The following is a 461,373-nucleotide window of genomic DNA, read 5'->3' as shown; positions in this document are numbered from 1 at the left end:
TGATGAAATTACAGTTGGCGAGAAAATTCATATTACTGAAAAAATAGAAGATAAGGATTTATTGCTTTATTTAGGACTTACAAATGATAGTAATCCATTATATATTCAACATGAATATGCAGCGATGACGCCTTTTAAAAAGCCAATTGTACCAACTATTATGTTAAATGGCATAATTACGTCAGCTGTCTCAAAGTATATACCTGGACCAGGAGCGCGTATTATCGAACAACATTTAACGTATTTAGGACCACTCTATCATTATGAATTATTTGATACGTTTTTAGAGGTAACAGCAGTCAATAAAGTACAGAATACTATTACTGTATCTGTGCTCTCCTATAATGAACAAAAGCAGCTTGTAATTGAAGGTACATTGCTGGTGACACCACCACTGGCATTATAGCGAGCGTCTTAAGATTTGAAATGGGGGTTTCAAATCACTAACGGAGGCAATATACATGACAAAGACAATTTTAGTTGTAGAAGATGAGTTTTCTATTGCGACCTTATTAAAATATAATTTAGAACAGGCTGGCTATTTAGTTGAGACGGCAGCCGATGGTTTAGAAGGGCTAAATAGAGCCATGGAAATTCAGCCCGATTTAATCCTTTTGGACTTAATGCTTCCAAAGTTAGATGGTATGGAAGTTTGTAAGCAAATTCGTCAACAACGAATGAATACACCGATTATTATGTTAACAGCAAAAGATGATGAATTCGATAAAGTACTTGGTTTGGAATTAGGGGCTGACGATTATATGACAAAGCCTTTTAGTCCACGTGAAGTATTAGCACGTGTTAAAGCGGTTTTAAGACGCTTTACACAAAATGTTGTGATTGAGGATAAGGATGCATCTCAAGAAAAAATGTACGAATTTGGACAATTACGCGTATTTCCTGAGCGTTTTGAAGTATTTTTACAAGAGGAAGCACTGGAATTTACACCGAAAGAATTTGAGTTGCTTATTTATTTACTCGAAAACAAAAACCGTGTTTTAACGCGTGATCAGCTTTTAAGTGCTGTCTGGAAGTATGATTTTGCAGGCGATACTCGTATTGTAGATGTGCACATTAGTCACCTCCGCGATAAAATTGAAGAAAATAGTCGTAAACCGATGTTTATTAAAACAATTCGTGGTCTTGGCTATAAATTTGAGGAGCCGAAAACTTCATGAAATCAATGAGTAACCGCTTATTCTTGACATTCATGCTCTCACTCGGAACGATTCTAGCTGTCCTAATGATTGTTATAGGTCAGCTTTTTCCTGTTTATGTAGAACAATACAAAGAGCAGGCGAGCTCATCAAGTCAAGAAGCAATCGAAAAAGTACTAGAGGAACGTCAAATTACTTTATCTGAGGAAGATAAAAAAGCATTAGTTGCATCTCAAACAATCGAAATAAAGGACTCGCTCTTGTCATACGTGCGTGCCCGTCTGTATGGTGTTTTAGCAATATTATTTACGATTACGCTGCTATTAATAGCCGTTGTAAGTCGTTACATGATTGTGAATTTCACCGCACCGATTGATAATGTAACCGAAACGGCACTTGAATTAGCAAAAGGAAATTACCGTGCTCGTGCACACGAGAATGAGCAGGAACGCATGATGCCTCTTAGTCATTCCATCAATATTTTAGCGCGTAATTTACAGGATATTACGACGATTCGTGAAGTAGAAGAAGAAAGGCTAAAAACGTTAATTGAAAACATGGGCAGCTCACTTATGATGATTGGACGTGAGGGGAATATTTCAATCGTCAATCGCGTGTTTTTAGAGCGCTTTGGTATGCAACTTGAGGATGTACAAGGAAAAGTTTTTCGTACGATTGGCTTACCGAAAACGCTTGAGCAATTTATAGACCATGTATTTTTAACAGAAATGCCCTATCGCCAACAAATAAAAATGGAAGTACAGCAGGAGTTATATAATAAAGAAGTGTACGGTGCTCCTGTTATTGGCGACCACGGACGTTGGCTAGGCGTTGTCATTGTTATGCATGATATAACAGAGCTTGTACGCTTAGAGCAAATACGGAAAGACTTTGTAGCCAATGTATCACACGAACTGCGTACGCCGATTACATCCATTAAAGGCTTTTCTGAAACACTGCTTGATGGTGCATACAAGGATGAAAAGATGCTGCTGTCTTTTTTAGAAATTATGCATAAAGAGAGCAATCGTCTTCAAATGCTCATCCAAGATTTATTAGAGTTATCTAAAATCGAGCAACATGGTTTCACGGTAAATATTATGCCTATGGGCTTGCAGGATGTACTGATACGTGGAGCAGAATTAACAGGGCCACGACTCGATGAAAAAAATATGAGCTTTCATGTGGATATTGCTCGTGATGTGGAAGTAATGGGGGATGCAAATCGCGTTATTCAAATTGTAACGAATTTAATCACAAACGCCATCACCTATTCACCTGAAGATACAACCGTCACGATTCGCTTGAAGGAAAATGATATGTATGGAATTATTGAAATTGAAGATGAAGGTATAGGGATTGAAAAGCATGAAATTGCACGTGTCTTTGAACGTTTTTATCGTGTCGATCGTGCACGTAGTAGAAATTCGGGTGGAACCGGTTTAGGGCTAGCCATTGTTAAGCATTTAGTGGAGGCACATCATGGGCGAATTCAGGTAGAAAGTAAAGTAGGGGTTGGCACAAAAATGATTGTAATGATTCCTAAAAAATTAACAAATTCTTTACAATAATTATATGTAGGATTCAAAATAGAGGGCTATACTGTTTTATAGAAACCCCCTATTTTGTGAAGACGAATATAATGAAGAAAAAATCTTGATAACTTGTATGAAGATTTTTATGGTTGCTACTTTAGCTTTCGCCACAGAAGAATCTATTTCCAAATTTATTTTGGGGATAGATTTTTTCTGTTTTACACGTAGTAGATTTAGGTGTAAAGTATAGTAGCATAAAAAATTGAGAGAAGGTTGACCATGAAAATCGTCAAAAGTTTCGTGCAAATTGGCTATCTTTATATAATATTATTTATTGGGAATAGCATTGCTCGTTTACTTCACTTGCCGATTCCCGGTAGTATAATTGGACTTATTTTATTATTTTTAATGTTACAGTTTCATCTTATTAAATTAGAATGGATTGAGTTAGGCGCAGGGTTATTACTTAGTGAATTGTTATTATTTTTCATACCTTCCGCGATAGGTATCATTGATTATGATGCATTATTCGGTATACAAGGCGTGAAAGTAATACTTGTTATTTCAGTTAGTGCATTTGTAGTAATGTTAGTGACGGGTTATACTGCGCAGTGGTTAGAGAGAAAGAAGGGGGATGCTGCATGAACATAGTGATTGCTGTCATCAGTTTATTAGGGACCATTGCGATTTTTTATGCTTGCAAAGCGCTCTATCAAAAGTTTCGTAAAGAATGGCTTACGCCAATTTTGATTAGCCCGTTAGTTATTATTTTATTGTTGCTAGTAACTGGTACATCCTATGAATCTTATAATGCAGGGGCTGATATTTTATCGAATTTATTAGGGCCTACAACCGTTGCATTTGCTGTACCGATTTATAAAAATTTTGATCTATTAAAAAAACATGCATTTGAAATTGTCCTTAGCATTGCAATCGGATCAGCCGTTGCAATCGCTTCTTCCTTTATTATAGCGTTAGTAGTTGGGCTAAATGATGAGCTAGTTCATAGCTTAGTGCCACGGTCTGTCACAACGCCTATTGCGATGGATATTTCCAATATGATAGGTGGTTCACCTACACTTACTGCGGTTTTTGTTATGACAACGGGTATTTTAGCTAGCCTACTTGCACCAATCGTGATGCGGATATGTCGTTTCCAAAAGCCATCTGCAAGAGGGTTAATGCTTGGCATGGGTGCGCATGGAACGGGTACGTCAAAAGCATTTGAATTAGGGGAACTAGAAGGTACTTTTGCTAGTTTAGCGATGATTGTAGCTGCCCTAATAAGCATCGTGTTGTCAGCTACATTTTTCCCAGTGTTAGAACATTTCGTTATGAATATCCTGTTACCTTCACGGTGACGGGATATTTTTTTGTAATTGTATGTGTGCCAGTCACTCAAACAATTTATCTAATTTTACTTTATGAAATTATTTTGAATCTTTTTATGAAATATCCCGTATACAATAGTACTAAGCATAAGGGAGGAACAGACATGAGTGTGAAAAGGACACTAATGATGGTAGGGCTTGGGATTTTCGGCATTGTAGCACTAATCGCTGTATTTACTTCATGGTACACAGTCGATGAATCGGAGCAAGCAGTTGTCATCACGTTTGGCCGTGCTGATGAAACGGTAACAAATCCAGGTTTACATTTTAAATTGCCTTGGCCTATACAATCCGTTGAGATTTTGTCAAGAGAAACATTTAGTTTACAGTTTGGCTATAAGCAAAATAAAGAAGGTGAATTGGAAGCTTATGATGCTGAAACGAAAATGATTACAGGTGATGAATATATTGTTTTAACAGATCTTGTAGTGCAATGGAAAATTACAGATCCTAGCAAATACTTATTTAATGCACAAAATCCAGAAGAAATATTACATAGCGCTACATCGAGCGCCATTCGCTCAATCATTGGTAGTTCAACAATTGATGCTGCGTTAACAGATGGAAAAGCAGATATTGAAGCCGAAACAAGAGAATTGCTTGTTTCACTTATAGATAAATATGATATTGGGATTGGCGTATTAGGTGTCAAATTACAGGATGTAGAATTACCGAATGCGGAAGTACGTGCGGCATTTACTGCAGTAACAGATGCACGCGAGATGAAAAATACAAAAACGAATGAAGCGCAAAAATATAAAAACCAACGAATTAGCGAAGCTGAAGGGGAAAAGGACGCCATCATTTCAAAAGCAAATGGTGCGAAAACAGCTCGTATTGAGCAAGCTTATGGGGATGTCGCAGTCTTTAATAAAATGTATGAACAATATAAAGGTAACCAACAAATTACGCGAGAACGTTTAATTTTAGAAACGCTCGAAAATGTTCTTCCGAAGGCACAAATTTATATTATGAATGATGATGGTAGTACGATGAAGTATTTGCCATTACAAGCATTACAACCAACAGTACAACAGGAGCCAAAAGAACAGCAGGCACCAACAGATAAAAAAGAAGGGAGCGGTAATTAATGGACCAGAAAAATAAAGATCTTGAAAAATTTCTAAATTTTTTATCAGGGAAGTCAAAAAATACTGCTCCAAGTGATGGAGACAATGTTATCAAGATGTCAAAAAAGGGCCCGTTGAATCCTAAAAAATACATTTCTCTTGTTGTCACATTAACTGTTGTTTTTGCTATTGCCATTATTCTTTTTGCTAATGTATACATCGTAAAAGAATCTGAATATGCTGTTGTTCGACAATTTGGGGAAGTAGTAAAATTTGAACGTGATCCAGGGCTTAAAATGAAAGTACCATTTATTCAAAGTGTAACAACGCTACCCAAAAATCAAATGACCTATAATATTTCAGAGGAAGAGATTAATACAAAGGACAAAAAACGTATCATTATTGATAATTATGCAGTATGGCGCATTACAGACCCGAAAGCACTAATCTCCAATGCGGGTACGCTGACGAAGGCAGAATCTAGAATGGAGGAGTTTATTTATTCTGTCATTCGAACAGAGCTTGGTCAACTTAAATACGATGAAATCATTAATGATGAAAATTCCTCTCGAGGTAGTTTAAATGATCGTGTAACAGCACGTGTGAATGAATTATTGCTAAACGATAAATACGGAATTGAAGTAGTAGATGTACGTATCCGTCGAACGGATTTGCCAGCAGAAAATGAGCAGTCTGTATTTACGCGTATGGTTTCAGAACGACAATCAACTGCACAACTATATTTATCAGAAGGTGATGCGGATAAACGCCGTATCGAAGCACAAACAGATAGAGAAGTGCAAGAAATGCTAGCAACAGCCAATAAAGAAGCAGCATTGATACAAGCGGAAGGAGAAGCGGAGGCAGCGAAAATTTACAATAGCTCCTTCTCTAAAGACCCGGAATTTTATTCGCTCTACCGTACGTTAGAATCGTACAAGAAAACAGTTGGTGAGGATACGGTGATTATCTTGCCGTCTACTTCACCGTATGCAAAAGTGTTATCAGGCTATATAAAGTAATACTGGAATCCTTGCAGGGGTTAATAAAGAATATACTAAATATAATAGATAGTACTAGTTGTTAGGAGCTAAGCGGTGACTTCTGCTCAGAACGCACACAGTGTAAGACGCGGGCATTCCGCGCGTTAGCGAGGGTTGCGGCTTACTGTGCTGAGCGGAAAGTACCGCTGAAGTGGACAATAACGGCGCAGCAAAAAAGTGTTAGATTGACGACAATCAATCTAACACTTTTTCTCTTTTGACCTTGTAGTAATGCTAGTATCCAAACTATGAAATTAATTCTAACAAATAATTGGTTGTGTTATAGACTGCTATTTTCTGATAAAATGATGTTGTTTAGAAATGATAGATGGGGGTAATAGCTGTGAAACTAACCATTAGCACGTGGCTCCAAAACTTAGGGATTGCTTGTAGCATCGCATCGTTTTTTACACTTTTCTTTCGTATATCTGATTTTGCTTGGATGACGAACAGTGTTTATCATATACCGGTATTTTTTGTTATTTTATTTTTATTAGGATTAGTCATTGCAGAGGATGTACGCAAAGCTTCTAAAAAAATATTTTGGTACGAGAAACGGCAAGAGAAACGCCCAATTTGGCAGGTGGGCATTGGTTTTATTTTCTTCCTCGCGCAAATCGGCGTAGTCATGGTGTTTAGTGCAGGACTAACACAGTTAAAACTAGGCGGTATGCCGCTATTTTTTGTTATTGCTTTTATGAATGCTTTCATGATGACAGTTATTTATGAGGAAATTTTCTTTCGTAAAGAAAGAGCTAAAAATGTTAGTCAATAAGAGTAGAGTCGATTGCATGTGCAATTGACTTTTTTTATGGATTTAACGGAAAATACCATGGAATGTTGCGTGATTTTAATTTTTCAACTGATCTGCGTCCCTATGATTGGTAAAAAGTCTGTTTTCCCGATAAAGTAGAGGAAAGAGGCATTTTCAAACATACGTTTTCGTTTTACAATGAAAAGAACGACGACTTCAGGAGGAAATAAGATGACTAAGGAAAAATTACTATTACTAGACGGTAATAGTTTAGCTTACCGCGCTTTTTTTGCATTGCCACTGCTGACAAATGATAGCGGTATTCATACCAATGCAGTGTACGGCTTTACAACGATGTTGCAACGAATTTTGGAGGAAGAACAACCGACGAAGATGCTCGTTGCTTTCGATGCAGGTAAAACGACATTTCGTCACGATACATTTACGGAATATAAAGGTGGCCGTCAAAAAACGCCACCAGAACTTTCAGAGCAGTTTCCTTATATTCGCAAACTGATTGATGCTTATGGAATTAAACGCTATGAACTAGACATGTACGAAGCGGACGATATTATTGGCACATTGGCAAAAGAAGCAGCAGGACAAGATATGGAAGTAATTATCGTGTCAGGAGACCGTGACCTTACCCAGCTCGCAACGGATAAGGTAACAGTGTATATTACGAAAAAGGGCATTACAGAAATCGAAAAAAACACACCTGCATTTATCGAAGAAAAGTATGGCTTAACACCTCTTCAAATTATAGATATGAAAGGTTTAATGGGGGATGCCTCTGATAATATTCCTGGAGTACCTGGTGTTGGCGAAAAAACGGCTGTTAAATTGTTAAAAGAGCATGGCTCAGTTGAGGCACTGTATGAAGCAATGGATACGTTAAAGGCTTCCAAGATGAAAGAAAAGCTTGTTGCCAATGAAGAGCAGGCATTAATGAGTAAAAAGCTTGCTACAATTTTTACTGAAGCACCGATTGATTTAACGTTAAATGACCTTGCTTATGGTGGACCTAACGAAGAAGAACTAATTAGTGTGTGGCAGGAGCTCGGCTTCAAATCACTACTAGATAAAAGTAATTTTACTGTGGAAGAACACCAACAGGCACCATTTGCTTTTGACATTGTACAAGAAGTGAAGCCAGAGCACTTAAAGGACGTTATGGCGATACATGTAGAGTTAGAAGATGAGCATTATCATACTTGTCAGCCACTAGGTATTGCTTTAACGGATGGCACAGCTACGATTTATGTGCCATTTGAAGTGGCTTCTACATCTGATTTGCTACGTCGATGGTTAGAAGACGCTACGAAGATTAAATATATAACAGATACGAAGGCAGCACAGGCGGCTTTAAAGCGTGTAGGTATTCGTTTAGCAGGGGTGGAGTTTGACCTATTGCTTGCATCCTATATTAATAACCCTGCACTTAGCGGTGATGATGTGGCAACACTTGCAAAGGATTTAGGCTATCGAGAAGTGCAAGCAAATGAGGCGGTTTATGGTAAAGGAGCAAAACGTGCTATACCAGCAAGTGATGTACTAGCTGAACATGTTAGTCGTAAAGCGTTTGCTGTGTGGACATTACAACCTAAACTAGAGGCATTGTTAAAGGAAAATGAACAGTTTGAACTGTATAAAAACTTAGAACTACCACTTGCGTCGATTTTAAGTGAAATGGAAAGTGAAGGGATTACAGTAAATCGTGCCACACTTGAAACGATGGGGCAGGAGCTAAATAATAAATTAGTAGTGATTGAGCAGGAAATTTATGCGGAAGCGGGCGAAGCATTCAATATAAATTCACCAAAGCAATTAGGCGTTATCCTTTTTGACAAGCTAGGTTTACCAGTGATTAAAAAAACGAAAACAGGTTATTCCACAGCAGCAGATGTGTTGGAAAAATTAAAGCCAGAGCATGCCATTATCGAGCATATTTTACTGTACCGTCAGCTCGGTAAGTTACAATCAACGTATATTGAAGGCTTGCTAAAAGAAATCCATAAAGAAGACGGAAAAGTACACACACGCTTCCAACAGGCATTGACGTCAACAGGTCGCCTAAGCTCAACGGACCCTAACCTACAAAACATTCCAATTCGTTTAGAGGAAGGGCGAAAAATTCGTCAGGCATTTGTGCCATCGCAAGAAGATTGGATTCTTTTCTCTGCGGATTACTCTCAAATTGAGTTGCGTGTACTTGCTCATATGTCAGAGGATAAAAACTTAGTGGAAGCTTTCCGTGAAGGCATGGATGTTCATACACGTACCGCGATGGATGTTTTCCATGTAACCGCAGAAGAAGTTGATAGCAACATGCGTAGAGCTGCCAAGGCAGTTAACTTCGGTATCGTGTATGGCATTAGTGATTATGGATTATCACAAAATTTAGATATCACACGTAAGGAAGCAGCCGTTTTTATTGAGAAATATTTTGCCAGCTTCCCTGGTGTAAAAAACTATATGGATGAGATTGTCCAAGATGCAAAATTTAATGGTTTTGTCACAACGTTATTGAATCGTCGTCGTTATTTACCAGATATCACGAGTTCGAATTTCAATCTACGAAGCTTTGCAGAGCGCACAGCGATGAATACGCCGATTCAAGGAAGCGCGGCAGATATTATTAAAAAAGCAATGATTGATATGGATGCTCGCTTGAAAAAGGAAAACATGCAAGCAAAACTTCTTTTACAGGTGCACGATGAATTAATTTTTGAAGCGCCTAGAGAAGAAATTGCCTTGCTCGAAAAAATTGTACCAGAGGTTATGGAAAATGCCATTGAGTTGATTGTTCCATTGAAAGTGGACTTCAACTATGGGGCAACTTGGTACGAAGCAAAGTAAGGAGGGGTAAAATGCCTGAATTACCAGAGGTAGAAGGTGTCGTGCAGGCATTAAAGCCGGAAGTTGAAGGTCGCACAATTAAGCAGGTTCAACTGTCAGAAATTGTCCGCTTTTCTTATGATGAAGGAAAGCAATGTATCGTTAAGCAAGCTGAGCCCGATGCATTTGAAATGGCATTATCTCAAATGACGATTACGAAGATTGAGCGCCGTGCTAAATATATATTTTTTCATTTGGTGAAAGAAGATGTGTCCTATGTATTAGTCAGTCATTTAGGCATGACAGGTGCATGGTTTATCGTCAACACGCCTGAAGAAATCAATGAAGAAAAATTTAAAAAGCATATTCATGCAACTTTTCAAATGGCAGATGGTGGCTATTTAATTTATTCAGATATTCGCCGTTTTGGTGAGTTGCGATTTTTAACGAAAATTGAAGATCATGCGCCACTGACAAAAATGGCGCCTGAACCGTTTGATGAGATAGCATGTGATTATTTTATAGCCAAATCCATGCTACCGAAATACGAGAAAAAGGCTGTTAAAGAAGTCATTATGGACGGCCAAGTGATTTCGGGCTGTGGCAATATATATGCGACAGAAGCATTATTTGCTCAAAAAATTCACCCAGCCCGCAAAATGAACCGCATAAGTGAAAAACGAAAACGTGCACTTTTTGGGGCAATTGTTGACGTCCTGCGTCAAAGTATTGAAGCGGGAGGTTCAACGATTTCGGATTATCGTAATATTAATGGCGAGGCAGGAAGCATGCAAAATCGATTACAAATGTACGGTAAAAAGATATGCCCAGTGTGTGGAACAGGGACGAGTCAAATGACAATTGGTGGACGTACATCTGTATATTGTCCAAATTGTCAACATTAAAGGGGAATTTACTATGATTATCGGACTAACAGGAAGTATTGCAAGTGGTAAAAGCACAGTCGCCAAAATGATGACAGCGCTTGGATTACCGATTGTCGATGCAGATGTTGTAGCACGTGATGTTGTGGAACCAGGAACGGAGACGTTGGCACTTATTGTCCAAAATTTCGGTGCAGACATTTTACTTGAAGATGGCAACTTAAATCGTCCAAAGCTTGGTGATATTATTTTTCATGAGCCGGCGAAACGCAAAATTTTAAATGATATTATGCATCCTGCTATTCGTCAGGAAATGTTACGCCAACGCGATGCATATATAGAGGCTGGACAAAAGCATGTCGTGATGGATATTCCATTACTGTTTGAAAGTAAATTGGAGCATTTTGTAGAGCGAATACTTGTTGTTTCAGTTAGTGAAGAGGTGCAACTTCGACGATTAATGGAGCGCAATCAATTATCAAAGGAAGATGCGCTAGCTCGTATGCATTCACAGTTACCCATGTCTGTGAAAGAAAAAAGTGCACATGCGGTGATTTACAACAATGAAAATTTACAACAAACAGAAGAGCAGTTAAAGAAAATTCTGACGCATTGGGGCGTACTTTAGTCAAAAAGCGCAACGTTAATTACTACACAGAGAAGCTCCAAAAAGGCATCGAGAGATTATTCTTGATGCCTTTGTTATTTTTCACCTTTTTGTACCACATCTTAGGTTAGTTGGCGTGCTCGCCCATAGAACAAATCAACCAGTATGTAGCCAAAGGCATTCTAGGCACAGCAATTATTGCTGTGCATTTTTTTGTTTATAAGCGTAATAATAAACATGAAGTACTGAATTTTTTTATTTCAAAAAAGGTGCTATTTTTCAGAAAATAAGAACTTTTTTATTATGGATATATAATGTTCATCTTTTTTAAAATTGTGTTATACTAATTAGCATAAAGTATATAATGAATATGAGTATGCACTCACAGGAGGATTTTATAATGACAGTATCAGTTGCTATTAACGGTTTCGGACGTATCGGACGTATGGTTTTCCGCCAAGCGATCGTACAGGAAGGTTTAAATATTGTTGCAATTAACGCAAGCTACCCAGCGGAAACGTTAGCACATTTGATTAAGTATGACACAAATCACGGAACATTCGAAGGTACGGTTGAACCAGCAGACGATGCTTTAATTGTAAATGGTAAACGTGTCCAAATTATTAGCGAACGTGATCCATTAAAATTACCATGGGCTACAATGGGCGTGGATATTGTAATTGAAGCAACTGGTAAATTCAATGATCGTGAGAAAGCAGCAATGCACCTTGAAGCAGGCGCAAAGAAAGTAATTTTAACAGCTCCAGGTAAAAACGAAGATGTTACAATTGTTTTAGGTGTAAATGATGAAAAGCTTGATGTTGAAAAACATGATGTTATTTCAAATGCTTCTTGTACAACAAACTGCTTAGCACCGGTTGCAAAAGTGTTAAATGATACTTTTGGTATCGAAAGCGGTTTAATGACAACAGTTCACGCATATACAAATGACCAAAAAAACTTAGATAACCCACATAAAGATTTACGTCGTGCGCGCGGTTGTGCACAATCGATTATTCCAACATCTACAGGTGCTGCAAAAGCATTAAAATTAGTGTTACCAGAATTAGAAGGCAAAATTCACGGTATGGCACTTCGCGTTCCAACACCAAACGTATCACTAGTTGACCTTGTTGTAGATTTAAATACAGATGTGACAGTTGATTCAGTTAATGCTGCATTTGTCAAAGCAGCAACAGAAGGGCCGATGAAAGGTATTTTAAACTTCTCAATTGAGCCGCTTGTATCTGCTGATTACAATACAACAACATACTCATCTACAGTTGATGGACTTTCAACAATGGTGATGGGTAACCGTAAAGTAAAAGTACTTGCTTGGTATGATAATGAGTGGGGCTATTCTGCACGTGTTGTAGACCTAGTGCAAAAAGTTGCAAAAGCGCTAGAAACAGTTAACGCATAATGAACGCTATTGGCACATTGAAATCTTATGGTTTCAATGTGCTTTTTTTTGCAAGTTAGGATGTAAAGCAAATTGTTTGAGTGCCTGGCACCAAATGAACTTTTCTTATTTGTAGGAAATTTGTTATAATACAAATATCAAATTGTTGTGGAATCAGGAGAGTAAAAATATGAGATGTCCTTCTTGCCAATTTAACGGAACACGCGTAGTGGATTCGAGGCCAGTAGATGATAATAAAGAAATTCGTAGACGTCGTGAATGTGAGTCATGTGGCTTTCGTTTTACAACGTTTGAAAAAATTGAAGAAACACCGTTAGTCGTTGTGAAAAAAGAAGGCTCACGGGAAGAGTTTAGCCGCGAGAAGGTGCTGCGTGGTCTTATTCGTGCTTGTGAAAAACGTCCGGTTGCTTTAGATGTTTTAGAGGGACTTGTTCTATCTATTGAAAAAGACCTTCGCCGTATTGGGAACGCTGAGGTACGATCAGAGGATGTAGGAGAAATGGTGATGGATCGTTTGGCAAAAATTGATGAGGTGGCCTATGTTCGATTTGCCTCGGTTTATCGTCAGTTTAAGGATATCAATGTATTTATTGAGGAAATAAAAGAAATTATTCAACGTCAAACAGAGCAAAAATCTTAGGAAAAACAGAGAGGGTGAATGACGTTGATTCATTTGTATAAAGAATTGCAGCCCGCAGATACTTTTGACATTCGTCTACCTCATGCGCTTTCCACGATGGAACGTCAATTAGTAACATTATTTTATCAACCTCTAACGGGTGCTGAACCAATCAGTCTTTATTTAACACTATGGGCTGAAGCAGAGCAAATGCCAAAACAGCAAATGAATCATTATTATTTAATGAATGTGCTAGGACTACCAATCGGTAAAGTGTTCGAAGCACGTATTGCACTTGAAGCAATCGGTTTGTTACGTACTTGGAAAAAAGAAGAGGCAGAACAGCGAAGCTTTTTATATGAGCTTATGCGCCCGCTTGATGCAGATAGTTTTATGAAAGATCCTTTATTATCAATGTTTTTGTTTAGTAAAATCGGAGAGCAGGCGTATCGGAAATTGCGCCAACGTTTTATTCAGCCTATAAGGGGTACAGAATATAAAGATGTATCACGCGCCTTTATGGATGTTTTTAAACCGGTTAATACCAATATTCCTACCGATTTGCAGGGTGGCATTGATAGCAAAGAAAATGCACAAAAGGTCTACCCGTTTTATTTTGAGCAATTTGATTTTGAGTTGCTACAGGCAGGTTTATCTGACCAGTTAGTACCCGCAAATTTGCTGACGCTTGAAGTGCGCGAAACAATTGCCAAATTAGCATTCCTCTATCATTTAACGGCATTGGATATGCAAAAGGTTGTTATTTTAGCGCTTGATGATGAGTTAGGTATTTCACAAGAACGATTACGAAAAGCGGCAGCCGATTTTTATAAGCTTACTGTTTCAAAAGAGCCACCAAAGCTTGCCAAAGTATATGCTCCACCGGTTGAGGAAGATGCTGTTCAAAAAACAAAAGATCAGGAGTTGCAACATTATTTAGAGTCAACACCTCCTGTCCAAGTGTTGCGAGATATTAATAATGGTAAAGAGCCATTGCAAACATCTGTACAATTAGCTGAGAGCTTAATCGTGCAACATGGGATGCCGGTAGGCGTGGTTAATGCACTACTTGAATATGTCATGCTATCTACGGATATGAAACTACCTAAAAAGTATGTGGAAACCATTGCCGATCACTGGGTGCGAAAAAACATTAAGACGGCGAAGGAAGCAATGGAACTTGCACGTCAAGAACATGATAAATATACAACGTGGAAAAATAAACCACAGGCACCAGCTAAAAATAATAATCAGTATGTCAAAGGGCGAGCAAATAATCAGCGTAAGGAAAAAGTACCTGAATGGTTTTATAAGCGCAATGAGCAACCAGACGAGAGCGCTTCTTCAAGTACGATGGATTTTGAAAAAGAGCGCCAAAAAATATTAGCAATGCTTGGAAAAAGCGATAAGTAAAGTAGGTGAACGGTAATCGAACCAATTAATAAAGCATTAAAAAGAGCTATTAATGTACCATCATTTCAAGAGCGATATGAGGCGATGAGGCGAGAGATTTTAGAACACCCTCGTGTGCAGGCCTTTTTAGCAGAACACGCAGAAGAATTAAGCTACGATGCTGTTGAGCGCAATTTACCAAAGCTACATGAATTTATTAGTCAATCGACAGTGTGCTGTGGTTGTGATCATACAGCGCATTGCACCAATTATTTAAAAGGTTTTATTCCGACATTACGGGTTGTACGCAATACGGTTGAAATTGATTACGTGCGCTGTGAACAAAAGGTACGTGAGGATGAACGTCGGGATGTTGCCAATATGATTGCTAGTATGCATATGCCAAAAGATGTGTTACAAGCGACAATCCAAGATTTAATGATTGATGATGAATCACGTGTGCTTATCGCGCAACGGGCGGCACAATTTGTTAAGAAAACAGAGGAAACAGGGCAGTTGCCAACGAAAGGCTTTTATTTATATGGGAAGTTTGGTGTAGGGAAATCCTTTGTGCTTGGTGCACTTGCGAATGAATTGGCTTCCAAAAAAATCCGTTCAGTGGTCGTTTTCGTACCCGAATTTTTACGTGAAATGAAAAATGCAATCGGTGATAATACGCTAAATGAAAAAATAGATTATGTGAAAAAAGCGCCGGTATTGATGCTTGATGATTTAGGGGCAGAAACAATGTCAGCTTGGACACGCGATGAAATTTTAGGGACAATCTTCCATTATCGAATGGCAGAACAATTGCCAACATTCATTACCTCTAATTTTAACTATGATGAATTAGAGCATCACTTAGCGCAGTCTCAAAAAGGGGATATTGAGGTCGTAAAGGCTGGCCGTATTATGGAACGTGTGAGAGCTTTGACGGAGCCTATAGAAATGCGTGGCAAAAATCGACGTTTATAACATTGACAGTTGCATTTTATGACAATCGAGCGTATACTGTCTCATATACTATATAGCACAATGCAATGATGAGGACATGAATTTTGTGTAACGGCTTTTAGAGAGGGAAGTCATCGGCTGTAAGCTTCCTAGTTTGGACACATTATTTACTACCTACTGAGCAGCGAAAGGGCATATCTTTCGCCGGTCCCTAGCCCGTTAGCTAGCCTTGAGCTTCGTCTGATGATTTTATCGGAAGGAAGAAGGGTGGAACCACGAGCATACGCTTCGTCCCTTTTGTTAGGGACGGGGCTTTTTTGTTTTTCAGGGTTTTTTGTGCAAGCTTACGTTAACCATAAGATTCGCTGCTTCATCATGCATCACTAAATTTAACCAAACAAGGAGTGCAACAAAATGTCAGACATGATTAAATTAACGTTCCCAGATGGCGCTGTAAAGGAATTTGCAAAAGGTACATCTACTGATGATGTGGCATTATCTATTAGCCCAGGACTTCGTAAAAAAGCTTATGCAGGGAAAGTAAATGGAGAATTAGTAGACTTAAAAACACCAATTGAAGAAGATGCAACAATTGCCATTATTACACAAGATGATGAGGCAGCATTAGAAATTCTTCGTCACTCAACAGCCCATTTAACAGCACAAGCGATTAAACGCCTATTCCCTGAAGTAAAACTTGGTATTGGTCCGGTTATTGAAGGCGGCTTCTACTACGATATTGATGCACCAACACCAATTACTGCTGAAGATTTACCAGCAATCGAAAAAGAAATGAAAAAAATTATTGCTGAAAATCTAGAAGTAGAGCGTAAAAACGTTAGCCGTGCAGAAGCACAAGCAATTTATGAAGAAATTGGCGACGAATATAAATTAGAATTACTTGAAGCGATTCCTGCTGATGAGCAAGTGTCTATTTACTACCAAGGGGAATTTTTCGATCTATGTCGCGGTATTCACGTACCATCAACAGGTAAACTACGTGAGTTCAAATTATTATCATTAGCAGGTGCTTATTGGAGAGGGAACTCTGATAACAAAATGCTACAACGTATTTACGGTACAGCTTTCTTCAAAAAAGAAGAATTAAAACACCATCTTCAAATGTTGGAAGAAGCAAAAGAACGTGACCACCGTAAAATCGGAAAAGAATTAGAATTATTCACTACTTCTCAAAAAGTAGGTCAAGGTTTACCACTTTGGTTACCAAATGGTGCAACAATCCGTCGTGTGATTGAACGTTATATCGTAGACAAAGAATTATCGCTTGGTTATAAACATGTCTATACACCAGTACTTGGTTCTAAAGAGCTTTACCAAACTTCTGGTCACTGGGATCATTACCAAGATTCCATTTTCCCACCAATGGAAATGGATAATGAGACATTAATTATGCGTCCGATGAACTGTCCGCACCATATGATGGTTTACAAAAACAGCATGCACTCTTATCGAAATTTACCATTACGTATTGCTGAACTTGGAACAATGCACCGTTATGAAATGTCGGGCGCTGTTTCAGGGTTACAACGTGTACGTGGGATGACGTTAAATGATGCACATATCTTTGTTCGTCCAGACCAAATTAAAGCAGAGTTCCAAAAAGTTGTGCAGTTAATTTTAGAAGTGTACAAAGACTTTGATTTAAAAGATTACTCCTTCCGTCTGTCTTACCGTGATCCAGCAGATACAGAGAAGTACTTTGATGACGATGCAATGTGGGAAAAAGCACAAAGCATGTTAAAAGAAGCAATGGATGAGCTTGGCTTAGATTACTTTGAAGCAGAGGGTGAAGCGGCGTTCTATAGCCCTAAACTTGACGTACAAGTAAAAACTACCATTGGTAAAGAAGAAACGTTATCAACTGTACAATTAGACTTCTTATTACCAGAACGCTTTGACTTAACATATGTAGGTGAAGATGGTAAACCACATCGTCCAGTCGTTATTCACCGTGGTGTTGTGTCAACAATGGAACGTTTCGTTGCCTTCTTAATTGAGGAATATAAAGGGGCATTCCCAACTTGGTTAGCACCAGTACAAGTAGAAGTAATCCCAGTATCAAACGAAGCCCACTTCGACTATGCGAAACAAATCGAAGAGCAGTTGACAGCAGTTGGATTACGTGTTGAAATGGATGACCGTGAAGAAAAACTAGGGTACAAAATCCGTGAAGCTCAAATGAAAAAGATTCCTTACATGCTTGTTATTGGCGATAAAGAAGTTGAAGCTAACGGTGTAAACGTGCGTCGTTACGGCTCAAAAGATTCAGAAACAATTGCATTCGAAGACTTCTTAGCGAATATTAAAGCGGAAGTTGCACGTTTTTAATTGAATAAAGTACTTGATTATCTTTAATTATTTGTACTATAATGACGTATAAACTGTAAGTGTATTACACATACTAACTATGAGATTGTAAAAATATTTGACAATCTAAATTGTACATGCTAATATAATTAAGGTTAATGAATACAAAGTTTGTGGTTGAAGTAGAGGCTGCCCGCTTCTCACCTGATACAACGCTTAGGCTGTGAACAGGTATGACACGTTGAATTGTTTTGCGTACATTTACGCATGCACATATAGCGGGCGGACATCTTCAAAAATGTCCGTCCTTTTTTTATGGACATGACAAGAGGATGTACCGTTCAACCGGGCAAGGCTTTGCCCAAACCATGTATTCGCGACAACTACTTGGAGGTGGATTACTATTAGCAAAGACATGTATGTAAACGAAGGCATTCGCGCACGTGAACTTCGATTAATCGATCACAATGGTGACCAGCTTGGTGTAAAGACACGTAACGAAGCGCTAGAAATCGCCACTCGTGTAAACTTGGATCTTGTCCTTGTGGTACCTCAAGCCAAGCCGCCAGTCGCTCGTATCATGGACTATGGTAAATTTAAGTTTGAACAGCAAAAGAAAGACCGTGAAATTCGTAAAAATCAAAAAGTCATCGTGATGAAAGAGGTTCGCTTGAGCCCAACAATCGATGAACATGATTTCCAAACGAAGCTACGTAATGCGATTAAATTCCTTGAAAAAGGCGATAAAGTAAAATGCAGCCTACGTTTCAAAGGTCGTGCGATTACACACAAAGATATTGGTCAACGTGTGTTAGATCGTTTTGCTGAAGCTTGTGCTGAAGTATCTACGGTTGAACAAAAACCGAAGATGGAAGGCCGAAGCATGTTCTTAGTTCTTCAACCAAAGAACGAGAAATAATATTAGACGAACAGTTTAGGAGGAATTCGACATGCCAAAAATGAAAACTCACCGTGGAGCTGCGAAACGTTTCAAAAAAACGGGTTCAGGTAAATTAAAATATGACCGTGCTTACGGAAGCCACTTATTCGCAAACAAATCTACGAAACAAAAACGTCACCTACGTAAAGGTAAAGTTGTATCATCTGGTGACTTCAAACGCATCAAATCATTACTTGTTTACATGAAATGATTGACTACACAAAATAAACTAATATTCATTTTTTAATGAAAAGCAGGAGGTAATTCATATGCCACGCGTAAAAGGCGGAACAGTGACGCGCAAACGTCGTAAAAAAGTATTGAAATTAGCTAAAGGTTACTATGGTTCTAAACATACATTATATAAAGTTGCTAACCAAGCAGTAATGAAATCAGGTCAATATGCATACCGTGACCGTCGTCAGAAAAAACGTGATTTCCGTAAATTATGGATCACTCGTATCAACGCAGCTGCTCGCATGAACGGTCTTTCTTACAGCCGTTTAATGCACGGTTTAAAAGTTGCTGGTATCGAAGTTAACCGTAAAATGTTAGCTGACTTAGCTGTAACAGATGCTGCAGCATTCACACAATTAGCAGAAGCTGCTAAAAAAGCAGTAGCGAAATAAAAAAGAGCGACTAAGTCGCTCTTTTTTATTTCTGCCCCGAAAGCGTAAGCGACAGGGGCAAAATATAAATAAATTTCTGCCCCGAAAGCGTAAGCGGCAGAGGCAAAATAAGGTTTTAGCCTCGAAAGCAAAGCGACAGAGGCAAAAGATATTTGGCATTGAAGCGAAGCGACAAGTGCGAATAAATTAGTGTATAGTGAAGACTGGTGGGGTTATTTCATCAGTCTTTTTTACATAGGAGGTTGTTTTAATGGCTCAAGCTTTACTTGCCTATATGGCAATTGTTTCAGTTGTATTGCTTGTTATGATGGGCATGGATAAATCGCGCGCAAAAAAGCATGAGTGGCGCATTGCGGAACGTACGTTGTTTACCTTGGCAATTGCAGGAGGGGCTGTTGGTGGCGTATTAGGTATGTATTTATTCCGTCATAAAACACGCCATAACAGTTTTGCGTTTGGCTTTCCATTGATTGCAGCAATTCAAATTTTTATAATCGTGCAATTATGGAGTAGCTCATTATAAAAAACTTAAATTGTGTAGAATTGTGTGAGTGCCTGGCACATCCTCATGAAGAGGATGTGTCACGCATAAGTTGTTCAATGGGTTGCTTCCAGTTGATTTTAGCGTTAGGATAGTTAAATAAAATTTCTTGTTGGAGATATTCGAAGTCACTCCTTGTAAATCCTTGTAAAGTTGCAGTGTCGCGGGCACCAACGAAAATTGTAACGACCTCAAACGCATCTTCGGTCGTACCCAAGTATTTTTCACCTTCAAATAGCGCACCCTTAAAAGAAATAAAGAAATTCTTTCGAACATTTTTTACGTCATCATAAAAGTAATATTGGCCTTTTTCATAGGCTTCATCGAGTTTTCGTTTAGGATCGGTTATATATCGAATCGCTTTATAGAATACATAGATAATAAGCGCAATCACTGCAAGTCGAATAAGTAATGGTAACATTTAAAAAATTCCCCCTTGAAGAAAGGTTATTCCTACCTATACGATTGGGGGAGACATTTAGTTTCACTTTATACAAAAAAATTTTAGAAATTTAGGAGAAAAAAATGAACTTACAACAATTATTTACGATGCAAAAAGAACTTGATGATTTTATTGCAAAAACACAAAATATTGAACACGATGTCTTTAAAGAGAAAGGCTTGGCGTTAATGGTTGAGCTTGCGGAGCTTGCCAATGAAACACGTTGCTTTAAGTTTTGGAGTACGAAAGGACCATCAGCGCGCGAAGTAATTTTAGAGGAGTATGTGGATTCAATTCACTTTATTTTATCGCTAGGGCTACTTAAAGGCTATACGGCTATAGAAAAATGGCCAGTTGTGGAAGAGAAGCGTGATTTAACTGAGACATTTTTAATGACACAAAACTATATATTAACATTTATAAGCCACCCAACAGAGCATAGTTATGCAGCAATTTGGCAATGCTATGGGTTACTTGCATATAACCTCGGTTTTACATTTGAGGATGTTGTGTCAGCGTATATTGAAAAAAACGAAGAAAATTATAATCGCCAACGAAGTGGCTATTAATTTACTAGACTAAAAAGTAAAAAAAACATCAATTTTCAGACGACTCACTAGGAATATTTCGGTAAACGAAGTATAATAGAGGGGATACAAGATGTAGGAGGCAAAAGGATGACACAACTAGATTCAACTTTGCAAATGTTTAAAGATTTAACAGATGCGAACGGCATTGCAGGTAACGAGCGTGCACCACGCGAAGTTATGAAAAAATACATCGCACCATACGCAGATGCTGTAGAAACAGATCATTTAGGGAGCGTCATCGCTAAAAAAGTAGGCGATGAAAACAGTACTAAAATTATGGTAGCAGTACATTTAGATGAAGTAGGCTTTATGGTCACTCAAATCGATGATAAAGGATTCATCAAATTCCAAACAGTGGGTGGTTGGTGGAGCCAAGTAATGCTTGCGCAACGCGTGACAATTACAACACGCAAAGGTGAAGAAATTATTGGGGTAATCGGTTCTAAACCACCTCATATTTTACCAGCCGATGTACGTAACAAAGTAGTAGACATTAAAGATATGTTTATCGACGTGGGTGCTGCTTCTAAAGAAGAAGTACTTGAATGGGGAGTATGTCCTGGTGACATGGTAACACCTTATTTCGAATTCAATGTAATGAAAAATGAGAAGTATTTATTAGCAAAAGCATGGGATAACCGTATTGGCTGTGCGATTGCCATTGATGTCATGAAGGCATTAAAAGATGAAAAACATCCAAATATCCTATATTCTGTAGGGAACGTACAAGAAGAAGTAGGTCTTCGTGGTGCGAAAACAGCAACTCATAAAATTCAACCAGATATCGGTTTTGCTGTTGATGTTGGTGTTGCAGGTGATACACCAGGGGTAACACCGAAAGAATCGACTAGTAAAATGGGTGCAGGTCCACAAATCGTTGTCTACGATGCATCTATGGTTTCACACCGTGGTTTACGTGAATTTGTTTTAGATGTGGCGGATGAAAACAATATTCCATATCAATTTGAAGCAATGGCTGGTGGCGGCACAGACGCTGGTTCTATCCATGTTACAGCTAATGGTGTACCTGCTTTATCAATCGGTATTGCGACACGTTATATCCACTCACACGCAGGGATTTTACACCGTGATGACTACGATAACGCTGTGAAGTTAATGGTTGAAGTGATCAAAAAATTAGACCGCGATGCAGTAAACAAAATAACATTTGATTAATCATGCTATAATGCAGTTTAGCCTTCTAACAATTTGTTAGAAGGTTTTTTTATATTTTAGCATGCCCTAGCGATACGGGTGGATCTTCTTGCAGTGGATAGAAAGGGATTGTGAAATGGTAATCAATGTTTATTTATTGTAAAACGATAAATAATATATTAAAATCAAATTGAATATAAACCAATGAGGTGTTTTTATGAAAATAGCAACAACTTTGTTTTTAAAAATAGCGGTCATACTAATGGCTATCCCAGTTTTAGCACTGTGTATTTTGCTTGTACCGGAACTAGGGACGCTTTCAGAAAAGTTATTACCTGCGTTTTCTTCAATACAATATATCGTATCGATTATTTTGTATGCATCTTCCATTCCGTTTTACTTTGCTTTGTATCAGGCTTTTCAACTATTACGTTACATTGATCAAAACAAAGCCTTCTCGGAACTTTCTGTAAAATCTTTAAAGAAGATTAAATATTGTGCCATTATCATTAGTAGTTTACATGTCCTGATTTTGCCACTTTTTTACCTTTTTGCTGAGAAAGACGATGCACCAGGTGTGATTTTTGTTGGATTGCTTGTACCATTTGCCTCTATGGTGATAGCAGTATTTGCTGCTGTTCTTCAACGACTTTTACAAGAAGCGGTCGAAATTAAATCCGAAAACGACTTAGTTGTTTGAGGAAAGTAACTTAGCATTACCAACGCTTTTTCAGGAGCAACTTATGTATTTGCTTTATAGTAATGCATATAAGCTGTTGCTTGGCATTGCTAGGAACAAGACATGTTCAGAAGTATCAGTTAAGGCTTTAAAAGTAAGCAAGTTCTGTGCTATTGTTATCAGTGCTTTTGTTGTAGCGGGAATTCTCGTTGTTGCGATTTTTATTAAAGGTGATAGAGTGGAACTGCTGGCATTCGAGTGTCATCGCAATCTGAGGTTTTCCCAAACACTTGTATAAAGAAATCGTAGACATAAAATCGGAAAATGATTGAATAGTGTGAGGTTGAGGATATGGCGATTATTATTAACATCGATGTGATGTTAGCTAAACGAAAAATGAGCGTAACAGAGCTTTCGGAAAAGGTTGGCATAACAATGGCGAATCTTTCTATTTTAAAAAATGGAAAGGCAAAAGCAATTCGATTAACTACTTTAGAGTCGATTTGCAAGGCGTTAGACTGTCAGCCTGGCGATATTTTAGAATATCGAAGTGATGCCGAAGAGTAGTAGAATATTTAGAATAGCTTTAAATAACTGCATAAGTGTGACCAGAGCATACTTCGGGTAGGCTCTTTTTTATGGCAACAAAACAGGTTATATGAAATGGTTATCAATGTAACTATGGCAGTAGTATGCTGACAATACGTTGTGTATGCATAAATATTCAAATAGACGTATTTTTGTCACAAATAACTGATGAATTCTAATTTTTGAAAATAAACATAAAAATTCAGTTGATTTTATATTTATGCATGTGTATACTAAGTTCAACAGTAACAAAAGCAAGGAGCGAAGGCTATGAAATTATTAGAAGAGGTACAGTTAAAGTTAGTGTCAAGCTTAAAAGGGAAAGACTTACTAACTTTGCTAGACTATACAAGTGAAGAAGTTCAACAGTTAGTTGCACTATCGTCTCAACTAAAAATAATTACAAAAGAAGGTAAATGTCCGAAATTACTTGAAGGTAAAACACTCGGAATGATTTTTGAAAAACATTCAACGCGTACTCGTATCTCATTTGAAGTAGGCATGGAACAATTGGGCGGTAAAGGTATGTTTATGCATGCGCGTGATTTGCAGATTGGACGCGGTGAATCAATTTATGATACTGCACATGTGTTATCAGGTTATTTAGATGGCATTATGATTCGTGCAAACTCTCATGCAATGGTTAAAGAACTAGCCGAGCATGCTACGATCCCTGTTATTAATGGTTTAACGGATATTTATCATCCTTGTCAGGCATTAGCAGATTTAGAAACAATCTTTGAAAATAAAGGTGAATTACAAGGTCTTAAAATTGCCTATGTTGGAGATGGCAACAATGTAGCACACTCATTAGTAGTTGCTTCTGCACATGTAGGGATGCATGTAGCTGTTGCAACGCCTGTTGGCTATGAATGCGATGCGGAAGTTATCGCAAAAGCACAAAAGATTGCAGAGAAAAACGGTAGTACCATTACGATTACAAATGATCCTGTAACAGCAGTCCAAGATGCAGATGTGGTATACGCAGATGTTTGGACATCAATGGGGCAAGAAGAGGAAGCTGCAAAACGTTTACAAGATTTTGCTGGTTATCAAATCAACGATGAACTTGTTGCACATGCAAAGCCAGACTATATGTTCTTACATTGCTTACCAGCTCATCGCGAAGAAGAAGTGGCAACATCAGTTATAGATGGCCCTAATTCTTACATCTTTGAGCAAGCAGAAAATAGACTTCATGCTCAAAAAGCTGTTCTAGCTTCTATTATGGCTTAACGTTAGGCTAGATGACTTTCTTATGGAGAGTTGCTATATAGAGAGTTCACATTGACAACAGTGGGTGTCATCTGTGAATAACATAAAGCGGCATACAGACAGAGGGATGTAGCTGCGCGCGATGTACGTTGTCAAGATGGATGACCTCATCGCTACATAGTGAAAGTAACCTGGGAGACGCTGGGTTGCTTTTTTTTTTATTCAAATGGTTATTGATAATAACATAGTTTTCCAATCAGTTATAGAGAAAATTGATGAATATCTATATAATAGGAACAATACGAAATTTTAGGAGGGCTTTATTTGAACATTGATCATATCGAGGCATTTTTATATGTTGTCCATTATAAAAGCATTCATAAGGCTGCCAATGCATTGTTTTTATCACAGCCAACAGTTACAGCTCGTATCAAATCATTGGAACGTGAGTTAAACGTTGAATTATTTTATCGCGATGCAAGAAGTGTCATTTTATCAGAGAAAGGAAAAGATTTTTTACCATTTGCTACACAGATTGTGCAAACATTTCAGCAAGGGAAAAAGCAATTGCAGGAAACGCAAACAATAAATGAAGTATGTATTGGCACGAACGGTGTGACAGCCCAATATTTTTTGGCATATGCCTTACCTAAATGGAAGGAAAGCTTTCCTCACATGCGCTTTCAAATCATCACAGGTCCTACAACAATCCTGTTAGAAAAATTACAGAGTCACCAAATTGATATAGGGTTTATGCAATATGTGCATCGACAAGGAGTATGCAATGAGTTGTTATTAAGCAATGCAGTAAAGCTCGTTATGCATCGAGACCATACTTTGACACAAGGAGTCGTTTTAAAGGCAAAAGAATTAGCGCAGCAAAAAATGGTGTTTTTTGAATGTGGCGCATTTGATTGGAACTATGTCCATAAAATGTTCGAGGTAGAAGGCGTATCGGCAAATATTGAAGTGCGAACAGACCATTTAGAAGTAGCGAAGGCATTTATTCGAACGAAAGGTTATATGAGCTTTTTGCCACATCTATGTGTGAAAAACGAGCTTGAAAGCGGCGAGTTTGTTGAAATTGATGTGAAGCATTTACTCGATATGAACCAGCATATTTTTTTAACTTATTTGAAGAACGATACACTGGAACCTGCTTTTTGGGACAATATTCTAAATACAGCTATTCAGTTTGAAAATACCCAAACATTTTCATGATAAAAAAATTTATAGCTCAAAAAATTTTTTCTATTATAAGACCTATTGCATAATCGGTTAATGAACGGTAATATCTTCCTCAATCCTATTTTATTTATGCATGTCTGTTTGACAGCATAAGTGAAATATTATTTTTTAACTCAAAACATACTTAACCACTAAGTTTAGTAAAATAAAAATTTTTAAGGAGGAGAACAGGTATGGTGAGACAGGATAAAATTCGATTTGGGGCGATTATTCATGGTGTAGGTGGCAATATTTCGAGCTGGCGACACCCAAAAGTAGCAAGCAATCAAAGTGTTAGCTTGCCGTTTTATATACAACAAGCACAGAAGGCGGAACAAGGGAAGTTTGATGTAGCTTTTATTGCAGATGGTTTATTTATTAATGAAAAGTCAATCCCTCATTTTTTAAATCGTTTTGAGCCGTTAACGTTATTATCGGCACTAGCAGTTTCAACAAATCACATCGGACTTGTAGGAACGGTATCCACTTCATATAGTGAACCATTTACGGTAGCACGACAATTGGCATCACTCGATCATATTAGCAATGGGCGAGCAGGTTGGAATGTGGTGACGACGCCATTAGAGAGCACGGCGTTAAATTATAATAAAACGATTGACCAGCATCCTAGTCATGCAGAACGTTACCAAATTGCTGAGGAATACTTAGAGGTGACAAAGGGACTTTGGGACTCATGGGATGATGATGCTTTTATAGCAGATGTGGAAAATGACGTATTTTTCGATCCAGCAAAGCTACACACCTTACAACATAAGGGGAAATACTTTTCGGTACAAGGCCCGCTCAATATTGCGCGCTCAAAACAAGGGCAACCTGTTATTTTCCAAGCAGGGTCCTCGGATGCAGGTATCCGCTTAGCCGCAAAGGATGCGGATGCCATATTTACGCATGGTGCATCACTCGAAGAAGCACAGAAGTTTTATAAAAGAGTAAAAACGGCGGTTGCAGAAGTTGGACGAAATCCTGATGAAGTGAAGATTTTCCCAGGAATATCACCTATTATCGGAGACACAATCGAAGAAGCCGAGGCAAAGTATCAGGAAATAGTAGAGCTTGTTTCCATTGAACGTGCACTTGCCTATCTTGGTCGTTATTTTGATCATCATGATTTTACTCAGTATGATGTGGATGCATTATTCCCAGAGCTAGGTGACATTGGAGCAAATAGCTTCCGTAGCACGACAGATTATATTAAAACCTATGCTAAAGAAGAAGGGCTCACACTTCGTCAAGTAGCATTACGTGAAGCTACACCGAAAACGACATTTTTTGGTACTGCTGAACGCATTGCGGATTTAGTACAGGAATGGTTTGAAAAAGAAGCAGCGGATGGCTTTATTGTAGCTGTAACAGTGCCTGATGCACTTGATGATTTTGTCGATAAAGTTGTACCCATCTTGCAGTCACGAGGTCTATACAGAGAGCAATATGAGGCAGATACATTGCGAGGTAATTTAGGATTACCATTTAAAGAAAGCCGTTATGTCACACAGTCTGTTTAAAAACCAAGTAAACTTATTTGAATAAATATATTTCGAGGAGGTATTGTATGAGTTATTCTTTAGGCATTTTAGACCAAAGCCCAATTATCGACAATGCGACAAACGAGCAAGCATTGCAAAATACAGTCGCTTTAGCACAAAGAGCTGAGCAGTTAGGATATACGCGTTTTTGGGTGTCAGAACATCATAATACCGATACATTAGCAGGCACTTCACCAGAAGTTTTAGTATCGTATTTACTTGCAAAAACGACCTCAATTCGTATTGGCTCAGGCGGGGTTATGTTACAACATTATAGCCCATACAAAGTGGCAGAAAATTTCCATGTGCTCGCAACGTTAGAACCAGGGAGAGTAGATTTGGGCATTGGAAAAGCACCAGGAGGTCTACCATTGTCTACAAAGGCATTGCAATTTGGCACGCTGAACAATGGGGAGGACTTTGAGGAAAGACTAACGTTTTTACAGCAATTAATGGACAACGCGCTACCATCAGAGCATGAACTAAAAGATGTTCAGGCAACACCTATTCCTAAAGTAAAACCATCGTTATTTTTACTTGGTGCAAGCCCTCAAAGTGCAGCTCTTGCAGGTAAGCTTGACATTGCCTTTGTCTTTGCTCGCTTTATCAATAGTGATTCGGCAATTTTACAGGAAGCGGCTAAGACCTATCGCACGCATTTCCCAAATGGTCATTTTGCAGTATCAATTGCCGCCTGTGCCGCCCCAACAAAAGAGGAGGCACAGGCATTAGTAGGAGAACAAAAAATTACGAAAGTACATTTGGCAAGTGGTCGTAGTTTGACACTACAATCGGTGGAATTAGCAGAAAAATTTGGGCAGGAATCAGGAGAAGCGTTCACTGTACAGCAGTATGATGCTGATATTTTATACGGTACGCCTGAAGAGATAAAAGCCACATTGGATGCCTTTCACAAGCAATATCAAATTGATGAGTTTATTTTGCATACACCGATTTTAAAGGCATTTGAACGACAGCGATCATTTGAACTATTAAGTCCAGTAAATTTACATTTACAACAACATGAAACAGTAAGTTAAGGAGGATTATTAAACATGGCAAAAAAAATCGATGTAGTTGTATGGTCAAAGCAAGGTTGTAGCTATTGTGAGGAAGTTAAAGCCTATTTACAAGGGCAAGGAATTGCCTATAGAACAGTTGATATTACACATAACGATGCTTTTCGTGACATTCTTGATACAAAGTATGGCGTACGCTATGTGCCAGTAGTAGAAATTGGATCAAGTGAGGATGGGGTATACAAAGCCGTTACAGAACTTGGACTTGAACATATTAAGACAGCACTTGCTATTCATCTACCATCGCAAGTTTAGGAAAGGGAGTGATACGATGAGGAAATTAACGTTTTATTTAACATGTGTACTTATGTTATTGTTAACGGCTTGCTCAAGTACAGAAAAATCACAAATAGATAGTAGTAAAGATGCGAAAGCACAAGGTAAAAATAACGTTCAAACAATACTGGTTGGAACAGGTACGCAATTTCCTAATATTTGCTTCCTTGATGATAAGGGGAATTTAACAGGCTACGATGTTGAGCTTGTAAGAGCGATTGATAAAAAGCTACCGGAGTATAATTTTGAATTTAAAACAATGGAATTTTCAAACTTATTACTAAGTTTAGAAACAGGGAAAATTGATTTAATCGCACATCAGATGGAGGTCAATAGTGAACGGGAGGAAAAATTTCTATTTAACAAGGAGCCATATAATGTATTTCCATTACAAGTAACGGTCAATGAGAAAAATAATGACATCCAATCGATTGCGGATTTAACAGGCAAAAATGTAAGTGTGTCGCCAACGAGCAACTCTGCTGTTTTTATTGAAAAATATAATAAAGAGCATAATTTAGGGGCAAATATTGTGTACTCCTCTGGATCAGTGGATGTTAATAATCAACTTGCGACAGGCTGTCTTGATGCAATTATTACAACACCATTTGCAGTGAAGTACTATAACGAAAGCAATGAAGCTCAACAAAAAGTAGTGGGTGACGCACTATTAAACTCGAAAGTTTACTTTTTACTAAACAAAGATGAAGTACCTTTACAGGAGCGTATTGATGAGGCGATTAGAGAGCTTAAAACAGAAGGCGTAATTAGCGAGCTTAGTAAAAAGTGGTTAGGTGATGACTATACTGTAGATTTCTAACACATAGGAGAGGATGAGGGAAGTATGGGCAATGATTTTGACTGGATGCTAATAGCGAATGTACTTCCGATATTGCTTCAATATTTACCCGTAACACTGGAGATCTTATTTTTTTCGATTGTTTTTGGCCTATTGTTTGGCTTCGTAGCTGCCATACCAAAGCTATTACAAATTCCAATTTTAAAACAAATGGTTACGATTTATATTTCGTTTATTCGTGGCACACCTATTTTAATTCAGTTGTTTTTAGTGTTTTACGGTGTACCTGCTCTATTAAAGATGATTCATATTGATGTAACAAGAATGGATGCTATCTATTTTGTCATCATAACGTATACATTCAGTAATGCTGCCTCGTTTGCAGAAATTTTTAGAGCTGCTATTTTAACGATTGACCGTGGGCAATTAGAAGCGGCTTACGCTGTCGGCTTAAATCGAGCGCAAGCATTTTTACGTATTATTTTGCCACAGGCGCTACGTATCGCCTTTCCAAATATGGCGAATACAATGGTTAGCTCGTTAAAGGATACGTCATTGGCATTTTCAATTGGTGTTATGGATATGGTCGGTCGAGGAGAAACGCTGATTGCTTCAACTACAAGAGCACTAGAAATCTATTTGGCACTATCAGTCGTTTATTATGTGATTGTGCTGTTCGCGGAAAAGATATTGAAACGTAATGAACGCTATCTCAACCGTTATATGAAAGAAGTAGCGATGAGCTAGGGGGAAAGAAAATGACTATCGATGTAGCTTTTATAGGGCACGCATTACAGGAAATTTTTAAGGTGTTGCCTTTAACTTTGTTTATGACATTCACACCTGTTTGTTTAGGTATTTTAATTGGCATCATCGTCGCCTTTGTTCGCCTAAATCAACTAAAAATACTAGCACCGTTATTAAATTTTTACGTTTCTTTTTTCAGAGGCACACCGATTATTATGCATATTATGCTTATTTACTTTGGAATACCAATTGTTGTAGATGCAATGGCACAAGCATTGAATTTGGATTTTCAGTCAAATACGATTCCAATTTTATTTTTGGTCTTACTAGCGTTGACGTTAAGTGCAGGGGCTTATGCATCAGAAATTATACGATCCGGTATTTTAGGTGTGCCACAAGGGCAATTAGAAGCGGCGTATGCTGTTGGGCTAACCTTTTCGCAGGCAATGCGACGTTTGATATTACCTCAAGCATTTAGTCAATCCATACCGAATTTTACAAATGTCTTTATTGGATTTTTGCATGCGACCTCTTTGGCATTTTTTGTCTCAATTAAAGAGTTAACAGGCGCAGCGAATATCGTGGCTTCAGTTAATTTAAAGTTTTTAGAGGCATTTATAGCAGTCGGTTTAATCTATTGGGGTGTTTCAATTGTTGTGGAATGGTTTGCTCACCAAATCGAAAAGAGGGTGACGGCTTATAGTAAGGGAGGCATCTAGTTGTGTGCAATAAGAACGCTGTTCAACGTTTGAGTGCTTATCCCGTTTTCAATCGAAAAAGAAGTGAAAGGAGTGTTGTTTATGACAGTAGCACAAATTGTTATTGAACATTTACGACAAGAAGATTATCCAGCTTATTTGAAAGTGCTAGTGGACAGTTATGCGCAGTATGAGAAAGATTACAAAGACCCAGCGCATTGGGCTCAATATTTACAAGATATTCGGTCGTCTGTTGGCAATCCAAATGCAGAGACAATATTAGTTGCAAAGCGTGAGCAGGAAATTGTAGGAGGCTTGCAACTATTTACAAATGCTGAAAAAGCATACGGTCTTCCTGAACTTGGTATTGAGTCAACGATTGTACGCTTATTAGCAGTTCATCCGAAAGGGAGGGGGCAAGGTGTGGCTAAAAAATTATTACAAGAAAGTTTTGCCTTTGCTCGCAAGCGTCAGGATCAATCTCTCTATTTACATTCTGGTGATATTATGCAAGTTGCGATCAACCTCTATTTATCACTCGGTTTTGTCCGAGACGAGTCAAAAGAGTTTTATAAAGGCGATATCTTGGTGAAAAGCTTCCGCTATGATTTGTAACGAATAACCCGCTGAAAAGTAATCAGCGGGTATTGTTAGATGTTTCAAGAAAATCATTTATGAAGAAGAAGATTATCTCGTCGAAACAATGGTTCCACGTGCACTTGAACAGAGCGTGACATAAGTGCCTGTCACCTTTAATCATGTTCAAAACACGACCTTCTCCTTAGTTGGAGGGGTCGTGTTTTTTCTCAATTAATGAAAGTGAAAATATATCGCTACTACAAGTTGAAAATTTTTCCTGGATTCATAATATTATGTGGGTCAAGTGCTGCCTTAATGCTTTTCATAACAAGTAATGAGGCACCGTGCTCCATTGATTGATATTTCATCTTCCCAATCCCTACACCATGTTCTCCTGTACAAGTTCCACCGCGAAGCAATGCATACTGTACAATATGTTCGTTAAAACGGTCAGCTTGAGCCTGTTCCTGCGCATTCGTTGGGTCTAACATTAATAGAGCATGGAAATTGCCGTCTCCGACATGTCCGACAATGCCTCCTACTAGACCGACAGTATTTAATTGTTCGCGTGCATAGAGTATCGTTTCTGCCAATTTTGAAATCGGTACACAGACGTCAGTTGACATTAGTTTTTTACCAGGGTACGCATGAATATATGCATAGGCTAAAGAATGACGTGCCTCCCACAGCTTATTGCGTGCTGCATTGTCTTGTTCAAATTGGACACTCTTACAGCCGAAATCCTCAAAGATTTCTGTAGCAAATTCAATATCTGCACGCATACCTGCATCGTTGCCGTGGAATTCTAAAAATAGCGTAGGTTTTTCATCATACGTTGTTTCATTATAAATATTCACTTGTGTAATAGAAGCTTCATCGACTAGTTCAACGCGACCAACGGAGATGCCAGCCTGCAATAATGCGGCTACTGCACTGACAGCATCGCCCACTGTTTCAAAGACAGCACGGCCAGCAGTCACGAATTCTGGAATACCGTAAACTTGCAATGTCAGCTCTGTAAAGCATCCTAACGTACCTTCTGAACCAACAAATAAACCGTTCAAATGATAGCCAGAAGAAGATTTCGCTGCTAAGTTGCCCGTATGAATGACAGTTCCGTCAGCAAGTACTACTTCTAAATCCCGTACTTGGTCGCGCATTACACCGTAACGAACTGCTGTCGTACCGCTGGCGTTTGTTGCAGCCATACCACCAAGTGTCGCATCTGCTCCAGGATCTACCGTAAATTGTAGCCCATGTTTTTTAAGTTCTTTATTTAATTGTGCACGTGTCACACCTGGTTGCACTTTCACTAATAAATCTTCTGGACGAATCTCTAAAATTGCATTCATTTCAGAAAAATCGATAGATATCCCTTTTTCAATCGGAATAGCATTGCCTTCTAAACTTGAGCCAACACCAAATGGGACAACGGGTATAAGATTAGCATGTGCGATTTTCATGATGGCACTTACGTCTCCTGTAGAACGTGGGAAGACGACGATATCAGGTAAATTCATCGCATGATGAGATTCGTCTTTGCCATGTAGTTCTCGTACTGTGTCGTTTGTCGACACTTGCTCATCCGATAATACCTCTCTAAGTTGATTTACTAGTAGCTCTATTGCAACAGTCATTCCAATCCCTCCAAACTTTCTGATAAATCTAATTTATCATGCGATTAGTGGAATTGGAATGAAGTGTTCATAAAAAATCAGTGTGCAAATACTTTTTCAAGCTTTTGAACGAATGCATCTTGTTCTTCAGCAGTTGATTGTTGCCACCATTTTTCGAAAAATACACCAAGCCCAGGTAGTAGATGCTCCTCACCACGTGAAATAGCATCTTGCACTATATCCTTAAATTCTGCTGCGGATTGCCCATGTACGTTTGCTGAAATGGCATCTCTTATTTGAAAATTCATCTATTTCGCCTCCTTAGTCATAATGTGTCCAGCGAAAAAAGAAATATGTATTAAATGAAGGTAAAACATATGATTTGTTTAAATACTTCTTATTATTTGTGCTAAATTAAGGCGATTTTTTAAAAGTTTCGTTGATGATTTTTTATAAAAGCGTTTGTCGACGATTTGGTAGCCGCACGTTAAGCTAGTATCACCTAGGAATAATGGACTGTGCACAAGTCGTTAGGAAAGTAATAGTGTCACAAGACAAGCACAAACAACTTCTTTCGCCACAACAGCCATTTGAGGAAATATTAGAATTAGTCCAACCGATGATTACTTCTATTTTATTAAAGTGCCATATTTACAAAGACTTTGCGTATTATCGCCATATTGCAGCAATTGCTGTGTGGAAAGCTTATCAAAAGGCCTATCCATCGAACGGGCAGTTTTCTGCATATATTTATTCAACTGTTAAAGGGGAAATTTTGAAAGAACTGACAAAGAATAAACAATTCCAAGACAACGTGACATTTGTAGCTGACGACAAATTAAACAGTATAAGATGTCAGCAGGAACAGATTAACCGACTAGAGGCTTGTTTATTAGTAGATACAATCATGGGTAATTTAAAAGAGGTAGACCAAAAGATACTGCAACTTTATTACCTAGAAGGCTATACGTATGATGAAATAGCTAAAGAACTATCTCTGTCTGTTGCTGCAGTCAAAAAGAGACGTACAAGACTGATATATAAGCTCCGTAGTCTCTACCGTCGATAAAGAAATTACTACAAAAAGATAGTAAAAGTATGCTAATATCAAAATAAATTGAATATTAGCATACTTTTGCTTGATGCATACAAAGTCTAATAAAAGTGCTATGATTTGTAAGAAGTCTAAGATATATACAATTTCAATGTCTTTGCTATGAATTAATGGGTATATATACCCGTCTATTTAAAATGAGTATAACTTGGTATGGAGGGTTAGTATTGGAAAACGCGCGTAATAATATAGTTATAGACAAAAAGGAGCTTGGATTTAGTGCGATACCGTTGCTACTATTACTACCACTAATCGTTTTTAACCATCAGCTTTTTGCTATTTTTGAAGGTAGCTTTGTTTATTTAAGTTTAATCATGAAAATTTTTATCGTTGTATTTACTATGACCATTGCTATTCATTCATGGTTAATCTTTTCACAGCTATTATCAAATCAAACATTATACATAGGTAGTATATTTTTCGTTGTTGCTTTGTTAGAAATTGCGAACATTGTCTTAGCAGTTTCTCAAAGCCTAGACATAATGTTACTAAGCGTTTGGATACAGATTTTCATGCGCTTTGCTTTAGTAATTGGTGTATTACTAATGCTTGTAAAGCCTAGAAAAAAGTTAACGTTGGCACATCGTAGGATTGCTTATGGCATTGCGGTTTTATCTGTTGCACTGGTACTCATCATGTTGTATAAGGCACAGCCTTTTATTGATGATAGTCCATTAGTGACAACAATACAAAATAGCGCGCAATTATTGACTGCGGTTTTACAAGGTGTTTCAATCTATTTTTTAAGCAAGCATTATAAGGAGGCACCAAAACAAACTGGATGGCTAATGAGTGGGTCTGCTTATTTGATTTTGAGTGATTTGTTATTTGTTTGTAGCTATAACTTCAGTGGTATTTGGATGTTCGCTGCACTCTTTTATCAATTTTTTGCGTATTATATTTTTCTGAAGGCAATTTACTATACGTCAGTTGAAAAGCCCTATCAACAGCTATTAAAAATTAAGCTAGACTTGGAACAATCGCAACAGGAGCTAACTTTTCAAGCTTATCATGATGATATTACCCAACTTCCGAATGAGCGTCTTCTTTTAAAAACATTAAAGGAGAAGCTGCATAAGGATGGTAGGCAACAACAGGCCATTATCTCCATTGAAATTGATCGTCTAGCAACTATTAGTGACTCCTTAGGCATTAGTTATTCCAATAAGATGATGAAACTTGTAGCTGAAAGAATTCAAGCGATGCTACCACCCCATTATTTTGCCACAAAGTTACGGGAGAGCCAGTTTGTCATTTTTATTCATCATGTACAAACAAAAGAAGAATTGATCCAGTTTTGTTTGAATTTAAAAAACGTTATGAATCAGCCGCTGCAAGTACAACTTTTTTCATTAAAAGGCAATGTCAATATTGGCATTGCATTCAATGACGCCAATTGTACGGCTGAACAATTATTGACGCATGCACAGCTAGCGATGCGTGAAGCGAGTCAATTACCGCAACGACTTCTTTTTTACCAACAGCATATGTCAACCGGTGTGGCAGATCGTATTTTATTAGAGCAGGAGTTACATAGGGCGCTCGAGCGACAGGAGTTTTATTTGGTTTATCAGCCACAAATTAACTTGAAAACAGGAAAAATAGAATCAGTCGAGGCGCTAGTGCGCTGGCGTCACCCAGAGCGTGGACTTGTCCCACCTGATACGTTTATCGAGATAGCAGAAGAGTCAGGGCTTATTATTCCTCTGGGAAAATGGATTCTTGAAACAGCATGCTTGCAAGTAAAAGCATGGGAAGCGCAAGGTTTGCCGCCAATGAAAGTTGCGGTTAATTTATCTCTTGGCCAATTATTTCAGCAAGATTTAGTACAAATGGTGAGAGAGATTTTACAACGAAGTAAGTTGGAACCAAGCTATCTTCAATTGGAAATTACAGAAAGTATGACAATGAATATTGATCAAATGACGCAGCTTTTACATGAATTAAAAGCACTAGGGATTCAAATAGCTGTCGATGATTTTGGGACAGGTTACTCGTCTTTGTCGTATTTAAAAGATTTTCCAATCGACTGTTTAAAAATTGATCGTGCTTTCGTACATAATATTCAACATGACCCAAATGATGAAGCGCTTGTATCCATGATCCTTTCAATGGCAAAGCATTTACGTTTAAAAGTTGTCGCTGAGGGGATAGAGGAAATTGCACAACTTGCTTTCCTTGTTGCAGGGGATTGCGATTATATACAAGGTTATTTATTTAGTAAGCCTATTTCAGCTGAACAGCTTGCAACAACGTTTAATGACTTACATATGCATGCAAATGATATTTTAGAGCGTTTTAAATACGGGGAAGAATACAGCATTTAAAAAGATAGTAAATGAAAATGGTAAATCCGCTTTGACTTAATTAGGCTGCAACAAGGTTGCATCTAATTAAGTACAATGCGGATTTTTGGGGAGTCCTTATTTTTTTAATGAACGAGGTATTCTTCTTTCAGTTCTGAAATATTGACTTCAGAGCGTTCTTCTAGCGAGCGACGTAAATGAACAGTGGCTGTTTTGCGATCATCATGTAGCTTGTCAATCCATATCGAAACGCCATTGTAGCTCACTTCATATTCCGATGGAGAGGCAACAATTTCTTGTGCGCGTTGATACTCCAATTGAATACCCCCTTATTTTTTTTGCTTGTTTTTCGTCACAGCATTAATAAGTTCTGTGAATTCTTGGGAAAACTCTTCTTTTACTTTATCAGGTGCGATTTTTTGGTTTTTTGGTGTCTGTGGTAATGAGCCTTTATTTTGGCTTTTCCCTTGTTTATTATCTCTTCCCATGTGTGCTGTCTCCTTTCAGTTTTGATATTTCTTAATATGGCTTTCAAGTGCTATTTTTATCATGGGAAATACTAGGGAAACGTAAGAAATTCATGAAGGAATGTCAAAAGGTTTGGCCAAGATTCATAAAAGCTTATGAAAGATAGCGTTTCGGGAAATTCTAGTAGTAGTCCTTATTTTTTTATAGAGAAATCATTTTCTAATAGTGCCCAATTTTGAGGGAATGGAAAACCTAAAGCCCAATAGCTCACACCACGAAGATGATACTGCTTGAGTAGATCGAATTTAGCTTGTGCGCTTCTGGCGTCTTCAAACCAAACCTCATGATTTCTTCCTTGCTGATCAACGTAGCGGAAAAATGGTGATTGTGTAGTGCGATCATATTGAATAGTAGCGCCAAATTGTTTGGCTCTTCTAATGGCTTCTTGCGGGCTAAAGGTTTCCGCTTCTTGCCCTTTGACATGAGGAACTAGCCAATCCCGAGCATAAATTTGAAAGCCTAAAAAAATTTTATTAGCGGGTATTACTGTTAGAGCGTATTCTACAACTTTCTTCATTTCATTGATGGGCGAGATGGCCTGTGGAGGTCCAAGGCGATAGCCCCATTCATAGGTCATTAACACAACAAAATCCACAATTTTGCCATGAGCCTCATAATCAAATGCTTCATATGTTGACCCTGCTGGAGAAGACCTTGTTTTTGGAGCAAGTGCAGTTGATACTAAATAACCTTGCGGGTGCAGACGATCAACGGCTAATTGAAGGAATTGGTTGTATAGTTCTCGGTCTGTCGGTAGAACGTTTTCAAAGTCTATGTTTAACACTTTATAGCCTTTATCCTGCATCACATGTAAGATATTATCCATCACTTTTACACGTAACTGTTCGTTAGATAAAATAATATGGGCTAAGTTGGAGCCGCTTTCTGTAGACGTAAAATTTGTAATAGTTAGCATTGGTAGGATGTTTTGCGATTGTGCTGCGTCAATCATTGCTTGATCATTAATCGGTTGTAATGTACCGTCTTCCTCTATCATATAAGCAAACGGGCTAAAAAAAGTGAGAAGATGACCGATTGCATGCAATGACTGAACAGCTTCTTCAGGCGGTTGATACGTATAAGCATTAACTTCAATAGTAGGCTTGACTCTAGGAATAACTAACTGTGAACCGACATAAATCATATTTGGGTTTGTTATGCTATTTTCTTCTACAATCGCTTGAACAGTTGTACCATAGTTGCTAGCGATTTGTGATAATGTTTCGCCAGCTTGTACAGTATGTGTAATGGGCGGAATAATCAGTTTTGTTCCAGGTGTTAAAACATCTGGATTCGTAAGGTGATTCATATGAATAATTGATTGCATTGATATGTTATATTGTTTGGCAATCGTCGATAATGTGTCACCTTTTTTGACGATATGCGTTGTGTAAGCAGAAGGAATAACGAGTGATTGTCCGATTATTAATTGATTTGGGTTAGGTAACGCATTTAAATGAGTAATTGCTTGCAGTGGCGCAGCATAACGGTTTGCAATGTGCCATAATGTTTCACCCGCACTAACTACATGTATTAACATTGTTCTCCCCCTAATAGGTTTTGTTAATGCATCATATGAAACAAAATGGATAGCTGATGATGAAATGCCATGTTATTTTTCATTCTTTCCCATTTTAAAATGCATATTTTTTCCTCATTAAATATACATAGTATAGTACATGCACATTGCATTATTGGAGAAAGGGGCTGTATGTTGAAGAAAGTAAAGCTCACAGGAAGAATTGTTAGTCCAGGTGATCCAGATTACGATGAAGCGAGGACAAATAATAACTTAAGTTTGCCAAAATTCCCGAGTAAAATTGTCTTTTGCCAAAGGACAAAAGATGTCGTGAACGCTTTAAGATGGGTTAGGGAAAATAATGAGGACTTCCGAATAAGGAGTGGGCGTCATAGTTATGAAAATTATTCCTTAATCAATCACGGTCTAGTCATTGATGTGAGTGAAATGAACGACATAACCATTAATTTAGATTATGGAACTGCTCGCATTGAGGCGGGTGCGAACTTAGGGCAAGTATATCGTACATTATGGGAACATGGTATGACAATTCCAGGAGGAACTGAAAGTAGTGTAGGAATTGTGGGTTTAACGCTTGGTGGAGGTATCGGTATGCTTTCTCGTCCTTTTGGGCTTACTTGCGATCAATTAATGGAAATTGAAATGGTTGGAGCGAGTGGCCATCAAGGAGCGGAGCTGATTCGAGCAAATCGGCAGATGAATAGTGATTTATTTTGGGCTAGCTGTGGTGGCGGTGGGGGGAATTTCGGAGTTGTTACAGCACTTACATTTAAGTTACATCCTATAGCGGAAGTGTCTCTTTTCCATATTTCATGGGACTGGGATGATTTTGAGATTGCTTTTGATGCATGGCAAAAATGGGCGCCTTTTACAGATGAACGTTTAACCTCACAAATAGAGTTAAAAGCAAAGGAAGTGGGGGAAGTTGTTGTGCAAGGTATATTTGTTGGCGCACCATCAGAATTAAAAAAGCTGTTACGACCATTAAGAAAAAGCGGGTCACCAACGGATCTATGGATAAAAGAAGTGCCTTATATGAAAGCAGTTCGATTTTTTGATGTTCCGAGTGGTAACCAGCCGGCACTCCGTAAAAGATCAGGTTCCTTTATTGAAAAACCATTTCCGCATGCTGCCATCTTGACTATGAAGCAATTTTTAGCAAATGCACCTAACAGAAATGCGAGCATCTGGCACCAATCGCTTAGAGGTGCTGTTAGTCACATTGCACCAAACCGTACTGCCTATTACTATCGCGATGCTCTTATTGCCCAAGAGTACATCACTTCATGGGAACAAACTCAAGATGAAAAGGAAAATATTCAGTGGGTGGAAGATGTAAGAAGGACATTATCCCCGTTTACAATGGGGGATTATGTGAACTTTCCAGATCAATCGATTGAAAACTGGTCAACTGCATACTATGGACGTAATTTCAGACGGTTAAGAGAAGTGAAAACCAAATACGATCCATTCAATGTATTTCGATTCCAGCAAAGTATTCCTCCGATTCGAAAGTGGCTGTAGTTCCCTTATAAAGTAAAGTTGGAACCTAAGAGAAAAAGTGTTAGATTGAGCGCTTATAATCTAACACTTTTTTGCTATGTTTTAAAGATAAACTGGCGATTTCTCGGTAGCATGCATGCCCCTCATTTGTGCTGTTACACAGGGGTTGCCGTTGTAACTAGCTACTAATTTATACGCTTGTAAAAGCGCTATTTTTACAGAGAAAATGGAAAAACACAGAGCCTTTGTTTCGAAATTATTAAAAAATTATGTCACGATGCCTTTTATTATTCATTTCATACTCGTTATTTCCCTTGATAATTATTGAATACATCGTCAAAATGGAGATATTACATATATTTCTAGAGGGAGTAAATGCGATGAAGGATGTAGTTGTACGCAATAATGTGAAAATAATCGGCAAAGGGAAGCAACCAATTTTATTTGCACATGGATTTGGTTGCGATCAAAATATGTGGCGTTATATTACACCTGCATTCGAGGAACACTATCAAATTATTTTATTTGATTATGTTGGTTCAGGTAATTCTGATTTTAATGCCTATCAATCTCAAAAATACCAGTCACTTCAGGGCTACAAGCAGGATGTTTTGGATATCATTGAGACACTTGAACTGCAACAGGTCATTTTTATTGGTCATTCTATTAGTTCAATGATTGGCTTACTTGCCTCCATTGAACGCCCAGATTATTTTGAAAAACTAATTATGATTGGCACTTCACCTCGTTATTTAAATGATAGAGATGGCTATGTTGGTGGATTTGAGCTAAGTGACATTATGGAAATATTAGATATGATGGAAATGAACTTTTCGGGTTGGGCTAGTTTTCTAGCGCCTATTGCTATGAATAATCCCGAGTCTCCAAAATTTACAAATGAGCTTGAACAAACATTTAAATCAGCAGACCCAGTCATTGCAAGGGAGTTTGCGGAAGTTACTTTTTTATCGGATCATCGAAGTGACTTATCTAAGGCAAGTATTCCTATTTTAATCATGCAATGTTCGGATGATAGTATCGTTCCGATTGAAGTTGCAGAATATCTACATCAGCATTTAAAAGCTAGCACGTTGCGTTTAATGACAGCAAAAGGACATTATCCACATATTAGCCATCCGCAAGAAACGATTGACTTAATTACACAATTTCTTTAATGGAAAATGAAAGGATTATTATCAGAAATGGATAAACGATTGAACTATGCACCTTGTGGATTTATTGCCATTACACTTGATGGCATCATGATTGAGGTGAATCAGACCTTTCTGCAGTGGATGGGTTATGAACGGGTGGATATATTACACCAGCATATTGAAATTCTAATGTCCAAGCCTAACAAAATGATTTTTCATTCATTTTTTTACCCGACCATTAATTTGTACGATTATGTGGAAGAATTATTCATCAGTTTAAAGCATGACAATGGTACAGCCATTCCTTTTCTGTTGAACGGTCGGAAGTATGCGGTGGGAGAGGTTGAATGTATTGATTGCGTTTTAGTGCCGATGAAAAAGCGCATTGATTATGAATTAGAATTACGTGCGGCTAAAAAGCAACTAGAGGCGGCTTATTTAGAAAAGGATCAAGCATTAGCAAAATTAAAGCAAATCCATTTGGCAATTGAGCACAAACAAGAAGAGTTATTATCTATGAATGCCACGCTTGTAGAACTTTCCATTACGGATAAGCTAACAGGTTTGAAAAACAGAAGATTTTTTCAAGAAAAGCTTGAAGAACAGCTTGCTATGTTCAGGAAATCGGCGATCCCTTTCTCACTATTAATTTTGGATATCGATCATTTTAAAAGGGTCAATGATACATTTGGACATCAAGTAGGAGATGAGGTGCTTGCCCAATTGGCACAAATTTTAGATGCACAAGCTCGTCCAAGCGATGTAGTAGCGCGCTATGGTGGGGAAGAATTTGTCATCATTTTACCTGATACCAGTGTCGATGATTGTTGGACTATTGCTGAACAACTTCGTCAAACGGTTGAGCAGGCTCAATGGCAGACAGGAAGAATTACGATAAGTATCGGCATTGCCACAGCAACCGAGAACGATTCCGATGCGACGATTTTGAAAAAGGCGGATCAGGCTTTATATACTTCGAAAGAGAACGGAAGAAACAAAGTGAGTTTGTTTGAGTGACTGGCACGCAAACAATTCTGACAATTTACTGTGTTTTACTGGACTATGTAATTTGCGGTTTTCTACTGTATAATAATGAACAGTAAATAGGATAAAGGCGGTACAAACTACGATGAAAAGAATAGAATCTACGCAAAATGCGTTAGTGAAATATTGGAAAAAGCTAGCAACTACGCGAAAAGAGCGTGAACGTTCGGGTGAGTTTTTAGTGGAAGGCTTCCATTTAGTAGAAGAAGCGTTGAAAAACAATAATCAAGTGTTACAGCTAATCGTGCGCGAGGGTGTTGATTTACCGTTGCTATGGCCAATCGACAATGTAGCAATGGTGGAAGTAACAGCAGCTGTAGCAAAAGAATTTGCGGAAACAGAGACCTCTCAAGGAGTTTTTGCAGTATGCAAACAGCTAGCGGTAGAAGAAGATGCAATGGCTTCTTGGCGCAAGGTACTTCTCATCGATGCTGTGCAAGACCCAGGTAATATTGGCACAATGATCCGAACAGCGGATGCGGCTGGTCTGGATGCAGTGATTTTAGGCAAAGGTTGTGCAGATTTATATAACCCAAAAACATTGCGTTCTGCCCAAGGGTCACATTTCCATATTCCCGTAATCCGCGGTGATTTGGAAGATTGGATTGATATGCTTCAGGACAATGGTGTACCTGTATTTGGGACAGCTCTTGATGAGGATGCAGTCGTGTATCATGAAATTCAGCATACTGGTGCATTTGCGATTATGATGGGCAATGAAGGCAGTGGCATTAATCCACAACTATTAGCGATGACAGATCAAAACATTATTATTCCCATTTTCGGACAAGCAGAATCGTTAAATGTCGCTGTTGCAACAGGTATTGTGTTATATGGCTTTGTTAAATAGAAATTGGTGTGTAAATGGAAAGAAATACCGATAAACAAGTGTAAATCGCCGGTAAAGTAAACCTTCCAACAACGCTGATAGAACAATGCTAAAGTCAAGCTTGCACAGATGCCCCTTGATTTGAAGTGGTATCATATTGTATAATCACATTTAAAATGTAATTCTGTATAATGAAATGCTTTGACCAGGAAGTAGTAAAGATTGTGAATGGACGACAGGGAGCGTAGGCCTGAGATTGAGAGCCAGCGCCGAACCAATGCAATTTTGAATTCATCCTGCGAGCAGCTACCGGGACCAGCAAGAAAAGATGCTGTAAAGGTAAGCCGGCTTCAATCGAGTCGTTATGGCAATGAAGTGATTGTGCGCACCAAAAGCGCGCAATAACTAGGGTGGTACCGCGAATATGTCCTCGTCCCTTTTTTGGGGGCGAGGTTTTTTTATGCCATTTGAGCAAGCGGGCATTTATATGATCAAGGAGGTTTTTTACATGGAAGAACAATTAAAGCAGTTAGAACAAGAAGCGCTAGCAAAAATTGAAGCAGCAGCAAATTTAAAAGAATTAAATGATGTGCGTGTCGCTTATTTAGGGAAAAAGGGACCTATCACAGACTTGCTAAAAGGAATGGGGAAATTATCGGCTGAAGAACGTCCAAAAATGGGTGCTTTAGTTAATACAGTTCGTGAAAATGTTACAGCAGTGTTAGAAACAAAAGCAACTGTATTAGAAGAAGCGGCAATTGCCGAAAAATTAGCAAGTGAGTCGATTGATGTCACATTACCAGGGCGTGCTATTAAAGTAGGTAACCGTCATCCTTTAACACGCGTTATTGAAGAAATTGAAGATTTATTTGTCGGCATGGGTTATGAAATTGCTGAAGGCCCAGAAGTGGAAAAGGATTACTATAACTTTGAAGCGTTAAACTTACCAAAAGGTCACCCTGCACGTGATATGCAGGATTCATTCTATATTTCCGAGGAAATATTATTACGTACACATACGTCTCCAGTTCAGGCACGTACAATGGAAGCGAAAAAAGGCGAGTCAATTCGTATTATTTGTCCAGGGAAAGTATTCCGTCGTGATAATGATGATGCAACACACTCTCACCAATTTATGCAAATTGAAGGTTTAGTTATTGGGGAAAATATTCGTATGAGTGATCTGAAAGGGACATTAGATACACTAGCAAAAAAAATGTTCGGTGCTGACCGTGAAATTCGTTTGCGTCCAAGTTTCTTCCCATTCACAGAGCCTTCTGTTGAGATGGATATTTCTTGCTTCAAATGCGGTGGTGCAGGTTGTAACGTATGTAAAGGCACAGGCTGGATTGAGATTTTAGGTGCAGGTATGGTACATCCAAATGTACTTGAAATGGCTGGTTATGATCCGAAGAAAGTTTCTGGTTTCGCATTTGGTATTGGAGCAGAACGTATCGCTATGTTGAAATATGGCGTCGACGATATTCGTCATTTCTATACAAGTGACACACGTTTCTTATCACAATTCGAGCGAACAGAGGCGTAAGGGGGACTATAAATGTTAGTATCATTAGAATGGTTAAAAGATTATGTAAGTACAAAAGGCTTAGCGCCTGAAGAATTAGCAGAAAAAATTACTCGCTCAGGCATTGAAGTAGACGCAGTAATTGACCGTGCAAGCGGTATGGATAAAATTGTAGTCGGCTATGTTGTATCAAAAGAAAAGCACCCTGAAGCCGATAAATTAAATATTTGCCAAGTAGATGTTGGAGAAGAAGTGCCACAACAAATTATTTGTGGAGCGCCAAACGTGGATGCAGGTCAAAAAGTCATTGTTGCTCGCCCAGGTGCACATTTACCAGGTGGCATTAAAATTAAAAAAGCAAAACTACGTGGGCACGAATCGAACGGTATGATTTGTTCATTACAAGAGCTTGGTATTGAAGGGAAAGTAGTACCGAAAGCTTATGCAGAGGGCATTTATGTGTTACCAGCAGATGCAGAGGTGGGCGCTGATGCGCTAGCGCTTTTAGGTCTTCGTGATACAGTGCTTGAGCTTGGTTTAACACCAAACCGCTCAGATGCGCTTTCGATGTTAGGGGTAGCTTATGAGGTTGGTGCTATTCTATCAGAGGAAGTAAAGTACCCAGAAATCGCTTATAGCACATCTTCTGACAAAGCGGAGGATTTACTAAAGCTTCGTGTAGAAGACTTACAAGCCAACCCAATGTACGTAGCGAAAGTTGTAAAAAACGTTAAAATTGCAGAATCACCAATGTGGTTACAGCACCGTTTGATGGCAGCTGGCGTACGTCCTCACAATAATGTTGTCGATGTGACAAACTATATTTTAATGGAATATGGTCAACCACTTCATGCATTTGACTATGATAGCTTAGCAACAGGTGAAATTGTTGTGCGTAAAGCAACAGAAGGTGAAAAAATCACGACTTTAGATGACCAAGAGCGTACATTAAAGGCATCTGATTTAGTGATTACCAATGGCAAAGAGCCAGTGGCAATTGCAGGCGTAATGGGTGGAGCCAATTCGGAAGTAACAGCATCTACAACGACTGTTGTGATTGAATCTGCTTATTTCGATGGCTTAACAGTACGTCAAACTTCACGCAATTTAGGTCTTCGTTCAGATGCATCAGCTCGCTTTGAAAAAGGTGTTGACCCTAACCGTGTTGTGCCTGCAGCTGAACGTGCAGCTGCATTGCTTGCTGAATTAGCTGGCGGTGAAGTGTTAGAAGGCACTTGTATCGTAGATGAATTAGATAAAACACCAGCACGTGTTGTGGTCTCTCCGGATTTTATTAACGAACGTCTTGGCATGAAAATTTCATTAGAAGATATGCTTTCGATTTTAGAGCGTTTGAAATTCGGTGTAGAAGCAGCAAATGGCTTATTAATCATTGATGCACCAACACGTCGTCAAGATATTAAAATCGAGGAAGATATCGTTGAAGAGATTGCACGTTTATATGGCTACGATGAAATCCCTATGACTTTACCAGAAGGTGCCAACCAAGTTGGACAACTGACAGCGTATCAAGCAAATCGTCGCGTTGTACGTAACTTTATGGAAGGTGCGGGGCTTTATCAAGCGGTTACTTACTCATTAACGTCTGAGGCGTTATCACAACGCTTTGCACTAAAAGCGGAGCCCGTAACACGTTTATTAATGCCAATGAGTGAAGAACGTTCAACACTTCGTCAAAGCTTAATTCCACATTTAATCGAAGCGGCGGCATATAATGTAGCACGTAAAGCGGATAGCGTAGCATTATACGAAGTTGGTTCTGTCTTCCTTGGTCAAACAGCAGAGGGCTTACCGTTTGAGGAAGAGCATGTAGCAGCTGTGTTAACAGGTAAATGGTTAGATCATGCTTGGCAAGGTGAGAAAAAAGAAGTTGATTTCTTCGTCTTGAAAGGTATTATCGAGGGTGTTATTGGCAAGCTTGGTTTAACAGAGCGCATGACGTTTGTGAAAGCAGAAGTAGCTGGCTTACATCCTGGTCGTACCGCTAGCATTTTATTAGATGGCGAACAAGTAGGTATTATCGGTGGTTTACATCCTGCGGAGCAAAAAGCATGGGGTGTAAAAGATACGTATGTGATGGAAATGAATCTAGTAGCATTACTACAAGCCAATGCAAGTGAAGCGCCACTTGGCTATAAACCGGTGCCTCGTTTCCCAGCGATGTCTCGTGATATCGCACTTGTTATGAATCGTGCAACAGCAGCGGGTGAAGTAGTAACGGTTATTCGTTCGGCAGGAGTGAAACTGTTGAAGGATATTAAAGTGTTCGATGTTTATGAAGGTGAAAAAATGGAGGCAGGTAAAAAATCTGTTGCTTTCTCCCTCACATACTTCGATCCAGAACGCACGTTAACAGATGAAGAAGTTGTTGCTGCGCATAATAAAGTATTGAAAGCCATTGCTACAATTGAAGGAACAGAAGTACGTTAATTTATGCTATTAAAAGCTGTCTCGAATACGGAGACAGCGCAGAATGTCGACAAAAGGCATCCAGAGGTTCGCTCTAGATGCCTTTTGTCTTTTTTATATTATTGATGAGCATTACATGAAATAGCTTTGCAAATAGATTCACCTGATTGGAGCAAAGGGTTTACGATGTGCCTGCGGAAAGCGGTCAGCTAGTAGCGAATATCAACAGCAGAAACCCCTATAAATCTATTTTAACTTACGAGCTTTTTCGGTGTTCGCAAAATGCCATTTTGTAATGGAGCGTAAAAATTCCTCACCTTGTCCACGCCAAATACGTGCTGCTAAGGCATCAACCTTGCTAGATGCACCTTTTTGTAACGCCACGCCAGCAAGCTCACTGAGTCGATCCATTTCTTTTAAGAATGCTGCACGCGCCAAAATGGAAGCGGTGGCAACGGAAACATGTAATTGTTCTGCTTTCGTTGAAAATAGGACGCCATCTCGGACAATTTCACGCTCATTTTTTAAATAATTATAATACACCCCGCGTTCTGCAAACTGGTCAATTAAAATATGTGCAGGTTTTTCGGGCGCCATTTTTGCTAATGTATGTCCAAGTGCCTTATTATGCATCATCGCTTTCATTTTGCCTTGTGAATAGCCCTTTGCTTGTAAAGCATTATATTTTTCATTGCGCAATACGAGTACGCTATGAATACATGCCGCACGTAAATCAGGGGCAATTTTTCGCATATAGTCATCCGTCAGCATTTTAGAATCTTTCACGCCAAGTTCATTAATCAATTCTATTTTTGAAGAAGGAACGTAAACGGCTGCCACTGTTATCGGTCCGAAATAATCCCCAGTTCCTGTTTCGTCAGAGCCTAACACAGACATGGCGGCAAAACCTTCAGGAAGTGTATCACCTTTTGCACCAACAGTTGAAGCCTTTTGCGTAGCTGATGCCCCAGAGGTTCCCCATCGTGCGGCTTCTCGCTCAGCACCGCCTCCTTGAAACATACATTTTCCTGATTTATACATCGTAATGGCTGTATCAGGCAGTTTTGCAGCGAACACAACACCAGGTGCTTTTCGCTCCACATAATAATTTGCGTAGTAGGACATTACCTCTTTTTGTGCAGTTGTTGAAATTAAAAGTACAATATTTGACATTAAACCGTTCCTTTCTATCCTCATTGTTCACAATTTTATACCTTTCATGGTATGATAATATATAGCTTTTTTGTATGGACGTTGCTCATAACGAATAACACCGTGAGCAAAAAGATTTTACTGGAGGGTGCGACTATGGAAAATCAAGAAAAGAATAAAATTTCTGTGGAAATATATGGTCATACATATAAAATGGTCGGCTCCGAATCCATTGGACATATGCGACTTGTCGCTTCTATTGTTGATGACCGTATGCGCGAAATGAATTTACATAATCCCTCACTTGATAGCACAAAGCTTGCCGTCCTTACAGCCGTAAATACGGTGCACGATTATTTACTCTTAAAAGAGCAAATAGAATTACTAGAAGAAGAATTGAAAAAATTAAAGGGTTGAAGTAAATGCTAGATTTAATTATATTAGTAGTTCTATTAGGTGGACTGCTAGTGGGGGCAAAACGTGGCTTCATTGTACAAATGATGCATATAGTTAGCTTTGTTGTTGCCCTAATTGTTGCGTATATTTATTATAAGCCATTAGCACAGAAATTTGTGTTTTGGGTGCCATATCCAGGTGTTACAGATTCGGGAAGCCTTGGAGTTGTCATTGACAGCTTAGATTTAGACCGAACATTTTATCGTGTCATTGCGTTTGCGGTTATTTTCTTTGCAGTAAAGATTGCCTTGCAAATTGTGGCATCCATCTTTGATTTCATTGCTTATTTACCAGTGTTAAGTACGGTCAACCGCTGGCTTGGTGCACTGCTTGGCATGATTGAGAATTATTTAATTTTATTTATTGTATTGTATGTTTTGGCATTAGTACCGATTGATTTTATTCAGAATTTAATGTCGAAGTCGTTCATATCAGGCCTTATTTTGGAACATACGCCGATCATTACAAAGATGTTCCAAAATTGGTGGTATATTTATCTCCATGCTTCCTAATAAAATTTGGCATCTACGCATGGAAAATTGGATTGAATGTAGTATTCACTCATTTGTCCGTAGAAATCTGCTAAATGGCGAAATTTCTGTTAAGGGCGTAGCTGTTTTGTGCACAAGCAGATTGTAAATTTTGTTGAATGTTGATTGCCTATCGCAATGTAAGCTAAAACAAAGTTGCGCAAAAGCCGTAATGAATAGGCAATAGTAAATGATGCACTTCTCTCGGACTAGAGGGAAGTGTTTTTACGATAGGGGGAATTCTAAATGAACAAAAAAACAATTATTCGTACGTTAGAAAAAATTGCATTATATATGGAGTTGCAAGGTGAAAATCCGTTTAAAGTATCCGCATTCCGCAAAGCTGCAGTAGCATTAGAAGGTGACGAGCGCTCGCTTAGTGAGATGGAGGATGTAACAAAGCTTAAAGGAATCGGTAAAGGTACAGCCGCTGTTATTGAAGACTTAATCGAGACAGGTGAATCGAGTCTGCTTAAAGAATTACAAGAGATTGTACCGAAAGGATTACTGCCATTACTGAAGTTACCAGGCTTAGGTGGCAAAAAGATTGCGAAGCTTCACCAAGAGCTAGGCATAGACTCAGCTGAGAGCTTACAAGCAGCATGTGAAGCGGGTAAAGTGCGCGAGCTAGCAGGCTTTGCCGCCAAAACAGAAGAAAAGATTTTAAAGGAACTAGCTAATTTTGCTAATCGTTCAGAACGTTTGCCAATTTGGCAGCTTGAGCCTGTCGTTTTACAAATTGAAGCACTTCTCGGTAGTATGGAGGAAGTGACGCGTTTTTCCGTAGCAGGCAGTTTCCGTCGTGCATCTGAAACAAGTAAAGATATTGATTTCATTGTTGTAACTGAAGCAATAGAGACAGTACGAGAAAAAATATTGAGTGCACTCGCTATTCAAGAGGTAGTGGCAGCAGGAGATACAAAAATTTCCGTTATTTTAGATTTAGATGATGCTGTAAGTGTTGATTTTCGATTAGTAAAGGATGTTGAGTATGCCACAGCCTTGCACCATTTTACAGGTTCAAAAGAGCATAACGTTCGCATGCGCCAACTTGCCAAAACACGTGGGGAAAAAATTAGTGAGTATGGTGTAGAGCAAGCAGATGGTTCTGTGCTGACATTTGCAGACGAAGCGGCATTTTTTGCCCATTTTGATTTGCCATTTATCCCCCCTAGCTTACGAACAGGGTCAACAGAGTTTGACCGGCAAAGTGAAGTCAAGGATTTAGTTAAGCTAGAGGACATTGTCGCTGATTTGCATATGCATACAACATGGTCAGATGGCGCGTACTCTGTGGCTGAAATGGGTGAAGCGCTAATTTCCCGTGGTTATCAATATAGTGTTATTACCGATCACTCACAATATTTAAAAGTGGCGAATGGTTTGACACCTGCACGATTAGTGAAGCAACGAGCTGAAATTGACGCTTTTAACGAAGCGCATCCTGATTTTTATTTATATGCAGGCACAGAAATGGATATTTTACCAGATGGTTCTTTAGATTTTGACGATGAAGTACTGCGGAAATTGGATTTCGTGATTGCCTCCATTCATTCGAGTTTTACACAGTCACAGGATAAAATAATGGCGCGATTACATACCGCAATGCAAAATCCGTATGTACATATGATTGCTCATCCAACGGGGCGCATTATTGAAGACCGGGCTGGTTATAATCCAAATATCGCGCAGTTGATTGAATGGGCAAAGGAATATGGTAAAATTTTAGAGTTGAACGCCAATCCCTATCGTTTAGATTTATGCGTTGAGCATTTAGAAATGGCTGTTGCAGCAGGTGTACCAGTAGCGATTAATACCGATGCGCATGATATCGCGCATTTACGTTTTATGGATATTGGTGTGCGCTATGCAAATAGGGCATGGCTGAAAAAAGATATGATTGTCAATACATGGACGCGCGAACAGTTCGAGTCGTTCATTCGACGAAATAAATAGGTTGAGGAGGTGTTCTCAGTGATCGCAGACCGCGCATTGAAAACACTAGAATATGATAAGGTACGTCAACAAGTGGCTACATACTGTACTTCTTCAATCGGCAAATCAGCCATTGATGAACTTGTGCCACAAACAGACTTTGAAAAAGTCGTTCAGTTGTTAGAAGAAATGGATGAAGGGCTTTCCATTTTACGTGTAAAAGGCAATGTGCCAATGGGTGGTATTTTCGATGTACGACCAGCAGCAAGACGTGCCCAAATCGGAGGCATGCTTTCAGCGATGGAATTAATGGAAGTGTCTAGTACGATTCGAGCTAGCCGTATACTGCGTAATTTCTTAGAAGATTTAGAGTCAGATGAAATTATTGAAATCCCTCATTTTATCGCTAAAAAGGAAATGATGCCTGTATTAACAGGTTTACAGCATGAAATTAATAACTGTATTGATGATAATGGGGCTGTTTTAGATTCTGCAAGTCAAACGTTGCGCTCCATTCGCCAGTCTCTACGAGCAGAAGAGGCTAAAGTGCGTTCAAAGCTAGAGAGCTTAACACGAGGAAGTAATGCAGCTAAAATGCTTTCAGATGCAATTGTAACGATTCGTAACGACCGTTATGTGATTCCAGTTAAACAAGAATATCGCTATCACTATGGCGGCATTGTGCATGACCAATCATCGTCTGGTCAAACGTTATTTATCGAACCAGATTCAGTTGTACAAGCGAATAATGAAATACACCGTCTCAAAATGAAAGAGCAAGTTGAAATTGAGCGCATTTTGCTTGCTTTAAGTGCGATGGTTGAAGAAGTGGCACCTGATTTATTTAATTTAGTAAAACTATTAGGCGAGATTGACGTTATTTTGGCAAAGGGTAAATATGGCCAAGCCAATAAATGTACGATGCCTAAAATGAACAAGGATGGTTATATTCGACTTGTGCGCGCACGCCATCCGCTATTACCTATCGAAACGGCGGTTGCCAATGACATCGAATTTGGCAAAGATATTACGGCTATTGTAATTACAGGACCCAACACGGGTGGTAAAACCGTGACGTTAAAAACAGTGGGTCTTTGTACATTAATGGCACAAGCAGGCTTACCGGTGCCGGCATTAGACGGTTCAGAGCTAGCGGTATTTGAGCAACTTTTTGCTGATATTGGTGATGAGCAATCGATTGAACAGTCGCTTTCAACATTTTCATCACATATGGTGAACATTGTCGACATTTTACAGCAATTTGATCACGAATCACTTGTGCTATTCGATGAATTAGGCGCCGGAACGGATCCACAAGAAGGGGCTGCCTTAGCGATTTCTATTTTAGATGAAGTACATGGTCGCGGCGCTCGTGTCATGGCTACGACGCACTATCCTGAATTAAAAGCATATGGCTATAATCGCCCTGGTGTTGCCAATGCAAGTGTGGAATTCGATATTGAAACGTTGAGTCCAACTTATCGCTTACTTATTGGTGTACCAGGTCGCTCCAATGCTTTTGAAATTTCTAGTCGTCTCGGTTTACCAGAGTCCATTATTGATCGTGCCAAAAACTTCACAGGAACGGATCGACATGAGGTGGAATCCATGATTGCATCCTTAGAAGCAACACGACGCCAATCAGAGGACGATGCAGAGCGTTCCCATGATTTACTACTAGAGTCCGAAGCACTACGTAAAGAGCTTCAGGACAAGCTTCAAGCTTACGAAGAACGCAAAGAAGCTCTTGACAAAAAAGCGAAGGAAAAAGCGCGCAAAATTGTCGAAGAAGCAAAACGAGAAGCAGAAACGATTATTTCAGAGCTTCGAGAAATGCGTAAAAACGCTGATCAAGTAGTGAAAGAGCATGAGCTGATTGAGGCGCGGAAACGATTGGAAGAAGCCACTCCGCTTGAGCATAACAAAGTATTGAAAAAAGCGGCTCAAGTCAAGGCGCGTGCACAAAACTTGGTTGTCGGTGATGAGGTAAAGGTGTTAAGCTATGGTCAACGAGGTACGTTGCTTGAAAAAGTATCTGATGTTGAATGGGTTGTACAAATGGGCATTTTAAAGATGAAAATTGCCGATACCGATCTTGAATACATTAAACCAGAGAAAGCGCCTATACAACGAGTGGCTGGTGTGAAAAATCGAGATAGCCATGTGAAATTAGAGTTAGATTTACGTGGGGAGCGCTATGAGGATGCATTAATACGCACTGAAAAATATATAGATGATGCGCTACTTGCAAACTATGGTCGAGTGTCGATTATCCACGGTGTTGGGACCGGAGCATTACGTCAGGGCATTCAAAGTTACCTGAAAAAACATAAACGGGTGAAATCCTTCCGTTTTGGAGAAGCAGGCGAAGGTGGATTTGGCGTCACTGTTGTGGAATTGAAATAAGCTGTAAAGGGGACGGAGAAAATGCTAAATTCTAGCTTTTGGCGATATCCAATTATCGAAACGGCAGGATATTTTAGTGTTGTTGTGTTATGTTTAGTCGTCTCGATGGCATTGTTCGAAGTCGTTACGAAATATAAAAACTGGGAAGAAATAAAAAATGGTAATGTAGCTGTGGCGCTTGCAACGGGCGGTAAAATATTAGGTATTTGTAATATTTTTCGTTATTCGATTGCTCGCCATAGCACGCTGAGTGAAATGATTGGTTGGGGACTATTTGGCTTCACGTTACTAATTGTGGCATATTTCTTATTTGAATTTATGACCCCTCGTTTTAACGTAGATCAAGAAATTGCTAACGACAATCGCTCAGTTGGCTTTATTTCCTTTACGATTTCAGTCGGTTTATCGTTTGTTATTGGGGCAAGTATTGCATAGGAGTGTTATAGGATGGAAAAATTAGCGAAAGTTCTAATCGTAGTCTGTATCGCATTTTTGGCAGTCGGTGTCTACTATATGTTGACCGTATAATGATACGAGGGATTTAACTGTAGGTAAACTTGGATTTCTAAGTTTATCTACAGTTTTTTTGTCTAGAAATCTGTAGGGTCGCCATGAAAAGTAGGTCAAATGCCACGAAAAGGGCGGGAATCGTCACGAAATCGGTAGCCATTGCACGCTGATGAAAATTGCCTTTTTAAAAATTTTTCTAATATAGAAATATAATGGACATCAGTTGTATAAAAAACAAAACAATGAATGGGTATTCATAATGATATCAACGGAAAGGACATTAAGGAGTAGTAATATAAATGTTGTTAAATGCATAATAATTAATCGAAAATGCATTTATTTTCTATTTTGCGTTTGAAAGTACAATCCTTTTTCATTATAATTAAAATAAGAATTTACAAAGTTTGGGACAAAGGGGAGAGGACGTATGACAGCAAAACCATGGCTAGCAAATTATCCTGAAGAAGTACCACCGTCTTTAACGTTTGAGGAAATTCCTGTGCAAGAGTTTTTAACGCGTGCCTATAAAAAGAAGCCATCGAAAGTGGCAATTCATTTCATGGGTAAGGATTTGACGTACACCGAGTTATATGAATCTGCACTTAAGTTTGCAAACTACTTACAAGCACTTGGCGTGGAAAAAGGAGATCGTGTAGCGATTATGCTACCAAACACGCCACAAAGTGTAATCGCTTACTACGGGGCAATGTATGCCGGCGCAGTCGTAGTACAGACAAATCCACTTTACACTGAACGAGAATTGCAGTACCAAATGGCCGACTCTGGTGCGAAGGTAATTTTAGTAATGGATATTTTGTATCCACGTGTCATGAAAATCATGAAAGAAACAGACCTTGAAAATGTCATTGTAACAGCTATTAAAGATTACTTACCATTTCCGAAAAATTTAGTATATCCTTTTATTCAAAAAAAGCAGTACGGTTTTAGTGTGAAAGTGGAGCATAGCGGACAAAATCATTTATTTACAGAAATAATGAAGTCCTCACCTGTAAAAATGATCAATCTGCCGTTTGATTTTGAAGAAGATTTAGCATTGCTTCAATATACAGGAGGGACGACAGGGTACCCGAAAGGCGTTATGTTAACGCATAAAAACTTAATTGCCAATACGACAATGTGCGATGCCTGGATGTATAAATGCGTACATGGCGAAGAAACAATTATGGGTATTCTTCCATTTTTCCATGTCTATGGTATGACAACGGTAATGCTACTATCTGTGTTTACCCAAAATAGAATGGTATTGTTGCCGAAGTTTGATGCTGAAACAGCTTTAAAAACAATTGATAAGCAAAAGCCAACATTGTTCCCTGGTGCACCGACATTATATATTGGTTTACTAAATCATCCAGATATTGCGAAGTATGATTTATCGTCTATTAAAGCATGTTTAAGTGGATCCGCTTCACTGCCTGTAGAAGTACAGGAACAATTTGAGGCCGTCACAGGTGGGAAGCTTGTGGAAGGTTATGGCTTAACTGAAACCTCTCCCGTAACGCACGCAACACCCATTTGGGGTAACCGGGTTATCGGTTCAGTAGGTTTACCGTGGCCGAATACCGACTCTGTCATTTTACGTACGGGGGATACAGAACAACTTGCTGTCGGTGAAGTAGGTGAAATTGCTGTCAAAGGTCCACAGGTTATGAAGGGCTATTGGAATCGTCCAGAAGATACGGCTGCAACTTTTGCAGATGGCTGGTTTTTAACAGGAGACCTTGGCTATATGGATGAGAAAGGTTACTTCTATGTGGTGGACAGGAAAAAGGATTTAATTATTGCGGGTGGCTTTAATATTTATCCTCGTGAAGTCGAAGAAGTTTTGTATGAACGGGAAGAAATTCAAGAATGCGTTGTAGCAGGTATTCCTGATCCGTATCGAGGAGAAACAGTAAAAGCATATATTGTATTAAAAGAAGGATATTCGATTACTGAAGACGAATTAAATAAATACTGTCGTCAGCACTTGGCTGCTTTTAAAGTGCCACGCATTTATGAATTCCGAGATGAACTACCAAAAACAGCTGTTGGAAAAATTTTACGTCGTTCCTTAGTGGATGAAGAAAAAACAAAATTAGCGAATAAAGAAGCAAAATAACTACGTGTGAAAGTATTGACAAGCGCGAGTGTAAAATATAATATGAAAATATGAATGAATAACCATTCATATTTTCATATTTTTTTGTTTCTATTGACCACGCCCTATTTAGCTAGGATGGACCGCTCAAATTTTTGTATCGGGAACTTCAGCACTTATTAGTACTGATTGGCAAATAAGCAAAGTGCCACAGATGGAGATGGGCGTGCGTATGTTTTTTAGGTGGTGATATAAAGATGAAACGAGATAAGCCAAAATATAAGCAAATTATTGATGCAGCTGTCTTCGTTATTGCAGAAAATGGGTATCACCAAGCGCAAGTATCGAAGATCGCAAAACAAGCTGGGGTGGCTGACGGAACGATCTATTTATATTTTAAAAATAAAGAAGATATATTAATTTCTGTCTTTAATGAAAAAATGGCTGTTTTTGTAGAGTCATTACAAGATATAATAGAAAATGGAAGCACGTCGAAAGACAAACTTTCACGCATGATTGAAAATCATTTTAATGTTCTAGCTACAGATCGATCATTAGCGACTGTGACTCAATTAGAACTTCGTCAATCAAATAAAGATTTACGTCAAAAGATCAATGCAGTATTAAGAGATTACTTGCAATTGCTTGATCAGATTCTAATTGAAGGTATGGTTACTGGTGAGTTCAATCAAACGATGGATGTACGTTTGGCACGTCAAATGGTATTTGGCACAATTGACGAAACGATTACATCGTGGGTGATGAATGACTATCGATATGATTTGATAGAACAGGTTCCGAAAGTTCAGGCATTAATCCTGAACGGCATTAAAGCTTAAAAGGATGTGGAGAAATGGAATTTCTAAGTTGGAAAGTAGAAGATGGAGTAGCAATTATTACGATTGCACGTCCTCCAGCAAACGCATTATCTCGTGGAATCATTGCAGAAGTAGATGCTGTGCTAGATGCCGTAGAAAACGATGACGCTGTACGTGTCCTTGTACTTCATGGCGAAGGCCGTTTCTTCTCAGCGGGTGCAGACATTAAGGAATTTACTGAAGTAGAGTCTGGAGATGAATTTACGAAGCTTGCAGGCAATGGGCAACAAGTATTTGAACGTGTTGAAACGTTCTCTAAACCTGTTATTGCAGCAATCCACGGTGCGGCACTTGGCGGTGGTCTAGAACTAGCAATGAGTTGCCATATGCGCTTTGTAACAGAATCTGCGAAATTAGGGTTGCCTGAATTACAACTAGGTCTTATTCCAGGCTTTGGTGGCACACAACGTTTACCGCGTTATGTGGGGGTAGCAAAAGCAGCGGAAATGATGTTTACAAGCGAACCTATTACAGGGGCAGAAGCTGTGCAGTGGGGCTTAGCGAACCGTGCATTTACCGATGAATCATTACTTGAGGAAACACTACAGGTTGCTAAAAAAATTGCTAAAAAGAGCCCAATCGCTTTGAAAGAAGCCATTCAAGCATTGCAATATGCGAAGCCGGCTTCATTCTATGAAGGTATGGAGGCAGAAGCTAAATCCTTTGGTACGGTTTTTGTATCAGCAGATGCTAAAGAAGGTATTCAAGCATTTATCGAAAAACGCGAGCCTGTGTTTACTGGCAAATAGTTTTCCATCAGTGTAGGTAACGACTGAAAGGGGAGTTTATCTACGTTGAAAATATATAATATTTACAAGTTTACTTAGAAATCAAAAAACGTTGCAGGGGGTATGAATATATGAATATTTTTGCATTAATTAAACGTACGTTTGATACAGAAGAAAAAATCGTTGTGTCAGGTGGTAAAATCCAAGAGGATGGCGCTGAATTCATTATTAATCCTTATGATGAATATGCAATTGAGGAAGCAATCCAAGTTCGTGACGCAGCTGGTGGTAAAGTAACAGTTGTGACAATTGGTGGCGAAGATGCGGAGAAACAATTACGTACAGCGTTAGCAATGGGTGCTGACGAAGCGGTTCTTATTAATACAGAAGATGATCTAGATGAATTAGATCAAAATGCAGCTGCTTACATTTTAGCTGAGTACTTAAAAGATAAAGAGGCGGACTTAATTTTAACAGGCAATGTGGCAATTGACGGCGGTTCTGGTCAAGTAGGTCCACGCGTTGCTGATTTATTGGGCATTAACTATGTAACAACAATTACAAATCTTGAAATCGATGGCACATCTGCAAAAATCGTGCGCGATATCGAAGGGGATTCAGAAGTAATTGAAACATCTTTACCACTTTTAGTAACTGCTCAACAAGGTTTAAATGAGCCGCGTTACCCATCATTACCAGGCATCATGAAAGCGAAGAAGAAACCGCTTGCAGAGCTTGAATTAGATGATTTAGATATCGATGAAGATGATGTTGAAGTAAAAGTAGAAACGGTGGATATTTACTTGCCAGCTCAAAAAGCAGCAGGTCGTATTTTAGAAGGCGAACTTTCTGCTCAAGCAAAAGAGCTAGTCAACTTACTTCATTCAGAAGCGAAAGTAGTTTAAGTCATTTGTTAACGCAAATCGAATCTTAAAGGGTAACGGAGGGAATATACTATGTCAAAAAAAGTATTAGTATTAGGTGAAGTTCGTGAAGGAAGCTTACGTAATGTATCTTTCGAGGCAATTGCAGCAGCAAAACAAATCGCTGATGGCGGCGAAGTTGTAGGGGTACTTTTAGGAGATGCGGTTGCAGGGTTAGCAAGTGCATTATTCGAGTATGGGGCAGATCGTGTTGTGACAGTGGAGCATCCGCATTTAAAACAATATACATCAGATGGCTATGGACAAGCTTTATTAGCTGTTATCGAGCAAGAAAATCCAACAGGCATCGTATTTGGTCATACAGCTAATGGTAAAGATTTATCGCCTAAAATTGCGAGTAAATTACAAGCAGGACTTGTTTCTGACGTCACTTCTATTGAAGGTGCCGGTGACGATGCAGTATTCATCCGTCCAATTTATTCGGGTAAGGCTTTTGAAAAGGTAAAAGTAAAAGATGGCGTAGTGTTAGTTTCAATCCGTCCAAATAATATTGCACCTTTAGAAAAAGCACCAGGTAAAACAGGTGATGTATCATCTATTACAGTTGATATTACAAATTTACGTTCAATCATTAAAGAGGTCGTACGTAAATCTTCAGAAGGCGTAGATCTTTCAGAAGCTAAAGTGGTAGTAGCAGGTGGTCGTGGTGTTAAATCAGAGGAAGGCTTCGAACCGCTAAAAGAATTAGCAGATTTACTTGGTGGTGCAGTTGGTGCATCTCGTGGAGCATGCGATGCTGAGTATTGTGATTATTCATTACAAATCGGTCAAACAGGTAAGGTTGTGACACCAGACCTTTACATCGCAGCAGGTATTTCTGGGGCTATCCAACATTTAGCGGGTATGTCAAACTCAAAAGTCATTGTAGCGATTAATAAAGATCCTGAGGCAAATATCTTTAAAGTAGCAGACTACGGTATCGTAGGCGATTTATTCGAAGTGATTCCATTGCTAATTGAAGAATTTAAAGCGTTAAAAGTGAACGCATAAGCTAGGGGTCTTCCCTAGCTTTTTTAATGCTTGAGAGAAGAAAAAATGGGGAATAGTAAAATAGGGGAACAGGATGCCGATTGTACGTAAAGCCTAAATTAGACATTGCAGGCAGATTGTTCGCTCAACATAAATTAACCATGCTATACTACAAACATAGTAAGTTTAAGGAGGATTTCAAATGGCAATTGTACATGCAACAGATGCGACGTTCCAAGATGATATTAAAGAAGGCTTAGTATTAGTCGACTTTTGGGCTGCTTGGTGTGGACCATGTAAAATGATTGGACCAGTTCTTGAAGAAATGGATGCTGCGGGTAGTGCTGCTAAAATCGTCAAAGTTGACGTAGATAACAACCAAGGTACTGCTGCACAATACCAAATCATGTCTATTCCTTCACTGCTTTTATTCAAAAATGGTGAATTAGTAGACAAAACTGTTGGTTTCCAACCAAAAGAAGCATTAGAAGCTTTCATCGCAAAACATGCTTAATTTGTAAAAAAAGAGCTGAGCCATCTTTAGATGTGCTCGGCTTTTTTTCGTTATATAATAAAAGAGAAGCAACCGTTAAATGGTGATATTTGATATCCGTTTAGGCATCGCAAATGGCACTTTTATTTAGCATCAAAAAAAGGGGGGCAGGTAGGCGATGAATGATTTAATTAAACGAAAGCTTGATATTTTACCAGATCAGCCTGGCTGCTATTTGATGAAAGATCGACAAGGGACAATTATTTATGTAGGTAAGGCAAAGGTGCTAAAAAATCGAGTGCGCTCCTATTTTACAGGAACACACGAAGGCAAAACACAACGCCTTGTTGGCGAAATTGAAGATTTTGAGTATATTGTGACTTCATCTAATTTGGAGGCACTTATTTTAGAGTTGAACCTTATAAAGCTACACGATCCTAAATACAATATCATGCTTACGGATGATAAAACATATCCGTATTTAAAAATTACGAACGAGAAACATCCACGACTTATTACAACACGTAAAGTAAAAAAAGATAAGGCAAAATATTTTGGTCCTTATCCAAATGCGTATGCAGCAAGTGAGACGAAAAAGCTACTGGATAGACTATATCCGCTGCGAAAATGTGTGCAATTACCAACCAAGGTTTGCTTGTACTATCATATGGGACAGTGCTTAGCTCCATGTGTAAAGGATATTGATGCTCACATCTATCACGATATGATTGAAGATATGACGAAGTTCTTAAATGGCGGCGTTGAGGCAGTAAAAAAAGAACTTGAGGACAAGATGCTAGTCGCGGCAGAGCAACTAGAATTCGAGCGAGCAAAGGAGTTCCGCGATCAAATTGCACATATTGAGACGGTTATGCAAAAACAAAAAATCGTGTCTAGTGATACGACCAACCGCGATGTCTTTGGTTATGCGGTTGAAAAAGGTTGGATGTGTGTGCAAGTGTTTTTCGTTCGTCAAGGCAAGTTAATTGAACGGGATGTCTCCATTTTCCCAATTTATCAGGACGTGGAGGAAGAATTTTTAACGTTTGTCGGACGCTTTTATGAAAAGCTAGAGCATATTAAACCGAAAGAAATTTTCATTCCACAGGCTATTGATGCGGCAATTTTAACCGAATTATTAGAGGTTAAAGTACTGACACCGAAGCGAGGGCAAAAGAAAGAGCTAGTTGATTTGGCTATGAAAAATGCGGAAATTGCTGTGGCTGCTAAATTCCAATTGATTGAGCGACAAGAAGAACGTACAATTGGCGCATGCGAGGCACTAGGCGAAGCAATGGGCATTTCAGCACCATTGCGCATTGAAGCATTCGATAATAGCCATATGCATGGTACGGATGCGGTATCAGCAATGGTTGTTTTTATTGATGGTAAACCGGCAAAGAAAGAATATCGTAAATACAAAACACGAACAGCCGCAAAACATGACGATTACGGGGCAATGCAGGAAGTGATACGCCGCCGTTACACGAGGGTATTAAAAGAAGGCTTGCCATTGCCCGATTTAGTGCTAATAGATGGCGGTAAAGGACAGATGGAAGTGGCACGAGAAGTGTTGGAAGATGAACTTGGTCTTGTTATTCCAATCGCTGGTTTAGCAAAAGATGATAAGCATAATACATCTCAGCTCTTGTTCGGTGATCCGCCTGATGTTATCGCATTAAAACGAACGAGTGATGGCTTTTATTTACTTCAACGTATTCAGGATGAAGTGCACCGTTTTGCTATTACATTCCTACGGCAACAACATGAAAAAAATGCGATTCAATCTGTACTCGATGGCATTGAAGGTGTTGGACCGAAACGAAAGCAACAGCTATTGAAGCATTTTGGCTCAGTTAAAAAGATTCGTGAGGCGAGTGAGCTTGCCCTTCAAGAAGCAGGAATGCCTGCAAACTTAGCGAACATTATTTACACTTATTTTCAGCAGCAGACGTTGTCAAAGGATTAGACATATGCTAATGTTGGAATAGAACATAGCAATGGTAATACCATTATGTTCTAACAATCCTTGTATGAACGATTGTGCAATAAAGCATAATAACGAAGTATTTTCATAAAAGGTAAAATTACATTTCACTATTTTAAGTGATGATAGAGGTGCAAGGTTCAATAGTAGTACATCGAAGGATGGACAAATCCAGTGATGATGTGTGAAAGGGGAGCTTGCCGAAGTGAAGTATCGTTGTTCCGATACTTTGCTGGTTTTGCATTTAACAGATGTAGGACTGTCGAATCTTGACGTTTCGGAGAGCTATCACACATGCGCAAGCTATTTTATTGTACATGTTGCAGGCAGCTTTCACGTTATGTGATGGCTGCCTTTTTGCTGTTCTAGAAACGAATCTAAAAAAGGAGAATGATGAAAATGGCAAGTATTGTATTGAAATTTGGTGGACCTGCAATCGCCTCAACAGAGCGGATTCAGGAGGTCGCTAAAATTGCAATGGCAAAAAAAGAGCGTGGCTATGATGTAGTAGTAGTGACAGCAGCGATGGGCCGTACAGCTAAAGACTTAACGAAAATGGTACGTGCATTATCAGATGATGCCTCTAAGCGTGAGATGGATGTACTGTTATCGACGAGCTCGCAACTATCAAGTGCACTATTTGCGATTGCTTTGCAAGAGGCCTGTTATGATGCAGTGTCATTAACTGGCTGGCAAGCTGGTGTGCAGACAGATGCAAAACATTTTAATGCACGTATTGATCAAATCGATGTTCGTCGCATGCAAGAGCATATGACACAAGGACAAATTGTTGTTATTGCTGGGGAACAAGGGATGAATACTGCCAACAATATTACAACACTTGGAAAGGGTGGAGCAGAAACGACAGCAGTAGCCATTGCAGCAGCATTAGATGCAGAGCGTGTTGAGATTTATACAAATGTCGATGGTGTCTATACAGCTGATCCAAGTCATATTGAAAAAGCGAGAAAGTTACAGGCGATTTCCTATGATGAAATGTTGGAACTTTCGCATTTAGGATCACATATTCTACATCCACGTGCAGTGGAGTTAGCAAAAAAATTTCAAATCCCGGTGATTATTCGTTCAAGTGTAGTGGATACAGTAGGTACTTTATTAAAGGAGGAAGTTGAAATGGAGAAAAATTTAATTGTACGTGGTGTTGCTTTCGAAGCAGATATTATTCGTTTAACAATTGGCTATGATACATATTCAACTGCATCGTTAGCAGATATGTTTGCGATACTGGCAGAAAACCGCATTAATGTTGATATTATTGTTCAAGCTATTATTGAAGGTGTGAAACCATCTGTATCCTTTACCATTTTAAAAGAGGAATTTGCTGAAGCTTTACGAGTGTTAGAAAATAGTAAATTGTCACTTGGTTTTAGCTTTGCCGATTTTGAAATCGGCTTAGCGAAAGTGTCGATTATTGGATCTGGAATGGCATCGAATCCTGGAGTAGCTGCCAGAATGTTTGATCGCTTACGTCGAGAGGATATTCCAGTAAAAATGGTGAGTACGTCGGAAATTAAAGTCTCTGTTGTTGTGCCGCAAGACGAAATGATTCGAGCTGCTAATGCATTACATGAGGAGTTTAATTTAGAAGAAGAAATTCACAAACAGTAACTACTATATAAAATGATAAAAGGCATCAAGAGTAACATCTTGTTGCCTTTTGTCCCCACGTATAAGGTTTGTTCTAACAAAAGAATCCTTTAAACGTTTATTCATTTGTTATTGTATTCATAATACGTTCTTTAACATCCCATTTGACTGTAAACGTGACAAGCTGTTGTTTTTCACGCTTCTCATCATAACATTCAGTCAAGTAACCTTTTACTTGCTGAATTTGTTCAGCAATAAAGCCTGCTTCAAGTCTAAAGCTACGATTTTGAATTTGTAAAAGGGTTGGTTCATTCATTAAATGGAAAATGCGCCCATCTTTAGACTCCTTTGTCAATACTAGAGTACCCCAGCACGCATCTGCGAAAAATGCGATAAGTTCATCTTGACTTTTACAAGGAAACTTCCGCGCAAGCTCCTTGCCAGCCCAATATAGTACGTCATCCTCATGTTTACCAAGTATTGAAGATAGGACATGATCACGAATTAACTCATATCCAAATGATGAGATAGTATTAGATGGATTATTTAACATAGAAATCCTTCTTTCTTAGAATTTTCTTATAATTTAGCACCAATAAAGTAATGATAGATTTTTCGAGAAGAAACGACACGTTATGTACTAGATTACTTCTTTAATAAGGTCTAGCAAAAACTCTATGTTACCTTGACGCTCGTAGCTCTTGAGAGTACAATAAACATGTCATAATATTGTACCATGATGAAATACACAGTCAATGGAGTATCATTTACAAAATGATGACTTCTTTTGTTGTGCTATTTTAAGTACTAAGGGGGGTAACAGTCTTGTCGAAAGATCGAGAGTTTTTATGGCGTCGCTTACATTCTCTACTTGGGATCATTCCAGTAGGTCTGTTTTTAACGATGCACCTATTCATTAACTTTACAGCAACAGGCGGAGCAGAAAGTTACAATGATGCTACCGCAGTAATGGAAAAAATTCCATTTCTTATCCTAGTTGAGTGGATTGTCATCTACATTCCATTAATGTTCCACGCATTTTATGGTGTGTTCATTGCATTCACAGCTACACCAAATACAGGGCGTTTCAGCACATACCGTAACTGGATGTTCTCATTACAACGCTTCACAGGTGTATTTTTAGTAATTTTCATTGCATGGCATATTTTCCAAACTCGTATTCAAAAAGCGCTTGGTACACACGTTGATTACGACATGATGGCAAATATCGTTGCAAATCCATTTATGCTTGGATTCTACATTGTTGGTATTTTATCAGCAACTTTCCACTTAACAAATGGTTTGTGGTCATTCTTAGTAAGCTGGGGTATTACACAATCACCACAGTCTCAAAAGATTGCTACTTATGTAACAAACGTTCTTTTCGTAATTCTAAGTGTAGTTGGTGTGGCTGCTATTTTAGCTTTCGTATAATTCAATAGAAGCTACTATAAGAGTACATGCAATCATTGCAATTTTTTAAGAGGAGTGAGAAATAATCATGGCGAAAAGCAAAATAATTGTTGTCGGCGGCGGTTTAGCTGGTCTGATGGCAACGATTAAAGCAGCTGAAGTTGGTACTGAAGTTGATTTATTCTCATTAGTTCCTGTAAAACGCTCACACTCTGTATGTGCGCAAGGCGGAATTAATGGTGCCGTAAATACAAAAGGTGAAGGGGATTCTCCTTGGATTCACTTTGATGATACAGTATATGGTGGGGATTTCTTAGCGAACCAACCACCAGTTAAAGGTATGTGTGATGCTGCCCCTGGTATTATTCACTTAATGGACCGTATGGGTGTAATGTTCAACCGTACACCAGAAGGTTTACTTGATTTCCGCCGTTTCGGTGGTACGTTAATGCACCGTACAGCATTCTCAGGTGCTACAACTGGTCAGCAATTACTATACGCGTTGGACGAGCAAGTTCGTTCTCACGAAGTAGCTGGTTTAGTTAACAAATATGAACACTGGGAATTCCTTGGTGTTGTTATCGATGATGACGGCGTTTGCCGCGGTATCGTCGCACAAAATATGCGTACAGAAGAAATTCAATCATTCCGTGCAGACGCTGTTATTATGGCGACTGGTGGCCCTGGTATTATCTTCGGTAAAACAACAAACTCTGTTATTAACACAGGTTCTGCTGCTTCTATCGTATACCAACAAGGTGCTTCATACGCGAATGGTGAGTTCATTCAAATTCACCCAACAGCGATTCCTGGGGACGACAAAAACCGTCTAATGTCAGAATCTGCTCGTGGTGAAGGTGGCCGTATTTGGACATATAAAGACGGTAAACCTTGGTACTTCTTAGAAGAAAAATACCCTGCATATGGTAACTTAGTACCACGTGATATCGCAACACGTGAAATTTTCGACGTTTGTGTAAACCAAAAACTTGGTATCAACGGCGAAAACATGGTGTACCTAGATCTTTCTCATAAAGATCCACATGAATTAGATGTAAAACTTGGTGGTATCATTGAAATCTACGAAAAATTCGTAGGTGATGACCCACGTAAATTACCAATGAAAATTTTCCCTGCAGTTCACTACTCAATGGGTGGATTATGGGTTGACTACAACCAAATGACTGAAATTCCTGGTCTATTCGCAGCGGGTGAATGTGATTACTCTCAACATGGTGCAAACCGTCTTGGTGCTAACTCATTATTATCTGCAATTTATGGCGGTATGGTTGCTGGTCCAAATGCAGTAGATTACGTTAAACATCTTAAAAAGCATGCTGAAGATTTATCGCAAGATATTTATGATGCACGTGTTAAAGAAGAGCAAGCGAAATGGGATGCTATCATGAAAATGGACGGCACAGAAAACGCTTACCTTCTTCATAAAGAGCTTGGTGAGTTAATGACTGCTACAATGACAGTTGTACGCTATAACGACCAACTTGAAGAAACATATAAAAAACTTGGTGAATTCCAAAAACGTTGGGAAAACATTAACATCAACGATACACAAAAATGGAGTAACCAAGGTGCTCACTTTACACGTCAGTTGAAAAACATGCTTTACCTAGCGAAAGTAATGACAAAAGGTGCTTTACTTCGTAATGAATCTCGTGGTGCGCACTATAAACCAGACTTCCCGCAACGTGATGATGAAAACTTCTTAAAAACAACAATGGCGAAATTCGACCCTGCTACAGGCGAGCCAGTGATCACATATCAAGAAGTAGACGTATCATTAATCCCACCACGTAAACGTGACTACTCTGCGAAAGGAGACTAAGAATTATGGAAATCGCAGCTAATACTGGAAGAATGGTAAAAGTTGAAATTTTACGTCAAGATACACAAGGTGGCCAAAGCTACTGGCAGAAATTCGAAGTTCCTTACCGTCATGGTATGAACGTTATTTCTGTGTTAATGGAGATTCAAAAAAATCCAGTGATGGCAAACGGTGAAAAAACTACACCAGTTTCATGGGATATGAACTGTCTTGAAGAAGTTTGTGGCGCATGTTCAATGGTAATCAATGGTCGTCCACGTCAATCATGTTCAACACTGATTGATCAATTGACTGAACCAGTACGCCTTGAGCCAATGAAAACTTTCCCGGTTGTACGTGACTTACAAGTTGACCGTGATCGTATGTTCAACGCACTGAAAAAAGTGAAAGCATGGGTACCAATCGATGGTACTTATGATTTAGGTGAAGGTCCACGTATGCCAGAAGGTAAACGTCAATGGGCTTATGAATTATCTAAATGTATGACTTGTGGTGTATGTATGGAAGCATGTCCAAACGTGTCTGAAAAAGCTTCATTCATTGGACCCGCACCATTATCACAAGTACGTCTATTTAACACACACCCAACAGGTGCAATGATTAAAGACGAACGTTTAAATGCAATTATGGGTGACGGCGGTCTTGCTAACTGCGGTAACTCTCAAAACTGTGTAGCTGCTTGTCCTAAAGGTATTCCTTTAACAACATCTATCGCATCTTTAAACCGTGCAACAACAGTGCAAATGTTCCGTAACTTCTTCGGTTCTGACCATTACGTTGACTAATTGTACAATGCTACTCCCTTACACAATAGTGTAAGGGAGTTTTTTTATAGACTGTTAGATAGAAGATGAGTGAAATCGTGAATAAAACACTAAAATTTCTGATTTTTCTATCATAATTGCCTTTCTTCCTTTATAATGAATTTGTATTCATTTTTTAACGATGGTAATACGAATAGATTAACAGTAGGCAATCACACAAAGGGGTTGGGGATATGAAAGCAAATTATATTGAAGACTTTGAGAAATGGGCAGAGGATTTTTCATTTTATATTGAGGTACGTGTGCGTTTTTCGGAAACGGATATGTATGGGCATATGAATAATACCGTTAGCTTTACATATTTTGAACAGGCTAGAATCGATTATTTTAATCATTTAGGCATCTTAATGCCTTCTGCATTGGACGACAAGGTAAAGGGGATTCCGATTGTAGCAGATTTACAATGTGATTATCGAAAGCAAGTTTTCTTTAATGATGTACTTCGTATATATACAAAAGTAGCGAAATTAGGTAACTCATCAATGGATATCCATTACTTAGCGAAAAATCAAAAGGATGAAGTATGCTTTACAGGTCGTGGTACAGTAGTACAAATGGATCCACGAACAGGTAAAAGCGTGCCGATATCACAAGAAGAAAAGGCGCAATTAGCACAGTTAGCGATTATGTAATTTGCTATTCATTGAGTGCTTCATCCTTTTAAGTGAGGCAGAATGGAATATAGGCATGGATGGAGGTCGGCGTGGAATTTCTTGTGGCAGGTAACGCAGATTTTCCCGAGCATGCTCGAAAAAAGAAGCTAGGGCGTCAAGAATTCCATTTTTTATCTCATTTGTCGCGCGAAAAAGAAGAACTTCCGAAATTTTTGTGGAAACTCGGTGTATTCATGAAAATAGCCGTCACCGCTCAACACTCCTTAACATAAGTTACAATACGTGCGGGGGAGGAGGGTGTGACTGAAAATGAATGGCTCTCATCATCGTTCTCTTTTAACAAACCGAGAACGTGAAATATTTGCGCTTTTATTAGCTGAAAAAACAACGAGGGATATTGCAGAGCAGCTTGGTATTAGTGAAAAAACAGTGCGAAATCACATTTCCAATACAATTCAAAAGCTAGGTGTAACAAATCGATCTCAAGCGTTAATTGAGCTGTTACGCTTAGAAGAATTCAAATTAGACTAATGGACACTTGCTATTTCGTGAAAAAAACGACAAAATAGAACTATTCAACGCATGTTTAGGAGTGGAATAGTTATATGTCGGATGAAGTAACAAAGCACTCACCTGAAACCGTTGCAACGGTTGAAAAGGAACTACGCTATATTGCGGCCATTGTGAAGCAAAAAGGAAGAGAAATTGTTTCACAATATACAATTACGCCGCCACAATTTGTTGCATTACAGTGGTTAGAAGAGCTCGGTGATATTACAATTGGCGATTTATCAAACCGTTTATACTTAGCTTTTAGTACGACAACAGATTTAGTGGATCGTATGGAGAAAAATGAATTAGTCAAGCGAGTGCGTGATGAAAATGATCGCCGGGTCGTTGTCGTTCATCTTCTCGAAAAAGGCGAACGAATTATTCAAGAGGTTATTGAAAAAAGACAGCAATATTTGCAAGAAATGCTTGTAGGATTTAACGAACAAGAAGTCGCGCAATTATCGAGCTATTTACAAAAACTACATGTACACATGAAACAGGATTGAGGCGGAAAGTATGAATGCCCCGATAGGCGTTATTGATTCAGGAGTAGGCGGTCTAACCGTAGCAAAGGAAATAATAAAACGATTGCCAAACGAAACGATTTATTATATCGGTGATACAGCAAGATGTCCGTATGGTCCACGAACTCGACAGGAAGTACGGAATTTTACTTGGCAAATGGCCAAAGCACTCGAAAAAATGAATATTAAGATGCTCGTCATAGCTTGTAATACAGCGACTGCAGTAGCACTCGAAAGTTTACAACGTAATATGCCTTTTCCGGTACTAGGCGTTATTAATGCTGGCGCACGTGCAGCTGTAAAGAAAACGAAGCGACATGAAGTCGTTGTGCTTGCAACAGAAGGTACAATTAAAAGTGGGGCGTATGAAGAAGCCTTATTGTCTTTGAATACGTCTACCCACATTATTCCATTGGCTTGTCCAACGTTCGTACCACTAGTGGAAAGTGGCGAATATAAAGGACAATTTGCAAATAATTTAATTGCAGAAGGCTTAAAACCGTTAAAAAACGAACAATTTGATACGGTCATTTTAGGATGTACGCATTACCCGATTTTGCAAAAACAAATTGAAGCTGTCGTCGGAGAAGATGTTTTCGTGCTATCTTCTGCGGAAGAAACAGCAAAGGATGTCGAGGAAATGCTTGCGTATAATGGTACTTTAGCAGATACAAATGCTAAGCCCGCACATAAATTTTATGCAACGGGTTCTGTGCCGATTTTCCGTTCCATTGCAGAAAATTGGTTAGAACAAGGTACGCTTGACATACACCGTATTACATTAAAATAAAATCAGCTTAGCTTACGAGCTAGGCTGATTTTTTTAGTCGTCATTATATTGAAATAGACAATTTTACAAAAACAAATAAATCGCAACGAACATCGCTGCACTTCCTGCCATCACAAAGACATGCCATATTGCGTGGTTGTACTTTATTTTTTTGTTTTTGTAAAAAAATGTGCCAGCAGTATAAAAAATACCGCCGAGTAAAAGTGTCATAAACCCGTTGAATGAGATATAAGCGACCAATGGTTTATAGGCAAAGACAATCAGCCAACCCATGCCAATGTACACAATCAACGAGATTTTTTTGAAACGATGGACGAAAAATTGTTTTAAGACGATGCCGATAAAGGCAAGAACCCATTCGATGATAAATATGCTCATTCCTAATTTTCCATCTACGGCAATAAGCGCTACAGGTGTATATGTTCCTGCGATTAATAAGAAGATGGAGCTATGATCTAATTTTTTCAAAAGCACTTTATGTGTGGGCAGTGCATGATATAAGGTCGATGCTATGTATAAACAAAACATCGAAATACCAAAAATAATGTAACTAATAAGCTCGGTGCTTGTACCGGTTGTTAGAGCTTTATGCACTAATAGAAGGGTAGCAGGAACTGTTAAAAATGCACCGATTCCATGTGTTAGCGCATTCCAAAATTCTTCCTTTATGGTATAACTACTATGCTCAATTGTTGATTGAGACATGACCATCACCTCTTTCTTTATTATATTACTATAACAGCTTAAGATTTTTTATTGTAGATGAAAATGTAATGCAATTGATATGATAAATATCATATATTGCATGTAGTAAATCGTCGCATCAGTGGAAAATATGATAAAATAAGGGCGCGAAAGATTTTAGGAGGCACGATGAATGATGACAAGATTTGATGGTAGAGATGCAGATGCATTGCGTCCTGTGAAAATGGATAGCGAGTATTTATTGCATCCAGAAGGCTCAGTATTAATCCAAGTTGGAAATACGAAAGTAATTTGTACAGCAACAGTTGAAGATAAAGTACCAGGTTTTTTACGCGGACAGGGCAAAGGTTGGATTACAGCTGAGTATTCAATGTTACCTCGTGCCACAGCACAACGAACACCACGTGAATCGTCACGCGGGAAAGTGAACGGACGTACAATGGAAATTCAACGCCTGATTGGTCGCGCATTACGTGCTATCGTCGATTTAGAAGCGTTGGGAGAACGTACAGTATGGATTGACTGTGATGTGATTCAAGCAGACGGCGGAACACGAACTGCTTCAATTACAGGGGCATTTGTCGCAATGACACAGGCAATTGCCAAGCTTGCTGAAGAAAAACAACTAGAAAAATTCCCTGTTACTGATTTTTTAGCGGCTACAAGTGTTGGCATTGTTGAAGAGCAAGGTGCCGTTTTAGACTTAAATTATGTAGAAGATGTAGATGCAGCGGTAGATATGAATATCGTCATGACAGGAGCAGGCCTTTTTGTAGAATTACAAGGGACTGGTGAAGAAGCGACCTTTTCACGTGAGGAATTAAATAACTTGCTTGCATTAGGCGAAAAGGGCATTCGCGAGCTTATTGAACTACAAAAACAAGCGCTTGGAGAAATAGCTCATAAAGTAGGAGGAAACTGCTAATATGAAACAAGTTGTAATTGCTACAAAAAACAAAGGCAAAGCAAAAGATTTCGAAGCATTGTTTGGGCCTCTCGGTTATGAAGTGGTGACGATGTTTGATGTCGCACCAGACATGGAAATTGAAGAAACAGGCACAACATTTGAAGAAAATGCCGTGTTAAAAGCTGAGGCTTTAGCAAAAGAGCTTGCAACGATTGTTATTGCGGATGATAGTGGTTTAGCTGTAGATGCGCTTAATGGGGAGCCAGGTGTTTATTCGGCACGCTATGCTGGTGATCATGATGATGAGGCAAATATGGTAAAACTATTGCAAAATTTACAAGGTATAGAAGATAACAAGCGCACAGCTCGCTTTTGCTGCTGTATTGCTATTGCGGGACCTGATTTTGAAACAACAACAGTGTTCGGCACGTGCGAAGGTGTCATTGCACATGAAAAACGTGGAACTAATGGTTTTGGCTATGACCCTGTCTTTTTTGTTCCAAGTTTAAATCGTATGATGGCTGAATTAACACCAGAAGAAAAAGGGGCTATTTCTCACCGAGGAAATGCCATTCGCAAGTTAAAGGAACAATTGCCAAACCTTATTAAGTAAGAGGTGATATCCATGCAAATAGTGGTCATGAGTGATACACATGGAGATAGCCATGTAATTGACCAAGTACGTGGCTTTTATCCGCATGTCGAAACGATGATTCATTGTGGTGATAGCGAACTGCCTTTTTCCCATGCTGCATTAGATGGCATGAAAAAAGTGCGGGGAAATTGTGATCTTGATAAAGCTTTTCCAGAGGAAATAATTGTGCAAGTGGGAGATGCTGCCCTTTTTGTCACACATGGTCATTTATTTAATGTTAAATCATCCATGTTGGCATTATTGTATCGTGCAAAGGAAGTCGATGCACATATTGTGTGCTTTGGTCATTCTCATCTATTAGGTGCCGAAATGATTGATGATATCTTATTTATCAATCCAGGAAGTTTATTAAAGCCAAGAGGTGGCAATGAAAAAAGCTTTGCAGTTATAGATATTCAAGCTAGCTATTATCAGGTGGATTTCTTCACAGAGAACAATGATCGTTTGTCAACGCATACGTTTGTTCGCGCATAACTAAACTTATTAAAAACGCTTAAGATTCTATTAAAAGAGAGTTTAAGCGTTTTTCTATTTGTGGATTACAGCTTTGGAAAATACGTCCACGAATGAATTGCATGTTAGTAGAAAGACTAAATGAAAAGAACAAGGGTGATCAAATGACTAAGGCAAATAATATTGGTTGGAATTTTGATAATAGCTATGCTCATCTACCAAATTCATTCTATAGCCATCTTCAATTAAATCGCGTGCATGCACCTAAGTTGGCGATTTTAAATGAAGCAGTGGCAAAGTCCCTTGGATTAGATTATAGTGCGCTTCAACAAGAAGATGGGATTGAGGTGCTTGCGGGTAACGAGATACCAAAGGGGGCATTGCCGCTTGCACAGGCATATGCAGGACATCAATTTGGACATTTTAATATGTTAGGGGACGGTAGAGCACTTCTTCTAGGCGAACAAATAACACCTTCTGGGGAGCGCTATGACATCGGACTCAAAGGTTCAGGACGAACGCCTTACTCTAGAGGAGGTGACTACCAGCAGCACTTCTACCGATGCTACGTGAATATATTATTAGCGAAGCAATGTTTGCGTTAGGTATCCCAACTTCCCGTAGTTTGGCAGTAGTGACAACAGGAGAACCAGTACATCGTGAAACAGAACTACCTGGTGCGATTTTGACGCGTGTTGCAAGTAGTCATTTACGTGTAGGGACATTTCAATATGCGGCACAATGGGGTAGCGATGAAGAGCTTCAGAAGTTAGCTGATTATGCAATCCAACGCCATTTCCCAATGATTGAACAGACGGAAAATCGCTATTTGAGCTTGCTTCAAGAAGTTATGGGAAGACAGGCAGCCCTTATTGCCAAATGGCAACTAGTCGGCTTTATTCATGGTGTAATGAACACAGATAATATGACGATTAGTGGTGAAACGATTGATTATGGTCCTTGTGCTTTTATGGATCGTTATAATCCAGTAACAGTTTTTAGCTCCATCGACCGACAAGGACGCTATGCTTATGCCAATCAGCCGCCTATTGGAGGATGGAATATTACGCGTTTTGCTGAAACGCTCCTTCCACTTATCCATGACGACCCAGAAGATGCTGTAGCACTAGCTCAGCAAGTGATTGAGCAATATCCGCAGTTGTACTATACAAACTGGTTAGCAGGAATGCGCGCAAAGCTTGGTCTCTTTAATGAAGAACCGCAAGATGCCGCACTAATAGATGAACTTCTAACGTTAATGGAAAAGCATGAAGCAGATTATACAAATACATTCCGTTCACTAACGTTTCAAAGATGTGAAGGAACGACGCTTTTTGATAGTATGGAGTTTAAAAAGTGGTACGAACAGTGGCAAGCAAGAAGACAAAGGCAAGAGCCATCCAAAGCACAATCACAGCAGTTAATGCGAGACACCAACCCTGCTGTTATTCCGCGAAACCATCGGGTAGAGGAAGCGTTAGAAGCGGCTGTTACACGCGGTGATTATCGTGTTATGGATAAGCTATTACAGGTGCTATCTCAGCCGTACGCTCATTTAGCGGAACAAGAAGCGTATGCCACGCTACCAGCACCATCCAACTGTCCATACCAAACGTTTTGTGGCACATAATGGACTGTAAACAAAGGATTATTTCTTGTCCTTTGTTTTTATTTTGGTGTAACAAGGGGTAGCGGTAACAGCATAAAACCTTTGCGCATACGCTATGGATGACTAACAGAAAAGGAGACGGTGCAACGTGCATCAATATTCAAAAGGTTGGTTTGTCAAAGAGCTACGCGCAAGAGGGATTTTAGTGCATCCTCAATTAAAAACACATCTAGGCAAGTTTAAAGAATCTGAATTAAGGAATTTATATTACCGCTATGTGGAGCTACAACAAACCGATACGGAGCAATCATAGCTTTTTTCTCCAAGACGAAAAACCAGATTGATGGACAAATGCTGATTGTCGATGAATCTGGTTTTTTATTTATTATGAATAAAATTGGTAGCAAAACTGCATGACAATGGCATTTGCTATCATGTCTGACATGGCAAGTGCCTCTGCCTCTATATCATCAAACACTTGCACGTCTGATTGATAGTCTTTTTGAATCATCGTCACGGCTTCTTTTTTCGTTAAAGCTAAATGGCGATAAAACATTTGCTGCACAGCTTCTTTAGTTAAATATGGATTAATGGAACTTAAAAATATGGCAATGTCATCGGCATTACGATACCATTCTTGTTCTTTAGCCGCTGCTGTTGCCGCATCTCCTTTATTCGCCGCTGTAACAAGCTGCGCTGCAATAAGTAAATGCTCTTTTATTAGCTCTGCATAGCGATCTGCTATTTGATCGCCGTAAAAGGGGCGCAGACAATTACCTAAATCCGTCGCATTGCGTAAAAGACGTGCTTGCACAAATGGTAAATCCGGCAAATTAAAGACAATACTTATAATGGTCATCCTCGTCCAATTAACATGCTCCATCCACAACAGTCGATTCATCGCCATAAAATCAGCCTCTGCTTTACTAATGCATCTGCGATGATCCTGTTGCGGCTGTAAAAAGTGCCGAATAGGCGCTGTATACTGGTTGGATGGAGCCGTATAGATGACGCTTAAAGAATTCCGGGAATAGCTGTTTGAATATGGAAACAATGCACATTCACTCCCTTAAAAAATTCATTCTAGTGTAGAATACTCTACACGATCCTTGAATGTGCAAGAATCCAGATGCGTCCATTATTCCTCATAGATCATTTTCTTTGTCATGCCTCCATCGACCGTAATATTAATCCCTGTGACAAATCGATTCGCAGGATTTGTTAAGTACAGACATGCTTGTGCAATATCTTCCGGCACACCAACACGCCCTACTAGATGTTGTTCATGATCGCTAGCACGTAGCTGTTCATAATCACCGGTTTCAATCCAACCAGGTGATATACAATTGACCGTAATGTTATCTGGACCGAAAGAGCGGGCTAATGCATGCGTTAACGCTACAATACCGCCCTTGGAAGCGGCATACGCTTCACTATAAGGCTCAGACATAAAAGCCCGTGTAGAAAGAAACAATCGAACCTCCAAGCTCATTTGTCCGCATGATTTTAGCCGCTTCTCTAGAACAGAATAAAACACTCGTTAAATTCGTTTGTAAAAGATTATGCCACTGTGCAACCGTAATATCATAAGGTGACACATGCTCAAACTTACCCGCATTATTAATTAAAATCGTAATCGTCCCAAAATGTTGGACCGTTTGCTGCATTAACGCAACAATATCTTGTTCTTTTGACACATCCGCCTCCACAAACAATGCCGAATACCCTTGTTCATTACACTCTTGCGCTAATTGATGCCCCAGCTCTACATTCACATCTGCAATTACAACCTTGGCACCACGCTGTGCATATGCACGCACAATCCCTTCTCCAATTCCTTGCGCACCACCAGTCACCACAACCACCGACTTTTCAAACATACACATACCTCCATTTTTGCTTATTATTTTAACAAAAAATAAGACAATGTAATGCAGTGAAATAACATAAAGAAAGCTATAGCATCATACAATAAATAGGTATATAATATTTTCAAGGCAAACCTTGCCTCCATAGTAAAATTCATGTTGACATTATGTAATAAAGGACATATAATAAATATTGTCTTTCCTAAGAGGTTTTTAGGAACACACACACCATGTCTCAGTAGCTCAGCAGGATAGAGCAACTACTTTCTAAGCCGTCGGTCGGGGGTTCGAATCCCTCCTGGGACGTATCAAGGTTCAGATAGAATAAGTTTGAACCAACTGAAAAGCGCTTCAAATCCTTTAATATCAAAGGTTTGAGGCGCTTTTCCTTTTTTTGAGAATACGTTAGAAAAGGATAGAAAATGAAAAGTTTCTACACATTTTCTACACAAGAAAAAGTATTATGAAGTCGCTTCTTAACTGTTATTACACTAAGCCGTTAAAAGGTTAAGTGTAACTATTCGGATTCAATTAGCCGAAGTCCTCATTAAACACTATTCTTGAATGCCATCCATCGTTCTTAATGAAATACTTTGTAATTCAGAATGGAATATATGTAAATTGGAAATGAAAATGTGTAAAATGAAGGGGCTGATTGTTATAGCGTTTTATGAAGATAAAGAAATTTACTGCTATAGTTGACGTAAAAAGACCTTATTTACACGTAGAGATTTGCATAAAAATATTGGAGTAGACAGTCATTGTAGTGAATGTTCAGGCATTTGGTTTGAGTGGCAAAATCGAGCCGTGGAGCGGGAAATGGAAAAGTGGATTGAATATTACCAAAGTGTCGTAAATTAACTTCAATAGAACCTCTAGGCACAGGTTATGAGTTCGATGTGGTATTTTAATTAGACTGTTTTCTTAAAGATTGTTGCTAAACAAAACCTTGAGAGGCAACAAAAAAACAGAGTTAATCTAACTTAACGGGTTTACTTCAGAGGTGCAAACAAGTAAATATCTAGTCAAAACGCACAGTGTTTGGCATATGAAATCACTGTGCGTTTTTTTTGTTAAATCAGGGTATTACACTTTATTTAATTTTTCACATATGGAAACGCACCCTAAATCACACTGATGGAAATAATTATTGTAGAGTATGTTAATTTGTACGTGATTTATATGGTGAATTGTATGGAGAAAAAGAAAAACAGAATAACATTATGTGATAAAATACAATTAAATGTCATTAAAGTAATTATAGGGAGACCTAAAATGAAAAAGAAAACAAACTATTTAGCCTTACTTTTAACGGTCATCTTTATGGTTGGTTGTACGAACGTAGAAGATGTATCCATTACAGATGGAGAAACAGATTCACAAGAAGTATCCACAGTTAATACAGATGAAAATAACAAAAAAGAAGAAATTATCACTACGGTTGTTGATGAACCTGTAGTAGAGGAAACACCAACCCAATCAAATAATGAATTGTTTTCAGAATACAAAATAATTGAAGTTGATGGTGGTAATTTGTCTGGATATCGTGAACCTAACGTCGTCGTTGACATTGGTTACGGAGACCGTGAATACTGGGCATTTACTAATGAATACGGGCAACTAGTACGTGTCCTTGCTGACGAAATCATTCTACAAGATGATAGTAAGGAACCTGTATTAACTAATGGCAGATACTATTCTGATGAAGCAAAAGTGCCTGGCGTCGAAAGTACGTTTCTAGATGAAGGACATGTAATTGCAGATTCTCTCGGAGGGGTATCGAATGCTTATAATATAACCTCGCAAAATAGTACCCTCAACCGACATGGTGATCAGGCTTATATGGAAGACGCAATCCGTAAAGCAGGTGGAGCTACTAATTTTGAAGCAATTATCACATATCCGAATACGGAAACGCAGATTCCTTCAAGCTATCAGTATACCTATACAATAAACGGAAATGTCATTACAGATTCATTTGAAAATGTGAATCCAGATGAAGTAAACGAATCTCTTGGACTAACCGGAAATAAGGAGTCCGAGTCCAAATCAGCAAGTTCTTCAACAAATGAAGGTGATCTTTCTAGTGTTGATACAAATGGTAATGGTATCGTGACAATCGCAGAAGCAAAAGTAGCTGGTTTCAGTATGCCAATAACTAGAGAACACTGGTTGTACAAATATATGCAAGATCGTGATAACGACGGTATTGTAGGTGAATAAGCCCCTAGAACTTTGAGGCAAAATAAATGAACGAAAGAACATTTTCCTCGTTGGATGATTTATAACGATTTGCAAATAGATGTCTGTACAGGAACACTTGAAGTTAAACGTCTTATCATCTATAAAATTTGTACCGTGAAAATATAATTATTTTTCACTAACGGGTAGCTTTAATAAAACAAGAATATCTTTTCGCTGGTTTATTTTGATGTACAAAACCATCAAGAGGGTTTTGGCGATACAATGTGAAATGTTACACTTAAACTAACACAGCAGTTTAGTAGAAATTTAGTATTGTTCAACTGCTACAAAATACGAGGTGATCACGTGGAAGTGTTTTTTTCAAGACCAGGTAAAAAAGAGGAAATTAAAGATAGACTTATTACAGACATAAAATATGCAAAAAAAAGATTATTAGTATCTGTTTATTCTTTGAAAGACCCTGAAATAGCGGAAGTTATAGATAAGTCTAAAGCGTTAGATAAAAGAATTGTATATAATCATCAAGTAAATCTAAATGAAACTAAAATTGGGAAAGTAAGTGTTCCACTTATCCAAAATAAAAATTTTATTAAAGAAAATTGTGCGCCTTTAGGAAATTCTTTTAGTCAAATGCATCACAAGTTTATTATTATTGATAATATTCTTTGGACAGGTACATATAATTTATCATTTAACGCTAATGCTAACAATTGGGAAAATATGATGAGGATAACAGAAATGGATGTAATAGAAAAATTTATTGGAGAATTTGATAAGATGTTTGTTTTTTCAAAGGCTATAGAAGATAAATTGAACTTAAATAGGTGCAAAGAATGTGGGGATGAAGTTGAAGACCCATACGAACATTTTCGTATTAAGTATTTAACTTTACATAATAATATGGTTGTTATTAAAAAAGGATCTTCTTGCTTCTATTATGAAGATAGAATTATAGTGACTTCTGACGATCATAATTACGATTCGTTTAATATCTCTAGTACTACTACATCCGGTTATAAAGCTGAATGCTTAAAAAATATGTTAGATTTTAAATGGGCAGAATGTTATAAATGTAAAGAAAAAGGTATAGAGGGACATATGCCTGTCGTTTATAGACGATTTGTTAACAATGTAAAAAATGAAGACGATAACTCTTGGACGAAGTTGGACAGTAGCAGTCTTATAACACATCCTGACAAGATTACATGTTTAGAGTGTCTACATTCAATTATTGTTGAGGAATCCAAATTAAATTCTCTTGATTCAACGAAGGAAATTAAATTTTCCCATAGTAATTTCACCGAGGATCCAGAGTAGTATTGCAACTCTCTTACTAAAATAATGGGAGAAGTGGTCGAAGCTGAATCACTAATTTAAAATGCTACTATGAATTAATACATTGTTCAACTCCCATGAAAGAACGTAATAATCTTTCATTTTTTGTGGTGAAGTGCTGATTTTTGCGCTTCATGGATGGCTAACGGGGGCGTTAAAGATCTTTGAGTTGCATCTGCAGCTCTTTTTTATTGTACTAACAACGCAGTTTTGTTAAATCAGACCATCTTTTCGATGATCTATTTTTACGTCCAAAACATAAATAAGGTTTCGGCTATACAATGTGAAATGTTACACTTAAATTAACGTAAGCAGGTTAATTTAAGAAGGAAACAATCTTTCCAACGTCTAATATAATCGGATGGACTCGATATATATCATCAAAAAACCTATTATTTAAAGATGTTTTTGTTAACTAACTAAAAGGGGGGACAAATATGTCTAGAAAACCAATTGGATCAATTATAGAAGGCGTAAAAAAATATGGACCAAAAGCAGGGAAATTTATTAAAGACAACCGCAAAGAGATAACTGGAATGTTAGGGGTTTTAGGTGTAGGAGATTCTATTAAAAAACGTATAGAAAAGAAAGAAGAATCAAACAAAACAAAAGAAAAAAAAATGCATCATAGGAAAAGGCGTTATAAACATTATGAAAATAAATTACTACCTGAATTGGATATTCAAAATAGGAATGAACTTTTTCAATATATGCTTGAAATCGAGCAGTTTATTCAACAGATAAAAAATGAGGAGAAAGAAGATATTGGCATAAAAAAGCCTATACATGAAAAAAGAATTAAAGATTGGAATGATATTCTTATTCAAATTAAAGATAAAATGTCTACAAAAGATTACCTTGAATTTATTAAAATTTATAACAACCCAAATTATCAAAGTGAATATTTTAAAGGTTTCGAGGGTGATGTTGAGAAATTTAAAAAACTCAATAATTGTAAAAAATACGATGATCTTTTGAAATATATTGCAGAAAAAACTAGTTGGAATATTGATCAAATCAAGAAAGATTTTTCACTAACAGACTTATATAATGACCCAAAATTTTAAGCCTACATGGTTAAAAAAGGCTGTTGCATGATCCCTTTAATTTGGGGAAAAGGGAAATAAAATTATGGATGCGTCTTCATTCCCTTTTCAGTATTCCCCCATAGATGTGTATGATTTTTTAGAGCTTTCTCTGAGCAGAAAAGATAAGATATATTACCAAAAAAGTGTAATATATATATTAAAGTAACAGGGGCAAGAGTTTAAGAATCAGTTGTGAAAGTCAATCGAGCTTTTCTTATTGAGTTTGTTGAGGAAGCACGAGAAAAAGCCGCTATAAGCCTATTAAAGGCTTATAGCGGCTTTGCTTCTTTATAAATGTTAGAAACAAATGTTTCTACACCGTAAGAAGTTGTTCAAAGATGTTACTAGTCTGTTCAGAGTCACGCTCTCGCAACTCTTTTAAGACGTGTGCATACGTAGATGTTGTAATGTCGATGTTAGAGTGTCCAAGGCGTTCTGATACATATAAAATCGAAATACCTTTGTAAAGTAGGATACTCGAGTGCGTGTGTCATAGTCCGTGGACAGTAATGAGCGGTTCAATATTTAAGCGCTTTAGAATGGAGCGAAGGGTATCGTTTAGTCTGTCATTTGTGACAACAGATATATCCGAAGTCGGTTCAAAGAAAACTAAATTATGCACATTCGCTGGATTGTTTTTCGCGGTGATTAAATGCTTTTTTAATGCTTTCATTGTTAGCTTATCAATACTAATTGTCCGCTCTGATTTTTCAGTTTTTAAGGGACCAAAACCACCGCCTTCCTTATACTGCCATTGACGATGTACCTTAATCCGATTGTTTTTAAAGTCTATGTCATTAATACATAATCCAATTAACTCTCCGTAACGTAGCCCGGTAGATAGAGCTAAAATTAGCATAATATTTTCAATCCCTTGATCAATATTCTTGTGTAAATCTTTTAGTAGCAAATGGCTACTTGTATAATCAAGAAATTTTTCAGAACTCTTTTTCCCGGATGAACCTGTGACAGTGACATTTCGAGTGAAATCATTTTTTATTAATTCTTCATCAATTGCTTCCTTCAAACAGGTACGAATGTAGCCATTCAGCTTCCGATTTGTATCCTTTGCATTTGTATCTCCTAAGTCATTTAGGAAGCTTTGATAATCTCGTTTTGTGATTTTTTGAAGAGGCGTATCTTTAAAATGACTAAGAATTTTATTGTACGTTGCTTGATACGAATTTAAAGTAATAGTCCCAACATCCTTCTTATAAGTCTGATACCATTCTAAGAAATATTGAGCAAAGGCTATATCCTTTTTGAAACCAGCAACCCCTTGAGCTATACTTGCTTCAACTTGTGCTGCTGCTAATGAAGCTTCTTTCTTAGTACGAAATCCCCCTTTACGAATAGGTTTATATTTCCCTTCAATTGTTCTACTAACACTGTACTGCCAAGTAGATCCACGTTTTGTGATGCTAGCCATAACCTGCTCCTTTCAATCTTCATTGGTTATAAGCTTTTACTTTTTTATGTTTTTCTAAAATGAATTACTAAAAATTCACTTCATTAGTATTGAAAATTAGCTTAAAATTTTCATCGAGAAAATTTGCCATCTTTGAAGCGTGAAAACTCCAAGGTTCGCCTTTTTTATTTGGATAATAAACAAAGCCACCATTGGTTACATCTAATTTAGATTTGAAATGTGGATTATATAATAAATGTTGTTTGATCCAATCCTTTTTCCGTCCCATACGATTTTCTAAATCAGACATAGACCAATAAACGCCAAGGAGTTCTGCTTTTTTTAGTTCTTCAAAATCCATTTTATCAATAATAATATAGGCCTAAGGGATTGTAATTAAAAGGTTAAGATTTAATTTTTGTTGCATTTTTGTTCTCCTTAATTTCCCTTTTTAAATGATTTTCCCACTTTTTTAAAACTGCTTTTTGATTTTTTACAGACATGAATAAACCTCCGTAGAATTGTCTCTTAGTGAAGAGGGTCCCCATTTAAAAATGTTAATTTCGCTTGACCAATTTTTTGGTCATAAAATCAATAGGTTAAATATCTCTGCATTATCAGCATATTTAGGTTTTTTCAAAAGCTTTTATGTATTTTAAAACTATTTCATTTTTATGAGTAATCATCACACCCTAATTATTAAATATTTTGATTCTTCCTATCGAAAGAAGTGTATATAGAATATTTTAATATAATTATAGATATATACTAATTTTAGGAGGATTGAAATGAAATTAGATAAAAAAGTAATTAGACAAACTACAATAGAATCTATTTTAACTACAGCTGCTTTAAGATTCTAGGTTTAGGTGGAGCTATTACAAGTATTAGACATTCGAGGCTACAGAGAAGTGTTAAAGAAATCGAACTACTATTTAACCAAAGATTGGAAGAAATACAACACATATTTTACTCGAAAACCCAACAACAAGGGGAGGATGTTGATAAGTTATTTGAATTCATGTTAGATTGTGTAATTATGGAACCCAAAATTGAATATTTCATCAATAGATTTATTAATATTTCTTCACACGAAGAAATCAAAGAAGATTTTGTATTAGTTTTTTATGATACTTTAAAAGAGCTTTGATTGATTTAACAGTATTAAAATTATACGATCGCTACTATTTGAGTGAAGACCAAGACAGTAACAATAGATATCAAGATGTATTAGATCAACATGATATTTCTTATGAACAATATGAATTAGTTCGTCGAAATTTAGTTAGAAAAGGAATTCTAACAACAAAAACGAATACTTATTTAGAGATAAATTTAGAAGCAATAGAGGATGCAATTAATGCGCTGCAGAAATATCTTTAAATGCTTAAGGAAAAAAATCTACATATCCACGCTTAAAATCTTTAAATTGAAAGGTAAAAATAATTTAGAATTAACTGAATTTGGTAAAGAGTTTGTGTTGTATGATTAACTCTAAGGATCCAGTTAGGCAAAAACATTTCAGTTAAATGAAAACAAAACAAAAGAAAAAAAGAGTAAAAGTAATAGGGACTGCCCTGATATATAAGACATTGGGGCATTATCAGCGGGCATACCTTTACGGGACATGCTCATGGTAATGCCTTTTGCTTTTACGGCCTGTTGATAATCATACGATGTGTATACCGCCCCTTGGTCACTGTGCAACGTACACCCTTCGGGCAAATAATGAAGTTGAGCTAATGTATCCAGTACAAAATCAGTATCTTGGCAGTCTCCAATCGAATAGGCAATCATTTCACCATTATATAAATCTTGAATACTTGAAAGATACAACTGTTTTTGACCAAATGGCAAGTAAGTAATATCAGTTACGAGCTTCTGTAACGGTGCGGTGGCTTCAAAATCGCGATTTAATAAATTTGCTGCGATCGAGTAAGGTTGTCCTGTTCGTTTCCGTTTTTTCACTTTCACGCGACATTGCCAACCATATTTTTGCATAATACGTTGAACCACTTTATGATTGACGCACATTTCTTGACGTAAGAGTGCTGTAATTTTTCTGTAGCCATAGCGAAATTTATTTGTACGACAGAGTTCACCGATACGTCTCTCTATTGCTTGACGAGACCTTGCATCGGTTGATGCCTGTTTCCAACGATAGTAGGTAGATCGTGCAATCCCAAAATGTTTACAAATGTCCTTTACAGACATCATGCTTCTTAGTGACGCAACTAACTGTACTGCTACTTCTCCAACCACTTCCTCTCCAACTCTGCGTACTTTTTTAGCACCTCAATTTGTTGCTTTAAATAACGGTTTTCCAATGCTAATTTCGTTTGTTCATTGTCCGGTTCAGGACCCTTATTAAAGATATATTGTTTGCCTACAGGTTGTTTTAAACGATTGACTTCACCATTTCTATACCAACGCACCCATGTTTCGACCTGTGTTTTATGGCGTATATTTAATTCCAATAGAATCTGTTTGACAGGTACACCCGCTAATCGCATCTCAATCGCTTTCATTTTTACTTCATATGGATAACTCACTCTTGTTCCCATAGAAAAAGCACCTCCTAATTGAAGTTTGGGTATCTATACCCGATTTCAATCGAAGATGCTTTTTTTATTTGTCTATACTGTTGGGGTCAGTTCCATTCCTCTTTTTTGTTTTATCTGTATTACATATCTTTTGTCCAGATAGGTAGGTGGTATCTCTAGAAAGCAATTGTTCGTTAATTAAAAATGTAGTATAAAGTTTAATTTTTTGTATTGATTTATTGTTTTTTGTGTTATATTAAAAATATCCACTCAAAGCTATCCTGTTCCCCACAGGAGATTAACTATTCCTCTTAATAGTTCATAGGATGTACCCATACATCTTAATTGCTAATACTCCTCAAACTAATGTATTAGTATAATCAATTTGGATTAATGTAAGTGTGACTGCGTACTCCAAATAATCATAATAACTATTCCATTTTATTTTTTTCCTCAATACTTAGGGCATTGACGTCTATTAGTGCGTTATATTTTTTAAATGGCGGTAGGTATCTAATTGTTGTAGAACTCGAAACGTGCCTTAGTTGCTTTTGAATTATAGAAATGTCAATGTTACCCATTTGCATAAGGTAAGCCGTTGTATGTCTAAATGTATGGGCATTAACATTTTTTGTTATTCCTGCTGATTGAGAAATGGTTTTAATTAGTTCATTTAATTTTTCAGAACTTAACATTTTTAAATTTTTGAAAAAGACAAGTTGGTTACCGTTTTTTTCCCATTCCTTAAACATAGGATGTGAGAGGTAACGTTTTAATTCATTTTTAAGTGATGTAGGCATATATACTATGTTGGCCGAGTTTTTTTGCCCTTTATCAACTAAAATGACACCTCTATCGAAAGAAATTTGTTCTAGACTTAAGTTTCTAACCTCTTTGTTTCGTAATCCTGTTGTCATCATTAGAAGTAATAAAATATAGTCTTGTCTAAAAAAAGGATCGTTAGTTAATGCAGCATTCAACAGTTTTCTGCATTCATTTATAGATAAAGATCGATCAATCAATTTTCGTTCGTAGTAATTATTTTTATAATGAGCCATAGGGTTTGAATTAATCTTATTCACACTTTTTAAAAAACCAAAGAAATTCTTCAAGTATACGATATTATCATACAGAATGTGCTTGGTAGCATTTTGCTCATAACGTAAATAATCTAGATATTCATCGATAAATTTTTTATCGATAGGAGAATATTCATTAGATTCTTCATAGAAATAAAAATTATCAAAATCTAACTGACCCTTGTGACCACAATGAACTAAGTATTTCTCAAATTTTCTAAGAGCTACTGTATATGTCTTAACAGAAACAGGTTTTAATTCAGTATAATTCTTCCAAGTTTTATAATAATCAGAGTCTAACAAGATTTGATTCATAATTCATCACTTATCCTTTTTTGAATATTTATTTTTTCTTCTTGAGCAAGGGGATGATTTTCAATTGCCTTTTCTAATTGATCATCAAATAATTTTAAATAAACAGTAGTTGAATTTATCGATTCATGGCCTAATAATCGAGATAAAGTGTATATATCAATACCTGCTTCTAGTCCATATATAGCAAAACAATGTCTAAGTGTATGAACACTGTAGCGATTTTTTTCTGATTCAGGTATTGTAGTTGCTTCATTAATTAATTTTTTCATCATATGCTGAATAGTTCTTTTATTGATAGCAGTACGACCGTTATCTGTAGAAAAAACATAAAGATTATTAAATTCTGTATCGGTTATGCTTCTTTTATGATAATCGTATTTAAATTTTATATAGTCTAAAAGAATAAGTAGAGCGACACGACTAATTTTTCTGGGCTTTTTACTCTCTTCATATTTTTTAGGTATTACTTTGATTGTCTTATTCTCTGCATCAATATCTGAAATTTTTAGATTTAGTAACTCATTTAAACGGATACCTGAACCTAAAAAGACCCAGAGGATTGTATAATTACGAAGCTCATTACTAAACATTTGAGATAAACAAATAATTTCTGCTAGTTGTACTTTTGTGAGGGCTTTTGGCAAATTATCATTTGACCATTTTAATTTTAAGACATCCTTTATAGCAGAAATATCTTTGTTTAAGAATTGTTTCAAAACGCATCTAAAAAAAGATCGAAGGAAAGCACTCTTTTTAGCTTTTGTATTGGAATATTTATATGGAAGTAAATATTTTACTAATACCATTGGTTCTGCCGCTTTTTGGAGATTCGTATTTTCACCATATTCCTTCGTTACGAATGATTTAAATTGAATTAATTCTGATTTATATGTCTTCTTAGAAGACTCACTTAATCCAAGAAAAAAGAACTGCAAAGGTAATATTCTATACTCTTCTAAAGTAGCATCTTGTTTTTTATCAATATTAACTTCTATTTTAGTAAGTCCAATCTCATTAACAACCTGTTCGAGTAATCCAGGACCATAGTTATTTAATATAACCTGAAGTTCAGTTCTTACTTTTTCAAGTGGGGAGCCCCCTGGTCTTTGTATTGGCATATTAATACTCCTTTAAAAATAATTAATTTTATTTATTGCATTATTTAAAGATTTATCGTCTCGATGAATATAAAGACTTGTTGTATCAGGCCTCGCATGCCGGCTTAAATATTGTATGACTTGGGGTAGTAGATTTGGTTGTTCTGAGAGTCTTGTTATAAAAGTATGCCGGAAAATATGGACTCCACCTGGAAAATCCCAATTAAAAACGAAACTTATTAATTTGTAATAGTTGTACAGTTCACTTTTGAAAGTTTGAGGTTTATCACAAAAAACGTACTTTTCATTTAGATTAATTAAGGAATATAAATCATCCAATAATAGCTTAGGCAAGGGAAGGATGTCATATTTATTACCTTTCCCTTTAACCGATATTGTATTGGTACCAAAGTTAATATTAGAGGATTCTAAATAAGCAACTTCGCTTTTTCTTAACCCTAAATAAAGCATCAACTTATAAGCAGTACAAAATTTTAAAGGATCGGGTGTATAACACATAACTGCACCAAAAAATTCAGATAAATGTTGATTTGTTGGTAAGTCTCGATATTTATACTTATCAAATTTAATGCTGTTTATATTTTTTGTTATATCATTTGGTATTATCCTCATATGATACAAACATTCAAATAAGGAACGGATATTATAAAATGTATCACTAATGGTATGTTTTTTATAAACTCCTCCATGAAACTGTCTCATCAAATAAACTTTATAATCTTCTATGTGATCTGCGGTAACTAGATAAAGTGGAATGGAATTTAAAGAATAACTGTGAAATTTAACATAAAATGTGGTTAACCAATTTAAAAAATTTTTATAATCATGTTTTCTTCTTTTAACTGTACTTTTAGTACATTCTTTTCTTACTTCGTCCAAGTGGCGTTCTAAAACAACATGATTAAATTCTTCAAACTTTTTATCTGTATTTAAGGGATTTAAAAATTTATCGTTTGAAAAATATAATGAGTATATCTTTTCAAATTGATTAATCTTACTATTTGTTAAATTTTTTTCAGAAACAAAACTAAGGAAAAGATTTTCATCATACAAATCAAAATCTTGGATGTTTGTAGGTGATTTATTTAGATGTAATGAACAATAAGAGAGAAATTCTTCAATAATCTTGTAATACAGAAAAAATGTATAGGGTTTAATTTGATTTTTTGATTGCAAAAATTTTAGTAACTTATTTGCCTTAATTGAATAAGATTCGAGGATTATTGAATTAATTCCTGTGGGACCTTTGTATTTTTGCTGTATTTCCTTATCTAGTTGGTAGAGATTATTCAATATCATCACCATACTTTCATTTGAATATGTCTTAATATCAATATGGCTATACGATAATGAATTTAAACAACTATGTGAAAAATTTGTCGTGGAAGAAGCATTCCATGAAATATCTTTCATATTTCTTGAATCATCATACAGTAAGAAATTAATGAATAATTGATTTGTAATCGACAAATCTTCTTTCTTTTCCATTATTGTTACACTCCTTTAGTGGTTTAGTGAGGATTCATAATCATTTTGAAAAAGTAAAATTAATTACAATTAAATCGTGTACTCAGATTCTTTATCATAATTTTGGAAGGAGGTGGGGCTTATGAAACTTACCGTTAAAATTAGTGCAAGTTTTTATAAAACTGTTCAAATTGTAATTCTATGCCCCATTCTGATATTTACTTTCAAGGATATGAGTACTAAGTATAAAGCAGATTATTTAATTGGAGCTCTTCTTAATTTCTGACGATATGTTGATTGAAAGAAATTAAATTATTAATTGGAATAGCAACATGTCTAAATTCAACTTTCACAGGTTCTATTTAAAGTATTGTTTTATTTTAAAAACAAATTTACTTGACCAAAATTTTGGTCAAGCAATATTTTACAATTTAATACTTGTATCATTTAATCAGGTGATGATTAGATGATACACAAAGGTTTAAATCCTGATCATATAAAACTAATTTGGGAATTAATTAGCGGTAAAATAACTTTTGAGGATTATCTCAGAAGAAGAGGATTAAGTAAAAATGAAAAATTAGTTGAACTAAATTACTTAGTAAATGATAATGTCTATATGCTAAACGAATTTTTATCTAATATTTCTATTGGCCTTCGATGCAATGCCATGAAAGGGCTATTTAATTTATCTGATTTAGATATAGAAAATTGTGTGGATTTTCGGAAAAGCTCAATCGGATATTTTATTAAAAACAATATTATGCCTGATAATGTGATAAGTACAAGACTTGATGTAATTTGCCGTTTAGCCATAGTTTTTGATTTACCATTTAGATATTTAGCTCACTATACTAAGTATGAAATGCTATATTCATTTGCTGAGTATGATGCGCTTCAAATTGAAACTAAAAATTTACGATTACTAATCGAAGAAATATTATTAGAAGCAAAAAGTGGAATTAAAAGCAACAGGAATATTTATGGAGTTAAAATTGTAAATGATTTTTTTAAAGCTGGTAGAAAAACTGAGCTTTATTCTCGAGTTGATATTAGAAAAGAATTTTTTACCATCGAAATACACCTCGAAAATGTAGCGAACATTAATAATCCAGAGCTTTTAAATTTAGAAAAATCATTAGGAGTAAAAAATGAAATATATATTCGAGATGCTTTTTTACGTGATAACAAAAAGCTTTATATTTTAATTCCTTTCGCTGAAGATTTACAACATAATGTAATTAATCTCCCAAAAGAATTTTTGTGGAGAAATGTATTAAATAGCTTGAATACGGAAACGATGGAAAAAATAAGGAATTTTGAAGTAGAGGCATCTAAAATAAATTTTGATTAAAAATACCCGCTTAAGTTAATTTCTTAAGCGGGTATTTTTTTGTTAGAAACTGTATTGTATAAAAAACCATCATTTAATAGATGAATTGAAGAGAGAACATGAATTAACGTTTATGTTCTCTTTTTTTATTTTTTTGTCTATAAACTCGTCCATTGTTAAAAGTATATAAAACGTATGGAAGGTCTACTTTCCTATTGTCTTTTTTAGGAAATACTCTTTCGAGGTTGCCCACTAACTCGAATCAAAATAAAACTGGAAAGGTTATGACGTTTCCGAAGCAAACAAACGTATAGCACTCTATTCAAGAGTTCCTTGTTTCGCTTTGAGTGTGAATGGTGTTAGCGACCATTAATGGCTAGGAGTGGTATATCTGAGTTCTAAGGAACTGGAACACGTAAACGACAAAGACCTTTAGGGCAGAATTTAGAGGGGTTACGTGGAGCTGAAAAGCGAAAACTAAACAAGGTGATACAAGAAACTCAAATTCTGAGCGAACGTTCAGTATATCAAGTTATTCTCTATTTTCATTGACAATTGTTTTTATCTTTGAAAGTAGGGAATAACTATGTCCAATTGCTCTCCTCATTCGCTCGCATTCAGTAATTTTTAAAAGCCGAAAGTCAATCACTAATTATCTACCTAAATTTATTAATCAGTCCAACCTTCGAATAAAATTGCCTCGAGATTTTCACTAGGGTTATTTGGGTTTGGAATAAATATTTTAGTTTTTTTCAGTTTTCCACTAGCGAAATGTGTAGAAAAATCAGGTTGTTCTTCAAGTGCTATGTAATCATCAGTTAGCATCATTACAAATATTTTTGTTGCGTCAGTTGGAATATCATCTCGTGAAATATAGTCACTAAATACTTTATGTGGGTGTTCTAATTCATACATTCCTCGAACTCGAAGGTTTGATAGTTTTAGTGGGTCAATTCCCTTGGCACGAGCCAATTCCTTAGAATCAATCAATGTAGCGTTTGTACTTGCTACTGCTTCCCTAATCTCGTCAATTAGACTTAAATATGTAGAGCGGTCAGCTACCATTGTATTTCCGTAAGCAAACCAAAGAGAAAGAAGTTTGTTGTTTTGAGTGTTTAAATTCCCAGTAACGTAAATAACCTCTTTTCTATCCCACGTTTCCTCACTAATCTCTCTAGGTAAGTTCTGACTATCGGGATAGATGTAATCTTTTGGATAAGAACTGTTTAATGCTAGAGAAGAATAGCTCTGATTATTTAGTTTTTTTGGCTCAACACCAACTCCACCTTTAACAATAAAATCGGGGAAGTTAGAAGAGTTACCTGTCCAACTAAGATATTCATTGTACTTAATCATTTTTTCGTGTTCGTACTGGTATTGACTAGCACCTGTGCAAAACATATCCTTCACGAAATATTCAAGGCTATCTCCTGCTGCATTTGCTGAACCGTTTGATCGGAAAATTGGTGTGAGAATACTTGAATTCCTATCGAGAATGTTCTTTAAAGCCACTAAAACATTTGTTGTAGGTGATTGTGTCATTTCATTTCTCCTTCTGTTTGTTTTCTCTATTTTCTCATAGATATATAGACTGGCCAAACACAAACTATTATGGTAAGATACTATATATTGAAAAGGAGTGATTTCTTATGGTAGTTGCTGAAAGAGAAAAAAGAACTTTTGTGTCTTCGCTTACTTTCACGCCCGAAGAAGTACAAAATGTTTTGTTCGAGAAAATTCTTGAAGAAAACAAACTTGTTCAAACTAATATCACTGAACAAGATAGATTAGAAGAAAAAGAAATACTAAAAAAGCTTCATTTCGCCGAAGGAGAAACGAATATTGTTTCGTTGTTCTCGGGTGCGGGCGGCTTAGATTTGGGAGTAGAACTTTCAAGTATGGTCGTTCAATTTGGAGAAGAAAAAGCATACAGAGCTTTTGAAAATAAAGAAGAATATTTGAAATTGCGTAGTGAAGTAAAATGTAATTTTGTTTATTCAAATGATATGTTTACATCAGCAAATATGACTTATGTTAATAACTTTGCTCCAACTGTTACTAAAGTTGCAAAGGATATTCGTAAAGTAGCAGAATTTCCGAGCTGTAATCTTATGCTCGGCGGATTTCCATGTCCAGGTTTTAGCAGTTCCGGTCCTCGATTACTCGATGATCCACGGAACTTTCTGTACGTCCATTACATTCGTGCTTTAGTGCAAAGTACACCCGAGTTTTTTGTTGCTGAAAATGTAAAAGGTCTTATGACAATGGCTAAAGGACAAGTTCTTAGCCAAATGATAGAAGACTTTAAAGCTGCGGGTTATTATGTTACTGCCCATTTAGTAAATTCTCGCGATTATGGAGTTCCACAACTTCGTGAACGAGTATTTATTGTCGGAATCCGCAATGATATTCGTGAAAAATATGGTTTTGAATACGAAGTTCCTGCACCAACACATGGAGAAGGGAAACTTCCATATGTCACTTTGAAAGATACGATTAGCGATTTGCCTTTGGATGCTAAAGATGTTTACGAAGGTTCGTTTTCAAGTATGTATATGAGCCGTAATCGTAAAAAGAACTGGGACGAGCAAAGCTTTACTATTCAAGCGAGTGGTAGACAAGCTCCTATGCACCCTCACGGCGAACCTATGGAAAAAAAGGGGAAAGACTCTTGGGAGTTTCAAGGTAATTTTAATCGTCGTTTATCTGTTCGCGAAGTTGCCCGTATTCAATCTTTTCCTAACTGGTTCGAGTTTTCAAATGGCAATAAGGAAAACGTTACGAATAATCATAAACTTAATGAACAATACAAACAAATTGGCAATGCAGTGCCAGTCATACTAGCTGAAAAAATGGTTCGTCCAATTATTAAGTTCTTATATGAAAAAATTATTTAAGTAAGAAATAAATTCATAAAAGATATTCATCAATGCTCATTCCAGTTTATTGGGATGAGTTCTTTTATTTTATGGTCTTAATAGCCTATACTATCTATCAATCCGTGGGGAAACATACTCAGCTATACGACCAGCCTCCTCATCGTAAGCTCCTCAATGGGGGGGGCACGATCGTGGTGGAAAACTTTATAATATAGGCAAACTGATAGCTTCTGAGAAGGCTCTAGCGGATAAATAGGGCAACCATACTTCTCACTAAATTAGTGGAGTGAGTTATAACCAAACGATTCAAAGATGGCTGGATTTCGCACTGTACACTTTCTACAAAAAACAGATCACGGTCATGTATCAAAAGGTTCCGACATTCCTACTTGTAATCTGGTTTTGATGAATTTATTGTTGGAATTTTTAAAGGGATATATCATGAAATGCTAAGAAGAGCAAGTTGCATTTTTAGGTTAAATTATCTAATTCTTATTCAATAGTAGGTAAATAAGTATATAATATTAGTAAACGTTATCCATTAAAAAGAGCCAATATTTAAAAGAATTATATAAATGAGGGGGATTAGCTTGTCGTTAAAAATATTTCAATACGTCCATCCGAATGGAGATGTTCTCCCGTTAGAAATATGGATGAAGTTTGGTATTGAACTTGCACATTTTTTGAAAATGCAACCAGAATTTGTGAAAGTTTATGTGTCTGTTCCTTCCAGCTTACTTTTCTCTTATGTATTTACATTAGGATGTATCGATTATGATTTTCAACATCCGATAAAAGAACGTTTACTAGAAAAATATTTATTATTGCAACCTGGGCAACGCGTTTTATATAAAGTAGATGACGAATGGATTGCCCATTCTGTAGAAAAAGTCGGGGAGCATCCAATTTCAAAAGCACGTGCACTAATATTGAGAGGGCGCATGAATTCTATTAATTATGTACCTGAAGAGCGCTGGTCTACACATGTGAGTATTTACGACGAGGAAATAACAGATATTCGTAACATACGTAAAGTAAAAAATGTCTTTAATATTCTTGAAGATGCTTTGTTAGATACTCTTTATGAAGAAGGAAAATTACAATTGGTGATGATGCAAAATACACCAAATACATATGTTTATACAAATAAAACAGAATGGAACATCTATAAAGAAACAATCACATTGTATTTAAAAAAACAGCTAGTAGGGCTGGATAATTTTTTCTTTGACGGCTCATTGACAACTTTTCGTAATATTGGATTCTTAGAACATAAAGCGATAGATGTAGTCTCACCTGATGCGACGATTATTTTAAACGGTAGTAGCCGTGCGCTGCGTAAGCTTGATTTATTTAAAGAAAAAAGATGTGCGATTATAGTAGATCGCCATGAATTGAAGGAAAAATTTGAAGAGTTGCAGTTCAAAATTGAGCAAGATTGTTTAACGGGTAAAAATACGATTATTAATGATCGACTTATTGAATATTTACAACAGAGAAATACGAATATACCAGAAGGAGTTGAAATTATTGTCTGGATACCGTAAAGCAAGTTTGGATTTAGTGAACCGCTTATTTAGTACCAATAGTACCGTTGAGTTTGAAAAAGTAGAACATCCACAAATTGATGTACTTACAATTAATTTAAAAAAGTTAAAGGACTATGTGAATTCTTATTACTCTGCAGATGAGTTACTACAGGTGGAAACGCAACAGTTTATGAAAGTATGTCGGCGTGTTTTTGGAACGATTCGCAATTACAGCAACTTTTTTAAAGCAAATAATGCTGAAATTGTACATTTCATTAATTTTACGAGACGTAAAGCATATGCAGAGTTGTATAAAGATGTTGTGGAACCAATTATAAATATCATTCGTGAGTTGCGTAGTATTGAAACAAATGCTTATTTGACATGTATCGATTCTCTTATTGATTCGCAAAAAATCAATCCTGATAACACTGTGATTTTGATAAAAAATAAAATATTGGATAATGAATTGCAATTCGGTGATTCAACGATTCGTATAATGCATGACAAAGAGTTTGTAGATGAAGGTCTCTTTGTTAAAACGCTGCTTTTTATTGGAACACCAAGCTATTTCGGTAAAAAGTTTAGCGAAGTATTTTACGCCCGTAAAAATATTTTTATCGCGTACGGAAGCTTTGAAAATAATTTATACCGAACGACATCGTTTAAAAATATCGTGCAAAAAGAACAGCGTATCAATACGATTTATCGACAAGTGCAAATTGGTCTAGGGACACATGGCATTTCATTAAAAGAAATTTCAAATGAGCAATCATCAAAGGCAAGTGAAGAAATGATTGTGTCACAATATGAAAGTCAGGCAAAAGATACTTCAGACCTTATTGAAGCAAAACTAGCCGTTATTTCAAACAACAACTATATTTTCTTACCGATGTTGCAAAAAATAAATGTCATCGATCGTGATACGTTAAAAATTACGCAAGCAAACGTTAAAGAAATTGAAAAAGGCGATTTATTATTATTCCGCACACAGAATGCAACGACATTTATTCGTGATATTGCGGACGAAATTTTAGGAGAAGACGCAGCAAAACATCGTAAACACGTGGAATTATGGAAACGTAAGCTACGTAAAATTGTTGAGATGAACGGTATCGAAAAAGTATCAATAGTTTACCGTAAAAAATACAATTTAGATGTAGCCCATGTCCACAATATAAAATATTGGATCAGTAGTTTTTCGATTAAGCCAACGTGCTTGTCAGGACTACTTGATGTAATGAATTTTGAAGAAGATAAAAAGAAGATCATTTTAAACTCTACGAAGCTTATTAACAGTGCACATATTTCTGCAGGTCGAAAAATTTCGAGTAGCTTAATGAATGAGCTTGATAAAAACTTGGAAAATATTATTGAAGAAAAAGGCTACTATACCTTTGAATCTTCAGAGTTTAAAGGTGCCTCGTTCAACATTGAAGAAATTAAAAAATTATCAGCAAAAAGTCACTTTATCCCAGAAAATGAAACGTTAAAAATTATTAAAACTTGAGGTGAATTAATGTGAATACAAAACTAGCATCAGCGTTAAAAAATCGTGAAGCACTCATTGCTGCTGTGGAACAAGAAATAGTCGGTCCTGGTGATATTGAAAAGGCAACTGTGGAATTTAACCCTAATGTCGACACGAAATTTACAACTTTCGATGAATTAAATGCTAATTACTATTATTTTCATGCTTCAGAAAAAGAAGAAGTATTACAAGGTGATTCACCTTCACGTCGTTACGCAGCAGGTATGCTGTATCCGTTTGAAGTGGAAACATTTGATGATGATGTGTACGAAAAGCTCGATTTTGAAACAGAAAATGAAGAGTTTTATAAAGAGCAAGATGAAGTGGCACGTGAAGAAATCGATGAAGAAGAAGGATTAGAAGATGCTCCACCACAAGTACAGCAAAACGATCAAAAAATTTCCAGCATGGGTGTGACTTTTTGTTTAGCGAATGGTGTGCAATCGTTTAACACTGTATTTACGGGAGGTGTTTACGATAAACATCGAATTGAGGCAGACATATTCGCTAAAGACAAGAAATCTGGTTTCGATAAACAATATCAATTTAAAGAAGATTGGTGGCTACGAAAATCGGTTAGCGCTAATGTTACAGTACAATTAGCTGATTTTGATACAACGAAAAAAATTAGCTATAAAGAATACGATGTAGAACTAGTAGATGGTGTTAATACACCGGTTTCACGCTACAAATTAAAATTGCATGTGCAGTGCCGTATGAAGGAACACTTTGGGTTATTGACTGTGACGGCAATTAATGTGTCATCACCACCATTAACCTTCAATAAAGATGAATATGCCATTTTTCAATCGAAAATTACAATTAGCGCAAACGAAGGGGACTTTTTAAACTATCCAAAAATATCGGAACGTAATATAGATTTAACAAAAGATGAATGGAATAACGAACTATTATTCAAAAATAAGTTAAACTATGCGTTCGGTCATAATTGTACAGTAACGTGGGATTACAAAGCGAAATCAATTCGTGAGTTCTCTACAACGTTTATCCCTACATATGAGACAGAAAGTATGACGCCAGACATAGAAATAGAAGTAGGTGGTCAAAAGGTACCGTTGAAAATTGAAATGCGCCATCTAATGAATGTTGAAAAATACGATGACGTAATAAACATTTTACAGCCACTTGTACACGGTTATCGTAAATGGATTGATGAGCGGGATGAAGAAGTTACCACTACGATTACAAAAACTGAATTACTTGATGCTGCGAAAGCTAACTTAACACTATGTCGTGAAAGTTTAATACGTATGGAAAAAGGGCTAGCGTTACTCCAACAACCGCATGTATTAAAGGCGTTTAAATACGCCAATAAAGCAATATTATTACAGCAAATTAACGGTAAAATACCTCGTAAAGCGTATTATATGCGAGAGCAGTCTAGCAGCTCATTAGATCTCATCATTGACGAATCATTTGAAAGAGTAATGGATAAAATGATGCATTTACAAGACCAGCCAAATAGTTGGCGAGCATTCCAAATCGCATTTTTTTTAATGTCGATTCAATCACTTGTGGAAAAAGAGTCGTTTGACCGTGAAATTGTCGATTTAATTTGGTTCCCAACTGGAGGAGGTAAAACGGAAGCATATTTAGGGGTTGCAGCATTCCAAATGTTTTATCGACGTTTAGTCGATAAAAATGATGCAGGTGTAGATATTATTATGCGTTATACATTGCGCCTTTTAACAGCAGACCAATTCCAGCGTGCGTCGCGCTTACTATGTGGAATGGAGTTTATTCGCCGTGACAATCCACATGAACTAGGATCTACACCGTATTCTATAGGAATTTGGGTAGGATCAAAAATAACACCAAACCGAACAGTCGATGCCATTCGTGAAGTGAGAAAAATGCAACAGCCACAAGGCTCCGATAATTTAGCTATTACACGTTGTCCATGGTGTGGTTGTGAAATTGGCAAAATAAAAATTAAAGGCAAAGGGGCAAAGCAAAATGAATCGACAGCTATCGGTTTTAAAATCGTAGACGGTGATCTAATTGTCCATTGTCCTGATACAAGTTGCCACTTTAACAACGAAATTCCTGTGTACTTCGTCGATGAAATGATTTATAAAAAACAGCCGACTTTTTTAATTGGTACAATAGACAAATTTGTACAAATTACGTGGCGTAATGAGGCGCGTCGATTATTTGGTATTAATGAAGAAGGTGAGCGGGAACTTTCGCCTCCGCAAATTATTATTCAAGATGAGCTCCACTTAATTTCGGGTCCACTTGGTACGCTAACAGGCTTATATGAAGTATTAATTGAAGAACTTTGTATTGACGATAGAGGTGCGGAACCAATTAAGCCAAAAATTATTTCAGCTACAGCGACAATTAAAGAATTCGAAGAGCAAGCTAAATGTTTATTTGGACGTGAAAACGCTCGTCTGTTTCCAAATCCAGGAATAGATATTGGAGATTCTTTCTTTTCTAAAGTCGCAGTTGATGAGCAGGGCTTACCAAAACCAGGTCGTAAATATATTGGGGTTTTCCCATCGAAAGTACGTATCCTCATGGCACAAGTTATGACGTATTCAGCGTTATTGCAAAAAGTAAATAGCTTCCCAGAAAATGAAAAAGATCCATTCTGGACATTGCTATCGTTTTATAACAGCTTACGCGATTTAGGTGCGGGTCTAAACTTATTTAGTAGTGATATTCAGACATATATTGAAGCGTTAGTTCAGCGTGAAGGGATCGATTTCAAAGAACGACGCGCTATTTTCTCATCACTTGAGCTTACGTCACGTAAACAAAGTCACGAAATTACAAAAACCATTGATGATTTAAACGTTCCTTACGAAGTGAAAAATGCTAAAGGTTATACCGAAGCACTGAACGCATGCTTGGCGTCGAATATTATTGAAGTAGGTGTTGATATCGACCGTTTATCATTAATGGGTATTGTCGGACAGCCGAAAATGACTGCGCAATATATTCAAGTAAGCGGTCGCGTAGGGCGTCGTCCAGATGAACGTCCAGGCTTGATTGTAACGATTTATTCTAATCAAAATTCGCGTGATAAATCACACTTCGAACATTTTATCGGTTACCATCAGCGCTTATATGCACAAGTGGAAACGACAAGTTTAACACCATTTTCAACGGCTTCATTAGAACGTGGTCTAACTGCGGTTATTATTGGATTTATACGACAACGTTTGCATAGCGGACTTGCAAAAGAACCTACAATGAATGAAGTCGATCGAGCTCGTAAAGATGAGCGCTTCATACAATTCCTCGAGCGTTTCTTGCAACGTGTTGAATTAATTGATGAGGAACAAGTAGAAACAATGAAAGGGCAGTTTGCAACATTTATGAATGCATTATTAAAGGGACGTTACGAAACGTGGCGCATATCGGACACTCAACGTGGTTTAATGCACGAAGCAGGCAAATTAGCTGATGCAGAAAAACATCCTAGCAGTATAGCAGTAATAAATTCGTTACGTAGTGTAGATGCGGAATGTTTAGCTTCTATTACCGCATTAGAAGAAGAAATTGAAGGTTTTAGTTTTGATTAAGGGAGGGGTACAATGAGATATTTACCGATGAGACGTTCGAAGTTGGTAGGTACGGAAGGTCCAGGTTCACTTGTCATTAGTCCAGAAGGTGAAACCGCCGTTGTTGGCGCATTAGATTTATGGTTTAGAGACTTCCATGGCAACCTATCAACAGAATTACAAGAATTTGAAGTACATGAACCACGTTTGAAATCTGTATTGAAAGTAGATAAATTTTATAAACCACCAGAGTTTCGTAAAAAATCGAAAAGTAAAGTGGAAGTAGTACCAAATAGTAATTTAGTAATTCCACTTATGCGTTTTCCTAAGTGGCATTACTGTGGCTCGTGCCGTACACTAAAAGAGCTAGAACTTGATCAAACGACAGTGTATGTTGATTGCCCTAAATGTCAGCAGAAGCGCCAATTTAAACAAGTTCCATTCGTTGTTATTTGCGAGCACGGGCATTTATCCGATTTTCCATGGCGTGAATGGGTACATAGTGACGAAGCGACGACATGCAAAGGTAATTTAATAATTCAAACAAGCGGAGGTACAACGCTTGATTCATGGCGAGTCACTTGTGAAGGGTGCAAGGCCTCACGTGATTTAAACCGTATTACTTCAGAGGATAAAGAAAAAGGGACAAGCTATTTAGGGGAACAACTAAACTCATCGAAATCCAATAAGTATACATGTCGAGGTGAACGTCCGTGGTGTAGTACGGAAGCAGAAGCTTGCAGTGCTGCACCAGTGGCAATTTTACGTAACTCCATAAATGTCTATATGGCAAAAAAAATTAGCGCATTGGCGATTCCAGGTGATTATAGTGAAAATGTCGACACAGTCGTTTCGAAAATTCAATCACCATCAAAGTTTTTAATTCGTGCAACGCTGAATTTAATGGATAGTGAAGAAAATAAAGTACAATATATTCGCAACAGCCTCCGCTTTGAGTTAGGTAAACAAATTACCGACGAAGATATTAAAGAAGCGTTGCTCTATATTGAATCTGGCGTGCAATTTGAATATACGGATGAGCAACTTGAAAAACCAGGTTTATTAATTAAAGAAAAAGAATTTGAAAAGTTAACAACAGATGTGAATTCAAAAGAGCTGAAAGTAGATCCTGAATGGATGTATGAATATGATGCTGACGAGGCGAATTATTATAGCAACTACTTTGAGCGTATCTCACGCGTACTTCGTTTAAAAGAAACGACAGCACTTTACGGTTTTGACCGTAAAGATTATAAAAATACAACAGATTACAGCAACTATTATCCGTTTTTGTATAAAGACTTAGAAAAAGCAAAAGACCTATGGTTACCAGTCAATGAAGTATATGGTGAAGGTATTTTCATTCAGTTTAATCTAGAGCAAATAGAGAAATGGGAATCTTCTCCTTCTGTAAGAAAATATTTCCATCGTTATAAGCAACGTGTCGCACATGTCAATCACCGGGATGAAACGATTTTAACACCAGGAAATATTATGCTGCATACGTTTTCGCACTTTATCATTGATGAATTAGCGAATGTTTGTGGTTATAACCGTGCCTCTATTCGCGAACGTTTGTATTTAGATAAAAATCAATACGGTGTACTAATTTATATTTCGGCTGGTGATGGGGAAGGGACATTAGGAGGCCTTGTTCGTTTAGGGCTGAAAAGCAAAATCTTTCATATTATTGATAAAGCAAAAAATAAAGCCGAATGGTGTAGCTCAGATCCAGTCTGTACAGAGTTAGGACAGTCTCAGGGACAAGGTATTAATGGTGTTAATGGTGCGGCTTGTTATAATTGTTCTCATATACCGGAAACTTCTTGTGAATTTTGGAATCTATATTTAGATAGAAACTTATTAATAGGTTCTGATGTTGGTTATTTTAAATAGAAAAAGAAACCCATTAAATTTAATGGGTTTCTTTTTGAATGTGCGCCCGGCATGCGTATGAACTATAGGGTGCAAGTCCCGAACCCCAAAGACAGAAGTAGAGGTTAGCCAAGAGCAAGGGTGTCCGTGGCGACGCGGAATCTGAAGGAAGCTGGAGGCAAAACACCGGTCCGAGGAACACGAATCTCATAGAAGGCTAGGTATGATTGGATGAGTTTGCATTACAAAACAAAGTCCTTTCTGTCGAAGGTCATATCGAGTAAATGAGGCAGATAGATGGTGTGAAAGTGCATACGCTTACCCGGGGAGGTCTGATGGAAACGTGAAGTACCCTTCATAACCTACTTGGTGACAAGTAGCTGAACCATCAGAAGTCAGCAGAGGTCATAGTACAAGTGAGTCTAGAATGACTTGGAAGGACTGAACAATTAAGAGAGAATAGCCCTTGGCATTCCATCTCGAATGAAGGAACACAGAAAACAGAGAAACCTCACGCTTAGAAAGTAATGGTGAAGTCCATGAGGGTATTGGCGGAGGGTGTAGTTCAGATGGGCATAAGAAGATAAGCTATTCACGGAAAGGAATGAAATGGTGATGTTGAATCAAATTCTAGCACGTCCGAATATGATACAAGCATTAAAGCGAGTGGAAGCGAATAAAGGAAGCCATGGAGTAGACATGATGCCCGTACAAACCTTACGTCAGCACATCCTCGAAAATTGGGCATCCATTAAAGCGCAAATTCTAGCGGGGACCTATGAACCGCAACCGGTACGACGTGTCGAAATCCCGAAACCAGACGGCGGTGTGCGTCTATTAGGAATCCCAACCGTGACAGACCGTTTGATTCAACAAGCTATATCGCAGATATTATCTAAGGAATATGACCAAACTTTCTCGGACAACAGTTATGGATTCCGACCAAATCGGAGTGCTCATGACGCAGTCCGAAAAGCGAAGGGTTATTTAAAAGAAGGTTATCGATGGGTCAGTTCTTCGATAAGGTTAATCATGACCGCTTAATGGCAACATTAGCGAAACGAATTTCAGATAAATCCTTATTAAAACTAATTCGTAAATATCTCCAAGCTGGTGTCATGATAAATGGAGTGGTTTCTAGTACAGAAGAAGGAACACCACAAGGTGGTCCTTTATGTCCTTTACTTTCAAACATCGTTCTAGATGAGCTAGATAAAGAGTTAGAGAAACGTGGACATAAGTTCGTTCGATACGCAGATGATTGCAATATTTATGTGAAGACAGAACGTGCAGGACTGCGAGTCATGGCGAGTGTACAACGATTTATCGAAGAAAGACTTCGACTGAAAGTCAATGAAAAGAAGTCAGCGGTAGACCGCCCGTGGAAACGGAAATTCTTAGGATTCAGTTTCACAGTTCATAAAGAACCTAAGGTTCGCATTGCGAAATCAAGCCTCGTTCGAATGAAAAAGAAAATACGAGAAATTACCTCAAGAAAGATGCCTTACTCCATGGAATACCGTATCGAGCAATTAAACCAATATTTAATTGGATGGTGCGGATATTTTGCGCTCGCAGACACCTCTTCAATATTCAACAGATTAGACAGTTGGATTAAGAGAAGGTTGCGAATGTGTCTTTGGAAGAATTGGAAGAAACCCCGAACAAGAGTCAGAAATCTCATTCGTTTAAAAGTTCCATACGGAAAAGCATACGAATGGGGAAATACACGAAAAGGATACTGGCGCACCTCAAAAAGCCCCATATTACACAGAACCCTCGGCAATTCCTATTGGGAAAGCCAAGGGCTGAAAAGTCTGCAAGTTCGTTATAAAACTTTGCGTTATTCATCTTAATTGAACCGCCGTATACGGAACCGTACGTACGGTGGTGTGAGAGGTCGGGAGTTAATCACTCCCTCCTACTCGATTTTCAAGTTAAGTTATTTCATTTGAAATATCCCATAATTTTTGAAAATGGTTTGTATACTGTAAGCCCGAAATATAAAAAAGCGCAGCTTTACGGTACGCACGACGAATAGCCGTTTATCTGAAAAAAATTTCAGATAAACGGCTATTTTGCACATGTTACTTGGATATTTTTCGCCCAAGGCATGTAATCGTTTAAAATCTCTGGGTGCTGATGAATCGGTAAATTCGGCAACTCTGTCATTAACTTCACTAGGTATTGATAAAAGTCGATACCATTTGCTTTTGCTGTTTCAGCCAAACTTAAACAGATCGCATTCGCTTTAGCACCGGCTTCACTAACAGAGAAAAGCCAGTTCTTACGACCAATCACATTCGGACGAATCGCATTTTCGGCTGGATTATTATCGATTTCAATCCTACCATCGTCCAGAAATGCTTTTAATCCGTGGATGCGATTTAATGTGTATTCTGCTGCTTAAGCTAAGGCATTTTTCCCGAAGAAAGGCGATTCGTCTACCCATTTTAGAAACTTCTCTACAATCGGCTTTGACTGTTTTTGCCTTGCTTTTCGGCGTTTACCTGGTGAAAGACACTTAAATTGACGTTCTAAGTGATACAGTTGATCACAATAATCGACGCCAATTTTGCCGTTTTTGCTATCAGCTTTGAGCCAATAACGTCGCACATGCGCCCAACAGTTGGCGAACGTGACATCAGGTAAATTTCCGTATGCAGAATACCCATCACAAATCACGGTTCCTTTAAAGTTAGCTGTAAAGCCTGCTAAAACAGAACGACTTCTTGATAAGGCACTTTGAAACAGGACGATGATTGGTCCTTGGCTTGGTACGCTTCGGAACACCCAATTGTAGGCATTCGATTGACCGGATTTTCCGTCTGAGACTTTTCCGTTTTGGATCTGTATAAAGCTTTTGTTAGTTGATGAATCTGTTCAGTTAACACTTCAATTCGTTTCAATAAATCTTTGTTTTGGTTAGATAAATCTCCATTTTGTTGCTTCATATACGTTAATTGTTCCTCAAGAAGTTGAACAACTTTTTCAGTTGGCATAGAGGCGTTTCCCAAATCATTCACCACATTTCGTTCAGTATAAATTATGGATGATTATACCATGTTGGTAAGTGAGTTTAAAAGACACCTTTTGTTGATTTCGCAATCGCTTTTGGTTGTTGCAGTGATAATCCTTCTAGCAGCCAGCGAAGCTCCTGTTGTGAAAGATTACGTACTTCATTTTCATCTTTTGGCCATTGTAACTTGCCATTATCTAATCGTTTGTAAAGCATGGCGAAGCCATCCCCATCAAAATATAAACATTTATAACGGTCCTTGCTCCAACCAGAAAATAAGAAGATAGAATCGCTGTAGGGATCTAGTTCACAAGAATCCTGAATGAGCGTTGCGAGACCGTCAATACCTTTACGCATATCGGTCTTGCCACAAATCATGTAGATATTTTGCACGTTCGTAAAATCATGCTTCATTGTTTGTTCAACTCCTTCATAATCATTTGGATGATGCGCTCATCTACGCCATTGAAGAAGGAAATTTCAGCACTAGCTGTTTTAATGACACAGCTCGGCTCTGAAGAATTTTGTAATGGAATTGTGGATGAAGATTCGTCAGCGATGGGTTTTAGTGTCACAGGAACAATTGTTAGTTTGTTCGTTAGCATAAAGAAGCACCTCCTTTAGTTGATACGTCTATCGTACCGGAGGTGCCTGGTCATTTATATGCGTTATTTGATTACGGGCTTACGCTTCACCCCCTTCTTTATCTGAATGATAGGAGTATAAATTAATTTCCTTATACCTATTTAAACAATCATTATAAATTAGAACAGACCTAAGGAAATTATTAATAAATTCCTCACCCATTTGATGATTCCCCTTTGGATCTAGTAGCCAACCTATGACATTTGAGTGCCTATTTTCAAATCTTCCAACCCCTAAAACTCTAAACGGATCGAAGTAATCTAACGTCTTTTTTAATTCAATAAAATCTTGATTATTAAGTAAATTATTAGGCATTGAATAGCTCCCTTTTTATTATATTTTTTTAAAAAAGCACAGTGTCAATAATACAATAGACTTCTAGATTGAGACATAGTTCATTTTATTACTTGTTAAAATATTTATAGAATTTTAACGATTTTTTGCTTCTAATAGGGACGTCTAAAGATTCAGCTAGAATAAGTTTGAACCAACTTAAAGTACTTCAAATCCTAACAGTTTTGTTGAAGAATCATACAATTAAAATCGTGATAATGTATACTTAGAATTATTATGGAAAGGAGTGACATATTTATTAATGAGTAAGGAAGAACAAAAGGATGAATATAGTTGGTTGAGCAAGATATCGAACCTTAAAATCCCCGTTTTTACTATTCTAATAGGTTTTCTGGTATTCTATAGTGCTCTAACTGGATTGCGGACAGTTGTCCCTAATTCGACTAGCTTTATCCCTACTAATCTACATATCCCCCTTTGGATTTTCTTTTTTGTTGTAACTATTTTGACTATCTTTATACTAATTGGAGGAGGTATTAAGAGTTTCTTCTTTGAAAAACAGTTAATGACAAGTAAACGGCACCTACTGTTATTTACAATTTCAATAAGTATATTTGTTAATTATAAGACAATGGGAAATCACTTCGTCTCTTTAGAAGGAGATATATTCTCAGATATGTTCGATATTCTTTTTTGTCTTTCTGAATTATCTTTAGTTATACTTGTTATTATTTTAATTAGATCATTTTATCTAGAAATTAAGAATAATAAAGAGAGAAAAGATGATAAGAAAAACTCTATATTATTAGTTACTGACGATCCGCTACAAACGAGTGAAAAGGATGTATTAAATAGAAAAAAATTTGCTAAAGAATTAATCAATCCTATCATTAAAAGTAACGGTAAATTGACAATTGGTGTATATGGGCCTTGGGGTTCTGGGAAATCTTCACTTTTCGCAATGATGAATGACGAGATGCCAAAAGAACAAGTAATAATGAACTTTACACCTTGGTATTTTGGTGAGAAAACGGATGGTATTATTTTAGAATTCCTGGAGTCCTTTGCAGATCAGATAAAAAAATCAAATTTTCACGATACAGCCCTTGAAAAAGAATTGGCTACTTATTCCAATTTCTTTAAGTCACTTCAATTAAGGTCTAATGGAGTGACACTTCGTATAGGAGATTTATTTAAAGGGTTTTTACCAGAAGAATCAGATATAAAAGCCGTAAAAAACAATTGATAATATGTTAATTAAATTTGATAAGAAAATAGTTGTCTTTATCGACGACTTAGATAGGCTTGATCGAGAAGAAATTATAACCGTGTTTAAATTAATTCGTCTCATATGTGACTTTCCGAATGTTGTTTATGTACTTGCTTTGGATGAAGAGGTTGTTTCCTTAGCACTAGGCCTAGTCTATGGACAACAAGGTACTGAAGAACAACAAAAAATTAAAGGAAGAGCGTATTTGGAAAAGTTTATTCAAATACCGATATATCTACCTAAAGTTGATGAGATGCAATTGAAAAAGTTTCTTATTGATGGGTTGGAAGAAATTTTACAAGAACATAATATTAAGACAGGATTCATTGAAAATATTAATTCTACGATATATCCAGTAGCTAATATGTCTATGTTCCGTACAATTCGTAACATAAAAAGATATTTAAACCTTGTTCAAATTTTTGTTCCAATTCTAAAAAAAGAGGTATTTGTAGACGATTTGCTTTATTTGTTAGTAATTAAAGTAACTTCGCCAGCATTGTATGACTGGATTCGTATGCATCCTTATATTTTGTATCAGGAAGATCCAAAATCTTTTAAAGAAAATGAAGAAATTGATGAATTCAAGAAAAAGTATTCTGAGTATGGTCGGATTATTGTAAAACTATTTCCTGCGATGGCCAATGTCTTTGGTAATTATATTCGTAAGGAAAGACAAACCGACTTGCCGAATAGTCAGCTTTCGATTTCTAATCAGATTTACTTTTCAAAGTATTTTATGTATTCAACTGCTGAAAACCAAATATCACAAGAAGAATTACAATTCTTTTACTCGTTATTAGTAGAAAATAAGAATGATAGTATGGAGGAATTTAATAGGATTTGTGCTTTGTATCCATTGAATGATATTTATGCTAAGATGGAAAATGATGTAATTCAACAAAGTGACGAAGCAATCTTAAACTTGATAGATTTATTAAAGGTTAAATATATAGAATCTCTTGAATATCAAATTCAATATAATATTGAGAAATATATGTATGTAAATTATCTTGAAAAACGAGATGTATTTTTACGTTCTTCTTTGTTTAAAGAGCCGTACGCATTATTATTATTAATTATTCTTAGATCTAATATCAATAATAAACGGAAAGATTCATTAGCTATTGAGCAGATTGACAAAGTAATTAGCAAAATATTTAAAGAAAGTTCACTGGAGAATATTCTAAAGACTAATTCGCAAAATAGATATCATATAATACTTGATTATTTTGTACAGATAGAAGATGATGAGGCATTAAGAAGGAAGAAGTTTACAGAATATATAACAAGTATCTCAAGATTTAAAGAGATTGTTAATTATTTTCTAGATGGAATAATAGATGATGTCATTTTTTATCAAAAATTACTTGGAAATATTGAAAATGAAACGATCGAAAAGTATATTTCTGAACTTGAACAGGATGGAGAAATAACTGAATTTGAAGCTGGAAAAAAAATTAAAAATGGTATGAAGCAAGCCATTCCCTATATCATATATGAGTTATCAGATGCACTTGAAAATAGTGAAAAGCAAAATATTAAATGTGAAATGAATGCTAATTTTAAAAAGCAAAAACAATTGTTTTTAGGATTAGGAATAGCTAGTGAAGAGCAACAAAAGAGCATCCAAAATATATTGGAAAAAGTAGAGCAGCATAATAAAAGGTTTTAGTCTGAAGAAATTTTAATGTTTGTTCTTTATTTAAGCGTATATCCTCCTAAGTCATCACGATCTTAAAACTTGATATGTACGTATTAGTTTTGCAGATTGATTATGTTTATAGGAAACATTTCCAAATGGAAGTGTGGGGAAATATCAAAAAGCCGTAAAAATTGTTAATACAATATTTATGGCTTTTTATATTGGATAATTCGGTTTATAACTATCATTTATATATTTGGTATAACAACCAAAAAAATGTTATCAATCTGTTTTGAATCACGCTCACGTAGCTCTTTTAAAACGTGTGCATATGTGGAGGTTGTAATTTCTATATTAGCTTGTCCTAAGCGTTCAGATACATACAGAACGGAAATATCTTTATAAAGTAATATACTCGGATGTGTATGTCTTAAACCTGTTATACTTCTTATATTGCCGAAATATAATTTTAGTCAGAACTATTCTTCAATAATGGAGTGACTTAAGTGACAAAGTTATTTTAAAGGATATAGACAGAGAGTTAAGATAAAGAACTAGTGGTAATATTTGTATTCTTAAATATTAATAGGTAAAATTGTAATTGTATTCGTGTGGTTTAGTTGTTAAACTATTTGCTTTTTATTAAATCGATAGAAGGTGTATTTATGGTAAAGAAAATTAATTTATTAACACTAAAGTTACTTTTTGAAGAAGGATTGGTTGAAGATTATTTAAACAATAGAAGTATTAATCGTAGAGAGTTAGCAACTTTAAGTAGTTTTGTTGAAGAAGTCGAAAAGAACTGTAGTAAAATAAATATTTTTAATGATTATTTTTATGATTATAGTATTCCACAAATATCTAAACAATTTGATATTTTAAAAGTTGCTCAGGATTATATTATTAATATTGAATTAAAAGAAACAAGTACAGAAGAAGCTATTAAAAAACAGCTTAAGCAAAATAGTTATTATTTGAGAAGTACAGGTAGAGAAGCTTGGACTTTTACATATGTGAAATCTAGTAATTCTCTTTATGAATATATAGCTGAAGATGATAGTTTAGTGTTAAGGGATAATTTTAAGCATTTTGTTGATTGGTTAGAAGGAAAAGAGATAAGTTATTATCTTAACTATGAAGGTACAGGGAAACTGAATGCGACTTGTGCGCCATATTATGATGTAGTACGAATGTTTTACCAATTGGCAACAAGGGCTAAAGAAAAACTTACACTGATTATAATTAATAACAGAGAAATAGCAAAAAGAGCCGTTAAGGTATTAAATCAATAATTAAAATAAATTCAACTATATTTTTTTCTACACATTTTCTACACAACAAGATTAAAGAATCTTTAATACCAAGGCGTTTAAGGAATATAAAATTCCCTCCTGGGACGTACAGTTTTATAACGTTATACTTAGAGAAATAAGCACTTTCGCTTATGATTCAATTTTACAGTACTCGGTCAATCGAGTTTCTGTACTAAAGAATTGTATGCGGAGGTGCTTTTTTCTTTGTCTAAAAAGAAGGGAATATTCGATATTCAAATTGAACAACCGTTAATTCAAGTTAGAAAGCATGAAGAGAAACGAAATGATTTAACAGTTGAAAAAGCTTTATCTGTAATTTTAAAGCAACTTGAAGTGGGTGGCTGTCGAGAAAGAACGTTATACGATTACCGTACAATTGTTCGTTATTTTATCAGAGACACTAAAGTTGAATATCTGATAGATATAACCAGTGATATTATTTACGTTTGGCTTGAAAAGATGAACGTAAAGAATACAACTAAATTAACACGCTTAAAGTGTTTCAAAGCATTTTTAGGACGTTGTTTTGATAATGGATGGTTCACCAATAAGTTTTGGCGGTCTGTAAATATTAAAGTGGATACTGTAATCAAAGAAGGTGCTACAGATGAAGACGTTAATTTATTATTATCTGTTCTGGACTATACAAAGTTTTTAGATTTGAGAAATGCCACGGCTGTTTTACTGATGTACCGTTGTGGATTACGGATTGGAACAATTGCAAGAATGAAAGAACAGCAAGTTGATTTTGTTAATCAAAGATTACAACTTGATGGAGAGGTTATGAAGAATCATAAAGGTTTAATTTTACCGATAGATGAACAATTGACTTTTTTGTTACAGATAATGATAAAACAGAACCGTTTAATCAGAGATGAATACAAAGAACATAATGATAATTTATTTATTACGATTAAAGGAAAACCAACCTCTAATTCTATTACATCCAATTCAATTCAAAAACAACTTCGGAAATATACAGTGAAGTATGGAATCAATAATATAAATCCCCATACTTTAAGACGTGGATTTGCCAAAAACTTATATACAAAATCAAATGATTTGTTATTAGTCTCAAAGGCATTGGGGCATAACGATTTATCTGTAACTACAAAGTATTTACATACAGAATTAACTGATATAGCAGATAAATTGAAAGATTATCTTTAAGAGTAATTATGGATAATAGCTGAAAAACAAAAAAGCCACCTACTCGCAATAGGTGACCAAACTCAACATTAAATATAGACCATCTACAATTAAATATGAGTTATATTGCCTTTATTTTACCTTAAAAAACGTAAAATGCAAAGGTCTACTTTCCTATTGTCTTTTTTAGGAAGAACTCTTTGGTGGTAGCCCATTAACACCAATCAAAAATAAACTGGTCAGTGCCGTCCGTCACACTGCAAACTACGGAATAGGCTACAAATATTAGTGTCCTTGTTCACTAATGTAGCTGAATGGTGTTAGCGACCATTAACGGCTAGGAGTGGAAGGTCTGATTGACTACGGTTATGCAGAATACATCACACATTGTAATTGTTGCAGAGTTCCTCATAATAGTAGGATAAGCATTTACGATACATACAGAAGGTGTGTAAAACGGATTATAAGAACTATCGGGGGCAGAAGTAGATAGTAGATGTATTGTTTGAAAGAACACATTTAACAAGGGCATACATATACGGATACCTCAAATGACGGATTCATGTGGCAATGGCTGTCTATGTTTCAGTTAAACTATTAAGTTAGTTTTCTGAAATGTAGGCAGTCAATTTTGCACCAAGCCGTTTTCCTCAATTCTGGCTTCATGTATGAAACAAGGATTTTATCATAGACAGTCGAATATAAATAAATATGAATGATTAAACAGAGGTGTTTTAGTGAGAAAAATTAAAACGGATAATATTAATTTTTTCTATTCCCCAGCAGAAAAAGAAAAAAATTTAAACTTGCATGAAGCAATATTGGAAAACTACAAGAAAATTTACACTGTAATTTATAGTGAATTAATTGAAAAAACAGAGGTGGTTTACAATAGATTTGTAGAAGAAAGAATGGAAGATTTAAAGAATAACAAAACAGGATTATTTATTAATCCAGAGGAATTTGAAGATGAAGCAACTGAATATGCATTAAAAAAATTGGAAAATGAAAAGTTAATGTATTACTATTTTATCTTAACTTCATTGAGTAATCTTTACCAGATTTTTGAACAAAATTTAAGAAGGTGGCTTTATGAAGGAATGACAGAATTCCATATTGATGAGGATAAGCTAAATGAAGCATTTAATTATAATAAAGTTAGTAATGAGTACAGTAAGTTTTATGTGAATTTTGGTGCTTTAGAAAAAGTATTACGAAAACTAGAGTTAACTGTTACAAACCATACTGTATGGGTGGATGTAGATAATTCTATGGGAATGTACTCACCTATTGAATTTAAAGAAAGTATAGTAAATAGCAAGTATTGGGAGATAATTAGAGAATGTAGTTTATTATCAAATGCTTTCAAACATGGGTGTGGTCGTTCTGCAAGTGAATTAATGGAAATAAGACCAGAATATTTTATAAAGTCTAATTTAGGGGTTTTAATGGAAGTAAATTTAACTACCAATTTAGAAATTGTTTTTTGTATTGAGGAAATAGATTATTATTACTATCATAGTGCATTTACAGAATTTTGGGAGAAGATTTCAATTTTACAATTTAATAGACAATCATAACTGCTAATACTAGTTCAATAAATTTTGACTGTCTATACTTCAGGTTCTATTAGATTATAAATGTAGGCAGTCATTTTAGCATGAAGCTGTTGTTCTAAATTCTAGCTGCATATTTATTTCAAGTAAATAAAGTAAAAAAATGATTAAATAAAATATGGAAGATAAATGAATTTATTATTTAGGAGGTCACTATGGCAGGTCACAAGGCAATGAAGCAGACTTTATTAGATGAATTTGAAATAAAAGGAATTTGGTGGATTCCAAATTCTGAAATAGAAGTTTCAGGGATATTATTCTACAAACACGACAGAATAACTTTAGAATTGATAGGTCGCATTAGTGAGGATGAGTTATTTGATGATTCTCGTCGTTATGGCACATTATATGGTTTTTCAGACAAAGGGGAGAAATTTAGTTTATTTAACTTAGTTTTATCTAGTTCTGAATTTAGTGCACCAGGATTCACTACTCAAAGTTTTATAGTTACTGAATTTATCGTTGGGGGACATTTTGAAAATAAGAATGATATAAATTTCCACTCTATGGTTGTGTTTCATTCTTATTTGGCCGATTGGTTACAAAGAAAGCATTATTCAAAAAAATACATAACAGAAGATAATAGCACTTATCTTAAAAGCATTGAATGGAACGATGCAGAGAACTTTAAAGTTTTTATTGAAGAACAAAATTTTCTAATAGAAGAAGTTGATGTTCCAGAAGGCAAAGCTGATTTTCAATATTTCAATTGGACAAATAAAGCAGGTTTGAAAATTACACCGAACGATACGAAAGATTTAGATTGGTATAAACAAAAGATAAATGCAATTAGAAGTTTGTTAACTACATTGATTAACCAGCCAATATATGAAACTTGTGTAATTTACTATGGAGATTTTGATACAACTTGGGACGAAGAAGAAAATAAACGTAGATATAGATATATGCATTTTCGAACTGTAAGAAAAATGAAGTTGAAAGATAAATTTAATCCTATGAGTGCACTTATAAAATTTGATGATATTGAGGGTAATATAAATGTTATTATGAATAATTGGTTTAAATTTCATCAAAACTATAAGGTTGTATTAGAATTGTACTCTGACGAATTTTATAAACCTATGTATTTAAATTCTAGCTTTTTAAGTTATATTCAGTCACTAGAGATTTACCATAGACGAAAATTTGACTCGAAGTTATTTTTAGAAAGTGATTACAATTCTTATATGGAAAAGCTTATAGGATTTGTGGAAAAAGAAATTCCTGAATTTACAGCCAAAATTGAGGCAATGAAACAACATGGTAATGAGGTTAATCTTGGTAAGCGTTTAAAAGAAATTATTAATTCTTTGTCAAAAGAATCGAAATTATATCTGATTGGAAATAGTAGAAATCGTGATAAATTTATCATGCAATTAGTGGATAGTAGGAATTATTTAACTCATTTTGACAAATCGGGTAAGAAAAATATCTTAGAGGAAACTAACTCATTACTACATGCGATTATGAGAATGCAAGCTATAATTACTTTAATAATTTTAGTTGATTTAGGCATTGATGAAGAGATTGTATTGGAAAGAATAAAGGAAAGTCCTAAACTATCAGGATATATTCGGAATGCTAAAAAAGTCTTAAATTAAAAGGTTTCCATGAATAAAGAAAATTGGGGAAATTGTTAGCATCATGAAACAATCTCCCTTCTTATATATTCTTGTAGAAAAGCTACAATATGAAGTTATAAATCATGTTCTTTTAGATTGTAGGTGATTTACAATCGCTTTTTCTGTATCTGGAAACATTGCAAGCAGTGAAGTATTCGGTGTTTTACCACTTCTATTAGCTACAAAGGGATTAACAAAAATACGTGTGTACTTTTTACGGTTCTGCATACCTTCACCAATAAAAAACACATTTGTTTCATGTAGTTTACATTTTAATAGTTTGTTTTTTAACAATGATGTTTTAGGATAATCGAACATTTCAGCTAAATCATCTAAAGTTAATGGTTTACAAGCAGTTTCATCTTGAATGTGTTGTTGTCTGCATAACACACCAGATTCCATATTGATATAAGGCAATAGCATAAATAGAATGTATAGGTTTTTAGGTGTGTTGATGTTTTTACCTTTTGCATCTTTTGCTTTGTACAGTTCTTGAATTTGATTATCATAAGTTTTAACTGTATCAGTGCTGGATGCACCACGTTTATTTGCTTTACCTTTAAAGTGGTATTTGCTATTCCATTTTAGTTTCACTTCAGTACGGCTTATTTTTTCTTCTTCAACGATTCCAGTTTCAATCAGCTTATTATAAAACTTATAAAATTCTTTCTTATTCGTGATTTCCAACAGTTCTTGCAGATTGTTTTTAAGTATTGGTTTGTTATTGTTGAATAATAGGTATCTTCCAGAAGTTTCATAGGAACAGAAAGTACCTAAAAATATGATTCTAGCTTTATCCATATCATTAAAATGTGTGTCATTGTGTAGTTCTTTCAATGTATCAGTCAACATAAATGTAAAACCTCCAGCTATATCTTGGAATAATTCATAATTCTTTTTTTCAGCTTGGTAGGCTTTCATCTTCTCGATTGATTCTTTTCTATAAAAGCCACCTTCATAATTTTCAATGAATAGACCAGTTTTGACTTCTCCATTTTCGTCTACTATTTGAATAATTTCAGTATCATTTTTCATAACCATTTCACATTTCCCCTTAATCTGTTTGTTTCAGAAAAGCACCATCCTTTCACCGTTCACCCTTTAAACAATTAATTAAAAGGTTACAGACAATAGCAGCTATTACTTTTCTGTACTTATAGGTTCATGAAACTGGTATGAAATAAGACGATATACGAAAATTTTTTATAAAAAAGGGGTGTTGTCGCATTTATCCTTCAGTGTAACTTACAAATATTGCTACAGAAATAGACACTTTTTCTCCCCTTAAACTGCAATTTGGGTCATTTTTTCTACCCTTTCTAAAATGCCCGAAAACCCATTGGCATCAAGGGTTCAAGGTGCTTTTTTGCGTTTCTGGTAACTCTTATCTTATGGGGAATACTTGTTTAACTGAAGAAGTATCTGGTTTAACCGTTATTATTGCTTACGCAGAAGCCGAACAAGTTCGTCTTCAAACTTTTATCAAAACAAAAAAATATTTAATTTTGTTACTCTGAACATGGGCAAGTATTTATTCCTTCTTCAGTGTTATCCAATTAAATTATTTATGTATTTCAATTAAGTTTGGTGGAAAGGCGAAGCCTTGACACCAATGCGAAGCATCATAATAACGGTGATATTATTATTCTTCAGCAAATAACCGTAACAAAACCGTATTAAACAAAAAAAGAACTAGCATACACCAGTTCTATAAATAACCTTATTCTGAATCAAACAGTAAATCATATAATTTAGCGAGTAATTGTGCTTGTACTTTTGAAAAACTTTCATCAATATAAGTATTAGCATGAAGTAAATGATATTCTATAAAACGTTTCAGTACTTCTTCATCCAATATTAGCAGTTCATCTAAAAGGGCATCATCCAGTGAAGCAAACAGAATTTCTTCAGTGTAAACAAACATATTTATTTGTGTTTGTACACCCATCCTTCCAGCTTGTAATTCTTCAATCATTAGTTGCAGTTCTTCTTCAGTAAATTTTTTTATGTTCATTGTGTTTGTCATAAGTAATTCCACCTTTTAAGTATTTTTGTAAGTTACTCTTCCATCCTTTCAACAACGCTTAATAAAAAATCAGACACAAGCCATGAAAATATTTTTAACGAGTGTGAAAGCCTTATATTTACGTTTTAAGGTGGTTCTACTGTTTGAGAGGAGATTTTACTAGGGAAGTATTCTAAAAGCTTATGAGGACTGAAAAAGTACATAAATCACCTTTCTGGTGAGGAAAAGAAAATGTGCCAAGTTATTTTTCTTTACGGTATTTTATTGAATATTAATCTTCAACTATTAATTGAAGATATAAAAAAGCTATCACTTGTTACAGTGTAGCTTCATATTCTTTCACCTTTTTATAGAATGTAGCTTTCTTCATTCCGATACTGTCCATAAATGTCACGGCAGTTATTTTTCCATCCTTCCAATCCTTGTACAGTTTACTCCATTCTTTAGGTAGTTCCAGAACTGGTCTACCCAAATGTTTACCTTTAGCTTTAGCAATTTTAATACCTTCTTTTTGACGTTGTAGAATCGTTTCTCGTTCTTGTTGTGCTATGGAAGTATAGACTTCGATAATAATGTTGTTAATCATGTCTATTACCCATTCTTGTCCTTCTGGTACGTCTTGCATTGTTGTCGGTAAATCAATGATTTTTACACGTATGCCTTCTTGTTTGAAATACTCTAAATAGCCTTTAATAAGTTCTTTATTACGACCTAAACGGTCAATAGACTTTATATAAAGCGTATCACCTTTTCTCATTGCTTTTAGTAGGTTCTGGAATCCTTCTCTATCCATATCTTTACCACTGGATTTATCTTTGTATATGTATTTTTCATCAGTCACATAGCCTTTTAACGCTTCATATTGTCTATCTAAATTTTGTTGTGTTGAACTTACTCGCATATATCCAAAATTGATTCCCATTAGTAAAACCACCTATGTATTAAGTTGATAGTCTTAATATACACTTAAAGTCTATAAAGTTCAATTATTTTATAGACGTTTATAAAGGTCTTTTACACATAATTAATGGACGTATATATACTTGTTTTCAGACCGTCTACAATGGTGTACCTTTATAGACTGCACCAATGAAACATATAGCAGTAACTTTTATCAATATATTAAAGCACTAGTATTATGCTTGTTTATATCTTCTTGTTCACAAAACCAGATAATATTTTAGATAGAAAATGAAGCATACGTTTGTTCATAATCTGGATTAGGTAGAGTGAGTATATTTCTAGTGGTATAGTCTTGAAAATTAATATTCAAAATTTCAAATACCCACCATCAGGGGTGGAGGGGTGGAGTTTCTTTTTTCTTATGCTGAATATAAATGTGAACTCAAATTTTACCTTCAGTTATTTTACTGTACATAAGCAGTTCCTTCACTGTATATCAAATAGTACATCAACCTGAAACACACTATACATCTTTCAGTCCATCCTGCACTTCTTCAGATAATCGGGGCATACTAAATTTTCACCTATTCAATACCTGATATAACCCATGAAAAAATTACAGAAAATTATTTTATTATTAAATTATGAATGATACGTCTTACTTCATGGGGTGTTCACGAACTATATAAGTAGAAAGGTATTATCCAGTGCCTTTTTGAATTGCTTCTTACCATCTTATTTTATTATTTGGTTTTTTGGGTGTTGGTTTAATTACCAGCATCCTTTTTTATTATGTCTATTATTCAAGAAATTTGAATTTCAATAACAGCAATCAAAAGGGGGTGTTCGTTGATGCAACCAACATTAATAAAGTATTGCAGATTGTTTTGCAACCTAACGCAAAAAGATGTGGCTGAACTCATTGGTGTACATGATTCATTAGTTTCAAAGATTGAATCTGGAACTGTTCTGATTCAAGCAGAAACAGAACAAAAATTACTAGAAGTATTTTCAGCATTTGGAATGGATGCAGATACCATTCTGAAAGTAAAACAGATGATTAATGAAATGAATCAGAAAGGATAAGTTGAACAATGAAGAAGGACTTACTGAACAATAATAATAACATAATGGAACACATTGCAGACCAATTACAATACATTCAGAAAGCAATTATGGAAGATACACACCAGCAACAAAAAGGAATTATTATGCTGATACTTTCAGAATCAATTTCTGAAGTGAAAGGAACTACTTTTACAGTTGATATTCCTTATGTAGATGAAAGACGTACAGGGCATTTAAAAACATTCGCAAATGCAGGTAAGCATGCAAAAGCAAAATTAATAGCTAGTTTGGAAGATTTATCTGGTGAAATTAACAGACATAAGATTAATAAAAACAGATGTCTAAAGATTATCCAGCGACTACTGAAATCAAACTTATATAAAAATGATGTTCAACGTCTTATTGATGATTGGCAGACTTTAGGAAGAAATGAAGTTATAAAGAAACCCATTACAGTTTAAGAAGGGGGTGCTGGTGAATGAACGTACAACAAAACAGTGAATCAATTATTGATAATATACCAATTCCAATGACTGTAAATGATAAGCAAGCACAACTTGCAAGTAAATATGTGAAGGCTAATGTTGAAGGTAATTTGAACATTCAAGATTTTTGTAAAGAAAATAATCTTTCAACGAAAACACTTTACAAATGGTTGGAGAATCCTGATTTTCAGTGGTATTTGGATGAAGTGCAAGATGTAGTGATACCGGATGATGAAAGACAAGCTTACCAGCGAATCAAAAAACATATTCTCAAAATCTCTGAAAAGCAAAATCCAAACATCAAAGATATTCAGCTATTCCTTAATACTTTCAGCTATGTTGTTGAAGCTGACAAGCGAGAGAGGATGCAGGCGTTAGGTATTTCAGATAATAACAAGCCTTTAACTGCACAAACATTAGAAGATAAAAAAGCAGGATTGCTACAACGATTAACAAATAAGAAGGAGAACTGATATTTATGGCATATAGTTCAGAATCATACGGATTAATTTCAAAAGGATATAACAATTCACGTAAGAGTGTAACTGCTAATAAAAAAGCCGGTGTTAAATTACCAACAAAAATGACTAATGAAGAAATGCAAGAACATATTGTATTACTCGCTAAAGCAGTGATGGAATTAACAGAACGAGTAAACGAAATGGAAAAAGGGGAAATGAAATAACTATGGCGAAGAAAACTAATAAAGCAACTGAAACAATGAAAGTATTACTAGCTGAACAACAACAGATTAACACTGGATATGATTCTGCATTACAAATGGCACAAGCTGAATATAACCAACTAGAAAAAGTATTTTTTGAAGCTGAAGCAACTGCTAAAGAAACACACAAAAAATATGTTTTAGGAACTGCAACAAATGAAGAATATCAGCAGGCTAAAAAGCGACTAAAGGATGCAGACGAAGCATTACGTGATTGTGGTTATAAATTGGATGAAATCAGCACATATAAACGCGAGGACTTGTTGGAACTGCTTTATAAGCTGGAAAGCAATTTATCAGCATACGGTAAAGAAAAAGCTAGTTCTGAAGAAGCATTACGTTATAAGGCTTTGCAGGCAAAGTATGAATATCTGAAAACATTACATGAAGTAGCTGAAGAACATAAAGAGGTTTGGAACGTAAGCAAAGAAATTGAAGATTTAAAGGTTGAATTAGGATTGAAAGCTTATAACTACCATTCGTATGATTCAGTATATACTAGCTTGTTCAGCAATAGCTATAATGGCAAACAAGGCATTGATATCACACATCAGGAATTGCGTGATGTATTCCATAATGGTACGTTTGATAGAAAATTCCTAGATGAATTAGAGGAAGGCAAGAAATTAGGTTTGATTTAAATAACACACACTAGCACTTGTATCAGTTATTTATTAACTGGTATGAGTGCACCTTTTTTTATGCCCACATCCTTCAGATTTCAATTGAGACGAATTAAGTAATACAACTATACATAAAACGAAAACTGAAACGCTTAGAATCTAAATCTGTATACGTTTAAACGTGTACGACACTATAAGACATGTATGTTAACATAAATAAAGTAAACAAACAGAGTACAAGTTTGACGTGGTACATTAAACATATTAGGAGTGTGTGGCACAATGGACAAAATGATTTATGAATTACTGGAACAGATGAACAAAACAATGCTTGAAATGAAGCAAGAAATGAACCAGCGTTTTGATGCAGTGGAAAGCCGAATTGAAGCAGTTGAAAACACACTTGATAATCTGGGTGAAATGTTTGAATGTAATGTTAAACTTCTACAAGATGTAGTTTCAAAACTAGAAGTTGAAGATTTAGCTAAACGAGTTGGAAAAGTTGAAAGCGTACTATTCAGATTAACGCAAAACTAAAATTTTGAGGGTGCAGAAATGTACCTTCTTTTTTTGTAACAGAAAATTTTTGAATAATAAAATTCAAAAGCAATAAAAGCAAGTAAGGGTACTGGTAGAAATGGGTTTGAACCGTTTTATTAAAATAATTATAAGTAAACGAAAGTATACGGGTGTATACATTTTTTGTAAATTATAATGGATTTGAGGTGAAAAATATATGGAACAAAAAACTGCGGAAATGATTAATAACATTTGTAAGTTGGATTCTGAAGTCTTGCCTGTTGTTCTTCTTAAACATTATGAAACAATAGCATGGCTATCTAGTAGGTTTGCAGATGATGATAGAGAGTTGGAACATTGTTTAGAAAGTTTAGGATTAAATAGAGTTGAATATAAGGAGAAGTTAATGTTATATATGGGGTTTGAACCAGATGATGATATGGCTGGTGATTTTATTTATGATTATTGTTTTTCAGAGGGTGAGAATAGAATGGGTTTATTAAAAAAGCAATTGATTGAATGGGCGATTAAACTGGAAGATGTCTAAAAATATATAGTACAGAATTATTTGAATAGAGGTACTTTATATGGACAAAAAATCTTTCATTAAAAAAAGAAATATGTATTGGCATCCTTCGGGATGTAAAGAAAATTGTAAGTTGCCTTTTGAAGTTTATATAATGACGATATGTGTAAAATTTTGTATTTTTTGTGTGTCGAATATTTTGATTTATATGAATATTATACTATAATTAAAACTAGGAAGTTAATAGGGGGGATGTTTATGAGATTTTCTGAAAAATTTAAATTGGGTTCAAATTTGCAAAAGGATTTTGATTTTCTTAATGTTAGGGTAGATTTTGATAACGAGTTATTTATTGACCCTACTAGAATTGAAGCAGAGTCGGATGTTTTTTCTGAAGAGTGTGATAGCATAATACTGAGTTTCTTTAATAAAGTATTTGATTTGTATGAAACAAAAAATATAAAACAAGCTAGAGAAAATTTGGTTAATTCTGGGGAATCTAATGAAATATTTTTAGGATACACTAAAGGCTTTCCCGAAGGTACTGGTAATAGTGAAGAAGGACTAAATAAAATTTTTAATTATATACATTCAAATGGATTGTTAACAAATGGGGTTATAGGGCGTATTGAAGATTTCCAAGTGTTCATTGATGATTTTGGTTGTGATAAAATGTCGGATTTGGTTGCTAGCTTGATTAAGAAAAAGCTAGTTGAATTTACAATTAGTCAATGCGATAAGTATGGTATAAAAAGAGATTATAAGTTAGAACGAAAATATTGGAATCACATTGATGAAAAGTGGGGTAATTTCGAAGAATTTGTTCCGAGTGTAAAAGGACCAAATGGACTGGATTATCCTGTAGTCCTAATACCTAAAAAATATACTGTAAGTGTTTATCTTTATGATGAAAAGAAATATTGGGAAAAAGTTATCAGTTTAAGACGACAAGAAGTTAATAAAAGCGAACAAACACCATTATATAAAAATAAGGCAAATAATAGAGGACAATTGAATAAAAAAGATATTCTTGAAGCAGAATTAAATGGTAGAACCTTGAAGGAATATTTAGTTGATGAAACAATTATGGATTTATCTACAATTCAAAGTTTCCGAGAAAGTATTAGAAATACACAACGTACCAAGGATTTTAATAATAAACTTTCAGATGAAGAAATAGATGGAATTATAGAAGCCTCTTTAAAAGAATATCCTTCTACGGATTACAACAAGATGAATTTTGCTGGAAATGTAATTCGTTAATTACTAGAATACAATAAAACCCGAATCTATATGATATTACTTCTTAGCCACCATTGATGATAAATATTATTTCGAGGTAAGTTATTTAGAAATATATTGCAGATTGTGAAGAAGATATTCTATAATAGAATTAACTCGGTCACAGTTCGAGAACTGTAATATTGAATTACCTTAAAATATAACGTTTTTTTAAATAAATTTAACCTAGGTCGGGGGTTCGAATCCCTCCTGGGACGTATCAAGGTTCAGATAGAATAAGTTTGAACCAACTGAAAAGCGCTTCAAATCCTTTAATATCAAAGGTTTGAGGCGCTTTTCCTTTTTTTGAGAATACGTTAGAAAAGGATAGAAAATGAAAAGTTTCTACACATTTTCTACACAAGAAAGTACTACTAAGTCGCTTCGTGATTGTTATTGCACTAAGCCGCAAAAATATTAAGTTTTACTATTCGCATACAATTAGCCGAGCAAACTTCAAGACAACCGATATTCCATTAATTTTTATTAATCAATCAATTCTTTTTTAATCATTTAAATAGTGCCCTTAGAAAGTGCAGTTTCCCGATAAATATTTATTAATGTAGGGTTTTAAAAAGTTTGATCATTAAGTTTGATTAGTCGTTTGAAAAATAATAAATGTGTTTATAAATGTAATTGAGTTATTCAACAAACGGGCCATTTAATTGAATAACACTTCTAAATTAAAAATAGGGTTTTATGTTAATCTTGATGTGAGTTTGTGAAACAATGTACTTAAGCTAACGAGGCAGTTTAGTTCAATAAGAAATCCGTTTTTTTGTTAAAATAAAACTAATAAATATGTTCTTTAGAGGAGCTTGTCTAATTGGAAATAAACGAACGAAAGGAAAAGATTAATTTACTTCAAATGAAAAGTAAAAGAAATACCATTATTAAAGAAATGAAAATCTAAGATATTCATTTAACTCTTGATTCTTTCTTAGAACCTCAACATTCCTATGATTTACTTGGTGATTTATTCAATAAAATAGATAAGCCCGTTGAATATAAAGAGGAGGAATTTAAGTTTGGACATTGTAAAGATAAAGCAGCTAAAGAACTAAGGTTGCTATACAAGAAAATTCCAAAGCAACTTCAAGAAAAGGAAGTTATTTTGTTTCATTTAAATTATCGTGAAACAGGTGCGATTATTTAAAGATTGGAAGATATTTTTAGAGATATAAATTGGATAGTTAATTTTAGTGGATATTCAAACAATGTTTTTGATTTTGTTGTTGTTGAACCGACCTTTAATTATGGAATTTGTATTGAAAGGTTTGAATATTGGGATACCTTTACTATAGGGGTTTATTCAACTAACGAGGGCTTTAGTTCAATAACAATCTTCAACAAACGGGCGCAATTCTGTAGCAAGAATTGCGCTATTTCTTTTGGGGGCTATTTTATAGTGTATGAAAACTGTCATTTTGTCAGTGTATATTTTGGGGGATTTGATAAAATTTAAATAATTATAATTAGAAGGAGGCGGTACATTATGAAAATCGCGAACATATTTAACGGGGTGAATCTATTTTAAGGGAAGAGCGTATAAATCCCCTATAAACTACGTGGTCCCTAAAATCCGGAGGGAAAAAAGTGATTATTAGAGACTATAGTGTTAATGACGAGACTGGTTGGGTAAGATGCCGAACACTTGCGTTTTTACAGACTGCCTATTTTGATAATGTACTAAATAAGAAAGAATGTTATGAAAATCCAGCAATCGAGCTAGTCGCAGAGTTTGACGGTCAAATCGTTGGGCTTATTGATGTAGAATATGAAATAGAAGAACGAACAGTTTGCTCCAGAGGAGAAGGGTTAGGAGGGATGATTTGGCATATCGCTGTTCATCCTGATTTCTCCCGACGAGGAATAGGACAACAATTACTCTATGCTGCTGAAACTAAAGCTAGAAGTGTGAATTTAAATCGTTTTGAGGCTTGGACAAGAGATGATTTATGGGTTCAGAACTGGTATGAAAAAATGAATTTTAATATCGTTGATTCCTATTATCACGTTTATTTTGAAGGAAATGAAATGAATCATCGAATTCAAAGTAATATGCCCAATCTATACTTAGTTAACGCTTTTACTCATTACGTTGGGAAAGATATTGACCAATTTACAAATAATAAACGTATTCACCAATGTGTTTGTTTTGAAAAATCTTTTAATCATTTCTAAGTTATGAATGGCATATTTATCAATAATACTATTCAACAATCGGGCGCAATTCTGTAATAAGAATCAGCGCTCGCTTTCATTAAAGGGCTAGATTGTGGGATAAGGGGTCTAGCCAGATTTATACGGATTCACAACGGTAGGCAAAGAAATATCCCCAAAAAAAGGGGGAACAATATACTTTAACCCGAATTATCCAGTCTTCTTTTTAATCCGTCGTCTCCTTCATCCGTTATATATTAATTTTATGTTTAGAGATACGTCGTAGGGGTATATGTATAGAGAGTAACATCTAAGATTTAGGAGGGATAGAATATGTCACATGAACAACACCAAGAATTAATCCAGGCTTTACACCAATGTATGGCTGCCTGCAATCACTGCTTTGACGCTTGTCTAAAGGAAGACGATGTAAAGATGATGGCTGAATGCATCAGATTGGACCGGGAATGTGCAGATATCTGTAACTTTTTACAGCAGGCGTTAGCACGAAATACACCATTTGCTTCAGAGCTAGCATCAGTATGTGCGACAGTATGCGAGGCGTGCGGCAATGAATGTAAGAAACATGATCATGAACATTGCCAGCAGTGTGCGGAAGCTTGTTTCAAATGTGCAGAGGCTTGCAGAAAGCTAGCTGCTTAATTTCTTTTCTTACTTGAAAAATACTTTATCCAGCATTAAGTACTTTTTCACGAGTCGGGACGTCCAATTATTTGGCGTCTTTTTTATTGATACAAAGCAATTATTAAGCTTCTCCATCGTATATGAACTAAATCTTTCTGAAAAGCAGTAAAAGGGATTGGTTCAATCGCTACCCCTTTATATTAAAGAAAAAAGGATATGCTTCTTTATCGATTAAAGAAACGATAAATGTACTAGACCAGGAAGAAAACTATAACGACTTTTTCCTTTATAGTGATATTGGGATAATAGGTGAGTTTTCTAATAATCCCTTTGAATGCAATTTCATTACATAACAATTACAATTATTAATAAGCTAGGTTACAAGATAAGGAAATAACCGATAAAATAAGATGGAGGGATAAAAATATGAAAAAACTAGGGACTCTATACTTTTTCTGCGGAAAAATGGGAGCTGGAAAAACGACTAAATCAAAACAAGTGGCTTTAGAGAAGCAAGCAGTATTGTTATCTGAGGATGAATGGCTTGCATCTCTTTACCCTAATCAGATTACAACATTTGAAGACTATCTTAAATTCTCAGCGCAACTCAAGCCGATGATGAAAAAGCATGTCCAAAACATATTAAGTGTTGGTACAGATGTAGTCATGGATTTTCCAGGTAATACTCAACAACAGCGAAAATGGTTTTTGGATATTGCATCAGAGGTAAATGCAAACCATCAACTAATTTTCCTTAATTTAAATAATGAGCAATGCTTACGTCAAATTGCACAAAGGTGTATCGAACAACCCGAAAGAGCAACTTTTGACACAGAAGAGACGTTTATTCATGTTACTAATTTTTTTGAAGAACCAGAAGTATCCGAGGGTTTAAATATTTTAGAGTTTAGTTGGGAAGAATAATAAGGTTTGCAACATATCCTTGAAGATTTAAAGTGTGTAAAAAAATACCAAAATAGACCAGCGATAGTTTCTATTAAAGGTAATGAGATTGTTCGGATTTAGGTGATTACATTAAAGGCGATTGGCATTCTAGTAATTCACCCTACTCTGTAAGGTATAGAGGGTGATTTACTTTTTTTTTGAAAAAGTAAATGACAACGCAAGAATCGTTACAATAAGTGTAGCGAAACTAAACATGAGCGTTATAGACTCATAAACTGTCATTGGAACCATCTCCTTTATTTTCGTTTGAAACGAATTTTTGGAATAAAAGATGACCAATCACCCTTAATATCTCAATCTACTACATGTAGAAATTATACCTTTATTGGCGTTTAATATTAAAAAAGCGAACACTAATTCTTTTGTACGATTATAAGGGAATTAGTGTTTTTTAATTTGTTACGATACATTCTGCAATCTCTGGAAAATCAATAAATGGATTCCGATTGCCTTGAAGTTCATGGATAGCTAGGTTGCGATGCTTTTCATAGATAGATACTGGAAAAGATTGATGCCATTTTAACAATAAGAAGATATTCTCTAGTTCTTTTTTTATTATGTTTGGATAGCGAATTAGGAAATAGAGTGTAGCTCTAGCAACGATTCCTTTGCCGTATTCTGGTTCGAATTTACTTTCTTCAGCTTTGCCGCAGCCATCTTTGATTCCTAAAATTAATCCTTCAGGGATATAATCATGGAAATCGTAATAAGGGTAGTTGCTGCGACTGCTATTGCAGGTAGGATTGCAGGCGAATAAATGATGCAAGTCTCCTCTCATCGGTTCTTTTTTATCGAACCATGATTGAGGCACTACATGTTCACAGTTAAATAGATTATCCGATAAGATGCTTATTAACCCTTTTGCCTGCATTTCGTGGAGCCGAACGTCCTCCTCTATGACAGAAAGGGGATCCATCCTTTTTCCAGAATAAAGACTTTTTAATGAACCGTTTTCCTGTAAATCAACCCAGGGGTACACATAACGGTGCGGGCTGTAGTTTAATTGATCTGTATGTGTTTTTATAAGCAATGTGTGAAGGCTGTCTAAAAGAGTAGTATTCGTGAATGAAATGCTATGATAGTATTGATTTCTGACTTCCTTATCTTTCTTTTCGTCATAATAGGGTCGATTTTCCTGATAGTTTAAAAAATCTGACTTGGCCGTTTCCCATTCACAGTATAGCAAATCTAGTTTTTCCATTATATTTTCAACGCCTGTCCAGATAATTTTTGGTTGAATACATCCGATAAGTATTCCTCTGTTGTTAAGTACAGCATGCCGTTGCCTTCGAGTTTTGGCGAGTTTCCTAAAGGAATCGTTCTTTTTATTAATTGTGCATACAGCTCAGCCTCTGTCAGATTTCGCTCAAAGTTTCTGTTGGCATTCTCTTTTATGAGTGCAAGTGCACCAGATATATGCGGTGTTGCCATCGAAGTTCCGCTTAGTTTTGCATAAGTTCCGTTTAAATACGTTGAAAGGATCTCTTCACCAGGGGCTACTAAGTCGACTTCATTATTCGAATTTGAAAAATAAGAAGATCTGCGTTGCAGGTTAATGGAACCGACACTGATGACTTCATTGTAGCAGGCAGGGTAGGCTAATTCATTTGAAGAACTCTGTCCATCTCCCTCATTACCAGCAGCACAAACGACTAGTATTTGATTAGTGATTGCGTTTTGAATAGCTTGGTGTAACTCAGGTACATCGACAGAACCTCCGAGGCTCATGGAGATTATATCCACCCTTTGTTCAACTGCATAGTTAATACCATTTATGATCCAGTCGTATTGCCCTGATCCATTTTTATCAAGCACTTTTAAAATCAATAAATTTGCCTCAGGTGCAACACCAACTACTCCTGTGTAGTTATTGATTGCAGCAATTGTGCCAGCCACATGGGTTCCATGGCCATTATAATCGATGTATCGATCAGGTTGTCCATCATCATCATGAGTGAAATTCCACCCACCGATAATACGCCCACTCAAATCAGGATGGGTGACGTCGCAGCCTGTGTCCAATATCGCTACAGTAATCCCCTTCCCTTTAGAATTCTCCCAAACTTTTGGAGCTGCAATAAGTTCAATACCTACTGGCACCACTTCGACCACTTCGACCACTTCATTCACTTGAAACGGAATTAAATGTAACTTTTGCTTCATTTGTATCCCTCCTGAAAGAAATTAGGTATTAAGTGTAATATTGGTAATTAATAATATTCTAACAATTTTGAATTTTGAATAACAGTTACAATAGATGTGTTTTTATCTAAAATATCAGAATTTTAATAGTGAAAATAGTATTGGTATCTATTAGTCAATATCGCATGATAACATCTTAAAGATTGTGGATGTTTGTACTTAAAATAAACTGCATTGGAGAAGTTGAAGTTCATGGAACAGAAGATGCTTATAAAGGTATCGAATTAATACGTGTACATAAACTTTCTAAAGATACAACATTAGCTGAAGTAGAAAATCTATTCTCTACGCTATTTCACAAAGGTGAAAAGGGCTATAAAAATCTAACACAATGCGTGGGTAAAATTACAATTCGAGCAAAAAAGGAAAATGGTGAAATGGTATAAGAAGGACACGATTGAGGGGGAAAATGGAATTTAAAGTTTTCAACAAGCAAAAGAAAATGTGAGGATTTTCATTTAAACAAAATGGACCAAAAATATTTAAATCAATTCATCAATATTAACTTTGACAAAATTGGGGAGAGTGAGAAATAGATAAAGAATATTTACTTTAATATTAAAGTGTTTTAAAATCCTTTCAATACTTAAATTTACAAGGAGGCATATTATGGAACAAAACATTCCTGAATCAATTGATGAATATATTTTACAATATCCTCAAGAGATTCAAGAAATATTAAAAACAATAAGAATGGTTATAAAGGAATCAGCGCCAAATGCCGAGGAAAAAATAAGTTACCGAATGCCTACTTTTGTATTAAACGGAAATCTGGTACATTTTGCTGCATACAAAAACCATATAGGCTTCTACCCAACTTCAAGCGGGATTAATAATTTTCAGCATGAATTATCGGGATATAAAACCTCTAAAGGTGCAGTTCAATTCCCGATTGGAGAACCCATCCCTTATGGATTAATTAGTCAAATAGTAAAATTTAGGGTTGCTGAAAACCAAAGTAAAGTGGAAGGGAAAATAAAAAAGAAATAATTTGTAGATGGCAAATTTCCCTTTGTTTATGAACTGTAACAAAAATCATAATAACAGGATTTATCAACAATCGGCGCGATTCTATAATATGGATCAGCGCTCGTTTTCATTAGAGGGTTAGATTATTGAATGACATGCTTTTGTAAATGTAACTAGACGATTCTTTGGGTGCTTTTTTCATCTAACATTATTGTATAGTTAAATGTAAAAGGGGAGACAGAGTATGGATAACCAATATTTCGTAGGTTGGGGTACATTGGCATTGACTGATACCACCTTTGTGTAACAATCCTGTTTACAACGCTAATGGGCATATTCACGAAATAAATGTACTAAAATGGTTATTTTCTTTTTCACTATTTATACCAAAGCCGTACACATGTGTTTCATTCTTATTCCACAATCGGGCCATATTGTTGAAATACATTCTTTTATGAAAAGTTACCAAACGGCGGTTTGATAACTTATTATTTGTTATTTAAAAGTAAATCTAAAAACAATTCAGAACTAGTATTTGGCTGCATGTTTAATCGTGTGCATACATGTACAGGGCGTATAATTTCTATGTTTTTCACATAAATCCTCTGCAGTTGATTAGTATCTAAATACCTTTCAACAGCAATAGATGGAGATAAAGTAATACCATAACCTGAAAGAACTGCTTGAACCGATTCCGTTAATCCATTAAAAACTAATCCTATTTTAGGAAATGGCACACCTTGAGTATGACAAATGGATTGAAAAAGTTTTCTTGTTGAACTCCCTTCTTCTCTCATAACAAATGAGTATTGAACAAGTTCATCTAAAGTGACCTCTTTATTTGCTAATTTATGCTTTGGGTGAGTAACGAAATAAAACTCAATATCTTTCCAATGTTTACTTACTATATTAGACTCATCTATATTTTCAGTAACAATAATTCCTATATCTGCCTTATAATTTAGCAAATTATGAATCATGTCTTTCGTGTTTCCTGATTGAAGTACAAATTGAATATGCTCATTTTCATCTTTATACTTCGAAATGAATGGTGGAAGTATAGCTGTAGCTGGTAAATAGGTCGACGCAATGACAATTGTTTCAGCTGCTTGTTTTTTTATATTCGCGATTTTTGTTTCTATCGAGGTTTCTAATGAAAAAAGGTTTTCCGCCTCTTTTGCTAGAATGCGTCCTATTTTCGTTAATTGAATTCCTCTACCTTTCGATTGGATCAATGTCACATCAAGCTCTTTTTCTAAATGGCGAATTTGTATCGTTACAGCTGGCTGACTCAAACATAGATACTCTGCGGCCTTTGTTACATTTTCAAATTCAGCTACCGTTTTAAATATTCTTAAAGCGTGTAGATTCATGAAAATCCCCCTTGCATAAATATTATTTATGAATATTACTTAATTATATATTAGATTTATTGATAATAGCGTTGTATGGTTTGTATAAAAAGTTGAGGGAAAAATAATGAGGACATTGATTAATCTTTCATTGATATTTGCAGGTGGAGTTTTTCTATTATTACAAATTAATGCTACAACAAACATCCCGTTTCTCAGTATCATTATTTGCATTGGCATGTTAGGTTCATTTATAGGGACACTTGCAGGAGGCGGAGGCTTAATTACGTTACCTGCAATGCTACTACTTGGAATTCCTATTCATTTTAGTATCGCAACAAATAAATTTTCTTCAGGAATCGCATCATTATCTAGTTTATTTGTTCTTCTAAAGACAAAAGAGTTGAATATGAAAATAATGAAATCCTACATTATTTCTTCGATTATCGGAGGGGGCTTTGGTGCGCTAGTTACGTCAATTCTTCCAGAGAAATGGCTAAATCTAATTGCAATTTGTTTGCTAATATTTACATTTTTTGTATCTATTAAAAGTAAAAAATGGTATAGCGAACTACAAGCAAATAATACAAATCTTAATAATAATCGTGCTTCTAAAGTGATGTCATTCTTTATTGGGATGTATGATGGTGGATTTGGTCCTGGGTCATCAACATTCAGTATTTTATACTTTATAAAATCTAAAAATACTTATGTAAAGGCAACACAAATGAGCAGAGTGTTAAATTTCGGTAGCTGTTTTGGGGCATTTATCATTTTTTATCAAACGGGTTATTTACAATGGGATTATGCAATTGCTTTGGGTACGGGATCTATCATTGGAACACAAGTTGCACTAAAAATTGTATCAAAAATACCTTTAAAAATTGCTAAAGGGTTAGTAACTACCATCCTAATTTTATTAATCGTTCAAGTAGCATGGCAATTTAAGTAGATATGCAGTACTAAATCACAATCTTCAGCAATCGTGCGCTTTTCTTGAAGATTATTGAGTTGCATAGGCAGCTCTTTTTTCTTATTCAACTAACAGAGCAGTTTAATTAAAAATTATCTACTTAGAGAAACGAGGGTAATAAAATGAAATATTTTACTAAAGAATGGCATGAATTGTGTCAAAAAAATAATTTACATCTGCATTTAGAGGAAGAAAAGCAAGCTGAAACATTCTCAGAAGAATATTTTCAACAGCTTTACCACATTGAATTAAATAGTTGGCTTACTGTACAAGAAGAAGCTAATTTAAGATTAAAATCTCACGAAAACTATGAACCTTTTAATAAAGAAAAGGGAATAGAACAATTTCATGATATTTTCATACATAATCTTATGTATTTAAAAAAGCAATTACCAGAAACAATAGTAAAACAGATTGCAGATATAAGGGTGTTTACTTTAGATAAGGCAACTCGTAATGTAATAAATGCTGTAACTCAATTTTGCGAGGAAAATTACAGAATTGTAACCACAGTAATTGAAGATTACAAAAGATATATAAAAGAAAACTCAACATTACTGGATATAGAAATTGATGGGGATTTTAGCTTCCATGATTGCAAAATTATAAAATCAATTAAGAATGATAAATCCTTAAAATTACTCCTTGATAATAAAGTGAGTGATACAAATATAGATGAGGTCATATTTGAAAATATTAATATTATCAAACAGGATGATTTGTTAGAAGATTCATGGTGGCTGTATGAGGAAATATATAAAGTGAATGACAAATATGAATTTCACGTCTTGCTACAAAATAAAACGGAGGACTTAATTGATTTTATTATATCAGCTGAACAAATTTCCTTTATAAGTAATAAAAATAATCTTTGATAGTAAACTGAGGCGTTTTTGTATTAAGTCGAAGCGAAGATATTAAAAAAATAAAGAGAAGCCTTATTAAGCTAACGGATGCTTATCTTCAATAAACTCAACAATCGGGCGCGATTGCGGGATAAGCTCCTCTTCTCTGATACAATTTACGTGTGTTTAAATGCTATAAGAACTTGAAAGTTTGTAAATACAGTTAATAAAGGTCTTGAGTTTGAACAAGTTGTAGCATTTGTTAGAGATTATGATTTTGAAAATGAAGAAAGACTAAATGCTCATTATGTAGCGGTTACAAGAGCTAAAGAAAAAATGATAATACAATTGTCTATACAAATAAATTAGCTAATATTTTTAGAGCCCAAGATGTTAGTATCAAGGAGAAAATTAAGTAATCAACTGTTATAATTTCAAATCCGTTAAATATTGGAGTGGTTTAATTGGGGTGTTTTACCTATTAATCTACATAAAGATAGACTAGATTATTGTAAGCTGTTTCTAAGGTCGCCATAATGCTTAGAGAATCGTATGTAGACAAACTACACGAGAAAGAAGCTGAAGTATTATAGTTTCGGGTCGCGGGTTTGAATCCCTCATTACTTATACGTACGATAATTTTGTTCAGCTAGTTGCAACAGAAGTAAATCCTGGATTCTTTTTAGTAAGAAGAATTAATTAGAATTTCATTTTGGAACATTACCATAGTTATTTATAAGAGCTAGTGATCCAATTAATCAGCAAGTATAATTGTTGAGTAAATAATCATGTTCTACACATTTCTACACAACCTAATTGAAAACCCAGTAATACCAAGGTTCAAGGCGAATGATAAACTCCCCCTGGGACGTCAATTGCAAAACGTAGGTTGATTTTTAACCAAAAAGAAAAACGCTTAAAACCTTTGATAATATAGGGGTTTGGGCGTTTTTTTCTTTGTGTACAAAATATCGAGAATAGCATTGAATAACATATAGAATTAAATTTAGGTAAACAATGTGAACAAAAAATTAAGATGCAAAAATGTTGAGTGCAATTTCTTCATCTCGTTCATCCACTTCTTTTAGGAGCGTATAGAAAAGCTCTAGATTGTTAATATGAATCTATATAAATCATCCTTTTATAAAAGAAACTCCATATAAAGAACAGTATGTGCTTTCTACAATTGGTTAAATGAAGGTGATAGCCTTCCACAATCAATGGTGTATGGTGAACCATCGTTAGAATATTAGTTGGAGTGATAAATGGAAATATTTATTAAAATTATTTTTTTATGAGGTATTATTAAACTATATTATTTGTGAAAAGCATAGAGAGGGGTTTTTAAATGAGAAAAGTTTACTTGTTATTTGCTATTATTGGCACAGTATTTCCGTATTATTTTTTAGTGCAATTCTTGAACGAAAACGGTTTTGATTTAGGGTTATTAATAGATTTATTATTTGCAAACTCGATATCGACCTTCTTCGCTGTTGACTTTTTTATTTCATGTTTTGTTTTTATCCTCTTTATGTTTAACGAGTCGAGAAAGTATAACATTAAAGAAAAGTGGATATGTCTATTAACTTTGTTTACAGTTGGTTTATCATTGGCATTACCATTATTTTTGTTTTTCAGACAGCCATATATAAAGAAATAAGGGTGTTAACCTAGATAGGCTTTAATTAAATACTCCGTGATGGGTGGTCTTTGACAAGACAGATAAGTTAATAAAGAAAATTACACATGGACATGGTGTTACACAAGACAGAATATAAATCTTAGTATCAAAAGGATTTGAAGCTATAATCCAATGTCTTCCTGAGACGACCTTCATCTAAAACAAGTTCGAACCAAAAAGCGCCTCAAACCTTTTAAAATCAAGGGTTTGAGACGCTTCTTTTTCTTTATTAAAAATACGTAAGAAAATGAACTGTGCAGGGAAGTCTTGAATGGCTGTTACAGGCTTAGTTATAAATGATTTTTTGACCATCGCTAGCATTAGTACAATCTGTTGCTTCCCAAAGCAGATCATCGTAGATACTTTGTTCTTTATGTTTGTTTAGTTTAGTGTGTCGTGGTGGTTCGTTTTTACAATTATTTTACGCCAGGAACCCAACCTACATTACGTTTCATCATGTTCATTAGGGGCTCTGGAATGTTATTATCACGGCTCATATCCATTTCCGTAATAACGGGTTCACCAGCGGCTACTTTTTCCACCCAGTGCGCTTCAATTAATAGCTCACGACCAAGTGCAAGTAAATCAGCACCTGTTTCCATTGCTTCTTTCGCATCTTCTGGTGAATAAATAGAACCAACGCCGATAAACGGTATTCGACCGTCAATGACGCGTTTTAAAATTTTAATACGGTTTTCTTTTTCGCCGCTATAACGATGTGCTTCTGAGCGGAAATCACCTAATGAAATGTGCAAGTAATCGAGCTTTTCATCTGCTAAACGATCTACAAGTCGAACCGTTTCATCTAGCGTGATGCCGTCTTCTTCAGGCTCTTCTGGGCTAAAACGATAACCAACGATAAATTGATCATCAGCATATTGCGCTTTGGCACGGTTTACACTTTCGATAATTTCTAATAAGAATGTCATACGGTTTTCAACAGAGCCACCATAACGGTCTGTGCGTTTATTTGTAAAGCCTGAGAAGAATTGTTGTAATAGATACGTATTTGCACCGTGAATCTCCACACCGTCAAATCCTGCTTCAATGGCACGACGTGTCGTTTCACCAAATGCTACGACGATTTCCTCAATTTCTTCTACCGTTAATGCACGTGCCACACCGCCATCTGCTGCAACGTTTTCACTTGCACTTACGATATCGCCATTTGGTACAAGGTCACGTACTGCTTGGCGACCGCCGTGATATATTTGTAAAATTGCTTTTGCGCCACCGTCGTGAATCGCATCAGCAATACGTTTTAAGCTCAAAATATATTCATCGCTATGTGCCGAAATTTGACCTGGGAAGCCTTTCCCATTAGGAAGTACGTAAGCACATGCTGTAATCACCGCACCGACGCCATATGAGCGCTCACGGTAATATGTAATCTCCGCATCTGATACCGTATCATCCGCATTTGCTGAGTAAGTGGTCATTGGCGCCATTAAGTAACGATTACGAATTGTGACGCCGTTATGAAAAGTAAATGGTTTTAAAAAAGTTGTCATGTTATTCACTCCTTCTAAAACAAGAGTAAATTTATAGGATTTAAAAGTCAAAGATCATGCTTACGACTATTTTCTATTTACTACATCATAATGAAAAAATCAGAAAAGGCCTATAATATTGATTCACAGCATACTGCCATAATTGGAGCCTTTGAAAACGACTATTCGTTATTTCACTCTTACACAATGCGCATGATACATCTTGCTTCACGTTATCCGCACGTTGGACACTTACGTATTTTAATAAAACACAGAAAAAAGCGGTAAAGAGTCGCCTTTTTCTATGTCTATCATTAGCTTACAGTATCGTGTAACCTTTTAAACTAGCCCTCTATTTAGGTATCGTAGAAAACAATTCAACATCATCAAAGTAGTGAATTGCATCTTTATCTTGGTCATATACATATAATCCATAACCATTTTTGTTTTGTACTAGCTCTTTTATTTCACTAGTAGTCAATGGTTTATCTACTTCTGTATTAAGAGTAACAATATATTTTAGTGCATTAAATTCCATAATAGCTCCAGGAACTAACCCTGTACTATCTTTGTTTATTATTGAAGAAATATTTTCGGGTATCTTTAATTCAAAATAATATTTACTATTAATTTTACTTAACACATCATAAAGCTGAGGACTGATTCTGTAAGAAATTTTAAATTCCACTAATTTATCATTAGCGTTTACTTTAAATTCATCAACTCCAAAATTTGGTGGAATAAATTGCTTTTCTAAAGAAACGGTACTACTGACTTCCTCCATTTGTTGTTGTTGATGATTATTTTGTTTTTCCTCTAATTGCTGATTGTTACGTTTTGTATCTTCAATTTGTTGATTATTATCGCATGCTACAAGAACAAAAATAGATGTCAACATAACTAGAATAAAAATAAAAAGTTTACTATTAATAATTTTTATCATTGTTTAACCTTATCGCTCCAACTAGTATACGTCCATTTTCCTGTCACAGTCTTAGAACTTATTACTTTGCCTGCACTCCATAGTTTTTCAGTTCCACTTGCTTGCACCCAACTACTTCCTGCTCTTAACAAATAATTAGACTTGGCGGGAATCGACCAAGTGATTGAAAGTGTTTTTGTAGTAGATGTTCCTAGTTCTACTTGAGTTGAAACCCCAACTTCAGCCACCATTGACTTAAAAGTAGCGCTAGTAGCAACATTAGCTGAAGAAGATTGCGTAACAGCTACTGAATAACTAACAGAATCTGTGGCCGAACTAGGATTTTTAGCCAAATGTTGAAATTCTAGTTGATTGTTTCTAGAGGAACTAGAATGCACATATTCATACCCTGACATATCACTGGCATATGGCGCAATACTTGGCAAAGTTACAAGCGGAGCGTTATCGTATTCTGTATAGTCCTCAGAGTTTGTAAAGTCAACTGCGTTTGTAAGGTCTACAGGTTCTTCAGCGTTAGCACCACTAACAGCATGTAAAGAAAGTAAAGATAACATTGATGTTGCTAATAAGGTTTTCTTCATAAACATCCTCCATTCATCATACAAATTTTACCAAAAATAGGTTAATGAAATTATATATCATTATTTTTTGATTTTCAAATTTTTTACATAATTAAATATTTAAATTTGTTTTTAAACAATCGTTGTATAAAATGCCTAAAACTTTATCATTTGAGAAACTGATTTGCTTGTTGTCGCACTCAGAATTTCTATTAACTAATATAGGATAAAACAGATTGTAAAAAGGAAAAGACCACTCCTTATAAGTGGTCAATATAGATAATATGCAATTTGGTCTTATTTTATAATGAAGTCGACTTACTTTTTTCTCATCCATAATTAGGTCTTCTTCATGTTTTGGGCGAGGGGTTCAGTATGCCCGACACGCTCATTCGGTTTTTTAATATTGGATGATTTTGCTGACTCGTCTGTTGCAAATTCTGTATCTTTTTTATCCCTTTTCATTTCGACACCTCCTAAAAATAGTATTTAACGTATCTCCATAAAATATCCTTGTTTTTTTCAAATTCACATTTACAACATTTTTTCAATCTCACTAATCTATGATTTTTCAAAAGAGTGAGGTAAGTACTATATATTAAGCATTGATATATCAATGTTAGTATGCGCTTCTAGGAAGTATTAAGGTTCGTTCAGATAGAAAATTCTAGTTAAAGAAAAGCGCTTCGAATCCCTTAGTATCAAGGGTTTGAAGTGCTTTCCTTTTTGGGGAATACGTTAGATTAAGGATAGAAATGAAAAGTATTTACACATTTTCAGTTGCTTGAAGAAACTGCTTTTAGGTTTGAAAGTTAAGTGGAATATGCATACAATTAGCCGAATTCCTCAATGATTTAGGAATGAGGATATTTTATTATTTATTTGTAATATATAGTATAATAATGGGTAATTTGATTTTTATTAGATGTTGGTCAATTCGGAGTGAGATGATAGAATATTGAACCAACATTTTGGCTTGATCTATAGAACGTGGGAAGTTCTCAGTTTGGCAGAATTAAAAAGAATTGTTTTCTTAATTCTAAAATTTCAAAAATCTATTGTCATAAAATTAAGGGAGAATAAAATTGAATATTAATGAAACTGAAAAATTGAAAAAAATAGTGGAGAAATATTTATCAGAAATTAGTGAGTATGTAAAAATTGGTATTAAATTTGGCGAAGAGGATAGAATTGAAGAGGAAACTATTTCATCTAAATTGAATGAGGAGCAATTGTTTGAAGATGAAGATTTTAATAAAGCGGAGAGAATTAGATATAAAGTAGATAAGCAACTATTTACTATTTTAATAGAAGGGTTTACCTCAGACAATTCATATTTATTTTGGAATAAAGAACAATTCTCCTTTATTCGATTTCTATTGGATTCAATTTTATTAGAAATAGATGAAAATGATATAGGTAGTTCCTTAGATAAAATGTTAAATGAGAATATAAATTTTAAATTATTAAATACTGCAATGGAGTTTACAAATTCAGTTCTAAATATTGAAAAAAATAAGGAATTAAAAAATAATTTTTTAAATTATATCGAAAAAATATCAATGCTTAACTATGAGGGAATTAGTGTTTCTGCAAAATTATTAATAATAAACGAAGATGACAGAAAAAATAATATAGATATGGTGGTAAATTTTAAACAACCAATCGAATATAAAGAAACAAAAAAAATAAGAAAAATTTTTGAAATGTCTTCTGAAAATATATTTGTAATAGGTGATACATACCGGATTTTTGGTCTCGGAAAATTTAAAGATGCTAGTTTTTCAAAAGGAAGTAAATTAGAAGATAGGATAGTCGCGTTTAATTTTGAGGGTAAACTGGATTATAAAATTAATTTAATTGAGTTTAATAATTCTTCAAGTAATACCAAAGATTTTAGAGAAAAATTAATAATAGGCTTTAAAGATAAGTCCATCATTTTAAATAAATTTGAATTTCCAACTGATAAACTGAAAGGTGAAATTAATGAAACCTTTAAAAGTTATTTCCATGGTAAAAATTACGATGCTCTTCAAATAAGTGAAAAAGTTTCTTCAGTATGCAAAATTATTAAACATGCCTCCCATCAAAAAAGTGGAACTATGGTGGTAATTACTACACCGAAATTAGCTGAAAGCGAAATTACTAGACTTAATAGTCAATGTTTTAGAGTAGATGAGATTGATATATTTAATTTAGGTAATCCTACTATTTCTAAAACACTTATTAATCAATTAACCAGTATAGATGGTGCACTCTATATCGATATTGAAAGTAAATTCCATGCCATTGGAGTGATATTAGATGGACTTGCCACTGATGAAGCAGATAGTTCGAGGGGGGCAAGATATAATTCAGCTATCAGATATCAAAAAATGGAAAAAATTCAAACAAAGAAAATTGTAACTAATGACTGTATAGTAGTAGTACTTTCTGAAGATGGAATGGTAGATATTGTTGGTAACAGTATTAAAAATTACGAATCTAATAAAAACGAACTAAATCTATTACTTGATAAAAGTAGTTTTGATGAAGTAATACAAAAAGCTTCTCAATATATAGGAGAAAATGAATCGATTATAGAATATTATTTAATTCGGGCAAAAGCTTATACTAAATTAGACAAAATTGCTGAAGCAGTAATCGACTATGATAATGCTATAAGAATCAATTCATTTGATAGTCAAACATATGTTAGTCGCGGGATTCTTAAAAGAAAATTAGGGGAAATTAAAGAGGCCTTATTAGATTTCAGTAAAGCAATAGAAATAAACCCAAACTATACAACAGCGTACAATAACCGAGGAATTTTATATTATGAAATTTCGAAGTATAAGGAAGCATTAGCGGATTACAGTAAAGCCATAAAAATAAATCCAAACTATGCAGTCGGGTACTATAATCGCGGGATTTTAAATAAGCAAATAGAGAAAAATGAAAGAGTATATTAGACTATAGTAAAGCCATAGAACTAAATTCAAATTATGCAGAAGCGTACAATAACCGAGGAATCTTAAATAAACAATTAGAGAAAAATGAAGAAGCCTTATTAGATTACAATAAAGCCATAGAAATAAATCCAAACCATGCACTAGCGTACAATAACCGAGGGATCTTAAATAAAAAATTAGGGAAAAATAAAGAGCCTTATTAGATTACAGTAAAGCGATAGAACTAAATCCAAACTATGCAGACGCATATAATAATCGTGGGAACTTATATAAAGATATAGGAAAGTACAAAGAAGCTTTAGCGGATTACAGTAAAGCGATAGAACTAAATCCAAACTATGCAGAAGCTTACAATAACCGAGGAATTTTAAATAAACAATTAGAGAAAAATAAAGAGGCTTTATTAGATTACAATAGAGCGATAGAACTAAATCCAAACTATGCAGACGCGTACAATAACCGAGGAATCTTAAATAAAAAATTAGAGAAAAATGAAGAGGCTTTATTAGATTATAGTAAAGCGATAGAACTAAATCCAAACCATGCACTAGCGTACAATAACCGAGGAAACTTATATAAAAATATAGCAAAGTACAAAGAAGCACTAGAAGATTACAATAAAGCGATAGAACTAAATCCAAACTATACATTAGCGTACAAAAACCGAGAAAGTTTATTAAGTCTTATAGGGTGAGATGGTAAAAATAAAAATACGATTTCTAAGTTTTATTCAATAAGAGCTTAAAATAAAGTAAATGTTAAATGTTTTGATGCGGGCGATATTAGTTTCCTTTTAAGGACGTCAGTTGATGAAAAAGAAAAACGTTTAAAACCCTATGAATACAGGGTTTTGGACGTTTTTTAGTTTGACTGGCTGGAATTAAGCTATTGCAATACTGGAAAAATTGCTGAAATAACATTGAAAGAAACGTAAAAATTCGTGTAAATCCTGTTATGTAGAAGGAAATAATAAGGAGTAAGCTATCCTTGATTTAAGTTTGGGTATCAAAGCTGCCTAATACCATGAAATCGACCACTACGCCACTTACGGGGTTTTCTGAACCTAAAACGTTAATGCCTAAAACTGTTACACCACTAATATTTGTAACGTTAGCAGAGACATATTTTGCAGCAATGTTCTTTTCTCTCATTTGTACCCGCGGTCTTGCATTAATCGATGAATTGGTGGAATAGACGCTTGATACTGCGTAGTCGATTGTTGATAACAGTGTATTGCCTGTAGCTAATGCATTGTCTGTAAAATAAAACGTCGCTACACCATTAGCATCTGATGTAGCTTGCCCATAGATAATACGCTTTTCCTTTTTAGGATTGGACTCGCCTGCTTTAAACACATGAAATAATGTTGGTGATAATGTAATAACTTCAATGCTCATAGCCATCCTCCATTGCATTTTACAATAGCCTATGAACTTGTATTTCGTTTAATACTTGAAATAGGCATTATTAACTTTTCGTTAGAAGCAGACGAATAACACGCGAATTATGGAGAATGCATACTACAAGAAATGAATAAGTAGTAAAATATAGGAATGGCGTGATTTTAAAAAAACGACTTAGGGAGAGAACATAAATGGGCAGGAAGCGAAAAACCTTACCGAAAAATTTCGAGGAACTCATTGAAATAGGCGATCTATCAGCGTTAAAAGAGGTATTTTTACAATGTGAATTAGATGCTCATGGTGGTTACAGTAAATCAACAGCTTTAAGTTTTTTTAAAGTACCGAATGATTTGGTTCGCTGGCTTGTGGAGCAGGGTGCTGATATTAATGCGCGTGATCGTTACGGAAGAACGGCTCTACATAAACAGGCAATGAGTTGGTGCGGAAATATTGAATTGTTACTTGAGTTGGGTGCAGCGATAGAAGCACTGGATTATCAAAATGAGACACCTTTATTTGCAGCGGCAGAGTCATTTAATCCAAATGCAGTTTACACATTAGTTGGCAAAGGCGCAAATCTTAGCGCAGAAAACAAGATGAAACAAACCCCTTTAGAAAAAGCTTTGGCAACCTGTAGAAACATAGATATCGTCAATATGGCAAAGGTTGCAGAAATTTTGCTAAACGCTGGAGTGACTGTAACGCAGGATATGCAAAACGCTATTAAGCGAATTGGCAACGATTTTGAATTTCACCGAGATAACTTTAATAAGGAATATTTGAATCAAACGGATGAGGCACTTTACCGTCTATATCAGCTATTTGCTGTTTCCCCAGTCGGAAAACGAAAGACGCATGATGGCAGCTCTCTAATTACAGTATCTTCAAATGGTTGGCAGGCGCAGCATAATGAACTATGGGGTTTACTCATTCCTTCACAAGGACATGCGAACACCATACAGGGTGAGGTAATTCGTATTACTGGTAAAGTCGCTTATGAAATTTTAGATAACGGTGGCATTAACTGGGATAATCAATATCGAAAGATGCTCCACAGTTTGGGTCATTATTTTCGTCTGGGCACGCCATTAAACCCAGCTACTTTGCAAGAGGCTGAAACATTAGTGAAAGAACTTCACAACGGTAATAGTAGTGATGAACCTGCGAGACTGTGTGAATTAGCTGTGCATTGGGTACTTAGCAATCCGAATCCAATGAGGTTGGAACAGCCAGATTATAAGCGATAACTACGTATGCCTTGTTCAGCCCAATAAGAATTCAATGCTTAGCAATTTTCTTACTTTACAAGCTAAAAAAAGAGAATCGGACAGATAAGGAATGACAAAACACCTTTATTGGCTTACTAAACATAATTGGAGGGAATGTTTTACTATGAGTTATGATGTTCATATCGGAAGGTTAATCAGTGGGAGAAGAGAATTAGAAGGGAAGGGTAGTTATCTGCTATGTACGGCTAATCAAACGATTCAAGAAATAACGACATTTGGTTCTAAAGATGGGATATTCATTAGTACGCGTGATTTGGAGAATGCCCTTTACGACCTCTGCAAATCTGCAATTGCTCGCTATATAGAAGAAGGACGAAACAAGGATGTGTATACTTTCTCACTCTATACGGATAGCTATAATGGCAGCTATATAGTGTACATTAATAATCGGGATTCTTTAGAGCAAACGGTTGCTCAATACTACGCACAATATCAAGAAAGTTACTTGGAAACTGGTAGCAAGTTTTACAATCAAACTCTAGAGCAAATCTATCGCTCCTGTAAATTTAGTGAAGGCGATTATCCCTTTATGTACGACGAGATGCCGAATGGTCTTGAAACCTATCTTGAAATGTTCAACTGTATTAGTCAAGAAACACCCGCGTATTTAAGCAATGACGAGAACTACATATTTGAGAAGACCATAATAGATTCAGAGCTCTTTTTAATTGCCATCCAAGTTATTCATCGATTGCAAAATGACCTAAAGCAATTGAACCGTACGGAGGACTTTATTGCCTACGTGTCAGCCGCGGATGGCGTTGGTGGTGATTATTTGACATTAAGTCAGCTCATAAGAAAAACTGTACCCGAAGACCAATTATATCAATCAATGCCTGACTTAATGAAGAAAGATATGGAATTCCATTCTGCTGTCGATGCTATACAGCAACGCCCCCTTGTTCAACAAGTAAAACATTGGGTAGATGTAATCGAAAGAGGAGAATTTGGTAAAGGTAGCATGCGAAGCTTCTGGCGAACAGATTATGAGGCTTATGAACAACTTGTGGGGCTTGGAGGTCACGCCATCCCACATATTCAAGAGCATCTGAACAGTGAACTTGAAGATGATACTAGGCGCATTCTAATGGTGGTATTAGAAGATCTGGCAGAACAAGCTGCTCGCTTATAATTTTACAAAATCGTATAAGGCGAAAGGGGGGAATCCAATATGACGCAACGACTACCATGTAAGACGAAAGGCTGTAGCGCAACAATACTGCCGACTACAGCAGCCAAAACGGGCGGTATTTGTATGCCATGTCATCAGGAGCATGCACGAAAAAAGCAACAAGCTTATATTGAGCAGCACCGCAAAACGGTTAATCTCTATGAAGGACTTACGAATTATGTGGACATTCTTAAGGTAATGCATGCGCCGAGAACGTATGCTCCTCTTATCCAATACATTCCTTATCCGTTAAGCATGGAGCAGATATACATAGTATTATCAGAACAAGAAGCGGACAATATGTTGAAATATGCCATGGAATTACTTGCCAAAAATAATGACAATGAAGCAGAGGACATTCTATTGTCGCTAGTATGCTATCGAAATAAAAATATCGCCAATGCTTTACCTCAGCTGATAGAGCGTAGCTTGTTTCATTATCCACTTGTTTTTAAAGATGCACCGCCGGATATACAACAGCTCCTTTTAGAGCGTATTAAATGGGATCAGGATAACCGAAACCATCTCCTCCTTGTGCTCGGTTGGATTGGTAATGCCATGGTCATGGAGCAGTTTCGGCAATGGCAAAAACAGCCGCCAATATGGGCAGAGCAGTTGTATGTAACGCCAGAAACCTACGCTCTTGAAGGCGGATGGGAGCTTAGCCGTGACGGAATGAGGCGTGACCTAATTAACCATGTCTGCTATGCAATTAGGCAAACAGATCAACAAAGTGAAGATTTCAATGAAGAGCAGTATGCGCATTTTCTTGGGATAAGCCATTCAACCTGTCCGTGGTGTAATAGGAAGTTAACGAAATTAATGGACGTGGCTACCGCTCATCCATCTTTGCACTATCTCAACATGCACAAGAACTTGCAGGTAATAACCTGTGATTTATGTGGAAGCTTTAGTACAATCTACATGGAATTGGACAAGGATGGTGTGCCTGTTTGGAGCCGTTATAATCAAAAACCAGCGTATCTTCCAGATATTGATGACGTAAACAGCTCTATTGAAATGACACCTAGGTTAGCCCTTGCACATGAGCCACAATCACCATATTATGCTGCGCTTTGGACGATGTCACAATTAAATTCGCAGATCGGTGGTTATCCAAGCTGGGTGCAGGATTCAGCATATCCGCTTTGCCCTTGCTGTGAGCAAAGAATGCGTTTTATAGGGCAGATTGATTATGCTGATTTTGATGAATATGCTGAAGGTATTTTTTATATGTTTGTCTGTCTAAAAGACAACATTACAGCAACCATCTATCAGCAAAGCTAAATAACGTTACTGTGTCAAAGGGGGAATAATCTTGCGTTGGAAGGAAGTTAGCAAGACAGATAATCTGTCACTTGTCCACCAGGCAGCAATGGAACTGGATGTGAATGAACGGGACGAGCGCGGGAGGACACCGCTGATGCTTTTTTTAACTAATCGAATGCCTGTACAAGCAATTGAAATATTAATAGAGCACGGAGCAGAACTTGAAGCACAAGATAAACTTGGTGAAACGCCACTTAAAAAAGCTGTAAAGTTCAAGCAAGTGGATGCTATATTGAAGCTGATCGAAGCGGGAGCCGAACTAGATTCGCCACTGGGTATTTTAGCGACGGCTTGGAATGCAGCTCGTACAGATAAAAAGCTTGCTGACCTTCTGCTTGCAACAAAAGGAGCGGTTCGCCTTTCGTTGACAATGGAAGAACAAAGCATTGTTGAGGAGCTGTTGTATGAAGAGTCACAAAACAAACTATGCGAGAAAATAGCACACATTAATTCGCCAGAAATATTACATGCCATTGTGAACGGATATAACTGGGATGATGGTCCGGAACCGATGCTATCCGTTTTTCAACATCCAGCAACGTCAGAAATTACACTTCTTGATATGTATGATTTGTTAGATGGGGATTACTGGATGAACAAGAGGGATTCACATGATTTATTAAACACAGATGAGGAGAAGCGCTTTACGGAGCTTGCTGTTGCACTGTATAAAAGATTAGAGCAGTGCCGTCACTAATGATAAGAAGAGGCTGCGCCGTTGTTGTCCGCTTCGGCGGTGCTTTCCGCGGGCACACACGTAAGCCGCAACCCTCGCTAGCGCGCGGTTCGTTGCGTCTTACGCTACGTGCATTCCCGCAGGAGTCACCGACTTCGCTACCAACAACTAGTGAACCCTTTTAATTTTTTAGTTATGTTCCAGCCTCTTTGCATTATTAGTAAGCATTTAATTTATGGATGACTTCCTCTGCTAACACATTGCTAAAGCGAATAATTCCATGTTCTTGTACAATCAGCCCTTCGTTCAGGCGTTGATTGAGCCAATCTGTAATAAAGGAAGGCGCATACCCACCTAGACCGAACTCACTGCCAAATGCGATGATGTTTTGATAAGCTTCTATATATTGGTCGTAACTAGTTTCAGGATACGACTTCGTATATAACCAAAATTGCACATCATACATGGTACAGGATAATTGATCTGCATGAAAACTAAAATGGCCTTTCTCTTCGACAATCTGTGTACATATGCTACGGATTTTCTGTTCCACTTGTTCCACCTCTGTTACACGAGAGCACAGCTCCTCCAGCAGAGGAGAAAACTTCCCATGCGCTACTTTAGCCAGGGCTTCTTCTTTGTCTTCTTCAGAAGTATCATAGTGTTCTTCATTCACTAAGCCTTTGATAAACGCTTCAAAATTATCGGCAAGGAACGTAATCTCATAATCATCTTCTTGATCGACATGAATCACTTCAGGTTCACCATCTCGACCACATGCTCGATAGTCTAACATCACGACATCATGCCCGGCTGAAGGACAATCACAAATAACTACTCCAATGTCTGGATATCCCCATTCCTCTATCATAAACGGACTACCCAAATCTCCGCATAGGGAATAGCTTTTCTCACGTCCAATACCCATAATACCTGTAATGGCAATATGATCTTCCGCCCAGGAAGTTGCGATATCTGTTGGAAAGCAAGTATTTCTCGGTACTCCGCCATTGTGTTGCTTCATTAAATAAATATACGAAGCGGGGAGTTTATAACCAAGCTCTTTCTCTATATAGGCAATTAATTCATCCGACGGTGGCTCAGATTGATAGGATGTTCTTGCATACTCGCTATCTTCCCAAAATGCACTTAGAGACATCTCTGAAAAAGGAATCCTCTTTTCTACGGAGCCACCACGCTCGGAGTAAGCTTTCTTCTGGGCAAGTCGAAGTGCTTCACTTTTTTGCTTCTTGGCTTTAAGGGTACTCTGTCTTAAAAAATACTCGGTGCTGCGATCTCCGGAATCTAATTGGTCAGACATGCTAAAAGCTTGAGCTGCTTCCTCATAGCGCTTTAAATAATAGAAAGCAAAGCCTACCCGATAATGCCATAGCGCATCTTGTTTACCTGCCTCAGAAATTTTACTAAAATGATTGAGCGCTTCTTCGTAAAGACCCAAATTGTTATAGGCTCTAGCTAAAATGCTAATCAATTCATCGTCTCGTTCTTCTTCAGGAATTGCTAAAAGGGTATCGACAATTCGCTGATGTTCGTCTACTTCATGCCACTCGTTCAATTGATTTATAAGCTTTTGTTCCATTGTTACCTCCAAATGATTATTCATAAATACTACCTATGTATTTGGTAAATCCTTACCTTTAAAATAGTAACATCTATAAATGAAGGATTCTAGAATTTTCCTGTATGAAACCATAGCAGAATTTCCATTTTGATTGTCTTTTTATTGATTACTTCATGTCCATTTGTCCCATGATATAGGTAGATGGGGGGTGCAGGCTAATGGATTATGAATATTCGGTGAAGTTTTACTTTAACGAAAGAAGTGAAGAAGAATATAAAATTAAAAATAATATTGGACAAGAAACCTTTGTAGAAGAACTGTCTAATGGATTCAATGAAAAGCCTTGGTATTCATTTACTGAAACTGAACATTTTAAAACGATATTAATTAGTACGAAAGAAGTTTATAAGGTATCGGTCGTGCAAAATGTTGTCACATTTGATTAATCCAACGAATTTAATACTTTTATCGTTATGCTTACAACGATAGTTGGATATTTAAAAAGGAAGCTCTAATCGCTTCCTTTTTGTTTATATAATATTACGCTATAGATAATGGCAATTCGTGCAAATAAAAAGGTTAACGTTACATCGTATGGTTTGTTTCATACTCGATGTTTACTTTAATTTTGTGCAAGTCCCTATCAATTTTTGAAATTAACATATGTATTTCTTCATTTTCTGAAGCGTTAAACGTTTCTCCTCTTCGTTTGCTTAACGTGACTGTTTGATTGATTAACCGCAAACAAGATTTAATTAACGCTAAATCTGTTTTGATTGCTTCTTTATTTAAAATGTCTATTTCATCCATTAATATTCACCCCCACTATAGATAATACAATATTAGTAATAATTAACCAATGTACAGCGCTGTCCTTAAAAAACTGATGAAATATATCTTAACCAGTTCATCTGTTGTTCATCTTGCCTTTGTAAAATATATCAGGCAATAAGTGTATGCATTCTTATAAAGGTACATTTAAATTTGTGCTATGAATCGGGTGATTGAAATGTTAATAATGGCTACAATATTTATTACAGCAGCACTAATTTTTTATACAGTAGGAGTATGGTCAGAAAAATTTCAAAAAACATTAAAATTGTGGCATGTGATTATTTTTTGGATAGGCTTCATATGCGATACGCTTGGAACGACCATGATGGAAAAAATGGCTACAGAAGGATCTTTAGTTAGCTTTCATGGCGTAACAGGTTTATTAGCTATTGTGTTAATGTTATTTCATGCCATTTGGGCTTCTATTGTGTTGGTGAAAAATGACTCTAAAATGAAGCAAAAGTTCCATAAGTTAAGCATGGTGGTATGGTTCATCTGGTTGTTTCCTTATATATCTGGAATGATATTTGGGATGATTAACAAATTTTAAAGTTTTGTTCTTTGAAAAAAATGTTCTAAAAATTACCCTATTTATTATTATGTCACAATACTTTCATTTGATATTCAAATCTTATATGGTATGGTTTTGAATGGGGCATTTACTGAATTCCAATTTTCAATAGGCGCTATCTAAATCAACATTATATTTTAGCTCTAAAATAAATGTATGGGCAAAATAACATCCAATTAGATGGTTACAATAAATGTAAATCCCTTTTGAATGAGTGGTGGTTGAAAACACCCCTCTAATGAAACACGGAGCAATGAAGGTGATACAATTTAATTACTTGCTACTACATTAATAAATTATGAAAGAGCTGATAAGATATGACATGGGGTTTAGTTATGACAATAGTGATTGGATCTATTGTTAAATTGGTAATGAGTCCTCCAAGCATCGTTGTAGGGTGGACTGTCAGTAAATTTGAACTGCACAAAAAACTGGATGCAAAAGATGTTACCGTAACCTATAACGGAAAGAATTTAGAAGAAGAAGAAAAAAGTAGATTTACTAACTATTTTAATGAAGCTTCGTTTTTAAAAAAGCATTATATTTTCCCAGGTAATGAAAAGTTATTTTTAGAACCTGAATCAAATATCACGCCATTTGTTATCAATTTTAAAAAAGGCAAAAAGGATATACACTTCTTTGTTTTTAATTACGATAATCACGTTGATATCGTGAAGAAATACAAGGAAAAAGTCGTTTCGTACAGTGTAAGTTCTGATTGTTTACAAAACTTTTCAACGTCTAAAGGTTTAGTATAAAAAGCTTTCATTGCAAATGATTCAACCAGTTGTCGCTATTATAGCGGCGACTGGTTGTTTTCGTTTTGTATGAAATGAAAAAGGCACTTACTAAATTGTAAGTGCCTTTGATTGCGTCGTCTTTTTTAAAATAGTAAAAAAATTGCTATCGTTTGAGATTGTATAGTCCTCTTTGGTACTTATTTACAGTCAGTGATTTATTATGTGAATCAAGGAATATCGCATAACCTGTATTTAATGTGAAGTTGATTCGGTAATCATAATCAAGCAAGGATACTGATGCTTTTTCAAATTTGGCGTTTTTAAAAGATTCTATAAGTTCTTTTTGTGTTTCTTTGGGGAGTTTTATGTCTGTAAATATATCTTTGTCACCTATATTGACTCTATGAACAGTGACAGCTGGATTGGCTGCATTGAAATTAGCGTCTGTTAATACATCTGTTGCAGAATAGGTTCGACTTTTTATTGCAATAAAAAACTAGCAACAACGATTATAAGTAAAGATAAAATCACGGTTAATATAAAATTTTTGATTTTTTCATATAGACCCCTCTTTATCCTTTTTTTATAAAATGATAGCAAAATGCTGCAATTAAAAAGAATAGCATTTGCAATTCTTTTACTAATAATTATAAAATTCTATATTGTATTTATTTGAAAATTGACTAGGATGGATTTTGTTTATAAAATTTGTGTACTGTGTTTAGTAAGTTCGTGGTTTTTACAGCACAAAATAGCTTTTAGTTAGCAGCATTTGCCTTCTATAAGAATTAGCAAATACATGAATTACATGTGATTTTCTTACTAATGGTTAGAGGTTAGTTAGTTGATTAATAATACATGGCGTTTGAATGGATGGTGTCAGTAAATGTTAGCAGAAAATATAAGGTCAGCTAAAAGAGGGAAAAATGAACGGAATGGTATTCACAATTGGCATCCCTATTATGCGAGTTATTCTGAATACTTTGTGGAGGATATGCTAGATTATTTAGGAGCTAATGAGAGCTCGATTGTACTCGATCCTTGGATGGGTAGTGGCACAACGGCTTTAGTGTGCCAAAAGAGAGGAATCAAATCTTTTGGTATAGATATCAACCCAGTGATGGTCATTTTTTCGAAAGCTAAAACTAGAAATTTAATTGAATTGAATTTGGATAGTATCGGAAATGCTATTAAGGAAACGGCTAGTCATGTCAAACTTGCAGAAGATGAATTTTTAAATAATGAAGACACATTAGAATTTGTAAGTGATAAACATCTGAATGTGTTAAATAAAATTCAACTAGCTATCGACGATGTTTGTAAGCATCACAGCGATATTTCAGATGCACCAATATCAGATACAATACGAGCTTTTTACTTTGCCGTTCTATTTAGGTGTTTAAGGTACGTAGGGAAATTCAAGGTAGGTAAAAATCCAACATGGCTAGTAAATGAAATACGTAAAGCGAGAACCGACGAAGTAGATACATATCATTTATTTTATCATTATGTAAAGGCCATGATAAAAGACTTAGAAACATACTATACGAATATTTTAAATTATGGCTATTCCTATCCCTCTTTGTATGAAGGGGATAGTAAACAAATGATTTTTTCTGATTGTACCGCAGATAATATCATTACTTCTCCTCCGTATTTAACACGCATTGATTACGCTGTTTCTACAAAGCCAGAATTATTGTTTTTAGGTTATAAACAAGATACGGATTTTGATAGAGTGAGAAGAGCAACTATGGGAGCTCCTGTTATTGCTGATAAAAATATAGTCATAAACGAAAAGTGGGGTAGTTGTATTTGTTCTTTTTTAAAACAGGTGAAAGAACATCATGCAAAAGCCTCCCAAAGTTATTACCTACCTATATTTTTACAGTATTTTAGAGATGCATTTGAGTCGTTACGTGAAATCAAACGAGTACTAAAACCAAATGGACAAGCTTGTCTTGTGGTGCAATCTTCTTATTATAAAGATGTAGAAGCTAAACTGGGAGAAATGTATGTGGAGATGGCTCAATCCCTTAATTTAGAAGCACAAATTATTAAACGAGATGTTGTGAAACATCATTTAGCCAATGTTAATACGAAATCTTCGAAATATGTGAAAAATAAAATTTACTATGAGGATGCTGTTCTTATAAGAAAGAAGGGGAAAAATTGACGGAGTATAGTAGCCATAGAGAACAAGTAGCACAAGTTCATGGTGTGTCAGATAGACAAAATATCGTCGAAAATGCTTTATTACATGCATTCGAACCTTTTATTTTTATAAAAGAAGTACCATTTATTAATTTTGGTAATATGACTGCTGGTGAATTAGCGAATGCATTTAGCGCTTACCCTATCGTGGTCAAATCCATTTTAGCGACGGTAAATGTTGCAGGAAGGGCGATTAAGCGAGATTTAGATATATCTATTGATACATATAGTGATAAGTTACCGAAAGAAAAAGCGGCTATTTTAGCAGGTTATATTAAACCGATGTTACCAAATGAACTTGCAATTCCTGCAATATGTGAGCTGGATAGATGGTTTTATGTAGATAAAGAAATAAGAAAATTTAAAGGTAGTTGGGAAAAAGCGATTCTTACTATTTTAAAAAAGAATGCAAGAACGGATGATTTTAAAAAAGTTAAGTTTGAATGTGATGGGGAAAACTTTCAATTAGATGCAGTACATCCATCCAATGCGCCCTATAAGGTTGGTATCGATGTCAGGAGAATTGAGGCAAAACAAGATATCCATAAAAGAGCGGATGAAATCATCAATAAGGCGAGAAAATTTAAAAAAATTTGTCCGAATGCTAGCTTTTACGCAATAATTTATTACCCATTTACGAGTGAACATATTAATTTACAAACCAGATTAAAAGATGAACATATTAATGGTGTTTTTTTTGCTACCGAATCATTTTCAAGCATTGAGCAGCAGACAAAGTATATTTTAAGTTCAGAAGGTTTACTGAAGGACGAGATTTATTAGATAATGAATAAAATAATAGGTTATGTAGCAAAGTTAGAAATAATAAGGAGGAAACAACTATGTCAAAGAAAAATAATGCGTTATCACTCCAACAATGTGAGGAATTACTTCAAACTTTGCAAGAGCGATTTGAGAAAAATATGAATCGCCATCAAGGTCTTGATTGGACTTCAGTACAAGCAAAGCTCGAGACGAAAGCTGAAAAACTATGGTCACTCAATGAAATGGAAAGCACTGGCGGTGAGCCTGATGTCGTAGGGTATGATGAAAATACGGGAGAGTTTATTTTTTATGATTGTGCAACGGAGAGCCCGAAAGGTCGCAGAAGTGTTTGTTACGATCGTGAAGCATTGGAGTCAAGGAAGAAGCATCAACCAGAAAATACGGCGATAGATATGGCAACGGCTATGGGCATTGAACTTTTAACAGAAGAACAATACCGAGCATTGCAGGAACTAGGTACTTTCGATTTAAAAACGTCGAGCTGGGTACAAACACCTGCAAATATTAGAAAGCTGGGCGGGGCCATCTTCTGTGATCGTCGCTACGATACAGTCTTTATGTACCACAATGGAGCGGATTCCTACTATGCTGCAAGAGGCTTCCGTGGTGCGCTTAAAGTATAAATATAAATAACCTTCTAAAAGCTTTCTAGAGCGTTTATGCTGTTTAGAAAGCTTTTTGAATTGATAAAGTGCTAAAGCAAATCATTCATATAATAGCGGCTTCTAGCGTTTGGGGGCTAATCACCATAAGGAGAGTCCAAACGATGAAGAGATAGTTTTGCTCATAATGAAAACAGTCATCCATGCAAATTAGCAGGGTGACTGTTTCTTTCGTATGAAAGCGGGAGCTAGTGAGAAATGTAAAGATAGTATTTCAACCAGCTCGTCTATTTTGAAACACAATGAAAAGGGTCACTAGGCTGGGAATAACCCTTTTTTATAGAGAGGCGCAATGAATCTGTATGTTAGAATTAGCAGTCTTCTTTGCTATTTATGAAAGTAGCGCCAACAATAATTAAAAGAATAAATAATACAACGATTAGAGCGAATGTTGAACCATAGCCATTGTTATTACCGTATTCATAGTTACCGCAATAATTGTTGTTCCAATTGCCTCCTACATTTCCGCCGAAGTATCCCATGGAAAATCCCTCCTTTCTTCAATATATAGTATGTAAACTATAAAGAAGTGGAGGGGTGTTTATCCATTGGGGTAAGAAAAATAATGAAATCGCCACAAAAACCATTTGTGCTTTGTTACATCGCAACCCAGTGATCTTTAGAAACTTCTACAAGTTGTGTATTGTCTAAGTTAAAACGGTTTACCATCAACTCTTCTTCGGTCATGACTTGGCGTTTCTTTTGTTTTTCAATGGCTGGATCTGGAATCGGAATTGACTGCAATAACATTTTGGTATAAGGATGTTGTGGGTTGGCATACAGCTCTTCGCTCTCTGCTAATTCTACAATTTTTCCTCCATACATAACGGCAACGCGATCGCTAATATGTTTGACCATCGACAAATCATGGGCGATAAATAAATAGGTTAAACCTAAACGTTGTTGTAAATCTTTCAGTAAATCCACAACTTGCTTTTGAATGGAAACATCTAGAGCAGACAGTGGTTCATCACATACTATAAAATTTGGCTCGACAGCTAAAGCGCGCGCAATGCCAATACGTTGGCGTTGCCCGCCACTAAATTCATGAGGGTAGCGTAAAGCATGTTCCTTTTTTAAGCCTACTAGTTCGAGTAATTCTTCAACTCGGGCACGACGTTGTTCTGTTGATGTCGTTAATTTATGTACATCAAGCGCTTCCCCGATAATATCAAGCACCTTTTTACGAGGGTTTAGTGATGAATAGGGATCTTGGAAAATAATTTGCATATGACGTCGCATACTTTTTAACTCATTTTTAGATAAGCGTGTAACAGGCACCCCTTTATACAACACTTCACCATCTGTTGGTTCATGGAGCTGTAAAATCGTACGCCCTGTTGTTGATTTGCCTGAACCAGATTCACCAACGAGCCCCAATGTCTCACCAGGGAAAATACGGAATGATAAATCATCGACTGCCTTTAAAAGCTCACCTTTCTTTAAATCGAAATGTTTTGATAAATTGCGAACTTCAACAAGCGGTACAGTTAAATCTATATCTTGTGCTAGATGGGGTGGCTGTTTCGCTTCTTTTTTTTCATGAAGCTTTGGCAATGCGTTTAACAGACGCTTTGTATAGGGGTGCTGTGGGTTCGCAAATATTTCTTCCGTAGTGCCTTCCTCAACAATTTCTCCCTCTTTCATGACAATGACACGATCACACATACCTGCAACTACACCTAAATCATGCGTAATTAAGATAATAGATGTCCCTAGACGTTCTTGCATTTGCTTCATTATGCTTAAAATTTGTGCTTGGATTGTGACATCTAGTGCTGTTGTTGGTTCGTCAGCAATTAACAGGGCAGGGTTACAGGCAAGAGCCATGGTAATCATGACACGTTGACGCATACCACCACTAAATTCATGCGGGTATTGATGATAACGCTCCTCACTATTTTTTATACCAACAGATTTTAATAATTCAATCGTTTTTTCGTAGGCTTGCTTTTTAGTCATTTTTTGATGCTTCATTAAACCTTCAGCGATTTGTTCACCAACACGAATGGTTGGGTTAGTGGAAGTCATGGGGTCTTGGAAAATCATACTAATATCTTTTCCCCGAATCGCTTCCATTTGTTTTTCCGTTTGTGTCACTAGATTGTCCCCTTGGAAAAGAATTGTTCCAGACTTTAAAAAAGAAGGGGGGGAAGGGAGAAGGCGCATGATGGATCGAGCCGTTACGCTTTTACCGCTACCAGATTCGCCTACAATGCCGACTGTTTCTCCTTTATTGACATAAAAGTTTACCCCTTTTACTGCTTCAAATTCACTTTCACCAGTAATAAAAGAAACGCGTAAATCTTGTATTTCAAGAATTTTTTCACTCATCGAATGCTCATCCTTTTATAAATTTTAAATATTCTTATTGACGAAATGTAGTCGTTCATACATACTATACTATACAGGTAGGGATTGTACAATATAACCTGTGATGTAAATTATTTCGTTTGATTTTCATACCTTACTACTATAGTAAACGAAGAAAGGAGAAAATACATGATTAATTTTCAGAATATTATAAAGTTTGAGGGAAATTATTATTTCAAGCGGGTTTTTAGCGAGATAACGAGGAAACATAGTTATTCAATTGCACTATTTTTATTAGGATTCCCAGTTCATGTTGTTACATATTTTTTATATTTGTTAAAAAAGGATAAAAATTTATATGTGCCGTTGTTTGCACAAATGAAACAACAATTTATTTCAGAGGGAAAAGTACATGCTTGGGCAGCGGAATATAGGCTACAGGAACAAACAAAGGCTGCATTTTTTAATAAATCACTGAATGAACGTCAACTGGATTTGGTTGTTAATCAATTAACAGAACAAAAGCTACATAGAGAAGTTGAAAAAATATTAGCAAACGATGGTTTAGCAAAGCCTTCTTATAAAAGCTATTTTAGTGAACTGCTTGAAAATCCACTGTTTTTAGTTTTGTCATTTATTCCAGGTGTTTTTATGTATATTTTCCTTATCTTATGTAGTAACGCATTTAGTCGGTTTATCGTTGAACGTTTAGTTCAAAGTGCCTTTGTCATCGTTGGTGTTGCCACATTAGTATTTACGATTTTATATTTATCACCATTTGACCCTGCTCGCAATTTGCTAGGTATTGAGGCAACACCTGAACAAGTCGCAAATTTTAATAAAATTTATGGACTCGATCAACCTTATTTAGTGCAGCTTTGGCATTCTTTATCTGGACTGTTTACGTTTGATTTAGGTAATTCGTTTGAAGGCAAGGAAAATATTACGCAAAGTATTATGAATAAATTTCCTGTGACATTGGAAATTGCCCTATTGTCATTACTAATGGCGGTGGCGATTGCCATTCCTGTTGGGATCATCTCAGCGGTAAGGCCAAATTCTTTTGCAGATTATGCGTTTATGTTTATCGCACTTATTGGTTTATCCATACCGAGCTTCTGGCAAGGTTTGATTTTTATTTTAACGTTTTCATTAAAATTACAATGGTTCCCAGCTACTTATAATCCGAATAATTGGTTATCCATTGTTATGCCTGTTGTTGTATTAGGTACTTCTATTACAGCGTCGATTGCTCGCATGACAAGGTCAAGCATGCTTGAAGTGATTCATGAGGATTATATTATTACTGCCAAAGCGAAAGGATTGAGTGAGCGCAAGGTTATCACCAAGCATGCGATTCGCAATGCAATGATTCCTATTGTTACAGTAATCGGTCTGTTATTTGGTGGTATGCTTGGCGGTGCTTCTGTTACAGAGAAAGTCTTTAACATCAGTGGTATTGGTAGCTATATCGTTGATAAACAATTTATTCCGGATATACCGGCACTCCTTGGAGGGGTTGTCTATATTGCGATTACGATTTCGATTGTCAACATGGTGATCGACGTGTTATATGCATTCTTTGATCCACGTATTCGTTCAAAAATGAAGAAATCTTAGGAGGAGAGGGGATAGTGTGAAATTCATCTCGAATGTTAAGCTGCTAATGAAAATAACGCAAGAATATGTCAATGCACAGTTTACCATTGTCTTTTCTGCTATTTTTTCAGTGCTGTTTTTACTAAATAGTTTTAATTTTGCTGACGGTGTATGGCGTCCCTATATCCTTGGGCTATTTTTCATTTACGTTGCTACGACTTTATATGTATGGGTCGCAACGTGGCAAATAAAAAAAGATTTAGCTAAACAACGAGAAATTCAAAAGCGAACAAGATTGCTTGGTTACCCATTAATGCTAACAGTACTAGTGGGTAATGTATTTGCAGCAGGTTTCGGATTTATGCTCGCAACAAAAAATAAAACGGCAGAATATACTTTTGCCATCTATGCCTTCATTACACAAATTTTTATTATCGGTATTTCGGCACTCAATTTATTTAAGCCGTATGTAGTCGATACATTTTTATTCGCAATGGGTGCGTTTTTAGCACTCGCTGTCTTTTATGCCGTGATGGCTATACTTGTAGCGCGTTACGTTACGGCTAGTAATGCGCCAAAATGGATGATACCCCTTGGTGTGGTGTTACTTTTACCTACACTAACTGGCAATTTATTTTCATTACTGCTTGGCTTGACGTTAATTAAAAAAGCACGTAATACGGATCCATCGGCAGTAGAAAAATGGCAAAAAATATGGAATAAAATCTTGCGCAATACGATGGCTGTATTCGGCATGTTCTTCATTATTTTTATGTTCTCGCTGTCGGTCGTGAGTTCATGGACATTTGATTACGATTTTGCCGTGCAAAATAATTATAGTGCCTTGCTACAGACGCCATCTTTAGACTATCCGCTCGGAACTGATAATTTTGGTCGGGATTTATTTTCTAGAATCGTATTTGGTGCTCAAATTTCATTAATTGTTGGTTTCTTTTCTACGATTATACCAGCTGTAATAGGAGGAGCACTCGGTGCGTTTTCAGGCTATTACGGAAAAAATACAGATAACATTATCATGCGTTTGCTAGATATTTTATATGCTATCCCAGGCATTTTACTAGCTATTGCAATTATTGCAGCATTTGGCGCAAATACAGTGAACTTAATTATTGCATTGAGTGTAGGGGCTATTCCAACCTATGCACGAACGATGCGCGCCAATGTCATGCAAATTGCCAATTTTGAATTTGTTGAATCAGCAAAGGCGCTAGGCGTATCAGATGCCGCCATTATTTTTAAACATATCGTACCGAACGCTCTTGCTCCGATGATAGTAAAAGCGACTTTAACAATTGGCGGAGCGGTCATATCGACTAGTAGTTTAAGCTTCCTTGGCCTCGGTATAGAGCCGCATATACCAGAATGGGGCAATATTTTAAAAGTAGGTAGTACGTATTTAGAAACCAATGCTTATGTGGCTATTTTCCCAGGGTTATGCATTATGTTACTCGTCTTATCGTTTAATTTTTTCGGCGATGGATTACGTGATGCCCTTGATCCTAAAACAAATTAACTTATTATATTGGAGGAAAAGACAGATGAACAAAAAATTATTTACATTGGCTACATCAGCAACTGTTGCTGCGGTTGCGTTAGCTGGTTGTGTAGAAACAAAATCAAATGTAGAAAATAAAGATGATCAATCAGAAACAGCTAGTACTAAACCAGTTCTTGAAGTGCTTGGGATGGCTTCACAAGAACAAGATATGAATATTGTACGAGACCAATTAGTGAAAAATGGTTTTGAAGTAAAGTTAAATATTCAACCAGACTTCGGTTCTTACTCGGCACAAAAAGATGCTGGCAACTATGATGTAGCGGTATCTAGCTGGACAACTGTAACCGGCAATCCTGACTATGCAGTAAGAGGGTTATTTAAAACAGGTGGAGATTACAGTGTGACTGCCGATGCCACTATCGATAAATTAATAGATGAAGCGAGTACGTTAACGGGAGATGCTGCAAAAGAGAAGTATAAAGAGCTAGAGCAAGCATTAGTGTTTGATAATGCGTATATTGCACCATTATATATTTCTCAAAAGTTCCAAGGGATTTATGCAAAAGAAGTAAACCCAGACACTGTCCGTTTACCAAAATCACGTGCACAAGCATGGGAAACAATTTCATTTAATGATACCGCTAAAAATGCAACAGATACATTAGTTTTACATCAAGGGATTGCTTCCTTAACTTCTCTTGACCCGGTAAAAGGAAATGACGGTTCCATTAATACATTAAATACTAATATGTATGTACGATTAGTGAATTTATCTGATACGGATGAGGTCGTTTCTAATGGTTCACTATCTTATCAACACGCTATTTCCGAAAATAACAAAGAATACTATTTCGTCTTACGTGATGATATCAATTTTGCTAAGGTGGAAAATGGCAAAGCGGTAGATACTGGCGACTTAGTATCGGCTGAAGACGTTGTATTCTCTTTACAGCGCGCAAAAGATCAAAATTCAGTACCAGATCACCGCACATACTCTATTCATGAGAATATTGACTCTGTAGAAATTGTTTCAGATATAACTGCACTTGAAGCGGTGAAAACGTCTGACGGTCAATCAGTTTTAGATGAATTATCGGCTAAACTTCCTGCAGCGATTGCACAAGTTGTAACGGACGAAGCGAGTGTAGATAATGCAGCAGGTAAATATCAAGTTGTGAAAATTACAACACCGAATCCTTTCCCACAAGTGCTAAACTATTTAGCTCACCAATCGGGCGGAATTGTGTCTGAAGCGGCAGTTAAAGCAGTCAATACATTTGACGTAGAAAGTTATGACCCAAATGTAAATGTGGCATACGGTGACCAAGCTACTGTAACAGAAGGGGCAACATATGCCAATCATTTAGCGGCATCTGGACCTTACATTTTAGTTCAAAAAAATGATTATGAAGCAACGTTTGTCAAAAACCCAGCTTACCAAGTAGGGACTGAAAACGAGCCGAAAATTAATCATATTAACGTTCGATTCATTGAAGATAATGACTCAGCACTTTCTGCTCTTCGTAATGGTGAAATTGACGTATTACAATCTGTGCCTGAAACGAAAATTGATGTTGTAAAAGGTGATGCAAACTTAGCGTTAAAAACAGCGGATAGTAATGCTGTATCATATTTATTAATCAATCCAAAAGGCCTTGAAGTTTCGAAATCTGCAGACTTGCGTAAAGCCATCCTTTACTCGATCAACCAAGATGAATTTATTAGTTTCTATCAAGGTAATAAAAAACCAGCCGTTTCAACAGTTTCCCCACTTGTTGACACAGGCCTATAATTAACAGCAGATAGCACAAAGGTAAAAGAATTTCTAAGTGCTTATAAAGCTAGTAAATAAAGTATCTGCCACTTTAGGTAAAGCACTTCAAAGCCATTTTTTATGGTTGAAGTGCTTTTTTTAGTACAAAGCTACATTATTTGTTTAAAATTGGAACTTTTCAGAGTTTTAATCGTATATGAAGAAAAAAGATAAAGAAGGGGAGTTAGGCATTTGCGAAAGAAAGATGTACTCATTATGCTAGTCACTTTGATTGTAGAAGGAATCATTACTTACTTGATTGCATCGTTTTTCTCTGTTCGATTTATCGAAATTATGTTTTTTGTTGGTTTTGCCATTGCAGGTGGAATTTTTTACTTTTTGAGTAGTGGTGGACCAATGGCTAGATACAATGAAGTTCAAGTTACTGCTCAAACAGGAATCATTCACAAAAACGAGCAATTTACTACCAAGAAAGGTCCGATATTTTTGGCTTCGGTATTATTTTGTTTAATTGGACTGGTGTTTTTTCTCCTATTAATTGCAGAGATTATTCCACCTAGTGCAAAGTAATATAGAAAAGTTATGCAGCTCTTATTCCGACTTTACAAAATACTTTACTTACATTAAAAAGCCCTTCTACCATTCTCCAACGGTTAGAAGGGCTTTTGCTGTTGACATGATAAACCAAAATAGAGGACATTCTAGTGTTCGTTGTAAATCAACGTAACGAATAATTCACATAGTAATTGGAAAGTACTTTAAGAAAAAGTCGGAGTTGATTGTTGTGATATTTAATCAAGATAAAGAAATTTACTGCTATAGCTGTCGTAAAAAGACGGTCTTTACATGTAAAGATCGACACAATAAAAGCGGAGTAGAAAGTCATTGCAGTGAATGTAGCGGCATTTGGTTTGAATGGCAAAATCGAGCTGTTGAGCGAGAAATGGAAAAGTGGGTTGAATATAACCACAAAATCGTCAATTAATACTATTATTTCCATAAAAAATGGTATTCTTGCTTGTAAAATATTAGATGAAAAGAAAAACCTTGCTTAAAATATTACGAGTTTTTGCTTAAATATGATACAAATTATTCATTTCAATCACCTATTTAGAACTTAAGGCTTGCCAATATGGCTATGTCTGATTTAGTTGTATATAATAAAATAAAGTTAACGCGTGAAGGTGATTGTATTGGACGACATAGTCATAACAGGGTATGGCATTAAAGCTCCTGGAATTCTAGATAAACATAGTTTTTTAAATGTATTAACAAAAGGTATTTGTACACAGAGTAATTTAAACAATGCTCATCTGCCTCAAGCAAACATGGTTGCGGGCGTGATTGACCAAAACTTTCAGGAGATTAATGGCGTAAATTATCGCCGACATCCACGTTCTGTAAGAATGGCAATTGCCGCGACATTGGATGCAATGGAAATGGCAAATTTAAAAGATGTTCAACCGCATCGAATCGCTGTCATTATGGGTACATCCGCTGGAGCGATTTTGGAAATCGAAAAATATGCTGCGGATGGTTTTGATTTAAGAAAATTCCCGATTCATGGGGTTGCGCTTGTTGATACCCACACGCTTTCGAGCTCTGTTGCAGAAGCTATCGGATCGTGTGGTTCTGCATTTACCGTCACAACTGGTTGCAGTGCTAGTTTAGATGCCATTTTAATAGGGAAACAATTATTACAGTCTGGAAGTGTTGATGCTTGCATTGTAGGAGGAACAGAGGCTCCTTTAGGCCAATGGACTATTAATGGCTTTAAAAAATTGAGGTCTCTTTCAACGGAGTGCTCCATTGAAAAAGCGGGTGTTCCCTTTTCAACACTGCATCAAGGCTTTGTTTTATCCGAGGGAGCTGGCGTTATGGTTTTAGAACGTAGACAATCTGCAAATGCACGAGGGCAAAGCATTTATGGGAAGGTTGAGCGTGTTATTTCGAGAAATGAAGGGCAGAAACTATTAAATTCTGATAGTACTGGTAGACATATGTTAGACGTTTTTCAAGAAACGGTTGGGGATACACTACCGAGTTATATAAACAGTCAGGCACTAGGCATAGCATTGAATGATCAAATCGAACGCTTTATTTTGAAAGAAACATTTGGTTCAAATGTGCCCATTACTTCGATTAAAGGAATGATTGGTCACACGTTTGGTGCAATGGGAGCAATGCAAGTCATAGCTTCTTTGTTGTCAATGGAATATGGGTTTATCCCGCCAACGATTAAAACATTAGGGCATGGATTTGAAGATACACCGATTGTTTATGAAACGAGGCATCAAGCGGTAGAGTCTGTATGTATCACTACTCATGGTAGTAGCGGGAATAATGCTTGTTTATTACTGACACATACTTAGGAGGCTCTTTATATGTTTTTTATTTTTTTACTTTTGTTATCTGGTATTCCCATTTGTGTTGGAATTACGATTTTAGTGTTATTCAAAAAAAATAAACTATCCAAAATTATTTTTCTATTTCTTCTTTTGGCGTCCTTTTGGCATATAGATGTTTCATTTTTATATGCTGTTCAATTGTTTAGCCAAGAGACCATTATGTTCTTTTTTAAACTATTTCGATTTGGGTCAATCATGTTAACACCAACCATCTTTTACGTTGGGTATACGATTGTTCAAGAAATGCTCCCATCGGAGTATCAAAAAAAGTGGGGGTCTATTGTTAATCGGACCACTGTATTCATCTCTTATGCGTTTGCGTTATTTGTTTACATAATAGGATGTAGCTCTAAAAGTATTCGTGGATTAGAACGTATTCAAATAGATACAAGTGTTTTTTACTTTCCTGTTGATGGAGAGCTATCCTGGATTTTTAATTTTAATGTATTTCTATTTATCATCACAATTATTATTTGTTTGTTGATTAGTTTAGATGTACAACATAAAAGTGAACGTTCTTTTTTATTTTATTTTACTATTTTCACATCCATCGGCTTTGCTATTGGTTACTTAAATATGTTTCCAACTTCTAGATTGTACCCAAGCTCGATTGCTATTTTAGTCTTTGCGATTTCTATCTTGATTCTTTCGAGTAGAATGCATCTTGAAATTGTTAATAATATGAATAAAAAGCTATACGAGCAAAAGCAGTTTTTGTTCAGGGTCATTGATTTAAATCCTAATTATATTTATGCGCAAGATGAAAGTGGTCGTTATACATTAATGAACAAATCGTATGCACAGTTAATGGGCATGAGCTTTCAAGATATGATTGGGAAAACGGACGGCGATTTACTAGCTGACTTCACTGATGGAGAAGAATGCAACAATCCAGATAATACGTTTAAATTGCCAGAAAAGTATTTTATAAAAGAAGAAGCTATTACATCCGCTTCGGGGGAAGTGGTATGGGTACAAACGGTTAAAGTTCCGATTAATATAAATGATAGTGCTACATTACTGGCAGTTTCAACTGATATTACGGAACGCAAGCGCTATGAAGATGAAATCAAGTTTCAAGCTAATCATGATGCATTAACAGGGTTACCAAATAGAAGGATGTTCAATGAAGATTTAATAGCGCTTTTAGAACAAGCAAAACTTGAAGGAAGTCAAAATGCCATATTGTTCTTTGATCTCGATCGTTTTAAATATATCAATGATTCACTTGGACATGATGTGGGTGATCTCTTATTGATTGAAGTATCAAGGCGTATTGAAATATTGCTAAAAGAAAAACATAGCAAGGCAATGATCTATCGACTCGGTGGAGATGAATTTACCATTTTACTGCCTGATTATGATGCTACTGAAAGTGAGAGATTTGCTAAAGATTTGTTATGTCAATTTAATACAGCGTTTTGGATTGATGGAAGTGAGTATTTCATTACACCGAGTATTGGTATTAGCACGTTCCCTAATGATGGGTATGATGCGAATACATTGATTAAGCATGCAGATACAGCCATGTACTACGTAAAAGAACGAGGGAAAAATAACTATCAATTATTTACATCAGAAATGCAACAACACTTCTATCGAAAGATGATGATTGAAAAGCAATTACGAACAGCATTAGATAATGAGGAGTTTGAGCTTTATTACCAGCCTATTATTGATGTGAAAACGAATGAAATTATTGCTATGGAATCACTCATTAGATGGAATAATGAGGTGCTGGGGCAAGTTACCCCGGATGAATTTATTTCCGTTATGGAAGAAACAGGGATGATTATTCCGATAGGTAAATGGATATTGACTACAGCCATAGCACAAACTGCCCGTTGGCACAATGAAACAAATAAGCCTTTAAAAATAAGTATTAATGTATCGGTGAAGCAGCTGCTTGAATCAACATTTGTAGAAAATGTTAAGCAAGCAATAGAGAATGCGTCATTCGATGCATCCTATGTTGTGTTGGAGATTACGGAGAGTATTGCGATGTACGCTGAGTCAATGATTGAAAAATTATATGCATTGAAAAAACTAGGAATCAGTTTATCAATGGATGATTTCGGTACAGGCTATTCTTCGCTTAGTTATTTAAATAAATATCCATTGGATTCCTTAAAAATTGATAAATCATTTGTTATTGGGATGAACCAAGATGATGAAAACAAAGCGCTTGTCAAAACCATTATCGCGATAGCTAAGCAGCTCGATTTGAAAGTAATAGCGGAAGGAGTAGAAGGGGCGGAAGAATACGAATTCTTAGCCGAAATTGGCTGTGACTATGCGCAAGGTTATTTGTTTAGCCGACCACTACCTGTCGCAGCATTAAAAGCGCAATGGCTTACCATTAACTGATGTACGCCCTATTCATTCACGGTTAAAATTTGTTAGCTAGGCTTTCTCTTTTGAGGAAGCCTTTGCTGTAACAATTACTAGTATTATATTGCGACTATACGCTTGAACAAAATAGTGGAGATAGACAAATAGATGAAAAGGAGCGAATGGTGTTTATGAAAAAATGGATAGTATTCTTTACGCTAATAATATGCTTAAGCTTTCAATCAAATATAAAAGCACAGGTTATTTGGGATGGTGCGGAAATTACAAAAGGGCAAACAGGTAAGTTGACCTTTTCAAAGGATGTGAAAATATATAAAAAAAATGCTGATGGCACGTTCACCTCACTCGTTGTCAAGAAAGGAGAATTTTATCGTGTATACGGCCATGAGTATTCGACTGTTGGCAAAGTATACAAGATGAGTGGCGGCTATCGTGTACAAGCAACCAATTTAGTGATTTACAAGGATGTTCCGTTAGCTATTCAACAACAAGTAGCAGGTGAAAAGTTTACGGTTGGAACACCTATATTTTCAAGCTCAGCAAAAGGCGTTTCTATTAAAGAAGCCCCGAGTAGTTCAGCAAAAACTATTATGCATACGCCATATGGAGCTGTTTTTAAAGTAGTCGAGCTAAGTGGAGATTATGTAAAAGTAGAATACAATCCAAGAACGGATTCAACAATTGATTATGTATGGGGATATGTACCGCAAGACTATGTTTCCAATTTACCTGAAGGAACTATTCAATATGTAAAAGAAAATGTTGATGTATCCGTTCGTCCTGGCTGGCAAAGTCAATCATTAAAGACGGGCACATCTGTTGCAGTCTATTTCACAACAGCAGATGGTCGTGCCTACGTGTCTTCAAATAAAATATATGGATACCTCCCTGCAAGTGCTTTATCCAAAACGCCAATCATGGACAAAGAGCTACTAAGTTTAGCTGAACCGTCGAACATTTTATTTGATGCAACGAAAAAGATTTCCTTATCACAAACAGCCCCAGATTACTATTTAGCCGAGTTTTCACCGACTGCTAGTAATCGCTGGCAAGGCTATATGCAACTAGTAAATGATGATGAAATTACTGGAGGCAAACAACTAGCAGGAGTTCTTAGCTATGCACTTGTAAATAATAAGCTAACTTATCATTTAGCAAGTGAAGTGCACGACCATAAAATAACGATTCAGTTCCCGCTAAAAGTAAATGATACAATTTATATCAATGGAAACGAGCAAAAAGTGACCAAAATATATGAGCATTTATCTTTAAATATAACAGGTAGTTATGAAACATTTAACAATGTAGTAATCGCAGGCGATTATATTATTGCTAAAGGATTAGTGAAGGGTCGTTACGATTATTGGGTTCAATAATTCCCTTTGTCTAAGCTAGAACTTGTTAAAGAGCTGATAGCTATGCTTTGGGAACAGAACAGTAAGGAGCGATTAATAAAATGATATATCGATTTTTATTGATAATGGCGACATTCATCTTTATACTCAATTTATTTGTTCTTCCTACATTTTTTGCCATTGAGTCAGATAATACAGGTACTTTTATTGGCTTAATAATCATAGTGGTTATACTTCATCATCTATTAAAAAACAATGCTAAAAATTGATTTGACAAACTATATTTCGTGTAGCGCATTTGAATGGTGATGTGCTGCACGATTTTTTTGCAATGAAAATAGCTACCAGAAGCATTAGATTACCTAATTTTTTGTCTTTTAAAAGACCGTAAATGGATTTAAATTGAAAAAAATTGCCCAAAAGATTAAAAAAATGAGCTCATGGACTAAATTAATGGTACAGTTGTAAGTATATTTTAATAGTGAGTAGGAGAACGAATATGATAGAAATTAAAACATCTCCATTAAGTGATGGAGAATTCAATAGAGGGGTATTTGCTACGTGCGATATCCAAAAAGGAGAGCTGTTGCATGAAGCACCAGTCATTTCTTATCCAAATGAACAGCATCAATACATCGAGCAAACATTGCTTGCTGATTATGCTTTTGAATATGGTATAGGTCAATCTGCAATTCTTCTTGGTTATGGGATGTTGTTTAACCATTCTTATGAACCAAATGCAACTTATGAGATTAATTTTAGAAACCAGACATTTGATTTCTTTGCTTTCAAAGACATTAAGGCTGGGGAAGAAATATGTATTAATTATAATGGTGATGTAGATAATCAAGACCAATTATGGTTTAATGAGAAATAATAAAGAGTGAACAGAAGCTGGGACAAAAGAGAAAAGGTGTTAGATTGATTGCAGTCAATCTAACACCTTTTTGCTGCGCCATTGTTTGTTCGCTACAGCGGTGCTTTCCGCTCAGCACCGTAAGCCGCAACCCTCGTTAACGCGCGGAATGCCCGCGTCTTACATTGTGTGCTGTTCTGAGCAGGAGTCACAACCTCCGCTACCAACAACTAGTGAACCCTTCTATTGTTTTATTTATTGCAAAAGCAAGAATAGCTAAGTTCTTCATATAGCAAAAATGTATGAACACCTTTCCTCTGTACCTTAAATTTTTTAGTTATGTCCCAGCCTCTTTTGAAAAGATTTAAAAGAAGATGAATAAAGAAATTGAAAGTTGTTTATACTAGCACTAGACAAAAGAAATTTTGTAGTATATAATGAAATTAATAAGATCGTTTGCGAAGAAACAATGAATTCACATGTTACAAAGAGTAATCGTGTTATTTGTTCGGTACTTTTTGTAATATGTGAATTTTTTCTTTTGAGGAAATCGGATATTATTAAATACAATTAATGGAGGTCATTTAAATGACACAACAAGGTACAGTAAAATGGTTTAACGCAGAAAAAGGTTTTGGTTTCATCGAAGTAGAAGGCGGAAACGATGTATTCGCTCACTTCTCAGCTATCCAAGGTGACGGTTTCAAATCACTTGACGAAGGTCAAAAAGTGGAATTCTCTGTAGAAGAAGGACAACGTGGACCTCAAGCTACAAACATCGTTAAACTTTAATTTTTATTAAACTGACGATAGGCATCTTCAACGATGCTTAAGACTGTAGGCAAACTCAAAGCAATTTGGGATTTGTCTACAGTTTTTTTATTTCAGTGTCTTTTGAGATGACTGACAATAAACCTATTCATTGAAGCTTTCTAACAGCATGTGTACGCTCTTTTAAACATTGGATGATTCTTTCCCTTTATATGAAGAGAAAAGGTAATAGGGAGCGTAGAGAAGCGCTTAAAACGTATCTGTACTTCTGGAAATGGTTTTATGCAAACAGAGAACTTAACTTTGCTTAAATAAATCGAGTTTAGAATAAAGAAATAAAAAACACTATGAATAAACTTGTTTGTATTTCGTGTCTTTAGGATAGACTGCAATCAACAGCAAAGGAGGGTATCTAATTGTTACAAATTGAATCTAATATCGTCGGAAAAGAAATAAGCTTTGGTTACTTACGTGATCATATAGAAAGACATGGTTTTACAATTGGAGGCAATTGGGAGTATCACAAAGGAAGTTTTGATACGATTTTATCAAGTGAGGGTGGAGAAACCATCTATTTGCGAGTGCCTTTTATTGTAACGCAAGGTGAACTAGATTTTTATGATGCACAAATTCGCTTTCAAAACCCATTTGTTATTAAACATGTAACGAATGTCGGATTGGATTATGATGAGGGCTCTTTGCTAGATGCAACGGGAGCGAGCCAATTCCAAACACCGCTTGATAAGGATGGCTATATACATGATAAAAGTAAATGGATAGAAGTTGGCGAAAAGGTAGTGGCTGATAAAGTTCTCCCTTATTTTCACTAGTCTTTACACCAATTGTTTTACGCTAGTCACACTTTTAAAAAGTAGTGGCTTTTATTATGCCTATGAACTTAGTGACAAATCTTCTTAAAATAGTTTTTTAATTTATAGTGGTCATGTATCGTTAAATGCCAGCTTGTTATATTGTACCTTGGTCGTAGTAGAGCGCGTGATTTTCATAAAGTTTGTCAATTCCTTCTCTATAATAAGGCATTCTACTGTTAGCAATTTCAATAGGTACCCATTCGATGTTGGTTATTTCATCGGGCAATGCTATTTCTTCAACCCCACTTATAACTTGCGCTTCAAAAGTGAAAAATAAAGCGTGATGATTCCTGCTTGTTAATTTTGATTCATTTACCGCGAGTAATTTACCTACTTCTACTAGATAACCTGTTTCTTCATGGACTTCACGGATTGTAGCTTCTATCAGCGTTTCATCTGTTTCCACTTTGCCACCAGGAAGCGACCAATGCCCTTCATGATTATGAACCATTAATATATGATAATCGACATTTTTAATTAATGCATAGACGACTTTAACTTCTTCCATTAGCCTCTCCTTGTCTATCTTCGTATAGTTAAATACATACATAATAGCGTATTGGAACATATTTGGAAAGGGCATATTGTGAATGGGTTATTTCGAGTCTTGGCTGAATCGAGATATAGTAGTAGACGGTCAATATCTTTATTTTACTAGTTATGCTACAGATAGAAGGGGGAATCCATTTTCTTTATGATATAATGATTGAGAAAACTCTGAATGTGTAAGAAAAGATGAGGGGGATTAATGATGGCTACGAATTATAAAAGAATCGCTGTAGCAATAGATTTTTCTGAACAGTCGTTGAAAGCGTGTGAGCGTGCGGTAAAATTGGCAAAAGAATATGGCGCAACATTACAACTAGTGAATGTGATTGATACGAAGTCGTTTGGTGCTATCACTGCATATGACTTAAAGTATGCAGAGAAATTGAAAGAGGAACATCTTACTAAAATCGAAAAGTTAAGATTAGAGGCTCAAACAGCCGGCGTAACAGAGGTATTGGCTGTTGTAGAAACGGGTTCACCAAAAAGCATTCTTACGCAACTGCCTACTGTAGACTTAATTGTATGTGGTGCAACAGGCTTAAATCAGTTAGAAAAAATGGTCATCGGTTCAGTAGCGGAGCGTATTGTCCGTTTAGCTACATGTGATGTGCTAATCGTTCGCTAATACGAATTTAATGAACGTATAACAGCCTAGAGCAAGTTCACTATTTTTAAACAAACTAAAGCCAGTTTCGATATTTTCGAGACTGGCTTTTTTGTTGTATTTTAAAAGCCGAGAAAATGAGGATCATTTTCTCGGCCATTTTTATTAGTAACCCCAGATCATTGCAAATAATGTACCAAGGATTGTCACAACAGCTACGAATACTGAATATAGAATTGTTGTATATAACGTTTTCTTATCTTCAGATTCACCGATGTGCATGAATAATACTAATTGAACAGTTGCTTGCGCAAGTGCAGTCACTACTAGGATTGCAAATGCCATATTGTAAGACATATCAAATTTCACAACTGCTAAAGCGATAATTGTTAATAATAGTGAGAAGCCGAAGCCCATCACATGTTGTTTTGGGAATAGTTCCTTCATCAGCTAATCAGTCCTTTCAAGTAGACGAAGCTGAAGATGAAAATCCAAACTACGTCTAGGAAGTGCCAGTACAGTGAGAAGATAAACGCTTTGTTAGCCGTTTGTGGGTTTAAGCCACGTTTTGCTACTTGGATTAAAATTGCAACGCCCCAGAAGAGACCAAATGTTACGTGGGCACCGTGCGTACCAAGTAAAGTCATTAATGAAGATAAAAATGCACTTGTTGTAATTGTTGCACCTTCATGAACATAAGTGACGAACTCGTCAATCTCAATAACTAAGAAGCCAAGACCTAAGATAAGTGTAATGATGAAGAATGTCATCATTGCTTTTTTGTTGCCAAGGCGCATAGCATGAACGCCAAGACCGATTGTAAAACTACTTGCTAGAAGTAGGAATGTTTCTAGTAATACTGGTGTTAACTCGAAAATCTCAGCACCATTCGGGCCACTGCCTGTACGATTGTGAAGCACAAAGTAAACAGCAAAGAGTGTAGCGAATAACATGATTTCGGCGCCAAGGAAAACCCAGAATCCAAAAATCTTTAAGCGGTTTTCTTCTGTACTATATTCTAATGGAAGTGAAGAATCGATTTTCATATTATTTATCACCTCTCAAACTTTTTTCAGTTTCCATAATTTCTTCAACTGAAATGTAACGACCATGATCATCTTCAAATGAACGATGAGCCATGAAGCCAAATACAACAAGCATGCTGATGATGGCTGGAATCCAAAGACTAAATACTGCGAAGAATGCTGCTAGGAATAAGAAACCACTTGTCCAGAAAGGCGTACCTGTGTTGTTAGGCATGTGGATTTTCTCGATTTTACCTGCAGTAATATCGCGACCTTCTTTTTTCGCAAACCAGAACTCATCTAAACGTGTAATTGTTGGTACTACTGCAAAGTTGTATTCAGGAACTGGAGAATGAGTAGCCCATTCTAATGAACGACCATCCCACACATCTGCTTTTTCGTTACGTGGCATATGTTTCCAGCTGTAGTAAATGTTATAGCAAATTAACGCAAAGCCGACTGCAAGTCCAAGTGCACCGATGAACGATAGCAAGTTAAGTGGACCGTAACCAGTAGATTCAGAGTAAGTGTACATACGACGAGCGTAACCATCTAAACCTAAAATGAATAGAGGGAAGAACGCTACGTTGAAGCTGATAGCGATAAACCAGAAACCAGCTTTCCCTAATTTCTCATTTAAACGGAAACCGAACATTTTTGGCCACCAGAAGTGGTAACCTGCAAGTACACCAAATACTGTACCTGGGATTAATACATAGTGGAAGTGGGCAACTAAGAACATCGTATTATGATATTGATAGTCGGCACTTGCCATTGCGAGCATTACACCTGTAACCCCACCGATTGTGAAAATCGGAATAAAGCCAAGTGCATAAAGCATTGGGGTAGTAAATTGAATCTTACCGTGCCTCATTGTGAGCAACCAGTTGAACATCTTAACCCCGGTTGGAACAGCAATCGCCATTGTTGTAATAGAGAATACACTGTTTACCATAACGCCGTGACCCATTGTATAGAAGTGGTGGGCCCATACTAAGAATGATAGTAATGAAATAACAACCATACTCATTACCATTGATTTGTAACCGTATAAGTTTTTACGAGCAAATGTTGCAATGACTTCAGAGAAAATACCGAAGGCAGGAAGAATAACGATGTAAACTTCAGGATGTCCCCAAACCCAGAATAGGTTGGCCCAAAGCATGTCCATACCGCCATCTGTCATCGCAAAGAATTTTGTACCGAATTGACGGTCTAACATCATTAATGCAAGTGCTACAGTTAATACTGGGAATGCAAATACGATAATAACGTTTGTAATTAAAATTGACCAAGTAAACATTGGCATTTTCATTAAAGTCATACCAGGAGCACGCATTTTAAAGATAGTCGTGATGAAGTTAACACCAGTCAATAACGTACCAATACCTGATAATTGTAGTGCTAAAGAATAATAGTTGTTCCCAACAGTTGGACTAAATTCTGTACCCGCTAATGGGAAGTAAGCTGTCCAACCTGAATCTGGTGAACCACCAATAATGAATGATAGGTTCAGTAAACCACAACCTGCTGCGAATGCCCAGAAGCTGACAGCGTTTAGACGTGGGAACGCAACGTCACGTGCACCGATTTGTAATGGAATAACGATGTTCATTAAACCGATAACAAATGGCATCGCCATGAATAAAATCATGATTAAACCGTGCGTAGTGAAAATCTCATTATAGTGTTGTGCATCAAGTAGTCCGTTATCAGGGACTGCTGTTTGTGCACGCATTAAAAGTGCGTCGATACCACCGCGGAATAGCATTAAAAGTGCAACGGCGATATACATAATACCGATTTTTTTATGATCGACTGTTGATAGCCAGTTTTTATAGAAGTAGCCCCATTTTTTAAAATACGTAAGGCCTGTTACGACAACTACTGCACCAACTACGATACTAATAGCTGCGCCTAAAATCATCGGTTCTTGCAGTGGATGGAATAATTCTTCCATACTCATAGGATGCGCTCCTTTCAAATTTGGAAATTAGTGTGAATGTGTTTCGGCATCTTTTTTGGAATGGTCCATATTTTCATGGTTCATATCTTCGTCAGACATGTCCATGTCACCATGGTCCATACCCCCCATATCCATATCACCATGTGCCATTGGTGCAGGGCTGAAATCTAAGTGAGTAGAAGAGTAGCTTGAACGACCTACATGTTCAGCTGCTAATAATTCTTTGAATTTTTCTTCAGTTAATGGTTTTTCGTTCGCTTTTACGTCTTTAACCCATTGATCGAAGTCTGCTTGTGTCATAGATTGTGCTTCAAATTCCATTTCCGCAAATCCACGACCATTAAAGTTTGAGTTACGTCCCATGAATGAGCCAACTTCATCAGCTGCAAGGTGAATAGTTGTTAACATGTCACTCATCGCATATTTTTGACCCGCTAACTGTGGAATCCAGAAACTTGTAATTGGTCCGAATGAATACAGTTTGAATTCAATAGGACGATCTGTTGGAATGTTTACATAGTTCACAGTTTCAATACCTTGCTCTGGATAGCTGAAGTGCCATTTCCAGTTTGAAGATGCTGCATAGATAACTAGTGGTTCTTTATTGTCATAACCTTCTGGTGTTGTTTCTACCGTACTAGTAGTTTTTACAGTAACAATTGCTAGGAATGCTACGATAATAATAGGAATAACTGTCCATGTAATTTCTAGTACATGACTACCTTCTTCATGAGGTGGCTCATAATCGGCAGAAGCTTTTGATGCACGGTATTTTGTTAGCATAAATGCAAAAAGCACATACACGACTAGTAAAATAACTGCCATTGTAATAATGGATAAAATAATTGTGTTTGATAATGTTTGAGCATTTGGTCCTTTTGGATTGAAAACAGTTAATGGTTCACAACCAGAAAGGATTGCGATAGCGCCAAATGCTAATAACATTAAGCTAAATTTTTTATTCATGTTTGACTCCTTTCTATAAAACGGCTATTCATAAATTTCATGTGTAGTAGTATTGATTCACATTTATAAATAGTGGGTATTGAGGTCACCTCTTTTATCTGATGTACCAATCAAATACGTTTGCATTAACAATGACAATGGCATGGTTCAATATGAAGCATTAAGTCTAGTAAATGATTGGTCTTTTGCAAGCGTTCACAAACATGATGATGTATGCACCATAAAATGGACAATTCTTCAATGTAGATGGTCGCATCATGTCTTTGTTTGCATATAGGATTATACGCCCGCAGCACCAGAAAAAAAAATATTTAATTATAGAACTGATAATGAATAGGGGGTGATTATGAACATTTTTTGAACAAAAAAAGCTATTTTACTATTGGTATTTTAAGGTTTTGTTAAATTAACACTGTATAAACGTTGAAAATACTGCGTTTGTCGTATTTAACTAAGTAAACAAATTTTTTGTGAAAATTATCATTTCACATTTTAGACGATGTTTTGTAATAAAGTCCATGATGCGACTGTGTTTTTGATACATTTTAGTTGCGTTTTATCTAAAAAAGGAGTATAAGAAAAGTCGGTTTTAGGTACCTGAAAGGATAAATTTTCTATGTAAGGGATGATTATAAAGGGGTATATTGGAACATTGTTGAAATTATGTTAACATAATTAAACGATTTGAAAAATTAACAAATATTAGTATATTAGTATTCGAAAAAAAGAACATCCAAATGCGTTGGATGTTCTGTCCTTCATTTAGGAACCGAGCTTCAACCACTTTGCAATTTGCAAATACAGTGTGTTTTGAAGTTTTGGTGCTAGGTTATTCATTTTTAACGCGAAATACAAAGTCTTCATTGCGTTCAATGTACAAGTACGCCCACTAAAAAAGCGTTGATTATAGCCTTGTGTTACTAAATGCATTTCGAATTTATCAAAAACTTGCTCTACCCATTCGGATAGTGCTTCCTCAGAATAATTCCTTGCTAATAATGCTTCAATTATATTGACTAAGCGTTCTTCCTCGTCGTTGATAAAAACAACATCTTTCCAAGTTACTAGTTTGAATGCATGTAAAATAGAAGGAGCGTGTTGCAAATCAAACTTCGGATGTTTAATTGTTATTGCCGCTAAATCTGCTCCGTGTGCAACACTGTGTGCCCAGCCTTTACCTTCTATATAACCTCTTGTATCATTTTCAAGTAACAAATAACGCCCTATTTTTTTAAAGAAAGATTGTAAGCTTGCGTCATCTAAAATAAGGAGTTCACTATCTTTTGCCAAAATGCTCGCTACTAGTAAAGCTGAAAAAGAGCGGGTGAAAACACTATCCGTCATTTGTTCTCCAATGTTAGCGTATAAGAAATCTTCACCGGTTGCCGTGTCAAATAAATATTGTAGTTGCTGAGCGCTTAGTAAATTATCACTCAATAAGTCGACAAATATTCTATAGATAAGGTGATCGCGTAGTTCTGCGTCTGTTGAACCGATATGCGCTAACATTTCCTTTAGTAGCCATTCGCCCTCCTTGTTAAAAAATGCTTGTCGTGCTGATAGGGTCATAGATGAAAATGTTTGTAATGCTTCTTTAATCTCCATGATGAATGCCTCCAAAAATAAATCTCTCGTTCATTATACATTTTTACTCAAGAAATTTGTCTGTAGCGAATTATTTAATGGTTACTTTCACAATAGGAATACCGCAATCTATAGAAAGCTGATATGATAATAGCGCAAAGGCTGGACAACCATCGTTGATGCACGACAAAAAGACATACTTGTAGTATGCCCAAGGCTCGGTTAAATGTAGTTTTAATGTATAAGACAGGAGTTTAGCTCGTCCTAACGTTTATGATGTTATTTTCATTGCAAGTTTCTCCCTATGTGAGAGCGTAGTTTAAGGTTCTTCGTATGTTTCACTTTATGGGAGAGGGGAAACGCTATTGTAGGAAGAAGTCAAACAACCCTATTATCACTTTATACTCGATATACATAAACGGAATTAGTTTTGCTTCCTATAAAATAACAGCCGATTTGATGCCGAGTGGCCATTCAATCATTGTATTTTGATTTGTTTTTAATTCCATAAGGATACTAGCATTTTTGATGGCATCTAAAAGCCACTCACTATAATAGAGAGTGGGATGAGGATGCTGTAAAATACGTTTCATATCATTAGTGTCAATTTGCAAAAGTTTATAGTTGCATTCAATATGAACGCTTTGGGGAATAATAAAAAGTGACGCTTGATGTTGATGGCCAATAGAGATGGAGCCAGGAATATTCCCATGCATACTTGTAATATGTGTCGTTGCTTCTTTTGTAAATGTATTTAATTTTGTCTGTGTAAAAAATTCAAAGTCAATTGAATAATCTTGTAGCGGACCGTGTGCTGTCGTAATTGATATAACTTTAATAGATAATTCCTCAAAAACGGGGGAGATGCGACTATCAAATTCCATGATTGTATCCATTAATGGCATGTATTACACTCCTTATGAACAACTTGTATTGGTCTTGCTGACAATGAATATAGCGATGTCTGTTATGAATGAAAAAATATGGGTATTATTAATTATAATTCAATTTATTACAAAATATGAATAGAAATTCAATAGTTTTTGTTAAAAATAAACAATTAGTAAATCTAAAGAGGTGAGAAGATGACAAAGCATAAGCGTCATGTTATTAAACATGACAATATTGTTGTTTTTCCTGGTGCCATCCAAACATTAATTCGAGAGGGTCATATGTTTGCGGAAAAATACCAATATGAAGATGCGGTCGCATGCTTTGAAAAGGCGTTTTTATATGAAAGTGGAGATGAAAAAGCCTTATGTGCCTATGCCTATGCTTTATATGAGCTGAAGGGTTATGTGAAGGCAAAAGAAGTGTGTGAACAACTGCTAGCTCTAGGCACCTCAATGTATGTGGAAGTAATGGAACTATACATTACAATATGTATGCAGTTGAAGGAATACCATCAAGTGGAGTCCATAATAACTACTTTGATAGAAGAAAAAGTACTTCCTGAAGCACAACTAGAAAAATTCGAACGCTTAAAAAGTATAAATAGTGAAGTGGCTAAAAAGCTTCAACAAAGAGAGGCTGTACAAGAACTTATTGAAGAACAAGAATATGACTTGGAGAAGTTTAGTGCACTAACACCAAATGAACAATCGTTGCGACTGCATCGTTTAATGGATACGAATGTACGACAATTAAAAAAACCCTTAAAGGCTATTATCGAATGTGCTGATATCCACCCATTTGTGCAAAGTCTTGCGTTAATATTACTTGTTGAGCAAGAAGTTTCGATTGATATCATCGTTTCAAAATTTAAACAAACAAAAACGGTCAATCCAATACATCTGGCACTGCCAAATCAATTAAAACAATATAATGACATAAAAAAAATTATCGAATCTAAATTAGAACAAGACCCATCAACGTTGGAAATGGTACAATATTTAATGGCTAAGCATGCTATTGTTACTTATCCATTTGAATGGTTTCCTTTTGAAGCCGATGATATTGCATATAGCTATATAGAATTTGTACAATCGATGCTTGGTAAGGTTCAGGAAATGGACTATGAAATCATTGACTTTTTACAAATGTTAGAAAAACTAACAGAACTCCATGAAGTATGAAATAAGTTGAAACTATACGCATCTATGATATACTAAAATGGTTGTCAAAATCGTAGTTACGAATAAATTGTCTAACATTTAAAATTGATCAACCCAATCCTCTACTTCACATGAGTAGGCGGATTTAATGTCAATGGCTTTAACTTTCTAGTAGGGTATGAAAACTTGAGCTAAATGTTAAGTCGCTGGCATATGTTGCGGATTTTTCAAACAAATCCGGACGCAATTACGTCAAGCGTGATTGAAATTAGATTATTTTGGAGGTATTTATACATGTCAGCAAAATGGGAAAAACAAGAAGGTAATATCGGTACTCTAACAATTGAAGTACCAGCTGCAGAAGTAGACGCAGCGATGGACCAAGCATTCAAAAAAGTTGTAAAACAAATTAACGTACCAGGTTTCCGTAAAGGTAAAATGCCTCGTAAAATGTTTGAACAACGTTTTGGAATTGAATCTTTATACCAAGATGCTTTAGAAATCATCGTTCCAGATTCTTATGCAAAAGCAATCGACGAAGCTGGTATTATGCCAGTTGATTACCCAGAAATTTCTGGTACAGAAAACTTCGTACATGGTCAAGATTTCTCATTCACTGCACAAGTAACAGTGAAACCAGAACCAAAACTTGGCGACTACAAAGGCTTAGAAGTTACGAAACTTCCAGTTGAAGTAACAGACGAAGAAGTTGAAGCGCAAATCCAAGAGCAATTAGCTCGTAAAGCTGAACTTGAAATCAAAGAAGATGAAGCAATCGTAGAAGGCGACACAGCGGTAATTGACTTTGAAGGTTTTGTAGGTGAGGAAGCGTTTGAAGGCGGAAAAGGCGAAGATTACCCATTAGAAATCGGTTCAGGCTCATTTATTCCTGGATTTGAAGAGCAATTAGTAGGTGTGAAAGCTGGCGAAGCAAAAGACGTTGTTGTAACTTTCCCAGAAGAATACCACGCTGCTGAATTAGCTGGTAAAGAAGCTACTTTCAAAGTGACTGTAAAAGAAGTAAAAACAAAAGTACTTCCAGAGCTAAACGATGAGTTTGCAAAAGAATTAGATCCAGAAGTTGAAGGCGTAGAAGCATTACGTGCAAAAATTAAAGAACAAACAGCATCACAAAAACAAGCTGAATCAGACGCTACACTTCGTGATGAATTAGTAGAAAAAGCTGCTGACAATGCAGAGTTTGAAGTACCAGCTGGAATGGTTAACTCTGAAACAGATCGCATGTTACAAGAGTTCGGTCAACGTTTACAAACGCAAGGTATGAACCTAGAGCTATACTACCAATTCTCTGGTCAATCAGAAGAAGATTTACGTGGTCAAATGAAAGAAGAAGCTGAAAGCCGTGTACGTGTTTCATTAACACTTGAAGCAATCGCTGACGCTGAAAAAATTGAAGCTACTGAAGCTGACATCGAAGCTGAATTAGAAAAAATGGCAGCTCAATTCAATATGACGAAAGAACAAATTACTGGTGCACTAGGCGGTACTGCTGTTCTTGAAAATGATATCAAAATCCAAAAAACAGTTGAATTTTTAGTAGAAAACGCTAAAATTACTGAATAAGATTTTTTAACGTAACTAGATAGAAAAATTAAGAAAACAAGGTACGGCGTTAAACCGTGCCTTGTTTTATCACACATAGCTTTTTAGTTTAGACTAAAGACAACCTCTCAAGGTCGAGGAATGAAAAAATCCAATTTTTACTAACTGTTATGCTTTTGGAGGCAACTTTAGTTAATATCTTATACATAGTATTGTTGTTTAATTTTTTACACGATGCTAAACTTTAACTTCATTGTAGTAAAGCCGACAAGTAGCAGTAGTATAGTGTCTCCGTTAAAATGGAAGAAGAACGCACTTAGGTTTTACGACTGAGGGAGCTAAAACCTCGAAAATGAAGCTGAAAAATCAGACAGTTGTCATGGGTTCGTCTGAAAGCTCGCATCAACACGAATTATTTGCAGAACAGCAAGTAGAGAGCCATTAATGTTTTTGCGCAAATGCTGCAATTACTTAGCTAACTGGTCGATCGTTTGAATAGACTTGAAAATAATTCAAAATTTAGATGCATTTGCGCCATGACGTAAATGTTGCAATCAATTTATTTGATAATGATTCAATAATCTTGTAAGATTGTAGCTTGAATAGGGGTGAAACATATTGTTCAAATTTAATGATGAAAAAGGCAATTTAAAATGCTCATTCTGTGGGAAGCCACAGGAACAAGTACGTAAATTAGTTGCAGGTCCTGGTGTTTATATTTGTGATGAATGTATCGAACTTTGTTCAGAAATCGTTGTAGAAGAACTAGGTGTTGAGGAAGAAATCGATTTCCAAGATATTCCGAAACCGAAAGAAATCTTATCGATTTTAAATGAGTATGTTATTGGACAAGAGCGTGCTAAAAAAGCCTTAGCGGTTGCGGTTTACAATCACTACAAACGCATCAATACAAACAGTAAAATTGATGATGTAGAATTAGCAAAATCGAACATTGTGTTAATCGGCTCAACTGGTAGCGGTAAAACATTATTAGCTCAAACATTAGCACGTATATTAAACGTTCCATTCGCAATTGCAGACGCTACTTCTTTGACAGAAGCTGGTTATGTGGGTGAAGACGTTGAAAATATCTTATTAAAATTAATCCAATCAGCAGATTATGATATCGAACGTGCGGAAAAAGGGATCATCTATATTGATGAAATCGATAAAGTTGCACGTAAATCAGAAAATCCATCGATTACACGTGATGTTTCTGGAGAAGGTGTCCAACAGGCATTGCTAAAAATTTTAGAAGGTACTGTTGCAAGTGTGCCTCCTCAGGGCGGACGTAAACATCCACACCAAGAGTTTTTACAAATTGATACAACAAATATTTTATTTATCGTAGGCGGAGCATTTGATGGTATTGAATCCATCATTAAACGTCGTCAAGGTGAAAAAGTGATTGGTTTCGGTTCAGATCCTAATAAAGTTGAAGTGGACGAAGGTTCATTAATGTCGAAATTAATTCCTGAAGATTTGTTGAAATTTGGTCTAATTCCAGAATTCATCGGTCGTTTGCCAGTACTTGCAAGCCTAGAACAATTGAATGAGGCTGCACTTGTACAAATTTTGACGGAACCAAAAAATGCGCTAGCGAAGCAATATCAAAAAATGCTTGAACTAGATGGTGTTGAGCTTGAGTTTGATGAAGGTGCCCTTTCTGAAATTGCAAAGGAAGCAATTGAGCGTAAAACAGGTGCACGTGGTCTTCGTTCAATTATTGAGTCAACAATGCTTGAAGTAATGTACGAATTACCTTCACGTGATGACGTGAAAAAATGTATCATTACGGCAAAAACAATTACGGATAAAGAGAAACCGAAATTGCTTCTTGAAGATGGCACTGAACTCGATGAAGGTAGCGACACAAAAACTTCAGCATAATAAACAGACAAAGCTGTCTATTGTTATGAGAAAAAGAGTAACTTAGCTGACTTCGATTGTGCAATGTTCGCACATATCGAGAGTCAGCTTTTTATTCATACATAAAGCCGGCGACTGTAAATAGATGAAATTTTTGGCTCGTTTGAATAGATAGTGTGAATCGGTTTTTTAAACACATACTAGAAGCGCGGGATTGTGAACAAGAAAATTTTTGACGGAGGTGAATACCCGCATGGTAACAATTCAAAAAACAACAAATGTACCATTATTGCCTTTACGTGGACTTTTAGTATACCCGTCGATGGTGTTACATATTGATGTGGGTAGAAATCGTTCTGTAGCGGCGCTTGAACAAGCAATGTTAGAGGACCAATTGATTTTATTGGTGACACAAAAAGAAATGCACGATGAACAGCCAGAAGAACAGGATTTATATCAAGTCGGTACGATGGCGTATGTAAAGCAAATGCTTAAATTGCCAAACGGCACACTACGTATTTTAGTTGAAGGTGTTGCGCGTGCAACTTGGTCTAATTATCAAGCATTAGAGAAATTTACAGTTGTTGATATTGATGTAAAAGAGGATAAAGTTGAGAAAGATGTGGAAACGCAGGCCTTAATGCGTACATTGCTAACGTATTTTGAAAGATACGCTAAATCCTCCAACAAAATCACGACAGAAACGATTAATACAGTGGCTGATATTGAAGAACCAAGCCGCCTTGCTGATATTATAGCCTCGCATTTACCAATCAAAATTGCGGATAAACAAGAAGTTTTAGAAATGTTAAATGTTAAAAAACGTTTAGATCATTTAATTATTCGCTTGCATGATGAACAAGAGGTGCTGGACCTTGAAAAGAAGATTAATACGAAAGTAAAGCAATCGATGGAGCGTACGCAAAAAGAATATTACTTACGCGAACAAATGAAAGCTATTCAAACAGAGCTAGGGGATCGAGAAGGAAAAACTGGTGAAGTTGCGGAATTGCGTAAACAAATCGATGAAACAGGCATGCCTGTTTCGACAAAAGAAGCTGCATTAAAAGAGCTTGATCGATATGAAAAATTGCCGAGTGCTAGCGCGGAAAGTGGTGTTATTCGCAATTACATTGACTGGTTAGTATCCTTACCTTGGACAAAGGCAACCGAGGATCGAATGAATATTACGCATGCTGAGGAAATTTTAAACCGCGATCATGATGGGTTAGATAAAGTAAAGGAACGTGTGCTAGAATATTTAGCTGTGCGTCAGTTAAAAAATTCATTACGTGGTCCAATTCTTTGTTTAGCTGGCTCTCCAGGTGTAGGTAAAACTTCATTGGCACGTTCAATTGCAGAAAGTTTAGATCGCAAATTTATTCGTATTTCTTTAGGTGGCGTGCGCGATGAATCTGAAATTCGCGGACATCGTCGTACGTATGTTGGTGCTATGCCAGGTCGTATTATTCAAGGGATGAAAAAGCAGGTACGATTAATCCGGTATTTTTACTTGATGAAATCGATAAAATGTCTAATGATTTCCGAGGAGACCCTGCAGCGGCAATGCTAGAAGTGTTGGACCCTGCGCAAAACAACACATTTAGCGACCATTACATTGAAGAACCATACGATTTATCTAACGTTTTATTCATTGCGACAGCCAATGATTTAAGTACAATCCCTGGGCCTTTGTTGGACCGTATGGAAGTTATCTCAATTGCTGGCTATACAGAAATTGAAAAGGCTCAAATTACAAAAAATCATTTGATACCAAAGCAATTAAAAGAACACGGCTTGAAGAAAACACAAGTTGTTATCAAAGATGAAGCGGTGCTGGATATCATCCGCTATTATACGCGTGAGGCGGGGGTTCGTGGCTTAGAGCGTCAAATCGCAACGCTATGCCGTAAAATCGCTAAAGTTATTGTGTCTGGGGAAAAGAAACGTGTTACTGTAAGTTCAAAATCGGTTATCGAATACCTTGGAAAACACCGTTTCCGCTATGGACAAGCAGAAGAGGAAAATCAGATTGGTGTGGCAACTGGGCTAGCGTATACAACCGTTGGTGGTGATACGTTGCAAATCGAGGTTTCTTTAACTCCTGGTAAAGGAAAAATACAGCTAACGGGGAAACTCGGAGATGTTATGAAGGAATCGGCACAAACTGCATTGTCCTATGTACGTACAAAAATAGAAGAACTTCATGTGGATTCGGAATATTTCGAGACACATGATATCCACATCCATGTACCAGAAGGCGCAGTACCAAAGGATGGCCCTTCAGCAGGTATTACGATGGCAACAGCAATAGTTTCTGCGATTTTACATCGCCCGATTCGTCGTGAAGTAGGCATGACAGGTGAAATTACATTACGTGGTCGCGTCCTACCAATTGGCGGTTTGAAAGAAAAAACATTAAGTGCACACCGAGCAGGCTTAACAACAATCATTTGTCCAAAAGATAATGAACGTGATATTGAAGATATTCCTGAAAGTGTACGCGAAAATTTAACATTTAAACTAGTGTCATCTGCTGATGAAGTATTAGCAATTGCACTAGACGGAGGTTTTTAAAGAAATGAAAGTCCATAATGTCGAAATGGTCATAAGTGCAGTAAGACCGGACCAATACCCAGAAGATGGACTGCCAGAATTTGCATTAGCAGGTCGCTCAAATGTTGGGAAATCATCTTTCATTAACAGAATGATTGGACGTAAAGCGTTAGCGCGTATTTCTTCTAAACCTGGGAAGACACAAACGCTAAATTTTTACAAAATCGAAGAACAACTGTTTTTCGTCGATGTTCCGGGATATGGTTATGCCAAAGTTTCAAAAACCGAGCGTGAAGCTTGGGGGAAAATGATTGAACGTTACATTACGGGCCGTGAAGAATTAAAAGCGGTCGTTCAAATTGTAGACTTACGTCATCCTCCAACTGCTGATGATCGTATGATGTATGATTTTTTAAAACATTACAGTATTCCTTGTATCGTTATTGCAACGAAGGCAGATAAAATTCCAAAAGGTAAGTGGGATAAGCATAAAAAAGTTGTCAAGGAAACATTAGATATGGATAAAAATGATCCGCTCATTGTGTTCTCTTCAGAAAAAGGCATCGGTTTTGAAGAAGCTTGGCAAACAATTGAAAATAAAATGTAAACTAAAAACATCTATTGCGTCTTATGTAGCACAGTAGATGTTTTTTTGTTTTTATGTGCAAGCATTTCGTCGTTATTATTTTTCATGAAAAGCGCTTTGACACTTTTAATTACTAGCATGAAAGTTATGGACAAATATAAGAAAATTGCTTGATGAACGCTAAAATTAGCCGATAAATGAAATAGGAGGTGGACTAGAATGGATATTGCAGCTTTATCTATCGCAATGAATCAATCAAATCTTATGCAAAATGTCTCTTTAGCTGTTACAAAGCAAGCGATGGAGATGCAACAGCAAAACACTGAACAGTTAGTTGAAATGTTAGATGCTCCACATCCAACAGCCGGACATACAATTGATATCCAAGTATGATGTTGGCAGGGTAGCTTGAAATTGGAAGCTACCTCTTCCTTTATGTCTATGGTAGATTCGAAAAAATAGAAAAACATGTGAAAATGTAACTTTTTGAATAAGAAAAACTACCAATAATACGATATACTATTGATAAATAACAATTTTATAAGGAGGCGGGAATTGTTGAAGAAGATTCCATACATATTGATCGTTCTATGTTTAATGGTATTTAGTTTACCATCATTACCAACTGTTCAGGCTGCACAGTTAGTAACAGGAACCTTCGTAGATGTAACTTATTCAGAATATACGAATGCAAGTGGGCAAGTAGAAAAACAGCTAAGTAAAATCACTTTAGAAAATGCGAGTGGTCGCCAAGTCACATACAATATTAGCAATAGTGCCCGCCTGTACATCAATAATACGGAAACAACGATTGAAGGTTTTAAACTAGGTATGAAAGTAGAAGCTGAAATCTCGCTGCGTAGTGTAGTGGAACTTCGTGGTACTTCCAATACTACTGAGGAAACGACAACAGTCGCACAAAATCCTAAAACGATAGCTGGCGTAATCACAAGCATTGATCCTAATGGTATGTTCATTATGGTAAAGCCAGATGTCGGTAAAGAAACTACATATTATTTGAATAAGGATACAGCGTTTCAAAAAGCTTCCTCATCAGTTGATATTAGTGGACTGTATGTAGGAGATCGTGTAAAGCTTCATCTGAAAAATACAAGTACTTCGATTGTGACAAAAGTAGATATTAGTGAGACAGGAACATTAGTTGAAAATCTTTACAAAGGTGAAATACAATCGGTTAATATCAATGCGAACAAATTAACGGTTAAAAATCAAAATGCCTTTGTGAACTGGCAATTTGGTACAGCGTCAACAACTGCACTATCTACAATGAGTTTTTCTACAAAGGTTCCTATTTACGTTGGAAATACAAAAATAGAAAAAGGTCAGTTGAAAAATTATATTGGTAGTGAAGCATATTACGCGACAGTGAAGCAATTTGGTAAAGAGGTTATTGAGAAGATTGTTGTATTGAAAAATAATGAACGTACGTACTATGAGCCAATGATTGCAGTCGATACAGATTACCAATTATTAAAGCTGAAAAATGCGGGCACGCTGTACTTCCATGATGGATCAATTTTAATTCGCAATGGCCGTTTTGTTCAACCAACAGGATTATTAGCATATGGTACTGCGTTTGTTATTACTGACGGTACTGCTCGTGATCATTATGCACAAGTGGTGGATGTAACAAGCGATAGCTTTATGTCACCAAACTTAGCATCACATGAATTATATTATGGACGTTTAACTCAAGCGGATGGCTATTTAATTGAAATTGATGATGCAATGAAAATCGAATCAAATGTGTTCAAGAAAACAGATAAGACTGTACTATCTGTGAGTAATACGACAAAGGCAAAGGTTGATGATGGCAATAAAACATATAGTGTAATGCCAGATATTGAACTGTATTTATCAGAAGGGGATTACGGTTACTTCTATGTGAACAACGGGCATGTACAAGCTCTTCACATGTTAGATAATGCAAAACCAGTTGCTCCATTAATGCTAGTAGGTAAACTTCAGTCAGTAAAATCGACATATCCAGCTATTATTAATGTGAAAAGTGTGAGTCAATGGCAAAATGGTCGTTGGTATGAGGCAGGCCAAATGGTTGATATGAATATTGATCAAGCGACGCTTATTAAAGCAGGGAAAGTTATTCAACCATCTGATTTGAAACCTTCCGATCGTTTAGTCGTACTATCTGACCGTTTTGTAAAGGCACATTTCATTCTAGTAGATTAATAAGATGGAAGCTATCTCTCTATGTAGGGATAGCTTCATCTGTGCATATGCATGGGAAGAAAGAGAGGGAAAAAACAGATGCGAAAACAGGTATTGAAAGTGCTGTTAGCGTTAATGATGGTGTTCGTTATGGGGACCAGCATACTAGCAGATGCTTCTGCCACATCGGTGGAAACAACTGGTGCGGTAAAAAATGAATATACATACGAAGAAGCCGTGTTCATTACTGGAACACCCATTATTTTTAAAGGGACGAGTAAAGATATTAAAATTACTCAAAAAGAATCAAAAGGGAAATTAACAGAAACGTATAGTTTAAAATTAACAGCAAGTAATGGCGCGACATTAACAAGAAATATAGCTTATGAATCAGATGTTGTTAACTATGCTACGATTGGGCAAAAGACCTCGAATGGTGTTGTGAAAAAGTACTCTGAGAAAATTGTAGTCGGCAAAATAACGTATACATTAGCAGACTACCAGTTTTCACAAGGAACTGTAACAGATAACCGCGCAGCATCTGATTATTATTCAGGAAATGTTATTTCAAGAAAAACATATACATTTCAGACTGGCTCTGGTAAGACCGCAAAAACAAATACAGTAATAATAGAAACAGATAGTCGTCATGCCGGGTACGAAAATTTCTGGGGAGCAACTGAAACGCAAATTACTGAATCTGTTTATTCGTACAGTGATGGTACAACAAGCCATGTGAAAAATCGTCTATCAACAAGCAAATCACGTGTGCTCAATTATGAGGAAAATCCAGGCAGTTTAGCAAGCTTTGATGGAGGCTATGCGGTCGTTAGCGAAAAGGACGTAATTTCAGAATATACGTATGATTTAGCTTCTGGACAAAAAGGTAAAGTGGATTTAAATACAGAATTTACGCCGACAATCGAACGTCTTATTATTCCGAAATTCCGTGATTTATCGAATCACTATGCAAAAGCTGCTATCGAAAAACTATACTCATTAGGGATCTATTCCGATACAAGTAATTTCTTTTCACCAAATACGCCGATGAAACGAATTGACTTTACTATCGCCATTGGTAAAGCAGTTGACCTTCGTGTTATGGAAGAAAAGAATACGAAAAAAACATCTACAAGTGTCTTTAAAGATGTTAAACGTACGATGAAAGATTATGCCTATATTGAATCGGCAGTTAACAAAGGCATCATTAAAGGTGTGACACCAGATTATTTCAAACCAGATAATGCGATTACACGTGCGCAAGCTGCGGCAATATTTGTCCGTGCATTAGGGCTTGAAAACAAAGCGCCAGATCCTGGCTATGTTACAAAATTTAAAGATGATGCACAAATTCCTAACTATTCAAGAGATGGTATTTATATCGTCAATGAGCTTGGTCTTATGACAGGCGACCCTGTAACGGGCCTATTTAATCCAAACCAACCATTAACTCGTGCCCAAGCATCTGCTGTGCTTGAGCGATTCTTAAACTATTTAGAGAATGATTTAAAACAAAACTACCGAGATGATATATTATTCTTTAACTAATGAAAGGACTGAAAGGAATGCAATATGCGAAAAAGGCATTGCTATTATTGGCCTGTTTTGTACTAGCCTTTATGACTGTAACACCAATGGTCTCACTAGCTGCTACAACGATTCAAGATGTGCCGACAACTGATAGTAAATACAAAGCTATTTCTTGGGCAGTTGATAATGATTTATTAGCATTAAATGGTGCGAATAACTTTTTGCCAAACGAGCAAGTAACAGAGCGAGAGCTTGTCACAATGTTTGCAAAGCTTGATAAAAACTATGCGTTATCATATAACGAAAGTGTTGCCTATAATTTTTATAGTGATTTATATTTGCCATTCGAAGGTACACATGTAATGGCAAATCGTTCAAAAGCCATTACACGAGGTCACTTTGCACGTATATATGCTGCATTTAAAGGTTTAGATTTAGATGAACCACAAGCAGTACAATATTTATATACAAATGATATTTCAACTGGCAATACAGGCAAAAAAACATTTGCTGATTTTAATCCCTCTACGAAACTATCTCGTGGTGATGCAGCCGAGTTTTTATATCGTAGTGTACAAAACGGTTCCTTTGCTGTCCTAGGTTTAAAAAAATCTGCAGCAGGTCGTGATAATGATAAAGTAACTTTACCAGCAGGCTTTATGGGTTCGAATAGCGGAGAGTTTGAAGAACCGAAGGATAATGATAGTGATTTTACAGGTCCTGACTATGTCAATAATGCTCTGCAAAGTATTGAAGTTGAAAAACCAGATTTAATTGCAAACGGTGAGGATATGACGCCGATTACAGTATCTTTAAAGGCATGTAACGGTGACCCGATTGCTGATGATAAGTCCTATACGTTCCGTGTAACGTCTTCAGAGGGAGCTGATATTGTCAATTCAGCTGGTGAAGCTGTTCGCAACGTTCAATCGGACGGTTCAACTGTAACAGCGTTTGTTAAAGCGAAAAAGCTTACAAAATCAGTACGTGATACGATTAGTTTTGAACTTATTAACAACACAGACCCTAGCATGAAGTGTCTGGTTGGAGAAAAATTAAATGCACACGTGCGTTACGCGCCACAGCCAGAATTACGCATTGACTTTAAAGTATATGACCCAACGAATACAGATGACAATGGTACTATAACACCACCTTATGTACAATATGAAAAGCCACCGGAGTTTTTCACTGAAAATGTAATTGATGTTTACGGTCCCGTGCCATTAAATCCTGATGCAGATGAAAAGCGTTTTAGTATTGGACAACAAACAAATGTTACCAATTCTCTAGGCGTTGTACAAAATATGTATTTACAATATGGTGGCGCCGATCCGAAGTATCCTGCTCTTGGATATGAGAATGCGATTTTACAATTTGAAAACTATAATATCTCTGTATATTTATTTGAAAAAATATTGAACGAGCGTTTAAAAGATTCTGTGACGACACCAGCGAAGACTGAGATTATGTATATGATTTCAGAGGATGGTCGTCCAATTTATCGAATCCAAGGAATCGATGATAATATTGCTTCACAAGTGGAAAATATCAATCCAGTAGGTACGATAATTCAGTTAATGAGTCCAAAATATATGCCAGAAGAAAAGAATTTAACATTAGAGCATTATGATAGTGTTATGAAAATTTATGCTATATTAACGGGCTTAAGTAATTATGAACGTACCGTATTATTAAAATACCAAGGCGGTAAATTACTAGGACAAGTAGAAGCTTATAAAAAACGTGTTGAGGCGTTAAAAGAAAGTGCAGATGCTGCGGCAAGACCATCTGGTAAGGACCGATATACACAAGTTATGGTAACGTTAGTTCGTCCAGGTGGAGAACCAATTACGGATTATCAAGGAACGGTAAAAATCAAATTTGATGGTGTAGAAAAAACGGCATCCTTTGTCACAAATACTTCGGATTATTTGAATAATACAGGTGGGCCAGGGACTGCAGTCGCTTACTTTGACTCGATCATTTATGGGAAATCTAAAATAGAAGCTACTCTTGTCAATAAAGTTGACCCACGTTATGCAACAATATTGAAGTCTATTACAGATAAAACGATTACAAAAGAAATTTTTACAAATCCTTACTTTAGTAAAAATGCTTGTAGTTTAGCAACTGAAGTCGCATATGTAGTTGATTACTCTTCTTCTATGAAACGTATCGACCAAACGAATTATCGCGGTACAAAAATGATGGAAGTAATCAATCAAATTCAGGCGAAAAATAATATTGTCATTGAAACGAACACAAGTGCAACTGTATTAGGTGAAGGCAGTACAGATAATGTCTTAAAGAAAGACCTGTATCGTACATCGACGGATAAGGGAGCTACAGATATTTTTACTGGTATAGAATTAGCTCTTACTAAATTCTCAAATGATACAAAAACTTCTAAATCCATTATTGTTGTATCTGATGGAAAAACAAGTAAATCAAAAATGACAAAAGTAATTAATGATGCGAAAAAGAAAGGCATCAAAATTTACACTGTAAGTATGGGTAAGAAAAACCAAATTAATGAGGCAATTCTGACACAAATGGCTACGGAAACAGGTGGCACATATTATCATGCAATTGATAATTACCAGTTCCATCAGGTCGCTCAAAAAATAATTGATGCGATTCTATGTAAAACTGCGCCTTCAAGCTGTATCAACCCTGATGATTTATTTGAGGAAGCGACAGTATCCATCCGAAAAGGATATATTACGATGAATGCAAGAATTGATAGTAATTGTCCAAATGTTGCAAATGTCGTTGTTCGTTATTCCTCTGTCAGCGGTGATGTTCAATTTGATCTTAAAAAGCGTAGCGATAGTGTGTTTATGTTGACGAAAAATGTTCAAACTATGGTTGACTTTAAAGTCAATGGCGACATCGAGTTTTTAGCTTATGATAAAGACGGAAAAATAATTTCACAAAAAACTGTTAAAATTACAAATTCATAAAAGTGCTCAATGAGGAGCGATTCGACTGTAGACGACTAGATGCAAGTTTTAGTTTGTCTACAGTTTTTTCTATTGTGTAAAAGAGTTCAATGCCATTTTTAGAGAAAGCTATCTAGCAGACCATTCTATTTTTGAACTTTCCTTGACATAGCGAAACCAGCATTACTCGTATGCAGTTTTAAAATTTGATACAATACGTATAATTTGTTAAACTTAGTTTATAATAATTCTAAAGTAGAAAATGAATTATAGTTCTTCATGACATGTTCACAAATAATAGATGAACTATTGTCGAACTGTGCTATAATGAGATTTGTGAATTAGAACGTGTGAGGTGTTATTCATGCATACCATCGTAGTAGGCTTGAATTATAAATCAGCGCCAGTTGAAATTAGGGAAAAGCTATCTTTCGTAGAAAGCGAGTTACCGCAAGCAATGGAAGCGCTGCAAAAACAAAAAAGCATATTGGAAAATGTTATCGTTTCAACTTGTAATCGAACAGAAATATATGCAGTCGTCGATCAATTGCATACTGGACGTCACTTTGTGAAGCAATTTTTAGCAAATTGGTTCAACTTGCCTGTGGAGACTTTTTCTTCTTACTTAACAATTCGAGAAGAAGATGAGGCATTAGAACATTTATTTAAAGTTACAGCTGGAATTGATTCAATGGTGCTTGGTGAAACACAAATTTTAGGACAAGTGAAAAAAAGCTTCTTAAATGGACAAGAGATTGGGACGACAGGTACGGTCTACAATCAGTTATTTAAACAAGCAGTTACATTTGCGAAGCGAGCACATAGTGAAACAGCTATTGGGGAGAATGCGGTATCTGTTTCTTATGCAGCAGTAGAATTAGCAAAGAAAATTTTTGGATCTTTACAACGCAAGCACGTCGCTATTTTAGGGGCAGGTAAAATGGGTGAACTTGCTATCGAGAACTTGTATGGTAACGGCGTAGGAAAAGTGACGGTTATTAATCGTACTTTTGAAAAAGCTGAAAGTTTAGCAGCCAAGTTCCAAGGTGAAGCGAAGTCAATGAGGGAATTACAATGCTCACTACTTGAAGCGGATATTTTAATTACGTCCACAGGTGCGACAGATTTTGTCATTGATTATGAGCTCATGCAACTTGTTGAACGTTTGCGTAAAGGTAAACCACTGTTTATGGTCGATATTGCGGTACCCCGTGATATTGATCCACGTGTTGGTGATCTGCCAAACGTATTCTTATATGATATCGATGATTTACAAGGTATTGTTGAAGCTAACTTGGCAGAGCGCGAACGTGCGGCAGCGGAAATTACGCAAATGATTGATAAAGAAGTTGTTCAATTTAAAGATTGGTTTGCAACGCTTGGTGTCGTGCCAGTCATTTCGGCTTTACGTAAAAAAGCAAACCAAATTCAACAAGAAACAATGATCAGTATTGAAAATAAAATGCCAGAGTTAACGGATCGAGAACGTAAGATTTTAAGTAAGCATACAAAATCAATTATTAATCAATTGTTAAAAGAGCCAATTTTACAAGCTAAGGAAATGGCAAATTCACCAAAAGCAAATGAACAGTTACGTTTATTCCAACAAATTTTTGGCATAGAGGATGCTGTGGAAGATGAAGTGGATATGATGAGCAAGCAAGAGCTTGAGCGTAAAGAACGTTTACGATCATCGCAAACACCTACTGAACCAAAGTACTCTTTCTAAGATGTCTAGACATTCGAGCTCCACAATCGCTTGAGGCTCACGATTTGAGTCATGTAGCAAATTTTTGCTTTTTGCATGGTTTTGCTGACGTGTGCGAACTTGAAATTACATGAGGCGTTTTCGTATCTGTATGGTAAACTAAAGATACGAAAACGTCTTTTTTAGGCTGGGATACTGTTTATAGTAGCTTTAGCACTTTTTGAAATAAAGAAGGGATGTCCATTGGCTGATTTGACAATGACAAGGCTCTATGAAGTGATGATCGTCTTGTATGCGATCAGTCTAGTGTTTTACTTTACTGATTACTTTTATAAACAAGTACGTGCAAGGCGGATTGCTTTTTGGCTTGTTTCATTTGTATGGGTGATTCAAAGTGCCATTATTATACTAACTTTTATCGAAACAAAGCGTTTCCCGATTTTATCTTTATATGAAGGAATTCTGTTCTATTCTTGGTTGTTAGTAACATTATCGATTATTCTCCATTGTATAGCGAGAGTCGATTTACCAGTATTTATTATCAATATATTAGGATTTTTATTTGCTAGTATTTTTACATTTATGCCGAAAAGGCCAACAGGAGCAGTAGGGGATACATTAATTTCGGAAATGCTCTTTATCCATATTTCATTTGCGATATTATCGTATGCTGCTTTCACGTTAACTTTTGTATTTGCGATATTATATTTAGTTTTATATCGCTTATTAAAAAAGAAAAAATGGTCACAATTATGGACACGTTTGCCATCATTACAGCAAACGAGCAATTGGATGAACGTATCATTTTTTATAGGGATTCCAATGTTATTCATAAGTTTAATATTAGGCTTTGAATGGGCATTATTAAGATTAGAGAGTTTATCTATCTTTGATGCGAAGATAATAGGGTCCTTTATCATTTTAGTATTATATTGTTGTATTTTATATGTGAATCGTAAAAGTAAGCTGACGGGCACTAATTATGCGTGGGTTCATATTTATGCTTATTTATTAGTTGTCGTAAATTTCTTTTTAGGAAGTAGCTTATCTCGATTCCATTTATGGTATTAGAAGAAAGGTTGGAGACTGTTGAGAAAAATTATTGTAGGTTCTAGGAGAAGTAAATTAGCATTAACGCAAACAAATTGGTTTATCAATGAGCTAAAGGCAGCAGGTGTGCCGTTTGAATTTGAAGTAAAAGAAATTGTTACTAAAGGCGATCAAATTTTAGATGTTCAACTTTCTAAAGTTGGTGGTAAAGGACTTTTTGTAAAAGAAATTGAACAGGCGCTTTTTGACAAGGAAATTGATTTTGCGGTTCATTCGATGAAAGATATGCCTGCCGTACTACCAGAAGGTTTAGTAATTGGTTGTATTCCACCTCGTGAGGATGCGCGCGATGCATTTATTTCTAAAGGTCATGTGAAATTTGCAGATCTTCCTGCAGGAGCAGTAGTGGGGACAAGCTCTCTTCGACGAAGTGCTCAACTCTTAACATTACGTCCTGATATTGAAATTAAATGGATTCGCGGAAATGTCGATACACGTTTAGCAAAACTTGAAACAAACGAATATGATGCGATTATTTTAGCGGCCGCAGGTTTAAAGAGATTGGGTTGGAGCGATGATGTCGTAACAGAGTTTTTATCAGTGGAAGACTGTCTTCCAGCTGTAGCACAAGGGTCTTTAGGGATTGAATGTCGACAAGACGATGCTGAATTATTAGCTGAACTAGCAAAATTAACTGACAGTGCTACATGGAAAGAAGCACATGCAGAGCGTGCTTTCTTAGCTGCTATGGATGGTGGTTGCCAAGTGCCTATCGCAGGTTATGCCAAGTATAATGGGGAAGAAATTACACTAACAGGGTTAGTTGCCGCACCAGATGCCGCAGTTATTTATAAAGAGACGGTAGTAGGTACTGATGCCGAAGCAATTGGTAATGAACTAGCTGACATGTTAACGAAACAAGGTGCCTATGATTTAATTCAACGTGTTAAGGCAGAGCAAGATGCTAAATAATTTACCTTTGCAGGGTAAAACAATTATTTTAACTGGAACGTCTAAAACAGCAACAGTTGGAGACGATATTTCCGCTTTAGGTGGTCAGGCAGTTTTTGCCCCATTGATAGAAACTTGCGAAATTATTGATCCAAAAGATGATGCGCAATTAGCATTTGCACGTCAATTTAACTGGCTAATCTTTACGAGTCAAAATGCGGTAGATGCTTTTGCTAGTAAGATGAATCGTTGTCATTTAAGTGCAAGCTATTTTCAAGGGAAAATTGCATCGATTGGAACGAAAACGACTGCGGCATTAGAAAAGTTAGGCTTTCAAGTTAGCTTTATGCCTTCAATATTTAGTGCCGATGTCTTTGTTAAAGAGTTTCCTATTGTTGCAGGGCACAATCCAACATGTTTATTTATTCGTGGGGAAAAAGCGAAAACAACATTAAAGGATGGGCTGCCCTTCAAATTAAATGAATGGACGGTTTATGAAACGATTGAGCGCCACGACCAAAAACAAGTAATTATCGATTGTATCCAGCAACATTCAGATGTTACAGTCATTTTTGCAAGTCCTTCGGCTGTAGATGTCTATGCAAAAGATATAGCTACAGTCGTTGGATGGAAAGCGGTACGTGTGGCGGCAATCGGGCACATTACAGAAGCAGCTATTGTAAACCACGGTGCTACTGTAGACATTATGCCGAGTATTTATACTATGCAAGCAGTCATCGAGGAATTAACGAAAGTAGAGGAAAGAACATGACAAATTTACAATTTCAAAGACATCGTCGTTTACGCGCAAATGCAATGATACGATCTATGGTAAAAGAAACTTACTTACACAAAGAGGACTTAATTTATCCTATTTTCGTGATAGAAGGCGAAGATATTAAGAATGAAGTTCAGTCAATGCCAGGTGTTTTTCAATTTTCATTAGATAATCTAGGTGCTGAAGTAGATGAAGTGGTTGCTTTAGGTATCCCAGCTGTTATTTTATTTGGTTTACCAGCAGAAAAAGATGAAGTGGGGACAGGTGCTTTCCACGATCATGGAATTGTTCAAGAAGCGACACGACTTATTAAAGAGCGTCACCCAGAGCTGTTAGTGATTGCTGATACATGTCTGTGTGAGTTTACAGACCATGGTCATTGTGGCTTGATTGAGGGCGATCAAATTTTAAATGACGCTTCTTTAGATGTTTTAGCACGTACTGCTGTTTCACAAGCAAAAGCAGGTGCAGATATTATTGCACCGTCAAATATGATGGATGGTTTTGTTGCTGCAATACGTACTGGTCTTGACGCAGCGGGCTTTGAAAATGTACCAATTATGTCCTATGCCGTAAAATATGCATCAAGCTATTACGGCCCTTTCCGTGATGCGGCTGATGGAGCACCACAATTTGGTGATCGTAAATCATACCAAATGGACCCATCCAATCGTATGGAAGCTTTCCGTGAAGCAGAATCTGATATTGAAGAAGGTGCGGATTTCTTAATCGTGAAGCCTGCCCTAAGCTATTTAGATATTATTCGAGATATGAAAAATAACTATACATTACCGATTGTTGCGTATAACGTTTCTGGTGAATATGCAATGATTAAAGCTGCAGCTATCAATGGTTGGATTGAAGAGAAAAAAGTAGTGCTTGAAACATTGCTAGGTATGAAACGAGCAGGCTCGGATCTAATTATCACTTATCATGCTAAAGATGTAGCACGTTGGTTGGAGGAGAAATAATGGCGCGTTCTTACGAAAAATCAAAACAAGCATATGCAGAAGCTATCAACTTAATGCCGGGTGGGGTTAGTAGTCCCGTACGTGCATTTAAATCAGTAAATATGGATCCTATATTTATGGAATCTGGTCATGGTGCAATAATTACAGACATCGATGGCAATGAATATATTGACTATGTACTATCATGGGGCTCTTTAATTTTAGGGCATACTCATCCGGAAGTTGTAAAAGCCATTGCTGAAACTGCAGCGAAAGGTTCTTCTTTTGGAGCTCCTAGTTATACAGAAAATCGTTTAGCTAAGCTAGTATTAGAACGTTTACCTGGCATGGAGATGATTCGCTTTGTATCATCAGGGACAGAAGCAACAATGTCTGCATTACGTGTAGCACGTGGTGTAACAGGTCGTGATAAAATTTTGAAATTTGAAGGCTCTTACCATGGTCATGGTGATTCATTATTGATAAAAGCTGGTTCAGGTGTGGCGACATTAGGCATACCTGATAGCCCTGGTGTACCTGCGGATATTGCGCGTAATACATTAACGGTGGCTTACAATGATTTAGAAGGTGCTAAACAAGTATTTGAAAAATTTGGTGCAGAGCTTGCGGCAGTAATTGTTGAGCCAGTGGCAGGGAATATGGGCGTTGTCCCACCACAGCCAGGTTTCCTAGAAGGCTTACGTGAATTAACAACAAAGCATGGTGCGCTGCTAATCTTTGATGAGGTTATGACAGGCTTCCGCGTTGACTATGGCTGTGCGCAAGGTTACTTTGCTGTAACACCAGATATGACAACGCTAGGGAAAGTAATTGGTGGCGGTCTACCTGTAGGTGCTTTCGCGGGTAAGAAGGAAGTTATGGAACAAGTAGCACCGGCTGGTCCAATTTATCAAGCTGGTACATTATCAGGTAATCCATTAGCAATGACAGCAGGCTATGAAACGTTATCCCGACTTGATGAAAACTCCTATGAGTATTTCAAAAAGTTAGGAGACCAACTAGAAGCAGGATTTAGAGCTGCAGCTACAAAGTACAATATTCCACATACGGTGAATCGCGCTGGCTCGATGATTGGTTTCTTCTTTACAAATGAAGATGTAATCGATTTTGCTTCAGCGAAAACGTCTGATTTACAATTATTTGCGGAATACTTCCGTTTAATGGCAGAAGAAGGTATTTTCTTACCGCCTTCCCAATTTGAAGGATTGTTTATTTCTACTGCACATACAGAGGAACATATCGCGAAAACGGTCGATGCTTTCCATAAAGTGTTTGCCCAATTAGCAAAATAAGTTATCTAAAGCCATCCATTGGGGTGGCTTTTTTTTGTCAAAATTAAAACTTTCAGCATAGCCAAATAGTGGGCGTTTTAGTTTATAATAGAGCTATTCAGAAAAGAAAGTAGTGGTTTTAAAATGGCAACAGGCACACATACAGTAGAAGTACCCGTAGCAATTGAACATGTTTGGGAATTCGTTAGTGACATGGAAAAATGGGCAAAGCTTGTCCCAGGTTATAATGCACATACGATGATAGATGATAAACACTCTACGTGGACATTTAAAGGTAATGTTGGTGTACTGAAAAAAACGGTAGAAGTAGAGATTACAATTTTAGAGTGGGCAGCACCTTCAAAGGTAACTTTTGAATTAAAAGGCCTATCAGATAATTTTACAGGAAATGGCTATTTCTTAGCTGAAAGCATTGATGCAAACAATACAAAAATGACAGGCTTTTTAGAAGTTACAGCAGGAGGTTTAGCTGGTCCTGTATTAAATCCAATCTTCAAGCCAATCGTTCCAAAAGCTACACAAATGTTGACAGATCGCGTAGCAAATAAAATTAAAATGGTAAACGTTTAAGCGTAAAAGCATGCCTGATTTTTATTCAGGCATGCTTTTTTTATGGTAAAAATCTTGTAACCATCGTTGTCTAGCATACATTTCGATTGCAATTCATATGATGCTAAGGGAGGGATTATTATCGAACAGAAAACTTGGAATATGCGTGAAACATTTTGTTTTCCGGGATATGGTTGCCCAACAGAAATTGCGGCTGTGCAGATAAAGCCACAATGGCAATCGATGCAATTAGAAGACTCGTTAAGATTAAATGGTATTTATCATATCACAGCGCATGTACGCTTTGATTTTCAAGACATGCAAACATTCATGGATGCCGAAGATTTAATCAGTATTGATGCACTCGATATTCAAGGAGATACTGGCTATTTTGAATATGCAGTCCCATTAAATGTTGATTTACCAAAAGAGGCAGCGATTGAGGACTTAATGGTGAAAGACATTCGTCCAATACTGTCCAATCAAATGTGTCAACTTGAATGGACAGTGACGAGTACATTTCGTAGTGAAGCATTACCAATGCCAGCAGTAGAAAAAATCGATGCTGTTGAGGAACAGGTTGTTGTAGCCAAGACGCAACTTCCAATAGAGGAGTCTACGTTTATTGAGCAAACTGTCCAAGTAATGAAACCGACACCTGTAGAAGCATCAGCCAAAGCTAAACAATCGGTACCGGCGGAACAAAAAATTGTGCTTAGAGAATCTTCCAGTCACTCTGCTGTGCGCGAATCAAGTTCCTGGAATGAAGTAGAAACAATGATTTGGGATTTAACAGAAGACTATACTCCGCTCAAAGTTCGTGTATCAAATGATATCTTTTAAAAGTAAATAGCATAGAAGTAGTAAAAGTAATAAGATGATAAGATCGCCAGAAGTTGGGATGATGATAACACGGATAAACTGAAAACCACAAATCGGTACAATAATTGTTCTACAATAAAATCGGAATTGTCGTAGCCAAGGTGGTAAAAGCCAAGGGTTATACTTACGTCGTCGCATATGAATAGTCACTTCCTTTTCTATTTACTTTTTAAGACTAGCTGAAATTAACTAAATCACTTGAAAAAATAGATGAATTTGCGGTACAATGTGGAAAGCTGAATATGGATGCTATGACAGGGAAGAGTAAATTATTTGTGCATTTATAGAGAGGAAACGGTAGCTGAAAAGTTTCTATTTGTACGTAATCGAACGTAGCCCTCGAGCAGCTTTAGTGAACTAATAGTAGTTAAAGCCGGTTAAACACCGTTAACGAATTGAGAGCCAGCTGTAATAAGCTTAAGACATCCAGCATGAATCCTTACTTCTAATGTATAAGGGCATTTAAAGTGCACTAATATGAGAAATAGTGATGTGCGAGAGTGCTTATCTTACTCTGCTGGAATTAAAGGTGGTACCGCGAACTTAAACTCCTTCGTCCTTTTGTTGACGATAGGAGTTTTTTTATTTGCTAAAAAGATGTATGCATTTTATTAGCGAATAATCCAAAGGCATTTGTCACTGATTTATTTGGTGTGAATACACTGGTAAATCAAGACGAGTAATTATGAAGCTTGCCTAAGCGCATAAATGTCAAAAATTATTTCACAACAGGAGGAGTCAATATGACAGAAAACATTTCAATGCCGACGAAATACGATCCGCAGTCTATTGAAACGGGTCGCTATGAATGGTGGCTACAAGGTAAATTTTTCGAAGCACAACCTGAAAGCGGGAAGGAACCCTATTCAATCGTCATTCCACCACCGAACGTAACAGGAAAATTGCATCTTGGTCATGCATGGGATACAACATTACAAGATATTTTAATTCGTATGAAGCGTATGCAAGGTTATGATGCACTTTGGTTACCAGGAATGGACCATGCAGGTATTGCTACACAAGCAAAAGTAGAAGCAAAACTACGTGAAGATAATATTACACGTTATGATTTGGGACGTGAAAAATTCCTAGAAAAAACTTGGGAATGGAAAGAGGAGTACGCTGGGCATATTCGCGCGCAATGGGCGAAGCTTTACTTTGCATTAGACTACTCTCGTGAACGTTTTACACTCGATAAAGGTTTATCGGATGCCGTTAAAACGGTTTTCGTGCAATTATATGAAAAAGGCTTAATTTATCGTGGGGAGCGTATCATTAACTGGGACCCAGCAGCAAAAACAGCCTTATCGGATATTGAAGTTATCTATCAGGATGTACAAGGTGCATTCTATCATATGAAGTACCCATTAGCAGATGGTTCTGGCTATGTGGAAGTTGCAACGACACGTCCTGAAACAATGCTTGGGGACTCTGGTGTAGCAGTTCACCCGAAAGATGAGCGTTACCAACATTTAATCGGTAAAACGGTTATTTTACCAATCGTGGGCCGTGAAATTCCTATCGTAGCAGATGATTACGTTGATATGGAATTCGGTACAGGTGTAGTAAAAATGACACCAGCTCATGACCCGAACGACTTTGAAGTTGGTAATCGTCATAACTTAGAACGTATTCTGGTAATGAACGAAGATGGCACAATGAATGAACTTGCGGGTAAATACAATGGTATGGATCGTTTTGAATGCCGTAAGCAAATTGTTGCCGATTTACAAGAAGCAGGTGTCCTAATCAATATTGAAGAGCATATGCACTCTGTAGGACATTCTGAACGTTCTGGTGCAGTTGTAGAACCTTATCTTTCCGCACAATGGTTCGTTAAAATGCAACCACTTGCAGATGCCTCTTTAGAACTGCAAAAAGACGAGGAAGGTAAAGTTCACTTCGTTCCATCACGTTTTGAAAACACATATTCTCGTTGGATGGAAAATATCCGTGACTGGTGTATCTCTCGCCAATTATGGTGGGGACACCAAATTCCTGCATGGTATCACAATGAAACAGGTGAAATTTACGTAGGTAAAGAAGCGCCTGCAGACGCAGAAAATTGGACACAGGATGAAGATGTGTTAGATACATGGTTCTCATCAGCACTATAGCCATTTTCTACAATGGGTTGGTATGACGAGGCAAATGAAGAATATCAACGTTACTATCCAACAAGTACGCTTGTAACAGGATACGATATTATTTTCTTCTGGGTATCTCGTATGATTTTCCAAGGTATTGAATTTACTGGACAACGCCCATTCAAAGATGTATTAATCCACGGATTGGTACGTGATGGCGAAGGACGTAAGATGAGTAAATCACTTGGTAATGGTGTGGACCCAATGGATGTTATTGAGAAATACGGAGCGGATTCACTGCGTTATTTCTTAGCAACAGGTTCATCTCCAGGCCAAGATTTACGATATACAACGGAAAAAGTAGAATCTGTTTGGAACTTTGCTAATAAAATTTGGAATGCTTCCCGTTTCGCACTTATGAACATGGATGGAATGACATATGATGAAATCGACTTAACTGGTGAAAAATCAGTAGCCGATAAATGGATTTTAACGCGCTTGAATGAAACAATTGAACGTGTGACTTCATTAGCAGAACGTTATGAGTTTGGTGAAGTAGGTCGTGAACTATATAATTTCATTTGGGATGATTTCTGTTCTTGGTATATTGAAATGGCGAAACTACCGCTGAATGGTGAAGATGAGGCTGCTAAGAAAACAACTCGATCTATACTAGCTTACGTATTAGACCAAACAATGCGTCTATTACATCCGTTTATGCCATTCATCACAGAAGAAATTTGGCAACATTTACCTCATGAAGGTGAGTCAATTACAGTGGCAGCATACTGTGCGTACGGATCTTCACTTTGCTGAAGAAGCAGACAATATGAAGCTCCTTATGGATATTATACGTTCGGTGCGTAATATTCGTGCGGAAGTTAACACACCTATGAGCAAAAAAGTACCGTTGTTCATTTCTGCTAAAGATAGTGCAACAGTTGCTACTCTTGAAGCGAATAAAGCCTACTTAGAAAAATTCTGTAATCCTGAGCCGTTAACAATTGGTGAAGGCTTAGAGGCTCCGAGTCAATCAATGACGGCAGTAGTAACGGGAGCAGAGCTATTCTTACCGCTTGTAGGTCTTATCAATCTAGAAGAAGAAATCGCTCGTCTAGAAAAAGAACTAGAAAAGTGGGCGAAAGAAGTGAAGCTTGTCACTGGTAAGCTGTCCAATGAAAAATTTGTTTCAAAGGCTCCAGAAGCATTAGTAAATGCCGAACGCGAAAAATTAGCGGATTATGAAGAGAAACATGCAGTGGTATTAAAACGTTTAGAAGAATTAAAAAACATGTAATAGCATAGTGATTTGAAGAAACAGCAGATGGCGAAATAGTCATTTGCTGTTTTTCTTTTTATGCATCAAAAGTTATGTATTGAGTTAGGAAAAAATATATAGTATTATCTATTTTAGTTAGTATAATAGATAAAGGCAAACTATCCGAAAGGGTAGGACGCAAAGCCTAGGGTCTAAGGTGAAGAGAAATGAGTATTTTTCAAACTATGATCGCCTGGTTACCATTAAATGAAATTTTTATTTGATTTTATGGCCATTCTATGTTGAGTAGAATGGTCTTTTACTTTGAATGCAAGAATAACGGAGGTTTATTATGTCAGGAAATATTGGAACAATTGTAGTGAAAGTAAACAAAGCTTGTGATGATTTAGATTTTGTGAGCGCTAGGGGAATTATAGAAGCAAATCTTTTAAAGTTATCGGAGGCTAAATATTATCGACTATTAAATGCAAGTGGACGGGTTCTTATTAAGCATATTTTAGCGGATAATAAGGGACAAAAAGATACGAAGATTTCATTAACACGTACAGATTTACTAGTGATAAATAAGATTAATGAGTATTGTTCAAATTTTGATATTTCGATGCTGAAAAGAACATTAAAAAATTCGTTAGAACTAGTGCAAAGATCGGATGTTATGCCACTCTTAAATAATGATGCAAAAATAATTTTAGATGATATGGGAGCGCTATTAGGCATCCATCAATTACAATAATTTGTTGTTTATTTGAAAAAAAATAGTTAAAAACACACAAATGATCACTCCTACAGTGGTTTTCTGTGTGTTTTTAAATTTGTATCAGAATTGTTTGTGTGCCAATCACCCTTTATACTGTAGTGAAAGGGAGTGTTTCTTTTGTTTACTACGATAAAAGCATGTACAGATTTTATTTTTACATTAAAGGCGGTTGATCATAAACGTGAACCTTTAGTCATGATGCGTGAAGTATTGGCGCGTTTAGGGGACCCGCATAACAAGTTGCGCGCCATCCATTTGGCAGGTTCCAATGGCAAGGGGTCCACCGTAAATGTACTGAGAGAAATGCTAGAGAATGCAGGATATCGGGTTGGTGCTTTTACTTCACCACATTTAACACGTGTCAATGAACGTATGACCATCAATGGAAAACAAATTCCGGACGAGCAATTTTTACAGTATATGAATAACGTAGCTTCAATCATTGAGGCAAATTATAATGGGGACTATCCAAGCTTTTTTGAGGTCGTCACACTTATTATGTTCCAATATTTCGCACATGAAGAAGTGGATTTTGCGTTAATTGAAACTGGGCTCGGTGGAAGACTTGATGCGACCAATGTCATAACACCACTTGTATCCATTATTACAACGATTTCTTTAGAGCATACGGCTTTTTTAGGCGATACATATGCGAAGATTGCTTTTGAGAAGGCAGGTATTATTAAAGAAGGTGTACCCGTAGTGGTTGGTGTTAAAAATAAAGAAGCACTTGCTACGATTCAAAAGGTTGCACAAGAACGTCATGCTAGGTGTCTTGTTCTAGGGCATGATTTTAACGTGATTGCACAGGAGCAGGAGATGGGCATGCAATCATTTCATTATCACAATGCGCATCTTGACCTCACAGACATTCAATTAAAAATGGCAGGAGCGCATCAAATCGCTAATGCGAGTCTGGCTATCACAACGATGGATTTATTACGTGAAAAAGGGCTTATTCATTTATCCGAAGAGTCAATGCGCCAAGCGCTACAACATGCACAGTGGGCAGGTCGCTTTGAACAGTTCCCTAATAATATTGTATTAGATGGTGCTCATAACTCAGAAGGAACTGCCGCATTGATTCGAACATTACAGAAGGTCTATCCAATTCAACGCTATCGATTTATTTATGCAGCTCTTTCTGATAAAGACCATGCCAATAGTATTGCGTTAATGGATGCAGTAGCAACTTCTATATCTTTTACACAAATTGGACTACCCAATGCCATGCCAGCTGAACAGTTAGCGATGTTATCAACGCATCAAGACAAACGATATAACAAAAATTGGAAATATATAGTAAGTGAAGTCATACAACATAAGGACCAACAAGATATTGTTGTGATTACAGGTTCGCTGTATTTTATAGCTGAAGTTCGCCAATGGATACAGGAGGGAGCACAATGATTCCTCAGTTTGATGATTATAAGAAAAAATGGGCTTTAACTAGTGATGATGTAATTAAGCCAGGGCTTACAGCGATTGAAGAAGCATTGGCACTTGTAGGGAATCCTGAAAGAACATTGCAAATTGTGCACCTTGCAGGCACGAATGGCAAAGGCTCAACATTAACATTTTTAGAGTCAATTGCGCAGGAACATGGCTTAAAAGTAGGCAAGTTCATGTCTCCATGCATTTTGAATGTGCATGACCAAATTCAAGTAATGCAACAACCTATTTCAGCACTAGAGATGGATCGCGTTTTTCATCAAATGAAGAATGCGGGGCTTAGCGGTAAACTAACGGATTTCGAACTTTTAACTGTCGCAGCGTTTTTGCATTTTGTCCATTGTGATGTCGATATTGCATTAATCGAAGCGGGTATGGGGGGCTTACTAGATAGTACGAATGTAGTGCAACCTATTGTCTCGATTATTCCGAGTATAGCGCTAGAGCATACAAAATTTTTAGGTCCGACTATTGAAAGCATTGCGCAGCATAAAGCAGGGATTATTAAACAGCATCGACCAGTTGTAATCGGGGATTTACCTTGTGAAGCAAAGAACATTATTGAGAGAGAAGCTAATGCAAAGCAAGCACCTGTTCTAGAGCTGAACAATCAATTCCATATTGTGCGGATGCATGACTATGAGAACTATAAAAACGATACTATGGACTTACATATCACAAATCTTACACGTCATATGAAAGGACCTCATCAAGCGAATAATATGGCATTAGCCATTACTGCATTTTTAGAAGTTGCGACTGCGCTAAATGTAGCAATCAACGTGGCAAGTATACGCCAAGGTATTGAAATGGCAAGTATTTTAGGACGATTTGAAGAGGTGTTGCCATATATTATTTTTGATGGTGCGCATAATCCAGCTAGTGCAGAAAAATTGGTAGAAACGGTTCGCCAAGCGTTTCCTAATGAGTCTATTACCTTTGTTGTCGGCATATTAGGTGATAAGGATGTAAAAGCAGTTTTGCAGTACTTAGAGCAAATTAGTGAGACATTTTATTTTGTTGATTTTGATAATCCGCGTGCGATGTCAGCACAAGATATGTTGGCATTATGTTATGCCCCGCAAAAAGCAATTTTGCAAAATACAATTCCATTTTTACAACAGCAATCAGAGAAGAAGTGTAGAACAATCGTAACCGGCTCTTTATATTTATTAACAGAAGTGCGCGGTAGCTTGCTTGACGGAAGCGGACATAGGGAGTGACAACTGTTTTTCCACTCCTGCGTGCGATTTAGATAGGGGATTGCTAGAAGGATAAGGATAGTTACTTGAGCAACGGCTTGTCAATTGCTTTCAGTATGTTACAAAATCGCCATGCAATTTATGTAACCAGTGGCTGTAAGTAACATTGGATTAAGTAGCTTGTGCCTGACACGGTAAAGGACACAAGTTACTTAATCATTGTAAGAAGGAAGATAGTCATCAATCCTTGCGATTTTAAACTTTATTGCAACGTATTTAGCACCAACAGCAAGTGCGGTTATAGTTGATCTAACGTATTATTAAAGGGTGCAGGGTGCAAAATCTTAGATTTTTTACAGATTTTTGTGAAACAAATGGATGGCTCTAATAAATTTTAAATGCGGAGGGGTTACTTATGAAATTTTTAAATAGTAATTTTTTTATTTTTATTTTGGCTTTTGTGATTGCTATTGCGTTTGTCAACCCGCCTGTAATAAGTGATGTTAAAAGTATAATTTATTTTTCTACGTATATTATCATTTTAAACTTAGCTGGATTTGTCACAATAAAGTTTATCTTTAACGTCTTTGATTTAACTATTTTGAAATTTAGTAAGCAATGAAAATTATAGGTTTAATTAGAAAGGTAAAGTCAACTCACTAATGGGTTGACTTTTTTATTTTTTTATCACTTATGTAAGTTCATGCCAACAATCACACTCTAGTGAGGCGTAGGCAAACACTTTATATAACAAGGTAAAAAATATAATGTAGAACCTCACCAATTTCTATTAATGGTAATGCATTAAATTAGCATTTAAGCATACTCTCTAACATATACTTATATGAAATAACAGCTGATAACAGTGTCGTCTTTTTTATGTTCGTTTTGATAGTTGAAGGAAGAGGTGATGAAGGTATGAAAATAGTTAGTCATGTAGTGAGAAAACAAGTAGTGCGTGCAATGCTAATTGGTGGTATTGTCGGGCTTTTTGGTGTTGCAGTTTTTTTAGGTGTTCTCCAAGCTAGTACCCAATTTTCTTTAAAAAAGGAAAGTGAAGTAGCGAAAAACGAAACTGAAACAGAGGCAGACTCCGCAACAATTCCGACAACAAGCGGTACTGCAAACTCAACTATGTTTTTTGCAAGTCAAGCGGGCGTATTTTCTAATTATGCAAGTGCAAGTGCATTTGTCTCTGAACATCCGTCATTGCAAGAAAGTGCAATTGTAGAAGTAGAGGGCAAGTTTTATGTATGGACAAGTATAGTGAACGAAGAAAGTGAGTTAGTGTTTTTAAAGGACCCACCAACATTTAAAAAAGTGTTTAGTGTTAGTGGTGAAAGTTGCAAGGAGGCGACAATTGCTGAAGTGATAAAAGTATTAGCTGATAAAAATACGACAAAATTAAATTTTAAAGAGGCAACGAAGGATTCCACTCTTCCTGCTGATTGGCAAAGTATTGGCAAGGCAGCAACCTCTATTTCTAGTGATTTAAGTATCGTGCGTCTCCAAATTTTTGCACATTATAAGTCCAAAAATGCTTGTCTTCAAACGAAATTCTAAGTCGAATAGTTAGCTATATGAGTGTTATCTTGATTTTTTGAAAATTTTCAAAAACCGTATTCTCCGTTATGATAGAGAGAAGGAGGAATGGTGAAATCATGTTTGAAACAAATCATAAATTAGTACTTGCTTCTGCATCACCACGACGAAAGGAACTGCTTGCTATGTTGGACCTTCCGTTTGATATTGTAACAAGTGATGTAGAAGAGACAAGTGTAAAAGCAACAACTATGCAGGATTATGTAACAGGTGTGGCACTGCTAAAAACACGAGATGTAGCTAAGAAAGTGCCAGCAGCAACGATTATTGGCGCAGATACAATCGTCGTTTTTAACAATGCGTTACTGCATAAGCCAAAAACACGGGAGGAAGCTATTTCACACTTATCTCGTTTATCAGGCAAGCGTCATACGGTGATGACAGCAGTTGCCATCATTGAGCCGAATGGTATAGAAACAACATTTGTAGAAGAAACAGCAGTTGTATTCCATACTTTATCACAGGAGCTTATAGAAGTTTATGTAGCATCTGGAGACCCTTATGATAAGGCGGGCGGTTATGGTATTCAAACAGCGGGAACCCTTTTAGTTAAACGAATTGAAGGAGATTATAACAATGTTGTCGGCTTACCACTTGCAGCGTTGTTTGCGCAATTGATAGCGAAGCATATTATTCAATTTGCGAAGGAGTGAAGCTATTGCCAACAGATGTTTTACCAAAAACGATGATTCGTGACGTCAATATGGCAGATCGACCACGTGAAAGACTACTTCGTCAAGGTGCAATGAGCTTATCGAATCAGGAGCTATTAGCTATTTTATTAAGGACAGGTACGAAGGAAGAATCAGTTCTTGCACTTGCGAATCGTGTATTAAGTACATTTGAACGTTTACACCATTTAAAACATGCAACTATTGAAGAAATGATTGCCATTAAAGGGATAGGGGAGGTAAAGGCAATTCAAATTTTAGCTGCCATAGAGCTTGGCCGGCGCTTGTCTCAAAAGCAAAATGATGACAAGTTTACCGTTCGTTCTCCGCAAGATGCCGCAGCATACCTTATGCCAGATATGACCTCTCTAAGTCAAGAACATTTTGTCGTCCTTTTCCTTAATGTCAAAAATCAAATTATGCATAAGCAAACGATATTTATCGGGAGCCTAAACGCTTCTATTGTGCATCCGAGAGAAATCTTCCGTGAGGCTGTCAAGCGCTCTGCCGCTTCTATTATTTGTGCGCATAATCATCCAAGCGGTATACCTACCCCAAGTCCAGAAGATATTGAGGTAACGAAACGAATTCAGGAGGCTGGCTATATTATTGGCATTGAATTACTGGATCACATCATCATCGGCGACCATCAATTTATTAGCTTAAAAGAAAAAGGTTATTTTTAGTTTTAATAAAGTAAAGGCTTTCCTACATACGTTTGTGCATTGAAATGTTGTTGAATGAAGGAATGGGCATGTCAACTCCTACGCGAAGTGAAGGCAAGGGCGTTAACATTCTCCATAAGCGTGTGCAATAGGTAATGGGACAGGTACGAAGAGGAAGTGCAACGAACCTAAGAAAGCGCTTGACGCGGCTCGTTGGTTTTTTCATTCAGATACATCATAATGCGCATTGAAGTTATTTGGACAAGCTTAAGCTCTGCATATATTTGCAGAGCTTTTTAGATTTCTGCAGAAGGTCTCAAAGTCTTAAAGTGGTTGTAAATACTTCCAAAGAAGATATCAGTTTTTAAAAGATAAAATTTTTATAGTATAATCTAGAAGTAGTATAGTTGTAGCAAATTTAAAAGTGGGTTAACTCAAAACGAACCTTTTTAATTGGATGACGTTATTGTATTCATAGAAATATCTATAGCATTCACAAAAATTGGTAGCCTATAATGCGTTGTCTTACATGAAAAAAAATAATATGCTAATCTATACGTACTATTTTTAGTTTACGAGGGAATTAAAATAGTAAGTTTTCTGCAAGAAGCGGTATGTGGCACTACAAATTCTTGCATTTATCCGTTATAATGAACGGTATGATTTTATGTCAACGATAGTATGGCTTAAATAGAAAGGGAGTACACAATTTGTTTGGATTAGGTAGTAAAGATGTCGGGATTGACCTTGGCACAGCGAATACATTAGTTTTTATTAAAGGGAAGGGCATCGTTTTACGCGAACCTTCTGTAGTAGCAAAGAATACAAAAACAGGAGATATCGTTGCAGTTGGTAATGATGCAAAAAATATGATTGGCCGTACACCTGGATCTATCGTGGCGATTCGTCCGATGAAAGATGGCGTTATTGCTGATTTTGATATTACAACAGCGATGATTGAATATTACTTAAAAGAAGCTTGTAAAAATTCTGGCGGTAATTGGAAAAAACCGAATGTAATGATTTGTGTGCCATATGGTATTACATCGGTTGAGCAACGCGCAGTTATCGATGCCTCTCGCCAAGCAGGTGCAAAAGAAGCGTTTACAATTGAGGAGCCTTTTGCAGCAGCTATTGGAGCGAACTTACCTGTTTGGGATCCAACAGGGTCTATGGTAGTTGATATCGGTGGTGGTACAACAGAGGTAGCAGTTATTTCTTTAGGTGGTATCGTAACAAGTGAGTCTGTACGTGTCGGTGGGGATGCAATGGATCAAGCGATTATTTCATATATCCGTAAATCGTATAACTTAACGATTGGTGAGCGTACGGCTGAAGCAGTAAAAATGGAGATTGGTACAGCATTTGCTGAAGGTCCAGATGAAAAAATGGAGATTAGAGGTCGTGACCTATTAACGGGCTTACCAAAAACGATTGAAATTTCATCTAAGGAAATTTCAGAATCATTGCGTGAAGCGGTATCGTCAATTATTGACGGTGTACGAAAAACGTTGGAACAAACACCTCCAGAGCTTTCTGCTGACGTTATGGAGCGAGGTATCGTGTTAACAGGTGGTGGCGCGTTATTAACGAACTTAGACAAAGTTATTAGCCGTGAAACCAATATGCCTGTGTTTATTGCTGAAGATCCATTAGATTGTGTAGCTATTGGGACAGGTAAAGCATTAGATCATATTGATTTAATTCGTCAACAACAAGTAAAAGGGTAAGGAGGTTTAGGCAATGCCACAGTTTTTTTTCAATAAGAAAGTAATACTGCTACTTGTGGGCATGGTTTTTCTTGTGGCATTGATTAGCTTCTCATTACGAGATCGGACGAATGCAACTTTACCAGAGCAAATTATTAAAGATACAGTCGGCGTCGCACAATCTATTGTTGCGAAGCCGGCAAATTACATAACTGGTATTTTTAATAATATTGACTCCCTCTTAAACACGTACGAAGAAAATAAACGTTTAAAAGCACGCTTAGAAGATTTTGCAGCTGTACAAGCCGAAGCATTGGTTTTAAAATCTGAAAATGAAAAGCTAATGGAACTTTCTAAAGCGGAAAGTTTAAAAGCTTTTAATCCAATTCAAGCAACGGTTATTGCTAGAAATCCTGACCAATGGGAAGAAAAAATTATTTTAGATAAAGGTTCTTCTCATGGGGTAGAAAAAAATATGGCAGTTATGACAGCGAAAGGGCTAGTTGGTAAAATCACGCTAGTAACCCCTTTCACATCTGAAGTAGAGCTTTTATATACAAACAATCCTAACTACCGTGTTTCCGCGATGGTTTTAGGAGAAAAAGAAGCATACGGTTTAATCGAGGGCTTTGATAAAGAACGAAATGAACTCATTATGAAGCGAATCGATTCTAGCTTAACGGTGAAAGAAGGAGAAAAAGTAGTTTCTTCTGGTCTTGGCGGTATTTTCCCTAAAGGTGTACCAATTGGAGAAATTACAGAAGTAAGTACAGATGATTTTGGCTTAACCAAAATGGCTTATGTAAAACCATCTGCTGATTTTTCAATTTTAGAAAATGTTGTGATAGCTAAACGAACATTGACAGTTATTGATGGTTCAGATGGTGACGCGACAAATGTAGATTTATCAAATCCACAAAAGGCTACTGTAGAGGGGGAAAAGTAATGGTTCGATTTCTCATTCCCTCTGTTGCAGTATTGCTATTTTTACTAGAACCAGAGTTTGCTATGCTTTCACCGATTGAAGTAAGTGGACATATCTATTATCTAGTACCCCGATTTTTAATTTTATACTTAATATTTATATCCATCTATTACAGCCGTCAACGTGCGGTAATGTATGGACTTTTTTTTGGTGTCTTGTATGATGTGTTTTACATTGATATTATTGGATTATATTCGGTACTCTATCCACTTATTTGTTTTTTAGCAGGGTCTATCGTGAAAATAATTCATCAGCACTTAGTTGTGACCACAACTATTTCAGTTGTTTTAGTAGCAATTTTAGAATTCGTACTCTATCAATTCTTCTATCTAATCGCTTTTACAACAATACCGTTAACGGAATTCTTACAATCACGACTACTACCAACAATCATTGCTAATACATTATTTTTAATGATTCTTGGTTTTCAAGTATCTAATTAATGCGCGTGTCTTACAGAGAGCACGTGAAGTTTCTTAATAACAAGAGCAACGTGAGGTGAGGCATTCATGAAAAAACAATTAGTTAATATGAAGGGAACAAAGGACGGTTTTGTTCTTCGTTTAGACGATCAATGTTCGTATGCCGATTTAGTAGAAGAGCTAAAACGAAAAGTTTCAGAAGGCGGTATCGATGGCAAGGTAGATGTTCAATTACATTTAGGCTATCGATACTGTTCTGATGAACAAGTAAAAGAGCTAGTAAAAATTGTTCAAGAATCGGAACAGCTAATTGTAGCAAAAGTGCAAAGTGAAGTACTGACTGTCCATGAAAGCAACCAGAAAATGATTGAAAGCCAACAAGATACATATGTAGGAGTGGTCAGGTCGGGACAAATTCTACGTGCCTCGGGGGATTTAGTAATTGTGGGGAATGTGAATCCGAATGGACGTGTAGAAGCTGGTGGTAATGTATATGTCCTTGGTAGGCTCAAGGGAATTGTGCATGCAGGTGTACATGGCAACAAGGAAGCGATTATTGCGGCATCTCGTTTAGAAGCCACACATATAATGATTGCCGATCAAGTTGAGGCAATGTCAGATGAACATGTAAAAGCGATTAATCAAGCAGACATGGCTTGTGCATTTATCGGCTATGATGGGCGTATTACGTACGATCAAATTCATGCGTTAAAAAATATTCGACCATTGTTAAATGTGTCTAAGGGAGGAAGCTAGTGTGGGAGAAGCAATCGTCATAACCTCAGGTAAGGGCGGTGTCGGTAAAACGACAACAACGGCTAACCTCGGGACTGCATTGGCTCTACAAGGGAAAAAAGTATGTTTAGTAGATACAGATATTGGCTTGAGAAATTTAGATGTTATTCTAGGTCTCGAAAACCGTATTATTTATGATTTAGTTGATGTTGTTGAAGGACGTTGTAAAATCCATCAAGCGTTAATTAAAGATAAACGTGTAGATGATAAACTATTTTTATTACCTGCTGCTCAAACGACAGATAAGAATGCTGTCACACCTGAGCAAATGGAGAGCTTAATAGAGGAATTAAAAAGAGACTATGATTATGTTTTAATTGATTGTCCAGCTGGAATTGAGCAAGGCTATCGTAATGCAGTAGCTGGTGCAGACCATGCTATTGTCGTGACGACACCAGAAATTTCTGCTGTTCGTGATGCGGACCGAATTATCGGACTGCTTGAGCAGGAAGAAATTACTGCGCCGAAACTGATCATTAACCGTATTCGTCAGCATATGATGAAAAATGGCGATACGCTAGATGTCAATGAAATTACAACACACTTGTCAATTGACCTGTTGGGGATTATCGTTGATAGTGAAGGTGTTATCTCTTCCTCAAATAAAGGTGAGCCAATCGTAATGGATCCAGCGAATAAAGCATCTTTAGGATACCGTAATATTGCGCGCCGTATTTTAGGTGAATCTGTGCCGCTCATGGCTATTGAGGATGAGCAAAGAGGCATGTTCTCAAAAATTAAAGCATTGTTTTCAAGATAATTTAAACCTTTTCGTGCGTTTGCGCGGAAAGGTTTTTTATGTTCCGTTGAATTGTGTGAGTGACTGGCACGTTTTTTGTGCATGAATGGACATGCTGCCTCATATAGTGTGAAAAAAGGATGAGAGCTTGTTTAAAAAATGGAAATGGGTTGTTATGATCTTGCTTGTGGCTACAATCATACTAGTAATTCGATTAGAAGACCAAGGTGTAATAGCAACACCGGTGCGAAAGCTTGTAACAACATCGGCAGATATGACATATTTAAGCGAGCTCGGAAAAAGTTTGCTTAAAAAAGAGGATGAAACGATAATGGTTTCAAGTGATGTGGGACAAACTGAGCTATTAACATTCGCCAATGCGCAAGTTTTTAAAGAAGGTTTTTTGTTGCAATATGAAGTGGGTCTCCCTGTTTATGCGGGGCAAAGTGGACTCGTTGTTTTTACAGGTCATACAAAATATACAGGTAAAACGATGACGATTAGCTATGAGGATGGTACAACGGTCACTTATGGCATGCTTGATAGTTTAGCACAGCTTCCATATACGACTGTACAGGCAAATGATTTAATTGGCATGAAGCAGACTGGACAACTCTATATTTCGATTGAAAAGGAAAAAACTCATTATAATCTAGAACAAATTGTACAGTGGATTGAATCGACGGAGACCGATGAAAGTTAAATTGCACTTACTCTGTATCCCTCTAATCTTTTTCATGATTTTGAGTGGCCAAATTGCTTACTATGCAATTATTTTAACTTCGTTGCTCTGGCATGAAGCGGCATTTATTGGTCGCAATGCTTTGCGGTGTTAAGATAAAATCATGTGTTATTTCACCTTATGGAGGGGAAATTGAATTTGAAAATCCAGCAGCTGTGCAGACATCTTCACTACTTTGGATTGCACTAGGAGGACCAATCGCCACAATACTGGGGATTGGCCTTGCTTTTTTCATGCCAGAGTTAATTGCAACACGATTAATTAATGTACAATTGGTGTTGCTAGCAATCAATCTCTTACCAATCATTCCACTCGACGGTGGCAGAATAGTGTTAGCATGGTTATTTTTATTTTATCCAAGTGTGCGATTAGTTGAATATTATTATTCGCTTTCTCTTATTTTTGCCTCTATACTATTCATAATAACTTTAATAAATTTACCACAATCCATTTTTTTAGCTGTTCTTTGCCTATTTATATGGCTACAAGTACTAAAAGAATGGAAATATCGCAAGTATCGTGTAGCATTTGAGAAATATGTAATGAACAGGTTGACTTGATAGAATTCGTGTGGTAGTATTTTAATGTTATTGTTTGTAGCACCCGTGCTACTACAACCGCTCTGGGAAGGTTTAAGTATCTTTGGATCACCTTCATATACAGGCGAGTCTGAGTCTAAGAGGAGGTGCAGTAAAATGTACGCAATTATTGAAACTGGTGGTAAACAAATCAAAGTAGAAGCTGGTCAAGAAATCTATGTTGAGAAATTAGGCGTAGAAGCTGACGAGGTTGTAACTTTCGATAAAGTTCTATTCGTAGGTGGCGAAAACGTAAAAGTTGGAGCTCCATTCGTAGAAGGCGCTACAGTAACAGCTAAAGCTGTGAAAGAAGGCCGTCAAAAGAAAATCGTTGTTTTCAAATTGAAAGCTAAAAAGAACTACCGTCGTAAACAAGGTCACCGTCAACCTTATACAAAATTAGTTGTTGAATCAATCAATGCTTAATTGTGAGGTGTAACATGATAAAAGTTACGATACATCATGATGAAAATAGACATGTGTCTGCATTTGAATTTTCAGGACATGCTGAGTACGACGAATCAGGTAAAGATTTAGTATGTGCAGGTGCATCTACCATTGCGATTGGCACGGTAAATGCAATTTATGCGCTACTACAATTACAACCAGAAGTTGAACAAGCAGCTGAAGGTGGAGGCTACCTAAAGGTAGATTTACCAACAGATTTAGAGCCTGAAATTGATACAAAACTACAATTAATTGTCCAAGTAATGACTGCTCAAGTGTATTCTATGGTGCAAAATTACGGACAATATATCCAAATCAACTACAACCAAGTAGGAGGTGGAACAGAATGAAATTGTTATTAGCATTAGACCTTCAACTTTTCGCATCGAAAAAAGGGGTAGGTTCTACTAAAAACGGACGTGACTCTGAGTCTAAACGTCTTGGCGCTAAACGTGCTGATGGCCAATTCGTAACTGGTGGTTCTATTCTTTACCGTCAACGCGGTACAAAAATTTACCCAGGTACAAACGTAGGTCGTGGTGGTGATGATACACTATTTGCTAAAGTGGACGGCGTTGTTAAATTCGAACGCTTAGGTCGCGATCGCAAACAAGTATCAGTATACCCAGCTACACAAGAAGCTTAATTTTAATAAAGTAGACATAAAGCGGAGGACTGCATTTATTGCAGTCCTTTTTTTGGCTAAATTTCAATGAAGAATTAAGGGAAAAATACATCAAAACTTGTTATACTAGTTAAGATAACTTTATTGGAGTGAATGGGATGAACAATCAATCACTAACCATTAGTGAGGTACTACGTTTTGCAAATCATGATTATGTGAATCAACTTCAACTGATTCGCATGAATTTAGATTTAGGTAGAATTGATGAATCGAAAGAACTTATTCAACATTATTCGGAACAGCTACGAGTATTGTCTATCATGAATCGTCTACAATTACCACAAACAATGGAGTGGCTACAAACAGCAGGATGGCGCTATCCGGCGTTACCGCTGGAGCTTAATGGTGAGATCAAAAAACCAGTCACAAATAATATTGACAAGGATGTTGTAGAGTACTTAAACAAAACAGTTATGCATGTTTATGATACATTAGATCCATTTACGGAGCAGAGCTTAGCGATTGATGTACGTGTTGACGATCATACATTTGTTTTGGCATTTACGCTAAATGGACTGTGGAGTGCAGACGCATTCACCGAAAAAGGTTTGAAACAATTCGACATTCAAACAATTGTGCAGACAAATACGTGCTGGCAATATGTGTTGAGTGCAAATAGGGAGTGAAATAAATGTTTGTCGATCACGTAAAGATATATGTAAAAGGTGGCGATGGCGGTGATGGAATGGTTGCCTTCCGCCGTGAAAAATATGTACCAAATGGTGGTCCAGCTGGAGGCGATGGTGGTCACGGAGGGAACGTAGTATTTGAAGTAGAAGAAGGTCTACGTACGTTAATGGATTTCCGTTATAAACGTCATTTCAAAGCTGATCGTGGAGAGCACGGGATGAGTAAAGGGATGCACGGAAAACGCGCTGAAGATTTAATTGTTAAGGTGCCACCAGGTACAGTTGTAATGAATGAAGAAACAGGGGCTGTTATCGCGGATTTAGTTGAGCATGGTCAACAAGCCATTATAGCAAAAGCAGGTCGTGGTGGACGTGGGAATTCTCGCTTTGCAACACCAGCCAACCCTGCTCCTGAACTTTCTGAAAAAGGTGAGCCAGGACAAGAATTAAATGTTATATTAGAGTTAAAAGTGCTAGCAGATGTTGGGTTAGTAGGTTTCCCAAGTGTTGGTAAATCAACACTATTATCAGTTGTGTCTGCTGCAAAACCAAAAATTGGTGCTTATCATTTTACAACAATCGTACCGAATTTAGGGATGATTGAAACAGAAGATCACCGAAGCTTTGCCATGGCAGATTTACCTGGGCTTATTGAAGGAGCGCATGAAGGGGTAGGATTAGGGCATCAATTTTTACGTCATATTGAGCGTACACGTGTCATTGTGCATGTAATCGATATGTCAGGTATGGAAGGTCGTGACCCTTACGAAGATTATTTAACAATTAACGAGGAGTTAAAACAATATAACCTTCGTTTAACGGAGCGTCCTCAAATTATTGTAGCAAATAAAATGGATATGCCAGAAGCAGAAGAAAACTTAGTGGAATTCCGCAAAAAGGTGGGCGAAGATGTGCAAATCTTCCCAATCTCAGCGATTTCACGCCAAGGCTTAAAAGAATTGTTATTTGCAATTGCCGATTTACTTGAAGTAACGCCTGAGTTCCCTCTATTTGATGAATTAGAGGAACAATCGGACGCAACAGTAATGTACAAGCATGAATCACAAGGTGAAGATTTCGAGATTACACGTGATGATGACGGCACATTTATCATTAGTGGTTACTCGATTGAACGTTTATTTAAAATGACTGACTTTAGTCGTGAAGATGGTATTCGCCGTTTTGCTCGCCAATTACGAGGTATGGGTGTGGATGAGGCATTGCGTGAACGTGGTGCACAAAATGGTGATACAGTTCGTCTGCAAGAGTTTGAGTTTGAATTTGTAGATTAAGACAGGTGTTTTAGGGGGAAGCGTATGAAGAATGTTGCGAATCAGCGATATTATTTAGTTCGTGAAGATGTATTAACGGATGCTATGCAAAAAACGTTGGAGGCGAAGCACTTACTTTCGAGTGGTTCAGTATCCTCCATTTGGGATGCGGTCAAGCAAGTGGATTTATCGCGCAGTGCGTTTTACAAATATCGTGATGCTGTATTTCCTTTTCACTCCATTGTACAGGAGCGCATTTTAACAGTCTTTTTACAGCTTCAAGATCGAAAAGGAACATTGGCAAAGCTATTAGAAACTGTGACAAATTCGCATTGTAATGTACTGACAATTCATCAAACAATTCCAATTCAAGGACGTGCAAATGTTACATTATCATTGGATGTGACGAGCATGACTTCTGAACTTGATGACTTAATACAGCAGTTAAAAAGGTTAGATTTCGTAGAGTCAGCTGAGGTCATTAGTTCTGGTGCGTTGTAAAGGGGCAGTTTGTAAAGCCCCTTTGTCTTTTAGTAGTTCATGCTGGTAGATGTTGATACAAAATTTCGCTTCCTTTCCGCATGCGATGAGCAAGCCTCGCCGAAGTAAAAACCTCAGTGGGGTTTCGCTTAATTCGCTATCCTGCAGAAATACTGCGGAATTTGTAAAAGCTGCTATAGAAATGTACAATTCCATTTCAAACAGCTAGCAAAAGCAGTACGTATTTTCACAATACTTTTTAGAGAAGGCTGTTTTACATAGCCTCTTCTTTTTTAGCAAGAGTTTTCCAAACATTATAAATGTTTAATATACTACGCATTGTAGCGGAGGAGGTCATTTTGATGACAGAGCAACAGTGGGAAAAGCGTATTGCATATTTAGGACCAGAAGCTTCATTTACATATTTAGCAACAAAATCTATTTTTCCAACTGACTGGCTTGTCCCATGTGCAACAATTCCAGAATGCATTGAGGCAGTGGCAGAGGGGAAAGTTGATTTAGCAGTTGTACCATTAGAAAATGCACTAGAGGGCTCAGTTCCGCTGACGCTGGATTATTTATTCCACGAGGCAACGCTTTATGTAACAGGTGAACTACAGCTGAAAATTCAACAACATTTAATGGTCAATGAAGCGCAGAAGAACAATTGGGAATCGATTGAAGGTGTTTATTCGCATCCGCATGCATTAGCTCAATGCCACAAATATTTATTTTATCGTTTTAGTGATGTGCCGTTACATCAAACAACATCAACAGCAGCCGCTGCAAAATTTGTATCCGAAAATCCTGAAAAATGTATTGCTGCAGTTGGTAATGCAGCAGCCGCAGCAAAATACGGTTTAACTATCGTGCAAGACAATATTCATGACTTTCATTTTAATCATACTCGTTTCTTTGTATTATCAAAGCAAAATAAGCGGTTACCACAGGAATTATCAGAAGGGCAAGCAAAGACAACTTTCATGATTACATTACCGACAGATCGATCAGGGGCTTTGCACCAAGTTTTATCGGTATTTGCATGGCGACAATTAAATTTAAGTAAAATTGAATCACGCCCATTAAAAACAGGTCTTGGAGATTATTTCTTCATGATTGATGTTTTAGCAGATGAAAAAGACCCGATGATGCGTGGAGCTATGGAGGAACTGGCGGCGCTTGGTTGCAAGGTGAAGTCACTTGGTACATACTTTACGTATTTAACAAAGTCTGACGAAGAATAACAGCAACTTAGGGGTGATTGATGTGGGTGGCATTATATTATTTGATGGCATTTGTAATTTTTGTAATAGTAGTGTGCAATTTATTATTAAACGTGACCGAGCGGCGTTTTTTAAGTTTGCTTCGATTCAAAGTGAAGTTGGTCAAGCACTTCTTGAACAATACAAGGTACCAGCAAATATAAATAGTGTGATTTACATTGAGCAAGGAAAAGTATACGTTGAATCGACGGCAGCACTTAACATTACTAGACACTTAGATGGCTTATGGCCTGTGCTTTATGTGTTGATTGCTATACCACCTTGTATACGAAACACTGCCTATCAACTTTTTGCTAAAAATCGCTATCGTCTTTTTGGTCAAAAGCAAGCTTGTTTTTTACCTTCACCATCACAACGCGAGCGTTTTCTGGAACAACGATAATCAGCACAAAAAATCCACTGCGAATTCTACAGGAACGTAAGTCGCTACAAGCTATGTGCTAGCTGGCTGCTTACGTTGTGCTGTAAGGAAATCGGAGTGGATTTTGCGTTTAAATTTTCAGAATTGTTTGCGTGTCTGGCACGCCAATTATTGATCTGTGATTAGATAGCCTTTTTTTTGTAAGGACTGCTCTATTAAGTCTAAAATTTCCATGGATGGAGCGGAAATAACATGAAGGTGTGTGCCGCCTGTAAGTGCAGATAAGTAATTGGCTTGTGTGTCGTCTACACGTTGTACAAATTTATCGACATCATGACGGTTGGAGACCATTAAAGAAGCGGTAATTTCTCCGTAGATGGGGTGCTCAACAATCACATTTTTAACCGTACCACCGCAGTCCACGATAGTTAATAATTCGTCTTTGGCGTCTTCAGGTGTGTGAAAACAAGGGATCGTGCGTTCAACAGTTTGATTGAGTTGCTCTTGGTGCATATAAATATAGCCTTGGCTTGTTGCAATGATTGGTTCGTTTCTAGCCTTTAATAATGTCATATCATTCACAATAACTTGTCTAGAAACATTTGCAAATTTAGCGAAGTCTGTCCCAGTAATAGGTGTGTTGCTTTTTTTTAGCAGTTCTAGAAGTTGCAGTCGGCGTTCCTCGCCTAACATTTTTTTCATAAAAGATCACCTCTGCCGTGTAATAAAGGAAGTAGTATTCCTTATGCATTAGTGTACCATGAAGCATTTCCACCATGCGTGAATTTTTTGTATCCAAATGAAACATTGAACATATGATACGTAGAGAGGAAGGGAGGAAAAAATTGCGTATTCATATTGTTCAAAAGGGAGATACATTGTGGAAGATTGCGAAGGAGTACGGTATTTCATTTGAGGACTTAAAACGACTCAATGCCCATCTTGCCAACCCTGATTATATTGTTCCGGGCATGGAAATTATTTTGCCTGAAAAAATAAATAAGGAAACTCATAAAGAAACACATAAGGAAACACAAGTCCATAAAGAGATGCCTACTACTCAAACAAGGCCAAGTAAGGAAAGTGTAAAAAAAGAGGTGCAAAAGCCGATGCCGGCACCACCTCCGATTGTGGTTCAACCACCAGCACCGATGCCGATGCCAGAGCCGCAAATGATACCAATACCATTCCCGATGCCGATGCCAATGCCGATGCCGCAACCACAGCAACCGATGTGGGTGCCACAGCCAGTAGAACTTAGCTGGAATCAACAATTAGTAATGCCGCAGCAACCGGCACCTATACCAGCACCACCAGTAGCACAACCAGCACCGCCACCGCCACCACCACCACCGCCGCCGCCAGCACCAGCACCAGCGCCACCAGTTCAACATGTACCGCATATGCCGATGGTGCCTCATTGTTCTAGTTGCCATCAGCCAGTGCATCATCAAATGTGGTGGCATATGCCAATGCAACCACAAATAGAGGCTTACACAATGCCGCAGCAACCGATGCCATGTGTAATGCCTCAACAGCAACCGATGCCATGTGCAATGCCCCAACAACAACCGATGCATTGTGCAATGCCAGCTAATGCGGTTGGAGGAGAAAATTTCCTAGAATCGAGCACATCACCATTCTTTAATCCGAATGCCGGACAAATGCAACCTCAATTTGAGCAAATGCCAATGATGCCAATGATGCCAATGAATCAATCTTGTGGATGCGGCGCACAGCACGGAATGGGGCAATCTTGTGGATGTGGCTCTCAGCCGGTAATGATGCCAAATTGGCAATTTGACCCATGCCATTGTCCGCCACCATGTTCAGCTGGACCATGGATGTCACCGCACTTTTTCCCAGGCGGGATGACGCCTTATCGATGGTAAAAAAGCCTATATTGTCGAGGAAGTAAAGCCTAATATTTGGAAGTATAAATATCAATCTAAACATTATTTTGTAAAACGAGCAAAGCAGTTAGAAATAGCAGATAAAGTGAGGGCAATTCATCGCCATTTGGGACGACTAGAACCCTCACTCGTCCTGCCGTTAGTAAAAAGTGATGATGATCAACTCATTGTTCAAATGTGGCAAGAGGGAAGTCATAGTGCGAATTTTGCTTATAAAAAAGATAGGGAACAATCTTTAAAGCTATTAATCGATTTGCATGACACGAACCAAAAAATTGCGTGGCAACGAGTACCAGGTTTGCATACCTTTTCTCAGCTTTTAAAATGGCAGATGCGTCATATGCGTTTTAAAAGTAGGCGAAATGACTTGCGAGCATTTTTAACGAGAGAAGAAGTGGAGCAAATTATTCATTTTAGCGAAAAGGCTTTGCAGTTAATGGAACTAGAAGATGTGCCGGAAAAAGACATCACGCTATTGCATGGTGATGTTGTGCACCATAACTTTTTATGGTGTACAGATGGTGAATTACGTTTAATCGATTTTGACTTAGCCCATCTCGGAGAAGCGGATGATGAGTATATATTATGGCTGCATCGCGTGTTGCCCGCAGTAGATTATGATCTTGCTAGTATTTTAAGAGAATTGCCAGCGCTTGAACGGTTAGATAAAAGGAAGTTCCATCGTTTAAAGTTTCCAAATGAGCTGTTGCGAGAATGGTTATTTGCTATAGATTTACCTTTAGAACAACAGCTAGTATTTTTAGATTATTTGATACCATTTACTAAGCGAGCGCTAACATACTGGCCGAAACTGTGGTACGATATTGATAGAGTGATGAAGAGATGACCGTCCCCGAGGCGGTCATTTTTGCATGGAATCGGCACTATTGCTATTGCATATAGTCGAGCATTCGTTCGCTATATGCTATAATCGAAGACGATGAATGTGAGGGATATACTATGTATGATTATTTAAAAGGTCAAGTAGTGCGTATTACGCCAGAATATGTCGTGCTTGAGCAACAAGGGATAGGTTGGCAATTGAATACACCGAACCCATTTGCATTTCGTGCGTCGGCAGCTGAACAACAAATTTACGTACACTTGCATGTTCGGGAAGATGCACAAGTGCTGTATGGTTTTCCGAATTTAGACCAACGAGAGTTATTCCGAAAATTAATTTTAGTGTCAGGCATTGGACCTAAAGGTGCACTAGCAATCTTAGCGACCGGTAACCCGCAACAAGTTATTGGTGCCATTGAACGAGAAGATGAAACGTTTTTAGTGAAATTTCCAGGTGTTGGTAAAAAGACAGCGCGTCAAATGATTCTAGATTTAAAAGGTAAACTTGGATCTTTACTAGACACAATGGAACTACCTAGTTCGGAAGATGAGCTGCCTTTATTCGGCGTTAATCCATATAAACATGAACTAGAAGAAGCCATTCTAGCATTAATGGCTCTCGGATACTCGGAAAAAGAACTCGATAAAATCCGACCACAACTAGAAGATAATGACAAGCTGGAAACAACAGATGCGTATATGAAGCAAGCATTGCAGTTGTTATTAAAGCTGAAATAATAGAAGGGAGGCAGGTACATGTCGGAACGTATGATAGCGAGTGAAGCTGGCCGTTATGATGAACAATTTGAATTATCTCTTAGACCTCAAAGATTAGCACAATATATTGGGCAGCAAAAGGTGAAAGAAAATTTACAAATTTTCATTGAAGCGGCAAAGCTTCGGCAGGAAAGTTTAGATCATGTACTATTATATGGTCCTCCTGGATTGGGAAAGACGACATTAGCCGCGGTTATTGCAAATGAAATGAATGTTAATGTTCGTATGACGAGTGGTCCTGCCATTGAGCGTCCAGGAGATTTAGCCGCGATTTTAAGCTCGTTGGAGCCTGGGGATGTATTGTTTATTGATGAGATTCATCGTCTTCCACGTGCAATTGAAGAAGTGCTATATCCAGCTATGGAGGATTTTTGCTTAGATATTGTTGTTGGAAAGGGACCGGAAGCGCGTTCGGTTCGTCTTGAATTGCCACCTTTTACGCTTGTTGGTGCAACGACAAGAGCCGGTGCGTTATCGGCCCCGCTACGAGATCGATTTGGTGTACTGCTACGTTTAGAGTATTACGATAATACGTCACTTGCTGAAATTGTCGTTAGAAGTGCCCATTTATTTGATGTGGATATTGAGCAAATAGCGGCAGGCGAGATGGCGAGACGTTCTCGTGGTACACCACGTATTGCTAACCGTTTACTGAAACGAGTGCGAGATTATGCACAAGTGCTTGGAGATGGTATGATAACGGAGGACCTTGCTAAGCAAGCGCTAGAGCTTTTACAAGTGGATCCTAGAGGGCTTGACCATATTGACCATAAGCTTGTGACCAATATGATTGAGCGCTTCAGTGGTGGCCCAGTAGGCTTAGATACACTTGCTGCTTCCATTGGTGAAGAACGTGTGACGATAGAAGATGTGTACGAGCCATATTTAATGCAGATTGGCTTTATTCAACGTACACCGCGTGGACGTGTCGCAACGCATCTGGCTTACGAACATTTTGGATATGATTATCCACAACAAACATAAAAGAAGGAAGTTTTTTTCATGCGTGTAGAAGATTTTGATTTTGAATTACCAGAGGAGCTTATCGCACAAACGCCCCTTGTCGATCGTACGGCAAGTCGGTTAATGGTTGTGACACCGGGCTCAGAGAAAGTCGAGCATCATCATTTTGCTCATATTTTAGAGGAGTTACATGCTGGTGACTGTCTAGTACTGAATGATACAAGAGTATTACCTGCTCGTTTAATGGGTGTAAAAGAAGAAACGGGTGCCCATATTGAAGTATTGCTCTTAAAGCAAACGGCTGGAACGGATGAATGGGAAACACTTGTAAAACCAGCGAAACGTGTTAAAGTAGGTACCGTTGTCACATTTGGAGACGGTTTACTAACAGCAACTTGTACAGCAGAGTTAGACCACGGTGGTCGTATGTTTGAATTCAAATATGAAGGCATTTTCTATGAAATTTTAGAGCAACTTGGCGAAATGCCATTACCTCCATATATTCGCGAAAAATTAGATGATAGTGAGCGTTATCAGACTGTCTATGCGAAAGAACGTGGCTCGGCAGCGGCACCTACAGCTGGTCTTCATTTTACACAAGAATTATTAGAGCAAGTACGAGCAAAAGGTGTCGAGATTGTTTTTATTACACTACATGTTGGACTTGGAACTTTCCGTCCAGTAAGTGTAGATTCGATCGAAAACCATGAAATGCACGCTGAATTTTATAGTGTGACAGAAGAAGCTGCGGCTACGATTAACCGTGTAAAAGCAAATGGCGGACATGTCATTGCTGTTGGTACAACATCTACTCGAACACTTGAAACAATTGGTTCTAAATATGGAGAAGTCCGCGCAGAGCAAGGATGGACATCTATTTTTATTTATCCAGGCTATCAATTTACAGTGGTGGATGGTTTAATTACAAACTTCCATTTACCAAAGTCAACATTAGTAATGCTTGTCAGTACACTTGCGACGAAAGATACGATTTTAAGCGCCTACCATCAAGCAGTAGAAGAAAAATATCGCTTCTTTAGCTTTGGTGATGCTATGTTTATACGTCCTAGTTTACAAAAATAATTCACTTCTGTTGCATCATCATAAGAGATGCAACAGGATTTTGATTTGTTCAATAGCATAATCAAGCAAGAAATCGGAGTACTGTTTTTACTTTAGATAAGAGAGGATTTAACATTTTATGACACAACCAGCAATTCGTTATGAACTACTTCATACATGTAAGCAAACAGGAGCACGTCTTGGCATTGTCCATACACCACATGGCTCTTTTGAAACACCAGCATTTATGCCTGTAGGGACACAAGCAACTGTTAAAACAATGTCTCCAGAAGAATTAAAAGAAATGAATGCAGGCATTATTCTTTCAAATACGTACCATTTATGGCTGCGTCCAGGTAATGATATTGTGAAGGAAGCAGGTGGCCTGCATAAGTTTATGAATTGGGATCGCCCAATTTTAACGGATTCAGGTGGCTTCCAAGTATTCTCGTTAAGTCAATTCCGTAAAATTGAAGAGGAAGGTGTGCACTTCCGTAATCATTTAAATGGGGATAAGCTGTTTTTAAGTCCAGAAAAGGCGATGGAAATTCAAAATGATTTAGGCTCGGATATTATGATGGCGTTCGATGAATGTCCGCCTTACCCTGCAACATATGACTATATGCTCAAATCCGTTGATAGAACGACTCGTTGGGCAAAGCGATGCAAAGAAGCACATGCACGTCCAGAAGAGCAAGGATTATTTGGTATTATTCAAGGTGGAGAATACGAAGAATTACGACGTCGTTCTGCGGAAGCGTTAGTAGAACTCGATTTTCCAGGCTATGCAATAGGGGGCCTATCAGTAGGCGAACCGAAAGATGTGATGAATCGAGTGCTAGAGTTTACAACACCGTTAATGCCGACAAATAAGCCGCGCTATTTAATGGGTGTAGGTTCTCCAGATTCTCTCATTGACGGCGCTATTCGAGGCATTGATATGTTTGACTGTGTATTACCGACAAGAATTGCCCGTAATGGTACATTAATGACGTCTGAAGGACGTTTAGTTGTTAAAAACGCTAAATATGCCCGTGATTTTGGTCCAATCGATCCGAATTGTGATTGCTATACTTGTAAAAACTATTCACGTGCATATGTGCGTCATTTAATTCGCACGGAAGAAACATTTGGTATTCGTTTAACTTCTTATCATAATTTACATTTTTTACTGAAGTTAATGGAGCAAGTGCGTGAGGCCATTCGTGAGGATCGTCTAGGTGATTTCCGAGAAGAATTTTTCGAAAAATACGGTTTTAATGAACCGAATGCAAAAAACTTCTAAAATTGGAATAGCACTTAGCGAAAATTTACCTGTTATAGAAAAACTATTGATAATATAGAAAAATTTTGGGCTTGTTCATCGCTTTTTTAGGGTGAAATAGTCTATACTAAAAAAGTGAGATTTGGAAAGGGGGCTAGCATTTTGAATATGGAATCAATATTAGGATTTGCACCGATCATATTGATGTTCGTGGCGATGTGGTTCATTTTAATCCGTCCTGCAAAAAAAAGACAGCAGGAAACGCAAAATATGCAAAGTAGCTTACAGCGTGGAGATAAAGTTATTACAATCGGTGGCTTACATGGTGTTATCGACTCAATTGAGGACACAGCTGTCACTTTAGTAATCGCTGATAATGTGCGCGTTAAATTTGACCGTCAAGCAATTGGACGTGTCGTAAATGATCAAGTTTAATATGATTAGGCGTTGTCCCAAATAACCTTTGGACAACGCCTTTGCCATTTTAAAAGCTATGTCGAAATGCGTATAATTTTGCCACACTTTTTTGTATAAAAAGCAACAGATACGGTCACCTTGATAGAGTGGGGGTGTTCGTATGGAAGAATATTTAGCAATTATTTTTAGGACATGCTTTTTATATGTTTTTATACTTATTGTTTTTCGATTAATGGGCAAGCGAGAAGTCGGTGAACTATCTGTTATCGATTTAGTCGTTTTCGTCTTGATTGCAGAAGTAGCTGCCTTTGCGCTAGATGATTATGAAAACCCATTATTTAATGCTATTTTACCGATTATTATTTTGCTCTTTATTCAAATATTGAGTGCTTATTTATCGTTGAAGAATAAGAAAATACGTGATTTAGTTGATGGCGATCCAGCTCTGCTTGTCAAAGATGGAATTATCCAAGAAAGCGAGATGCGAAAACAGCGCTATAATTTAGATGACCTTTGCCAGCAACTACGTGAAAATGGCATCTCCTCTGTTACGGAAATAGCTTATGCCTATTTAGAGCCTTCTGGTAATCTTTCCGTTTATAAAAAAGATGAAAAGGCTTTTGTCTATCCGCTTATTATCGATGGTGATATCCAAGACCGACATTTAATGCTTATCCATAAAGATGAAAAATGGTTAATGGATGAGTTAGCTAAAAGTAATATTCATGATAGTAGTACCGTGTTCTTTTGTATATGGGAGGACAATCGACTTCATATTCAATTGAAGGAACATTAGACCTTCTTCGCTAATTTCCGAATATAGTGGAAATCTGTAAAACGCAATTGATTGGACATTAATAATAACGTAAATAGTAAAAATAATGTGACACAACTACTTAAAATAAAAGGTAGTGGCAGTATTTGCATAAAGAAATATTGGGCAATACAAACGGCAATGAAGCAACTATAAGGGACAACAAACATACGGAAGCCGGCGCGTAAATTTTTGCGCTGTCTGACCGTAGCAATATGCAAGAATGATGTAAGTAAAACGCCGAAGCCAATGGCTACAACAGCTCCTTTTTCTTGGATGCCAGGTTGAGAGGACAGTACAAACATAACGAATAGTTTACCGAGTCCACCATAAATGGAGTTCATCATGGCAGCGCGCGCCTCACCAACGGCCTGCAAAATGGAATGTAATGGACTTTGAATATAATAAAAATAAAATATAGGTGCTAAAATTTTCACATAGCCTCGATTTTCTTCTAGATGAAATAATTTCATGGCTAGCTCGTCACCGTGAACGAAAAAATATGTGGCGGCAATGCAGCCTACTAAAGAAGATAAGCGCAACGAAACGGAAATACGTTCCTGTAAAAGCGCATTGTGTTGGCGTGCAACAGCATCACTAACAGCAGGAATAAGGACAATAGAAAGTGCTGTAGACACAAAGGCTGGGAATAGTAGCAAGGGCACTAAAACACCTGAAATGACCCCATATAAAATAGTAGCGGCAGAGGCCGTTAATCCTGCCATCGTTAATGCTTTTAAAAAAATAATCGGTTCTAAAAACCAAGTGAAGGAGCCAAATAGTTTGCTTCCTGCAGATGGGATGGCTACCCGAAGCATTGGTGAAGCCGGATAAGACTCCACTTTGCTTTTCTTTGGTAATAATCTCCTCTTTGAAACGGCGTAATGTAGCCATAAATACAGGAACGCAACAACTTCAGCTAAAAGGGTGATACCCATAGCAGAAGCCGCCGTTATGGAAGCATTATTATAAGCTGCAACCAATGGTAGCATAAAGGTAATAAAGCCGATGCGGACAACTTGTTCAAGCATTTGTGCCCAAGCAGTTGGTGTAATTTTAGCAACGCCCTGTAAATAAGCGCGGAGCAATCCTGAACCGACCGAAACAGGCACGGCAAACAGTGCAATCCAAAGTGTAAATGTTGTTTGTTCATTATGTAACAGAGTAGTAGAAATATAAGGTATTGTTAGTGCTAAAAGTGGCATAAAAACAATCATGCCAATAAATGACCAAATGATTGCCGTACGCATCACGCCAAAAATGCTTTCACGTTTATTTTTTGCTAGTAATTCTGCCACAATTTTTGCTACAGCGATAGGTAGTCCAAGTTGAATGAGTGAGATGAAGAAAATAAATGCAGGATAGGCGGTCATATAAATACCGACTGCTTCTTCACCAGCAATGCGCATAAACTGCATTCTATAAAAGAAGCCAAAAAGTTTAGATAAAAAAATAACAAACATTAAAAATAGTGTACCTCGTACAAAAGAACTCATGCCATCCGTCCCTTCTCAAGCCGCAAAAATTCATTTACACTATTTGTATGCAAACACTTCTTACGATACAACTTTGATTGGAGATGATTCAAAATGAGTATGCAACATGCACAACTATTTGAAAAAATTCGTCCGGCAATTGATAGTAAGATTGCAGAGTTTAAGTATTATAAATATGATGCGATTTCCGCAGAAGAATTATGGCGTTATTGTGTAGAAAAAAATGGCGCAAAAAATGTTGAGCAATTACGATTATATGAAATTATCGCAACTATATTTGCAGTATCGCCGTCTGATATTGTATCATTCAATCAAGTAGAGTTTTTACAAAGTGATAATTGGTTTGCAGAAATAAACACCGAGGAATTAAAATCATTGCTTACCATTAAAAACACAAGAAGAATATGTCGTTTCTGTAAAAGATTAATAAGAATACTACAGTGTTGAATTGACACCAAGCGCAACGTGTTTCATAATGAGTGTGTTGCGCTTTTTTTATTTTGAATACCTGTTTACTTAAACCTGCTATGCGATATTACTTGCATTAGGAAGTTTAGTACCTAATAATACAAAGATAAACTTGCGCGTTATGAACGAATGAAATAAGTTAAGCAACCTTTTGAGACACAGGTAACATGATTCTAAGGAAAAGGAGGATTAATCGTTTCAAAAGGTATTGCTAGTTACTTGTTTGGCGTGTAAGGAAAACCTTACACCATTTCGAGGAGGATTTTCAATGAAACTAAAAAGTCGTATAGTTGCATACCTATTAATTCTAGTGCTTTTAGCAGCAGGAATTAGTACGACTGCAAACGACGTCTTAAAGGACATTAAGCTTGGTCTTGATTTACAGGGCGGGTTTGAGGTGCTTTACGAGGTAAATGAATTAAAAGAAGGACAAAAAATTACACCAGAAATTGTTACAGCAACAACAACTGCACTTGGTGAACGTGTAAATACTATGGGGGTTAGTGAACCGAGTATTCAGGTTGAGGACAAGAATCGTATTCGTGTGCAATTAGCAGGTGTCGAGGACCAAGAATCCGCACGTAAATTATTGTCTACGTCTGCTAATTTAACATTCCGCGATGTCGATGATAATTTATTATTGGATGGAGACGATTTAAAGGCAAATGGTGCTAAAGACTCCTTTGACCAACAAAATCGTCCAATTGTTTCTTTAACTTTAAAAGATGCGAAAAAATTTGCTGATATAACAAGTAAAATTGCGGCGAAACCTGCAGGTCAAAATTTATTAGTTGTATGGTTAGATTTTGAAGAGGGTGTCGATTCCTATAAAGCAGAGTCACAAAAAGCGAAACCACGATATGCATCTGCAGCAACTGTAACTCAAACATTAAATACCACAGATGTTATGATTAGTGGTAATTTCTCTGTTGAAGAAACTAAAAATTTAGCAGATATTTTAAATGCTGGGGCATTACCTGTAAAGCTTGATGAAATTTATTCGACTTCTGTTGGTGCTCAGTTCGGCGATGCAGCACTGAAAAGCACTATTTTTGCTGGTATAGTCGGCGTAGTAATTATTTTCTTATTTATGCTTTCCTACTATCGTTTACCAGGCTTTATTTCCATCATTACACTGGCTGTGTTTACATTCCTTGTATTGGTGGTATTTGATTGGATTAATGCGGTTTTAACGCTTCCAGGTATTGCGGCCATTGTGCTTGGTATAGGGATGGCTGTAGATGCCAATATTTTAGCGGCAGAACGTATTCGTGAAGAGCTTCGAGTAGGCTATTCTGTTAAACAAGCCTTCCAAATTGGTTCTAAACAATCTTTATCAGCGATTGTCGATGCACAGTTAACAACTTTATTAGCTGCAGCAGTACTGTATCATTGGGGAACAAGCTCTGTTAAAGGATTTGCTACAACATTAATTATTAGTATCCTACTGAGCTTCTTAACAGCAGTTTGGGGTTCTCGCGTCCTATTAGGGCTACTTGTTAACAGTGGTTATTTCAATAATCCAGCATGGTTTGGTATTGCAAAGTCCAAACAGCATAGTCTGGATGAAAATATTGGTACACTAGATTTATCAACAAAATTTGATCGATTTGATTTTGTTCACAACCGTAAGAAATTCTATACGTTTTCATTAGGCATTTTAGTGGCTGGTTTAGTTGTTCTTGGTATTTTCCGCCTAAACCTAGGTATTGATTTTTCAAGCGGTACTCGTGTCCAAATTGAATCTGATCAAACCTTAACACAAAAGGAAGTATCCAAATATTTAGATAGCATCAACTTTACATCAGAAGATATCATACTCTCTGGTGAGAAAAGTAATACAGCAGTTATCCGCTATAAAGATGACCTATCGCAAGCAGAAATTTTAAAATTCAAAAAAGAAGCTACCGAAAAATATGGCCATGAACCAGCTATAAGTACCGTATCGCCTACAGTTGGTAAGGAACTTGTAAAGAATGCCATTAAGGCATTGTCTATCGCAGCACTTGGAATCATCATTTATGTGGCAATTCGCTTTGAATGGCGCATGGGGGTTGGTGCAATTGTTTCATTATTGCATGATGTATTCTTAATTGTTGCCGTCTTTAGCTTCATGCGTTTAGAAGTAGATATTACGTTTATTGCGGCTGTGTTAACAATTGTTGGTTATTCCATTAATGATACGATTGTTACCTTTGACCGTATGCGTGAAAATTTAGATCGTTATGATATAATTAAAGATCGTGAAGTATTGGCGAATATTGTCAATAAATCACTTCGCCAAACAATGGGACGTTCTGTTAATACAGTCTTAACAGTTATTATTGTTGTTATAACTTTATTAATTTTTGGAGCACCGTCTATTCAAAACTTCTCTATCGCGTTATTGATTGGTTTAATTACAGGTATGTATTCTTCTATCTGTATCGCAGCTCAAATCTGGTATTCATTAAAAATTCGTGAAATGAAAAAATCAGATGGACAGCTACACAAAAAAGAGAAAAAACAATGGGGTACAGATGAACCTATTGTATGATATTGGTATTTGATGTGAGGCAGGGAAAGGATGTTACTTTCCCTGTTTTTTTTTTGTGTGCAAAGAATGTGCACAACTTATTAGTGAAAGTCTACTATGCTTGGGAGTAGAAAATGTTAGCGAGTTGTGATTGGCGATCATCGCTTTGCTGCTCCATACAATTGTATATTTATTCGCATTTGCTTCGCTTTTCATCCTTCTATTAGAATATATATTCCTATAGGCATATGAAATGAATTTTAGTAACAGTATAGGAAAGGTGCACGACGACCACCTAAATAAGGAAAAATAACAATTTATCCAGATTGTATCCTACCATTTAATTGACTAAACGTGCTTCATTAAGTCCGTTATATCAATAATTACGATATCTTTAACGAAAAAGTTGATTCACATCGGCTGGAACTGACCCCAATAGGTATAGACAAATAAAAAAAGCATCTTCGATTGAAATTCGGGTATAGATACTTAAATTTCAATTTGGAGGTGTTTTTCTATGGGAACAAGAGTGAGTTATCCCTATGAAGTAAAAATGAAAGCGATTAAGATGCGATTAGCGGGTGTACCTGTCAAACAGATTCTATTGGAATTAAATATACGCCATAAAACACAGGTCGAAACATGGGTGCGTTGGTATAGAAATGGTGAAGTCAATCGTTTGAAACAACCTGTAGGCAAACAATATATCTTTAATAAGGGTCCTGAACCGGACAATGAACAAACGAAATTAGCATTGGAAAACCGTTATTTAAAGCAACAAATTGAGGTGTAAAAAAAGTACGCAGAGTTGGAGAGGAAGTGGTTGGAGAAGTAGCTGTACAGCTAGTTGCGTCACTAAGAAGCATGATGTCTGTAAAGGACATTTGTAAACACTTTGGGATTGCACGATCTACCTACTATCGTTGGAAACAGGCATCTACCGATGCAAGGTCTCGTCAAGCAATAGAGAGACGTATCGGTGAACTCTGTCGTGCAAATAAATTTCGCTATGGCTACAGAAAAATTACAGCACTTTTACGTCAAGAAATGTGCGTCAATCATAAAGTGGTTCAACGTATCATGCAAAAATATGGTTGGCAATGTCGCGTGAAAGTGAAAAAACGGAAACGAACAGGACAACCTTATGCAATCGCAGCAAATTTATTAAATCGCGATTTTGAAGCCACCGCACCGTTACAGAAGCTCGTAACTGATATTACTTACTTGCCATTTGGTCAAAAACAGTTGTATCTTTCAAGTATTCAAGATTTATATAATGGTGAAATTATTGCCTATTCGATTGGAGACTGCCAAGATACTGATTTTGTGCTGGATACATTAGCTCAACTTCATCATTTGCCCGAAGGGTGTACGTTGCACAGTGACCAAGGGGCGGTATACACATCGTATGATTATCAACACGTAAAAGCAAAAGGCATTACCATGAGCATGTCCCGTAAAGGTACGCCCGCTGATAATGCCCCAATCGAATCGTTTCATTCTGTGTTAAAGTCTGAAACATTCTACTTAGACAATTTGAACAGTACTACGACGGCCATCGTAGAACAAACTGTCAAAGACTATATAAACTATTATAACAATAATCGAATTCAAACGAAACTAAACAACCAGTCGCCGGTTCAATACCGACAACTGGTTGGGTAATGCTTTTTTGTTTAGTGTCTTATATATCGGGGTCAGTACCGCTTACTATAACCTGTTTTTTCTTTAAAGGTGATATCCAGAAAAAAATTTTTAGAATTTTTTCCAATAAATGCTTTAAAGCATAAAAATTCTACAATATTACAATTAATTAGTGTTTTTTGTGATTCTTTGTAAAATTTTAGAAGAATATGTTATTATTAGATTGTATTTAAATAATAAATACAATACATAAATAAATAGGAGGTTTTTGTTATGGCATGTTCATGTCCTTTTTTAACTAGTTTTGTAAGTAACACAAGAGAGACGGCCTGTACTACATGGGGATGTAATGGTGATTCTCATCGCCAGAAAAAAGTAGAAAAAGATTACACTTGGTGTAAAGAGTGGGGTTTTAATGATGTGAAGAAATTAATAACGTGTAATGAAACTAAAATTGGTTGCTGCGGCTGATTAGAGAAAGTAAAGGTAAACTTTTTTGTTTACCTTTACTTTTTTAAAATTAAGAGTGACAAATAATTAATAATGTAAGGAGATTTACATTTTTAAGGAGCTAAAAAAACATGAACGATCATAGAAAATTTTTAAAAACTTTCTCGGCAAATAATATAGGGGGGTTTTTTCCAAGTGAATTAATACTTGATATAGAAGGGAATACAATTGACACTTCTGAAATTTCAAATAGTGCATGTGGTTATTTTGTATTTTTAGCAGGGACTAATTGTGATGCTTGCAACTTTTCTGTAATAGAGGAGTTTATTAATAAATATAAAAAATTCAATTATCTTATGTTATTACAGGGATCAAAAGAAAAAGTAAGTATAAATATGGATATTTATTCTTGTTCAATGAAACTAATAAGTAATCAATTAAACGATAATGGTTATATTCCATCAGTTCTAGTAATTAATCCTAAGGGGCAAATTATTGCAAATGGAATTTTTAATAGTCTCGATATTCTTGAGGCAATAGCTTTACTTTTACTATATGTATATAATGATAAAAAAGAAAAATAGAAGGAGAGATAAAAACTATGAAAAACATACTTTCTCATAAAACTGGTATAAATATAGGTGACGAATTACCTGATTTATATTTTTTAAATTTAGATGGCAATAAAGTTGATTTAATAAAAGATGAAAATTACATACTAGTTTTTGTCTCTAATTACTGTTTGTATTGTATTGATTTATTACCCGAAGTAGAAAAAATTAAGGATGTAAGTACAAAACATAAATTGATTATATTTTCTACAGGTGATAATGAAGATAATATTGAAATGAAAAAATATTTTAATTGGACATTCCCTATAATACATTTAAACGAAGATGAGATGGAGAAATATTTTAAAGTTGTAAAACAACCATTTTGTATAATAACAAATAAAAATAAAGTAAAGCAAAAAGGAGTAATTTATAATCAAAAAGACTTTGTTGCTATGTTTAACTTAGCATAACTATTAATACATAAATTAGGGAGATGTGACATTTGGAAGCACAATTAATCATTTGTAAGAAAGTAAATTTCAATAAAATTCATAGTATAGAGGACGTGTTAAATCATATTAATGTTTCAGTATTTCCGTGTATTGTGAATATTGAAGTGTTTATAAGATTAAGTGAAATTTCTTCAATAGAAACCACTGATTTGTCATTATTAGTAATAGATAATGAAAAAAACATTCTTAATAATTCTCCAACTTTTGCTGTTAGGAATTATCGTGATAGCGACCAAATTCCAGGTGTGGATTTAGATATGAAAGTCCAATTAGTATTATTAAAATCTGGCAATATAACATTTGAATTATATCTTAATCAAGAAAAAGTGGCAAAATATCCTTTAACAGTAAGAATCGTATAATACATATTCGGAGGAAACTAATGGACTTTATTATGTTTATTCCATCTATAATCATATCCTTTGTTTTGTTTTCGTCGGCTTTTTCTAAATTTTTTTCATACAATGATTTTATCATTGCTATTAAAACGTTCTATTCACCTAAATATATACCAGTAAAAATAATTTCCATAGTGGTAGTTAGCATGGAGTTAATATTAGCATTTTCTATTTCACTTAATTTTTTATCTGATTTAGCTTTTATCTTAAGTTCTTTGTTATTTCTTATTTTTACATTATTATTCATTAAATCAATAATAAAGAAACAAGAAATTGCATGTAATTGTTTTGGTGTTCAAAGAGGTTTAACAAATATAAAAATGGCGATATTAAGGAATTTAACATTAATTAGTATTAGTTTTGTTGGTTACTTTATTACAAGTTATGATAATTTTTCTTCTAGTTTAGTTGAAATAACATGTATTTTGATTACATCTGCTTTAGCTTTAATATCTATAAAATATTTAATATATTTCAATTAAATTAAAGGAATAGGTGAAAAAATTGATTTTATATTTTATATTAATTGTTTATATCTTTTTAATGATAATTTTCGTTTACATTACTATATTGAGTAAAAGGTTAAAGAATTTTATAGATAGTTTTTATTTACAAAAACTAATTGAAGAAAAAAATCTAGTAAATAAACAAAAAATTTGTTTATTTCTTTCTTTCAGTAATAAAGATAATTTAAAAATTATAGATGATATAACTGAAAAGTATGAAAAATATGAAATTTTTCTGTTTTATAAAGGACCTGAATGGCAAAAAAATAGTATTTCGAAAAAAATTAATTCAAATATTCAAATATTTTCGGATGAAGAGGGGTTTATTGGTAAATACTTTAATATAAATGAATATCCAAGTTGGATTATAGTTGATGAAACACTATTAATAAAACAAAAAGGCAAATATTTGATATGAAGAATGAAAAATTAAATACTTTTAAAAATCTAATTAAAATAATTAAATTTATTTATAAAACTACTCCCATTTTATTTATAATTAACATTATTTTTTATATTCTGTTAGCTTTTACTCCGCTACTAAATTTAGTTATTATGAAAGAGGTAGTAAATTTAGTTGTCGATATTATTCAAAATAAAGGATCTATATCCAAAGGTATTTTGTTGTTACTTGTTCAGACTCTAATATCTATATTAACTTGGTCTGCTGGATCAGTTCATAAATTAATTGAAATTAAAATGAAACAAAAAATTGATTTTTCTCTTCAAAAAATAATAATTCAAAAAGCAAATAGTTTGCCGCTTGTTTTTTTTGATGATCATGAATCCTATAATAAAGTTGAACGTGCTTCAGCTGCAGGAGACAGAGCTACAAGTATTCTAAATGCTATTTTAGAAATATTTAAAAATCTAATCACTCTGACAGGTTATCTTGTTATGCTTTACAGTTTACATTGGATATTACCGGTAAGTATAATATTACTAATTTTTATACCACTCTGGGTAAATATTAGAATTGGACAACAAAAATATAATCAGGCTTATGAACAAACACCTACACAAAGAAGAATAAGTTATTTATACAATCTCCTTATTGGTAAACATGCTGCAAAAGAATTGAGATTATCGAAACATGATAATTATTTGAGTTCTTTGTGGGAGAAATTAATATGGAAAAATAATACAGAGCAATTTAATTTAGAAAAAAGAGCGGTTAAATCTAATTTATGGGTATTTAGTGTTAAGGACATTTCTAATCTGATTTTTATAAGTAGTATATTATATATTTCTAGTAAAGGTCGATTAACTATGGGGGATTATTTTATATTTTCACAGGGTATTACATTTTCATTATCAATGATTAATGAAATTGCTCAAGGTATTTCTAGTATTTTTGAAGGGGCTATTTATATTAATGATTATTATTATTTTATTAATCAAGAGGAAGAAAAATTAAATGCTTATTTAATAAACCCCTTAATATTCAAGAAAGAGATAAAAGTGGAAAATTTGTCATTCCAATATCCACATAGTAATAGAAAAACTTTAGATAATATTTCATTTGAAATAAAATGTGGGGAAAAAATTGCAATTGTAGGTAAGAATGGGGCAGGAAAAAGTACTTTGATAAATTGTATCATAGGTCTTTATAAAACTACAGAAGGTAAAATTTTTTATGATGGTGTACATATTAATCAAATTAACCCTTTAAATTTAAGGAAGAAAATAAGTGCTATTTTTCAAGATTTTGTCCGATATCAATTATCTATTAGAAAAAATATTTGTATCAGTGATATTGAAAATATTGATAATGATGAGAAAATCAATAGAGTAGTTAAGGAAACGGATATTGATTCATTAATAGAAAAATTAATACACGGGTATGAAACTGAACTTGGAACTGCCTTCTCAGGTGGTCAAGAGTTATCTGGGGGGCAATGGCAAAAGATTGGTTTAACAAGAGCGTTATTTAAAGATTCTGAAATTATCATCTTAGATGAACCAACCGCTGCCTTAGATCCAATTGCAGAATCAGACATTTTGAGTAAATTTATTAAATCTACAAAAGATAAAACTTCGATATTCATTACTCATAGATTAGGAATTTGTAAAGAGGTAGATCGGATTATAGTTTTAGATAATGGGAGACTTATAGAACAAGGTAATCATAATGAGTTAATGACGCTAAAAGGTGAATACGCTAATATGTTTAAATCACAGAGTGATTGGTATCACTAAAATTGAATAATAATAATAAAGGCATGAGTACTACATTTTCAGCTACTCATGCCTAATTTAAATTGCTCAATTATGCTTTGTAGCTGTTGTACTTTTCATTTGATTCTTCTGCAACAGCGTTCACATGTTGGATTGTTCCGACTTGTTCATCAACGTACTCTACAACTATTCGTGAAATGCCGGGATAGAGGCAGCAACTCTGTTACGATCTAGATGTGTTTTCCTTAGGTGTGGCTGAGATTTCTTCAATTTGCTTAGTAAATGCTGTCACTGCTGTTGTGATGCGACGGTAGCTACTACAGCAAAGCCTACCTATATAGCTTCTAATATTCATGTAAATTACTTGACTTTTCAAAATCGATTGACATTTTTTTCTTTTTAGCATAGAATAAGGCTAACTTTTCGTTCGGTATATGGTAGAAGGTCTCGGGAGCGAGATCGACCTTAGAACAGATGAGCAGAGCATAGATGAGAATAGCTGAGAAATTGTTGAATAAGAGTAGTAGCATAAGTGTGCAATGTAGAGAGTCAGTGGTCGGTGTAAACTGATTTGTAGCTTATGTGAATGGACTTATGAGAGTTGCTATATAATAGCAAACGGATTCCCCACGTTATCGGGGGTGCTTCCATCATGACGGTTGTGTCTTACACAGCTGTTGATTAGGGCGCATGCCTGAAAATCCTTCGCCTGCAACCACAGCGATTGATTTAATTTACGATAAAATGGTTGAAGCACATAAGTGAGAGCTTTTTAGCTCTAATATGAGGTGGCAACGCGGTCATGATCGTCCTCTGTAATTAGGAATTTTCCTTTTTGCAGAGGGCTTTTTTGTTTTGTTTTGATGCTTTTCCCAACTCGTATATGCAAATTTATTTTAATAAAGGGGTTTTGTCGATATGCAAACAACCAGTTCAAGAACAAAGATGAAAACAATCAATGGGGATTCATTAACACCAATCTTAATTTTTAGACGCTTGCAAGGCACCCATAAATTTTTACTGGAGAGTTCAGCACAGCATGAAGGCGCAGGACGTTATTCTTTTATCGGCGCTAATCCACGAAAAACCTATAAAGGTGTGGGCGATGAGATAGAGGAATATTCCTATAAAACAGGAAAAACGTATACACATAAAGGTGATCTTTTTGTACTGTTGAAGCGCTTGATGCCACGTATTTCTAATACAACCGAATTTCCCTTTTCAGGTGGTGCCATTGGTTATATTGGTAGTAATGCAACGAACATCGTTTTAAATCATCAAGGAATGTTAGAACTACCAGATGTTCATTTCCATGTCTATGAAACCATTATTGTGTTTGACCATTTAACGGATGAGGTGACTTGCATTCATACGAACATCGATGCAGAAAAAAAAGAGCCAAATTTAGAGGAGCTAGCTCACCAGTTGTTAACGGGCAATGAAGGGGAGGATACTACATGGAGTTATGATGGACTAACAACGCTATCAAATCAAGAACTTGAATCCACTGTGACATCGTTAACTAAGACGTTAAGCGAAGAGCATACACGTGTTGTCCTGTCCAAACGCTTTATTGCCAATATACAAGGAGATGCATTGGCGCTCTATCGCCAATTACGTAAAAAAACGCCTGCGCCGTACATGTATTTTGTCACTTTCGATGATCATATTGTGCTGGGAACATCACCTGAAAGTTTAGTTCGAGTACAAGATGAACACGTCATTGCGACGCCAACGGAAGGCTCTTGCGCACGAGGTGCAACAAACGTAGAAGATTTAGATAATGAACGTCAGCTATATGAAAATGCTGAGGTAAGGAAATCACATGCAAGTCTTGTTTCAGTAGTACAACAAAAACTAGCCACTGTTTGTTTCCCTGATTCTATCAAGCTAGTTGAAACGATGAAAATTGAGCGGTCAAAGCAAGCCATGCATATGACATCACGTCTGGAGGGGCAGCGCTTACCGATGCTTCATGCAGTAGATGTATTGGCTGCTATGATGCCAACATTCGCATCTATTAATATCGCAAACGAGCAAACAGTAGAAAAAACAGCTCAAACAGCAGGTGTTTTTGGTGGAGCTATTGGATTTATAGGGTTTAATGGGCATTTAGATTTTTCATTAACAGGCAAATCCATTGTAGTGGAAAACGAAAAGATGCATACACAATCCACTGTTATGGTAACTAAATATTCAAATGTCGGCAGTGTATTGACACATGTAACAGCAGAACAACAGTTGTTTTTACAACATTTAGAATATGAAGGTGGGGCTAAATGATGGACAGTATACAACAAAAGGTACAGCAACGACAGCATTTAATGTATGAAGAAATGATTGAAGCAGCTCAATGGATGTTCCAACAGGAGACGCCAAAAGATGCTATCGCCCAATTTTTAATAGCCTTATCTGCAAAGGGTGAAACGGCACATGAAGTTGCAGCATTAGCAACAGTAATGCGTTCGTTTGCGCTCCAAGTGCCAGCAGAAGCTGGGGTTTATATGGATAACTGTGGTACAGGCGGAGACGGCTTAAATACATTTAATATTAGTACTGCATCAGCCTTTGTCTTGGCAGGAGCAGGCGTTAAAATGGCGAAGCACGGGAATCGCAAAATTTCTTCTGCATCAGGTAGTGCAGATGTGTTAGAGGCTTTAGGTATTCATACGAATATATCGATTGAACAAACACTGACACTTTTAGAAACAGAAGGAATTGCCTTTTTATATGCTCCAAATGTCCATCCGAAATTAAAACGTATTGGGGAAGTACGACGTGCCTTAGGAAAGCCTACTATTTTTAATCTTGTCAGTACACTGACAAATCCCGTCCCTTTAGCCACACAATTTACGGGCATTAATCGTCCCAACTTTGTAATGGAATATGCCTCTGTTTTACAAATGCTTGGACGGGAGCGGGCGATTGTCGTTTCTGGTCCGAAAGGGTTAGATGAAGCATCACTTGCCGGTCAAAATACAGCCATCTTAGTAGATAAAGGTGACTTAATTCCATTTGCCTTAACAGCAGAAGATGTCGGGCTACACTATGCACCCCTAGAAGCGATACGCGGTGGCAATGCTGATGAAAATGCAACTATTATGCGTAAATTACTCGCTGGTGAACAAAGTGCCTATTTCGATACGGTATTGTTAAATGCCGCAATAGGTCTGTTCAGCCAAGGAACAGCACAAACCGTTCAAGAAGGTGTTGAAATGGCAAAAGATAGCATTTTCAGCAGTAGTGCATTGCAGAAATTAGAGGCAGTTGTTGCCTTTAGTGAAAAAATAAAAGAAGTGGAGATTGGGCTATGAATATATTAACAAAAATAATTGAACAGAAGAAAATAGAAGTAGACGCATTGCTTACACAGCCAGATCCATTAGCCAATTGCAACGAGATAAAACGTAACGCTCTTTTTGCAACGTTAAAGTCTGCTGATACGTTACAAGTTATCGCCGAAATGAAACGCGCATCTCCATCCAAAGGTCTTATTGCAGAGGGCGCTAATCCAGTAAAACAGGCAAAAATTTATGCACAAGCTGGTGCAGCCGCCATTTCGGTTTTAACAGATAAAATGTTTTTTCAAGGCTCGTTTGAAGATTTAGCAGCCGTTGCGAAGGCGGTTCAAACGCCACTTCTGTGTAAAGACTTTATGATTGACCGTGTGCAAATTCGCTTTGCGAAGGCTGCTGGAGCATCAATCATTTTACTTATCGTTGCAGCACTTGACGATGTAATGTTACAAGATTTATATCACTTCGCCACAAGTTTAGGTCTTGAAGTATTAGTCGAAGTGCACGATATTGAAGAGCTTGAACGAGCACTCGCTGTTGGGGCAAAGCTAATTGGGGTCAATAACCGAGATTTGCGTACATTTGAAGTGGATTTAGAGCGAACAAGAGAAATTGCAAAAGTCTTTCCATTTGGGGAGCAACGTATGCTTATTAGCGAGAGCGGAATTTGGCATAGTGATGATGCCAAAAAGGTTGCAGCGATGGGAGCAAGTGCTGTTCTTGTAGGAGAGTCATTAATGCGCAGTGGCGATGCAGGTGTAGCACTTCAACAATTACAAGTAAATAAAGCAGGTGCATCACTATGACGAAAGTGAAAATTTGTGGTTTGAAAGAAGTCCAGCATGTGCAAGCCGCAGTGCAGGCAGGTGCAGATGCCATCGGTTTTGTCTTTGCGCCAAGCAAACGTCAAGTAACCATTGAACAAGCGCAACAATTGGCCAAACATGTACCCGATGGAATAAAGAAAATTGGTGTCTTTGTCAATCCAACGCCTGAAGAATTACGTTCGGCAGTATTAACTGTGCCATTGGATTATGTCCAGTATCATGGGGAGGAATCTCCAGCGTTTATTATCCAACAAGGCTATCCATCCATTAAGGCTTTGTCTGTGCATTGCGCTGAAGATGTGCAGGCAGCTACTAACTACGATGTGGATTATTACTTATTTGATGCACCTGGCACAGATTATAAAGGTGGTAGTGGACATACATTTGATTGGACATTACTTGAAGCTGCTGGTATTCCACAACATAAACTAATTTTAGCTGGTGGTTTAAAATTAGACAATATTCAAGAGGCACTGTCACTCGTATCACCTTTTATGGTAGATGTTTCAAGTGGTGTGGAAACAGAGGGTAGTAAGGATACAGCAAAAATAACAGCATTTCTACAAGCAGTAAAGAGGGGGAGAGTATAATGCATTCATTGGCAAATAGCGTACCAACAAAGGAAGGTCGCTACGGAAAATTTGGTGGGCAGTATGTCCCGGAAACTTTAATGACAGCATTAATTGAATTAGAAGCAGCATTTGATGAAGCGATGGCAGATCAGGCATTTACAAACGAGTTAGCATATTACTTAAAGGAATATGTAGGACGTGAGACACCACTGTACTTTGCTGAAAATTTAACGAATGAGCTTGGTGGTGCCAAAATTTATTTAAAACGTGAAGATTTAAACCATACAGGCGCACATAAGATTAATAATGCGATTGGCCAAGCACTTCTTGCTAAGCGTATGGGAAAAAAGAAAATCGTCGCGGAAACAGGTGCAGGGCAACATGGTGTAGCGACAGCGACTGCTTGTGCTTTATTGAATTTGGAATGTGTCGTATTTATGGGTGCAGAAGATATTAAACGACAGCAATTAAATGTTTTCCGTATGGAGTTACTGGGCACAAAGGTAGAGTCTGTAGAGACAGGATCAAAAACATTAAAAGATGCTGTCAATGCTGCACTACGTTACTGGGTGACGAATGTTGAAGATACACATTATATTTTAGGTTCAGCTCTAGGTCCACATCCATTCCCAAAAATTGTACGTGATTTCCAACGGATCATTGGTGTGGAGACAAGAACGCAAATATTGGAAAAAGAAGGGCGTTTACCCGATGCAGTAGTCGCATGTATAGGCGGTGGTAGCAATGCAATAGGCATGTTCCATCCATTTGTAGATGATGAAGCGGTCGCATTATATGGTGTAGAAGCAGCTGGCAGTGGTATTGACACTGGAAAGCATGCAGCAGCTATTGCTGGTGGGCAGTTAGGCGTTCTACACGGAGCGTATATGTATTTACTGCAAGATGACAATGGTTTTGTGCAGGAGGCTCATTCCATTTCGGCTGGTCTTGATTATCCTGGTAAGGGGCCTGAACATTGTTATTTGCATGATATTGGTCGAGCAAAGTTTGATTCGATCACAGATACTGAGGCGCTTGAAGGTTTACAATTACTAAGTCGGACGGAAGGAATATTACCTGCATTAGAAAGTGCTCACGCCATTGCCTATACTGCGAAGATTGCACAAGAAATGGATGCAGATGATATTATTGTTGTTTGTTTATCGGGTCGCGGGGATAAGGATGTCCATACGGTACGTGCAGTACTTGGAGGTGAGCAATCATGACCAATTTACAACAGGCAATTGAACAAGTAAAAAATGCAGGGAATAAAGCTTTTGTGCCCTATATTATGGCGGGGGATGGAGGACTTAGTACAGTAAAGCCCACAATCTTGTCGCTACAAAAAATGGGGGTAACAGCTATTGAGATCGGAATTCCTTTTACCGATCCTGTTGCAGACGGTCCTACTATTGAGCAGGCTGGTGAGCGCGCATTAGCAGAAGGTGTAACATTGCGTAATGTTTTAGAGACACTTGCATCATTCCGTCAAGAAATTACTGTGCCATTAGTCGTGATGACCTATTTTAACCCTGTTTTAGCTTATGGCTTAGAGCAATTTGCTAGTGCTTGTGTGGCAGGGGGTGTCAAAGGATTAATCGTCCCTGACGTACCACTTGAAGAAAGTGCCATACTGCGTCAAACGTTAAATCCTCATGGTGTGGATATTGTGCAGCTTGTATCATTAACAAGTCCACCAGAGCGAATTGCTCGTATTGCAGCGGCTAGTCAAGGCTTTGTCTATGCTGTAACGGTGAACGGCATTACGGGAGCACGTGCAAGTTTTGCGGATGATTTAGAAGGTCATTTTCAACGTCTGCGAGAGATGTGTCACATACCGGTATTAGCTGGCTTTGGTATTTCAACACCACAACAAGTTGTGAGCATGGGGGCACTTGGGGACGGTGTCATTGTAGGTAGTACAATAGTAGAGGCCTTGCATAAAGGCAACGTTGCGAAGGTCGAAGCATTAGTCGCTGCCTCAAAAGGAACGATTGAGACGTCAACGCCTTTATAGCAAATTGTGCGAGAATTGTTTGCGTGCCTGGCACCGAGTCTACTCTTTTTAGAGTAGGCTTTTTATTATGGATGCAAAAAACGTTATCTTAGAACATTGATGCAATTTGGATAAACTAGTAAGCTAGTGAATAGTGCGTATTGGCGCGATTTTCGGTATAATAGCCTTCGTGAGGAAGTGAGAAAATGATTTTATCGAAAAAAAGATGGCAGGTCGAGCGTCCAGACGCACAACTTGTCCAAACATTACAAAATGACTTACAACTTTCTGCTATTGCGGCAAAAATTTTAGCAGCACGAGGCTGTACAACATCAGCTGATGCAGAAAGCTTATTAAATATGACAGAAGCAAATATTCACGACCCATTTTTAATGCATGGTATGGCAGAAGCGGTAGCGCGCATTCAACAAGCGCTTGAAAATAACGAGAAAATATTAGTGTACGGAGACTATGACGCGGATGGTGTAACAAGTACGACGGTAATGCTCCATGTCTTACTAGACCTTGGCGCAGATGTGTCCTTTAAAATACCGAATCGCTTTTTACATGGCTATGGTCCGAGTGAAGCATTATTTCGTGAAGCTCATGAAGAGGGCGTTCAATTAATACTAACGGTTGATAACGGTATCTCTGGGATTGAGCCAATCCGAGTGGCCAAAGAACTTGGAATGGATGTCATCGTGACAGATCACCATGAGCCAGGGGAGGAGTTACCGCAAGCAGATATCATTTTACATCCGCGTGTACCTGAAGGACATTATCCATTTGGTGAGTTAGCAGGTGTTGGCGTGGCGTTTAAATTAGCACATGCCCTTTATGGTGAGCTGCCAACCCATTTATTTGAATTTGTAGCAATTGGTACGGTTGCAGATTTAGTTCCGTTAGTGGATGAAAATCGTTATCTTGTAAAGCGTGGCATTGAGGAAATGCGTCGTTCACTTAGTCCATGGATTCAAGCGTTATGTGAGGTGGCAAGTGCGGAACAAGCTACAATTAATGAGGAAACAATCGGCTTTTACTTTGGGCCGCGCTTAAATGCAGTTGGGCGTCTAGGTGAAGCATCGCCAGCTGTTGAGTTGCTCATGGCAGAGGATACAGCAAAGGCGACAGCATTAGCCAAACAACTAAATGGATGTAATGCAGAACGTAAAGATATTGTGAAAAGTATTACCGATGAAGCGATTGCCTTCATTGAAGCAGATAAGAAAATTGGTGATTCTCTTGTGTTAGTTGTTGCAGGGGAAGGCTGGAATGCTGGTGTTGTAGGGATTGTCGCATCTAGACTTGTTGAACTTTATTATCGTCCAACAATTGTACTGTCACTAGATTTTGAGAAAGGGACAGCAAAGGGGTCAGCCCGTAGTATTGAAGGGTTCCATTTATACAATGAATTGGCGAAAAATAGAGATATTTTACCGCATTTTGGCGGGCATCCGATGGCAGCGGGGATGACATTGCCATTAGAGCACGTTGATGAACTGCGCGCACGCTTGGATGCGCAAGCAAGAGCTTGTTTAACCGAAGAGCAATTAACGCCAGTTCTTTCTATTGATATACCACTTAAAATTGATGAGATTTCCGCAGATGCTATTGAAGAAATTGCCATGCTCGGTCCATTTGGCACTGATTTTCCAAAGCCAGTATATGTACTTGAGGATGTGGAAATCGCATCGATGCGAAAAATTGGTGCTGCAGAAAATCACATTAAAATGGAATTAACTGACGGTCTTGAAAAATTGGATAGTGTAGGATTTAACAAAGGTCATTTATACCATGAGCTGACTTACGGTATTAAAGTGTCGTTTACTGGCGATCTTCAAATTAATGAATGGCAAGGACGTAAAAAGCCTCAGTTTATGATTGAAGATGTTCAAACGACAGAGTGGCAATTATTCGATATTCGTGGCATACGCCAAACATCTCGATGGTTACACACGGTACCAAAAGAGGAAGCGGTCTTTTTGGCGTTTCGTCCTGAGACAATCAGCTATTATCATTCATTGCTTGGTGTGTCAATTCAGTTAGTAGATGCTGAGCTGTCCAATGTAGAGCAAACAGATTATATTGTGTTGCTAGATTTACCGCACAATGTTCAATTATTAGAAAATGTGTTAAGCAAAACAGCACCTACACGTATTTATGCCCATTTCTATATGCCAGATTCCCAGTACTTTAATGGCATACCTACACGTGAGCAGTTTGCGTGGTACTATAAATTTTTAAAGCAACGTCCTGCATTCCCACTAGACATGCATTTACCGGATTTAGCCAAACATACTGGTTGGTCATTAGAAGCATTAAAATTTATGACACAGGTGTTTTTTGAGCTTAATTTTGTTAGAATGGAGAGTGGACTGACGACTGTCAACGTGAATGCGCCAAAAACGGCATTAACTGAGGCACCGTCTTACAAACAACGTTCTGAACAGATTGAAATAGAGCAAAAACTTGTCTATGCGCCATATATAGAGTTAAAGCAATGGTTTGATGAACGATTAAATTTATATGCGAATACAGTTTCGTAGGAGGAGCAAGAACTATGGATTTAAAGCAATACGTGACAACAGTCGAGAACTGGCCAAAAGAAGGCATCAGCTTCAAGGATATTACAACAATTATGGATAACGGTCCAGCTTACAAATATGCAACAGATCAAATCGTAGCTTATGCTAAGGAAGTAGGCGCAGAAATTATTGTAGGTCCTGAAGCACGTGGTTTCATTATCGGTTGCCCAGTTGCCTATGCGCTTGAAATTGGCTTTGCGCCAGTTCGTAAACCAGGAAAATTGCCACGTGAAGTCATTAGTGCAGATTACGGTTTAGAGTATGGTAAAGATACTTTAACAATGCATAAAGATGCCATCAAACCAGGTCAGAAAGTACTTATCTGTGATGATTTACTAGCTACTGGTGGTACAGTCGAGGCAACAGTACGCTTAATTCAACAATTAGGTGGAGAAGTTGTTGGCTGTGCATTCCTAATCGAGCTAAAAGAACTAAATGGCCGTGCAAAACTTGGCGATTTAAGTGTAAAAACTTTAATTCAATATTAATAACCAAAAAGGCTGTCCCAAAGTGGGCAGCCTTTTTTGGTGTCAGGCACGCAAACAATTTGAACACAATTCGAGTCTACCTTTTTTCGTAGGATTTCACTACTTTTTGTATTTTTTGGAGCGTGTCATAAAAATTTATATATTGTTCGAATCCAATATCATGGATGATTTTTTCCTGTAAGTTTTTCCAAATAGGTGTTGCTTCATTTAGTTTTTCCAGGCCTGTAGTAGTTAGGGAGATAATTTTTGTTCGGCCATCTTGTGAATCTTGGGTAATAGCCACATAGCCATTTTTTTTCAAAAGATTGACATTGCGGGTTATTGTCGTCTGGTCAAGTGAAAGAATAATGCCTAGTTGACTAACTGAAACGGCCTAATGCTTTGCTATATTGGCTAACAGAGCGTATTGCGTAACTTTTAAATTAGTAGGTTCAAGAATTTTATCGTATAACTGCGTTACAACTCTAGTCTTCTTTCTAAGATTTGTACATACGCAAATTTGAGTATAGTCAATGTCTGTGTATACTTTCTCCATCAAATAAGCTCTCCTTTTATGTTTTTTAATTGTTTATATTATAGCACTTAATTGGAAAATATTTCTTGACATAAAAAATAACAAGTTATTATTATATATGTATATACATGTATTTTTATTTTATATGAAAATATCCTTAAAGTGTTACATTATCTGAGAATGTAGGTGGCTTTATGAAACGTATTCATTACAGCTGGTTTGTTTTAGCGATTACTTTTTTCTCCATTATTGTAGCGGGTATTACTTTATCTTCATCCGGTGTTTTTATTGGTCCGTTTGAACAGGAGTTTGGCTGGGATCGTTCAATCATTGCAATGGCTTTTGCCATCAGCCTTTTTTTATATGGCATTTCATTTATGGCAGCACTACTTGAAGTGATTGGATTAAAGAAAATGATGTTAGCTGCGATGATAATATTAGTCATAGGGATCTCGCTCACATTGTTGATGCAACAAGCATGGCAATTAATGATAATTTGGGGCTTTATTATTGGTTTAGGAGCTAGTCTCTTTTTAACAGTATTAAGTCCTTTTGTGGCGAATCATTGGTTTGAGAAAAGAAGAGGGCTTGCATTAGGAATACTAACAGCTAGTACTGCAACAGGCCAATTAGTACTGCTACCAATTTTAGCGATGATGATTGAAAATTACTCATGGCGTTGGGCAATTGCATTAATCATTGTGTTAAGTTCGATCATGTTAATGATTATTGCATTGTTTATGAAAAATAAACCGATGGATGTGGGGCTTCTTGCATATGGTCTTGACGAAGAACGATTGGTAGATGTAGTAGAAAATAAGAAAAATCCAATCGTTATTGCCTTTAATGGTTTATTTGAGGCTGTGAAAGTGAAAGCATTTTGGCTTTTGGCTGGTAGTTTCTTTATTTGTGGATTATCGACTAGTGGCTTAATAGGTACACATTTTGTATCGTATTGTATTAGTTTCGGTATTCCGTTAGTAACAGCAGCATCTTTTCTATCCTTCATGGGAATTTTTAATCTAGTAGGAACAACATTATCAGGCTGGTTATCGGATCGCTTCGATAATCGTTGGTTACTATTTTGGTATTATCTTTTACGGGGGGCTTCCTTAGTTTTACTGCCGTATGCATTAGTGCAAGGCTCTTTACCATTGCTCATCATGTTTACTGTCTTTTATGGACTAGATTGGATTGCAACTGTACCGCCAACTGTTAGTATCTCAAGGCAAATTTTTGGTACCCAAAAAAGCGGAGTTATTTATGGCTGGATATTCGCTTCCCATCAGGCAGGCGCAGCAGTAGCAGCATATGGGGGAGGTCTTATCTATAAACTTTTCAATTCTTATACTTGGGCATTTTTCTTGGCTGGCGTTTTTTGTGTTTTCGCTGGTTTGTTTGTCATCATTGTAAAAAAACAAGTACCGAATGTCATGCATAATGCTGATACAGCATAATAGTATAAACAATATGGAACGGACAAATAGTACGCTAGAAAATTAATCTAGTGTGCTATTTTTTATTGGAAATATGTGCATTTCATTTAAAGGGATAATATAGAAATGGGGAGCGTTAAACAAATCGTATGAAATGTTTTGACTTCGCTCAAACAAAAGTTTATAATACAAACAAATATAATAAAAGGTGATGCTATGAATGAAAGAGAACAAGCGGTACTGGCTTTAATTCGCAAAAATCCGTTTATGTCTCAGCAAGAGATGGCAGATAAGATGAATCTGTCCCGTCCAGTACTTGCGAACTTAGTGTCGAGCTTAACGAAGCAAGGGAAAATTGTTGGCCGTGCTTATATTTTACCTGAGGAAAATGAAATTATTTGTATCGGTGGCGCCAATCTCGATCGCAAATTTCATGTAAAAGGGACTGTTCAATTAGGCACTTCGAATCCTGCTAGTTCCTCATTCAGTGTAGGTGGAGTTGGACGCAATATTGCGGAAAATTTAGGCCTACTTAATCATCAGGTGACGTTATTAACGACAGCAGGGAAAGATGCGGATTGGCAAGTAATCCAAGAAGCATCAGAATCATTTATGAATTTGCGCTATGTCGAGCAGTTACCAGATGCTTCAACTGGTTCTTATACGGCGATTATGGACGAGCAAGGTGAGCTTGCATTAGCTGTGGCAAATATGGAAGTTTATGATTTATTGTTGCCGAGTTTGTTAAAGAAATACGAGGCAATGCTTATGAATGCTGGCTGCTTTATTATGGATTTAAATTGCCCGAAAGAAACGGTAGTGTATATCCAACAAGTCGCGATTGCGCGCGCTATTCCATTTGTTATCGTTCCTGTATCTTCTCCCAAAATGAATCGATTACCGGATACATTGCAAGGTGTGACGTGGTTTATATGTAATACGGACGAAGCAGAGACGATTGTAGGTCATACAATCAATACCGAGGCAAACTATGACAAAGCGATTCAAAAGCTTCTACAATTAGGAGCAGAGCATGTCATTATTACGGCAGGTAGCAAAGGAGTCTATGCTGCCTCTACCACTAGTCCACCACGTCATTTTACTGCGAAAGCAATAAAGAAAATTGAAGATGTAACGGGCGCGGGTGACGCTTTTGTAAGTGCTGTCATTCATAGTTGGTTAAGGGGGCAATCGTTTGAAGTTTGCATAGACGCAGGCTTAACGAATGCCAAAAATACACTGGCATCCCCATATACAGTAAGACCTGAACTATCAGAAGAATTGTTGAAAAGTGAAATGGAGGAATAACATCATGAAAGAATTCATCGTATTATCAGAAGAAGTAAAAGCTGGACAAGCACAAGGACTACCAATTGTTGCATTAGAGTCAACAATCATTTCACATGGTATGCCATATCCTCAAAACGTACAAACGGCACGTGAAGTAGAGCAAATTATTCGTGATAACGGTGCGGTGCCTGCAACAATCGCGCTGATTGATGGGAAAATTAAAATCGGTTTATCTGACGAAGAACTTGAAATGTTTGGGAATGCACAAGGTGTTGCAAAAACTTCTCGTCGCGATTTAGGCTATTTATTGGCTACGAAAAAATTAGGTGCGACAACAGTTGCTGCAACAATGATTTGCGCTGAGCTTGCAGGTATTGACATTTTCGTTACAGGTGGTATCGGAGGCGTACACCGTGGTGCTGAAACAACAATGGATATTTCAGCAGACTTAGAAGAATTAGCACAAACAAATGTAGCTGTTATTTGTGCAGGTGCGAAATCTATTTTAGATATCGGTTTAACATTAGAATATCTTGAAACAAAAGGTGTACCAGTAGTCGGATATGGCACGTCTGAGCTTCCAGCATTCTACACTCGCCAAAGCGGATTTGATGTCAACTTTAAACTAGATACACCAGAAGAAGTTGCAGCAATGTTGCGTGCTAAGTGGGATTTAGGCTTACAAGGTGGCGCAGTTATTGCAAACCCTATCCCTGAAGCGGATGCACTAGAGCATGAATTTATCACAAGCATTATTGAAAAGGCTTTACAAGAAGCTGAAGAAAATGGTATCCAAGGTAAAAACGTAACACCATTCTTACTTGGTAAAGTAAAAGAGTTAACAGCAGGTAAGAGCCTTGATGCCAATATCGCATTAGTGAAAAACAATGCAGTAGTTGGTGCGAAAATTGCAGTGGCTTACAACAAAGCAAACTAACAAGAAAATGAAAGACTCTTTGCGAAGCAAATCAGCCTAGCAAAGGGTCTTTTTATTTATAATAATGAATATTTTTTCCATTTATAAAACTTGTTCACGATATTATCTAAACTATATGACACAGTCCCTTTACAATCGCCCTCTATTTTTTATACAATTAAGTTTATATCTAATCTGAAAAATTTGACGAGCAAGGTGGACATGTTATGGCGAAAGAGCAAATTTTGACTCCTGAGGACGTTTTTGAGTTAGTCAAATCCTACATGAATGAGGAAAATGTCGCATTCGTGAAAAAAGCATATGAATTGGCAAGAGATGCGCATATTGAGCAATTCCGTAGCTCTGGTGAACCGTATATTATTCACCCAGTGCAAGTTGCCGGTATTTTAGCTGAATTACAAATGGATCCAGAAACTGTGGCAGCAGGCTTTTTACACGATGTTGTCGAAGATACGGAATTTACACGTGATGACCTAGTCCGTGAATTTGGCGAGGAAGTAGCAATGCTCGTTGATGGTGTGACGAAGCTGGGGAAAATAAAATATTTATCGAAAGAAGCACAGCAGGCGGAAAATCACCGTAAAATGTTTGTCGCTATGGCACAGGATATTCGTGTTATCTTAATTAAGCTTGCGGATCGTTTGCACAATATGCGTACCTTAAAGCATTTACCTGCTGAAAAACAACGCCGTATTTCAAAAGAAACGCTTGAAATTTTTGCTCCCCTTGCACATCGTCTAGGAATTTCGACAGTAAAATGGGAGCTGGAGGATACTGCACTACGTTATTTAAATCCACAGCAATATTACCGTATTGTCAGTCTAATGAAGAAGAAGCGAGATGAACGTGAGGCTTATTTAGACAATGTTATGGGAGAAATGAAATCCCAACTTTCTGAAGTGGAAATCGATGCGGATATTTATGGTCGTCCGAAACATATATACAGCATCTATCGTAAAATGGTGCTTCAAAAAAAGCAATTTAACGAAATTTATGATTTGTTAGCCATTCGCGTTTTAGTTGATAGCATAAAAGATTGCTATGCAGTGTTAGGTATTGTGCATACATTATGGAAGCCGATGCCTGGGCGTTTTAAAGATTATATTGCAATGCCAAAGCAAAACTTATATCAATCGTTGCATACAACGGTCATTGGTCCATACGGTGATCCACTAGAAGTACAAATCCGTACAAAAGAAATGCATAAAATTGCCGAATACGGGATCGCAGCTCACTGGGCTTATAAAGAAGGTAAAAAGATTGATATTGAAAAACAAAATGTCGATCAAAAATTAACTTGGTTTAGAGAAATATTAGAATTCCAAAACGAGTCTTCAAATGCCGAGGAGTTCATGGAATCTTTAAAATTCGATTTATTCTCTGATATGGTGTACGTGTTTACACCAGAAGGGGATGTAATAGAATTGCCAGCTGGTTCTGTACCTATCGATTTCGCATACCGTGTGCATTCAGAAGTCGGTAATCGTACAATCGGTGCAAAAATTAATGGCAAGATGGTGCCGCTCGATACACCATTAAAAACGGGTGATATTATTGAAATATTAACATCAAAACAATCTTTCGGCCCGAGTCGTGACTGGCTAAAAATTGCTCAATCATCCCAAGCAAAAAACAAAATTAAGCAATTTTTCAAGCGTCATCTTCGTGAAGAAAATATCATCAAAGGCAAAGAGATGATTGAAAAAGAAATACGCGCGCAAGATTTCGACATGAAAGAAACAATGTCAGCGGAAAACTTAAAACGTGTCTGCGATAAATTTAATTACACGAATGAAGAAGATTTATATGCCGCAGTTGGTGTAAATGGTATTACAGCGCAACAAGTTGTTAATCGTTTAGCCGAAAAACGTCGTAAAGAGCGTGAACAAGAAGAAGCACTTGAAAAAATTGAGCAAAAAATGAAAAATCCAATTCCGCAAAAGCGCACAGAGTCTGGCGTTATTGTAAAAGGAATTGACAATATGCTCATTCGATTGTCTCGTTGCTGTACACCAGTGCCGGGTGATGACATTGTCGGTTTTATTACAAAAGGACGAGGTGTTTCCGTACACCGTGCAGATTGTCCAAACATCCAAATTGAGGATGAGCAGGAACGTATTATCGAAGTTGAATGGGAGAATGGGCTTACACCTGAGAAAAAAGAGTATCCTGTCGATATTGAGGTATCTGCCTTTGATAGACCTGGTATTTTAAATGAAATTATGCAAATCGTCAGCGAGACGAAAACGAACATTTTAGCTGTGAGCGGCCGTGCTGATCGTGATAAAATCGCCACTATTCACCTAACGATTTCAATTTCAAATATTTCTCATTTGCATAAGGTTGTTGAACGTATAAAACAAACACCTGATATATATTCTGTGCAGCGTGTAATTAACTAAAGGCTGAGAAAAGAATAGTGTAGATTTTTTATAGATTGAGGGGTTTAACATTATGAAAGTAGTTTTACAGCGGAGTAAGGCTGCATCTGTTACGGTACAAGGAGAAGTAACAGGTGCTATTGATAGCGGCTATGTGCTTCTTGTAGGCATTACACATGACGATACAACCGAAGACGTGGCCTATCTAGCAAAAAAAGTCGCTAATCTACGCTTGTGGGAAGATAGTGAAGGGAAAATGAATCACTCTATTTTGGAGCATGGAGGGGCAATCCTATCAGTGTCTCAATTTACATTGTATGGAGATACGAAAAAGGGTAATCGTCCAAGCTTTACAAGTGCGGCAAGACCAGAAATAGCGGCCTCTTTGTGGGAGGCATTTAATGATGCATTACGAGGCTATGGTCTACAGGTGGAGACAGGAATTTTTGGTGCTATGATGGATGTGGCATTGACAAATGATGGACCTGTTACAATTCTACTTGAGTCAAAATAGAGGTACATTGTCTAGCATTCCTTCATATACTAAAAAGAATGGCTAAATGTGGGAAGGAAGTGTAATTTCGATGACGCAAATAGGAAGGATGTCGAATCCTTATTTATATGAAACACTGAAACTGATGATTGGCCAAATGATCGTTGTTCAAACGAAGAAGAATATTCAGCAAGGTAAGTTGACCTCCATATTACCAGACCATATCGTTATCGAAATTAATCGCACACCCTTCTTTATTCGCATGGAGGAAATTGTATGGGTCACATTAGCGATAACATAAGTAAATCACATATAAAAACCTTCATTTTCTTTAATTAGAAAATGAAGGTTTTTTTTACTCGTTTGCATCAAAATAATCTAAAATGCCTTGATAAATGCCAAGTGAGGCTTGTTCTCGGAATTTAGCTGTTGTAATAACTCTTTCTTCATTGGCATTACTTAAAAAACCGAGTTCGATCAGCACTGCTTTTTGTCGATTTTCACGTAGTACTAAATAATTTCCTTGTTGTGTACCACGATCTTTTAAGTTGATTTTGCTAGCTAGCCCATTGTGTATGGCTTCAGCAAGCCCTTTTTGATTGTTGTTTAAATAATAGGAGGTAAAGCCAGAAATTGAGCTATTGTCAGTCGCATCATAGTGAATACTGATAAAAGCGTCTGCATCATGCTGGTGAGCAATAGACACACGTTTGCGAAGTGCAACATATTCATCTGATTCACGTGTCATGACAACATTTGCACCTGCTGCACTTAACTTGGAAGCAAGCAGGGATGCCGTTTTCAAAGTAATGTCTTTTTCATCAGTACCGCGCTGTCCAGTCGTCCCATGGTCATTACCACCATGCCCGGGGTCTACAACAATTGTTAGTCCATTTAAAGTCCCGTTTTTTCGAGGCTCAGACTTTGTTTTGTTAGTTGTTTTTGTCGCTGCATTATTTTGTGAAGTGGTCACAACCCAATTGGCAACGAAAGCGGTTTTATCGCCTAATTGAATTTCATAAAAATCATCTTTAGCACCTACAATGGGAAAAGTTTCACCTGCATCTACACGTTGCACAACTTCCGCAGTGGTTGTCGCATCTGTGCGTAAGTTGGTGCCATTATAAATAATTGTGACAGATTCAAGCGTTGATGAAGAAGATGATGTTGTTGTTTTCGAAGTCGTTTTTACCGCATTTGAAAATGTTCCATAGAAACTATAAACCCAACCGGCTTTTTTATTACTATACTGAATTTGCACCCAATTGTGCTCTTGAGCAAGCACCTTAAAAGATTGTCCTTTGGAAACAGTCCCTAAAATTTTGGATGTTAAATCAGCTTTTTTTCGGACATTTAACGTATCGACTAAAATCGTAAAAGTAGTCCCTTTTGATTCGGTTGTTGTAGACACTTCAACTACTGGTTCAGTTGTTGTTTTTTCCGTTTTTTCATTAATCGTCACATAGTCTGAAGATACCCAACCAATTAGTCCATTCCAATTAATCTTCGCCCATTCACCATGTTCTGTTATTAATGTGGCTTGATTACCTGTTGACAGTTGTCCAAGAACAGGGGACGCAATATCTGGTTCCGTACGAATGTTTAGACGATCAACTTGGGAAATAACAGTTTTATCTATTGTTTGTTGCTCATTTATGGATGCTGTTAGCCATGAAGCTACCCATCCTTCGTAATCGCCTGTTTTTACTTGAATCCAGTCTCCCTCGCGACCGATAGATGTTAATGAATCGCCTTCTTCTAATGTGGTAATAATGGGGTAAGAGAGCCCAGGTCCTTCGCGTAAATGAAGTATGGTTCCAGTTACTTTTAAATCACTTGTATCGGCAAGCGCTAGTTCTTTGTCGCTGATATGTGGTATCATAAATGCTAATAATAAGACAAAGATAATGGTTTTATGTATAAGTTTTGTCGTCATCGAACCCCTCCTTTTCTTGTGCTATTTTACCATGTTTTTATGCTAAAATTCGAGGGAAAAAGGTAACAGAAATCGTTTTTTTAACAACTGTATGATGAAAAACAAGAAAACAGTTGACATTACCTTATGTTGTGACTAACATAAAGGGTAATCAAAAAATGATTAACCGCTTATGACCAAGCAAGTAGCGTATACCTCTATTGGAAAAGAGAGGGAAAGACTTAGGCTGCAATCTTTCCTACAAAAATGTATAAGGCGAATAACACTTGAGAGGCTTTTTTCTGAAAAGGAATACTTAGTAGGAAAAAACGGAATCGGCCGTTACCCGATTATGAGGAGGACGCAATATACGTTATGCGTCAACTAGGGTGGAACCGCGGAAGCATATACAGCTCTCGTCCCTTGCAATTATGCAAGGTGACGAGGGCTTTTTTTGTTAAATTTCTTCTGTACAAGGTCGGTCTATCTACAGTATGTTCGTATTTTACATACGAAGGCTAGCTCATAAGCAATTGAAAAGGAGGTATTTTCATGACTTTTAAAGTGCCACGAGGAACACAAGACATATTGCCAGGTCAATCAGAAAAATGGCAAAAGGTCGAATCGATTATTCGTGATATATGTCGTGTCTATCGATATAACGAAATTCGTACACCGATTTTTGAACAAACAGATTTATTTGCACGCGGTGTTGGTGAAACAACGGATGTTGTCCAAAAGGAAATGTATACATTTGAAGACCGCGGGGGTCGTTCATTAACATTGCGCCCTGAAAATACAGCCGGCGTTGTACGTGCCTATGTAGAACATAAAATGTTTGGTGCACCTGATCAGCCTGTCAAGCTATCTTATATTGGACCAATGTTCCGTTATGAACGCCAACAGGCTGGTCGTTACCGTCAATTTGTGCAATTCGGTGTTGAAGCAATTGGCTCAGCGGATCCTGCAATTGATGCTGAAGTCATTGCGCTAGCTATGGACATCTATGAATCAACAGGCTTAAAGAATTTAAAATTAGTAATCAACTCTCTTGGGGATAAAGAAACACGTGATGCCCATCGTACAGCGTTGATTAATCATTTTGAGCCACATATTCACGAGTTTTGTGCAGATTGCCAAAATCGTTTGCAAAAAAATCCGTTACGTATTTTAGATTGTAAAGTAGACCGCGAGCATCCATTAATGGCTTCTGCACCGGCATTAACTGATTTTTTAACAGACGATTCAGCGGCATATTTTGCTCAAGTTAAATCGTATTTAGATACACTTGGAATTACGTATGAAGTAGATCCAAACTTAGTACGTGGCCTTGACTACTATAACCATACAACATTTGAAATTATGTCTACTGCTGATGGCTTTGGTGCTATCACAACACTTTGTGGTGGCGGTCGTTACAATGGGTTAGTAGAGGAAATAGGCGGTCCTAATGTACCAGGTATAGGCTTTGCGTTAAGTATTGAGCGTTTACTATTAGCGCTTGAAGCTGAAGCAGTGGAGTTAGATACAGAATCTGCTCTAGATGTTTACATGATTGCCATGGGTGCTGAAGCGAAGCTAAAGGCAGTAGAGCTAACAAGTTCATTCCGTGCAAAAGGTATTGCAACCGACATGGATTACCTAGATCGCAAAATGAAAGCCCAAATGAAATCTGCAGACCGATTAGGTGCTCAATATACAATCGTCTTAGGTGAAACAGAAATGGAAGAACAAGCAGCGACAGTCAAACATATGGCAACTGGGGAGCAACAAAAAGTCGCTTTCTCAGAATTAGTGAACTACTTACTTAAATAAATGAAATAGATGTTGGAGGAAATACAAAATGGCAAAAAGAACTCATGCTAGTAACGAACTTTCTGAAACGTTACAAGGCGAACACGTTGTATTAAAAGGTTGGGTGCAACGCCGTCGCGATTTAGGTGGATTAATCTTTATCGACTTACGTGACCGTACAGGTATTACACAAGTAGTATTTAGCCCAGATGTAGCAGAAGCACATGCTTTAGCTGATAAAGTGCGTAGCGAATACGTAATCGAAGTTGAAGGGAAAGTTATTCTTCGTGCAGAAGATCAAATCAACCCAAATGTGCCAAACGGAAAAATCGAGGTTGAAGCAACAAGCCTAATCGTTATTAATACAGCAAAGACGCCGCCTTTCCAAATTGAAGATCGCACTGACGTTTCAGAAGATTTACGATTAAAATATCGTTATCTAGATTTACGTCGTCCAGTGATGTTTGATACGTTCAAAATGCGCTCAGACGTAACACGTACAATTCGTAACTTTTTACAAAATGAAGGTTTCTTAGAAGTAGAAACGCCAATTTTAACAAAATCAACGCCAGAAGGTGCTCGTGACTATCTAGTACCATCACGTGTACATGAGGGAGAGTTTTATGCATTACCGCAATCTCCACAACTATTTAAACAATTATTAATGGTAGCAGGTTTTGAGAAGTATTTCCAAATTGCTCGTTGTTTCCGTGACGAAGATCTACGTGCTGACCGTCAACCTGAATTTACTCAAGTGGACATTGAAACAAGCTTCTTAACACAAGAAGAAATTTTGGAAATGAATGAACGTTTAATTCAAGCTGTTATGAAAGATGTAAAAGGCATCGACATTCCTGCACCGTTCCAACGTATGAAGTACCAAGAAGCGATGGATCGCTATGGCTCAGATAAACCAGATGTTCGCTTCGGTTTAGAGCTAGTAGCATTAAATGATATTTTTGATGGCTGTGATTTCAAGGTGTTTGCTGATACAGTAGCGCAAGGCAAGCAAGTGAAAAGTATTAACATCAAAGGTGCGGCTGATAAATATTCACGTAAAGATATGGACGAGCTGACAAAATTCGTTGGTATTTACGGGGCAAAAGGTCTTGCTTGGTTGAAAGTAACAGAAGAAGGTTTAAATGGACCTATCGCAAAATTCTTCGATGAAGCGTTAGCAGCTGCTTTAATTGAACGCATGGGTGCTGAAATTGGTGATATTTTAGTATTCGTAGCTGACAAAGCTCCTATAGTGGCGGCATCTCTAGGTGCTCTTCGTACAAAATTAGGTCAAGATTTAGGCTTAATCGATGAATCTCAATTTGCCTTCTTATGGATTACGGACTGGCCATTATTTGAGTACTCTGAAGAAGATGGTCGTTATTATGCAGCCCACCATCCATTCACACGTCCATTTGACGAAGATATCGAGTTAATGGATACAAATCCTGCTGCAGTACGTGCACAAGCTTACGATATCGTGTTAAACGGTTATGAGCTTGGCGGTGGTTCACTACGTATTTATGAGCGTGATTTACAAGAAAAAATGTTTAAACTACTTGGTTTCACGAAAGAAGAAGCACAAGCGCAATTCGGCTTCCTATTAGAAGCGTTTGAATACGGCGTTCCTCCACATGCAGGTCTTGCATTTGGTCTTGACCGTTTCGTTATGCTACTTGCAGGACGTACGAATTTACGTGATACAATTGCATTCCCGAAAACGGCAAGTGCAAGCTGCTTATTAACGGATGCGCCAAGCGAAGTATCTCCTGAGCAATTAAGCGAATTAAGCCTCGCGATTAAATCTTTTAAAAGATAAAAACAATGCGGAATACCTAGATTCTCTAACAAAAAATGTTGGGAATCTAGGTATTTTTTGTTTATTTCGAAAGAATTTGTTTTTTTGCTAGAAATCGTTTGAATTATCTGAAATATGGTGTTATGATATCTGTAATACGAATCCTGATGTGTTTGTCTAACTGCTAACTCTATTTAACAGTTTTGACCGAACACTATATCGTCGGGAGCCATCTAATTTTGTAGTGGCAAACAAGCCCCATATGGAGAGGGACGTTTAAAGCTATGAAGCGGGCACCCACCTGCAAATTGCGGGTTCAAAACGAATGTTTCATTGGCATTACGGCACTATCGGGATTCGTCCATACATAGAGTGCTAGAAGATGCTAGAGCAAAGTTGTATTGTGCTTGTCTTTTTTACATTTACTCAATTTACAAGAATGCATTCGTTGATAGAAGCGAATAGCGACGTTTAAAAAGTGTTAGGTCGACATTAGGTCAATCTAACACTTTTTCTATTGGGATTAGCTTATTTTAAGTCAGGACTTTTTTTGTTAAATTGAAAGAAAAATAAGAAAAATTGTAAAAATTACTTTTTATTTTCAAATGAACATACTATAATTGGTATAGACAACTAGACCATGATGCAAATAGATGTCTTTTTCTTGAACAGCAAAGTTGTTAAAAGCAAAGGCAGTGGAGGTGTTGAATTGAGCAACAGATTATTAATTTCCAATGTCACGATCGTCAATGATACCGATTTGCCGTTCAAAGGTGATGTTTTCATCGCGAATGGTCGAATTATGAAAGTAGGCAATGAATTAATCGAACAGGCAGAACAATATATTGATGGTAAGGGAAAAGACTGGTTGCTATTCCCTGGTTATATTGATATGCATATTCATGGTTCTGCCGGAAGTGATGCGATGGATGCCACAGAGCAAGCGCTGCATCAAATATCCCGTTCCTTAGTACAAGAAGGTGTCACAGGCTATCTTGCTACGACCATGACACAGGCACAAGCAAGCATTGAGCAAGCATTAAAGACGATAGCACAATTTGAAAATGATGAAGATGAAGCCACGTTGTTAGGCGTGCACGTTGAAGGTCCATATGTGTCACCGAAGCGAGCTGGTGCCCAACCAGTAGACTATATGATTTTACCATCAATCGAGCAATTTGCTTATTGGCAGAAATTAAGTCACAACCGTATTAAACAAATAACTGTCGCTCCAGAGCTGGAAGGTGGCATAGCGTTTATCGAAGCGCTACATAAGCAAGGCGTAATTGTTTCAATTGGTCATTCAGATGCAACGTTTGAAGAGGTCGATAGAGCAGTGGCGGTTGGTGTGAGACAGGCAACGCATTTATACAATCAAATGAGACCATTCCATCATCGCAATCCAGGGGTAGTCGGTGGCGTACTTCTTGAAAATACGGTGAAAGTTGAAATTATCGCGGATTTTGTTCATTGTCATCCTATGTCAATACAACTTGCTTACCGACTAAAGGGGGCAGCGGGAATTATCTTAATTACGGATGCAATGCGTGCGAAAGGATTGCAATATGGCAATTATGATTTAGCTGGTCAAACGGTCCATGTTACAGCAAGCGGAGCGCATTTACCCAATGGAGCATTAGCTGGTAGCATTTTAACGATGGAACAAGCAGTGAAAAATATGAAAGCGGTCACAAACTGTTCATTGTCAGAACTTGTTGCCATGTCTTCTGCAAATGCAGCACAACAATTACAGCTATGTACAAAAGGTCGTATCGCAAAAGGCTTTGATGCGGATGTGATTTTGTTAGATCAACAGCTAAATGTAGAAAAAACTATTTGTCGGGGAAAAGTTGTATTTGAGAAATCATAGTAGAACGCGTTAGGAAGGTGTCAAACTTGTTAGATAAAAATTCTCATATACCAATCTATATACAAATAGAGGAAATATTAAAGCAAAGAATTTATTTAGAGGAATACAAAATAGGAGAAAATATTCCATCAGAGCGTGAGCTATCAGTGCAATTTGATGTGAGTAGAATGACGGTACGCCAATCTATTACCAATTTAGTAAACAGTGGGTTGCTCTATCGTGAAAAAGGAAGAGGAACGTATGTAGCCAATCCGAAATTGGAACAACCATTAATGGGATTAACAAGTTTTACAGAAGATATGCGTGCAAGAGGAATGGAACCGAGCAGTAAAGTTTTGCGCTTTGAAAAAATTGTGCCACCTCTAGACATAGCCGGTGACTTATTGTTAGAACCTGGGGAGGAAGTATTTTTTGTTGCACGGATACGAAATGCCGATTCTAAACCGATGGCAATAGAAAGAACGTATATTCCAGTGAAAGTTTATCCTGAATTAGATGAGAAAAAAATTATGGGCTCATTGTATGCACTGATTGAAGCGAAATTTCATCAGAAGATTGGCAATGCTATACAACAAATGGAAGCAGCTATTGTGGCGAAGGAGGACAGTAAATATTTGCAAATTAATAGTACAGCACCAGTGTTAATTATTAAACGAACAAGTTATTTAGCAGACGGTGTGCCATTCGAACTTGTACGAAGTACTTATCGTGCAGATCGATACAAATTTATAAGCGAAATTAAAAGGTGATGCGATGCGTGCTTATTTTCATGAACTTCAAAAACTATTAGATATTGTGCTAGAGCAGGAAAATGCACTGATAGCTGAAGCGGCACAACAGATTGTTTTGCGTCTCCAAAGTGGAGGGGTCGTGCAATTGTTTGGGTGTGGGCATTCACATCTATTAGCACAAGATGCTTTTTATCGTGCCGGGGGGCTTGTGCCTGTACGTCCTATAACAATAGAGCCATTAACTTTGCATGCAGGTGCTTTGACATCTTCGAAAAATGAAAAAGACCCAACAATTATAGCGCGTCATAAAGAGCATTTTCATTTTCATGAGCACGATGTATGTATTGTTATTTCAACATCTGGGCGCAATGATGCCCCTATCGATGCCGCATTGTTAGCCAAACAATCGGGTGTCCTCGTTATGTCTATGCAATCACTTGCGTATCGCCAACAACCAACTCGTCATCATAGTGGTAAGCGATTAGAGGATGTCGTTGATGTTGTTATTGATACACATATCCCTGTAGGAGATGGCTTATTACATCTACAGCGGATGCAATATGCACCAGCGTCAACGGTTATTGGTTCTGCTATTCTTCATGCGTTATTTAGCCAAGTTATTGAAATAATGGCGGATTGTCAGGACATAGTACCTGTTTTTGAGAGTAACAATGTAGAGTCGAATTTGCATCATAATGATGTTATGATTGCGAACTATCAAACTCGGATTAATTTTGAATGAAATTTGGAGGGGTATCGATGAAAAAAACATTTAAGATTACAACACCAGAAGGCTTACATGCTCGACCAACAGCATTATTAGTAACTGCTGTAACACCATTTGCTTGTGATGTTCAGTTAACTTACAATGACAAGTCTGTCAATTTAAAATCAATTATGGGCGTTATGGCACAAGGAATCGTAACAGGAAGTATTGTGACGATTTCGGCACAGGGGACAGATGCAGATCAGCTGATGCAAACGGTGACAGAGGTGATCGTAACGAAAGGAATTGGTGAAGAATGTTAGAGATAAAAGGTATTGCCGTTTCTGAAGGCATTGCCTTTGCTGATGCTTATTGTTTAGTGGAACCAGATTTATCATTTGAAAAAGAGACGATTACCGATGTTCAGGCTGAAATAGAGCGTTTTAAACAAGCGTTAGCGCAATCGAAAGTGGAATTACAAGAAATCGTAACAAGCGCGCAGGACAAATTTGGTGAAGAAAAAGCGGCGATATTTGTTGCCCATTTACTCTTATTAGAAGACCCTGAAATGTTAGCTGCTATTGAAGAAAAAATGAAACTAGGCAGTAATGCAGAGTATGCACTACATGAAGTTTCAAAAATGTTTATCTCGATGTTTGAAGGAATGGACAATGCTTATATGCAGGAGCGAGCAGCGGATATTCGTGATGTAACGAAGCGATTATTAGCGCATTTATTGCATGTGGAATTACCTGATATTCGTCGTTTAGCATCAGATGTCATAATTGTTGCTGAAGATTTAACTCCATCGATGACAGCACAATTAGATACCAAATATGTCAAAGGTTTTATTACAGATATTGGTGGGAAAACATCGCATTCTGCTATTCTCGCACGTTCTCTAGATATTCCAGCCATCGTGGGAACAAAAACGGCTACAAAGGAAATTAAACACGGCACGCCCCTTATTATGGATGGCACAAATGGCAACATACTTATGAATGTAACACCAGAAGTGACTACTTTTTATATGCAACAGCAACAACTGCAACAGCAACAACGAAGTGAGCTCTCACAATATCGTACGTTGTCGAGCATAAGTGCTGACGGGCACAGTGTAGAGATTGCTGGGAACATTGGCAAGCTGGAAGATGTAGAGAAGGTACTGCTTGCAGCGGGGGACGGTATCGGGCTATTTCGAACGGAGTTTTTGTATATGGAGCGGCAGGAACTCCCGAATGAAGAAGAACAGTTTCAAGCCTATCGTACCGTTCTTGAAAAAATGCAAGGGAAGCCTACAGTTGTTCGTACACTAGATATTGGTGGTGATAAGCACCTTCCTTACTTAAAGCTACCATCTGAAATCAATCCGTTTTTAGGCTACCGAGCGATTCGAATTTGCCTAAATCAACAAACCATGTTTCGTACACAACTGCGTGCCTTACTAAGAGCAAGTGCCTATGGTAATTTGAAAATTATGTTTCCAATGATTGCAACGTTAGAGGAATGGCGCATAGCGAAGCAAATGTTAGTAGAAGAAAAAGCTCAATTGCAAGCACAAGGGGTTGTAATAGCCGATGCAATAGAAGTTGGCATAATGGTGGAAATACCTGCAGCCGCGATGATTGCTGATTTATTTGCACAAGAAGTCGATTTTTTCTCCATAGGGACAAATGATTTAATACAATATATGTTAGCTACAGATCGTATGAATGAAAAGGTTTCTTATTTATATCAACCATATCATCCGGCTCTACTAAGACTTATTAAACATATTATTGATGCGGCACATCAACACGGGAAATGGGTAGGAATGTGCGGTGAAATGGCAGCGGATGAAATGGCGATACCAATTTTACTGGCTCTCGGTTTAGATGAATTTTCTATGAATGCTGCTTCTATTCTCAAAGCAAGGGCACAGATTGCAAAGCTTTCAAAAGAGCAATTTGGCCAACATATTGAGGCTATTTTAATGTTAGCAACCGCTTCTGATGTTGAAGCATATATAAAACAACAGCTAATAATGTAATTATTTAATTCAGAATATTTTGTGAAAAAGGAGGGTGTCATGGATATTAAATGCGTTCCATCAACGGATTACCTACAAATTCATCGACTAAGGGACTATTGCTTTCCAAATAAATATACTGGTGCACGTCGTGACGATTTTCATTATTGGATTGAACATAGTACAACACTGGGAGCTTATGATGGGGATAAAGTCGTGGGTCAGCTCTTAATACTGCCACTGAATATGACGATACATGGTGAAAATTATGAAATGGGGGGAATTGGATTTGTGGCAACCTATCCAGAGTATCGTCAGCAAGGGATTATGAAGAAGTTGATAATAGCTTCGCTGAAGGAAATGCGACAAAACGGGCAAACCATTTCAGTACTGGCACCATTTTCTGTCTCTTTTTATCGCTACTTTGGCTGGGAACTATTTTTTGATAAGCTTCAATATACCATTTCACAGTCGAAGTTTCCTGATTTCGGTAAACAATACGATGATGTGAAACGTATGAGCTTTGAATGGCCAGATACAACATTATTTGAAGCAATTCAGCAGTTTCATAATGCACAGGCACACCTGACGAATGGTAGCATGCTTCGAGACGCTGCTTGGTGGAAACGGATTGCAAGAAGATCGCCGGACAGTCACTTTGCCGCGTGTTTTTTTGCAAGTAGCATAGCTGGCTATATGCGTTATACGATTCAAGATGGTATTTTTACTATCCATGATTTTATTGCGCCACATCATCTGGCTGAACAAGCACTATGGCGTTTTGTCTCATCCCATGCTGCAAGTGTACACACGATTGAGGGAATAACAGCAAATGATCGCTATTTTGGCTTTAATTTTCAAGATCCACAAATTGAAAAAAAAGTAACACAAGATGTCATGGTTCGAATAGTGGATGCTTTCGCTTTTATGAAACGTTACCCTTGGAATAATTTACAGCACACGTTATACGTGCGTCTTAAGGATCCATTTTGTCCTTGGAATGAACAAATATACAGGATAAATAAAGATGGTCATGTTTCGATATTGGAGGCAAATTCAGTGTCTGAACAGCATATGTTAACATTACCAATCAACTTATTTTCAGCAATGATGGTCGGCTATCTTCGTGTTAAAGATGCAGTTGTTTTTAGCCAAAAAGAACTAGCAGAGGAAGAAATACAACATTGGCAGCAGGCGATTCCGTCAAATAAGCCTGCATTTTACGAATACTTTTAACTTGATTTCTGTTGCAGATGAGAAAAGGAAAATAACTAAACGTAATACGAGAGGCGTTTAAAGGTAAACGCAAAAATTTTTGAAGTTTTTTCTGGACTATACCAGTTGCGCAAATGCATTTATTCGCAAGTAATGAGGCGATAGCCCAATTATTTCAGTATGCAACAGAGGTATAAAATGGAGAAAAATCTATATTGTGGTATATACCAATAGATGCTATTCTCAGTATAAGTAAGCGATTTCATGAAAGTCGTCACAAGGATATGAAGAACGAAAAAGACAAAAAGGAGAGTGCTGACAATGAAAAATATTATGTTAGTGTGTGTAGCGGGAATGAGTACGAGTTTATTAGTTTCCAAAATGCAGAAAGCTGCGCAGGAACAAAATATTGAGGCTGATATTTTTGCCATAGCTGAAAGTGAGGTAGATAAAGTGTTAACAAATAAAAAGGCGGATGTCCTTTTACTTGGTCCGCAAGTTCGCTACTTAAAATCGACTTTTGAAGCAAAATTCAAGGAATTAAATTTTCCAATTGATGTTATTAATATGGCTGATTACGGCATGATGAATGGTGACAATGTATTGAAACAGGCATTGAAACTAATTGGATGAGGAGGCAAGCCCGATGGAAGAAACAGCGATGATGCAGTCCATTATGGGGTTAATCGTCCATAGTGGAAATACGAAAAGTGAATGTATGGAAGCGCTTCAGTTAGCAAAAAAGGGGCAAATCAATCAAGCAAAGGACAAAATAAAGCTTGCAAATGAGGCGTTAATCGAGGCTCATCATGCGCAAACAGCATTGTTAACACAGGAAGCAAGGGGAGAGAAAGTTGAAGTATCGATGCTATTAATTCATGCGCAAGATCACTTAATGAATGCTATAACATTTCGAGATTTAGCGCAAGAAATGATTGAACTGTATGAACAACTCAAAGGGGAGTAGCATCATGTATTTGATGTCACAATAAAAAGCAAAGGGAGTGTGTGGAATGTTCCGATTTTTAGAAGAAAAATTTGTGCCGGTAGCTGCTAGAGTTGGGAGCCAGCGTCATTTAGTTGCCATTCGTGACGGTTTTATTACGATTATGCCATTGACAATTGTAGGTTCGTTGGCTGTACTAATTAATAACTTACCAATTGATTTTTATCAAAATGCACTTGATTCTATTTGGAAGCATGAAACATGGACACAATTTGGTGGTAACATTTGGAATGCTACATTTAATATTTTGTCGCTGTTACTTGCCTTTACAATTGCTTACAACTTGGCGAAGGGTTATAACAAGGATGGTCTTTCAGCTGGCGTAATTAGTCTATCTAGTTATTTAACATTTGGAACGTTTGGTGAAGGTGGTTTAACAGGATTAACAACAGGTACGGGCGGAATATTTATCGCCATTCTTGTGGCCTTGTTATCTACCGAACTATTTTGTAGATTAGCAGGCAATCGTAAGCTGCTAATTAAAATGCCTGATGGAGTACCACCAGCTGTTTCGAAATCATTTGCAGCATTGCTGCCAGCCATTATAACGATTGGGATTTTCGCATTTGTGCGTACCATTATTACGGCAGGTTTTGGTATTCCGGATATTGTGGGGTCGTTTTATTCAACAATTCAGGAGCCATTTATGGGCTTAACAAATACATGGGGAGCGGCATTAATTTTAGCCTTTATCCCAGCATTCTTATGGACGTTAGGTGTCCATGGTGCTAATATTATCGAGCCATTTATGCAAACGATTAATTCAGCTGCGATTCAGGAAAATGTCAATGCCATTTCGGCTGGAAATGTTGCACCTTATATCGTTAATAAGCCATTCTTTGATGCGTTTGTCAATATGGGCGGATCGGGTACGACCATTGCACTGATTATCGCCATCTTTATTTTTGCAAGAAAGAATAAGCAATATAATACCGTAGGCAAATTATCAGCCGCACCAGGCCTATACAATATTAATGAGCCATTACTATTTGGTCTTCCAATTGTTTTGAATCCTATTTTGTTTATCCCGTTTATTTTAACACCAATGGTTAACGTAACCATTGCATTTTTTGTAACAAAATGGGGTTGGGTTCCAGCGGCAACGGTTGTAGCACCTTGGACAACACCGCCGATTATTAACGGACTTTTAGTAACGCAATCGTGGACTGGAGCTGTTTTAAGTCTTGTGCTCATAATCGTGTCAGTTTGTATTTACCTACCATTTATAGCGATGGCTAACCGTATTGCTAAACAAGAACAAAAGCATGAACTAAAGGAAGAAACACAAGCACTACAGCCTGAAAAAGCAACAGAGATTCCGAAAGTTGAAGTGTAATAGCTTAATATTGGAGGTATTGTCATTTGAGAAGGTTAGGAATTTCACTATACCCACAGCATAGCACGCTAGAAGAAATGCAACAGTATGTGCAGCTAGCGCATGATAATGGTTTTGACCGTATATTTACATGTCTTTTGTCTTTAAAGGATGACAAAGAGAAACGTAAGTTACAGCAAATCAATTATTTTGCAAAACAGCTAGGCTTTGCTATTTCAGCGGATATTGCACCAGCAGTTTTTGAAGATTTAGGCTTAACGTATAAAAATATTGCTTATTTTAAAGAACACTACCATCTAGCGACATTGCGCCTAGATATGGGATTTTCAGGTCATGAGGAAGCATTGATGTCATTAGATAATAGTGAGTTAAACATTGAGCTCAATATTAGTAATGGTACGAAATATGTGGATAATATTTTATCCTATCAACCGAACCGTAATCATATTATAGGCTGTCATAACTTTTATCCACGACGCTATACGGGACTATCACGACAACATTTTTTAGCAACATCCAAAAATTTTAAAGCAAACCATATACGAACAGCGGCGATGATTTCTTCTCAACATGCAGTGTATGGTCCTTGGGAAAAAACAGAGCATGGTTTACCGACATTAGAAGAGCATCGTGATCTACCAATAACTGTGCAGGCGAAAGATTTATGGCATACAGGCTTAATTGATGATTGTATTATTGGTAATATGTATGCTTCAAAGGAAGAACTTAGCGCATTAGGCCAATTAAATCGCAATAAGCTAGAGCTAAAGATTGTCCCATCTTCCGAAACAACTATTTTAGAACAAGCGGTGTTATTTAAAGAGCCCCATTTTAATCGGGGTGATGTATCGGACTATGTTATTCGAAGTACCCAATCGCGCGTGAAATATAAAAATGGTGATTTTCCAGCTCATGATACACACCCATTACAGTTAGGTGATGTGACAATCGATAATAATTTAGATGTGCGCTATAAAGGTGAACTACAAGTAGTGTTAAAAGCAATGCCCAATGCAGGCTCTACAAATATAGTGGCAAAGGTCGTGGAAGAAGAACGCTTCTTATTATCTCAAATTCAACCTTGGGCGTCGTTCGGCTTTACAAAATAATTGAAACAGGAGGGGATTAAGCCGACAGTAGACTGTGCTTAATCCTTTTTTATATTGAAAGGAGTAAATAGAATGTACGTACTAGCGATAGATGGAGGCGGTACAAAAACCTGTGCTGTTATTTGTGATGAGCATGGCAATTTGTATGGCAAAGTAGTGACGTCACGTAGTAATCCGACTGCGTTGGATAGGCAACATTTTGAGTCGACGCTGCATGGACTATTGCAGCAACTGCAACAACAAGCGCCACAAATATTTTCAGCAATACATAGTTGCTTTGTTGGTATGGCTGGAGTGAAGGAACAGCAAGTAGAAGGCGTAGTAGAACGAATTATTCGGCAATATGTTCATAAGAATACGACAGTTATCATTGAAAACGATGCCTTAATTGCGCTCTATGCTGGGACGTTAGGACAAGAAGGCATTGTGCAAATTGCTGGGACAGGTGCAATTACGATGGGGTTTAACTATCAGGGCACGAGCAATCGTGTCGGTGGTTGGGGATATCTTTTTGATGATGAGGGTAGCGGTTATGATTTAGGGGTTGAAACGCTAAAGGACGTTTTTCAAAGCTATGATCAGCGAGCCACACCAACAGCCTTAACGGATGTGGTGTTACAACATTTCACTGTTGACCATGTTCCACAATTAATAGAGTGTATTTATGGAGTGGCACATCCAAGAACAGTGATTGCTCCACTTAGCAAATATGTCTTTCAAGTGGCAGAAAAAGGAGATACTGTAGCCAATCACATTATGCGAGAGGCTTGTGTGAAGTATTACAAGGCAATCAAAACTTGCTATGTGAATATGGCATGGAGGCAAGAGCATGTACCGGTAGTTTTAGCGGGTGGCGTATTTGCAAATAACCCGATGCTCGTGTTACAGCTTGAACAATTAGCGTTAGACGAGCAGATGCCACTGCACTTTATTTTACCTGTTTTAGAGCCGATTGGAGGAGCTGGTATAGGAGCGTTTAAAATGGCCCGCGTTCCATTGGATAGATCATTTATTGAATCGTTTCAGGCTAACTATGCAACATGGGGTGTTGACTAAATCAACGATTTTACGATGCTCTTTAGAAGTCTATGCGAATTTTTACTTATACGGTAGCATAATACTTTTGAGAATTTCCACTTGAACAATATCATGATAAAATGTAATATAGGTTTGATTTTATCTTAGTATATAACTAGGTTTACTAATAAAAATTCGATAGATGGAGAGTGTAAGGATGTTACATCAATTTTCTCGTAACGAGCTCGCGATAGGTACTGAAGGACTCGAAAAATTAAAAAATACAACCGTAGCCATTTTAGGTGTAGGTGGCGTCGGCTCATTTGCTGCCGAGGCATGTGCTAGAAGTGGTATTGGACGCATTATTTTAGTTGATAAGGATAATGTAGATATTACAAATGTTAACCGTCAATTAGTAGCGTATCTTTCAACAGTAGGAAAATCCAAATCTGGTGTGATGAAAGAGCGAATTGCAGATATTAATCCAGAATGTGAAGTAATTGATATGCATATGTTTTACACAGAAGAAACGTATGAGCAATTTTTTGCACAAGGAATCGATTATGTTATCGACGCGAGCGATACGGTAATTTATAAAATTCACATTATGAAAGAATGCTTAAAGCGTAACATTCCTATTATTTCAAGTATGGGCGCCGCCAATAAAATGGACCCTACACGCTTTAAAATTGCTGATATTTCCAAAACACATACAGACCCATTAGCAAAAGTGATTCGTACAAAATTACGAAAAGATGGTATTCATAAAGGCGTAACCGTTGTATTCTCGGATGAAAGCCCAATTGTTGTACGTCCAGATGTCGTAGAGCATGTGGGAAAACCAGATGCAGCTATCCGCAAAGCGAAAATGCCACCATCTTCTAACGCGTTTGTACCCTCTGTTGCAGGTTTAATAGCGGCAAGTTGGGTAGTCAATAAAATTGTGGAAGACGTGAAAATTACCCGCGTGCAAGGTTAACCCCGTTCAAGCAACATGTAGTTTATATATAATTTAGCAATTTAAAAATGCTAATTAGAAGAGGAATCTGTAAAGTTTTCCATTAGGAACAGTGAGCTTACATGGGCACAGCGTGTCTGTGAATACGAGTTTGGCTGGCTTTTTCCTAAAATGGCTTGCAGATTCTTTTCTTTTACGGCATGACTATCAGTAGGAGAAATGACGTAAAATGCTCCCTTATGTTATTTATGCGGCTGATGCTCACTTTTTCTATGATACAATAGGGCTGTTAAAAAAGAGGGGGCATTCATTAATAATGGAGCAAATTTATCAAATGGAATATAGAGGCTTAAATCTATTCGATGAAATTAGCACAGTGGAATTAGCGATTGATGAGGCGAACAAGACGATACATATTTATGATGTTGGACAGGTTGTGACACCTGTTTTTAATTTTGATGTATCTGCTTATGAATTATCAGATGGTTTTTACAAAATGGCGGATATACTTCGCCACAAAAGGATTTTAACAGAACAGCAACCAGCAACGGAGCTGACGTTAAGCCAATGGTTAATTACAAATAATGTGTATTTTTATAGTCCGAAACAAAGAATAAAAAAATATGCCAACGGTTGCATTATTGAAATAATTGATCGAGACAAAGAACAATTTTTGTTTGACTACTATTTACAAAGAGTTTAATTTTACCAAAATAATTAATCTTACGTACACAAAATGCTAACAATTCACGAAATTGCCTTATTTTTTTCATGAGCTCACTTCTTCTTTTGGTTTATTGCTATAATTTGAATAATTCCAATATATATATACAAAAGGTCGCTTTGTTTGGAATGTTCAAATCTGCTTAAGGGGAGTAGAAATGGCGTTTGCCAAAACAAATGAGAACATGGGAGAGTGGAAAATGGAAATACAAGTAATTCGTGATCACTTAGATATTGTAAAGCTTCAAGAAAAAATGAATAGTATTGTATTTGACTATTTGGATACGTCTAATAATTACACAAAGGCTATGCGATCTTTAACGCCTTTATATACACAGGTTACTACGTTTTATAAGGAATACTTAGGGGCAAGAGCAGGAGAACTTCCGAAAGCCAATACATATTGGCATTTGTTTATAGATTGCAGTGCAAAGTTATGTTATTTCTTAGCTGCATCCATTTTTTATGCGTCCAATGAGCTACAAAAAACACCAGAAAAAGTAGAAAGTTTATTAACGATTGCTGCCTATTCTTTACCGAGTATTGAACAGGAAGAGAATGAGGAATTTTTAACGGCCATTTTTGTGTTGTACGGGGATGTCGTAGAAGATCATGAGAAAGTATCTGCTTTAAGAGATGAAGTGCTTGCTCAACAAGGTGACGCTAAACAGTGTTTACAACGCTTTAAATTGTTTGTAGAGAAAGAAATAGCTTAAAAAATATATTAAGAAATAACTATCTACCATTGTCGAACTTTAAAACGACAATGGTTTTTAATATTGTGGAGATGTTTAGGAAGAAGCCTGACAGGCAAACTGTAGACAAACAAAGAATGTCCTGTTGTCTACAGTTTTTCTTTTGAGAGAAGCCGATGACTGCTTTGAAGCCTTGCAGGCATGGCTTCAACAAATTTTCATAATTGTTTCAGTGCCTGGCACTAATTATGGAATGATTTAAGCTTGTTGTATATACTTGCCATCCGTTTTTCCTCTCCTGCAATAACGGGCTTATAAAACTCTGTCCCTACAAGTTCATCTGGTAAATATTGTTGGTCTACCCAGCCACCAAATGTCCCAATAGGGTTGTTATGAGGATATTGGTAGCCCACATGCCCTAAATCTTTGGCACCTTCATAATGTGTATCGCGTAAATGTAGCGGAATCTCTCCTGTTTTACCTGCATGGATGCTTGCAATTGCAGCATCTATTGCGGAAATGGCTGAATTTGATTTTGATGCAAGGCACATTTCAATAACAGCGCTAGCAAGTGGAATCCGTGCTTCAGGTAACCCTAGACGCTCTGCTGCCTGAACAGCTGCAAGCATATGTGCACCAACTTGAGGGTTAGCAAGACCAATATCTTCGTACGCCATAACAAGGAGTCGGCGACTTACGGCAACTAAATCACCTGTTTCAAGTAAATGTGCTAAATAATACAACGCTGCATTCGTATCACTGCCACGGACGGATTTTTGCAAAGCCGAAAGCAAGTTATAGAAATGTGAACCATTCTTATCTCCGTAGACACCAATTCGACCAATCAAATGTTCTAAAATATGGTCAGAAGCAATCGTTTGTCCGTTTAATTCATCACTTGCATAATAAAGCGACTCTAGCAAAGTTAATGCCTTGCGTGCATCTCCGTGAGCTGCAGTGGCGATTTGCTCGATTTGAGTTGCTGTTAGTACAAAATGATATTTCCCTAGTCCCCGTTTGTCATCAGCAAGTGCTTTTTGAATAAGTTCTACTAAGTTAGCTGTAGTTAATTTTTTTAACTGATGAATTTCACCGCAACGCGAACGAATGGCTGGGTTAACATCATGATAGGGGTTTTCTGTTGTAGCCCCGATTAAAACGATAGAGCCATTTTCTACATGTGGTAATAAAGTATCCTGCTGTAATTTATTGAAGCGATGAATCTCATCCAAAAACAATAAGACTTTTCCTGAAATTCTCGCTTCTTGTACAATATCTTCAACATCCTTTTTGCCAGCACGTGTTGCATTTAGTGCAAAAAAAGGGAGTTTTGAGCTACCTGCGATGGCATTGGCTATCGATGTCTTCCCTATACCTGGCTCACCGTACAGTAGCATAGAAGGAACATGTCCATTTTGAATCATTTTATATAAAGCCGTATCAGGACCGACAAAATCTTGTTGACCAACGATTTCATCAAGCGTTAATGGACGCATCCGATAAGCGAGTGGTTCATTATGCAAAACATTATCCCCTTTCGTACGTTTGTTCTAAATTATAGTATATCATAACCTTCCAAGAGTATTTCCGAGTTCTTCAAGAGGAGATTATGATATACTGTTGGTAGTATTTTGACTAGACTAATTGAGGGTGATAAAATGAAAATTTCTACAAAAGGACGTTATGGTCTCACGATTATGATTGAATTGGCAAAACATTATGGAGAAGGTCCAATTCCGCTTCGTAAAATTGCTGCTGAAAAAGAGCTTTCGGAAGCGTACTTAGAGCAACTTGTGTCTCCATTACGTAATTCAGGATTGGTAAAAAGTGTACGTGGAGCGTATGGCGGTTATATGCTAGCGAATCCACCTAGTGAGATTTCAGCAGCAAACGTTATCAGTGTATTAGAAGGGACAATCCAGCCTGTAGAAGGTATTGAAAATGAGGAAGCACCTCAACGAGAGCTATGGCTACGAATTCGTGATGCAGTAAAAAATGTATTAGATACTACGACTATTGAAGATCTAGCTCAGTATACAGAGGAAAATGTAGTAGACGGCTATATGTTCTATATTTAATTTTATTAGACTAAAGCACCTCCAACGGTTTATATGCTGCCATGTTTTCGCCACTCTGCATGTTGTGCAAAGATGGACCATTTAACATGCAGCGTTTTCGCCTCTTGGGAATAGACAGTACTTTAGTGTTTTTGTATAAAGGAGTTTTCAACATGAATGCAAACATCTATCTTGATCATGCGGCTACATCTCCGATGAATGACAAGGTAATAGACGCCATGACTTTAGCGATGCGTAATGTATTTGGCAATGCATCGAGTATTCACGGCGCTGGGCGTGAGGCGCGAAAATATTTAGATCAGGCACGTGATATATTGGCACAATCCATTGGAGCAAAGCCAACGGAAATTATTTTAACAAGTGGCGGTACGGAAGCGGATAATACGGCAATTATTGGCACAGCTAATGCTCGTGCTCATGAAGGTAAGCATATTATTACAACTCAGATTGAGCATCATGCGGTGTTACATACTTGTGAGAAGTTGGAGAAAGATGGCTTTGAAGTGACCTATTTACCAGTAGATGCCAACGGGCGCATAACTGTAGAAGCGGTGCGACAAGCGCTACGTGAAGATACAATTTTAGTAACAATTATGTACGGGAATAACGAAGTGGGTTCAATTCAACCAATTGCTGAAATTGGTCAGTTGTTACGGGAACATAAAGCGACGTTCCATACGGATGCCGTACAGGCTTACGGCTTAGAAAACATTGATGTAACTGCTTTGCAGGTTGATTTATTAAGTGTCTCAGCGCACAAAATTAATGGACCAAAAGGAATTGGTTTCCTTTATCAAAAGACAGGTACACCACTTGCAAGCTATGCATTTGGCGGTTCACAAGAGAAAAAACGTCGTGCAGGTACGGAAAATATTCCTGCTGCTATTGGCTTTGCTACAGCTGCTCAAAATGCAAGTGAGTTGCGCGAAAGTAAGCGAGCACTGTACAATCGCTTTAAACAAATTATGTTGGATGTTTTTTCACATGAAAAGTTAGCATTTCATGTCAATGGTGATCCTCAAAATGTCCTGCCGCACGTATTAAATATTAGTTTTGCTAATATGGAGGTAGAGTCATTTTTAGTGAACCTAGATATGGCTGGCATTTACGCATCCAGTGGCTCTGCCTGCACAGCAGGTACTATTGATCCTTCACATGTGTTAGTAGCGATGTATGGAAAAGGGGCAGATGAGTTGCGAAACTCTATTCGCTTTAGCTTTGGCCTAGGACTAACTGAAGAAGATGTACGTCAAGCAGCAGAAAAAACAGCTACGATTGTGAAAAAATTGGCAAAATAATTTGCTACAAAAGATAACTTTAAACCCTTATCAAAGAAGCTTTTACTATAAATAAAGCCAAAAAGTAAGGTTTAAATGAATTGAATAAAAGAAAAGGTGACCACAATGATCGAAACACGTGACCCATCACAAATCCGTGTCGTCGTCGGCATGTCAGGTGGGGTAGACTCTTCCGTTGCTGCCTATTTGTTAAAGCAACAAGGGTATGAAGTAATTGGTATTTTTATGAAAAACTGGGATGATACAGACGAAAATGGCGTTTGTACCGCGACAGAAGATTACGAAGATGTAATTAAAGTATGTAATCAAATCGGTATTCCTTATTATGCTGTCAATTTTGAAAAGCAATATTGGGATAAAGTTTTCACATACTTTTTAGAAGAATATAAAGCGGGACGCACACCAAACCCGGATGTAATGTGCAATAAAGAAATTAAATTTAAAGCATTCCTAGAGCATGCCATGAATCTTGGTGCAGATTATCTAGCAACAGGTCACTATGCACGTATTGATCGCAGTGGGGATGGCGAAGTACGTATGCTTCGTGGTGTAGATGATAATAAGGACCAAACGTATTTCCTTAACCAACTATCACAGGAGCAATTAGCGCATGTTATGTTCCCAATTGGGGATATCGAGAAAAAAGAAGTGCGTAAAATTGCAGAAGAAGCAGGGCTTGCTACAGCTAAGAAAAAGGATTCAACAGGTATTTGCTTTATCGGAGAGCGTAATTTCAAAGAGTTTTTAAGTCAATATTTACCTGCTCAACCTGGCAAAATGGAAACGATGGATGGCGTAGTAATGGGGCAACATGATGGGTTAATGTACTATACATTAGGTCAACGTCATGGTCTTGGCATAGGTGGAGACGGTGAGCCATGGTTTGTCCTTGGAAAAGATTTAGAACGTAATGTGTTGCTTGTCGGTCAAGGATTCCACCATGATGCTTTATACTCAACATCGCTAACAGCAGTAAAAATGGGCTATACTTCGACAAAAAAATTGCCCGGGAAATTTTCTTGTACTGCGAAATTCCGCTATCGTCAAACAGATACTCCTGTAGAGGTAGAAATTTTAGAAGATGGTCGTACACATATTGTGTTTGCAGAACCTGTACGTGCTATAACACCTGGACAGGCTGTTGTTTTATATGACGGTGAAGTTTGCTTAGGTGGCGGTACAATTGATGAAGTTTTTAAAAACAATGAAAAACTAACATACGTTGGATAACTCGCGAAAAAGACTGCGACGCTAAACTTTAAAGTGCATCGAGCAAATAACCTTGGTGTACACGAAAGAGCGATCAGATGTGCAGTCTTTTCGCTACATAGAGGTGAAATGATTTGGATTTTAACGAGCAAGGAATACTAGCGTTTCAAGAGAAACGTTATGAGGATGCTGCACAGCTTTTTACTAAAGCAATTGAAGCAGAGCCTGAAAATGCAATTGGCTATGTGAATTTTGGGAATTTATTGGCGGTCCTAGAAGATACAGAACGAGCAGAGCGTTTTTTTCAAAAAGCAATTACTGTAGATGAAACGGCAGCTACAGCCTATTATGGTTTAGCTAATTTGTATTATAATGCGGAACGTTATGCCGAGGCGTTAAAACTTTATGAGCAAGCTGTGAAGCATAAAATTGCAGGTGCGGATGTTTATTATATGATGGGCAAGTGCTTTGAACGAATGGAAAATCCGAAGCTTGCTTTGCCATACTTACAACGTGCGGCAGAAATTGCACCAGAGGATACACAAATTCGCCTAGCATATGCAATCGTGCTCTGTGCATTAGAAATGTTCGAGGAAGGTAAGAAGGAGTTAGATTATTTAATCGAACAGGATTGGAATAATGCAGATGCTCATTATAACTTAGGTGTGCTGTATGCTGTATCCACTGAACAAACAGAAGATGCGATGTATCATTTAAAGCAGGCATTTACCATTCAACCTGAATACGATCAAGCTCGTTATATTTACGATATGATTGCACAACGATTTAATTAAAGCGGGCGAGACAAAACTTGAAGAGATGAAACAAGGACAAAGTTGTCAGCCATTCTTTCTTTTGCAAGAATAGAACGCTAGTTGATGGTAGCGAAGGCAGACTCCTGCTCGGGCATTTCGCGCACTAGCGAGGGTTGCGGCTTACTGTACTGAGCGGAAAGCGCCGTCGAAGCGGGCATCAACGGTAACAAAAAAGTGATAGATTGACGGCCGTCAATCTATCACTTTTTATTTGCTTGAGTCATTATTTGTTGTCTTTAACTGCACTGTCAAATGTCAGTTGTGATAAGTATTGTGCTAAATGCGCAATAGGTGTTGTGTCTAACAGGGACGATTCAGTATCATTAGCCTTTAAAATATTGATTTCTTTATTGAGACGTTCCATTTTACGATCTAATTCAGCAGCTTGTAGCGCCGCTTCTTTTAGTTCCTTACGAATATGTGCAGGCACTTCCTTATTGTATTTATAGTAAATTTTATGCTCGAGACTTGCCCAAAAATCCATTGCAATCGTTCGTATTTGAATTTCCGTATAGACTTTTTCCATTCGATCGGACATGAAAATTGGAATTTTAATAATAAGATGTAGGCTTTGATAGCCATTCTCTTTTGGATACGCGATATAGTCTTTTACGTCCACTATTTCAATATCATTTTGTGCTTGCAACATCGCACTTACTTTATAAATATCTTCTACAAAGGAGCACGTAATACGGACGCCTGCTATATCCCGAATATTTTCGCGAATACTATCGATGGCAGGTGTCAGCTCTTTTTTCTTCATCTTTAATAAGATGCTTTTTGGTGACTTCACTCGAGTGGAGACATGTTCAATTGGATTATATTCGTGCATAAGCTTAAATTCTTCTTGCAAAATATTGATTTTTGTTTCCACTTCGTTTAACGCAAATTTATAAGCTAAGAAGAAGCGAGTAAGTTCTGTTTGGAGTGTTTTAATAGTTGTGGCTTCAAGTTCATTTGTCATCTTAAAAAATCCTTTCTTTTAGTGCGAGGTAGGACACGTATTGGTTAATTGGCTACAACATATGTATTTCTTCTTCTAAGCTTAACAAAAAGGACGGGAAATTAGAAATTTACACTCTACGAAAAGTTGTAATTTCTTGTTAGTATGTCCTGTTTCCACTCATTGCTGTGCAAGATGCATTTTCTTCAAAAAAAGACAACATACTTTAAGAGAAAACACTCAAGTATGTTGTCTATAGTTTCGGCTATTATACAATAATTTTTGCATTTAAATTGTAACGCTTATTGAATTCTTCAACAAAAATTTGCAAGTCGATATAAGTGCCAATATATGGCTCATTTTCTTGATCGCGTAGGAAACTACAAGTTGCTTTTAATGATTTTGAAAACTCAAGTAGCATTTGTTCATTATCAAGTTGAATCTGTAATGATAAGGAATCATCTAACGTGTTAACTTTGAAATATTTGCCATCAATAATCCGTTCTAAATTGGTTTCTCTAAATGGAAAAACATAATCTTTATAGATAAGTTTCACAGTATCCCGCCTTTTTTACAATAGTTCACAACTTCCGTATAAGGTAAATCTCCACCAAAAATAGAAAGTGAGCTACCGATTGTGACATGTAGCTTTCCATTTGAAATGGCTTTGAATTTTTCTAAGTCCTCTAAAGAACGAACGCCACCTGCATAGGTTGTTGGAATAGATGTCCAAGCTGCTAAATCTCGCACTAAGCTTTCCTGCATCCCACCTTTTTTCCTTCAACATCCACTGCATGAATCAATAGTTCATCACAAAATTCTTCAATGTAGGAAATGTTTTGTGGGTTGACTTCAAAATCACTAAATTTTGTCCATTTATCTGTGACTACAAACCACTTTCCATCACGCATCCGGCAACTTAAATCGATTACAAGGTGTTTTTTACCGATTAGCTTAACGAGTTGCTCTAAGCGATTGACGTCGAGTTGTCCATCATGAAAGATAAACGATGTTACGATTACATGCGAAGCACCTGCATCTATGTACGTTTTAGCGTTTTCAGTCGTTATGCCACCGCCAACTTGTAAACCTCCTGGGTAAGCTGTTAAGGCTGCTAGTGCGGCTTGTTCATTGCCACTACCAAGCATAATTACATGCCCGCCTACTAATTGATCTTTTGCAAACATGTTGGCATAATAACTAGGCTCATATTCTGAAATGAAGTTTTCGATAACTTCTTGATCTGCATATCCTAGCGTGCTTCCAACAATTTGTTTTACTTTGCCATCGTGTAAATCGATGCAAGGTCTAAATTCCACTAGCTTCACAATCCTTCCAAACAACAAATTCTTACTGTATATCATAGCATGCTTAGTGTTAAAATAGCCGTAATTCATCATTTGTCAAAATAATGTTAAAAAATTTGAGGATTTTCTAGATAAAACGATTTTTCTTCATGCGCTGTGGTAAAATAATAGGATTGAAATATACAAGCAAGGAGACGAATCGATAATGACAGAAAATCTAGATTTATTTGAACTGAATAAGCTATTTATTCTTGGACGTCCGATTGTCTCTATTTTCCATAATGTTCAAAATATGTATTCTATTGTGCGCGTGAAAATTCAAGAAACAAATTTGCAATATGAAGATAAGGAAATTATTGTCGTTGGTTATTTCCCACAATTGCAAATGGACGAACAATATCGTTTTACAGGAACGATGAGACAGCATCCAAAATATGGTGTACAATTTCAAGTTGAAACCTTTACAAAAGAAGTGCCCGCAACTGAGCAAGGTATCGTTCATTACTTATCGAGTGATTTATTTGTTGGTATTGGAAAAAAAACGGCTGAAACAATTGTAGAGAAACTTGGACCCAATACAATACGTCTTATATTAGAAGACCCGAATGTCCTTGATGGTGTACCACGACTATCTGCTGAAAAAAAGGAAGTTATTCATCGTACCATTGAGCAAAATCTTGGATTGGAACGGGTTATGATTCAGTTAAATGAATGGGGATTTGGCCCGTAGCTCGGTATGAAAATATATCAAACATATCGTACAGAGACGCTTGATTTTTTAACTGAAAACCCTTATCGACTCATTGAAGATGTGGACGGTGTCGGTTTCTTTCGGGCAGATGAGCTTGGTGCAAAATTAGGTATTACAGGCAATCATCCTGACCGTATTAAGGCGGCTATTTTACATATTCTAAATACAGCAGCGTTATCGGATGGTCATGTATTTTTAGATGCGGAACATGTATTACCACAAGTGAAAGATATGCTGGAGCAAAGTCAACGCCAAGAAATACCATACGAAGCAATTTCCAAGGCATGTATCGATTTGCGTGAGGAAAATAAAATCTATGGTGAAGAAACGAGACTATATTTGCCATCTCTATATTTTTCGGAGATTGGTATTGCCTCAAAAATAATTGCGCTAACGGAACGCAATAGTCAAGCGAAGCATTTTAGTAAAGATGAAATTCGCAAGGCAATCGGCGAAACAGAAGCATTGTTAAGTGTCACATATGCAGAAACACAAGCTTTTGCAATTGAACAAGCACTTAATTCAGCTGTCATGATTTTAACAGGTGGTCCTGGTACAGGAAAAACGACGGTTGTTAGGGGCATTGTTGAAGTATATGCCAAACTTCACGGGCTTTCACTAAATCCAAAGGAATATGCGCAAAAAGAAGAGCCATTCCCTATTATTTTATGTGCACCAACAGGTCGTGCAGCTAAACGTCTAGCTGAGTCTACGGAACTACCTGCGATGACCATCCACCGCTTATTAGGCTTTACAGGTCAGGAGAAAGAGGAAGAAACGGAGCGAGAGGTTACTGGAAAACTAATCATTGTCGATGAAATGTCCATGGTAGATACATGGCTTGCCCATCAATTATTAAAATCATTACATGAGGATGTGCAAGTTGTTTTTGTTGGCGATCAAGACCAGCTACCGCCAGTAGGTCCAGGACAAGTGCTCAAAGATTTACTTGCTTCGCGACAAATACCGACTGTTGAACTGACAGATGTTTATCGTCAGGCGGAAGGTTCAACCATTATTGAACTCGCCCATCAGATTAAACGTGGTACAATTCCAAATGATCTAACGATGAAAACATCGGATCGTTCCTTTATTAAAGCTTCTTCAGAGCAAGTGGCAAATGTTGTAACACAAGTTGTGAAAAGTGCAGTAGCAAAAGGGCAAGAAATCCGAAATATCCAAGTTTTAGCACCGATGTATAAAGGACCAGCCGGAATCGATAACTTAAATAAATTGATTCAAGCGCTTGTCAACCCGAATGATACTGGTACAAGAAAGGAACTTGTCTTTGGTGATGTAACGTATCGCATAAAGGATAAAGTATTACAGCTTGTAAACCAGCCAGAAAGCAATGTTTTTAATGGGGATATGGGTGAAGTCATTAGTATTATTAAAGCAAAGGAAACAGTGGAGAAGCAGGATTTACTTGTCGTGTCTTTTGATGGAATTGAAGTAACTTATCAGCGCAGCGATCTTAATCAATTAACATTGGCTTATTGTTGCTCCATTCATAAATCACAAGGTTCAGAATTTCAAACGGTGATTATGCCAGTGGTGCGTGGCTATTCGAAAATGCTACGTCGTAATTTATTATATACTGGTATTACACGTGCGAAAAATTTCTTAATTTTATGTGGTGAACCAGATGTGCTAGCTAGCGGTTTACAACGAACAGACGATTTACAACGCTTCACGTCTCTGCGCGCACGACTTAACCCAATGGAAGCATCTAATGAGGTTATATTAGTGGAGGAGACGCAAACGCAACAAAATGAAGAGAACAATCAACAAGAGGATGCTACGACTGTGCTACAGCTAACGGTCGAAACCTTACCATCCATCCATCCAATGATTGGAATGGATGGCATATCTCCATATGATTTTATGGATGAATCATAAGAAAAATTAGTTTTATGAGGTGAAGAAATTGAAACGCATTGTGTACTTGCTCCTATTCATGCTGCTATTACCATTCGTGCACAAGGTACATGCCAGTAGTATAGTTATTCAAGTGAATGAGGAAGCAACTGTCTTTGATAATCGTTCAGGCTCACTTGAACAAGTAGGAACATTATCAGCAGGACAAACATTTGAAGTGGCAAAAGATTATGGGCCTATTTGGTGGCAAATTCGTTGGGGAGGTAACTACGGTTATGTAGATAAACGATACACGACTGTTGTTCCATCCAAGACATATCAAAATAACGTACCTTCTGTTGTCAAAGTAAAAGATTACATTGTAGCAACAAAGGTAACGCCTGTTTATGATAATACCGGTAACAAACTAGTGCAATTTGCAACATTATCGGAAGGTGTTCGTTTCCCCTTATATAGTAAAATGGGCAGTTGGTACGGAATTGCTGTGAACGGACGACTGGGTTTTGTACATAGTAATTTTGTTACAGAAGAAAAAGGGCAGGACACCACTGATCCATCAACAAAGCCGGTTGAAAAACCTACGCCGACACCACCAACATCACCAACAACCCCGCCAAGTAAACAAAATGGCTATATTGAAGCGTTGGAAAATGCTGTTCTCTATGATCTTCGTCGAGAACAACCAATGTCGATTGCGACACTGTTAAAAGGGCAACAGTTAGAAATTGCCAATGTTATAGATGAAATGTATGTTCAAGTACGGTGGGGCAAAACGTTCCTTTATGTGGAAAAATCAAAAATAAAATTTGTCAATACGCCGTCTTTTAAAAATAGCGGTAATGATAATGCAGTAAAAAATCAATATTTCATCCCAATATCAGGGAATAATGAAATTTACGATCGAACAGCGAAAAAATTACAGCCATTTGCAAAGTTGGATGTAAATCGACGCTACCCCATTTTACGAAAAGAGCAGAATTGGTATGTTACGACAATAGGTGGACGTGAAGGTTATATTCACAGTTCTAAGGTAGCATTAGATCGTGGCGTACCTGTTATGATGTACCATCATTTCTTAAAGGAGAATGAATTAGGACGCTTTAAAAATGTAAGTACAACGATAACAGATACCCAATTTGCTCATGAAATGAAGTATTTGAAAGATAAAAAATATGAAACGGTTAGTACGGATGATTTAGTGCGCTTTATGCGCAATGAAATTACATTGCCTGCTTATTCCATTGTTTTGACATTTGATGATGGTTTATTATCTACAAGAGAATATGCCTATCCAATATTAAAAAATTATGGATTTCAAGCAACTCAATTTTTAATTACGTATCGCAATGAATATTCACCTGCAGAACAACTGTTTAATTATAATGATTTACAAGCACTGTCAAAACAAGATATGGATTATATGCAAGATGTCTTTACGTTTGAATCGCACACCTATAATTTACACGATATGATTGGAAATAAAGGGAAAATGTTGTTGATTCCTTACCATGAGGTCGTAGAAGATTTAAAGCGCAGTTTAACGTTTATACCGAATGCAAAAGCCTTTGCCTATCCATTTGGTCAATATAATGCCAATATTATTTATGCGGTGAAAGAAGCTGGGTTTACAATGGCATTTTCAACAAAGCCTGGCTACAACAATCCATATGATGATATCTACCAAATTAAACGCCTTTACAGCGATCAACAAACGAGCTTAGCGCAGTTCAAAAAAATGGTATCACCTTTTGCGCAATAAAAGAGCGTGGACTGGACTAACTGCTTTTCGACGAAAAACTATATGGTCAAAAAACAAACCCGCATCTTCAGGGAAGATGCGGGTTTGTTTTGTAGTAGATGTTATTTCAAAAGGATGGGATTAATGCAAGCCGATTAAGTGATGTTTTACCACTTCATATGCTTGGCAAACATTTTCGTATTGATCTTGTTCTTTTGCAATCATATCAGAAGCAATAGAGAACAATAAATTTTCTTCATTATGATCTTCCATTTGGTTCATTAAAGCTGCTTCCATTTGAGCTACATAGGAAATAATTTGTGTATTCATTTTTATTTTCTCCTTTATTGGACAAATGATGTTTTTCTTTTCTTGATGTCTATATCTTACTCCAGTTAGTCAAAAGAAATCTAGAAAGTTGTACTAATGAAATGAGGTATTTTGATGAATGTGACACAAAAATGAACTTGTTTGAAAAGTGCTTTTTGAAACCGTTTTTATCTAAAATCACTGATAATTCAAGCTTTATCCCCAAATTTGTTGTGTATTATTAAACTAGTACAGTTTGCTACGAAATAACGATTGATATAGTACAGATAAGTAGTTGTGGAACGAAAAAACGTAAAAGTTCATATACTACATGGAATGAAAACATAGGTAACTTTTTTAGGGGTGAATGTATGCCAATAATATCAGCAGTATATTAAGCGCATCGATGCATTGCAAACGCATATCTCAATAGATGGCGCAGTCGTTACGGGAAAGGTTTCAGAACATCCAGCATTTAAAGGCGTAATGCAAAGTCAAGCAAAGCTTTTTGATTTGCAGCATGATGAGTCGTTACATGATAGCTTGACCTATGTATCACCAAAGAGTAATGAACGAGTAGGTATGTCTTTTCTACAAGTGACAAAGGTTGAAGATTTAGTAACAAGACGTCAAGCTGCGCGAGAGTGGGCTTTATCTAATCATGGCTTAATGGGAAGAAGTCCTGATTATATGAACACTACTTTAATGGCATTAGCATCTGCCGCTGAATATTTAAAAGATAAGCCAAATTGTTTTCCAGATCATCTGCTAAACTTTTATGAATATGCACGTGAAAATGATTTGACGATGACACATACGTTTATTGAGCCACAAGTAAACCGTCAACGATATCATTATGAAGATGAAGAGGTCATCATTGCGGCTAAAATTGTAGGGAAAACAACTCAAGGACTGGTAATTAAAGGGGCAAGATTGCTTGCCACACAAGGTGGCATTACAGACGAACTACTTGTTTTATCAACAAATGGCTTTGATAAGGAAAAAGGGTTTGGTTTTTCCATACCAAGTGATACGAAAGGATTGAAATTTTTATGTAGACAGTCATTTGTCGGAGGGGAATCAACGTTCGATCATCCTTTAAGCGCACGCTTTGAGGAAATGGATGCGATTGTTGTCTTTGATGATGTCGTGGTACCGTGGGAGCGCGTTTTTTATTATGAAAATAATGAGGTTGCCAATAACTTTATGAATGTGAGTGGCTTCCAAGCGTATACTTTACATCAAGTATTGTCCCGACAAATTGCTAAAACAGAATTTGTTTTAGGTGTTGTCCAATCAATTGTTAATACAATTAATATTGGCGAATACCAACATGTACAGCAAAAAGTAGTGGAAATCATTGTAACATTAGAAACGATGAAAGCTTTATTGCTCAAATCCGAACTAGAAGCTAAAAGAGACGACTTTGGTTATATAAGACCTGACCATCCAACATTACAGGTAGCCATTCAAATTTTCCCTAAAGTCTATCCAACCTTTACAGAAATCATTCAATTATTAGGTGCAAGTGGCTTAATGTCAATCCCGAGTGAAAAAGCATTTGGCGCAGATGATGGGGATTTGGAGCATTATTTACAATCATTTAGGGATGGTGGAGAGGAGCGTGTCAAAAAATTCCGTTTAGCATGGGATTTAACGATGAGTAGTTTTGGCACGAGACAAACGCTATATGAGCGATATTTCTTTGGAGACCCAGTACGTTTATCGAGCTTACTCTACCAATCGTATAATCGGGAGCCATTTATACAAAGAGTAGAAAATTTCTTAAAAAATAAAGATTAAGCGCTATTCGAAATGTTGTACTTTGGTTAATCTTAGATAGCTAATATATTTTTTAGCTGACTGCCATCATTTCATATCAATATAGAAATGCAATGATTGACAGAAGGCCATAATTTTTTTATAATGTGCGTTAGAAAATAGAAAAAACGATGATGGAACAAGTACGTATTTGTGCGTGTAGAAGAAAGGGATTTCTAGGCTGAAAAAATCCTCACGTCAACAAGTGCCGAAAGCTACTCCAGAGTGCAGCTAATCCCTGCCGTTCACTTACGTTACAAGTGCTAAAGAGGTAAGTATACACAATACTTACAACTAGGGTGGTACCGCGAGACAATATACAAAGTCCTCGTCCCTTTTTGGGGATGAGGGCTTTTTTATGCGTATAAGCGGCTTCATATCGTAATTTTACACTATTAGAGGAGGAACTTTTCACATGAAAGCAGTAGAAATTCGCCGTATGTATTTAGAATTCTTTAAAGAAAAAGGACATCACCATGAACCATCAGCACCTCTTGTGCCAATTAATGACCCTTCATTACTTTGGATTAACTCGGGTGTAGCAACATTAAAACCTTATTTTGATGGTCGTATTATTCCTGATAATCCGCGTATTACGAATGCACAAAAATCGATTCGTACGAACGATATTGAAAACGTAGGGAAAACAGCACGTCACCATACATTTTTTGAAATGTTAGGTAACTTTTCTATTGGTGATTACTTCAAAAAAGAAGCAATTCATTACGCTTGGGAATTTTTAACGGATAAAAAGTGGATGGGCTTTGATCCTGAACTTTTATCGATTACCATCCACCCAGAAGACCAAGAAGCATATGACGTATGGCATAACGAAATTGGCATTCCAGAAGAACGTTTAATTCGCTTAGAAGGGAACTTCTGGGATATTGGGGAAGGTCCATCTGGTCCAAACTCTGAAATTTTCTACGATCGTGGAGAAGAATATGGTGCAGATGAAAATGATCCAGAAATGTATCCTGGCGGAGAAAACGAACGTTATTTAGAAGTTTGGAACTTAGTGTTCTCTCAATTTAACCATAATCCTGATGGTACTTATACACCATTACCAAAGCAAAACATTGATACAGGGATGGGACTAGAACGTATTGTATCAGTTGTACAAAATGTTCCAACAAACTTTGATACGGATTTATTTATGCCAATCATTGAAAAAATTGAACAATTTGCCAATCGCAAATACAAGCGTCCTGGTGAAGTCTCGTTAAGTGAAATCTTCGGTTCAGAAGAAGACATTAATACACCATTCAAAGTGATTGCAGACCATATCCGTACTGTGGCATTTGCTATCGGTGATGGCGCTCTTCCTTCAAATGAAGGTCGTGGTTATGTATTGCGTCGTTTACTACGTCGTGCAGTACGTTACGCTAAACAAATTGGTATCGAAAAACCATTTATGTTTGAATTAGTACCAACAGTTGGACAAATTATGGTGGATTTCTACCCAGAAGTTACGGAGAAATGTGAATTTATCCAACGTGTGATTAAAAACGAGGAAATTCGTTTCCATGAAACATTAGATGGTGGTCTTGCTATTTTTAATGAAGTTGTAGAAGCACAAAAAGCAGCGGGGCATGATTATATTCCTGGAGCAGATGCATTCCGTCTTTACGACACATATGGCTTCCCAATCGAGTTAACAGAAGAATATGCAGAAGAAGTAGGCATGAAAGTGGATCATGAAGGATTTGAAGTGTCAATGAATGAACAACGTGAACGTGCGCGTGCAGCTCGTCAAGATGTGGATTCAATGCAAGTACAAAATGAAGTGCTAGCAAACTTAACCGTTGCAAGTGAATTCGTTGGCTATGATACATTATCAGTAGAAACGGAAGTTGCAGCAATGATTGTCAACGGACAAGTCGCGAAGGTCGCTTCAGAAGGTCAAGAAGCTTTAGTTGTCTTAGCAAAAACACCGTTCTACGCTGAAATGGGTGGACAGATTGCTGATAGTGGTGTAATTTCCAATGACGGCTTTACAGCAATCGTTAAGGATGTTCAAAAAGCACCAAATGGACAACCGTTACACACAGTTCTTGTTGAATCAGGTGAAATGCATGTTGAAGATGCAGTAAAAGCGGTAGTTAATCGCAGTGAACGTAATCTCATCATTAAAAACCATACAGCAACGCACATTATGCAACGTGCGTTAAAAGACGTATTAGGTGACCATGTTAACCAAGCAGGTTCTTATGTTGGTCCTGATCGATTACGCTTCGACTTCTCTCACTTCGGTCAAGTAACTAAAGAAGAGTTACAACAAATTGAACGTATTGTAAATGAAAAAGTGTGGGAAGATATTGAAGTCGTGATTGAAGAAAAGGCGATTGATGAAGCGAGAGCAATGGGGGCAATGGCATTATTCGGCGAAAAATACGGTGATATTGTGCGCGTCGTTTCCATTGGCGATTATTCAATCGAACTTTGTGGTGGTATCCATGTAAAACGTTCTTCTGAAATTGGCTTCTTTAAAATTGTATCAGAAGGTGGTATTGGCGCAGGAACGCGTCGTATCGAGGCTGTGACTGGAAAAGTGGCATATGAGGCGGTTAAAGAAGAAGAGGCGCTATTAAATGATGCAGCAGCATTATTAAAAGCAAATCCGAAAGATATTGTCACTAAAGTTCATGCGCTACAAGCAGACTACAAAGAATTACAACGTGAAAATGAAGGATTATCACAAAAAATTGCCAATGCACAAGCAGGTGCTATTGTAGATGCAGCCCAAACATTTGGTGATGTGACAGTACTTTCAACGAAAGTTGAAGCGAAAGACAATAACCAACTGCGTCAAATGATGGATGACCTAAAAGGTAAAATGACAAAAGCTGTTGTTGTCCTAGGTGCTATTGATGGCGATAAAGTCATGTTATGCGCAGGTGTAACGAAAGATTTAGTGGGTGGCAATTACCATGCAGGAAATATTGTGAAAATGGTGGCAGAAGCTTGTGGCGGTAAAGGCGGCGGTCGTCCAGATATGGCGATGGCAGGTGCTAAAGATGCTTCAAAACTTGATGAAGCGCTACTTTCTGTGTATGATTACGTTAAATCCATTTAATTAATACGTCAAATCGGTTATAATAAAGAGAAATCGGAGATGAGCTTCTTTGCACATCTCCTTATTTCTGAAAGCGAGGTGCTGGTCATGAGTTCATTTGATCAAACGATGAAATTTAATTTTCCAGAAGAATCAATGGAACAGGAAGTCAAGCAGGTAATGTTGAAAGTACATTCTTCATTAGAGGAAAAGGGATATAATCCTATCAATCAGATTGTCGGTTACTTACTTTCTGGTGATCCGGCGTATATTCCTCGCCATCAGGATGCTCGTAATTTAATTCGCAAGCTAGAGCGTGACGAAATTCTAGAAGAGCTTGTTAAATTTTATATTAAAAAGAATAACGAGGGCTAGAAATGAGAATTATGGGATTAGACGTTGGGTCGAAAACAGTCGGTGTTGCCATTAGTGATGCACTTGGCTGGACGGCTCAAGGTATTGAAACCGTAAAAATTGATGAAGCAAATGGCGAATTCGGCATCGACCGTATTGCTGAGCTAGTGAAGGAATATACTATCACTGAATTTGTTGTAGGATTCCCGAAAAACATGAATAATACGGTAGGACCACGTGGTGAAGCTTCTGAAAACTATAAAAAGTTATTAGAAGAGACATTTTCACTGCCGGTTAAACTTTGGGATGAGCGTTTAACGACGATGGCTGCCGAGCGCATGCTAATCGAAGCGGACGTAAGTCGCAAAAAACGCAAGCAAGTCATTGATAAAATGGCTGCTGTGATGATTTTACAAGGCTATTTAGATAGCAAAAACTAATTAATGAGGTGGCAAACATGGCTCACGAGCATAACCATGAAGAAGAATTACACGTACAACACATTACAGTGATTGACGAAAACGGAAACGAGCAACTTTGCGAAGTAATTCACGTACACGAGTCTCCTGAATTCGGTAAATCTTATGTATTTTACTCAATGGTAGGAGCAGAAGAAGATGAAGACGGCTCTGTAGAAATCTTCGTATCATCATTTGTACCTTCTGAAAACGGTGAAGATGGCGAATTAACACCGATTGAAACAGAAGCAGAGTGGGACATGGTAGAAGACGTTTTAAACGCTTTAGAGGACGAAGACGAAGAGTAATTGTTTTCATTTTAAAGTGTAAAGAACAAGGATGGCAAAAGCGGTCCTTGTTCTTTTTTTACGCCAATCAACTTGGACGTACAAGGGCAAGAACTAAAACAATCAGCTCATTTGTAAGGAGGAAGTTAAATGAACGAGGAAACACAAGAATTTATTATTATCGGAGAAAATGGTCAAGAGCAAACATGCCGAGTTGTATTTACATTTGATGCCGAGGAAAAATCATATGTATTGTTCTCACTGATAGATGAAAAGGGGCAAGAAATTCCTGGTGATATTTCAGCGATGACATTCGATTATGATGATAACAGCGGGGAAATGATTAATTTGCAACCTGTGGAAACGGATGCTGAATGGGAAATGATTAATGAAGTTGTATTAACACTGTTAGATGAATTTCAGGAGGAACCACAGCTTATAACCGTGACGAATGAAGATGGCACAGATCAGGTGTGCGAGGTTATTCATACATTTGCTTCTGAACAATTTGGCAAATCATATGTACTTTATGTTGCTGTTTCAGAAGAACCAATGGAGGAACGTGATATTTTCGCTGCCCAATATGTACCTGGACCAGATGGAACGATTGAGGATTTACTACCGATTGAAACAGATGCAGAATGGGAATTCGTAGAAGATATTTTAAATGACTTATAAAAAAACATACTCAAAGTATAACTTTGAGTATGTTTTTTTATATATGAGTGCCAGTCACTCAAACAATTTGCTTCGATGTCTAATAGAAAATTTCTATCTCAAGCTAAAAAGGATTCTATCGTCCAACGAATATGGTGTTTAGTAGAGAGAAAAACGTGTGTAACATACAAAAAATAAGGGAATCTTCCCCTGCAAGATTACATAAAGATTGATACATGGGAAAAACAAGAAAAAATAGCATTGACCAATTAAAAGTAAACGGATAAGATTTGTTGTAATAAAAATAGAAAATTTCAAATAGTTTATTTTAAGAGAATTATTCAACTGTACATGAAATGCTCTATATTTATTTGTAATTAAACCAAGTAAATTAATAAAAATAGGAGGATATAATATGAAAAAATTATGGTTATGGTTTGCTAGCGTGTTAATCATTGTAGTTGCTGGCTGTACAGATTCGAAGCAGGTAAAACAAGACGACGTTGTTACATTAAATGTAGGGGCTGCAAGTGTTCCTCATGCGGAAGTATTAGAATATTTAGCGGAAGATCTTGCACAAGATGGTGTGAAGTTAAATATTTCCATATTAAAAGATGCTGTTCAAACCAATCAACAAACAGCAGACGGTGAACTTGATTTCAACTATTTTCAGCACATTCCGTTTTTAGAACAGACGAATAAAGAAAGTAATCTAGATTTGGTAAGTGTCAAAGGTATTCACATTGAGCCATTCGGAGTCTATTCAAAAACAATTCACGATATTAAGGATTTACCACAAAATGCAAAAGTAGCTGTGCCAAATGACATTGTCAATTTTTCACGCGCATTACTACTGTTTGAACATAATGACCTTATCCAATTAGATGATGCAAAGGACAGTGATTTCACAGTTGAGGATATTACAAAAAATGAAAAGAATATTCAGTTTATAGGTGTTGATCCATTGTTATTAGTGCGCTCATTAGATGATGTAGACGCGTCTGCTATCAATACGAATTACGCATTAGAAGGAGGTTATAATCCACTTGAGGATGCACTTATTATGGAAGAGTAGGAGTCACCTTATGTCAATATTATTGCAACGACGAAAGAAAAACAGCAAGATGCTGCCATTCAAAAAGTAGTGAAATGGCTGACAAGTGAAAAGGCGAGAAAATTTTTTGAAGATCAATATAAAGGGGCTGTCGTTCCAGTATTTTAGCATGTTGAACAGATTATACGGATTCAAGTGCATAGGAGGGAAATCTGAATGATTGAATTTATAAATACGACGAAGGAATTTCATGTTGGGCAAGCGACTGTGAAGGCGTTAAATCACATTAATTTAACTATTCAGAAAGGCGATATATTTGGCGTAATTGGCTTTAGCGGTGCTGGGAAAAGTACTTTACTTCGCACAGTGAATTTATTAGAAGAGCCGACATCTGGTGAAGTGCTTGTCAATGGTAAAAATTTAACCAAACTAAGCAAAAAACAATTGCGGGAGGAAAAGAAAAATATTGGAATGATTTTTCAACACTTTAATCTCCTCCACTCTAAAACGGTTTTTGATAATGTGGCAATGCCTTTAGTGTTAAGTGGTGCTAACAAATCGAAAATAGCAGCTCAAGTGCAAGAGGTCTTAACATTTGTCGGCTTGCAAGATAAGGCGCATCGCTTTATTGATGAATTATCAGGTGGTCAAAAGCAACGTGTAGGGATTGCAAGAGCATTAATTACAAAGCCGACAATTTTATTATGCGATGAAGCGACATCTGCTCTGGACCCCCAAACGACAAAATCTATTTTAGCGTTGCTCAAGCGTATCAATAGTGAATATGGCATTACCATTTTGATGATTACACATGAAATGGAAGTGATTCGAGATATATGTAATCGTGTGGCGGTAATGGAGAACGGGCAAATAATAGAAGAAGACAATGTCCTACACATTTTTTCTGCACCAAAGCAAGACACAACGAAAAACTTTGTGCAATCAGTTGTTCGAAATGAAATACCGCAATCTGTTTATGAGCAATTGAATGTCATCGATGGTTCGAAACGAATTTACAATATGAAATTTATTGGGGTGGATGTCGGTCAGCCTGTTGTATCACAAGTAGCCAAGAAATTCGCGGTCGATGTCAATGTACTATTTGGCAATATTACGGAGCTACAAGGCATTCCATTCGGTCATTTAATTGTAGAGCTAGTGGGTTCAGCACCGGAGATTCAAAAGGCGTTTTTATATATTCAAAGTAAAAATATTCATATGGAGGAGGTCGTTGCACATGAAGGTGAGCACACAGATTATCATCGACGCACTGTTGGATACGCTGTACATGGTTAGCATTTCATTAATTTTTGGCGCTATTTTAGGGTTTATATTAGGCATCGTTTTAGTTGTTACGCGCAAAGGGCACATACTTGAAAATAAAATTATTTTCTCGATTGTCAATCCAGTTGTCAATACGTTACGATCTATTCCTTTCATTATTTTATTAGTAGCTATCATTCCATTTACACGTCTACTTGTTGGGACAGCGATTGGCACAACTGCTGCTATCGTACCACTTGTCTTGCATATTGGACCGTATATTTCAAGATTAATTGAAAATTCTCTGCTTGAGGTAGATGAAGGCATCATTGAAGCGGCAAAAGCAATGGGAGCTTCTCCATTTCAAATTATTCATAAGTTTTTACTTCCTGAAGCCTTCCCATCTTTAATTTTAAGCGTCACAACAGCAACGATTGGACTTATCGGGGCAACAGCAATGGCAGGAGCAGTTGGTGGAGGAGGTCTTGGGGATGTTGCCATAACTTATGGCTACCAACGCTTTGATAATGTAACCATTCTCGTGACAGTTGTACTATTAGTCGTTGTTGTTCAAATTATTCAAAGTATCGGCAATACCATTGAAAGAAAGCTGCGAAGAGTAGCTTAAAAGGAGAGCTAGCAATGAAGAAAATACAGTATATTATCGGACTCTTGTCATTATTATTTTTACTTGTAGCATGTACAAAAGCTGAGGAAAACGATGTTGTGAAGGTTGGCATTCGCAGCTCGGAAATCAAAACGTGGGAATATATAAAAGAACAAGCAACAAAGGAACATATACATTTAGAATTAGTGACATTTTCGGCACAGTATGATCCCAATCAAGCATTAGCAGAAGGTGAAGTCGATATAAATGCTTTCCAACATGTCGCATATTTAAATTTATTTAATAAGAATAACGGCACAGATTTACAAGCGATTGGCACAACGATTATGGCGCCCATCGGCTTGTATTCGAACAAATACAAACGGATAGAAGAGATAAAGGATGGGGCCAAAATTGCAGTGCCAAATGATCCTTCTAATTGGGGGCGAGCATTGTTACTGCTGCAAGAATATGGCCTGTTAACGGTTACCAATAATTTTGATGGCAATGGTGGCGAAGATCGTATACAAGACAATCCTAAAAATTTAACGATTGTGCCCGTAGATGGGGCGACGACACCTCGTGTCATGGAGGATACTGATTTTGCGGTTATTAATAATGGAGTAGCTGTTGAAGCAGGCTTGCTTTTAAAGGATGCGATTATTCATGAAAATGAAACAGCGAAGCCTTTTATTAATGTCATAGTGGCAAAGCCTGAAGATAAGGACAACGCAAAATTGAAAAAAATTGTGGAGATATATCAGCGTAAAGAAACAGCAGATTTTGTCTCTAACATTTCAAAGGGGAACTATATTCCTGTCAACATGCCATTGGATGAACTAGCAACATGGAAGACGTTTTATTCATATTAAAGGAGAGATAATGAAAAATGGCGGAGAACAAACAATTAAAGTTAGCTTTATATTTAATCGGGGCAGGCATGCATGTTGCGGCATGGAAGCATCCTTTAGCGCAGGTCGATGCAAGCATTGATATTATAGCATTACAAAAAGTAGCACAACTTGCCGAAAAAGGTAAATTCGACATGGCCTTTGTGGCAGATAGTTTAGCCATTAATCACGAATCCCATCCACATATTTTAAATCGTTTTGACCCACTGATTCAAATTACAGCGCTTGCTGCAGCGACATCCAAAATAGGGCTTGGTGCAACAGCTTCGACTACTTACAGTGAACCGTATGTATTAGCAAGACAATTAATGTCCATTGATCATATCAGCAATGGACGTGTTGCATGGAATTTAGTGACAACGGCAGATGCAACCGGCCAAACAGCTTTAAACTTTAGTCGTGGTCAGCATTGGGAGCATGACCATCGCTACGAACGAGCAGAAGAATTTATTGATGTCGTGCAATCATTATGGGATTCTTGGGAAGATGATGCCTTTGTCTATGATCGTGAAAATAATATTTTTTATGACCAAGAGAAAGTACATGAAACGGCATTTAAAGGTAAATATTTATCTGTGAAAGGTCCGCTAAACATTGCGCGTTCGATACAAGGGCAACCCGTTATTGTTGGGGCCGGAGCATCTAAGCCAGGGCAAAAATTGGCTGCACGAACAGCGGAAGTTGTTTTTGTCCATTGGGATGATATCGAAAAAGCCAAAGCACATTATCGCACTTTAAAGGCACAGCTAGCGTCGTTCGGTCGAACGGAGGAGGAGTTGCTTGTTTTACAAGGTATCTCGCCCATAGTAGGTGATACTGAGGAAGAAGCCATTCGTCAATACAATGAATTGCAATCATTGATAGACCCATATGAGAGCTTGAAGTTTGTTTCAGGTTATATGGGCAATGTTGATTTTTCAAAGTATTCGCTAGATACGCCAGCTATTGAAGTTGAGTTTCCTGCTGTCAACAGTATTCAAAGCCATTTTAACGAGCATTTAGAGATTATTAAAAAAGAAAATTTAAAGGTCGGTGAGTTGTATGCCCGCCTGTTTGGACCTGCTAGACGTGATGCCTTTGTTGGAACAGCGGTACAAATTGCTGACGAAATGGAACGATGGTTGAAGGAGGGGGCAGCTGATGGATTTATGCTGCAATTTCCGTTGTTACCACGTGATTTAGAAAACTTTGTAGAGAAGGTTGTACCAATATTACAAGAGCGTGGCATCTATCGTGAAGATTATACAGGGACAACATTGCGTGAACATTTAGGGCTAAAGAAACCTCAAAACCGATTTACGAAAAGTAAGGTGATCGATTAATGCGTGATGTTTTTATCCGGAATGAGCGAGAACAACAGCTCGTTCAATATGCTCGTAAACTTGCTGGGCAAATTGAAGAAACAGCTGCTATTTATGATGAAAGTGGTGCGTTTCCTTTTGACCATTTTAAATTGTTGGAGGAGGCAGGGTATTTTCGATTGACTGTACCGAAAAAATACGGCGGCGAGGAAATCTCTCTCTATGAAATGCTATTAGTGCAAGAGCAGCTTGCTAAAGGAGATGGGTCAACTGCTTTAGCGGTTGGCTGGCACTTATTAACGTTTTTAAATGTAAGAGAAGCGAAGTTGTGGCCGCAGCATATTTTTGCAGAACTAAGTCGTAAAGCTGTGGAGGAAGGTTCCCTGTTAAATATTATTAATAGTGAACGAGGAAAGGGCAATATTTCACGGGGTAGTTTGCCTGGCACGACTGCCAAAAAAGTTCCAGGTGGTTATATCATTACCGGCGAGAAAGCTTTTGCTTCACTAGCACCAATTTTAAAGCAATTCACGATTATTGCATATTTAAAAGATGAAAATGTAACTGCCGAGTTTCTTATGACAAAAAATGAGCAGGTTGAAGTGGTGAATACGTGGGATGCAATGGGCATGCGAGCAACAGGTAGTCATGATATCATTTTCCACGATACTTTTGTGCCAGATGAGGCATTATTATATCGTCACCGTCCGAATGAAGTGAATCGATTTTTAGCAGATGGACGTGTCTATTCTTTAGAAATTCCCGCGGTCTATTTAGGAATTGCAGGTGCGGCGAGGGATTATGTAGTCGAGTTTGCGAAAAATACGTATTCTTATAGCTTGGAAAATACAATTGCACACGCTAGCCATGTGCAACAAAAGATTGGAGAAATGGAGGTGTTGTATCAAACAGCACGTCGTACGCTTTACAGTATTGCTGCACAAGCAGAACAGCACCCGACAGGTAAACAGGATTTAGCGCAGGATGTTAGTATTGCAAAATATGTGATTTGTCAACATGCCATAGACATTGTGACGAAAGCAATGCAAGTTGTTGGAGGCCGAAGTTTGTCGAAGTCTAATAAATTGCAACGACTTTTTCGAGATGTTCAGTGTAGCCGCTTTAATCCACCAGCTGATGATGTTGTTATTGCTCAACTAGCGCAAGGTTTGTTAGTAGAAGAGAAAAAGCAAGGAGCGTTGCAATTATAAAGGTATAAATCTGCTAAAGAATGTATTAGCAGATTTTTTTATGTGTGCAATTTCTCCTGAATTGTCATTTCTGTTTGTCGAAAAAGTTGATTTCTAGTATGATATTGGATAGTGATAGGGGGGAAACCCGTGGATAACGGTTCTAAAAAACAAGAAATGTTTTCAAAAATGGAAGAAAAAAAATCTGAGGTAAAAATCGTGAGAAAAATCGTAGCTATTATAGCCATTACGTTTTTATTATTATTTGGCATTATCGGTTTAATTGGGTACAACTACGTTAAAAGTGCGCTTAAACCGGTGAATCCGGATGCGACGAAAACCATTGCTGTTGAAGTACCAATTGGCTCTAGTTTAAGTTCGATTTCGGCTTTGTTAGAGAAAAAGGGCATTATTAAAGATGCGAAAGTCTTTAAATATTACGCCAAGTTTAAAAATGAATCTCAATTCCAAGCAGGAAATTATGATTTAACCCAAGCGATGACATTGGACGAGCTGATTGAGAGTTTAAAAACAGGCAAGGTGTATCGTGAGCCAATCTTTACGATGACGATTCCAGAAGGTCTAACACTTGATCAGATAGGTAAAATCGTAGAAAAGAAAACACCTTATACTCAAAAAGAGTTTATGGATTTAGTAACAAGTGAAGCATTTGTTCAAAAAATGATGGCTAACTATCCAGAACTTATTACAGATGCGGTTTTAGCTGATAATATTCGCTATGACTTAGAAGGGTATTTATTCCCAGCAACATATTCTTATTTTGAAGAAAAACCTTCGTTAGAGTCAATTGTTGAAGAAATGATTGCAGCGATGAATAATGTAGTGAAAAATTATAGTGAAGTGTTAGTTGAAAAACAAATGTCAGTCCATCAACTTTTAACGTTTGCATCGTTATTAGAGGAAGAGGCAACAGCACAAACAGATCGTGAAACGATAGCGAGTGTATTCTATAATCGTATAGAGAAAGGCATGCCACTACAAACAGACCCAACTGTTTTATATGCCCTTGGTTCACATAAAGATCGCGTATTGTATGAAGATTTAGAAGTGGAAAACGCTTATAATACTTACAAAAATAAAGGATTACCGCCAGGGCCAATTGCTGGTGCTGGGAAAACTTCGATTGAAGCAACGTTAAATCCGAGCAAAACTGATTATCTTTATTTCTTAGCAGATAAAGAAGGAGTTAACCACTTCTCAAAAACATATGATGAGCATTTGCAAAAGAAAGAACAATATATTAAGTAAATCTCAGTAATTTGAGGCAAATAAATAGCACAATAAAATAGATAGAAGGAAAGAAAAATAGCTTTCCTTCTATTTTCGTGCTATTATAAATTGTGATTTTTAATCAATTATACGTGGTGGCAATTGTTTCGTGCATATCGACTAACAATTGCTCATTTTTGTATGGCAAAGTACCAAGACATCACGTTTGGTCTTTTTCTTTTTGTAGCAAAGTGATGATGAAGTTTGGATAACGGGAGTGCTCGTTTCCTTTTAAATGAGGGTGAATTTTACAATGGAATTATCGGATGCATATATACAATCATTTATTCAACCACGTAATGACTTGCTTTTAGAAATGGAAGCATATGCGGAAGAAAATCATGTACCGATTATGCAGTTAGCTGGAATAGACGCACTGAATCAGTTGCTACGTATTCAAAATCCGGCAAAAATTTTAGAAATTGGCACGGCAATTGGTTACTCAGCAATACGGATGGCAGAGGCTTTGCCAAATGTGCAGATTGTTACGATCGAACGTGATGAAGAACGTGTCGCTCGTGCAAAAGCTTATATTGCAAGATCGACCGTGTCCAATCGTATTACGGTTATTGAGGGAGATGCTTTAGAGGTAGACGATAAGGCAATTCACACAACTTTTGATGCGGTTTTTATAGATGCAGCAAAAGGACAATACCAACGATTTTTCGAAAAATATGCCCCTCTTGTCAACTCGGGAGGCGTCTTGTATATCGATAATATGTATATGCATGGCTTGTCCGATTTGGACTTAAAAGACGTACCACGTCGCAAGCGCACAATGATTCGGAATTTAAAAAACTTTACCGATTGGATTATGCACCATCCTGACTATACAAGTGCATTTTTACCAGTGGGGGATGGCTTATTATTATGTTTGAAGAGGTGACGACTATGAAAAAACCTGAATTGCTTGTTACACCGCAATCAGTAGACCATGTAAAAGCACTGTTAACAGCTGGAGCTGATGCTTTTGTCATTGGGGAACAACAATTTGGTCTTCGTCTTGCAGGTGAATTTTCAGTGAGCGAAGTAGAAGAAGCAACGAAGCTAATACACGCAGCAGGCAAAAAGGTGTATGTTGCAGTGAATGCGCTTTTCCATAACGAAAAACTAGATGCACTAGGTGACTATTTAAAAGAAATGCAACGCATAGGTGTAGATCGTTTAATTTACGGCGACCCTGCGGTTATTATAGTGCGTCGCGAGCAAGGTGTAACCATTCCGTTGCACTGGAATCCGGAAACGACGGCTACCAACTGGTTTACTGCGAATTATTGGGGTAAACGTGGTGCAACACGTGCTGTGCTAGCCCGTGAGCTTTCATTAGATGAAGTATTAGAAATTAAAGAAAACGCAGAAGTAGAAGTGGAAGTACAAGTACACGGCATGACTTGTATGTTCCAATCGAAGCGTCCATTACTGGGTCATTATTTCTTATATCAAGATAAAGTAATGACAATTGAAAATCGTCAAGAAAACCGTAATATGTTCCTTCATGATGATGAGCGTAACAACAAATATCCAATTTATGAGGATGCAAATGGTACACATATTTTCAGTCCAAATGATATGTGCATTATTGATGAGCTAGGCGAGTTATTTGAAGCAGGCATCGATGCGCTAAAAATTGAAGGTGTTTTACAAACGCCGGAATATGTAGTGACAGTTACAGAAGCATATCGTCGAGCAATTGACACATATTTTGACGAATCAGAAGATGCATATGACGATATTAAAGATGATTTACTGGCTAAAATTGAAGAAATTCAACCTGCTATTCGACCACTCGATACGGGCTTTATCTTCAAGGAAACAGTTTACTAGGAGGTGGCAAGAACATGGCATTGGCATTAGAACAAAATGACAAAATCCGTGAAATGATAAACGGTAAACGCGTCATTACAAAAAAACCTGAACTACTTGCCCCTGCAGGTAGCTTAGAAAAACTAAAAGTAGCTGTCCATTATGGTGCGGACGCAGTATTTATCGGAGGTCGAGAATTCGGTCTTCGCTCAAACGCAGATAATTTTTCTATCGAAGATATGCGTGAAGGTGTAGAGTTTGCAAATAAGTATGGAGCAAAAATTTACGTGACAACGAATATTTTCGCTCATAATGAAAATATGGATGGTTTAGAGCAATATTTAAAGGATATTGAATCAGCAGGCGTTACTGGCATTATTGTAGCGGACCCACTTATTATCGAAACATGTCGTAGTGCTGCGCCGAAGCTAGAAATCCATCTTTCTACACAACAATCTTTATCAAACTGGAAAGCAGTACAGTATTGGAAAGAAGAAGGCTTACACCGCGTTGTTTTAGCACGTGAAGTTGGCGGCGAAGAAATGAAGCTAATGAAAGAAAAAGTCGATATCGAAATTGAAGCATTCGTTCATGGCGCAATGTGTATCGCCTATTCAGGTCGTTGTGTGTTATCAAATCATATGACAGCACGTGACTCCAATCGTGGTGGCTGCTGCCAATCTTGTCGTTGGGATTATGATTTATACGAGTTGGAAGACGGCGAGGAAAAAGCGCTCTTCGATGACAATCATGCACCTTTTGCGATGAGTCCGAAAGATTTAAAGTTAATTGAAGCGATACCACATATGATAGAGCTTGGCATTGACTCATTAAAAGTCGAAGGCCGTATGAAATCGATTCACTATGTGGCAACAGTAGTTTCTGTCTATCGTAAAGTCATTGATGCGTATTGTGCAGACCCTGACAATTTTAAAATTAAACGGGAATGGCTAGAAGAGTTAGATAAATGTGCAAATCGTGACACTGCTGAGGCGTTCTTCCATGATGCACCAGGTCATGAAGAGCAAATGTTTGGCGTTCATGGTCGTAAAACAACCTATGAATTTGCAGGGCTTATTTTAGAGCATGATCCTGAAACAAAAATTGTAACGATGCAACAACGTAACTATTTTAAACCAGGTGATGAAGTAGAATTTTTTGGGCCAGAAATCGAAAATTTCCGCATTACAATGGGGGAAATTTGGGATGAGGATGGCAATAGCTTAGATGCGGCACGTCATCCATTGCAAATTGTTAAGTTTAAATGTGAGACACCACTTCAACCGCACAACATGATGCGAAAGGAGAATAATTAATGGCAATCAAGCGTCCAGTTGTCATCGGAATCGCTGGTGGCTCATGCTCAGGTAAAACGAGTGTGACCCGTGCTATTTATGATGTTTTCCGTGAGCATTCTGTCGTAGTAATTGAACAAGATTACTACTATAAAGATCAAAGTCATTTAACATTTGAAGAACGACTAGGAACGAATTATGACCATCCACTAGCGTTTGATAATGATTTATTGATTGAGCATATAAAAAAATTATTAAAGCGTCAGCCAATCGATAAGCCGGTTTATGACTATGTACAGCATACGCGTGCTAAGGAAGTTATCCATGTAGAGCCAGTAGATGTTATTATACTAGAAGGAATTTTAGTATTAGAGGATGCAGACTTACGTGGTTTAATGGACATCAAATTATTTGTTGATACGGATCCAGATTTACGTATTATTCGTCGTATTTTACGTGATATTAAAGAGCGTGGACGTACAACAGATTCTGTAATTGACCAGTACCTATCTGCAGTACGACCGATGCATAATATGTTTATTGAACCGACTAAACGTTATGCTGATATTATTATTCCTGAAGGTGGAGAGAATGGCGTAGCGATTGATTTGATGGTAACGAAAATTAAAACTATTCTTGAAACTGACAACGTATTGTAATAAGATAGAGTGGTATTGACAATATTTACATGCTTTATGAAGCATATTTTTGTAAGGCATGCATACTATTAGGTCAAAGTGTATTTTGAAATGGATTAAAAATAATAAAATTCGATTAAATGCATTTTTCAAAGCATTTGGTCGAGTTTTATGTTTTTATATTGATGAAATAAGGAGTGAAGTACTTTGTCAAACGAAAAACAGTACCCAATGACTGCAGAGGGTAAAAGAAAATTAGAAGAAGAATTAGTGAAATTAGAAACAGAAACGCGTAAAGAAATTGTAGAGCGTATTAAAATTGCACGTGACTTCGGAGACCTTTCTGAAAATGCCGAGTATGACTCAGCAAAAGAAGAGCAAGCCTTTTTAGAAGGACGTATTTCTACATTAAAATCAATGATTCGTAACGCAGTAATTATTACTGAAGATGAAACGGACAACAGTGTAGTTTCGCTTGGGAAAACGGTTACATTCGTAGAAATTATTAACGGTAAACCATCTTCTGATGAAGAATCTTATACGATTGTTGGTTCTGCCGAGGCTGATCCAATGGAATTCCGAATCTCAAATGAATCACCAATTGCAAAAGGCTTACTTGGAAAAGCTGAAGGTGAAGAAGTAGTTGTACAAACACCTGGTGGTGAAATGAAAGTGAAAATTCTTTCAATTAAATAATCACAGATGTACAAGCAGTTAGCTCTTCTTTCTAGAGAAGAGCTAACTGTTTTTATTTTGCAAGTCGTGTGGAACTTGATAAAATATTGGCTAGAGAGGGGGAGACTTCATGGGTGAACGACAAACACGAAGTAGTCGTCATTTGCAGCCATCTCACAATAAAAAGCTAGATAAAATGTTAAATATTTTAATTGGCATTGTCATTATATTAATTGTGATAGTGGCAACGTATGTGTTTAAGTGGCAAGATGACGCACAAGAAACTGTTAAAGAGGAACCAGCTCAAGAGCAAAAGAACGATGGCAGTGAGAAGGAGCCTTCAAAAGAGGAAGACATAGCGAGTAACGACGAACAGTCACAAGATGAAGAACAGACGAAAGATACAGACGAGTCGAAAGAGGCAGAACAGCAACCAGAACAAAATACGGCAGTGGAAACGACGTCAGACAATCCTATTGTTGACCGTGTTGTGACAGATAAAAGTTGGAAACCGACGCCGACAACGCAAACTGGAGAGCATGTGTCATCCTACGATGATCAATCTGTAGATTGGGCAGAAAAAATTGCGACAGTGACAGCCGTTACTGGCATTACAAATGACAATATGATTGTTTGGCGCTTGCAAAATAATGGTGGTGCCAATAAAGCCATTGCAACGGTTTCGACAAAAGATAAAAGTGAAAAGTATCGTGTCAGCATGGAATGGGTTGATAACGAAGGCTGGCTTCCTGTAAAACTAGAACAGTTGAATACATTAGAAGGTGCCTATTGACGAAAACTGCTGTTTTGATTATTTTTAAATCTATTGGGTAAAAACATAGCTCAATAGCACAATGTTTGGTGACTAGAGCCATTATCCGTAGGTTATGGAAACACGTCAACGGATATTGGGGTTTGCGGCGGGTGCTTGTTACAATACGGATGCCAAAGCCGACACATCGTTGTTTAATAGAGTTGGATAAAAGAAGGGGAGTAATGAATTCATGAAAATCGCAGTTATCGGTGCAATGGAAGAGGAAGTAGAGTTATTACGCGCATCTTTAGAAGGTGCTACTAGTACAACAATTGCTGGTAGTGAATACACAACAGGGACATATGAAGGAAAAGAAGTAGTGCTATTAAAAAGCGGTATTGGTAAAGTCAATGCGGCAATGTCAACAACAATTTTATTACATGAATTCAAACCAGATGTAGTCATTAATACAGGTTCTGCTGGGGGTTATGATGAGGCCCTTGAAGTTGGAGCCGTTGTTATTTCAGATGAAGTCCGTCATCATGATGTAGATGTTACAATTTTCGGTTATGAAATTGGTCAAATGGCAGGTATGCCTGCTGCTTTCCAATCAGATGAAAAATTAATAAAAGTTGCCGAAGAGGCTGTAAAAGCAGTTGGTGAACATCAATACGGTATTGGCTTAATTTGCTCTGGTGATGCCTTTATGAATGATCCGGTACGTGTGGAAGCAGTGCGTCAACATTTTCCTCAAATGAAAGCTGTTGAAATGGAAGCGGCAGCTGTTGCACAAGTATGCTATCAATTCGGTACACCTTTCGTAGTTATTCGTGCACTATCTGATATTGCTGGCAAAGAATCAAACATCAGCTTTGATGAGTTCTTACCAGTCGCTGCAAAACATTCAACACAAATTGTATTAAAAGCAATTACGGCTCTATAAATCTACATGTAATAGACAAAGTGAGCAGTGAAAAAGTGAGAAAAATCACAGTCGTAAATAATCTTCAATGCTACAATGGCATTATATTCTCTTCATAGTTCGATGGGAGGTATTCATTATGCTATTTTTAACAGCAGGTGTCGTAATAATTACAATGTTAATCGGCACGCTTATTTCGGCAGATTTGACAGAAGCAACGCATTAATACTTTATAGAAAGCTCCTTTGTGGCTGTTAAAGTCAAAAAGGAGCTTTTTATTGTTCGAGGAACTAACGGACTCCTCAATGGACACCAGCCACGCTAAAATGTGTTAGCAACTAATGAAAATCGTTATGCAAAGCGCATCAATAAAACAAGTACTGCTATGTCAAGATTGAATTTTTATCAATAACAAATTACAATAAATTACTCAATAGACTTTTGATCTCTTTTATAAAATTGATAGAGTTTAATGAGTGCTCGCTTTTCAATGCGAGATACATAACTACGAGAAATATTTAAGCGGGCAGCAATTTCTTTTTGTGTCAGTGCATCATGCTGATTTAGCCCATAACGGAGTGTGACAATTTCCAGCTCGCGTTCATCGAGCATGTGCAAATAATGGTACAACTGGGCAACATGTTCTTTATGTTCGATTTTTTCGGTTGCACTTTCTTCATCGCATTGTAGCAGGTCGCGAATTTGTAATGCATTGCCATCTTTGTCTGTGCCAATTGGTTCAAATAAGGATACATCTTTTTGTACTTTTTTCTGGGTCCTTAAATGCATTAAAATTTCATTTTCAATACAGCGTGCTGCGTACGTTGCAAGGCGCGTCTTTTTATCGGGTGTATAACTTTCAACAGCTTTCATTAGACCGATTGTTCCGATTGAAATATAATCATCGAGTTGTTCATGTTTTGGGTGGAATTTCTTTACGACATGTGCAACAAGTCGCATATTGCGCTCAATTAAATCGAGACGCGCTTGCTCATCACCACCTAAAAATCGTTCAATACAAGCAGCTTCCTCTTCTTTAGAAAAGGGTTTATGGAATGTTTGCCCTTTTAAATAACCGAATAACGCAGGGATTTCAAACCATAACTGCAACATAGAAGTAAAAATTCCGCTCATTGAATGATTTCATCCTTTCCCCATTTTTCGACAGTATATGTTAAGAAAGGTCGTTCAATGAAAAAAGTGCAACAGCAATTACGCTGTTACACTTTTCTTAACGTGAATGTACTAATCATTAGTAAAGCTAAAATCGGTAGTAGGAAAAGATAAAAGGCTGGATGGAACGTAGTCGACGCAAAATACGTTAATGTTAATAGCGTACCAGCAGCTGTTATCGGGAGCCCAGTAAAATAACCGTTTGCTTCACTAATATTGAAGCGAGCTAATCGCATTGCACCGCAGACGATATAAAGAACGGTCATCATCATGCCCGCGAAACCAAAATCAACTAGGACAACTTCATACATTAATAATGCAGGTGCTACACCAAATGATATAATATCACTCATAGAATCTAATTGTTTACCTAACTCAGATACTTGTCCGAGCGCGCGTGCCACTTTCCCGTCATAGCGATCGAGAAGAGCAGCAATAAAGATAAACAAGACACTATAGCTATAATATTCATGTAAAGTGGTATATACGCGCCACCAAAGGACATATTACTAATTGTGATGAAGTTTGCTGCGTGCGATTTCATTTTCTTAACCGTCGTATCCACCAACTTGTGATAAAAAAACAAGGCGGATCACTCCTTTGCACTTAAGATATTGTACCATTATACTTCGGATGAGAAAAAATTGACAGTCTAATTTAATGGATAGGGGTTTTGCTTTATGAAAGAAAAACTATACCAACGCTTAATAGAATTAACGAATGGCAAACAATCTTCCCAGCTTTTACAAACTATTGCTAAAGCGAAGTGGAGTAAGCGAATAATTCCAAGCTATATGAAATTATACGATATTAACCTTGAAGAAGTTTCAAAAAAACCACAACAATTTTCAAGTTTGCATGATTTTTTTACAAGAGAGCTTTTAACAGATGCACGACCAGTAGACCAAAATCCTACTGTTTTTACAAGTCCAGTGGATGCAAAAGTGGAATCCTTTTACCGCATTGAATGGGATATGACTTTTCTTGTAAAGGGCAAACCTTATGCTTTACAGGACTTACTAGGGAATAATGATCGTGCTGCGCAATATGCCGATGGACATTTTATCGTATTTTATTTAAGTCCTGCTGATTATCATCGAATCCATAGCCCGATTGATGGCGAAGTGTTAAGACAATACACATTGGGACAATCATCTTTCCCGGTCAATCAGCTAGGTCTCACTTACGGCAAAAAGCCAATTTCTCATAACTATCGTCTTGTAACGGAGTTAAAAGTGGCAAATGACCAGCATGTGGCATTTATTAAAGTCGGTGCTACTTTTGTCAATTCCATTGTGTTAACAAATACAACAGCCCAGTGGCAAAAGGGAGAAGAAGTTGGCTATTTTTCATTTGGTTCGACAGTGGTCATGCTATTTGAGAAAGATACCGTTACATTTACGGACAATGTTGTACAAGGAAGTCCAATTCGCATGGGTGAAGCCTTTGCAAATATGCTATAATGGTCGAATAATACGTTTAGATTAGGGGTCGCTATTTTGTATAATTTTTTATTACCAGATGAATTTGTGACAAGCATTTTTGAAATAACACCAGAAAAGCTTCAAGAATTAGGCATTAAAGGAATTATTACAGATTTAGATAATACGCTTGTGGAATGGGACCGTGCAGATGCAACGGAAGAGCTAATTATCTGGCTACGTATTATGAAGGAATCTGGCATTCGTGTCATTATCGCTTCAAATAATAAAGAAGCACGTGTAAAGCATTTTGCTGAGCCACTTAACATTCCATATATTCATAAGGCAAGAAAGCCACTTCGTAATGCTTTTTATAGTGCTGTTATTCAACTAGGCTTACGTCCTAATGAAGTAGTAATGGTAGGAGACCAGCTACTTACAGATGTGATGGGCGCCAAACGTTTAGGCTTGCATACTGTGTTAGTAAAACCAGTTGCACAATCAGATGGGCTCGTAACAAAATTTAATCGTTTCGTTGAGCGTCGTGTGTTCAATGATTTAAAACGTAAAGGAATAATTACTTGGGAGGAACAAGAATGAACGAAATGCCAAATTGTATTGGCTGTGGTACGACAATTCAAACAGAAGATAAAACAGCAGTAGGGTATGCACCCCCATCATCATTAGAAAAAGACGTAGTCATTTGTCAACGTTGCTTCCGTTTGAAAAATTACAATGAAATACAACCTGTGTCATTAACAGATGACGATTTTCTGCGTATTTTGAATGGCTTGGAACACAGCAAGGCTTGATCGTGAAAATCGTTGATATTTTTGACTTCAATGGTAGCTGGTTGCCAGGGCTTCATCGCTTCGTTGGCAAAAATCCAGTGCTATTAGTAGCGAATAAAGCTGATTTACTGCCAAAATCAGTGAAGCCCAAAAAAGTAATTAACTGGCTCAAACGTGAAGCGAAGGCACTTGGTCTACAACCAATTGATGTGCTGTTAGTTAGTGCACATAAGGTAAGGAATGGCTGAAGCAATGGAGGCTATAGACCAGTATCGCAACTACCAAAACGTGTACGTAGTAGGTTGTACTAATGTTGGGAAATCCACGTTTATTAACCGCGTTATTAAGCAGGCTACGGGTGAAGGAGAAGTCATTACTACCTCGCATTTCCCTGGCACTACATTGGACATGATTGAAATTCCACTCGATGATGGTAGTGCATTATATGACACACCTGGGATTATTAATCACCATCAGATGGCACATTATATTGATGCAAGCGAATTAAAGTATATTATGCCCAAAAAGAAATTAAGCCGAAAGTGTATCAGCAAAATGCAGGACAAACATTATTTATTGGTGCACTTGCGCGATTTGACTTTATTCAAGGGGAACGTTCAGCATTTACAATTCATGTGGCAAATGATTTGCCAATCCACCGTACAAAGCTTGAAAAGGCAGATACGCTATATGCTGAGCATAAGGGGGAATTACTGGCACCTCCGACTGCAGATTTTATCGACAAGCTTCCAGAGTTAGTCCGTCATGAGTTTTCAATCAAAGAAGCAAAAACAGATGTGGTCTTTTCGGGACTTGGCTGGATTACGGTACAGCATGCGAATGTGGTCATTGCTGCTTATGCACCAAAAGGTGTACAAGTATCAATTCGTCCATCGCTCATTTAATATTAGTAAAGAAGAGAAGAGGAACTAGGACATGAAGAAGTGGTTTGCAGTAATTGGTGATCCGATTGAGCATTCAAAATCACCAGCCATGCATAATGTTTGGTTTGAAGAAATGGCAATCGATGCAGCCTATATTCCAGTGCACGTACCATCACATCAGTTAGAGGCAGCGATTGCTGGTTTTAAAACATTAGGTGCTAGTGGTTGGAATGTGACCATACCGCATAAGACAGCAATCATTCCTTATTTAGACGAGCTAGATGAGTTAGCAGAAAAAATGGGTGCGGTGAACACCGTTGTACGAACAAAAGAGGGAAGTTAAAAGGATACAATACTGATGGGCTTGGTTTTGTACGCTCATTAGAAGAAGCTGTCGGCAAGTCACATAAAGATAAGCCTGTGCTTCTAATTGGAGCGGGCGGGGCAGCTCGTGGCATCGCATTTGCCATGCAACAACAAGGATATATGAATTTAACAATCGCCAATCGTACAGTTGCTAATGCACAAGCAATTATCGATGAACTCGGAACAGGGCGTGCAATTTCTTTAGCGCAAGCGGAGGAATCATTGGCTGATTTTGGCATTTTGGTGCAAATGACGTCAGCTGGGCTTGTAACGGGTGACTTTTCGATGCCATTTTCATTGAATCGACTAGCGAAAGGCGCAATTGTTGCAGATATTGTGTATAATCCATTAATGACGCCTTTTTTACAAGCGGCTGTGGAAAAAGGAGCGACCGTTGTAACTGGTCTTGGAATGTTCGTACATCAAGGTGCGATTGCGTTCCATTACTGGCTCGATGAATATCCAAATACAAATTCAATGATTGCGCGATTAAAGGCGCAATTAGGAGGACAATAATTTTTATGTTAACAGGTAAACAAAAGCGTTTTTTACGTGCAGAAGCACATCATTTAACACCGATTTTCCAAGTAGGAAAAGGCGGCGTGAATGACGAAATGACAAAGCAAATTCGTGAAGCATTAGAAGTACGTGAATTAATTAAAGTGCGTATTTTAGATAACTGTGAAGATGACAAAAACGAAGTGGCAGAGGCTCTTGCAAAAGGTGCACATGCTGAACTTGTTCAATTAATCGGCTTGACAGTTGTTTTATATAAAGAATCACGTAACAACAAGAAAATTGTGTTACCAAAAGCAGCGAAATAAGGTGAAACGATGAAGAAGGTCGGTTTACTTGGAGGTACGTTTAATCCACCGCATATTGGACATCTAATCATGGCAAACGAAGTTTTTCATGCATTGGAGTTAGATGAGGTACGTTTTTTGCCAAATGCTCTACCACCCCATAAACAAGCTCCGCATGATGCGAGTGATGACAAACGCCTAGAAATGGTGAAGCGCGCCATTCAACCTTATCCGCATTTTCGTGTTGAGTCGTATGAGGTTGATAAGGGCGGTGTATCCTATTCCTATAACACACTTGCTGCATTATGTGAAAAGGAGCCTACTGTGAAGTTTTACTTTATCATTGGTGGCGATATGATTGATTCACTCCATACGTGGTATTGTATTGATGAGCTAGTGGAACTTGTTCAATTTGTCGGCGTAAAGCGTCCGAAGACAGAGGCGCTTACGGAGTATCCTGTATTAATGGTGGAAGTACCGCAAATCGATTTATCGTCGACACTGATTCGTGAGCGCCTTGCTACTGGTAGAACGGTAACCTTTTTACTGCCAGAAGCGGTAGAGACGTTTATACGAGAGGAAGGGCTTTATGGAACGCGAACAGTATTTAGCAGCGATTAAACCTCGCATGCCTGAGAAACGCTATATCCATACACTTGGTGTAATGGAAACAGCCATACAGTTATCAAAAATCTATGGTGAAAACGAGAGCAAAGCAGAAACAGCTGCTATTCTTCATGATATTGCAAAGTATGCCGATATCGAATGGATGGAGGAAATCGTTAAAACACAACAGTTAGATCAACAACTGATTGGCTGGGGCAGTGAACTACTACATGGGCCTGTTGGTGCGTATATTGCTGAAAGTGAATTCGGCATAACGGATGAAGAGATATTAAATGCAATCCGTTTCCATACGACAGGACGTGTAGCGATGAGTAATTTAGAAAAAATAATTTTTGTTGCAGATATGATTGAACCGAATCGAAAATTTGATGGTGTAGAACGTCTGCGAAAAAAAGCGCAAAAGAATTTGGATAAGGCTATGAGTGCCTGCATACGTCATACATTGGCGTTTTTAATTGATAGTAAACAGGCTATCTATCCATTATCTATAGCATGTTATAACGATATGATGAAAAGAGAGGACAGTGAAGGATGACTTCAACTTTATTACAAGCAGCTTACAAAGCAATCGACGACAAACATGGCGAGGATATTGTCGTTTTAAATATGCAAGGTATTTCACTTTTAGCAGATTATTTTATCATTGCACACGGGAATTCAGATCGCCAAGTACAAGCGATTGCGCGTGAATTACAAGAGGTAGCAGTGAAAGAGGGACACGAAATTCGTCGTGTTGAAGGCTTCGATGGCGCACGCTGGATTTTAGTAGACCTTGGTGATGTTGTAGCACATATATTCCACAAGGATGAGCGTGCTTACTATAACTTAGAGCGTCTATGGGGCGATGCACCACAATTAGACGTATCAGAGGCGTAAGTGAGTAGCTACGAACGTTTTGCCCATGTATACGATGAGCTCCAAACGGATATTCCGTATGATCGTTACGTGAAGTGGGTAGAGCAACATGCGCCGAGCAATCAATTCCCAAAGCTTTTAGATATTGGCTGTGGTACTGGTGTGCTTGGCCTGATGCTAGCAAAGGCTGGTTATCAGGTAAGTGGGATTGATTTGTCAGAAGATATGCTTGCTATAGCCGCAGAGCGTTTTGCAGAGGCGGGTTTACAAGTGCCGCTGTTCTGTATGTCGATGCATGAATTGGACGGCTTTGAGGCACTGGATGTTGTCACGATTGCCATTGATTCACTTAACTATGTGGTGGAACAAGCAGACGTTTATTCGACGCTAGAGCGTATTTTTCATACGTTACGACCAGGTGGTCAACTGTTCTTTGATGTCCATTCATTATTTAAAATGGATGAAATCTTTTTAGATGGACCATTTACGTATGATGATGGAGATATTAGTTACGTATGGCATACAGAGCCTGGGGACTATGAACATTCGATTGTCCATCAAATGACGTTTTATGTTCGAGATGCTGGAAGTGATTTGTATGAACGTTTTGATGAGGAGCATTTCCAACGTACATTTGCTGTTGAACACTATATGACATGGCTTCGTGAGATTGGCTTTACAGATATAGAAGTAACAGCAGATTTTACAGAGGAAGCACCAGAATACGAAAGTGAACGCATTTTTATACGTGCGGTGAAATGATAATTGCAACAGGTACTCCGGAAAGTTTGATAAGATGGGGGCCAATACTTAGAAAAGTTCGGTATTATACCGAACTTTTTTTTGATTAAATATAAGGTTTTAATAACATATGGCTTGAACAATTTCGTTTTGGATAGAAAGCATCTATCTACTTTTCTCCATCAGAGCGATAGTATATGATTAAAACAGACTCCATATGATTACCTTTGCATAGAAAGGATGGTTTGCATGATCCAATCTTTATGGCAAAAGTATAAGAAAAGTGTGTTGCTCCCCAGCATACTAGTAATCAGTGGACTTTGTTACTTCTTTTTCTCGAAATTTGACTCTTCACCTCCCCAAGAAGAGCTCATCGAAACAATCCAACCGACAGATCAGCTAGCAATAATAGAAGAACCTGTTGAAGAAGCGGTCGTACAGCAGGTGCTCATTGATATAAAGGGTGCTGTATTGCATCCAGGTGTCTATGCACTTAAGCCAGATCAACGTATGATAGATGCAGTACAGCTTGCAGGCGGCTATAGTGAGGACGCTGATACACGGTTCATTAATCATGCGCAAAAGGTGCAGGATGAAATGGTTATTTATATTCCTGTAAAAGGAGAAAAACTTGATGACGTAATGTCCAGTTTCAACATTGCTACAGCAAATGAAAGCAACCTGACAACGAATAATAAAATCAATGTCAATAAGGCAGATCATACAGAGCTGGCAACATTAGTTGGGATAGGTCCTTCTAAGGCACAAAATATTATTGCCTACCGTGAGGAACATGGACGTTTCCAAACAATAGAAGATGTAAAAAAGGTGGCAGGTATCGGTGAAAAAACATTTGAAAAGTTTAAGGATGCCATTACCGTTAACTAATTTTACAAATAATGTGAAGTTGACGACCCTTTTCTAAAAGGGCTACACTAGAGTAGAAAAGTGACTGTGGCATGGAAGCGCAGTTTGTTATTAATGTAAGTAAATTTAGGAGGTAGTCATATGGAGCGTATTACTTGGGATCAATTTTTCATGGCACAAAGCCATTTACTCGCGTTACGTAGTACTTGTACAAGACTAGCAGTAGGCGCAACAGTTGTACGTGATAAACGCATTATAGCAGGAGGCTATAACGGCTCAATTACAGGTGATGAACATTGTATTGAAGAGGGTTGCTATGTTGTTGATAACCATTGTGTTCGTACGGTGCATGCAGAGATGAATGCTCTTCTACAATGCGCCAAGTACGGTACACCGACCAAAGGAGCAGATTTGTATGTGACACATTTCCCTTGTTTACCATGTACGAAGTCCATTATTCAAGCAGGGATTGAACGTGTCTATTATGCAACAGATTATAAAAATAATCCATATGCTCAAGAGTTATTTAAAAAAGCAGGTGTAGAAGTATTACATGTACCCTTTGATGAGCGCAAAATTGATTTTTTAAGAAATGAAAAATTAGCCTTGTACATAGATATGCTACATGCATTACGTGAAAGCGGCATGCCAGCAGAAAAATTGCTCCCTTATGAACAGAAGGTGAGTGCATTATTTGGCAAAATACAATAAAGCATAAATGGATTTATGTAGCACTAGCTGTACTTGTTGCTTCGCTTGCGGCACACAAGTCAGCTTGGCTACTTGTTGGTGTTCTGTTATTAGCATCATGGCTTATTTTAAAAGGTGAGGCAATGATGATACCAGCACTTGTGATAGGTGTTGGACTGCTTTCTTTCTTCTTTTTTTCCACCATTCGATTGACGGAACCTTCCCCCTTACCGTCAACTTTTCAATTAACATGGACGAGCGACTATAAAATTAATGGGCAACGGCTTAGTGGTTTTGCAAAAACAGAGACAGGTGAAAAACTCTATGTGATGTATACATTGTCCTCAGAGCAAGAAAAACATTTTTATGAAACGACATCGATTACAGGTTTTACCTATGTCGTTCAGGGCGAACTGGTAGCACCGAATCCACCAGCACATGCTTACGCTTTGTCCTTTGATAAATATTTAGTGAGCAAAGGCGCAAGGGGCATTTTTGAAGTCAAGGGTTGGTCGTTGATATCAAAAGAAAAATCATTAGGCATAGTGCTTGCAAAGTACAGATTCCACCTAAAAAAGCATATTGAAACTACTTTTCCTGCCTCCCTTGTAGCAGAGGCACAGGCGTTGCTTATTGGTTTACGGGATCATGTAGACGAAGAGCATCAGCGAGCATATCAGAAGCTAGGCATTACGCATCTATTTGCTATCTCTGGCTTACATGTCGCACTCGTTTCATGGTTGTTTTATGAAGGATTACTACGAGTGGGTATACGAAAAGAAATAGCGACAATTGTCCTGCTCGTTGTGTTACCTATGTATGGTGTGTTAGCCGGTGGAGCACCTTCTGTAGTTCGAGCTGTTTCGGTTGTAGAACTGGTGATGTTAATGCGCTTTGCGAGGTGGCAGTTACCAGTTGATGACGCACTAGCCATTAGTTTTATTGGCTTTGTTTTATTGGAGCCTGGGGTAATATTTCAACTGGGCTTTCAGTTATCTTACCTTGCAACAATGAGCCTTTTATACTCGAATGCAATCTTGCAGGGCAGGCACTGGTTGTTCAAATCTTTGTTAGTCACGTTTGTATGCCAACTACTTGTGTATCCGCTATTACTTTATCACTTTTATGAACTATCAATCTCATCGTTTATTGCAAACATTGTTTTTGTGCCATTATTTTCGGTTGTTATTTTACCGACAAATCTGACGTTGCTCATTGTCTCATTCATCTCGATGCCTTTAGCTAAGCTATTTTTCAAATTTTATGAGCCTTTGCGTGCTTGGCTGTCGGAAGCCATCATATATTTACAAGCTTTGCCGATGCAACTATGGACGCCTGGAAAACCTGCATTATGGCTTGTGTGTCTAGCGTTTGTTAGCGTGCTTAGTAGCTTGTATTTTTTAGAAGCGAGACGCTATGGTAAAGTTGCCATATTGCTTTTAATACCTGTTCTTTGTATTGAATTTGCACCTAAATTATATAGCGAAACGAGGCTGACATTTTTAAATGTAGGGCAGGGTGATTGTACAGTCATCGAATTACCGTTTAGAAGGGCCTTATACGTGGTAGATGCTGGAGGTGTACTTCGATTCAAGGAAGAGGATTGGAAGGCTCCTAAGCGCCCCTATGAGGTTGGTAGGCAGGTTATTGTCCCGTTTTTAAAAGGAAAAGGTATTCGACAGGTGGATATAATGATTATGACACACCCAGATGCTGACCATGTAGAGGGGGCAGAAGAAGTGCTAGAGGAGATTAGGGTGCGTGAAATTCATGTAACACCTAGCTCTCTCGATACACCAGTAATGCAAGACTTATTAGCGGAAGCGGCGAAACAAAAAGTTCCTGTAAAAGAAAAAATGAAAGGTACTTCATGGCGTGTGGGGTCGACAAATTTTCACTATTTATCACCGGATGATACACATTATGAGGGCAATAATGATTCCCTTGTGTTATTTATACAACAGGAATCGTTTCGTGCATTGTTAACAGGCGATTTGGAGGAAGCTGGTGAACATCAGTTAATAAAGCAATATGGTCCACAATTGGCAAACATAACGCTTTTAAAGGCTGGGCATCATGGTAGTAAAACTTCAAGCATTGAGCCATTTGTAGAGCTTCTACAGCCTAAATTAACCATTTTTAGTGCAGGACGTAATAATCGCTACAATCATCCGCATGAAATAGTAGTCGAACGTTTTCGACGGCGTGAATTAGCAACGATGATAACGGGTACAGATGGGACGATTGAAGTGGTAGCACATAAAGATAGATGGCATGTGCGTACTGAAAAAGACCTTGTCCAAAACTGAACAAGGTCTTTTACATTGGTATAAAAGGTAGCTTACATTGCTGCGTAGTCTACTATTACTGCGATGATAAACATAATAGTGAAAACCCCAAAAGATACGCCGAAACCAACGCCAGAATCAATAGCATCGTTACGTTTGCATTGTATATTTTTACCTTCAAATGGATTCATTGTCATCCCTCCAATTCTGTTATTTATTATAAGACATCATTTTCATAAAAGCTATATCGAAAAGACGAATTACCAATGTGGCAAGGAATCGACACAATTTAGCCCAAAGTCACAACCGAAACTAAATCATGTATACTAATAGTATTGCTAGATGGAGGTAAAAATATGATATCAACGGTTTGGAACAATATAAAAAAAGGTCAGCTTGCACCTGTATACTTAATAATTGGTGAAGAAAGCTATTTTATAGATGAAACAGTGAAACGTTTAAAGGAAGCCCTCGGCACAGAAGAAGAAATTGAAATGACGGCTTTTGACTTAGAGGAATTACCGGTAGATGTCGTAATGGATGAAGCGGATACGATTCCATTTTTTTCAGAGCGTAAACTGGTGATTGCTAAAAACGCATCGTTTTTAAAGGCAACTGAAAAGGGAAAAGAAAAAATCGAGCATGATGTGAAACGTTTGGAGGCATGGCTTGCAAATCCTTCAGATTTTTCTGTAACAGTTTTTATTGCACCATACGAAAAGCTAGATGAACGTAAAAAAGTGACAAAAATGATGAAAGAGCATGCGCTCATTGTCCAAGCCGAAACGCCGAAAGAACAAGATTTAGCAGTATGGATTCAAGGACTTGTGAAAGCACAGGGCAATACGATTACACAAAGTGCTATTGAGCAGCTTGTATCAATGGTTGGACCGAATATGCTGCAGCTACAGATGGAAATGGAAAAGCTATCGCTCTATGTAGGTGAGGGCGGAGAAATAACAACGATGCTCGTAGAAGATTTAGTAGCAAAAACGTTAGAACAGGATGCCTTTAAAATGTTAAACGCATATTTTGGACATGACCCTGTAGCGGCATTGTCGATTTACCATGATTTATTGCGCCAAAAGCAGGAGCCGATTATGCTTGTCGGGCTTCTTGCTTCGAATGTTCGGACGATGTCGAATGTGTTTTATTTGCTGAAAAAGGGCTATCATCCACAGCAAATTGCAAAAAACTTAAAAATTCACCCATATCGTGTCAAGTTAATGGTTGAGCAACGCAACCGTCCATCTGAAGAAAGTTTACTGAAAGCTTTATATCAGTTGGCAGAAGTCGATTTACAGTTAAAAACAGCAGGAGGAAACCGCGAGCGATATTTAGAACTATTTTTACTACGCCAACTGTAAAAAAGATTAACTAGTTGGGCATGAATGGTTGTATAATGTCGTGGGGGGTTTTTGAACGTGCATACACGAATTCAGTACATGGACAGCCTTAGAGCCATTGCAATTCTAGGCGTATTACTTTTACATGCTGCGACTCCTTATGTCGTGCTTTATGACAAAATTACTTTATTTGACTGGCAAACAGGCATTGTTTATAATGCATTATCGCGCTGGTGTGTGCCCATTTTTTTAATGATTAGTGGGGCACTGTTACTTGGGCGGAAAGAAGAATCGCTGCGTACTTTTTTTAAAAAACGTGCGAATAAAATTTTACTACCTTTTATTGCTTGGTCAATAATCTATTATGCGTGGGCAACGTATATGTGGAATCCTGGGTATTCTTTGAAAGAGTTTCTAATCATGTTTTTTAATAATCAGATATACTATCATTTGTGGTATTTTTATGCGCTTATCGGTATTTATTTACTAGCGCCCGTCTTTAATATTTTCGTTAATCATGCCTCGAAACAAATGATAGGCTATGTGGTTGTTCTCTGGATATTATTTTATGGGGGTTTCCGTTATTATTCATATATTGTGAGTAATGAATTTACATTATTTTTCCCTTTAAGTGAGTATATCGGTTTCTTTATATTGGGCTACTATTTAGCGACATTTGAACTATCGAAAAAATGGCGTGTGGGCATTTACATGCTAGGGATAGTTGGAGCACTTGAAACAATTCTACGTACAAATGTTTTAACAGAGCAGCAAGGACAATTTACAAGCTATGCTTTTTCCTATTCTAGTCCAAATGTTATTGCGATGAGTATCGCTCTCTTTGTTTTTGTGAAATATTGGGTCAATCGTAAAGTGGCAAGTGGAAGCTATGAGACAAGTAGAATTGTTAAGTTAGTTGGGCAAACAAGTTTTGGTGTGTACTTAGTACATGCAATGATCTTAGATAAAGTCCGCCCGTACTTTTTTGATGAAAATGAGCTTTTTGTCAAACCGCTATTTGCTATTCCATTACAAGTACTCATTATTTTAGTGCTTTCCACAATAGTTGTGTGGATTATGCAGAAAATACCATATCTAAAAAGAGTGATTTAGTTAAGGAAGATTCATACATAATAGCAAGTGTGAATTGTTTTCCTGATAAAGAAAATCCGCTGTGCCTTTCCGAGGGGAAGACATGGAGCACCTTTAGGGGCCTAATGTTTTTTTGAAGAAGCATAGCGGATTTTTTATTGGGCAATCCTATAATTGTTGAAAAACGAAAAAAGACCAGTTACTCAAGAAGAGTAAACTGATCCTTTATAAACACTTACGCTTTTTTAGCTAGGCGAGACTTTTTACGAGCCGCCGCGTTTTTGTGGATAAGTCCTTTTGAAGCTGCTTTATCTAAAGATTTGTAAGCTGCTTGTAAAAGTTCTTGTGCGTTTTCAGCGTTAGCAGCAACAGCGTTTTCAGCTTTTTCACTGTAGTACGCATTGCAGATTTAGCTTGAGAGTTAGCAACGTTTGCTTTTTCGTTAACTTTTACGCGTTTAATCGCAGATTTAATGTTTGGCATATCTTTCACCTCCTAAAATAGGTACGAGATGATATCTTCTCATTGATTTCTTGTGTCAATACAACAAAAATCATTTTAACAAACGCTAGGCTAAATTGCAATAGATAAATGCAAAGAATATTTACTTGACAGTTTGAACAAACTACTAATTGAGGTGAGCTGAATGCAAAATTTAAATTGGCAACGGACTGATTTAATTGATGAATCTGAAGAGGTCGTTTTACATCAAACGAAGGAACAAAAAGAAACACTTGAACAATCATCTGGGGTTCAAATCGAAGACCGCACTGCAGGACGCGTGAAAATAACCGATGTCCAAGTGAACGCAGAAGGCAAGAAACAAATAGGCAAAAAAGAAGGGAAATATATAACCCTTTCTGTACCAACGCTTACATTAGAAGATGAGGATGGATTTGAACAACTTGAAAAAGCCTTGCTAGCAAACTTTAAAACGTTACATGAATCAATTTCTTGGCAGAAGGATGACAAAATATTAATTATAGGGCTTGGCAATCGAACGATAACACCGGATGCCATAGGACCATATGTTATCGATCACTTGCATAGTCTAGATAAAATCGATGACAAATTTGTCATGTATGCACCAGGTGTGACAGGGCAAACAGGCTATGAAACAGGTGAATTTGTAGCAGCATTAGCTGAGCGTCTACAACCAAAACTCATCATCGTCGTAGATGCCCTTGCAACAAGAGCAAGCGACCGCTTATGTAAAACCATCCAACTTACCGATACAGGGATTCACCCAGGTTCAGGTGTCGGCAATCAACGCAAGGAAATTTCCTTAGAAATGCTTGGTATCCCTGTCACGGCTATTGGGATTCCAACAGTTGTTGATGCACCTGTGCTAATTGCTGACGCTGTAGAGGTGATGTTACGCACGATTGCAGCGCGAGTTGCAGAGAGAGGAAAACCTTCGTCTAAATTATCATTATCTTCATGGCGTCCAGATATTAATAAAGAACTTGATATGTCTCTCGTTACACCCATTTTCGGTGAATGGGCAACATGGTCAAAAGAGGAGCGTCAACAGCTTTTTGAAGAGACTTTTGCTGCTTCACATGCACAGTTAATGGTCACACCGAAAGAAGCCGATTATTGGATAGATCGCTATGCAACACTCATTTCAACTATGCTTACAAAATGGGCAAACGAGCTATAAATTCATCGTTCTAAAAGACACATCCCCTCCATACGATAAGGGGAGGAGGGTGTGACTTTGCTAAAAAAACTACAATGGTCAATTGGTCTATTATTGTTCTTTTTCGTATTACCAGTCATTGCTGGGCAACTTCCGTTCAACAAGCAAGCATCGACTCCGATGAAACAACCAGAGGATAAACAAGTCGTGTTTGCCGCTACTAATTTAGAAGAAGAAAGTGAACTAGAAAAGACAAAAGAGCAGACGGAAGAATCGACACCAAAATCGACGTCAGAGCCGACAAAAGAGCAGGATCCATTTAAAGTATTATTGTTATTTACACATTCACAAGAAGCCTATCAACCGATAGTAAAAGCAGTTAGCGGAAAAGTGGCCGTTTATGATGACAAAACAAATATTTATAACTTACAAGGCGCCATTTCCAAGCACTTTAGCATGAACGGTATCCAGACGGATGTATTAGATGTTGATGTGATGAAGGTAATGAAATCGGAAGGCAAAACTTTTCCACAAGCTTATAACACAGTACGTCCCTATTTATCTAATCGTTTACAAGAGCAATCCTATAATTTAATAATTGATTTGCATCGAGATTCGGCCAAACGGAATGCGACAACTACTATGCACAACAATCAATCGTATGCACGTATTGCCATAGTCGTAGGCGCAGAACATAAAAATTACAGATGGAATACGGCTTATGCAGAAAGTCTTTCTGCTGCCATGAATGACATTGTGCCAAAGGTTTCAAGAGGGGTTATATCGAAAAGTGGTGATAATGTAGATGGTCGCTACAATCAAGATTTAGCTAAAGAGATGATTTTAATTGAATTAGGTGGCATCGATAATACAGAAGATGAGTTAAATCGTACAATTGCTGTTATTGGAAAAGCAATTGCAAAAACCTTTGTAACGGAATCTAAAAGTTAAACAGTTATTAACAATATTGAATTTTTCCTATTCAAGTTCAAGCGATTTTTTCATCGCTGTCCACTTTAGAAAATAGTTTGATGCTATCAATAAAGGGTAATGAATGGTATGTAAGGTGCCAATTGAGAGAATTACCTAAAAAAATTTTTTACTAGGTCTTTCAATTGTTGATACCTTGCATTATACTTTTCAAGTCAGCTCATACGCCTTATTGAATCGGGCGATTTTCGATTGTGTTCATCAATGAAAAAAACCGTTTCAAAAGCATCTTCCATTATGGGCAGATGCTTTTTTTGTTGTTTGGTTGCAACATTACAAATTTTTAATATAAAAGTGACTTTAATGATGTTTTATACATATGATTTGTAAGAAATATAGTAATTTTTTATACTCTATGGTAGCTAAGAAACGAATGAACATGGTATAACCAAAATCCCACCGTGGAAAATTTTTTTGCTTAAGAAAATGATCAACCTTTTAGGTGGCTCATACGTCTTTAATAGTATAAGTAAGTAAAGAATAAAGCGTAGAAAAGGAGCAGAGGCTAGGCAATATACTCACATTTTGTAAATAACTTAATAAAGGGAACGACGTTTTATATTTTATTGGAGGAAACAGTATGTTAGGCAAGACATTGAATCATCGTTATATCCCAGGATTAGATGGGATAAGAGCTTTAGCAGTACTAGCAGTCATTGCTTACCATTTTAACTTTCGATGGGCCTGTGGAGGGTTCCTCGGAGTTGATATCTTTTTTGTTTTATCAGGTTATTTAATTACTTCAACCATTTTACCGATGAAAGGGAATCAATTAACAGTCAGTTTGCGACGATTTTGGATTGGTCGCTTTCGACGTCTAGTGCCCGCTGCCTATGTTATGATTATGACCACTTTTGTGTGGGTCATGTTTTTTCATAAAGAACTTTTAAATACTATGCGTGGAGATGCGCTATCTTCCCTTTTCTACTCTAGTAATTGGTGGTTTATTTATCATAAACTTTCCTATTTTGATAGTTTCGGGTCGCCTTCCCCATTGAAGAATTTATGGTCTTTGGCGATTGAAGAACAATTTTATGTTATTTAGTGTATTGATGATTGGTTTAGCTCTATTTAAAAAACAAAGTAAATTTTCAACAATTATTTTCATTGGCGCAATTTGTTCAGCAATTCTCATGGCCATTCTGTATCAGCCAGGAGCTGACCCAAGCCGAATTTATTATGGGACAGATACACGTTCCTTCGAATTGTTAATAGGCTGTTGGTTAGCATTTGTTTGGCCGATGAAAAGACTTTCTACGAAAAAGCTTTCTACTAAGCATGTTTATGAACTTAACAGCATAGGTGTCATTACCTTTAGTATTTTTATTGTCAGTATTTTATTCGTAGATGAATACCAAGCATTTTTATATAGAGGTGGTATGTTCTTATTTTGTCTAAATGCAGCGCTATTAATAGCCTGTGTTTGTCATCCAGCTAGTTTTTTAGGCAAACTACTTGCATGGAAGCCACTTCGCTGGATTGGTTCTAGATCGTATGGAATCTATCTTTGGCATTACCCTATTATTGTGTTAGGTACTCCTGTTCATGAAATCGGAAACCCTGTCTATTGGCGTGTTACTATACAGTTATTGCTCATATTACTGCTCGCTGAATTATCTTATCGCTTTATTGAAATGCCTATTCGTAAAAAAGGATTCCGATTATATTTCCGACAATATTTAATCATCCATCCGAACAAATGGCGTGATTTTTCAATTGCAAGAAAAATTGCAACTGCTGTTATCCCACTTTTCTTACTCGTGTTTTTTACTGGTATAACAGGGGTAGTAGGAGAAGCACCACAGGACACAAAGGAGTCTTACCCAACAAACATTAAAATAAATGGTGGACAACATGCTTCTGCAAAAGATCAGGATACAGTAGAGCAAGATTCCACAGATGAACAAGTAGAATCACCTGTTGATAATAACGAAGCAACGTCAAAAACGGAGAAAGATGATGTAAGTGACATTGCGAAGAAAGGACCGTATAAAGAACTACTAGCTATCGGGGATTCTGTTATGATTGATATTGCTACAAGTTTACATACGCTTTACCCTAACATTACAATAGATGGAAAAATCGGGAGACAAGTTTCGCAAGCAGTCAAACTGATCCCTAGTTACGCCCGCTTTAATCAACCTGATAAAGCTATCATTATTCAACTTGGCACAAACGGATACTTTACAAATGACCAAATTGACACGCTTCTTGGTGCTTTTTCTCAAGCAGAAATATACTTAGTGAACACACGTGTACCACGTCCGTGGGAAGCAAAAGTAAACAATGCTTTAGCGAATAAAGCGCAAGAACGTGAGAATATTACGCTAATTGATTGGCATTCTACAGCCTTAAACCATCCCGAATATTTTGCACCTGACGGGGTACATTTGGAGCCAAAAGGGGTAGAAGCTTTATCGAGTCTAATTCAGCAAGCAATTGATGCTCGTATGAATGAAGTTTAATAAGCATCCTGCTGTCGCTAGATAGTCTCCCTGAGACGAGTCACTTAATGGAGTGACTCGTCTTTTTATATGAAAGAACAGGGATTTTTTCTTATGCGGAAAAAATAATTTGATTCTAATTTAATATATTTATACCAATTATAATCCAATTATGTATAATATTTAGTGGGAGAAGGGATTGATGGATACAGTGAATCCACTATTTACCAAAGCGGTACAAGAATATTGACACCTATGATAAGAACTTTCAAGGATTACATAAAAAGGTTATTTATAGCAAATGACAAAAAGGGAGACTCAAAAAATGAAAAGTAAAACACTTGTATTAGTAATGACACTAATGTTAGCAATTGCATTCCATGTCAACATTGCAAACGCTAGCACTTTTAAAGAAGTAAAAGTAACAGACTCTTCATCAAAGGTATATGAAAAAACTGATACTAATTCAAAAGTAATTGGAACTGTGGAAAAGGGGAAATTTGTTATTTCAATTAGTGAACATAATGATTTTTCTCGTATAATGTATTTAAATAACGAAAATAAAATGATTGATGGTTATATTATTGAAGATGCACTTGATGATGCGCCATACACAATTAAAATTGCGAGTTCGAAAAGTGGGTTGGTTGTAAAAGAAACGCCATCTTTAAAAGGTAAAACGATTGCAACATTACAAAATAAAATGGTTGTCAAAGATTTCGGATCAGTTGGTGATGGTTGGTCCTTTGTCCAGTACGGTAATGTTATTGGCTATGCTGCTACTAATTTTATGAGCAATTCACAGCCAACGACTAAATATGTGCTAGCAAGCAGTCTTATTGTTAGAAATATTGCAAGCCCTTCAGGTGTTCAAGTAGGGGAGCTAGCTAAAAATGAAGAAGTAGCAGTTCATTCTACAATTGCTGGCTGGTCGTTCGTAACAACTGATGATTACGAGGGCTATGTAGTAGATACTTACTTAAGCTCAAAAAATCCAGCTGCCGCGACAACGAGTAAACCAAGTGGCTCTTCAAATGCTAGTAATTCAAATAGCAGTAAAACCTATAAAAATTGTACGGAGCTTCGTAAAGATTACCCAAATGGTGTAGGAGCTGACCACCCTGCTTATGCACCTAAACATGATCGAGACAAAGATGGATGGGCTTGCGAAAGATAATTTTACTTTAATTGAGTAGCAAATAATAGAATTAAAAAAGCGCCTGCCAACATGCAGGTGCTTTTTTAACTATATAGTTAGTTATTGAATTATTTAGTGCTTCCTGTACACACACTTGTCATATTTTATGTACTTTTTGAAAAGCACCTTTTTGGGCCTAATTGCCTGAATTGGGTGCTTTTTGATGCATTGAATTGCAGAAAATAACAAGCATAAATAAGAGTAACCATTGATTTAACAGCATTTATCCCGTTCTAATGTTGTGGTTTGTATGTGGTTCATAGTATAATTCATTATAGTTTAATTAGGAGTGGAAGAGATGAACCGAGAAGCACGATTAAAAAGACAAGAGAACATACGAAATTTCTCTATTATTGCACATATTGACCACGGGAAATCAACGCTTGCTGACCGTATTTTAGAGCAAACGAAATCACTGACATCCCGTGAAATGAAAGCACAGCTACTCGACTCAATGGATTTAGAGCGTGAGCGAGGCATAACAATTAAGTTAAATGCAGTCCAATTAAAATATGAAGCCAAAGATGGCGAAGTGTATACGTTCCATTTAATCGACACACCAGGACACGTCGATTTCACATATGAGGTATCACGTAGTTTAGCTGCTTGTGAGGGCGCTATTTTAGTTGTGGATGCAGCACAAGGCATCGAAGCACAAACATTGGCTAACGTTTACTTAGCACTTGATAACGATTTAGAAATTTTGCCAGTTATCAATAAAATCGACTTACCAGCAGCAGATCCAGAACGTGTGCGTCAAGAAGTTGAAGACGTTATCGGTTTAGATGCTTCAGAAGCGGTATTAGCTTCCGCAAAGGCTGGTATCGGTATTGAAGATATTTTAGAACAAATTGTTGAAAAGGTTCCTGCACCAACAGGCGATCCAGATGCACCATTACAAGCACTTATTTTTGACTCTGTATATGATGCCTATAAAGGTGTTATTATTTCCATTCGAATTATGAATGGTACGGTTAAACCTGGCGATAAAATTCGTATGATGGCGACAGGTGCAGAATTTGATGTTATTGAAGTTGGCGTACATACTCCGAAAAGTGTGCCACAAAGTGAATTAACGGTTGGAGATGTTGGTTACTTAACAGCATCTATTAAAAATGTTGGTGATACGCGAGTGGGGGATACTGTTACATTTGCTAATCGTCCAGCAGCAGAGGCATTAGCAGGTTATCGCCGTTTAAATCCAATGGTATACTGTGGATTATATCCAATCGATACAGCTAAGTATAACGATTTACGTGATGCATTAGAAAAATTAGAGTTAAATGACTCTGCATTACAATATGAACCTGAAACATCACAAGCGCTTGGTTTTGGTTTCCGTTGCGGTTTCTTAGGGCTTCTTCATATGGAAATTATACAAGAACGTATTGAACGTGAATTTAACATTGATTTAATTACAACAGCACCATCGGTAATTTACGATGTTTATATGACAGATGGTACGTCCATTAAAGTCGACAATCCATCCTTTATGCCAGACCCACAAAAAATTGACCGTGTTGAAGAACCATATGTGAAAGCGACAATTATGGTACCGAATGATTATGTTGGTGCGGTAATGGAGCTTTGCCAATTGAAACGTGGTAATTTCATGACGATGGATTACATTGATACGTCACGTGTCAGCATTATTTATGAAATGCCATTATCTGAAATTGTCTACGACTTCTTCGATTATTTAAAATCAAATACCAAAGGCTATGCATCATTTGATTATGAGCTAATCGGTTATCAGCCGTCAAAACTAGTGAAGATGGATATCCTATTAAATGCCGAGCAAGTCGATGCACTAAGCTTTATCGTGCACCGTGACTTTGCTTACGAGCGTGGAAAAGTAATCGTAGAAAAACTTAAAGAATTAATTCCTCGTCAACAATTTGAAGTACCAATTCAAGCTGCAATCGGTCAAAAAATTGTCGCACGTTCGACAATTAAAGCGATGCGTAAAAACGTATTAGCAAAATGTTACGGTGGGGATATTTCTCGTAAACGTAAACTTCTTGATAAACAAAAAGAAGGTAAAAAGCGTATGAAACAAGTCGGTTCAGTCGAAGTGCCACAAGAAGCATTTATGGCTGTATTGAAAATGGATGATACGAAGTAACGTTGAAATAACAACCTTTATAGAGGTTATTAATTAGTAATTTTATATCCTTTGGGTGGAGGATGCCACCGATTTGCCACCGTTATTAAAATGAGCCTTCCACAGATGATTGTGGAGGGCTTTTATTATACAAAAAGGAAGGTGTCAGATAAAAATAGACACACTCTATATCAATCGTAGGCGGCTCCATGGCATGGGTCGCTTATTTTGTTGGCGGCGTTGACCATTTAATCAAAGCCTTTATTATTTTTTTGGCTATTGATTATGTGCTGGGCTTGATGGTGGGATTTGCCTATAAAAATATTGAGAGTAAAAAGGCGTTTAAGGGCTTACTCAAAAAAACTGCCATGATATTAATGGTCATTGCTGCGGTGCAACTGGACTTAGCCACCGAAAGTGGAAACTTCATGCGTAATGCCATGATTCTTTTCCTAATCGTATGGAAGGAATCAGTATGATTGAGAATCTTGGCAAGTTAGGAATCAAGGTGCCTAAGTTTTTATCTAACGCTTTTACACAACTTCAAATTGACAATGATGAAAAAAAGGATGATGCAAAATGACAAGCGTTACTACTACATGTCGAGACTTAGCCGAGCTTTTACCTGGTGCACAAACAGCTTGCCGGTTGCTATTTCAGGAGTGTTACAAGGCGGGCATTAAGAACATATTCGTCACTGAAACTTATCGCTCACAAGCGCGGCAAAAGTACCTGTATGCACAAGGACGAACGCGCCCAGGAAAAGTTGTTACATGGACATTAAACAGTAATCATAAATCACGTCTAGCATGGGATATTGCGGTTGGTCCTCCACAATCATTGTATGATGTCACTACATTAAGTCGAGTAGGAGCCATCGCGAAAAAGCTAGGTATTGAATGGGGCGGAACATGGACAAAAGCAATTGACCGTCCACACTTTGAAGTAAAAGCAAATTGGAAGATGCCTAAAGGCTATAAATTAGAAGGACAAGTAATTGTACCAAGTAACAGCAAATTGAAAGTCCAATTAATTGTGGAAGACAAGAAGGGGGAAATTACAGTGGCAAATACAAATTGGAATCCAGGTTCACCAGCTATTAAAACTGAAACAGAAAACTTTATTGCACAGGCTGTGAAGGATGGTATTATACAAGCTTCGCATTTAAAGGATTTACAAAGTGGTACAATGACAACGGATCGTTTAATTGGTTTATACATTACAATCCAACAACGAAGAAATAATAAAAAATAGTTAAAATCAGTACAGTGCTTGTTGAAATTAATCATAAAAACACTAAAGCTCAGGTACTCAATTAACTTTGAGCCTGAGCTTTTTGTTGAAAAGGATTTTTTTTAGTTATTTACATTATTTGTTATTGTGATTCTTGATACTCTGCATAATCTTTATCGAATTCTGCTTTAATTTCTAACTTTTCTTCTTCAGGTAGACTATCTATAAGTTCTGCTGTGAACTGAACTTCATCAACAATAGTCTCAACATCAAAAGTAGCTAACTTAGCTGGTAATCCATCACGGAAGTAATTCATCCCTTTTGTAATCCAAGTTTGGTCCTTTGGATCATCGAAGTATGTTGAATACCACTTTAAGTGAGATGTACCACTGTAGATTTGATATGCTCCAGCTGCTGTACTTAGAAGTTGGCGGTCAAAACCTGATCCACGTCCTACAAAACCATAATGCATATTTCCTATATCTTCACCCACTAAAGTAGCTCCATCGTATTTAAAATATTTTGATTTGTAAGGCTCTTTCCCTTTGTAATCCCATACACCACCTGATTTAACCCGTCCAGCAAATTCCATTCCAGTAAGAACTGGATATGTACCTTTGTCTAGGTCATATAAGGCATATTGTGCCATATAGGCAGCGTTTGATTTCATTGTAGAGGAGAATGCTGTTGTAATATCTCCGCCATTATCAGGATCACCAAGTGGTTGAATTTCTTCCGCGTTTGCATTTGTTGCTAAACCAATACAAAAAGTAATTGCAAGAGCTGAAGTTAAACTTTTAAAAAATCTTTTTTTTCTCATTTCCTAACCCCTTTTCCTAAATTATGTAATCAATCAATTGATTACCATTAAATTGTATTACATAATTTACCAAATTGGTATAGTAAAAAGGTGGTAATTTTAACCAAATAATAGTCCTGCAAAAAGTACATAACTGATAATTAAAATTAAAAATGATGAAATTATTAACGTTATAATATTACGAATGAAATCTACTTTGTTACGAACACCACTAAATCCAAATAGATTTAAGCCGAATGAAATAATTGTGAGTATGAGAATTATAAAATATTGGTTTAACCAGAAACTACTAGTATCATAAAACTTAACAGACATACTGACAATAGCTAGTAAAAAACATATAATACTTAAGTAAAATGCTATTCTATTAATTTTTGTCACCATAAAATTACCTCCTATAAAAACTCTTTGTCCTATATTTCCTATTTTAGGTAATAAGCTGATGTATGTACAGAATTTAAACTTCTTAAATTTTTCTCCAAACGATGAGTAACTTTAATTATTGTATGTTCCAATTTTGTTCAAAACGATAGTCATGGTAAACAACGTAACTAAGCCCAGGTACTCAATTAACTTTGAGCCTGGGTTTTTTTTATTTCTCAATATTTTACACTTGCAAAAAATAAGAACAATTGTTCTGTTGTAAATACAAAAGAATGTTCTTATTGAAGGAGTGTACTGTGATGAAAGAACAACTGGCTAAAGCTATGCAACGTAATCAAATAGTAAACATGATGTATATGTCAAAAAGCGGTGAGATTACAAAGAGGAGAGTAAAACTTGTAAAAATCACTGATGATTCATTTCAAGCGTATTGTTTTACAAGACGAGCAAAGCGTACTTTTACTATCAATAATGTTTTAGCAGTTGCTCCTATCATACACAAGGAGCGTTCAGTTGTATGATTTGCTTTGAACAAAGACGACTTCTTCATAAATACGTCATTTACGATATGGCAGTACAGACATTGCAACGTGACTACAAGGTGATTGAAAACCTTAAAATGAGCAATGTATACTTACCAATACTCGATAAGCTTTTAGATGACATTACACAGGAATGTTACAACTCTAAAAGGCTATTAGCTAAAGATAAAATTAGGGTAGTGAAATGGGAAAAGATAGATGAATACTTTAGTGATTTAACCGTTGCTACAGCTGGCGAAGATTTAGTATTAACGTATGCAAATATGGCTTTGAAAACACAGGTTGAAAAATTATTTTTAAGCTACCAAAATAAAGACCCAGGCACTCATAGTTAATTGAGTACCTAGGTTTTTTTGTTTATTCACCTTGTAATTCCTTTTCTCGTTCCTCGATTAGCTTTTTTAATTCGTGTAAATCTTCTAACTCACAATATTTATTAATGTAAGTCCTAGCTGCACTTTTAGCGGACTGTTTACGTGTCTTTTCTCTATTTCGTTCGCGATATGCCTGAGTAGCTCTTTTTTGTGCGTCTGTTGTTTTTTTCTCGGTCATAATTATTTACCTCTTTTCTTGATAAAGTATAGAACGATGTTCAATGCTAATAGAATTAAACAGATTGAGTACATCACAATCATAGAGTAGTCGTAGAATTTCGGCTCTTTCCAATCAACCAAATAAACTAAAATGTACAAAGCAAATGCAAATGCCACAGCGTAAGTTATATTTTTCATAATTAGATGAATGTGATAAGATTTAAGAAGAGAGGGGAATTTCTTCCCCTTCTTGCTATTTGCGACGTTTCTTCTTAGCGGGAGTGCGTCGCTTTTTCTTATTTAATCGCATATCGTGTATGTTTTTAACTGATCCAGTGAGTAAGTTAATTACTGTTGATATTCCGATTAGATAAGTTAAAATCTTATCATAATCCACTTTGTTCACCTCCTTTCTTATATCTTTATTATATACCACGGTATATAATTGCAATAGTTTTTATGAATTTATTTACTATTTTTGAAATAAATTGTTTTTGAAACAAATTAAAAAGCCACTCGATTGAGTGACTAATATATATCTTATTGCCGTTACCAACTCCAACCATAAGATTTAACTTCAATAGTAGAAATTTTACTTATAACATCTGGTGGTAATTTAGGGTAGCTCAATTCGAAACCAGCTTCACTACCTGGCGCAATTCCTACATCAACACTTCCAGTTAACGCTCCTAACAAATCTCCGTTTGCGTCAAATAAAGCAGCAGCTAAACGTACATCATCTTGTTGTTCTTTAGTTATATTTTTGACAACACCAGTTACCTTGTATCCATAATCTCCTGCGATACCTTTTGTACCACTAACTTCTAAAAGATTAGAATCTTCTTCAGTTTTATCAAAACTAAAATTAAATGACGTTTCCTTATATGCATCAGCTGGTGCACCATCTAATATTGTTGATTCAGCTATAATAGCAGTTTCACCAGGTTTTATGATACTCGGAACAGAGTAAATCATTGTGGATGTACCAAGCATACCACCATCTTTGTCTTTATAATTCATTTGTGTTTCGCCGACTTTTACTGGTGTATCACCTGTATTTTCAAATCTGGCTGCAGAATGAACATAAACCGAACCAATAGAATTAGTCCAAGCGATTCCTGTATGCTTAGTGATTTCAGCAACTGTTTTTGTCTCCTTTTCTGCTTCTTTTTTTGTTTCAGTTGGTTTACTTGTATCTCCACCTGTACTAGCTGTGCTGCCACCACTTCCGCAGCCTGCTAATGCTAAACTTAATACTAATGCAGCACTAAAAATTAACTTTTTCTTCATTTTTATATTTCTCCCTCTATATTACCATTCTAGGAAATTTGAAGGAAAAAGTACACATAAAAAAACAGACAACCTTTTTAGTTATCTGCTCTTTTAAATTGAATGATTTCTGAAACATCGTCTATGTTAAGTGCTTCGGCGATTTTTTCAAGTGCATTCTTATTAATACGGATTGTTTTATCATTTACTAATTCACTAATAGTACGTGGATTTAATCCCGTTTCTTCTACAAGTTTTTTTTGATCCCAGCCTCTTTTTTTCAAAAGTTCTCCAAGGTTTGATTTTAATTCAGTGCCCATCTTTCACCAACTCTCATATTATTATGCTACTTTTATTATAAACCATAATTTACTTAAAAGAAATTAAATGTTGACATTTTACTTAAACGAAATTATGATTTACTTAATCGAAATAACAAATGCAGTAAGTATATATTTTTTATACTTTGATTTCTTTTAAGAAAATTGAGAAAGAAGGTGAAAACGATGGCATTCGAATACTTAGCACAATACACAAAATTCGATTCAGTAGCGGATATGGATAAGAGTGTGGAAGACCACATGGCGGTTCATTATTATGACTTAACAGAATCAGAGCGTGCCATTGTTTATAAACTTGCTTCTCACAGCTTAGAACATACTGGAGCATGTCATTTAAAAGCTTCTACAATTGCTGATGCATTGGAAATCAGTACAAAGACAGTTTAACGAAGTGTAAAAAAGTTAGAGTCATTAGGCATTATTGAAAAAGTACCAGGAACGAAATTAAACGGCATCAAAGGGGCTAGTATTTATTGCATTTTACCTTATGTCCCATCGAGCGTGTCCCAACGAATGACATCCGATGAAGTTAGTAATGACGCGGTTTGTCGTCCACAATCTGAAAACCAACCATCTAGTTCTTTTAATCTTTTAAGTTCTAAACAAGCAAATAATATTATGAGTCTTGGTAATGAATTGGCTTTGCAAGCTGAAAAGAAAACAGAGTATATGAACGAGTACCAAGTGATGCTGTTTGATTTCATGAATAGCTTGCCATTGGCTGATGGCTTTAAAGATGAATTACACAAGGTTGTATTAGCTGCACAGGTTCAAAATGCACCTGACTTCATTAAAGCTAAAAATGTTCTATTCAAGATTGCAATGGATATTAAAGAAGGTACTTTGAATGTAGCTAGTACATTACGCGCTGTGTTTGTAGGTGCTTTTAACAAAGCTACAGAGCGTCTAAGCAATAAGATGAACAATTCGCTATCTATAGAAGAAACTCAATTTAAAGAACGTCCAGTACGGTTTTATAACTGGCTAAATGAACGCGATTGCCTTCCACAATCAATTAGTAGATCGAATTTAGAGAACTGGCTGAATTAGTAAAAATGAAATTAGATTATTTTTTACAATAGAAGTATAATTTTAGTTAAAATGGTGATAGTTTAATATAAATGGAAATTCTATAAATGGGAGTGAAGATAATGGATAAATATTTAATAGATACAGAGTTCGCAACGCAAAGCCTATTTGATATCGTTACACATGAGTTAGATCAGATTGATATACTAAAAATAGAATTGAATAAGCATGTAGATTCTTCAAGCAGAATTATGACTGAAGCTTATTATGTTACGGACCAAGATGCCGATGATCTTGAACCACCTGGAGTGTATGCAAATCGTCATGGTTATGCAAGACACCTATTTGAAGCTTACAGCATAAAAGCAGAAATTGAAAAAGCTTATAACACTAGGGATAATTCAATACGAACGTTATATGGCTCTATACTCCAAATAGCAAAACAAGGCCTTTCTTCAGTTCATGAAAAAAAGATTCAAAATACATTTATTGAACCAAAATCTGGAGAGCCTATACACAATATTATTTTACAGGGTAGAAATCAAAGTCTCCATTTTGAAGAAGGAGTATTCCGAAATAATGTGAAAGATTGTTTTATGAATCTCCATCAGGCATTTGGTTCTGATTTGGATTTAACTATAAAAGAAAATAAAGCGAAGTATGTAGCGCTTAATGTACTTGGTTGGAGAACATATAATGATTATTTAACTACCATGCAACAGCTTTTACCATAGTTAATTTTAAAAGCACTTTATTAAAATAAATTAAAAGACCATTCCTTGATGGCGGGTTTGTACTATAATTTAACTTCTGTGGGACCCGATTGGATGAGCGAGTATTATCCCATTAAACAAAAGTCTATAAAAGATTGTGTATTTATAGTAGAGTACTTATTTGGAATTCAGTAGAAATACAGTAGAAATAAAATATGGTGATCAATAATGTATAAAAAATTTTACGATGTATATAGTAATAATAAATTCTTCACTTTTGTAGTTTTAATAGCTTTAATTATATTTATGCTTTTTTGTTTTAAAATGCAAAATGAATACCAAACGAAAGTGAATAACACTAATCTAAAAGAATTGGCACAATCACTTGAAAAGTGCCAATCCGAAGGCCATTCTGATTTAAATAATTGTAAATATATTAAACCATTAAAGAGAGACTACAAAATAATCTCTGGAAATATAATTGTGTTTATGATTTCAGGAGCTATTGCAACTTTAATAATTCATTTTAGTGATAAATATAGATTTTCTGCAAGAGAATTTAGAAAATTTTTATTTATTTTCATTTATGTAATAGTTATTTTATTAGTTTATATAGTTCTTTTTAGTTCTTTTCTATGGATAAATAATATTAATTCGAGTGATATTACAGATGATGAGTATTATTACTTTTTGTATTCGGCTTTAATAAATATGGTAGGATCTCTAACAGTAGCGATGTTGTTGAATTCCTTATTATCCGTGATTAAGCCAATATCTTTAAAAAAACAAATTAATAAAATTAATGATGATTTACCAAGAATAAAATTATTATTTGATGAATTAAATGAAAATACAATGTCATTCAATAAAAATTTTTCTTTAATAGAAATTATTAAATTATTGGAAAATCATAATAAATCTTTGCATAGAGCAACAATGAACAATAATAGATTGATTAAATCAATCCAAATTCGTCATAAGGAAATTTATGGAATCATAAAGGATGTAAAGACATTAAATAAAACTTTTCTTATTGAAGATGTAAATCTTTACAATACTCACCTAGATATTAATTATTTTATAGACAAGGCTAAAAGAAAAGAAGCTAAAAGTCGTTTATACACTAAGGACATTATTGGCAAGTTAGAAAAGAATAAAGAATACTTAGAACAAATAGATGATGCTACTGAGAAAATTGAAAATTTATATAATACAAATGAGATTAAAAGATAATATTTTATTTGAACAAAATAATCAAAAAGACCACTCCGTGATGGGTGGTCTATTTGTTTGTTTTCCCCATCATATCCCCACCATTGATAGAAAATAAGTAGAGATAAAACCAAGATAAAACTAGATAAAATTAAATAAAAAAACAACCGACAAACCGTTATATATCATAGGATTGTCGGTTATATAGAAGTATAAAAAGATACGCCTGAATACAGCATTTCTATAGGAAGCATTTATGGCTGTATTGAAAATGGATGATACGAAGTAACGTTGATATAACAACGTTTATAGAGGTTATTAATTAGTAATTTTATATCCTTTGGCCGTTGATATAATATTAAGTTACTGGTATATAATACTAAGAAATTATGTTTTTATAACTGAGTAGGAGGAGAATAATGAAAAAATTATTTATTGTGTTACTAGCAGCATTCGTATTTGCAGTAGTAAATCCAACGAAATCAGAAGCGAAAGTGATGCATGATGGAGCGGAAGTTGTAAAAGGGCAAACAGGGAAAATGACCTTTAAAAAAGACATTAAGGTATACAAGAAAAATTCAGATGGTACGTTTGAATCTTTAGTGGTAAAGCGAAATAACTTCTTTAGAACGTATGATATTGAAAAATATGATAACAAAATATTCTATCAAATGGGGCAATACCGAGTACAAGCAACCGATTTGGTAGTTTTCAAAGAAGTACCAATAAAAATTCGTTCCTCTTTTTATAACGAACCAACTTATATTATTATTAATCGCGATGGTATTTATAGGGTCGGATCATACGGATTTAATTTCAGAAGTAGATGGGGTATTTCTTTCTTGGATACAAATAGTGGACAATTGCTGGAGTATTGCCAAAGCGATGATGGTAGTTGGATGGCGTGTTATCAGTATCCTGGTACAGACCTTAAAATCGCTGAGACTATACATAGTAAATCCGGAGAGCGTTTTGAGTTAACAAAAGATGCAGGTGGGAAAAGAACACCATTGGATGAAGCTAAATCTGAAACAATTTATGATAAGGGTAGTGTTTTTCAATCGCAAGGTACTGAAGTTAATGGTTATCTAGAAGTATTTAGTGAATCCGACTCAAAAAGTTCATGGCTTCCAGCGAATTTATTAAAGCCAGTTGGAGATAAGTGATAGATTAAGAATTATATAAAGCCCTCTTATTTTATTTGATAAGGGGGCTATTTTTTATGGTTGTGGACATGCGAATAGGCTGATTATCGATGTCTTGTGCTTAGCTGAATAATCCATAAAAGACCACTCTGTGATGGGTGGTCATTTTGTTATTTTCCCCATGATATCCCCACCAATGATAATAAATAAGCGAAGAAAAACAACCGACAAACCCTTAAGCATTTATGACTGTGCTGAAGATGGACGATACGAAGTAATTCTGATTTATCAATAGAGGTTGTAAACAAGAACCATGTAAAAGCTCAGGTACTCAATTAATTTTGAGCCTGAGCTTTTTTCCATGAAAAACATATTGTTTTGCCTTTTGTTAATCAGAGACTATCAAAACATTAACTGATTTCGTTTCTATAAATGATCTTATTTACATCGTGTCTTACTGTTTTATGACCGGCTTTCGTACCTTTCCCAACAGCTATGAGCATTACATCTAAATACCTGTCAGAAATATGCAAGATGTCTTTTAATTTTTTAGAATCATAGCCTGACATAGTAATCGTGTCAAAACCCGTTTCGTTTGCTAATAAAATAAATGACATGGACGCAAGACTTACATCTCTAGTTAATTCAAGCTTTAAATCTTCCTTGGATTGGTGTTTGTAATAATTGATTGCAGCATCCGCTAGATAATCCCTTAGTGATTGATCGTAATACCCCGCTTGGAAGCCTTCCTCATGTATGTCGATAATATTCTTTTTGTCAAATGCCTGATAATCACCCAACATGACAATTAAAGTTGAAGCTTCTATTACTTGTTGCTGATGAAAGGCTATAGGTAGTATTAAATTTCTTAAGTACGGATTATCAATAATTAAGTATCGTGTAGCTTGGATATTATTTCCATTAGGTGACTTACTTGCACTTTCAACTAATGAACTTATTTGTTCTGAACTTATTTTATAACTTGCATCATAATGTCTAACTGAACGTCTTTTTTCCAAAATATTTTTTACACTCATGCTATCAGCTCCGAAATTTTTATTGTCTTGCAGCTTTAATTATAGTAAGCAATAATATAGAAGAAAATAACGCACTTTAAAGTGGTATAGCCACTTAAAGGTGCCTATTTAGCGTTGGGAGGAAACTAGATGGTGAACTATAATACGGGAATTAATATTTTTATGAATATAGCAGGTGGTAAATGGAAATGTTTAATTCTTTTTTTCTTAAGTCAAAAATCAGTAAGAACAAAAGAGTTTTATGAGTTAATACCTGGCATTACACAAAAAGTTTTAACAGATCAATTGAAACAGTTAGAAAGAGATGGTCTTGTACGAAGAGAAATATTTAAAGAAGTACCGCCAAAAGTAGAATATAGCTTAACGGATTTAGGAAAATCTTTTGTACCAGTATTAAACACAATGTGTGAATGGGGAAATACATATGCAGGTATAAAAGGTCTAGATAAAGATCAACAAATTGATTGTGATTTGTTCCGCGGTGCTCAAAATAACGTGTAATGGCAACTCGTCTTGCTTCTACAGGTACTATAAATAATGAATCAAACATTTATTTAAAAAGTGAGTAGCTGTTTTTTCTAGATTGAGGCAATATTAGGTTTAACTAGATTTCATTTAAAATGCCAAAAAATTGTCGATATAGATTATGAGGTGGTAAAATATGAAAATAACGCATGATAGTAATTCTACGAACTTCATTAAAGTGTCAAATGTATCTTCCAATAGACCTAAAACGATTCAGCAAAATGCTCTAATTCGTAAAGATACATTAACAATAGGGCAACAAGCACGAAATTTGTTTAAAGGTCAGCAAGCTAAAACGAGTCTGATTGAAAGTTTAATGAAGCAACGTGAGAGCGTTCAACAAATGAAAAGTGATTTAAGCGAACGGACGTTAGAAAACGGAGGCGACTTATCGTCTATTAAAGAACAGCTAAAGGATTTTGAAAAACAAATAGCTGAAATTGATGCCCAAATAGCTGAACAGCAGATGGAAGAGCAAAAGAAAGCGACAAACCAAAAGGATCAAGAAATAAAGAAAGAACAACCTGCCAATTCACTGGAGGATATTTTGGGCAAATCTGTTTCACTAGAACAAATGGAAACATTAGAATTGTCGAGAAATTCATTAGGACGCGAACAAAATCGTCTTGCGAGTGAAGTAGCGTTAGATGCTAGCCGGGGTACTTTTATTGATAAAAAATATGAAAAACTCTCAGATTTAGAGGATCGGATTCAAACTGTGCAAGAAAAAGTAGCCGATCACCTTCAAAATGCTGAAGATAAAGATTTACATAAAGAAGCATCTTTAACTACTCTTATTGATGAGCTTAAAGAATCTAAAACCAAACAACAACAGGATAAACTGACAGCGGAAGAAGGCAGTTAAAGTAACTAGCCATCACCATATTGAGCAAATTTGACAGATTAACTGTTATTGTGAAGATTGAAAAAAGCCCAGTTCTCAAAATTATGAGACTGGGCTTTTGGGTGCGATCTAATTATTATGGACATGGCAAAAGGATCGTAGCCATATGCATGGTAGCAAAATAGCTATTAATCACATGTGTATTTATATTCAGGGTTTGTTTGAATAAAATAGCCACTTCGTACTTGCCCTGCCCAGTTTTGTAATGCTTCTTTCCAAGCTATACTATCAAAAAATTCATCTACAGTTGTCGTTTCAGAAAACCATATTAATGGGGTATAAGGGGCAAGTGGACCTGCATCTCCCCAGATACCACCTGCTTTGATTGTACTTTGTTTTACAAGAAGTAAAGGAAGTCCGCGTTGTAGAGACATGGATGGTTCTATTTGTAAGAAAGGCGAATAAGGTTCAAGTTGATCCGTTCGCCGAGTTGGTTTTAATAGAGCCGCAGCTGTTCCATAACTAGAGTTTACTATTGTCCGGACATTCTCTATTGTAGTATTGGGATATTGGTCTGTATTCGGAATGGTTCTTGGGAAAAGAAGCACCTGTTTAATTTCGTTAAACATCCGAATAATAAATCGTTGCTCATTAGATAGTGGTGGTTGTGCTGATCCTAAAGTAAAAAGGTTTTGATGGCTAAAAAAAACAGGAATGCGGAAAAATGCACCTGCTGCATCATTTAAATCTTCCACAGCTTTATAAAATTGATTGATTTCAGTGTTCGTATTTCTAGTTTTATTCTCACTCAAGTTTTATCACCTCCTTACGCTAACTTATTCAAAAGTTAGAAGAAAAGGCTGTGTTTACATACAATATAGCTATTCATTTTATATCTTGTAAATTATCACCTATATATTGCGAGTGAAAAATCATGAAATGTAGTTACTAGAGAAATAAATTAGGTTGCATTAGTTTAATTTTCGAATACACATTTTTATCCTCTCTACATACAGTGTAAAAAGGAGTGGTGTGTATTTATGAAAAATCATGACCGTTTTATTAAAGCTGTTAATATTCCTAATCCATTGTATCAATCCATACAAGGACGATATTTTGTTGGTCAAACGGAACCGATTTGTTTAGGGAAAGGGAAGAATGCCTGGGGAAGCTTGAGTAATCCGCATTATTCAAATGTAGATTTATATGTAAATGCGTTTACCATTACAAATCATTCGAATCAACCGTTTGTTGCTGAAATTTGGTTTAATGCAATACCTCCTGGAAATGCGATGATTTCTAAAAACGTAACATCTGCAAATCAAGCCATTTCGCCACTTCCAAAGCCCGAAGTGAAAATTGAGTTTGCTGAACTTGTAAGTGGATTTCCAAAACAAGGCGTAAATGTATTTAAACGAATTGTACCACTACAAAGTACATTGGTAAGTGATGAAGATGGAAAATTTATTTTTCCATCAGGAGAGTCATTTGTTATTTTTTTAGTTTCACCCAATGATGAATATATCGAGGCAGAAGTGGCATTTGGCTGGTTTGAAAAAAAGATTAAGAAATAAATATATCTCCGCCAAAGAAGATTCGCTTGTGTACATTCGATTGGGTAATGCCAGCGTTCATCGTTAATTGTTGACTATATTATATGTATTGAATATTTTTTATGGGGAGATTACTTTATTTTACAATAGCTAAATGCAATGATAGTCACAATTTAAAACCTCTTATACACATTAAGTTACCACTTACTGTATGAATTACAAATCTTCTAAAATGGCGTGTTACATTAAGAATGTAGCACGATATTTTTGGATAAATCATTTTTTAGGGGACTGTAAAATGAAAAAAATTACGTTAATATTTAGCTGCTTAGCTATTGGAATAGCTGGATACTCCATAGTTCAATATTTAATAATGGATGCCCATCAGGCAGGCTTTGTTCACATGAAACTGATGTTTATGGATACATTGGATTCGCTTTGGTATACCTTGCTTTATATCCATATTGTATTTAGTATAGTGGCTTTAGTAATAGGACCCTTTACGCTATCTTCAAAGTTTAGAGAAAAAAATAGGAAGTGTCATCGTATAGCAGGGAAGGTCTATGTGATAGGCATTTTATTCGGCAGTATTGCAGGTCTTTATTTAGCGTTTTATGCTACAGGCGGATTTGTGTCACAGCTCGGTTTTAGTTTGTTAGCTATTTTCTGGATCATTACCGGCTATCAAGCGGTTACGAACATTAAAAAACATAATGTTTATGAACACCAAAAATGGATGATACGCAATTATTCATTAACTTTTGCTGCAGTAACTTTAAGAATCTGGCTACCATTATTTACTGCATTATTTGGATTCGAAAATTTTATGATTAGTTATCCTATTATTTCGTGGTTATGTTGGGTGCCAAATCTTATAGTTGCGCAGTGGATTATTGGGCGGACACTTCAAGAAAGAAGCACAATAGTTATATAGGTTAGGATAAATGCCACTCGATTTAGGGTGGTTTTTATTGTCTATTCGTATCAAAAAGGCTGCCAAATTGGGAGGGTAGAATTTAAAAAAAGAAAAATAAAAGCCATCGGAAAGATGATATTTTTTTATGTAATCCTAAAATTATTATTAAAAAATGTCTAAATTTTCTTAAAAAATAAAGTAATTTGACTATTGTGTGAGAATCATTATCAATGATAAATTATTGTTAACTCGGGGATAGTTTAGCTATAGTTATACGCTGTTGATATTATATAATATTACTTTTCAAATTGACATCACAAATGAAGTTTTAGGTTTTACATTTAATTAATAGGGTGAAGTTATACTAACTAGAGGTATCGTAATTGATTCAGTTGCACCAACAATTATCAAGAATGCAATTGAATTGGCTGTCCAAAAAGATGTTTCTATTATTAATTTAAGTATGGCTAGCCATTTTGAAGATAAAGATATTACGGAAACGATAAAATTAGCAGTAAATAAAGGTGTTACAGTAGTAGCTTCCTCAGGAGATTATGGAAATACTGAATTGATGTATCCTGCAATTTTAGATGAAGTTATTTCAGTTGGGGCGATAGATACTTCAGGAAATGTACTTGATTTAACAAGCGGTTCGCAAAAAACAACGATTAACGCACCTGGTCACGAGATATCAACAATCCATTCCGATGGGACTATAATTAAAACTACTGGTACATCGCAGGCAACAGCCTTAATATCAGGCTATATTGCACTATTAAAAGATTATGCCTTTTCGAAAAATGTAGCGTTAACTGATGATACGATTATATCGTTATTAAAGTCTATTAATAATGAAGAATTAACGTATTTACAAGCATTGATGAAAATCAGTACTTGGTAAGGGGGCTAGTTATATGGAAATAAGACCATATTATTTAGCAATAATAGCAGCCGTGATAAGTTGTAGTGCATCATATTTATCTATATCTTCAGATGCCAAATCTACCATTAACTTTTTTATGGCTATTTTAATAATTATTTCCATTTATTTGAGTTATAAAGAATACAAAAAGTCGAAAAGAGAGTCGTGATCTTAATAGATTAATAGGATGTTGATATATGGAAATAAGAGATTGGTTTAGTATACCAATGATATTAAGTCAAATTGTTATTTGGATTTTATGGATTCTATTACAACTTGCTTTAGAAGCCAATGTAATGTGGATAGTTTTTAATCCATTTAATTTTCTTTTTGTTGCAAATGTAATTATTGGCGTCGTCTATCAAATTAAAAAGTGTAAAAAGACAACGTGTTAATATACGGGTATAAGATGACCAAGTAAGCAAACGATGTGACCTTGGTCATTTTTTATTGTGCAACGAATCCTGAAATAATGGAAAAATATAACTGACGAAATACCGTATGTGTATTATGATAAAAGAATAAGAAAGTAACACATTTTGGTTGTAGGAGAGAGGGGATTGCCATGGATTATCGTATATTTGAGCAGAGAGTTCAGAATATAGTGGAGCGAATAGTTGCGATTGGTGGAGAAGTATCAACAGTAGATATTGGTGCCCCTGCGACGCTACAACAAATTGCGCACTGTGAGAACCAATTAGGTTTCCAAATTCCTGAAAGTTTTAAAAAAGTGCTTGTGGAGTTTTCATCAGCATTTTACTTCCGTTGGGTTTTTCCAGATGATTACCAACTGGAAGGTGAACTGGATGGAATCTTTAGTGGAATGCTTCATTGGGATTTGGAATTATTGAACGAGATAAATAATGATAAAAACGCGTGGATTAAGGAAGTTTTTTCAGATCCACAACATGATTACGATAAAGTATGGCATCATACATTTGCTTTTTACGAGGTCGGCAATGGAGATTACATTGCATTTGATATCGTTGATAACAATGCTGATGCTTCTATTGTTTATTTAAGTCATGATGATGGGGAAGGACATGGCTATAAATTAGCGGACAACTTTATTGATTTTCTGGAAAAATGGTCTAGGTTAGCATTTGTTGGTGGTGAAGATTGGCAGTGGCTAGCATTTACATCGAATGCTAGAAGTGGTCTTTTACCAGACAGTCAAAATGCAAAACGATTTAGAAGTTTAATGAAATTAACAATTTAATTTGGGATGCATGACGGGGCTTAAGAAAAGTGTCATATTGTTTAAAAGGAGCTAATAACATTGTACGAACAACAACTTGCAAGGGCAATCCAATTACGTAATGAGGAAAAGAAGAAAGAATCAAATCACTTGATGTTAAAAATGGTAGAACAATACCCAAATGATGCGTTTGTGAACTATCAATGTGCTTGGAGCTTTGATGTTTTAGGAGAAGAGTCTCAAGCGGTACCATACTATGAAAAAGCAATTCAGCAAGGGCTATCAGGCAAAGAGTTAGAGGGTGCGTTTATAGGGCTTGGTAGTACATATAGAACGTTAGGACAGTATAAAAAAGCACAATCGACGTTTTTAAAAGGAATCGACTTATTTCCGACTAATAAAGCATTACAAGTCTTTTATGCCATGACTTTATATAATCTAGACGAGCATAGTAAGGCGATGGAGCTTTTACTAGAATGCTTGCTACATACGACAAGAGATGCGGAAATACTTAGTTATAAAAATGCGATTCATTTTTATGCACATCAATTAGATAAAGTATGGCAATAAAGGGGGAATAATGTGACGAAGTTTTATATGATGGCTATTACTAAAAAAACAGATGACCAAGAATATGAAGAAGCAGAAAAAGTTTTTGTTAAAAAATCGCAACTAAAAAAGTATTTGAAGAGTGAAGGGTACTGCAAGGAAACCAAGTATCAGTACATTAAAATACAAAAAGAATCGATGTATGTTGCCACTGTTGAAAAAATAAAAGTACAATAGCAGTCCAAATTCACGCAAACCAGAATGGCTGATTCTAAAAGGGAAATTAGAATAGATGGCCTATTTGAACAGGGAGTTGTTTTAGTTGAAAATTAGTAAAGAACATGCGGAGCATTACATTTGGGGTAAACAATGTGATGGCTGGCATTTAGTTAAAAATAATGAATTAAGTATTATTCATGAACGGATGCCTGCCAATACAACGGAAGTTTGTCATTACCACCATCAAGCACAACAATTCTTTTTCGTGCTATCAGGTATAGCAACAATGGAAATAGGCGAAGATCGGATTATATTATTGCCTCATGAAGGGGTTGAAGTACCACCATTTCAACCACACCAAATGCGCAATGATTCACAGGAGGATGTGGAATTTTTAGTTGTTTCACAGCCAAATAGTAGAGGAGATCGTACGCCGATATAAGGTTATATAGGAACCTAAAGTATGTTTTCTGAATCTTCATTCTTTTGTATGAGGAACATTCATCTGTTATTTAGTACAGTAAATGGTATCAGAAGCTAAGGGCTAAGGGGATGAGTGATTTATGAAAATTTTTAAAATAAAACTTTATGCGTATGATTTACATAAAATGAGGGAATTTTACTGTACCTTATTAGGATTTGAATTATTAGATGAGGGGACCCATTTTTTTGACATAGCTGCTGGGGAGAGCAAAGTTCGATTCGAAAAAATAGAGGCTTCTGTTGCAAAGCAATATCATTTCGCCTTCAATATCCCTAGTAATTTATTTCAGTTAGCGAAAAAATGGGCAAAAGAGCGTGTAGACGTATTAAGTTTGGACGGAGTCGATGAAGTGTATTTTAAAACAATCGATGCCTATTCATGCTATTTTTATGATGCTGAGAACAATGTAGTAGAGTTGATAGCACGGCAGCAAATCAATCCGAGCGTTAATGCCGATACATTTTCTATTCAACATATACTGAATATAGCAGAAATAAATTTAACCACAGATGCGATTGCAGACGTCGTAGACCGTTTAAAGGAATATGATATAACGCCATTAAAGGGAGAAGATATTCGCCCAGATGCGCTAACCTTTATGGGAAATTACGAAGAGGGTGCCCATCTATTAATTGGTCCAAGTGAACGTCTTTGGTATTTCTCTACGCGTAAAGCGATTATCAGCCCTATTCAAATAGAGGTAAATAAAGAGATTGTGATATCTATGACAGCTAAAGGCAATTTTGCTATTTCAGAACAAACGAAGGATAGATAACAAGGCTATCCTTCGTTTTATCGTTAAAATAAATCGGTAGATAAATAGCGCAATCCTGTATCTGGAAAGAGTACGACTATACGTTTTCCTTTGTTTTCGGGACGTTTAGCAAGCGTTGTTGCAACAAACAATGCCGCACCAGAGGATGTACCTACTAAAACACCATCTGTTTGCGCTACAGTGCGAGCAGCTTTATAGGCCTAATCTGTTTCTACTTCTAACACTTCATCAATCCGATCAAGATGAACATTAGACGGAACGCGCGCTTCCTGTGCATCTGAAAAGCGATGCACACCTGTAATTTCAATAATATCAGGCTGTTCAACTGTAGCGATAGAATTAATAGCGGGTTCTACGCCTATAATTTGTATGGCTGGATTTTTGGATTTTAAATAAGCACCTACACCACTAATGGTGCCTCCTGTACCTATTGCAGCAACAAAAATATCAATTTGTCCTGCTGTGTCCTCCCAAATTTCTGGCCCAGTAGTGCGTTCGTGAATGTTAGGATTGGCTTCATTATCCAGTTGATTTAGAAAGACGACATTTTCATCCTTATCAACGACAGTTTCTCTAAATACTTTAATGGTTTCAACAAAATCGCCATCAGTTTCTTCAAATGCCGCTACCATCTCTGGTACATCGGAAAATGGAACAACCTCGGTTCCATATGCTTTCACAACCTTTGTTCGTTCTTCGCTTACACCATCTTGCATGTAGATACGTAACTTATAGCCCTTTGCTGCTGCGATAGCTGCAAGCCCAATACCAGTATTCCCACTTGTTGTTTCAATAATCGTTTTGTCCTTTGTTAAAACTCCACGTGCTTCAGCATCCTCAATCATCGCTTTAGCAATACGATCTTTTACACTATTCGCAGGATTAAAATATTCTAGCTTCGCAATAATTTCCGCTTCAAGTTGTAGTTCTTTCGTGTACTGATTTAACGCTAATAGTGGTGTATGCCCTATTAACTCGATTATCGACTGCTTTATGGTATTGGCAATAATTTGACCCATATCATCATCCCCTTTATTTTACCTACTTAACAAATTAGTTTTGTAGGAATTATTGGCATCTTAGCATGATAAATCCTTATGAGCAATACATTTTCTGATAGAAAGAATGGTTCGATTAATAGAAAAAAGTAATCACTTTAGTTAAATTTAAAGTTTTAGTTGTTTTAAAGAGAAGTGGAGGGTAAGGTCAATTATTTGCGTTGTTGAACATTTTAGAAAAAACATGAATTGCGCTATGATAAGAGAAATGGGAATGCTGTTATGATAGTAACTAGAAAAATGAATGGTGGAGAGGATTTGAATGGAATGTTGGAAGATGTTAACCGATTAAAAGAAAGAATCAATCAACTAAGTGAAGCGGAAGCAAAGTCAATGCTTTTCATATCTCTATTAAATGGAAAGTCGAGAGAGGACATGCAGCAAATACTCCTACATATGACAGAAGATAAGGAACAAATGGATAAAGCGCAGACAATACATATTGTTTTTGGTGATTCGCCAGCCGGAAGTCTAAAAGCAGCATTTAGAACGTTAGAATATCAAAAGACAGAGGATATTATTGTTTGCCAGATAATTTATCGATTGGTAAGTAAAAGATATACATCAAGCTTCGGGAATAGAAGCGAGACTTGGATGGTTCAACAAGCGATACAATATGGACGAGGCTGAACGTAATCATTATCGACAATGTATGCAAACTGCAATAGAGAAAATAAACAATATTTTACCACATCAAAAAATCGTTATTTGGACATGCCAAAATGCACATGAACAAACAGGATTACGACTTGTACTAGCCATGCTAGAAGGCAAAGTGAATGCAGTGCGAGTCATTGATACGTATAAGGCTTTTCATGAAAAGGAGATGCAACCACAAATAGCGGATTATCCACGAACTTCAGGAGAATTGAATGAAGAAAACCTCCTGTATTTTTATGAACAGCTTGCTATGGATGAACTAAAAAATGAAGCAAGGGAAGCCTTAATGAAGGAAGGTAAAAGCTTATTAGCAGATAAAGTCCATCTGTTACGAACATGGACATGTGATGGGCTATTACATAGCCTACATGAAAATCGAGATGATGATTTTATTATTGAATGTGCCAAGCGGATGTATCAAGAAGAGGGTACCGTAACGTTTAAGAAAGCGGCACGTTTAATAGGTGAAGTATACGGACATATGCAACAATTTACAGGAGACGAGTGGATTGAGTATCGTTTACGAACATTAATCAAGCAGGGGGTTTTTTCGTATCAAGGAGATTTGAAGGCAATGCGATTTTATGAAGTGAAATTGCAAGACGAATTCTTGACAAATTGAAATTTTTGATGTTTTGACTTCATTAAAAAGCATAGATAGAATAGTGTAGTAGAGTTTGAATAACTCTAGTCGATTAGCAACATTTATCAGTGAACATAACGAGTGAATAAATAACGAATAGATAAATTTGAAGAAAGGAAGTCGATTATGAATCCTGAAATCAATCAAAATGCAATTCTTCAAGCTATTTTGGAGCTCTCTACACAAGTGCAGGGCGTGAAAACAGAGATTCAACAACAAATCAAAGCGCTAGACAAAAGACTAGATTCAGTTGAAACGAGACTAGATTCATTAGAAACAAGACTAGGGTCGGTTGAAACGAGACTAGATTCATTAGAAACAAGACTAGGGTCGGTTGAAACAAGACTAAATTCGCTAGAAACGAAACTAGATTCAGTAGAACAAAATCTTAGTGCAAAAATAGATAAAGTGGATGCAAAGATGAACGTGTTAACACTTGACATATTAGAAACAAAGGCCGATGTGGAAATGTTGAAGAAAGCAAAATAATTTGTTTTGGTCGTCACAATGTGCAATAATCATTGACAATTAGCAATGATAGAGGAGTGAGTTGGATGTTAAAATCAGCAGTATTTGAACAACTAAAAACAGCAATGAAGGAAAAGGATGTCTTAGCAAAAGGTGTGCTAACACTAGTTAAATCAGCATTAGATTTAGCAGAGAAAGAAAAAGGTGAACCTCTAACTCAACCAGAGGAGATTGCCATTATTAATCGTGAAGTAAAACAAACGAATCAGGCATTAGAAGGCGCGCAAAATGCTGGCCGTGCAGATTTAATCGAAAAAGAAGAAGCAAAATTAGTGTTATTAAAAACCTTCCTTCCTAAGCAATTAAGCGAAGCGGAAATTGCTGAAAAATTACTAGCAGCAGGCGTTAGTAAAGGTATGAATATGGGTGAAGCGATGAAGATTGCAAAACCATTATTATCTGGTCAAGCAGAAGGTGCCGTTATATCTAAAGTAGTAAAAAGTTTAATTTAATAATAAATTGAAGGATCGCTGACGAAGTAGTGTTGGCATCCTTTATTTATTGTCTGTGCAGGATCGCACCATTTAATCACTGTCAGAAAATAGAGGTTTTGCTTAATACAATGTTTAGAAGAGGAACCGTAAAATGATTTCTATTAAAATTAAGGTTTGCCAAATAAATGAAAACATTCTATACTATTAATTAACCACTGGTCAGTTAAAGGAGGATTCCATGTCGCCACGTAAACCATCAGCACAAGAATTGACACTCAAGATGATTGTTGACGAAGCTCATAAACAGTTTATTGAAAAGGGTTTTCACCAAGTTTCCATGCGTAGTATCGCGAAAGAACTTGGATGTAGTCATGGAGCAATTTACTATCATTTTAAAAATAAAGCGGAATTATTTTATTGCATTATAGGTGAGTATTTTACTGAATTAAATCAAATGTTAGATGACATTGTAAATGGAACTGGAGAGTATCAAAACAAACTTTACGATGTCTTTGTTGGCTTTATGAAATTTGGATTAAACTATCAAAGCCAATATGAATTGATGTTTATGACGAAAGATCTTCATATCGATGGATTATCGCAAGAGGCTGCTAATCTTAGCTATGAAAAATTTGCGCAATCGGTTCAAGCTTTATCAGCAAAAACATTGTTCATTTCGGATATTCATTCAACATTTCTTGCATTACACGGTTTTGTTTCACATTATCACCATTATGTGATGAACTATGATGAAGCGCAAGAGGCGGTAGATGTCCATGCTAAATTTCTCGTTAAAGCATTGGCTTAAATAATGTTGCTCTAGATGTGAAAGTGAATCTAGAGTTTTCTTTTAACATCTATTGACCAGTGGTTAATTAAAAGGAGGAATAGATGATGAAAAAAGCATTAGTCATGGGTGCTTCAGGTGGAATAGGTTTTGCGATAGTGAGTGAATTAGCAGCTAGAGGCATACAAGTTGTGGCTTTCGCTAGGGGGAAAGAGAAGTTGCAAGCGCTTTTTGAAAGTTACTCGAATGTGTCGATTTTTCCTGGGGATGTCTTTAATGAAGAGCATGTAAGGAAGGCATCTGTTGGGATTGATGTTATGTTTCATGCAATTAGTTTCCCCTATCAAGAATGGGAAGAAAAACATATTCAGTGTATCCATTCAATTATCAATGTCGCACAAACGCAACAAGCAAAGATTGCACTAGTGGATAATATCTACGCATATGGTAGGCAATCTTCTATTGTAACAGAGGAGGCAATTAAAGAACCTCATACGAAAAAGGGGAAGATACGATTAGCAATGGAAAATAAATTGAAGGCTAGTAGTGTGCCTTCATTAATCGTCCATATGCCTGATTTATATGGCCCCAATGCAGAAAATACAATTCTAAATGAAACATTAAAAAGTGTTATTAGTAATAAAAAGGCAAACTTCGTTGGGCATATGCAAGTGGCTAGAGAATTCCTCTATACAGTCGATGGAGCTAAAGCAATCGTTGAATTGGCATTGCGCTCAGACACATATAATCAGAATTGGAATGTGCCGGCTGTGCATCCTATTACAGGAGAACAATTATTGGAGATAATTCGAGATATTACGGGTTATAAAAAGAAAGTACGAACGGTTTCCAACGCAATGATTGGTATTTTAGCAATCTTTTCTCCGTTTATGAAGGAAATGAAGGAGATGATGTATTTAACAGAGGAGCCTGTTATTTTGAGCGGGGCAAAGTATGAAAGCTTGATTGGCACGTTGCCACAGACTAGTTATCAGGAAGGCTTACAACAAACGTTGCTATGGTTGAAGAAGAGGGGATAAAATCAGTTTTCCTAAAGTATAACAATTCACTTCGGTTTCTGCGGGTACAAAGTAGTTCACAGAAATCTACGTGGATTTTTATTAAATTGTGTAAGTGACTGGCACTTATTTAGTTATATAATGCCTAGCTCGTTATTACAATGAATCATAGGGAAGTACTCGTTGATAGATTAAAGGGATTGGGGGTGTTTGTTTGTCAATTGAATCGCATGTGCATGAAGTGTATCCCGAAAAAAGGAAAACGTAAATGGGTAATCATTGTAGTAAGTATTTTATTTGTTGCCGGTTTATTAATGGTAGGTAGCCGCGTTGTCTCTTCTATTTTTAATGATAATCAGTCGGATTTTGCAGCTTATAAAACACTTGTTGGTCAATCAACAGAAAATGATTTTGGGAGATTGACTTTAAACGAGGTGATGGTTGATGATAATCAACTATTGTTAAATGCAACTTTTGAACCGGCGAAAGATGTAAATTTCGACTATCAAATTTTTTTCTTTCCGCAAGTACTCGTGAACGGTCAAAATTATACCGTTCGAAATGGTGGTCAGACCATTGCCCAATCAGAAAATACTTATACAATATATAGCAGTGTTAAAATGCGTGATTTACCTCAAGATGAACTGTTGCAGCTGAATATCCTCTATAACGATTGGAATTGGGAAAAGCCCATTCCTGAGCCTTGGGCATTTAAGGTAGAAGCATCTCAAAAGCAACTGCAAGCGGATCGAAAAGTAATTGCGGTTAATAAAACCATTAAGCTTAGTGATGGTCAGGAAATTAAGGTAGAAAAAGTTGTATCTACACCGATTTCAACTACAGTATACGTTGAGACACAAGAAACTACAAATGAATCGTTAAATTTTAATATTGTATCGCAATCAGGCAAAACATGGCGTCAAGATTCTTCTTATACATTAAATGAAGAACATACAAAGTGGGGGATTCGCTTCGATGCACGCTATCTAACAGATAAGACATATAAACTGATTCCTGTTACTGCAAGTGATGTTAAAAGTGGCCCAGCTATCAAAATACGCGAGAAATGAATATTCGATGCTTTAAGTAAATTTTACAATATCTTAATCTATTATAAGATATTCTCCGTGTAATATGATTGTATATCACATGGAAAGTAGTGAACAGTTTGCCAAAGTTGTTAGAGATTTTTCTTATTTCCTTTAAATTAGGCTGTACGTCTTTTGGGGGTCCAACAGCGCATTTAGGTTTTTTTCAAATTGAATACGTGCAAAAAAGAAAATGGTTATCAGATAAAGAGTACAGTAACTTAGTGGCACTTAGTCAATTTCTCCCTGGGCCTGCATCCAGTCAGGTAGGAATGGGCATTGGTTTACTACGTGGTGGACTGTTGGGAAGCTTAGCCTCCTTTCTTGGGTTTACGTTACCATCTGTATTACTATTAACTCTATTTGCCTATTTTTACTCGCATCTAGAGATAGATATGGGATGGATTCAAGGCTTGAAATTGGTTGCTGTTGCCATCGTGGCACAAGCCATTTGGGATATGTCCAAAAAGTTAATTCCTAGCGTAGTGCACTTGATAATAGCAATTTTGGCGCTTTTAACGCTCCAATTTTGGGGAAATCCATTTGCACAAGTTACTGTCATCGCATTGGCAGCTTCAATAGGTGCACGGCTGTTTAAGCAAACGAACGGTGTAGATGATACCGCGCAAAAAAACTTACCTATATCTAAAACAACAGGTGGTTTACTTTTAGCATTATTTGCTATGTTAATGATTGCATTACCAATAGCTAATTCATTTGTAAAAGATGACTTATTAACAATTATAGAAAAATGTTATCTAGCAGGTGCCCTCGTATTTGGTGGCGAGTATGTAGTATTACCGTTACTCGAAACGCAGTTTGTGCAAAGTGGGTTAATGAGCGCATCTGACTTTATAGCAGGCTATGGTCTTACACAGGCAGTTCCAGGTCCATTGTTCACATTTGCTTCTTATATTGGGATGGTCATTGCTGGCGTGCCAGGAGCAGTGGTTGCAACGATTGCAATTTTCCTACCTGCATTTCTTTTAATTGTTGGGGCAATGCCTTTTTGGCTCACTATGAGCAGGCATGTGGCTTTAAAAGGTGCAATGGCTGGTGCTAATGCTGCGGTTGTTGGGATTTTAGCTAGTGCTTTTATCCATCCAATTGTGACCCAAACAATTCTAAGTGGATTAGATATTCTTTTAGCGGCTATATTTTTGTTGCTATCCTTGCGCTGGGCAGTCCCGCCTTATATACTGGTCGTGCTTGGCATAATAGTGGGATTGCTATGTTATTAAGAGCAAACATAAAAAAATCAAAACTACTCATGATGATGGTAGTTTTGATTTTTTTTTTTTAGATAAAGTGTTCCTTATTGTAGAAGCAAATGAAACTTTTCCATTCCAAAGGTAGGTTCCGCGAGCGGTGTGTCATCATGTTAGCTGAATTGTCATGTTCTATCTTCTATATAAAATATATTGCGTACGTATCTTGATACTAGTTTTTGCTTTTTAATTTTTGCAAAGACGTTATGAGAGTTCACTTTTATAAAACAATGTTTTTACAGTTCTTTTAAATATCTGGATGGATTCATAGCGTTCTTTATTTCGTTTGTTTATAATGAAGAAATGGAAAAACTCAACAAGAAAGAAGGGATAGCTATGGCACGAGGTGTTTACATTCATATTCCTTTTTGTCATCAAATTTGCAATTATTGCGATTTCAACAAATTTTACTTTAAAAATCAACCTGTGGATGAATATATAGAATCACTTGGCAAGGAGATGGCGCTTGCTACGGAAAAATATCCGCAACATTTTCAACAAATTGAAACGATATTTCTTGGCGGTGGAACACCGACTGCTTTATCTCCAGAACAATTGACGAGATTGCTCAACAAGATTCGCACGTATATTCCAATGGATCGTGTGACAGAATTTACATCAGAGGCGAATCCAGATGAATTATCAGAGGCGAAAATGCATGCCTTGTTTGATGGAGGCGTCAATCGTTTAAGTATGGGCGTTCAATCATTTAACCAAGAATTATTGAAAAAAATTGGTCGCACACATAGCAATAAGCACGTCTACGATACAATTGCACTCGCTAAAAAGGTCGGTTTCCAAAATATAAGCATCGATTTAATGTATGGTTTGCCTGGTCAAACGATGGCGCAATGGAAAGATTCACTAGATAAAGCGTTTGCGCTTGAGCTACCACATTTCTCAGCTTACTCTCTTATCGTAGAACCAAAAACAATTTTTTATAATCAATATGCGAAAGGGAAACTGAGCTTACCAACGGAAGATTTAGAAGCGGATATGTATGAAGTGCTAATGCAAGAAATGAAATTGCATGGTTATTTGCAATATGAAATCAGCAATTTTGCGAAAGCAGGCTTTACTTCAACGCACAATAAAATTTATTGGGAAAATGATGAATATGCTGGTTTTGGCGCAGGTGCACATGGCTATATGAATGGCACGCGTTATTCAAATTATGGTCCTTTAAAAAAATATATGGATGCTGTAAATGCGGGGGACTTACCTATCATGCAGGAGCATGATGTAACAGCAACTGAACAACGCGAAGAACAAATGTTTTTAGGGCTGCGTAAAACGGATGGAATTACACACAATATATATGAAGAAAGATTTAATGAGTCAATGATGGACCGTTATGGACATGTCATTGATAAGCTAGTATCAGAAGGGCTTTTGGCACACGATGCTGTAGGCATTCGGCTTACACGCAAGGGACGATTTGTCGGGAATGAAGTTTTTCAACAATTTTTGCTAGAAGATTGAGCGATATCGTTGACATAAAATGTGGGATTTGATAACTTAATAATAGTATTAGCACTCCTCTTAGTTGAGTGCTAACAGAGGTGATGATCATGCTAACAAATCGGCAATTACAGATATTGCAAGTAATCGTAGACGATTTCATTATGTCTGCACAGCCGGTAGGTTCTCGCCAAATCTCAAAAAAACAAGAGATTACATTTAGTCCAGCCACTATTAGAAACGAAATGGCGGATTTAGAGGAATTAGGGTTCTTAGAAAAAACCCATACGTCCTCTGGTCGAGTGCCTTCGGAAAAGGGGTATAGATTTTATGTAGATTATTTGTTGAATCCACAGGGCATTAATTCACGGGATATTCAGCAAATTCAATCGATTTTCAACGAACGTCTAGTAGAAGTAGAGCACATTATCCGAAAATCAGCGAATATTTTATCTGAGCTGACATCGTATACATCGATTCTTTTAGGACCAGATGTCCAAAGACATCGAGTAAAGCGTTTTTCTATCGTGCCACTCTCAAGCGACGCGGCAGTAGCGATTATCGTAACGAATAACGGACATGTTGAGAACCGCATGTTTAGTTTACCACCTAATTTTACCGCTGCTGAACTAGAAAAAATGGTGAACATTTTAAATGAGCGCTTAGTCGGTGTTTCGTTAGATGAAATCCATAAAAAGCTGGAAATTGAAATTCTGGCTATCTTGCAGCAACATGTTCGATCGGCGGATGATTTTATCCATTCGCTCGTTTCAGCTACGATGCAAAATTCGGAAAGTAAAATTTTCTATGGTGGTAAAACAAATATGTTCAACCAACCGGAATTCCACGATTTAAATAAAGTCCGAATGATTTTGGACTTAATGGAAACGACTAGCCAAGTGCAGTCGCTTTTCCATCCGAACGAATCGGGTATTCATATTCGTATAGGCTCGGAAAATCAGCAGTTAGAAATGGAAAACTGTAGTGTCATCACGACGACTTATTCAATAGGTGAGGATCAACAGGGTACTATTGCAATTATTGGTCCAACGCGTATGGATTACAAGCGTGTTGTTGCTTTGCTTGAAGTAATGCGCATGGACTTATCTCAAGCCTTTACGAAGAATCGTAGTGAATGATAATGAGGAGGATTTAAGTGACTGAAACAACAGAAAACAAAGACCTTGTACAAGAAAATGTACAAGCTGAAAATGAGGCAACTGTAGAACAAACAGAAACGCCAGAAGAAGTGAAAGAACTAACGATTGAAGAGCAGTATGAAGCGAAACTAGCAGAATTACAAGCAAAGCTAGATGATGAGGAAAATCGCCATCTACGCCTGCGTGCTGACTTTGACAATTTACGTCGCCGTACACAACTTGATCGTGAGGCGGCTGAAAAATATCGTGCACAAAGTCTGTTATCGGATTTATTGCCGGTATTAGATAATTTCGAACGTGCTTTACAAATAGAGCCAACTTCTGAAGAAGCAGTCTCAATTGTAAAAGGTATTGAAATGGTCTACCGATCACTAGTAGAAGCAACTGAAAAAGAAGGCTTACAAGTGATAAAAGCTGAAGGAGAGCAATTTGATCCAAATGTTCACCAAGCTGTTATGCAAGAACAAGATAGTGAAAAAGAACAAGGTGTTGTATTACGTGAGCTTCAAAAAGGGTATATTTTAAAAGATCGCGTATTACGCCCAACTATGGTATCTGTAAACGAATAGTCATCGTACTATTTGAAAAAATAATTAGTTAATTAACGCATTTGCGTTTTAATAATAGGAGGAAATTTTACTATGAGCAAAATTATCGGTATTGACTTAGGAACAACAAACTCTTGTGTATCTGTACTTGAAGGCGGAGAGCCAAAAGTTATTCCAAACCCAGAAGGAAACCGTACGACTCCATCTGTAGTAGCATTCAAAAATGGTGAAAAACAAGTTGGGGAAGTAGCAAAACGCCAATCAGTAACAAATCCAAATACGATTATTTCAATTAAATCTAAAATGGGTACAGCTGAAAAAGTAAAAGTGGAAGATAAAGAATACACACCACAAGAAGTTTCAGCAATGATTCTTCAATACTTAAAAGGCTATGCAGAAGATTACTTAGGTGAAAAAGTAACGAAAGCGGTTATTACTGTACCTGCTTACTTTAACGATGCACAACGTCAAGCTACAAAAGACGCTGGTAAAATTGCTGGTCTTGAAGTAGAACGTATCATTAATGAGCCAACAGCTGCTGCACTTGCTTACGGTTTAGATAAACAAGATGTAGACCAAAAAGTATTAGTATTTGACCTTGGTGGTGGTACATTCGACGTATCAATCCTTGAATTAGGTGACGGTGTATTCGAAGTATTAGCTACAGCTGGTGATAACAAACTTGGTGGGGACGATTTCGATGACGCAGTAATCGAATATCTAGTTGCCGAATTTAAAAAAGAAAATGGCATTGACCTTTCTAAAGACAAAATGGCTATGCAACGTCTAAAAGATGCTGCTGAAAAAGCGAAAAAAGATTTATCAGGTGTAACGTCTACACAAATTTCATTACCATTCATTACGGCTGGTGAAGCAGGTCCATTACACTTAGAAATCTCTTTAACTCGTGCGAAATTCGATGAGATTACATTACCATTAGTAAACCGTACAGTAGGTCCAGTACGTCAAGCATTATCTGATGCAGGTCTATCTACTTCAGAAATTGACCAAGTAATTTTAGTTGGTGGTTCTACTCGTATTCCTGCCGTACAAGAAGCTGTACGTAAAGAAACTGGTAAAGAGCCTCACCGTGGTGTAAACCCTGATGAAGTAGTAGCAATGGGTGCTGCAGTTCAAGGTGGCGTATTAACAGGTGATGTGAAAGACGTAGTACTTCTTGACGTAACACCACTTTCTTTAGGTATTGAAACAATGGGTGGCGTGTTCACAAAATTAATCGATCGTAACACAACAATTCCAACATCTAAATCACAAGTATTCTCAACTGCAGCAGATAACCAACCAGCAGTAGATATTCACGTATTGCAAGGTGAGCGTTCAATGGCAGCGGATAACAAAACATTAGGTCGCTTCCAATTAGCGGATATCCCACCAGCTCCACGTGGTATTCCACAAATCGAAGTAACATTTGATATTGACAAAAATGGTATCGTGTCTGTTAAAGCGAAAGATTTAGGTACAAATAAAGAACAAACAATCGTTATCCAATCTGATTCTGGTTTATCAGATGAAGAAATCGAACGCATGGTAAAAGATGCTGAAGCAAATGCAGAAGCGGATGCAAAACGTAAAGAAGAAGCTGATCTTCGCAACGAAGCAGACCAATTAGTGTTCCAAGTTGACAAAACAATTGCTGATTTAGGTGAGCAAATTACAGAAGATGAGAAAAAATCTGTAGAAGATGCTCGTGATGAGCTTAAAAAAGCGCTTGAAGCTGGTGAATTAGAAGGTATTAAATCAGCGAAAGAAAAATTAGAAGGCGTATTACAGCCTCTAGTAATGAAAGTTTACGAACAAGCTGCAGCAGCGGCTCAAGCGGCTCAAGGTGGCGAAGCAGGTCCAGAGGCTGGAACTGACAAAAAAGACGATGGTATCGTTGATGCTGACTTTGAAGAAGTAAAAGACGATAAATAAGATATCAACAGCACAGTAAAGTGAAGAAGCCAAAGACCGCTTGCGGCTTTGGCTTTTCTCTTTCTATTCTTTATAGAAAAAAGAATGGGCATGTCAGTGACATTTCTATAATGCTAGAGATATCATAGATACAATGATAGTAATGAGAAAATTATGGCGAAAATTAAAGCAGTTTTTTAAACTGCATGTTACAATAGATTTTATGCAAAAAGAGCGGAGTGTGAATCATGGAGAAACGCGATTACTACGAGGTGCTTGGTTTAACGAAATCGGCTTCTAAAGATGATATTAAAAAAGCATATCGTAAATTATCAAAGCAATACCATCCTGACTTAAATAAAGAGCCAGGTGCAGATGAAAAATTCAAAGAAATTGCTGAGGCTTACGAAGTTCTAAGTGACGATCAGAAAAAAGCGCGCTATGACCAATTTGGCCATGAAGATCCTAACGCAGGCTTTGGCGGCGGTGGCTTCGGAGGCGGCGGCTTTGGCGGCTTCGAGGATATTTTCAGTTCATTCTTTGGTGGCGGTGGACGACGTCAAGATCCGAATGCACCACGCAAAGGTGATGATTTGCAATATCGCATGAATATTAAATTTGAGGAAGCGATTTTCGGGAAAGAAACAGAAATCGAGATTCCAAAAGATGAAACATGTGATACTTGTCATGGCTCTGGAGCAAAACCAGGGACATCACCAGAAACATGTTCGACATGTAAAGGTGCTGGGCAAATTAACCAAGCAGTCGATACACCTTTTGGTCGCATGATGAATCGTCGTACTTGTTCAACATGTCAAGGAACAGGTAAAATCATTAAAGAAAAATGTTCAACTTGTCGTGGAGAAGGGAAAATTCAAAAACGTAAAACAATCAAAGTGTCTATTCCAGCAGGTGTAGATGACGGTCAACAAATTCGTGTGTCGGGTCAGGGTGAACCAGGTATTAATGGCGGTCCAGCTGGTGACCTATACATTATGTTCCGTGTTCAAGGGCACAATGAATTTGAACGTGATGGAGATGATATCTACTACGAATTAAAATTAACATTCCCTCAAGCAGCACTAGGTGATGAAATTGAGGTACCAACTGTGCATGGAAAAGTAAAATTACGTATTCCTGCAGGCACACAATCAGGTGCTCAATTCCGCTTGAAAGATAAAGGCGTTAAAAATGTGCATGGGTATGGAACAGGTAACCAATATGTCACAGTTAAAGTTGTCACACCAGAAAAACTAACAGAGAAACAAAAACAATTACTACGTGAATTTGCAGAAATCAGTGGTGATATTCCAGAAGAACAAGGAAGCTCACTATTTGATAAAATCAAGAAAAAATTCCAAGGTGAATAATTAGAGGAGCTGAAGAGCTACGTGAAGTGGTCAGAATTATCCATTCATACAAAAAATGAAGCGGTGGAAGCAATTTCAAACATTTTGCATGAAGCAGGGGCTAGCGGTGTTGTTATTGAAGATTCAGCTGAATATGCGAAGCCACGGGAAGATCAATATGGAGAAATTTATGCGCTAAATGAAGATGATTTTCCAAAAGAGGGAGTCATCGTTAAAGCTTACCTATCAGAGTCTAGCTTTTTAAATGAAACAGTCGAAGAGATTAAGGCGGCCATTACAAATTTAACGAAATTTAACATTGATATTGGCGAAAATGTTGTTTCGATTGTAGAAGTGAACGAGGAAGATTGGGCAACAGCGTGGAAGCAATATTATCACCCTGTTAAAATTTCGGAACGCTTTACAATTGTACCGACATGGGAAGACTATTCACCCGTTTCAACGGATGAGTTAATCATTGAGTTAGATCCTGGCATGGCATTTGGAACAGGAACACATCCAACGACAGTAATGTGCTTACAAGGGCTGGAAAAGGTCGTGAAAGAAGGCGACACGGTTGTTGACATTGGCACAGGTTCAGGGGTTCTGTCCATTGGTGCTGCAATGCTAGGTGCAAAAAGTGTGCATGCCCTTGATTTAGACGAAGTTGCTGTACGTTCTGCTAAAGAAAATGTTGCGTTGAACAAAGTAAGCGATACAGTGCAAGTTTTCCATGGTAACCTATTGGATACTGTCAAGGAGCCAGCAGATGTTGTTGTTGCCAATATTTTAGCGGAAATCATAATGTCCTTTACTGACGATGCATTTACGATTGTCAAACCGGGTGGATTATACGTCACTTCAGGCATCATCGGAGCGAAACGAGATGATGTAAAAGCAGCACTAGAAGCTTCTGGCTTTGTTATTGAAGAAGTATTATTAATGGAAGATTGGGTAGCGATTATCGCCCGTCGTCCACTATAAATGAACCGAGGAAGCGCAAATTGTGAGCCGAGTGCTGACGATTTGGCGCTTCTTCTATTGAGAGGAGTGAGCAGTATGCAACGCTATTTTATTGAGACGGCCATTCATGAAGCGCGCATTACAGGTGAAGATGCCCGTCATATTATGCGTGTTATGCGGATGAAAGAAGGTGCTGAAATCATCGTTGTGGCACAAGACACAGCTTATATTTGTACGATTACGGCTTTTGAAGATGAGGATGTCTTAGTGCAAGCGACGGGACAAACCATTCCATCCCCTGAACTACCAGTGCGTGTAACAGTGGCGTGTGGGTTGCCTAAAGGCGATAAACTAGAGCTTATCACGCAAAAGGCAACGGAGCTAGGCATGTATGCTTTATTACCATTTGAAGCGGAACGTTCCATTGTGAAATGGGATGTGAAAAAGGGTGCAAAAAAACAAGAGCGCTTGCAAAAAATTGCAAAAGAGGCAGCGGAACAATCACATCGCACACATATTCCCCAAATCTATGAACCGATTCACTTTAAGCAGCTTGTGTCACAAATAGGAGACTTCGATGCGGTTTTTATTGCAGATGAAGAGGATGCCAAAGCCGAAAAGCGAACAAGGTTTGCGGATAAGCTAAAAACCATGGTTGACAAGCAAGCAAAATCCATCCTTATCGTCTTTGGACCAGAAGGTGGGATTGCGCGTAAGGAAGCTGAAATGTTAATGCAAGCAGGTGCCCAAACAATGTCTCTAGGACCAAGAATTTTACGAGCAGAAACGGCGCCTCTTTATGCATTATCTGCAATATCGTATGAATTTGAATAAAACTGCGGTTTAGCCTTGTGGTATTGCTATTTTTTGCAAGTGGAACTGTCACGGAGTAAAGCATTTTACCAGTGTGTAAATCCCTTTGTAAAGCGCGTTTTAAGAAAGCTGCTGTCTGCACATGCAGGTGGCAGTTTTTTAGTCAATGGTTGTAGGGAATTACTGCTAGATAAGAAAAGCATGATGCAATCGAGCGAATTTACCGTAGAAGCAAATTTTAAAGTAGTGCTGAGAAGGGGAAAATTTTTGAAAAAATAGATTGGTTAATGTCAAAGGATTACAGGAATAAAAAAGCCCAATTGTTAGCTTTATCTAACAATTGGAGCGATTATAGTGCTTGAAAGTTGCCTGTTAGATCAGTTTATTTATTTTAAGGCTTCTTGCATAAAAACTTTCATCTTGCTACTTAATACTGTTAATTCACCAATAATTTCGCTGAAATCTTGAACTAGTTGAGCCTGTTCATTTGTTGCACCATTAATTTGCCCCATGTTTTGTTTCAGATTTTCAAGGCTACTATTAATATTTCGTAATGACGTTTCAATACTTTCTGTCGCGTTCGATGTTTCAGAAGAAAGTTTTCTTACTTCTTGTGCCACAATATTAAAACCAGCGCCATGTTGACCAGCACGAGCTGCTTCAATCGATGCATTTAAGCCAAGTAAATTTGTTTGACGCGAGATGCTTTTTATTAAATTGGTTACTTCGTGTGTTTTTTTAGCATCATCTAGTGCGTGCTGTGCTTGCGTGTTAATTTCGTCACTAGTGGCTGCTAGCTCCTCAGAATGAGAAGCTACGTTATGTACTTTATCTTGTAAACTGTTAATAATAGCTTCCATTTTATTCATATATTCTTCAAGTTTAAGTTTGTTGTCGATTGGTAAACCAAAAGCAAGTGCTCCCACAACTTTACCATGTTCACGAATTGGAAAAGCAAATGCATAAATGAAAATTCCGTAAACATCTTCTGGGATAATGATATCTGAATTTTGCCCTTTTAAAGCAGTGTAAATATTCTCATCGTTAGCGTTTACTTTGTGCCCGTCTTGATAACCTACATCGATGCGTTTACCAGCTAAACATTTTACAACAGTTTCAGTTTCTTTATCAATAACCGCTACTATTGCTTCTTCTTTTAATGCTAAGTGAATATAGGGTACTGAAAGAGATAATGCTTCAAGAATGTTCATACTAATTCCTCCGTTTTTTGTAAACCGTTTAAGGGCACTATTAGTTATGTAATCATACAATTACATTGAAAGTATATCATTTCACCAGCTTTGTTGCTATATTGGAAAAAAGAAATGTATTTTATAATATGACAATAAAAAACAATTAAATGATAAAAGAGGATGACAATTACTGATAGAAGGTTTCGTTTTCAAAGGTGATATTATATTGAGATAATTGATAGCAGAGCGTGTTAAAGTTCGGCAGTAGCTATTTGTTATGCTTAGTTATTTTATAAAAAAATCTAATAAGTACTGATTTTAAAAGGTTTGTGTTATTATAGTTCTCGTATCTAAAATAAGAACACAAAAAAATACTTATAAATACGAAACACAATGTTATGTGATGTTGAAAGGATGAAATTAATTATGAGTTACGCGCCTCCAAAAACCGTATCTCTATATACGCTAGGTTGTAAAGTAAATCATTATGAAACAGAAGCTATTTGGCAACTGTTTAAAGAAGAAGGCTATGAACGTACGGAGTTTGATCATAAAGCGGACGTTTATGTGATTAATACATGTACAGTAACAAATACGGGTGATAAAAAATCACGTCAAGTTATTCGCAGAGCTGTCCGTCAAAATCCGGATGCTGTTATTTGTGTAACAGGCTGTTATGCGCAAACATCGCCAGCAGAAATTATGGCTATTCCTGGTGTTGATATTGTGGTAGGGACACAGGACCGTACAAAATTACTAGGCTATATTGAACAATATCGTAATGAGCGTCAACCGATTAATGCTGTACGCAACATTATGAAAAACCGTGTATATGAAGAGTTAGATGTACCGGCATTTACAGACCGAACACGTGCATCGTTAAAAATCCAAGAGGGTTGCAATAACTTCTGTACATTTTGTATTATTCCTTGGGCGCGTGGTTTAATGCGCTCTCGTGATCCACAAGAAGTTGTCAAACAAGCCCAACAGTTAGTAGATGCTGGTTATCTTGAAATTGTGCTAACAGGTATTCATACAGGGGGCTATGGTCAAGACTTAAAAGACTATAACCTTGCACAGTTGTTACGTGATTTAGAAGCGAATGTAAAAGGATTGAAACGTTTACGTATTTCTTCTATTGAAGCAAGCCAACTAACAGATGAAGTCATTGAGGTTTTACGTGACTCAAAAATCGTTGTCAATCATTTACACATTCCAATTCAATCTGGTTCGGATACGGTTTTAAAACGTATGCGTCGAAAATATACGATGGCATTTTTCGGTGAGCGCTTAACAAAATTACATGAAGCTTTACCAGATTTAGCTGTTACTTCCGATGTAATTGTTGGTTTCCCAGGGGAGACAGAAGAAGAATTTATGGAAACCTACAACTTTATTCGTGACCATAAGTTTTCTGAATTACATGTTTTCCCATTCTCACCTCGTACAGGCACGCCGGCAGCACGTATGGAAGACCAAGTGGATGAGGACATTAAAAATGAGCGCGTGCATCGTTTAATCGCTTTAAACGACCAACTAGCAAAGGAATATGCTTGTCGTTTTGAAAATGATGTGTTAGAAGTAATCCCAGAGGAATTTGTTCATGATGGTAGTGATGAAGAAGGTTTATTAACAGGTTATACTGATAACTATTTAAAAGTAGTATTTGAAGGACCTGAAAACCTTATTGGTCAACTTGTAAAAGTCAAAATTACACAAGCAGGCTATCCACATTCTAAAGGGCAGTTTGTACGTTTACTAGAAACGGTAAAATAATTGATAAAGGATTGTCTATCTGTTGAAGATGGACAATCCTTTTTACTTCATAATAATGAGCTTGTATGGGCATGATAAAATTTAATAATTTATAAAATTAGTCTTTGTAGCACATATTTTTATTGGCTAGACTGGCTCTCGTGTAACGATTATTAGACGGAAACGTGAAAACATGTTATCATTCCAAAGAGGTACGGACAACTTAAGTTAGAAGGAGCGCTTGTTAAATGAAAACAAATTATGCAAGTATGATTGATCACACGTTATTAAAGGCGGAGGCAACGAAAGAGCAAATTGAAAAGTTATGTGCTGAGGCTAAAGAATTTGGCTTTGCATCAGTTTGCGTAAATCCAACTTGGGTAAAATATTGCAGCGAGCTATTACAAAATTCAAATGTTTTAGTTTGTACCGTTATTGGTTTTCCGTTAGGTGCTAATACAACCGCTGTAAAAGTATTTGAGGCAAAAGATGCAATTGCTAACGGTGCACAAGAAGTCGACATGGTTATTAATATTGGGGCATTAAAAGACCAAAACTTTGAATTAGTGCAATCAGATATTGCTGCAGTGGTGGAAGCGGCTAAAGGCAATGCGATTGTTAAAGTGATTATCGAAACATGCCTACTAACCGAAGAAGAGAAAGTAAAGGCATGTGAACTTTCAGTGGCTGCCGGAGCAGATTTCGTCAAAACGTCAACAGGTTTTTCTACAGGTGGAGCAACAGCAGAGGACATTGCCTTGATGCGCAAAACAGTTGGTCCAGAGCTAGGTGTAAAAGCTTCTGGTGGCGTTCGCAGTTTAGAAGATATGCAAAAAATGGTCGAAGCAGGTGCTACCCGAATTGGGGCAAGCTCTGGTGTAGCGATTGTGAAAGGCTTAATTGCAGATTCTAATTATTAATGTTCACATCATTTAATAGCGGTCTTTAGAAAATAGTGTATGGGGGGATTTCTCCGGTACACTATTTTTTTAATTACCACTAAAGATCGTACTTCCAATCAACCATCTATATTACGCTAACTTGTCTATAGAATAATTAATTTTTCCTTCTCATATACTCGAATGACGTAAATGCGTTTTGAAAGGAGGATTTTATGTTTACGCAATTTAAATATTGGCGGCCTTATATCAGTCCATTCGACCCTTGTAAACCGATTGAAGTCAAAAGTTATTCAACACCTCCGCAATTGTATATAGGCTTTCAACCACCTGGACTACCACAATTTCAAACTGCCAAGGAAGCGCTGAAATTTGGCACTTTATACTTCAATTTTTTAGCCCATATCCGAATCCTGAGAGAGGTGAGATGAAAGGTGAGTAAAAAAATGCCACCAGAATTTTACGAGCTTCTCGAGGAAATTCAGTATCGATTTTGTTTTAGTTGAATTAAATCTTTATTTAGATACACATCCTCACGATTATACAGCGATCACACAATTTAATGAAAATGCTGAAAAAAGTATGCGCTTAAAAATTGATTTTGAGCAAAAATATGGACCACTCATGAACTTTGGAAGAAGCTATTCGAATTATCCGTTTAATTGGGTCGACACGCCATACTTTGGCAAGTGTAACATCTTATGAAAAACGTTTGGATTAGGGGAAAGATGTTTGTGGTATTATGAAAAAAAGCTCCAATATCCAGTGAAAGTTAGTACATGTAACCCGATGCTTGCGAAATTTTTAATAGAGCAGTACGGGGGTGCTGATGGGGAGCTGGCTGCAGCACTTCGGTATATGAATCAGCGTTACACTTTACCTGATAAAGTAGTTGGTTTGCTGACGGATATAGCGACGGAAGAGTTTTCACATCTCGAAATGATTGCGACGATGATTTATAAATTAACGAAGGACGCCACGCCACAGCAGTTAAAAGAAGCGGGAATTGGTGATTATTATGTGAATCATGATAAAGCTTTGTTTTATCAAAATGCAGCCGGTGTGCCATTTACCGCAAGCTACATTCAGGCAAAGGGAGATCCCATTGCTGACCTTTATGAAGATATTGCTGCAGAAGAAAAGGCACGTGCCACATACCAATGGATTATCGACTTATCCGATGACCCTGATTTGAATGATAGTTTAATTTTCCTAAGAGAAAGAGAAATCATCCATTCCCAACGCTTTAGAGAAGCGGTCGAACTATTAAAAGAAGATGGTAACACAAAGAAAATTTTTTAAAATACGACATAAGGGATATTCGTACAGGTTTGCTTCTGTAACAAAACGTAGATGAGATAAAACTTAGCTGATAAGGCAAACGCTTGTGGATAACAACACCGTAGTGAAAATCAACGGTAAAGCAATAAAGTGTTAGATTATTGGTAGTCAATCTAACACTTTTTCTCATTTTGCTAATTAGCCTATTCAATATTGGAAAATTGCGCAATATCTTTACGATGACCAATCATGACTAAAATATCTTCTTGTTCAATTAATTGTTCTGGAGATGGAGAGATAATGATATCTACTCCTCTTACAATGGCAATAACACTGACATTGTATTTAGCACGTAAATCTAAATCGCGTAAATTTTTATTAGCCATTTTGGGAGGAATCATTATTTCTTCTATACTATAGTCTTTCGATAACTCAATATAATTTAACATATTAGGGGAGAGCAACTGATTTGCTACTCGCTCACCCATATCGCGTTCAGGATAAATAATCCAATCTGCGCCTACTTTATCTAATACTTGCCCATGTCTTTTCCCAAGCGCTTTAGCAATAATTTTTTTTATGCCAAGTTCTTTTAGCAATGAAACAGTTAAAATACTGGATTGCATATCGTTACCTATAGCAACAATGACACAGTCGAAATTTCCTATTCCAATGGAGGTTAGCGCCTTCTCTTCAGTCGTATCCGCAACGACTGCATGTGTTACATAAAGCTCGGCATCTTCAACCCTCTCCTCGTTAATATCGATTCCAAGCACCTGTTGGCCAGCTTCATGTAATCTTCTAGCAACACTTACTCCGAATCTACCTAAGCCGATGATGGCATATTGATTGATGGTCATAGTCGTTAGCTCCTCTTGAATTTAATTAACCGATCATTATATTTCCTTTTGGATGATGGAAAGCTTCTGGCTTTCGTCGTTTTGTAATAGCAAAAGCAATCGTTAGAGGACCAAGTCTACCAGCAAACATTGTTAAAATAATGAGTATACGACCAGCAGGCGTCAATTCAGGAGTTAGCCCCATGGAAAGTCCAACAGTACCAAAGGCAGATGTAGCCTCAAACAAATACATCATAAAACTATGTTTTTGTTCGGTAATGCTAAGAAAGATGGTGACAAACACCACAATGACCATCCCGCACATTGCCACGGTTAATGCCTTTAAAATGGTTTCAATCACAATTCTACGACGAAATAAAACAACATCTTCCTTCCCTCTAATTTGCGCCCAAAGCGTAGCAGCTAAAACGGCAAACGTTGTTATTTTAATCCCACCAGCGGTAGAACCAGACCCCGCTCCGATAAACATCAATAAAATAGTTAAAAACAATGTAGAGTGAGTCAAATCCCCGATAGGTAAAGTATTCGATCCAGCAGTCCTTGGTGTAACAGCCTGATAGAAAGAGCCCAAAATTTTACCCATTCCCGTTAAATCACCAATTGTTTTACTATTGCTATATTCAAATAAAAATATTAAAAGGGTAGAACCCACTGTTAAAATAACTGTGGCTGATAATACAATTTTAGAATGGACCGAAAGACGTTTTGTTTCACGATATTCATATAACTCATTCATGACGATAAACCCTAAACCACCAATTGTAATCAGCGCACAAATGGTTAACACAACAAATGGATCAGCTACATATGCTGTTAAACCTTGAAACCCTCCCATTAAGTCAAAGCCAGCATTGTTAAAGTTCGAAATTGAGTGGAAAAAACCAAAGTAAATGGCTTTGCTAATCGGCATATCAAATGAAAATCGAATCGATAAGATAAGCCCTCCAATTAGTTCAATAAGTGCTGTAAATAACAAAATTCTTTTCACCAATTTCACAAGACCAGCCATCGAAATATTATTAAAGGCTTCTTTTAACAATAGCCTTTCTTTTAAAGAGATTTTTTTCCCTAACAACAAAAATAATAATGTTGCAAAAGTCATAAATCCTAAGCCCCCGATTTGAATAAGAGCCAGAATAACGATTTCACCAAACATTGTAAAGGTGTCTCCTGTATCAACTACAATTAAACCTGTTACACATGTGGCGGAAGTAGCAGTAAACACGGCATTTAAAAAAGGTAGGCCATTTCCATCCTCTGTAGCAATCGGCAAAGTGAGCAAACATGCCCCAATAAAAATAATAATGGCAAAACCAAGTACAAGAATTTTTGGTGGACTTAAATAATGTATCAATTTTTTCATCGATGTCTCCTAACTGTTTACAAAACATGTGAGCCTTTCATATCCATATTTGGGCATAAGAAAAAGACCCTCATGGTTAGAATGTTGGATTGGGCATCACAAAAAAACTAATGAATGGTGGTCTTTATGACCTCCTTCGCTTTAGCCGACGAAGTTAGCTGACGGGTAGGATGGCGAAAGAGAACTCATCCCTTCTACATATGCAGAATTAACCCCAAAATATTGGGTCCTCCGTACTCACAAAAAATTTGAGATTTGGCTGTTATGAAATTGAATGGGATTATTTTACGCCCAACTAATATTTTTTGTAAAGCCCTTATTTAAAATAAAATTTCTTCACCTTATTGTTCACGTTAAAGCGCTATAAAATTCGGACAAAGTGGGTGTAAAAAATTCTCTGTGCTATTTCGAATACTTTCTATTGACCGTTAAAAGACAATACGGTATAATTTTTTAGTACACAACAGTTAGTTATTAGCCTAATTCGATTGTGTATTGACGTGTGTTCGGAGGGAGGGAAAGAGAGATGTCAAAAACTGTCGTTCGCAAAAACGAATCGCTTGAAGATGCTCTTCGCCGCTTCAAACGTACTGTATCAAAAAGTGGTACAATTCAAGAAGTTAGAAAGCGCGAGTTCTACGAAAAACCTAGCGTAAAACGTAAAAAGAAATCAGAAGCTGCACGTAAACGTAAGTGGTAATTTAATTTCCCATTAAAAATCCCTACGTTCAAAACACGCAATTGTATGATTCACTGAGCAGACAATGATATACCTGGAATTAATTGCACTAGCGATTAATTCTGGGTATTTTGCATGATGCTCCATTTTGCGGTACATATTCGAAAAAAAGGCCGAATGAAGTCACTCAAGATTTCATTCGGTTTTTTCATATCCATTATCAACACAACTATTAAATCCATCCAACCGAAGATAAAAAACAACCTTTCATTAAAATTTCACTGTATAATAAAAATAAACAATATTTTGTGAAACTTATTACAAAGTCTATCGTATATACAGTAGAGAAGCATGTTAGAAGGGAGGGAAAAAGATGCGACAAAAAAGGAGAATACTAAGCTATATCATCATCATTTGGATGACAGTTTTGGTAGCGTTTCCATTGACTACAGCTTTCGCGAGTAGCAAGGTTTACCACGTACCGATTCATGATGAAGTAGAACGTGGACTTCACGCATTTTTGGAACGAGCTTTTAAAGAGGCAGAAGAAAATTATGCAGAAGCGATTGTACTGGAGATACATACGCCGGGTGGGTTCGTCAATGCAGCTAGTGACATCGCCATGCTTATGGATGCCACAGAAATTCGTACAATTGCTTTTATTAACAAAGATGCGCATTCCGCTGGTGCTTTTTTAGCCTTACATGCAGATGAAATATATATGGTACCAAATGGAACAATTGGCGCAGCGGCTGTCATCGATTCAGTGGGGAATGCAGCGGACAATAAGGCGCATAGTGCGTGGTTAGCACAAATGCAGGCAGCAGCCGAAACATCTGAACGTGACCCGAAATATGCATTAGCAATGGCTGATCCAAAGATTAATTTGCCAGAATATCGTGCTGGGGGAGATAATTTATTGACATTATCTGCTGCAGAAGCAAAAAAGGTCCGCTATTCTGAAGGAACGGTTGCTAACTTTCAAGAGCTTTTGGCGGTAACGGGGCTAAAAGGTAGTGATATTGTACCGATTGAGCCAACATTCGCTGAAAAAATTGCTCGTTTTATTACGAACCCGCTAATTATACCTATTTTGTTGTCCGTTGCTAGTTTAGGGCTTGTTATGGAGCTCTATTCGCCTGGATTTGGCGTTCCGGGTATAATGGGATTGTCAGCTCTCGGATTATTTTTCTTCGGTCATATGGTGGCAGGCTTTGCAGGATATGAAACATTGTTACTTTTCATCGCAGGGCTAGCCCTCGTTATCGCAGAATTTTTTGTCCCCGGAGGCATTGTTGGTATTTTAGGTGGTGTGCTTATAATACTTAGCTTGCTGCTAGCAGGTGCGAATATAACACAAATGATTATAGCGATCGTTATTGCACTTGTAGTGGCCATAATAGGAATGGTGGTCCTGATGAAATTTTTCGGTAAAAAAATGCATGTTTTAAACAAGTTAGTGTTGATGGATGCAACAACGACGGAAGAAGGCTATGTGTCTAACGTTAATCGCACAGAGTTGTTAGGAAAAGTGGGGGTAACAATTACACCGCTTCGTCCTGCAGGTACAATTCGTTTTGTTAATGAGCGTATTGATGTAGTATCAGAAGGTGGCTACGTTGATGTAGGCAAAAATGTAGAAGTAATTAAAGTTGAAGGCTCACGCATTGTCGTGAGACAAACAGAAAAAGAGATGGAGGAATAATAACATGGGATTTGATTTAGCTCTAATGGGTCCAATTGTCGGGCTAGTCTTATTATTTATTGTAGTCGCTGTATTCTTTACTTTTGTACCAGTGGCGCTGTGGATTTCAGCTCTTGCAGCAGGTGTCCGCGTTAGTATTTTCACATTAATCGGAATGCGCTTACGTCGTGTCATTCCATCGCGTATCGTCAATCCGTTAATTAAAGCCCATAAAGCTGGCTTACCAGTAACTATTAATCAGTTAGAAAGTCACTATTTAGCAGGTGGTAATGTAGATCGTGTCGTAAATGCACTAATTGCTGCTCACCGTGCGAATATTGAACTAACATTTGAACGTTGTGCTGCGATTGATCTTGCGGGTCGTGATGTATTAGAAGCGGTACAAATGTCAGTTAACCCAAAAGTAATTGAAACACCATTTATTGCAGGTGTTGCAATGAACGGGATTGAAGTAAAAGCGAAAGCACGTATTACTGTGCGTGCTAACATCGAACGTTTAGTCGGTGGTGCAGGGGAAGAAACAGTTATTGCCCGTGTAGGTGAAGGGATCGTTTCTACAATCGGTAGTGCAACAAGCCATACAACAGTCCTTGAAAATCCGGATATGATTTCGCAAACCGTGTTATCTAAAGGCTTAGACTCGGGAACAGCATTTGAAATCTTATCGATTGATATTGCGGATGTTGATATCGGTAAAAATATCGGTGCGGAATTACAGATTGAACAAGCACAGGCGGATAAAAACATCGCCCAAGCGAAAGCTGAAGAACGCCGAGCGATGGCGGTAGCAAATGAGCAAGAAATGATTGCCCGCGTTCAAGAAATGAAAGCGAAAGTAGTGGAGGCAGAAGCAGAAGTTCCGCAAGCGATGGCAGAAGCTTTACGCTCTGGTAATCTTGGTATTATGGATTACATGAATTATCGTAACATTCAAGCGGATACAGCTATGCGTGATTCTATTTCTAAAGTAAGCCTAGATAAATCAGAACCAAATGAACCGAACGTATAACATACGGAAAGGAGCGAGTGCTAACAAATGGAACAACTCATTTTATTTGCAATTATTGCCATAGTCAGCTCGCTTTTCGGAAAATTAAAAAACCAAAAAGAACAAAAGCCAATGCCCCCTTTCAATAAATCGGCTCAACCTTCCACTCATATGGAAGTAGATGAGCCGATGCAACATCAGCCAACGACTAAAAGGCAGAGCTTCGAGGATTTTGCACGAGAGTTTTTAGGGGAAATGAAAGCGGAAATGACGACAGACATGCCGGAAAAACGAGTGGAACCAAGAGAGGAAAGTGTGAAGGAACACATTCCTAGCTATGTAGCACCACCGTTAACGCCGACTGAACCTTCTAGTCGTAAAATTGAACGACCTAGCCTTGGTCGTTTAGCTGCAGGGAAAAAAGAAAGAACAGTTGCAGCAGCCAATAATGGATTTCAACTACCAAATTCTCAAAAGGCAATTGTGCAAGCAGTGGTAATGGCTGAAATTTTAGGTCCACCAAAAGCAAAACGAAAATAACTAGCATGTCCTCCTTTTTTGGCGCATATATTGCCGAAGAAGGAGGCATTTTTTATGAAAAAATTATTTCAATTAACGCCACTACTTGAATTAACACAGTATGAAACATTAAAAATTATCGGTCCATATCGCTTTTTACATGCGGACGCTACATCGTGCTCGTTTATTTATGCAGATTATCATATTATTGTGCGTGGAAAATCCGTTGCTATAAATGCAATTAAAGAAGAAATGCTTCATCTTTCAGTAGAGGATTTGCAAGAATTACATGTGAAAATGACTAAAGATTTGGGTGTGAGCAATCATGTGGAATAATCGACCGATTATCATACGTATAAAGCGTCATGAAAATGTTCATCCTTTTATTCAAGCATTGCATGCGCAACACATACCATTAAAGCGTGTCGTCTTTCGGGAGCAAGAAGTGACATTTGAAACGCATATGGGGTACTTGTCTAAAATTCGCCGTATACGCAGTCGCTATCGGCTTAAAATGACTGTTCATTATGCAGATGAACAACATGTTTTTCGAGCTCAACTTTGGACATTGCTTGGTTTGTTTATTATGATTTTAATCCCTTTACTATGTGCACAAGTAGTTTGGCGCGTCGATATTGAAGCGGCTACACCAGAATTGCAACAACAAATAGAGCGAACGTTTCAAGAAACTTTTAGGCTAGAAACACCTATGACGAAAAAAGTGTTACCGTCAGATGCAGTAATTAGGCAAAGTCTGTTAGAAAAGCATCGAGATTTAGCATGGGTGCATATTGAAAAACACGGTGGTCGAGTTATTTTAAGACCACAGGAATCGCCTAAGAAAACGGAGCTGACAACAGAAAAACTTGCCACGCATTTAGTCGCTACAAAAAGTGGTGTTATTACACACTTTAATATTCAACATGGTGAGCGGAAAATTTCTGTAAATGATACAGCGTATGATGGGGACGTTCTAGTTAGTGGTGTCATTGAAAGTGGGGATGATCATGTTTTTGTTGGGGCAAAGGGAGAGGTATTTGCTGACTATTGGCTTGAATGCACATTTAAAATACCAACGAAGCTAACGCTCCAATCTTTGCAACAAAAGCAATGGCGTGTAGTCGTGAAAGGTATTCATAAAGAAGCGGTTGATTATGTACAAAAGAAAGACTTACCAAGTTGGTTAGATCCTTATGTTTCCATTGTGGAGGAACAGCAAACAAAAACGATGGAAATTACATTAGATGAATCTAAAATAGACACGTTGTTAATGCCACTACTTCATGAAAAGATGTTGCAATCCCTTCCTGCAAAAACAGTTATTAAGAAAGAAAACCTTTTACAGGCGAAGTGGGGGAATGGTACAGTTGAAGGGAAAGTTCTATTTTTAGTCAATGAAAACATTGCAAGTCCAATACAAGGGCTACAAGGAGAATGATTATGTCAGAACATTTAACTGTATTACAAGTGGATAATCCAAATGAAGCGGTCATGTTACTAGGTATATCTGATGCGAATATGAAATTGATTGAAGAGGCACTTCGCGTTCATATTATTACGCGCGGTGAGCAAATTCAGCTTGCAGGTGAAGAAGAGGCAAAAGAACAAGCGACATATCTTTTACATGCATTATTAAAAGTTATTCGCAAAGGCATTAATATCGACCAACGGGATGTAGCAACCGCAATTGAAATGACACAAAAAGGAACAATTGAATATTTTGCAGAACTTTACGATGAAGAAATTGCACGCACGACAAAAGGGAAACCAATTCGTGCTAAGACAATTGGTCAACGAGAATACATACAAGCGATTCGTCACAAAGACGTTGTTTTCGGTATTGGTCCAGCAGGTACCGGAAAAACGTATTTAGCGGTAGTAATGGCTACACAAGCGCTTAAAAATGGGCATGTAAAGCGTATTATTTTAACTCGTCCTGCCGTAGAAGCAGGAGAGTCATTGGGCTTCCTTCCAGGCGATTTAAAGGAAAAGGTGGATCCGTATTTACGTCCACTCTACGACGCATTAAACGATATTTATGGCTCGGAACAAACTCAACGTCTAATTGAGCGAGGAACGATTGAAATCGCGCCATTAGCGTATATGCGAGGACGTACATTAGATGATGCTTTTGTAATTTTAGATGAAGCGCAAAATACAACACATATGCAAATGAAGATGTTTTTAACACGTCTTGGCTTTGGTTCAAAAATGGTTATTACTGGCGATAAAACGCAAATTGACCTTCCTAAAAATACAGAGTCAGGATTGATTGTTGCGGAACGCACGTTAAAATATGTCAAACCAATACATTTCCAAATTTTAGAGCAAGGCGACGTTGTCCGCCATCCAGTCGTAGCAAAAATCATCCAAGCTTATGAGGAGCAACAACTTTAAAATAACCGCCTAAGGCGGTTATTTTAAAGTCTGTACCGAAAGCGAAGCGACAGGTACAACGATAGAAAAGTCTGTACCGAAAGGGAAGCGACAGGTACAACGATAAAAAAGTCTGTACCGAAAGCGAAGCGACAGGTACAACAATAGAAAAGTCTGTACCGAAAGGGAAGCAACAGGTACAACGATAGAAAAAGTCTGTACTGAAAGCGAAGCGACAGGTACAACGATAGAAAAGTCTGTACCGAAAGCGAAGCGACAGGTACAACGATAGAAAAGTCTGTACCGAAAGCGAAGCGACAGGTACAACGATAACCCTGAACACAGCGTAGCGGTGGAGGAGACTTAAGCAACGCCCGCGGAAAGCGAGCAATCCGTAACGGAAATCAATGGCAAAAGTTTGAGACCAAAGCGAAGTGACAAGTCAGCGAATTATGCATATATAAGGTTAAATGTGACGGCTATACATATACGTATAGCTGTTTTTTTGCTTTCTTTATACATTTTTCGGGAAAAATGTTTTTTGAATTGGTATGATAGAAGATAGATAGAGGAGGTGCCAAATGGAGAAACAACTTCAGAAAATTACGGAGCTTATTGGATTCCGCTACTTTTTGATTGTCGTTCTCATCCTTACAGGAGCATTACAATTTACATTTATGTATGGCAATGTAAAGGGTGTTACATATGATTTTAAACCGTTGCAACTTGCGTCAGAAACAGTAAGATCAACGAAAACCATCGAAGATACCGTGAAGACACAGCAGGAACGAGAAAAGGCTGCTAACGCAGTTACGCCCGTCTATCAATTTTCTGAAGACGTCGCTAAGCAACGTGTAGCAATCGTGACGTCTTTATTTGATTATGTCCTCGAAGTGAAAAAGGATGTCGAAAGTAGTAAGGACCCTGTTGCAACTGTCGACCAAGTGGCAAAGCTCCGGAAAAAATTAGAATCCATTGATGTGGATCAAATGCCTGTCGTCTTTACCGATGCACAGTTAGAAGGCTTATTACAACAAAGTGAAGCCGATTTAAAGCGAACAAGCATACAACTATCAAAACTTGTACAAGAATACCTAGAAAAATCAATTCGAAAAGAAAATGTGTTAGCTGCTCAAAATGATTTTGAAACCAAAATACGTGGACAGCGTGGCTATCCTGATAGGATTTTAAGTACCGTCGTATCAATTGGACGTGCTAGTATTATCGAAAACGAAACCATTAATGAGGAACAAACGAAAGTTAGAATTGAACAAGCAAAGGAAGCCGTTGAACCAACACGTATTCTACAAGGTCAAATCATCGTACAAGAAGGTCAGATTATTGATAATGAGGCTTATCGCCAGTTAGAGCTACTGGGTATGGTGAGTAATAAAGCATCACTGAAGCCGATTGCAGGGCTAATTATTTTAACGTTCATTCAAATGATATTTATGTATATTTATTTTGATCGCTGGGAAATCGAAGAACAGAAAAAGCGCAATGCATTACTCGTAACAGTTATTGTGTATAGTTTTTCAATCCTGCTAATGAAGTTTATAAGCTTAGTGGCAGATGGGTTTGATGTGACAATTGCCTTTTTATTCCCAACAGCGTTAGCTACAATGCTTGTACGTCTACTCGCTGATGATCGAGCTGCAGTCCTTATTACTGTCATGACAGCTGCTTCAGCAGGGGTTATTTTCCAAGAAGGATATTCTTCTGTAATGCAGATGGAAATTACTTTGTATATCATATTTGGTGGCTTTGCGAGTCTATTCTTTATGCGTAGTGTAGAAAAACGCTCGCATATTATGCAAGCGGTTGCCGTGATTTCTGTTGTAAATATGGGCTTTATCGCATTTTATTTATTAATGACACAATCATCTTATGGTTTATCTGAGCTATTGTTTTACTTTATAGCCGCGATATTATCAGCACTACTATCTGGTGCGCTAACGATGGGACTATTGCCATTTTTTGAGTCAGCCTTTAGTTTGCTCTCCACATTACGTCTCATTGAGCTATCCAACCCAAATCATCCATTGCTGAAAAAGCTACTAATGGAGACACCGGGAACATATCATCATAGTGTAATGGTAGCGAATCTAGCTGAAGCGGCATGCGAAGCGATAGGTGCGGACGGATTGCTCGCACGTGTCGGTTGTTATTATCATGATATTGGCAAAACGAAACGACCAGCTTTCTTCATTGAAAATCAAATGTCAGGTATGAATCCGCATGATTCCATGCCTCCAGAAACAAGTGCTGAAATAATTATTGCGCATACAACTGATGGCGCAGAAATGCTAAGACGTTATAAAATGCCACAAGAAATTATTGATATTGCGCTACAACATCATGGTACAAGTCTGCTTAAATTTTTCCTTTACAAAGCGAAGGAAGAAGGAAAAGTAATAGATGAGGCAAAATTCCGTTACCCAGGACCAAAACCTCAAACGAAGGAAGCCGCGGTAATAAGCGTTGCTGATAGTGTGGAAGCGGCGGTTCGTTCGATGAAAGAGCCAAATGCTGAGAAAATTCATAAACTCGTTCGAGCAATTATTGATGACCGTGTACAAGATCATCAGTTTGATGAATGCGATATTTCGATAAAAGAGTTAAAATGTATAGAGCAAGTACTTTGTGAGACGTTGAATGGGATTTTCCATTCCCGTATTGAATATCCAAAGGCAGATAAGTAGGAGGCACTAATGATTTTAACGATTGATTTTACAGATGAAACAAATGAAGTGACAGCACAACATACGGAGCTTGTAGAAAAGCTTTTACAACATGCTGCAAAAGTGGAAAAGATTGAACCTGAAACAGAAGTATCAGTAACTTTTGTCACAAATGAGGCTATCCAAGAAATTAACCGAGAATACCGCGATAAAGATCAACCAACAGATGTGATTTCCTTCGCGCTAGAAGAATTAGGCGAGGGAGAAATGGAAGTAACATTTGAAGGCATGCCGCGCATTTTAGGTGATATTATAATTTCCACGGATCGCACTAAGGAACAAGCAGAAGAATATGGACATTCATTTGAACGAGAATTGGGCTTTTTAGCTGTCCATGGCTTCTTGCACTTATTAGGTTATGACCATATGGTACCTGAAGATGAAAAGGTGATGTTCGGCAAACAAGAGGAGATTTTACAAACTTTTGGCTTAGGACGTGACTAAATGAACTTACGCAAATATTTACGTTCATTTGGATATGCTTTTGAAGGAATAATCACAGCATGTAAAGAGCAAAATTTTCGATCTCATTTGCTTAGTGCGTGCATTGTTATCATTGCAGGTTATTTCACAGGTTTATCACGAGTTGAATGGTTGATTGTGCTATTATTAATAGCACTGATGTTTGCGCTTGAAATGATCAATACTGCGATTGAGCGAGTTGTAGACTTAGCATCAACAGACATTCACCCACTCGCTAAGCAAGCTAAGGATGTTGCAGCGGGTGCGGTGCTTGTATTTGCGGTATTCAGTGCTATAATCGGTTTACTTATCTTTATACCGAAATGGTTTTAGTTTTGTTCCATTACAAGCTACCACTTCGCTATGTGAGGATAAACGCCAACTATGCTCTTATGCATGTGTGGTTTAAACGCTGGCAAAAATCAATTGAAAACCCCAGCAAATGTCACAGATTTTGGAGAGGCGCTTTTCAAGCAGGCTCGAAAAAATCTAGACGCAATTACGCTGTGGCGTAATGGATAGTGCCTAGTCAAAGAGGCATATTTGATTTTTATGTAGAGGAGAATTAGCATAGATGAAGATAGATATGCATGCATTACTAGAAGAGTCAAAAAAAGCACGCGAGAAGGCATATGTTCCCTATTCAAAATTTAAAGTGGGAGCTGCGCTTTTGACTAAAAATGGCGATATCATCCACGGCTGTAATATTGAAAATGCTGGCTATAGTATGACGAATTGTGCGGAGCGTACGGCGTTTTTTAAAGCCATTTCAGAAGGTGTTTATGATTTTGAGGCAATTGCGATTGTAGCGGATACGGAAGGCCCCTGTGCGCCTTGTGGAGCTTGTCGCCAAGTGATGGTGGAGTTTTGCCCACCAACAATGCCTGTCTATTTAACAAATTTAAAAGGTGATGTCACGGTAACGTCAGTTGGCGAATTAGTACCGTTTGCATTTACAACGGAGGATTTAGAGAATGCTGGAAAATAATACTGGCTATAAGTCAGGCTTTATCTCAATTATTGGAAGACCAAATGTCGGGAAATCTACATTTTTAAACAGAGTCATTGGTCAAAAAATTGCCATTATGAGCGATAAGCCACAAACAACACGAAATAAAGTACAAGGTGTACTGACAACAGATGATAGCCAAATGATTTTTATTGATACACCAGGAATCCATAAGCCAAAGCATAAGCTAGGCGATTTCATGTTAAAAGTATCTAAAAATACATTGCGTGAAGTGGACGTTATCATGTTTATGGTAAATGCGGAGCAAAAGCTTGGAAAAGGTGACGAATTTATTTTAGAAATGCTCGAAGGTAATCCAACGCCTGTGTTTCTAGTAATAAATAAAATCGACCAAGTTCACCCAGATGAATTAATGGGTATTATCGACAGTTATAAGGAACGTTATGACTTTGCGGAAATTGTGCCGATTTCAGCACTTCAAGGTAATAATGTTGAAAACTTACTAGTAACACTTACTAAATATTTACCTGAAGGCCCACAATATTATCCTGCCGATCAAGTAACAGACCACCCCGAGCGCTTTATCATTTCCGAGTTGATTCGTGAAAAAGTGTTACATTTAACACGTGAGGAAATTCCGCATTCCATTGCAGTAGTCATTGATAAAATTCGTCGTGATGAAGAAAACGAAGGAAAAATTCGTGTAGCCGCGACAATTATTGTAGAGCGTGATTCTCAAAAAGGCATTGTGATTGGGAAGCGTGGAGCATTACTGAAAGAAGTAGGAATCCGAGCTCGTAAAGATATCGAAATGTTATTGGGTTCTAAAGTGTATTTAGAGCTATGGGTAAAAGTGCAAAAGGATTGGCGTAATAAATCGACACATCTTCGTGACTTTGGATTCCGCGATGATGAATATTAATTTTCTTCGTAGGGCTTAATTGTTTCAACTGAAGTCTACCGTATCGAGTTATTGCAGTGGACAAGTGTTAGTTGAAGTAATGCTTGATTCAGAAGAAGGGAAAATGGAGCTGTCCAAATATGTTGGAGAGCTCTATTTTCATGGAAAACTTGAAAAAAAGGAGGGGGATGGATGCTTTATAAATGGGAAGGTATTGTGCTAAAGGTGCGTGCGTACGGGGAATCCAATAAGATTGTGACGCTACTAACGCGAGAAGCTGGTAAAGTAGCAACGATGGCGCGAGGGGCCAAAAAACCTTCAAGCAGATTATCAGCTGTGACACAGCCCTTTACATATGGCATGTTTATGGTGCAGCATCATACAGGTATGGGCACTTTGCAACAGGGAGAGCATCTCAATTCAATGCGTCATATACGTGAGGATATTATAGCGACAGCCTATGCGAGCTATATTATGGAACTAGTGGAACGTGTAGTGGAAGAGGGAAAAGCAGAACCTTTTGCATTTGAAGTACTCTTGCAAGCATTACAAGCAATTGAAGATGGCTATGATCCGGAAGCTATTACCCTTTTTGTAGAGTGGAAAATGCTCCCTTATACGGGTGTGCAACCGATACTCCATGCTTGTGCTTCTTGTGGTGCAGTGGATGGGGAATTTGCCTTTTCTTTTGCACAAGGAGGTTTCTTATGCCACCGCTGTTATCAGCATGATCCATATATTATTCGCCTAACACCAACACAGTTAAAGTTAATCCGAATGTTTTATACCGTTCCAATTGATCAGATTGGTAAACTGGAATTGAAAAAAGAAACAAAATATTTCATAAAAAAAATTATTACAACGATTTATGAAGAACAAACTGGAATCCGCTTTAAAACAAAAAAATTTATTGAGCAATTAGAAAGAACGCCTGAATTACAGTTAAGACCATCTACAGATAAAACAGAAATGCCAGAGGACAATTAATGTACCCTCTGGCATTTTTACATAATGAATTAGTATTCTTCCATATCATCGTATAAATCGTAATAAGTTGCCCATTTACCTGCAATTTTCATAAATTCAACATTTAAATATGCAGTTTCTCCATTTTTTCCAGTTACATGTATCATGGCATTGCCCTCTGCTAACGGTGTTACAATCAATTTGTTTCCATTAAGTACTGCTTTGACTGGTACTTTGTAAGTTGGATCAGAACCATCATCTAAATCTTCTAATGCAACTTGTACTGGTTCAAATGATAAATAATCGCTTGTAAATGTTAGTTCGTCGGTTAATTCGTAAAGGTCAATACTACGTACAAAATCATACGTATATACATCAGCCGCCATTATTTGTTGTTGGGTACCATTTGTGAAAGTTAATAAGTATTGTCCATCTTTAAAAATCGATAGTGTTGTATTATTATTTTTCGTTTCTAGTGCATAGGAATCCGAAGATAAAGCCTGTCCATCGGCTGTTTGTATACTTACTTCTGTAGGTGCGAACGTTAAATCCGTTTCATTTAAGTTGAGCGGTAGATGTTCTAAATAGTCTTCTTCCTTTACTTCTTCAAGCGTTGTTTGTAGCTTACCGTCTACAGTTTTTACATGAACTAAGAAAAAGAAATCTGTGAACTCTTCTGTCTCTTCGCTAAAACCAGAAATGACTAATTTACCAGTACCTTCTTTTAAAGGCTTAATCGTAATGGTATTTGTCAACATCTCTTCGTCATCCCATGTGAAAATATCCTCTGCGGGTTCAATTCCACCATAAGAAGCGAAAATATAATCTTGGTTAAAACGACTTGCAGAAATCGTAGCATTATGTTGAGTGTTTTCTGCTCTTACTACAAAAGAAGCCAGTTGAGAACGTTTTACATAGCTTTGAGGGCCAAAGGTAGTCGGTGTCGTGCCTTTTGTAATGTTATTAGAAAATAATGTTTGAATATATGGCTCATATTCACTGCCAGCTTCTACATCTGTAAAGGGAATATCGATATCATCAGTAATTGTTAAATCAAAGCCCTTGACAATCATTTTCGACAATTGACCTCGTGTAATTTGTTTCGTTGGGTTGAAATAACCATTAGAGCCTCGGATGATCCCTGCTTCTGCTAGTGCAGCGATGGCACCGTAGTTTTCATTGTCAGGAGTAATGTCCTTAAAGTTAGGATTTTTTACATGAACAGTATCAAGATGTAAAATGCCTGCTAAAATTTTGGCAGCCTGTGTACGGGTAATAAAATTTGCGGGCTTGAACGTGCCATCTGGGTAGCCGGATATAATTCCACGCTCTGCTAAGTTTATGATTGCTTTCCCTTCCTCTGTTGAGGGATTTATATCGGGGAATGATGAAGCAGCATATGCTGGGGGTGCTATGACAATGGCGCTCGTTGCGATAGTTGTTGCCATAACCAGTTGATAAAAACGATGTGTATTCAATTTGTTTCCTCCAATGTCCATTTTTATAGCTTGCTTTTTTCTAGTAAAGATCCTTCCTATGTACAGTTTCAAACTTCCGGACGATTGATTGCGAATGGTTGGTATTACTATGTATTGTTAAAAATACGTACTTTAACACAAAAGATTAACTATAATAATATATTTATAACAAATTGTTGAAGGTGAGAATAGAGGGAATATTATCCACTATAAAATGGGAATTATGAGATATAAATAGCAATGAGCTTATGCTACTAGGAAAAAAAGATTAGTAGATAACATTTAGTGAGAAATTTTTTGTTTTTTAAGCCATTCTTTATATTAATAGAAAAATGGTTATTTTTTATAAATATACATTTATCTATATTTTTAAATAGGTCAAATGAAATATAACATTGCCTGAATATCGATAAAAATAAATAAAATAAATAAGAATAAATAACTAATTTTTAGGTGGTTTATAATATATGCATAGTATTAACTAATCATTTAAGCCCCATATACTAGTTGAAAAGGCATTTTAACCTATGATATTGTAAAGATACAAAGAAATGTAATATTAATTATTCTTGTATAATTATACGAATTAAAGTTTAGGAATGTAATTTCAAACTATTTTAAAACCATGCCTCTATCAGCAAAACGTACTATTGTACGTTATTAGATTAATGCAGTCCTATGGAAAAGGGAGGGAGGTCACATAATGCTCTAACCATGCGTGTGTGGCTGATAAAATGCTAAAAAAAGTGATATTATGTATTGATGAAGTAGAAGCCGGTGATATTTTAGCAGAAGATATTTTTTCCGAGTATCGCCTATTAGCTAAAAAAGATTTAGTGCTAACTGAAAGAATTATTGCATTACTTAAACTTAGAAGAGTAGAAGAATTGTCAGTTTATCTATCAACAGATTCAGTAAGAATTGTTCATGATTTAAGTATACAACGTACAATGGAGTACGAAGATATTTTTGCACCACTGTTGGAGAAAAATGACGAGATAGATGAATATCAAGTAGCGGTCAGTAATCTATTTATGTCAACATTAGAAAATGTTGTACATGAATTACGTTATGGTCAAATATTAAAAAGTACGCAGGATACGGCATATGTCAGAGGTATATTTGAACGGATTTTAGCAGAAAAGAGTCGCTACGATTTGCTTATGCGTTTAAAGGAGTGGGATGAATACTCATTTGTCCATTCATTTGATGTTTTTGTTCTTGGAACAATTTTTGCAAGACAATTAGGCTTAACGGACATTGAGATGCTTGCCAGAGGTTATTTATTTCACGATATCGGCAAAGTTTTTATTCCACAAGAAATCTTAAGTGTAAAAAGAAAACTGTCCGAAGATGAATTTGATATAGTCAAAACACATACGACGAAAGGCTACGAGCTTCTTATAGAAAATGGTGAAGCTGATATTGCCTATTTGGCGCGCGATCACCACGAACGCTTTGCTGGAAAAGGGTACCCTAACCAACTGTGTGCAGATGATATGAGTGAAGGTGTTCAGTTATTACAAATTATTGATGTCTATTCTGCAATGACCTCAAAGCGTGTATATCATTCTGGATATGGTGCGACGGATGCTTTAGCAGTTCTATATCGTGATCGGCATTTATATAATGAAAAGTTTATGAACAAATTTGTAGAATGTCTTGGCATCTATCCTGTAAACTCAGTTGTGTTACTATCAGATAATCGTAGTGCTCAAGTAGAGCTTGTCTATGATATGTTCCCAACATTGCCGAAAGTAAAGTTACTAGATGAACAAACGTCCATGAACTTACCACTGAATTATAGTGTCAAAATTGTTAAAATGATTGATTATCGTGCCAATAGTTTTGAGGAGATTTTTAATTTATTTATCGAGCAGTTGATACGTAATGATGAAAATTCTTTAAGGGTACATTTCAATAAATTGATTGACCATTTACATCCGAAAGAAATTGTTTTAAAAATTTTTCTCCCAGCTTTTCGTATTCTTCGACTACTAACGAGAGAAATACAAACCGATATGAAGAAATATAAAAATTCCATACTCATATTAAATAAATTGTTGGAAGAACAATTAAATGTTTTGTACATGGATTATCAGCATGAGCAAACAACTATTTTAGTTGTTGAAACGGCTGTTCGAGAAAATTTTTTCATCAAACTTGTTCAGAGTATTTTGTATATTGACAAAATTGTACCATTCTTTATCAATCCGGGAGATGACCAGCGCATTACGCAACTAATGGAGCATTGTGGAGTCAATGTTGCCTATTTTATTGAGGAAGAATTGACGATAGACAGACGAGTGCGTCCTATGCGCGAAGGGACATTTCTCTATTACTCTCTAAGTGATATTGAGGAACTGTTAGTAAACTTAGTAGGGATGAGTATGAAAAAGTTTCTATTTGAAGAAAAAATGCAAGAGCGATTATTTATATCGTTAAAAGCATAAAGCAAGATATTTATGACGACCAAATCAACAGTTGATTTGGTTTTTTTTGTAAGCTTGCAAGAGGGATTAGATAAGGCTGTTGCAATTTAAAGGGGGAGTTCGATTGGCAATTGATAGTATCATCGAATTGAATGAACAAAATATTGTTCAAAGTGGATGCTTTTGTCTACGCAGTAATCCACATGCTACAGGATATATAAATAAAAGTAACTGGCTTTATGAAAGATTTCATGAAGGATTAAAGTATATAAAAATAATGGACAATAATAAGCAGGCAGGTTTTATTGAGTATACACCGATTGAGTATTCTTCAAGGGTTGTGTTTGGCGAAAACTATGTTGTGATTCATTGTTTGTGGGTAAGTATTACTGGAAAGGGCTATGCCTCGAAATTGATTGATAGTTGTATAGAAGATGCAAAGAAACAACAGAAATCAGGTGTCATTGTCATTACAAACGCAAATAGTTCGTGGGTTCCGAGTAAGCAAATTTTTTTGAAACATAACTTTAAAGAAGTAGAGCAGGCACCAAATGGATTTGAATTGCTTGTTTATAAGTTCAGAAATGCACCAAATCCATATTTTCCGAACGATTGGGATAAGCGGCTAGCATCTTATCAGGAGCTAACAATATTCCGAACCCCTCAATGTCCCTTTGTAGATATTGCAACGGATAATGTTGTAGAGGCTGCAAAAAAACTAGGCATTCATGCTGAAATCATTGATGTGCAAAATAGAGAAGAATTAGTCAGACTTTCTCCTACGCCTTATGGTGTCTATGGAGTCATCTATAAAGGAAAATTACTAGCCTTTCATCGACTTACTGTGCATTCGGCGATAAAGCGTTTAAAAGCCTTTCATCCAATTGATGGTAAATAGAGCGCTAGTTTTAAAAGCGGAAGTGGGCAGTGACTCTTGTAAACAACTAGACATACACTAGTGTTACAGCTTACGTGTATGCCCACAAAAAGCATCGCCGAAGCAAAAACGTGTTAGATTGACTGTAATCAATCTAACACGCTTCCTTTGCTTAAAACCTAACTAATCGTTTGAATTAAAATTGAAGATGCTTTTCGATATATGCTTTCACATCAGCGATTGGCATACGTACTTGTTCCATTGAATCACGATGACGAACAGTTACTTGACCATCTTCTTTTGAATCGAAATCGAATGTAATACAGAATGGCGTACCGATTTCGTCTTGACGGCGGTAGCGTTTACCGATTGATTGAGACTCATCAAAATCAACAGGGAATGATTTGCGTAACGCTGACCATACATCTGCAGCTTCATCAGATAATTTTTTAGAAAGTGGAAGAACAGCTGCTTTAAATGGTGCTAAAGCAGGGTGGAAACGTAATACGGTACGTTTGTCATCACCTTCAAGCTCTTCTTCATCATAGGCGTCACATAAAAATGCTAATGTCACACGGTCAGCACCTAAAGATGGTTCGATACAATATGGTACATAACGCTCGTTTGTTACTGGATCAATATAAGTGAAATCTTCGCCTGAATGTTCCATATGTTGTTTTAAGTCGTAGTCTGTACGATCAGCTACACCCCAAAGCTCGCCCCAGCCGAATGGGAATTTAAATTCGATATCAGTTGTTGCATTTGAGTAATGCGATAATTCATCTTCCTCGTGGTCACGTAGACGCATAGAATCTTCTTTCATACCTAAGTTTAACAACCAGTTTTTACAGAATTCTTTCCAATAGGCATGCCACTCAAGATCTTCACCAGGCTTGCAGAAAAATTCAAGCTCCATTTGTTCAAATTCACGAGTACGGAATGTGAAGTTCCCTGGCGTAATTTCGTTACGGAAAGACTTCCCGATTTGTGCGATACCAAATGGTGTACGTTTACGCATAGAACGTTGTACGTTTTTAAAGTTAACGAAAATTCCTTGTGCTGTTTCTGGACGAAGGTAAATTTCATTTGTTGAAGATTCTGTTACACCTTGGAATGTTTTAAACATTAAGTTGAACTGACGAATATCAGTGAAATCTGCTTTGCCGCAATCAGGGCAGACAACATCGTATTTCACCATTGTTTCTTTCATTTGATCGAATGTCATACCATCAACGATAATTTCATCACCTTTTGCTAGCGCAGCATCTTCAATGATTTTATCTGCACGGTGACGCGCTTTACAAGCTTTACAGTCTACCATTGGGTCGTTGAAGTTGCCAACGTGACCAGATGCAACCCATGCTTTTGGATTCATCAGGATAGCCGCATCGATTCCAACATTATGTTCAGATTCTTGGACAAATTTTTGCCACCAAGCTTTTTTGACATTGTTTTTTAATTCCACACCCAGTGGACCATAATCCCAAGTATTTGCTAAACCTCCGTAGATTTCAGAACCCGGGAAGACAAAGCCACGATGCTTTGCTAAAGATACAATTGTTTCCATTGATTTGTTAGCCATAATAATAGCCTCCTTCGTAATTTTTCCTTGCATTTGAGTGAAACGTAACTGTCTGATAGGACGAATAGATAGACAACAATCATGATAGATTACCCTCATATTTGTTGAAAATAAGAATTCGCCATATCCAAAATAAAAATAGCACCCGTCTCCGGGCACGAAAATGCCCAGGGACGAGTGCTAATACCCGCGGTTCCACCCTGATTGTTTTAAACGCTTTGTTTAAAACCTCTTTTCAAAAAGTTAGCTCAAGGAGTGCCTTTCTCTGTTGCTATGTAGACTTTCACCATCTTCTACTCGCTAAATAAATGAACAGATACTTTTTTCCTATCATCGCCTGTATAACGCAAGATTGCTCGAAAATACATGGAGAGCAAGCGTCTGTGTCAATATTGTAGCATGTAGTTCTTTTCTTCGCAATAACCATTAAAATAGTATATAATAATTGAGCATAAGTATAACACTATTAGATTTGAGGCGGTGAGTCCAATCGAACTCAATAAACGTCAGGAAGACATTTTACAAATTGTGAAAGAGAACGGCTCGATAACAGGGGAACATATTGCAGAACGTCTCAATCTGACAAGAGCGACTTTAAGACCAGATTTAGCCATTTTGACAATGGCTGGCTTTTTAGATGCTAGACCAAGAGTTGGTTATTTCTATTCTGGTAAAAAAACATCCGTAACATTAACGGATAGCATTAACAATTTAAAAGTTAAAGATTTTCACTCTGGACCTGTTGTTGTACCTGAAACAATGACGGTGTATGATGCCATTTGCTTCATGTTTTCAGAGGATGTCGGGACCCTTTTCGTTGTCGATAAAAACGAATTTTTGACAGGTGTTCTGTCTCGTAAAGATTTACTGCGTACAAGTATTGGCACGCAGGATTTAAATAAAATTCCTGTACATATTATTATGACACGAATGCCAAATATCTCGTACTGTGAAAGATCCGATTCGTTAGTTGTTGCAGCTAATAAGCTAATAGAACGAGAAGTAGATTCATTACCGGTAATCGAACCACAAGAGGGTGGATTGACGATTGTAGGTCGTCTTACTAAAACGACCATTACACGTGCTTTCCTGTCGCTTGCGCAAAATGTCTAAAAATTGAAGGGGAACAGCATGAAAAGACTACGAGTTTTTGTTGTATCTGATTCAGTCGGCGAAACTGGGGATCAAGTAGCCAAAGCCGTAATTAGCCAGTTCCGACCAGGCTTGGAAAATACGATTATTCGGCGCTTTCCACATATTCAAACAGAGGAGCTTGTTCGAAAAATTGTGTGCCTCGCTGCAAAACAGAAGGCATTTGTTGTCTATACACTTGTTCGACAAGACATGCGTACATTACTACATGATTTATGTGAGAAAGAAAAAGTACATGCTGTAGATATTTTAGGACCAGCGTTGAAATCGATGGCAACCTTTATGGAAGAAATGCCATTAGAGACACCGGGCATTGTGCATCAACTTGATGACGACTATTTTAAAAAAATTGAGGCGATAGAATTTGCGGTGAAATACGATGATGGCAGAGATCCACGAGGCTTATTGCAAGCTGATATTGTACTTGTGGGTGTTTCACGTACATCAAAAACGCCTCTTTCACAGTATTTAGCACATAAACGTTATAAGGTGGCAAATGTACCATTAGTCCCGGAGGTCGCGCCACCAGAAGAATTATTTAAAATCGATCCGAAGAAATGCTTTGGTTTAGTTATCTCTCCTGATAAATTAAATTCAATACGAAAAGAAAGATTAATGACGTTAGGGTTAAATGATGATGCCATCTATGCTCAGCATGTCCGTATTTTAGAGGAGATTCAACATTTTGAACAAGTTGTTGAGAAAATAGGTTGTAAAGTGATTGATGTAACAAATAAAGCTGTAGAGGAAACAGCGAATATTATTATTGAACAGCTAGCAAGTTGTAAATAAGAAACCAAATTGTGTAAACCACCTCGGGGTAGTAGAGGCGGTTTTTTTGAGTGGGTTTTGAAATTGGTATAGATAAATACTAATTTTTGTTTTATAATAATAAAATTGTGGTAAAAATATTTAAAAAGAGAAAAATCCTATTTTTTTGTCGAGAAATAAAGGATTTTTAAAACGGATATCGAATTGTGTTCTAGAACGTAAATTAAAGATGGTGATGAATTTGGCAGGGAAAATACCAGAAGAAGTGATTGAGCAGATTCGTACACAATCGGATATTGTCGATGTTATTAGCGAATATATGCAGCTAACAAAGCGCGGGCGCAATTGGTTTGGTCTCTGTCCTTTTCATGGAGAACAAACGCCATCTTTTTCTGTGTCAACCGACAAACAGATTTTTCATTGTTTTGGTTGCGGTGCAGGCGGTAATGCCATTACTTTCGTCATGGATATCGAAGGGATTTCTTTCCCAGATGCAGTCGTCAAACTAGGTGAACGTGTGGGTGTACATTTAGATGTTGGTCCAACTTTGCCTCAAGCGACGACAAAGATTTCAAAAGCGGAAGAAAGGATGAAAGAAGCACATGCTTTTGCGGCAGATTTTTTTCATCATTTATTGCTGAACACAGAAGATGGGGAAGAGCCTTTAAATTATTTGCTAGAAAGAGGATTTACAAGGGAACTTATCGAATCTAATAGCATTGGATGGTCTCTCCCAAGCTTTGATGCATTAACGATATTGCTTGAAAGAAAAGGTTATAACTTACAAGAAATCGCAGATAGTGGTCTAGTAATCAAACGTGAAGGAGAAGAACGCTATTTTGATCGTTTTCGGGGACGTATTATGTTTCCAATTCGTGATGAGAACGGTAAAATTATTGCCTTCTCAGGGCGAATTCTGTCATCGACAGGTGAAGAGGCAAAATATTTAAATAGTCCAGAATCACCAATTTTTCAAAAGAGTGAAGTGCTATATAACCTAGACAAAGCACGAACCTCTATTAGAAAAAATCGTCAAGTAGTGTTGATGGAAGGTTTTATGGATGTTTTAGCTGCATCTTCAGTTGGTGTAACAAATGCCGTAGCAACAATGGGTACTTCGCTTACGAATCAGCATATCACAAAGCTAAAGCGCTTAGTAGAGCAAGTTACGATTTGCTATGACGGTGATAATGCTGGATTTGATGCGGCGAAACGAGCGGCACAGTTATTACAAACGGAGCGCATGAAAGTGAATATTGCGGTGATACCAGATAAACTAGATCCTGATGAGTATATTCAAAGTCTAGGTGGACAGGCTTTTAAGGAACAGATTTTGGAAAACCCACATACGTATATTGCTTTTATGATGATGCATGCTAGACGAAATAAGAATTTTCAGTTTGAAAATGATACGCTTCAATATATTCAAGAAGTACTCGAACAATTAGTGGGTAGCTCCTCACCGATTGAACGAGATTTGTATATCCGACAGCTATCGAATGAAACAACGATTTCGGAAGAAGCGATTTATGCCCAATTCCGAAAACTAGAGGCAAATCAGGTACGCACTGCGAAAGTGGAAATGCCAACGCATACACCTTCGATGCCAGTCACGCAGCGACAAAAGCCTATGGACGCAGCAGAACGTGCCGAACGTTTATTACTGGCTCATATGCTTCATAATATAGATGTAGTGGACAGGGTATTACGTAGTGAGCAAAAAGAGCCTTTTGTACGAGATGCATATATGGCAGTTTTTGTTCGATTGGTAGGATTTTATGAGGAATATGGTCATCCAGATTATCAGCGCTTTGTCGAGATATTAGATGACGCTGAATTACGCAAAATTGTGATGGAAGCTGCTTTAGTGGAAAGGGATCCAGACCAAGCAGAGTCAGAGGTTACAGATTCTATTCGACAGCTTCAAAAATATAGAATTGAGCAGGAAATTCATCAAAAGATGCATGAGTCAAAGGAAGCGGAGAAGATGCACGAGTATGCGCGTGCACTTGAAATCGCCCAACAGATTATTCATTTAAGAAAATCGTTATCGGCGATTTAACCCGATTCGGTTGTTTAGAAGGAGGAAGGTTTATGGCGGACAAGTCTGAACGTTCAAAAGAGGTAGAAGTAGAAATTACATTAGATGAAGCAAAAAAATTACTACAAGAAAAGGCGAAAACAGAAGGTGAAATTTCAATGAAAGAAATTTCAGAGAAATTACTGCCTTATGAGTTGGAAAATGAAGAAGTTTTTCATTTCGCTGAAGATCTTGAAAAACATAAAGACATTCAAATTATCGGTAAAGAAGAATTTGAAGAAGAAAGCTTAATGAAAGAAGAAGCTAACGAAGAAACGTTCGATTTAAATGATTTAAGCGTACCACCAGGGGTAAAAATTAATGATCCTGTTCGTATGTATTTGAAAGAGATTGGTCGTGTAGATTTACTTTCTGCTGAGCAAGAAATTGCACTGGCAGAACGTATTGAGCAAGGGGATGAAGAAGCGCGTAAACGTTTAGCTGAAGCGAATTTACGTCTTGTTGTATCAATCGCCAAACGCTATGTGGGCCGTGGAATGTTATTCCTTGATTTAATTCAAGAGGGGAATATGGGACTTATTAAGGCAGTTGAAAAATTCGACTATCGTAAAGGTTTTAAGTTCTCCACTTATGCAACATGGTGGATTCGTCAAGCGATTACACGTGCGATAGCGGACCAAGCACGTACAATACGTATCCCTGTGCACATGGTAGAAACAATTAACAAATTAATTCGTGTGCAACGTCAATTATTACAGGACTTAGGTCGTGAACCGTCTCCAGAAGAAATTGGCGAGGAAATGGATTTAACACCTGAAAAAGTACGTGAAATTTTAAAAATCGCGCAAGAACCAGTATCTCTTGAAACGCCAATCGGTGAAGAAGACGATTCACATTTAGGGGACTTCATTGAAGACTCAGAGGCTCAATCTCCTTCTGATCATGCAGCCTATGAATTGTTAAAAGAACAGCTAGAAGATGTATTAGATACATTAACAGACCGTGAAGAAAACGTACTACGTTTACGTTTTGGCTTAGATGATGGACGTACACGCACGTTAGAAGAAGTAGGGAAAGTATTTGGTGTAACACGTGAACGTATTCGTCAAATTGAGGCAAAAGCACTTCGTAAATTGCGCCACCCTTCTCGCAGTAAACGTTTAAAAGATTTCTTAGAGTAAAACAGAACTTCAAACTTATATATGCAAACCCCGCCACTTAAATTTTGTAGCGGGGTTTATTCTTTATAAGCTATTTTTAAAGTAGCTTTCCTTCTTTGGGACATTTAGCAGTTTGAACACTATTAAACCATGTTAATTTAACATAATGATATAAGAGATGTAAAAATACATAATTTGAACGGATGATAAGTTCCGTTTTTTGCGACTTTTTACAGATGTTCTTTCTTTAATTGTGAGATAAAATTGTAGTACAACCATTATTAAGCAATGTTTGGAGAAAATACGATGACAAATCCACGGAAAAAAATTATTTTAAATGAGATATTGTTTTGGAAGCAAAATAAGCTATTACCAGAGCACTACTGTGACTTTCTAGCCACTCTTTATGCAGAGGGAAATGATGTGGAAGAGCTAGAGGAAGCAACTCATAAACAGGCAGTATTGCCTTTAGAAAAACGAAAAATGATGTTCTTCATAGTGGGATTATGCTTGGGTATGCTACTGCTCTTGTATATTTATTTTACAGTCACTTCTTTATTGCTTTTATTAACAGGTATTGTAGCCATTGCTACAATTACATTATTCATAATGGCTTTTCAAGTTGCGACCAAAAATAACTTATTAGCACCTGTCTTTCATATTATTGCTGCTATCTTGTTATTTAGCTTATCTATTCGCATGTATACTACATATTTTAGTGGAAATAATACTGTGCTGTTTGTCATTATCGCTGCAAATTGTGGGGTATGGCTAGTATCAGGTATCAAAATGAAGTTGCTTTATTTCACAGTATCTGGTGGTCTCGGGTTATTAGCACTTATTGGTTATTATTTGTATAATTTTATGTAAAAAAATACACCGCTATGACGAACTTTTCATTCATAGCAGTGTATTTTATTTTTGTAATATAGTAGTATGACTTTTTTAAAAAAGTATAAATAGAAGAAAAAATAGAAAAAACATCGAATAATAATATATCAAAATAATAGTATAACCTATTTGTGAAATTGTTAGGATAAATCAACAGCATAATAGGACATAAAGGTTTTATACGACAGCTATTAAATTTTTCATTGGACGTATATGATTGCCAATATGGTGGCAAAATATTGGCGAGAAGTGAAAGAGTTGAGTTATTAGAAGGTACATTATCAGTCCATATTTTGGGTTTAACAAGACATAATTTATCCAATTGATACAGAAATGTCGAAATTGTTACAAACAAAGGAAAACTTAGCGAATGGGGCTTTTCGTTTCTTGTTTAATGCAGTACAATATTAGATGTTGACTGATTCTATATTATAATAGAAGTAGACTTATTATGAGGAGGGGAAACATATGAAAAACAATCCAGTCGTTCCTTACATCTTGATTCTGGCATTTGGTATAGGTCTTATTTTCTTCATGTCTTTACAAGGCGCAGATAACAAGAAAGAAATTGCTGCTGAACAAGAGGGCGGTGGCGAAACTACAGAAGCTAATGATGATGGTTCTGCATTAGTACAAACTTGTATCGGTTGTCACGGTGGTGACTTAACTGGTGGTGTTGGTCCAAACCTACACGGTTTAGATGAAGCTCGTATCGTAGACGTGTTAACAAACGGTATCGAAGGCACACCTATGACACCAGGAATGAAAAACGAAGCGGAAGCAAAAGCAATCGCTGAGTACATTTCTACTCTAAAATAGTTTTAAAAAATGGCTGTACTAAAAAGTGTCTTTACGCTTTTAGTACAGCTTCTATTATGATGGAGTTGCTCAAAAATCTGAGACAACTCCATTTGTTTTTTTGTTCAACATCATACATACTAGAGTGGACTCTATATTTATAAGGTAGGCGGTTTAAAATGAACGCACAAAAATTATCAAAACGTTTAGAAACAGTGGCAAAATTTGTTCCAACTGGTGCGGTTGTAGCAGATATTGGCAGTGATCATGCATATTTACCATGCTATTTAATTCATAAGGGGATTGCTGCGAGCGCAGTAGCCGGCGAGGTTGTAAAAGGACCATATGAATCGGCGCTAGGACAAGTAAAAAAAGAAGGGTTAACGGAGAAAATTACTGTTAGACTGGCAGATGGCTTAGCTGCAGTGGAGGCAACTGATCATGTAGATACTGTAACAATAGCTGGCATGGGTGGACCACTCATTGTGTCGATATTAGAGAAACATCCACAAAGCTTACAAGGTGTTACACGTCTGATTTTGCAACCTAATATTCATGCAAAAGTTATCCGGGAATGGGCTTTAACAAATAATTGGGGCATTCTCGATGAAGATATTTTAGAAGAAGATGAAAAAATTTACGAAATTCTTGTCTTACAAAGAGGAGCGATGACGTTATCTCCATCGGAAATCTTATTTGGTCCTAAATTATTGTTACGTAAAGCACCAGCTTTTTTAAAAAAATGGCAACGAGAAAAAGAAAATTGGCAACGTGTTTTACAGTCCATTGAAGGGGCAGAGCCAACTCTTGAAATTGAGGAAAAACGTGCGGAATTAACAGCACTACTTGATTTAGTGGAAGGAGTTTTATAGCATGAAATCAGTAAATGGTCAGGAAATTATACAACTATTTGAATCATGGTCACCAAAGCATCTTGCATGTATGGAGAATGATCCAATTGGACTTGCCATTGGAACGTTAAATAAACCTGTAAACAAAGTATTAGTGACATTAGATGTGAATGACGCCGTAGCAGACGAAGCGATTGCCCAAGGCTGTGAACTGATTATAGCGCATCATCCGCCTATTTTCCGTCGACTAGCGAATATTCGTACGGACAATCCCGCTGGACAATTATACGAAAAACTTATTAAACATGATATTGCGGTCTATGCCGCACATACAAATTTAGATGTAGCGGAAGGTGGCGTCAATGATTTATTAGCTGATGCATTGCTGCTCGAAAATCGCTCTATTTTAGAGGAAACTTATGCTGAGGATGTTTTAAAACTAAGCGTTTTTGTACCGACTGCCGATGCAGACGTGCTGCGTGAGGCATTAGCAAAAGCGGGAGCAGGTCGTTTAGGTTCTTATGAAGCGTGCAGTTATACATCGAGTGGAGAAGGGCGTTTCCGTGCACTTGAAGGGGCAAATCCGCATGTTGGTTCTATTGGAGAATTACATGTCGAGGAAGAAGACAAAGTGGAAGTGGTTTTGCCCGCGTCCATTAAAAACCGCGTATTGAAGGCACTGTTAAATGCCCATCCATATGAGGAGCCTGCGTATGATATCATTCGCTTGGAGCAACAAACGAATCGTATGGGATTAGGTCGTGTTGGCTATTTACCAAAAGAAATGCTGTTACAAGATTTTGCAGAGTTTGTAAAGAAACAACTAGATGTACCAACTGTTCGTGTTGTCGGCGATTTGCAGTCAACAGTAAGAAAGATTGCACTAGTAGGTGGAGATGGAAATAAGTATATTTATACGGCAAAGCGTGCAGGTGCCGATGTCTTTTTAACAGGCGATATGTATTTCCATACGGCACAGGATGCACAAGCAATTGGTTTGCAAATTGTAGACCCAGGTCATCATGTTGAAAAAGTAATGATTGCGGGTGTTGCGAAAAAAATGGCAACATTGTGTGAGACCAAAAAATATAGAGTAGAATTTGTCCAATCTACTATTCATACAGAACCATTTTTATTTGTTTAAGAGAGGGAATACATGTGGCAAATGGGAAACCTGCTGGGAATAATGCAGGCAAGTTATGGATTATTATCGGCTTACTAATTGCTGTGTTTGGTGGCGGTATGACACTTATGACAAATATGATGAATGAGAAAAAAATAGATGCCATGACTGCGCAATGTGAAAACGATGGAGGCAAAGCCATCGTGTCAAAAGAAAAGAGCTTTCTAGCAACAAATTATTCGTTTGAATGTAAAAAATAGTATGATTCGCGTATGAATGAACGCAACTTTTAAAGGAAGTTCCTTTAAAGGTTGCGTTTTTTTGCTATGGACTTACAGATAAATCTACTATTTTTTATTGTTATATAAATATTTAAAATATATTGATTTTTCTATCATCTTATGCTATATAAAAAATAATTAAATGAGAATCCATTGAGAATGTAAATTGTAGGAATGTGGAACAGTGTTGACGATAACAAAATGCTAGAAATAGGAGGTATATTTCTATATGAAAAGAGGCGATAAAATTAAAAAGATTCCAGCACCATATATTTATCTAATGCTAATATTTATTTCGTTACTATCATTAATCAGGGATTATGAAAGTAAGCCTATTTGGATAAAGATTTTTGCGATACTTGGCATTTTAGGATTTTCAGTATTCACATATTTGGAGAGAGATAAATTTTTTAGAAAGTAAAGTGTTCTATTAATTTCTATCCATTACATAATAAAAAATAGCCATAATTTCTTCCTTGTCAAATGAAAGGAGGTGAGCCATATGTTAGCCAAAAAAACTGTGAGGGTGAAAATAGTAGTGTTAGCGTTGATGGCATTATTGTTATTGCCATCTGGCGTTTTGGCAGTGTCCCATAAAGCTATTCAGGAACCTTTAATTGCTACAACATCAATGGTTGCCACACAAAGTGATCAATTCAACCGCGGAGACATTTCCCGTAAATGGCTAGCACCAGGACCAATCACGCAATATCCACATGAAGGTGGAACTTGGGAGTATGGATTTTGGGATGTTAAAGTTCGTTCCTACTACACAGTGGATCGCTGTCATGGAAGCACAGTAGAGTTGAATGGTAATCGATCAAGATCAGCTGATACTGCAGCAGGACAAAAATCCATTGCTGAACTTTGGGCGGTGCAGTATCCTACTCACGTTGATCGATATTACTATCGAGTATGCGATTAATTACTAAAGATTCCATACTTTAGAGGCTTGGAATGTCTTTGGCAGTAGGCTTTCCAAGCTTCTCAATTAAGTATTTAGGAGGAGTGGTTATGCTTAAAAGAGCAGTGCAACTGACATCTTTGATTTGTGTAATGATGCTGTCTCTGCTTATTTTTCAATATACCTCACTTGTCCAACAGCGGTTGCCATTAGGCACTACGAATCAATTTGATTTAAATCTTGCTGAAACCACTATTGCAAAAGATCAATTGGTTTCGGATCTTAACCGACTAACAGATCAATATAATGCAATTGTAGTCAAAACTTCAGTTGATCCAGAAAACTACGACAACAAAAAAGATATTCTCTATTTTGGGACTGCTATACCAGCATTTCATGGTTTGCTTATAGAGCACAATGCGATTAAGTGGTTCGAATCTGCTTTAACAGGTGAATTGCTTTCAACTGCAGATATAGGCACCCGTTCTTTATCTGGCACCTATGCTTTTAACGCTGGAAAAGATTTTCAAGAAGCACTGAAACATTGGGCGCAACAGCATCAAATTAGGATTTTATTTGTTCAAGAACCATCGCTACTTACAATCGTTTATGCATATTTATTTCAAAATGGTATAGGAAATGCTTTGCTCGCTTCCTTGCTGTTATTAGTAACGACCATTATTACTTGGATATTTCAACATGCAAAAGCAAGGTCTATTCGATTATTAGGTGGTGTTAAAGCAGGGAAAATTCATGTGGAAGATACAACGACTATATTATCTTTTATCTTTGTCGGATTTTTGTTAGGTTTGTTCATTTCATTAGGCTATGTAGGTGTCGTAAAGGACATTCGACAAATTCCATTCGTATTGAATCCTCTACTACTTTGTCTAATGCTATTCTTAATTGTTGTTGGCATCATCACAGCATTGCTTTCGCTAACTGCTAGTCCAAAAGCTGCCCATATAGCCAAAAGACAAATTCCGTTGAAGCGGTTTTTCGTAATGGGAAAGCTAAGTCAGGTTCTTGTTATGATTTTATCGCTAATTGTTATACCGACCATCATCACCTCTTTACTAATAACCAATCAACTGTCGAAAGAATATGCGCTTTGGGACAAAATGCACAATATCGTTCGGCTATCAATGTTTGACTTGGATTCATTAGAACAAGAGTCGACTCTTCCCGAGGTAGAAGCTTTTTTTTCTAAAATGCAAGAAGCTAATAATTTAAGTCTTTCTTTAGTTATCAATAAAGCGATTTTTTTAGAGTCACATCAAATGGGAGGATATGATCATATTATTATAACAGATCGTGCTTGGATTGATTTGCTAGAAATAGGTGTGGAAACAGAAGGCAAGGGCGGGAAACTCATTGCAAAAAATGATAAAGATTTACCAGATGAATTGGCATCGTTTTTAGAAGGGCAAATTCCGTTATGGACGAAACATAATGATGTTTATCCAGCGCAAGGTTTGACTTTTTACGAATATAAGGGAATGAAATTTCTTGCATTACCACCAAATGTTGGTTTAGCAGGTGAAACAGTGCAAGCAGAAAATCCGTTAGTTATACTGATAGATGGTCATCTAACAGACATTGTAAAAACGAAAGGGTTCTTAATATCTTTAGCTTCTAGCGGAAATATCGTTTTTTTTGATGAAGATCATTTACAAGCCGCTTTAGCTAACTCCGTTATGAAATCTTCTATCACGTCGATTAATGGGATAGCAGACGTTGCTTTGGAAACGGCTCAAAGGTTTAAACAACAATACGTTTACTATATTGTAGCGGGACTGCTAATTTTCGTAACAATGCTGTTGACTGCTGTATTGAATGGCAGACTATGGGCTGGCACGAATGGTAAACGTATTTTCACCTTGCACACCTTTGGTTACCCATACACATCGATTATTGGACCGGTTTTAAAGCGACAACTATTTATCATCATTCTAACAACAATTGTCGGTTCTGTAATTGGTTATTTTATACACTATGTGCAACTTAGTGTTTTACTTCCATCTGCATTGATTGTCGGCTGTTTCTATCTGATAGGTAGTACTATTTCCTTTAAAAATTCAGCAAAACAAGCATTTTATCGTACGAGTCATCGGTACAATTAAATGTACTAAAGGAGTAATTGATATGATTATTAAAACACAAAAAATTGGCATTGAAATTAGTGGAAAAACGATTTTTTCTAATATTTCCTTAGAGATCAACCCGAATGAAATGATTGCCATTACCGGTCCATCTGGTAGTGGCAAAACAACACTTTTAAATTGTTTAGGGCTTATCCAATCAGTTAATAGCGGGGACATCCTAATAGAAAATCAAAATGCTAGTAAATGGAAGGAAAAAGAAAAAACAAGTTTTTGGAAAGATAAAGCGGCATTTATTTATCAAGATTATGGGATTATTGAGGATGAAAACATTAGTTATAACGTGACATTAAATAAGCAACAAGCAAAGGCAAAGATTGTGGAGGAAGTTCTACATACGGTTGGACTTGGGGGAAGAGGTCAGGAAATGGCGGCTGTGTTATCAGGAGGAGAAAAACAGCGACTAGGCGTAGCGCGTGCAATTTATAAGAAGGCTTCAATTATCTATGCGGATGAACCAACAGCATCACTTGATCAAATGAACAGAGAAGTCATTATTAATCTACTAAGAAAGTGTAGTGAAAACGGTGCTAGTGTGATTATTGCAACGCATGATGAAAGGCTTGTAAGTGTTTGTGATCGAAGTATTAATTTGAATCCATTTATGTAAAAGAAGCGAAACGGTGGAATATTGTTCTGGTGTTCCAGGGCTTCATGACAACCTACATTTAAATGTAATAAAAATAAAAATTCACTATACAAATTTCTACCTTCGTCTATACTTGATTTAACGCAATGCAGAAGGGGGTGGCGAAATGTGTTTATTCGTTTAACTAAGGAGCAACAAGAACAAATCATCGCCGATATACAACGCTTTTTCTATAATCAACGTGAAGAGGATATTTCCGATTTTGAGGCACAAAGGGTATTTGATTTTGTAAAAGAGAATATTGCTCCATATATTTATAATGCAGCCATTTCAGATGCAAAATATGTAGTGGAAAGTCAATTATCAGTGCTGGACGAAGAACTTATCGCTTTGGAACGCCCGATAAAAATAAAATGACAAGTAAAAGAGAAACAATGCAGCAAATTGTTTCTCTTATTAGTATTTCAATTTGGTATACATTGGTTTAAAAACAAAAAAATACAATTAAATAATTGACAAATAGAAGGAAGATATGGTAATTTTATCTCGAATTAAAGATAATCGACTCCAAAGTATATAACTCCAAGATAAATTTGTACAAAGTATATATCTTGAATTCAAGATTTAAAGCCTGCTTTATCGTATTTTTATTGAATAAAGTGCTGTTGTCTTGCACACCATGGCTAAGAGAATGCGTTTTACAGGCTGTTAATACACTTTCGTTATTATTAAGGAGGAATAGAAATGTTGAAAATCGGGATTATTTTAGGTAGCACACGTGAAGGACGGTTAAGCCCACAAGTGGGGCAGTGGGTAAAGGAAATAGCTGAAAAACGCCGCGATGCAGAATATGAAATGATTGATATTGCTGAATTCAAACTACCCCTTTTAGGAGAGCCAGGTGGCGATGCTTCGGGCGCAGTTGCGTGGTCACAAAGAGTTGCTGCATGTGATGGTTTTGTATTTATTGTGCAAGAGTATAATCACTCTATTTCAGGAGCACTTAAAAACGCTTTAGATTATTTACGTCAAGAATGGAATAATAAAGCAGCAGGTATTGTGTCTTACGGTTCTGTAGGTGGTGCTCGTGCCGCAGAACATTTACGCGGAATTCTTGGTGAATTATTAGTAGCAGATGTTCGTGTACATCCTGCACTATCGTTATTCACAGATTTTGAAAATGGTACAGTATTTAAGCCAAAAGAGGTGCAAGCCGATTCAGTGAACCAAATGCTCGATCAAGTTATTCCATGGGCGAATGCTTTAAAAACCATTCGCTAAGCAGCACTAGCATACACCAGTATGCTAGTGCCAGTCACCCAAACAATTATGAAAATTCAAAGAAACTTCTCCATTGGATAATCAAATGCATTATGATAAAGGTAGCAGAATTCATTAGAAAAAAGTTCTGGCAAATACCTTGATAACATTCTAACAAAAAGTGGGGAAGTTTATGCAAATAGTAACTGTTCAACATTATGATGCATTTAGTACGGAGCCTAATAAGGGGAATCCTGCTGGGGTTGTAGTGGAAGGAAGCCAATACAGTGAGCAAGAAATGCAAGAGATTGCTAAAATGGTAGGCTTTAATGAAACTGCCTTTGCCTTGCCATCTAATCAAGCAGACATACGTATCCGTTATTTTACACCAGGGCACGAGGTGGATTTATGTGGACACGCCACAATGGCAACCATTTATGCTCTACAAACACAAGGGTTTTTAGCAAATAAATCAAGCATTACAATTGAAACGAAGGCGGGGATATTGCCAATCCTGCTGGAAGAAAAAGAGGAAAAGCTATACATAACAATGCAACATGCGGCACCACAATTCGTAGATTTTAACGGTTCTAAGGCAGCGCTTGCACAGTCGATCGGTTTAAACGAAGATGAATTACATGCAGAATTACCCATTGTCTATGGAAGCACAGGCTTATGGACTTTATTAATACCTGTCCAGCACTTAGCCTCGTTTGAAAAAATGAGTCCACAAACTGCTACATTTCCGTCTATATTAAAAGAAATGCCAACAGCATCGTTGCATCCATTTTGTTTACAAGCATTCGATAAGTCGGCAGATATGCATGCTAGACATTTTTCATCGCCATACTCTGGCACAATACAAGATATCGTAACGGGGACGGCTTCAGGCGTCATGGGAGCATATTACGCAAAGTACATCGATTCTGAAGTGTTATATCCAAAAACACTCGTTGTTGAGCAAGGTCAAGAGCTTGACCGAGATGGTCGCGTCCATGTTCATGTAAACAAAGTAGATGGTGAATTGGACATTTCAATCACAGGAACAGCTGTCTATGTAAAGGAATTAAAAGTCCAAATTTAAGTGCCAGTCACTCAAACAATTCTCACACAATTTCAAACAAAAGAGACTGTTCTTTATTAGAACAGTCTCTTTTGTTATACGTTCTTTACTTTTGTAGTATGTCACACACTCTACCTATTTGGCCATCTGTTAAACGAACTTTAATACCATGTGGATGGTTCGAGGAGTTGGTTAAAATATCTTTCACGATACCTCTCGTTTTAACACCTGTTCGCTGATCTTTTTTAAGAATTATATTGACCTCTATACTCGGATAAATATCTTTTCGATTTTGACCGTTCATACTGTACCTCACATTTATATAGCATGACTCAAATTATAGCATATGTGTCGTTAGTTACCTATGGCAAATAGAGATTGAAAAAGTGAGGCTACTAAAGCGACAAATAAAGTATCATCTGATTGAAACAGTTTAAAGACAATTCCTTCGCGACGAATCCCACTATCTACAAAGCTTGCACTCGCAATTTTTTCATCATTGCAATATAAAAATGCGGTTGAAGTAAAGTCTTTCTCAAAACGAAAGACGAGTCCATCCATTGTAAAGGAATAGGAAGATTCCAATAATTGAACCGTTTTTCGCTGAATAGGTATCATGCTTCCATCTGGCATGATTAAGTGATGGCTTACACCTTGTGTTATCAGTGTGGAACGCACTTGAAAAAGAGCTTCTCCTTTCGTAGTGCGCGTTTCATAGCGATGTGGCAACGATTGTTGTGTTGCTACTAGCGCAGCTACATTCAGTACTTTTACAATATTGGAACGTTCGACAGGTTGGAGAATACAAACTGTTTCATGGTGACTATTTAGGATAGGGTACTTTGACGGTCTATCAAATGCTTGGGAATATGTAAGTGTAAATGTTGCCATAAAAAAACCTCCAATTTACTTACTATACGAGTAAGCAAGACTGGAGGTTTCATTATTGAGTGTTGGGAATCATTTTAACTTTGTGCATGCTGTCTGCTCCGAATCGATGTTATTTCTTCCTGTGAAACGGCATTTCACTTTTTGTAATTTCACTACATTTTTTAATATATATATGATTAAATTAAAATAATAATAACAATAATATGTCTTTTTTTCTAAAAAAACTTGTATCATGCTTTTTTTATGTAGTAAAATTACAAATAAATTTGGGAGGTGATTTTCAATTGTTAAGCTTTGAAGAAAGAATTAATAGCAAAATGAGCTCGCTAACTATTTCTGAGAGGAAGGTAGTCGAGCAGCTAAAAATGCATGAGCAACCCTTTTTGCTGTCAATGAACGAACTTTCACTATTAAGCAAGGTGAGTGAGCCGAGTGTTGTTCGACTGTATAGAAAGCTTGGATATGCTAGTTACCAAGAGTTAAAAGTAGCACTTGCTCAAGAACAAGTAAATAACGGTATCACATCAATAGGGAATTACAATGAGATTAAGGATGAAGATCTTGCTGATGTTGTTTTCGATAAAATGGCCGATCAGCTTGCCACAGCGATGTCGATGACGAAAGAAAAAATAAACGTTCAACAGATGGAAGAAGCGGTTCAAATTATCTCAAAAGCAGACAGAGTGTTTTTTTTCGGACAAGGTCTTTCTGGTAACATTGCAGAAGACGGTGCTCATAAATTTATGAGAATGGGCGGTACGACAATTGCTGTAAAGGATCCACATTACCAAGCGATTTATGCTAACCATATGTGTAAAGATGATGTTGTCATTGTCATATCGCATTCTGGAGAAACAGTCAATATTATAGAGGTAGTGAAAATGAGTCAAAAAAGTGGAGCGTTTGTCATTGTTATTACATCGAATTCAAACACAACGCTTGCTCAAATGGCTGATACGTTGCTTCTTACGCAGGCGCAAGAGACAGAAAAGCGATCGGATGCGATGGTCAGTCGCCTCGTGCAACTTGCTTTAATTGACACCTTATTTACAAGGGTTGTTGCAATCGGAGGGAGTCATGTAAAAGAATCCATTAATCGTTCAAGATTAGCTGTTACTAGAATGAAGAAGTAAATGATAAATAAAATGTAAGCGTTGTCACCTTAACTAACTTTTTACTTAAGGAGGATACACTACAATGTTAACAGGTCATACACTCATTTTTGGATTTGTTCTTGCTTTAATTGTTTTATTTGTCCTTATTATTAGATTCAAATGGGATGCCTTTGTCTCTCTTTTAGTGGTTGCCCTTGGTCTTGGCTTATTGTCAGGCATTCCTGCGAAAGAAATCCCTGGCATTATCGCTACCGGATTTGGCAATACACTAGCTGGTGTTGGTATTCTAATCGGACTTGGAATATTATTTGGTCAATTTTTAGCATCATCAGGGGCCATTAATAAAATTGCTACTGGGATGCTAAGCGTCTTTGGGGTGAAAAAATCTCCTTACGCTATTGCAATGACATCGATTACTGTTTCAATTCCTGTATTCTTTGATGCAGCGTTTATTATTTTACATAAATTAATCCAAAATATTTCTCTTAAAACAAAAATAGCACTTTCTACTTTTGTTGCAATTCTTTCGATTGGATTAATTACTGCCCATAGTTTAATTATCCCGACACCAGGGCCATTAGTGGTTGCTGACCAAACAGGCTCGGATATCGGAGTATTTCTTCTTTATGGATTGCTTGTTTCCATTCCTGGCGTACTCGTAGGTGGCGTCATGTATGGAAAGTTTATAGGGAAGCGCATTGCAAATAATGGACGTCTTGATGATTATGAAATGTCTGAAGGAAATAGCACAATTGCTGACAGAAAAGAAATTTCAACAGTTCTTTCATTTAGCATACTCGCTTTACCAATTATTTTGATTTTATCGAACACATTCATGAATTTACTATTCAGAGGCAACCCAGAACATTTCGTTCCGACCTTTTTTTCCGTTATTGGAGATAAAAATGTTGCACTGTTAATTAGTTTAGTTGTCGCAATGTTTGCCTTAAAGCCATACATCAAGGAAGATTCTAAAACTGTGTTTGCCAAAGCGTTTAATCAAAGCGGTTTGGTCATCCTTATTACTGGAGCAGGTGGTGCCTTTGGTAAAGTGGTTCAAGAAACAGGCATTGGTGATTTACTTATTGCTATGATGCAAGGGCTTAATATGCCTGCCTTATTACTTGCATTTTTATTTTCGCAAATTCTTCGTGCATCGCTTGGGTCTGCCACGGTTGCGCTAGTGACAACATCTTCAATCATGGGTCCGATAGCGACGGAACTTGGCGTATCGCCAGTCCTATTGGGTCTTGCAATTTGTGCAGGCGGGGTCGGTTTATCACTTCCTAACGATTCAGGTTTTTGGGTAGTAAGTAAATTTGGACGTTTATCTATAACAGAAACAATAAGAGTTTGGACAATTGGGGGCTTCTTATCAGGTGTAACCGTATTACTATTCGTCTACATTCTCAGCATATTCCAAGGGATTTTACCAGGGTTATAATTTACTTGTTTAATAGCGTTGCTTTAGATACGAAAAAGGTATTTATCACTGATTAATAAACAACTAGATTGGAGCTGAAGTCAAAATGAAGAAAAAAATAGGATTTATTGGACTTGGCATTATGGGGGCACCAATGGTTCGCAACCTTTTAAAAAAAGGTAATGATGTGACTGTATACGATATAAATACAACCACAGTTGATATGCTTGCACAAGATGGTGCTAACAAGGCAACTTCTAGTAAGGAAGTAGCATTAACAAGTGATGTGGTGATTACAATGCTACCGCAAGGGGCAGATGTTTTCCAAGCTATTTTCGGCGAACAAGGGGTAATGGAAGGTGCTCGTCGGGATATGATTATTATCGACATGAGCTCAGTCACACCGTCAGAATCAAAAGAAATGTTTGAGCTCTCTGCCAATCGAGGCGTCCATTTCCTTGATGCACCAGTTAGTGGTGGAGAGCCAAAGGCAATTGATGGAACATTGACAATTATGGTTGGTGGAAAGGAAGAGGTATTTGAAAAGGTAAAAGACATTCTTGGGAATATGGGGAGTAACATTGTCCATGTTGGTGATCCAGGTTGTGGCACTACAGCAAAGCTAGCCAATCAAATCATTGTAAATTTAAATATTGCTGCTATTTCCGAAGCACTTGTGCTAGCGACAAAAGCCGGTATTAATGTGGGGAAAATGTACGAGGCAATTCGTGGAGGACTTGCGGGAAGCACCGTAATGGATGCTAAAATTCCAATGATTCTTAATCGAAACTTTCAAGCGGGTGGCCGTGTCGACATTAATCTGAAAGATATAAAAAATGTAATGAATACTGCACATGAGCTAGCTGTTCCACTGCCATTATCGGCGCAACTTTTAGAAATTTTTTATAGTTTAAAGGCAGATGGAAAAGAGAGATTGGATCACGCAAGCATTGTTCAACATTATGAGAAATTAGCGAATGTTGAAGTTTCAAGAGAGGGGCAATAATCGTGGTAAAGAAAAAAACATCGGAAGTGTTATCGAGCCTTCTTGAAGCGAATCATAAGCAAATTCAACTAAAATTAAAGGATGAGCTAAGGAGTTTTCATCATAAAATCGTTGTTCTTGATGATGACCCAACCGGTGTTCAAACCGTTCATGGTGTTTCGGTTTATACGGATTGGACAGAAGAAAGCATTAAGCAAGGATTTCGCGAAAAGAATCAGGTTTTTTTTCTGTTAACAAACTCCCGCAGTTTTTCAGCAGAGGAAACAGCAGTCGTCCATCGGGACATCGCACACCGTGTACATGCTATTTCTTTGCAAGAAGGAAAGCCTTATGTGTTGATTAGTCGAGGGGATTCCACATTGCGTGGCCATTACCCTCTAGAGACGGAAACATTGAAAACTTCAATTGAAGAAATTTCTGATACAACGTTTGATGGGGAAATTATTATTCCTTTTTTTGAAGAAGGCGGTCGTTTAACAATCCATAATATTCATTATGTTCAGTATGGAGATGAACTTGTTCCAGCAGGTGAAACTGAATTTGCAAAAGACCGTACTTTTGGTTTTGTTTCCTCTCATTTGGGCGAATGGATTGAAGAAAAAACAAAAGGTGCTTATACAAAAGAAGATACAATTTATATCACTCTTGAAGACTTACGCTCACAAAATATGAAAGCCATACAAGCGCAATTACTAGCTGCAAAAAATTTTAGGAAAATCGTTGTCAATGCAGCAGCTTATAGTGATGTTGAAGTATTTGTTATTGCCTTGCTTCAAGTCATGAAAGCAGGGAAATCATTTATTTTTAGGAGTGCCGCTTCATTAACAAAAGTTTTAGGCGGTATTTCATATAAGCCACTTTTATCAAGAGATGAGCTGATGACAGATAAGTCGTCCAGCGGGGGACTGATTGTAGTTGGTTCCCATGTGCAAAAAACAACAGACCAATTATACGCACTTCTGGATAGTGGTCTTGTCACAGGGGTAGAGCTTGACGTTCATCTTGTACATGATGATGAGAAGTTTCAACAAGAGATTCAACGTGTTCGCACTACTTGCGAAGAGTTAATCAGTGCAGGTAAATCTGTAGTGTATTACACTCGTCGCGAGAGGCTAGATTTAGGAGAAAACCAAGGTGAAAACGAACTTCAATTAGCCGTTAAAATTTCAAATGCTGTGACAAGTATTGTTTACAACTTACAGGTACAGCCAAAATACATTGTTGCAAAAGGCGGAATTACTTCTTCAAGCGTGGGAACAATTGGACTATCGGTTAAGCGTGCGACAGTAGCTGGTCAAATAAAACCCGGAATTCCCGTATGGAAAATAGGACAAGAAAGCAAATTCCCCGATTCATGTTACATCATTTTCCCTGGCAATGTCGGCACAATCAATACGCTAAAAGAAGTGATTGAAGTTTTGGAAGGAGAAATAAAGTAACGATTTTGAACATATTTAACCTTTTAGAGAAAAGATAAACCGAACTTCTTGCTACTAATGAAGGCGTTACGGTTTTTCTTTTTATGTTAAAATAGTTATTTATTCCATAGAAAAGGGAAGTGGAAAAATTGATGATTTGGTGTACATTCTTTCCTATGTTTCAGCGAACTAGGAAAAGTTTATGCTGAAAACGGCTGTGCAGGCATTTTTTTGTTCGTTAGTCCTACATATACTATTCGTTTTCATTATGTATGGATGGTCATATATTAAAGAGATTTTCGGAAAGGTAAAACTAGGGGAGAGATATGTAGCAGAAAGTCATACCGATGTGATGTTCGTTTTTATAGGTTCCCCGATCGTTTTTATAGTGACGTCGTTTTTGGGAATAGCAATAGTAAGTGCTTTTCTGATTCGCTTGACTACAAAATTTCTTAAGACACGGGGCGTGGAAGAAAACTAGCAAAAGGATTGACTTACTATAAAAAAACATCCAATCTACTAACTTTACAAGTAGATTGGATGTTTTATGTTTAAGCGTTGTGAATCATTTCACCTGAAAGAGCGCGTTTTTCTTGGTCCGTATCAAATTCTTTTTCCATCTTCGATACGACAACTGTTGCTACACCGTTACCAATTAGGTTAGTGACAGCACGAGCCTCTGACATAAAGCGGTCTACACCTATTAACAGAGCAATACCTTCTACAGGAATCATCGGGAATGCAGCAAGTGTTGCAGCTAGCGTAATAAAGCCTGAGCCTGTGACACCGGCAGCACCTTTAGAAGTTAACATTAAAATCCCTAGTAAAGTAAGCTGATGCCAAATATCTAAATCTACCCCATAAGCTTGGGCAATAAAAATAGCCGCCATGGATAAATAAATGGAAGTACCGTCCAAGTTAAAAGAATAACCTGTTGGCATAACAAGTCCAACAACTTGTTTTGAACAACCGTAATTTTCTAATTTGCGCATCATAGAAGGTAGCGCAGATTCTGAAGAAGAAGTACCGATTACGATAAAAATTTCATCTTTGATGTATTTAATAAATTTAAAAATATTAAAGCCAAAGTAACGTGTAATTAAACCAATAATGACAACAATAAATAGGAACATTGTAAGGTACACAGAGAGCATTAAGAAACCTAAATTACCAAGCGATTTTAAACCGAAGTTCCCAATTGTGTAACTCATCGCACCAAATGCACCAATTGGAGAAATTTTCATCACCATATTGACAATTTTAAAGAAAATATCTGCAACGTGTTCAAAAAATTTGATAACAGGTTTTGCTGGTTCACCTATAGCAGCAGCAGCTAAACCGAATAATACTGCAGAAAATAAGACAGGCAATAACTCGCCATTTGCTAGTGCACCAACTACATTATCAGGGATAATTTGCATTATAAATGCTCCAAATCCATGCTCAGCAGCAGCAGCTTGCTCTGTATATTGAGCAACATCTGCAGCATTGGCTGCATCAGTATTAAATCCTTTACCAGGTTGAATAATATTTACTACAAGTAAGCCAATCGCAAGTGCGAAAGTAGAGACAATTTCAAAATAAATTAATGCTTTCCCACCAATTTTTCCGACCTTTTTCACATCGCCCATGCTACCAATTCCGATAACGACCGTTAAGAAAATTATAGGTGCAATTAACATCTTAATTAATTTAATAAATATATCAGCTAGTATTTTTAAGCTAGCACCGAACTCTGGGAATGCGGCTCCAACAATAATACCGAGTACGATGGCAATCAGCACTTGTACCGTTAAGTTTTTAAAATTTATACGCATAATACTTCCCCCTTGAAAAATGTATAATTTGTGAACGCTTTCATGTGGTTATCATAGCTGAAATTTTCCGACAATAGTTTTTATGACCGTAAAGTTTCTATTGTTCATTTTGTTCATTTTTCGTTTCGATAGTTTGGAAGTTAGTAATATCAAGGGTTGAAGGCTGTTTTATAGTAGATTATAAATTATTGAATCTATTATAATACAAAAGAAAAAATCCTCACGAAAAGTGAGGATTTAGCCAAAATGACCAAAAAGTTTAGGGAGAAACAATTTTTTGGATTTCAGATAGTATATGATGCTGTTTGACATCGGCTTTATAGAAATCATAGACAGGAGCTAGTTTTTCTTGAAAACGTTGTCGTTCTGCATCACTCATTGTGTAAATTTCAAAATCGTTCTCTTGTTGTAGTTTACGTAAATCATTGCTGTTCATAAAAACTGCTTGCTTAAATTGCCAGTCAGTAGTTTCTTTCATCGCTTCCATTAGTTGTTTTTGAACTTTGGGTGGTAGCTGTTCCCAAAATTTTTCATTCATTAAAACCGAATAACCTAAAATACCATGTTTAGTTAATGTCATATTTTTTTGAACTTTGTAAAAGCCTTTGGAAAAAATATTAGATGCCGTGTTCTCTTGTGCATCGATAGCGTGTGCTTCAAGGTCAGTAAAAATTTCACTAAAGGAAATCGATACTGGCGTTGCACCTACTAAGCTGAATTGTTTTTCAAGTGTTTTGCTTGGCATGGTACGTATGCGTAACCCTTGTAAATCCTCAAATGAATGAATTGGATGCTCGGCAGTTAAATGTTTAAAGCCATTATGCCAAAAACCGAGGCCGTGAACATTAAAAGGCTTCAGCTCATCTAGTAATTGTTCACCGATGGGTCCTGTCAAAACTTCACGTACTTCATCATCTGTATGAAAAAGATAGGGCAGATCAAGTACTTGCCAATCTGGTAGGTAAGAAGTCATTTTAGAAAAAGTAGGGATAATCATTTCAACTTTTCCATCTTGTAACGCTTGGAATTCATTTTCATCGTTATATAGCGAGGCATTTGGATAGACATGTACTTTAACCTTACCATTTGTTTTTTCTTCAACAAGTTCTGCAAATTTAGTTGCAGCTTGTCCTTTCGGCGTATTCTCCGCTACAACATGACTTAAATGGATGGTAATTTGTTTGTCGAGTCCTTTTTGTTCATCATCATACGGCAAGGTTTTCGAAAACAGAAAACCTTGCTGTATACTAAATACAATCGTTAAAACGAAAACAGTGGCAATCGTTCCAAAAATAAAATTTTTCATATAATACACCCAATTGATTCGTATTTTCACATGTTTTTGTTATTCTAACATAGGGAGAAAGCTAATACATAGTAAGAAGGAGGCAATGATATTGAAATTTCAAAAATTATCGATGAAGGGAAAAATCATGTCTCTTACTTTTTTTATACTCATGCTTTCCTTTAGTATTGGTGGTACGTTTTTACTAGGGTTTGTGATGAACGAGCAAAAAGAAAAGTTAGCAGAACAGGCGTTATTGGTAGCAAAAACCGTATCACAGTTACCAGAATTAAAATCGGCCATTGCAAACAGCGATTTTTTAGAAGCGACTAAACATATTAATCCTGTTGTGGAAGAAATTAGGGATATTAACGGAGCACAGTATATTGTGGTTCTGGATATGCAACGACGCAAGTATTCCCATCCGAACTCGGAAGAAATAGGGACCATATCACAGTCAGGTGATTTAAACGCGGCATTTTCGGAGCATTATTATACATCAATCGCGCATGGTGAACATGGCGATATGGTGCGTGCTTTTGTCCCGATCATGAATGATGACGGACGTCAAATTGGCGTAGTGATTGTAGGGTTTAGTGTGTTAACAGTTAGCGAGCTACTATCGTCTATACAAAAAGAGCTAATCATTACATTAGTTATGTCATTGTTATTTAGCGCATGGGGTGCTCAAACTTTAGGGCGACATATGAAAAAGCAAATGTTTGGATTAGAACCACACGAAATTGCTAAAATGTATGTGGAACGAACTGAAACATTTAACGCAATGCATGAGGGAATTATTGCCATTGATAAAGAATTTACAATTACAATCTTTAATGAAAAAGCATGTGATATATTAGGCGTAGCACACCGACCTTCGGCATTAATAGGCAAAAAAATCTTCGACGTATTACCAGATACACGTCTACCCGAGATATTAGCGCTAGATCGCCCACTATATAATCGTGAACTTTATATCAATAATCATAGTATTATGAGCAATCGGATTCCTATACAGGTAAATGGTGAAACCGTTGGTGCGGTGGCTATGTTCAAGGATCGTACAGAAGTGAAAAAGCTAGCCGAAGAACTTACAGGTGTAAAGGCGTTTGTACAGGCATTACGTGTCCAAACGCATGAACATAAAAATAAATTGCATACGATTGCTGGTCTTTTACAGCTTGGTCATTATGATCAGGCACTTACTTACTTAACGCAAGTAAAAGAAGAACATGATGAAATTACGAAGTTTTTAAATGAGCGCATTAAAAATGAAAATATATCGGGTCTATTGCTCAGTAAAATTGCTCATGCGAAAGAGCATGGGATTACACTTGAAATAGACAGAGCTAGTCGTCTGACAACATTTCCGAAAAATTTAGATCATCACGATTTTGTTATTATTTTTGGGAATCTAATCGAAAATGCCTTTGATGCATTAAAGGATAGTCCGATGGAAGAAAAGGTTGTGCATATTTCGGTGGATGAAGATGAAGATGTACTGGCAATATTAGTAACGGATAACGGTGTCGGCATGTCAGAGGCAGTAAAGGCACATATTTTTGATAATGGCTATTCGACGAAAGAAAAAAAGGGTCGAGGAATTGGACTATATTTAATAAAAGAAATTGTCCAAAAAGGACAGGGTGAAATTGAAGTAATAAGTGAGCCGAACAAAGGGACGAGCTTTTTATTAACATTTTATCATTCTTAATATACAGCGATTTTTTCGCTAATGAGTTGTACTAGAGTATATGGAGGGCTTGACAGTGACACAAATAAACGTGTTATTAATAGAGGACGATCCGATGGTGCGGGAAGTAAACCGTCAATTCATCGAAAAAGTAGCCGGATTTGAGGTAATAGGACAAGCCTCAAACGGCGTAGAGGGCATAGAGCAAATTTGTTCACTACAACCAGACCTTGTATTTATGGATATTTTTATGCCAGAGCAGGATGGCCTAACAAGCTTGCGGAAAATTCGAGAATTGAAAATACCAGTCGACGTTATTACCGTAACAGCAGCCAATGATATGGAAACCGTTAAACAAGTTTTGCACCTTGGTGTCTTCGATTATATCATGAAGCCTTTTTCATTTGAGCGCGTACAAGGAACGCTGGAAAATTACAAGCGCTTTAAGCAACAAATGCAAACAGAAAGAGAATTTACGCAAGGAGAGCTCGATCAATTATTCCATTATCATAATGAGCAAGAAAAACGTGAGCTAGCAAATGAAGAAAAGTCTGAAAAAACGTTGCCGAAAGGTTTTAATCGAGCAACACTTGAAAAAGTGGTCCATTATTTACAATCAGTGGACGGTGCATCAGCAGAAGATGTTGCCAGTGGGGTGGGCATTGCGCGTGTAACAGCAAGACGGTACTTAGATTATTTAGAAAAACAACAGGAAATTACGATGGATGTCCATTACGGTGGCATTGGTCGCCCAATTAATTATTATTTTAGTAAATGACACTAAGGTGTGCTGAGCGGAAAGTAGCGCCGAAGCGGACAACAATTGCGTAGCAAAAAAGTGTTAGATTGATGACAATCAATCTAACACTTTTTCGTTTTGTTCAAGTACTTTAACATCGCCCTAAGTCAATTAGTAAGGCATAATTTTATCGACAGGTTTAGGCGTTTTAATTTTTGGTAAAATTTTATCAAGTGTCACCGTCCGTTGGATCGTATGCGTTGTTTCGTCTTTTTCATCGAATTGCTCAAGGAAAGTAATAACCTCTTTTACAATAGGGGTTGGCGTTGAGGCACCGGCAGTGACAGCAACAGTATTAATTCCTTTTAACCAATCAATTTTAAGCTCCGAAACGTCTGCAATACGATACGAAGGTGTGCCAGCAATTTCTACTGATACTTGTGTAAGACGGTTTGAGTTATTAGATTTTGGATCACCAACAACAATTAGTAAATCAGCTTCCCCTGCTTGTTTCGCAACTGCTTCTTGACGTACTTGTGTCGCTAAACAAATTTCTTTATGAACTTCGATATGTGGGAACTTTTCTTTTAAACTATCCATTAAATGTGCAACGTCCCATTGACTCATAGTCGTTTGGTTCGTGACGAGCAATTTATCATTCGTTAAGTTTAATGCATCGATATCCGATGAAGATTGTACTAAATGAACATGGTCTGGAGCAACACCAATTGCCCCCTCTGGCTCTGGATGACCTTTCTTACCGATATAAATAATATCATAGCCCTCAGCTGATTTTTCACGAATCAAATCGTGTGTTACTGTTACGTCAGGACATGTAGCATCAATGGATACTAGGCCTTTGCGTTTCGCAATTTCACGAATTTCAGGTGAAACACCATGTGCTGTGAAAATAACAGTGCCTGTTTCAACCTGTTCAATAATTTCTAAACGATTATCACCATCTAGTGTAATGATACCATCCTCTTCAAAGGCATCTGTAACATGCTTATTGTGCACAATCATCCCTAAAATGTAGATAGGTCTTGGTAATGTTTTATCGAGTGCGGCGTTACGTGCAATGACCATCGCATCAACAACACCGTAGCAATAGCCACGTGGATTAATTTTTAATACTTGCATGGTTGTGACTCCTTTCAAGCTTACCTACCTACATTATAACGGACAGGCACGGCGAATACAAAGAAACGTTCACTCCATAGGTGGCTGGAAAATGCGCGGCTTCGATGGAAGTGGTTGTCGCGGAGTAGTCGACGCACTTTGTTGTGTTGAACGTCTAGTTCTTGTTGAACCTGCGACATTGCTAGCCGCGGCTGCATCAGTTGCTGCCGCTGCCGCACCCGCCGCCGCTCCAGCTGCAGGGAGCCCTGAAAAACCTTTATATAGTTTTAATAGTGAAGGAATGTTTTTTACCATAGGCATTGCTTGTTGTATATAAGGGGTATACGTTTTGGCAGAGTTAAATAAACTATTTGCCTGTTGTAAAAATGAACCGATTTTAGAAGGCTCCTGTACAGGTGGTGTCGGCATTTGCCCTCCGAATGCCCCCCTCATGCCCCCAGACATTGGAAAGCCACCTGGAATTCGTGGTTGAGGAAAGCCTCCAGGCGGGTAAAAGGACTGCGGTGGCATTTGTGGAGGTGTTGGCATCCGCATTTGCATGGGCATTTGCGCAGGCATTTGCATGCCATTTGGATACATAGGGAATTGATAAGGTGGTCTAAATACCATAATGATCTCCTTTCATTGTACGTTTTTCATTGATGACATACCTGATTATAGATATGATATGCAGACGCTGATGTTAGCGTTCGACAACGACTAATAACTAGAAAGTGGAAGAAATCGTAAGGAATCATGAAAGAACAGCTGTAAAAACATCGTTCCATCAACTGCTTTGTAAATAAAATTCTAAAAAAATACACAATATTTTTACTTGAGCAAGCGTATAATAATTTGTTGGTAAGTGCTAACTTAGGCAAAAAGAATGTGTATTATGGATTATATTAGTGGAAAAATGAATAATAGCGATTGGATTGTAAGAAATATGTTACAGTTATGTAAATGTGGTTTGTTATTTTTACAAAACTGTAATAGTCGGGTCCAATTGAGGAGGGTTTTTTGTGACAATTAAATTAAGAAGTGTGTTATCGTTTGGTATTATTATATTGCTTGTTCTAGTAATGGGGATTGTTCAACAACGAAATGCATCTTCGCAGCTAGAGGAAATACAAGTAATAAAGGAAAAGACATTTCAATCTACATTGCTAGCAGATGAAATGAAGTTGTCAGTTGTGCAGGTACAACAGTATTTAACGGATATTAGTGCCACACGTGCCCAAAATAATTTAGATGATGGGTTTGACTTGGCACAAAAATATAGTGAAATTTTTTATCGAGACTTAGAACAATTGAAAAGCCTTCATCCCCAACAGCAAGAAAAATTAGATACGATTAAACGTGCATTTGATGCCTACTATAGCACTGGGAAGAAAATGGCAACTAGTTATATAGAAGGTGGCCATGAGGCTGGTAATCAAATAATGCTTGAATTTGATACAACGTCAATAGAAATTAATGAAAAAGTAGATGTATTCCAACAAGATAGCATTGCCGAAATGCAAAAAAAATTAGACAATGTTGAACATCTTGTCGACCATAATAGAGACGTGTTCTTATGGATATTTGGCATTATTTTAGTCATTTGTTTAGCAGTTGGCGTCTTGTTAGTTCGTTCAATTGTTGTGCCAGTAAATAAATTGGCGGCAGCGGCTGAAGTGATTGCAAAAGGCGATTTATGTCAAAAAGATATAGAAGTTCGAACAAATGATGAAATAAGAAAATTAGCAGATTCATTTAATTTGATGAAATCTAATTTACATTCACTTATTCATAACATGACATTGAATGTGGAACATACCACTTCCGCAGCGGAGCAATTAGCAGCTAGTACGGACGAGATATCACATTCTTCAAACGATATTGCCAATCTTGTCGAACGAATGGCTTTTAGTGATAATCAATCTGCTGCAACTGGGCGGGAGAGTTCGATAGCGATGGATGAAACTGCACAAGGTGTTCAACGTATTGCAGAAGCTACACAAATGCTTCATACAAAAGCAATCAGTACACAATCTGCTGCAAACGAAGGCGAACAAACCTTACAAATTGCAGAAAAGCAAATGTCGATTATTCAACAATCATCTCAATCAACAAGTGATCGAATCGATCAGCTAAGTACTCAATCTGCTGAAATTGTCAATATTACAAAAGTGATTTCTGCTATTACGGAACAAACGAATCTGTTGGCACTTAATGCCGCAATCGAAGCAGCCCGTGCAGGAGAGCATGGGAAAGGTTTTGCAATTGTTGCAGATGAAGTACGCAAACTAGCAGAGGAATCCAAAGAATCCGCAAAACAAATTGTCGAGCTAGTAACGCTTATTCAACAAGATACGCAAGAAGTGGAAAAGGCGGTAGGGGAAACAGTAGGCAATGTTGAGGAAGGCGTGAAATTTATTCGCAATGCCCAACATTCCTTCGATAATATTTTAAAATCTATTGAAGAGATGACGGACCAAATTGAAGATGTCTCGGCTTCAACCCAACAAATTTCAGCAAGTACAGAAGAAATGGCCGCCTCGGTAAATGAAATGTCTTCCGCTGCTGTCCATGCTGCTGAACAGTCAGATGCCGTTGCAGCGACCATTGAAGAACAAGTGGCAACTATACAGGAGATTAACACGGTTGCTAAATCGTTAAGTGAGGAAGCGTTATCAGTGAAAGAAGTTATCAATAAATTTAATATCTAATACGTTGTCGTTTCATATGCGAAATACAAAAGGCATGACTCCTATACTTGGGAGCCATGCCTATTTTAATACCTTTGTAAAGTTGCTATGTTAATGTTGATTGGAATCGTTTATTTTAGCCGGAGGTGCGCATGTATTGGTTGTACAACTTTTCTGTAAAGAACAGGCTGCACATTTCCCTTTTTTCTGTTTCTTAATGCTCTTATATAAAGTAACCCCTGCATAGCCAAAAATAATACTGCCAATGACTACATTGATGATTATCGACATCTTCTACACCTCAAATAAATAGATTCCCAATTGCGTAAACAACGAGTGCAATTAAATAGGCAACAACAAACGGATAAATAGTAGCGAATAACGTCCATTTAGTAGATTGTGTTTCTCTTTTAATAGCGCCAACCGTTGCTAAACAAGGCATGTAGAGCAACACAAAAACTAAAAAGGTATAGGCACTTAATGCATTAAAATGGGTTGTCATAGTGGACGATAATACACCTTCATTTACACCATAAATAATTGCCATTGTTGAAACAATTACCTCTTTTGCTAAAAAGCCCGATATAAGGGATGCTCCAGCTTGCCATGTCCCAAATCCAAGTGGTATAAAGAGGACCCCAAAAGCGCCGCCAATCATTGCGAGAAAGCTTTCATCCATCCCTACATTTGTGCCATGTGGTCCTATATAGGATAATAGCCAAATGATAACGGAGCCCGCAAAGATAATTGTCCCAGCTTTGCGAAGAAATCCTTTCCCTTTTTCCCATGTTGAACGCCAAAGGGTTTTAAACTGGGGCATATGATAGGAAGGCAATTCCACAAAGAAAACTGACGTCTCATTTTTTAGGAGTGTCATAGACAATAACTTTGTGACAAGTAATGCTATTACAATTCCTAATAGATATAAAGATAAGACAACCAATGATTGATGTTTTGCAAAGAATGCTGCGCCAAACAAAGCATAAACCGGTAACCGAGCTGAACAACTCATAAAGGGAGCTACAAGAATAGTTAAAAGTCTTTCCTTTGGTTGTTCAATTGTTCTAGCCGCCATAATGCCGGGAACATTGCAACCAAAACTGATAATCATGGGAATAAAAGCTTTCCCGTTCAAGCCAAAGAATTCCATTAGACGGTCCATAACGACTGCAATTCTTGCCATATAGCCCGAATCCTCTAGTAAAGAAATAAAGAAAAACAAGACAAAGATTTGAGGAATAAAAACGATTACCCCTCCAACACCGGCGATAATACCATCACAAATTAAATGAATAATAAAAGATGATGCGCCGATTGCCGTTAACCCATTATAAACCGTTTCACTAAAAGGTCCACCAACAAAGCGATCCAAAAGATCTGAAAGGGGCCCGCCAAACCAAGCAAACGTTGCTTGAAACATGAAATACATCAACGCTAAGAAGATTGGCACACCTAAAACAGGGTGTGTTAAAACTTTATCTATATGCTCGGTCCATTGTTTTTCACTTTTCTCTTGAATGACCAATTCATTTTTTATGGTTGCGATGTAGCTGTCCCGTTGATTTGTAATGGCGCCACTTAACGACTCGCCTATTTCAGTTGCTAGTGCCGTTCGAATCGTTTGTATTTTATGCAAGTAGTCCTCGTTTTGTAAAAAAGCATCGATAGCCTGATTGCCCATTAAAAATTGAATCGCACACCATCTTTTTTGCTCAGCAGCCACATTTTGTAGCAGGTCTTCAATCGTTGCAATGGCTGTTTCGATAGGGGTGTCGTATGTTAACGTAAAATGTTGTTCGAGTTGGGAAGTGCTTTCTAATGCTTGATAAATCCCCTCGATGCCTTTTCCTGTACGAGCGACAATTGGAATTACAGGTACACCTAAAGTACTTTGTAATTTCTCTATGTTAATGGAGATGCCTTTTTTCTTCGCAACGTCCATCATATTTAAGCAAATAATAATAGGCTTTCTTAGTTCTAATAAATCGAGTGTTAGTTGCATATTTCGTTCGAAATTGGATGCATCGATAATATTTAAAAGCCCATCTATTTGTTCTTCTAGTAAAAATGTAGTAACGACGCTTTCATCTCTAGAAATAGGATTAAGTGTATAAACACCAGGCAAATCGATAATTTCTTTATTGAGTTTCTTTACCTGTCCTACCTTTTTTTCAACCGTTACACCACTCCAATTGCCAACATATTCGTATGAATTTGTTAATGTATTAAATAATGATGTTTTTCCAATATTAGGGTTTCCTATTAAAGCTAATCGCCTCATAATTGTTCTACCTTTATGTTCATTAAGTCTTTTTTACGCAGGCTAATTTTCTGACCTTGGCATTCCATTATACAGGCGCCAGAAAACCAACCTTTTTGAACCATACATACTTGGCAGCCTTCTTTTATGCCAAATGCATTTAAACGTTTCATTAAGAGTGCATCGACTTGCTGTAGGTCTTTAACTTTAACTTTTTCACCCAATTGAACCGCATGAAGGTCCATGAAATCTACCTACTTCCTTGTGAGTGATAATCATTGTCAAAATAAATAATATAGTATCACCTTTTATGCAATCTATCAATAAGAGGTTTACAGTAGGAAACAATATGAAAGTCGCTTTAAGCTATAAGGATGGTTGGGGAATAGTCATGCTTCCTATAAAGCAGGTAGAAAGTAAAAAGGAGACAATCCAATAGGGGAAGTTGTCTGTCGCCAATGAAGTGGTGTCATGTCATGTAACTGGCACCTTATTCAAAGGCATAACGGACTTTTCCCCAATAGGAGTGTGGTTACTAGAGGTAAATGCGCTTGCTAACTTGCCCTATCGGTTTTTTAGTCATCATCATGATAACGAAGCATGCGATAGCCAACACGAACGTGTGTCTGAATGTACTTTGGTTGGGATGGATTATCTTCTATTTTTTTGCGCAGGGTTGCCATAAAAACTCGAAGACTAGGGACGTCCGATTGTAATACATTTTGCCAAATTTCCTTCAATAAGAAGTTATGTGTCAACACTTTGCCTACATGCTTGGATAGCACGACTAATAGTTTATATTCGATGGGGGTTAAATGTACTTCCACACCGTTGACAAACACTGTGTTAGCCAAGTAATCAATTTCTAAATGACCATTGACAAACACGGCTGATTCATTTTCTATTTGATGTTCGCTGACCGTTCTTCTTAAAGCTACTCGAATGCGTGCAAGTAGCTCTTCGACACTAAAAGGTTTTGTAACATAATCATCTGCCCCTGCATCAAGCGCATTAATTTTATCGAGCTCTGCACCGCGGGCACTAACAACGATAATCGGCGTTTGTGTCCAACTGCGGATTTTGTGAATAAAGTCTATGCCATCCATATCAGGCAATCCTAAGTCAAGGATAATTACATTTGGTTTGAACGTTATGGCTTTTTGTAAAGCACTTGAACCATCTTGCATAATATCGAATTCATAATTTTGGGTAGTTAAGGTCATTTTAATTAAATTGCCAATTGCTATGTCGTCTTCAACGACTAAAATCCGTTTATTCATCGATACTGACAACTCCTTTTTTTAAAGTAAAACGAAAGATGGTTCCGTTCGGGTAGTTATCTTCAACTACTAATTTACTATCGTGTAAAGTTAAAATCGTCTGACACAATGCTAATCCTAACCCTAAGCCTCTTCGGCTATCACTGCGCTGCACTTTCCCAGTGATAAATGGTTCAAACAGCTTTTCTTTTAATGAATCGTCAATACCTGGTCCATTATCAGCTATACTAAAATGTACATATTCGCCTTCCTCTTTTGCCATAAAAGAGATGTCACTACCAGCAGGTGTATACGTTAGTGCATTATTAATAATATTAATAAGCACTTGAATAATCAGACGTGCATCCATCAAAGCCATGACTAATTCGGGCTCTACATGATAAGAAATATGATGCGTATTGTTGCGTGGAATTACATGTAGCAACGCCTCTTGAATAATATCCTCCACTAGCTCCAACTGCATCTCGAGGGCAAATTGTCCATCCTCTAACATCGAAACGGCTAGTAAGTTTTCGACCATTTGCACAAGCCATCTTGAATTTTTATAGATATCTTCATATAACCGAGTTTTTTCTGTATCTGGAATTTGAACTGTATTCGTTAACAATATATCCGCATTCCCAGAAATCGTAGTCAGTGGTGTCCGTAAATCATGCGAGATAGCACGCAAAAGATTTGCTCTCATTTGTTCAAGTTCAGCTTCTCTTGCAACTTTTTCATTTAAGTTTTGCAAATACCATTTATCTAACGCAAACGAAAAATCATTCATAATGGCATTTAAAATATGGCGTTCAAATGCAGGTAATGGGGTTTGCTTTGAAAGCGCAATGCCAACGACACCCTTTACACTGCCACTTGAAAGAACGGGCAAATAATAGCCGTTTACTTCTGGGAAAATGTCAGTTGACACGCCAGCAAAGTGGTTATTGTTGATGACCCAATGAACGACGCCTAGTTCATTTGTATTTTTAAATAGGGTAGCTACTTTCATATTTTCAGTATTTGATAGAGTTGGTGTTGGAAAAAAAACAGATTTAGCAATCATGTTATTTTCTATTTCAAAAAATTGGACAGGTTTCTCTACTAATTTAACAATTTGAGACATGCCTTCTGTAATGATATCTTCAATGGACTTAGCGTGTTGTAATTTGCGATTCGTTTCAAGCAACACTTCCATTCGATAGGATTTTCGGACGGCTACGATGGCCTGCTCTTTTATCTTTTTCGTTAAGCTACTTGTAATAATGCCAGAGAAAAACATAATCATAAATGTCATCGGATAGTCTCGATGATATGCTTCCAGTGAAAATCGTGGCTCTGTAAATAAAAAGTTGAATAATAGTACAGCTACAGCCGAGCTAATAATAGTCATGAGCCATCCAGATGACCAAATCGCAAGAATTAACACACTAAGAATATAAATTGTAATAATATTCGATTCGCTGACGCCCATTGTGAAGAAAAATAAGGCTAAACATGACGCCAAGCTAAACACGACGGACATCTTCAACAAATCTAACCATTCAAAAGTTAGTCGATTGCGAAGATCTGGAAAATAAAATTGTTCGTTTTCTTGGTCTGGCACGATATGAATAGCGAGATTTGGTACATAATCATTGAGTCGATCGATGATTTTTGCATTGGGCTGCCACCATTTCTTTTTCATCACCGTCCTGCCGAGTACCAGTTTTGTGACGCCACTCATTTGAGCATAATTAGCAAGCGCCGCTGCGACATCATTCTCCTGCACGATTACGACATGTCCGCCAAGTTGTTCGGTCAATTTAATATGCTGTTGTAACCGCTCCGAGTTCGCGTCGTTATCGTCACCTTCTTTCACCTTTTGTACATAAAGCGCCGTGAATTTACCATGTAAGGCTTGAGCAAGTCTGGCAGCAGTGCGAATGACTTTTGCGTTGGTTGGGGAGCTACTAATACCAACTAAAATATGCTCTTCAATTTGTGTCGTTTGCCTAATCGATTCGCTGTCATTTATTTGTTTGTAATTAATCGTATCTGCCGTTCTACGCAGGGCGATTTCCCGCAGTGCTACTAAATTTTGTTTGCGAAAAAAAGATGCTAACGCTTTTTCAGCTTGTTGTTTGGAATATATTTTTCCTTCTATTAAGCGTTGAATTAACTCATCAGGTTCGATATCTACAATTTTAATAAGCGCGGCTTGATCGATTAAATAATCTGGAATACGTTCGCGCACTTTTACCCCAGTAATTTCTTCTACAACATCATGAAGACTTTCAATATGTTGAATATTAACGGTTGTATAGACATGAATGCCTTTTGCTAGTAATTCTTCCACGTCTCCAAAACGTTTTGTATGTCGCATAACCGGAACGTTGCTATGAGCCAACTCATCGATAAGGACAATTTCCGGTTTACGCTCCAATACCGCATCAATATCCAATTCTTGAAAAGTTCTCCCTTTATAATGGATTGTTCTAGTAGGTATTTGTTCAAGCCCATCAAGTAATGCTAATGTTTCTGGTCGAGGATGTGGCTCTATATAGCCAATTACTACATCTTTTCCAAGTTTTTTTGCTAAATGTGCGGCATCTAGCATAGCATACGTTTTTCCGACGCCGGCTGCATACCCAATAAATATTTTCAATCTACCGACAGTTGTTTGTTCCTGATGAAACCTTGTTAAAAGCTCTTCGGGAGTGGGGCGCATTTTTTCCATCATCCTTCACCTCATTTGTATTATAGCGTTATCTGCCATTAAGAAAGTGTAAAGATTTAACACCTTTATCGTTTCTTAATACAAAGAAGCGATATCCTAACACTACATTAATTTGAAAGTCAGTATGATAAAAACATCAAATAGAGAGAAGGGTGATGCAATTGATGGATTTATATATGGTTGGCTTATTACTCATTAGTTTTGCCAGTCTATATGCGTTAACGACTTGGTGCTACAAGCTAGTCGAAGAGTAAGGGGAGGAATTGCTATGTGGATTGTTATTGGAATAATACTTATATTGCTTTTTGGATATTTAGGGCATGCCCTATTATATCCGGAAAAATATTAATAGGTATTTAGGAGGAATAGAGTATGTGGCAAATAGCCATTGTTTGTATTATTTATTTACCGCTTGTTATCCTGACCGGCCATTATCTTTTTCGTGTGACCATGCATAAAAAAACATGGCTCGATCCATTAATGGATAAAGTGGATCATGTGATTTATAAGGTATGCGGCATTAAACAAGTGGATATGACAGGCAAGCAATATGTATTGTCATTAATTATTTCAAATGCTTTTATGGTTTTTATCGGATACATTCTTTTACGCATTCAATCTTTTTTGCTGTTAAATCCAAATGATATAGAAAATATGGAGGCATCACTTTCTTTTAATACCATCATTTCGTTTATGACCAACACCAATCTACAACATTATAGTGGTGAATCTGGTTTAAGTTATTTGTCACAAATGCTCGTTATTATTTTTATGATGTTTACATCTGCAGCGACTGGCTACGCTGCTTGTATGGCGTTCTGTAGACGATTAGTTGCAAAAAGTGATACATTAGGCAATTTCTTTGTAGATTTTGTGCGTGTGATTACACGTGTATTAATGCCTATTTCCATCGTAGTTGCCATTATTTTAGTATCGCAAGGAGCACCTCAAACATTCAGTGCCAATCAAACTGTTCAAACAATCGAAGGAAAAATGCAAGATATCGCATTGGGACCAGTTGCCTCACTTGAATCCATTAAACACGTAGGTACAAATGGAGGTGGGTTTAATGGTGCTAATTCCACAACGCCTTTTGAAAACCCTACGGTTATATCTAATATCGTAGAAATGCTATCTATGATGTTGCTACCAGGTGCTTGTGTTGTTGCCTTTAGTCTAATGGTTGCTTATAGAAAGAAAAAAACAATATTCGGCAAGCAAGGGCTAGCGATCTTTGCTGCAATGGGTATGCTATTTCTTATAGGGTTAGTGACAGTGTATATTGCTGAGCGTGCGGGTAATCCCCTTATTAGTAACCTGGGAATTACTCAGGAGCTTGGTAGTATGGAAGGAAAAGAAATGCGCTTTGGGGTAGCCCAATCTGCCCTTTTCACTACAGTCACAACTGCCTTTACAACGGGCTCGGTCAATAACATGCACGATACATTAACCCCAATTGGTGGAATGGTGCCGATGTTTAATATGATGTTAAATGTTGTATTTGGGGGCAAGGGTGTTGGGCTGATGAATATGATGATGTATGTCTTACTAACGATTTTCATCGCATGTTTAATGATTGGTCGCACGCCACAGTTTTTAGGGAAGAAAATTGAGGAAAAGGAAATGAAGTTAATAGCACTTTGTATTTTAATTCATCCTGCAATTATCCTACTGTTTTCTGCGCTTGCTGTTGCCACAACATCTGGGGTAGCTGGTATTACAAATCCAGGGGCACACGGTTTATCGCAAGTACTATATGAGTTTGCTTCAGCATCTGCCAACAATGGCTCTGGCTTTGAAGGATTAGCTGATAACTCAACGTTTTGGAATGTGACGACAGGGTTAGCTATGTTTTTTGGTCGCTATTTAACCATTATCCTTCAATTAGCAATTGCTTCACTACTTGCTAAAAAAATGTGGCACAGCGATTCAGTTGGAACATTGAAAACAGATACCTCAATGTTTACATTTTTGCTTGTTGCCATTGTACTGATGATTGGTGCGCTAACATTTTTACCCGCATTAGCACTTGGACCAATTACGGAGCATTTACAAATACATTCCTAATGAGGAGAGAATCAAATGGAAACTGTAAGAAAAGGTTTTATCACGAGCGATTTAGTAAAGAGCTCATTGATAGGCGCATTAAAGAAATTTAATCCAGTTACGATGATAAAAAATCCCGTCATGTTTGTCGTAGAAATCGGTTTTATTTTTGTTCTGTTGTTATCGTTTTTTCCTAATCTACTTGGCGGCGCGGAAGGAGAGCATGCTCAGCTCTATAATACCATTGTCGCTATCATTCTCTTTGTTACGATTTTATTTGCTAACTTTGCAGAATCCATCGCTGAAGGGCGGGGAAAAGCACAAGTACAAACGTTAAAAAATACAAAGACAGATACACAAGCACGTGTCCTTTTAGCGGATGGTACAGAAGTGATGAAACAGGCACATGAGCTGAAAAAAGGGGATATTGTTTTAGTGCAAGCAGGGGAAGTGATTCCAAATGATGGCGAGGTCATTGAAGGGATTGCCACAGTCGATGAATCAGCCATTACTGGTGAGTCTGCACCAGTTGTAAAAGAACGCAGTGGAGATTTTTCATCTGTTACTGGTGGAACGACTGTCACAAGTGATTGGCTAATGATTGAAATTACTTCACTGCCAGGAGAGTCATTTTTAGATAAAATGATTGCCCTCATTGAAGGAGCAAGTCGGAAAAAAACACCTAATGAAATAGCGTTAAATACATTGTTAGTTAGCTTGACAATCATCTTTTTATTAGTGGTCGTGACATTATATCCAATGACTACTTATTTAAATGTACACATTTCCATTGCAACGTTAATTGCACTGACAGTTTGCTTAATACCAACGACCATCGGCGGTTTACTTTCTGCTATTGGTATTGCTGGTATGGACCGAGTGACGCAGTTTAATGTCATTGCAATGTCTGGTAGAGCTGTGGAAGCTTGCGGAGACGTAGATACACTTATATTAGATAAAACAGGCACAATAACGTACGGTAATCGCATGGCAACTGAGTTTTTACCAGTCAAAGGAGTTGACCAACAAACTTTGATGCAAGCTGCATGGCTTAGTTCGCTGACAGATGATACACCAGAAGGGAAATCTATCTTATCATTGGCATGTGATTTAGGGGTAACTACAACGGATGAACAACAACTGATTCAATATAGTGAGCATATTCCCTTTACTGCACAGACAAGGATGAGTGGATTGAACTTGCAGGATGGCACGATCATTCGAAAAGGGGCTTATGATACGATTAAACAAGATAGTCTTGCAGCAGGACAACATATTCCTACAAATTTGGAACAGTTAGTGCATCAAGTATCTGCTGTTGGGGGCACACCACTTGTTGTGTCGTTGAATCATAATATCTTGGGTGTCATCCATCTGAAAGATGTTGTAAAATCCGGTTTGAAAGAACGCTTTGAACAGTTGCGAGCAATGGGCATCAAAACAATTATGTGCACAGGGGATAATCCACTAACAGCAGCCGCTATTGCTAAAGAATCCGGCGTTGACAGTTTTATTGCAGAAAGTAAGCCAGAGGATAAAATAAAGGTGATTAAAGATGAGCAGGCACTTGGAAAAGTTGTGGCGATGACTGGGGACGGTACCAATGACGCACCAGCTTTAGCACAGGCGAATGTCGGTCTTGCTATGAATTCAGGAACGAATGCAGCAAAAGAAGCTGCCAACATGGTTGATTTAGATTCAAATCCAACTAAAATAATTGAAGTTGTAGAGATTGGAAAGCAATTATTAATGACGCGTGGTGCACTTACAACATTCAGTATTGCAAACGATGTGGCAAAATATTTCGCTATTATACCTGCTATGTTAATGGTTGCAGTACCTGAAATGAATGCGCTCAACATTATGCAACTTCATTCGCCGACAAGTGCCATCATTTCCGCTTTAATTTTCAATGCGGTGATTATTCCGATGTTAATTCCCATTGCGATAAAAGGCGTAAAGTATAAGCCGATGAGTGCTACAAAATTATTACAGAAAAACTTATTTGTTTATGGACTAGGTGGTATCCTTGCGCCGTTTATCGGTATAAAGGTGATCGATTTACTAGTAGGGCCACTGTTAACCATGCTTGGTCTATAGGAGGAAAATAATATGAATAGATTTTGGGACAATGTCAAGCAAGCAATAATGGTTTCTTTCATCATGTTTGTAGTCTGTGGTTTAATTTACCCTGTGACGGTAACGGGTATCGCGCAAGGGCTATTTAAGCATCAGGCGAATGGTAGCATTGTGGAAGTTGACGGAAAAGCTGTTGGTTCGGAAAAGCTTGGGCAAGCCTTTACATCAGCAGCGTTTTTTGAGGCGTTTCATCCATTAACTATAATGTTTATACACAAGAAGATATTGTACCAGATAACAATGGTGAGATAGCTTATGGTGGCGTGAGTTCTGGAACGTTCAATTATGCTCCGTCCAATCCAGAATTAACAAAACGAATAGAGGGAGATATTCAAGCATTTTTACAGGCGAACCCGACTATAAAAAGACAGGACATTCCTGCTGATCTTATGACGGCCTCCGGATCGGGTTTAGACCCACATATTAGTGTGCAAGCAGCGCACATTCAAATCGATCGAATTGTCAATGCAAGCGGGCTGTCAGAGAAGGAAATCGAAAAAATTGTGGAGGCTAATACAGAAGGGCGGGCGCTCGGTCTATTTGGGGAAGAGAAAGTGAACTTCTTAATGGCGAATTTAGCTATCTTTAAACAAATGAAGGACAATGAATAAGTAGTGTAAAGTATAACTTCAATAGGGCAGATAGAGAGAATGGTATAGAGGTATTTTCTCTATCTGCTTACAATAAAAGGGTCTATATTAGCTTTGAGAATTGACAAGAATTTTAATATGGTTTTTCTCTTTCATTAACGCTTCAAAGCCTTCTGTTACAACATCATCGAGCCCAATGCGCTTAGTTACAAGTTTGTCCGCTGGGAAATATCCTTTGGTCATTAACTCCATAACAGCTGGGAAGATATCTCGATAGGCAATAATACCTTTCACAGTACGCTCAGACAATACAATATTATTTGGCTGGATAGAAGCGCTTGATTCCCATATCGAAACGATGATTGTTTCACCTTCGAACGTAGTGGAGTCAATAGCTTGCTGTAAAACAACAGGAACGCCAGTAACTTCAAATGCCACATCCACACCGCCATTTGTTAAGGCATGAAGACGTTCAACAGCATCTTCATCTTGCGGATTAATAACAGCTGTTGCTCCTAGTTCCATCGCTTTTGCAGCACGTTCTGCTGAAAGTTCCACCGCATAAATTTCGGAAGCTCCAGATGCCCGTAATGCTTCGATAACAAGAAGACCAATTGGCCCTGTTCCAAAAACTGCGGCTTTATCGCCAGCTTTTAATTTGCTTTGGCGAACTGCATGTAAAGCTACTGCAGCTGGTTCTACAAGAGCACCTTGTTCATAAGAAAGTCCTGCTGGCATTTTGTGTACCATGTGGTCATCTACCACAGTATATTGTGACAATCCGCCACCGCCGCCAGAAAGTCCGTGGAAACCTAGTTGTTTACAAATGTTGTACTTCCCTTTTTTACAAGCAGCACATTCGCCACAAGAGAGAATAGGTTCGACAACGACAGCATCTCCAATTTTTACTTTTGTAACACCTTCACCAACTTCAACTACCTCGCCAGAAAACTCATGGCCCATTACAATAGGCGCTATATCTTTACTGATAGAGTGTGGCTGTTCAACTGGAATAAAGATTGGTCCTGCTGCATACTCATGTAAATCGCTTCCACAAATGCCTGTCCAATGTACTTTAATTTTTACTTTACCGGATGCAATGGAAGGCTCCTCTATGTTTTCTACACGGATATCTCTTGCTTTATACCATCTTGCTGCTTTCATCACTATCAACCTCCAATACTATTATTCATGTTTATATTAACATGTGGAAAATATGCAAATCATTAGTTGGACAAAAATTGACATAAAAAATACGAAATGTCCATTAAATTATTTCACATTTTTCACACTTTACTTTTTTCATTGCATAATAGTCGTAATTAAAGTAAGTTTGTTAAGGGTTAGCGTTGCATCGATGAAAAAAACAAGAGAATATTGTAAATGCTTATGTTAATAGTACGTAAACATCCCTAAAAGGCCTAATCATGGTACAATGGGAAAGATGTAAGGAGGAACGAATTATGTCAAAATATACTGATTATAATTTTCAGCCATTTTTGCAGGACGCAATTGCAAAGCTTGGCTTCACAGAACCAACACCAATACAAAAGGAAATTATTCCACTAATCCTGAAAGGGAAAAGTGCGATTGGACAAGCACATACGGGTACAGGGAAAACACATAGTTTCCTTATTCCAATCGTACAACGCATTCAAGTCGACAAACAAGAGGTACAAGCGGTTATTACCTCTCCAACACGCGAGTTGGCTCAACAAATTTTTGATGCGTTAAATCAATTAATAGAAGGAACAGACATTCAAGCGAAATTATTTATTGGGGGTACGGACAAACAACGCTCCATTGATAAGTTAAAAACGCAACCACAAATCGTTGTTGGTACACCAGGACGTATTCGTGATCTTGTTTCAGCTCAAGCGTTATTTGTGCATACGGCACCAATGTTAGTTGTGGACGAAGCGGACTTAGCGTTCGATATGGGCTTTATCGAAGAGATTGATGGCTTTGCTTCTCAAATGCCAGAAAAGCTTGAAATGTTCGTGTTCTCTGCAACAATTCCAGAACGTCTACAGCCATTCTTAAAAAAATACATGGAAGCGCCTGTTCATGTTCATATGAACGATAAACGTCCCGTGGCAGAAGGTATTGATTTCGTCCTTGTACCTGTTCGTTCGAAATCTCGTAACAGACGTTTACAGGATGTTATTGAAGGCATTAACCCGTTTTTAGCAGTCATTTTTACCAATACACGTAAAAATGCAGAGCAAGTTGCGGGCTATTTAAACGAGCAAGGGATTCGTTGTGGTCAAATTCATGGTGATTTAACGCCACGTGATCGTAAAAAAATGATGAAGCAAATTCGCGATTTAGAGTTTCAATATATCGTAGCAACAGATCTTGCAGCGCGCGGTATCGATATTCAAGGAATTTCACATGTCATTAACTATGAAATTCCAGAAGATCTAGAATTCTTTATTCACCGTGTTGGACGAACAGCACGTGCAGGCAATAAAGGAACAGCGATTACATTATTTGAGCCTTCTGACGAGGATGCATTAGCTCGTATTGAGAAAATGGGTATACCGTTTGTACAAAAGGATGTCAAAGATGGTGAATGGTCGGAACTAAAAGAGCGTCATGCACGTAAAAACCGCGTGAAGCACGAAAATGAGATTGATGCGAAAGCAAAATCTTTAGTACGTAAGCCGAAAAAAGTAAAACCAGGCTACAAACGTAATATGAAATGGGAAATGGAAAAAATTAAAAAACGCGAACGTCGCATAAAAGCTCGCGGCAAAAAATAAGGAGGCATAAATATGTTACTTGGCTCACATGTTTCAATGAGCGGCAAAGAAATGTTGCTCGGCTCTAGTAAAGAAGCTCTTTCTTATGGTGCGAACACCTTTATGATTTATACAGGTGCTCCACAAAACACGCGTCGAAAATCCATTGCAGACCTTAATATTATGAATGGTCTGTTGCACATGAAAGAGCACGGCATGACAAATATTGTTGTGCATGCTCCTTATATTATTAATATTGCTAATACAGAAAAACCAGAAACATTCCGTCTCGGTGTAGATTTCCTACAATCTGAAATTGAACGCACTGCTGCGTTGGAAGCTACACAAATAGTTTTACATCCTGGTGCCCATGTAGGTGCAGGGGCAGATGCTGGTATTGCTAAAATTATTGAAGGTTTAAATGAAGTACTTTCACAAGACTATCCCGTGCAAATTGCATTAGAAACAATGGCAGGGAAAGGAACAGAGTGTGGACGTTCTTTCGAAGAGCTTGCAAAAATAATCGATGGTGTGACACATAACGAGCGCCTTTCTGTATGCTTTGATACATGCCATACACATGATGCTGGCTATAATATTGTTGAAGATTTTGATGGGGTATTAAACGAGTTTGATAAAATAATCGGTGTAGATCGCATCAAAGTTCTTCATATAAATGACTCTAAAAACGTTCGTGGTGCAGGTAAAGACCGCCATGAAAATATCGGTTTTGGACATATCGGATTTGATGCATTAAAATACGTGGTTCATCATCCGCAATTAATGGCGGTACCGAAGATTTTAGAAACACCATTTGTTGCTCTAAATAGTGATGCGAAAACTAAAACAGCACCGTATAAATATGAAATTGATATGCTACGTAGTGGAGAATATAAGCCAGAGCTTATTAACGCCTTACGAGGAGAGTAAGAGAACCGTAGACCAACGCAATGCAAATTGTGTTTGGTCTACGTTTTTTTATGAATCGCGGGTATTTGAACGGCTTCCGCGGGTAAAGAGAGTTTTATCGCGGGTATTTAAACACCGATCGCGGGTAAACAGTTTAAATTCGCTGGTATCTCAATCGTGCGGTTCGGAACTATTTTGAAATTCAAACGTCTACATGTGAAATAATGGGAAAGAACATTAGGTATAGAGAATGGAAATAATTACAGATAAATTAATTATGATTGCTTTATTTATTCTCATCATTCATTCAATCGAGACACTTGCCTATGCGGTACGTTTATCAGGGGCACGTGTAAAGTTACTAGCTTCAGCTTTATCTCTGTTTAATGTAATGGTGATGGTTTCAAGGCTAGCGAATATGATGCAACAACCGTTTACGGGGAGTTTAGTGGATACAGCGCCTGCTGACAATGCGCTAGCTTTTGTAGAAAGCCAGTATCGCTTTATTATAGGAGCGGCATCCTTAGGGACACTAATGGGGATATTATTACTGCCGACTTTCGTAGCCATCTTTTCACGAGGAATCATTCATTTGGCTGAGGAAAGAGGGTCGATTCCAGCTTTATTGAAGAAAGGCTTCACATTTGACTATGTAAGAAGAGGTATTAAACATATTCGCAAGCCAAGCTTGGCTTATGTAAAGGGCATTGGCTTACGAGATATTCCAGTTAAATTATTTGTGATGAACATTGTGATTACAGCGATTTATACTATTGGTGTTTTATCTTCTTTATATGCTGGTTTATTAGTCCCTGAATTAAAGGCAACAGCTGTCATGGCGTCTGGATTAATCAATGGCGTAGCAACAATTTTGTTAATTATTTTTATTGACCCTAAAATTTCTATACTTGCGGATGATGTTATCAATCAGCGGGGAAGTTATCTTGATTTAAAAAGAGCATCTGTTATGATGATGACCTCTAGATTTTTAGGAACGATTTTGGCGCAAGTGTTATTTATACCTGGGGCACATTATGTAGCTTGGTTTGCAAAGCTTATTACTTAGGTGCTAAGACAGAAATAGCTGTTAAAACGAGGCATTCATCTACTGGAAGAAGTAAGAATTACAACATATCGTAAGCTTAATCCTATAATATAGTTTAGATTTTAAGGCACATTTTCTACAAGGAAATGTGTCTTTTTTTTTGTCTTCACTGTAAATCACTTTGCATTTTGTAATTTATAAATAACTAAATGCAATTTATATGTTGCAAAAAGCAATATGATTTCATATACTAATAGTAATAAAACAAATGGAGGGAAATTATGTATAAGAAACAAAAAAAGCAAGTAGATGAACGTGTTAAAAATTTACAAAATAAAATATACAAAGAGATGTATGTGCTGATTATGATTGTCTGTTCCATTTCTATTGTAATAAAGTTCTTTAAAATGGGCGTGTCCTTGGACAATGTATTAACAGAGTGGTTGATTATATGTGTGTCATCTGTTTATTATTATGTTAGGACGGCTTATCTAGGTATCTTAACAGATGAAGTAGAGGTTCATGATAGTAACAGTAAAATAAAATTACAGACGAAAAATATCATTTATGGAGTGGCTACTGGTTTGGTACTGGCGATTTTTTTTGGTCTTAATAGTGCCTTTAACTATGCAGATAGCACACAACAAGCATATAAATATTTCTTCATGGTTTTCTTAGTATCGCTAGTTATCTATGTACCATTTTTTGCAGGATTTTTAGGCTTATCATATATGGCTGCAAAAAAGAAAAGTGACCAAGTCGTACAAAAAAATCTAGAAGATTAACAGTGGTGATAAGCATGAAAAACATCCGTTTAAAAATGGCTCGAATAGAGCATGATTTGTCACAGGAAGATTTAGCTCAAAAAGTAGGGGTTACCCGCCAAACAATCGGTTTAATTGAAGTTGGGAAATATAATCCGACGTTAAACTTATGTATTGCGATTTGTAAAACGTTAAATAAAACGTTGGATGAATTATTTTGGGAAGAGTAAGACAATAAAAACCGCCATTTAGCCCTTCGCTAAATGGCGGTTTTTCGCTTAACTTTAGAAAATAAATTCAATAGGTTTCAGTTAACACGCCTTCACGCAGTCTATAAACTTGATCGCATAAAGACTCAATATCATTTTTATTATGGGATGTTAATAAAATAGTTGCTCCTCGCTGTTTTTCAGCGTTAATAATGTCATAGACATTTTGTACAGAATCTTCATCCAAACCATTCATGGGTTCATCTAGTAAAATCAATTCAGGTGTTTCCATAATGCTTTGAGCAATGGCTAGTTTTTGTTTCATCCCAAGAGAGTATGCTTTAACAGGGCGTTTATCTTCGGGGTCTAAACCTACTTTTGCTATCGCAGCTTTTATATCCTGGTCAGTAATTTGATTGCGAATCGCTGCTAAAAATTTTAAGTTGGAGAATCCTGAGTAGTGCTCTAAAAAACCAGGTTTTTCAAGGATAACACTTGCACTTTTAGGAAACGAAATATCATGATGTAACACATCTCCGAATAATTTTACTGTTCCAGCACTGGGCTTCACTAAGCCGCAAATTACCCGAAACAACATTGATTTCCCTGAACCGTTGTGCCCCACAAAACCATAAATGTTGCCCCGCTCTAGCTGAAAACTAATATTTTGTAGCACCATGCGTTTTTTGATAATCTTGGAAACGTTTGATACTTCAATCGACATCTAGCAACCCTCCCTAATAATAATCATTTTTTAAGCCGATTCGAACAATAAATAAACACATAAGACAAATAAATAGCCCTTCAATCACTAGAATGACAGCGAACATGTTTGCGTCGAAATTTCCCATTAGCCCATAATAGAACGGAATATAAGGAGCTGATCGTTTAATACCTGCAAAAAATAGGACGATCAGTAAAACCGTCGCTATTTTTGCTGAAAATAATAATTCGATTATTTTCCATAGCAATGCATGACAGTACATATTAATGAGTAGAAAGAATGCCTGTAGAACAATCAAGATATCAAATTGTAGCATCACGTGAGCTTTTAAAAAAAGGAAAAAGCACATGATATAAGTGATTGCGACATAGCACGCCGTGAATATAAGTAGGATAAGTAGCCGATTAAGCCAAAACCAACCTTTTGTTGGATAGCGTAATAGCATATTGTAGGAAAAAGAAGTGGAGCGAGGCTTCCAAACAATTTGAATTAATAGCACATAACCAAACCATAACAAAGTCCAATACATCCAAGTAAGTTCCTCCACTTTACCTAAAAGGGCAGTATATGCTTGGTACAATGTCAGTCCATCAAAAAGAGATGTCATATGGAGTAACAATAAAGTAGTACATAATGGATAGACAATACAAATACAACTAATTTTAAGGGCATCTTCTCGCAGTAGTTTCCACTCTAACGAAAATGTTGTCATGAATCATCATCTCGCACGTAAAAGTCTAGTTTATTGACTAAGTAATGAATGGCATTGATTAATAATATCGTAACAGCCACTAATATAAAGAATGAACTAATAGGGGACGTATATTCACTTTTATGAAAGGCAATAAACACAAAGTGCTTTATATATCGATCCAACATGCCAAGAATCATAACTATAATTGCACTAATGAAGTTATTTTTGAAAAGTTGTTGGAACACGATATAAAGCAACCCGAAAATAGCCGTAACACAATAAAACATATAGATAAAGTAAAGTAATGAACCGTTTTCTTTAGGCTCAGGCACATATAATAATAAGGCACTGTAATTTGTGATATACGGTGAAAAAAGCGACTTTGCTAGCGATGTGCTCAACAAACTACTTCCGAAAACAATTGCTGTAAAAAAGGCAGTCACGATAAACACAAAGAAAATTTTATACTTGGCATATTGCTGTCGGTGACGATATCTTCTTAGCAATTGCCATTCATTGACTTTAGATGAAAAGGGAGCTAAAAGTATTAAAAAAATTGGTATATAGAAATATTCATATTGAGAGGCTAATATAAAGTCTTTCACCGTATGCCATCTTGTTGCCACTGAAGTGATAGGTAATACCTCAAATAGATGTAGCATGAACATAAAACATCCCACAATCCAAAAGAGCAATTTCTTCAAGCGAATATCCTGTAGGCAATAGGTGCAGTACTTATAAAACATCTTCATGTTTCTTCATCCCAATTAAGTAAATGATAAATGTAAGTAAAATTTGCAACAGAAATTCAGTAACCATTATCGTCATCGAAACTCCTTCAATTCCAGAGATAGAACTTATAAAGAAAAATGGAGCCAATGCGGGTTTATCTACAGCTAAGAACCAAATGCTTGTGTAAATAATTTGTGGACTAAAAATTAATAAATAATAGTTTTTAATAAACATAGAAAATGCTAGCCCCATGCAAACATAAGCACTAGCAAACAATCCACCAATAATATAAAAAACTGCGGCATATAAATAAGGAGATATGCTTAATAAATCTGAAAAAAGAGATCGAATATCTCCTTTAAATACAGTATCAGGAAGATAAATTGTTCCATTTACTAAGCCTTTATAGCTGTTGGCAAAAGCCGTATAATCCCAGTGATTTGTATACAAGTTAACAAGCACTACGCCTAGACATAGTGGCAATACGAACATAAAAAGGGCCGTTAGAAAAGTAGTAGCAAACTTTGCAGTGTAATATTTCCATCTATCCATGCGCATAAAAATAAAATGTTGATAGCCGCTTTTTCTTTCACGATAAATGGAATCCACTAGTGCAATTGAAATTAACAATGGAAATAGTAAATAGTACAATTCAGATGCGAAATTATTAGTAAAACCGAGCCATTGTTTATGCGGAGAAACGAAACTCAGCACATCCTTTACAATATGTTCATCATAGTGTTGATGATAAATTCTCTCTGTTAATGAATATTCTTCGTTATGCTCTTTTACACCTATAAGCACTGAAATCCCAACAAGCAACATTAAAGCAAAAAAACTAAGAAAAAAGTTTTTATTTTTTAGCAGTTTTTTGTACTCAATAAGCATGGATGACCTCCTATTAAAAAGATAGGGCTGTTCATGTATAGACAACCCTATCTATTCTACTGATAAAAGAATTATTATCAATGTTGCTGTATAAATGTACATGCAATTTATCGTGTGTCTGGATAAAAGCTTCCTGCAATTTCTACTTTAACATGTCTACTTTTGTAATTTTCTGCCACAAGATTTATATCATCTCCAATAGCACTATCATCAACTGTGAAGAATCGTGTATCATTATCTGTAACCTCTTTAGCTGTTGCAGATACCTTTTTTCCATTAGCATCCGCAATCCACATATTTGCCTTGTAATCTTGACCAACTATAGAGTTTTCAACCTTCGATCTACTATTATTATCTTTGGTCCCCGTTGCTAAATAAATATTCGCTGAAAACCTTGGTAGTTCCTTAGCATAAGTGATAGCGCTTGTCCCCGCACTTGCAACACCTGCACTAACTAATAATCCTAAGGCACAAACTGTTGTTGCTAGTCTTTTCTTCATGAAAATCCAACTCCTTTTTGTATTTTGCTGAAAATTAACTACAAGCAACACAACAATCAACAAGCATAGAGAACGAGTATTTCATTCTCTAATTATCAATTATTATAAAATTCTAAAATTTTAAATTTCAATAATTTATCTAAAAAGTTCAAAAAAAATTAAAAATATAGGTATATTTCGGTGGATTATTACATAGGAAAGCCCGAAAGTCTAAATTGACTTTCGGGCAATACTCTATTATTTAGTAAAAAGTGCAATAAGCTGGCGAGAACGTTTTCGTCCGAGTACTGCTTCCACTTCACTGAGTACATCTTTTGGAATACCTAAAAAGAGCCAAGAAAAAGAGAATTGCTCTAGATAAGGTCGAAGCTTTTTCACTTCAGAAGTGGTAATGTCAAAACCTTCGGCACGGGCAATCGCTACAACTTCTTTATCACTACTTTGAGATAATTGTTGCAAAAATTGAATACTCACAAACAATCCCTCCTTTTAAGTTTTGTTTTCTTTACAAATACTAAACTTTCATTTATACTTACAATTTGTAAATCGTAATGATTTTGAATTAGAAAGAAGCGATCATGCATGAAACAAGCATTAATTGACATTGAAAATGTGTCATTTCAATATGACTATACACAAGTATTAAAAAACATCTCATTTCGTGTGGAAGAAGGAGATTTTTTGGCGCTCCTAGGTCCGAATGGCTCTGGGAAATCGACATTACTGAAAATAATTTTAGGTTTATTAAAACCGATGTCTGGTGAAATTACATTATTTGGAGAACCAAGTGCAACGTTTAAACATCGTGAATGGATTGGCTATGTTTCTCAAAAATCCAATGCCTTCAACTCTGGTTTTCCTGCAACGGTTCAAGAAGTAGTTATTAGTGGATTATCAAAAAAATTAGGGCTCTTTAAGCGTCCTTCGAAGGATGCCAAAAGCAAAGTATACGAGGCATTAAAAGCCGTAGGGATGGACGCCTTTATGAAACGAAATATTGGTGAGTTATCTGGTGGACAACAACAGCGCGTATTTATTGCACGTGCTTTAGTCAGTGAGCCACGATTACTAATTTTAGATGAACCAACAGTCGGCATTGATCACGAGAATGTGCAGTCCTTTTATGATATGCTGGCGAAATTGAATAGGGAACAAGGAATTACGATGATTCTTGTTACACATGATGTTGATACGGTATCAAACCGCATTAGCCATGTTGCTTGCCTTAATCAAACAATTCATTTCCACGGCTACAAAAACGAATTTGATTCGATTTCTCAGGATGCGCTAGACGCTTGGTATGGTCATTCGGTGAGAAAGATTCACTAAAAGGAGAAGGCACAATGATTGAAGCAATTTTTCACTATGAGTTTTTACAAAATGCCTTTTTCTCTGGCTTATTAATTGGCATCATCGCACCACTATTAGGTGTATTTATCGTAGTTCGTAGGCTATCACTGATTGCTGATGCATTATCCCATGTTACACTTGCGGGGATTGCTGGTAGCTTATATGTAAGTCAGTCTGTTGCTGCATTAGCAATGCTCAACCCAATTTACTTAGGCATACTTGCTTCTGTGAGTGGCTCGATATTAATTGAGCGCTTACGCCGTTTATATAAGCATTATGAAGAACTTGCCATTCCGATAATTATGTCTGGTGGAATTGGCATTAGCGCAATTTTTATTTCACTTGCCAGTGGCTTTAGCACCGATTTAATGAGCTATTTATTTGGTTCTGTTTCGGCTGTGTCGAGGCAGGATTTATGGGTCGTTATTGGGATTGCGATTGTAGTTATTGTGTTTTTATATTTCTTCTTTAAAGAATTATTTGTGCTATCGTTTGATGAGGAATATGCCAAAGCAAGTGGTTTGCCAGCTCGCTGGGTTCACCTGTTGTTTATGATTGTGACAGCACTAGTAATTGCTGCTAGTATGCGCATCGTAGGTATTTTACTTGTTTCATCTTTAATGACTTTGCCAGTGGCTGCCGCCATGCGTCTGGCTAAAGGTTTTAAACAAACGATACTCTATGCAATTGTATTTGGCGAGGTAGCAGTGTTCATAGGATTAGTAAGTGCATTTTACTTAGATTTAGCGCCAGGTGGTACGATTGTCGTTACGTCTATTCTTATTTTATTGCTAGTTATTATCGTGAAGAAAATAATGTTAAAGGTATCTGTAAAACAAGGGGAGGAAGCACTGTGAATATTTCAAGAGCGTGGGAAATTTTAAAAGAAAACGGCTATAAAAAAACAGATAAACGTGAGTTAATTTTAAATATGTTTGCGGAAACGGATAAATATTTAACCGCTCGAGATTTATTAGATGTGCTGAAAAAAGATTTTCCAGGTATGAGCTTCGATACAATTTATCGTAATCTTTCAACGTTTGTAAAGCTTGGCATTTTAGAAGAGACTGAGTTGTCTGGTGAACGAAATTTTCGTATGCATTGTGAATCTGAACATCATCACCATCATTTCATTTGTATGGATTGTGGCAATGTAAAAGAGCTGAATGTTTGCCCGATGGAAATGTTAGGTGAGAAGCTTCCAGATTATGAAATTGAAAATCATAAATTTGAAATTTACGGAAAATGCCCAGAATGTAAACATGAAACCCTGTCAAATTAGTTTTGACAGGGTTTTTACTTATATCAAAGGAGTATGTTTAGAAGGAAAGGGTATACTCCATTCTCAGTGAAAGAAGGCTACTATGCTCTTACTACACGAATAGCATCTATTTTTTTGCAATCGATAATAAGTGGTGATTTTGAACCAGCTTCTAGGAAATAAGCACAGCAATTTCTACAATTGAAGCTCACAAAAGTTAAACCAAGGAAACTAAGACCGCCTGCTAAGAAAACATCAACTACAGCTCCAACTTCTAATTTTCTTAATTGCTCACAGATGCAGCTTCTGCAGTTGTTCACTGCTTTGTGGCATTTCTCTTCTTTACATTCATGTTCTTTTTTGTGGCTACATTTGCAAGGTTTATGGCATTTACAAGGAGCCCAGTTCATATGAGTAACATAACGTCTATCTTCCATTCATATTACCTCCTTTCTCCATCACTTAATGTAAAGCTATTGCCTTACACTAATAATCTATGTTTTGTTGAAGAATGGAGGGTGGTAATATGTCCGATAAACAAAGAAAAAACTATTTTTTCTTTTAATAAATGTTGTTAAAGTTTATTTTATATGGCAAAGGTGTGATTGTACCGATATGGTTGTCATAGAGATAGAAGTCTATCGGTGGGGAAATAGGAAAGAATGTTATGTTTAAAGAGCAGAATATGCATTTTAAAAAGAAACGACGAATGTTGTTATTTTTACAAGCATTCGTCGTTGTTTCATTATTGGTGTTTTTGTTGGAATGCTACCATGAAATCGCGAAGTGCTTCGCAAGTTTCTAATGGCACAGCATTATATGTTGATGCACGGCAACCACCTACTGAGCGGTGACCATTTAAACCGATAAATCCAGCTGCTTTTGCTTCAGCTAGGAATTGTTTTTCAAGTTCTTCATCAGCGACGCGGAACGTGATGTTCATTAAAGAACGGCTTTCTGGCGTTGCGTGACCTTTATAAAAGCCATTGCTGTTATCGATCGCATCGTAAATTACTTGTGCTTTAGCTTCATTAAGTTTAGCAACAGCTTCGACGCCACCTTTAGCTTCCACCCATTTCAATACTTCACCTAACATGTAGATACCGAATGTTGGTGGTGTATTATATAATGAGTTACCATCCGCATGTGTTGTATATTTAAGCATTGTTGGAATTTCTTTATTTGCTTTTTCTAGTAAATCCTTGCGAATAATAACGACTGTTACACCAGAAGGACCAAGGTTTTTTTGCGCACCTGCATAAATGATACCAAATTTACTTACGTCTACAGGTTTAGATAGGATGTCACTTGACATATCTGCTACTAAAGGAACATTACCTGTTTCAGGGAATTCTTTCCATTGAGTACCATAAATTGTATTGTTAGAAGTAATGTGCACGTATGCATCGTCTTCATTAAATTGAATATCTGATAATGCTGGGATATTACGATATTTATTTTCCTTTGTGCTTGCTGCTTCAACAGGTGTACCGAATAATTTAGCTTCTTTGAATGCTTTTTCTGACCATGAACCAGATAATACATAGCTTGCTTTTTTATCGGCTTGGAGGAAGTTCATCGGTACCATTGTGAATTGAAGGCTTGCCCCACCTTGTAAGAATAGTACTTCATAGTTTTCTGGAATAGCATAAAGTTTTTTTAATAGAGCAATTGCTTCGTTATGTACTTCGTCGAAAATTGCACTACGGTGACTCATTTCCATAATAGACATACCTGAATTACGGAAGTTTACTAATTGTTGTTGAGCGTTTTCTAATACTTCTAGGGGTAGTGCAGAAGGACCTGCGTTAAAATTGTATGCTCGTTGTGTCAAAATGGTACACTCCTTGTTTTGTTTAATAAAAGCACCTTTATTGGATTATAACTTAATTTTCAAGAGAAAAAACAAAATTCTCAATTTTTTATTTATGTACGATGAAAACGAGCATTTTAGTGTCAGGCACGCACACAATTGGCACACAATTTGTTTTATGTATTGCATATTGATGAAAAACTACATAGATAAAAAATTTTCGGTATACTGAAAGGTAAGAAATAGTGAAAGGGGTGTATGTATGTTTACAATAGAACAAGCAAGTCTGATTGTTGTGGATGTCCAAGGCAAATTGGCAACGATTGTAGAGGATAGTGAAACAGTCATTCAAAATGTAGCAAAACTAGTACAAGCGATGGAGGCTTTGGATGTACCTGTGTTATGGCTTGAACAAAATCCAAGTCGTTTAGGTGGAACTGCCTTAGAAATAGCGCAGCATCTTCAGGGTGATTGCCAAAATGGCTTTTAGTGCTTGTCAGGAGCAAGCCTTTATCGATGCAGTTAAAGCAAGTGGTCGTACCCAATTTATCGTGACAGGTATTGAAGCGCATATTTGCGTTTATCAAACAGCAAGACAACTGAAAGAACAAGGCTTTGAGGTGGAAGTAGTTGTGGATGCGGTGTCCTCTCGTACAAAAGCCAATAAGGAAATAGGGCTAGATAAAATGAAGGCACTAGGTATATTGCCAACGAGCACAGAAATGATTTTATATGAGCTTTTACAAGGTGCGAATCATCCACATTTTAAAACAGTGTTACAACTCGTTAAATAACGATTTACTTGCCAGCAACCTTTAAAAGTAAATGCATAGCAGACAAAGGCGATAGCAAAAAAAGTGACGGGGACATAAGAGAAAAAGTGTTAAATTGAACCTAATCAATCTAACACTTTTTTGCTATGCCGTTGTTGTCCGCTACGACGGTGCTTTCTGCTCAGCACAGTAAGCCGCAATCCTCGCTACGCGCGGTCTGCCCGCGGCTAACATTATGTGCTGTTCTGAGCTGGAGTCACCGCCTTCGCTACCAACAACTAGTGAACACTTCTAATTTTTTTAATTGCAAAAGCAAGAATAGCTAAGGTCTCCATATAGCAAAAATTTACGAACAGCTTTCCTCTGTTCCTTAAAATTTTTTAGTTTTGTCCCAGCCACCTTTTCTCTTTTGTGTCAGCACTTTTTATGCAGGCATTTCCGTTGGAGTTGGTTTTGCATAACCATTTTTGTATGTTTCATCAATTGTTTGGCGGATTTCTTTTAGAGTCATGCCATCTTTATGCATTTTTGCGGATTGTAGTGCGATTTCCAAACAAACAGCGCAACGTGTGCCATGATCATCCCATACAATTGTTCCGTCTTGCTTTTTTTCTTGAATAAAGCAGTTTAAATTACTTTTATGTCCAACAGATTCTCCACAGCCACAGTAGCATGGCATCCATTCTAAAATTTCGGTTGATTGTCCAGCTATTTGGTAGACTAAGCGAATATTTTCAGATTGGCTATCTAAAAATGTTGGCAGGACATCAGCACTTGCTGTCTCTTCCTGAATATCTCCTGTTACATGAGCATGTCCATCATGTGAAGCTTCATTTTGAGTATCTTTTGGCTGTTCTTCCGTCGCTTGTTTGTCAGTTCCGCAAGCACTTAACACGAGCAATAACAACGTAAAAATGGATATTAATTTTTTCAAAAAAACGCCTCCTACATGTTTACAATATTTCCATTATAACATTGGTCACGTCAATATTTATAGCTAGCGTAGTTACAAATCAGTGAAAAATATCTAATCCGCGTGTTTTGTTCATTAAAAGTTCCATTTTTTCGCCTAGCAATTTTTTTAAGAACAAGCCAAACAACAGAAAAACTAACCAGAAGCTTAGTAAGAATGTAAGATCTAGCCATATTTTGGACCAAATGATGCCACCAACTGCTTCACGCATCATGCCGATTGCATAAGTAAACGGTAAAAATGGATTAATTACTTGGAAAAACGTTGGTAACAATTCAACGGGGTAAGTACCGCCAGAACCAGCAATTTGTAAAACCAACATCACAATGGCTAGTGCTTTACCTACATTTCCAAATACAGATACTAGCGTGTAGACCACTGTAATAAAAACAAAGCTAATGATTAAACCAAAAAGAATAAAGGAAAGAGGCGCACGAATGGAGATGTCTAACAGTAAAATATCACCAATTGTAATAATCAATGTTTGGATAATGGAGATAGTTGCAAAAGTCATTAATCGCCCAAAATATATTTCACGAATGCTATATTGTGGGTTGTCGTGAATATTCACTGCAAGAAGAGAAATCAGCAACAAACAACCGACCCAAATAGATAAAACGGTATAAAATGGTGTCATGGCTGTTCCGTAATTTGCAATTGGAAATATTCTATGTTCTGCTAGTTTGACGGGTTCTTCAAAAAAATCTCGCTCTGCTTCGACATCATTTTTTAATAATTGAACGATTTCAGAGATATCGGTTTCGTTTTCTAATGTCCGTAGCTTATTAGCAAGGTCGATAATCTTTTTACTTAGTGTAGGGAAGTCAGATTGAATGGTAGCTATAGCCTTATTGGCCGTTACTAACGTATTTTTGGCATTGCTTAATCGTTGTTTTGCCTGTGGAATGGAGCTTTGCACTTTCGTTAGCATAGTTGATGCATTTGTTAATGTATCCTTTGCAGCATTCAAGGTTGTATGAATTTGTGGTTCTAGTTTATCTGAATAGTAACTAAGAAACTGATTTAAATGATTTGCAGCATCTTGAGCCGTTTGTTGGACTGCGGCAATATCTTTTTTTATTGTTTGCTCGTCGATATTATTGAATTGTTGTACTTTATTTGAGACATCCGTTACTACAGAATTTAGTTGACGTAATGTAGAGAGCACACTAATCATAGAGTCGCTAGCAATCGGATTTGCCTGTAACTTTCCTTGTATGGACTCCAATTGCTGAATAATACCTTTATTATCTAATAGAGCGATAACATCATTCGATCGCTCCTGTTGAAGCGATGAAATCACCGTTTGGAGAGAGTTTTCCAGTTGTTTACGAGAGGAGGCATCTGCCTGTGTTAACTTCTGTAAAGCTTCCAACGTTTGGATACTATTATTTACCTTATCTTGTGAAGATGTTAACTGCTTTTGCAGTTCGTCTTTAGATTTTGCTAAGGTAGCTGTATCTGTCTGGATAGTTTGCAATTGCTCTAAAAGCTGTGAGAATCGTTGAGCGATTGTTTGTACGCTTTCTAAATCTGCTTTTACAATGGGGGAGAGCTGAGTGAACAGCGTATCTGCCTCGTTTATCAGCTGTAAACCATTGTGGATAGTTGTTAGACCGCTAGTTGTCATTTTTTCTATCTCGGGTATTTCACTGATAGTGGTGTCCAATAATTTTTCAGCATCTTTTCCACCTTTTGCAGTTTGAGCTAAAAATGATTCAATATCAGGAAGATGTTGTTCAATTGTGAAAATATAATGTTCAAATTTTTTGAAGTCTGGAATCTCGTGTTCGATTTCAATGCCAATGGTATTGAACATAGAAAAAAGTGTGCCATTGACTGTTGAGATAAATTCACTCGAAACTTGTTGGGTAATAACACCGGCGCCTTTACCTGTAATTTTGGGAGCAATAGGATTAATTTTTTCATTTACATAATAATCAATATGCGCTTTTGTAGGTTGATCGGTCAAAATGGATGTAAGCTTTTCTGAAAAATCGTTAGGAACGATAAGTACTGCAAAATAATCACCATTGTTTAATGAATCGAGCGCTTCTTTTCTTGGGAGAAAGTACCATGAAAAGCTATTGTTTGCTTGTAAATTGCTCATTAATTCCTTTCCAATGTTTAAATTTTCACCTTTAATTGTAGTGCCATCATCTTCATTGACAACAGCAATTTTCATATTTGCCGTGTGCGCGTATGGATCCATCGAAGCATAGATATTCAACCATGCATACAAAGAAGGTAAAAAAATGAGCCCACCAACAATGACAGCAACTACCCAGTTTGATACTATATTTAAGATATCACTTTTATAAATTCGAAAAACATGTTGGAAAGTAGGTTTCATAGTAAATTTCACTCCAAATTCATTTTGCGCATTATAGTAAGTAGGTTTCCATAAATACATTAAATTATGTTTGAATTGTGCGAAAACTTACTATGAAAGACGAATTAGTTTACTAGCTTCTAAAAACACTTTATAATCAATTCCAAATACACTAAAAGTAGGACATTTTTTATGTGAAATCGGAGGAGTTTAATTGAAAAAGCTACTAATTATTGGTTCGGTTATTGTTGTATTATTTGCAGCGATTATTGTACTTACAAATGTATCAAACAAAAACAAACTGGCGAGTGCGAATAATCCATACGGAGACAAAAATCTAAAACAAGAAACAATTGACCAATTAGATGATGAAAATTACCAAAATATTATGTTGCCTGATGAGCTAGAAAAGAAGATTAAAGCTGGGGAAGATGTCAATGCGTATTTCTTTAGTCCAGTTTGTGTCCACTGTCAAGCATTCACACCCGTATTAATGCCGGTTGCAGATGATTTAGGCGTAAATATTGCACAATTAAACGTATATGAATATGGAGATTTATGGGATAAGTATAATCTCGAAGCAACGCCAACTTTTATTCGTTTTGAAGATGGCAAAGAAACTGCACGTTTTGTAGGGGCATTAGCTGAAGAAGATTTACGAGCTTTCTTAGATAAAGAAGTATTAAAAAAATAACGCACAGAAGAGACTGAACCAATGGGACAGTCTCTTTTTTGTTCAAATAGATAGCAAATGAAATGGAGAGTGCTTTATAGAGTGAAGTATGTATAATATATACTATATAGAATGAGGTGTATGAAAACTGGAGGAAGAATGGATGACAATGGAAGAATACTTTTATAATGGAGAGCTGATGAAATGTTATAAGGCTGCTATGCAAATTGCAGATGGGCCTGATAAGGAGTTAGCTACTAAATATATTACTTTGTTGGATGAGTACGATGTTGCTGCATTGCCGAAGCCAACACTTTTCGTGGAAACTCAGCATAGTGAACGAGCGAATGAAAGTTATCCTGAATCAGACGATGTTTTAGCAATACGTGCTATAACAGATGAAGCGGCATTTGCGAAGCGAGTAAAAGCGCTAGAGGACATGGCTAAATCAGGTTCAGCTAATGAAAAGGCACAATCATTTTTTACACAGGGCGAGCTGTTTTTATTTGCCCATCATTACAATGAAAGTGTCCATTGCTTCAAGCAGGCAGTAAAAGCAAATCCTAATAAGGCTTTGTATTGGGGCATAACAGGTCAAACGATGCATCGTTTTGGTTGGATGCCATTTGATGCACTTGCTTATTTAGAGCAAGCCATTGACTTAGATCCGACAAATGCTCGCTGGAAGTGGAATAAAGCCCTTGTGTTAATTCAGCTTGCAAAAGATTTACAGATGGCACCGTTTATAGCGAATGCAGCGATTACATTAGAGGAAGCCATTGCTTCTTGTGGTGAGCATCAGCGATCTCTAAAAGATGCAATCCAAAATACCATTGATAATATGGATAGTTATGTATTTTCATAAAATGAACATGCTAAGACTGAAGATAAACTCGTTAATTACGAGGATATTTTCAGTCTTCTTCCTTTTTTCAACAGTTGAAACATTTTATCCATTTTTCTTTGATTGAATTTTAGGTATATCATGGTAATCTATTAGTAGAATCATCTCAAAATTATTTATACATAATGAATTATTATAAAGTAGCGGTTATCAGCCAAGTGAAAGTAGGGATCATCGTGTGGGAATTAAATAAACATTTTTCTTTATTTAGGAAAGGGATACTATTCATATTATTCTCTAGCGTATTATTGATGATCATTGGTTATTGGAGTGATGAATTTTACGGGATTTTTGGAAAGAGTAATTATGTTTCGATTCATTTGCTAATAGAAATTTTGATCATTGTTGTGACGATGACGATTGCCATCCAATCATGGTTAACAACACCTTATATTCTATCTAATAGAACTCTATACATAGGTGCATTATTTTTAACGTATAGCTTAATTGAAATTGCACATGCACTTTCTTATAAGGGGATGCCGCATTTTATTATGGAGAGCACCCCCTATGCTGCAACATGGTTTTATATTATTGGAAGGTTAGTGTTATCATGTGGTATCTTGCTCATATTTTTTATTAAGGAAAAAGCCATTCTTAATAAAACGTATCGATGGTTCATTTATAGTACGCCATTTGTTATTACTGTTGGATTATTCATACTTATATATGTACCGACTACCCCTATTTTGCCACCGCTTGTTATTGAAGGAGTCGGTCCAACACCGTTAAAAATTTCGTTGCAGTATGTCGCAATGGCATGCCATTTTCTCATCATGTACTTATTACTAAAAAAATTTAAGGTAGCACCCAATATTATATTCTTGTTGTTAGGTAGTGCAAGTTATTTAATCATTAGTGATTTACTTTTTACTACATATCGTGACGTTTACGATATTAAAAATTTTATTGGACATATTTTTCAATTGTGTTCTTTTTATTTTCTTTTTAAAGCCATTTACTTTTCATCAATTGAAAAACCGTTTCAGGATTTAATAGAAATGCAGAAACATTTAGAGAAATCTAGAGAGAAGATGCATTATATGGCTTATCATAACGAGGTGACAAGCCTACCAAATGAACGGTTTTTAATGGAGACATTACATAAGAACTTATATAAATCGAATGTTAAGAAGGCTATTTTAGCTATTGAGATTGAACGCATTTCAGCTATTAAAGCGTCACTAGGTAGTTCATATGCAGATAAATTAATTAGTCAAGTTGCACAGCGGCTAAAGGATATTATACCGGAGCAGTATTTACTAAGTATGCTTCGAGAAGATTATTTTATCGTATTTATTGATGATGCAAATCATACACAACGAATCATGGAGCTTTGTAAACAGTTGCAAATGGTCATGGCGAAATCCTTCCAAATACAACATATTTCTTTAAATGGGCATTTAAATATTGGCATATCTTTATTCCCGACGGATGCCTACAAAGAAGAAGAGCTTGTCAGATATGCTGTGTATGCGATGCAGGAGGCGAGAAAAGTACCTTCACGCATCGTATTTTATGAAACTTCCATGTCTAGCGATATTACAGAGAAAATTATTTTAGAAAATGATTTACGTCATGCTTTGGATAATCATGAGTTGTTTGTGGAATATCAACCGCAAATAGATTTGCAGACAGGGCAAATTTTATCGGTTGAAGCACTAGTCCGTTGGCAGCACCCAAGTAAGGGCATGATTTCACCAGGTTTGTTTATTCCGATTGCCGAAGAGTCAGGTATCATCATTCCGATTGGACAATGGGTATTAGAAACGGCGTGTAGGCAAGTGAAGCAGTGGGAACAAGCTGGCTTACCACCTATCAAAGTAGCGGTAAATCTTTCTTTAGGTCAATTATTTCAGCAAGATTTAGTGGAGATGATTCAATCTGTACTTGAAGATACTGATTTAGACCCAAAATACTTACAATTAGAAATAACGGAAAGTATGACCATTAATATCGATCATATCACGATGATTTTACATCAATTAAAAACGCTCGGTGTGACAATTGCTGTTGATGATTTTGGTACTGGTTACTCATCGTTATCCTATTTAAAAGATTTTCCAATCGATTGCTTGAAAATTGATCGCTCTTTTGTCCAAAAAATTCAAAGCGACCCTACTGATAAAGCATTAGTTGATATGATATTATCGATGGCTAAACATTTACGTTTGAAAGTAGTGGCAGAAGGAATTGAGGAAGTAGCACAGCTCAATTATTTAATGGCAGGGCATTGTGAAACAGTACAAGGGTTTTTATTTAGTAAGCCATTGCATCCGACATACTTACAAGATAACTATCAGGCACTTCAAGATAATGCACAAACTATTTTAGAAGCGTTACACGCTCAATGCTGAAACTTTAAAACACCCTTGTTTCGAAAGGAAACAAGGGTGTTTTTGTATGAATCATTTATTTTTGGATAGTATTAAAATGAAAACGATTTCATCTATTTAAAATATTCTAAAAATATTAACAATTTAAAAAGTTTTGTATAGGATTGCACTTGACGACGTTGACTTTAGTTGGATGAAGTAATATAATTTTCAAAATATAACAAGATTAATTATTTAGAATAGTATTACAATAATAATTTTTTTGTTGAGAATAATGGAAAAACTAAATGACATGTAGATAGAAGATAGGAGTTTAGACAATGGATATTATGCAAAAGGCAAAAGAGATGCACAAAGAAGCACAAGGGAAAATGGAGATTGTAGCAAAGGTACCTGTGCAGGATACATATGATTTAAGTTTAGCTTATTCACCTGGCGTTGCGCAGCCTTGTATTGAAATCGAAAACAATCCGCAAGCAGTTTATGATTATACAATTAAAGGAAATCTAGTTGGTATTGTGACAGATGGGACAGCCGTTCTAGGATTAGGTGACATCGGCACAGAAGCGGCATTACCGGTGATGGAGGGAAAGGCGATTTTGCTAAAACGTTTTGCCAATGTGGATGCATTTCCTATTTGTCTCGCAACAAAAGATGTGGATGAAATCGTACGCACTGTTAAGGCGATTGCTCCAACATTTGGTGGTATTAATTTAGAGGATATTTCTGCTCCGCGATGTTTTGAAATCGAAGATCGCCTTCGACAGGAGTGTAATATACCCGTGTTCCATGATGACCAGCATGGTACAGCGATTGTTGTTGGGGCTGGCTTAATGAATGCGATTAAAATTGTCAACAAGGAACCAAAAGATATGAAGGTAGTGATAAACGGTGCCGGGGCGGCTGGCATTGCAATATTGCGCTTATTACTTCAAATGGGTTATAGAAATGTTGTGATGTGTGATACAAAGGGGATTATTTATGACGGGCGTAAGGAAGGGATGAATAGCATCAAAGACCAGATTGCAAAAATTTCAAACCCATTCAAATTAGTTGGGACATTAGAAGACGCGATTGCTGGTAGTGATGTTTTTGTGGGTGTATCTGTTGCCAATTTATTAACGAAAGAGCATATCGAATCAATGAACGAAAATCCTATAGTATTTGCGCTAGCTAATCCTAATCCAGAAATCACGTATGATAATGCTCGTGCATGGGGTGTACGTGTTATGGGTACTGGCCGTTCAGATTATCCGAATCAAGTAAATAATATGCTTGCTTTCCCTGGTATTTTTAGGGGGGCATTAGATGTCCGCGCTACAGATATAAATGAGGCGATGAAACTGGCAGCGGTAGAAGCCATTGCTTCGTTAGTATCAGCAGAAGACTTATCAGAAGAATTTATTATTCCAAAGTCGATGGATGAGCGTGTAGCGAGCGTTGTCGCGAAAGCTGTTGGCAGTGCTGCAATTGACTCCGGCGTATCGGTGTTATTCCAGCAACCACATCAACATGTCTAAACGTTGTCCGTTTCTTTCTATTTAACAATCATGGTATGATAGATGTGTAATGATTTGTTGAGATAAGGACGGGTTTCGATCATGGCACAGGAAGTAGCAAATAAATTTATTGAAAATGTATGTTACCATTTAGTACGTAATATGGATATTGAAAAGGTTGAGCACCACTTTAATCAGACGATTGATATGCAACGTCAATCGGCTAGTTCGAAAACAGATTTTTGGGATAGGCTGATGGTGAATATGTTGTATTTTACTGACAATGAGCAAGTTTGGGAAAATCAGCTTATCAATATGCTAAAACAGAAACAATGGGTAAAACCAGCAGTACTTGAAGAAGAATTGCTTATGCATCAAATGCGAATTCGTCAGCAAGTAGCTGAACGAATGGAGATGGCAAAAGAATTGTTCCATCAACAGTATGACGCTGAAGGTCTTACAGAGGAAGCGATTATTTATGACTATGCCTATAGCGCTGCTGGACATTCGATGCGAATGGATTTACTCTCGGTTCTTGTATCAACGCCTGCACAATCCAACGTGCTATTTGACGCTGATCCGCAAGAAACACTTCGCATCATTAACGGATATATAGCCTATCATACAGACGGGCTTATTTCGAAAACAAATTTAACATAAAATTTGTAGGCATCGAATTAGAGAAAATTCTCTAATTCGATGCCTTTGTAGTGTCAGGCACACAAACAATTTTCAAACAATTAGGGGAAGATTCCAAAATCAACATCTGTGCAGTATAATTGGGCAATATGTTAAAATAGTTTTGATTTTACTTGAAAGGAATTAATAGCAATGAATACACCATTCACTTTTAAACATACACAACCAGCAAATATGGACCCTACTAAAAAATATCCAGCGATTTTTTTATTGCATGGAATGGGTAGCAATGAAGATGATTTACCGCAATTGGTACAAGATTTTCAAGACCAGTGTCATATCATTAGTTTGAGAGGTCCTATTGCACAAAAGCCGGGTTTTGCCTTTTTCACGATACAGGAAGTGGGAAAGCCAGACCGTGCTATTTTTGATAAAGTGTTAATTGCACTGCAACGATTTATTTTAGAAGCGATTGAAGAGTTTCAAATTGATCCGCATAAAGTATTTGTCCTTGGCTTTAGCCAAGGGGCTGTTCTTGCACAGTCACTAGCTTTTGTTATGGGCAATTTAATTACAGGCATTGTAGCATTAAGCGGATATACGCCAAAATTTGTTACGGAGGAATATGCGATTCGCACGGTCAATCATTTACATGCTTTTATTTCTCATGGTGATTATGATTATGTGATTCCTTCACAATGGGGTATGGAAAGCAAAGAACTGTTTGAGCAATTTGGCGCCACAGTTACTTTCAAGCAATATCCAGATGGACATGGTGTTACACCAGAAAATTGGCGAGATTTAGGCATGTTTTTAGCACAACAACTACAAGAACAAGATCATATGCAGTAACCCTAAGTAATAGATAAAAGGCATCGGGAATTCAATTTCTCGATGCCTTTTGTTCGTAAAAATTTTATTTAGATAGACTGCGGTCTTTATCTGTTACAGCTGCAACAGCATCATGGATTGTCGTTTCGAAATGATTGCTTTGAAGGGAAGATACGCCTTGAATGGTTGTTCCACCTGGAGAGCAGACTTGATCGACCAGCGCCCATGGATGCTCTTTTGATTGTAAAATCATTTTCGCACTGCCGAGTACTGCATTTGCAGCAATGTCGAGTGCCATGTTTTTCGGCATACCTTCACGCACAGCAGCGCGAGCTAAGGCATCGATATACATATAGGTGAATGCTGGTGAAGCCCCACCAATTGTTGTAAAGATGGAGAATAAGTGTTCAGGTACTTCAATTATCGTGCCGATTGTTTCAAATAACATGGTGATAAGACGAAGTTGTGTCTCTGTTACTTGCTCATTTGCTGTATAGCAACTTGTTGATGCGCCAATTAGGGCATTGATATTTGGCATTACGCGAATAATAGGCGTGGACTCTGAAAGATAACCATGGAAGTAATTGAGGTTTTTTCCCGCAGCAATGGATACAATCATATGCTTTTCTTGGAGATGTTTTTTGACCTCAGGTAAAACATCAGGTAGCATTTGAGGTTTCACACCTAAAATAATGACATCACATTTTGCCATGAGTTCCTCGATGGAAGTTGTTGCTTGTATACCATAAGAGGTTGCGAGTTTTGTTGTTTTTGATTTTGTACGATTATAGCCATATATATAAGAGGAATCAAAATCTCCGCTATTGCACATTCCTTTAATAATGGCTGTGGTCATATTACCTAGACCAATAAATCCGTATTTCACGTGTTAGACACTCCTTCGTTTAGATAGAACATACCCATTAGTATAGTGCAGATTGTTTTTCTTGAATAGCATTATGCAGGAAAGAAGGCAATTAGGTTCAAATTCATGCAAGTCGGTGGTATCATAGAAGGAGTTGTGAATTGACATTATACCTTCTATTGATAAAATCATGTACTTTATGTGAACTTTGAGACATAGCTATCCTAAAAGGGGTAAAATAATAATTTGATATGTTTAATGCAAAAAATGTCTCATTCTATCGAAGGACGTAAGTAGAAATTATAAGAGAAAAGGAATTAAGAGGAATGGAACAAAATCTAAAAACGGACCAAAATCCACAAACTGTAGAAAAAACAATAGAGAAACATTCGCGCTCTAATGTTTTAGCTCAAACAGTTAAAACAGGTATCATAAAATCCAATTTAATTCCTATGTGGGCTGGCTTGTCGCTAGGGATGTATAAAAATAAAATGACATTATTGGACAATATACCAGAAATCATTTTCGCAACAATTGGTTCGGCACTTGTTATAGGTGCGGCAGGAGCTTTTAATAATGTGTATGACCGTGATATAGATGCCATTATGCCGCGTACGAAAAATCGTCCGACTGTAACAGGGGAGATGTCAGCAAAATCCACGATGAGTTTAGCGATTATTATGCTTGTTGTTGGAGTAGCTGTACTAGCATTAGCCTCACCACTAGCTGCATTATTTGGATTTTTAGGTGTATTTTTATATGTTGTGCCGTATACAATGTGGACAAAGCGTCGCACTATTTATAATACCGAAATTGGTAGTATATCAGGCGCAGTACCACCTTTAATTGGTTGGGCAGCTGTATCTACTGATATTACACATCCTGCTTTAATGGGGCTCTTTTGTGTGATGGTAATCTGGCAAATGCCACATTTTTATGCGATTGCGATTCGTAAACATGCGGATTATGAAGCAGCTAACGTTCCGATGCTTCCTGTAATAAAAGGGATGCGCCGCACATATTACCAAACAAATTTTTATTTAATACTGTTAATATTATCAAGCTTTTTATTTGGTTCATTAAGTATTGGTATTATGCTTGTCGCACTTATATTAAGTGTGGCATGGCTTGTAATGAGTATTTACGGTTATCATAGTAACACGGATCAAGTGAAGTGGGCGACGAAAATGTTTGTTTTCTCGCTTTTCCATATGACAATTCTCTTCTCAACAGTTATTATTTATTCCCTAGCTGGGGTCATTTTTAAATTATATTAAATAGCATATTTCGATGAATCATAATTGAAAAGCCAACAAGTTATTCTAAGCTTGTTGGCTTTTCTTTTGCAACAGATGTAATTTGTCGATTTGGCCATTCGAGTGCATGAAGCTGCCCTCCAAAAACAGCACCTCCATCAATACCAATAATATTATTATCGCCGAAATAAACACTGTAGTTAGTTGGGTCTTGATGCAATTTATAGGTTGGTGTATGCCCGAAAATTATAGTTTTCTCACCACTGTAGCCTGTATGAAACTCTTCTCGAATCCATAAAAGTTGTAAAGGATCTGTGTCCGCTAAGGCTTTACCAGGTACAACGCCACCATGAACAAAAATGGCATCCTCCAACTCTATATACGTTTCAAACGTCTCGATAAGCTGTAAATGTTCTTCAAGCTTTGGCAATGTTTGAATAAAGCTAGGTAATGTGTTTTGGGCAATGGCATCTTCAAAATCTTCAGGCTGATAGCCGTAGCTTGCAAGTGTTGCATCTCCGCCACAAAGTGAAATCCAATGATGCCATGCTTTTGGAATACCAGAACGACAAGCTTTGAGCATAATAGCCTCGTGATTTCCTAATAGTACACGTGCACCCGTTGCTTGTAGTTCCTCAATTATATTTAAAACGCCACAAGATGCAGGACCCCGATCAATATAATCCCCTAATAAAAGTAACTTATCTTGTGTGGCGTCGAACTTCAATTTTAATAATAATTTTTCCAGAAGTTCTAATTCACCGTGTATATCACTAATTGCTAGTATACGTGTCATAAAAAAGCATCCTTTCCAGTATAACAGGCGTTACTAATTATTATATAGAAGAATCTTACAAAATTCGACTTTTCTCGTTTGTTGATGATTTCTTCGGTATGGAAGAAATATTTTAAAGAGAAGTGTTGTACGACATAGTAATTGTTAGCGTTTGTCGTGTGATTCTATCTTATGTCACAATGTTTAAGAGCTATTATTCGTTTGTCCATAGATTTCGAATAGTGGGGGAAGGATGTACTAGTGGAAGATGCGATGTAATTCAGAAGATTAGGTGATTTGAATATAAACCTTTTTTCCAAGGCTTATATTCAAATCGATTAATATTATTCTTTGAGTTTGTGCCATTCTTGCATGGCAATTGTTTCGTCAAAGGTTGACAGTAGACGATAGTTGTCTGTATCTAAAATGCGATAATGTTGACTAATGACGTTTTGTTGTAAACGATAGCCTTGCCATTCATTTAGGTTTTTCCACCATATGTATCCGCCCATCGTTTTTTCCTTTGGCGGTAATGTGCCGTTATTGGCGATTAAGTCAACGACCTCAAGTGGATCACCACCTAGCTCATGCTGTAATATGGAACTTTCACGGCATAAAGCACATACTGCAACTGTAGTTGTCCATCCTGTTTTAATGCGACCTTTTTCAATTTGCACGAGTGTTTTTTTGGAAAGCCCAAGAAGATCGCTCATTTGGTCTTGCGTTAATGCTTTTTCTGTTCGAATTAATTTTAGTTTTTCTGAAACGAGTAAAATGAGTTGTTCACGATTCATTCAAACACCCTTTCTTTCAGGTTGTTACGCTCCATTATACATGAAAAAAGTAAAGGAAGGTGTGCAAGTGATGATTTTGAAATTAGAGGTAAAGGGGAGCTTGGGCTAAGCTAAAGAAATAGACTGCTCAAAGAAAAAAGCTTAGTCATTGAGCAGTCTGTTATTTGTAGAACAGGCCATTACTTAATATTCATATTTTTTTGTGTCCGAAATAACACGGAAATGGATTCCTTTAATTTGGGCACTTACTTTATGTCGAAGTGTATCAAGATAGACTAGCTCGTCTCCATCGTTTACACACTCAGCAATTTCCTGTAAAAGTTTAGTGAATGCCTCTTTGAATAATGAGCGCATATTATCAAAGTCAAGACTTCTAAAGCTACCGTCGATATCGAACGCCTCTACAGAATTTAACTGCTTGGAAGCTCCAGCAAAGCGGTCATCGTATACTGTGTAGTTTTCATCTGTTACAACGATAATATATAATACTTCTCCTGTAATTGTTTTTAACTCAATATTTGTTTTGTGTTTTTTTACATCCGTAATAATATGGATACCGTCTGAATGATAAAGTTTAAAAAGTTTCATAACAATGCCCCCTGATAATAAAATCATATACAGATTTATTATATCGAAATATGGCTAATAATGGAATGAGACAAAAGTATTTAGATAACTTTGTATAGCCCTAAAGTTGTGAAAGTTATATCAACTGAGCCTTTCGTTTACTTTTATTAGCCTTCTGTAGGAACGGGTGCAGCTTTATGAAGAGGACGCACTTCGATAAAGTGAAGCTGATGACCCTGTTGTTCATAAATGCTAAATACATATTGCGCTAGCTCGATGTTTTTAATCGCTTTGAGCCCGTTGTTGACTGTTAAGAACCAACCACCAAGTGTTTCTACTTCTTCATTGTCAAGGGATACTTGCAATAAATTTTCTACATCTTCTACAAGCATTTTTGCATTCAAAATATAATGATTGTCACCAATCTTCCGAATTTCTGCAACTTCATCATCGTCAAATTCATCACGAATCTCGCCAACGATTTCTTCTAAAATGTCTTCTACCGTCACAAGCCCAGAGGTACCACCATATTCATCCATTAAAATCGCCATATGAATGCGATCTTTCTGCATGCGAACTAGTAATTGTTGTATAGGTGTTGTTTCAATTACTCGAATAACAGGGTTAATAAAGTTTTCGAGCACTAAAGAATCATCAGTTATTTGTTCCAATAAGCCATGTGTAAACAACTCTTTTGCATTAATAAAGCCTAAAATATTATCACGGTCACCATCATACACAGGGTAGCGAGTATATTTCTCGGATGCGATAAAGTGAATAATATTAGTGAAGGTTTCATTAATTTCAATACCCGCAATCTCTGTTCGGGGAATCATAATTTCGCGAGCAATTCGTTCGTCAAATTCGAAAACATTATTCACGAACTTTAACTCGGTTTTATTGATTTCACCATTTTTAAAACTTTCAGATAACAGTGAACGCAATTCTTCCTCTGTATGTGAAATCTCGTGTTCATTAGCCGGTTTCATACCGAAGAAACTTAGAAGCATACGCGCCGATCCGTTTAAAAACCAAATGAATGGATACATCAATTTATAGAAAGCGATAATCGGTTTAGCAAAAAGCAATGAGATTGTTTCCGTCTTTTGAATAGCTGCCGTTTTTGGCGCTAATTCGCCGACAACGACATGTAGAAAAGTAGCGATAGCGAAAGCCGAACCGATTGTGAAAATAGGGATAAATTTATCCGAAATGCCGATTGTTTCAAAGAGTGGATGTAACATAAATTCAAAGGTTTTTTCACCAACCATCCCTATACCAAGTGCTGTTATTGTTAT

At 37.0% G+C, this 461,373-nt stretch carries 439 protein-coding genes, 1 tRNA gene, 1 other RNA gene, 21 pseudogenes, 3 riboswitches and 5 other annotated features (2 of these 470 running past the window's edge); of the genes and pseudogenes, 363 read left to right on the top strand and 99 right to left on the bottom strand.

Going from position 1 to position 461,373, the window contains the following annotated elements; all coding sequences use genetic code 11:
• From LO754_RS17400 to LO754_RS17305, 20 genes are all read left to right on the top strand, one after another.
• Positions 1-406 carry the 3' portion of a MaoC/PaaZ C-terminal domain-containing protein gene (locus LO754_RS17400; RefSeq protein WP_024363809.1) on the top strand. 35 nt of this gene lie to the left of the window's left edge, so only the last 406 of its 441 coding nucleotides appear in the window; its start codon lies beyond the left edge, outside the window; the stop codon is at positions 404-406.
• A 55-nt stretch (positions 407-461) separates the two neighbouring features.
• Positions 462-1,178: a response regulator transcription factor gene (locus LO754_RS17395; RefSeq protein WP_024363810.1), complete on the top strand. Its 717-nt coding sequence runs from the start codon at positions 462-464 to the stop codon at positions 1,176-1,178.
• The gene (gene pnpS / locus LO754_RS17390; RefSeq protein WP_025220303.1) at positions 1,175-2,728 is read left to right on the top strand and encodes a two-component system histidine kinase PnpS; all 1,554 of its coding nucleotides are present in this window, start codon (positions 1,175-1,177) and stop codon (positions 2,726-2,728) included. The genes LO754_RS17395 and pnpS overlap by 4 nt, the downstream gene beginning before the upstream one ends.
• A 243-nt stretch (positions 2,729-2,971) precedes the next feature.
• Complete coding sequence (locus tag LO754_RS17385; RefSeq protein WP_024363812.1) at positions 2,972-3,337, top strand: CidA/LrgA family holin-like protein; 366 nt, start codon at positions 2,972-2,974, stop codon at positions 3,335-3,337.
• Positions 3,334-4,053 (top strand): LrgB family protein, encoded by a 720-nt coding sequence (locus LO754_RS17380; protein ID WP_231784905.1) that lies wholly within the window; start codon positions 3,334-3,336, stop codon positions 4,051-4,053. Before LO754_RS17385 ends, LO754_RS17380 begins: the two co-directional genes overlap by 4 nt.
• 134 nt (positions 4,054-4,187) lie before the next feature.
• On the top strand, positions 4,188-5,174 hold the full coding sequence (hflK, locus tag LO754_RS17375; RefSeq protein WP_231784904.1) for an FtsH protease activity modulator HflK: 987 nt from the start codon (positions 4,188-4,190) through the stop codon (positions 5,172-5,174).
• Entirely contained in the window at positions 5,174-6,175 is a 1,002-nt protein-coding gene (gene hflC, locus LO754_RS17370) for a protease modulator HflC (protein WP_024363815.1), read from the top strand. The genes hflK and hflC overlap by 1 nt, the downstream gene beginning before the upstream one ends.
• 364 nt (positions 6,176-6,539) lie before the next feature.
• Entirely contained in the window at positions 6,540-6,971 is a 432-nt protein-coding gene (locus LO754_RS17365; protein WP_025220300.1) for a hypothetical protein, read from the top strand.
• 210 nt (positions 6,972-7,181) lie between these two features.
• Entirely contained in the window at positions 7,182-9,809 is a 2,628-nt protein-coding gene (gene polA / locus LO754_RS17360) for a DNA polymerase I (RefSeq protein ID WP_024363817.1), read from the top strand.
• An 11-nt stretch (positions 9,810-9,820) separates the two neighbouring features.
• Positions 9,821-10,693 carry a bifunctional DNA-formamidopyrimidine glycosylase/DNA-(apurinic or apyrimidinic site) lyase gene (gene mutM, locus LO754_RS17355; RefSeq protein ID WP_024363818.1) on the top strand — a complete coding sequence of 291 codons (873 nt, stop codon included), beginning with the start codon at positions 9,821-9,823 and terminating at the stop codon, positions 10,691-10,693.
• 13 nt (positions 10,694-10,706) lie between these two features.
• Complete coding sequence (coaE, locus tag LO754_RS17350) at positions 10,707-11,300, top strand: dephospho-CoA kinase (RefSeq protein WP_024363819.1); 594 nt, start codon at positions 10,707-10,709, stop codon at positions 11,298-11,300.
• Between the two features lie 379 nt (positions 11,301-11,679).
• Positions 11,680-12,702: a glyceraldehyde-3-phosphate dehydrogenase gene (locus LO754_RS17345; RefSeq protein ID WP_025220297.1), complete on the top strand. Its 1,023-nt coding sequence runs from the start codon at positions 11,680-11,682 to the stop codon at positions 12,700-12,702.
• 169 nt (positions 12,703-12,871) lie between these two features.
• A complete protein-coding gene (gene nrdR, locus LO754_RS17340) occupies positions 12,872-13,342 on the top strand; it encodes a transcriptional regulator NrdR (RefSeq protein ID WP_024363821.1) in 471 nt (156 codons plus the stop codon).
• Between the two features lie 18 nt (positions 13,343-13,360).
• Entirely contained in the window at positions 13,361-14,734 is a 1,374-nt protein-coding gene (locus LO754_RS17335) for a replication initiation and membrane attachment family protein (RefSeq protein WP_029747352.1), read from the top strand.
• A gap of 24 nt (positions 14,735-14,758) precedes the next feature.
• Positions 14,759-15,688 carry a primosomal protein DnaI gene (gene dnaI / locus LO754_RS17330; RefSeq protein WP_255313727.1) on the top strand — a complete coding sequence of 310 codons (930 nt, stop codon included), beginning with the start codon at positions 14,759-14,761 and terminating at the stop codon, positions 15,686-15,688.
• Positions 15,689-16,081: 393 nt separating this feature from the next.
• Entirely contained in the window at positions 16,082-18,016 is a 1,935-nt protein-coding gene (gene thrS / locus LO754_RS17325; RefSeq protein WP_231784903.1) for a threonine--tRNA ligase, read from the top strand.
• Positions 18,017-18,410: 394 nt separating this feature from the next.
• Positions 18,411-18,914: a translation initiation factor IF-3 gene (gene infC / locus LO754_RS17320; protein ID WP_231784902.1), complete on the top strand. Its 504-nt coding sequence runs from the start codon at positions 18,411-18,413 to the stop codon at positions 18,912-18,914.
• A 31-nt stretch (positions 18,915-18,945) separates the two neighbouring features.
• A complete protein-coding gene (gene rpmI, locus LO754_RS17315; RefSeq protein ID WP_024363825.1) occupies positions 18,946-19,146 on the top strand; it encodes a 50S ribosomal protein L35 in 201 nt (66 codons plus the stop codon).
• 58 nt (positions 19,147-19,204) lie between these two features.
• Positions 19,205-19,564, top strand: a complete 360-nt coding sequence (rplT, locus tag LO754_RS17310) for a 50S ribosomal protein L20 (protein ID WP_024363826.1) — start codon at positions 19,205-19,207, stop codon at positions 19,562-19,564.
• A gap of 250 nt (positions 19,565-19,814) precedes the next feature.
• Positions 19,815-20,087: a DUF1294 domain-containing protein gene (locus LO754_RS17305; protein ID WP_024363827.1), complete on the top strand. Its 273-nt coding sequence runs from the start codon at positions 19,815-19,817 to the stop codon at positions 20,085-20,087.
• Between the two features lie 43 nt (positions 20,088-20,130).
• On the opposite strand, the gene LO754_RS17300 is transcribed toward LO754_RS17305, so the two are convergent.
• Positions 20,131-20,526: a hypothetical protein gene (locus LO754_RS17300; RefSeq protein ID WP_024363828.1), complete on the bottom strand. Its 396-nt coding sequence runs from the start codon at positions 20,524-20,526 to the stop codon at positions 20,131-20,133.
• A 104-nt stretch (positions 20,527-20,630) separates the two neighbouring features.
• Between LO754_RS17300 and LO754_RS17295 the strand changes: the two genes are divergently transcribed.
• From LO754_RS17295 to LO754_RS17230, 14 genes are all read left to right on the top strand, one after another.
• A complete protein-coding gene (locus LO754_RS17295) occupies positions 20,631-21,116 on the top strand; it encodes a dUTP diphosphatase (protein WP_024363829.1) in 486 nt (161 codons plus the stop codon).
• Between the two features lie 108 nt (positions 21,117-21,224).
• Entirely contained in the window at positions 21,225-22,313 is a 1,089-nt protein-coding gene (locus LO754_RS17290) for a M42 family metallopeptidase (protein ID WP_231784901.1), read from the top strand.
• Positions 22,314-22,509: 196 nt separating this feature from the next.
• The gene (locus tag LO754_RS17285) at positions 22,510-22,992 is read left to right on the top strand and encodes a DUF2975 domain-containing protein (protein ID WP_024363831.1); all 483 of its coding nucleotides are present in this window, start codon (positions 22,510-22,512) and stop codon (positions 22,990-22,992) included.
• 43 nt (positions 22,993-23,035) lie between these two features.
• Positions 23,036-23,269 carry a hypothetical protein gene (locus LO754_RS17280; protein ID WP_231784900.1) on the top strand — a complete coding sequence of 78 codons (234 nt, stop codon included), beginning with the start codon at positions 23,036-23,038 and terminating at the stop codon, positions 23,267-23,269.
• A 53-nt stretch (positions 23,270-23,322) separates the two neighbouring features.
• Positions 23,323-23,538: a helix-turn-helix domain-containing protein gene (locus LO754_RS17275; RefSeq protein WP_024363833.1), complete on the top strand. Its 216-nt coding sequence runs from the start codon at positions 23,323-23,325 to the stop codon at positions 23,536-23,538.
• Between the two features lie 291 nt (positions 23,539-23,829).
• Positions 23,830-24,795 (top strand): ornithine carbamoyltransferase, encoded by a 966-nt coding sequence (gene argF, locus LO754_RS17270; RefSeq protein WP_024363834.1) that lies wholly within the window; start codon positions 23,830-23,832, stop codon positions 24,793-24,795.
• A 303-nt stretch (positions 24,796-25,098) separates the two neighbouring features.
• On the top strand, positions 25,099-25,995 hold the full coding sequence (locus tag LO754_RS17265) for a LysR family transcriptional regulator (RefSeq protein ID WP_231784899.1): 897 nt from the start codon (positions 25,099-25,101) through the stop codon (positions 25,993-25,995).
• Positions 25,996-26,195: 200 nt separating this feature from the next.
• Entirely contained in the window at positions 26,196-27,524 is a 1,329-nt protein-coding gene (locus LO754_RS17260) for an LLM class flavin-dependent oxidoreductase (RefSeq protein ID WP_024363836.1), read from the top strand.
• Between the two features lie 47 nt (positions 27,525-27,571).
• A complete protein-coding gene (locus tag LO754_RS17255; protein ID WP_231784898.1) occupies positions 27,572-28,585 on the top strand; it encodes an LLM class flavin-dependent oxidoreductase in 1,014 nt (337 codons plus the stop codon).
• A gap of 15 nt (positions 28,586-28,600) precedes the next feature.
• On the top strand, positions 28,601-28,879 hold the full coding sequence (locus tag LO754_RS17250; protein ID WP_231784897.1) for a glutaredoxin family protein: 279 nt from the start codon (positions 28,601-28,603) through the stop codon (positions 28,877-28,879).
• Positions 28,880-28,895: 16 nt separating this feature from the next.
• Complete coding sequence (locus tag LO754_RS17245; RefSeq protein ID WP_231784896.1) at positions 28,896-29,720, top strand: transporter substrate-binding domain-containing protein; 825 nt, start codon at positions 28,896-28,898, stop codon at positions 29,718-29,720.
• Between the two features lie 24 nt (positions 29,721-29,744).
• Positions 29,745-30,446: an amino acid ABC transporter permease gene (locus LO754_RS17240; protein ID WP_231784895.1), complete on the top strand. Its 702-nt coding sequence runs from the start codon at positions 29,745-29,747 to the stop codon at positions 30,444-30,446.
• Between the two features lie 11 nt (positions 30,447-30,457).
• Complete coding sequence (locus tag LO754_RS17235) at positions 30,458-31,165, top strand: amino acid ABC transporter permease (RefSeq protein ID WP_231784894.1); 708 nt, start codon at positions 30,458-30,460, stop codon at positions 31,163-31,165.
• Positions 31,166-31,246: 81 nt separating this feature from the next.
• Positions 31,247-31,759 carry a GNAT family N-acetyltransferase gene (locus tag LO754_RS17230; protein WP_231784893.1) on the top strand — a complete coding sequence of 171 codons (513 nt, stop codon included), beginning with the start codon at positions 31,247-31,249 and terminating at the stop codon, positions 31,757-31,759.
• Between the two features lie 221 nt (positions 31,760-31,980).
• On the opposite strand, the gene LO754_RS17225 is transcribed toward LO754_RS17230, so the two are convergent.
• The gene (locus LO754_RS17225) at positions 31,981-33,360 is read right to left on the bottom strand and encodes an FAD-binding oxidoreductase (protein WP_024363843.1); all 1,380 of its coding nucleotides are present in this window, start codon (positions 33,358-33,360) and stop codon (positions 31,981-31,983) included.
• Between the two features lie 77 nt (positions 33,361-33,437).
• Positions 33,438-33,647, bottom strand: a complete 210-nt coding sequence (gene sspI / locus LO754_RS17220) for a small acid-soluble spore protein SspI (RefSeq protein WP_024363844.1) — start codon at positions 33,645-33,647, stop codon at positions 33,438-33,440.
• Between the two features lie 236 nt (positions 33,648-33,883).
• On the opposite strand from sspI, the gene LO754_RS17215 reads away from it, so the two are divergent.
• Positions 33,884-34,408 (top strand): sigma-70 family RNA polymerase sigma factor, encoded by a 525-nt coding sequence (locus LO754_RS17215; RefSeq protein WP_231784892.1) that lies wholly within the window; start codon positions 33,884-33,886, stop codon positions 34,406-34,408.
• A gap of 212 nt (positions 34,409-34,620) precedes the next feature.
• A complete protein-coding gene (locus tag LO754_RS17210; RefSeq protein ID WP_024363846.1) occupies positions 34,621-36,780 on the top strand; it encodes a bifunctional diguanylate cyclase/phosphodiesterase in 2,160 nt (719 codons plus the stop codon).
• A gap of 104 nt (positions 36,781-36,884) precedes the next feature.
• Here LO754_RS17210 and LO754_RS17205 read toward each other — a convergent pair whose 3' ends face one another.
• From LO754_RS17205 to LO754_RS17195, 3 genes are all read right to left on the bottom strand, one after another.
• Complete coding sequence (locus tag LO754_RS17205) at positions 36,885-37,076, bottom strand: H-type small acid-soluble spore protein (protein ID WP_024363847.1); 192 nt, start codon at positions 37,074-37,076, stop codon at positions 36,885-36,887.
• A 12-nt stretch (positions 37,077-37,088) separates the two neighbouring features.
• Entirely contained in the window at positions 37,089-37,247 is a 159-nt protein-coding gene (locus tag LO754_RS17200; protein ID WP_105928897.1) for a YfhD family protein, read from the bottom strand.
• Positions 37,248-37,420: 173 nt separating this feature from the next.
• On the bottom strand, positions 37,421-38,827 hold the full coding sequence (locus tag LO754_RS17195; protein ID WP_231784891.1) for a LysM peptidoglycan-binding domain-containing protein: 1,407 nt from the start codon (positions 38,825-38,827) through the stop codon (positions 37,421-37,423).
• Positions 38,828-39,001: 174 nt separating this feature from the next.
• Here LO754_RS17195 and LO754_RS17190 point away from each other — a divergent pair, with 174 nt between their 5' ends.
• The 6 genes from LO754_RS17190 to pheT all read left to right on the top strand — a co-directional run bounded on the left by LO754_RS17190 (position 39,002) and on the right by pheT (position 47,333).
• Positions 39,002-40,351 (top strand): FAD-binding oxidoreductase, encoded by a 1,350-nt coding sequence (locus LO754_RS17190; protein ID WP_231786349.1) that lies wholly within the window; start codon positions 39,002-39,004, stop codon positions 40,349-40,351.
• Positions 40,352-40,710: 359 nt separating this feature from the next.
• On the top strand, positions 40,711-41,505 hold the full coding sequence (locus LO754_RS17185; RefSeq protein WP_231784890.1) for an alpha/beta fold hydrolase: 795 nt from the start codon (positions 40,711-40,713) through the stop codon (positions 41,503-41,505).
• Positions 41,506-41,532: 27 nt separating this feature from the next.
• On the top strand, positions 41,533-42,501 hold the full coding sequence (locus LO754_RS17180; protein WP_038509874.1) for a sensor domain-containing diguanylate cyclase: 969 nt from the start codon (positions 41,533-41,535) through the stop codon (positions 42,499-42,501).
• A gap of 112 nt (positions 42,502-42,613) precedes the next feature.
• A complete protein-coding gene (locus LO754_RS17175) occupies positions 42,614-43,378 on the top strand; it encodes a TrmH family RNA methyltransferase (protein WP_024363851.1) in 765 nt (254 codons plus the stop codon).
• A gap of 487 nt (positions 43,379-43,865) precedes the next feature.
• Positions 43,866-44,903: a phenylalanine--tRNA ligase subunit alpha gene (gene pheS, locus LO754_RS17170; RefSeq protein ID WP_024363852.1), complete on the top strand. Its 1,038-nt coding sequence runs from the start codon at positions 43,866-43,868 to the stop codon at positions 44,901-44,903.
• Positions 44,904-44,915: 12 nt separating this feature from the next.
• Positions 44,916-47,333 carry a phenylalanine--tRNA ligase subunit beta gene (gene pheT / locus LO754_RS17165; RefSeq protein ID WP_231784889.1) on the top strand — a complete coding sequence of 806 codons (2,418 nt, stop codon included), beginning with the start codon at positions 44,916-44,918 and terminating at the stop codon, positions 47,331-47,333.
• A 225-nt stretch (positions 47,334-47,558) separates the two neighbouring features.
• On the opposite strand, the gene rnhC is transcribed toward pheT, so the two are convergent.
• On the bottom strand, positions 47,559-48,485 hold the full coding sequence (rnhC, locus tag LO754_RS17160) for a ribonuclease HIII (protein ID WP_231784888.1): 927 nt from the start codon (positions 48,483-48,485) through the stop codon (positions 47,559-47,561).
• A 135-nt stretch (positions 48,486-48,620) separates the two neighbouring features.
• Here rnhC and zapA point away from each other — a divergent pair, with 135 nt between their 5' ends.
• The 13 genes from zapA (at position 48,621) to LO754_RS17095 (ending at position 64,027) form a co-directional block, all read left to right on the top strand.
• Positions 48,621-48,881 (top strand): cell division protein ZapA, encoded by a 261-nt coding sequence (gene zapA / locus LO754_RS17155; RefSeq protein WP_024363855.1) that lies wholly within the window; start codon positions 48,621-48,623, stop codon positions 48,879-48,881.
• A gap of 5 nt (positions 48,882-48,886) precedes the next feature.
• The gene (locus LO754_RS17150; protein WP_024363856.1) at positions 48,887-49,432 is read left to right on the top strand and encodes a CvpA family protein; all 546 of its coding nucleotides are present in this window, start codon (positions 48,887-48,889) and stop codon (positions 49,430-49,432) included.
• Between the two features lie 264 nt (positions 49,433-49,696).
• Positions 49,697-51,406 (top strand): DNA polymerase/3'-5' exonuclease PolX, encoded by a 1,710-nt coding sequence (gene polX, locus LO754_RS17145; RefSeq protein ID WP_231784887.1) that lies wholly within the window; start codon positions 49,697-49,699, stop codon positions 51,404-51,406.
• A gap of 18 nt (positions 51,407-51,424) precedes the next feature.
• Positions 51,425-53,791: an endonuclease MutS2 gene (locus LO754_RS17140; RefSeq protein ID WP_107896565.1), complete on the top strand. Its 2,367-nt coding sequence runs from the start codon at positions 51,425-51,427 to the stop codon at positions 53,789-53,791.
• Positions 53,792-53,812: 21 nt separating this feature from the next.
• On the top strand, positions 53,813-54,226 hold the full coding sequence (locus LO754_RS17135; protein ID WP_010860124.1) for a DUF350 domain-containing protein: 414 nt from the start codon (positions 53,813-53,815) through the stop codon (positions 54,224-54,226).
• Positions 54,227-54,728: 502 nt separating this feature from the next.
• Entirely contained in the window at positions 54,729-56,420 is a 1,692-nt protein-coding gene (locus tag LO754_RS17130) for an AMP-binding protein (protein ID WP_024363859.1), read from the top strand.
• Positions 56,421-56,656: 236 nt separating this feature from the next.
• Complete coding sequence (gene fadR, locus LO754_RS17125; protein WP_024363860.1) at positions 56,657-57,238, top strand: fatty acid metabolism transcriptional regulator FadR; 582 nt, start codon at positions 56,657-56,659, stop codon at positions 57,236-57,238.
• Positions 57,239-57,252: 14 nt separating this feature from the next.
• Entirely contained in the window at positions 57,253-58,026 is a 774-nt protein-coding gene (locus tag LO754_RS17120) for an enoyl-CoA hydratase (RefSeq protein WP_231784886.1), read from the top strand.
• A gap of 110 nt (positions 58,027-58,136) precedes the next feature.
• Positions 58,137-58,910, top strand: a complete 774-nt coding sequence (locus LO754_RS17115; protein ID WP_024363862.1) for an electron transfer flavoprotein subunit beta/FixA family protein — start codon at positions 58,137-58,139, stop codon at positions 58,908-58,910.
• A gap of 51 nt (positions 58,911-58,961) precedes the next feature.
• Complete coding sequence (locus LO754_RS17110) at positions 58,962-59,939, top strand: electron transfer flavoprotein subunit alpha/FixB family protein (RefSeq protein WP_231784885.1); 978 nt, start codon at positions 58,962-58,964, stop codon at positions 59,937-59,939.
• A 181-nt stretch (positions 59,940-60,120) separates the two neighbouring features.
• Complete coding sequence (gene trxA / locus LO754_RS17105) at positions 60,121-60,432, top strand: thioredoxin (RefSeq protein WP_024363864.1); 312 nt, start codon at positions 60,121-60,123, stop codon at positions 60,430-60,432.
• Between the two features lie 157 nt (positions 60,433-60,589).
• On the top strand, positions 60,590-62,380 hold the full coding sequence (gene uvrC, locus LO754_RS17100) for an excinuclease ABC subunit UvrC (protein ID WP_108029929.1): 1,791 nt from the start codon (positions 60,590-60,592) through the stop codon (positions 62,378-62,380).
• A gap of 136 nt (positions 62,381-62,516) precedes the next feature.
• Positions 62,517-62,694: riboswitch (Lysine riboswitch) on the top strand.
• Between the two features lie 103 nt (positions 62,695-62,797).
• Positions 62,798-64,027 carry an aspartate kinase gene (locus tag LO754_RS17095; protein ID WP_231784884.1) on the top strand — a complete coding sequence of 410 codons (1,230 nt, stop codon included), beginning with the start codon at positions 62,798-62,800 and terminating at the stop codon, positions 64,025-64,027.
• Between the two features lie 97 nt (positions 64,028-64,124).
• Here LO754_RS17095 and LO754_RS17090 read toward each other — a convergent pair whose 3' ends face one another.
• Positions 64,125-64,559 (bottom strand): YslB family protein, encoded by a 435-nt coding sequence (locus LO754_RS17090; RefSeq protein WP_024363275.1) that lies wholly within the window; start codon positions 64,557-64,559, stop codon positions 64,125-64,127.
• Between the two features lie 272 nt (positions 64,560-64,831).
• On the opposite strand from LO754_RS17090, the gene LO754_RS17085 reads away from it, so the two are divergent.
• The 8 genes from LO754_RS17085 to racE all read left to right on the top strand — a co-directional run bounded on the left by LO754_RS17085 (position 64,832) and on the right by racE (position 70,566).
• Positions 64,832-65,440 carry a succinate dehydrogenase cytochrome b558 subunit gene (locus tag LO754_RS17085; RefSeq protein WP_024363274.1) on the top strand — a complete coding sequence of 203 codons (609 nt, stop codon included), beginning with the start codon at positions 64,832-64,834 and terminating at the stop codon, positions 65,438-65,440.
• Positions 65,441-65,507: 67 nt separating this feature from the next.
• On the top strand, positions 65,508-67,262 hold the full coding sequence (gene sdhA, locus LO754_RS17080; RefSeq protein ID WP_024363273.1) for a succinate dehydrogenase flavoprotein subunit: 1,755 nt from the start codon (positions 65,508-65,510) through the stop codon (positions 67,260-67,262).
• Positions 67,263-67,267: 5 nt separating this feature from the next.
• Positions 67,268-68,047, top strand: a complete 780-nt coding sequence (gene sdhB / locus LO754_RS17075; RefSeq protein ID WP_024363272.1) for a succinate dehydrogenase iron-sulfur subunit — start codon at positions 67,268-67,270, stop codon at positions 68,045-68,047.
• Between the two features lie 212 nt (positions 68,048-68,259).
• Positions 68,260-68,718 carry an acyl-CoA thioesterase gene (locus LO754_RS17070; protein ID WP_024363271.1) on the top strand — a complete coding sequence of 153 codons (459 nt, stop codon included), beginning with the start codon at positions 68,260-68,262 and terminating at the stop codon, positions 68,716-68,718.
• Between the two features lie 71 nt (positions 68,719-68,789).
• A complete protein-coding gene (locus LO754_RS17065; protein ID WP_231784883.1) occupies positions 68,790-68,972 on the top strand; it encodes a hypothetical protein in 183 nt (60 codons plus the stop codon).
• Between the two features lie 37 nt (positions 68,973-69,009).
• The gene (locus LO754_RS17060; protein WP_004226437.1) at positions 69,010-69,231 is read left to right on the top strand and encodes a helix-turn-helix domain-containing protein; all 222 of its coding nucleotides are present in this window, start codon (positions 69,010-69,012) and stop codon (positions 69,229-69,231) included.
• Between the two features lie 74 nt (positions 69,232-69,305).
• Complete coding sequence (locus LO754_RS17055) at positions 69,306-69,758, top strand: MarR family winged helix-turn-helix transcriptional regulator (protein ID WP_024363269.1); 453 nt, start codon at positions 69,306-69,308, stop codon at positions 69,756-69,758.
• 10 nt (positions 69,759-69,768) lie between these two features.
• Entirely contained in the window at positions 69,769-70,566 is a 798-nt protein-coding gene (gene racE / locus LO754_RS17050) for a glutamate racemase (RefSeq protein WP_024363268.1), read from the top strand.
• Positions 70,567-70,629: 63 nt separating this feature from the next.
• Here the strand turns inward: racE and trhA are convergent, their stop codons facing one another.
• Complete coding sequence (gene trhA / locus LO754_RS17045; protein WP_231784882.1) at positions 70,630-71,271, bottom strand: PAQR family membrane homeostasis protein TrhA; 642 nt, start codon at positions 71,269-71,271, stop codon at positions 70,630-70,632.
• A 175-nt stretch (positions 71,272-71,446) separates the two neighbouring features.
• On the opposite strand from trhA, the gene rph reads away from it, so the two are divergent.
• The 5 genes and pseudogenes from rph (at position 71,447) to LO754_RS17020 (ending at position 75,208) form a co-directional block, all read left to right on the top strand.
• On the top strand, positions 71,447-72,196 hold the full coding sequence (gene rph, locus LO754_RS17040) for a ribonuclease PH (protein ID WP_231786348.1): 750 nt from the start codon (positions 71,447-71,449) through the stop codon (positions 72,194-72,196).
• Between the two features lies 1 nt (position 72,197).
• Complete coding sequence (locus tag LO754_RS17035; protein WP_024363265.1) at positions 72,198-72,791, top strand: XTP/dITP diphosphatase; 594 nt, start codon at positions 72,198-72,200, stop codon at positions 72,789-72,791.
• Positions 72,792-72,803: 12 nt separating this feature from the next.
• Positions 72,804-73,307 carry a metallophosphoesterase gene (locus LO754_RS17030; protein WP_025220265.1) on the top strand — a complete coding sequence of 168 codons (504 nt, stop codon included), beginning with the start codon at positions 72,804-72,806 and terminating at the stop codon, positions 73,305-73,307.
• 143 nt (positions 73,308-73,450) lie between these two features.
• Positions 73,451-74,916: pseudogene (locus LO754_RS17025) on the top strand (protein adenylyltransferase SelO).
• Positions 74,917-75,043: 127 nt separating this feature from the next.
• Positions 75,044-75,208 (top strand): DUF2639 domain-containing protein, encoded by a 165-nt coding sequence (locus LO754_RS17020; protein ID WP_231784881.1) that lies wholly within the window; start codon positions 75,044-75,046, stop codon positions 75,206-75,208.
• Between the two features lie 72 nt (positions 75,209-75,280).
• Here the strand turns inward: LO754_RS17020 and LO754_RS17015 are convergent, their stop codons facing one another.
• On the bottom strand, positions 75,281-75,949 hold the full coding sequence (locus tag LO754_RS17015) for a hypothetical protein (RefSeq protein WP_231784880.1): 669 nt from the start codon (positions 75,947-75,949) through the stop codon (positions 75,281-75,283).
• Between the two features lie 84 nt (positions 75,950-76,033).
• Positions 76,034-76,775, bottom strand: a pseudogene (locus LO754_RS17010) (SDR family NAD(P)-dependent oxidoreductase).
• Between the two features lie 220 nt (positions 76,776-76,995).
• Here LO754_RS17010 and LO754_RS17005 point away from each other — a divergent pair.
• The 4 genes from LO754_RS17005 to LO754_RS16990 all read left to right on the top strand — a co-directional run bounded on the left by LO754_RS17005 (position 76,996) and on the right by LO754_RS16990 (position 81,370).
• Positions 76,996-77,069 (top strand) — tRNA-Arg (locus LO754_RS17005).
• A gap of 969 nt (positions 77,070-78,038) precedes the next feature.
• Positions 78,039-78,986 carry a DNA/RNA non-specific endonuclease gene (locus LO754_RS17000; RefSeq protein ID WP_231784879.1) on the top strand — a complete coding sequence of 316 codons (948 nt, stop codon included), beginning with the start codon at positions 78,039-78,041 and terminating at the stop codon, positions 78,984-78,986.
• A gap of 327 nt (positions 78,987-79,313) precedes the next feature.
• Entirely contained in the window at positions 79,314-80,285 is a 972-nt protein-coding gene (locus tag LO754_RS16995; RefSeq protein WP_231784878.1) for a phospholipase D-like domain-containing protein, read from the top strand.
• Between the two features lie 455 nt (positions 80,286-80,740).
• Positions 80,741-81,370 (top strand): hypothetical protein, encoded by a 630-nt coding sequence (locus LO754_RS16990; protein ID WP_231784877.1) that lies wholly within the window; start codon positions 80,741-80,743, stop codon positions 81,368-81,370.
• Positions 81,371-81,881: 511 nt separating this feature from the next.
• Here the strand turns inward: LO754_RS16990 and LO754_RS16985 are convergent.
• Positions 81,882-82,820 (bottom strand): tyrosine-type recombinase/integrase, encoded by a 939-nt coding sequence (locus tag LO754_RS16985; protein WP_231784876.1) that lies wholly within the window; start codon positions 82,818-82,820, stop codon positions 81,882-81,884.
• Between the two features lie 67 nt (positions 82,821-82,887).
• Positions 82,888-83,172 carry a DUF771 domain-containing protein gene (locus LO754_RS16980; RefSeq protein ID WP_435892074.1) on the bottom strand — a complete coding sequence of 95 codons (285 nt, stop codon included), beginning with the start codon at positions 83,170-83,172 and terminating at the stop codon, positions 82,888-82,890.
• Between the two features lie 773 nt (positions 83,173-83,945).
• On the opposite strand from LO754_RS16980, the gene LO754_RS16975 reads away from it, so the two are divergent.
• A complete protein-coding gene (locus tag LO754_RS16975) occupies positions 83,946-84,182 on the top strand; it encodes a hypothetical protein (protein ID WP_231784875.1) in 237 nt (78 codons plus the stop codon).
• 213 nt (positions 84,183-84,395) lie between these two features.
• Here LO754_RS16975 and LO754_RS16970 read toward each other — a convergent pair.
• The 4 genes and pseudogenes from LO754_RS16970 to LO754_RS16955 form a co-directional block, all read right to left on the bottom strand.
• A pseudogene (locus tag LO754_RS16970) lies at positions 84,396-85,363 on the bottom strand (IS3 family transposase); the annotation flags it as partial.
• A gap of 410 nt (positions 85,364-85,773) precedes the next feature.
• Positions 85,774-86,736, bottom strand: coding sequence for a tyrosine-type recombinase/integrase (locus tag LO754_RS16965; RefSeq protein ID WP_231784874.1), 963 nt, complete (start codon positions 86,734-86,736; stop codon positions 85,774-85,776).
• Positions 86,733-87,854, bottom strand: coding sequence for a tyrosine-type recombinase/integrase (locus LO754_RS16960; protein WP_231784873.1), 1,122 nt, complete (start codon positions 87,852-87,854; stop codon positions 86,733-86,735). Before LO754_RS16960 ends, LO754_RS16965 begins: the two co-directional genes overlap by 4 nt.
• Positions 87,855-87,866: 12 nt before the next feature.
• Entirely contained in the window at positions 87,867-89,342 is a 1,476-nt protein-coding gene (locus LO754_RS16955; RefSeq protein ID WP_231784872.1) for a site-specific integrase, read from the bottom strand.
• Between the two features lie 445 nt (positions 89,343-89,787).
• Here LO754_RS16955 and LO754_RS16950 point away from each other — a divergent pair, with 445 nt between their 5' ends.
• Entirely contained in the window at positions 89,788-90,675 is an 888-nt protein-coding gene (locus tag LO754_RS16950; RefSeq protein WP_231784871.1) for a hypothetical protein, read from the top strand.
• A gap of 648 nt (positions 90,676-91,323) precedes the next feature.
• Here the strand turns inward: LO754_RS16950 and LO754_RS16945 are convergent.
• The gene (locus tag LO754_RS16945) at positions 91,324-92,196 is read right to left on the bottom strand and encodes an NgoPII family restriction endonuclease (protein ID WP_231784870.1); all 873 of its coding nucleotides are present in this window, start codon (positions 92,194-92,196) and stop codon (positions 91,324-91,326) included.
• 107 nt (positions 92,197-92,303) lie between these two features.
• Between LO754_RS16945 and LO754_RS16940 the strand changes: the two genes are divergently transcribed.
• From LO754_RS16940 to ltrA, 6 genes and pseudogenes are all read left to right on the top strand, one after another.
• On the top strand, positions 92,304-93,551 hold the full coding sequence (locus LO754_RS16940) for a DNA (cytosine-5-)-methyltransferase (protein WP_231784869.1): 1,248 nt from the start codon (positions 92,304-92,306) through the stop codon (positions 93,549-93,551).
• A gap of 572 nt (positions 93,552-94,123) precedes the next feature.
• Positions 94,124-95,080: a hypothetical protein gene (locus LO754_RS16935; RefSeq protein ID WP_231784868.1), complete on the top strand. Its 957-nt coding sequence runs from the start codon at positions 94,124-94,126 to the stop codon at positions 95,078-95,080.
• Entirely contained in the window at positions 95,064-96,572 is a 1,509-nt protein-coding gene (locus LO754_RS16930; protein WP_231784867.1) for a DISARM anti-phage system protein DrmE domain-containing protein, read from the top strand. Before LO754_RS16935 ends, LO754_RS16930 begins: the two co-directional genes overlap by 17 nt.
• Before the next feature lie 11 nt (positions 96,573-96,583).
• Complete coding sequence (locus LO754_RS16925) at positions 96,584-100,147, top strand: helicase-related protein (protein ID WP_231784866.1); 3,564 nt, start codon at positions 96,584-96,586, stop codon at positions 100,145-100,147.
• 12 nt (positions 100,148-100,159) lie between these two features.
• Positions 100,160-102,022 (top strand): DUF1998 domain-containing protein, encoded by a 1,863-nt coding sequence (drmB, locus tag LO754_RS16920; protein WP_231784865.1) that lies wholly within the window; start codon positions 100,160-100,162, stop codon positions 102,020-102,022.
• 591 nt (positions 102,023-102,613) lie between these two features.
• Positions 102,614-103,857, top strand: a pseudogene (gene ltrA, locus LO754_RS16915) (group II intron reverse transcriptase/maturase).
• Positions 103,858-104,074: 217 nt separating this feature from the next.
• Here ltrA and tnpC read toward each other — a convergent pair.
• The 5 genes and pseudogenes from tnpC to LO754_RS16885 all read right to left on the bottom strand — a co-directional run.
• Positions 104,075-104,833 (bottom strand): annotated as a pseudogene (tnpC, locus tag LO754_RS23895) (IS66 family transposase); the annotation flags it as partial.
• The gene (locus tag LO754_RS16900) at positions 104,716-105,003 is read right to left on the bottom strand and encodes a hypothetical protein (RefSeq protein ID WP_231784864.1); all 288 of its coding nucleotides are present in this window, start codon (positions 105,001-105,003) and stop codon (positions 104,716-104,718) included. The gene LO754_RS16900 and the pseudogene tnpC, both read right to left, overlap by 118 nt.
• Before the next feature lie 77 nt (positions 105,004-105,080).
• Entirely contained in the window at positions 105,081-105,434 is a 354-nt protein-coding gene (tnpB, locus tag LO754_RS16895; RefSeq protein ID WP_231784863.1) for an IS66 family insertion sequence element accessory protein TnpB, read from the bottom strand.
• On the bottom strand, positions 105,431-105,625 hold the full coding sequence (locus LO754_RS16890; protein ID WP_231784862.1) for a hypothetical protein: 195 nt from the start codon (positions 105,623-105,625) through the stop codon (positions 105,431-105,433). The genes tnpB and LO754_RS16890 overlap by 4 nt, the downstream gene beginning before the upstream one ends.
• Before the next feature lie 79 nt (positions 105,626-105,704).
• A complete protein-coding gene (locus LO754_RS16885) occupies positions 105,705-105,980 on the bottom strand; it encodes a PD-(D/E)XK nuclease family protein (protein WP_231784861.1) in 276 nt (91 codons plus the stop codon).
• A 280-nt stretch (positions 105,981-106,260) separates the two neighbouring features.
• Here LO754_RS16885 and LO754_RS16880 point away from each other — a divergent pair, with 280 nt between their 5' ends.
• The 6 genes from LO754_RS16880 (at position 106,261) to LO754_RS16855 (ending at position 114,553) form a co-directional block, all read left to right on the top strand.
• A complete protein-coding gene (locus LO754_RS16880; RefSeq protein WP_231784860.1) occupies positions 106,261-107,205 on the top strand; it encodes a P-loop NTPase fold protein in 945 nt (314 codons plus the stop codon).
• Positions 107,206-107,209: 4 nt separating this feature from the next.
• Complete coding sequence (locus tag LO754_RS16875) at positions 107,210-108,904, top strand: P-loop NTPase fold protein (RefSeq protein ID WP_231784859.1); 1,695 nt, start codon at positions 107,210-107,212, stop codon at positions 108,902-108,904.
• A gap of 635 nt (positions 108,905-109,539) precedes the next feature.
• Positions 109,540-110,166 carry a hypothetical protein gene (locus LO754_RS16870; protein ID WP_231784858.1) on the top strand — a complete coding sequence of 209 codons (627 nt, stop codon included), beginning with the start codon at positions 109,540-109,542 and terminating at the stop codon, positions 110,164-110,166.
• 225 nt (positions 110,167-110,391) lie between these two features.
• Positions 110,392-111,357 carry a site-specific integrase gene (locus LO754_RS16865; RefSeq protein ID WP_231784857.1) on the top strand — a complete coding sequence of 322 codons (966 nt, stop codon included), beginning with the start codon at positions 110,392-110,394 and terminating at the stop codon, positions 111,355-111,357.
• A 716-nt stretch (positions 111,358-112,073) separates the two neighbouring features.
• Positions 112,074-112,916: a hypothetical protein gene (locus LO754_RS16860; protein ID WP_231784856.1), complete on the top strand. Its 843-nt coding sequence runs from the start codon at positions 112,074-112,076 to the stop codon at positions 112,914-112,916.
• A 191-nt stretch (positions 112,917-113,107) separates the two neighbouring features.
• Complete coding sequence (locus tag LO754_RS16855) at positions 113,108-114,553, top strand: ApeA N-terminal domain 1-containing protein (protein ID WP_231784855.1); 1,446 nt, start codon at positions 113,108-113,110, stop codon at positions 114,551-114,553.
• A 102-nt stretch (positions 114,554-114,655) separates the two neighbouring features.
• Here the strand turns inward: LO754_RS16855 and LO754_RS16850 are convergent, their stop codons facing one another.
• The 3 genes from LO754_RS16850 to LO754_RS16840 form a co-directional block, all read right to left on the bottom strand.
• A complete protein-coding gene (locus LO754_RS16850) occupies positions 114,656-115,615 on the bottom strand; it encodes a hypothetical protein (protein WP_231784854.1) in 960 nt (319 codons plus the stop codon).
• 679 nt (positions 115,616-116,294) lie between these two features.
• Positions 116,295-116,600 carry a hypothetical protein gene (locus LO754_RS16845; RefSeq protein WP_231784853.1) on the bottom strand — a complete coding sequence of 102 codons (306 nt, stop codon included), beginning with the start codon at positions 116,598-116,600 and terminating at the stop codon, positions 116,295-116,297.
• A 316-nt stretch (positions 116,601-116,916) separates the two neighbouring features.
• Positions 116,917-117,522 (bottom strand): recombinase family protein, encoded by a 606-nt coding sequence (locus tag LO754_RS16840; RefSeq protein WP_231784852.1) that lies wholly within the window; start codon positions 117,520-117,522, stop codon positions 116,917-116,919.
• 833 nt (positions 117,523-118,355) lie between these two features.
• Here LO754_RS16840 and LO754_RS16835 point away from each other — a divergent pair.
• From LO754_RS16835 to LO754_RS16785, 12 genes and pseudogenes are all read left to right on the top strand, one after another.
• Positions 118,356-118,589: a helix-turn-helix domain-containing protein gene (locus LO754_RS16835; RefSeq protein WP_231784851.1), complete on the top strand. Its 234-nt coding sequence runs from the start codon at positions 118,356-118,358 to the stop codon at positions 118,587-118,589.
• 8 nt (positions 118,590-118,597) lie between these two features.
• Positions 118,598-119,032: a hypothetical protein gene (locus LO754_RS16830; protein WP_231784850.1), complete on the top strand. Its 435-nt coding sequence runs from the start codon at positions 118,598-118,600 to the stop codon at positions 119,030-119,032.
• A 17-nt stretch (positions 119,033-119,049) separates the two neighbouring features.
• The gene (locus LO754_RS16825) at positions 119,050-119,529 is read left to right on the top strand and encodes a phBC6A51 family helix-turn-helix protein (RefSeq protein WP_231784849.1); all 480 of its coding nucleotides are present in this window, start codon (positions 119,050-119,052) and stop codon (positions 119,527-119,529) included.
• Positions 119,530-119,534: 5 nt separating this feature from the next.
• Positions 119,535-119,741, top strand: a complete 207-nt coding sequence (locus LO754_RS16820; RefSeq protein ID WP_231784848.1) for a hypothetical protein — start codon at positions 119,535-119,537, stop codon at positions 119,739-119,741.
• 2 nt (positions 119,742-119,743) lie between these two features.
• Positions 119,744-120,421 (top strand): hypothetical protein, encoded by a 678-nt coding sequence (locus LO754_RS16815; protein ID WP_231784847.1) that lies wholly within the window; start codon positions 119,744-119,746, stop codon positions 120,419-120,421.
• A gap of 264 nt (positions 120,422-120,685) precedes the next feature.
• A complete protein-coding gene (locus LO754_RS16810) occupies positions 120,686-120,940 on the top strand; it encodes a hypothetical protein (protein WP_231784846.1) in 255 nt (84 codons plus the stop codon).
• Positions 120,941-121,139: 199 nt separating this feature from the next.
• The gene (locus LO754_RS16805; protein ID WP_231784845.1) at positions 121,140-121,469 is read left to right on the top strand and encodes a hypothetical protein; all 330 of its coding nucleotides are present in this window, start codon (positions 121,140-121,142) and stop codon (positions 121,467-121,469) included.
• A 237-nt stretch (positions 121,470-121,706) separates the two neighbouring features.
• Positions 121,707-122,711, top strand: coding sequence for a hypothetical protein (locus LO754_RS16800; protein ID WP_231784844.1), 1,005 nt, complete (start codon positions 121,707-121,709; stop codon positions 122,709-122,711).
• A 934-nt stretch (positions 122,712-123,645) separates the two neighbouring features.
• Positions 123,646-124,194 (top strand): annotated as a pseudogene (locus LO754_RS23890) (YxiF family protein).
• Positions 124,195-124,325: 131 nt separating this feature from the next.
• On the top strand, positions 124,326-124,913 hold the full coding sequence (locus tag LO754_RS16795; protein WP_231784843.1) for a GNAT family N-acetyltransferase: 588 nt from the start codon (positions 124,326-124,328) through the stop codon (positions 124,911-124,913).
• A gap of 312 nt (positions 124,914-125,225) precedes the next feature.
• The gene (locus LO754_RS16790) at positions 125,226-125,555 is read left to right on the top strand and encodes a four-helix bundle copper-binding protein (RefSeq protein WP_231784842.1); all 330 of its coding nucleotides are present in this window, start codon (positions 125,226-125,228) and stop codon (positions 125,553-125,555) included.
• 408 nt (positions 125,556-125,963) lie between these two features.
• The gene (locus LO754_RS16785) at positions 125,964-126,461 is read left to right on the top strand and encodes an ATP-binding protein (RefSeq protein WP_231784841.1); all 498 of its coding nucleotides are present in this window, start codon (positions 125,964-125,966) and stop codon (positions 126,459-126,461) included.
• 168 nt (positions 126,462-126,629) lie between these two features.
• Here the strand turns inward: LO754_RS16785 and LO754_RS23810 are convergent, their stop codons facing one another.
• From LO754_RS23810 to LO754_RS16775, 3 genes are all read right to left on the bottom strand, one after another.
• Positions 126,630-126,725 carry a putative holin-like toxin gene (locus LO754_RS23810; protein ID WP_219818977.1) on the bottom strand — a complete coding sequence of 32 codons (96 nt, stop codon included), beginning with the start codon at positions 126,723-126,725 and terminating at the stop codon, positions 126,630-126,632.
• Positions 126,726-126,894: 169 nt separating this feature from the next.
• A complete protein-coding gene (locus tag LO754_RS16780; RefSeq protein ID WP_231784840.1) occupies positions 126,895-127,704 on the bottom strand; it encodes an endonuclease in 810 nt (269 codons plus the stop codon).
• A complete protein-coding gene (locus tag LO754_RS16775) occupies positions 127,704-128,666 on the bottom strand; it encodes a S8 family peptidase (RefSeq protein WP_024363255.1) in 963 nt (320 codons plus the stop codon). Before LO754_RS16775 ends, LO754_RS16780 begins: the two co-directional genes overlap by 1 nt.
• Before the next feature lie 188 nt (positions 128,667-128,854).
• Here LO754_RS16775 and LO754_RS16770 point away from each other — a divergent pair, with 188 nt between their 5' ends.
• Positions 128,855-129,091, top strand: a complete 237-nt coding sequence (locus tag LO754_RS16770; RefSeq protein WP_024363254.1) for a hypothetical protein — start codon at positions 128,855-128,857, stop codon at positions 129,089-129,091.
• Between the two features lie 223 nt (positions 129,092-129,314).
• On the top strand, positions 129,315-129,695 hold the full coding sequence (locus LO754_RS16765; protein ID WP_231784839.1) for a DUF1801 domain-containing protein: 381 nt from the start codon (positions 129,315-129,317) through the stop codon (positions 129,693-129,695).
• A gap of 467 nt (positions 129,696-130,162) precedes the next feature.
• Here the strand turns inward: LO754_RS16765 and LO754_RS16760 are convergent, their stop codons facing one another.
• On the bottom strand, positions 130,163-131,047 hold the full coding sequence (locus LO754_RS16760) for a LysR family transcriptional regulator (protein ID WP_231784838.1): 885 nt from the start codon (positions 131,045-131,047) through the stop codon (positions 130,163-130,165).
• A 106-nt stretch (positions 131,048-131,153) separates the two neighbouring features.
• Between LO754_RS16760 and LO754_RS16755 the strand changes: the two genes are divergently transcribed.
• From LO754_RS16755 to LO754_RS16745, 4 genes and pseudogenes are all read left to right on the top strand, one after another.
• Entirely contained in the window at positions 131,154-131,978 is an 825-nt protein-coding gene (locus LO754_RS16755; RefSeq protein ID WP_231784837.1) for a sulfite exporter TauE/SafE family protein, read from the top strand.
• Positions 131,979-132,121: 143 nt separating this feature from the next.
• Positions 132,122-132,874 (top strand): DUF4085 family protein, encoded by a 753-nt coding sequence (locus tag LO754_RS16750; protein WP_024363250.1) that lies wholly within the window; start codon positions 132,122-132,124, stop codon positions 132,872-132,874.
• 210 nt (positions 132,875-133,084) lie between these two features.
• A pseudogene (locus tag LO754_RS23805) lies at positions 133,085-133,213 on the top strand (hypothetical protein); the annotation flags it as partial.
• Positions 133,214-134,192: 979 nt separating this feature from the next.
• Positions 134,193-134,504 carry a DUF2834 domain-containing protein gene (locus tag LO754_RS16745; RefSeq protein ID WP_231784836.1) on the top strand — a complete coding sequence of 104 codons (312 nt, stop codon included), beginning with the start codon at positions 134,193-134,195 and terminating at the stop codon, positions 134,502-134,504.
• A gap of 437 nt (positions 134,505-134,941) precedes the next feature.
• On the opposite strand, the gene LO754_RS16740 is transcribed toward LO754_RS16745, so the two are convergent.
• The 4 genes from LO754_RS16740 to LO754_RS23525 all read right to left on the bottom strand — a co-directional run bounded on the left by LO754_RS16740 (position 134,942) and on the right by LO754_RS23525 (position 137,983).
• Positions 134,942-136,036 carry an NADH-dependent flavin oxidoreductase gene (locus LO754_RS16740; protein WP_108029885.1) on the bottom strand — a complete coding sequence of 365 codons (1,095 nt, stop codon included), beginning with the start codon at positions 136,034-136,036 and terminating at the stop codon, positions 134,942-134,944.
• 331 nt (positions 136,037-136,367) lie between these two features.
• Entirely contained in the window at positions 136,368-136,958 is a 591-nt protein-coding gene (locus LO754_RS16735; RefSeq protein ID WP_108029884.1) for a hypothetical protein, read from the bottom strand.
• Positions 136,955-137,539: a hypothetical protein gene (locus tag LO754_RS16730; protein WP_025220214.1), complete on the bottom strand. Its 585-nt coding sequence runs from the start codon at positions 137,537-137,539 to the stop codon at positions 136,955-136,957. The genes LO754_RS16735 and LO754_RS16730 overlap by 4 nt, the downstream gene beginning before the upstream one ends.
• Positions 137,540-137,857: 318 nt before the next feature.
• Positions 137,858-137,983 (bottom strand): hypothetical protein, encoded by a 126-nt coding sequence (locus LO754_RS23525; RefSeq protein WP_255702582.1) that lies wholly within the window; start codon positions 137,981-137,983, stop codon positions 137,858-137,860.
• A gap of 620 nt (positions 137,984-138,603) precedes the next feature.
• Here LO754_RS23525 and LO754_RS16725 point away from each other — a divergent pair.
• From LO754_RS16725 to LO754_RS23795, 3 genes and pseudogenes are all read left to right on the top strand, one after another.
• Positions 138,604-140,469, top strand: a complete 1,866-nt coding sequence (locus LO754_RS16725; RefSeq protein ID WP_231784835.1) for a tetratricopeptide repeat protein — start codon at positions 138,604-138,606, stop codon at positions 140,467-140,469.
• On the top strand, positions 140,463-140,672 hold the full coding sequence (locus LO754_RS23800; RefSeq protein ID WP_435892073.1) for a tetratricopeptide repeat protein: 210 nt from the start codon (positions 140,463-140,465) through the stop codon (positions 140,670-140,672). The genes LO754_RS16725 and LO754_RS23800 overlap by 7 nt, the downstream gene beginning before the upstream one ends.
• A pseudogene (locus tag LO754_RS23795) lies at positions 140,672-141,163 on the top strand (tetratricopeptide repeat protein); the annotation flags it as partial. The gene LO754_RS23800 and the pseudogene LO754_RS23795, both read left to right, overlap by 1 nt.
• A gap of 298 nt (positions 141,164-141,461) precedes the next feature.
• On the opposite strand, the gene LO754_RS16720 reads toward LO754_RS23795, so the two are convergent.
• A complete protein-coding gene (locus tag LO754_RS16720) occupies positions 141,462-141,866 on the bottom strand; it encodes a hypothetical protein (RefSeq protein WP_024363243.1) in 405 nt (134 codons plus the stop codon).
• A gap of 197 nt (positions 141,867-142,063) precedes the next feature.
• Between LO754_RS16720 and LO754_RS16715 the strand changes: the two genes are divergently transcribed.
• The 4 genes from LO754_RS16715 (at position 142,064) to LO754_RS16700 (ending at position 146,358) form a co-directional block, all read left to right on the top strand.
• Positions 142,064-143,119, top strand: a complete 1,056-nt coding sequence (locus LO754_RS16715) for an ankyrin repeat domain-containing protein (protein ID WP_108029883.1) — start codon at positions 142,064-142,066, stop codon at positions 143,117-143,119.
• Positions 143,120-143,264: 145 nt separating this feature from the next.
• Entirely contained in the window at positions 143,265-144,293 is a 1,029-nt protein-coding gene (locus tag LO754_RS16710; RefSeq protein WP_167492615.1) for a DUF4303 domain-containing protein, read from the top strand.
• Positions 144,294-144,332: 39 nt separating this feature from the next.
• Complete coding sequence (locus LO754_RS16705) at positions 144,333-145,619, top strand: DUF1963 domain-containing protein (RefSeq protein WP_108029881.1); 1,287 nt, start codon at positions 144,333-144,335, stop codon at positions 145,617-145,619.
• A 31-nt stretch (positions 145,620-145,650) separates the two neighbouring features.
• Positions 145,651-146,358, top strand: coding sequence for a DUF4274 domain-containing protein (locus LO754_RS16700; RefSeq protein WP_108029880.1), 708 nt, complete (start codon positions 145,651-145,653; stop codon positions 146,356-146,358).
• 196 nt (positions 146,359-146,554) lie between these two features.
• Here the strand turns inward: LO754_RS16700 and LO754_RS16695 are convergent, their stop codons facing one another.
• On the bottom strand, positions 146,555-147,937 hold the full coding sequence (locus LO754_RS16695) for an SMI1/KNR4 family protein (protein ID WP_108029879.1): 1,383 nt from the start codon (positions 147,935-147,937) through the stop codon (positions 146,555-146,557).
• A 200-nt stretch (positions 147,938-148,137) separates the two neighbouring features.
• Here LO754_RS16695 and LO754_RS16690 point away from each other — a divergent pair, with 200 nt between their 5' ends.
• Positions 148,138-148,365: a hypothetical protein gene (locus LO754_RS16690; protein ID WP_231784834.1), complete on the top strand. Its 228-nt coding sequence runs from the start codon at positions 148,138-148,140 to the stop codon at positions 148,363-148,365.
• 139 nt (positions 148,366-148,504) lie between these two features.
• Here the strand turns inward: LO754_RS16690 and LO754_RS16685 are convergent, their stop codons facing one another.
• On the bottom strand, positions 148,505-148,729 hold the full coding sequence (locus LO754_RS16685) for a hypothetical protein (protein ID WP_024363236.1): 225 nt from the start codon (positions 148,727-148,729) through the stop codon (positions 148,505-148,507).
• 199 nt (positions 148,730-148,928) lie between these two features.
• Here LO754_RS16685 and LO754_RS16680 point away from each other — a divergent pair, with 199 nt between their 5' ends.
• The 5 genes from LO754_RS16680 (at position 148,929) to LO754_RS16660 (ending at position 153,687) form a co-directional block, all read left to right on the top strand.
• Positions 148,929-149,303, top strand: a complete 375-nt coding sequence (locus LO754_RS16680) for an HsmA family protein (protein ID WP_231784833.1) — start codon at positions 148,929-148,931, stop codon at positions 149,301-149,303.
• A gap of 338 nt (positions 149,304-149,641) precedes the next feature.
• Positions 149,642-150,082: a YfmQ family protein gene (locus tag LO754_RS16675; protein WP_024363234.1), complete on the top strand. Its 441-nt coding sequence runs from the start codon at positions 149,642-149,644 to the stop codon at positions 150,080-150,082.
• An 868-nt stretch (positions 150,083-150,950) separates the two neighbouring features.
• Positions 150,951-152,240 carry a DNA methyltransferase gene (locus LO754_RS16670; RefSeq protein ID WP_231784831.1) on the top strand — a complete coding sequence of 430 codons (1,290 nt, stop codon included), beginning with the start codon at positions 150,951-150,953 and terminating at the stop codon, positions 152,238-152,240.
• A complete protein-coding gene (locus LO754_RS16665; protein WP_024363232.1) occupies positions 152,237-153,061 on the top strand; it encodes a hypothetical protein in 825 nt (274 codons plus the stop codon). The genes LO754_RS16670 and LO754_RS16665 overlap by 4 nt, the downstream gene beginning before the upstream one ends.
• 59 nt (positions 153,062-153,120) lie before the next feature.
• Positions 153,121-153,687, top strand: a complete 567-nt coding sequence (locus LO754_RS16660; RefSeq protein WP_024363231.1) for a DUF4256 domain-containing protein — start codon at positions 153,121-153,123, stop codon at positions 153,685-153,687.
• A 350-nt stretch (positions 153,688-154,037) separates the two neighbouring features.
• On the opposite strand, the gene LO754_RS16655 is transcribed toward LO754_RS16660, so the two are convergent.
• Both LO754_RS16655 and LO754_RS16650 read right to left on the bottom strand, forming a co-directional pair.
• On the bottom strand, positions 154,038-154,208 hold the full coding sequence (locus LO754_RS16655; protein WP_080653337.1) for a YjcZ family sporulation protein: 171 nt from the start codon (positions 154,206-154,208) through the stop codon (positions 154,038-154,040).
• Between the two features lie 115 nt (positions 154,209-154,323).
• Positions 154,324-156,060 carry an ABC transporter ATP-binding protein gene (locus LO754_RS16650; protein WP_024363230.1) on the bottom strand — a complete coding sequence of 579 codons (1,737 nt, stop codon included), beginning with the start codon at positions 156,058-156,060 and terminating at the stop codon, positions 154,324-154,326.
• A gap of 168 nt (positions 156,061-156,228) precedes the next feature.
• Here LO754_RS16650 and LO754_RS16645 point away from each other — a divergent pair, with 168 nt between their 5' ends.
• The 11 genes from LO754_RS16645 (at position 156,229) to LO754_RS16595 (ending at position 169,503) form a co-directional block, all read left to right on the top strand.
• Complete coding sequence (locus tag LO754_RS16645) at positions 156,229-157,659, top strand: ABC transporter permease (RefSeq protein WP_229387248.1); 1,431 nt, start codon at positions 156,229-156,231, stop codon at positions 157,657-157,659.
• 16 nt (positions 157,660-157,675) lie between these two features.
• Positions 157,676-159,172 carry an ABC transporter permease gene (locus LO754_RS16640; protein ID WP_024363228.1) on the top strand — a complete coding sequence of 499 codons (1,497 nt, stop codon included), beginning with the start codon at positions 157,676-157,678 and terminating at the stop codon, positions 159,170-159,172.
• A 25-nt stretch (positions 159,173-159,197) separates the two neighbouring features.
• Positions 159,198-160,949: an ABC transporter substrate-binding protein gene (locus LO754_RS16635; RefSeq protein ID WP_231784830.1), complete on the top strand. Its 1,752-nt coding sequence runs from the start codon at positions 159,198-159,200 to the stop codon at positions 160,947-160,949.
• Positions 160,950-161,162: 213 nt separating this feature from the next.
• Positions 161,163-161,501 (top strand): hypothetical protein, encoded by a 339-nt coding sequence (locus LO754_RS16630; protein ID WP_025220198.1) that lies wholly within the window; start codon positions 161,163-161,165, stop codon positions 161,499-161,501.
• 214 nt (positions 161,502-161,715) lie between these two features.
• The gene (locus LO754_RS16625) at positions 161,716-161,916 is read left to right on the top strand and encodes a hypothetical protein (protein WP_080653336.1); all 201 of its coding nucleotides are present in this window, start codon (positions 161,716-161,718) and stop codon (positions 161,914-161,916) included.
• A 208-nt stretch (positions 161,917-162,124) separates the two neighbouring features.
• Positions 162,125-163,303: a beta-ketoacyl synthase N-terminal-like domain-containing protein gene (locus LO754_RS16620; RefSeq protein WP_231784829.1), complete on the top strand. Its 1,179-nt coding sequence runs from the start codon at positions 162,125-162,127 to the stop codon at positions 163,301-163,303.
• A 12-nt stretch (positions 163,304-163,315) separates the two neighbouring features.
• Positions 163,316-165,706, top strand: a complete 2,391-nt coding sequence (locus tag LO754_RS16615) for a GGDEF and EAL domain-containing protein (protein WP_231784828.1) — start codon at positions 163,316-163,318, stop codon at positions 165,704-165,706.
• 155 nt (positions 165,707-165,861) lie between these two features.
• Positions 165,862-167,067 carry an SH3 domain-containing protein gene (locus LO754_RS16610; protein WP_024363223.1) on the top strand — a complete coding sequence of 402 codons (1,206 nt, stop codon included), beginning with the start codon at positions 165,862-165,864 and terminating at the stop codon, positions 167,065-167,067.
• A gap of 478 nt (positions 167,068-167,545) precedes the next feature.
• A complete protein-coding gene (locus LO754_RS16605) occupies positions 167,546-167,923 on the top strand; it encodes an SET domain-containing protein (RefSeq protein ID WP_024363222.1) in 378 nt (125 codons plus the stop codon).
• 567 nt (positions 167,924-168,490) lie between these two features.
• Positions 168,491-168,694 (top strand): cold-shock protein, encoded by a 204-nt coding sequence (locus tag LO754_RS16600; RefSeq protein ID WP_024363221.1) that lies wholly within the window; start codon positions 168,491-168,493, stop codon positions 168,692-168,694.
• A gap of 395 nt (positions 168,695-169,089) precedes the next feature.
• Complete coding sequence (locus LO754_RS16595; RefSeq protein ID WP_024363220.1) at positions 169,090-169,503, top strand: YugN family protein; 414 nt, start codon at positions 169,090-169,092, stop codon at positions 169,501-169,503.
• A gap of 136 nt (positions 169,504-169,639) precedes the next feature.
• Here the strand turns inward: LO754_RS16595 and LO754_RS16590 are convergent, their stop codons facing one another.
• Complete coding sequence (locus LO754_RS16590; RefSeq protein ID WP_108029867.1) at positions 169,640-170,053, bottom strand: NUDIX hydrolase; 414 nt, start codon at positions 170,051-170,053, stop codon at positions 169,640-169,642.
• 243 nt (positions 170,054-170,296) lie between these two features.
• Between LO754_RS16590 and LO754_RS16585 the strand changes: the two genes are divergently transcribed.
• Entirely contained in the window at positions 170,297-170,719 is a 423-nt protein-coding gene (locus LO754_RS16585) for a universal stress protein (protein WP_108029866.1), read from the top strand.
• Positions 170,720-170,863: 144 nt separating this feature from the next.
• Here the strand turns inward: LO754_RS16585 and qoxD are convergent, their stop codons facing one another.
• From qoxD to LO754_RS16555, 6 genes are all read right to left on the bottom strand, one after another.
• Positions 170,864-171,145, bottom strand: a complete 282-nt coding sequence (qoxD, locus tag LO754_RS16580; protein WP_024363218.1) for a cytochrome aa3 quinol oxidase subunit IV — start codon at positions 171,143-171,145, stop codon at positions 170,864-170,866.
• A complete protein-coding gene (qoxC, locus tag LO754_RS16575) occupies positions 171,145-171,744 on the bottom strand; it encodes a cytochrome aa3 quinol oxidase subunit III (RefSeq protein WP_024363217.1) in 600 nt (199 codons plus the stop codon). The genes qoxD and qoxC overlap by 1 nt, the downstream gene beginning before the upstream one ends.
• 1 nt (position 171,745) lies before the next feature.
• On the bottom strand, positions 171,746-173,689 hold the full coding sequence (gene qoxB, locus LO754_RS16570) for a cytochrome aa3 quinol oxidase subunit I (protein ID WP_231784827.1): 1,944 nt from the start codon (positions 173,687-173,689) through the stop codon (positions 171,746-171,748).
• Between the two features lie 27 nt (positions 173,690-173,716).
• Positions 173,717-174,655: a cytochrome aa3 quinol oxidase subunit II gene (gene qoxA / locus LO754_RS16565; protein ID WP_024363215.1), complete on the bottom strand. Its 939-nt coding sequence runs from the start codon at positions 174,653-174,655 to the stop codon at positions 173,717-173,719.
• 762 nt (positions 174,656-175,417) lie between these two features.
• Complete coding sequence (locus LO754_RS16560; protein WP_231784826.1) at positions 175,418-176,260, bottom strand: DUF2785 domain-containing protein; 843 nt, start codon at positions 176,258-176,260, stop codon at positions 175,418-175,420.
• Between the two features lie 416 nt (positions 176,261-176,676).
• The gene (locus LO754_RS16555) at positions 176,677-177,144 is read right to left on the bottom strand and encodes a hypothetical protein (protein WP_025220189.1); all 468 of its coding nucleotides are present in this window, start codon (positions 177,142-177,144) and stop codon (positions 176,677-176,679) included.
• Positions 177,145-177,324: 180 nt separating this feature from the next.
• Here LO754_RS16555 and LO754_RS16550 point away from each other — a divergent pair, with 180 nt between their 5' ends.
• The 17 genes and pseudogenes from LO754_RS16550 (at position 177,325) to LO754_RS16470 (ending at position 199,674) form a co-directional block, all read left to right on the top strand.
• A complete protein-coding gene (locus LO754_RS16550) occupies positions 177,325-178,314 on the top strand; it encodes a DUF3196 family protein (RefSeq protein ID WP_231784825.1) in 990 nt (329 codons plus the stop codon).
• Positions 178,315-178,587: 273 nt separating this feature from the next.
• Entirely contained in the window at positions 178,588-179,877 is a 1,290-nt protein-coding gene (tig, locus tag LO754_RS16545) for a trigger factor (RefSeq protein WP_024363211.1), read from the top strand.
• Positions 179,878-180,474: 597 nt separating this feature from the next.
• Complete coding sequence (gene clpX, locus LO754_RS16540) at positions 180,475-181,746, top strand: ATP-dependent protease ATP-binding subunit ClpX (protein ID WP_231784824.1); 1,272 nt, start codon at positions 180,475-180,477, stop codon at positions 181,744-181,746.
• Between the two features lie 232 nt (positions 181,747-181,978).
• Positions 181,979-184,302: pseudogene (gene lon / locus LO754_RS16535) on the top strand (endopeptidase La).
• A gap of 4 nt (positions 184,303-184,306) precedes the next feature.
• Positions 184,307-184,888, top strand: coding sequence for a ribosome biogenesis GTP-binding protein YihA/YsxC (yihA, locus tag LO754_RS16530; RefSeq protein WP_231784823.1), 582 nt, complete (start codon positions 184,307-184,309; stop codon positions 184,886-184,888).
• 198 nt (positions 184,889-185,086) lie between these two features.
• A complete protein-coding gene (locus LO754_RS16525) occupies positions 185,087-185,260 on the top strand; it encodes a YjfB family protein (protein ID WP_080653334.1) in 174 nt (57 codons plus the stop codon).
• 165 nt (positions 185,261-185,425) lie between these two features.
• Positions 185,426-187,078, top strand: a complete 1,653-nt coding sequence (locus tag LO754_RS16520; protein ID WP_231784822.1) for a hypothetical protein — start codon at positions 185,426-185,428, stop codon at positions 187,076-187,078.
• Positions 187,079-187,156: 78 nt separating this feature from the next.
• Complete coding sequence (locus LO754_RS16515; protein WP_231784821.1) at positions 187,157-188,605, top strand: S-layer homology domain-containing protein; 1,449 nt, start codon at positions 187,157-187,159, stop codon at positions 188,603-188,605.
• 17 nt (positions 188,606-188,622) lie between these two features.
• Positions 188,623-191,553, top strand: a complete 2,931-nt coding sequence (locus LO754_RS16510; RefSeq protein ID WP_229387229.1) for a VWA domain-containing protein — start codon at positions 188,623-188,625, stop codon at positions 191,551-191,553.
• Between the two features lie 343 nt (positions 191,554-191,896).
• A complete protein-coding gene (gene hemA, locus LO754_RS16505; RefSeq protein WP_024363204.1) occupies positions 191,897-193,261 on the top strand; it encodes a glutamyl-tRNA reductase in 1,365 nt (454 codons plus the stop codon).
• A 222-nt stretch (positions 193,262-193,483) separates the two neighbouring features.
• The gene (gene ccsA, locus LO754_RS16500) at positions 193,484-194,311 is read left to right on the top strand and encodes a cytochrome c biogenesis protein CcsA (RefSeq protein WP_024363203.1); all 828 of its coding nucleotides are present in this window, start codon (positions 193,484-193,486) and stop codon (positions 194,309-194,311) included.
• A gap of 18 nt (positions 194,312-194,329) precedes the next feature.
• Positions 194,330-195,262, top strand: a complete 933-nt coding sequence (hemC, locus tag LO754_RS16495) for a hydroxymethylbilane synthase (protein WP_231784820.1) — start codon at positions 194,330-194,332, stop codon at positions 195,260-195,262.
• Positions 195,252-196,013, top strand: coding sequence for a uroporphyrinogen-III synthase (locus LO754_RS16490; RefSeq protein WP_231784819.1), 762 nt, complete (start codon positions 195,252-195,254; stop codon positions 196,011-196,013). Before hemC ends, LO754_RS16490 begins: the two co-directional genes overlap by 11 nt.
• Positions 196,010-196,990, top strand: coding sequence for a porphobilinogen synthase (gene hemB / locus LO754_RS16485; RefSeq protein WP_024363200.1), 981 nt, complete (start codon positions 196,010-196,012; stop codon positions 196,988-196,990). Before LO754_RS16490 ends, hemB begins: the two co-directional genes overlap by 4 nt.
• Complete coding sequence (hemL, locus tag LO754_RS16480) at positions 196,990-198,282, top strand: glutamate-1-semialdehyde 2,1-aminomutase (protein WP_231784818.1); 1,293 nt, start codon at positions 196,990-196,992, stop codon at positions 198,280-198,282. The genes hemB and hemL overlap by 1 nt, the downstream gene beginning before the upstream one ends.
• Positions 198,283-198,405: 123 nt before the next feature.
• Complete coding sequence (locus LO754_RS16475; protein ID WP_024363198.1) at positions 198,406-198,852, top strand: SRPBCC family protein; 447 nt, start codon at positions 198,406-198,408, stop codon at positions 198,850-198,852.
• A gap of 141 nt (positions 198,853-198,993) precedes the next feature.
• The gene (locus LO754_RS16470; protein ID WP_029747283.1) at positions 198,994-199,674 is read left to right on the top strand and encodes a hypothetical protein; all 681 of its coding nucleotides are present in this window, start codon (positions 198,994-198,996) and stop codon (positions 199,672-199,674) included.
• Here the strand turns inward: LO754_RS16470 and LO754_RS23885 are convergent.
• A complete protein-coding gene (locus tag LO754_RS23885) occupies positions 199,657-199,851 on the bottom strand; it encodes a hypothetical protein (RefSeq protein ID WP_024363197.1) in 195 nt (64 codons plus the stop codon). The genes LO754_RS16470 and LO754_RS23885 overlap by 18 nt on opposite strands.
• Positions 199,852-199,955: 104 nt before the next feature.
• Positions 199,956-200,277, top strand: a binding site (T-box leader).
• Positions 200,278-200,456: 179 nt separating this feature from the next.
• Here LO754_RS23885 and LO754_RS16460 point away from each other — a divergent pair.
• From LO754_RS16460 to LO754_RS16355, 22 genes and pseudogenes are all read left to right on the top strand, one after another.
• A pseudogene (locus LO754_RS16460) lies at positions 200,457-203,097 on the top strand (valine--tRNA ligase).
• Positions 203,098-203,221: 124 nt separating this feature from the next.
• A riboswitch (cyclic di-GMP riboswitch) is annotated at positions 203,222-203,323 on the top strand.
• A gap of 87 nt (positions 203,324-203,410) precedes the next feature.
• On the top strand, positions 203,411-203,812 hold the full coding sequence (locus LO754_RS16455; protein WP_024363195.1) for a hypothetical protein: 402 nt from the start codon (positions 203,411-203,413) through the stop codon (positions 203,810-203,812).
• A gap of 141 nt (positions 203,813-203,953) precedes the next feature.
• A complete protein-coding gene (locus LO754_RS16450) occupies positions 203,954-205,246 on the top strand; it encodes a bifunctional folylpolyglutamate synthase/dihydrofolate synthase (protein WP_231784817.1) in 1,293 nt (430 codons plus the stop codon).
• Positions 205,243-206,511, top strand: coding sequence for a bifunctional folylpolyglutamate synthase/dihydrofolate synthase (locus tag LO754_RS16445; RefSeq protein ID WP_231784816.1), 1,269 nt, complete (start codon positions 205,243-205,245; stop codon positions 206,509-206,511). The genes LO754_RS16450 and LO754_RS16445 overlap by 4 nt, the downstream gene beginning before the upstream one ends.
• Positions 206,512-207,408: 897 nt before the next feature.
• Positions 207,409-208,053 carry a hypothetical protein gene (locus tag LO754_RS16440; RefSeq protein WP_231784815.1) on the top strand — a complete coding sequence of 215 codons (645 nt, stop codon included), beginning with the start codon at positions 207,409-207,411 and terminating at the stop codon, positions 208,051-208,053.
• A 98-nt stretch (positions 208,054-208,151) separates the two neighbouring features.
• A complete protein-coding gene (locus tag LO754_RS16435) occupies positions 208,152-208,745 on the top strand; it encodes a Maf family protein (protein ID WP_024363191.1) in 594 nt (197 codons plus the stop codon).
• Between the two features lie 32 nt (positions 208,746-208,777).
• Positions 208,778-209,449, top strand: a complete 672-nt coding sequence (radC, locus tag LO754_RS16430) for a RadC family protein (protein ID WP_029747282.1) — start codon at positions 208,778-208,780, stop codon at positions 209,447-209,449.
• A 689-nt stretch (positions 209,450-210,138) separates the two neighbouring features.
• Positions 210,139-211,158 (top strand): rod shape-determining protein, encoded by a 1,020-nt coding sequence (locus LO754_RS16425; protein ID WP_024363189.1) that lies wholly within the window; start codon positions 210,139-210,141, stop codon positions 211,156-211,158.
• 13 nt (positions 211,159-211,171) lie between these two features.
• The gene (gene mreC / locus LO754_RS16420) at positions 211,172-212,083 is read left to right on the top strand and encodes a rod shape-determining protein MreC (RefSeq protein ID WP_024363188.1); all 912 of its coding nucleotides are present in this window, start codon (positions 211,172-211,174) and stop codon (positions 212,081-212,083) included.
• A pseudogene (gene mreD, locus LO754_RS16415) lies at positions 212,083-212,602 on the top strand (rod shape-determining protein MreD). Before mreC ends, mreD begins: the two are co-directional and overlap by 1 nt.
• 29 nt (positions 212,603-212,631) lie before the next feature.
• Positions 212,632-213,300, top strand: coding sequence for a septum site-determining protein MinC (minC, locus tag LO754_RS16410; protein WP_024363186.1), 669 nt, complete (start codon positions 212,632-212,634; stop codon positions 213,298-213,300).
• A 1-nt stretch (position 213,301) separates the two neighbouring features.
• The gene (gene minD / locus LO754_RS16405; RefSeq protein WP_024363185.1) at positions 213,302-214,099 is read left to right on the top strand and encodes a septum site-determining protein MinD; all 798 of its coding nucleotides are present in this window, start codon (positions 213,302-213,304) and stop codon (positions 214,097-214,099) included.
• Between the two features lie 127 nt (positions 214,100-214,226).
• Positions 214,227-214,781: a M23 family metallopeptidase gene (locus LO754_RS16400; RefSeq protein WP_024363184.1), complete on the top strand. Its 555-nt coding sequence runs from the start codon at positions 214,227-214,229 to the stop codon at positions 214,779-214,781.
• A gap of 92 nt (positions 214,782-214,873) precedes the next feature.
• Positions 214,874-215,380 carry a zinc metalloprotease gene (locus LO754_RS16395; protein WP_231784814.1) on the top strand — a complete coding sequence of 169 codons (507 nt, stop codon included), beginning with the start codon at positions 214,874-214,876 and terminating at the stop codon, positions 215,378-215,380.
• Positions 215,381-215,425: 45 nt separating this feature from the next.
• Positions 215,426-215,501, top strand: a sequence feature (ribosomal protein L21 leader region).
• A 14-nt stretch (positions 215,502-215,515) separates the two neighbouring features.
• Complete coding sequence (gene rplU / locus LO754_RS16390) at positions 215,516-215,824, top strand: 50S ribosomal protein L21 (protein ID WP_010860053.1); 309 nt, start codon at positions 215,516-215,518, stop codon at positions 215,822-215,824.
• Between the two features lie 14 nt (positions 215,825-215,838).
• The gene (locus LO754_RS16385) at positions 215,839-216,195 is read left to right on the top strand and encodes a ribosomal-processing cysteine protease Prp (RefSeq protein ID WP_024363182.1); all 357 of its coding nucleotides are present in this window, start codon (positions 215,839-215,841) and stop codon (positions 216,193-216,195) included.
• Positions 216,192-216,491 (top strand): 50S ribosomal protein L27, encoded by a 300-nt coding sequence (rpmA, locus tag LO754_RS16380; protein WP_024363181.1) that lies wholly within the window; start codon positions 216,192-216,194, stop codon positions 216,489-216,491. The genes LO754_RS16385 and rpmA overlap by 4 nt, the downstream gene beginning before the upstream one ends.
• 137 nt (positions 216,492-216,628) lie before the next feature.
• Positions 216,629-217,156, top strand: a complete 528-nt coding sequence (locus LO754_RS16375) for a Spo0B domain-containing protein (RefSeq protein WP_025220117.1) — start codon at positions 216,629-216,631, stop codon at positions 217,154-217,156.
• Between the two features lie 5 nt (positions 217,157-217,161).
• Positions 217,162-218,451: a GTPase ObgE gene (gene obgE, locus LO754_RS16370; RefSeq protein WP_024363179.1), complete on the top strand. Its 1,290-nt coding sequence runs from the start codon at positions 217,162-217,164 to the stop codon at positions 218,449-218,451.
• Positions 218,452-218,475: 24 nt separating this feature from the next.
• Complete coding sequence (locus tag LO754_RS16365) at positions 218,476-218,931, top strand: ACT domain-containing protein (RefSeq protein ID WP_024363178.1); 456 nt, start codon at positions 218,476-218,478, stop codon at positions 218,929-218,931.
• Between the two features lie 341 nt (positions 218,932-219,272).
• On the top strand, positions 219,273-220,154 hold the full coding sequence (pheA, locus tag LO754_RS16360; RefSeq protein ID WP_231784813.1) for a prephenate dehydratase: 882 nt from the start codon (positions 219,273-219,275) through the stop codon (positions 220,152-220,154).
• Between the two features lie 22 nt (positions 220,155-220,176).
• Complete coding sequence (locus tag LO754_RS16355; protein WP_231784812.1) at positions 220,177-220,575, top strand: thiol-disulfide oxidoreductase DCC family protein; 399 nt, start codon at positions 220,177-220,179, stop codon at positions 220,573-220,575.
• Positions 220,576-220,722: 147 nt separating this feature from the next.
• Here LO754_RS16355 and LO754_RS16350 read toward each other — a convergent pair whose 3' ends face one another.
• Positions 220,723-221,256 carry a transcription repressor NadR gene (locus LO754_RS16350; protein WP_024363175.1) on the bottom strand — a complete coding sequence of 178 codons (534 nt, stop codon included), beginning with the start codon at positions 221,254-221,256 and terminating at the stop codon, positions 220,723-220,725.
• A 143-nt stretch (positions 221,257-221,399) separates the two neighbouring features.
• On the opposite strand from LO754_RS16350, the gene LO754_RS16345 reads away from it, so the two are divergent.
• The 8 genes from LO754_RS16345 (at position 221,400) to LO754_RS16310 (ending at position 228,589) form a co-directional block, all read left to right on the top strand.
• On the top strand, positions 221,400-222,446 hold the full coding sequence (locus LO754_RS16345) for a LysM peptidoglycan-binding domain-containing protein (RefSeq protein WP_231784811.1): 1,047 nt from the start codon (positions 221,400-221,402) through the stop codon (positions 222,444-222,446).
• Complete coding sequence (locus tag LO754_RS16340; RefSeq protein ID WP_320407259.1) at positions 222,436-223,314, top strand: phosphotransferase; 879 nt, start codon at positions 222,436-222,438, stop codon at positions 223,312-223,314. Before LO754_RS16345 ends, LO754_RS16340 begins: the two co-directional genes overlap by 11 nt.
• Positions 223,315-223,427: 113 nt before the next feature.
• Positions 223,428-224,048: a Holliday junction branch migration protein RuvA gene (gene ruvA, locus LO754_RS16335; protein WP_108029854.1), complete on the top strand. Its 621-nt coding sequence runs from the start codon at positions 223,428-223,430 to the stop codon at positions 224,046-224,048.
• 18 nt (positions 224,049-224,066) lie between these two features.
• The gene (gene ruvB / locus LO754_RS16330; RefSeq protein ID WP_024363171.1) at positions 224,067-225,071 is read left to right on the top strand and encodes a Holliday junction branch migration DNA helicase RuvB; all 1,005 of its coding nucleotides are present in this window, start codon (positions 224,067-224,069) and stop codon (positions 225,069-225,071) included.
• Between the two features lie 18 nt (positions 225,072-225,089).
• Complete coding sequence (queA, locus tag LO754_RS16325) at positions 225,090-226,133, top strand: tRNA preQ1(34) S-adenosylmethionine ribosyltransferase-isomerase QueA (protein WP_024363170.1); 1,044 nt, start codon at positions 225,090-225,092, stop codon at positions 226,131-226,133.
• Between the two features lie 118 nt (positions 226,134-226,251).
• A complete protein-coding gene (gene tgt, locus LO754_RS16320; RefSeq protein WP_231784810.1) occupies positions 226,252-227,397 on the top strand; it encodes a tRNA guanosine(34) transglycosylase Tgt in 1,146 nt (381 codons plus the stop codon).
• A gap of 147 nt (positions 227,398-227,544) precedes the next feature.
• Positions 227,545-227,811 (top strand): preprotein translocase subunit YajC, encoded by a 267-nt coding sequence (yajC, locus tag LO754_RS16315; protein WP_024363168.1) that lies wholly within the window; start codon positions 227,545-227,547, stop codon positions 227,809-227,811.
• Positions 227,812-227,953: 142 nt separating this feature from the next.
• Positions 227,954-228,589 (top strand): DUF421 domain-containing protein, encoded by a 636-nt coding sequence (locus tag LO754_RS16310; protein ID WP_024363167.1) that lies wholly within the window; start codon positions 227,954-227,956, stop codon positions 228,587-228,589.
• Here LO754_RS16310 and LO754_RS16305 read toward each other — a convergent pair.
• Positions 228,586-230,103, bottom strand: a complete 1,518-nt coding sequence (locus tag LO754_RS16305) for an oligosaccharide flippase family protein (RefSeq protein WP_231784809.1) — start codon at positions 230,101-230,103, stop codon at positions 228,586-228,588. The two genes, LO754_RS16310 and LO754_RS16305, sit on opposite strands and share 4 nt — an antisense overlap.
• Positions 230,104-230,196: 93 nt before the next feature.
• Between LO754_RS16305 and LO754_RS16300 the strand changes: the two genes are divergently transcribed.
• The 24 genes from LO754_RS16300 (at position 230,197) to LO754_RS16185 (ending at position 256,444) form a co-directional block, all read left to right on the top strand.
• Complete coding sequence (locus LO754_RS16300; protein WP_231784808.1) at positions 230,197-230,550, top strand: post-transcriptional regulator; 354 nt, start codon at positions 230,197-230,199, stop codon at positions 230,548-230,550.
• 289 nt (positions 230,551-230,839) lie between these two features.
• Positions 230,840-233,107 carry a protein translocase subunit SecDF gene (gene secDF / locus LO754_RS16295; RefSeq protein WP_231784807.1) on the top strand — a complete coding sequence of 756 codons (2,268 nt, stop codon included), beginning with the start codon at positions 230,840-230,842 and terminating at the stop codon, positions 233,105-233,107.
• 496 nt (positions 233,108-233,603) lie between these two features.
• A protein-coding gene (locus LO754_RS16290; protein WP_231784806.1) for an IS3 family transposase occupies positions 233,604-234,751 on the top strand; the annotation gives its coding sequence in 2 pieces (ribosomal slippage) (positions 233,604-233,877 and positions 233,877-234,751; 1,149 coding nt in all).
• Between the two features lie 252 nt (positions 234,752-235,003).
• Positions 235,004-235,201, top strand: coding sequence for a hypothetical protein (locus LO754_RS16285; protein ID WP_231784805.1), 198 nt, complete (start codon positions 235,004-235,006; stop codon positions 235,199-235,201).
• A gap of 110 nt (positions 235,202-235,311) precedes the next feature.
• The gene (locus tag LO754_RS16280; RefSeq protein WP_231784804.1) at positions 235,312-235,764 is read left to right on the top strand and encodes a hypothetical protein; all 453 of its coding nucleotides are present in this window, start codon (positions 235,312-235,314) and stop codon (positions 235,762-235,764) included.
• A gap of 17 nt (positions 235,765-235,781) precedes the next feature.
• Positions 235,782-236,204: a redoxin domain-containing protein gene (locus LO754_RS16275; RefSeq protein WP_231784803.1), complete on the top strand. Its 423-nt coding sequence runs from the start codon at positions 235,782-235,784 to the stop codon at positions 236,202-236,204.
• A gap of 32 nt (positions 236,205-236,236) precedes the next feature.
• Positions 236,237-236,608: a hypothetical protein gene (locus LO754_RS16270; protein WP_231784802.1), complete on the top strand. Its 372-nt coding sequence runs from the start codon at positions 236,237-236,239 to the stop codon at positions 236,606-236,608.
• Between the two features lie 20 nt (positions 236,609-236,628).
• The gene (locus LO754_RS16265) at positions 236,629-237,126 is read left to right on the top strand and encodes a MauE/DoxX family redox-associated membrane protein (RefSeq protein WP_435892039.1); all 498 of its coding nucleotides are present in this window, start codon (positions 236,629-236,631) and stop codon (positions 237,124-237,126) included.
• A gap of 13 nt (positions 237,127-237,139) precedes the next feature.
• On the top strand, positions 237,140-237,568 hold the full coding sequence (locus tag LO754_RS16260) for a hypothetical protein (RefSeq protein WP_231784801.1): 429 nt from the start codon (positions 237,140-237,142) through the stop codon (positions 237,566-237,568).
• Positions 237,565-239,349: an ABC transporter ATP-binding protein gene (locus tag LO754_RS16255; protein ID WP_231784800.1), complete on the top strand. Its 1,785-nt coding sequence runs from the start codon at positions 237,565-237,567 to the stop codon at positions 239,347-239,349. Before LO754_RS16260 ends, LO754_RS16255 begins: the two co-directional genes overlap by 4 nt.
• Before the next feature lie 480 nt (positions 239,350-239,829).
• Positions 239,830-240,145 (top strand) — a binding site (T-box leader).
• Positions 240,146-240,246: 101 nt separating this feature from the next.
• Positions 240,247-241,611, top strand: coding sequence for a chorismate-binding protein (locus tag LO754_RS16250; protein WP_231784799.1), 1,365 nt, complete (start codon positions 240,247-240,249; stop codon positions 241,609-241,611).
• Positions 241,611-242,642: an anthranilate phosphoribosyltransferase gene (trpD, locus tag LO754_RS16245; protein WP_231786344.1), complete on the top strand. Its 1,032-nt coding sequence runs from the start codon at positions 241,611-241,613 to the stop codon at positions 242,640-242,642. Before LO754_RS16250 ends, trpD begins: the two co-directional genes overlap by 1 nt.
• The gene (trpC, locus tag LO754_RS16240) at positions 242,639-243,430 is read left to right on the top strand and encodes an indole-3-glycerol phosphate synthase TrpC (protein WP_231784798.1); all 792 of its coding nucleotides are present in this window, start codon (positions 242,639-242,641) and stop codon (positions 243,428-243,430) included. The genes trpD and trpC overlap by 4 nt, the downstream gene beginning before the upstream one ends.
• Positions 243,427-244,041, top strand: a complete 615-nt coding sequence (locus LO754_RS16235; protein WP_025220105.1) for a phosphoribosylanthranilate isomerase — start codon at positions 243,427-243,429, stop codon at positions 244,039-244,041. The genes trpC and LO754_RS16235 overlap by 4 nt, the downstream gene beginning before the upstream one ends.
• Complete coding sequence (gene trpB / locus LO754_RS16230) at positions 244,041-245,249, top strand: tryptophan synthase subunit beta (protein WP_025220104.1); 1,209 nt, start codon at positions 244,041-244,043, stop codon at positions 245,247-245,249. The genes LO754_RS16235 and trpB overlap by 1 nt, the downstream gene beginning before the upstream one ends.
• Positions 245,246-246,040 carry a tryptophan synthase subunit alpha gene (gene trpA, locus LO754_RS16225; RefSeq protein ID WP_108029847.1) on the top strand — a complete coding sequence of 265 codons (795 nt, stop codon included), beginning with the start codon at positions 245,246-245,248 and terminating at the stop codon, positions 246,038-246,040. The genes trpB and trpA overlap by 4 nt, the downstream gene beginning before the upstream one ends.
• A 185-nt stretch (positions 246,041-246,225) precedes the next feature.
• Positions 246,226-248,565: a single-stranded-DNA-specific exonuclease RecJ gene (recJ, locus tag LO754_RS16220; protein ID WP_231784797.1), complete on the top strand. Its 2,340-nt coding sequence runs from the start codon at positions 246,226-246,228 to the stop codon at positions 248,563-248,565.
• A 14-nt stretch (positions 248,566-248,579) separates the two neighbouring features.
• The gene (locus LO754_RS16215; protein WP_024363155.1) at positions 248,580-249,092 is read left to right on the top strand and encodes an adenine phosphoribosyltransferase; all 513 of its coding nucleotides are present in this window, start codon (positions 248,580-248,582) and stop codon (positions 249,090-249,092) included.
• 708 nt (positions 249,093-249,800) lie between these two features.
• A complete protein-coding gene (locus LO754_RS16210) occupies positions 249,801-251,063 on the top strand; it encodes an MFS transporter (RefSeq protein WP_231784796.1) in 1,263 nt (420 codons plus the stop codon).
• A 195-nt stretch (positions 251,064-251,258) separates the two neighbouring features.
• Complete coding sequence (locus tag LO754_RS16205; protein ID WP_231784795.1) at positions 251,259-252,350, top strand: carbohydrate kinase; 1,092 nt, start codon at positions 251,259-251,261, stop codon at positions 252,348-252,350.
• Between the two features lie 4 nt (positions 252,351-252,354).
• Positions 252,355-253,269, top strand: coding sequence for a pseudouridine-5'-phosphate glycosidase (locus LO754_RS16200; protein WP_231784794.1), 915 nt, complete (start codon positions 252,355-252,357; stop codon positions 253,267-253,269).
• Between the two features lie 206 nt (positions 253,270-253,475).
• The gene (locus tag LO754_RS16195) at positions 253,476-255,671 is read left to right on the top strand and encodes a RelA/SpoT family protein (RefSeq protein ID WP_024363150.1); all 2,196 of its coding nucleotides are present in this window, start codon (positions 253,476-253,478) and stop codon (positions 255,669-255,671) included.
• Between the two features lie 52 nt (positions 255,672-255,723).
• Complete coding sequence (gene dtd, locus LO754_RS16190; protein ID WP_231784793.1) at positions 255,724-256,164, top strand: D-aminoacyl-tRNA deacylase; 441 nt, start codon at positions 255,724-255,726, stop codon at positions 256,162-256,164.
• Between the two features lie 70 nt (positions 256,165-256,234).
• A complete protein-coding gene (locus LO754_RS16185; RefSeq protein WP_108029843.1) occupies positions 256,235-256,444 on the top strand; it encodes a DUF2642 domain-containing protein in 210 nt (69 codons plus the stop codon).
• A gap of 54 nt (positions 256,445-256,498) precedes the next feature.
• Here LO754_RS16185 and LO754_RS16180 read toward each other — a convergent pair whose 3' ends face one another.
• Positions 256,499-258,079: an N-acetylmuramoyl-L-alanine amidase family protein gene (locus tag LO754_RS16180; protein WP_025220096.1), complete on the bottom strand. Its 1,581-nt coding sequence runs from the start codon at positions 258,077-258,079 to the stop codon at positions 256,499-256,501.
• A 163-nt stretch (positions 258,080-258,242) separates the two neighbouring features.
• Positions 258,243-258,485: a binding site (T-box leader), on the top strand.
• 125 nt (positions 258,486-258,610) lie between these two features.
• Here LO754_RS16180 and hisS point away from each other — a divergent pair.
• The 17 genes from hisS to LO754_RS16095 all read left to right on the top strand — a co-directional run bounded on the left by hisS (position 258,611) and on the right by LO754_RS16095 (position 275,045).
• A complete protein-coding gene (gene hisS, locus LO754_RS16175) occupies positions 258,611-259,873 on the top strand; it encodes a histidine--tRNA ligase (RefSeq protein ID WP_231784792.1) in 1,263 nt (420 codons plus the stop codon).
• A 28-nt stretch (positions 259,874-259,901) separates the two neighbouring features.
• Positions 259,902-261,671: an aspartate--tRNA ligase gene (gene aspS / locus LO754_RS16170; RefSeq protein WP_231784791.1), complete on the top strand. Its 1,770-nt coding sequence runs from the start codon at positions 259,902-259,904 to the stop codon at positions 261,669-261,671.
• A 137-nt stretch (positions 261,672-261,808) separates the two neighbouring features.
• Positions 261,809-262,011: non-coding RNA, 6S RNA (ssrS, locus tag LO754_RS16165), on the top strand.
• A 348-nt stretch (positions 262,012-262,359) separates the two neighbouring features.
• Positions 262,360-263,520: an N-acetylglucosamine-6-phosphate deacetylase gene (nagA, locus tag LO754_RS16160; protein ID WP_024363144.1), complete on the top strand. Its 1,161-nt coding sequence runs from the start codon at positions 262,360-262,362 to the stop codon at positions 263,518-263,520.
• Positions 263,521-263,546: 26 nt separating this feature from the next.
• Positions 263,547-264,269 carry a GntR family transcriptional regulator gene (locus tag LO754_RS16155; protein WP_024363143.1) on the top strand — a complete coding sequence of 241 codons (723 nt, stop codon included), beginning with the start codon at positions 263,547-263,549 and terminating at the stop codon, positions 264,267-264,269.
• A 4-nt stretch (positions 264,270-264,273) separates the two neighbouring features.
• Positions 264,274-264,993 (top strand): sugar isomerase domain-containing protein, encoded by a 720-nt coding sequence (locus LO754_RS16150; RefSeq protein WP_231784790.1) that lies wholly within the window; start codon positions 264,274-264,276, stop codon positions 264,991-264,993.
• A 17-nt stretch (positions 264,994-265,010) separates the two neighbouring features.
• Positions 265,011-265,280, top strand: a complete 270-nt coding sequence (locus tag LO754_RS16145) for an HPr family phosphocarrier protein (protein WP_024363141.1) — start codon at positions 265,011-265,013, stop codon at positions 265,278-265,280.
• A complete protein-coding gene (ptsP, locus tag LO754_RS16140; RefSeq protein WP_231784789.1) occupies positions 265,274-266,986 on the top strand; it encodes a phosphoenolpyruvate--protein phosphotransferase in 1,713 nt (570 codons plus the stop codon). The genes LO754_RS16145 and ptsP overlap by 7 nt, the downstream gene beginning before the upstream one ends.
• Positions 266,987-267,025: 39 nt before the next feature.
• Positions 267,026-268,201 (top strand): GNAT family N-acetyltransferase, encoded by a 1,176-nt coding sequence (locus tag LO754_RS16135; protein WP_108029840.1) that lies wholly within the window; start codon positions 267,026-267,028, stop codon positions 268,199-268,201.
• Between the two features lie 300 nt (positions 268,202-268,501).
• Positions 268,502-268,813 (top strand): PTS sugar transporter subunit IIB, encoded by a 312-nt coding sequence (locus LO754_RS16130; RefSeq protein WP_038509826.1) that lies wholly within the window; start codon positions 268,502-268,504, stop codon positions 268,811-268,813.
• A 13-nt stretch (positions 268,814-268,826) separates the two neighbouring features.
• Positions 268,827-269,147, top strand: coding sequence for a PTS lactose/cellobiose transporter subunit IIA (locus LO754_RS16125; RefSeq protein ID WP_024363137.1), 321 nt, complete (start codon positions 268,827-268,829; stop codon positions 269,145-269,147).
• A 46-nt stretch (positions 269,148-269,193) separates the two neighbouring features.
• Positions 269,194-270,522, top strand: coding sequence for a PTS sugar transporter subunit IIC (locus tag LO754_RS16120; RefSeq protein WP_231784788.1), 1,329 nt, complete (start codon positions 269,194-269,196; stop codon positions 270,520-270,522).
• A 26-nt stretch (positions 270,523-270,548) separates the two neighbouring features.
• A complete protein-coding gene (locus tag LO754_RS16115; protein ID WP_231784787.1) occupies positions 270,549-271,631 on the top strand; it encodes a DUF871 domain-containing protein in 1,083 nt (360 codons plus the stop codon).
• A 72-nt stretch (positions 271,632-271,703) separates the two neighbouring features.
• The gene (locus LO754_RS16110; RefSeq protein WP_231784786.1) at positions 271,704-272,687 is read left to right on the top strand and encodes a BadF/BadG/BcrA/BcrD ATPase family protein; all 984 of its coding nucleotides are present in this window, start codon (positions 271,704-271,706) and stop codon (positions 272,685-272,687) included.
• 178 nt (positions 272,688-272,865) lie between these two features.
• Positions 272,866-273,627, top strand: coding sequence for a tRNA threonylcarbamoyladenosine dehydratase (locus LO754_RS16105; protein WP_024363133.1), 762 nt, complete (start codon positions 272,866-272,868; stop codon positions 273,625-273,627).
• Between the two features lie 295 nt (positions 273,628-273,922).
• Complete coding sequence (locus LO754_RS16100; protein WP_024363132.1) at positions 273,923-274,309, top strand: hypothetical protein; 387 nt, start codon at positions 273,923-273,925, stop codon at positions 274,307-274,309.
• A gap of 178 nt (positions 274,310-274,487) precedes the next feature.
• Positions 274,488-275,045 carry a hypothetical protein gene (locus tag LO754_RS16095; protein WP_231784785.1) on the top strand — a complete coding sequence of 186 codons (558 nt, stop codon included), beginning with the start codon at positions 274,488-274,490 and terminating at the stop codon, positions 275,043-275,045.
• A 221-nt stretch (positions 275,046-275,266) separates the two neighbouring features.
• On the opposite strand, the gene LO754_RS16090 is transcribed toward LO754_RS16095, so the two are convergent.
• Positions 275,267-276,547, bottom strand: coding sequence for a replication-associated recombination protein A (locus LO754_RS16090; protein WP_231784784.1), 1,281 nt, complete (start codon positions 276,545-276,547; stop codon positions 275,267-275,269).
• A 135-nt stretch (positions 276,548-276,682) separates the two neighbouring features.
• Between LO754_RS16090 and cymR the strand changes: the two genes are divergently transcribed.
• The 4 genes from cymR (at position 276,683) to LO754_RS16070 (ending at position 280,403) form a co-directional block, all read left to right on the top strand.
• Entirely contained in the window at positions 276,683-277,102 is a 420-nt protein-coding gene (gene cymR, locus LO754_RS16085; protein WP_231784783.1) for a cysteine metabolism transcriptional regulator CymR, read from the top strand.
• Between the two features lie 152 nt (positions 277,103-277,254).
• Entirely contained in the window at positions 277,255-278,400 is a 1,146-nt protein-coding gene (locus LO754_RS16080) for a cysteine desulfurase family protein (protein ID WP_231784782.1), read from the top strand.
• A 105-nt stretch (positions 278,401-278,505) separates the two neighbouring features.
• Positions 278,506-279,630 (top strand): tRNA 2-thiouridine(34) synthase MnmA, encoded by a 1,125-nt coding sequence (mnmA, locus tag LO754_RS16075; RefSeq protein ID WP_024363127.1) that lies wholly within the window; start codon positions 278,506-278,508, stop codon positions 279,628-279,630.
• A gap of 113 nt (positions 279,631-279,743) precedes the next feature.
• The gene (locus tag LO754_RS16070; protein ID WP_024363126.1) at positions 279,744-280,403 is read left to right on the top strand and encodes a tetratricopeptide repeat protein; all 660 of its coding nucleotides are present in this window, start codon (positions 279,744-279,746) and stop codon (positions 280,401-280,403) included.
• A 244-nt stretch (positions 280,404-280,647) separates the two neighbouring features.
• Here LO754_RS16070 and LO754_RS16065 read toward each other — a convergent pair whose 3' ends face one another.
• The 3 genes and pseudogenes from LO754_RS16065 to hisA form a co-directional block, all read right to left on the bottom strand.
• Positions 280,648-281,388, bottom strand: coding sequence for a GTP pyrophosphokinase (locus LO754_RS16065; RefSeq protein WP_024363125.1), 741 nt, complete (start codon positions 281,386-281,388; stop codon positions 280,648-280,650).
• A gap of 247 nt (positions 281,389-281,635) precedes the next feature.
• On the bottom strand, positions 281,636-281,923 hold the full coding sequence (locus LO754_RS16060) for a hypothetical protein (protein ID WP_024363124.1): 288 nt from the start codon (positions 281,921-281,923) through the stop codon (positions 281,636-281,638).
• Positions 281,920-282,686 (bottom strand): annotated as a pseudogene (gene hisA, locus LO754_RS16055) (phosphoribosylformimino-5-aminoimidazole carboxamide ribotide isomerase). Before hisA ends, LO754_RS16060 begins: the two are co-directional and overlap by 4 nt.
• Before the next feature lie 193 nt (positions 282,687-282,879).
• On the opposite strand from hisA, the pseudogene recD2 reads away from it, so the two are divergent.
• A pseudogene (gene recD2, locus LO754_RS16050) lies at positions 282,880-285,324 on the top strand (SF1B family DNA helicase RecD2).
• Positions 285,325-285,352: 28 nt separating this feature from the next.
• A complete protein-coding gene (locus tag LO754_RS16045; protein ID WP_231784781.1) occupies positions 285,353-287,062 on the top strand; it encodes a polysaccharide deacetylase family protein in 1,710 nt (569 codons plus the stop codon).
• A 120-nt stretch (positions 287,063-287,182) separates the two neighbouring features.
• Here LO754_RS16045 and LO754_RS16040 read toward each other — a convergent pair whose 3' ends face one another.
• Positions 287,183-287,371, bottom strand: a complete 189-nt coding sequence (locus LO754_RS16040) for a hypothetical protein (protein WP_024363120.1) — start codon at positions 287,369-287,371, stop codon at positions 287,183-287,185.
• Positions 287,372-287,743: 372 nt separating this feature from the next.
• Between LO754_RS16040 and hpaB the strand changes: the two genes are divergently transcribed.
• From hpaB to mtnN, 20 genes and pseudogenes are all read left to right on the top strand, one after another.
• Complete coding sequence (hpaB, locus tag LO754_RS16035) at positions 287,744-289,153, top strand: 4-hydroxyphenylacetate 3-monooxygenase, oxygenase component (RefSeq protein WP_255702671.1); 1,410 nt, start codon at positions 287,744-287,746, stop codon at positions 289,151-289,153.
• A gap of 433 nt (positions 289,154-289,586) precedes the next feature.
• Positions 289,587-292,247: an alanine--tRNA ligase gene (gene alaS / locus LO754_RS16030; protein WP_025220080.1), complete on the top strand. Its 2,661-nt coding sequence runs from the start codon at positions 289,587-289,589 to the stop codon at positions 292,245-292,247.
• An 87-nt stretch (positions 292,248-292,334) separates the two neighbouring features.
• Complete coding sequence (locus LO754_RS16025) at positions 292,335-292,601, top strand: IreB family regulatory phosphoprotein (RefSeq protein WP_024363117.1); 267 nt, start codon at positions 292,335-292,337, stop codon at positions 292,599-292,601.
• Positions 292,602-292,603: 2 nt separating this feature from the next.
• Entirely contained in the window at positions 292,604-293,020 is a 417-nt protein-coding gene (ruvX, locus tag LO754_RS16020; protein WP_024363116.1) for a Holliday junction resolvase RuvX, read from the top strand.
• A 17-nt stretch (positions 293,021-293,037) separates the two neighbouring features.
• The gene (locus LO754_RS16015; RefSeq protein WP_024363115.1) at positions 293,038-293,346 is read left to right on the top strand and encodes a DUF1292 domain-containing protein; all 309 of its coding nucleotides are present in this window, start codon (positions 293,038-293,040) and stop codon (positions 293,344-293,346) included.
• A 129-nt stretch (positions 293,347-293,475) separates the two neighbouring features.
• The gene (locus LO754_RS16010) at positions 293,476-294,003 is read left to right on the top strand and encodes a DUF1292 domain-containing protein (protein WP_231784779.1); all 528 of its coding nucleotides are present in this window, start codon (positions 293,476-293,478) and stop codon (positions 294,001-294,003) included.
• Between the two features lie 394 nt (positions 294,004-294,397).
• A pseudogene (locus LO754_RS16005) lies at positions 294,398-295,204 on the top strand (MetQ/NlpA family ABC transporter substrate-binding protein).
• 48 nt (positions 295,205-295,252) lie between these two features.
• On the top strand, positions 295,253-296,332 hold the full coding sequence (locus tag LO754_RS16000; RefSeq protein WP_229387171.1) for a methionine ABC transporter ATP-binding protein: 1,080 nt from the start codon (positions 295,253-295,255) through the stop codon (positions 296,330-296,332).
• Positions 296,274-296,927: a methionine ABC transporter permease gene (locus tag LO754_RS15995; protein WP_025220077.1), complete on the top strand. Its 654-nt coding sequence runs from the start codon at positions 296,274-296,276 to the stop codon at positions 296,925-296,927. The genes LO754_RS16000 and LO754_RS15995 overlap by 59 nt, the downstream gene beginning before the upstream one ends.
• Positions 296,928-296,941: 14 nt before the next feature.
• Entirely contained in the window at positions 296,942-297,778 is an 837-nt protein-coding gene (locus tag LO754_RS15990) for a MetQ/NlpA family ABC transporter substrate-binding protein (protein ID WP_231784778.1), read from the top strand.
• A gap of 17 nt (positions 297,779-297,795) precedes the next feature.
• Entirely contained in the window at positions 297,796-299,139 is a 1,344-nt protein-coding gene (locus LO754_RS15985) for an LLM class flavin-dependent oxidoreductase (protein WP_231784777.1), read from the top strand.
• Positions 299,139-300,329, top strand: coding sequence for an acyl-CoA dehydrogenase family protein (locus LO754_RS15980; RefSeq protein WP_108029829.1), 1,191 nt, complete (start codon positions 299,139-299,141; stop codon positions 300,327-300,329). The genes LO754_RS15985 and LO754_RS15980 overlap by 1 nt, the downstream gene beginning before the upstream one ends.
• A gap of 129 nt (positions 300,330-300,458) precedes the next feature.
• On the top strand, positions 300,459-301,577 hold the full coding sequence (gene mltG / locus LO754_RS15975; RefSeq protein WP_024363107.1) for an endolytic transglycosylase MltG: 1,119 nt from the start codon (positions 300,459-300,461) through the stop codon (positions 301,575-301,577).
• A 274-nt stretch (positions 301,578-301,851) separates the two neighbouring features.
• Entirely contained in the window at positions 301,852-302,484 is a 633-nt protein-coding gene (locus LO754_RS15970) for an O-methyltransferase (protein WP_024363106.1), read from the top strand.
• Positions 302,485-302,489: 5 nt separating this feature from the next.
• Positions 302,490-303,422 carry a peptidase U32 family protein gene (locus tag LO754_RS15965; RefSeq protein ID WP_231784776.1) on the top strand — a complete coding sequence of 311 codons (933 nt, stop codon included), beginning with the start codon at positions 302,490-302,492 and terminating at the stop codon, positions 303,420-303,422.
• A gap of 14 nt (positions 303,423-303,436) precedes the next feature.
• A complete protein-coding gene (locus LO754_RS15960) occupies positions 303,437-304,717 on the top strand; it encodes a peptidase U32 family protein (protein ID WP_029747273.1) in 1,281 nt (426 codons plus the stop codon).
• Positions 304,717-305,355 (top strand): uridine kinase, encoded by a 639-nt coding sequence (udk, locus tag LO754_RS15955; protein ID WP_024363103.1) that lies wholly within the window; start codon positions 304,717-304,719, stop codon positions 305,353-305,355. Before LO754_RS15960 ends, udk begins: the two co-directional genes overlap by 1 nt.
• 186 nt (positions 305,356-305,541) lie before the next feature.
• Complete coding sequence (gene greA, locus LO754_RS15950; RefSeq protein ID WP_024363102.1) at positions 305,542-306,030, top strand: transcription elongation factor GreA; 489 nt, start codon at positions 305,542-305,544, stop codon at positions 306,028-306,030.
• Positions 306,031-306,139: 109 nt separating this feature from the next.
• The gene (locus tag LO754_RS15945) at positions 306,140-306,802 is read left to right on the top strand and encodes a YrrS family protein (protein ID WP_231784775.1); all 663 of its coding nucleotides are present in this window, start codon (positions 306,140-306,142) and stop codon (positions 306,800-306,802) included.
• 211 nt (positions 306,803-307,013) lie between these two features.
• The gene (mtnN, locus tag LO754_RS15940; protein WP_024363100.1) at positions 307,014-307,706 is read left to right on the top strand and encodes a 5'-methylthioadenosine/S-adenosylhomocysteine nucleosidase; all 693 of its coding nucleotides are present in this window, start codon (positions 307,014-307,016) and stop codon (positions 307,704-307,706) included.
• Between the two features lie 405 nt (positions 307,707-308,111).
• Here the strand turns inward: mtnN and sigK are convergent, their stop codons facing one another.
• Together sigK and pssA are read right to left on the bottom strand one after the other, a co-directional pair.
• Positions 308,112-308,819: an RNA polymerase sporulation sigma factor SigK gene (gene sigK / locus LO754_RS15935; RefSeq protein ID WP_024363098.1), complete on the bottom strand. Its 708-nt coding sequence runs from the start codon at positions 308,817-308,819 to the stop codon at positions 308,112-308,114.
• An 86-nt stretch (positions 308,820-308,905) separates the two neighbouring features.
• A pseudogene (gene pssA, locus LO754_RS15930) lies at positions 308,906-309,402 on the bottom strand (CDP-diacylglycerol--serine O-phosphatidyltransferase).
• Between the two features lie 136 nt (positions 309,403-309,538).
• Here pssA and LO754_RS15925 point away from each other — a divergent pair.
• From LO754_RS15925 to LO754_RS15870, 12 genes and pseudogenes are all read left to right on the top strand, one after another.
• Positions 309,539-310,321, top strand: coding sequence for a phosphatidylserine decarboxylase (locus tag LO754_RS15925; RefSeq protein ID WP_231784774.1), 783 nt, complete (start codon positions 309,539-309,541; stop codon positions 310,319-310,321).
• A 33-nt stretch (positions 310,322-310,354) separates the two neighbouring features.
• On the top strand, positions 310,355-310,879 hold the full coding sequence (locus tag LO754_RS15920) for a YqeG family HAD IIIA-type phosphatase (protein WP_231786343.1): 525 nt from the start codon (positions 310,355-310,357) through the stop codon (positions 310,877-310,879).
• Positions 310,876-311,975 (top strand): annotated as a pseudogene (yqeH, locus tag LO754_RS15915) (ribosome biogenesis GTPase YqeH). Before LO754_RS15920 ends, yqeH begins: the two are co-directional and overlap by 4 nt.
• Before the next feature lie 31 nt (positions 311,976-312,006).
• A pseudogene (gene aroE / locus LO754_RS15910) lies at positions 312,007-312,836 on the top strand (shikimate dehydrogenase).
• Between the two features lie 5 nt (positions 312,837-312,841).
• Positions 312,842-313,144 (top strand): ribosome assembly RNA-binding protein YhbY, encoded by a 303-nt coding sequence (gene yhbY / locus LO754_RS15905; RefSeq protein WP_025220069.1) that lies wholly within the window; start codon positions 312,842-312,844, stop codon positions 313,142-313,144.
• A 9-nt stretch (positions 313,145-313,153) separates the two neighbouring features.
• Positions 313,154-313,744: a nicotinate-nucleotide adenylyltransferase gene (locus LO754_RS15900; protein WP_024363091.1), complete on the top strand. Its 591-nt coding sequence runs from the start codon at positions 313,154-313,156 to the stop codon at positions 313,742-313,744.
• Positions 313,713-314,285, top strand: a complete 573-nt coding sequence (gene yqeK / locus LO754_RS15895) for a bis(5'-nucleosyl)-tetraphosphatase (symmetrical) YqeK (RefSeq protein ID WP_231784773.1) — start codon at positions 313,713-313,715, stop codon at positions 314,283-314,285. The genes LO754_RS15900 and yqeK overlap by 32 nt, the downstream gene beginning before the upstream one ends.
• Positions 314,282-314,626 (top strand): ribosome silencing factor, encoded by a 345-nt coding sequence (gene rsfS, locus LO754_RS15890; RefSeq protein WP_024363089.1) that lies wholly within the window; start codon positions 314,282-314,284, stop codon positions 314,624-314,626. The genes yqeK and rsfS overlap by 4 nt, the downstream gene beginning before the upstream one ends.
• Positions 314,627-315,367, top strand: a complete 741-nt coding sequence (locus LO754_RS15885; RefSeq protein WP_024363088.1) for a class I SAM-dependent DNA methyltransferase — start codon at positions 314,627-314,629, stop codon at positions 315,365-315,367. It abuts the gene before it with no gap.
• A 228-nt stretch (positions 315,368-315,595) separates the two neighbouring features.
• A complete protein-coding gene (locus tag LO754_RS15880) occupies positions 315,596-316,234 on the top strand; it encodes a helix-hairpin-helix domain-containing protein (RefSeq protein ID WP_108029824.1) in 639 nt (212 codons plus the stop codon).
• Positions 316,235-316,354: 120 nt separating this feature from the next.
• Positions 316,355-316,924, top strand: a complete 570-nt coding sequence (locus LO754_RS15875; RefSeq protein ID WP_024363086.1) for a ComE operon protein 2 — start codon at positions 316,355-316,357, stop codon at positions 316,922-316,924.
• A gap of 122 nt (positions 316,925-317,046) precedes the next feature.
• The gene (locus LO754_RS15870; protein WP_231784772.1) at positions 317,047-319,212 is read left to right on the top strand and encodes a DNA internalization-related competence protein ComEC/Rec2; all 2,166 of its coding nucleotides are present in this window, start codon (positions 317,047-317,049) and stop codon (positions 319,210-319,212) included.
• A 32-nt stretch (positions 319,213-319,244) separates the two neighbouring features.
• On the opposite strand, the gene LO754_RS15865 is transcribed toward LO754_RS15870, so the two are convergent.
• Positions 319,245-319,382: a YqzM family protein gene (locus LO754_RS15865; RefSeq protein ID WP_024363084.1), complete on the bottom strand. Its 138-nt coding sequence runs from the start codon at positions 319,380-319,382 to the stop codon at positions 319,245-319,247.
• Positions 319,383-319,547: 165 nt separating this feature from the next.
• On the opposite strand from LO754_RS15865, the gene holA reads away from it, so the two are divergent.
• Positions 319,548-320,558, top strand: a complete 1,011-nt coding sequence (gene holA, locus LO754_RS15860) for a DNA polymerase III subunit delta (protein ID WP_025220064.1) — start codon at positions 319,548-319,550, stop codon at positions 320,556-320,558.
• Between the two features lie 57 nt (positions 320,559-320,615).
• Positions 320,616-321,650, top strand: a complete 1,035-nt coding sequence (locus tag LO754_RS15855; protein ID WP_024363082.1) for an acyltransferase — start codon at positions 320,616-320,618, stop codon at positions 321,648-321,650.
• Between the two features lie 214 nt (positions 321,651-321,864).
• Here the strand turns inward: LO754_RS15855 and rpsT are convergent.
• Positions 321,865-322,112: pseudogene (rpsT, locus tag LO754_RS15850) on the bottom strand (30S ribosomal protein S20).
• 163 nt (positions 322,113-322,275) lie between these two features.
• On the opposite strand from rpsT, the gene gpr reads away from it, so the two are divergent.
• The 8 genes and pseudogenes from gpr to LO754_RS15815 all read left to right on the top strand — a co-directional run bounded on the left by gpr (position 322,276) and on the right by LO754_RS15815 (position 331,261).
• The gene (gpr, locus tag LO754_RS15845) at positions 322,276-323,292 is read left to right on the top strand and encodes a GPR endopeptidase (protein WP_024363080.1); all 1,017 of its coding nucleotides are present in this window, start codon (positions 322,276-322,278) and stop codon (positions 323,290-323,292) included.
• Positions 323,293-323,343: 51 nt separating this feature from the next.
• Positions 323,344-324,222, top strand: a complete 879-nt coding sequence (spoIIP, locus tag LO754_RS15840) for a stage II sporulation protein P (protein ID WP_231784771.1) — start codon at positions 323,344-323,346, stop codon at positions 324,220-324,222.
• Between the two features lie 619 nt (positions 324,223-324,841).
• Positions 324,842-326,726 (top strand): annotated as a pseudogene (locus LO754_RS15835) (acyltransferase family protein).
• A 304-nt stretch (positions 326,727-327,030) separates the two neighbouring features.
• Positions 327,031-327,882 (top strand): excalibur calcium-binding domain-containing protein, encoded by an 852-nt coding sequence (locus LO754_RS15830; protein ID WP_231784770.1) that lies wholly within the window; start codon positions 327,031-327,033, stop codon positions 327,880-327,882.
• Between the two features lie 319 nt (positions 327,883-328,201).
• Positions 328,202-330,028 carry a translation elongation factor 4 gene (gene lepA, locus LO754_RS15825; RefSeq protein ID WP_103976185.1) on the top strand — a complete coding sequence of 609 codons (1,827 nt, stop codon included), beginning with the start codon at positions 328,202-328,204 and terminating at the stop codon, positions 330,026-330,028.
• Positions 330,029-330,216: 188 nt separating this feature from the next.
• Positions 330,217-330,486, top strand: coding sequence for a phage holin family protein (locus LO754_RS15820; protein WP_255702581.1), 270 nt, complete (start codon positions 330,217-330,219; stop codon positions 330,484-330,486).
• The gene (locus tag LO754_RS23520) at positions 330,483-330,590 is read left to right on the top strand and encodes a phage holin family protein (protein WP_255702580.1); all 108 of its coding nucleotides are present in this window, start codon (positions 330,483-330,485) and stop codon (positions 330,588-330,590) included. The genes LO754_RS15820 and LO754_RS23520 overlap by 4 nt, the downstream gene beginning before the upstream one ends.
• Positions 330,587-331,261 (top strand): M15 family metallopeptidase, encoded by a 675-nt coding sequence (locus LO754_RS15815; protein WP_231784769.1) that lies wholly within the window; start codon positions 330,587-330,589, stop codon positions 331,259-331,261. The genes LO754_RS23520 and LO754_RS15815 overlap by 4 nt, the downstream gene beginning before the upstream one ends.
• A 121-nt stretch (positions 331,262-331,382) precedes the next feature.
• On the opposite strand, the gene LO754_RS15810 is transcribed toward LO754_RS15815, so the two are convergent.
• Positions 331,383-332,060 (bottom strand): polymorphic toxin type 44 domain-containing protein, encoded by a 678-nt coding sequence (locus tag LO754_RS15810; RefSeq protein ID WP_231784768.1) that lies wholly within the window; start codon positions 332,058-332,060, stop codon positions 331,383-331,385.
• A 683-nt stretch (positions 332,061-332,743) separates the two neighbouring features.
• Between LO754_RS15810 and LO754_RS15805 the strand changes: the two genes are divergently transcribed.
• Both LO754_RS15805 and LO754_RS15800 read left to right on the top strand, forming a co-directional pair.
• A complete protein-coding gene (locus LO754_RS15805) occupies positions 332,744-332,965 on the top strand; it encodes a WYL domain-containing protein (protein WP_231784767.1) in 222 nt (73 codons plus the stop codon).
• Positions 332,962-333,321: a YhjD family protein gene (locus LO754_RS15800; protein WP_231784766.1), complete on the top strand. Its 360-nt coding sequence runs from the start codon at positions 332,962-332,964 to the stop codon at positions 333,319-333,321. Before LO754_RS15805 ends, LO754_RS15800 begins: the two co-directional genes overlap by 4 nt.
• Before the next feature lie 22 nt (positions 333,322-333,343).
• On the opposite strand, the gene LO754_RS15795 is transcribed toward LO754_RS15800, so the two are convergent.
• The 4 genes from LO754_RS15795 to LO754_RS15780 form a co-directional block, all read right to left on the bottom strand.
• Positions 333,344-333,538, bottom strand: a complete 195-nt coding sequence (locus LO754_RS15795; RefSeq protein ID WP_025219653.1) for a hypothetical protein — start codon at positions 333,536-333,538, stop codon at positions 333,344-333,346.
• A 234-nt stretch (positions 333,539-333,772) separates the two neighbouring features.
• Positions 333,773-333,916, bottom strand: coding sequence for a hypothetical protein (locus tag LO754_RS15790; protein WP_231784765.1), 144 nt, complete (start codon positions 333,914-333,916; stop codon positions 333,773-333,775).
• Between the two features lie 152 nt (positions 333,917-334,068).
• A complete protein-coding gene (locus LO754_RS15785) occupies positions 334,069-334,809 on the bottom strand; it encodes an FxLYD domain-containing protein (protein WP_231784764.1) in 741 nt (246 codons plus the stop codon).
• Positions 334,810-334,886: 77 nt separating this feature from the next.
• The gene (locus tag LO754_RS15780; protein ID WP_231784763.1) at positions 334,887-335,108 is read right to left on the bottom strand and encodes a helix-turn-helix domain-containing protein; all 222 of its coding nucleotides are present in this window, start codon (positions 335,106-335,108) and stop codon (positions 334,887-334,889) included.
• Positions 335,109-335,294: 186 nt separating this feature from the next.
• Between LO754_RS15780 and LO754_RS15775 the strand changes: the two genes are divergently transcribed.
• From LO754_RS15775 to LO754_RS15755, 5 genes are all read left to right on the top strand, one after another.
• Entirely contained in the window at positions 335,295-335,516 is a 222-nt protein-coding gene (locus tag LO754_RS15775; protein ID WP_231784762.1) for a helix-turn-helix domain-containing protein, read from the top strand.
• A 126-nt stretch (positions 335,517-335,642) separates the two neighbouring features.
• Positions 335,643-336,179, top strand: a complete 537-nt coding sequence (locus LO754_RS15770; RefSeq protein ID WP_231784761.1) for a helix-turn-helix domain-containing protein — start codon at positions 335,643-335,645, stop codon at positions 336,177-336,179.
• 101 nt (positions 336,180-336,280) lie between these two features.
• Complete coding sequence (locus tag LO754_RS15765; RefSeq protein WP_231784760.1) at positions 336,281-336,892, top strand: hypothetical protein; 612 nt, start codon at positions 336,281-336,283, stop codon at positions 336,890-336,892.
• Between the two features lie 207 nt (positions 336,893-337,099).
• Positions 337,100-338,104 carry an MFS transporter gene (locus tag LO754_RS15760; RefSeq protein WP_231784759.1) on the top strand — a complete coding sequence of 335 codons (1,005 nt, stop codon included), beginning with the start codon at positions 337,100-337,102 and terminating at the stop codon, positions 338,102-338,104.
• 398 nt (positions 338,105-338,502) lie between these two features.
• Positions 338,503-339,249: a hypothetical protein gene (locus LO754_RS15755; RefSeq protein ID WP_231784758.1), complete on the top strand. Its 747-nt coding sequence runs from the start codon at positions 338,503-338,505 to the stop codon at positions 339,247-339,249.
• 389 nt (positions 339,250-339,638) lie between these two features.
• Here the strand turns inward: LO754_RS15755 and LO754_RS15750 are convergent, their stop codons facing one another.
• Complete coding sequence (locus LO754_RS15750) at positions 339,639-340,265, bottom strand: nitroreductase family protein (RefSeq protein ID WP_231784757.1); 627 nt, start codon at positions 340,263-340,265, stop codon at positions 339,639-339,641.
• A gap of 129 nt (positions 340,266-340,394) precedes the next feature.
• Between LO754_RS15750 and LO754_RS15745 the strand changes: the two genes are divergently transcribed.
• Together LO754_RS15745 and LO754_RS15740 are read left to right on the top strand one after the other, a co-directional pair.
• The gene (locus tag LO754_RS15745; RefSeq protein WP_107893877.1) at positions 340,395-340,766 is read left to right on the top strand and encodes a winged helix-turn-helix transcriptional regulator; all 372 of its coding nucleotides are present in this window, start codon (positions 340,395-340,397) and stop codon (positions 340,764-340,766) included.
• Positions 340,767-340,926: 160 nt separating this feature from the next.
• Positions 340,927-341,655, top strand: a complete 729-nt coding sequence (locus LO754_RS15740; RefSeq protein ID WP_024363070.1) for a coiled-coil domain-containing protein — start codon at positions 340,927-340,929, stop codon at positions 341,653-341,655.
• Positions 341,656-341,822: 167 nt separating this feature from the next.
• Here LO754_RS15740 and LO754_RS15735 read toward each other — a convergent pair whose 3' ends face one another.
• Positions 341,823-342,446 (bottom strand): hypothetical protein, encoded by a 624-nt coding sequence (locus LO754_RS15735; RefSeq protein WP_024363069.1) that lies wholly within the window; start codon positions 342,444-342,446, stop codon positions 341,823-341,825.
• Between the two features lie 228 nt (positions 342,447-342,674).
• Here LO754_RS15735 and LO754_RS15730 point away from each other — a divergent pair, with 228 nt between their 5' ends.
• The 9 genes from LO754_RS15730 to LO754_RS15690 all read left to right on the top strand — a co-directional run bounded on the left by LO754_RS15730 (position 342,675) and on the right by LO754_RS15690 (position 348,250).
• Entirely contained in the window at positions 342,675-343,208 is a 534-nt protein-coding gene (locus LO754_RS15730; protein WP_231784756.1) for a DUF6143 family protein, read from the top strand.
• Positions 343,209-343,485: 277 nt separating this feature from the next.
• Positions 343,486-344,121 (top strand): DUF2306 domain-containing protein, encoded by a 636-nt coding sequence (locus tag LO754_RS15725; protein ID WP_024363067.1) that lies wholly within the window; start codon positions 343,486-343,488, stop codon positions 344,119-344,121.
• A 343-nt stretch (positions 344,122-344,464) separates the two neighbouring features.
• Entirely contained in the window at positions 344,465-345,004 is a 540-nt protein-coding gene (locus tag LO754_RS15720; protein ID WP_080653331.1) for a S8 family serine peptidase, read from the top strand.
• A gap of 218 nt (positions 345,005-345,222) precedes the next feature.
• Positions 345,223-345,420 carry a hypothetical protein gene (locus tag LO754_RS15715; protein WP_025220047.1) on the top strand — a complete coding sequence of 66 codons (198 nt, stop codon included), beginning with the start codon at positions 345,223-345,225 and terminating at the stop codon, positions 345,418-345,420.
• Between the two features lie 170 nt (positions 345,421-345,590).
• On the top strand, positions 345,591-346,244 hold the full coding sequence (locus tag LO754_RS15710) for an SMI1/KNR4 family protein (RefSeq protein WP_231784755.1): 654 nt from the start codon (positions 345,591-345,593) through the stop codon (positions 346,242-346,244).
• A 60-nt stretch (positions 346,245-346,304) separates the two neighbouring features.
• On the top strand, positions 346,305-346,793 hold the full coding sequence (locus LO754_RS15705; RefSeq protein ID WP_231784754.1) for a tetratricopeptide repeat protein: 489 nt from the start codon (positions 346,305-346,307) through the stop codon (positions 346,791-346,793).
• Positions 346,794-346,805: 12 nt separating this feature from the next.
• Positions 346,806-347,009 (top strand): hypothetical protein, encoded by a 204-nt coding sequence (locus LO754_RS15700; RefSeq protein ID WP_025220044.1) that lies wholly within the window; start codon positions 346,806-346,808, stop codon positions 347,007-347,009.
• Positions 347,010-347,094: 85 nt separating this feature from the next.
• Positions 347,095-347,433: a cupin domain-containing protein gene (locus tag LO754_RS15695; protein WP_024363063.1), complete on the top strand. Its 339-nt coding sequence runs from the start codon at positions 347,095-347,097 to the stop codon at positions 347,431-347,433.
• Positions 347,434-347,554: 121 nt separating this feature from the next.
• A complete protein-coding gene (locus tag LO754_RS15690; protein WP_024363062.1) occupies positions 347,555-348,250 on the top strand; it encodes a VOC family protein in 696 nt (231 codons plus the stop codon).
• 200 nt (positions 348,251-348,450) lie between these two features.
• Here LO754_RS15690 and LO754_RS15685 read toward each other — a convergent pair whose 3' ends face one another.
• Positions 348,451-349,269: a pyridoxal-phosphate dependent enzyme gene (locus LO754_RS15685; RefSeq protein ID WP_435892038.1), complete on the bottom strand. Its 819-nt coding sequence runs from the start codon at positions 349,267-349,269 to the stop codon at positions 348,451-348,453.
• 261 nt (positions 349,270-349,530) lie between these two features.
• On the opposite strand from LO754_RS15685, the gene LO754_RS15680 reads away from it, so the two are divergent.
• From LO754_RS15680 to LO754_RS15610, 15 genes are all read left to right on the top strand, one after another.
• Positions 349,531-349,938, top strand: a complete 408-nt coding sequence (locus LO754_RS15680; RefSeq protein WP_231784753.1) for a DUF1835 domain-containing protein — start codon at positions 349,531-349,533, stop codon at positions 349,936-349,938.
• Complete coding sequence (locus LO754_RS15675; protein WP_435892072.1) at positions 349,868-350,590, top strand: DUF3658 domain-containing protein; 723 nt, start codon at positions 349,868-349,870, stop codon at positions 350,588-350,590. Before LO754_RS15680 ends, LO754_RS15675 begins: the two co-directional genes overlap by 71 nt.
• A gap of 147 nt (positions 350,591-350,737) precedes the next feature.
• Positions 350,738-351,100, top strand: coding sequence for a DUF7310 family coiled-coil domain-containing protein (locus LO754_RS15670; protein WP_231784751.1), 363 nt, complete (start codon positions 350,738-350,740; stop codon positions 351,098-351,100).
• 65 nt (positions 351,101-351,165) lie between these two features.
• Positions 351,166-351,591 carry a GatB/YqeY domain-containing protein gene (locus LO754_RS15665; protein WP_231784750.1) on the top strand — a complete coding sequence of 142 codons (426 nt, stop codon included), beginning with the start codon at positions 351,166-351,168 and terminating at the stop codon, positions 351,589-351,591.
• A gap of 220 nt (positions 351,592-351,811) precedes the next feature.
• Complete coding sequence (locus LO754_RS15660) at positions 351,812-352,381, top strand: TetR/AcrR family transcriptional regulator (protein WP_024363057.1); 570 nt, start codon at positions 351,812-351,814, stop codon at positions 352,379-352,381.
• Positions 352,382-352,467: 86 nt separating this feature from the next.
• Positions 352,468-353,400, top strand: a complete 933-nt coding sequence (locus tag LO754_RS15655) for an SDR family NAD(P)-dependent oxidoreductase (RefSeq protein WP_231786342.1) — start codon at positions 352,468-352,470, stop codon at positions 353,398-353,400.
• Between the two features lie 209 nt (positions 353,401-353,609).
• Entirely contained in the window at positions 353,610-354,449 is an 840-nt protein-coding gene (locus LO754_RS15650; RefSeq protein ID WP_231786341.1) for a DUF4179 domain-containing protein, read from the top strand.
• A gap of 89 nt (positions 354,450-354,538) precedes the next feature.
• Positions 354,539-355,708 (top strand): chromate efflux transporter, encoded by a 1,170-nt coding sequence (gene chrA, locus LO754_RS15645; protein ID WP_231786340.1) that lies wholly within the window; start codon positions 354,539-354,541, stop codon positions 355,706-355,708.
• Positions 355,709-356,071: 363 nt separating this feature from the next.
• Positions 356,072-357,217, top strand: coding sequence for a radical SAM family heme chaperone HemW (hemW, locus tag LO754_RS15640; protein WP_231784749.1), 1,146 nt, complete (start codon positions 356,072-356,074; stop codon positions 357,215-357,217).
• Between the two features lie 89 nt (positions 357,218-357,306).
• On the top strand, positions 357,307-358,335 hold the full coding sequence (hrcA, locus tag LO754_RS15635; RefSeq protein ID WP_231784748.1) for a heat-inducible transcriptional repressor HrcA: 1,029 nt from the start codon (positions 357,307-357,309) through the stop codon (positions 358,333-358,335).
• Between the two features lie 17 nt (positions 358,336-358,352).
• The gene (grpE, locus tag LO754_RS15630) at positions 358,353-358,925 is read left to right on the top strand and encodes a nucleotide exchange factor GrpE (RefSeq protein ID WP_024363051.1); all 573 of its coding nucleotides are present in this window, start codon (positions 358,353-358,355) and stop codon (positions 358,923-358,925) included.
• 72 nt (positions 358,926-358,997) lie between these two features.
• Positions 358,998-360,839 (top strand): molecular chaperone DnaK, encoded by a 1,842-nt coding sequence (gene dnaK / locus LO754_RS15625; RefSeq protein WP_025220034.1) that lies wholly within the window; start codon positions 358,998-359,000, stop codon positions 360,837-360,839.
• A 227-nt stretch (positions 360,840-361,066) separates the two neighbouring features.
• Positions 361,067-362,188: a molecular chaperone DnaJ gene (gene dnaJ, locus LO754_RS15620; RefSeq protein ID WP_024363049.1), complete on the top strand. Its 1,122-nt coding sequence runs from the start codon at positions 361,067-361,069 to the stop codon at positions 362,186-362,188.
• A gap of 21 nt (positions 362,189-362,209) precedes the next feature.
• On the top strand, positions 362,210-363,151 hold the full coding sequence (prmA, locus tag LO754_RS15615) for a 50S ribosomal protein L11 methyltransferase (RefSeq protein WP_024363048.1): 942 nt from the start codon (positions 362,210-362,212) through the stop codon (positions 363,149-363,151).
• A gap of 75 nt (positions 363,152-363,226) precedes the next feature.
• Positions 363,227-363,964 (top strand): 16S rRNA (uracil(1498)-N(3))-methyltransferase, encoded by a 738-nt coding sequence (locus LO754_RS15610; protein WP_231784747.1) that lies wholly within the window; start codon positions 363,227-363,229, stop codon positions 363,962-363,964.
• Positions 363,965-364,329: 365 nt separating this feature from the next.
• Here LO754_RS15610 and LO754_RS15605 read toward each other — a convergent pair whose 3' ends face one another.
• Positions 364,330-365,154, bottom strand: coding sequence for a methyl-accepting chemotaxis protein (locus tag LO754_RS15605; protein ID WP_025220032.1), 825 nt, complete (start codon positions 365,152-365,154; stop codon positions 364,330-364,332).
• 408 nt (positions 365,155-365,562) lie between these two features.
• Here LO754_RS15605 and mtaB point away from each other — a divergent pair, with 408 nt between their 5' ends.
• The 5 genes and pseudogenes from mtaB to LO754_RS15580 all read left to right on the top strand — a co-directional run bounded on the left by mtaB (position 365,563) and on the right by LO754_RS15580 (position 369,092).
• On the top strand, positions 365,563-366,912 hold the full coding sequence (gene mtaB, locus LO754_RS15600; protein WP_024363045.1) for a tRNA (N(6)-L-threonylcarbamoyladenosine(37)-C(2))-methylthiotransferase MtaB: 1,350 nt from the start codon (positions 365,563-365,565) through the stop codon (positions 366,910-366,912).
• 227 nt (positions 366,913-367,139) lie between these two features.
• Complete coding sequence (gene deoC / locus LO754_RS15595; RefSeq protein WP_024363044.1) at positions 367,140-367,811, top strand: deoxyribose-phosphate aldolase; 672 nt, start codon at positions 367,140-367,142, stop codon at positions 367,809-367,811.
• Between the two features lie 194 nt (positions 367,812-368,005).
• Positions 368,006-368,232, top strand: a pseudogene (locus LO754_RS15590) (spore coat protein CotJA).
• A pseudogene (locus tag LO754_RS15585) lies at positions 368,225-368,485 on the top strand (spore coat protein CotJB). The pseudogenes LO754_RS15590 and LO754_RS15585 overlap by 8 nt, the downstream one beginning before the upstream one ends.
• Positions 368,486-368,522: 37 nt before the next feature.
• Positions 368,523-369,092 carry a manganese catalase family protein gene (locus tag LO754_RS15580; RefSeq protein WP_024363041.1) on the top strand — a complete coding sequence of 190 codons (570 nt, stop codon included), beginning with the start codon at positions 368,523-368,525 and terminating at the stop codon, positions 369,090-369,092.
• Between the two features lie 182 nt (positions 369,093-369,274).
• Here the strand turns inward: LO754_RS15580 and LO754_RS15575 are convergent, their stop codons facing one another.
• Together LO754_RS15575 and LO754_RS15570 are read right to left on the bottom strand one after the other, a co-directional pair.
• Positions 369,275-369,931, bottom strand: coding sequence for a potassium channel family protein (locus LO754_RS15575; RefSeq protein ID WP_024363040.1), 657 nt, complete (start codon positions 369,929-369,931; stop codon positions 369,275-369,277).
• Between the two features lie 25 nt (positions 369,932-369,956).
• The gene (locus LO754_RS15570) at positions 369,957-371,294 is read right to left on the bottom strand and encodes a TrkH family potassium uptake protein (RefSeq protein WP_231784746.1); all 1,338 of its coding nucleotides are present in this window, start codon (positions 371,292-371,294) and stop codon (positions 369,957-369,959) included.
• 128 nt (positions 371,295-371,422) lie between these two features.
• A riboswitch (cyclic di-AMP (ydaO/yuaA leader) is annotated at positions 371,423-371,565 on the bottom strand.
• Positions 371,566-371,820: 255 nt separating this feature from the next.
• On the opposite strand from LO754_RS15570, the gene rpsU reads away from it, so the two are divergent.
• The 13 genes from rpsU to recO all read left to right on the top strand — a co-directional run bounded on the left by rpsU (position 371,821) and on the right by recO (position 383,622).
• A complete protein-coding gene (gene rpsU / locus LO754_RS15565) occupies positions 371,821-371,994 on the top strand; it encodes a 30S ribosomal protein S21 (protein ID WP_004227078.1) in 174 nt (57 codons plus the stop codon).
• A gap of 352 nt (positions 371,995-372,346) precedes the next feature.
• Positions 372,347-373,678: an NfeD family protein gene (locus LO754_RS15560; protein ID WP_024363038.1), complete on the top strand. Its 1,332-nt coding sequence runs from the start codon at positions 372,347-372,349 to the stop codon at positions 373,676-373,678.
• A gap of 4 nt (positions 373,679-373,682) precedes the next feature.
• Entirely contained in the window at positions 373,683-374,687 is a 1,005-nt protein-coding gene (floA, locus tag LO754_RS15555) for a flotillin-like protein FloA (RefSeq protein WP_024363037.1), read from the top strand.
• 27 nt (positions 374,688-374,714) lie between these two features.
• On the top strand, positions 374,715-375,206 hold the full coding sequence (locus LO754_RS15550; RefSeq protein ID WP_231784745.1) for a hypothetical protein: 492 nt from the start codon (positions 374,715-374,717) through the stop codon (positions 375,204-375,206).
• A 54-nt stretch (positions 375,207-375,260) separates the two neighbouring features.
• Positions 375,261-375,521: a hypothetical protein gene (locus LO754_RS15545; RefSeq protein WP_024363035.1), complete on the top strand. Its 261-nt coding sequence runs from the start codon at positions 375,261-375,263 to the stop codon at positions 375,519-375,521.
• Entirely contained in the window at positions 375,511-376,623 is a 1,113-nt protein-coding gene (locus tag LO754_RS15540; RefSeq protein ID WP_231784744.1) for a sporulation protein YqfD, read from the top strand. Before LO754_RS15545 ends, LO754_RS15540 begins: the two co-directional genes overlap by 11 nt.
• Positions 376,624-376,625: 2 nt before the next feature.
• The gene (locus LO754_RS15535) at positions 376,626-377,582 is read left to right on the top strand and encodes a PhoH family protein (protein ID WP_024363033.1); all 957 of its coding nucleotides are present in this window, start codon (positions 376,626-376,628) and stop codon (positions 377,580-377,582) included.
• A 560-nt stretch (positions 377,583-378,142) separates the two neighbouring features.
• Positions 378,143-380,263: an HD family phosphohydrolase gene (locus LO754_RS15530; RefSeq protein ID WP_024363032.1), complete on the top strand. Its 2,121-nt coding sequence runs from the start codon at positions 378,143-378,145 to the stop codon at positions 380,261-380,263.
• A 9-nt stretch (positions 380,264-380,272) separates the two neighbouring features.
• Complete coding sequence (ybeY, locus tag LO754_RS15525; RefSeq protein WP_024363031.1) at positions 380,273-380,746, top strand: rRNA maturation RNase YbeY; 474 nt, start codon at positions 380,273-380,275, stop codon at positions 380,744-380,746.
• Entirely contained in the window at positions 380,747-381,097 is a 351-nt protein-coding gene (locus LO754_RS15520) for a diacylglycerol kinase family protein (protein ID WP_024363030.1), read from the top strand. It abuts the gene before it with no gap.
• 241 nt (positions 381,098-381,338) lie between these two features.
• The gene (locus tag LO754_RS15515) at positions 381,339-381,752 is read left to right on the top strand and encodes a cytidine deaminase (RefSeq protein ID WP_029747264.1); all 414 of its coding nucleotides are present in this window, start codon (positions 381,339-381,341) and stop codon (positions 381,750-381,752) included.
• Positions 381,739-382,656, top strand: coding sequence for a GTPase Era (gene era, locus LO754_RS15510; RefSeq protein WP_024363028.1), 918 nt, complete (start codon positions 381,739-381,741; stop codon positions 382,654-382,656). The genes LO754_RS15515 and era overlap by 14 nt, the downstream gene beginning before the upstream one ends.
• Positions 382,657-382,827: 171 nt before the next feature.
• Complete coding sequence (gene recO / locus LO754_RS15505) at positions 382,828-383,622, top strand: DNA repair protein RecO (RefSeq protein WP_024363027.1); 795 nt, start codon at positions 382,828-382,830, stop codon at positions 383,620-383,622.
• 29 nt (positions 383,623-383,651) lie between these two features.
• Here the strand turns inward: recO and LO754_RS15500 are convergent, their stop codons facing one another.
• Positions 383,652-385,079 (bottom strand): S-layer homology domain-containing protein, encoded by a 1,428-nt coding sequence (locus LO754_RS15500; RefSeq protein WP_231784743.1) that lies wholly within the window; start codon positions 385,077-385,079, stop codon positions 383,652-383,654.
• A gap of 734 nt (positions 385,080-385,813) precedes the next feature.
• Here LO754_RS15500 and LO754_RS15495 point away from each other — a divergent pair.
• The gene (locus LO754_RS15495; protein ID WP_231784742.1) at positions 385,814-387,532 is read left to right on the top strand and encodes an HD domain-containing phosphohydrolase; all 1,719 of its coding nucleotides are present in this window, start codon (positions 385,814-385,816) and stop codon (positions 387,530-387,532) included.
• A 109-nt stretch (positions 387,533-387,641) separates the two neighbouring features.
• Positions 387,642-388,409 carry a GNAT family N-acetyltransferase gene (locus LO754_RS15490; RefSeq protein ID WP_231786339.1) on the top strand — a complete coding sequence of 256 codons (768 nt, stop codon included), beginning with the start codon at positions 387,642-387,644 and terminating at the stop codon, positions 388,407-388,409.
• A 175-nt stretch (positions 388,410-388,584) separates the two neighbouring features.
• Here LO754_RS15490 and LO754_RS15485 read toward each other — a convergent pair whose 3' ends face one another.
• Entirely contained in the window at positions 388,585-389,970 is a 1,386-nt protein-coding gene (locus tag LO754_RS15485) for a glycine--tRNA ligase (RefSeq protein WP_024363023.1), read from the bottom strand.
• 166 nt (positions 389,971-390,136) lie between these two features.
• Positions 390,137-390,313 (bottom strand) — a binding site (T-box leader).
• Between the two features lie 137 nt (positions 390,314-390,450).
• Between LO754_RS15485 and ccpN the strand changes: the two genes are divergently transcribed.
• From ccpN to LO754_RS15405, 16 genes are all read left to right on the top strand, one after another.
• Entirely contained in the window at positions 390,451-391,083 is a 633-nt protein-coding gene (gene ccpN, locus LO754_RS15480; RefSeq protein WP_231784741.1) for a transcriptional regulator CcpN, read from the top strand.
• Positions 391,084-391,101: 18 nt separating this feature from the next.
• A complete protein-coding gene (locus LO754_RS15475) occupies positions 391,102-391,914 on the top strand; it encodes a pyruvate, water dikinase regulatory protein (protein ID WP_024363021.1) in 813 nt (270 codons plus the stop codon).
• Positions 391,915-392,122: 208 nt separating this feature from the next.
• A complete protein-coding gene (gene dnaG / locus LO754_RS15470) occupies positions 392,123-393,955 on the top strand; it encodes a DNA primase (RefSeq protein WP_231786338.1) in 1,833 nt (610 codons plus the stop codon).
• Positions 393,956-393,987: 32 nt separating this feature from the next.
• A complete protein-coding gene (rpoD, locus tag LO754_RS15465) occupies positions 393,988-395,115 on the top strand; it encodes an RNA polymerase sigma factor RpoD (protein WP_024363019.1) in 1,128 nt (375 codons plus the stop codon).
• A gap of 285 nt (positions 395,116-395,400) precedes the next feature.
• A complete protein-coding gene (locus LO754_RS15460) occupies positions 395,401-395,964 on the top strand; it encodes a hypothetical protein (RefSeq protein WP_231784740.1) in 564 nt (187 codons plus the stop codon).
• Between the two features lie 489 nt (positions 395,965-396,453).
• Positions 396,454-396,804, top strand: coding sequence for a cytochrome c550 (gene cccA, locus LO754_RS15455; protein WP_024363017.1), 351 nt, complete (start codon positions 396,454-396,456; stop codon positions 396,802-396,804).
• Positions 396,805-396,962: 158 nt separating this feature from the next.
• A complete protein-coding gene (locus LO754_RS15450; RefSeq protein ID WP_231784739.1) occupies positions 396,963-397,655 on the top strand; it encodes a tRNA (adenine(22)-N(1))-methyltransferase in 693 nt (230 codons plus the stop codon).
• 1 nt (position 397,656) lies between these two features.
• Positions 397,657-398,778, top strand: a complete 1,122-nt coding sequence (locus LO754_RS15445) for a Nif3-like dinuclear metal center hexameric protein (RefSeq protein WP_231784738.1) — start codon at positions 397,657-397,659, stop codon at positions 398,776-398,778.
• A 14-nt stretch (positions 398,779-398,792) separates the two neighbouring features.
• Positions 398,793-399,017, top strand: coding sequence for a hypothetical protein (locus LO754_RS15440; protein WP_024363014.1), 225 nt, complete (start codon positions 398,793-398,795; stop codon positions 399,015-399,017).
• 250 nt (positions 399,018-399,267) lie between these two features.
• A complete protein-coding gene (locus LO754_RS15435) occupies positions 399,268-399,459 on the top strand; it encodes a hypothetical protein (protein WP_231784737.1) in 192 nt (63 codons plus the stop codon).
• A gap of 81 nt (positions 399,460-399,540) precedes the next feature.
• Positions 399,541-399,963, top strand: a complete 423-nt coding sequence (locus tag LO754_RS15430; protein WP_231784736.1) for a lactococcin 972 family bacteriocin — start codon at positions 399,541-399,543, stop codon at positions 399,961-399,963.
• 89 nt (positions 399,964-400,052) lie between these two features.
• Positions 400,053-402,065, top strand: a complete 2,013-nt coding sequence (locus LO754_RS15425) for a hypothetical protein (protein ID WP_231784735.1) — start codon at positions 400,053-400,055, stop codon at positions 402,063-402,065.
• Positions 402,066-402,087: 22 nt separating this feature from the next.
• Positions 402,088-402,714 (top strand): ATP-binding cassette domain-containing protein, encoded by a 627-nt coding sequence (locus LO754_RS15420; protein ID WP_231784734.1) that lies wholly within the window; start codon positions 402,088-402,090, stop codon positions 402,712-402,714.
• A 147-nt stretch (positions 402,715-402,861) separates the two neighbouring features.
• On the top strand, positions 402,862-403,110 hold the full coding sequence (locus tag LO754_RS15415; RefSeq protein ID WP_231784733.1) for a DUF2164 domain-containing protein: 249 nt from the start codon (positions 402,862-402,864) through the stop codon (positions 403,108-403,110).
• Between the two features lie 327 nt (positions 403,111-403,437).
• Positions 403,438-403,974 (top strand): NADPH-dependent FMN reductase, encoded by a 537-nt coding sequence (locus LO754_RS15410; RefSeq protein WP_231784732.1) that lies wholly within the window; start codon positions 403,438-403,440, stop codon positions 403,972-403,974.
• Between the two features lie 172 nt (positions 403,975-404,146).
• Complete coding sequence (locus LO754_RS15405) at positions 404,147-405,037, top strand: PhzF family phenazine biosynthesis protein (RefSeq protein ID WP_231784731.1); 891 nt, start codon at positions 404,147-404,149, stop codon at positions 405,035-405,037.
• Positions 405,038-405,122: 85 nt separating this feature from the next.
• Here the strand turns inward: LO754_RS15405 and LO754_RS15400 are convergent, their stop codons facing one another.
• Complete coding sequence (locus tag LO754_RS15400; RefSeq protein ID WP_231784730.1) at positions 405,123-405,320, bottom strand: YwbE family protein; 198 nt, start codon at positions 405,318-405,320, stop codon at positions 405,123-405,125.
• Between the two features lie 50 nt (positions 405,321-405,370).
• Complete coding sequence (locus tag LO754_RS15395; RefSeq protein ID WP_025220017.1) at positions 405,371-405,907, bottom strand: tubby C-terminal domain-like protein; 537 nt, start codon at positions 405,905-405,907, stop codon at positions 405,371-405,373.
• 284 nt (positions 405,908-406,191) lie between these two features.
• Here LO754_RS15395 and LO754_RS15390 point away from each other — a divergent pair, with 284 nt between their 5' ends.
• The 4 genes from LO754_RS15390 to LO754_RS15375 all read left to right on the top strand — a co-directional run bounded on the left by LO754_RS15390 (position 406,192) and on the right by LO754_RS15375 (position 410,890).
• Positions 406,192-407,040, top strand: a complete 849-nt coding sequence (locus LO754_RS15390; RefSeq protein ID WP_024363004.1) for a MurR/RpiR family transcriptional regulator — start codon at positions 406,192-406,194, stop codon at positions 407,038-407,040.
• 64 nt (positions 407,041-407,104) lie between these two features.
• Positions 407,105-408,466, top strand: a complete 1,362-nt coding sequence (locus tag LO754_RS15385) for a GntT/GntP/DsdX family permease (RefSeq protein WP_231784729.1) — start codon at positions 407,105-407,107, stop codon at positions 408,464-408,466.
• 85 nt (positions 408,467-408,551) lie between these two features.
• Positions 408,552-409,451 carry a 2-hydroxy-3-oxopropionate reductase gene (gene garR, locus LO754_RS15380; protein WP_231784728.1) on the top strand — a complete coding sequence of 300 codons (900 nt, stop codon included), beginning with the start codon at positions 408,552-408,554 and terminating at the stop codon, positions 409,449-409,451.
• A gap of 2 nt (positions 409,452-409,453) precedes the next feature.
• Positions 409,454-410,890: a four-carbon acid sugar kinase family protein gene (locus LO754_RS15375; protein WP_024363001.1), complete on the top strand. Its 1,437-nt coding sequence runs from the start codon at positions 409,454-409,456 to the stop codon at positions 410,888-410,890.
• Positions 410,891-411,420: 530 nt separating this feature from the next.
• Here the strand turns inward: LO754_RS15375 and LO754_RS15370 are convergent.
• Positions 411,421-412,686: a dicarboxylate/amino acid:cation symporter gene (locus LO754_RS15370; protein WP_024362999.1), complete on the bottom strand. Its 1,266-nt coding sequence runs from the start codon at positions 412,684-412,686 to the stop codon at positions 411,421-411,423.
• 259 nt (positions 412,687-412,945) lie between these two features.
• A complete protein-coding gene (locus tag LO754_RS15365) occupies positions 412,946-413,992 on the bottom strand; it encodes a TRAP transporter substrate-binding protein (RefSeq protein ID WP_231784727.1) in 1,047 nt (348 codons plus the stop codon).
• Positions 413,993-414,104: 112 nt separating this feature from the next.
• Here LO754_RS15365 and LO754_RS15360 point away from each other — a divergent pair, with 112 nt between their 5' ends.
• Both LO754_RS15360 and LO754_RS15355 read left to right on the top strand, forming a co-directional pair.
• A complete protein-coding gene (locus LO754_RS15360; RefSeq protein ID WP_488209313.1) occupies positions 414,105-415,685 on the top strand; it encodes an ATP-binding protein in 1,581 nt (526 codons plus the stop codon).
• Positions 415,686-415,740: 55 nt separating this feature from the next.
• Complete coding sequence (locus LO754_RS15355; RefSeq protein WP_024362996.1) at positions 415,741-416,442, top strand: response regulator; 702 nt, start codon at positions 415,741-415,743, stop codon at positions 416,440-416,442.
• 132 nt (positions 416,443-416,574) lie between these two features.
• Here LO754_RS15355 and LO754_RS15350 read toward each other — a convergent pair whose 3' ends face one another.
• Both LO754_RS15350 and LO754_RS15345 read right to left on the bottom strand, forming a co-directional pair.
• Positions 416,575-417,543, bottom strand: coding sequence for a 4-hydroxy-3-methylbut-2-enyl diphosphate reductase (locus tag LO754_RS15350; RefSeq protein ID WP_024362995.1), 969 nt, complete (start codon positions 417,541-417,543; stop codon positions 416,575-416,577).
• 69 nt (positions 417,544-417,612) lie between these two features.
• On the bottom strand, positions 417,613-418,152 hold the full coding sequence (locus LO754_RS15345) for a 4-hydroxy-3-methylbut-2-enyl diphosphate reductase (protein ID WP_024362994.1): 540 nt from the start codon (positions 418,150-418,152) through the stop codon (positions 417,613-417,615).
• A 392-nt stretch (positions 418,153-418,544) separates the two neighbouring features.
• Between LO754_RS15345 and LO754_RS15340 the strand changes: the two genes are divergently transcribed.
• Entirely contained in the window at positions 418,545-420,233 is a 1,689-nt protein-coding gene (locus tag LO754_RS15340; RefSeq protein WP_231784726.1) for a methyl-accepting chemotaxis protein, read from the top strand.
• Positions 420,234-420,323: 90 nt separating this feature from the next.
• Here LO754_RS15340 and LO754_RS15335 read toward each other — a convergent pair whose 3' ends face one another.
• The 5 genes from LO754_RS15335 to LO754_RS15315 form a co-directional block, all read right to left on the bottom strand.
• Entirely contained in the window at positions 420,324-420,497 is a 174-nt protein-coding gene (locus tag LO754_RS15335) for a FeoB-associated Cys-rich membrane protein (RefSeq protein ID WP_081769960.1), read from the bottom strand.
• 16 nt (positions 420,498-420,513) lie between these two features.
• On the bottom strand, positions 420,514-422,493 hold the full coding sequence (gene feoB, locus LO754_RS15330) for a ferrous iron transport protein B (RefSeq protein ID WP_231784725.1): 1,980 nt from the start codon (positions 422,491-422,493) through the stop codon (positions 420,514-420,516).
• A complete protein-coding gene (locus LO754_RS15325; RefSeq protein ID WP_231784724.1) occupies positions 422,490-422,717 on the bottom strand; it encodes a FeoA family protein in 228 nt (75 codons plus the stop codon). The genes feoB and LO754_RS15325 overlap by 4 nt, the downstream gene beginning before the upstream one ends.
• A gap of 330 nt (positions 422,718-423,047) precedes the next feature.
• Positions 423,048-423,752 carry a response regulator transcription factor gene (locus LO754_RS15320; protein ID WP_231784723.1) on the bottom strand — a complete coding sequence of 235 codons (705 nt, stop codon included), beginning with the start codon at positions 423,750-423,752 and terminating at the stop codon, positions 423,048-423,050.
• Positions 423,745-426,453 (bottom strand): sensor histidine kinase, encoded by a 2,709-nt coding sequence (locus LO754_RS15315; RefSeq protein WP_231784722.1) that lies wholly within the window; start codon positions 426,451-426,453, stop codon positions 423,745-423,747. The genes LO754_RS15320 and LO754_RS15315 overlap by 8 nt, the downstream gene beginning before the upstream one ends.
• A 265-nt stretch (positions 426,454-426,718) precedes the next feature.
• On the opposite strand from LO754_RS15315, the gene LO754_RS23790 reads away from it, so the two are divergent.
• Genes LO754_RS23790 through LO754_RS23510 form a run of 5 tightly spaced genes read left to right on the top strand, consistent with a single transcriptional unit; the run spans position 426,719 to position 431,246 of the window.
• Positions 426,719-426,799 carry a potassium-transporting ATPase subunit F gene (locus LO754_RS23790; RefSeq protein WP_108029786.1) on the top strand — a complete coding sequence of 27 codons (81 nt, stop codon included), beginning with the start codon at positions 426,719-426,721 and terminating at the stop codon, positions 426,797-426,799.
• A 23-nt stretch (positions 426,800-426,822) separates the two neighbouring features.
• Entirely contained in the window at positions 426,823-428,517 is a 1,695-nt protein-coding gene (gene kdpA, locus LO754_RS15310) for a potassium-transporting ATPase subunit KdpA (protein WP_024362988.1), read from the top strand.
• A 15-nt stretch (positions 428,518-428,532) separates the two neighbouring features.
• Positions 428,533-430,596, top strand: a complete 2,064-nt coding sequence (kdpB, locus tag LO754_RS15305; RefSeq protein WP_231784721.1) for a potassium-transporting ATPase subunit KdpB — start codon at positions 428,533-428,535, stop codon at positions 430,594-430,596.
• Positions 430,597-430,608: 12 nt separating this feature from the next.
• Positions 430,609-430,887 (top strand): potassium-transporting ATPase subunit C, encoded by a 279-nt coding sequence (locus LO754_RS23515; protein WP_255702578.1) that lies wholly within the window; start codon positions 430,609-430,611, stop codon positions 430,885-430,887.
• Between the two features lie 11 nt (positions 430,888-430,898).
• Entirely contained in the window at positions 430,899-431,246 is a 348-nt protein-coding gene (locus LO754_RS23510; protein WP_255702576.1) for a potassium-transporting ATPase subunit C, read from the top strand.
• A gap of 87 nt (positions 431,247-431,333) precedes the next feature.
• Here LO754_RS23510 and LO754_RS15295 read toward each other — a convergent pair whose 3' ends face one another.
• On the bottom strand, positions 431,334-432,389 hold the full coding sequence (locus tag LO754_RS15295; protein ID WP_231784720.1) for a 2,3-butanediol dehydrogenase: 1,056 nt from the start codon (positions 432,387-432,389) through the stop codon (positions 431,334-431,336).
• A 299-nt stretch (positions 432,390-432,688) separates the two neighbouring features.
• Between LO754_RS15295 and LO754_RS15290 the strand changes: the two genes are divergently transcribed.
• The 5 genes from LO754_RS15290 to LO754_RS15270 all read left to right on the top strand — a co-directional run bounded on the left by LO754_RS15290 (position 432,689) and on the right by LO754_RS15270 (position 436,917).
• The gene (locus LO754_RS15290; RefSeq protein WP_024362984.1) at positions 432,689-433,990 is read left to right on the top strand and encodes a DEAD/DEAH box helicase; all 1,302 of its coding nucleotides are present in this window, start codon (positions 432,689-432,691) and stop codon (positions 433,988-433,990) included.
• 12 nt (positions 433,991-434,002) lie between these two features.
• Positions 434,003-434,899 carry a deoxyribonuclease IV gene (locus LO754_RS15285; RefSeq protein WP_024362983.1) on the top strand — a complete coding sequence of 299 codons (897 nt, stop codon included), beginning with the start codon at positions 434,003-434,005 and terminating at the stop codon, positions 434,897-434,899.
• A gap of 229 nt (positions 434,900-435,128) precedes the next feature.
• Positions 435,129-435,944, top strand: coding sequence for a lipid II flippase Amj family protein (locus LO754_RS15280; protein ID WP_024362982.1), 816 nt, complete (start codon positions 435,129-435,131; stop codon positions 435,942-435,944).
• Between the two features lie 260 nt (positions 435,945-436,204).
• Positions 436,205-436,708 carry a DUF6773 family protein gene (locus LO754_RS15275; RefSeq protein WP_025220004.1) on the top strand — a complete coding sequence of 168 codons (504 nt, stop codon included), beginning with the start codon at positions 436,205-436,207 and terminating at the stop codon, positions 436,706-436,708.
• A 14-nt stretch (positions 436,709-436,722) separates the two neighbouring features.
• Positions 436,723-436,917, top strand: a complete 195-nt coding sequence (locus LO754_RS15270) for a helix-turn-helix transcriptional regulator (RefSeq protein ID WP_024362980.1) — start codon at positions 436,723-436,725, stop codon at positions 436,915-436,917.
• 67 nt (positions 436,918-436,984) lie between these two features.
• Here LO754_RS15270 and LO754_RS15265 read toward each other — a convergent pair whose 3' ends face one another.
• The 6 genes from LO754_RS15265 to LO754_RS15240 form a co-directional block, all read right to left on the bottom strand.
• Complete coding sequence (locus LO754_RS15265; protein WP_231784719.1) at positions 436,985-437,620, bottom strand: ABC transporter ATP-binding protein; 636 nt, start codon at positions 437,618-437,620, stop codon at positions 436,985-436,987.
• A 13-nt stretch (positions 437,621-437,633) separates the two neighbouring features.
• Positions 437,634-438,332, bottom strand: coding sequence for a hypothetical protein (locus LO754_RS15260; RefSeq protein ID WP_231784718.1), 699 nt, complete (start codon positions 438,330-438,332; stop codon positions 437,634-437,636).
• Complete coding sequence (locus tag LO754_RS15255; RefSeq protein WP_231784717.1) at positions 438,329-438,976, bottom strand: hypothetical protein; 648 nt, start codon at positions 438,974-438,976, stop codon at positions 438,329-438,331. Before LO754_RS15255 ends, LO754_RS15260 begins: the two co-directional genes overlap by 4 nt.
• 73 nt (positions 438,977-439,049) lie before the next feature.
• Positions 439,050-439,934, bottom strand: coding sequence for an NADH dehydrogenase FAD-containing subunit (locus tag LO754_RS15250; protein WP_231784716.1), 885 nt, complete (start codon positions 439,932-439,934; stop codon positions 439,050-439,052).
• A 107-nt stretch (positions 439,935-440,041) separates the two neighbouring features.
• Positions 440,042-440,434, bottom strand: coding sequence for a hypothetical protein (locus tag LO754_RS15245; protein ID WP_229387095.1), 393 nt, complete (start codon positions 440,432-440,434; stop codon positions 440,042-440,044).
• Positions 440,435-440,671: 237 nt separating this feature from the next.
• The gene (locus LO754_RS15240) at positions 440,672-440,908 is read right to left on the bottom strand and encodes a Nif11 family protein (RefSeq protein WP_024362974.1); all 237 of its coding nucleotides are present in this window, start codon (positions 440,906-440,908) and stop codon (positions 440,672-440,674) included.
• 108 nt (positions 440,909-441,016) lie between these two features.
• Here LO754_RS15240 and LO754_RS15235 point away from each other — a divergent pair, with 108 nt between their 5' ends.
• The 3 genes from LO754_RS15235 to LO754_RS15225 are packed head-to-tail and all read left to right on the top strand — an operon-like array spanning position 441,017 to position 443,066.
• Positions 441,017-441,763, top strand: a complete 747-nt coding sequence (locus tag LO754_RS15235) for a metal ABC transporter ATP-binding protein (RefSeq protein WP_024362973.1) — start codon at positions 441,017-441,019, stop codon at positions 441,761-441,763.
• A gap of 14 nt (positions 441,764-441,777) precedes the next feature.
• The gene (locus LO754_RS15230; RefSeq protein ID WP_024362972.1) at positions 441,778-442,641 is read left to right on the top strand and encodes a metal ABC transporter permease; all 864 of its coding nucleotides are present in this window, start codon (positions 441,778-441,780) and stop codon (positions 442,639-442,641) included.
• Entirely contained in the window at positions 442,638-443,066 is a 429-nt protein-coding gene (locus LO754_RS15225; RefSeq protein WP_024362971.1) for a Fur family transcriptional regulator, read from the top strand. The genes LO754_RS15230 and LO754_RS15225 overlap by 4 nt, the downstream gene beginning before the upstream one ends.
• Before the next feature lie 80 nt (positions 443,067-443,146).
• Here the strand turns inward: LO754_RS15225 and LO754_RS15220 are convergent, their stop codons facing one another.
• Entirely contained in the window at positions 443,147-443,482 is a 336-nt protein-coding gene (locus LO754_RS15220; RefSeq protein WP_231784715.1) for a hypothetical protein, read from the bottom strand.
• Positions 443,483-443,790: 308 nt separating this feature from the next.
• A complete protein-coding gene (gene serC, locus LO754_RS15215; RefSeq protein WP_231784714.1) occupies positions 443,791-444,879 on the bottom strand; it encodes a 3-phosphoserine/phosphohydroxythreonine transaminase in 1,089 nt (362 codons plus the stop codon).
• Positions 444,880-445,120: 241 nt separating this feature from the next.
• Between serC and LO754_RS23505 the strand changes: the two genes are divergently transcribed.
• Positions 445,121-445,348: an isochorismatase family protein gene (locus tag LO754_RS23505; RefSeq protein ID WP_255702575.1), complete on the top strand. Its 228-nt coding sequence runs from the start codon at positions 445,121-445,123 to the stop codon at positions 445,346-445,348.
• Positions 445,338-445,652: an isochorismatase family protein gene (locus LO754_RS23500; RefSeq protein ID WP_255702574.1), complete on the top strand. Its 315-nt coding sequence runs from the start codon at positions 445,338-445,340 to the stop codon at positions 445,650-445,652. Before LO754_RS23505 ends, LO754_RS23500 begins: the two co-directional genes overlap by 11 nt.
• A gap of 403 nt (positions 445,653-446,055) precedes the next feature.
• Here LO754_RS23500 and LO754_RS15205 read toward each other — a convergent pair whose 3' ends face one another.
• Positions 446,056-446,565, bottom strand: a complete 510-nt coding sequence (locus LO754_RS15205; RefSeq protein ID WP_024362967.1) for a PCYCGC motif-containing (lipo)protein — start codon at positions 446,563-446,565, stop codon at positions 446,056-446,058.
• A 79-nt stretch (positions 446,566-446,644) separates the two neighbouring features.
• A complete protein-coding gene (locus LO754_RS15200; RefSeq protein ID WP_231784713.1) occupies positions 446,645-448,957 on the bottom strand; it encodes a YhgE/Pip domain-containing protein in 2,313 nt (770 codons plus the stop codon).
• A gap of 193 nt (positions 448,958-449,150) precedes the next feature.
• Between LO754_RS15200 and LO754_RS15195 the strand changes: the two genes are divergently transcribed.
• From LO754_RS15195 to LO754_RS15170, 6 genes are all read left to right on the top strand, one after another.
• Positions 449,151-449,630 carry a thioredoxin family protein gene (locus tag LO754_RS15195; RefSeq protein ID WP_024362965.1) on the top strand — a complete coding sequence of 160 codons (480 nt, stop codon included), beginning with the start codon at positions 449,151-449,153 and terminating at the stop codon, positions 449,628-449,630.
• Positions 449,631-449,772: 142 nt separating this feature from the next.
• A complete protein-coding gene (locus LO754_RS15190; RefSeq protein ID WP_231784712.1) occupies positions 449,773-450,474 on the top strand; it encodes an O-linked GlcNAc transferase in 702 nt (233 codons plus the stop codon).
• 215 nt (positions 450,475-450,689) lie between these two features.
• Entirely contained in the window at positions 450,690-452,870 is a 2,181-nt protein-coding gene (locus LO754_RS15185; protein WP_231784711.1) for an EAL domain-containing protein, read from the top strand.
• 299 nt (positions 452,871-453,169) lie between these two features.
• On the top strand, positions 453,170-454,369 hold the full coding sequence (locus LO754_RS15180) for a malic enzyme-like NAD(P)-binding protein (RefSeq protein WP_231784710.1): 1,200 nt from the start codon (positions 453,170-453,172) through the stop codon (positions 454,367-454,369).
• A gap of 81 nt (positions 454,370-454,450) precedes the next feature.
• Positions 454,451-455,008 carry a hypothetical protein gene (locus LO754_RS15175; protein ID WP_231784709.1) on the top strand — a complete coding sequence of 186 codons (558 nt, stop codon included), beginning with the start codon at positions 454,451-454,453 and terminating at the stop codon, positions 455,006-455,008.
• 171 nt (positions 455,009-455,179) lie between these two features.
• Positions 455,180-455,839: an alpha/beta hydrolase gene (locus LO754_RS15170; protein WP_024362960.1), complete on the top strand. Its 660-nt coding sequence runs from the start codon at positions 455,180-455,182 to the stop codon at positions 455,837-455,839.
• 64 nt (positions 455,840-455,903) lie between these two features.
• Here the strand turns inward: LO754_RS15170 and proC are convergent, their stop codons facing one another.
• On the bottom strand, positions 455,904-456,704 hold the full coding sequence (gene proC / locus LO754_RS15165) for a pyrroline-5-carboxylate reductase (protein WP_024362959.1): 801 nt from the start codon (positions 456,702-456,704) through the stop codon (positions 455,904-455,906).
• Positions 456,705-457,009: 305 nt separating this feature from the next.
• Here proC and cyoE point away from each other — a divergent pair, with 305 nt between their 5' ends.
• Positions 457,010-457,960 carry a heme o synthase gene (gene cyoE, locus LO754_RS15160; protein WP_024362958.1) on the top strand — a complete coding sequence of 317 codons (951 nt, stop codon included), beginning with the start codon at positions 457,010-457,012 and terminating at the stop codon, positions 457,958-457,960.
• A 40-nt stretch (positions 457,961-458,000) separates the two neighbouring features.
• Here cyoE and LO754_RS15155 read toward each other — a convergent pair whose 3' ends face one another.
• From LO754_RS15155 to LO754_RS15140, 4 genes are all read right to left on the bottom strand, one after another.
• A complete protein-coding gene (locus tag LO754_RS15155) occupies positions 458,001-458,735 on the bottom strand; it encodes a metallophosphoesterase (protein ID WP_025219990.1) in 735 nt (244 codons plus the stop codon).
• A 323-nt stretch (positions 458,736-459,058) separates the two neighbouring features.
• Positions 459,059-459,508 (bottom strand): helix-turn-helix transcriptional regulator, encoded by a 450-nt coding sequence (locus LO754_RS15150; RefSeq protein ID WP_024361301.1) that lies wholly within the window; start codon positions 459,506-459,508, stop codon positions 459,059-459,061.
• A gap of 183 nt (positions 459,509-459,691) precedes the next feature.
• Positions 459,692-460,096: a hypothetical protein gene (locus tag LO754_RS15145; protein ID WP_024361300.1), complete on the bottom strand. Its 405-nt coding sequence runs from the start codon at positions 460,094-460,096 to the stop codon at positions 459,692-459,694.
• Positions 460,097-460,242: 146 nt separating this feature from the next.
• Positions 460,243-461,373: the 3' portion of a hemolysin family protein gene (locus tag LO754_RS15140; RefSeq protein WP_024361299.1), read on the bottom strand. The gene runs 198 nt beyond the window's last position; 1,131 of the gene's 1,329 nt are visible here — the last part of the coding sequence; its start codon lies off the right edge, out of view — the gene reads right to left on this strand; it ends in the stop codon at positions 460,243-460,245.

The sequence above is a fragment of the Lysinibacillus sp. GJ-1 genome (assembly GCF_021166035.1).
In the GTDB taxonomy this organism is placed as follows: Bacteria; Bacillota; Bacilli; order Bacillales_A; family Planococcaceae; genus Lysinibacillus; species Lysinibacillus sphaericus.
Note: the sequence above shows the minus strand (reverse complement) of the source record. Positions and strands in the feature narration are given on the sequence as shown.

Coding starts and splice junctions, on each gene's coding strand:
- LO754_RS17395 (WP_024363810.1), top strand. CDS start 462: ATGACAAAGACAATTTTAGTTGTAGAAGATGAGTTTTCTATTGCGACC.
- pnpS (WP_025220303.1), top strand. CDS start 1,175: ATGAAATCAATGAGTAACCGCTTATTCTTGACATTCATGCTCTCACTC.
- LO754_RS17385 (WP_024363812.1), top strand. CDS start 2,972: ATGAAAATCGTCAAAAGTTTCGTGCAAATTGGCTATCTTTATATAATA.
- LO754_RS17380 (WP_231784905.1), top strand. CDS start 3,334: ATGAACATAGTGATTGCTGTCATCAGTTTATTAGGGACCATTGCGATT.
- hflK (WP_231784904.1), top strand. CDS start 4,188: ATGAGTGTGAAAAGGACACTAATGATGGTAGGGCTTGGGATTTTCGGC.
- hflC (WP_024363815.1), top strand. CDS start 5,174: ATGGACCAGAAAAATAAAGATCTTGAAAAATTTCTAAATTTTTTATCA.
- polA (WP_024363817.1), top strand. CDS start 7,182: ATGACTAAGGAAAAATTACTATTACTAGACGGTAATAGTTTAGCTTAC.
- mutM (WP_024363818.1), top strand. CDS start 9,821: ATGCCTGAATTACCAGAGGTAGAAGGTGTCGTGCAGGCATTAAAGCCG.
- coaE (WP_024363819.1), top strand. CDS start 10,707: ATGATTATCGGACTAACAGGAAGTATTGCAAGTGGTAAAAGCACAGTC.
- LO754_RS17345 (WP_025220297.1), top strand. CDS start 11,680: ATGACAGTATCAGTTGCTATTAACGGTTTCGGACGTATCGGACGTATG.
- nrdR (WP_024363821.1), top strand. CDS start 12,872: ATGAGATGTCCTTCTTGCCAATTTAACGGAACACGCGTAGTGGATTCG.
- LO754_RS17335 (WP_029747352.1), top strand. CDS start 13,361: ATGACGTTGATTCATTTGTATAAAGAATTGCAGCCCGCAGATACTTTT.
- thrS (WP_231784903.1), top strand. CDS start 16,082: ATGTCAGACATGATTAAATTAACGTTCCCAGATGGCGCTGTAAAGGAA.
- infC (WP_231784902.1), top strand. CDS start 18,411: ATGTATGTAAACGAAGGCATTCGCGCACGTGAACTTCGATTAATCGAT.
- rpmI (WP_024363825.1), top strand. CDS start 18,946: ATGCCAAAAATGAAAACTCACCGTGGAGCTGCGAAACGTTTCAAAAAA.
- rplT (WP_024363826.1), top strand. CDS start 19,205: ATGCCACGCGTAAAAGGCGGAACAGTGACGCGCAAACGTCGTAAAAAA.
- LO754_RS17305 (WP_024363827.1), top strand. CDS start 19,815: ATGGCTCAAGCTTTACTTGCCTATATGGCAATTGTTTCAGTTGTATTG.
- LO754_RS17300 (WP_024363828.1), bottom strand. CDS start 20,526: ATGTTACCATTACTTATTCGACTTGCAGTGATTGCGCTTATTATCTAT.
- LO754_RS17295 (WP_024363829.1), top strand. CDS start 20,631: ATGAACTTACAACAATTATTTACGATGCAAAAAGAACTTGATGATTTT.
- LO754_RS17290 (WP_231784901.1), top strand. CDS start 21,225: ATGACACAACTAGATTCAACTTTGCAAATGTTTAAAGATTTAACAGAT.
- LO754_RS17285 (WP_024363831.1), top strand. CDS start 22,510: ATGAAAATAGCAACAACTTTGTTTTTAAAAATAGCGGTCATACTAATG.
- LO754_RS17280 (WP_231784900.1), top strand. CDS start 23,036: ATGTATTTGCTTTATAGTAATGCATATAAGCTGTTGCTTGGCATTGCT.
- LO754_RS17275 (WP_024363833.1), top strand. CDS start 23,323: ATGGCGATTATTATTAACATCGATGTGATGTTAGCTAAACGAAAAATG.
- argF (WP_024363834.1), top strand. CDS start 23,830: ATGAAATTATTAGAAGAGGTACAGTTAAAGTTAGTGTCAAGCTTAAAA.
- LO754_RS17260 (WP_024363836.1), top strand. CDS start 26,196: ATGGTGAGACAGGATAAAATTCGATTTGGGGCGATTATTCATGGTGTA.
- LO754_RS17255 (WP_231784898.1), top strand. CDS start 27,572: ATGAGTTATTCTTTAGGCATTTTAGACCAAAGCCCAATTATCGACAAT.
- LO754_RS17250 (WP_231784897.1), top strand. CDS start 28,601: ATGGCAAAAAAAATCGATGTAGTTGTATGGTCAAAGCAAGGTTGTAGC.
- LO754_RS17245 (WP_231784896.1), top strand. CDS start 28,896: ATGAGGAAATTAACGTTTTATTTAACATGTGTACTTATGTTATTGTTA.
- LO754_RS17240 (WP_231784895.1), top strand. CDS start 29,745: ATGGGCAATGATTTTGACTGGATGCTAATAGCGAATGTACTTCCGATA.
- LO754_RS17235 (WP_231784894.1), top strand. CDS start 30,458: ATGACTATCGATGTAGCTTTTATAGGGCACGCATTACAGGAAATTTTT.
- LO754_RS17230 (WP_231784893.1), top strand. CDS start 31,247: ATGACAGTAGCACAAATTGTTATTGAACATTTACGACAAGAAGATTAT.
- LO754_RS17225 (WP_024363843.1), bottom strand. CDS start 33,360: ATGACTGTTGCAATAGAGCTACTAGTAAATCAACTTAGAGAGGTATTA.
- sspI (WP_024363844.1), bottom strand. CDS start 33,647: ATGAATTTTCAAATAAGAGATGCCATTTCAGCAAACGTACATGGGCAA.
- LO754_RS17200 (WP_105928897.1), bottom strand. CDS start 37,247: ATGGGAAGAGATAATAAACAAGGGAAAAGCCAAAATAAAGGCTCATTA.
- LO754_RS17195 (WP_231784891.1), bottom strand. CDS start 38,827: ATGTTAATACATGTAGTTAGTGCGGGTGAAACATTATGGCACATTGCA.
- LO754_RS17185 (WP_231784890.1), top strand. CDS start 40,711: ATGAAGGATGTAGTTGTACGCAATAATGTGAAAATAATCGGCAAAGGG.
- LO754_RS17180 (WP_038509874.1), top strand. CDS start 41,533: ATGGATAAACGATTGAACTATGCACCTTGTGGATTTATTGCCATTACA.
- LO754_RS17175 (WP_024363851.1), top strand. CDS start 42,614: ATGAAAAGAATAGAATCTACGCAAAATGCGTTAGTGAAATATTGGAAA.
- pheS (WP_024363852.1), top strand. CDS start 43,866: ATGGAAGAACAATTAAAGCAGTTAGAACAAGAAGCGCTAGCAAAAATT.
- pheT (WP_231784889.1), top strand. CDS start 44,916: ATGTTAGTATCATTAGAATGGTTAAAAGATTATGTAAGTACAAAAGGC.
- rnhC (WP_231784888.1), bottom strand. CDS start 48,485: ATGTCAAATATTGTACTTTTAATTTCAACAACTGCACAAAAAGAGGTA.
- zapA (WP_024363855.1), top strand. CDS start 48,621: ATGGAAAATCAAGAAAAGAATAAAATTTCTGTGGAAATATATGGTCAT.
- LO754_RS17150 (WP_024363856.1), top strand. CDS start 48,887: ATGCTAGATTTAATTATATTAGTAGTTCTATTAGGTGGACTGCTAGTG.
- polX (WP_231784887.1), top strand. CDS start 49,697: ATGAACAAAAAAACAATTATTCGTACGTTAGAAAAAATTGCATTATAT.
- LO754_RS17135 (WP_010860124.1), top strand. CDS start 53,813: ATGCTAAATTCTAGCTTTTGGCGATATCCAATTATCGAAACGGCAGGA.
- LO754_RS17130 (WP_024363859.1), top strand. CDS start 54,729: ATGACAGCAAAACCATGGCTAGCAAATTATCCTGAAGAAGTACCACCG.
- fadR (WP_024363860.1), top strand. CDS start 56,657: ATGAAACGAGATAAGCCAAAATATAAGCAAATTATTGATGCAGCTGTC.
- LO754_RS17120 (WP_231784886.1), top strand. CDS start 57,253: ATGGAATTTCTAAGTTGGAAAGTAGAAGATGGAGTAGCAATTATTACG.
- LO754_RS17115 (WP_024363862.1), top strand. CDS start 58,137: ATGAATATTTTTGCATTAATTAAACGTACGTTTGATACAGAAGAAAAA.
- LO754_RS17110 (WP_231784885.1), top strand. CDS start 58,962: ATGTCAAAAAAAGTATTAGTATTAGGTGAAGTTCGTGAAGGAAGCTTA.
- trxA (WP_024363864.1), top strand. CDS start 60,121: ATGGCAATTGTACATGCAACAGATGCGACGTTCCAAGATGATATTAAA.
- uvrC (WP_108029929.1), top strand. CDS start 60,590: ATGAATGATTTAATTAAACGAAAGCTTGATATTTTACCAGATCAGCCT.
- LO754_RS17095 (WP_231784884.1), top strand. CDS start 62,798: ATGGCAAGTATTGTATTGAAATTTGGTGGACCTGCAATCGCCTCAACA.
- LO754_RS17090 (WP_024363275.1), bottom strand. CDS start 64,559: ATGTTAAATAATCCATCTAATACTATCTCATCATTTGGATATGAGTTA.
- sdhA (WP_024363273.1), top strand. CDS start 65,508: ATGGCGAAAAGCAAAATAATTGTTGTCGGCGGCGGTTTAGCTGGTCTG.
- sdhB (WP_024363272.1), top strand. CDS start 67,268: ATGGAAATCGCAGCTAATACTGGAAGAATGGTAAAAGTTGAAATTTTA.
- LO754_RS17070 (WP_024363271.1), top strand. CDS start 68,260: ATGAAAGCAAATTATATTGAAGACTTTGAGAAATGGGCAGAGGATTTT.
- LO754_RS17060 (WP_004226437.1), top strand. CDS start 69,010: ATGAATGGCTCTCATCATCGTTCTCTTTTAACAAACCGAGAACGTGAA.
- LO754_RS17055 (WP_024363269.1), top strand. CDS start 69,306: ATGTCGGATGAAGTAACAAAGCACTCACCTGAAACCGTTGCAACGGTT.
- racE (WP_024363268.1), top strand. CDS start 69,769: ATGAATGCCCCGATAGGCGTTATTGATTCAGGAGTAGGCGGTCTAACC.
- trhA (WP_231784882.1), bottom strand. CDS start 71,271: ATGTCTCAATCAACAATTGAGCATAGTAGTTATACCATAAAGGAAGAA.
- rph (WP_231786348.1), top strand. CDS start 71,447: ATGACAAGATTTGATGGTAGAGATGCAGATGCATTGCGTCCTGTGAAA.
- LO754_RS17035 (WP_024363265.1), top strand. CDS start 72,198: ATGAAACAAGTTGTAATTGCTACAAAAAACAAAGGCAAAGCAAAAGAT.
- LO754_RS17030 (WP_025220265.1), top strand. CDS start 72,804: ATGCAAATAGTGGTCATGAGTGATACACATGGAGATAGCCATGTAATT.
- LO754_RS17000 (WP_231784879.1), top strand. CDS start 78,039: ATGAAAAAGAAAACAAACTATTTAGCCTTACTTTTAACGGTCATCTTT.
- LO754_RS16990 (WP_231784877.1), top strand. CDS start 80,741: ATGTCTAGAAAACCAATTGGATCAATTATAGAAGGCGTAAAAAAATAT.
- LO754_RS16985 (WP_231784876.1), bottom strand. CDS start 82,820: ATGGCTAGCATCACAAAACGTGGATCTACTTGGCAGTACAGTGTTAGT.
- LO754_RS16965 (WP_231784874.1), bottom strand. CDS start 86,736: ATGAATCAAATCTTGTTAGACTCTGATTATTATAAAACTTGGAAGAAT.
- LO754_RS16960 (WP_231784873.1), bottom strand. CDS start 87,854: ATGCCAATACAAAGACCAGGGGGCTCCCCACTTGAAAAAGTAAGAACT.
- LO754_RS16955 (WP_231784872.1), bottom strand. CDS start 89,342: ATGGAAAAGAAAGAAGATTTGTCGATTACAAATCAATTATTCATTAAT.
- LO754_RS16950 (WP_231784871.1), top strand. CDS start 89,788: ATGATACACAAAGGTTTAAATCCTGATCATATAAAACTAATTTGGGAA.
- LO754_RS16945 (WP_231784870.1), bottom strand. CDS start 92,196: ATGACACAATCACCTACAACAAATGTTTTAGTGGCTTTAAAGAACATT.
- LO754_RS16940 (WP_231784869.1), top strand. CDS start 92,304: ATGGTAGTTGCTGAAAGAGAAAAAAGAACTTTTGTGTCTTCGCTTACT.
- drmB (WP_231784865.1), top strand. CDS start 100,160: ATGAGATATTTACCGATGAGACGTTCGAAGTTGGTAGGTACGGAAGGT.
- LO754_RS16900 (WP_231784864.1), bottom strand. CDS start 105,003: ATGCCAACTGAAAAAGTTGTTCAACTTCTTGAGGAACAATTAACGTAT.
- tnpB (WP_231784863.1), bottom strand. CDS start 105,434: ATGAAGCATGATTTTACGAACGTGCAAAATATCTACATGATTTGTGGC.
- LO754_RS16890 (WP_231784862.1), bottom strand. CDS start 105,625: ATGCTAACGAACAAACTAACAATTGTTCCTGTGACACTAAAACCCATC.
- LO754_RS16885 (WP_231784861.1), bottom strand. CDS start 105,980: ATGCCTAATAATTTACTTAATAATCAAGATTTTATTGAATTAAAAAAG.
- LO754_RS16880 (WP_231784860.1), top strand. CDS start 106,261: ATGAGTAAGGAAGAACAAAAGGATGAATATAGTTGGTTGAGCAAGATA.
- LO754_RS16875 (WP_231784859.1), top strand. CDS start 107,210: ATGTTAATTAAATTTGATAAGAAAATAGTTGTCTTTATCGACGACTTA.
- LO754_RS16870 (WP_231784858.1), top strand. CDS start 109,540: ATGGTAAAGAAAATTAATTTATTAACACTAAAGTTACTTTTTGAAGAA.
- LO754_RS16855 (WP_231784855.1), top strand. CDS start 113,108: ATGGCAGGTCACAAGGCAATGAAGCAGACTTTATTAGATGAATTTGAA.
- LO754_RS16850 (WP_231784854.1), bottom strand. CDS start 115,615: ATGGTTATGAAAAATGATACTGAAATTATTCAAATAGTAGACGAAAAT.
- LO754_RS16845 (WP_231784853.1), bottom strand. CDS start 116,600: ATGACAAACACAATGAACATAAAAAAATTTACTGAAGAAGAACTGCAA.
- LO754_RS16840 (WP_231784852.1), bottom strand. CDS start 117,522: ATGGGAATCAATTTTGGATATATGCGAGTAAGTTCAACACAACAAAAT.
- LO754_RS16835 (WP_231784851.1), top strand. CDS start 118,356: ATGCAACCAACATTAATAAAGTATTGCAGATTGTTTTGCAACCTAACG.
- LO754_RS16830 (WP_231784850.1), top strand. CDS start 118,598: ATGAAGAAGGACTTACTGAACAATAATAATAACATAATGGAACACATT.
- LO754_RS16825 (WP_231784849.1), top strand. CDS start 119,050: ATGAACGTACAACAAAACAGTGAATCAATTATTGATAATATACCAATT.
- LO754_RS16820 (WP_231784848.1), top strand. CDS start 119,535: ATGGCATATAGTTCAGAATCATACGGATTAATTTCAAAAGGATATAAC.
- LO754_RS16815 (WP_231784847.1), top strand. CDS start 119,744: ATGGCGAAGAAAACTAATAAAGCAACTGAAACAATGAAAGTATTACTA.
- LO754_RS16810 (WP_231784846.1), top strand. CDS start 120,686: ATGGACAAAATGATTTATGAATTACTGGAACAGATGAACAAAACAATG.
- LO754_RS16805 (WP_231784845.1), top strand. CDS start 121,140: ATGGAACAAAAAACTGCGGAAATGATTAATAACATTTGTAAGTTGGAT.
- LO754_RS16800 (WP_231784844.1), top strand. CDS start 121,707: ATGAGATTTTCTGAAAAATTTAAATTGGGTTCAAATTTGCAAAAGGAT.
- LO754_RS16790 (WP_231784842.1), top strand. CDS start 125,226: ATGTCACATGAACAACACCAAGAATTAATCCAGGCTTTACACCAATGT.
- LO754_RS16785 (WP_231784841.1), top strand. CDS start 125,964: ATGAAAAAACTAGGGACTCTATACTTTTTCTGCGGAAAAATGGGAGCT.
- LO754_RS23810 (WP_219818977.1), bottom strand. CDS start 126,725: ATGACAGTTTATGAGTCTATAACGCTCATGTTTAGTTTCGCTACACTT.
- LO754_RS16780 (WP_231784840.1), bottom strand. CDS start 127,704: ATGGAAAAACTAGATTTGCTATACTGTGAATGGGAAACGGCCAAGTCA.
- LO754_RS16775 (WP_024363255.1), bottom strand. CDS start 128,666: ATGAAGCAAAAGTTACATTTAATTCCGTTTCAAGTGAATGAAGTGGTC.
- LO754_RS16770 (WP_024363254.1), top strand. CDS start 128,855: ATGTTTGTACTTAAAATAAACTGCATTGGAGAAGTTGAAGTTCATGGA.
- LO754_RS16765 (WP_231784839.1), top strand. CDS start 129,315: ATGGAACAAAACATTCCTGAATCAATTGATGAATATATTTTACAATAT.
- LO754_RS16760 (WP_231784838.1), bottom strand. CDS start 131,047: ATGAATCTACACGCTTTAAGAATATTTAAAACGGTAGCTGAATTTGAA.
- LO754_RS16755 (WP_231784837.1), top strand. CDS start 131,154: ATGAGGACATTGATTAATCTTTCATTGATATTTGCAGGTGGAGTTTTT.
- LO754_RS16750 (WP_024363250.1), top strand. CDS start 132,122: ATGAAATATTTTACTAAAGAATGGCATGAATTGTGTCAAAAAAATAAT.
- LO754_RS16745 (WP_231784836.1), top strand. CDS start 134,193: ATGAGAAAAGTTTACTTGTTATTTGCTATTATTGGCACAGTATTTCCG.
- LO754_RS16740 (WP_108029885.1), bottom strand. CDS start 136,036: ATGACAACTTTTTTAAAACCATTTACTTTTCATAACGGCGTCACAATT.
- LO754_RS16735 (WP_108029884.1), bottom strand. CDS start 136,958: ATGATAAAAATTATTAATAGTAAACTTTTTATTTTTATTCTAGTTATG.
- LO754_RS16730 (WP_025220214.1), bottom strand. CDS start 137,539: ATGAAGAAAACCTTATTAGCAACATCAATGTTATCTTTACTTTCTTTA.
- LO754_RS23525 (WP_255702582.1), bottom strand. CDS start 137,983: ATGAAAAGGGATAAAAAAGATACAGAATTTGCAACAGACGAGTCAGCA.
- LO754_RS16720 (WP_024363243.1), bottom strand. CDS start 141,866: ATGAGCATTGAAGTTATTACATTATCACCAACATTATTTCATGTGTTT.
- LO754_RS16715 (WP_108029883.1), top strand. CDS start 142,064: ATGGGCAGGAAGCGAAAAACCTTACCGAAAAATTTCGAGGAACTCATT.
- LO754_RS16710 (WP_167492615.1), top strand. CDS start 143,265: ATGAGTTATGATGTTCATATCGGAAGGTTAATCAGTGGGAGAAGAGAA.
- LO754_RS16705 (WP_108029881.1), top strand. CDS start 144,333: ATGACGCAACGACTACCATGTAAGACGAAAGGCTGTAGCGCAACAATA.
- LO754_RS16695 (WP_108029879.1), bottom strand. CDS start 147,937: ATGGAACAAAAGCTTATAAATCAATTGAACGAGTGGCATGAAGTAGAC.
- LO754_RS16690 (WP_231784834.1), top strand. CDS start 148,138: ATGGATTATGAATATTCGGTGAAGTTTTACTTTAACGAAAGAAGTGAA.
- LO754_RS16685 (WP_024363236.1), bottom strand. CDS start 148,729: ATGGATGAAATAGACATTTTAAATAAAGAAGCAATCAAAACAGATTTA.
- LO754_RS16680 (WP_231784833.1), top strand. CDS start 148,929: ATGTTAATAATGGCTACAATATTTATTACAGCAGCACTAATTTTTTAT.
- LO754_RS16675 (WP_024363234.1), top strand. CDS start 149,642: ATGACATGGGGTTTAGTTATGACAATAGTGATTGGATCTATTGTTAAA.
- LO754_RS16670 (WP_231784831.1), top strand. CDS start 150,951: ATGTTAGCAGAAAATATAAGGTCAGCTAAAAGAGGGAAAAATGAACGG.
- LO754_RS16660 (WP_024363231.1), top strand. CDS start 153,121: ATGTCAAAGAAAAATAATGCGTTATCACTCCAACAATGTGAGGAATTA.
- LO754_RS16655 (WP_080653337.1), bottom strand. CDS start 154,208: ATGGGATACTTCGGCGGAAATGTAGGAGGCAATTGGAACAACAATTAT.
- LO754_RS16650 (WP_024363230.1), bottom strand. CDS start 156,060: ATGAGTGAAAAAATTCTTGAAATACAAGATTTACGCGTTTCTTTTATT.
- LO754_RS16645 (WP_229387248.1), top strand. CDS start 156,229: ATGATTAATTTTCAGAATATTATAAAGTTTGAGGGAAATTATTATTTC.
- LO754_RS16635 (WP_231784830.1), top strand. CDS start 159,198: ATGAACAAAAAATTATTTACATTGGCTACATCAGCAACTGTTGCTGCG.
- LO754_RS16615 (WP_231784828.1), top strand. CDS start 163,316: ATGTTTTTTATTTTTTTACTTTTGTTATCTGGTATTCCCATTTGTGTT.
- LO754_RS16610 (WP_024363223.1), top strand. CDS start 165,862: ATGAAAAAATGGATAGTATTCTTTACGCTAATAATATGCTTAAGCTTT.
- LO754_RS16605 (WP_024363222.1), top strand. CDS start 167,546: ATGATAGAAATTAAAACATCTCCATTAAGTGATGGAGAATTCAATAGA.
- LO754_RS16600 (WP_024363221.1), top strand. CDS start 168,491: ATGACACAACAAGGTACAGTAAAATGGTTTAACGCAGAAAAAGGTTTT.
- LO754_RS16590 (WP_108029867.1), bottom strand. CDS start 170,053: ATGGAAGAAGTTAAAGTCGTCTATGCATTAATTAAAAATGTCGATTAT.
- LO754_RS16585 (WP_108029866.1), top strand. CDS start 170,297: ATGGCTACGAATTATAAAAGAATCGCTGTAGCAATAGATTTTTCTGAA.
- qoxD (WP_024363218.1), bottom strand. CDS start 171,145: ATGAAGGAACTATTCCCAAAACAACATGTGATGGGCTTCGGCTTCTCA.
- qoxC (WP_024363217.1), bottom strand. CDS start 171,744: ATGAAAATCGATTCTTCACTTCCATTAGAATATAGTACAGAAGAAAAC.
- qoxB (WP_231784827.1), bottom strand. CDS start 173,689: ATGAGTATGGAAGAATTATTCCATCCACTGCAAGAACCGATGATTTTA.
- qoxA (WP_024363215.1), bottom strand. CDS start 174,655: ATGAATAAAAAATTTAGCTTAATGTTATTAGCATTTGGCGCTATCGCA.
- LO754_RS16560 (WP_231784826.1), bottom strand. CDS start 176,260: ATGGAGATTAAAGAAGCATTACAAACATTTTCATCTATGACCCTATCA.
- LO754_RS16555 (WP_025220189.1), bottom strand. CDS start 177,144: ATGCCATTAATGGATACAATCATGGAATTTGATAGTCGCATCTCCCCC.
- LO754_RS16550 (WP_231784825.1), top strand. CDS start 177,325: ATGACAAAGCATAAGCGTCATGTTATTAAACATGACAATATTGTTGTT.
- tig (WP_024363211.1), top strand. CDS start 178,588: ATGTCAGCAAAATGGGAAAAACAAGAAGGTAATATCGGTACTCTAACA.
- yihA (WP_231784823.1), top strand. CDS start 184,307: ATGAAAGTCCATAATGTCGAAATGGTCATAAGTGCAGTAAGACCGGAC.
- LO754_RS16525 (WP_080653334.1), top strand. CDS start 185,087: ATGGATATTGCAGCTTTATCTATCGCAATGAATCAATCAAATCTTATG.
- LO754_RS16515 (WP_231784821.1), top strand. CDS start 187,157: ATGCGAAAACAGGTATTGAAAGTGCTGTTAGCGTTAATGATGGTGTTC.
- LO754_RS16510 (WP_229387229.1), top strand. CDS start 188,623: ATGCAATATGCGAAAAAGGCATTGCTATTATTGGCCTGTTTTGTACTA.
- hemA (WP_024363204.1), top strand. CDS start 191,897: ATGCATACCATCGTAGTAGGCTTGAATTATAAATCAGCGCCAGTTGAA.
- LO754_RS16490 (WP_231784819.1), top strand. CDS start 195,252: ATGCTAAATAATTTACCTTTGCAGGGTAAAACAATTATTTTAACTGGA.
- hemB (WP_024363200.1), top strand. CDS start 196,010: ATGACAAATTTACAATTTCAAAGACATCGTCGTTTACGCGCAAATGCA.
- hemL (WP_231784818.1), top strand. CDS start 196,990: ATGGCGCGTTCTTACGAAAAATCAAAACAAGCATATGCAGAAGCTATC.
- LO754_RS16475 (WP_024363198.1), top strand. CDS start 198,406: ATGGCAACAGGCACACATACAGTAGAAGTACCCGTAGCAATTGAACAT.
- LO754_RS16470 (WP_029747283.1), top strand. CDS start 198,994: ATGCGTGAAACATTTTGTTTTCCGGGATATGGTTGCCCAACAGAAATT.
- LO754_RS23885 (WP_024363197.1), bottom strand. CDS start 199,851: ATGCGACGACGTAAGTATAACCCTTGGCTTTTACCACCTTGGCTACGA.
- LO754_RS16455 (WP_024363195.1), top strand. CDS start 203,411: ATGTCAGGAAATATTGGAACAATTGTAGTGAAAGTAAACAAAGCTTGT.
- LO754_RS16445 (WP_231784816.1), top strand. CDS start 205,243: ATGATTCCTCAGTTTGATGATTATAAGAAAAAATGGGCTTTAACTAGT.
- LO754_RS16440 (WP_231784815.1), top strand. CDS start 207,409: ATGAAAATAGTTAGTCATGTAGTGAGAAAACAAGTAGTGCGTGCAATG.
- LO754_RS16435 (WP_024363191.1), top strand. CDS start 208,152: ATGTTTGAAACAAATCATAAATTAGTACTTGCTTCTGCATCACCACGA.
- radC (WP_029747282.1), top strand. CDS start 208,778: ATGATTCGTGACGTCAATATGGCAGATCGACCACGTGAAAGACTACTT.
- mreC (WP_024363188.1), top strand. CDS start 211,172: ATGCCACAGTTTTTTTTCAATAAGAAAGTAATACTGCTACTTGTGGGC.
- minC (WP_024363186.1), top strand. CDS start 212,632: ATGAAAAAACAATTAGTTAATATGAAGGGAACAAAGGACGGTTTTGTT.
- LO754_RS16395 (WP_231784814.1), top strand. CDS start 214,874: ATGAAGCGGCATTTATTGGTCGCAATGCTTTGCGGTGTTAAGATAAAA.
- rplU (WP_010860053.1), top strand. CDS start 215,516: ATGTACGCAATTATTGAAACTGGTGGTAAACAAATCAAAGTAGAAGCT.
- LO754_RS16385 (WP_024363182.1), top strand. CDS start 215,839: ATGATAAAAGTTACGATACATCATGATGAAAATAGACATGTGTCTGCA.
- rpmA (WP_024363181.1), top strand. CDS start 216,192: ATGAAATTGTTATTAGCATTAGACCTTCAACTTTTCGCATCGAAAAAA.
- LO754_RS16375 (WP_025220117.1), top strand. CDS start 216,629: ATGAACAATCAATCACTAACCATTAGTGAGGTACTACGTTTTGCAAAT.
- obgE (WP_024363179.1), top strand. CDS start 217,162: ATGTTTGTCGATCACGTAAAGATATATGTAAAAGGTGGCGATGGCGGT.
- LO754_RS16365 (WP_024363178.1), top strand. CDS start 218,476: ATGAAGAATGTTGCGAATCAGCGATATTATTTAGTTCGTGAAGATGTA.
- pheA (WP_231784813.1), top strand. CDS start 219,273: ATGACAGAGCAACAGTGGGAAAAGCGTATTGCATATTTAGGACCAGAA.
- LO754_RS16350 (WP_024363175.1), bottom strand. CDS start 221,256: ATGAAAAAAATGTTAGGCGAGGAACGCCGACTGCAACTTCTAGAACTG.
- ruvA (WP_108029854.1), top strand. CDS start 223,428: ATGTATGATTATTTAAAAGGTCAAGTAGTGCGTATTACGCCAGAATAT.
- ruvB (WP_024363171.1), top strand. CDS start 224,067: ATGTCGGAACGTATGATAGCGAGTGAAGCTGGCCGTTATGATGAACAA.
- queA (WP_024363170.1), top strand. CDS start 225,090: ATGCGTGTAGAAGATTTTGATTTTGAATTACCAGAGGAGCTTATCGCA.
- tgt (WP_231784810.1), top strand. CDS start 226,252: ATGACACAACCAGCAATTCGTTATGAACTACTTCATACATGTAAGCAA.
- yajC (WP_024363168.1), top strand. CDS start 227,545: ATGGAATCAATATTAGGATTTGCACCGATCATATTGATGTTCGTGGCG.
- LO754_RS16310 (WP_024363167.1), top strand. CDS start 227,954: ATGGAAGAATATTTAGCAATTATTTTTAGGACATGCTTTTTATATGTT.
- LO754_RS16305 (WP_231784809.1), bottom strand. CDS start 230,103: ATGAGTTCTTTTGTACGAGGTACACTATTTTTAATGTTTGTTATTTTT.
- LO754_RS16300 (WP_231784808.1), top strand. CDS start 230,197: ATGAGTATGCAACATGCACAACTATTTGAAAAAATTCGTCCGGCAATT.
- secDF (WP_231784807.1), top strand. CDS start 230,840: ATGAAACTAAAAAGTCGTATAGTTGCATACCTATTAATTCTAGTGCTT.
- LO754_RS16285 (WP_231784805.1), top strand. CDS start 235,004: ATGGCATGTTCATGTCCTTTTTTAACTAGTTTTGTAAGTAACACAAGA.
- LO754_RS16280 (WP_231784804.1), top strand. CDS start 235,312: ATGAACGATCATAGAAAATTTTTAAAAACTTTCTCGGCAAATAATATA.
- LO754_RS16275 (WP_231784803.1), top strand. CDS start 235,782: ATGAAAAACATACTTTCTCATAAAACTGGTATAAATATAGGTGACGAA.
- LO754_RS16265 (WP_435892039.1), top strand. CDS start 236,629: ATGGACTTTATTATGTTTATTCCATCTATAATCATATCCTTTGTTTTG.
- LO754_RS16255 (WP_231784800.1), top strand. CDS start 237,565: ATGAAGAATGAAAAATTAAATACTTTTAAAAATCTAATTAAAATAATT.
- LO754_RS16250 (WP_231784799.1), top strand. CDS start 240,247: ATGCAAACAACCAGTTCAAGAACAAAGATGAAAACAATCAATGGGGAT.
- trpD (WP_231786344.1), top strand. CDS start 241,611: ATGGACAGTATACAACAAAAGGTACAGCAACGACAGCATTTAATGTAT.
- trpC (WP_231784798.1), top strand. CDS start 242,639: ATGAATATATTAACAAAAATAATTGAACAGAAGAAAATAGAAGTAGAC.
- LO754_RS16235 (WP_025220105.1), top strand. CDS start 243,427: ATGACGAAAGTGAAAATTTGTGGTTTGAAAGAAGTCCAGCATGTGCAA.
- trpB (WP_025220104.1), top strand. CDS start 244,041: ATGCATTCATTGGCAAATAGCGTACCAACAAAGGAAGGTCGCTACGGA.
- trpA (WP_108029847.1), top strand. CDS start 245,246: ATGACCAATTTACAACAGGCAATTGAACAAGTAAAAAATGCAGGGAAT.
- recJ (WP_231784797.1), top strand. CDS start 246,226: ATGATTTTATCGAAAAAAAGATGGCAGGTCGAGCGTCCAGACGCACAA.
- LO754_RS16215 (WP_024363155.1), top strand. CDS start 248,580: ATGGATTTAAAGCAATACGTGACAACAGTCGAGAACTGGCCAAAAGAA.
- LO754_RS16210 (WP_231784796.1), top strand. CDS start 249,801: ATGAAACGTATTCATTACAGCTGGTTTGTTTTAGCGATTACTTTTTTC.
- LO754_RS16205 (WP_231784795.1), top strand. CDS start 251,259: ATGAATGAAAGAGAACAAGCGGTACTGGCTTTAATTCGCAAAAATCCG.
- LO754_RS16200 (WP_231784794.1), top strand. CDS start 252,355: ATGAAAGAATTCATCGTATTATCAGAAGAAGTAAAAGCTGGACAAGCA.
- LO754_RS16195 (WP_024363150.1), top strand. CDS start 253,476: ATGGCGAAAGAGCAAATTTTGACTCCTGAGGACGTTTTTGAGTTAGTC.
- dtd (WP_231784793.1), top strand. CDS start 255,724: ATGAAAGTAGTTTTACAGCGGAGTAAGGCTGCATCTGTTACGGTACAA.
- LO754_RS16185 (WP_108029843.1), top strand. CDS start 256,235: ATGACGCAAATAGGAAGGATGTCGAATCCTTATTTATATGAAACACTG.
- LO754_RS16180 (WP_025220096.1), bottom strand. CDS start 258,079: ATGACGACAAAACTTATACATAAAACCATTATCTTTGTCTTATTATTA.
- hisS (WP_231784792.1), top strand. CDS start 258,611: ATGACTTTTAAAGTGCCACGAGGAACACAAGACATATTGCCAGGTCAA.
- aspS (WP_231784791.1), top strand. CDS start 259,902: ATGGCAAAAAGAACTCATGCTAGTAACGAACTTTCTGAAACGTTACAA.
- LO754_RS16150 (WP_231784790.1), top strand. CDS start 264,274: ATGCGTGCTTATTTTCATGAACTTCAAAAACTATTAGATATTGTGCTA.
- LO754_RS16145 (WP_024363141.1), top strand. CDS start 265,011: ATGAAAAAAACATTTAAGATTACAACACCAGAAGGCTTACATGCTCGA.
- ptsP (WP_231784789.1), top strand. CDS start 265,274: ATGTTAGAGATAAAAGGTATTGCCGTTTCTGAAGGCATTGCCTTTGCT.
- LO754_RS16135 (WP_108029840.1), top strand. CDS start 267,026: ATGGATATTAAATGCGTTCCATCAACGGATTACCTACAAATTCATCGA.
- LO754_RS16130 (WP_038509826.1), top strand. CDS start 268,502: ATGAAAAATATTATGTTAGTGTGTGTAGCGGGAATGAGTACGAGTTTA.
- LO754_RS16125 (WP_024363137.1), top strand. CDS start 268,827: ATGGAAGAAACAGCGATGATGCAGTCCATTATGGGGTTAATCGTCCAT.
- LO754_RS16120 (WP_231784788.1), top strand. CDS start 269,194: ATGTTCCGATTTTTAGAAGAAAAATTTGTGCCGGTAGCTGCTAGAGTT.
- LO754_RS16110 (WP_231784786.1), top strand. CDS start 271,704: ATGTACGTACTAGCGATAGATGGAGGCGGTACAAAAACCTGTGCTGTT.
- LO754_RS16105 (WP_024363133.1), top strand. CDS start 272,866: ATGTTACATCAATTTTCTCGTAACGAGCTCGCGATAGGTACTGAAGGA.
- LO754_RS16100 (WP_024363132.1), top strand. CDS start 273,923: ATGGAGCAAATTTATCAAATGGAATATAGAGGCTTAAATCTATTCGAT.
- LO754_RS16095 (WP_231784785.1), top strand. CDS start 274,488: ATGGCGTTTGCCAAAACAAATGAGAACATGGGAGAGTGGAAAATGGAA.
- cymR (WP_231784783.1), top strand. CDS start 276,683: ATGAAAATTTCTACAAAAGGACGTTATGGTCTCACGATTATGATTGAA.
- LO754_RS16080 (WP_231784782.1), top strand. CDS start 277,255: ATGAATGCAAACATCTATCTTGATCATGCGGCTACATCTCCGATGAAT.
- mnmA (WP_024363127.1), top strand. CDS start 278,506: ATGATCGAAACACGTGACCCATCACAAATCCGTGTCGTCGTCGGCATG.
- LO754_RS16065 (WP_024363125.1), bottom strand. CDS start 281,388: ATGACAAATGAACTTGAAGCCACAACTATTAAAACACTCCAAACAGAA.
- LO754_RS16040 (WP_024363120.1), bottom strand. CDS start 287,371: ATGAATACACAAATTATTTCCTATGTAGCTCAAATGGAAGCAGCTTTA.
- alaS (WP_025220080.1), top strand. CDS start 289,587: ATGAAAGCAGTAGAAATTCGCCGTATGTATTTAGAATTCTTTAAAGAA.
- LO754_RS16025 (WP_024363117.1), top strand. CDS start 292,335: ATGAGTTCATTTGATCAAACGATGAAATTTAATTTTCCAGAAGAATCA.
- ruvX (WP_024363116.1), top strand. CDS start 292,604: ATGAGAATTATGGGATTAGACGTTGGGTCGAAAACAGTCGGTGTTGCC.
- LO754_RS16015 (WP_024363115.1), top strand. CDS start 293,038: ATGGCTCACGAGCATAACCATGAAGAAGAATTACACGTACAACACATT.
- LO754_RS16010 (WP_231784779.1), top strand. CDS start 293,476: ATGAACGAGGAAACACAAGAATTTATTATTATCGGAGAAAATGGTCAA.
- LO754_RS16000 (WP_229387171.1), top strand. CDS start 295,253: ATGATTGAATTTATAAATACGACGAAGGAATTTCATGTTGGGCAAGCG.
- LO754_RS15995 (WP_025220077.1), top strand. CDS start 296,274: ATGAAGGTGAGCACACAGATTATCATCGACGCACTGTTGGATACGCTG.
- LO754_RS15990 (WP_231784778.1), top strand. CDS start 296,942: ATGAAGAAAATACAGTATATTATCGGACTCTTGTCATTATTATTTTTA.
- LO754_RS15985 (WP_231784777.1), top strand. CDS start 297,796: ATGGCGGAGAACAAACAATTAAAGTTAGCTTTATATTTAATCGGGGCA.
- LO754_RS15980 (WP_108029829.1), top strand. CDS start 299,139: ATGCGTGATGTTTTTATCCGGAATGAGCGAGAACAACAGCTCGTTCAA.
- LO754_RS15970 (WP_024363106.1), top strand. CDS start 301,852: ATGGAATTATCGGATGCATATATACAATCATTTATTCAACCACGTAAT.
- LO754_RS15965 (WP_231784776.1), top strand. CDS start 302,490: ATGAAAAAACCTGAATTGCTTGTTACACCGCAATCAGTAGACCATGTA.
- LO754_RS15960 (WP_029747273.1), top strand. CDS start 303,437: ATGGCATTGGCATTAGAACAAAATGACAAAATCCGTGAAATGATAAAC.
- udk (WP_024363103.1), top strand. CDS start 304,717: ATGGCAATCAAGCGTCCAGTTGTCATCGGAATCGCTGGTGGCTCATGC.
- LO754_RS15945 (WP_231784775.1), top strand. CDS start 306,140: ATGGGTGAACGACAAACACGAAGTAGTCGTCATTTGCAGCCATCTCAC.
- mtnN (WP_024363100.1), top strand. CDS start 307,014: ATGAAAATCGCAGTTATCGGTGCAATGGAAGAGGAAGTAGAGTTATTA.
- sigK (WP_024363098.1), bottom strand. CDS start 308,819: ATGAGCGGAATTTTTACTTCTATGTTGCAGTTATGGTTTGAAATCCCT.
- LO754_RS15925 (WP_231784774.1), top strand. CDS start 309,539: ATGAAAGAAAAACTATACCAACGCTTAATAGAATTAACGAATGGCAAA.
- yhbY (WP_025220069.1), top strand. CDS start 312,842: ATGTTAACAGGTAAACAAAAGCGTTTTTTACGTGCAGAAGCACATCAT.
- LO754_RS15900 (WP_024363091.1), top strand. CDS start 313,154: ATGAAGAAGGTCGGTTTACTTGGAGGTACGTTTAATCCACCGCATATT.
- yqeK (WP_231784773.1), top strand. CDS start 313,713: ATGGAACGCGAACAGTATTTAGCAGCGATTAAACCTCGCATGCCTGAG.
- rsfS (WP_024363089.1), top strand. CDS start 314,282: ATGACTTCAACTTTATTACAAGCAGCTTACAAAGCAATCGACGACAAA.
- LO754_RS15880 (WP_108029824.1), top strand. CDS start 315,596: ATGATCCAATCTTTATGGCAAAAGTATAAGAAAAGTGTGTTGCTCCCC.
- LO754_RS15875 (WP_024363086.1), top strand. CDS start 316,355: ATGGAGCGTATTACTTGGGATCAATTTTTCATGGCACAAAGCCATTTA.
- LO754_RS15870 (WP_231784772.1), top strand. CDS start 317,047: ATGATGATACCAGCACTTGTGATAGGTGTTGGACTGCTTTCTTTCTTC.
- LO754_RS15865 (WP_024363084.1), bottom strand. CDS start 319,382: ATGAATCCATTTGAAGGTAAAAATATACAATGCAAACGTAACGATGCT.
- holA (WP_025220064.1), top strand. CDS start 319,548: ATGATATCAACGGTTTGGAACAATATAAAAAAAGGTCAGCTTGCACCT.
- gpr (WP_024363080.1), top strand. CDS start 322,276: ATGCAAAATTTAAATTGGCAACGGACTGATTTAATTGATGAATCTGAA.
- LO754_RS15830 (WP_231784770.1), top strand. CDS start 327,031: ATGAAAAGTAAAACACTTGTATTAGTAATGACACTAATGTTAGCAATT.
- lepA (WP_103976185.1), top strand. CDS start 328,202: ATGAACCGAGAAGCACGATTAAAAAGACAAGAGAACATACGAAATTTC.
- LO754_RS15820 (WP_255702581.1), top strand. CDS start 330,217: ATGGCATGGGTCGCTTATTTTGTTGGCGGCGTTGACCATTTAATCAAA.
- LO754_RS23520 (WP_255702580.1), top strand. CDS start 330,483: ATGATTGAGAATCTTGGCAAGTTAGGAATCAAGGTGCCTAAGTTTTTA.
- LO754_RS15815 (WP_231784769.1), top strand. CDS start 330,587: ATGACAAGCGTTACTACTACATGTCGAGACTTAGCCGAGCTTTTACCT.
- LO754_RS15810 (WP_231784768.1), bottom strand. CDS start 332,060: ATGAGAAAAAAAAGATTTTTTAAAAGTTTAACTTCAGCTCTTGCAATT.
- LO754_RS15805 (WP_231784767.1), top strand. CDS start 332,744: ATGAAAGAACAACTGGCTAAAGCTATGCAACGTAATCAAATAGTAAAC.
- LO754_RS15800 (WP_231784766.1), top strand. CDS start 332,962: ATGATTTGCTTTGAACAAAGACGACTTCTTCATAAATACGTCATTTAC.
- LO754_RS15795 (WP_025219653.1), bottom strand. CDS start 333,538: ATGACCGAGAAAAAAACAACAGACGCACAAAAAAGAGCTACTCAGGCA.
- LO754_RS15785 (WP_231784764.1), bottom strand. CDS start 334,809: ATGAAGAAAAAGTTAATTTTTAGTGCTGCATTAGTATTAAGTTTAGCA.
- LO754_RS15780 (WP_231784763.1), bottom strand. CDS start 335,108: ATGGGCACTGAATTAAAATCAAACCTTGGAGAACTTTTGAAAAAAAGA.
- LO754_RS15775 (WP_231784762.1), top strand. CDS start 335,295: ATGGCATTCGAATACTTAGCACAATACACAAAATTCGATTCAGTAGCG.
- LO754_RS15770 (WP_231784761.1), top strand. CDS start 335,643: ATGACATCCGATGAAGTTAGTAATGACGCGGTTTGTCGTCCACAATCT.
- LO754_RS15765 (WP_231784760.1), top strand. CDS start 336,281: ATGGATAAATATTTAATAGATACAGAGTTCGCAACGCAAAGCCTATTT.
- LO754_RS15760 (WP_231784759.1), top strand. CDS start 337,100: ATGTATAAAAAATTTTACGATGTATATAGTAATAATAAATTCTTCACT.
- LO754_RS15755 (WP_231784758.1), top strand. CDS start 338,503: ATGAAAAAATTATTTATTGTGTTACTAGCAGCATTCGTATTTGCAGTA.
- LO754_RS15750 (WP_231784757.1), bottom strand. CDS start 340,265: ATGAGTGTAAAAAATATTTTGGAAAAAAGACGTTCAGTTAGACATTAT.
- LO754_RS15745 (WP_107893877.1), top strand. CDS start 340,395: ATGGTGAACTATAATACGGGAATTAATATTTTTATGAATATAGCAGGT.
- LO754_RS15740 (WP_024363070.1), top strand. CDS start 340,927: ATGAAAATAACGCATGATAGTAATTCTACGAACTTCATTAAAGTGTCA.
- LO754_RS15730 (WP_231784756.1), top strand. CDS start 342,675: ATGAAAAATCATGACCGTTTTATTAAAGCTGTTAATATTCCTAATCCA.
- LO754_RS15725 (WP_024363067.1), top strand. CDS start 343,486: ATGAAAAAAATTACGTTAATATTTAGCTGCTTAGCTATTGGAATAGCT.
- LO754_RS15715 (WP_025220047.1), top strand. CDS start 345,223: ATGGAAATAAGAGATTGGTTTAGTATACCAATGATATTAAGTCAAATT.
- LO754_RS15710 (WP_231784755.1), top strand. CDS start 345,591: ATGGATTATCGTATATTTGAGCAGAGAGTTCAGAATATAGTGGAGCGA.
- LO754_RS15690 (WP_024363062.1), top strand. CDS start 347,555: ATGAAAATTTTTAAAATAAAACTTTATGCGTATGATTTACATAAAATG.
- LO754_RS15685 (WP_435892038.1), bottom strand. CDS start 349,269: ATGGGTCAAATTATTGCCAATACCATAAAGCAGTCGATAATCGAGTTA.
- LO754_RS15680 (WP_231784753.1), top strand. CDS start 349,531: ATGATAGTAACTAGAAAAATGAATGGTGGAGAGGATTTGAATGGAATG.
- LO754_RS15670 (WP_231784751.1), top strand. CDS start 350,738: ATGAATCCTGAAATCAATCAAAATGCAATTCTTCAAGCTATTTTGGAG.
- LO754_RS15665 (WP_231784750.1), top strand. CDS start 351,166: ATGTTAAAATCAGCAGTATTTGAACAACTAAAAACAGCAATGAAGGAA.
- LO754_RS15660 (WP_024363057.1), top strand. CDS start 351,812: ATGTCGCCACGTAAACCATCAGCACAAGAATTGACACTCAAGATGATT.
- LO754_RS15655 (WP_231786342.1), top strand. CDS start 352,468: ATGAAAAAAGCATTAGTCATGGGTGCTTCAGGTGGAATAGGTTTTGCG.
- LO754_RS15650 (WP_231786341.1), top strand. CDS start 353,610: ATGTGCATGAAGTGTATCCCGAAAAAAGGAAAACGTAAATGGGTAATC.
- hemW (WP_231784749.1), top strand. CDS start 356,072: ATGGCACGAGGTGTTTACATTCATATTCCTTTTTGTCATCAAATTTGC.
- hrcA (WP_231784748.1), top strand. CDS start 357,307: ATGCTAACAAATCGGCAATTACAGATATTGCAAGTAATCGTAGACGAT.
- dnaK (WP_025220034.1), top strand. CDS start 358,998: ATGAGCAAAATTATCGGTATTGACTTAGGAACAACAAACTCTTGTGTA.
- dnaJ (WP_024363049.1), top strand. CDS start 361,067: ATGGAGAAACGCGATTACTACGAGGTGCTTGGTTTAACGAAATCGGCT.
- LO754_RS15610 (WP_231784747.1), top strand. CDS start 363,227: ATGCAACGCTATTTTATTGAGACGGCCATTCATGAAGCGCGCATTACA.
- LO754_RS15605 (WP_025220032.1), bottom strand. CDS start 365,154: ATGAACATTCTTGAAGCATTATCTCTTTCAGTACCCTATATTCACTTA.
- mtaB (WP_024363045.1), top strand. CDS start 365,563: ATGAGTTACGCGCCTCCAAAAACCGTATCTCTATATACGCTAGGTTGT.
- deoC (WP_024363044.1), top strand. CDS start 367,140: ATGAAAACAAATTATGCAAGTATGATTGATCACACGTTATTAAAGGCG.
- LO754_RS15575 (WP_024363040.1), bottom strand. CDS start 369,931: ATGACCATCAATCAATATGCCATCATCGGCTTAGGTAGATTCGGAGTA.
- LO754_RS15570 (WP_231784746.1), bottom strand. CDS start 371,294: ATGAAAAAATTGATACATTATTTAAGTCCACCAAAAATTCTTGTACTT.
- rpsU (WP_004227078.1), top strand. CDS start 371,821: ATGTCAAAAACTGTCGTTCGCAAAAACGAATCGCTTGAAGATGCTCTT.
- LO754_RS15560 (WP_024363038.1), top strand. CDS start 372,347: ATGCGACAAAAAAGGAGAATACTAAGCTATATCATCATCATTTGGATG.
- floA (WP_024363037.1), top strand. CDS start 373,683: ATGGGATTTGATTTAGCTCTAATGGGTCCAATTGTCGGGCTAGTCTTA.
- LO754_RS15550 (WP_231784745.1), top strand. CDS start 374,715: ATGGAACAACTCATTTTATTTGCAATTATTGCCATAGTCAGCTCGCTT.
- LO754_RS15545 (WP_024363035.1), top strand. CDS start 375,261: ATGAAAAAATTATTTCAATTAACGCCACTACTTGAATTAACACAGTAT.
- LO754_RS15540 (WP_231784744.1), top strand. CDS start 375,511: ATGTGGAATAATCGACCGATTATCATACGTATAAAGCGTCATGAAAAT.
- LO754_RS15535 (WP_024363033.1), top strand. CDS start 376,626: ATGTCAGAACATTTAACTGTATTACAAGTGGATAATCCAAATGAAGCG.
- LO754_RS15530 (WP_024363032.1), top strand. CDS start 378,143: ATGGAGAAACAACTTCAGAAAATTACGGAGCTTATTGGATTCCGCTAC.
- ybeY (WP_024363031.1), top strand. CDS start 380,273: ATGATTTTAACGATTGATTTTACAGATGAAACAAATGAAGTGACAGCA.
- LO754_RS15520 (WP_024363030.1), top strand. CDS start 380,747: ATGAACTTACGCAAATATTTACGTTCATTTGGATATGCTTTTGAAGGA.
- LO754_RS15515 (WP_029747264.1), top strand. CDS start 381,339: ATGAAGATAGATATGCATGCATTACTAGAAGAGTCAAAAAAAGCACGC.
- era (WP_024363028.1), top strand. CDS start 381,739: ATGCTGGAAAATAATACTGGCTATAAGTCAGGCTTTATCTCAATTATT.
- recO (WP_024363027.1), top strand. CDS start 382,828: ATGCTTTATAAATGGGAAGGTATTGTGCTAAAGGTGCGTGCGTACGGG.
- LO754_RS15495 (WP_231784742.1), top strand. CDS start 385,814: ATGCTAAAAAAAGTGATATTATGTATTGATGAAGTAGAAGCCGGTGAT.
- LO754_RS15485 (WP_024363023.1), bottom strand. CDS start 389,970: ATGGCTAACAAATCAATGGAAACAATTGTATCTTTAGCAAAGCATCGT.
- LO754_RS15475 (WP_024363021.1), top strand. CDS start 391,102: ATGAAAAGACTACGAGTTTTTGTTGTATCTGATTCAGTCGGCGAAACT.
- dnaG (WP_231786338.1), top strand. CDS start 392,123: ATGGTGATGAATTTGGCAGGGAAAATACCAGAAGAAGTGATTGAGCAG.
- rpoD (WP_024363019.1), top strand. CDS start 393,988: ATGGCGGACAAGTCTGAACGTTCAAAAGAGGTAGAAGTAGAAATTACA.
- LO754_RS15460 (WP_231784740.1), top strand. CDS start 395,401: ATGACAAATCCACGGAAAAAAATTATTTTAAATGAGATATTGTTTTGG.
- cccA (WP_024363017.1), top strand. CDS start 396,454: ATGAAAAACAATCCAGTCGTTCCTTACATCTTGATTCTGGCATTTGGT.
- LO754_RS15450 (WP_231784739.1), top strand. CDS start 396,963: ATGAACGCACAAAAATTATCAAAACGTTTAGAAACAGTGGCAAAATTT.
- LO754_RS15445 (WP_231784738.1), top strand. CDS start 397,657: ATGAAATCAGTAAATGGTCAGGAAATTATACAACTATTTGAATCATGG.
- LO754_RS15435 (WP_231784737.1), top strand. CDS start 399,268: ATGAAAAGAGGCGATAAAATTAAAAAGATTCCAGCACCATATATTTAT.
- LO754_RS15430 (WP_231784736.1), top strand. CDS start 399,541: ATGTTAGCCAAAAAAACTGTGAGGGTGAAAATAGTAGTGTTAGCGTTG.
- LO754_RS15425 (WP_231784735.1), top strand. CDS start 400,053: ATGCTTAAAAGAGCAGTGCAACTGACATCTTTGATTTGTGTAATGATG.
- LO754_RS15420 (WP_231784734.1), top strand. CDS start 402,088: ATGATTATTAAAACACAAAAAATTGGCATTGAAATTAGTGGAAAAACG.
- LO754_RS15410 (WP_231784732.1), top strand. CDS start 403,438: ATGTTGAAAATCGGGATTATTTTAGGTAGCACACGTGAAGGACGGTTA.
- LO754_RS15405 (WP_231784731.1), top strand. CDS start 404,147: ATGCAAATAGTAACTGTTCAACATTATGATGCATTTAGTACGGAGCCT.
- LO754_RS15400 (WP_231784730.1), bottom strand. CDS start 405,320: ATGAACGGTCAAAATCGAAAAGATATTTATCCGAGTATAGAGGTCAAT.
- LO754_RS15395 (WP_025220017.1), bottom strand. CDS start 405,907: ATGGCAACATTTACACTTACATATTCCCAAGCATTTGATAGACCGTCA.
- LO754_RS15385 (WP_231784729.1), top strand. CDS start 407,105: ATGTTAACAGGTCATACACTCATTTTTGGATTTGTTCTTGCTTTAATT.
- garR (WP_231784728.1), top strand. CDS start 408,552: ATGAAGAAAAAAATAGGATTTATTGGACTTGGCATTATGGGGGCACCA.
- LO754_RS15370 (WP_024362999.1), bottom strand. CDS start 412,686: ATGCGTATAAATTTTAAAAACTTAACGGTACAAGTGCTGATTGCCATC.
- LO754_RS15365 (WP_231784727.1), bottom strand. CDS start 413,992: ATGAAAAATTTTATTTTTGGAACGATTGCCACTGTTTTCGTTTTAACG.
- LO754_RS15360 (WP_488209313.1), top strand. CDS start 414,105: ATGAAGGGAAAAATCATGTCTCTTACTTTTTTTATACTCATGCTTTCC.
- LO754_RS15350 (WP_024362995.1), bottom strand. CDS start 417,543: ATGCAAGTATTAAAAATTAATCCACGTGGCTATTGCTACGGTGTTGTT.
- LO754_RS15345 (WP_024362994.1), bottom strand. CDS start 418,152: ATGGTATTTAGACCACCTTATCAATTCCCTATGTATCCAAATGGCATG.
- feoB (WP_231784725.1), bottom strand. CDS start 422,493: ATGAGGCGATTAGCTTTAATAGGAAACCCTAATATTGGAAAAACATCA.
- LO754_RS15325 (WP_231784724.1), bottom strand. CDS start 422,717: ATGGACCTTCATGCGGTTCAATTGGGTGAAAAAGTTAAAGTTAAAGAC.
- LO754_RS15320 (WP_231784723.1), bottom strand. CDS start 423,752: ATGAATAAACGGATTTTAGTCGTTGAAGACGACATAGCAATTGGCAAT.
- LO754_RS15315 (WP_231784722.1), bottom strand. CDS start 426,453: ATGATGGAAAAAATGCGCCCCACTCCCGAAGAGCTTTTAACAAGGTTT.
- LO754_RS23790 (WP_108029786.1), top strand. CDS start 426,719: ATGTGGATTGTTATTGGAATAATACTTATATTGCTTTTTGGATATTTA.
- kdpA (WP_024362988.1), top strand. CDS start 426,823: ATGTGGCAAATAGCCATTGTTTGTATTATTTATTTACCGCTTGTTATC.
- kdpB (WP_231784721.1), top strand. CDS start 428,533: ATGGAAACTGTAAGAAAAGGTTTTATCACGAGCGATTTAGTAAAGAGC.
- LO754_RS23515 (WP_255702578.1), top strand. CDS start 430,609: ATGAATAGATTTTGGGACAATGTCAAGCAAGCAATAATGGTTTCTTTC.
- LO754_RS15295 (WP_231784720.1), bottom strand. CDS start 432,389: ATGAAAGCAGCAAGATGGTATAAAGCAAGAGATATCCGTGTAGAAAAC.
- LO754_RS15290 (WP_024362984.1), top strand. CDS start 432,689: ATGTCAAAATATACTGATTATAATTTTCAGCCATTTTTGCAGGACGCA.
- LO754_RS15285 (WP_024362983.1), top strand. CDS start 434,003: ATGTTACTTGGCTCACATGTTTCAATGAGCGGCAAAGAAATGTTGCTC.
- LO754_RS15280 (WP_024362982.1), top strand. CDS start 435,129: ATGGAAATAATTACAGATAAATTAATTATGATTGCTTTATTTATTCTC.
- LO754_RS15275 (WP_025220004.1), top strand. CDS start 436,205: ATGTATAAGAAACAAAAAAAGCAAGTAGATGAACGTGTTAAAAATTTA.
- LO754_RS15270 (WP_024362980.1), top strand. CDS start 436,723: ATGAAAAACATCCGTTTAAAAATGGCTCGAATAGAGCATGATTTGTCA.
- LO754_RS15265 (WP_231784719.1), bottom strand. CDS start 437,620: ATGTCGATTGAAGTATCAAACGTTTCCAAGATTATCAAAAAACGCATG.
- LO754_RS15260 (WP_231784718.1), bottom strand. CDS start 438,332: ATGACAACATTTTCGTTAGAGTGGAAACTACTGCGAGAAGATGCCCTT.
- LO754_RS15255 (WP_231784717.1), bottom strand. CDS start 438,976: ATGCTACATCTATTTGAGGTATTACCTATCACTTCAGTGGCAACAAGA.
- LO754_RS15250 (WP_231784716.1), bottom strand. CDS start 439,934: ATGCTTATTGAGTACAAAAAACTGCTAAAAAATAAAAACTTTTTTCTT.
- LO754_RS15245 (WP_229387095.1), bottom strand. CDS start 440,434: ATGAAGAAAAGACTAGCAACAACAGTTTGTGCCTTAGGATTATTAGTT.
- LO754_RS15235 (WP_024362973.1), top strand. CDS start 441,017: ATGAAACAAGCATTAATTGACATTGAAAATGTGTCATTTCAATATGAC.
- LO754_RS15230 (WP_024362972.1), top strand. CDS start 441,778: ATGATTGAAGCAATTTTTCACTATGAGTTTTTACAAAATGCCTTTTTC.
- LO754_RS15220 (WP_231784715.1), bottom strand. CDS start 443,482: ATGGAAGATAGACGTTATGTTACTCATATGAACTGGGCTCCTTGTAAA.
- LO754_RS23505 (WP_255702575.1), top strand. CDS start 445,121: ATGTTTACAATAGAACAAGCAAGTCTGATTGTTGTGGATGTCCAAGGC.
- LO754_RS23500 (WP_255702574.1), top strand. CDS start 445,338: ATGGCTTTTAGTGCTTGTCAGGAGCAAGCCTTTATCGATGCAGTTAAA.
- LO754_RS15200 (WP_231784713.1), bottom strand. CDS start 448,957: ATGAAACCTACTTTCCAACATGTTTTTCGAATTTATAAAAGTGATATC.
- LO754_RS15190 (WP_231784712.1), top strand. CDS start 449,773: ATGACAATGGAAGAATACTTTTATAATGGAGAGCTGATGAAATGTTAT.
- LO754_RS15180 (WP_231784710.1), top strand. CDS start 453,170: ATGGATATTATGCAAAAGGCAAAAGAGATGCACAAAGAAGCACAAGGG.
- LO754_RS15175 (WP_231784709.1), top strand. CDS start 454,451: ATGGCACAGGAAGTAGCAAATAAATTTATTGAAAATGTATGTTACCAT.
- LO754_RS15170 (WP_024362960.1), top strand. CDS start 455,180: ATGAATACACCATTCACTTTTAAACATACACAACCAGCAAATATGGAC.
- cyoE (WP_024362958.1), top strand. CDS start 457,010: ATGGAACAAAATCTAAAAACGGACCAAAATCCACAAACTGTAGAAAAA.
- LO754_RS15155 (WP_025219990.1), bottom strand. CDS start 458,735: ATGACACGTATACTAGCAATTAGTGATATACACGGTGAATTAGAACTT.
- LO754_RS15150 (WP_024361301.1), bottom strand. CDS start 459,508: ATGAATCGTGAACAACTCATTTTACTCGTTTCAGAAAAACTAAAATTA.
- LO754_RS15145 (WP_024361300.1), bottom strand. CDS start 460,096: ATGAAACTTTTTAAACTTTATCATTCAGACGGTATCCATATTATTACG.